374 protein-coding genes and 18 pseudogenes (1 of these 392 cut by a window edge) are annotated in these 423,607 nt (G+C 58.2%); 231 read left to right on the forward strand and 161 right to left on the reverse strand.

The window, feature by feature from the left end; genetic code table 11:
• Positions 1-519, forward strand: the 3' portion of a protein-coding gene (locus tag NBG89_RS31905; protein WP_431324901.1) for an ABC transporter ATP-binding protein. The gene continues 282 nt to the left of window position 1, outside the view; the window shows 519 of its 801 coding nt (coding positions 283-801); the start codon falls outside the window, past its left edge; it ends in the stop codon at positions 517-519.
• A gap of 185 nt (positions 520-704) precedes the next feature.
• On the opposite strand, the gene NBG89_RS31910 is transcribed toward NBG89_RS31905, so the two are convergent.
• Entirely contained in the window at positions 705-1,640 is a 936-nt protein-coding gene (locus tag NBG89_RS31910; protein WP_431324902.1) for a HEPN domain-containing protein, read from the reverse strand.
• A gap of 215 nt (positions 1,641-1,855) precedes the next feature.
• Between NBG89_RS31910 and NBG89_RS31915 the strand changes: the two genes are divergently transcribed.
• Positions 1,856-2,035, forward strand: a complete 180-nt coding sequence (locus tag NBG89_RS31915) for a hypothetical protein (RefSeq protein WP_431324903.1) — start codon at positions 1,856-1,858, stop codon at positions 2,033-2,035.
• 578 nt (positions 2,036-2,613) lie between these two features.
• On the opposite strand, the gene NBG89_RS31920 is transcribed toward NBG89_RS31915, so the two are convergent.
• Positions 2,614-2,841 (reverse strand): hypothetical protein, encoded by a 228-nt coding sequence (locus NBG89_RS31920; RefSeq protein WP_431324904.1) that lies wholly within the window; start codon positions 2,839-2,841, stop codon positions 2,614-2,616.
• A gap of 181 nt (positions 2,842-3,022) precedes the next feature.
• On the opposite strand from NBG89_RS31920, the pseudogene NBG89_RS31925 reads away from it, so the two are divergent.
• A pseudogene (locus tag NBG89_RS31925) lies at positions 3,023-3,280 on the forward strand (hypothetical protein); the annotation flags it as partial.
• Between the two features lie 86 nt (positions 3,281-3,366).
• Here NBG89_RS31925 and NBG89_RS31930 read toward each other — a convergent pair.
• Positions 3,367-3,870, reverse strand: coding sequence for a hypothetical protein (locus tag NBG89_RS31930; protein ID WP_431324905.1), 504 nt, complete (start codon positions 3,868-3,870; stop codon positions 3,367-3,369).
• 607 nt (positions 3,871-4,477) lie between these two features.
• Between NBG89_RS31930 and NBG89_RS31935 the strand changes: the two are divergent.
• Both NBG89_RS31935 and NBG89_RS31940 read left to right on the forward strand, forming a co-directional pair.
• Positions 4,478-4,564 (forward strand): annotated as a pseudogene (locus tag NBG89_RS31935) (hypothetical protein); the annotation flags it as partial.
• A 283-nt stretch (positions 4,565-4,847) separates the two neighbouring features.
• Positions 4,848-5,534 (forward strand): annotated as a pseudogene (locus NBG89_RS31940) (reverse transcriptase domain-containing protein); the annotation flags it as partial.
• Positions 5,535-6,258: 724 nt separating this feature from the next.
• Here the strand turns inward: NBG89_RS31940 and NBG89_RS31945 are convergent.
• Positions 6,259-6,888, reverse strand: coding sequence for a helix-turn-helix domain-containing protein (locus tag NBG89_RS31945; protein WP_431324906.1), 630 nt, complete (start codon positions 6,886-6,888; stop codon positions 6,259-6,261).
• A gap of 620 nt (positions 6,889-7,508) precedes the next feature.
• Here NBG89_RS31945 and NBG89_RS31950 point away from each other — a divergent pair.
• The 7 genes from NBG89_RS31950 to NBG89_RS31980 all read left to right on the forward strand — a co-directional run bounded on the left by NBG89_RS31950 (position 7,509) and on the right by NBG89_RS31980 (position 13,510).
• Complete coding sequence (locus NBG89_RS31950) at positions 7,509-8,345, forward strand: transporter substrate-binding domain-containing protein (RefSeq protein WP_431324907.1); 837 nt, start codon at positions 7,509-7,511, stop codon at positions 8,343-8,345.
• Between the two features lie 7 nt (positions 8,346-8,352).
• The gene (locus NBG89_RS31955; RefSeq protein WP_431324908.1) at positions 8,353-9,072 is read left to right on the forward strand and encodes an ABC transporter permease; all 720 of its coding nucleotides are present in this window, start codon (positions 8,353-8,355) and stop codon (positions 9,070-9,072) included.
• On the forward strand, positions 9,072-9,755 hold the full coding sequence (locus tag NBG89_RS31960; RefSeq protein WP_431324909.1) for an ABC transporter permease: 684 nt from the start codon (positions 9,072-9,074) through the stop codon (positions 9,753-9,755). Before NBG89_RS31955 ends, NBG89_RS31960 begins: the two co-directional genes overlap by 1 nt.
• Positions 9,752-10,537, forward strand: a complete 786-nt coding sequence (locus tag NBG89_RS31965) for an ABC transporter ATP-binding protein (RefSeq protein WP_431324910.1) — start codon at positions 9,752-9,754, stop codon at positions 10,535-10,537. The genes NBG89_RS31960 and NBG89_RS31965 overlap by 4 nt, the downstream gene beginning before the upstream one ends.
• 12 nt (positions 10,538-10,549) lie before the next feature.
• On the forward strand, positions 10,550-10,903 hold the full coding sequence (locus NBG89_RS31970; RefSeq protein WP_431324911.1) for a RidA family protein: 354 nt from the start codon (positions 10,550-10,552) through the stop codon (positions 10,901-10,903).
• Between the two features lie 95 nt (positions 10,904-10,998).
• A complete protein-coding gene (locus NBG89_RS31975) occupies positions 10,999-12,195 on the forward strand; it encodes an alpha-hydroxy acid oxidase (RefSeq protein WP_431324912.1) in 1,197 nt (398 codons plus the stop codon).
• A 109-nt stretch (positions 12,196-12,304) separates the two neighbouring features.
• Entirely contained in the window at positions 12,305-13,510 is a 1,206-nt protein-coding gene (locus tag NBG89_RS31980) for a M20 metallopeptidase family protein (RefSeq protein WP_431324913.1), read from the forward strand.
• Positions 13,511-14,260: 750 nt separating this feature from the next.
• Here the strand turns inward: NBG89_RS31980 and NBG89_RS31985 are convergent.
• Entirely contained in the window at positions 14,261-15,778 is a 1,518-nt protein-coding gene (locus tag NBG89_RS31985; protein WP_431324914.1) for an aldehyde dehydrogenase family protein, read from the reverse strand.
• A 571-nt stretch (positions 15,779-16,349) separates the two neighbouring features.
• On the opposite strand from NBG89_RS31985, the gene NBG89_RS31990 reads away from it, so the two are divergent.
• The 16 genes from NBG89_RS31990 (at position 16,350) to NBG89_RS32065 (ending at position 32,304) form a co-directional block, all read left to right on the forward strand.
• Entirely contained in the window at positions 16,350-17,261 is a 912-nt protein-coding gene (locus NBG89_RS31990) for a dihydrodipicolinate synthase family protein (protein ID WP_431324915.1), read from the forward strand.
• Positions 17,262-17,339: 78 nt separating this feature from the next.
• Positions 17,340-18,218: a substrate-binding periplasmic protein gene (locus tag NBG89_RS31995; RefSeq protein ID WP_431324916.1), complete on the forward strand. Its 879-nt coding sequence runs from the start codon at positions 17,340-17,342 to the stop codon at positions 18,216-18,218.
• Between the two features lie 41 nt (positions 18,219-18,259).
• Positions 18,260-18,787, forward strand: coding sequence for an amino acid ABC transporter permease (locus NBG89_RS32000; RefSeq protein WP_431324917.1), 528 nt, complete (start codon positions 18,260-18,262; stop codon positions 18,785-18,787).
• Entirely contained in the window at positions 18,684-18,995 is a 312-nt protein-coding gene (locus NBG89_RS32005; protein ID WP_431324918.1) for an ABC transporter permease subunit, read from the forward strand. The genes NBG89_RS32000 and NBG89_RS32005 overlap by 104 nt, the downstream gene beginning before the upstream one ends.
• Positions 18,995-19,753 (forward strand): amino acid ABC transporter ATP-binding protein, encoded by a 759-nt coding sequence (locus NBG89_RS32010; protein ID WP_431324919.1) that lies wholly within the window; start codon positions 18,995-18,997, stop codon positions 19,751-19,753. The genes NBG89_RS32005 and NBG89_RS32010 overlap by 1 nt, the downstream gene beginning before the upstream one ends.
• A gap of 85 nt (positions 19,754-19,838) precedes the next feature.
• Positions 19,839-21,209, forward strand: coding sequence for an FAD-binding oxidoreductase (locus tag NBG89_RS32015; protein ID WP_431324920.1), 1,371 nt, complete (start codon positions 19,839-19,841; stop codon positions 21,207-21,209).
• Between the two features lie 97 nt (positions 21,210-21,306).
• Entirely contained in the window at positions 21,307-22,002 is a 696-nt protein-coding gene (locus NBG89_RS32020; RefSeq protein ID WP_431324921.1) for a GntR family transcriptional regulator, read from the forward strand.
• 236 nt (positions 22,003-22,238) lie between these two features.
• Positions 22,239-22,988 (forward strand): electron transfer flavoprotein subunit beta/FixA family protein, encoded by a 750-nt coding sequence (locus NBG89_RS32025; protein ID WP_431324922.1) that lies wholly within the window; start codon positions 22,239-22,241, stop codon positions 22,986-22,988.
• Positions 22,989-23,013: 25 nt separating this feature from the next.
• Entirely contained in the window at positions 23,014-23,946 is a 933-nt protein-coding gene (locus NBG89_RS32030) for an electron transfer flavoprotein subunit alpha/FixB family protein (RefSeq protein WP_431324923.1), read from the forward strand.
• 60 nt (positions 23,947-24,006) lie between these two features.
• On the forward strand, positions 24,007-24,909 hold the full coding sequence (gene purU, locus NBG89_RS32035; protein ID WP_431324924.1) for a formyltetrahydrofolate deformylase: 903 nt from the start codon (positions 24,007-24,009) through the stop codon (positions 24,907-24,909).
• A 2-nt stretch (positions 24,910-24,911) separates the two neighbouring features.
• Positions 24,912-25,823 carry a bifunctional methylenetetrahydrofolate dehydrogenase/methenyltetrahydrofolate cyclohydrolase FolD gene (folD, locus tag NBG89_RS32040; RefSeq protein WP_431324925.1) on the forward strand — a complete coding sequence of 304 codons (912 nt, stop codon included), beginning with the start codon at positions 24,912-24,914 and terminating at the stop codon, positions 25,821-25,823.
• Between the two features lie 16 nt (positions 25,824-25,839).
• On the forward strand, positions 25,840-27,492 hold the full coding sequence (locus tag NBG89_RS32045) for a 4Fe-4S dicluster domain-containing protein (protein WP_431324970.1): 1,653 nt from the start codon (positions 25,840-25,842) through the stop codon (positions 27,490-27,492).
• Between the two features lie 10 nt (positions 27,493-27,502).
• A complete protein-coding gene (locus NBG89_RS32050) occupies positions 27,503-27,709 on the forward strand; it encodes a hypothetical protein (RefSeq protein WP_431324926.1) in 207 nt (68 codons plus the stop codon).
• A 75-nt stretch (positions 27,710-27,784) separates the two neighbouring features.
• Positions 27,785-28,588 carry a MerR family transcriptional regulator gene (locus NBG89_RS32055; RefSeq protein WP_431324927.1) on the forward strand — a complete coding sequence of 268 codons (804 nt, stop codon included), beginning with the start codon at positions 27,785-27,787 and terminating at the stop codon, positions 28,586-28,588.
• A gap of 290 nt (positions 28,589-28,878) precedes the next feature.
• A complete protein-coding gene (locus NBG89_RS32060; protein ID WP_431324928.1) occupies positions 28,879-31,332 on the forward strand; it encodes a GcvT family protein in 2,454 nt (817 codons plus the stop codon).
• Positions 31,333-31,458: 126 nt separating this feature from the next.
• Complete coding sequence (locus NBG89_RS32065; RefSeq protein ID WP_431324929.1) at positions 31,459-32,304, forward strand: NAD(P)H-binding protein; 846 nt, start codon at positions 31,459-31,461, stop codon at positions 32,302-32,304.
• 14 nt (positions 32,305-32,318) lie between these two features.
• On the opposite strand, the gene NBG89_RS32070 is transcribed toward NBG89_RS32065, so the two are convergent.
• The 11 genes from NBG89_RS32070 to NBG89_RS32120 all read right to left on the reverse strand — a co-directional run bounded on the left by NBG89_RS32070 (position 32,319) and on the right by NBG89_RS32120 (position 42,545).
• A complete protein-coding gene (locus NBG89_RS32070; RefSeq protein ID WP_431324930.1) occupies positions 32,319-32,798 on the reverse strand; it encodes a hypothetical protein in 480 nt (159 codons plus the stop codon).
• Positions 32,799-33,008 carry a hypothetical protein gene (locus NBG89_RS32075; protein WP_431324931.1) on the reverse strand — a complete coding sequence of 70 codons (210 nt, stop codon included), beginning with the start codon at positions 33,006-33,008 and terminating at the stop codon, positions 32,799-32,801.
• Between the two features lie 149 nt (positions 33,009-33,157).
• The gene (locus tag NBG89_RS32080) at positions 33,158-33,895 is read right to left on the reverse strand and encodes an SDR family oxidoreductase (protein ID WP_431324932.1); all 738 of its coding nucleotides are present in this window, start codon (positions 33,893-33,895) and stop codon (positions 33,158-33,160) included.
• Entirely contained in the window at positions 33,895-34,338 is a 444-nt protein-coding gene (locus tag NBG89_RS32085; protein ID WP_431324933.1) for a MaoC family dehydratase, read from the reverse strand. The genes NBG89_RS32080 and NBG89_RS32085 overlap by 1 nt, the downstream gene beginning before the upstream one ends.
• Before the next feature lies 1 nt (position 34,339).
• Positions 34,340-34,747 (reverse strand): Zn-ribbon domain-containing OB-fold protein, encoded by a 408-nt coding sequence (locus tag NBG89_RS32090; RefSeq protein ID WP_431324934.1) that lies wholly within the window; start codon positions 34,745-34,747, stop codon positions 34,340-34,342.
• Positions 34,747-35,919: a thiolase C-terminal domain-containing protein gene (locus NBG89_RS32095; RefSeq protein ID WP_431324935.1), complete on the reverse strand. Its 1,173-nt coding sequence runs from the start codon at positions 35,917-35,919 to the stop codon at positions 34,747-34,749. Before NBG89_RS32095 ends, NBG89_RS32090 begins: the two co-directional genes overlap by 1 nt.
• Before the next feature lie 3 nt (positions 35,920-35,922).
• Complete coding sequence (locus NBG89_RS32100) at positions 35,923-37,647, reverse strand: ABC transporter permease (RefSeq protein WP_431324936.1); 1,725 nt, start codon at positions 37,645-37,647, stop codon at positions 35,923-35,925.
• A complete protein-coding gene (locus tag NBG89_RS32105) occupies positions 37,644-39,191 on the reverse strand; it encodes an acyl-CoA carboxylase subunit beta (protein ID WP_431324937.1) in 1,548 nt (515 codons plus the stop codon). Before NBG89_RS32105 ends, NBG89_RS32100 begins: the two co-directional genes overlap by 4 nt.
• Positions 39,192-39,201: 10 nt before the next feature.
• Positions 39,202-40,767, reverse strand: a complete 1,566-nt coding sequence (locus NBG89_RS32110) for a class I adenylate-forming enzyme family protein (RefSeq protein ID WP_431324938.1) — start codon at positions 40,765-40,767, stop codon at positions 39,202-39,204.
• Between the two features lie 31 nt (positions 40,768-40,798).
• Positions 40,799-41,443: a TetR/AcrR family transcriptional regulator gene (locus NBG89_RS32115; protein ID WP_431324939.1), complete on the reverse strand. Its 645-nt coding sequence runs from the start codon at positions 41,441-41,443 to the stop codon at positions 40,799-40,801.
• Between the two features lie 13 nt (positions 41,444-41,456).
• The gene (locus tag NBG89_RS32120) at positions 41,457-42,545 is read right to left on the reverse strand and encodes an extracellular solute-binding protein (protein ID WP_431324940.1); all 1,089 of its coding nucleotides are present in this window, start codon (positions 42,543-42,545) and stop codon (positions 41,457-41,459) included.
• 192 nt (positions 42,546-42,737) lie between these two features.
• On the opposite strand from NBG89_RS32120, the gene NBG89_RS32125 reads away from it, so the two are divergent.
• The 3 genes from NBG89_RS32125 to NBG89_RS32135 are packed head-to-tail and all read left to right on the forward strand — an operon-like array spanning position 42,738 to position 46,105.
• Positions 42,738-43,880, forward strand: a complete 1,143-nt coding sequence (locus NBG89_RS32125) for an ABC transporter ATP-binding protein (protein WP_431324941.1) — start codon at positions 42,738-42,740, stop codon at positions 43,878-43,880.
• 13 nt (positions 43,881-43,893) lie between these two features.
• A complete protein-coding gene (locus NBG89_RS32130; RefSeq protein ID WP_431324942.1) occupies positions 43,894-45,555 on the forward strand; it encodes an acetyl/propionyl/methylcrotonyl-CoA carboxylase subunit alpha in 1,662 nt (553 codons plus the stop codon).
• 1 nt (position 45,556) lies between these two features.
• Complete coding sequence (locus tag NBG89_RS32135; protein WP_431324943.1) at positions 45,557-46,105, forward strand: thioesterase family protein; 549 nt, start codon at positions 45,557-45,559, stop codon at positions 46,103-46,105.
• Between the two features lie 224 nt (positions 46,106-46,329).
• Here the strand turns inward: NBG89_RS32135 and NBG89_RS32140 are convergent.
• The 5 genes and pseudogenes from NBG89_RS32140 to NBG89_RS32160 all read right to left on the reverse strand — a co-directional run.
• A pseudogene (locus NBG89_RS32140) lies at positions 46,330-46,636 on the reverse strand (aldehyde dehydrogenase family protein); the annotation flags it as partial.
• A 66-nt stretch (positions 46,637-46,702) separates the two neighbouring features.
• Positions 46,703-47,364 (reverse strand): annotated as a pseudogene (locus NBG89_RS32145) (hypothetical protein).
• Positions 47,365-47,806: 442 nt separating this feature from the next.
• Positions 47,807-48,130, reverse strand: coding sequence for a helix-turn-helix domain-containing protein (locus tag NBG89_RS32150; RefSeq protein ID WP_431324944.1), 324 nt, complete (start codon positions 48,128-48,130; stop codon positions 47,807-47,809).
• Positions 48,120-48,441, reverse strand: a pseudogene (locus tag NBG89_RS32155) (type II toxin-antitoxin system RelE/ParE family toxin). The gene NBG89_RS32150 and the pseudogene NBG89_RS32155 overlap by 11 nt, the downstream one beginning before the upstream one ends.
• A gap of 112 nt (positions 48,442-48,553) precedes the next feature.
• Positions 48,554-49,489 (reverse strand): HEPN domain-containing protein, encoded by a 936-nt coding sequence (locus NBG89_RS32160; RefSeq protein ID WP_431324945.1) that lies wholly within the window; start codon positions 49,487-49,489, stop codon positions 48,554-48,556.
• Positions 49,490-49,727: 238 nt separating this feature from the next.
• Between NBG89_RS32160 and NBG89_RS32165 the strand changes: the two genes are divergently transcribed.
• Both NBG89_RS32165 and NBG89_RS32170 read left to right on the forward strand, forming a co-directional pair.
• The gene (locus NBG89_RS32165; protein WP_431324946.1) at positions 49,728-50,402 is read left to right on the forward strand and encodes a transcriptional regulator; all 675 of its coding nucleotides are present in this window, start codon (positions 49,728-49,730) and stop codon (positions 50,400-50,402) included.
• 155 nt (positions 50,403-50,557) lie between these two features.
• Complete coding sequence (locus tag NBG89_RS32170; protein WP_431324947.1) at positions 50,558-51,097, forward strand: hypothetical protein; 540 nt, start codon at positions 50,558-50,560, stop codon at positions 51,095-51,097.
• Between the two features lie 106 nt (positions 51,098-51,203).
• On the opposite strand, the gene NBG89_RS32175 is transcribed toward NBG89_RS32170, so the two are convergent.
• Positions 51,204-52,652 (reverse strand): ATP-binding protein, encoded by a 1,449-nt coding sequence (locus NBG89_RS32175; protein ID WP_431324971.1) that lies wholly within the window; start codon positions 52,650-52,652, stop codon positions 51,204-51,206.
• A 451-nt stretch (positions 52,653-53,103) separates the two neighbouring features.
• Here NBG89_RS32175 and NBG89_RS32180 point away from each other — a divergent pair.
• The 5 genes and pseudogenes from NBG89_RS32180 to NBG89_RS32200 form a co-directional block, all read left to right on the forward strand.
• A pseudogene (locus NBG89_RS32180) lies at positions 53,104-53,226 on the forward strand (LysR family transcriptional regulator); the annotation flags it as partial.
• 269 nt (positions 53,227-53,495) lie between these two features.
• Complete coding sequence (locus tag NBG89_RS32185; protein ID WP_431324948.1) at positions 53,496-54,416, forward strand: ArdC family protein; 921 nt, start codon at positions 53,496-53,498, stop codon at positions 54,414-54,416.
• Between the two features lie 203 nt (positions 54,417-54,619).
• Complete coding sequence (locus NBG89_RS32190; RefSeq protein WP_431324949.1) at positions 54,620-54,904, forward strand: DUF1778 domain-containing protein; 285 nt, start codon at positions 54,620-54,622, stop codon at positions 54,902-54,904.
• A gap of 45 nt (positions 54,905-54,949) precedes the next feature.
• Positions 54,950-55,417 (forward strand): GNAT family N-acetyltransferase, encoded by a 468-nt coding sequence (locus tag NBG89_RS32195; RefSeq protein ID WP_431324950.1) that lies wholly within the window; start codon positions 54,950-54,952, stop codon positions 55,415-55,417.
• A 227-nt stretch (positions 55,418-55,644) separates the two neighbouring features.
• The gene (locus NBG89_RS32200) at positions 55,645-55,968 is read left to right on the forward strand and encodes a DUF736 domain-containing protein (protein ID WP_431324951.1); all 324 of its coding nucleotides are present in this window, start codon (positions 55,645-55,647) and stop codon (positions 55,966-55,968) included.
• A gap of 224 nt (positions 55,969-56,192) precedes the next feature.
• Here the strand turns inward: NBG89_RS32200 and NBG89_RS32205 are convergent, their stop codons facing one another.
• The 3 genes from NBG89_RS32205 to NBG89_RS32215 form a co-directional block, all read right to left on the reverse strand.
• Positions 56,193-56,462, reverse strand: a complete 270-nt coding sequence (locus tag NBG89_RS32205) for a WGR domain-containing protein (protein WP_431324952.1) — start codon at positions 56,460-56,462, stop codon at positions 56,193-56,195.
• A gap of 258 nt (positions 56,463-56,720) precedes the next feature.
• Complete coding sequence (locus tag NBG89_RS32210) at positions 56,721-58,385, reverse strand: type IV secretory system conjugative DNA transfer family protein (protein ID WP_431324953.1); 1,665 nt, start codon at positions 58,383-58,385, stop codon at positions 56,721-56,723.
• Complete coding sequence (locus NBG89_RS32215; protein WP_431324954.1) at positions 58,382-58,684, reverse strand: mobilization protein; 303 nt, start codon at positions 58,682-58,684, stop codon at positions 58,382-58,384. Before NBG89_RS32215 ends, NBG89_RS32210 begins: the two co-directional genes overlap by 4 nt.
• Before the next feature lie 293 nt (positions 58,685-58,977).
• Here NBG89_RS32215 and traA (NBG89_RS32220) point away from each other — a divergent pair, with 293 nt between their 5' ends.
• Entirely contained in the window at positions 58,978-62,559 is a 3,582-nt protein-coding gene (traA, locus tag NBG89_RS32220) for a Ti-type conjugative transfer relaxase TraA (protein WP_431324955.1), read from the forward strand.
• Positions 62,560-62,569: 10 nt separating this feature from the next.
• Positions 62,570-63,085, forward strand: a complete 516-nt coding sequence (locus NBG89_RS32225; RefSeq protein ID WP_431324956.1) for a DUF6118 family protein — start codon at positions 62,570-62,572, stop codon at positions 63,083-63,085.
• 184 nt (positions 63,086-63,269) lie between these two features.
• Here the strand turns inward: NBG89_RS32225 and hemB (NBG89_RS32230) are convergent, their stop codons facing one another.
• Complete coding sequence (gene hemB, locus NBG89_RS32230; RefSeq protein WP_431324957.1) at positions 63,270-64,247, reverse strand: porphobilinogen synthase; 978 nt, start codon at positions 64,245-64,247, stop codon at positions 63,270-63,272.
• Positions 64,248-64,559: 312 nt separating this feature from the next.
• Here hemB (NBG89_RS32230) and NBG89_RS32235 point away from each other — a divergent pair, with 312 nt between their 5' ends.
• From NBG89_RS32235 to NBG89_RS32310, 16 genes are all read left to right on the forward strand, one after another.
• Positions 64,560-64,985 carry a nuclear transport factor 2 family protein gene (locus tag NBG89_RS32235; protein ID WP_431324958.1) on the forward strand — a complete coding sequence of 142 codons (426 nt, stop codon included), beginning with the start codon at positions 64,560-64,562 and terminating at the stop codon, positions 64,983-64,985.
• Positions 64,986-65,246: 261 nt separating this feature from the next.
• On the forward strand, positions 65,247-66,410 hold the full coding sequence (locus NBG89_RS32240; protein ID WP_431323304.1) for an IS110 family transposase: 1,164 nt from the start codon (positions 65,247-65,249) through the stop codon (positions 66,408-66,410).
• A gap of 293 nt (positions 66,411-66,703) precedes the next feature.
• Complete coding sequence (locus NBG89_RS32245) at positions 66,704-68,029, forward strand: ISNCY family transposase (RefSeq protein WP_431324517.1); 1,326 nt, start codon at positions 66,704-66,706, stop codon at positions 68,027-68,029.
• Between the two features lie 874 nt (positions 68,030-68,903).
• A complete protein-coding gene (locus NBG89_RS32250) occupies positions 68,904-69,359 on the forward strand; it encodes a flavodoxin domain-containing protein (RefSeq protein ID WP_431324669.1) in 456 nt (151 codons plus the stop codon).
• 127 nt (positions 69,360-69,486) lie between these two features.
• Positions 69,487-70,875, forward strand: coding sequence for a flavin monoamine oxidase family protein (locus tag NBG89_RS32255; protein WP_431324670.1), 1,389 nt, complete (start codon positions 69,487-69,489; stop codon positions 70,873-70,875).
• Positions 70,856-71,263, forward strand: coding sequence for a Rid family hydrolase (locus NBG89_RS32260; RefSeq protein ID WP_431324671.1), 408 nt, complete (start codon positions 70,856-70,858; stop codon positions 71,261-71,263). The genes NBG89_RS32255 and NBG89_RS32260 overlap by 20 nt, the downstream gene beginning before the upstream one ends.
• Positions 71,264-71,325: 62 nt before the next feature.
• Positions 71,326-72,858: an APC family permease gene (locus NBG89_RS32265; protein ID WP_431324672.1), complete on the forward strand. Its 1,533-nt coding sequence runs from the start codon at positions 71,326-71,328 to the stop codon at positions 72,856-72,858.
• Between the two features lie 106 nt (positions 72,859-72,964).
• A complete protein-coding gene (locus NBG89_RS32270) occupies positions 72,965-73,798 on the forward strand; it encodes an alpha/beta fold hydrolase (protein ID WP_431324673.1) in 834 nt (277 codons plus the stop codon).
• 100 nt (positions 73,799-73,898) lie between these two features.
• Positions 73,899-74,285 carry a YybH family protein gene (locus NBG89_RS32275; RefSeq protein ID WP_431324674.1) on the forward strand — a complete coding sequence of 129 codons (387 nt, stop codon included), beginning with the start codon at positions 73,899-73,901 and terminating at the stop codon, positions 74,283-74,285.
• Between the two features lie 48 nt (positions 74,286-74,333).
• Entirely contained in the window at positions 74,334-75,125 is a 792-nt protein-coding gene (locus NBG89_RS32280; protein ID WP_431324675.1) for an MOSC domain-containing protein, read from the forward strand.
• 45 nt (positions 75,126-75,170) lie between these two features.
• Positions 75,171-75,941, forward strand: a complete 771-nt coding sequence (locus NBG89_RS32285; protein WP_431324676.1) for an SDR family NAD(P)-dependent oxidoreductase — start codon at positions 75,171-75,173, stop codon at positions 75,939-75,941.
• Between the two features lie 63 nt (positions 75,942-76,004).
• The gene (locus NBG89_RS32290) at positions 76,005-77,132 is read left to right on the forward strand and encodes an S-(hydroxymethyl)glutathione dehydrogenase/class III alcohol dehydrogenase (RefSeq protein WP_431324677.1); all 1,128 of its coding nucleotides are present in this window, start codon (positions 76,005-76,007) and stop codon (positions 77,130-77,132) included.
• A 2-nt stretch (positions 77,133-77,134) separates the two neighbouring features.
• Complete coding sequence (gene fghA, locus NBG89_RS32295) at positions 77,135-77,971, forward strand: S-formylglutathione hydrolase (protein WP_431324678.1); 837 nt, start codon at positions 77,135-77,137, stop codon at positions 77,969-77,971.
• A gap of 50 nt (positions 77,972-78,021) precedes the next feature.
• On the forward strand, positions 78,022-78,585 hold the full coding sequence (gene gfa, locus NBG89_RS32300; RefSeq protein ID WP_431324679.1) for an S-(hydroxymethyl)glutathione synthase: 564 nt from the start codon (positions 78,022-78,024) through the stop codon (positions 78,583-78,585).
• A 119-nt stretch (positions 78,586-78,704) separates the two neighbouring features.
• Positions 78,705-79,433 (forward strand): SDR family oxidoreductase, encoded by a 729-nt coding sequence (locus NBG89_RS32305; RefSeq protein ID WP_431324680.1) that lies wholly within the window; start codon positions 78,705-78,707, stop codon positions 79,431-79,433.
• Between the two features lie 134 nt (positions 79,434-79,567).
• Positions 79,568-80,764, forward strand: a complete 1,197-nt coding sequence (locus NBG89_RS32310) for a cytochrome P450 (RefSeq protein WP_431324681.1) — start codon at positions 79,568-79,570, stop codon at positions 80,762-80,764.
• A gap of 85 nt (positions 80,765-80,849) precedes the next feature.
• On the opposite strand, the gene NBG89_RS32315 is transcribed toward NBG89_RS32310, so the two are convergent.
• The gene (locus tag NBG89_RS32315; RefSeq protein ID WP_431324682.1) at positions 80,850-81,740 is read right to left on the reverse strand and encodes an alpha/beta hydrolase; all 891 of its coding nucleotides are present in this window, start codon (positions 81,738-81,740) and stop codon (positions 80,850-80,852) included.
• A 1,124-nt stretch (positions 81,741-82,864) separates the two neighbouring features.
• On the opposite strand from NBG89_RS32315, the gene NBG89_RS32320 reads away from it, so the two are divergent.
• The 23 genes from NBG89_RS32320 to NBG89_RS32430 all read left to right on the forward strand — a co-directional run bounded on the left by NBG89_RS32320 (position 82,865) and on the right by NBG89_RS32430 (position 113,849).
• Entirely contained in the window at positions 82,865-83,905 is a 1,041-nt protein-coding gene (locus tag NBG89_RS32320; protein ID WP_431324683.1) for a 3-keto-5-aminohexanoate cleavage protein, read from the forward strand.
• Between the two features lie 175 nt (positions 83,906-84,080).
• Entirely contained in the window at positions 84,081-85,613 is a 1,533-nt protein-coding gene (locus tag NBG89_RS32325; protein WP_431324684.1) for a class I adenylate-forming enzyme family protein, read from the forward strand.
• A gap of 58 nt (positions 85,614-85,671) precedes the next feature.
• Positions 85,672-86,460 (forward strand): SDR family NAD(P)-dependent oxidoreductase, encoded by a 789-nt coding sequence (locus NBG89_RS32330; protein WP_431324685.1) that lies wholly within the window; start codon positions 85,672-85,674, stop codon positions 86,458-86,460.
• 63 nt (positions 86,461-86,523) lie between these two features.
• Complete coding sequence (locus NBG89_RS32335; protein ID WP_431324686.1) at positions 86,524-87,690, forward strand: substrate-binding domain-containing protein; 1,167 nt, start codon at positions 86,524-86,526, stop codon at positions 87,688-87,690.
• An 83-nt stretch (positions 87,691-87,773) separates the two neighbouring features.
• Positions 87,774-90,302, forward strand: a complete 2,529-nt coding sequence (locus NBG89_RS32340; RefSeq protein WP_431324687.1) for an ATP-binding cassette domain-containing protein — start codon at positions 87,774-87,776, stop codon at positions 90,300-90,302.
• Between the two features lie 2 nt (positions 90,303-90,304).
• Entirely contained in the window at positions 90,305-91,339 is a 1,035-nt protein-coding gene (locus NBG89_RS32345) for an ABC transporter permease (protein ID WP_431324688.1), read from the forward strand.
• A gap of 172 nt (positions 91,340-91,511) precedes the next feature.
• Positions 91,512-92,756 carry an FAD-dependent oxidoreductase gene (locus NBG89_RS32350; protein WP_431324689.1) on the forward strand — a complete coding sequence of 415 codons (1,245 nt, stop codon included), beginning with the start codon at positions 91,512-91,514 and terminating at the stop codon, positions 92,754-92,756.
• Positions 92,702-94,021 (forward strand): cytochrome P450, encoded by a 1,320-nt coding sequence (locus NBG89_RS32355; RefSeq protein ID WP_431324690.1) that lies wholly within the window; start codon positions 92,702-92,704, stop codon positions 94,019-94,021. The genes NBG89_RS32350 and NBG89_RS32355 overlap by 55 nt, the downstream gene beginning before the upstream one ends.
• Before the next feature lie 306 nt (positions 94,022-94,327).
• Positions 94,328-95,098 carry an AraC family transcriptional regulator gene (locus tag NBG89_RS32360; RefSeq protein ID WP_431324959.1) on the forward strand — a complete coding sequence of 257 codons (771 nt, stop codon included), beginning with the start codon at positions 94,328-94,330 and terminating at the stop codon, positions 95,096-95,098.
• Entirely contained in the window at positions 95,085-95,861 is a 777-nt protein-coding gene (locus tag NBG89_RS32365; RefSeq protein ID WP_431324691.1) for a TetR/AcrR family transcriptional regulator, read from the forward strand. Before NBG89_RS32360 ends, NBG89_RS32365 begins: the two co-directional genes overlap by 14 nt.
• A gap of 315 nt (positions 95,862-96,176) precedes the next feature.
• A complete protein-coding gene (locus NBG89_RS32370; RefSeq protein ID WP_431324692.1) occupies positions 96,177-97,112 on the forward strand; it encodes an alpha/beta hydrolase in 936 nt (311 codons plus the stop codon).
• A 144-nt stretch (positions 97,113-97,256) separates the two neighbouring features.
• Positions 97,257-97,961, forward strand: a complete 705-nt coding sequence (locus NBG89_RS32375; protein ID WP_431324693.1) for a CoA transferase subunit A — start codon at positions 97,257-97,259, stop codon at positions 97,959-97,961.
• A 1-nt stretch (position 97,962) separates the two neighbouring features.
• On the forward strand, positions 97,963-98,592 hold the full coding sequence (locus tag NBG89_RS32380; protein ID WP_431324694.1) for a 3-oxoacid CoA-transferase subunit B: 630 nt from the start codon (positions 97,963-97,965) through the stop codon (positions 98,590-98,592).
• A 61-nt stretch (positions 98,593-98,653) separates the two neighbouring features.
• The gene (locus NBG89_RS32385) at positions 98,654-100,228 is read left to right on the forward strand and encodes a Re/Si-specific NAD(P)(+) transhydrogenase subunit alpha (protein WP_431324695.1); all 1,575 of its coding nucleotides are present in this window, start codon (positions 98,654-98,656) and stop codon (positions 100,226-100,228) included.
• Between the two features lie 19 nt (positions 100,229-100,247).
• A complete protein-coding gene (locus tag NBG89_RS32390) occupies positions 100,248-101,687 on the forward strand; it encodes an NAD(P)(+) transhydrogenase (Re/Si-specific) subunit beta (RefSeq protein WP_431324696.1) in 1,440 nt (479 codons plus the stop codon).
• 35 nt (positions 101,688-101,722) lie between these two features.
• Positions 101,723-102,901, forward strand: a complete 1,179-nt coding sequence (locus NBG89_RS32395; RefSeq protein ID WP_431324697.1) for an acetyl-CoA C-acetyltransferase — start codon at positions 101,723-101,725, stop codon at positions 102,899-102,901.
• A gap of 523 nt (positions 102,902-103,424) precedes the next feature.
• Positions 103,425-105,656: a methyl-accepting chemotaxis protein gene (locus tag NBG89_RS32400; protein ID WP_431324698.1), complete on the forward strand. Its 2,232-nt coding sequence runs from the start codon at positions 103,425-103,427 to the stop codon at positions 105,654-105,656.
• A 229-nt stretch (positions 105,657-105,885) separates the two neighbouring features.
• Complete coding sequence (locus NBG89_RS32405; RefSeq protein WP_431324699.1) at positions 105,886-107,259, forward strand: aminotransferase; 1,374 nt, start codon at positions 105,886-105,888, stop codon at positions 107,257-107,259.
• Between the two features lie 588 nt (positions 107,260-107,847).
• A complete protein-coding gene (locus tag NBG89_RS32410) occupies positions 107,848-108,867 on the forward strand; it encodes a LacI family DNA-binding transcriptional regulator (RefSeq protein ID WP_431324700.1) in 1,020 nt (339 codons plus the stop codon).
• Positions 108,868-108,976: 109 nt separating this feature from the next.
• Positions 108,977-110,119 carry an ABC transporter substrate-binding protein gene (locus tag NBG89_RS32415; protein ID WP_431324701.1) on the forward strand — a complete coding sequence of 381 codons (1,143 nt, stop codon included), beginning with the start codon at positions 108,977-108,979 and terminating at the stop codon, positions 110,117-110,119.
• A 2-nt stretch (positions 110,120-110,121) separates the two neighbouring features.
• A complete protein-coding gene (locus tag NBG89_RS32420; RefSeq protein WP_431324702.1) occupies positions 110,122-111,897 on the forward strand; it encodes an ABC transporter permease subunit in 1,776 nt (591 codons plus the stop codon).
• Positions 111,898-111,930: 33 nt separating this feature from the next.
• Positions 111,931-113,049 carry an ABC transporter ATP-binding protein gene (locus NBG89_RS32425; RefSeq protein WP_431324703.1) on the forward strand — a complete coding sequence of 373 codons (1,119 nt, stop codon included), beginning with the start codon at positions 111,931-111,933 and terminating at the stop codon, positions 113,047-113,049.
• A gap of 35 nt (positions 113,050-113,084) precedes the next feature.
• Positions 113,085-113,849: an SDR family NAD(P)-dependent oxidoreductase gene (locus NBG89_RS32430; RefSeq protein WP_431324704.1), complete on the forward strand. Its 765-nt coding sequence runs from the start codon at positions 113,085-113,087 to the stop codon at positions 113,847-113,849.
• A 144-nt stretch (positions 113,850-113,993) separates the two neighbouring features.
• Here the strand turns inward: NBG89_RS32430 and NBG89_RS32435 are convergent, their stop codons facing one another.
• Complete coding sequence (locus NBG89_RS32435) at positions 113,994-114,797, reverse strand: hypothetical protein (protein ID WP_431324705.1); 804 nt, start codon at positions 114,795-114,797, stop codon at positions 113,994-113,996.
• Positions 114,798-115,189: 392 nt separating this feature from the next.
• Here NBG89_RS32435 and NBG89_RS32440 point away from each other — a divergent pair, with 392 nt between their 5' ends.
• Positions 115,190-116,143: a winged helix-turn-helix transcriptional regulator gene (locus NBG89_RS32440; RefSeq protein ID WP_431324706.1), complete on the forward strand. Its 954-nt coding sequence runs from the start codon at positions 115,190-115,192 to the stop codon at positions 116,141-116,143.
• A gap of 357 nt (positions 116,144-116,500) precedes the next feature.
• Here the strand turns inward: NBG89_RS32440 and NBG89_RS32445 are convergent.
• Positions 116,501-116,627, reverse strand: a pseudogene (locus NBG89_RS32445) (transposase); the annotation flags it as partial.
• A gap of 272 nt (positions 116,628-116,899) precedes the next feature.
• Entirely contained in the window at positions 116,900-117,697 is a 798-nt protein-coding gene (locus NBG89_RS32450) for an SRPBCC family protein (protein ID WP_431324707.1), read from the reverse strand.
• Between the two features lie 232 nt (positions 117,698-117,929).
• Here NBG89_RS32450 and NBG89_RS32455 point away from each other — a divergent pair, with 232 nt between their 5' ends.
• The 5 genes from NBG89_RS32455 to NBG89_RS32475 all read left to right on the forward strand — a co-directional run bounded on the left by NBG89_RS32455 (position 117,930) and on the right by NBG89_RS32475 (position 122,736).
• Entirely contained in the window at positions 117,930-118,817 is an 888-nt protein-coding gene (locus tag NBG89_RS32455; RefSeq protein ID WP_431324708.1) for an FAD binding domain-containing protein, read from the forward strand.
• The gene (locus NBG89_RS32460) at positions 118,810-119,289 is read left to right on the forward strand and encodes a (2Fe-2S)-binding protein (protein WP_431324709.1); all 480 of its coding nucleotides are present in this window, start codon (positions 118,810-118,812) and stop codon (positions 119,287-119,289) included. The genes NBG89_RS32455 and NBG89_RS32460 overlap by 8 nt, the downstream gene beginning before the upstream one ends.
• Positions 119,286-120,047, forward strand: a complete 762-nt coding sequence (locus NBG89_RS32465; protein ID WP_431324710.1) for an N-acyl homoserine lactonase family protein — start codon at positions 119,286-119,288, stop codon at positions 120,045-120,047. Before NBG89_RS32460 ends, NBG89_RS32465 begins: the two co-directional genes overlap by 4 nt.
• Positions 120,044-122,440 carry a xanthine dehydrogenase family protein molybdopterin-binding subunit gene (locus tag NBG89_RS32470; RefSeq protein ID WP_431324711.1) on the forward strand — a complete coding sequence of 799 codons (2,397 nt, stop codon included), beginning with the start codon at positions 120,044-120,046 and terminating at the stop codon, positions 122,438-122,440. Before NBG89_RS32465 ends, NBG89_RS32470 begins: the two co-directional genes overlap by 4 nt.
• Positions 122,441-122,604: 164 nt before the next feature.
• Positions 122,605-122,736: a hypothetical protein gene (locus tag NBG89_RS32475; RefSeq protein ID WP_431324712.1), complete on the forward strand. Its 132-nt coding sequence runs from the start codon at positions 122,605-122,607 to the stop codon at positions 122,734-122,736.
• A gap of 118 nt (positions 122,737-122,854) precedes the next feature.
• Here NBG89_RS32475 and NBG89_RS32480 read toward each other — a convergent pair whose 3' ends face one another.
• From NBG89_RS32480 to NBG89_RS32495, 4 genes are read right to left on the reverse strand one after another with little or no spacing between them, the layout of a single operon-like run.
• The gene (locus NBG89_RS32480) at positions 122,855-123,826 is read right to left on the reverse strand and encodes a branched-chain amino acid ABC transporter permease (RefSeq protein ID WP_431324713.1); all 972 of its coding nucleotides are present in this window, start codon (positions 123,824-123,826) and stop codon (positions 122,855-122,857) included.
• A gap of 2 nt (positions 123,827-123,828) precedes the next feature.
• Positions 123,829-124,716, reverse strand: a complete 888-nt coding sequence (locus NBG89_RS32485) for a branched-chain amino acid ABC transporter permease (RefSeq protein WP_431324714.1) — start codon at positions 124,714-124,716, stop codon at positions 123,829-123,831.
• 34 nt (positions 124,717-124,750) lie between these two features.
• Positions 124,751-125,458: an ABC transporter ATP-binding protein gene (locus NBG89_RS32490; RefSeq protein ID WP_431324715.1), complete on the reverse strand. Its 708-nt coding sequence runs from the start codon at positions 125,456-125,458 to the stop codon at positions 124,751-124,753.
• Positions 125,451-126,209, reverse strand: a complete 759-nt coding sequence (locus NBG89_RS32495) for an ABC transporter ATP-binding protein (RefSeq protein WP_431324716.1) — start codon at positions 126,207-126,209, stop codon at positions 125,451-125,453. Before NBG89_RS32495 ends, NBG89_RS32490 begins: the two co-directional genes overlap by 8 nt.
• A gap of 271 nt (positions 126,210-126,480) precedes the next feature.
• Here NBG89_RS32495 and NBG89_RS32500 point away from each other — a divergent pair, with 271 nt between their 5' ends.
• From NBG89_RS32500 to NBG89_RS32535, 8 genes are all read left to right on the forward strand, one after another.
• Entirely contained in the window at positions 126,481-127,689 is a 1,209-nt protein-coding gene (locus NBG89_RS32500) for an ABC transporter substrate-binding protein (RefSeq protein ID WP_431324960.1), read from the forward strand.
• A gap of 87 nt (positions 127,690-127,776) precedes the next feature.
• On the forward strand, positions 127,777-128,544 hold the full coding sequence (locus tag NBG89_RS32505) for an enoyl-CoA hydratase-related protein (RefSeq protein WP_431324717.1): 768 nt from the start codon (positions 127,777-127,779) through the stop codon (positions 128,542-128,544).
• A gap of 77 nt (positions 128,545-128,621) precedes the next feature.
• A complete protein-coding gene (locus tag NBG89_RS32510; protein ID WP_431324718.1) occupies positions 128,622-129,377 on the forward strand; it encodes an SDR family NAD(P)-dependent oxidoreductase in 756 nt (251 codons plus the stop codon).
• Between the two features lie 22 nt (positions 129,378-129,399).
• The gene (locus NBG89_RS32515; RefSeq protein WP_431324719.1) at positions 129,400-130,932 is read left to right on the forward strand and encodes a class I adenylate-forming enzyme family protein; all 1,533 of its coding nucleotides are present in this window, start codon (positions 129,400-129,402) and stop codon (positions 130,930-130,932) included.
• A 26-nt stretch (positions 130,933-130,958) separates the two neighbouring features.
• The gene (locus NBG89_RS32520) at positions 130,959-132,119 is read left to right on the forward strand and encodes an iron-containing alcohol dehydrogenase (protein WP_431324720.1); all 1,161 of its coding nucleotides are present in this window, start codon (positions 130,959-130,961) and stop codon (positions 132,117-132,119) included.
• Complete coding sequence (locus NBG89_RS32525) at positions 132,119-132,562, forward strand: acyl-CoA thioesterase (protein WP_431324721.1); 444 nt, start codon at positions 132,119-132,121, stop codon at positions 132,560-132,562. Before NBG89_RS32520 ends, NBG89_RS32525 begins: the two co-directional genes overlap by 1 nt.
• A 25-nt stretch (positions 132,563-132,587) precedes the next feature.
• Positions 132,588-134,045, forward strand: a complete 1,458-nt coding sequence (gabD, locus tag NBG89_RS32530) for an NADP-dependent succinate-semialdehyde dehydrogenase (RefSeq protein WP_431324722.1) — start codon at positions 132,588-132,590, stop codon at positions 134,043-134,045.
• Between the two features lie 254 nt (positions 134,046-134,299).
• On the forward strand, positions 134,300-134,578 hold the full coding sequence (locus NBG89_RS32535; protein WP_431324723.1) for a hypothetical protein: 279 nt from the start codon (positions 134,300-134,302) through the stop codon (positions 134,576-134,578).
• Positions 134,579-134,635: 57 nt separating this feature from the next.
• Here NBG89_RS32535 and NBG89_RS32540 read toward each other — a convergent pair whose 3' ends face one another.
• The 3 genes from NBG89_RS32540 to NBG89_RS32550 all read right to left on the reverse strand — a co-directional run bounded on the left by NBG89_RS32540 (position 134,636) and on the right by NBG89_RS32550 (position 137,143).
• Positions 134,636-135,160: a dimethylsulfonioproprionate lyase family protein gene (locus tag NBG89_RS32540; protein WP_431324724.1), complete on the reverse strand. Its 525-nt coding sequence runs from the start codon at positions 135,158-135,160 to the stop codon at positions 134,636-134,638.
• 266 nt (positions 135,161-135,426) lie between these two features.
• Complete coding sequence (locus NBG89_RS32545; RefSeq protein ID WP_431324725.1) at positions 135,427-136,359, reverse strand: electron transfer flavoprotein subunit alpha/FixB family protein; 933 nt, start codon at positions 136,357-136,359, stop codon at positions 135,427-135,429.
• A 22-nt stretch (positions 136,360-136,381) separates the two neighbouring features.
• The gene (locus NBG89_RS32550) at positions 136,382-137,143 is read right to left on the reverse strand and encodes an electron transfer flavoprotein subunit beta/FixA family protein (protein WP_431324726.1); all 762 of its coding nucleotides are present in this window, start codon (positions 137,141-137,143) and stop codon (positions 136,382-136,384) included.
• A 1,016-nt stretch (positions 137,144-138,159) separates the two neighbouring features.
• Between NBG89_RS32550 and NBG89_RS32555 the strand changes: the two genes are divergently transcribed.
• The 3 genes from NBG89_RS32555 to NBG89_RS32565 all read left to right on the forward strand — a co-directional run bounded on the left by NBG89_RS32555 (position 138,160) and on the right by NBG89_RS32565 (position 141,759).
• Positions 138,160-139,092, forward strand: a complete 933-nt coding sequence (locus NBG89_RS32555; protein ID WP_431324727.1) for a MurR/RpiR family transcriptional regulator — start codon at positions 138,160-138,162, stop codon at positions 139,090-139,092.
• 514 nt (positions 139,093-139,606) lie between these two features.
• Positions 139,607-139,993 carry a hypothetical protein gene (locus tag NBG89_RS32560; RefSeq protein WP_431324728.1) on the forward strand — a complete coding sequence of 129 codons (387 nt, stop codon included), beginning with the start codon at positions 139,607-139,609 and terminating at the stop codon, positions 139,991-139,993.
• A gap of 11 nt (positions 139,994-140,004) precedes the next feature.
• Positions 140,005-141,759, forward strand: coding sequence for a GH116 family glycosyl hydrolase (locus NBG89_RS32565; protein ID WP_431324729.1), 1,755 nt, complete (start codon positions 140,005-140,007; stop codon positions 141,757-141,759).
• Positions 141,760-141,923: 164 nt separating this feature from the next.
• On the opposite strand, the gene NBG89_RS32570 is transcribed toward NBG89_RS32565, so the two are convergent.
• The 8 genes from NBG89_RS32570 to NBG89_RS32605 all read right to left on the reverse strand — a co-directional run bounded on the left by NBG89_RS32570 (position 141,924) and on the right by NBG89_RS32605 (position 153,463).
• The gene (locus NBG89_RS32570; protein ID WP_431324730.1) at positions 141,924-143,588 is read right to left on the reverse strand and encodes an electron transfer flavoprotein-ubiquinone oxidoreductase; all 1,665 of its coding nucleotides are present in this window, start codon (positions 143,586-143,588) and stop codon (positions 141,924-141,926) included.
• 245 nt (positions 143,589-143,833) lie between these two features.
• On the reverse strand, positions 143,834-144,763 hold the full coding sequence (locus NBG89_RS32575) for a MurR/RpiR family transcriptional regulator (RefSeq protein ID WP_431324731.1): 930 nt from the start codon (positions 144,761-144,763) through the stop codon (positions 143,834-143,836).
• A 189-nt stretch (positions 144,764-144,952) separates the two neighbouring features.
• The gene (locus tag NBG89_RS32580; RefSeq protein ID WP_431324732.1) at positions 144,953-145,840 is read right to left on the reverse strand and encodes a fumarylacetoacetate hydrolase family protein; all 888 of its coding nucleotides are present in this window, start codon (positions 145,838-145,840) and stop codon (positions 144,953-144,955) included.
• Between the two features lie 106 nt (positions 145,841-145,946).
• Entirely contained in the window at positions 145,947-147,533 is a 1,587-nt protein-coding gene (locus tag NBG89_RS32585) for a GMC family oxidoreductase (protein WP_431324733.1), read from the reverse strand.
• An 81-nt stretch (positions 147,534-147,614) separates the two neighbouring features.
• Positions 147,615-148,034 carry a nuclear transport factor 2 family protein gene (locus tag NBG89_RS32590; RefSeq protein ID WP_431324734.1) on the reverse strand — a complete coding sequence of 140 codons (420 nt, stop codon included), beginning with the start codon at positions 148,032-148,034 and terminating at the stop codon, positions 147,615-147,617.
• A gap of 58 nt (positions 148,035-148,092) precedes the next feature.
• Positions 148,093-149,832 (reverse strand): hydantoinase B/oxoprolinase family protein, encoded by a 1,740-nt coding sequence (locus NBG89_RS32595; protein ID WP_431324735.1) that lies wholly within the window; start codon positions 149,830-149,832, stop codon positions 148,093-148,095.
• A gap of 112 nt (positions 149,833-149,944) precedes the next feature.
• Positions 149,945-152,020 carry a hydantoinase/oxoprolinase family protein gene (locus tag NBG89_RS32600; RefSeq protein WP_431324736.1) on the reverse strand — a complete coding sequence of 692 codons (2,076 nt, stop codon included), beginning with the start codon at positions 152,018-152,020 and terminating at the stop codon, positions 149,945-149,947.
• A gap of 72 nt (positions 152,021-152,092) precedes the next feature.
• Positions 152,093-153,463: an aspartate aminotransferase family protein gene (locus tag NBG89_RS32605; RefSeq protein ID WP_431324737.1), complete on the reverse strand. Its 1,371-nt coding sequence runs from the start codon at positions 153,461-153,463 to the stop codon at positions 152,093-152,095.
• Positions 153,464-154,273: 810 nt separating this feature from the next.
• Here NBG89_RS32605 and NBG89_RS32610 point away from each other — a divergent pair.
• Together NBG89_RS32610 and NBG89_RS32615 are read left to right on the forward strand one after the other, a co-directional pair.
• On the forward strand, positions 154,274-155,932 hold the full coding sequence (locus tag NBG89_RS32610; protein WP_431324738.1) for a GMC family oxidoreductase: 1,659 nt from the start codon (positions 154,274-154,276) through the stop codon (positions 155,930-155,932).
• A gap of 3 nt (positions 155,933-155,935) precedes the next feature.
• Complete coding sequence (locus NBG89_RS32615; RefSeq protein WP_431324739.1) at positions 155,936-156,370, forward strand: hypothetical protein; 435 nt, start codon at positions 155,936-155,938, stop codon at positions 156,368-156,370.
• A gap of 278 nt (positions 156,371-156,648) precedes the next feature.
• Here the strand turns inward: NBG89_RS32615 and NBG89_RS32620 are convergent, their stop codons facing one another.
• From NBG89_RS32620 to gloA, 3 genes are all read right to left on the reverse strand, one after another.
• The gene (locus tag NBG89_RS32620; RefSeq protein WP_431324740.1) at positions 156,649-158,061 is read right to left on the reverse strand and encodes an FAD-binding oxidoreductase; all 1,413 of its coding nucleotides are present in this window, start codon (positions 158,059-158,061) and stop codon (positions 156,649-156,651) included.
• 180 nt (positions 158,062-158,241) lie between these two features.
• On the reverse strand, positions 158,242-159,195 hold the full coding sequence (locus NBG89_RS32625; RefSeq protein ID WP_431324741.1) for a C-terminal binding protein: 954 nt from the start codon (positions 159,193-159,195) through the stop codon (positions 158,242-158,244).
• Between the two features lie 115 nt (positions 159,196-159,310).
• The gene (gloA, locus tag NBG89_RS32630; protein ID WP_431324742.1) at positions 159,311-159,721 is read right to left on the reverse strand and encodes a lactoylglutathione lyase; all 411 of its coding nucleotides are present in this window, start codon (positions 159,719-159,721) and stop codon (positions 159,311-159,313) included.
• Between the two features lie 772 nt (positions 159,722-160,493).
• Here gloA and NBG89_RS32635 point away from each other — a divergent pair.
• From NBG89_RS32635 to NBG89_RS32650, 4 genes are all read left to right on the forward strand, one after another.
• Positions 160,494-161,717, forward strand: coding sequence for an ABC transporter ATP-binding protein (locus tag NBG89_RS32635; RefSeq protein ID WP_431324743.1), 1,224 nt, complete (start codon positions 160,494-160,496; stop codon positions 161,715-161,717).
• Positions 161,718-161,860: 143 nt separating this feature from the next.
• Positions 161,861-163,246, forward strand: coding sequence for an extracellular solute-binding protein (locus tag NBG89_RS32640; RefSeq protein ID WP_431324744.1), 1,386 nt, complete (start codon positions 161,861-161,863; stop codon positions 163,244-163,246).
• On the forward strand, positions 163,243-164,217 hold the full coding sequence (locus NBG89_RS32645) for a carbohydrate ABC transporter permease (RefSeq protein WP_431324745.1): 975 nt from the start codon (positions 163,243-163,245) through the stop codon (positions 164,215-164,217). Before NBG89_RS32640 ends, NBG89_RS32645 begins: the two co-directional genes overlap by 4 nt.
• A gap of 36 nt (positions 164,218-164,253) precedes the next feature.
• Positions 164,254-165,123: a carbohydrate ABC transporter permease gene (locus tag NBG89_RS32650; protein WP_431324746.1), complete on the forward strand. Its 870-nt coding sequence runs from the start codon at positions 164,254-164,256 to the stop codon at positions 165,121-165,123.
• A 256-nt stretch (positions 165,124-165,379) separates the two neighbouring features.
• On the opposite strand, the gene fba is transcribed toward NBG89_RS32650, so the two are convergent.
• From fba to NBG89_RS32685, 7 genes are all read right to left on the reverse strand, one after another.
• Positions 165,380-166,444 carry a class II fructose-bisphosphate aldolase gene (fba, locus tag NBG89_RS32655; RefSeq protein WP_431324747.1) on the reverse strand — a complete coding sequence of 355 codons (1,065 nt, stop codon included), beginning with the start codon at positions 166,442-166,444 and terminating at the stop codon, positions 165,380-165,382.
• An 80-nt stretch (positions 166,445-166,524) separates the two neighbouring features.
• Positions 166,525-167,964 (reverse strand): dihydrolipoyl dehydrogenase, encoded by a 1,440-nt coding sequence (gene lpdA, locus NBG89_RS32660; protein ID WP_431324748.1) that lies wholly within the window; start codon positions 167,962-167,964, stop codon positions 166,525-166,527.
• 76 nt (positions 167,965-168,040) lie between these two features.
• Positions 168,041-169,327, reverse strand: a complete 1,287-nt coding sequence (locus tag NBG89_RS32665) for a dihydrolipoamide acetyltransferase family protein (protein ID WP_431324749.1) — start codon at positions 169,325-169,327, stop codon at positions 168,041-168,043.
• 1 nt (position 169,328) lies between these two features.
• Positions 169,329-170,327: an alpha-ketoacid dehydrogenase subunit beta gene (locus NBG89_RS32670; RefSeq protein ID WP_431324750.1), complete on the reverse strand. Its 999-nt coding sequence runs from the start codon at positions 170,325-170,327 to the stop codon at positions 169,329-169,331.
• Positions 170,328-171,359 carry a thiamine pyrophosphate-dependent dehydrogenase E1 component subunit alpha gene (locus NBG89_RS32675; protein WP_431324751.1) on the reverse strand — a complete coding sequence of 344 codons (1,032 nt, stop codon included), beginning with the start codon at positions 171,357-171,359 and terminating at the stop codon, positions 170,328-170,330.
• The gene (locus NBG89_RS32680; RefSeq protein ID WP_431324752.1) at positions 171,360-172,685 is read right to left on the reverse strand and encodes an NAD(P)H-dependent oxidoreductase; all 1,326 of its coding nucleotides are present in this window, start codon (positions 172,683-172,685) and stop codon (positions 171,360-171,362) included.
• Positions 172,686-172,967: 282 nt separating this feature from the next.
• Positions 172,968-173,969, reverse strand: coding sequence for a sugar-binding transcriptional regulator (locus NBG89_RS32685; protein ID WP_431324753.1), 1,002 nt, complete (start codon positions 173,967-173,969; stop codon positions 172,968-172,970).
• A gap of 394 nt (positions 173,970-174,363) precedes the next feature.
• On the opposite strand from NBG89_RS32685, the gene NBG89_RS32690 reads away from it, so the two are divergent.
• The 12 genes from NBG89_RS32690 (at position 174,364) to NBG89_RS32745 (ending at position 187,401) form a co-directional block, all read left to right on the forward strand.
• Complete coding sequence (locus NBG89_RS32690; RefSeq protein WP_431324754.1) at positions 174,364-175,920, forward strand: ABC transporter substrate-binding protein; 1,557 nt, start codon at positions 174,364-174,366, stop codon at positions 175,918-175,920.
• A 4-nt stretch (positions 175,921-175,924) separates the two neighbouring features.
• The gene (locus NBG89_RS32695) at positions 175,925-176,872 is read left to right on the forward strand and encodes a carbohydrate ABC transporter permease (protein WP_431324755.1); all 948 of its coding nucleotides are present in this window, start codon (positions 175,925-175,927) and stop codon (positions 176,870-176,872) included.
• 1 nt (position 176,873) lies between these two features.
• Positions 176,874-177,716 carry a carbohydrate ABC transporter permease gene (locus NBG89_RS32700; protein ID WP_431324756.1) on the forward strand — a complete coding sequence of 281 codons (843 nt, stop codon included), beginning with the start codon at positions 176,874-176,876 and terminating at the stop codon, positions 177,714-177,716.
• A gap of 4 nt (positions 177,717-177,720) precedes the next feature.
• A complete protein-coding gene (locus tag NBG89_RS32705; RefSeq protein ID WP_431324757.1) occupies positions 177,721-178,764 on the forward strand; it encodes an ABC transporter ATP-binding protein in 1,044 nt (347 codons plus the stop codon).
• Positions 178,764-179,753, forward strand: coding sequence for a carbohydrate kinase family protein (locus NBG89_RS32710; RefSeq protein WP_431324758.1), 990 nt, complete (start codon positions 178,764-178,766; stop codon positions 179,751-179,753). Before NBG89_RS32705 ends, NBG89_RS32710 begins: the two co-directional genes overlap by 1 nt.
• 19 nt (positions 179,754-179,772) lie before the next feature.
• Positions 179,773-180,465: a hypothetical protein gene (locus NBG89_RS32715; RefSeq protein WP_431324759.1), complete on the forward strand. Its 693-nt coding sequence runs from the start codon at positions 179,773-179,775 to the stop codon at positions 180,463-180,465.
• On the forward strand, positions 180,458-181,081 hold the full coding sequence (locus NBG89_RS32720; RefSeq protein WP_431324760.1) for a hypothetical protein: 624 nt from the start codon (positions 180,458-180,460) through the stop codon (positions 181,079-181,081). Before NBG89_RS32715 ends, NBG89_RS32720 begins: the two co-directional genes overlap by 8 nt.
• A gap of 494 nt (positions 181,082-181,575) precedes the next feature.
• A complete protein-coding gene (tnpA, locus tag NBG89_RS32725) occupies positions 181,576-182,022 on the forward strand; it encodes an IS66-like element accessory protein TnpA (protein ID WP_113133470.1) in 447 nt (148 codons plus the stop codon).
• Positions 182,019-182,372, forward strand: coding sequence for an IS66 family insertion sequence element accessory protein TnpB (gene tnpB / locus NBG89_RS32730; RefSeq protein WP_431324761.1), 354 nt, complete (start codon positions 182,019-182,021; stop codon positions 182,370-182,372). Before tnpA ends, tnpB begins: the two co-directional genes overlap by 4 nt.
• Positions 182,373-182,436: 64 nt before the next feature.
• A complete protein-coding gene (gene tnpC / locus NBG89_RS32735) occupies positions 182,437-184,083 on the forward strand; it encodes an IS66 family transposase (RefSeq protein ID WP_431324762.1) in 1,647 nt (548 codons plus the stop codon).
• A 229-nt stretch (positions 184,084-184,312) separates the two neighbouring features.
• Positions 184,313-185,242, forward strand: coding sequence for a substrate-binding domain-containing protein (locus NBG89_RS32740; RefSeq protein WP_431324763.1), 930 nt, complete (start codon positions 184,313-184,315; stop codon positions 185,240-185,242).
• A gap of 14 nt (positions 185,243-185,256) precedes the next feature.
• Positions 185,257-187,401 carry a methyl-accepting chemotaxis protein gene (locus NBG89_RS32745; protein ID WP_431324764.1) on the forward strand — a complete coding sequence of 715 codons (2,145 nt, stop codon included), beginning with the start codon at positions 185,257-185,259 and terminating at the stop codon, positions 187,399-187,401.
• A gap of 404 nt (positions 187,402-187,805) precedes the next feature.
• Here the strand turns inward: NBG89_RS32745 and NBG89_RS32750 are convergent, their stop codons facing one another.
• The 7 genes from NBG89_RS32750 to bhcA all read right to left on the reverse strand — a co-directional run bounded on the left by NBG89_RS32750 (position 187,806) and on the right by bhcA (position 195,406).
• On the reverse strand, positions 187,806-188,714 hold the full coding sequence (locus NBG89_RS32750) for an AraC family transcriptional regulator (RefSeq protein WP_431324961.1): 909 nt from the start codon (positions 188,712-188,714) through the stop codon (positions 187,806-187,808).
• A 306-nt stretch (positions 188,715-189,020) separates the two neighbouring features.
• The gene (locus NBG89_RS32755) at positions 189,021-190,043 is read right to left on the reverse strand and encodes a phosphate acyltransferase (protein ID WP_431324765.1); all 1,023 of its coding nucleotides are present in this window, start codon (positions 190,041-190,043) and stop codon (positions 189,021-189,023) included.
• 9 nt (positions 190,044-190,052) lie between these two features.
• A complete protein-coding gene (locus NBG89_RS32760) occupies positions 190,053-191,048 on the reverse strand; it encodes a type I glyceraldehyde-3-phosphate dehydrogenase (RefSeq protein ID WP_431324766.1) in 996 nt (331 codons plus the stop codon).
• Positions 191,049-191,061: 13 nt separating this feature from the next.
• On the reverse strand, positions 191,062-192,027 hold the full coding sequence (gene bhcD / locus NBG89_RS32765; RefSeq protein ID WP_431324767.1) for an iminosuccinate reductase BhcD: 966 nt from the start codon (positions 192,025-192,027) through the stop codon (positions 191,062-191,064).
• A gap of 31 nt (positions 192,028-192,058) precedes the next feature.
• Entirely contained in the window at positions 192,059-193,222 is a 1,164-nt protein-coding gene (gene bhcC, locus NBG89_RS32770) for a 3-hydroxy-D-aspartate aldolase BhcC (protein WP_431324768.1), read from the reverse strand.
• 10 nt (positions 193,223-193,232) lie between these two features.
• Positions 193,233-194,180, reverse strand: coding sequence for a beta-hydroxyaspartate dehydratase BhcB (gene bhcB / locus NBG89_RS32775; RefSeq protein ID WP_431324962.1), 948 nt, complete (start codon positions 194,178-194,180; stop codon positions 193,233-193,235).
• A gap of 35 nt (positions 194,181-194,215) precedes the next feature.
• The gene (gene bhcA, locus NBG89_RS32780; protein ID WP_431324769.1) at positions 194,216-195,406 is read right to left on the reverse strand and encodes an L-aspartate--glyoxylate aminotransferase BhcA; all 1,191 of its coding nucleotides are present in this window, start codon (positions 195,404-195,406) and stop codon (positions 194,216-194,218) included.
• A 196-nt stretch (positions 195,407-195,602) separates the two neighbouring features.
• Between bhcA and bhcR the strand changes: the two genes are divergently transcribed.
• Entirely contained in the window at positions 195,603-196,412 is an 810-nt protein-coding gene (gene bhcR / locus NBG89_RS32785; protein WP_431324770.1) for an HTH-type transcriptional regulator BhcR, read from the forward strand.
• A 31-nt stretch (positions 196,413-196,443) separates the two neighbouring features.
• On the opposite strand, the gene glcF is transcribed toward bhcR, so the two are convergent.
• From glcF to NBG89_RS32865, 16 genes are all read right to left on the reverse strand, one after another.
• Positions 196,444-197,745 carry a glycolate oxidase subunit GlcF gene (glcF, locus tag NBG89_RS32790; RefSeq protein ID WP_431324771.1) on the reverse strand — a complete coding sequence of 434 codons (1,302 nt, stop codon included), beginning with the start codon at positions 197,743-197,745 and terminating at the stop codon, positions 196,444-196,446.
• A 2-nt stretch (positions 197,746-197,747) separates the two neighbouring features.
• Positions 197,748-198,899 carry an FAD-binding protein gene (locus NBG89_RS32795; protein ID WP_431324772.1) on the reverse strand — a complete coding sequence of 384 codons (1,152 nt, stop codon included), beginning with the start codon at positions 198,897-198,899 and terminating at the stop codon, positions 197,748-197,750.
• On the reverse strand, positions 198,896-200,350 hold the full coding sequence (locus tag NBG89_RS32800) for an FAD-binding oxidoreductase (protein ID WP_431324773.1): 1,455 nt from the start codon (positions 200,348-200,350) through the stop codon (positions 198,896-198,898). The genes NBG89_RS32795 and NBG89_RS32800 overlap by 4 nt, the downstream gene beginning before the upstream one ends.
• Before the next feature lie 61 nt (positions 200,351-200,411).
• Positions 200,412-201,401 (reverse strand): lipoyl synthase, encoded by a 990-nt coding sequence (gene lipA / locus NBG89_RS32805; RefSeq protein WP_431324774.1) that lies wholly within the window; start codon positions 201,399-201,401, stop codon positions 200,412-200,414.
• A gap of 23 nt (positions 201,402-201,424) precedes the next feature.
• The gene (locus tag NBG89_RS32810; protein WP_431324775.1) at positions 201,425-203,137 is read right to left on the reverse strand and encodes an acetyl/propionyl/methylcrotonyl-CoA carboxylase subunit alpha; all 1,713 of its coding nucleotides are present in this window, start codon (positions 203,135-203,137) and stop codon (positions 201,425-201,427) included.
• Positions 203,134-204,726: a 5-oxoprolinase/urea amidolyase family protein gene (locus NBG89_RS32815; protein WP_431324776.1), complete on the reverse strand. Its 1,593-nt coding sequence runs from the start codon at positions 204,724-204,726 to the stop codon at positions 203,134-203,136. The genes NBG89_RS32810 and NBG89_RS32815 overlap by 4 nt, the downstream gene beginning before the upstream one ends.
• Positions 204,719-205,498, reverse strand: a complete 780-nt coding sequence (locus NBG89_RS32820) for a LamB/YcsF family protein (protein WP_431324777.1) — start codon at positions 205,496-205,498, stop codon at positions 204,719-204,721. Before NBG89_RS32820 ends, NBG89_RS32815 begins: the two co-directional genes overlap by 8 nt.
• A gap of 78 nt (positions 205,499-205,576) precedes the next feature.
• Entirely contained in the window at positions 205,577-206,623 is a 1,047-nt protein-coding gene (locus NBG89_RS32825) for an ABC transporter permease (protein ID WP_431324778.1), read from the reverse strand.
• Entirely contained in the window at positions 206,620-208,164 is a 1,545-nt protein-coding gene (locus tag NBG89_RS32830) for a sugar ABC transporter ATP-binding protein (RefSeq protein WP_431324779.1), read from the reverse strand. Before NBG89_RS32830 ends, NBG89_RS32825 begins: the two co-directional genes overlap by 4 nt.
• Before the next feature lie 77 nt (positions 208,165-208,241).
• Entirely contained in the window at positions 208,242-209,180 is a 939-nt protein-coding gene (locus tag NBG89_RS32835; protein WP_431324780.1) for a substrate-binding domain-containing protein, read from the reverse strand.
• Positions 209,181-209,265: 85 nt separating this feature from the next.
• Positions 209,266-210,252, reverse strand: a complete 987-nt coding sequence (locus NBG89_RS32840) for a LacI family DNA-binding transcriptional regulator (protein WP_431324781.1) — start codon at positions 210,250-210,252, stop codon at positions 209,266-209,268.
• 59 nt (positions 210,253-210,311) lie between these two features.
• Positions 210,312-211,178: a sugar phosphate isomerase/epimerase family protein gene (locus tag NBG89_RS32845; protein WP_431324782.1), complete on the reverse strand. Its 867-nt coding sequence runs from the start codon at positions 211,176-211,178 to the stop codon at positions 210,312-210,314.
• Positions 211,179-211,189: 11 nt separating this feature from the next.
• Positions 211,190-212,353: a Gfo/Idh/MocA family protein gene (locus NBG89_RS32850; protein WP_431324783.1), complete on the reverse strand. Its 1,164-nt coding sequence runs from the start codon at positions 212,351-212,353 to the stop codon at positions 211,190-211,192.
• Between the two features lie 259 nt (positions 212,354-212,612).
• Positions 212,613-213,599, reverse strand: coding sequence for a LacI family DNA-binding transcriptional regulator (locus NBG89_RS32855; protein ID WP_431324784.1), 987 nt, complete (start codon positions 213,597-213,599; stop codon positions 212,613-212,615).
• A gap of 122 nt (positions 213,600-213,721) precedes the next feature.
• Positions 213,722-214,795, reverse strand: coding sequence for a Gfo/Idh/MocA family protein (locus tag NBG89_RS32860; RefSeq protein ID WP_431324785.1), 1,074 nt, complete (start codon positions 214,793-214,795; stop codon positions 213,722-213,724).
• Between the two features lie 41 nt (positions 214,796-214,836).
• Complete coding sequence (locus NBG89_RS32865; protein WP_431324786.1) at positions 214,837-215,817, reverse strand: Gfo/Idh/MocA family oxidoreductase; 981 nt, start codon at positions 215,815-215,817, stop codon at positions 214,837-214,839.
• A 200-nt stretch (positions 215,818-216,017) separates the two neighbouring features.
• On the opposite strand from NBG89_RS32865, the gene NBG89_RS32870 reads away from it, so the two are divergent.
• The 4 genes from NBG89_RS32870 to NBG89_RS32885 are packed head-to-tail and all read left to right on the forward strand — an operon-like array spanning position 216,018 to position 219,582.
• Positions 216,018-216,962 carry a LysR family transcriptional regulator gene (locus NBG89_RS32870; protein WP_431324787.1) on the forward strand — a complete coding sequence of 315 codons (945 nt, stop codon included), beginning with the start codon at positions 216,018-216,020 and terminating at the stop codon, positions 216,960-216,962.
• A gap of 55 nt (positions 216,963-217,017) precedes the next feature.
• Positions 217,018-218,022, forward strand: a complete 1,005-nt coding sequence (locus NBG89_RS32875) for a threonine ammonia-lyase (protein ID WP_431324788.1) — start codon at positions 217,018-217,020, stop codon at positions 218,020-218,022.
• Between the two features lie 13 nt (positions 218,023-218,035).
• Positions 218,036-219,103 carry a DUF4392 domain-containing protein gene (locus tag NBG89_RS32880; RefSeq protein WP_431324789.1) on the forward strand — a complete coding sequence of 356 codons (1,068 nt, stop codon included), beginning with the start codon at positions 218,036-218,038 and terminating at the stop codon, positions 219,101-219,103.
• 11 nt (positions 219,104-219,114) lie between these two features.
• Positions 219,115-219,582 (forward strand): RidA family protein, encoded by a 468-nt coding sequence (locus NBG89_RS32885; RefSeq protein ID WP_431324790.1) that lies wholly within the window; start codon positions 219,115-219,117, stop codon positions 219,580-219,582.
• 30 nt (positions 219,583-219,612) lie between these two features.
• Here NBG89_RS32885 and NBG89_RS32890 read toward each other — a convergent pair whose 3' ends face one another.
• From NBG89_RS32890 to NBG89_RS32930, 9 genes are all read right to left on the reverse strand, one after another.
• Positions 219,613-220,314: a TetR/AcrR family transcriptional regulator gene (locus NBG89_RS32890; RefSeq protein WP_431324791.1), complete on the reverse strand. Its 702-nt coding sequence runs from the start codon at positions 220,312-220,314 to the stop codon at positions 219,613-219,615.
• A 129-nt stretch (positions 220,315-220,443) separates the two neighbouring features.
• Positions 220,444-221,214 (reverse strand): SDR family NAD(P)-dependent oxidoreductase, encoded by a 771-nt coding sequence (locus tag NBG89_RS32895; protein ID WP_431324792.1) that lies wholly within the window; start codon positions 221,212-221,214, stop codon positions 220,444-220,446.
• A gap of 53 nt (positions 221,215-221,267) precedes the next feature.
• Complete coding sequence (locus tag NBG89_RS32900; protein ID WP_431324793.1) at positions 221,268-222,389, reverse strand: acetoin dehydrogenase dihydrolipoyllysine-residue acetyltransferase subunit; 1,122 nt, start codon at positions 222,387-222,389, stop codon at positions 221,268-221,270.
• Positions 222,390-222,394: 5 nt separating this feature from the next.
• The gene (locus NBG89_RS32905; RefSeq protein ID WP_431324794.1) at positions 222,395-223,402 is read right to left on the reverse strand and encodes an alpha-ketoacid dehydrogenase subunit beta; all 1,008 of its coding nucleotides are present in this window, start codon (positions 223,400-223,402) and stop codon (positions 222,395-222,397) included.
• 11 nt (positions 223,403-223,413) lie between these two features.
• Positions 223,414-224,391 carry a thiamine pyrophosphate-dependent dehydrogenase E1 component subunit alpha gene (locus tag NBG89_RS32910; protein WP_431324795.1) on the reverse strand — a complete coding sequence of 326 codons (978 nt, stop codon included), beginning with the start codon at positions 224,389-224,391 and terminating at the stop codon, positions 223,414-223,416.
• 143 nt (positions 224,392-224,534) lie between these two features.
• Entirely contained in the window at positions 224,535-225,422 is an 888-nt protein-coding gene (locus NBG89_RS32915; protein ID WP_431324796.1) for an alpha/beta fold hydrolase, read from the reverse strand.
• 24 nt (positions 225,423-225,446) lie between these two features.
• Positions 225,447-227,174: an ABC transporter permease subunit gene (locus tag NBG89_RS32920; protein ID WP_431324797.1), complete on the reverse strand. Its 1,728-nt coding sequence runs from the start codon at positions 227,172-227,174 to the stop codon at positions 225,447-225,449.
• A complete protein-coding gene (locus tag NBG89_RS32925; RefSeq protein ID WP_431324798.1) occupies positions 227,167-228,246 on the reverse strand; it encodes an ABC transporter ATP-binding protein in 1,080 nt (359 codons plus the stop codon). The genes NBG89_RS32920 and NBG89_RS32925 overlap by 8 nt, the downstream gene beginning before the upstream one ends.
• A 30-nt stretch (positions 228,247-228,276) precedes the next feature.
• Positions 228,277-229,389 (reverse strand): extracellular solute-binding protein, encoded by a 1,113-nt coding sequence (locus NBG89_RS32930; protein ID WP_431324799.1) that lies wholly within the window; start codon positions 229,387-229,389, stop codon positions 228,277-228,279.
• A gap of 529 nt (positions 229,390-229,918) precedes the next feature.
• Between NBG89_RS32930 and NBG89_RS32935 the strand changes: the two genes are divergently transcribed.
• Together NBG89_RS32935 and NBG89_RS32940 are read left to right on the forward strand one after the other, a co-directional pair.
• A complete protein-coding gene (locus NBG89_RS32935; RefSeq protein ID WP_431324800.1) occupies positions 229,919-230,749 on the forward strand; it encodes a putative hydro-lyase in 831 nt (276 codons plus the stop codon).
• Between the two features lie 202 nt (positions 230,750-230,951).
• A complete protein-coding gene (locus NBG89_RS32940) occupies positions 230,952-231,851 on the forward strand; it encodes a LysR family transcriptional regulator (RefSeq protein ID WP_431324801.1) in 900 nt (299 codons plus the stop codon).
• A gap of 85 nt (positions 231,852-231,936) precedes the next feature.
• Here NBG89_RS32940 and NBG89_RS32945 read toward each other — a convergent pair whose 3' ends face one another.
• The 15 genes from NBG89_RS32945 to NBG89_RS33015 all read right to left on the reverse strand — a co-directional run bounded on the left by NBG89_RS32945 (position 231,937) and on the right by NBG89_RS33015 (position 247,349).
• Complete coding sequence (locus tag NBG89_RS32945) at positions 231,937-232,230, reverse strand: putative quinol monooxygenase (protein ID WP_431324802.1); 294 nt, start codon at positions 232,228-232,230, stop codon at positions 231,937-231,939.
• A gap of 21 nt (positions 232,231-232,251) precedes the next feature.
• Complete coding sequence (locus NBG89_RS32950; RefSeq protein WP_431324803.1) at positions 232,252-232,701, reverse strand: OsmC family protein; 450 nt, start codon at positions 232,699-232,701, stop codon at positions 232,252-232,254.
• Positions 232,702-232,795: 94 nt separating this feature from the next.
• Positions 232,796-233,206, reverse strand: coding sequence for a GlcG/HbpS family heme-binding protein (locus tag NBG89_RS32955; RefSeq protein ID WP_431324804.1), 411 nt, complete (start codon positions 233,204-233,206; stop codon positions 232,796-232,798).
• A 16-nt stretch (positions 233,207-233,222) separates the two neighbouring features.
• Entirely contained in the window at positions 233,223-233,978 is a 756-nt protein-coding gene (locus NBG89_RS32960) for an SDR family NAD(P)-dependent oxidoreductase (protein ID WP_431324805.1), read from the reverse strand.
• 61 nt (positions 233,979-234,039) lie between these two features.
• Complete coding sequence (locus tag NBG89_RS32965) at positions 234,040-235,161, reverse strand: acetoin dehydrogenase dihydrolipoyllysine-residue acetyltransferase subunit (RefSeq protein ID WP_431324793.1); 1,122 nt, start codon at positions 235,159-235,161, stop codon at positions 234,040-234,042.
• Positions 235,162-235,166: 5 nt separating this feature from the next.
• Positions 235,167-236,174, reverse strand: coding sequence for an alpha-ketoacid dehydrogenase subunit beta (locus NBG89_RS32970; protein WP_431324794.1), 1,008 nt, complete (start codon positions 236,172-236,174; stop codon positions 235,167-235,169).
• An 11-nt stretch (positions 236,175-236,185) separates the two neighbouring features.
• Positions 236,186-237,163 (reverse strand): thiamine pyrophosphate-dependent dehydrogenase E1 component subunit alpha, encoded by a 978-nt coding sequence (locus tag NBG89_RS32975; protein WP_431324806.1) that lies wholly within the window; start codon positions 237,161-237,163, stop codon positions 236,186-236,188.
• Between the two features lie 51 nt (positions 237,164-237,214).
• Entirely contained in the window at positions 237,215-238,264 is a 1,050-nt protein-coding gene (locus NBG89_RS32980) for an ABC transporter permease (protein WP_431324807.1), read from the reverse strand.
• 120 nt (positions 238,265-238,384) lie between these two features.
• Positions 238,385-239,251, reverse strand: coding sequence for a sugar phosphate isomerase/epimerase family protein (locus NBG89_RS32985; RefSeq protein ID WP_431324782.1), 867 nt, complete (start codon positions 239,249-239,251; stop codon positions 238,385-238,387).
• Positions 239,252-239,262: 11 nt separating this feature from the next.
• Positions 239,263-240,426: a Gfo/Idh/MocA family protein gene (locus NBG89_RS32990; protein ID WP_431324783.1), complete on the reverse strand. Its 1,164-nt coding sequence runs from the start codon at positions 240,424-240,426 to the stop codon at positions 239,263-239,265.
• 698 nt (positions 240,427-241,124) lie between these two features.
• Positions 241,125-242,558 carry an NAD(P)(+) transhydrogenase (Re/Si-specific) subunit beta gene (locus NBG89_RS32995; protein WP_431324808.1) on the reverse strand — a complete coding sequence of 478 codons (1,434 nt, stop codon included), beginning with the start codon at positions 242,556-242,558 and terminating at the stop codon, positions 241,125-241,127.
• 16 nt (positions 242,559-242,574) lie between these two features.
• On the reverse strand, positions 242,575-244,149 hold the full coding sequence (locus tag NBG89_RS33000) for a Re/Si-specific NAD(P)(+) transhydrogenase subunit alpha (RefSeq protein WP_431324809.1): 1,575 nt from the start codon (positions 244,147-244,149) through the stop codon (positions 242,575-242,577).
• An 88-nt stretch (positions 244,150-244,237) separates the two neighbouring features.
• A complete protein-coding gene (locus NBG89_RS33005; RefSeq protein ID WP_431324810.1) occupies positions 244,238-245,200 on the reverse strand; it encodes a Gfo/Idh/MocA family protein in 963 nt (320 codons plus the stop codon).
• Between the two features lie 49 nt (positions 245,201-245,249).
• Complete coding sequence (gene iolG / locus NBG89_RS33010; RefSeq protein ID WP_431324811.1) at positions 245,250-246,242, reverse strand: inositol 2-dehydrogenase; 993 nt, start codon at positions 246,240-246,242, stop codon at positions 245,250-245,252.
• A 168-nt stretch (positions 246,243-246,410) separates the two neighbouring features.
• Entirely contained in the window at positions 246,411-247,349 is a 939-nt protein-coding gene (locus NBG89_RS33015) for a substrate-binding domain-containing protein (protein ID WP_431324812.1), read from the reverse strand.
• Between the two features lie 267 nt (positions 247,350-247,616).
• Here NBG89_RS33015 and NBG89_RS33020 point away from each other — a divergent pair, with 267 nt between their 5' ends.
• The 8 genes from NBG89_RS33020 (at position 247,617) to NBG89_RS33055 (ending at position 254,356) form a co-directional block, all read left to right on the forward strand.
• On the forward strand, positions 247,617-247,838 hold the full coding sequence (locus NBG89_RS33020) for a hypothetical protein (protein WP_431324813.1): 222 nt from the start codon (positions 247,617-247,619) through the stop codon (positions 247,836-247,838).
• 40 nt (positions 247,839-247,878) lie between these two features.
• The gene (locus NBG89_RS33025) at positions 247,879-248,043 is read left to right on the forward strand and encodes a hypothetical protein (RefSeq protein WP_431324814.1); all 165 of its coding nucleotides are present in this window, start codon (positions 247,879-247,881) and stop codon (positions 248,041-248,043) included.
• Between the two features lie 15 nt (positions 248,044-248,058).
• Complete coding sequence (locus NBG89_RS33030) at positions 248,059-249,060, forward strand: glycosyltransferase family 2 protein (protein WP_431324815.1); 1,002 nt, start codon at positions 248,059-248,061, stop codon at positions 249,058-249,060.
• Positions 249,061-249,347: 287 nt separating this feature from the next.
• Positions 249,348-250,328: a biotin synthase BioB gene (bioB, locus tag NBG89_RS33035; RefSeq protein WP_431324816.1), complete on the forward strand. Its 981-nt coding sequence runs from the start codon at positions 249,348-249,350 to the stop codon at positions 250,326-250,328.
• Positions 250,325-251,470: an 8-amino-7-oxononanoate synthase gene (locus tag NBG89_RS33040; protein ID WP_431324817.1), complete on the forward strand. Its 1,146-nt coding sequence runs from the start codon at positions 250,325-250,327 to the stop codon at positions 251,468-251,470. The genes bioB and NBG89_RS33040 overlap by 4 nt, the downstream gene beginning before the upstream one ends.
• A complete protein-coding gene (bioD, locus tag NBG89_RS33045) occupies positions 251,467-252,105 on the forward strand; it encodes a dethiobiotin synthase (protein ID WP_431324818.1) in 639 nt (212 codons plus the stop codon). Before NBG89_RS33040 ends, bioD begins: the two co-directional genes overlap by 4 nt.
• Entirely contained in the window at positions 252,102-253,373 is a 1,272-nt protein-coding gene (locus NBG89_RS33050) for an adenosylmethionine--8-amino-7-oxononanoate transaminase (protein WP_431324819.1), read from the forward strand. The genes bioD and NBG89_RS33050 overlap by 4 nt, the downstream gene beginning before the upstream one ends.
• The gene (locus NBG89_RS33055; protein WP_431324820.1) at positions 253,370-254,356 is read left to right on the forward strand and encodes a beta-ketoacyl-ACP synthase III; all 987 of its coding nucleotides are present in this window, start codon (positions 253,370-253,372) and stop codon (positions 254,354-254,356) included. Before NBG89_RS33050 ends, NBG89_RS33055 begins: the two co-directional genes overlap by 4 nt.
• A gap of 615 nt (positions 254,357-254,971) precedes the next feature.
• Here the strand turns inward: NBG89_RS33055 and NBG89_RS33060 are convergent.
• Positions 254,972-256,807, reverse strand: a complete 1,836-nt coding sequence (locus tag NBG89_RS33060; protein WP_431324821.1) for a HAMP domain-containing methyl-accepting chemotaxis protein — start codon at positions 256,805-256,807, stop codon at positions 254,972-254,974.
• Positions 256,808-257,122: 315 nt separating this feature from the next.
• Here NBG89_RS33060 and NBG89_RS33065 point away from each other — a divergent pair, with 315 nt between their 5' ends.
• Positions 257,123-257,560 (forward strand): hypothetical protein, encoded by a 438-nt coding sequence (locus tag NBG89_RS33065; RefSeq protein WP_431324822.1) that lies wholly within the window; start codon positions 257,123-257,125, stop codon positions 257,558-257,560.
• Here the strand turns inward: NBG89_RS33065 and ligD are convergent, their stop codons facing one another.
• On the reverse strand, positions 257,561-258,601 hold the full coding sequence (gene ligD / locus NBG89_RS33070) for a non-homologous end-joining DNA ligase (RefSeq protein ID WP_431324823.1): 1,041 nt from the start codon (positions 258,599-258,601) through the stop codon (positions 257,561-257,563).
• Between the two features lie 1,006 nt (positions 258,602-259,607).
• Between ligD and repA the strand changes: the two genes are divergently transcribed.
• The 3 genes from repA (at position 259,608) to repC (ending at position 263,257) form a co-directional block, all read left to right on the forward strand.
• Positions 259,608-260,831 carry a plasmid partitioning protein RepA gene (gene repA / locus NBG89_RS33075; protein WP_431324824.1) on the forward strand — a complete coding sequence of 408 codons (1,224 nt, stop codon included), beginning with the start codon at positions 259,608-259,610 and terminating at the stop codon, positions 260,829-260,831.
• Positions 260,828-261,853, forward strand: a complete 1,026-nt coding sequence (gene repB, locus NBG89_RS33080; RefSeq protein ID WP_431324825.1) for a plasmid partitioning protein RepB — start codon at positions 260,828-260,830, stop codon at positions 261,851-261,853. Before repA ends, repB begins: the two co-directional genes overlap by 4 nt.
• Before the next feature lie 189 nt (positions 261,854-262,042).
• Positions 262,043-263,257 carry a plasmid replication protein RepC gene (gene repC, locus NBG89_RS33085; protein WP_431324826.1) on the forward strand — a complete coding sequence of 405 codons (1,215 nt, stop codon included), beginning with the start codon at positions 262,043-262,045 and terminating at the stop codon, positions 263,255-263,257.
• 600 nt (positions 263,258-263,857) lie between these two features.
• On the opposite strand, the gene NBG89_RS33090 is transcribed toward repC, so the two are convergent.
• The 6 genes and pseudogenes from NBG89_RS33090 to NBG89_RS33115 all read right to left on the reverse strand — a co-directional run.
• A complete protein-coding gene (locus tag NBG89_RS33090) occupies positions 263,858-264,337 on the reverse strand; it encodes a ProQ/FINO family protein (protein ID WP_431324827.1) in 480 nt (159 codons plus the stop codon).
• Between the two features lie 91 nt (positions 264,338-264,428).
• Positions 264,429-264,671 carry a hypothetical protein gene (locus NBG89_RS33095; protein ID WP_431324227.1) on the reverse strand — a complete coding sequence of 81 codons (243 nt, stop codon included), beginning with the start codon at positions 264,669-264,671 and terminating at the stop codon, positions 264,429-264,431.
• A 112-nt stretch (positions 264,672-264,783) separates the two neighbouring features.
• Positions 264,784-265,005: a hypothetical protein gene (locus tag NBG89_RS33100; RefSeq protein WP_431324828.1), complete on the reverse strand. Its 222-nt coding sequence runs from the start codon at positions 265,003-265,005 to the stop codon at positions 264,784-264,786.
• A gap of 139 nt (positions 265,006-265,144) precedes the next feature.
• Positions 265,145-265,531: a type II toxin-antitoxin system VapC family toxin gene (locus NBG89_RS33105; protein WP_431324829.1), complete on the reverse strand. Its 387-nt coding sequence runs from the start codon at positions 265,529-265,531 to the stop codon at positions 265,145-265,147.
• Entirely contained in the window at positions 265,531-265,785 is a 255-nt protein-coding gene (locus NBG89_RS33110) for a type II toxin-antitoxin system VapB family antitoxin (RefSeq protein WP_431324830.1), read from the reverse strand. Before NBG89_RS33110 ends, NBG89_RS33105 begins: the two co-directional genes overlap by 1 nt.
• 317 nt (positions 265,786-266,102) lie before the next feature.
• A pseudogene (locus tag NBG89_RS33115) lies at positions 266,103-266,356 on the reverse strand (integrase); the annotation flags it as partial.
• A 348-nt stretch (positions 266,357-266,704) separates the two neighbouring features.
• Between NBG89_RS33115 and NBG89_RS33120 the strand changes: the two are divergent.
• Entirely contained in the window at positions 266,705-267,919 is a 1,215-nt protein-coding gene (locus NBG89_RS33120; protein WP_431324831.1) for an acyltransferase family protein, read from the forward strand.
• Positions 267,920-268,575: 656 nt separating this feature from the next.
• Here NBG89_RS33120 and NBG89_RS33125 read toward each other — a convergent pair.
• Both NBG89_RS33125 and NBG89_RS33130 read right to left on the reverse strand, forming a co-directional pair.
• Positions 268,576-269,493: a recombinase family protein gene (locus NBG89_RS33125; RefSeq protein WP_431324832.1), complete on the reverse strand. Its 918-nt coding sequence runs from the start codon at positions 269,491-269,493 to the stop codon at positions 268,576-268,578.
• Positions 269,494-270,176: 683 nt separating this feature from the next.
• Entirely contained in the window at positions 270,177-271,292 is a 1,116-nt protein-coding gene (locus NBG89_RS33130; RefSeq protein WP_431324833.1) for a tyrosine-type recombinase/integrase, read from the reverse strand.
• A gap of 115 nt (positions 271,293-271,407) precedes the next feature.
• Here NBG89_RS33130 and NBG89_RS33135 point away from each other — a divergent pair, with 115 nt between their 5' ends.
• From NBG89_RS33135 to nhaA, 6 genes are all read left to right on the forward strand, one after another.
• Complete coding sequence (locus NBG89_RS33135; RefSeq protein WP_431324963.1) at positions 271,408-272,370, forward strand: DUF1403 family protein; 963 nt, start codon at positions 271,408-271,410, stop codon at positions 272,368-272,370.
• Positions 272,371-272,380: 10 nt separating this feature from the next.
• On the forward strand, positions 272,381-273,067 hold the full coding sequence (scpB, locus tag NBG89_RS33140) for an SMC-Scp complex subunit ScpB (RefSeq protein WP_431324834.1): 687 nt from the start codon (positions 272,381-272,383) through the stop codon (positions 273,065-273,067).
• Positions 273,068-273,483: 416 nt separating this feature from the next.
• Positions 273,484-274,353 carry a DUF4118 domain-containing protein gene (locus NBG89_RS33145; RefSeq protein ID WP_431324835.1) on the forward strand — a complete coding sequence of 290 codons (870 nt, stop codon included), beginning with the start codon at positions 273,484-273,486 and terminating at the stop codon, positions 274,351-274,353.
• 107 nt (positions 274,354-274,460) lie between these two features.
• Positions 274,461-274,853, forward strand: coding sequence for a hypothetical protein (locus NBG89_RS33150; RefSeq protein ID WP_431324836.1), 393 nt, complete (start codon positions 274,461-274,463; stop codon positions 274,851-274,853).
• Positions 274,854-274,890: 37 nt separating this feature from the next.
• The gene (locus NBG89_RS33155; RefSeq protein WP_431324837.1) at positions 274,891-275,487 is read left to right on the forward strand and encodes a hypothetical protein; all 597 of its coding nucleotides are present in this window, start codon (positions 274,891-274,893) and stop codon (positions 275,485-275,487) included.
• Positions 275,488-276,427: 940 nt separating this feature from the next.
• Positions 276,428-277,630: a Na+/H+ antiporter NhaA gene (nhaA, locus tag NBG89_RS33160; protein ID WP_431324838.1), complete on the forward strand. Its 1,203-nt coding sequence runs from the start codon at positions 276,428-276,430 to the stop codon at positions 277,628-277,630.
• Positions 277,631-277,838: 208 nt separating this feature from the next.
• Here nhaA and NBG89_RS33165 read toward each other — a convergent pair whose 3' ends face one another.
• Complete coding sequence (locus NBG89_RS33165) at positions 277,839-279,359, reverse strand: amino acid permease (protein WP_431324839.1); 1,521 nt, start codon at positions 279,357-279,359, stop codon at positions 277,839-277,841.
• Between the two features lie 432 nt (positions 279,360-279,791).
• On the opposite strand from NBG89_RS33165, the gene NBG89_RS33170 reads away from it, so the two are divergent.
• Together NBG89_RS33170 and NBG89_RS33175 are read left to right on the forward strand one after the other, a co-directional pair.
• A complete protein-coding gene (locus NBG89_RS33170) occupies positions 279,792-280,229 on the forward strand; it encodes a hypothetical protein (protein ID WP_431324840.1) in 438 nt (145 codons plus the stop codon).
• Positions 280,230-281,151: 922 nt separating this feature from the next.
• The gene (locus tag NBG89_RS33175) at positions 281,152-281,643 is read left to right on the forward strand and encodes an invasion associated locus B family protein (RefSeq protein ID WP_431324841.1); all 492 of its coding nucleotides are present in this window, start codon (positions 281,152-281,154) and stop codon (positions 281,641-281,643) included.
• Between the two features lie 100 nt (positions 281,644-281,743).
• On the opposite strand, the gene NBG89_RS33180 is transcribed toward NBG89_RS33175, so the two are convergent.
• Entirely contained in the window at positions 281,744-281,872 is a 129-nt protein-coding gene (locus NBG89_RS33180) for a hypothetical protein (RefSeq protein ID WP_431324842.1), read from the reverse strand.
• Between the two features lie 94 nt (positions 281,873-281,966).
• Between NBG89_RS33180 and NBG89_RS33185 the strand changes: the two genes are divergently transcribed.
• Both NBG89_RS33185 and NBG89_RS33190 read left to right on the forward strand, forming a co-directional pair.
• Entirely contained in the window at positions 281,967-282,368 is a 402-nt protein-coding gene (locus NBG89_RS33185; protein WP_431324843.1) for a response regulator, read from the forward strand.
• A gap of 25 nt (positions 282,369-282,393) precedes the next feature.
• Complete coding sequence (locus tag NBG89_RS33190; RefSeq protein WP_431324844.1) at positions 282,394-282,693, forward strand: hypothetical protein; 300 nt, start codon at positions 282,394-282,396, stop codon at positions 282,691-282,693.
• An 83-nt stretch (positions 282,694-282,776) separates the two neighbouring features.
• Here NBG89_RS33190 and NBG89_RS33195 read toward each other — a convergent pair whose 3' ends face one another.
• Positions 282,777-283,190, reverse strand: a complete 414-nt coding sequence (locus NBG89_RS33195; protein ID WP_431324845.1) for a hypothetical protein — start codon at positions 283,188-283,190, stop codon at positions 282,777-282,779.
• Positions 283,191-283,278: 88 nt separating this feature from the next.
• Entirely contained in the window at positions 283,279-283,719 is a 441-nt protein-coding gene (locus tag NBG89_RS33200; RefSeq protein WP_431324846.1) for a MarR family winged helix-turn-helix transcriptional regulator, read from the reverse strand.
• Between the two features lie 166 nt (positions 283,720-283,885).
• On the opposite strand from NBG89_RS33200, the gene NBG89_RS33205 reads away from it, so the two are divergent.
• Positions 283,886-284,305, forward strand: coding sequence for a hypothetical protein (locus NBG89_RS33205; protein WP_431324847.1), 420 nt, complete (start codon positions 283,886-283,888; stop codon positions 284,303-284,305).
• 451 nt (positions 284,306-284,756) lie between these two features.
• Here NBG89_RS33205 and NBG89_RS33210 read toward each other — a convergent pair whose 3' ends face one another.
• Positions 284,757-285,944, reverse strand: a complete 1,188-nt coding sequence (locus NBG89_RS33210) for an FAD-binding domain (protein WP_431324848.1) — start codon at positions 285,942-285,944, stop codon at positions 284,757-284,759.
• A gap of 410 nt (positions 285,945-286,354) precedes the next feature.
• On the opposite strand from NBG89_RS33210, the gene NBG89_RS33215 reads away from it, so the two are divergent.
• Complete coding sequence (locus NBG89_RS33215) at positions 286,355-286,642, forward strand: hypothetical protein (RefSeq protein ID WP_431324849.1); 288 nt, start codon at positions 286,355-286,357, stop codon at positions 286,640-286,642.
• A 238-nt stretch (positions 286,643-286,880) separates the two neighbouring features.
• On the opposite strand, the gene NBG89_RS33220 is transcribed toward NBG89_RS33215, so the two are convergent.
• Positions 286,881-288,248: a chloride channel protein gene (locus tag NBG89_RS33220; RefSeq protein ID WP_431324850.1), complete on the reverse strand. Its 1,368-nt coding sequence runs from the start codon at positions 288,246-288,248 to the stop codon at positions 286,881-286,883.
• A 1,384-nt stretch (positions 288,249-289,632) separates the two neighbouring features.
• On the opposite strand from NBG89_RS33220, the gene NBG89_RS33225 reads away from it, so the two are divergent.
• From NBG89_RS33225 to NBG89_RS33235, 3 genes are all read left to right on the forward strand, one after another.
• A complete protein-coding gene (locus tag NBG89_RS33225) occupies positions 289,633-290,235 on the forward strand; it encodes a TetR/AcrR family transcriptional regulator (protein ID WP_431324964.1) in 603 nt (200 codons plus the stop codon).
• A 126-nt stretch (positions 290,236-290,361) separates the two neighbouring features.
• Positions 290,362-290,649: a YciI family protein gene (locus NBG89_RS33230; protein ID WP_431324851.1), complete on the forward strand. Its 288-nt coding sequence runs from the start codon at positions 290,362-290,364 to the stop codon at positions 290,647-290,649.
• A 37-nt stretch (positions 290,650-290,686) separates the two neighbouring features.
• On the forward strand, positions 290,687-291,298 hold the full coding sequence (locus NBG89_RS33235) for a DNA-3-methyladenine glycosylase I (protein WP_431324852.1): 612 nt from the start codon (positions 290,687-290,689) through the stop codon (positions 291,296-291,298).
• 80 nt (positions 291,299-291,378) lie between these two features.
• Here the strand turns inward: NBG89_RS33235 and NBG89_RS33240 are convergent, their stop codons facing one another.
• Genes NBG89_RS33240 through NBG89_RS33250 form a run of 3 tightly spaced genes read right to left on the reverse strand, consistent with a single transcriptional unit; the run spans position 291,379 to position 294,880 of the window.
• Entirely contained in the window at positions 291,379-292,416 is a 1,038-nt protein-coding gene (locus NBG89_RS33240; RefSeq protein ID WP_431324853.1) for a TniQ family protein, read from the reverse strand.
• A complete protein-coding gene (locus NBG89_RS33245; RefSeq protein WP_431324854.1) occupies positions 292,413-293,291 on the reverse strand; it encodes a TniB family NTP-binding protein in 879 nt (292 codons plus the stop codon). The genes NBG89_RS33240 and NBG89_RS33245 overlap by 4 nt, the downstream gene beginning before the upstream one ends.
• Positions 293,292-293,293: 2 nt before the next feature.
• A complete protein-coding gene (locus tag NBG89_RS33250; RefSeq protein ID WP_431324855.1) occupies positions 293,294-294,880 on the reverse strand; it encodes a Mu transposase C-terminal domain-containing protein in 1,587 nt (528 codons plus the stop codon).
• A gap of 366 nt (positions 294,881-295,246) precedes the next feature.
• Here NBG89_RS33250 and NBG89_RS33255 point away from each other — a divergent pair, with 366 nt between their 5' ends.
• Complete coding sequence (locus NBG89_RS33255; protein WP_431324856.1) at positions 295,247-296,116, forward strand: DUF4231 domain-containing protein; 870 nt, start codon at positions 295,247-295,249, stop codon at positions 296,114-296,116.
• A 4-nt stretch (positions 296,117-296,120) separates the two neighbouring features.
• Positions 296,121-296,627, forward strand: a complete 507-nt coding sequence (locus NBG89_RS33260) for a TIR domain-containing protein (RefSeq protein ID WP_431324857.1) — start codon at positions 296,121-296,123, stop codon at positions 296,625-296,627.
• A 53-nt stretch (positions 296,628-296,680) separates the two neighbouring features.
• On the opposite strand, the gene NBG89_RS33265 is transcribed toward NBG89_RS33260, so the two are convergent.
• The 4 genes and pseudogenes from NBG89_RS33265 to NBG89_RS33280 form a co-directional block, all read right to left on the reverse strand.
• Positions 296,681-297,838: a hypothetical protein gene (locus tag NBG89_RS33265; protein ID WP_431324858.1), complete on the reverse strand. Its 1,158-nt coding sequence runs from the start codon at positions 297,836-297,838 to the stop codon at positions 296,681-296,683.
• The gene (locus NBG89_RS33270; RefSeq protein ID WP_431324859.1) at positions 297,835-298,278 is read right to left on the reverse strand and encodes a response regulator; all 444 of its coding nucleotides are present in this window, start codon (positions 298,276-298,278) and stop codon (positions 297,835-297,837) included. The genes NBG89_RS33265 and NBG89_RS33270 overlap by 4 nt, the downstream gene beginning before the upstream one ends.
• 4 nt (positions 298,279-298,282) lie before the next feature.
• Entirely contained in the window at positions 298,283-301,051 is a 2,769-nt protein-coding gene (locus tag NBG89_RS33275; RefSeq protein WP_431324860.1) for a hypothetical protein, read from the reverse strand.
• Between the two features lie 514 nt (positions 301,052-301,565).
• Positions 301,566-303,922 (reverse strand): annotated as a pseudogene (locus tag NBG89_RS33280) (hypothetical protein).
• A gap of 248 nt (positions 303,923-304,170) precedes the next feature.
• Between NBG89_RS33280 and NBG89_RS33285 the strand changes: the two are divergent.
• The 11 genes from NBG89_RS33285 (at position 304,171) to NBG89_RS33335 (ending at position 315,244) form a co-directional block, all read left to right on the forward strand.
• Positions 304,171-305,352 (forward strand): Fic family protein, encoded by a 1,182-nt coding sequence (locus NBG89_RS33285; protein ID WP_431324861.1) that lies wholly within the window; start codon positions 304,171-304,173, stop codon positions 305,350-305,352.
• A 375-nt stretch (positions 305,353-305,727) separates the two neighbouring features.
• A complete protein-coding gene (locus NBG89_RS33290) occupies positions 305,728-307,818 on the forward strand; it encodes a PAS domain-containing protein (RefSeq protein WP_431324862.1) in 2,091 nt (696 codons plus the stop codon).
• 10 nt (positions 307,819-307,828) lie between these two features.
• A complete protein-coding gene (locus tag NBG89_RS33295) occupies positions 307,829-308,473 on the forward strand; it encodes a response regulator (RefSeq protein ID WP_431324863.1) in 645 nt (214 codons plus the stop codon).
• Positions 308,474-308,604: 131 nt separating this feature from the next.
• Positions 308,605-308,964: a response regulator gene (locus NBG89_RS33300; protein WP_431324965.1), complete on the forward strand. Its 360-nt coding sequence runs from the start codon at positions 308,605-308,607 to the stop codon at positions 308,962-308,964.
• A 342-nt stretch (positions 308,965-309,306) separates the two neighbouring features.
• Positions 309,307-309,732, forward strand: a complete 426-nt coding sequence (locus NBG89_RS33305; protein ID WP_431324864.1) for a hypothetical protein — start codon at positions 309,307-309,309, stop codon at positions 309,730-309,732.
• 18 nt (positions 309,733-309,750) lie between these two features.
• Positions 309,751-310,320: an OmpA family protein gene (locus NBG89_RS33310; RefSeq protein WP_431324865.1), complete on the forward strand. Its 570-nt coding sequence runs from the start codon at positions 309,751-309,753 to the stop codon at positions 310,318-310,320.
• Between the two features lie 22 nt (positions 310,321-310,342).
• On the forward strand, positions 310,343-311,773 hold the full coding sequence (locus NBG89_RS33315) for a DUF1254 domain-containing protein (RefSeq protein ID WP_431324966.1): 1,431 nt from the start codon (positions 310,343-310,345) through the stop codon (positions 311,771-311,773).
• A 69-nt stretch (positions 311,774-311,842) separates the two neighbouring features.
• Positions 311,843-312,484, forward strand: coding sequence for a hypothetical protein (locus tag NBG89_RS33320; RefSeq protein WP_431324866.1), 642 nt, complete (start codon positions 311,843-311,845; stop codon positions 312,482-312,484).
• Between the two features lie 14 nt (positions 312,485-312,498).
• Positions 312,499-313,287, forward strand: a complete 789-nt coding sequence (locus NBG89_RS33325; protein ID WP_431324867.1) for a hypothetical protein — start codon at positions 312,499-312,501, stop codon at positions 313,285-313,287.
• A 95-nt stretch (positions 313,288-313,382) separates the two neighbouring features.
• The gene (locus NBG89_RS33330) at positions 313,383-314,630 is read left to right on the forward strand and encodes an alpha/beta hydrolase (protein WP_431324967.1); all 1,248 of its coding nucleotides are present in this window, start codon (positions 313,383-313,385) and stop codon (positions 314,628-314,630) included.
• Positions 314,631-314,809: 179 nt separating this feature from the next.
• Positions 314,810-315,244, forward strand: coding sequence for a DUF2721 domain-containing protein (locus NBG89_RS33335; RefSeq protein WP_431324868.1), 435 nt, complete (start codon positions 314,810-314,812; stop codon positions 315,242-315,244).
• Positions 315,245-315,498: 254 nt separating this feature from the next.
• Here the strand turns inward: NBG89_RS33335 and NBG89_RS33340 are convergent, their stop codons facing one another.
• Positions 315,499-316,434 carry a HEPN domain-containing protein gene (locus NBG89_RS33340; RefSeq protein ID WP_431324869.1) on the reverse strand — a complete coding sequence of 312 codons (936 nt, stop codon included), beginning with the start codon at positions 316,432-316,434 and terminating at the stop codon, positions 315,499-315,501.
• Positions 316,435-316,826: 392 nt separating this feature from the next.
• Positions 316,827-317,741 (reverse strand): LysR family transcriptional regulator, encoded by a 915-nt coding sequence (locus tag NBG89_RS33345; protein WP_431324870.1) that lies wholly within the window; start codon positions 317,739-317,741, stop codon positions 316,827-316,829.
• A 221-nt stretch (positions 317,742-317,962) separates the two neighbouring features.
• On the opposite strand from NBG89_RS33345, the gene NBG89_RS33350 reads away from it, so the two are divergent.
• The 7 genes and pseudogenes from NBG89_RS33350 to NBG89_RS33380 all read left to right on the forward strand — a co-directional run bounded on the left by NBG89_RS33350 (position 317,963) and on the right by NBG89_RS33380 (position 324,703).
• Positions 317,963-319,078: an acyl-CoA dehydrogenase gene (locus NBG89_RS33350; protein ID WP_431324968.1), complete on the forward strand. Its 1,116-nt coding sequence runs from the start codon at positions 317,963-317,965 to the stop codon at positions 319,076-319,078.
• Positions 319,078-320,250, forward strand: coding sequence for a CaiB/BaiF CoA transferase family protein (locus NBG89_RS33355; protein ID WP_431324871.1), 1,173 nt, complete (start codon positions 319,078-319,080; stop codon positions 320,248-320,250). Before NBG89_RS33350 ends, NBG89_RS33355 begins: the two co-directional genes overlap by 1 nt.
• A 1-nt stretch (position 320,251) precedes the next feature.
• Entirely contained in the window at positions 320,252-321,127 is an 876-nt protein-coding gene (locus tag NBG89_RS33360; RefSeq protein WP_431324872.1) for a 3-hydroxybutyryl-CoA dehydrogenase, read from the forward strand.
• Positions 321,128-321,158: 31 nt separating this feature from the next.
• Positions 321,159-321,484 (forward strand): annotated as a pseudogene (locus NBG89_RS33365) (ABC transporter ATP-binding protein); the annotation flags it as partial.
• 57 nt (positions 321,485-321,541) lie between these two features.
• Entirely contained in the window at positions 321,542-322,972 is a 1,431-nt protein-coding gene (locus tag NBG89_RS33370) for an aldehyde dehydrogenase family protein (RefSeq protein ID WP_431324873.1), read from the forward strand.
• A 12-nt stretch (positions 322,973-322,984) separates the two neighbouring features.
• On the forward strand, positions 322,985-323,734 hold the full coding sequence (locus tag NBG89_RS33375; protein ID WP_431324874.1) for an electron transfer flavoprotein subunit beta/FixA family protein: 750 nt from the start codon (positions 322,985-322,987) through the stop codon (positions 323,732-323,734).
• 24 nt (positions 323,735-323,758) lie between these two features.
• Positions 323,759-324,703: an electron transfer flavoprotein subunit alpha/FixB family protein gene (locus NBG89_RS33380; protein ID WP_431324875.1), complete on the forward strand. Its 945-nt coding sequence runs from the start codon at positions 323,759-323,761 to the stop codon at positions 324,701-324,703.
• A 133-nt stretch (positions 324,704-324,836) separates the two neighbouring features.
• Here the strand turns inward: NBG89_RS33380 and NBG89_RS33385 are convergent, their stop codons facing one another.
• From NBG89_RS33385 to NBG89_RS33395, 3 genes are read right to left on the reverse strand one after another with little or no spacing between them, the layout of a single operon-like run.
• A complete protein-coding gene (locus tag NBG89_RS33385) occupies positions 324,837-325,985 on the reverse strand; it encodes an NAD(P)/FAD-dependent oxidoreductase (protein ID WP_431324876.1) in 1,149 nt (382 codons plus the stop codon).
• A gap of 3 nt (positions 325,986-325,988) precedes the next feature.
• The gene (locus NBG89_RS33390) at positions 325,989-326,309 is read right to left on the reverse strand and encodes a 2Fe-2S iron-sulfur cluster-binding protein (protein WP_431324877.1); all 321 of its coding nucleotides are present in this window, start codon (positions 326,307-326,309) and stop codon (positions 325,989-325,991) included.
• A 12-nt stretch (positions 326,310-326,321) separates the two neighbouring features.
• Positions 326,322-327,515: a cytochrome P450 gene (locus tag NBG89_RS33395; RefSeq protein ID WP_431324878.1), complete on the reverse strand. Its 1,194-nt coding sequence runs from the start codon at positions 327,513-327,515 to the stop codon at positions 326,322-326,324.
• 125 nt (positions 327,516-327,640) lie between these two features.
• Here NBG89_RS33395 and NBG89_RS33400 point away from each other — a divergent pair, with 125 nt between their 5' ends.
• Positions 327,641-328,609, forward strand: coding sequence for a LysR family transcriptional regulator (locus tag NBG89_RS33400; protein ID WP_431324879.1), 969 nt, complete (start codon positions 327,641-327,643; stop codon positions 328,607-328,609).
• Between the two features lie 91 nt (positions 328,610-328,700).
• Here the strand turns inward: NBG89_RS33400 and NBG89_RS33405 are convergent, their stop codons facing one another.
• Positions 328,701-329,438, reverse strand: a complete 738-nt coding sequence (locus NBG89_RS33405) for an FCD domain-containing protein (protein WP_280951841.1) — start codon at positions 329,436-329,438, stop codon at positions 328,701-328,703.
• Positions 329,439-329,690: 252 nt separating this feature from the next.
• Here NBG89_RS33405 and NBG89_RS33410 point away from each other — a divergent pair, with 252 nt between their 5' ends.
• From NBG89_RS33410 to NBG89_RS33435, 6 genes are all read left to right on the forward strand, one after another.
• Positions 329,691-330,596: a VOC family protein gene (locus NBG89_RS33410; RefSeq protein ID WP_431324880.1), complete on the forward strand. Its 906-nt coding sequence runs from the start codon at positions 329,691-329,693 to the stop codon at positions 330,594-330,596.
• A 21-nt stretch (positions 330,597-330,617) separates the two neighbouring features.
• Positions 330,618-331,505, forward strand: a complete 888-nt coding sequence (locus NBG89_RS33415; protein WP_431324881.1) for an alpha/beta hydrolase — start codon at positions 330,618-330,620, stop codon at positions 331,503-331,505.
• Positions 331,502-332,557, forward strand: coding sequence for an Ldh family oxidoreductase (locus NBG89_RS33420; RefSeq protein ID WP_431324882.1), 1,056 nt, complete (start codon positions 331,502-331,504; stop codon positions 332,555-332,557). Before NBG89_RS33415 ends, NBG89_RS33420 begins: the two co-directional genes overlap by 4 nt.
• Before the next feature lie 300 nt (positions 332,558-332,857).
• Positions 332,858-334,432: a Re/Si-specific NAD(P)(+) transhydrogenase subunit alpha gene (locus tag NBG89_RS33425; RefSeq protein ID WP_431324883.1), complete on the forward strand. Its 1,575-nt coding sequence runs from the start codon at positions 332,858-332,860 to the stop codon at positions 334,430-334,432.
• Between the two features lie 18 nt (positions 334,433-334,450).
• Entirely contained in the window at positions 334,451-335,884 is a 1,434-nt protein-coding gene (locus NBG89_RS33430; protein ID WP_431324884.1) for an NAD(P)(+) transhydrogenase (Re/Si-specific) subunit beta, read from the forward strand.
• Positions 335,885-336,024: 140 nt separating this feature from the next.
• Positions 336,025-338,235, forward strand: coding sequence for a methyl-accepting chemotaxis protein (locus NBG89_RS33435; RefSeq protein WP_431324885.1), 2,211 nt, complete (start codon positions 336,025-336,027; stop codon positions 338,233-338,235).
• 146 nt (positions 338,236-338,381) lie between these two features.
• Here the strand turns inward: NBG89_RS33435 and NBG89_RS33440 are convergent, their stop codons facing one another.
• Entirely contained in the window at positions 338,382-339,227 is an 846-nt protein-coding gene (locus tag NBG89_RS33440) for a fumarylacetoacetate hydrolase family protein (protein ID WP_431324886.1), read from the reverse strand.
• Between the two features lie 351 nt (positions 339,228-339,578).
• On the opposite strand from NBG89_RS33440, the gene NBG89_RS33445 reads away from it, so the two are divergent.
• The 8 genes from NBG89_RS33445 (at position 339,579) to NBG89_RS33480 (ending at position 347,513) form a co-directional block, all read left to right on the forward strand.
• Positions 339,579-340,694 (forward strand): alcohol dehydrogenase catalytic domain-containing protein, encoded by a 1,116-nt coding sequence (locus NBG89_RS33445; RefSeq protein ID WP_431324887.1) that lies wholly within the window; start codon positions 339,579-339,581, stop codon positions 340,692-340,694.
• A 61-nt stretch (positions 340,695-340,755) separates the two neighbouring features.
• On the forward strand, positions 340,756-341,289 hold the full coding sequence (locus NBG89_RS33450; protein WP_431324888.1) for a cupin domain-containing protein: 534 nt from the start codon (positions 340,756-340,758) through the stop codon (positions 341,287-341,289).
• Positions 341,290-341,401: 112 nt separating this feature from the next.
• Positions 341,402-342,613: an amino acid ABC transporter substrate-binding protein gene (locus NBG89_RS33455; RefSeq protein ID WP_431324889.1), complete on the forward strand. Its 1,212-nt coding sequence runs from the start codon at positions 341,402-341,404 to the stop codon at positions 342,611-342,613.
• A gap of 17 nt (positions 342,614-342,630) precedes the next feature.
• The gene (locus NBG89_RS33460; protein ID WP_431324890.1) at positions 342,631-343,488 is read left to right on the forward strand and encodes a branched-chain amino acid ABC transporter permease; all 858 of its coding nucleotides are present in this window, start codon (positions 342,631-342,633) and stop codon (positions 343,486-343,488) included.
• Positions 343,489-343,496: 8 nt separating this feature from the next.
• The gene (locus NBG89_RS33465; RefSeq protein ID WP_431324891.1) at positions 343,497-344,462 is read left to right on the forward strand and encodes a branched-chain amino acid ABC transporter permease; all 966 of its coding nucleotides are present in this window, start codon (positions 343,497-343,499) and stop codon (positions 344,460-344,462) included.
• A complete protein-coding gene (locus tag NBG89_RS33470) occupies positions 344,446-345,177 on the forward strand; it encodes an ABC transporter ATP-binding protein (protein ID WP_431324892.1) in 732 nt (243 codons plus the stop codon). The genes NBG89_RS33465 and NBG89_RS33470 overlap by 17 nt, the downstream gene beginning before the upstream one ends.
• Positions 345,170-345,877, forward strand: coding sequence for an ABC transporter ATP-binding protein (locus NBG89_RS33475; RefSeq protein ID WP_431324893.1), 708 nt, complete (start codon positions 345,170-345,172; stop codon positions 345,875-345,877). Before NBG89_RS33470 ends, NBG89_RS33475 begins: the two co-directional genes overlap by 8 nt.
• Before the next feature lie 61 nt (positions 345,878-345,938).
• Positions 345,939-347,513, forward strand: a complete 1,575-nt coding sequence (locus tag NBG89_RS33480) for a bifunctional 3-(3-hydroxy-phenyl)propionate/3-hydroxycinnamic acid hydroxylase (protein WP_431324894.1) — start codon at positions 345,939-345,941, stop codon at positions 347,511-347,513.
• Positions 347,514-347,813: 300 nt separating this feature from the next.
• Here the strand turns inward: NBG89_RS33480 and NBG89_RS33485 are convergent, their stop codons facing one another.
• The 3 genes from NBG89_RS33485 to NBG89_RS33495 are packed head-to-tail and all read right to left on the reverse strand — an operon-like array spanning position 347,814 to position 350,597.
• Complete coding sequence (locus tag NBG89_RS33485) at positions 347,814-348,953, reverse strand: mandelate racemase/muconate lactonizing enzyme family protein (protein ID WP_431324895.1); 1,140 nt, start codon at positions 348,951-348,953, stop codon at positions 347,814-347,816.
• An 11-nt stretch (positions 348,954-348,964) separates the two neighbouring features.
• Complete coding sequence (locus NBG89_RS33490) at positions 348,965-349,873, reverse strand: dihydrodipicolinate synthase family protein (protein ID WP_431324969.1); 909 nt, start codon at positions 349,871-349,873, stop codon at positions 348,965-348,967.
• A gap of 13 nt (positions 349,874-349,886) precedes the next feature.
• Positions 349,887-350,597 carry a GntR family transcriptional regulator gene (locus tag NBG89_RS33495; RefSeq protein WP_431324896.1) on the reverse strand — a complete coding sequence of 237 codons (711 nt, stop codon included), beginning with the start codon at positions 350,595-350,597 and terminating at the stop codon, positions 349,887-349,889.
• A 129-nt stretch (positions 350,598-350,726) separates the two neighbouring features.
• On the opposite strand from NBG89_RS33495, the gene NBG89_RS33500 reads away from it, so the two are divergent.
• From NBG89_RS33500 to NBG89_RS33520, 5 genes are read left to right on the forward strand one after another with little or no spacing between them, the layout of a single operon-like run.
• The gene (locus NBG89_RS33500; protein ID WP_431324897.1) at positions 350,727-352,322 is read left to right on the forward strand and encodes an ABC transporter substrate-binding protein; all 1,596 of its coding nucleotides are present in this window, start codon (positions 350,727-350,729) and stop codon (positions 352,320-352,322) included.
• A 21-nt stretch (positions 352,323-352,343) separates the two neighbouring features.
• On the forward strand, positions 352,344-353,405 hold the full coding sequence (locus tag NBG89_RS33505; protein WP_431324898.1) for an ABC transporter permease: 1,062 nt from the start codon (positions 352,344-352,346) through the stop codon (positions 353,403-353,405).
• 4 nt (positions 353,406-353,409) lie between these two features.
• Positions 353,410-354,321, forward strand: a complete 912-nt coding sequence (locus tag NBG89_RS33510) for an ABC transporter permease (RefSeq protein ID WP_431324899.1) — start codon at positions 353,410-353,412, stop codon at positions 354,319-354,321.
• Positions 354,314-355,162 (forward strand): ABC transporter ATP-binding protein, encoded by an 849-nt coding sequence (locus NBG89_RS33515; protein WP_431324900.1) that lies wholly within the window; start codon positions 354,314-354,316, stop codon positions 355,160-355,162. The genes NBG89_RS33510 and NBG89_RS33515 overlap by 8 nt, the downstream gene beginning before the upstream one ends.
• 1 nt (position 355,163) lies before the next feature.
• Positions 355,164-355,964 carry an ABC transporter ATP-binding protein gene (locus NBG89_RS33520; protein WP_431324901.1) on the forward strand — a complete coding sequence of 267 codons (801 nt, stop codon included), beginning with the start codon at positions 355,164-355,166 and terminating at the stop codon, positions 355,962-355,964.
• A 185-nt stretch (positions 355,965-356,149) separates the two neighbouring features.
• On the opposite strand, the gene NBG89_RS33525 is transcribed toward NBG89_RS33520, so the two are convergent.
• Positions 356,150-357,085 carry a HEPN domain-containing protein gene (locus NBG89_RS33525; protein WP_431324902.1) on the reverse strand — a complete coding sequence of 312 codons (936 nt, stop codon included), beginning with the start codon at positions 357,083-357,085 and terminating at the stop codon, positions 356,150-356,152.
• Positions 357,086-357,300: 215 nt separating this feature from the next.
• Here NBG89_RS33525 and NBG89_RS33530 point away from each other — a divergent pair, with 215 nt between their 5' ends.
• Complete coding sequence (locus NBG89_RS33530) at positions 357,301-357,480, forward strand: hypothetical protein (RefSeq protein ID WP_431324903.1); 180 nt, start codon at positions 357,301-357,303, stop codon at positions 357,478-357,480.
• Positions 357,481-358,058: 578 nt separating this feature from the next.
• On the opposite strand, the gene NBG89_RS33535 is transcribed toward NBG89_RS33530, so the two are convergent.
• Positions 358,059-358,286, reverse strand: a complete 228-nt coding sequence (locus tag NBG89_RS33535; protein ID WP_431324904.1) for a hypothetical protein — start codon at positions 358,284-358,286, stop codon at positions 358,059-358,061.
• Positions 358,287-358,467: 181 nt separating this feature from the next.
• Here NBG89_RS33535 and NBG89_RS33540 point away from each other — a divergent pair.
• Positions 358,468-358,725: pseudogene (locus tag NBG89_RS33540) on the forward strand (hypothetical protein); the annotation flags it as partial.
• Between the two features lie 86 nt (positions 358,726-358,811).
• Here the strand turns inward: NBG89_RS33540 and NBG89_RS33545 are convergent.
• Positions 358,812-359,315, reverse strand: a complete 504-nt coding sequence (locus tag NBG89_RS33545) for a hypothetical protein (protein WP_431324905.1) — start codon at positions 359,313-359,315, stop codon at positions 358,812-358,814.
• Between the two features lie 607 nt (positions 359,316-359,922).
• On the opposite strand from NBG89_RS33545, the pseudogene NBG89_RS33550 reads away from it, so the two are divergent.
• Positions 359,923-360,009 (forward strand): annotated as a pseudogene (locus tag NBG89_RS33550) (hypothetical protein); the annotation flags it as partial.
• Between the two features lie 283 nt (positions 360,010-360,292).
• Positions 360,293-360,979 (forward strand): annotated as a pseudogene (locus NBG89_RS33555) (reverse transcriptase domain-containing protein); the annotation flags it as partial.
• Between the two features lie 724 nt (positions 360,980-361,703).
• Here the strand turns inward: NBG89_RS33555 and NBG89_RS33560 are convergent.
• Positions 361,704-362,333: a helix-turn-helix domain-containing protein gene (locus tag NBG89_RS33560; protein ID WP_431324906.1), complete on the reverse strand. Its 630-nt coding sequence runs from the start codon at positions 362,331-362,333 to the stop codon at positions 361,704-361,706.
• Between the two features lie 620 nt (positions 362,334-362,953).
• Here NBG89_RS33560 and NBG89_RS33565 point away from each other — a divergent pair.
• The 7 genes from NBG89_RS33565 (at position 362,954) to NBG89_RS33595 (ending at position 368,955) form a co-directional block, all read left to right on the forward strand.
• A complete protein-coding gene (locus NBG89_RS33565; RefSeq protein ID WP_431324907.1) occupies positions 362,954-363,790 on the forward strand; it encodes a transporter substrate-binding domain-containing protein in 837 nt (278 codons plus the stop codon).
• A gap of 7 nt (positions 363,791-363,797) precedes the next feature.
• On the forward strand, positions 363,798-364,517 hold the full coding sequence (locus tag NBG89_RS33570) for an ABC transporter permease (RefSeq protein ID WP_431324908.1): 720 nt from the start codon (positions 363,798-363,800) through the stop codon (positions 364,515-364,517).
• Positions 364,517-365,200: an ABC transporter permease gene (locus NBG89_RS33575; RefSeq protein ID WP_431324909.1), complete on the forward strand. Its 684-nt coding sequence runs from the start codon at positions 364,517-364,519 to the stop codon at positions 365,198-365,200. The genes NBG89_RS33570 and NBG89_RS33575 overlap by 1 nt, the downstream gene beginning before the upstream one ends.
• Positions 365,197-365,982, forward strand: coding sequence for an ABC transporter ATP-binding protein (locus NBG89_RS33580; protein ID WP_431324910.1), 786 nt, complete (start codon positions 365,197-365,199; stop codon positions 365,980-365,982). The genes NBG89_RS33575 and NBG89_RS33580 overlap by 4 nt, the downstream gene beginning before the upstream one ends.
• A gap of 12 nt (positions 365,983-365,994) precedes the next feature.
• Positions 365,995-366,348 carry a RidA family protein gene (locus tag NBG89_RS33585; protein WP_431324911.1) on the forward strand — a complete coding sequence of 118 codons (354 nt, stop codon included), beginning with the start codon at positions 365,995-365,997 and terminating at the stop codon, positions 366,346-366,348.
• A 95-nt stretch (positions 366,349-366,443) separates the two neighbouring features.
• Entirely contained in the window at positions 366,444-367,640 is a 1,197-nt protein-coding gene (locus NBG89_RS33590) for an alpha-hydroxy acid oxidase (protein WP_431324912.1), read from the forward strand.
• A gap of 109 nt (positions 367,641-367,749) precedes the next feature.
• The gene (locus tag NBG89_RS33595; protein WP_431324913.1) at positions 367,750-368,955 is read left to right on the forward strand and encodes a M20 metallopeptidase family protein; all 1,206 of its coding nucleotides are present in this window, start codon (positions 367,750-367,752) and stop codon (positions 368,953-368,955) included.
• 750 nt (positions 368,956-369,705) lie between these two features.
• Here NBG89_RS33595 and NBG89_RS33600 read toward each other — a convergent pair.
• Positions 369,706-371,223 carry an aldehyde dehydrogenase family protein gene (locus NBG89_RS33600; RefSeq protein ID WP_431324914.1) on the reverse strand — a complete coding sequence of 506 codons (1,518 nt, stop codon included), beginning with the start codon at positions 371,221-371,223 and terminating at the stop codon, positions 369,706-369,708.
• Between the two features lie 571 nt (positions 371,224-371,794).
• Between NBG89_RS33600 and NBG89_RS33605 the strand changes: the two genes are divergently transcribed.
• The 16 genes from NBG89_RS33605 (at position 371,795) to NBG89_RS33680 (ending at position 387,749) form a co-directional block, all read left to right on the forward strand.
• The gene (locus NBG89_RS33605; protein WP_431324915.1) at positions 371,795-372,706 is read left to right on the forward strand and encodes a dihydrodipicolinate synthase family protein; all 912 of its coding nucleotides are present in this window, start codon (positions 371,795-371,797) and stop codon (positions 372,704-372,706) included.
• Positions 372,707-372,784: 78 nt separating this feature from the next.
• The gene (locus NBG89_RS33610; protein WP_431324916.1) at positions 372,785-373,663 is read left to right on the forward strand and encodes a substrate-binding periplasmic protein; all 879 of its coding nucleotides are present in this window, start codon (positions 372,785-372,787) and stop codon (positions 373,661-373,663) included.
• A 41-nt stretch (positions 373,664-373,704) separates the two neighbouring features.
• Entirely contained in the window at positions 373,705-374,232 is a 528-nt protein-coding gene (locus tag NBG89_RS33615) for an amino acid ABC transporter permease (protein WP_431324917.1), read from the forward strand.
• The gene (locus tag NBG89_RS33620) at positions 374,129-374,440 is read left to right on the forward strand and encodes an ABC transporter permease subunit (protein WP_431324918.1); all 312 of its coding nucleotides are present in this window, start codon (positions 374,129-374,131) and stop codon (positions 374,438-374,440) included. Before NBG89_RS33615 ends, NBG89_RS33620 begins: the two co-directional genes overlap by 104 nt.
• Positions 374,440-375,198, forward strand: coding sequence for an amino acid ABC transporter ATP-binding protein (locus tag NBG89_RS33625; RefSeq protein WP_431324919.1), 759 nt, complete (start codon positions 374,440-374,442; stop codon positions 375,196-375,198). Before NBG89_RS33620 ends, NBG89_RS33625 begins: the two co-directional genes overlap by 1 nt.
• An 85-nt stretch (positions 375,199-375,283) precedes the next feature.
• On the forward strand, positions 375,284-376,654 hold the full coding sequence (locus tag NBG89_RS33630) for an FAD-binding oxidoreductase (protein WP_431324920.1): 1,371 nt from the start codon (positions 375,284-375,286) through the stop codon (positions 376,652-376,654).
• A gap of 97 nt (positions 376,655-376,751) precedes the next feature.
• Positions 376,752-377,447 carry a GntR family transcriptional regulator gene (locus tag NBG89_RS33635; RefSeq protein ID WP_431324921.1) on the forward strand — a complete coding sequence of 232 codons (696 nt, stop codon included), beginning with the start codon at positions 376,752-376,754 and terminating at the stop codon, positions 377,445-377,447.
• A 236-nt stretch (positions 377,448-377,683) separates the two neighbouring features.
• Positions 377,684-378,433 (forward strand): electron transfer flavoprotein subunit beta/FixA family protein, encoded by a 750-nt coding sequence (locus NBG89_RS33640; protein ID WP_431324922.1) that lies wholly within the window; start codon positions 377,684-377,686, stop codon positions 378,431-378,433.
• A gap of 25 nt (positions 378,434-378,458) precedes the next feature.
• Positions 378,459-379,391, forward strand: coding sequence for an electron transfer flavoprotein subunit alpha/FixB family protein (locus NBG89_RS33645; protein WP_431324923.1), 933 nt, complete (start codon positions 378,459-378,461; stop codon positions 379,389-379,391).
• Positions 379,392-379,451: 60 nt separating this feature from the next.
• Positions 379,452-380,354 carry a formyltetrahydrofolate deformylase gene (gene purU / locus NBG89_RS33650; protein WP_431324924.1) on the forward strand — a complete coding sequence of 301 codons (903 nt, stop codon included), beginning with the start codon at positions 379,452-379,454 and terminating at the stop codon, positions 380,352-380,354.
• A 2-nt stretch (positions 380,355-380,356) separates the two neighbouring features.
• The gene (gene folD / locus NBG89_RS33655; protein WP_431324925.1) at positions 380,357-381,268 is read left to right on the forward strand and encodes a bifunctional methylenetetrahydrofolate dehydrogenase/methenyltetrahydrofolate cyclohydrolase FolD; all 912 of its coding nucleotides are present in this window, start codon (positions 380,357-380,359) and stop codon (positions 381,266-381,268) included.
• Positions 381,269-381,284: 16 nt separating this feature from the next.
• Positions 381,285-382,937, forward strand: a complete 1,653-nt coding sequence (locus NBG89_RS33660) for a 4Fe-4S dicluster domain-containing protein (RefSeq protein ID WP_431324970.1) — start codon at positions 381,285-381,287, stop codon at positions 382,935-382,937.
• 10 nt (positions 382,938-382,947) lie between these two features.
• Positions 382,948-383,154, forward strand: coding sequence for a hypothetical protein (locus tag NBG89_RS33665; RefSeq protein ID WP_431324926.1), 207 nt, complete (start codon positions 382,948-382,950; stop codon positions 383,152-383,154).
• A gap of 75 nt (positions 383,155-383,229) precedes the next feature.
• On the forward strand, positions 383,230-384,033 hold the full coding sequence (locus NBG89_RS33670; protein ID WP_431324927.1) for a MerR family transcriptional regulator: 804 nt from the start codon (positions 383,230-383,232) through the stop codon (positions 384,031-384,033).
• Positions 384,034-384,323: 290 nt separating this feature from the next.
• Entirely contained in the window at positions 384,324-386,777 is a 2,454-nt protein-coding gene (locus NBG89_RS33675; RefSeq protein WP_431324928.1) for a GcvT family protein, read from the forward strand.
• 126 nt (positions 386,778-386,903) lie between these two features.
• Positions 386,904-387,749, forward strand: a complete 846-nt coding sequence (locus NBG89_RS33680) for an NAD(P)H-binding protein (protein ID WP_431324929.1) — start codon at positions 386,904-386,906, stop codon at positions 387,747-387,749.
• 14 nt (positions 387,750-387,763) lie between these two features.
• On the opposite strand, the gene NBG89_RS33685 is transcribed toward NBG89_RS33680, so the two are convergent.
• The 11 genes from NBG89_RS33685 to NBG89_RS33735 all read right to left on the reverse strand — a co-directional run bounded on the left by NBG89_RS33685 (position 387,764) and on the right by NBG89_RS33735 (position 397,990).
• Positions 387,764-388,243, reverse strand: coding sequence for a hypothetical protein (locus NBG89_RS33685; protein ID WP_431324930.1), 480 nt, complete (start codon positions 388,241-388,243; stop codon positions 387,764-387,766).
• Positions 388,244-388,453 (reverse strand): hypothetical protein, encoded by a 210-nt coding sequence (locus NBG89_RS33690; RefSeq protein ID WP_431324931.1) that lies wholly within the window; start codon positions 388,451-388,453, stop codon positions 388,244-388,246.
• Positions 388,454-388,602: 149 nt separating this feature from the next.
• Positions 388,603-389,340: an SDR family oxidoreductase gene (locus NBG89_RS33695; protein ID WP_431324932.1), complete on the reverse strand. Its 738-nt coding sequence runs from the start codon at positions 389,338-389,340 to the stop codon at positions 388,603-388,605.
• Positions 389,340-389,783, reverse strand: coding sequence for a MaoC family dehydratase (locus NBG89_RS33700; RefSeq protein ID WP_431324933.1), 444 nt, complete (start codon positions 389,781-389,783; stop codon positions 389,340-389,342). Before NBG89_RS33700 ends, NBG89_RS33695 begins: the two co-directional genes overlap by 1 nt.
• A gap of 1 nt (position 389,784) precedes the next feature.
• Positions 389,785-390,192, reverse strand: coding sequence for a Zn-ribbon domain-containing OB-fold protein (locus tag NBG89_RS33705; protein ID WP_431324934.1), 408 nt, complete (start codon positions 390,190-390,192; stop codon positions 389,785-389,787).
• Entirely contained in the window at positions 390,192-391,364 is a 1,173-nt protein-coding gene (locus NBG89_RS33710) for a thiolase C-terminal domain-containing protein (protein WP_431324935.1), read from the reverse strand. The genes NBG89_RS33705 and NBG89_RS33710 overlap by 1 nt, the downstream gene beginning before the upstream one ends.
• Positions 391,365-391,367: 3 nt before the next feature.
• Positions 391,368-393,092, reverse strand: coding sequence for an ABC transporter permease (locus tag NBG89_RS33715; RefSeq protein ID WP_431324936.1), 1,725 nt, complete (start codon positions 393,090-393,092; stop codon positions 391,368-391,370).
• A complete protein-coding gene (locus tag NBG89_RS33720; RefSeq protein WP_431324937.1) occupies positions 393,089-394,636 on the reverse strand; it encodes an acyl-CoA carboxylase subunit beta in 1,548 nt (515 codons plus the stop codon). The genes NBG89_RS33715 and NBG89_RS33720 overlap by 4 nt, the downstream gene beginning before the upstream one ends.
• Before the next feature lie 10 nt (positions 394,637-394,646).
• The gene (locus NBG89_RS33725) at positions 394,647-396,212 is read right to left on the reverse strand and encodes a class I adenylate-forming enzyme family protein (RefSeq protein ID WP_431324938.1); all 1,566 of its coding nucleotides are present in this window, start codon (positions 396,210-396,212) and stop codon (positions 394,647-394,649) included.
• A gap of 31 nt (positions 396,213-396,243) precedes the next feature.
• Positions 396,244-396,888 carry a TetR/AcrR family transcriptional regulator gene (locus NBG89_RS33730; protein WP_431324939.1) on the reverse strand — a complete coding sequence of 215 codons (645 nt, stop codon included), beginning with the start codon at positions 396,886-396,888 and terminating at the stop codon, positions 396,244-396,246.
• Between the two features lie 13 nt (positions 396,889-396,901).
• The gene (locus tag NBG89_RS33735; protein WP_431324940.1) at positions 396,902-397,990 is read right to left on the reverse strand and encodes an extracellular solute-binding protein; all 1,089 of its coding nucleotides are present in this window, start codon (positions 397,988-397,990) and stop codon (positions 396,902-396,904) included.
• Between the two features lie 192 nt (positions 397,991-398,182).
• Here NBG89_RS33735 and NBG89_RS33740 point away from each other — a divergent pair, with 192 nt between their 5' ends.
• From NBG89_RS33740 to NBG89_RS33750, 3 genes are read left to right on the forward strand one after another with little or no spacing between them, the layout of a single operon-like run.
• Positions 398,183-399,325, forward strand: a complete 1,143-nt coding sequence (locus NBG89_RS33740; RefSeq protein ID WP_431324941.1) for an ABC transporter ATP-binding protein — start codon at positions 398,183-398,185, stop codon at positions 399,323-399,325.
• Between the two features lie 13 nt (positions 399,326-399,338).
• Positions 399,339-401,000, forward strand: a complete 1,662-nt coding sequence (locus tag NBG89_RS33745) for an acetyl/propionyl/methylcrotonyl-CoA carboxylase subunit alpha (RefSeq protein WP_431324942.1) — start codon at positions 399,339-399,341, stop codon at positions 400,998-401,000.
• Position 401,001: 1 nt separating this feature from the next.
• Positions 401,002-401,550 (forward strand): thioesterase family protein, encoded by a 549-nt coding sequence (locus NBG89_RS33750; protein ID WP_431324943.1) that lies wholly within the window; start codon positions 401,002-401,004, stop codon positions 401,548-401,550.
• Positions 401,551-401,774: 224 nt separating this feature from the next.
• On the opposite strand, the pseudogene NBG89_RS33755 reads toward NBG89_RS33750, so the two are convergent.
• From NBG89_RS33755 to NBG89_RS33775, 5 genes and pseudogenes are all read right to left on the reverse strand, one after another.
• Positions 401,775-402,081, reverse strand: a pseudogene (locus NBG89_RS33755) (aldehyde dehydrogenase family protein); the annotation flags it as partial.
• Between the two features lie 66 nt (positions 402,082-402,147).
• Positions 402,148-402,809, reverse strand: a pseudogene (locus NBG89_RS33760) (hypothetical protein).
• A 442-nt stretch (positions 402,810-403,251) separates the two neighbouring features.
• Positions 403,252-403,575: a helix-turn-helix domain-containing protein gene (locus tag NBG89_RS33765; RefSeq protein ID WP_431324944.1), complete on the reverse strand. Its 324-nt coding sequence runs from the start codon at positions 403,573-403,575 to the stop codon at positions 403,252-403,254.
• Positions 403,565-403,886 (reverse strand): annotated as a pseudogene (locus tag NBG89_RS33770) (type II toxin-antitoxin system RelE/ParE family toxin). The gene NBG89_RS33765 and the pseudogene NBG89_RS33770 overlap by 11 nt, the downstream one beginning before the upstream one ends.
• A gap of 112 nt (positions 403,887-403,998) precedes the next feature.
• Positions 403,999-404,934, reverse strand: a complete 936-nt coding sequence (locus NBG89_RS33775; RefSeq protein WP_431324945.1) for a HEPN domain-containing protein — start codon at positions 404,932-404,934, stop codon at positions 403,999-404,001.
• Between the two features lie 238 nt (positions 404,935-405,172).
• Here NBG89_RS33775 and NBG89_RS33780 point away from each other — a divergent pair, with 238 nt between their 5' ends.
• Together NBG89_RS33780 and NBG89_RS33785 are read left to right on the forward strand one after the other, a co-directional pair.
• Positions 405,173-405,847 (forward strand): transcriptional regulator, encoded by a 675-nt coding sequence (locus NBG89_RS33780; RefSeq protein WP_431324946.1) that lies wholly within the window; start codon positions 405,173-405,175, stop codon positions 405,845-405,847.
• Between the two features lie 155 nt (positions 405,848-406,002).
• On the forward strand, positions 406,003-406,542 hold the full coding sequence (locus NBG89_RS33785; protein ID WP_431324947.1) for a hypothetical protein: 540 nt from the start codon (positions 406,003-406,005) through the stop codon (positions 406,540-406,542).
• 106 nt (positions 406,543-406,648) lie between these two features.
• Here NBG89_RS33785 and NBG89_RS33790 read toward each other — a convergent pair whose 3' ends face one another.
• Positions 406,649-408,097 carry an ATP-binding protein gene (locus tag NBG89_RS33790; RefSeq protein ID WP_431324971.1) on the reverse strand — a complete coding sequence of 483 codons (1,449 nt, stop codon included), beginning with the start codon at positions 408,095-408,097 and terminating at the stop codon, positions 406,649-406,651.
• A 451-nt stretch (positions 408,098-408,548) separates the two neighbouring features.
• On the opposite strand from NBG89_RS33790, the pseudogene NBG89_RS33795 reads away from it, so the two are divergent.
• The 5 genes and pseudogenes from NBG89_RS33795 to NBG89_RS33815 all read left to right on the forward strand — a co-directional run.
• Positions 408,549-408,671 (forward strand): annotated as a pseudogene (locus NBG89_RS33795) (LysR family transcriptional regulator); the annotation flags it as partial.
• 269 nt (positions 408,672-408,940) lie between these two features.
• Positions 408,941-409,861, forward strand: coding sequence for an ArdC family protein (locus NBG89_RS33800; protein ID WP_431324948.1), 921 nt, complete (start codon positions 408,941-408,943; stop codon positions 409,859-409,861).
• A gap of 203 nt (positions 409,862-410,064) precedes the next feature.
• Positions 410,065-410,349, forward strand: coding sequence for a DUF1778 domain-containing protein (locus tag NBG89_RS33805; protein WP_431324949.1), 285 nt, complete (start codon positions 410,065-410,067; stop codon positions 410,347-410,349).
• Positions 410,350-410,394: 45 nt separating this feature from the next.
• Complete coding sequence (locus tag NBG89_RS33810; RefSeq protein WP_431324950.1) at positions 410,395-410,862, forward strand: GNAT family N-acetyltransferase; 468 nt, start codon at positions 410,395-410,397, stop codon at positions 410,860-410,862.
• Between the two features lie 227 nt (positions 410,863-411,089).
• Positions 411,090-411,413, forward strand: coding sequence for a DUF736 domain-containing protein (locus NBG89_RS33815; protein WP_431324951.1), 324 nt, complete (start codon positions 411,090-411,092; stop codon positions 411,411-411,413).
• A gap of 224 nt (positions 411,414-411,637) precedes the next feature.
• On the opposite strand, the gene NBG89_RS33820 is transcribed toward NBG89_RS33815, so the two are convergent.
• The 3 genes from NBG89_RS33820 to NBG89_RS33830 form a co-directional block, all read right to left on the reverse strand.
• Positions 411,638-411,907, reverse strand: a complete 270-nt coding sequence (locus tag NBG89_RS33820) for a WGR domain-containing protein (RefSeq protein WP_431324952.1) — start codon at positions 411,905-411,907, stop codon at positions 411,638-411,640.
• Positions 411,908-412,165: 258 nt separating this feature from the next.
• On the reverse strand, positions 412,166-413,830 hold the full coding sequence (locus NBG89_RS33825) for a type IV secretory system conjugative DNA transfer family protein (protein ID WP_431324953.1): 1,665 nt from the start codon (positions 413,828-413,830) through the stop codon (positions 412,166-412,168).
• A complete protein-coding gene (locus tag NBG89_RS33830; protein ID WP_431324954.1) occupies positions 413,827-414,129 on the reverse strand; it encodes a mobilization protein in 303 nt (100 codons plus the stop codon). The genes NBG89_RS33825 and NBG89_RS33830 overlap by 4 nt, the downstream gene beginning before the upstream one ends.
• A gap of 293 nt (positions 414,130-414,422) precedes the next feature.
• On the opposite strand from NBG89_RS33830, the gene traA (NBG89_RS33835) reads away from it, so the two are divergent.
• Together traA (NBG89_RS33835) and NBG89_RS33840 are read left to right on the forward strand one after the other, a co-directional pair.
• Positions 414,423-418,004, forward strand: a complete 3,582-nt coding sequence (traA, locus tag NBG89_RS33835) for a Ti-type conjugative transfer relaxase TraA (RefSeq protein WP_431324955.1) — start codon at positions 414,423-414,425, stop codon at positions 418,002-418,004.
• A 10-nt stretch (positions 418,005-418,014) separates the two neighbouring features.
• A complete protein-coding gene (locus NBG89_RS33840; protein WP_431324956.1) occupies positions 418,015-418,530 on the forward strand; it encodes a DUF6118 family protein in 516 nt (171 codons plus the stop codon).
• Positions 418,531-418,714: 184 nt separating this feature from the next.
• On the opposite strand, the gene hemB (NBG89_RS33845) is transcribed toward NBG89_RS33840, so the two are convergent.
• On the reverse strand, positions 418,715-419,692 hold the full coding sequence (gene hemB, locus NBG89_RS33845) for a porphobilinogen synthase (protein ID WP_431324957.1): 978 nt from the start codon (positions 419,690-419,692) through the stop codon (positions 418,715-418,717).
• 312 nt (positions 419,693-420,004) lie between these two features.
• On the opposite strand from hemB (NBG89_RS33845), the gene NBG89_RS33850 reads away from it, so the two are divergent.
• From NBG89_RS33850 to NBG89_RS33860, 3 genes are all read left to right on the forward strand, one after another.
• Positions 420,005-420,430, forward strand: coding sequence for a nuclear transport factor 2 family protein (locus NBG89_RS33850; protein ID WP_431324958.1), 426 nt, complete (start codon positions 420,005-420,007; stop codon positions 420,428-420,430).
• A gap of 261 nt (positions 420,431-420,691) precedes the next feature.
• Positions 420,692-421,855 carry an IS110 family transposase gene (locus NBG89_RS33855; protein WP_431323304.1) on the forward strand — a complete coding sequence of 388 codons (1,164 nt, stop codon included), beginning with the start codon at positions 420,692-420,694 and terminating at the stop codon, positions 421,853-421,855.
• A gap of 293 nt (positions 421,856-422,148) precedes the next feature.
• Positions 422,149-423,474, forward strand: a complete 1,326-nt coding sequence (locus NBG89_RS33860; protein WP_431324517.1) for an ISNCY family transposase — start codon at positions 422,149-422,151, stop codon at positions 423,472-423,474.
• The last annotated feature ends 133 nt before the right edge of the window (positions 423,475-423,607 follow it).

Here is a 423,607-nt window from a genome sequence, read left to right on the forward strand (position 1 = left end):
CATCCACGTCATACTATCGGGCGCACGCTGTTGGAGCCTCTTGAAATCCATGGCCTCGATAATCGGCAGGAACGCGTCGAGCAGGTTCTGCGCGATGTCGGTCTGCCGCTCGGGTTCAGGCATCGTTTTCCGCACCAGCTATCCGGGGGACAGCGACAGCGCGTCGCCATTGCGAGAGCACTGATCCTGAAACCGCGCATCTTGCTGCTCGACGAGCCGACCTCGGCGCTCGACGTCTCGATCCAGGCCGAAATCCTGAACCTGCTGAAGGATCTCCGCGAACGTGAGAAGCTCACCTATATCCTCGTCAGCCACGATATGGCAGTCATCGCGCATCTCTGTAATCGCGTCGCCGTGATGAAGGACGGCATTTTCGTGGAGATTACGACGCAGGATCAGCTGCTGTCGAACAACATCCGCCACCCCTATACGCAGATGCTACTCGATGGGAGCCGCGGATATATTGCTCCAATCCGCACACGCGGTGTCGAGCCGCATGTCGCCGCGAGCGGGACCTAGGATCTTCACGTACGTCACCCATGCAGGTTTGAAGCCGAGGTTTCTCTGCGAGCGCGGGCGTCAAGTCGCAGGGTCGGCCGGTAGGCGTTTCTTTCGGTTTTAGTCGGTTTGTGTTTTCATTGCGTTTCGCTCTTCAGTGGATTGACTGCGGGTTCATATCCAAGAGCAGCAAACGGCTGAATCCACTATGAGAAAAGCCGTTCTCTGCAAACTGCCTTTACGAGCTCCTGCAATACCCTCACGCGCTCAACCAGCCAGGCGAGCTCCTCGCTGGTGATTGTGTATTTCGATGAATATCGCGCCTCGACATAGGCCCGCGACAAGAGCTCGAAGCAGCGCCGTGAAAACCGGCTGTCACGCGGCCACGCATCGACCAGCCGATTATCCACCCCTTCGGCCTGGGAGCGCAGGACCTTTATCCGGTGAGATTTGGGGCTGTAGAGGGTCAACGTAAGTAGCACGCAGTGGTAAAGTCGTTCGGTCGCTTGATGAAGGTCGAATGCCGCTTCTAGGTGAAGGTTTCGCTCTAGCGCGGTGTCAGCAATATCGAGTCTGTGGCTTGCAGACGGAAACCAGCGTTCAAAATGCTGCCTCGCTTCCGCACTTGCATCCTCTACCGTTAGTGGCTTCGGCTGTGCCAGCGGATGGCCGGGCTCCTCGTAGAGGGGAATGCCGTCTCTGGCGATGTCGACGAAGAAGGGGCGACCGCGGGAGAGCTGGTCGTTGACATCGGCCAGCGTGTGGACGATCGGCACGACCGGGGTTTCGATGCGATGGGCGATCTGCTCCGTCAACAGCCGCTCCTCGATGTTCTCCCAGAGCTCCTGCTCCTCGGCAAAGGACTTGCTGTTGACGACGATCAACAGATCGTAGTCGGAGCGATAGCCGCTCAGGTGATCCTCGACCCAGTCGCCGCGGCCATACGAACCATACAGAATGACCTTCAGGACCCTGCCGGCATGGCGCTTGGCCGACAGCTTGCTGGCCTGGAAGCCTTCGACCTCGGCAAACAGGATCTGAAGGATGCGCGCCAGTTCGCGCCGCTTCCTGTCCGGCAGATGTTCGATATGGTCGGTCAGGGTCAAAGCCGCGTCAAAGCCTTCGGTCAGAATCGCATCCATCGTAGCGGTTCCATGGTGATTGCACACCAAATCCTTTTACGGGATTTTGTCCGTCCGCACAATTCAAGGATGTGCTCACGGCACGATACCTTCGTATTGCGCCTCTTGGCGGCGTCGCTCTCGACGGATGCAGGTAATGAGGCTATTGGCGAGGACAAAGCCACGACGCGTCTTGCCAGCGTCACCTCACTCGCTAAGCTCAAGGTTCTGACCATATGAAAAAGCCGCAACGAAGCTTCGTTGTCGAATTGAAATCCGGCCGTCGGCGGCAGACGTCGAAACCGGTCTCGATCTGGGGTAGTCTGGATCTCAAGGCCGTTTCGGCTGCGGTCAGCGCTGAGGCAGGCAACGACAAGCGATCGGGGCTTGACGATCTGTCGGCGCTGACTCCCTAGGGAAATTTGTAAAATACGTTACCTTTGATCCAGGCCAATTTGCCGTCATCCGCTGTTTCCCAAGCTATTTTGGCATTCATCGGGTACGGACAACCTTCTTGATGAAACTGAGCTTGACGGACCCTCGGAGCACGCTCACCACAAGGCGAAGAAATCAGGAATCCCTCTGCCAGCAGGTATCGTTCCAATGCCGCCGCGTCACTACCTGGCGGAAACTGCGCTCGCATTCGTCGTGTAAGTTCCGGCGAAACGGCTTCATTTTCGCTCCTATAGTGACGGGAGGAACGGTCATTGGGAGGGGGGCACCCGTTGGTCCACCATAAGCCTTCCGAAGCCGTCAAATCGCGCAGCACCAGAGGCATGGGAGGATAGCACTCCCAGCATCCGGGAAGGAAACCGCAAACGACGACCAGTACTGCCTTACGGAAATGAAAAGTCATCCTGTGCCTACGCCAATTAGTTATCATCGAATGGCACAGCCCAAGAGACCCCTTCGAGCGCGATCCGTAGCTTTGCCGCTGTCACCCGCGAGCGCCTGACGCGTGTCTGGGGTTTCTGTGTGGCATACTGTAACCCGCTCATTGCACAGTCGCGATATTCGGAGCGTCCTGGCCTTCGCCTTGTCCAAGGAACTGGATCAGCGCCGATAACAGCTCTTCGGCGGCGACGCGGTCGAGTTTTAACGCGACTGCTCCGTGTTCCTCGGACCAGAGATCAACAACACCAATCAGCGGGTTTTTCGATATCACCCCGATATCGTCGCTATGGTATTCGGTCTCGATGATGCCTAGTTCGTCGTCGTCCATTTGAGTTCCTGTCACAGGTTCATTGCTGAAACGGCATCACTCAACTTTGAATTACAGTGCCTGGCAAGTGGATCGAGGTTACGCCCTATGGCGGGACTGAAGCGTTTATTTGCGCGTTGCAGTTTGTTGCGTATGACGTTTTATGACAGAGGTTGTCATAACAAAAGTTCAAACAGGGAGGCGAAGACGTTGTCCCCAGGCGAGCAGCAAGAAGATTGTGCGGGCCTCGCTTCTTGCGCTTACAGATCCTCATGTAAAGGATCCGAATATCTTGAACACCATTTACGCGCTCGCGATAAAGCACCGAATGGATGAGGTCGGCGCCGCGTACGATCCCGACGATCAGGAGAACCCTGCCGAGAAAACCCCAGTCCTCCGCAAGCTGAAGAAGAAGGCGGAATCTTCCGCTTTGGCATCCCTCCAGGCGCATCCGACGTGAACGGGAGGGAGGAAATCTGACAACAAAAAAAGACCGGGCAAACCGACCTTCCGTGATCACCCGCGCCGGTGCCAGTACATCCGTGGTCAGGAGCGAGAGGGACCGCCTGAACCCAATATAGGGGCCGACCGTGACCGTGGTAAGTCGGACGTAGCGCCGTCTATCACCTTCCTCACCTTCTGCGCCAACTCTTCCAGCGTCGCCATCACCCGGTTCACCTGCGACAGGGTGGCGGTCATTTCCGGACCGTATCTTGTGACGAGATATTCCCTGTTGGAGGACAGCGTCGCCAGGTGTTCGGCCGTTCGTTTGCGCAAGATCAAGCCGGCACCGGTCGCCCTTTGCGATTTTTTGCCAATGTCGTGTTGAAGGTCGCGAATCTTCTTGGGGTCATGCCCTCCTTTGGCGAGCAGAAACGCATTCAGATAAAGCTCGATCGAGTGGAGAGCCAGAAGCCGGCGCGGGGTATGCGACAGCGGTTTGCCCCGAGGAGAGCATTCCCCAAGCAAAACCGCACCCCTTCGGTAGTGCGACGCCAGGGCCAGAATATCGTGAACGCTTGCTGTATCCCCGGGGTATGCTGCATCCAAGACAAGAACCTCCTCTTGGTTCCAACGTATTGGTGCAGGTTGGCAGGTTGCATTTAGGAGTCAATATCACCCAAAGGTGTTAGGCTGGGCTCTTCCGAAGCCTTACGCCGGCACCGCCATCAACCATCTCGCCGTCCGCTCGGAAAATGACGCCAACAGCTTCCAGCGCCGTCAAGGAAGATTGACCGGGAGCCCGCGCATTAATGACCAAGTGAGCGGCGTGGCCAAAATCGATGCTCCAGCCATACACGAGGTGCCGCTCCACTGGCGCTTCCGCGAAGCCGTCGGCAACATTCTCGCGGCCATGAACCTTTGTTCCTGCGAGGCGGCCAGGTGAGGGCGACCGTGTTCAGCTAATCCCCTGACTGCTCCTCCGCCGGTCTGCCGGTGTTTGGTTGGCCTGTCTGCCGTTGACCATCTCTTTTGCCGCTCGCGCCTCGCGACCTGCCCCGGCTTTTGGTCCTGCCGGGCCCACGCTGCCCCGCAACGGCTTCGCCGTCCTCCACTTTCGTTGTGGCCCTATCGGGTGCGGGCCAGCGCTTAAAGCCCGGCATTCGGACCGCCGTAGCAGGTCGCGATGGTCGCGACCTCAAACGGAGGTTCAAACATGACGAGGCAGCCCACAAAGCAACGATCCGATCTCTACAGCCGCATCACCGACAAGATCGTCGCCGAGCTCGAACAGGGCGTGCGACCCTGGATGCAGCCCTGGAACACGACACAGGCAAGCGACGGCATCACCCGGCCGCTGTCTTCAGCCAGGCGGCCAGCTTGTCTGCAAAAGGATCAAGCTTGGGACATCATTGAGCGACAGAAGGTCGTCCGACTGCTGGTCAAGGAAGTGTTGGTCGACAACGATACCATCACGATCCGGCATTCGATCCCGTCACATCCCAAAATCCCGCCCAGCGGCAGCGCGCCGCACTCAAATGGCACATTCCGGACGGATGACAAAAGTTACCTTTTGCGTTCAGGGAGTGATTTCGCCGCTCCTTGGCAATATCTACCTGCACTACGTTCTCGACCTGTGGGCCAAGCGCTGGCGACAGCGCGAGAACACCGGCGACATGATCATCGTGCGCTATGCGGACGATGTGGTGGTCGGCTTCGAGCGAGAGGAGGACGCCCGTCGTTTCCTCGATGCGATGCGTGCGAGGCTTGAGGAGTTCATGCTGACGCTCCATCCGGTCAAGACCCGCCTGATTGAGTTTGGTCGCTTTGCGGCGGTCAATCGCAAGCGGCGCGGGCTCGGAAAACCGGAGACCTTTACCTTCCTGGGGTTCACACTCATCTGCGGACGATCCCGTCGCGGCCTCTTCCAGCTTCAACGGAAGACCCGCGGGGATCGGATGCGGGCGAAGCTCCAGGAGATCAAGGAGGAGCTACGACGTCGATGGCACCAGTCGATCCCTGAACAAGGGAGATGGCTGAGGCAGGTGGTGACCGGGCATTTTGCCTACTTTGCAGTCCCCACCAACAGTCGCGCAATCTCGGCATTCCACCACCATGTGGTGAACCTCTGGCGGCGGGCGCTCGAGCGCCGCAGCCAGAAAGACCGAACCACATGGACAAGGATCGCTCTGATCTCGGGCGACTGGCTTCCCAAACCGCGTACTCTTCATCCCTGGCCAAGCGTCCGCTTCGCCGTCACTCACCCGAGGTAGGAGCCGAGTGCGGGAATCCAGTTCGACTTACGCAGCCCATTGAATCGAAAGCGCTTCACCGGCAGTTCGATGCTTTGCCTGTCTTCTGAGTTTGTCATTTTCCTATTCCATCCCGGCTGCTTTTGTCGGGTTTGGCACAGGCATGCTAAATGTGAGTAGACTTTGTGAAAACGCTTCGAAAAGGAACCGGGTGGTGCTTGCCGATCGCGCCTCCAGCTACAATAAGCGCCAGCGGTTCGAATCCTATCAAGACCCACATGAATTTGACGGCGCAAAAAAGGATCGTGTCAAACGTATTTCGAGATGCAGGTCGGGGCTCTCCTTGATCTCTATCGCCGCTCACGCGAGCTAGGCCCCACTTGGATCTGCCTCAACACGGTTCAGACACGGCCCCAGTTCGGGCGCTCTTTCCCAGGATAGCCTGACCCTCGCGCTCCAGCAGCCGGGCGATCTCATTTTCCCAGGCTTCGGCGCGACCCTCTTGATTGCTGGCGTTCACTTCTATGATCGCGTTCATGTACCTATCGTTCTATCAAGGCGGGTCGCGACCATCGCACCGGCTGACAAGACCTTGACGTCTGCGCCAAGCTTGTAGCTTGACCGGACCGCTTGTCATCAAATCGAAAGCCGCGCCAATGGTATCATTGGCTCGGCCTTACATAGTTCGCGGCAAGAATGCGGGTTGGCTCCGCATAGCCATGCTGGAAAGATTTTATCTAAAGCCCTAGATCATCGGCGGGGTGACGGCACAAGCGACGACCGCGACGGTCTTGCCGACGTTCTTCAAGCGGTATGGCTGCGGCCCGAAGATCTGAAAGCCTCCGCCGGCTTCAATACGGCTGACGCCTTCTTCCGTCTCCAACTCCACTGTGCCTTCGAGAATACAGGCAGCGGTCTCGCCGTCATGTTTGATCGCGACCTTTCCCGTATCGGTTCCGGGCGAGTAATGCTCGACGAACATCTGGAGCTTCTTGTCGCGGCGCTCTCCGCCAAGCACTCGCATGTCAACCTTGCCCCGTGAAACGACGGCCAGATCCTGCGCCTCGTACACCATCACGTTTTGCTTAGAGGCAGGCAGCGCAAAGAAGTCCGCGATGGAAATCGGGATGGCGTTCAGGATCCGGTGTAGGGAAGCGAGCGAGGGTGCATGCGACTCCGCCTCGATGAGCGAAACCGTTGAGTTCGTCACTCCGGCACGCTTCGCCAACTCTCTTTGTGAGAGCCCGGCCTGCTCGCGGACGACTTTAAGCCTGGCGCCTACCGCGAGATCGGTCGCATCGCTCTTCGCACGCGGTTTTCCGACGATCGTTTCCTCGCCGCCAACCTGCACGTCGTTGTCCTCGTATCCCTTCACGTCTTTCTCCATCTGTCCGAACCCGGCGAATCTATATGTCGAGGGTCTACCGAACAATAGCGATGTGTTTAAAAAAATGAACGGAAGGCATTCTGGAAACAGTGGGACCCCTTACTCGAGAGACTTGACGATATCGGAAGGAGTCGGCCGTTTCCGGCCCCTTCTTGAGCAATCACGCTGATACAACTCCTGCTTGGTAGTGTTTGAAGTGTCGCACGATCAGTCGTCGAGACAGAAAGAAAACATGCTGTAGTGTTTAAAAAAACATATTGCGTGTACCGAAATATTCAACTACGCATTTGGACAACAGAAAACAAAGGGAACATCAGATGAGTGCTTTCAAGTGCAAATCGCGCTGTCGGCGGATCGTCATCCTCGTTCACCGAAACCCGTCCTAATCGACCGATGCCTCAATGAGGCCGACGTGAACGACAGCCCGCTAGAACTACAAGATCTACCCTTCAATGCTCAGACCTACTGACGACAGTTCCGATAGTTCTCAACAAGAAGGACTGGTCGCAGGAGTGCCGTATCCGCCGACCTCTCGACAGGAGGTCACAAACTTCAGTCGAACTTACTGTATTTCAGGAAGGAACGCCTCAATGAGAATGACCCGAAGCATGTTCGTAAAACTTATGACTGCCGCCGCGGTTAGCGTAGCCATACCGAGTGTAGCATTCTCCGAATCCGCCAAGAAATATGTGTTCGTGACGGGCGGCGATTTTGCCCCCTATGACATGACCAACCCAGACGGCACGTTCTACGGCTTTGAGATCGATCTTCTCAAGGAATTGGCGAAGCGCGGCAAGTTCGACTACGAACTGCGGCAGATGGCCTGGGACGGCATGATGCAAAGCCTCATGGACGGTAAGTTCGACGCCATCATCTACAGTGTCACAATCACGGATGAGCGTCTCAAGGTGGTCGACTTCTCGCTTCCCTACACGTCAGAGGCCTCGTCGTTCGCCGTCGAGAAAGACGGAGGGATCTCGATCCCCACCAGCGACGCCAAGATCAATATCGGTGAGGAGGCCGGCAAATCCTTCATCGAAACGAAGGTGGTCCCGGCGCTCAAGGGCAAGACCGTCGGCGCGGAGGCCGGAAGCACCCAGTTGAACTTCGTAAAGCAGTTCCTGGAACAAAATGGCGTGGAAATTCGTCAGTACGTCGGTCTTCCGCAAGCATATCAGGACCTGGCCAGCGGTCGCCTGGATGCCGTGGTGGCTGCGGACACAAGCCTCGCTGACTTCGTCGACAAGAACAAGGACACCGCTGAAGTAACCGGTCCTGGATACGTCGGCGGTACTTTGGGTCTCGGCCCCGGTATCGTCGTTCGAAAAGGAGACACCGCGCTTCTCGGCCCGATCAACGAAGGGCTGAAGCAGATGACCGCAGACGGCAGTCTTTCCGAGCTCACGAAGAAGTGGTTCGGTCGCGATCTGTCCCCCACGCGCTGAGTTCGTCATGATTGAGAAATTGTCCCTTGTGGGCTTTGGAGCTGGAGGATGGGGGTCGCTCCTCCTCCAGGCCGGATTAATGACCCTCGCGGTCTCGACGGTCGCCTTCCTTGTCGGTCTTCTCGTTGGAACCCTTGTTGCTTGGGCAAGGGTTTCTGGTTCGGGGCCTGTGAGAGCACTGGCCTCGGCCTACGTGAGTGTCTTCCGTGGCGTTCCGGACATTCTGGTGATCTACCTTTTCTTTTTCGGCGGACGTCAGTTCCTGACAGCGATTGGAACGGCGGTCGGAATTCCTGGACCGTTCGAAGTGAGCGGGTTCGTAGCAGGCGCGCTAGCTGTCGGTTTGATCTCTTCGGCAAGTCAGTCTGAGGTCCTGCGGGGCGCCTATCAGGCTGTTCCGAAGGGGACAATCGAGGCCGGGTCAGTTGTTGGAATGACACGGTTGACGCTGTTTCGAAGGGTGATCGTGCCCCAGGCTCTCGTCACTGCAATTCCCGGTCTGGGCAACCAATGGCAAGGCGTCGTCAAGGACTCGGCAGTGGTTTCTGTCACGGGTCTAGTCGAAATCATGCGTCAGGTTGCCGTCGCATCCGGCTCCACGCGTGAGTATCTCCTGTTCGCAGGGGCAGGTGCTGCCCTTTATCTTATCATCACGACGCTCTCCGAGCAGATCACGCGTGCAGCCGAGCGGTCGGTTCGACATGGCGAGAAAGGGAAGGCCGCGTAATGAATATCGCCTTCCTATCCGACATCTTCTACAAGCTCCTGTCCGGCGTCCCGCTGACCTTGAACCTCACTATCGTCTCGTTGATCGGCGGTGGGGTTCTAGCGCTTATCCTGAATTCGATGAGGTCGACGCTCGTCGGCAATGCGATCGCTTCGGCCTACGTATTCCTGTTTCGCGGCACACCACTGCTGATTCAGATTTTTGTGATCTACTATGGGCTCAGCGCGATCCCATTTATCCGACACAGCTTTCTTTGGACCTTTCTCCGCGAGCCGTACTGGTGCGGGTTATTGGCGCTGATCCTTAACGATGCGGCGTACACGTCCGAGATTTTGCGCGGAGCGTTTCGAGCAGTTCCTTCTGGATCGTACGAAGCGGCCAAGGTCGTTGGTATGACGCCTTGGGGTACCTTCCGGCGGATCAGCTTTCCGATCGCCTTGAGGCAGGCGATGCCCGCTTATTCGAACGAGGTTGTGGCGATGCTTAAAGGTACGGCCTTGGTCTCCACGATCACGCTGATGGAGGTCACCGGAATTGCAAGCGCCGCTGTTCGAGAGACATGGCGCGCGATCGAGATTTTCGTGTGCGCGGCCCTCATCTATCTTACGCTTTCCCTTCTGGTGACCTGGCTTTTTGCCTACATCGAAGCCCGTCTTTCCCCCTGGCTGTTCCGAGAGGCATGATGAACAATACAAACGCAAAACCTGCGATCGCGATCAAAGCGCTGCGCAAATCATTCGGACCGGTCGAAGTTCTTCGGGGCATCGATCTGACAGCCAGAGACGGTGATGTCATTTCCATGATCGGTTCGAGCGGATCGGGAAAAAGCACGCTTTTGCGTTGCATACCGATGCTGGAGACGCCGAATTCGGGAGAGGTAACGGTTGGAGACGACCACATCCTGCACAATGGTCGCAAGCTGTCCAGATCGGATAATGCCACCGCACGCAGGTTACGTCGTAATCTGGGCTTCGTATTCCAAAGCTTCAATCTTTGGCCACATAGGACGGTGCTTCAAAACGTCATCGAAGCGCCCGTGCACGTTCAGGGCCGGAGCCACCGGGAGGCGACCGAGGAGGCGATCACTCTACTGGAGAAGGTTGGTCTGGCGCATAAGCGCGACGCGTGGCCTACGCACCTCTCCGGCGGTCAGCAACAGCGCGTCGCGATCGCCCGTGCACTTGCGCAGCGCCCGAAGGCCATTCTCTTCGACGAACCGACGTCCGCCTTGGATCCCGAATTGGTCGGCGACGTGCTCAAGGTCATCCGCAGTCTCGCGGAGGAGGGCAGGACGATGATCATCGTCACCCACGAGATGGGATTTGCTCGAGAAGTATCGTCTCGGGTCGTCTTCCTGCATCAGGGGCAGATCGAAGAGGATGGAACTCCGGAGAAGGTCTTTTCAAACCCCGACTCCAGCCGATGCAGAGAGTTCATCGGTAGCCACTTCCAGAGAAACAGGTAGGTTCGGCATAAGATGTCAGCGCTAGAAAACGGTTATCCATATTCGCCGCTCCGACGTGCCGCGGGACTACTGTTCCTATCGGGTGAAGTGGGCGTTGACGATGACGGTAACGCGCCGGAAGGCATCGCGGCTCAGACCCGCCTGACCATGGAGCGTATCGAGCGAACCCTTAAGGCCGAGGGTTCGGATCTTGCTCACATAGTTTCGGCCACAGTGCACCTGACAAACGCTGCGGATTTCGCTGGGTTCAACGAGGAGTACGCGCGCGCGCTGAGGGCGCCGTTTCCTGCTCGTACGACAGTGTGCGCGAGCTTGGTCGACGATGTGTTGGTTGAGATTTCCGTCATCGCCACCGAAAAGCTCTAGGCGTAGAATCTATCCCGCCGGGACAGGGCGTCCGGGCTGCAGTGCCAGAGCTTTTTCGATTGGTCGGATCCTAGGTTGGGACGCCATCATAAGCAATGGCTACATACGAGAATAGGAATTACAGGTTGGGTGACTCACTGGACTTCCAGAACTTTTCAGAGGTTCGCGCAATAGCCAAGCGGCGGCTTCCGAAAGGGATTTTTGAATACATAGACCGGGGGACTGAGGACGAGCGGGCCTTGACCTCGAACCGGGTCGGATTTGATCGTGTAAAGATCAGGCCTTCGGTATTGAAAGGCGACGCAACCCCGCGGTCGACTTCCGTCAATCTCTTTGGCGTCGAATATGTTTCGCCTATCGTCGTTACGCCGACGGCATTCGCCGGCCTAGTGCGCTATCGTGGAGAGATTGAACTCGCCCAAGCCGCTGCCGATTTCGGCATACCGTATTGTGCTGCCACGGAGGCGATTTCTTCGGTCGAAGAAATAGCGGAAGCAAGCTCGGCCCCCGTCTGGTTTCAGCTCTACATCTGGGACAAGGAAGAACTCTCTTACGAATTGATGGATCGTGCGTGGTCGAAGGGCGCGCGCACCCTGGTGCTCACCGCGGACACCGCGGTGATGCCAAAAAGAGAATTCAACCACCGGAACGGCTTCGATATTCCATTCCGTTTTTCGACCAAGAATGTATTCGACGTCGCGAGGCACCCAGGTTGGGCCCTGGGTGTGCTGGGACGTTATTTTGCGACGACGGGACTGCCGAACTTTGCGAATTATCCTCCAGAGTACAGGACGAACCTTTTGAAGCGTGGGGGAGGGCCGTCCCTCAATTTGATGCCGAACCTCAATTGGGGCCATGTGCGTCGTGTCCGCGACCACTGGAAGGGCAATCTGATCGTCAAGGGACTGCTGCGCACCGAAGACGCAATTGCAGCAAGGGATATTGGCGCCGAAGGCATAGTGGTCTCAAACCACGGCGGTCGTATGTTCGATAGCGCGGTTTCGCCGATCGAGGTGCTTCGGGAGATCGCCGAAACCGTCGGCAACGACGTAACCATTCTCGCGGACAGCTCGGTGCAGCGTGGCAGCGATGTCTTCAAGCTCATCGCGTCAGGGGCAAATGCCGTCTTGGTGGGACGCAGCATGCTGTACGGCACCGCGGCCGCCGGTCGGAAGGGTGCAATGCAGATGATGCAAATCCTTACCGACGAAATCGGCCTCACGATGGACCTGAGCGGTTGCCGGTCGGTGGCCGAAATCGAAGAGAAGATGCTCCATCGCGGCACCTACTGACGCTTGTTCACGCCCATGCAGAGCCTGTGACGTGGTGGCGGCGCCTTCTGGACGGCCGTGCATCCATTCGTGCCAAGAATTCGACCAATGAACAAGAGGGAGTGATCTCATGTCCAGTGATCAACCGAACGTCGAACTACTGAACGATATCGGTCCGCGCATCTCGGAACTGGTTTCAGATGTAGAACCTCGGCTAATCGAAATTAGGCGCGATCTGCACGCACATCCTGAACTGGGTTTCGAGACAACGCGAACCGCAAAGATCGTGGCGGATGAGTTGACAGCGTTGGGACTGCCTGTGAAGACGGGCGTCGGGCGCAGCGGAGTGGTCGCAGAAATTGCCGGCCAGCACCCAGGGCCGTGCGTGATAATCAGAGCAGACATGGACGCGCTTCCGATCGAGGAGGCGACCGGCTTGCCATTTGCATCCACGGTGGAAGGAAGCATGCACGCGTGCGGGCATGATCTTCATACGGCCTCTTTGCTTGGCGCCGCAAAAGCTCTTACGGCTCTGAGACCTCGTCTGCGCGGTAATGTGCGTCTTGTTTTCCAACCCGCTGAGGAGATTGCCGACAGTGGCGCTGCTGCAATGATCCAGGACGGCGCCGCGGAAGGTGCTGACTTCGCCATCGGATTTCACAACATGCCCGACCTTCCGGCCGGACGGGTGCAGCTAACGCGGGGGGCCAGTACTGCATCGAGCGATGAGTTCCAGGTCATTGTACGCGGCGTTTCGGGACATGCAGCACGACCGCATCTGGCGGAGGATCCGATCGTAGCCGCCGCTTACATGATCGCGCAGCTTCAGACGGTCATATCTCGCCAGGTCGATCCGTCAAACTCAGCCGTTCTCACTGTTGGGTCAATTCATGGCGGTAGGACACAGAATATCATCCCGGACGCATGCATCTTCGAAGGAACCGTAAGATGCAGAAGCCCCGAGGCAAGAGATATCGTCGAAGGCTCATTCCGAAGGATCTGTAACGGCGCCGCGCAGGCAATGAACGTCGCGGTGGATATCGACTATGTCCGTGGCGTGCCGGGTGTTATGAACGACGAGGGTCTCGTAACGCGCGCGACGGAGGCCTTTACGCACCAGTTCGGCGAGGCGCCGCTCATTGAAGTCGGTCGCGATTTCGGAGGCGAGGACTTCGCCTACTTCTCGGAGCGGATGCCTGCGATCCATATCAACATCGGGTCCAGCCAGCCCGGCCGAGCAGATCGATTGCATAACTCGGACTACCAGCCGGACGAGGCTTGCATCGCAAGGAGCGCAGAGGTCATCACAAGGATGGCCGTGGAGCTGCTTTCCTAGGGAATAAGCTGACGGCTCCACGAGCAGAGCTCGGAAAGTACACGGAATACGAGGCAGTCGTCACCCAATGGGTGAGGGCTGCCTTTCTCCTTCTGAGCTTGTCGTCCTTTCGTGCATGCAGAGACGGAGCTTTAACTGCCGATTGGACGTTGACGAATTGCATATGGAAGGTTTTCGCTACGGGAACACGGCTCGAACTAGTCCGAGCAGATAAGAGCAGCGGATGATGACGGTCGGCAAACGGATAGTCCTGCGCGCTCCGGGAGCTTGAGATGTTCGACAGAGAGCTCCAGCCAGGGTCTGTTCGTTTCTAGGGCGTCACCAAAAGTCACGACGGTGCCACCCCTGATCGAGGAAGGGTTAGACCTTTCGATCGCGAAAGGCGAGTTCCTCACGATGTCGGGCCGTCGGAATCTGGGGACCCGACCCTCGAACCTGAAGAACCTCGAAGTCTCCATTCCACCGAACAGGCAGTTCTGTGTGGAAAACAACGACAGGCTGACCTAACGGCTGCAGACTTGGTCGGCAAACTAGGGTCCAGCCGCGCTGTTGTGGCGTCCTCCCAGGGCCGCCCGGATGCCTCGACGATCGGCGCATCCGGGCGAACGGGGAAATCGAACCGTACCGGACGAAACCTTTGAACAAACTCAACTTCCAAGCAGACGGCAGGGCCACGGCGCAATCAGGGGAGCACGCTGCGGCAGCCGCAAAGTGATCGACCGCAACATGGGCGGACGACATCTGAGCCTTTTATTCTACCTTTGTCTTATCGTAGCTTTCCGCGTTAGGGTACGGGAACCACCAGAAATCCTGCGGCGCGGCGGCCGGATCGATCACCACGTACTTCGAAGACTGAAACTGCGCCAGGCCTTCGGGTCCGAGCTGCCGACCTACGCCCGAGAGCTTTCGCCCGCCGAAGGGCAGGGCGTCGTTGTCGAGGATCGGCGCATTGATCCACAGCATACCGGATTCGACTTCGCTGACCGCGCGCATCATTTCGCCCATGTCACGGGAGTAGAGGTTTGCACCAAGACCGAAATCTGAACGGTTCGCGAGCTCAAGAGCCTCATCGAAGCTCTTGACCCGGCAAATCGGCGCTACCGGACCGAAGGATTCGCCGTTCAAAATCTCCGATTCCGGGGAGACGTTCGTCAGGACCGCAGGTTCGATGAACCAACCATGGTTCAGTCCGTTCGGCCGGCCGCCACCGGTGGCGAATGTCGCGCCTTCCTGTCGAGCACGCGCAAGCAGAGCCTCGAAGCGGTCCCGTTGACGGTGGGTGGCCATTGGCCCGATATCGACGTTCTCCAGACCATTGCCAATGCGCAGCTTCCGGGTTTCCGCAACTAGGCGCTCGACGAATTCGTCGTGAATACTGTCGTGAACGTAAAAGCGTTCCGCAGATGTGCATACCTGACCGCAATTCAGGTAGGCGGCGAAGGCGGCAGCTCGCACAGCGACGTCCATCGGCGCCGAAGGCATGACGATGAATGGGTCGTTGCCTGATGCTTCGATCAGCGCCGGTTTGAAGGTGTCGGCGCATACCTTCATGATCTCCTGTGCGATCGGAACGGAGCCTGTATAGGCAACGCAATGCGTCTTTTTGCTTCGCACGAGATGCTGAGCCACGCGAGGGCCGCCGGTCACGACTTGAACCAGGCCACTCGGAAGGTCGTTGAACACCTCCGCGAACTTCAACGTCGTGATGCTCGTCTGCTCGTGCGGCTTGATGATCACTGAGTTTCCGGCAGCAAGAGCGGCCGCAAGTTCCCAGCACAGCAGGACCAGAGGGAAGTTGAATGGAAGGATGATCACGACTGTGCCAAGCGGTTCCTTGACGGAGAAATGGAACTGGCCTGGAACGGTGGTGCCTGCGATTCTGCCGACGTCGTTCCGTCCGAGCTCGGCATAATAGTCGATTGCGGTAGCACACCACGACGTCTCGTCGACGGACTCCTTGAACGGCTTACCTTCCTCACGGGTCATGAAGTACCCGTAGATCGCCTTGTCACGACGGATCTTTGCAGCCACTTCGTGCAGCATGGTGGAGCGCGTGCGGGGATCGATCGCCAGCCAAGCCTTGCGGGCTGAGTTGGCAATGTCGATGATATTCTCCACCTCTTGTTCCGTGGCGTTTGCGATTTCGCCGATCCGATCTTCGGTCGCCGGATCTATGACTGCAATGCGTTCGGTGGCGCCACTCTTTAGGTAAGCACCGTCCACATATAGCTTGCCGGAAAGGCGATCGAACTCCTGATGAAGGGACATGTTTTCTCCTAGTTGGCTCAAGCATGAAAGCCGGAGCTATGGTTCGAGCCACGAGTTACCCAAGGCTTACTGGTGGCAATTCTTCAAAGGCGGAGCGTCGAACTTCTCCTCGCTCGTTCGACGGCCCTTAGGTTTAGAGTTTTCGCGATGCTGCGCCGCAGGCTTCTTTCGTTCCGTTAGAAACTGAGGTCATCTCTTCAGCCTTGGCTAAGGTGGGCGAGAAGGCACAGCTTCGCCGTCCGACCCGACCGTGAAGGCTTCGGCAAAATTGTCCATGGTGAAAGTCGTGCGACACTCCGCGTCCGATTGAGTTCAACAGCGCGGTCGCCAGCGTCGCAACGCTATGTCAAATATTTTCAACATTCAATACGTTTTTTTTAACGGCGCGAGTTTCAGGTTTTCAGTCGGAAAAACAACGGGCTTCGAAGAATCGTCATACTCTTTACCATAAAGTGCGATCGCAGATCGCTGATCACAGTATTGACAACGTGTTTTGGATAAGCTCTGAAATTCGCCCATGCAGCGTCTAAAGCCACTGTTGGACGCACTCAAATGCGATGGGAGACGAGCCATGACCCTTACGAAAACAACCACCCAAGGCCTTTACACCGCTACGACGACACCGATGCATCCGGATGGGTCGTTGAACCTGTCGCTGATCCGCTCGCAGGTCGAGAGCCAACTTAAGGCAGGCATCTCTGGTCTCGTCGCGGTCGGCGGGACAGGTGAAGCGTCCGCCCTTTCAGCTTCCGAAAGAGTCGAGGTGGTCCGGGCCACGGTCGAGGCTGCCGCGGGCCGGGTTCCGGTTGTCGCCGGCGTCACCACGCCCGGCCTACTGGATACGCTGGCGTTGGGACGCTCCTTCCTCGACGCGGGAGCCGACGGGCTGATGGTCATTACGCCGTACGGCACCGCTCCGAGCCAGGCAGGTATCCGCGATTTCTACAAGGCGGTGGCCGACGGAGTGGGCCAAGCAGTCATGCTATACGACATCCCCTATCTGACTTTGGTGACCACGAGTCCGGATACCGTGCTCGATATCGCGAACGACGGTTCGATCTTCGCGATGAAGGCTTCGAATCCGGACCAGGCGGCGTTCACACGCCTTGTGCAACTCGTAGGAGACAAGATCGCCATCATGTCGGGCGACGAGCATCTCTTCGCGGTGCAGACTTCTCTCGGCGCCGTCGGCGGCGTCCTGGCTTCAACGAACATACTGCCCAGGACCTGGGTGCAGATCATGGAGACGGCACGCGCCGGTGATCTCAAGCTCGCGCAGCGGCACATCGCGCGCATTCACGATTTCCTCGTCAACGTCTACGCGGAGCCAAATCCCGGTCCAATGAAGGCAGCACAGGCTCTCACAGGCCTCGACGTCGGTCCTGTCCGTCTACCGAACAGGGCGCCCGAAGCGGCGCTTGTGGGCAACATGCGACAGCAACTGACCGACCTGCTCGCTTACGAGAACGCGCTCGCCGGCTAGGAGAGCGTGTCTCACTACAAGCAAGTTCAATCCCGTGCGGGAAATGAACGGGGAACATAATCAACTGGAGAAAGAGGAATGTCGCCTAAAGCTAACATTCATTCCATTTGTACTGCAGTCGCGTTCGCCGGAGCCTTTGGCTTCACTGCTCATGCCGCCGAGCCCTATTACGAGCTTCCGGCAGATTATTCTGTATGCTCCGACAACTCCTATCAGCGCGCCGTCGATAATGGTGTGAAACTCGGGGTAGCCGCCGCCATGCCGTGGTCAGGGATTGATCCGGCGACGGGCAAACCTATCGGGATCGACGTCGAAATGCATGCCGAGGTGCTTAAGCACATGGGCATCACGAAGATCACTTACGAAGCCGGTGCCTTCAATTCTCTCATCCCGTCGATGCTTTCTAAGCGCATCGACATGGTCGTTACCGACATCCATGTGACGCCGGAGCGCATGAAGACGATCGCGTTCAGCGGACCGGTATGGTGGTACGGACCGGCAGTGGTGGTGCAAGCCGGTAATCCCAAGGGCGTGAAATCCTTTGCCGATCTGTCAAAGCTGCGCGTCGGCGTGCTTCTCGGCACCGGCACCGACGAGTACCTGAAGAAGGTGGGCGTTGCCGCGACCCGCTACCAGAGCTACGCCGAAGAGTTTGCTGCGATCCAGCAGGACAAGGTGGACGTCGTTCTGGAGTACGATCTTCTAGCAGCGGAATTCAAGAAAGCCAACCCGGACGCAAAGGTCGAAGCTCTCTCAAATTTTGCGATCCCGGACGACCTCCTGAAGAACGGATACGGATACGCGCGCTTCGGCCTTCGTAAGGAAGACTGCAGTTTTCGGGCCGCATTCGACCAATCACTCGCAGAAGTGAGGGCATCGGGCGCGATGTCTGAGATCCTGAATAGGAACGGTCTTTCCGACCGGAACCTCTTCGTCTTCCCCCTGCAAACGAACTAATCCAAGGAGCGACGTCGACATCGGCCGGCGACCTCCGGCCGATGTTCGTCATCGAGACAAAAATGGAACTTTTGAACCTCGATGTAATTCGAACCTACGGGTTCGTGCTTCTGCAAGGACTCGGCAACACCGTATTGCTGACACTCATCGTGATCGTGCTCGCCGGTGTTCTGGCGATTCCATTGGCGCTGATCCGAACATCGCAGCACCTGGCAGTGCGCCTTCCATTTGAGGCGTTCGTCGAGATTATCCGCGGCACGCCGCTAATCCTGCAGTTGTTTTACGTCTATTACGTGCTACCGTCCGCCGGCTTGCAGCTCGACCCGTTCGCCGCGGCAGTGGTAGCGTTAACGATCAACTACACAGCCTTCCTGAGCGAAGTGTACAGGGGCGGCATCAAGTCCGTGCCGGACGGCCAGCGCAACGCCGGCTCTCGGCATGACGCCCAGAAAAGCCTTTATCAGGGTGATCTTGCCGCAGGCTTTCAGGATCGTGACGCCGACGCTTGGAAACTATTTCATTGCGCTCTTCAAAGACACGGCGCTGGCATCCGTGGTTACAGTGAATGAGCTCCTCTACACCGGCAATCTCGTGTCGTCGTCGACATTCCAATACTTCACTGTCTACACCGTGACGGGTATCCTCTATTTCGCTGCTGGTTTCCCGGCCGCACTGCTCGTCCGATATCTCGAGAAGCGGCAGACAAGGGCGCGGAGGCCTCGCGGCCCGGCCCGCCCGTTGAACATCGACGCGATACCAACGGGGGGAGCAGTCTGATGATCAATCTGAAGAACTTGCAGAAATGCTACGGAACGCTGTCCGTGATCAATGGCGTGTCACTGGACATTCGTAAAGGCGAAGTCGTTTGCTTGGTCGGCCCCTCCGGGAGCGGAAAGTCCACCCTGCTGAGGTGTGTCAACAACCTCGAATCCTTGACGGCTGGCGAGATCTACCTCGACGGGGAAAAGGTCTACTATGACGAGACGTCGACGGGCCTCAGGCCGCACAGTCAAGTGCGGATCGCAAAAGTTCGTGCACGCCTCGGGATGGTCTTCCAAGATTTCAACCTGTTCCCACACATGACCGCGCTTCAAAACGTCATGGAAGGTCCGGTGCAGGTCCTAGGCGTCAGCAAGCGCGAAGCCCAGGAAACTGCGCTCGCGCTTCTCAAGCGTGTCGGCCTCGCCGAAAGACATGATCATTACCCCGAAGAACTCTCGGGCGGCCAGAAGCAGCGCGTCGCCATAGCGCGAGCGCTCGCGATGAAGCCGGAGGCTATGCTTTTCGATGAACCTACATCGGCACTGGACCCGGAGCTTGTCCATGAGGTCCTCTCCGTGATGAGGGAACTGCGCAACGATGGCATGACTATGATCATCGCGACACACGAGATGAACTTCGCCCGAGAAGTCGCCGACCGGATCGTTTTTCTCGAGGGCGGAGTGGTCATCGAAGACTCGCCACCGGCAGCCTTCTTCGACGTCACCACCAGTCCTCGCAAGGAAGGCTTCCTCCGCAGCTTGAGCCGCAGGTAGCGAAAGCACTCCTGACGTCCCCATCAGGCATAACGCAGGGAACGCCATTCAGACGTCAATGTGTCCATGATCGAAAGCAAACAGGATGAAAATCGAAGACTCCGTTAAAGCGAAGCTGGTCGACATTTTAGGCGACCGGTTCAGCGTCAACCCGTCGATGATACAGCAACACGCTCGCGGAGAGGGCCATCTGCCAGAGGCCCCGCCGGACGCGGTAGGCTTCCCAATCTCTACTGCAGAAGTCAGCGCGGTGCTGAAGGTGTGCAGTGCCGCCGGAATTCCGGTCATCCCCTGGGGAGCTGGTACCTCGCTTGAGGGCAACGTATCGGCTCTCCATGGCGGGCTCTGCGTAGACCTGAGCAAAATGAATGAGATCCACGCCGTCAATGCAGCGGATCTCGACGCGACAGTCGGCCCAGGCGTCACGCGAAAGCAGCTAAATACCTATCTCCGCGACACGGGGTTGTTCTTTCCGGTCGATCCCGGCGCAGACGCCACGATCGGAGGAATGGCCGCCACACGAGCCTCTGGAACCAATGCCGTCCGCTACGGAAACATGAAGGCGAACGTCCTCGCCCTCGAAGTCGTGCTTCCCAGCGGCGACATCATCAGGACCGGCTCGCGCGCTCGCAAGTCCGCAGCGGGCTATGACCTTACAAGCCTGTTCGTCGGTAGCGAAGGCACCCTTGGCCTGATTACCGAAGTTACGCTTAAACTTTACGGTCTGCCGGAAACGATCGCATCGGGCGTGTCTCATTTCCCTACCGTGGAAGCGGCCGTTTCACTGGTAACGGAAGCCGTACAGCTTGGCATGCCTCTTGCCCGCGTAGAGTTTCTCGACGAGCAGACGATGGTGGCCGTGAATCGCTTCTCGAAGCTCGACCTTCCCGTCGCCCCGACGCTGTTTTTCGAATTTCACGGATCGCCAGTGTCGGTCGCAGACCAGATCGAACAGGTGTCGGGCCTTATTGCATCTCACTCAGGCGCGCCGCTCTTATCGTCGACGGACATCGAGGAGCGCAACAGGCTTTGGCATGCAAGGCACGAAGCGCACTACGCGCTATTGGCAATGCGTCCCAACTCCCGTGTCTACGGGACGGATGCATGCGTGCCAATTTCCAAGCTGGCGGAATGCATAAGGTCGACGAGGGAGGACTTGGAGCGCGTTCCTTTCTTCGTGAGTGTTATAGGTCATGTCGGTGACGGCAACTTCCATCTCGGCATGGTCATCGATCCCGACGACCATGCGGAGTTCGAACTTGCAGAGGAAATCCACGACCGGCTTATCGAGCGAACACTTCGGTTAGGGGGCACCTGCAGCGGCGAGCACGGCATCGGCTATGGTAAGACAAAATACATGCAATGGGAGCATGGCGATGCGCTCGGCACGATGGTCACGCTGAAGCGCGCGTTCGATCCGGGCAACATCATGAACCCAGGCAAGCTCCTGCCGTGACCGCAGCAGGCCTTGCGGTATCGTTTGGCTTGACTGGTCGACCAAAACTCCCTTCTGGTCTTATTACCCCGATTTGGAAGCCTGATTGAGAACACTGATGAAGACAGGACTGCCGCTAGAGCCAATCGACTTCCAGTCGATGCAAGACAAGGTGTACGAACAGCTCCGCTCCGTTCTTATGCGGGGCGGCTTCGAACCCGGCCAGAAGATAAGCGGTCGAATGGTAGGCAAGGCACTAGGTACCAGTGAGATGCCGGCGCGTGCCGCGTTGGGGAGATTACTTGCAGAGCGGGCGCTCGTTCAAAAGGCTAACGGCACATTTGCGGTCCCAGTTGCCACTCGCCAACGATTTCAGGAAGTGATGGAACTCCGAGCGCTACTGGAAGGGCACGCTACGTTCCAGGCCTGCCATCGTATCGACAGGTTGGGTCTGGACGAGCTTCGCCGGGCGTCCGATGGGCTGACAAAGGCATTGAGCGACAACGATCTCGAGGAGTATCTCGATTTCAACCAAAAGCTCAAATTCGGAATCTACCGATATTGCAGTTCCGAGACTTTGCGCAACCATATCGAGTTGCTCTGGCTCCAGTGCGGACCATTCCTACGTCAGTTGACTGTCGATCCGAGCAAAGTTCGAGCAGAATCATACTGCGAGGAGGCGGTCGACGCGCTGGTCGCGCGGGATGCCGACGCCGCGAGTGCCGCAATATCACGTGACATCCGTTCGGGCCTAGAGTTCCTTCTCGTCCATGGCAAGTTCCTCACCGAGGTCGATCCAGACTTGGAAGTCTGAAGCTTAGCAACCCTGTCGATAGTGCGACGCCTATAACCGAATAACCATGTCGGGCAATCAACAGCCGGTTCGGCCTTTCTCGACGCCGACTGGTGTTCGTCGCTTCGTATCGCCGCAAAAACCAGAACTCATTTGAACGTGACATCAACAAAAGGCTTGACTCGGTCAACAACATTGCAGAATTTATGCAAAGTTTGTATCGACCTACGATGCTCAGCTCTGACAAAGGTTAGCTCATGAAAATCCTGGTGCCCGTGAAGCGAGTCATCGACTCAAACGTAAAGGTGCGCGTCCTCGCTGATGGCTCCGGCGTAGACCTCGGCAGTGTGAAGATGTCGATGAACCCCTTCGACGAGATTTCCGTCGAGGAGGCGCTCAGGCTGAAGGAAGCCGGCAAGGCCGAGGAGGTGATCGTCGTGTCGATCGGTCCGGCCAAGGCGGAGGAGACGCTGCGCACCGCGCTCGCCATGGGTGCCGACCGGGCGATCCTGGTGGAGACCGACGACGCCGTCGAGCCGCTCACTGTGGCCAAGATCCTAAAGGTTGTCGCCGACATCGAAAAGCCGGGCTTGATCATCGTCGGCAAGCAGGCGATCGACGACGATAGCAACCAGACTGGCCAGATGCTGGCGGCACTGCTTGGGCTCGCCCAGGCGACCTTCGCCTCGAAGATCGAGATCGGTGACGGCAAGGCTCAGGTGACGCGCGAAGTCGATGGCGGCCTGCAGACGATCGAGATCAAGCTGCCCGCCGTCGTCACCTCGGACCTGCGCCTGAACGAGCCGCGCTATGCCTCGCTGCCGAACATCATGAAGGCGAAGAAGAAGCCGCTCGACAGACAAGCTCCTGCCGATTTTTCCGTCTCCACCGCGCCGCGCCTGAAGGTCTTGAAGACCGAGGAACCATCGGGCCGCAAGGCCGGCGTCAAGGTCAAGTCGGTCGCCGAGCTGGTTGAGAAGCTTAAAGTCGAAGCCGGCGTCCTCTAAGGTTCCGAGAAAGGGAGATATATCCATGGCCATTCTTCTTCTGGCTGACCACGACGGCAGCCACCTTTCCGACCAGACCGCCAAGACGCTGACGGCGGCCGCCAAGATCGGCGGCGATGTCACCATCCTCGTCACCGGCGCCGGTGCCAGGGCTGCGGCCGATCAGGCCGCCAGGCTGTCGGGAGTTTCCAAGGTGCTCCTTGCCGAGGATGCAAGCCTCGCCCACAATCTCGCCGAGCCGCTGGCCGCGCTGATCGTTTCGCTGGCAGGCAGCTACGACACGATCATCGCCGCTGCCACCTCGACCGGCAAGAACGTCATGCCGCGGGTCGCCGCTCTCCTCGACGTCGCCCAGGTCTCGGAAATAACAGAGGTGGTCTCGGCCGACACTTTCAAGCGGCCGATCTATGCCGGCAACGCCATCCAGACGGTGCAGACGACCGACGCCAGACGCGTCATCACCGTGCGCACCGCTTCCTTTCCCCCGGCCTCCCAAGGCCCGTCTGCTGCCGTTGAGGATATCTCAACGGCAGCTCTTTCTTCCGGGCTGTCGCGCTACGTATCCGACGCCCTTTCCACTTCGGACCATCCGGAACTGACCTCGGCGAAGATCATCATCTCCGGCGGCCGCGCACTCGGTTCTGCGGAGAAGTTCAGGGAAGTCATCCTGCCGGTTGCCGACAAGCTCGGGGCCGCCGTCGGCGCAAGCCGCGCCGCAGTCGATGCCGGTTACGCCCCGAACGACTGGCAGGTCGGCCAGACCGGCAAGGTCGTCGCGCCTGAGCTCTACATCGCCTGCGGCATCTCCGGTGCGATCCAGCATCTCGCCGGCATGAAGGACTCGAAGGTCATCGTCGCCATCAACAAGGACGAGGAGGCCCCGATCTTCCAGGTCGCAGACTACGGTCTCGTCGCCGATCTCTTCGATGTCCTGCCGGAGTTGCAGAAGGTGCTCTGACAAATCGCCGTAATTCGCACAGCGGGCGTCGATGGTCGGCCCCGCTCTCGTTTCCGCTCCATGGAGTCGCACGTGACCAACAACAATCTCGTACTAACGGTGTCTTGCAAGTCGGCCAGAGGGATCGTCGCCGCGATCTCCGGATACCTTGCTGAGAGGGGTTGCAACATCGTCGACAGTTCTCAGTTCGACGATCTTGAGACCGGCCGCTTCTTCATGAGGGTTGGCTTCATCTCGGAAGCGGGCGTTGCTGAGGGTGAGATACGCGAGGGTTTCGCTGAAGTGGCCAAGAGCTTCGCGATGGAATACCAGTTTCACAATGGGGAGAAGCGCACCAAGGTCCTGCTGATGGTGTCCCGCTTCGGGCACTGCCTCAACGACCTGCTGTATCGTTGGCGGATCGGTGCTCTTCCGATCGACATCGTTGGTGTGATCTCGAACCACTTCGACTACCAGAAGGTGGTCGTAAACCATGATATCCCGTTTCATCACATCAAGGTCACGAAGGAAAACAAGCCTCAGGCAGAGGCGCGCATGCTCGAGATTGTTGAGCAGACGGGCACGGAGCTTGTCGTCCTCGCTCGCTACATGCAGATCCTTTCCGACCAGCTTTGCGCGAAGATGTCGGGGCGCATCATCAATATCCACCACTCGTTCCTTCCGAGCTTCAAGGGTGCCAATCCCTATAAGCAGGCCTACGAACGTGGGGTGAAGCTGATTGGCGCGACGGCCCATTACGTCACGGCCGATCTCGATGAAGGACCAATCATCGAGCAGGACACGGTGCGCATCACCCACGCTCAGTCCGCGGATGATTACGTATCGCTCGGCCGCGACGTCGAAAGTCAGGTCCTGGCGCGCGCTATTCACGCCCACATCCACCAACGGACGTTCATCAACGGCAACCGAACCGTAGTCTTCCCGGCAAGCCCTGGCAGCTACGCGTCCGAGCGGATGGGCTGAACATGCTGGCGCAGCTCATAAACGGGAAAGCGGCGGCTGCCACCGTCGTGCAGGCGGTGACGCAAGCCACCAAAAAGCTGAAGAAAGAGGGCGGGGTGAAAACCGGTCTCGCCGTCGTCATCGTAGGTGACGACCCAGCCAGTCATACCTATGTCGCGGCCAAGAGCCGCATCGCAAAGGAGTGCGGTTTCTCCTCTGTCCAGCATACCCTGCCGGAAGAAACGTCCCAACAGCAGTTGATGGACCTCGTGTCTGCATTGAATGAAGACGACGAGATCCATGGGATCTTGGTGCAGCTTCCGCTACCAAAGCATCTCGACAGCGATGCGGTGGTTCAGTCTATCCTACCCGAGAAGGACGTAGACGGTCTCAACGTTGTCAACGCAGGCAAGGTGGCGACTGGCGATCTTGAAACCGGCCTCGTTTCGTGTACGCCGGCGGGAGCGATGGTTTTGGTCGGCCGCATTCATGGGAGCGACCTGTCGGGCTTGAAAGCAGTCGTTATCGGAAGGTCTAATCTCTTCGGCAAACCTATGGCGCAATTGCTGCTGCACGCGAACGCCACAGTGACCATCGCCCACAGCCGTACACGTGATCTCGCAAGCGTATGCCGAGGCGCGGACATCCTGGTAGCGGCTGTTGGTCGAGCTGAAATGGTCAAGGTCGACTGGGTGAAGCCGGGTGCGACCGTCATTGATGTCGGAATAAACCGCGTAGCGGCTCCTGAGCGAGGCGAGGGGAAGAGCCGGCTCGTGGGCGACGTGGATTTCGACGCGGTGATAGCTATTGCCGGAGCGATCACCCCTGTTCCAGGGGGCGTCGGTCCGATGACGATTGCAATGCTAATGGCAAACACTGCCAAGGCAGCCTGGCGCGCCGCCGGAAGGCAATCGCCACTTTTCGATAGGGCATGAAACCGGACTGCAGATGATGAGCCTTCCTCAACGCGAAAGCATGGAATTCGACGTTGTAATCGTCGGCGGCGGGCCTGCGGGGCTGTCGGCTGCGATCCGTCTGAAGCAGGTCAATCCGGAGCTGTCGGTCGTCGTGCTGGAGAAGGGTGCCGAAGTCGGCGCGCATATCCTGTCGGGAGCCGTTGTCGATCCGATCGGTATCGATCGCCTACTGCCCGGCTGGCGCGAAGAGGCCGATCATCCGTTCAAGACCGAGGTGACGGACGACCATTTCCTGGTGCTCGGCCCGGCCGGCTCGGTGCGTCTGCCGAACATGCTGATGCCGCCGCTGATGAGCAACCACGGCAACTATATCGTCTCGCTTGGTAACGTCTGTCGCTGGCTCGCCACCAAGGCGGAGGAACTCGGCGTCGAGATCTATCCGGGCTTTGCCGCGACCGAAGTGCTCTACAACGACGAAGGGGCGGTCATTGGTGTCGCCACCGGCGACATGGGCATCGAGAAGAACGGCGAGCCCGGCCCGAACTACACGCGCGGCATGGCGCTAACAGGCAAATATGTGCTGATCGGCGAAGGTGTGCGCGGCTCGCTCGCCAAGCAGCTGATCGCCAAGTTCGATCTGTCCAGGGATCGCGAGCCGCAGAAATTCGGCATCGGCATCAAGGAACTCTGGCAGGTCAAGCCCGAGCATCACCGCCAAGGTCTGGTGCAGCATTCCTTCGGCTGGCCACTCGGCATGAAGACCGGTGGCGGTTCCTTCCTTTACCACCTCGAAGACAATCTCGTTGCCGTCGGCTTCGTCGTCCACCTGAACTACAAGAATCCCTACCTCCATCCCTTCGAGGAATTCCAGCGCTTCAAGACGCATCCTTCGATCCGCGGAACCTTCGAGGGGGCTAAGCGGCTTTCCTATGGCGCACGCGCGATCACCGAGGGCGGCTGGCAGTCGGTGCCGAAGCTCTCCTTCCCGGGCGGCGCGCTGATCGGCTGTTCGGCCGGCTTCGTCAATGTGCCGCGCATCAAGGGCAGCCACAATGCTGTGCTGTCGGGGATGATGGCGGCGAACCGCATCGCCGCTGCGATTGCCGCCGGTCGCGCCAATGACGAGGTGGTTGAGATCGAGACCGACTGGCGTTCAAGCGACATCGGCAAGGACCTGAAGAGGGTGCGCAACGTCAAGCCGTTGTGGTCGAAGTTCGGCACGGCTGTTGGCGTTGCACTCGGCGGTCTCGACATGTGGACGAACCAGCTGTTCGGTCTGTCGATCTTCGGCACGCTGAAGCACGGCAAGACCGATGCCGCCTCGCTGGAACCGGCCGCCAAGCACAAGCCGATTGCCTATCCGAAACCGGACGGCGTCTTGACCTTCGACCGGCTGTCCTCGGTGTTCCTGTCGAACACCAACCATGAGGAAGACCAGCCGGTACATCTCAAGGTCAAGGACATGAGCCTGCAGAAGCGGTCGGAGCACGATATCTATGCCGGTCCGTCGACGCGCTACTGTCCGGCAGGCGTCTATGAATGGGTAGAGAAGGACGGTCAGGAGACCTTCGTCATCAACGCCCAGAACTGCGTCCACTGCAAGACCTGCGATATCAAGGACCCGAACCAGAACATCAACTGGGTGCCGCCACAGGGCGGCGAGGGGCCGGTCTACCCAAATATGTAGGAGGAGCCCGATGAAATTCCTGAAGCAGCTTTATTTGCTCTTGACCGAGGAGATCGAATCCGATCCGCAAGGTATTGGTCAGCAGACTGTCGCCATGGGTGGACATGGGACCGGATTTTGGCCTCACCGTACAGAACGTGAAAGACAGCTGCCGAAAGAGGCGACTAGCGATAGATTGGACGTTCAAATCCACATGCCGAACCAGTTCGCGCTGTGAAACGGATCAGCCATTTGTTGAGACGTTTCAGGATTTTGGCTAGCAATTCGCTTCGAAACGGATCTACATGGCAACATGAGCAAACTGTATAAGGTATCCGAGCTTTCCGTAGCGACCGGAGTGCCCGCGGCAACGCTTCGTCTGTGGGAGCAACACGGTCTGATCGTTCCGACCCGTACCGCCAGCGGATACCGGATGTATAGTGATGAGGATTTCGCTCGGGTCCATCAGATCGTGCGTCTCAGGTCTGTGCAGGGATTGAACCTTGCTGCTATCAAGTCTGCTCTCAATGAACTCGATGTCGGCCCGCCGACTACGGCCACAGAAGAAGCGTCGGTGCCGCGCCTGGGGTTTGAAATAAGAAGACTTAGGAAGCAGAAAAAACTCACAATCGCCGCTCTCGCGGAACTTGTCGACGTGTCCACTTCTACGATCAGCACGCTTGAGCGCACGTCGCGTGGTGCGGGCGTGCCATTGCTGCGAGCGGTAGCTGAGGCGCTCGGCGTCACGGTGACTGAGCTCACGGCGGGTCCGCCCCAAGCAACCAAGTCCGTGGTGAGGACAGGTGAAGGAAGACAACTTCCGACCTTGGGGAAGGGCATCACCATCAGCGAGTTGGCATCTGGACCCCGAATGATGGACTGCCAGGAGTGGACGCTTTCGCCCGGCGCCGGGAGTGAGGGATTTTACAGACACGAGGGCGAAGAGTTCATTCGGGTTCTCGAGGGAAGCTTTGAAGTAGAAGTCGACGGGCTTGGTGTCGCTACGCTCAACGAAGGTGATTCCATTTACTTCGAGAGCAACAGGGCTCACTCATGGCGGGCGGTGGGCTCAACGCCTTGCCGTCTCCTTTGGGTGAACACTCCTCCTACGTTCTAAGACGGCCACGCGTCTGTCCGATGCAGGCGCCGAGGTTCGCAGTCGAGACTTCGCGCGCATCGTTGCTCGTGCGCTTTCCAGAATCAACCTCAGTCATCGTTATTGGAGTCGGCGCCGCCACTTCGCATCGTGACCGCTGCGTCTCTCAGCCGTGGTCTCGCACGCGAAATACTTTGGATAAATCGATTGATTATATAAACCCGGCATAATTTCTGTAGAGTTCTGGCGTCGGTGTGATATTGTGCCTGACAACAAAATGCACAGGTCACTCGAACTCGAAGGAAACTGCAATGGACATGCCCACACAGGCAGAGGTCGTCATCATCGGCGGTGGTATCGCAGGATGCTCGATCGCCTACCACCTGACAAAGCTCGGGATCACTGACGTCGTGCTCTGCGAACGGCAGCAGTTGACCAGTGGTACAACGTGGCACGCGGCCGGTCTGGTGACGCAGTTGCGTGCGACGAGACGTATGACCGAGCTCGCACAATACACCGGGGAGTTATTTGGTCGGCTTGAAGAGGAAACTGGTCAGGCGACTGGATTCAAGCAGAACGGCTCGCTACGCCTTGCAAAGACCCAGGCACGTTATGAGGAGCTTGCACGTGGGGCTTCTATGGGCAGGAACTTTGGTCTTCCTGTCGAGGCGCTGACCGTCGATCAGATCAAAGAACGTTGGTCACCGATCAGCACGGAGGGCCTGGTAGGTGGCTTCTGGTTCCCGAAGGATGGCCAGGTCAACCCAGCCGACGTGACGATGGCCTACGTCAAGGGCGCTCGGATGGGCGGCGCCAAGATCAAAGAAGGCGTGAAGGTAACGCAAATCCTGACCGAGGGCGGCAAGACCGTCGGTGTCATGACCGACAAGGGGCGGATCTCGGCAAAGAAGGTCGTCATCGCCGGTGGCATGTGGTCTCGGGATCTCGCCGCTGACATCGGCGTGACTATCCCCCTGCACGCCGCGGAGCACTTCTACGTCGTGACGGAGGCTATCCCCGGCCTTCCGCGAGACTTGCCCGTCATGTTTACGGCAGACGAATGGAGCTACTACAAGGAAGATGCTGGCAAACTCCTAGTCGGTTTTTTCGAGCCGGGCGCCAAGCCTTGGGGTCAGAAGGGCATTTCTGAAAGCTTCTGCTTTGATACGATCCCCGAGGACCTTGATCACATCAGCCCGTATCTTGAGATGGCTATGGAGCGCGTTCCCGTTCTCCAGGAGACTGGGATCCAGCTCTTCTTCAACGGTCCTGAGAGCTTCACTCCGGACAATCGATACCACCTTGGTGAAACGCCTGAGGTCGACGGGCTATTCGCTGCGACAGGCTTCAACTCCGTCGGTATTCTTTCTTCGGGTGGCGTCGGCAAGGCCATGGCGTCATGGATCGCCGAAGGAAGGCCTCCGGTGGAGCTTCTCGACGTCGACGTACGCCGCACGCAGGCGTTCCAGCGTAACAAGAAGTACCTTGCAGACCGCTCGGTCGAGACGATCGGTTCTCTCTATGACATGCATTGGCCGGGCAAGCAGTTTGAGACTGCTCGCGGCGTCCGTCGTTCGCCGTTCCACGATCGCCTAGTAAAATCCGGCGCATTCATGACGGAGCTTGCAGGCTGGGAGCGCCCTGGCTTTTATGGAACCGCCGCGGAGGTCGAGAATATCGAATACTCCTATTCCAAGCCGAGCTGGTTCGACAACGTTGCGGCAGAATGCGCGAACACCGCCGAGAACGTCTCGCTGTTCGACCATAGCTGCTTCATCAAGTACATGATCGAAGGCCCCGACGCCCTGAAGGCACTAAACTGGATCAGCGCCGCCGAATGCGACGTTGCAGTTGGTAAGGTAGTGTACACTCAATGGCTCAACGACACCGGCGGCATCGAAGCTGACGTCACCATCACCCGCCTTGCTGAGCAGTCCTACTTGGTTGTGACCGTAGCAGTTTCCCAGCGTCGCGATATGGCTTGGTTCAAGCGGCGTGTTCCCAAGGGTTCGAAGGTCTATATAACCGATATTACCTCCGGCCTGGCGATGCTGGCGCTATGGGGGCCGAAGTCTCGCGAACTTCTGTCGCGCGTTTCACCGGACGACTTTTCCAATGGAGGCTTTCCGTTCGGCACCAGCCGCGAAATTGACCTCGGTTATGCGCGCGTCCGAGCAAGCCGCCTCACGTTCGTCGGCGAGCTTGGCTTCGAACTATATATTCCAAGCGAAGTCGCCGCACATGTCTACGATGTTCTGACGGAAGCGGGGCAGGGCCTCGGACTTAAGAACGCTGGGTTCTTCGCCCTGAACTCCATGCGCATGGAGAAGGGATATCGCCACTGGGGTCATGACATCGGCGAAGAAGACACTCCGCTCGAAGGCGGCGTCGGGTTCACCGTCGCGCTCGACAAGTCAGGCGGCTTTATCGGGCGCGACGTGCTAGTAGGCCAGAAGTCTGAGGGGACACTGAAGAGGCGGCTCGTACAGGTCAAGGTAGCCGCAGGCGACGAAGTCCCCCCGATGTTGTTCCACTACGAGCCGCTGCTGCGAGACGACGCCATCGTGGGATCTATCATGTCCGGCGCCTACGGCCACCGTGTAAAAGCATCACTCGGTCTCGGTTATGTGTCGAGCGAGGAGGGCGTCACCAAGGAGTGGCTCGCCGCAGGCAAGTGGGAAGTCGAAGTGGCGATGAAGCGCTACCCCGTCGAGATCCAGCTCGGCGCCTGGTACGATCCGCGCGGTGAGAAGATTAAATCCTGAGCACGCAAAACCGGGAGGCAGCATGTCGCCTCCCGGTCGTTTTCTTAGCGAAGCTATGCTTGTAATCAGCACGCGGCGCCGGCAGGGACCGCATACCCATATTGCAATGATTATAGGGAGGAGAGGATGACCCGAATCCTTGTAATGGGCGCGAACGGTAAAACGGGGCGCTGCGTTGTGGAAGCATTGTCAACGCGGGAGGAGGCCATAGTTCGATGCGCATCGCGGTTTGAGACGTCAGCTTCTCACGCCACGTTCGACTGGGAGTTGCGGCAAACGTGGCGGCCGGCTCTCGAGGGGATTGAGGCACTATACCTGGTGAAGCCAGCCTCGACCGAAACCAACCCTGACGTAAGGGATCAGATGGCGGCGCTGCTCGACTGCGCACCCGAGCTGAGACGCGTTGTTCTCCTCTCTGAGATCGACGCCGGGACTAGGGCAGAAGACCTTGACGAGCGGCGAGTTGAGAGGCTGATCGAAAACAGCTCGCTAGAATGGACGATCCTGCGACCTCATTGGTTCATGCAGAATTTCGCTGACCCCAGCTTCTACCTCTCCCAGCTCAAGACCGAGGGGCGCGTGTCGGTTCCGACCGGTGGGCACGCCACAAGCTTTGTGGACACGCGTGACGTTGGAGACGTGGCCGCGGCGGCTTTGCTCGATCGATCTCATGCTGGAAAGCACTACACGCTAACGGGGCCGGCTTCTCACACTTGGGCAGATGCGATGTCGATGATCTCCTTTGTTTCGGGGCGCCAGTTTTCGTACGAAGATGCTCCGCTGGAGCCTTATCTTGCCGAACGAGCCAGCCCCTATGCCCTGCGGAAGTTCGCGGACCACAACAGGGCGGTCTACGAATTCCTCTGCAGCTCGGCATCCTCCGCGATATCAGAAGACGTTCAACAAGCCCTAGGCAGACCCGCGCGTACCTTTGAGACTTTTGTCAGAGAGACAGGCCCACTCTGGCGGTAGCGCTGATCGACAGGTTACCTCTTGAGCGTTTGGGCACCTCTGTCGAGTAGCCCTAGGAGGTACTGGTAGCGCGGAGCGTTCTCGCGCGCTTCGGCAATGAGTGGTTCAAACTGCACTAGTCTCACGGCCGGGACGACCTCGTCCTGGAGCAGGTTTGTCACGAACGCCTTCGCCATGCCGCTAATGGCTCCATGGTGTAAAGCAGCGGCGTAGACTTCGGCGAAGTTGAGCAACTGCCGGCACAATTGCTCATCGCTTTTGTCCGGCGTGCTGTAGATCTCCTTGATCAGCGCGTTCATCTGGTCCCGCAGGTTCAGTACGGCCTGGAACTCCGCGAGTTTCACGCTGTGTCGGTACTGCGCAAGGCCGTATCTAGCTGCGAGTATGGCAGTTAGGACCATCGCGATGTTTGCCAAAGCCGATGCGTAATCCAACCAGTCTTTGTTCGGCACGGTTATTGCACCGAGGATGGTCGAAAGCAGTTCGCTGGGCATCTATTCCCGCGTTCCTGTGTCTCCAGCCCCACCGGAGCCGTCTTTCTTGTTGCCATTGTCAGACGTTCCCGTGTCACCTGATGCAGGAACCGACTTCCCGCCGAGCGCCTTCTCGAGGCCGTGGTGCATGGTATCGCTCTCTTGCTTCTTCGCTCCGCCTGTCGGCTCATGAGAACTGGCGATTGGGGTGAGATCTTGATCTGCGGTCATATCGTCCTCCCTCTAAGCAACCCCACGATACTCGGGCTTGGCTTTTGTTTCCAGAGGAAGGAATCTGCAGGTGCGGCAAAAACCGGACCGTTGCCGGGCCTAATGAAGCCTTTACGGAACGGCGACTTATGCCGCCGTTCCGCTCGTCACTAGAGGGCCGATCCGCCATTTACGCCTAGCACCTGCCCGGTGACGTAGCTGGCGTCGTCGGACAGGAGGAACGCGATCACAGAAGCGATCTCAGCCGGCGCTGCTTCACGGCGAAGTGGAATGTTGTCGAGCCAGCCCTTTCGAATTTCTTCCGGAACCGCTTCGACCATCGGGGTCGATGTTGTGCCCGGCGCGACGGCGTTCACCCGTATGGCGTTTCTCGCCTGTTCGAACGCGACCGTACGTGTGAGGCCCACCAGTCCCGCTTTGGCTGAAGCATAGTTTGACTGCCCAAAGGCTCCCCACCGGGATTCGGATGAAAGATTGACGATCGCGCCACCGCGTCCGACCATCAACGGAACGATTGCTTGGCAGCCGAGCCACGCTCCCTTCAGGTTCACGTCTAGAACGGTGTCCCAGTCGTCGTCGCCCATCTTCAGAAGAGACTTATCCCGCGTCACGCCGGCATTGTTTACCAGCCCGTCGGCGCCGCCAAAGGCCGCCTTGATCTTTTCCGCGGCGTCGTGCCAGCTCTGGCGGTCGACGACGTCGAGTTCAATTGCAATCGAGCGGCCGGAACCGCCGTTGACTTCATCGGCGGTCGCTTGGGCACCTTGAAGGTTGCGGTCGGCGACGACCACCGTGGCACCTTCTTCGGCAAGGCGCACGACGGTCGCCTTGCCAATGCCCTGGGCTCCGCCGGTGACGACGATGACCTTGCCTTCTATCCCACGCATCACGCATCTCCCCCAATCAGATATTTGTTGTAGCCGTCCTGCACGATCTCGCCCCTCTGGTTGGTAATGATCACTTCCACCTCCACCACACCCCTTGACGGATCCTTCGAACTTGGCCGCTTTGACTTGACGGTGTAGCGCTGGGTGATCCGGTCGCCTGGGAACACCGGAAGGAGCATCTTCCGCTGCGTTTCGAGGAAGCCGAGAATCTTCCACGCAGACAATTCGAGGCAGTTGAGCCCTTCACCGATCGAATGGATCAGCAGACCGTGCGCGATACGCGAAGGAAACTTCGTGTTCTCGCGAACCCATTCCTCGTCCATGTGCAGGGGATTGAAGTCGCCGCTCAGCCCGGCGAAATTGACGATGTCAGCCTCGGTGATCGTTCGACCCGCGGAAACGTAAACCGCACCTTCAGAGATATCATTGAACACAGTTTCCATGTCAGGCCTCGACGAAGCACGGCATTTTCACACCAGGGTGAATTTCGCGGAACACCACTCTCAGCGGCATGTCGCATCGGAGGTTTTCCAAGGGCGCGTCGATCACCCAGCTCGTGATACGGACGCCTTCTTCAAGATCGACCAGCGCGATCACGAACGGCGTCATCGATGCGAACTCCTTGTGAATGGATCGGTTTACGACGGTGAAGGAGTAGAGAGTCCCTCGACCAGATGCCTCGACCCACTCTGGTTCGCGCTCTGGATGACCTACAACGCGAGCGCGGGGGTACATCTGTAGCGTTCCTGTCGCAGGATCCTTCTGGATGAGAAGGGTGTCGCGCTGCGCCGCGTAGAACCATTGCTCGGATAGGGCATTGTGGACGGGATGGACTGGCGTCATGTCGATCATTACTTGCCTCCAAGAATGAGTGTGGCGGTGGCCGAGAGCCATCCCCCGGTACCGTTGACGAGGCACAGTTCGGGCGAGGGGAGTTGCAGGCCAGGGCTTTCGCCCCGGAGCTGGCGAACAGCTTCGATGATCGCGAACATACCTCTGCGGCCGGCATGGTTTGATGAGAGGCCCCCACCGTCAGTATTGATCGGAAGCCGCCCATCAGGCCTGATGCCTCCGCCGGCGATGAATGCGCCAACCTCGCCTCTAGGAACGAAGCCGAGTGCTTCCAGCGAAAGGGCGACTGTGATCGTGAAGGAATCGTAGATCTGGGCCACCTTGATATCCCTTGGTGCCAGACCGGCAGTCTCGAACGCCCTGCGGCCGGAATGTGCAGCAACTGTGGTCGTCAAATCCTTCATCTGGTTCATCTGGCCGTGACTGATAGCCTCGCCGAAGCCGAGAATCGACGGGCCGCCTCGACGGGTGTCGCGCGCTCTCTCCTTGGACGTCACCACGATTGCTCCGCCGGAGTCGCTGACTACGCAGCAATCGAGCTTCCGGAGCGGTGTCGAGATCATAGGAGAGGCCAGAACGTCTTCGACGGTGATCAGCTCGCGATACATGGCGTCTGGATTGAGGTTCGCATAGCGCCGCGCCTGAACGGCGATCTCCGCCAACTCTTCGGGCTTCAGTCCGTACTCGTGCATGTACCGGGTTGCGGCCAATGCGTACGCAGAGATCGTTGAGACGCCGTAGGGAACTTCAAATTCTCCAGGTCCGGTCTGGCCGGTGTTGAAGTCGCTCGCATTCAGCGGCCACGAGCGGCCAGATGACGCGTAGCTGACAACAACTGTGTCGCAGAGGCCTGCCTGAATTGCCGCGACCGCGTTGCCGACGTGACTAAGAGGTGCGGCACCGCCAATATCGGTGCTGCAGACCCACAAGGGGTCAATCCCAACGTACTCCGCGATTTCGACTGCATTCAACTGCCAGCCGGCTTCCGAGGGGAATGAAGCAGCGGTGGCGAAACCGTCCACGTCCGAGAGAGACATTCCGGCGTCGGCGAGGGCTTCCGCGATTACTTCGGCATGGATCTGATAGGGGTGGACGCCAGGCGCCTTTCGGCGAGGTGACTCGTGCGCGCCCACGATACACGCGGAGCCGCTTGGGAAACGTTCGGTTGCCATGGGTTAGCTTCTCGCTTTCGTGACAATTCTGCTGGATGTGAATGATTTGACCGCGATGATGATCGAGCCGATCAGCACAGGCGTGATCACAATGGTGGCCACGGCCGAGACCGCCGGCGTTATCCCGCTCTTCAGGAAAGAGTAGATCGTGACCGGAAGGGTCTTATCGAGACCGGTCTGGAACATGGCCAGCACGGCTTCGTCCCAGGAGGTTACGAAGGAGATTAGGAACGCCCCGACAAGGGCCGGCATGATGATGGGCACGACGACGTTCCAGAAGGCGCGTCCGTTGCTGGCTCCCATCGTCCAGGCAGCCTGTTCGATCGAGACGTCAACGGCGGCGAGGGCGTTCGCAAGGACTAGGAAGACCAAAGGCAGGCACAGCACGGAATGCGCAATGACCAGGCCGATGTCCGAGCCGATGAGGCCCAGTCTTCCCTGGACGTCATAGATACCGATGCCGAGCAGGATGACCGGGACGATCAGCGGCATGATCGCACCAACCTGAATGGCCGACTTCAGCATCAGCGACTTCGACCGGGTGCCGACGCGGGCCAGGGCAAGGCCACACAGCGTCGCGCATATCGCCGTCATCACGCCGACACGGACGCTCTTGATGAAGGCATCGATCCAGATCGAGGACGTAAGCGCTTCCACGAACCACTTCGTGCTGAATCCCACCGGCGGAAACTGGATCTGCGTCGTCTCGGTCACGGACGTTGGGATCACGACGAGCAGCGGAAGGATCAACAGGATCAAGTCGAAGACCAGAAAGGCTACGCATAGAGCAGCGACTGGAGTGGGGCGCAGTGGATCGCGAGCGGCGGCGCCGCGCGAGCCTTGTTGGACCGGCGACAGCATGCCCTTGCCGCCGATTTTCAGAGCCAGCATGTATCCGACCACCGACACGGCAAGCAGCAGAATGCCCATCGCCGCCGCCTTGCCCCACTGATAGTTCTGAACCTGCTGTTGAATGAAGATCGGGATCGTGAGGTTGTGAGCCCCGCCGAGGATCGCGGGGGTCAGGAAGAAGCCCAATCCGAGGACGAACACCAACACGCTGCCGCCCAAGAGCGCGGGTCGGACCTGCGGAAAATAGATATCCAGAAATACCCTTCGTTCCGACGCGCCCATCGTCCGAGCGGCCGTGAGCAGGGAGTTGTCGATTGACATCATTGCCGACACGAGGATCAGGATCAGATAGGGCAGCAGGTAAGCGACCATCCCGACTATGACCGCGAAAGTGTTGTAAAGAAGTGGGAAGGGTCCCGCTCCGAGTTCTCCTGCCAGGGAATTGATGATGCCCTGTTGGCCAAGGATGGTCGTAAAGGCGAACAGGCGAACGATGATCGAAACCCAGAACGGCATCAGGACCAGCACCATCATCAATGAGGACGTTTTCCTGGACAGCCTCGAAATCACATAGGCGGCCGGAAAGGCGAGGATGACGGTTACGATCATCGATACGAACGCCAGCATGACGCTCTGCAGAGCGACCTGGCGAAGCAGATCGTCTTGAATGATCGCGCTGTAGTGCCCGAAGTAGAGCGGGTCGGTGAAATTGGATCGACCTTTCTCGTGCAGGCTACGCATGACGATTGTCACAAGTGGCCATCCGAGCGAGATCACGAGAATGAGCAGAGCTGGGAGTAGTAGGAGAATTCCCGTCGAGAAACGTCCCAACAGTCGCTTTCTTCCTGCAGGCGAGGCGACTGGCACATAGGTCATGACGTCCGCCCTTCCAACGGCATGCGGTAGTAGAGCGCGAGGAGGCGTGCCAGATATTTACGCGTATCGCGTGGATCGATCATCTCCTCAGCGCCGAACTTCTCGACAGCCCGCCAGATCGAAGTCTGCTCCTCGAAGCGCTTCGTCAGCTTTTCCTTAAGTGCTGCGCGCTCGTCGGCCGGGGCCGCGTCGAGTTCTGCACGGAAGGCTGCTTCAACACCGCCCTCGATGGGCATGTCGCCCCAAGCCGCGCTCGGCCAGATCAAGCGTAGGCTGAGCGGGTTACGGCTCCCGGTCGCGACGCCACCGAGCCCGAAGGAGCGTCGGATCTGGACCGTGATCACTGGTACCTTCGCCTGCTGGATTGCACGCAACGCCATTGCGCCGAATGTCAGCACGCCAGCTTCTTCCGCCTTCGGACCGACTAAGAATCCGGGTACGTCGACCAAGTAAGCAATCGGGATGTGGAAACGGTCGCAGAGCTCGACAAACTTGGCTTGCTTCAGCGAGGACTGGACGTCGAGAGAGCCGGCGACGAACCGCGCGTCGGAAGCTAGAATGCCCACCGTGCGGCCCTCGATACGCGCGAGGCCGGTGCGCAAGGATCGGCCGTAGTCTGGGGCTATTTCGAAAAAGCTCTCCTCGTCTACCACGCAACGTATCAGCTTGTGCACGTCATATGCCCGCCGGAGGCTGGGCGAAACGATGGAAAAGAGCTCGTTTTGGTCTCCGGCCGCCCAGTTCTCGACGACCTTCGGTCTGTGTCCAATGTTGTCCGGCAGGAAGTCGAGAACCTGCCGGATTTGAGCAAGAGCTGCGTCTTCGTTTTCGGCGGCATTGTCTATCAGACCGGATGCGCGGGTGTGGATGGCGACGCCGCCGAGCGCGAACTTGTCGATCTCCAGACCGAGAGCCTGTTTGACCACAGGGGGGCCGCCGGCGAAAAGGCAGCCGTTGTCGGAGGTCATCACGGAAAAATGCGAGATGTGCGCGCGAGCCGCGGAGCTACCCGCTGTCGGACCGAGAACTGCGGCGAGCACGGGAACGTGCTGGAGCAGATCGAACATGGGGAAGGTCGGGTTCGCGGACTGGAGCTCTGGGTAGCCGATCGCATCCTGTAGCAGGATCGATCCGCCGACGCCGTTAATCAGCATCACGAGCGGGATCTTGTAGCCCAGAGCAAACTCCTCGATGAAGCCGCCCCATCCGCCCTTGTAGCGCGCCAGATGAACGCCGGTCCCGCCACCCTCGACGCTGTAATCCTCCGCACCGATCGCAACCGGGCGTCCGTCGATTTCGCAAAGGCCGCAAACGAAGGTGGGGGCAAGCGGTGAACCGTCTTCCGTCGGCGTGGTTACGAACGTGCCGATCTCGAGGAAGGTGTCCGGATCTGCAAGCTTTGCAATCCGTTCACGAGCTGTCGAGCGGCCATAACGATGTTCGCGCGCGATACGATCCGGGCCGCTCGATGCGAGTGCGATCTCGCGCCTGCGTTCCAGTTCCTCCAACAAGGCGTGCCATTCGGGGCTAAGATTCTGGGTCATCGGATCCTCCTCAGACTTTCACGAGCTCGGCGCAGATCTTGGCGAGCTCCTTCTTGTCGACCTTGGTTGCGTTTCGGATGGGAAAGCTTTCGACGAACAGGATGTGACGCGGCTTCTTGTACGAAGCCAGCTTCGTCAGAAGGAACGCCATTATCTCGTCCTTCGAGCCGATCGCGTCTTTGCTGCGCGGGACTACGGCAGCGCACACGATCTCGGTGAACTCCGGGTCGGGAAGACCCACGACGGCAACGTCGAGGACCGACGGATGCTGGCGGATGACGTTCTCGATCTCGGCCGGATAGATGTTCTGGCCCTTTGATATGATGATGTCCTTGCTGCGCCCGACAATGGAAATCCATCCGTCCTCGTCGATGGTCGCGAGGTCGCCGATCTTCAGCCAGCCGTCGGCCACGGTCTCGGCGTCGAGTTGAGGAGCGTTCCAGTAATTGCGCATGACCGACGGGCCAGCCGTCCAAACGTCTCCGACGCCCCCGACGGGAACGTCTTTGCCATCGGCGTCGAGAAGCCGGATCGATTGGCCTGGAGAGCAGCGCCCAACGGAGCCGGGATGCCGTTCGATGTCATCGCCTTCGATCAAAGTTGGCAAGCCCGACTCCGTTGAACCGTACGCGATGGCCAGGTCGATGTGCGGCCAGCGACGGCGCACTTCCGCCATGAGGGCCGGCGGGCAGTTTTCGCCTCCAGTGTACCACCACTTCATCGACTGTAACGGCAGCGGATCGCGCTCATCGGCATCGATCATGTTCGGGTACATCGATGGGAAGATTAGGGAGTGCGTGACACTCCATTTCTTGATGAATTGTCCGAGCCGTTCGGCACTCCACCCGCGGCTTGGCATGATGGCGACCGTTCCCCCGACGAGAAACGTCGGTATCGAGCTCTCATTGAGAGCTGCGGTATTGTACATTGGCGCATTCAGCAGCATCACGGTGTTTTGGTCGAGATGACGGAAAAGGCTCACTTGCTGCATCGCGCACCACATCACCGCCAGCGACCGCATGACGACGCCTTTCGGCTTCCCGGTCGTGCCGGACGTGTACATGATCATCTGGATGTCATGCGCTATAGTCGAGGGAAGCGGCGCACACCCTTCAGTCAAAGCTTCATATTCGGGGCCTCCGGAGGTAGCCTGGAGCGTAACGATCCTGGGTGAACCGTCGAGAGAGCCGCTCGCTTCAAATGCAACGGCTGCGGTCTCGGTCTCAACGAAGAAGGCTCTGGCACCGCTGTCTTCGAGGATTGACGCGACTTCGCTCGAGGTCAGGCGGAAACTCACAGGAACGAACACGAGGCCGGCGAATGCGCAGGCGAAGTAAAGTTCAAATATCTCGCCGCGATTGAAGAGCATGGAGGCAACGCGGTCGCCCGTCTGCAGTCCCATTTCCCGAAGCGCGTTCGCGAGTTGCAGCGCCCTGGACCGCAATTCCTTGTAGGTCAGCGAGCCGTGCTCCCAGACCATCGCCGTCTTGTCCGGCTGGTGGAGGACCTGCGGACCTGCATCTCCGAGAATAGAAGATACTGTCCACCCGAGGGTAGATGAATTGACGTGCGACATGTGCGTTCCCAGTTTGGTTTATTATCGTCCGCTATGCGGATGCATATCGGGAGGGCGGCATTGGCTCTCCCTTGTGGTCTGGCGCTTCGCTCGCCAAGCGTCGGATCCAGTACCGAATGGGCGATTGCTCGCGCAATTGCATCATGACCCCAGGATCGAGCAGCGAGTGGATGCTCAACCCGTCGGCCAGACCAACGAGGTCGGCGGCCACGCGCTTAGGGTCGAGATCCGCCGGGAGATCGCCCTGGGCCTGAGCCTGTCGAATTGCCCGTGTCGCTGACTTCCGCCACCCGAGAAGGTAGCTCTCAAGCTCCTGACGGAGATCTTTTTCCGTCATACCTTCAGCATAGAAGAAGAAGAAGATCCGGCAGAGAGCGAGGCGCCGCTTATCGAGTGGAATACTTCCTTCCAGGATTTGCTCGAGGGCAGCGATGCCCTCCAGCGTATTTATTACGCGTGTGTTATGTTCCGCCAGGATTTCCGCGGCTCTTCGAAGGCCTCCGAGCAGCAGATCCTGCCGGTTGGTGAAGTAGTGCCCGATGACGCCGGTGGACCATCCCGAACGATCTGCGACTTCTCGGATGGTTGCCGCGGATATTCCGGCCTCCGAGACGATATCCAGCAAGACATCGCAGATTTGCTTTCGACGTTCGTTATGATCCACCACGCGAGGCATATCGGACTTTCTCTTAGTTGAGGGCGACCCAACGGTTGAAGCGATCGACTACTTCCGTGATGTTCTTCGCGTAGTAGTCGGCATTTTCTTCAATCGCCTGCTTAGCATTATCGCCGGCTACGATCCACGGGGCGAGATCTTTGCCATATGCGGCGCTGTCGAGCCCGACGATGTCGGTCGTGTAGGTAATTCCCTTGACCAAAGCCTTCTGGCCTTCAGTGTCCCCGATGAAGTGGGCGATCATCGCTTGCCCCGCGACCGCGTTCGGCGCACCGTTCGGCACGGCATACACAGCCTGTGAGTAGAGCGAGTTTTCCCAAGTGATTGCCAGCGGCGCCTTGTCGTTGGTCACAGCTCCATAAACGCGGCCGCTCCAAGCGATGCCCATCGAGCACTCACCGCTCGATAGCAGTCGGATGGCGTCGTCGCCGTTAGACCACCACAGAATGTCGGACTTGATGCTATCCAGCTTGGCGAAGGCCTTGTCCAGATCAAGCGGATACAGCTTATCTCGCGCTACGCCGTCTGCAAGCAGCGCCGATTCCAAAACGCCGCCGAACTGCGGATACTTAAAGAGGCAGCGCTTGCCTGGATAGCGCTTGACGTCGAAGATGTCGGCGATGCTCTTGGGCGCTCCGTCTTTGAATTTGTCCTTGTTGTAGGTGAAGACGATGCCGTAACGCAGCACGTCGACACCGTAATCGTCGTGTGCCGTCGGAGCCAGCTTCTTGTAGTCCACGATCGACGGATCAAGCTTCTGCAGATAGCCTGCGTCGCGTGCCTTGATGAAGTCGCCTTTCGTCGGAAATTCGATCATGCTCCACGGAATGGTGGCGCCGCTGTCCATCGCCGCAAAGAATTTCGTCATGTCCGAGTTGAAATCTCCCTTGACTTGGACGCCGGTCTCGGCAGCGTAATCCTTGATTACGGTTGCTTCGCGGGTGCGAGTGGTCGCACCGCCAGATGCGTCGTGCCAGACGAGTTCTCCCGAAACCTTCGCCTTGACGTCTGCTGGCAGAACGTCTGCAGCCATCGCGGCTACCGGAAGCGCTACGAGCGCTCCGAATGCTATTGCGGCAGTTTTGCTGATCCCATTCCCCATTGCACTGTCCTCCTTTTGCCTGGACGTTACATCACAACTGTAACAAAAAGATCGGATGACGCAAGGCTACTCCAGCTTTTTTTATTACAACAGTCTTGATAAAAACGGCGCATCGACCCTAAGATAGCCGCCATGGATGCCGCTCCGGAGCGGTTTAGACGCTCCTTGAAGGCGAAGAAAAAAGGGAACCGCATGATGAAGACACAATGCGTCGTGATGGCGAGTGAGGGCGCTGATGAAAGTCAGGTCGATCGCGCCAACGGGATTGACGTCAGAGGCGTCGAGGTCCGCTTCGCGAACGGCTTCTACGGATTGAAACAGTCCAGCCTCACGATAGAACCCGGCTCCTTCTGTACGCTGCTTGGGCCGTCGGGATCGGGAAAGACGACGCTCCTGCGTACGATCGCTGGGCTGTTGACACCGAGTGCCGGGAAAATCTCCATCGGCTCTAACGAAGTGACGAATCTCCCCGTCCAGGCCCGGAATATCGGCTTCGTGTTCCAGAACTACGCGTTGTTCCCGCACATGACCGTGTTACAGAACATCGAGTATCCCCTGAAGCTCCATAAGTGGCCGCAAGATGACCGGCGCCGGCGTGTCCACGAAATCCTAGACCTGATCGAGCTACCACACGTCGCCGACCGTGCGGTTGGTGACCTCAGCGGCGGACAGCAGCAGCGCGTCGCGATCGGCCGCGCGCTTGTCTATCACCCAGCGCTTCTGCTTCTGGACGAACCGATGGGCGCTCTCGATCGACGACTCCGACAGCAGCTCGGCGCGGACCTGCGCGAAATCCAGCAGCGGACCGGTATTACTACCGTGTACGTGACCCATGATCAGGAAGAAGCATTCATCCTCTCTGACAAGGTCGCGATCATGGATGGTGGCGAGATCCTCCAGTATGACACGCCGGCAGAGCTTTATTTCCGCCCGAATTCCCGGTTCGTCGCCCGTTTCCTTGGGGAGGCAAACATCGTCGAGGTGAAGAAGCTGAGTGCTGCCGCCGATGGAAGGGTAAGTGCGACGACACGGCTGGGCGAAGTGCTACTCAAGTCGGTGATTTCCCACGTTGACGAAGGCGCGTCTCGTTCTATCGTTCTGCGTCCGGAAGATCTTATACTGAAGACCTCGAACCAGGCCGGACCGGAACAGGCGTCGCCCATCCCGGTGAAGATTGTGAAAGAGCTCTTTCTGGGAAGCCGCTGCCTTGTAACCGTGTCGGACCCGGCGGGCGACGCACTTCTTATCGAGTGCACCAGGGCGCAGGTCCCATCGCCCGGCAGCGACGTGTGGCTGACCTGGAATCTGGCATCCGCAGTTCTCATTGATCGCTAGTGGGGAAAAGAAAATGAAGAAGATACTCATCGCGAACCGGGGCGAGATAGCCTTGCGCATAGCCCGCGCCTGCCGCGACGCCGGATATCGTTCGATCGCCATCGCTTCCGAAGCGGACCTGCAATCGATGCACGCTCGCGCTGCGGATGAAGTTCATACGTTGAAGGGCAACTCGCCGCTTGATACCTATCTGAACCAGCAGGCGATCCTTGATATCGCCGCGAAGAGCAACGCTGACGCGGTGCATCCCGGATACGGTCTACTTTCTGAGAACGAGACATTTGCGGCCGCGGTAGAAGCCGCGGGCCTCGTCTGGATCGGTCCTTCCGCCGACGCCATCGCTCAGCTTGGCGACAAGGTGAAGGCTCGCGCGATTGCTCGAAAAGTGGGCGCTCCTGTTCTTCCATCTCTGGACGACGGTGCGTCCTTAGAAAAGGCGACGGAGTTCGCCGAGGCACACGGGTTCCCGGTCATTATCAAAGCTCAAAATGGCGGTGGTGGTCGCGGGATGCGTATCGTCAGGGAGATGAGCGAGCTGGAGCCGATGATGGCTGCTGCGGAGCGTGAGGCAGGCCTCGCGTTCGGTCGTCCCGAATGCTTCGTCGAGGTCTATGCAGAAAACGCGAGGCACGTCGAGACGCAATGCCTCGCCGATCGGCACGGAAACGTAGTCGTCCTGTCCACCAGAGACTGCACCCTGCAGCGCCGCCAGCAAAAGCTCGTAGAGGAAGCGCCCGCGCCGTTCCTAAATGAGACCCAGCTTGACAAGCTCAAAGAGGCCTCCGTCGGGATCCTGAAAGAGGTGAGCTACTGCGGGGCGGCAACTTGTGAATTCCTAGTGACCGAAAAGGGCGTCTATTTCCTCGAAGTGAACACCCGCGTTCAGGTCGAGCATCCTGTCACAGAAGAGGTCACCGGCGTCGACATTATCCGCGAGATGTTCGACATCGCTGAAGGGAAGCCGCTGGCTCTCGGGAGTACAGTGATCCGCGGCCATTCGATCGAGTTCCGCATCAATGCCGAGGACCCATGGGCGGACTTTCGTCCGGTGCCGGGCAAGATTCGGCGAATGCAGCTACCTGGCGGCCCCGGTGTCCGACTGGATTTTGGCTACAGCGAAGGCGACACCATACCGCCTTACTATGATTCCCTCGTCGGCAAGCTGATCGTGACGGGTAGGGACCGAAAGCAAGCGATCGAACGCGCGACAAGAGCGCTGGACGAACTGACGCTTGATGTGAAGACGGTGGTGCCGCTGCATCGCGCGATCATAAAGCGGTCGGAATTCGCGGCTGACAGCGTTGACGAATTCCGCATCTACACCCGCTGGATTGATGTCGAAATGCCAAGACTTTCGGAGGAGGCGGCTGCACTGCAGGAAACTCCCACTTCCGCATCTGACGTCATTGAGGACCCCTCGGTTTCGTCGCCGGTGGAGGAAGTCGACGAGGCTCTGACCTATCGTGCTGGCATCAAGGCGCCGCTCTCGGGCGTGGTCATGGAGCTATGCGTCAAGGTAGGCGACAAGATCTCGCGAGGCGATGTCGTGGCGATCATGGAATCCATGAAAATGGAGCAATCGGTTCTCGCGGAGGAGGACGGCGTCGTGAGCAAGATCAACGTCGTTCCAAGCGGATTCATCGAAATGGGCGATGACCTGATGGGGATCGATTGAAATGACGGGCCTGACCTTCAACGAGACTGCGGCTGACGAGCGTCCCCAGGAAAACGCTCTGCTGACCCTCGAAACGACCGTGGATGAAGGGTGGATCGACTACAATGGCCACATGACCGAGTGGCAGTATTACAAATTGCTTGCCGATTCAGGGGAGAACTTTCTGCGCGCGATGGGGTTTAGCGAGGAGTACCGCCTGAAAGGCTTCAGTTTCTTTTCCGTGGAGGGCCATCTGAGAAATCTCAGGGAGTGCCGGCTTGGAACGCCCATCAGAATCTATACGGAAACGATCGGCGTCGACGATCTTCGCCTTCATATCTATCAGTATGTCATTGACGTCACCCGCGATCTCGTTCTTGCCACCGGCGAACATATGATGATCCATGTGGATACGGACAGACGCCGCGCTATTCGGGTCGACCACTACATGAAGGGATGTCTGCAAACTGCCTTGCAAAAATGGCGGCCGCTGAAGATGCCGAAGGGGCTGCACGCCTCCATCACCGCTGCCAAATCAGCAACGGATTCGCTCGTGGGTGCTCACTCATGAGTTCCGTGGGCGGCCCACACGAGCCGCCTACCTCTTTAAGAAAGCGGAGTGCAGCAATTCCTCCTCGCGCTTGGAAAGATTGAGTGGATTACTACGCGGCAGTCGTCTCACCTGCAGATAGCCCATGAATGAAAGCACAGCCAACCTTGATCGCAAGCTGCCGCCTTTTTACCTGGTCCCGCCTTCGAGCAGCGGGGCCAGAGTCGGCAGCTCAATTGCGAGCTGAGCTCCAGGCTCACCTTCTTGATCTGGTCGGAGCACTGGCGCATCAGGATGCGGCCGACTTCGGTCGAGCCGGTGAAGCTGATCTTGCGCACCTTGTCGTTGCCGCAAAGCTCCTTGCCGATCGCAGACGTCTTCGCCGACGATGACGTTGAAGACACCGGCGGGAACGCCGGCCTTTTCAGCGAGAACGGCAAGCGCGATGGCCGAAAGCGGCGTCTGCTCGGCCGGCTTGGAAACGACGGTGCAGCCGACGGCGAGCGCCGGAGCGATCTTGCGGTTGATCATCGCCGCAGGGAAATTCCAGGGGTGATCGAGATGCGTCCGCCACCGGCGACGGTGAGTTCACCAGGATGACGTGCGTCAAAGACCCCCTCAATCTGCCTGCATGTAATCCGCCACACTGTAGCAATGGCTCGCCTGATAGGCGTTCCGCCCGCGGTTCATGTGCGTCAGGTTGAACGTGCGGATGGCGCGCACCACGCGGCGGCCCCCGAGGAATTTGCGGATCGAGACAGAGCCGCGCACATTGATGCCGAAAATGTCCGCACCACGCGGGAAGAAATAACTGACGTCCTCTGGCATCGCGACGCTTTGCTCGAGAAAGGGTTCGTCCACCCGGCTCGGCGTTGCTGAACGATCTGTAGTGAAATCCGAAAGATGCACGATGAATCTGGCGCGGATATCGTCGCCTTGAGCATAGAGCGTGAAAAGCTCCATCCAGCTCGCATTGACGCGTACGAGCGGCTTGTCCGAGGTCGATGGCAGACAGGAAACCGACCAGTAGTAGCGCTCGGTCTTGCACAGCAAAGGAATGCAGTTTGGACCGTATAGCCCGAGAATCTCCAGCACTTTTCCCGCTTGCGCGCGACTAAGTAGCTTCTCAAATCGAGCGACATATTTGAAGCGCTGTTCCAGGGACTCTGAGCGGTCGCCCGCGTCCGGCAAGTCGATCTGCCCGCTATCCAATCTCGCTGCTGCTCAAGATCAAGGAATTGCCGCACACCGGTGGTTCTGGGGCGAGAAGTCGTGCCCATGTCAGGCACTCTGCGAAATTCGTGTGCTCGTCATCGGCCGGCTCCTGTGTTGTCGCCTGGGCGGTTGCGATTCTAAGCATCGCGCCCAATGCGCCTCCGAATGATACGTCGCGGACGGAGAATTTGGAACGGCTGCGCGACCACGAGGAGAAAGTCGCCTCACCGTTCGCCGCCTTCGCAACGGCTTGACTTCAAGGCTGATATTGCCGGCTCTGCAAAGCGGCGGCTTCTGGGATCAGAGTTCGATCTACACGATGGCCGCAATGAGCGCACAATGCTGCCGTTCACAGACTTAGGCGTGGACGTCGACTCAGGGCGGACAAAATCGCGCACCCATGACCCTATGCACGGCTTGTTGCAAGGATATACCCACGTTCTGGAGAAGATCGCATAATGTATCGAGCGGGACCTCGCGCGCTGATCCTTCCGCGGCAGTATCCTCCTAAGACAGCATCTCGAGACCGTGTTTCCGGACGATCGAAAGCAGCTTCAATGCGGGGCCGCTGGGTCGCTTCGCGCCAGTTTCCCACTTTTGCACGGTGGACTCGCTGGTGTTGAGGTAGCGCGCGAAAACTGGCTGGCTGACATGATTGTTCTCGCGCAGCGCCTTGATCTCGCCCGGCGTCAGATCTTGCGGGATGGACAGGCAAGTCTGATCGAAGGTCTTCATGGTTTCCTTGTCGATGGTGCCCGCCGCGTACATATCTTCGACAGCGCTGTGGATCGCCTCAAAGGCATCGCTTTTGAATTTGCGCTTAGTCGCCATTGGAAGTCTCCAATAGGGCGCCGGTCCCGATTTCGGCATCAAGCTCGGCCTGGGTCTTGCGCCGATAGAGTTCGGCGAGCTTCCGGAAAGCAAGGAGTTCGTCGTCATCGATGTTTGCGCGGTCCTTTTTCGCAAACAGGTAGGCGAACACCCAGTACTCACCGGCTTTCGCCAGAACGATCGACCGATGCATGTTGTCGTTGAGCCACACGTGCGACTTGCTCAATCGCTTTGCAAAGGGCCTTGTCGGAGATCCGCGCTTTCTTCGCTGCCTTGGAAAACCACGCCGTTTTGAAAGTCCGTTCTGACATCGCTTCATATAGCACTAGGTGCTACAACTATCAAGTTGTCGGGAAAATTGCGCAGACTACGCTGCTTCGCATGCCTGATGGATGTGGGTGGCAGCAAGGCACCCATTCGCGGCTAGACTGAAATACGCTCCATACAAACTGCCTTTACGACCTTCTGCAATATCCTCACGCGTTCGACCAGCCAGACGAGTTCCTCGTTGCTGATTGTGTATTTCGACGAATATCGCGCTTCGACATAGGCTCGCGACAGCAACTCAAAGCAGCGCCGTGAAAACCGGCTGTCACGCGGCCATGCTTCCACCAGCCGATTATCCATCCCCTCGGCCTGGGAGCGCAGCACCTTTATCCGATGAGACTTGGGGCTGTAGAGCGTCAGGACCAGCAGCGCGCAGTGATAGGCCTTTTCAGTTGCTTGATGGAGATTGAAGGCAGCGTGACGCGGTACACCGTCGGCTATACTCGTTTCAGCGAGCTTGACCGAGTGAACGGCTAACTCAAACCAGGCATCGAAATATTTGCTTGCTTCGGCGCGCCTCTCCTCAGCCGTCAGCGGCTTCGGCTGCGCCAGCGGATGGCCGGGCTCCTCGTAGAGGGGAATGCCGTCTCTGGCGATGTCGACGAAGAAGGGGCGACCGCGGGAGAGCTGGTCGTTGACATCGGCCAGCGTGTGGACGATCGGCACGACCGGGGTTTCGATGCGATGCGCGATCTGCTCCGTCAACAGCCGCTCCTCGATGTTCTCCCAGAGCTCCTGCTCCTCGGCAAAGGACTTGCTGTTGACGACGATCAACAGATCGTAGTCGGAGCGATAGCCGCTCAGGTGATCCTCGACCCAGTCGCCGCGGCCATAAGAACCATACAGAATGACCTTCAGGACCCTGCCGGCATGGCGCTTGGCCGACAGCTTGCTGGCCTGGAAGCCTTCGACCTCGGCAAACAGGATCTGAAGGATGCGCGCCAGTTCGCGCCGCTTCCTGTCCGGCAGATGTTCGATATGGTCGGTCAGGGTCAAAGCCGCGTCAAAGCCTTCGGTCAGAATCGCATCCATCGTAGCGGTTCCATGGTGATTGCACACCAAATCCTTTTACGGGATTTCTTTCATGAGAACAATTCAAGGGTGTGCTCATCGCACGATACATCCGTGTTTGCGCGCCTGTCCGTATTCAAAGCGTCATCTTGGCGGCGTCGCTCTCGACGGATCCAGGTAATGAGGCTATGGCGAGGACAAAGCCACGACGCGGCTTGCCCGCATCACCTCACTCGCTAGAGCTCAAGGTTCTGACAATATGAAAAAGCCGCAACGAAGGTTCGTTGTCGAATTGAAATCCGGCCGCCGGCGGCAGACATCGAAACCGGTCTCGATCTGGGGTAATCTGGATCTCAAGGCTGTGTCGGCTGCGGTCGACGCTGAGATTTCCGGCCACGCCGGTCATCAGATCGCAGACAGCGCAATGTCTTCGACGCGCGTGTCTCCCGCAGGAACGCCCGTATTGACAACACCACTGGAGCAGCCAAGAACGGTGTCGGCACCACAGGAGGGATTAATGGCCAACGAAACCAACACGACTGTCAATAGCGAGCCCGTGACCAGCGATGCGGCCATAGTGGCGGAGCCAAAGAACCAGCGTGCGCCGCGCGCCAAGAAGGTGGCGCCCGAGACGGCAAGTGCCGATGTCAAGGTCGAGACCAAGGCACCCGCTGCACCGGCAAAGCGGGGCAGACCGGCACGGGCTGGCAAAACCACGCCGATGGCCGCAGATGTTGCAGGCAAGGCGAAGCGGGTTGGCAAGACACGCGCTGCAAAGCCCAGCCCCGCCGCGATGCCTGCGCCGATCTCGGCTGCTGACGACATGGCAGAGTTGCTGCGGCTGGAGGAGGAAAACCAGATGCTGCGCAAGTCGCTTGCAGAAAAGCTGCGTCAGGAAAACGCCGATCTGCGCAAGCGCCTCGGTCTTGCCTGACAGTCTTGGCTGATTGGCTGTCTGAAACGTGTCGGCGACGGCCGAGCGCATTTAGTCCTGCTCCCCCTTGGCCATGAACATCGGCGACGGTCGATCCGCGGCCGATGCCGTTCAAGGGCTGCTCGGCTGCAGGAAACAAGCGGAGATTGGGGAAGATGGTGGCGTCGCCTTGGAAATTTCTCGTTGGGCTGACGAGACGACATGGCAAGGACAATGAGCGCACGTCCGTTAAGGACCGATCAGAGACACCGGTCGCCAATCAGACGCAGGAGCCGTCTCAGCTCCAGCCACCAGCATCGGTGCCACCCACCGATGCTGCACAGGACACCGCCAATCCGGTCGATGTACATTCGACCGACTCTGACGATATTCCCAATATTGAGAAGGTCGTTGAACCGACTGGTCCGGACAAATCAGCCTTGTGTGAGGTCACCGATCTCGCTTCGACGACGCGCTTCGGTTTGCAAACCGATTTTGTCGAGCTGTCGGCGGCAGCGAAGCCTCGCAAGGCGCGGGCGGTTCGAAAGAAAAACGCGTCTGCCGAGATCCAGTCGGCACCATCAACGACCGTTGCTGCTTCAAACGAACTCCAGGACCTCGATGACGAGATCCGACAGCTGCGCCGACAGTTGGCGAAGAAGCTTCAACGTCAAAACGCCCAGCTGAGAACGATGCTGGAGCGATTTGACCGATAGATAACGAGCATGTCTCTCGAACTGCTCGCCAATGCACTGATTTGGATTGAGACGATCTGAGGAAACCACTCTCAATTCGAATCCCTTCATGGCGAGCACCCCTGGCTCACACGGCCCAGTAGGGAACGTACCTTGCGTTTCTCCTGCCCTGATCCGGGTCCGCAGGTGCGATACGGCCGAGCTTGATCGATTCCGCGATAATTGCGGATACTGCCTGATACTCTTCCGCCGGAAGCGAGAACCGTTCTCTTAGGGTTGCATTACTCATGTAGTCATGGGTTAGCCAGCGCAGAACGCAGTGGAAGAAGCACGCTCTCATCTTCTCTGCCTTCGACATCTGGCTGAAGCTTTTGGGCGCGAACAGTACGACACGCATTGAGTTCTCTGACGAGATGAAATCCGGGGCGGGGAGATGCTCCGCTTCAATCTCGATCAGCGTCTTGTCGAGCCCGCCACCGCGTTCCTCGCAAAGGCCGAATGAACGCATCGTGGCTGCCAGCTTTTCGTTTCGGGAGCGGCGTTCATCGAGTATCCGGTCGGTATTGATCAGAGAGTTGCCCGGGTTGCTGACCTCAATCCGGTTATCATAAATCTCGACCACGGGGCCGACACCGGTCGCCATGAAATCCTGGTGGATGAGTGCGTTGGCAATCACTTCCCGGATGGCTGTTTCCGGGAAGTGCGGAACCATGCGTCGTACTCCCTCGATGTAGCGTTCGTCTTTGGGCAGGCGTTCCATCAGGAATTTCATCATACCGGTGAAGCCGACCGCGTAGCCCTTTTTACCTTCCTGTTCGAAGTCGGACCGAGATTTGTCACGGCCGACATATTTGACGATGCGAACGGCTTTCCCGGCGATGGACGGAAAGGCCGTGACATCGCGGGCCAGCATAATCGCGCCGAGGTTGGTAATGTCGAACCGGCCTTCAAGATTATCCAGTACAAACCCTCGATCCGCCATTTTGCGGATCACCTCTTCTTGGCTCTTCGGCCTTGGCTCGCCGGTCAAATCGAACATAGGATCTGGATCGAGCAGGGCGAAGACGTCTTCCGTGCTCGCGTTGGATGTAGCAACAGCTGTTTCGAAGCGGCGTCTTCCGGTCGCTATCCAGAGCGCCCGCTCGTGCTCGGGAAATTCGGCGAGCTTTTTCTTGTTTTCGCCGATCCGGACGAATTCCGTACCGCTGAACTTTACCGGCCGTTCATAGGACGGTTCGATGGCAATCACGGAATATGCAAGACCGTCGCACGAGAAATCCAGAACCTCGATGAGGACACGCGGCTCGATCATCCGGCTCAGCCAATTGGTGAAATCCTCGTTCCCTTGTTTTAGCTGTTGCAAGCGGAGTTCGGTCCCCACGCGTTTTTTCGTGTGGTCCTCCACTCCGAAGACAAGGAAAGCACGATCCCTGCCAGCCAGCATGGCTGAATTCGCGAGGGCTGAAACATACTCACCAATCTCGCGCGGATCCTTGTTGTTGACCTTGAATTCCAGCCAGGCACTTTCGTTCGGCTCTTGAAGTAACCGGTTGAGCAATGCGCATGGATCATGGATTGGCATTTCGCGTCCTCATTTTATCCCCCTTATATCAGATTCGACCCTGTCGTAACGGTCCATCGAGGAAATCCGCAAGAATTTTTCCAGCAAAAACAATGCGATGGTAATAAGATTCGGGCGAAAGTTTTTATCCTCGTTTTGAACCAGTGAGGGAGGAGCAGGGCAACTGATGACCCAGGCGCGTTTTATCCCCCTTTAGTCGGGATCGCTATTGCTTAAGCATCAAGTGTCGAAACAAATCAAACAAAAACAATATGATGCAGACTGCCATTGGGTTTGAACAATATCGCCGTTATGTCGGAAACGCGGTGATGATGACGCGATGAGCGCCGCCATGTGCCCGATTGTGACCGAGAGACGCCGGAAGCGTGATGGCATCACAACTCGACATGTTTGCACCGTCGCCGGCGGAGCACGAGGTGACTGTTGTAAGACTACGGTCGGAGACGAAGCGGCGCGGGGGATCGACTATCGGATCGGGCTCGGGGTTGCCTGGAACAAAGAGGACCCAACCGCCTCGCGCGACGATATCGTCGATTTCGCCCGGTCGCTGGCGCGGGCAGGGCGGTGAGCGCGACCGCGTTCAGCTAATCCCCTGACTGCTCCTCCGCCGGTCTGCCGTGTTTGGTTGGCCTGCCTGCCGTTGACCATCTCTTTTGCCGCTCGCGCCTCGCGTCCTGCCCCGGCTTTTGGTCCTGCCGGGCCCACGCTGCCCCGCAACGGCTTCGCCGTCCTCCACTTTCGTTGTGGCCCTATCGGGTGCGGGCCAGCGCTTAAAGCCCGGCATTCGGACCGCCGTAGCAGGTCGCGATGGTCGCGACCTCAAACGGAGGTTCAAACATGACGAGGCAGCCCACAAAGCAACGATCCGATCTCTACAGCCGCATCACCGACAAGATCGTCGCCGAGCTCGAACAGGGCGTGCGACCCTGGATGCAGCCCTGGAACACGACACAGGCAAGCGACCAGATCACTCGACCGCTGCGCCACAATGGCCAACCCTATTCCGGCATCAACGTCCTCATCCTCTGGTCCGAAGCCATCGCACGCGGTTTCTCCTCGGCCACCTGGATGACCTTTCGTCAGGCCCTCGAATTCGGGGCCGCGGTGCGCAAAGGCGAGACCGGCACGACGGTCGTCTTTGCCAGCTCGTTCCTCCGGACCGAAACCAGTGAGACTGGCGAGGCGGTCGAACACGACCTCCCGTTTCTGAAAGCCTACACGGTCTTCAACGCCGACCAGATCGACGGACTGGGCGCGCGCTTTCGGCAAGTCGCACCGGTTCCAGATCCGATTGCCCGCATCGGATATGCCGACCGCTTCTTTGCCAACACCGGTGCCCTGATCCGGCATGGCGGATCGTCGGCCTACTACGCACCGGCCCGCGATTACATCCAGATGCCAGCCTTCGAAGCCTTCCGGGATGCGCGGTCCTATGTCGCCGTCTTGAGTCATGAGCTGACACACTGGACGGCAGCCCCGCATCGTCTCGATCGTGACCTCAGCCGTTACGGCAAGGACAACAGCGAACGCGCCCGCGAGGAACTGATCGCCGAACTCGGCAGTTGCTTCCTCTGCGCCGATCTCGGCATTGTTCCAGAACTCGAACCACGGCCTGACCATGCGAGCTATCTCGCCTCCTGGCTCAAGCTTCTCTCAGGCGACAAGCGGGCGATCTTTACCGCCGCCAGCCACGCGCAACGCGCGGTCAGCTACCTGCACCATCTGCAGCCCGAGCATGAGGAAGGGGAGGCGGCGTGAGCCGCTTCTTCCTTCACTGGAATAGCGCGCAAAGGGCTGGCTCTCGGAAAGGACATCACTCGCAACCTGGCAGACAGAGCGCGCCATGTCGGCATGCCGGTATGGCAAGCTTCCCGGAGCGGCGGCGCCGTTTCCCCAACGCTGAAGATTGTTGTGTAATGCGCTCTGCATCACATTCTGTTCCACATCGAAAGGAAACGCACATGGCCGCCATTAATGCCCGAAAGGAAACGCCCGTTTCCATGCGCTTCCGCGATGACGATCTCGCGATCATTGATCGTGGCGCGGCCCTGACCGGGCTCTCGCGGACCGAGTTCATGCGCCGGGCCGCGGTGCAGGAAGCGCAGGCTGCTATTCTCAACGCGAGTGTCATTCGTGTTTCCCCCGATGCCTCCGAAGCCTTTATCGCTGCCATCGAAGCGCCGCCGGTTGCAGCACCCGCCAAGGTGGCCGAGCGCTTGCAGCGTCAAGCGCCCTGGGAATATTGACGCCTTGGGTTGTCGAAGATCGAGCCGCTTGAGGAGCGCCATCGTTTGGGATCGTTCAGCTGTGGCAAGCCTGCCCTCGATATCTGGCTTGCCACCTTTGCCCGATCGAACCGCCAGCACGGTTTCACAAGAGTGTTTGTCATCCATGACGACGACGTGGTCGTCGGTTATTATGGACTTGCTCCGACCGTTGTTGCGCCGAATATCGTCGCCCGCAAAATCCGAACCGGCCAGCCACCGGACCCGATCCCCTGCCTGCTGATCGGTCAGCTTGCAGTCGACCACCGCCATATCGGTCGCGGTATCGGTACGGCGCTTGTCCGGGACGCGTTTCGCCGCTGCATAGCCGGCGCGGATCTCGTCGGTGGGCGGGCGATCGTCGTTCGCGCCATCGATGAACAAGCGGAGCGTTTCTGGCAGAGCTGGGGCTTTATTTCGTCACTCGACAACCAATCCATTCTCGTGCGCTCGATGACCGACATCAGAGCGTGGCTGGCGTCCTCCTGGATGTAGCCAGCCCCTGCGGCTCATTTTCCGGGCTTCTCGAGGCCACGACGCTCTTACCCGCCGGCCGCTCAAAACCATTCCCGTTCTTTATGTCGCCTTTCTAAGGGACCGACCGCGATCAGCGTCAACCCGCAAGGGGTTTCCCTGCGCTTTCGCTCCGGTGACGCCTGCGGCTCGCCCCCTTCTTCGGGCGCCATCGGGAATGGTCCCGAGCAACCGAAGGAGTAACTGACATGGCCACCACAATCGCAACCCTGACGCAGAAGACCGACGGCAGCTTCGAAGGCGTCTTCGCCACCATCCGGGTCAATGCGCCGATCGCCATTGTCCCGAATGCCAACAAGGCAAGCGAGGAAGCCCCCGACTACCGCATCATCCATCGCAAGACCGGCTTCGAGATTGGTGCGGCCTGGAATCGTATCTCTCGCCAGACCGGCGAGGAATACCTCTCCGTCAAGCTCGAGGCGCCCGAGATCGGCGTCATCTTCGGCAACCTTGCAGCGGCCCCCGGCGGCGATCCGAACCGCAAGGTCATCCTCTGGAACAACCCGGCCTGAGCCGGACGCCGGCCCCGCGGGGCCGGCACAACCATCCGAGCCGAAGAACTGCGATGATGATCACCAAAGATTGGATCCACGTCGCCCTTGATAGACAGCGGTTCCGTCCACGCTATTCCGGCCGTTTCGTGCCGACGAAAGATCGACCGACGGGTCAGGCTCAAAACTTTCCTTCGCCCATCATCAAAAGTCGTAGCAGTTCCTCAGTGAAGACCTGTCGCCGATTATGCGACTGATCTCCTGTCGGGGATAGGTTTCGGCATATATCCGCGCGAACGCTTCTTTCTCAGGAGTTCGAGGAAAAGCCTGACCGCCTCTTCCTCCCGCGCAAAGTGATGCACCAGCCTCTGACCGCCGGCGCCGATGCGCCCCCACCGACGGATGAGGCACGCTTCGCCGAACAGCGTCGGCTCGATCGACATGGCATAATAGCGGGCCATGTTTTTGGTGGCGTCCGTGCGTTCAATGTAAAGCTGGTAGGGCTGCGCGATCATGGCGGCCAAGATTGCTGAGAGCCGACTCCCCGTCCAACGAGAGATTTGAATCGATCAACCTCGATCGATTCATGACCGTGATGAGTTGGTCGACACGCGGCACGCTTCGGGCGAGCCGGTTGTGGCAGGCGGTACTACTCGCTGGCGCTCACGGAGCCCGCACGTTGTCTCCGTCCATGGGTCACATCCCGTGTCGCCGCTGCGCCTGCGCCCCTCTTCGTCTCATGGCCGCTGACAGAGCTTTCATTGCATCCGATGTCAGGCTGCATCATAGGAATTTGCGAACTCGCGGTCGGCATAATAGCGCAACTTTCTGCCGATGATGGGTCGCCGACCTGCTAGAAACAAAAGCTCCGCTTCAGCGGGCAGGTTGCGCACTTCGTCGGGTGTCAGAAGAGCGCGTCCGGTGCGCTGTTCGGTGTAGGAAATTCCGGATTTCTCGGCGTCCAATGCGAGTGCCATCGTTCGAAAGGCAATTGTCTCCTGTCCCAACAGGTCGGATACCAAGCGGGCGCTCTCATGATCGTTTATGCCGAACACCTGGAGCACGCCGGCATTCGACAGGAAGGTGCCGGCCCGTCGCCCATAGGTAGCACGCAGTTGATGGATATCCTGGAGTATTGGCCACAGTTGCACGCCATAACCGGCCATCAAACCCATCGCTCGCTCGACCGGCGCGAGGTAGCCCAAGGCAGCAAACTCGTCGAGTAAATAGAGAACCGGGGCAGGTGGGCGACCTGGTGTCCGCGCAAGATCCGACAGGCTTTGCGTCACCAGCAGACGCAGCCATCTTGCATAGGGTCCGAGCCTATCCGGCGGCAGAACGAGGAACACGGTCATCGTGCGTGACTTCAGTTGCGAAAATCGAAACGCGGAGCGGGCAAGGACAGCAGTGATCCGCGGGCTGTCGAGGAAGTGCGTGTGACGTTGGGCGGCCGACAGCACGCCCGCCGCCTCCCGATCGGACTTGGCGAGATGTCGATTGGCGGCGCGGGCAACAAGGCCGTTCGCCACCGGGCTTTCCTGCATCGTTTTCAACAGAGCGCTAAAGTCGTCGGCCGCGAGCGTCAGATGATGGCGGAGCATCGAAAGATTGCAGGTGCTGCGTGGCTCGGTGCTGACGATATGCAGGATCAATCCGCCGATCAGCGCCTTTGCCTCTTCGTTCCAATGGGCTTCACCGGTTAGTCCTGGCTCGTCGAATACCAGTGCGTCGGAAAGATTGCTCGCATCATCGATGAGATCGACGCCTTGCGGGTCGAATGCATCGAGCGGGTTGAAACTGCTGTTTTGATGCTGCGTGATATCAAATGGGTCGAGGACATGCACAGGTCCGAAGCGCTCTCGCGCCCGAAACGCAATCCGGGCATTCTCACCCTTGGGATCGATGCAGATGATTGAACGATCGACATCGAGCAGATTGGGCAAAATGGTGCCGACGCCCTTGCCTGATCGGGTCGGTGCCATGGTCAGCAGATGCGCGGGTCCGTCATAACGGATAAATTTGCCAGTCTTCGCGTCACGGCCGAGAAGAAGTCCGTCGCGGGAGCGCGTCAGCAACGCCGTTTCCTTGTCGCTGCCAAATCGCGCCGAGCCGTGCGTATCGTCCGACGTTTCGCCAAAGCGAGCAACCATCGGAGCAGTCACAAGACGGAACAGCACGACGAGCCAAAAGACAGTGAAGACAGAGTCGCCGACAACCCAGAGCGCATCGCCTTTGCGGATGCCGAGCGATTGCATCAGGGCCTGCAGCCCGAAGGAAATGACTAAAAATACGAGGATGTAGAAACCCCCGAAGGCAATCAGATGATGCACTACACGGTACGGTGCGGCAATGATCGCCAGCAGCGCCCAGATTGGATCACGTGCGGCAACCATCATCATTGCCTTGAATGCGCGCCAGGTCGCCGATCTCCGTATCATGGAAGCCGCGTCTCCTGGCTTTCTACCGAAGACCGGGTCCCGGCAGGATCGAGGACCGCCGTGAACAGCTTGCGGTCGCTGTCGCGGTTGAGAAATTCGGGCAGGACGCGACGCAAAAAGCCGCGCAAGCTCTTTGCGAATTCGTCTTCGCCACGATCAAGATGCTCCATGATCAGTGTGCCAAGAAGGATCTTTCGGCGGGTGTCTTCCGTACGTTCCTGTTTGTCCAGTCTTGCCTGCAGGCTTTTCTTTTGCGCTTCAAGCTGGGCAAGCCGCTCTTCTATCGATTTCCGCACCATGTCTCTTCTCTCCTGTCGTCGCGGCGATGCGAGGCGAGGCGGCTTTTGTGGACCAATATAGTTCATAACCTTGGCGCCCCGTTCACATCGCGTCGCGTTCAGCGAAAGGGTCGTAATCCTTGCATTGTAAGCATGGAGCGAATAAATATGCAACCTATAAGGAATTTAATGAGACGAATAAACCGCTCGTCGCATTACGCAATTGAACTGATTTGGTTTGCCTAAGGGCGCACTTACGGGTTGCTGCGCAACCCAGTGCTCGGCAAGCCTGGGCCCGGCTAAGGATCGGATCGATGGCTATCTACCATCTGAGCGTAAAGCCGATAACGCGTGCCAGTGGCCGCAGTGCCGTGGCTGCTGCGGCGTATCGGTCCGGCACGAAGCTTGAAAATCAAAGCGATGGGTTGGTGCATGATTTTAGCCGCAGGGCAGGGATTGTCCATGCCGAGATCGTTCTGCCGGCGGGCGTGTCGGCAGACTGGGCAAGCGACAGGTCGGCACTGTGGAATGCGGCGGAAGCGGTCGAGAGTCGCAGGGACGCCCGCGTTGCGCGGGAGTTCGAAATTGCCTTGCCGCACGAATTGTCCGCGGAGCAACGGTTGGTGCTGACACGTGCGTTTGCGCAAGCTCTGGCTGATCGCTATCAGACCGCCGTCGACTTTGCGATCCACGAGCCGCATCAGGCGAGCGACATCCGCAATCATCATGCACACGTGATGATGACGACGCGCAAGGTGGGACCCGGTGGGCTTGGTGCCAAGACGGAGATCGAGCGTGCCAACAAGGAACTCTCCGCAGCAGGCCTTCCGACATCAACGATGCAATTGCGTGAGATCCGGCGGTCGTTCGAGCAGATGATGAACATGCATCTGGCCCGTGCCGGGTTTGACATAAGGGTGGATCATCGCTCGCACCAGGAGCGCGGCCTGGAGATCGAGCCGACCCAACATGTGGGCGTGCACGCAACTCAGATCGGTCGTGAAGGCGGCGACGTATCGCGATCGCGCATGGATGAGGCGGCAGCGCGTCGAAACGCCGCGACAATCCGCAATAGACCGGAGCAGGTTCTGGAACTGATCACCCAGGAAAAAAGCGTCTTCGATCGCCGCGACATCGCACGCACATTGCATCGCTACATCAATGACGACGCGCAGACGTTCCAGAATGCCTTCGCCAGGATCATGGCGTCTCCAGCCCTGGTGACATTGCAGCCGGAGAGGATGAGCGGATCGGATGGGCCGGAATATGCGCGCTATTCGACAAGGGAGATGATTGGCCTCGAAGCGTCAATGGCAGGCCATGCGCAAACGATGTCAAAACGTCTGCGTTACGGCGTCGATCGGCGACATGTCGAGCGGGCGATTAATGACCAGGATCGGGCGCTTCGCGCCGCCGCGGGATCGCGTTCGGGCAGCGATGAAAGGGCGGGCGAGGCGGGAACGTCATCGCAGCGTGCCGCGCGCCTGTCGGATGAGCAGCGTGCCGCGATCCATCACATCACCGGTCCGGAGCAGATTGCAGCGGTCGTGGGCTTCGCGGGTGCCGGCAAAAGCACGATGTTGGCCGCAGCCCGCCAAGCCTGGGAAGGACAAGGGTACACCGTCCACGGCGCCGCCCTGTCGGGGAAGGCGGCGGAAGGATTGGAGGAATCATCGGGTATACGAAGTCGCACACTCGCGTCCTGGGAATTCGGCTGGAAGAACGATAACGGCAGGCTCGGCCGAAGGGACGTCCTCGTCATCGATGAGGCGGGTATGGTGGGCAGCCGGCAGCTTGCCCGTTTCGTCGAGGAAGCAGAACGATCCGGCGCGAAATTCGTGCTCCTCGGTGACCACGAGCAGTTACAGGCGATAGGTGCTGGTGCGCCGTTTCGGGCGATTGCAGAGCGGATCGGCTTTGCCGGATTGTCCGATATTCGCCGCCAGCGGGAGCCATGGCAGCGCGCGGCGTCGGTTGACTTTGCCACGCACAAGACAATCGACGGACTTGATGCTTATGCAAGCCATGGCGCCATCAAGTTTGCTGACAGTCGCGAGGCGACACGTCGCATGCTCGTCGAAGATTATTTTGCTGACAGGGTTGAGCGCCCGGGTGGCACGCGCATCGTCATTGCGCACCGCCGCGCCGACGTCCGCGCCTTGAATGCCGATATCCGCTCCAGACTTCAGGAGCTTGGCGCGCTTGCCAAGGGCGGGGAGGGTGAGAGCAGGACAGGTGGAGAGGTCTTGTTCGAAACCAGGGACGGCCCACGAACCTTTGTTCCAGGGGATCGCGTGCTGTTCCTGCAGAATGACCGGGAACTTGGCGTCAAGAACGGTATGCTTGGCACCGTCCTGGCGGCGGAAAACAATTGGCTGCAGGTCAAGCTCGATGGTCGGGCGAAGGGACGTGACGGCAAGGGTCGTGTCGAGTTCTGGACGCCGCGGTACAACGCGATCGATCATGGCTACGCAACAACGATCCACAAGACGCAAGGAGCAACCGTCGACCGAACCTTCGTCCTTGCTTCGCCGACCATGGATCGCCACCTGACCTACGTCGCCATGACCCGCCACCGTGAGGGTGCCGCACTCTATGCAAGCCATGAGGAGTTCGGTGACCGGCAAGCCGGGCGATTGGTCGCGCATGGCAGGGCCCCCTATGAACATGATCCCACAAAACGCGGTAGCTATTACGTGACGTTGGAGTCACGAACGGGGCAGCGATATACCGTCTGGGGCGTCGATCTCGAACGAGCGATCGAAAGCGCTGCGCCATCGATCGGGACGAAGATCCAACTGGAGTTTCGGGGCAGTGAAACCGTCCGTCTACCCGATGGCCGGGAAGCGCGACGCAACAGTTGGGCGGTCAAGTCCGGCGACGCTGCGGCCTACGCGCAATTGCAAGCCAGGCTCAGTCGCTCGGGGGTGAAGGAGACGACGCTCGACTATATCAGGGACTTCGGTGGGCGTCGGGGAATCGGCGAACAGTTGGCCGTCGGGAGTGAAATCGAAATTGGACATAGCCTTGCTTCGGCAACTGTAGAAAAGCCTCTTGAGTGGCGCGCGACCTCCCGCGACTTCTCGAGCGCCTGGATCAAAAGCGAGGCGTCGACGGAACAGGGATCCGTTGTTAATGCCAACCGCTCCAGCACAGATCAAATCGCCTCCGCTGAAATCCGACGAGAACGAAACGGCGATGGCGACATCCGACCTGAAGGTGAGCGGGTCAACGACGGCCGCCGGCGCGGAACGTTCTCGGGCCTCAGATTGAGCAGCGCCAGCCAGCCCACGCACGCACGCGCCGCGCAACCGACGCCTGGGTGCGAAGCGTTGGCGGCGTTGTCACCCTTTGAGCAGGCTGTCGATCGATACGCTCGGGCCCTCATGTCGGCGATGAGATCGCAGGATCGGGAATTGCCGATCTTGCCGAGCCAGAAGGCAGAGCTACAGGCTGCCGGTGCACACCTCGAAAAGACGCAGCCTGGGTCGGTGGCACTGATGATATCTGCTGTTCAGCACGACGGGGGCGCTCAACATGCGATGATCGAGCGATCTGGGCGAGAGCGTGTCGTCGAAGTCATCGCGGGCATGGCGCGGGAGCAGGCAATGCAAGCAGATCCACAAGCCCGGGCGGATCGATTGATGAATAGCTGGCGATTGCTACAGGCACAGCGTCAGGAACTTGCCGCTGAACGCGGCGATGCTGCACGGGAAAAGATTGAACAGGAGATGCGCCTTTTGAGGCGCGAGATCAATCGTGATCCCGCAGTTGCATCCATCATCCGCGATCGCGCCAACAACGTCGGGCTCGAGCACCACCACGACCATCGGAGCACTGCCGGTGACACGGAGCAGAAGCGCGAGCGCGAGCGAGGCAGTGAATTCGAGCGCTAGGGGGAGATTGATGACCGACAATGAGCGGCAAGGGGTCATAACCGAACGCGACGAGGATGTCGATGAGGCGGTTGCGGCATTCCATGATTTGCGTCAGACCGTTGAACGTTTCGGTGCGCACATCTCTGCGGAAATGACAATTGTTCGCAAAGGCGTCGAGCTTGCATTCGAGCAGTTCGAGAAATCGCAGGAAACAGCGGGTGACCGCGAAGATCTTTTCCGCATCGCGCAGTTTCTGGTTGGCATGAACCAACGCATCGACCTCATTGGCAAATCGCCACTTCTCAAGAATGGGCCTGAGTATTTCGTACGGGCCTTCGAACGAGGAGGCGAAGGCATGATGGCGACGGCCGTTCAACAATTGGAACTGGATAACCGGGAACTTCGAAGACACTTGCTTGAATTGCGCCATCTGACGCAGGGTGCGCGTGACCGGCGGCTGCAGAATATCTATTTGTGGTTCGCTAGTGCGATCGGTCTCATTGTCGGAATAGTCGCGACGCTTATTGCCGCGCCTTCACTATGATCTCTGGCCCAAGAATGCCTGACGCTGAAAAATTCGCACTAGCGACATTTTGTGAGGTGGATGGTGGGGACGCGCTATCGCAACAAGGAGACCGTTTGACCTTGCCGGGAAACCAGGCGACCGGCGTCACCCAGGCGCCGAGCGTGCCGCGATCGATGACGACGTCGCAGGAGGCTATCTGCGCCTAGAACCCTTCTCTGGCAATGTCTCTCGCGAAGTACGTGAGGATAAGATCGGCTCCGGCTCGTTTAAACGCTCCTAGCGTTTCTCGCACAACAGCTTTCTCGTCGATAGCGCCAGCCTGGCTTGCAAATTTGATCATGGAATATTCGCCGCTCACCTGATACCCCACGAGGGGAAGGAGTGTATTCTCCCTCAATCGGGCGAGAACATCGAGATACGGCAGTCCAGGCTTCACCATGAGCATGTCGGCGCCCTCCGCTTCATCGATCAGAGATTCCCTTAGAGCCTCCCGCCCATTGAGGTAGTTCATTTGGTAGGATTTTCTGTCACCGATTAGCTCTGAACCAGCGGCTTCTCTAAAAGGACCATAGAACCCTGAAGCAAACTTTGAGGAATAGGCCATAATTGGTATGTCGATAAAGCCTGCTTCATCGAGAGCCTTGCGAATTGCCCCGACCTGTCCGTCCATCATCGCCGACGGCGCAACAATGTCCGCTCCTGCCTCGACAGCGGTAACTGCTTGCTTGCCCAAGTTCTGAATTGTCTGGTCATTGTCGACTTGTCCATTTGCGATGATGCCGCAGTGGCTATCAAGCGTGTATTCACAAAAGCAGTTGTCGGAGATAACGATCAGCTTGGGAGCTACTTCCTTGGCCGTTCGAATCATCCTAGCGAGCAAACCTTCTTTGGCCCACGAGTCGCAGCCGTCCGCTGATTTTTGATGCGAGACTCCAAACATCATCACGGCCTTGATACCATCCTGATATATGGCCGCTATTTCGTCGCGGAGTTCCATCTCAGGGATACGATAGACGCCCGGCATCGACTGAATTTCTACCCGTCGAGTTATGCCCTCTTCAACAAAGATCGGATAAATCAGGTCATTCAATGTGACATGATTCTCGGCGACTAAGTCGCGCAGAAACACTGTCTTTCGAAGACGTCTGTTTCTCGCGACAGGATAGGAGGCCAACTGCATTGCCGAAATCACTCCGTGACATTTTTTGCTACTGCGAACAAGCGTTCGTTTGTGGTGGTGTAAGGTGGGGCTTTTACATGCAGGGTGTACGGCCTGCCTCGAATCCAGCAAGCCCAACCCGCCGAGTTGCAGCAATTATGGCCAATTTCGCGTAGAATTTGGCACTCCACTAACAGCAGGTCGAGCTAGGAACCACTAGCCTTGGTTCAGCAACTCCGGGTGATCGCCTTTTCAAGTCGGCTGACTTTTCCAGCCAACCTGAGGCGGCTTGATCGACCTCGGGTCGCGTGTATCCAATGGTTGGAGGAAAAAATGTCAGTGAATGCAGCAGACCGTCATCTCATCATCGAAGCGATCACTAAATACGCTTGGGGCTTCGATGAGAACGATTTCTCTCTCGTCGCGAGCGCCTTTTCGAAAAATGCCGTGAGCGGCGGAAAGGTTGCGGGTACTGAAATTGCCTGGGGACCAATGCGTGGCCGAGAAGAGATCGTCAACGCCCTTCAAGGCATGCGGAATAGCCAGACGGATCGTCGACGCCACTGCCTGAGCAATTTTCACTTTACAAGTCAGACCGAAGATTCCGCCACAGTCCGGTGCTACATGACTTTGTTGTCTGCCGGTGACGGCAAGGTGAGCCTAGTGACAGTGGGAATCTTCGATGCGGATTTAGCAAGGCTCGACAGAAACGATTGGCTGCTGACGCGACTGGATATCACTCTCGACGCGCCATTTTGAGCCTATTTAGTGCCCGTCCATAAACGGTAAGCTACTGAAAATATTGGATGAATCGCTATATTTCTGCGAGCAAAGCCCGGCGGTTTCAGGTACACTTTAGATCAAGCGACTGATTCTAAAGGGAAACCCGTAACCGCCGGAGCCGACAATGCGCCAAGAACGCACCGTCCAGGCCAGATCCTATGAGGAGGGTGGATAGCGACCTACGCTGTGGCAAAGTGCGGTTGCTTGGACACAAACACCCTACCCTTGGAGGCAAGCATGCTCGTTGCAGCTCACCGATCCGAAGCGCCGACCGCCATCCGCACCGATCTTTGCGCAATTTTCGTCTCATTGGAATTGAGTCGCTCGAAATGGCTGATCACCTCGCTGTCGCCGGGTGGCGGCGAGAAGATGTCGAAACATATGGTGGCGGCCAGCGACGTCGCCGGCATGCTGGCGCGCTTTGCCGAACTCAAGAGGAAGGCGCGGGCGCGAACCGGACGGTGCTTTCCGATCATTGTCATCCAGGAAGCTGGGCTCGACGGCTTCTGGATCCATCGGGTGTTGGAGGCCGAGGGGATCGAAAGCTACGTCGTCGATCCGGCATCGATTGCAACCTCGCGCCGGCGGCGGCGGGCCAAGACCGATAGGATCGACGGCGAAGCGCTGGTTCGGGCATTGCTCGCCTATCAGCGGGGCGAGCCGCGGGTATGCGCCATGCTCCACGTTCCGACGCCCGAGGAAGAGGACCAGCGCCGCCTCTCGCGTGAGCGCGAGGCCTTGACGAACGAGCGCATACGACACGTTAACCGCATCAAGGGCCTACTGTTCAGCCAGGGCGTATCCGACTACGAGCCGCTGCGCCGCGATCGACGCAAGCGACTGGAGGAGTGCAAGACCGGCGACGGCCGTCCGCTGCCGGGACATTTGAAGGCGCAGATCGGCCGCGAACTCGATCGGCTGGAACTGTTGCTCGAGCAGATCAAGACTATTGAGGCCGGCCGCGACGCCATGCTCGCTGCCACGCAGGTCGTCTCGCCAGCACCGACGATGCTGCTCACCTTGAAAGGCATCGGGCCGGAGTTTGCCGCCGTGCTGTGGTCGGAAGGGCTGTCGCGTCACTTCGACAACCGACGACAGGTTGCCGCCTATGCCGGCCTTGCGCCGACACCCTGGCAGAGTGGCTCGGTCGATCACGACCAGGGGGTCTCAAAATCCGGCAATCCAAGGCTGCGAACGACGCTGATCCAGATGGCCTGGCTGTGGCTGCGTCATCAACCGCACGCGGCGCTGACCGTGTGGTTCAAGGATCGGGTCAAGCAGAACGGCGGCCGTCTCAAGAAGACGACGATTGTCGCGCTAGCCCGCAAGCTGCTCGTTGCGCTGTGGAAATATGTCAATGCCGGCGTCGTTATCGAGGGCGCGGTCTTAAAGACCGTCTGATCGGTTACCCGAACTGAATTCTGCAATCTTCCAGGACCCGATCAGTCCTGGCGGATCCAGGTGGGACGAACCGAGAATATGCATGGCCCTGAAACGGCCGTAGGCTAGAATGGTCTCGTCCTCCTGAGCCCTTGTCCGCCGCAAGCGGGATGTTGGTGCCGCTGTTTCGAACAGCGACCGTATATAAGTTGGATCTGGCTTGGCAACGAGCCGCGTCTTGCAATCGGGCTCAGACCGTGGACGCCGTAACAACCGACGGAGTGCAAGAAATGTCACCCTGACGACAGTTCCACATTGACGCTCCTCATATAAGCATATTCGATCTTTTCGCCGAACACGAGATTGGCCGTGAACTGAAAGCGATGTCGCAGTGGCTGGACGAGCATCCCGAGCTGCTGAGCCAGGTGACGCAGGATCTGCGCCGACACGGCATCAGGGAAACCGGCCGCGAGGGCCTGCCGACGGAGGCGGTGCTGCGCTGCGCGCTACTCAAGCAATATCACCAGTTGAGCTATCAGGAGCTGGCGTTCCATCTGGAAGACTCCGCCTCGTTCCGGGCTTTTGCCCGGCTGCCGAGGGGGTGGAGCCCGAAGAAGTCGGTCTTGCACAAGACGATCAGCGCGATCCGGGCGCAAACCTTTGAAGAGATCAACCGGGTGCTGCTGGCGAGCGCCCGACAGGAGAAGCTGGAAAGTGGCAAGGTCGTGCGTGTGGACAGCACCGTCACCGCCGCACTGATCCATGAGCCGAGCGATAGCAGCCTGTTGTGGGACGCCGTGCGGGTGATGGTGCGGCTGTTGCAGCGGGCCGATGCACTGGGTAGCGCCATCCCATGGCACGACCACCGCCGCGCGGCAAAGAAATGGGCTCGGGCGATCAAATATACCCGTGGCCGCCCCAAACGGATCAAGCACTACCGCGCACTGCTCAAGATCACGCGCACGACCGTGAGTTATCTGCAGCAGGCGAGTGAACAGTTGCCCCTGGCGGCGGGCCCGGGCGGCGAACTGTGGCAGGCCCAGCTCCGCCACTACCGGCCGCTGATCGCACGGATCATCGCCCAGACCGAGCGGCGGGTCCTGGCCGGGGAGCCGGTGCCGGCCGATGAGAAGCTGGTGAGCTTGTTCGAGCCGCATGCCGACATCATCGTCAAGGGTAGCCGCGACGTCGACTACGGCCACAAACTCAATCTGACCACCGGCAGAAGTGGACTGATCCTCGACCTCGTCGTCGAAGCCGGCAACCCGGCCGACAGCGAGCGATTCTTGCCGATGCTGGAACGCCACATCGCCTTCTATGGCCAGCCGCCGCGTCAGGCGGCGGCCGACGGCGGCTATGCCAGCCGCGCCAATCTGAGTGGAGCCAAAGCCTGCGGCGTCCGTGACATGGCGTTCCACAAGAAGTGCGGCCTCAGCATCGAAGACATGGTCACAAGCCGCTGGGTCTATCGCAAGCTGCGCAACTTCCGCGCCGGCATCGAGGCTGGCATTTCTTGCCTGAAACGCACTTATGGCTTGGGGCGCTGCACCTGGCGCGGGCTCGACCACTTCAGGGCTTATGTCTGGTCCTCGGTCGTCGCATACAATCTCGCCCTCTTCGCCCGCCTCAGGCCGAGCTGACGCCCGTCATCCGGCAGCGTTCAGAGCACGCCCGGCGAGCGTCGGGATACCCCATGACCCCATTGCCGCCAGATCGCTCTTCGGGCCACAACCCGCATGGCCTTGTGCCATCTCGCGTCCAAAAAACACCCTTCAGTGGACAAGCAACCTTGAAAACCACAGAAAAACAGCCGTTTATGGACGGGCACTATTTAGGCAGGCGGCGTCGCATCGACGGCGCCGAACTGCTTTGCGCGGCGCGGTGTCCGGGTGATTTTCCATGGACAAGCCGGTCATGGCGGGTGCCAGCAACTTCTTGCTCCCCCATTTTTCGAAGAGCGGATTTATGATCCGGCGCAGCTTTCTAAGGAATGGCTTATTTGACGTACTACTTGGCCATTTTAATCGCGCGACGTTCCGGCTTTTGTCATATAAAGGCTCACTTACATTCTAGGAAAAATGTCTGCTTTGGAGGGCAGGCGCCCACGAATGTGATTTAAAGCGTACGGAGGAGCGAACGCTTATGAGGAGTCCGATAGATTACTTCGCTTGTGCAGCACGGACGTGGTACCGCGCTTGTCAGGCGCATGCGGGCGGCTGGGGTGATAGAGCCCGCGCCAGACACAAAGCAAACAATCAGGATGCCTCTTTCATTGATTAGAAATTGTGCAATTGGACTAGCCCCGCACAAAATGCTGGCACAAAGTCGTCGTCAGAATAGCCCGCGAAGCCCAAACGGCAAGGAAAAGGAAGTGGCATGAAGTTTGCCTCACCAATTTAGCTAACTTACGTTAGTTTACTTTGCATGGCGCCTGAATGAGCATAACGCTGGCGCCGGAAAATATCTCGCGCGCCTTATGGATCGAGCAACAGAAGAAGAGCAGGGAACCTAGAAATGATAACAGTCCTTTTCGGTACAGAGAGCGGCAATTCTGAGATGGCGGCCGACGACATCGCAGAGTTCATTCGTGAAAACGGCGAAGAAGCCCAAGTCATTCCCATGGAGGACTGTGACGTCTCTCGGTTGCAGGATGCAGGCTTGGTGATCGTGATCACATCGACTTATGGCGAGGGCGAGCTTCCCGAAACTACGCAGCCATTCTACGATGCTCTCCGGGCCTCAAGGCCGGACCTTGGCGCACTCAAGTTTGGCGCTTTTGGCTTGGGTGACAGCACCTATGAAACCTACGGGAATGGGATTGACGTAGTTTCGACCCTGTTGAACGAGCTGGGGGCTCACCAGGTCGGTGAGACTGGCCGGCATGATGCGGCAAAAGGTGTGCCGTTGTCTCAAGCGGCACTCGACTGGGTTGACAGACTTCTTCCATCGTTAAGCCGGCGAGCTGCATGAGGTCCTGAAAAAAAACACCTCGCGGTCAAGAAATGGGCTGAGCTTCCTGCCACCGGATGGTGGAGGAGGAGGCGCAGCTAGGGCATCATGCTTGGCCAACTTAACCTAACAAATGTGAGTTAGTTAAATGAGCAATAACAAAGATATCGACGCCGATGTCATTATTGTAGGAGCGGGTCTCTCCGGTATGACTGCGGCCAAAGAGTTGCAGGAGAGCGGCTTGAGCGTCCTTCTCTTCGACGGAAAGGATCGTGTTGGCGGACGCACGTGGTCGGACAGCCAGTTCACAAATGGCGCACTCGACTTTGGCGGGATGTTTATCGGCACCACGCATGACCGCTCACAGCGACTTGGCAAAGAAATGGGCCTCGAAATGGTGAAGGCCCGACCCGCTGGCAAAATGGTTTGGGATCTCGGAACGGAAATCTTGATTGCCGAGGACGGAAGTTATCCAGAGAAACTCGTTGGCGATGGCAGCAGCTTGCAGCAGCAGCTTGCCAAGGCATTTGCCGCGATCGACGAACTTGCGAGAAGAGTCGGCAAGGAAAACCCATGGGATGCTCCGGGGGCCGCTGAACTCGATTCTAAGACAATGGCTACTTGGCTCGAGGAAAATGTTTCGGACGCACTTGTCAAAAAAATTGTCGGCAGCGACGTCACAATCATAACCGGCGTTGATCCGTCAGAGATCTCGCTGCTTTTCTTCGCGTTTTATGTCGCACAGTGTGAAGATATGTATGCGCTACAGGTCACATCAAATGTGATGCTGTGGGTCGGAGGAGCGCAGCAAATCTCTCAACGTATTGCTGAGCGGCTACCGGCTGACAGCGTTCACTTGAAAGAGGAAGTGATCGCGGTCACTCACGGCGAGAAGCACGTTGACGTTCTGACTCACAAAGGAACCTATCGTTCCAAGCGCATCATTATGGCGCTGCCGCCCGCTGCTGCGGCGCAGATAGCGTTCCACCCGGAACTTCCATCGGCTCGGCGTCAGATCAATCGGCGTACCAATTTCGGTCGCTACATGAAGCTCCAACTCCGATACGAAAAGCAGTTTTGGCTCGACCGAGGACTATCTGGCGAGATTTTCTCGCTTTCGCCTGGCTTCTTTGCCTTGGACGTGACGCGCCCCGGCGACACCTTCGCTACTCTGGTCATATTCATAGGCGGCTCGAACTACGACAAGTGGTTTGGCCTGGGTGTAGAGGGACGGCGCACCGAAATGCTCCATGCTGTGGGCCGCTGCCTCGGAGAAGAGGCGTTACGGCCGCAAGCTTACCTCGAGACCAACTGGAACGATGTCGAATTCACGATGGGCGGGCCAGTCTGCCATATGCCGCCCGGGTTGATGAGCACGTGCGGATCGTCACTGCGCGCGCCGATAGGCCGCATTCACTTTGCGGGAACGGAAGCCGCTCCCGCATGGACTGGTTACATGGAAGGCGCTGTGCAGTCGGGTGAAGCCGCTGCCGCGCAAATTAAGGGAGAATTGCTCAATGACCGCGAAGCAGCTTAAGGCCGTCGTTCCTTCAGGTATGGAAAGTACTGGCCCAACTTACGGTTTTGCACCTGGGCGTGTTGCCAATGGATTGCTCTTCGTCGCCGGCCAAATTGGCGTCGACAAAAGCGGGCAACTTGGAAAATCGGTTCAGGAACAGGCGTCGCTCGCTTTGGAGAACCTTGGACGTGTGCTTACAGAAGCGGGTTGCGGCTTTGCCGACGTAATCGCGATGAATACCTACCACGTAGGCGACTGCACATTGGTCAACGAATGGTTCTTGCCGCTCAAGAAGGACATCTTCCCAGCGCCCTATCCCGCATGGACGTCGATGGGTATCACCAGCTTGGCTATTCCAGGCGCTCTGATCGAAATCTCGGCGGTCGCCGAGCTCCCAAACAACTGAGGCACTAAAAATAACTAAAAACACGGCGTGTCGGTTCAAAACTCCAAAGGGGAACTACGAAAATGACTGATACTACGCAGACAGATGGTGTGAGAGCAATTTCAAGCAGTTTCGGTGCAGCTGCCGCGCCGAACACTGGAGAGAAGCCAAGACTGGTCGGCCGTATGGGCCCGGGCGCGCTTATGCTTACCGTGCTCGCATTCTCGGCACCGATCGCAGTTGTCGAAGGGTTCATTCCCTTCACCATCCTTTTTGACGGGCCCGGAGCGACCTTCGGGTTCCTTTTGACAACGATCGTTCTCATCCTCTTCTCCATCGGCTATGTGACGATGGCGAAGCACGTACCGAAGCCAGGAGACTTTTACGCGTTCATCAGTTCGGGCCTCGGGAAGGTGACGGGTCTCGGTGCCGCCTTCTTGGCCGTAATCGCATACCTGGCTCTTTTGGGCGGCACATACATATTCCTTGGAGTTAGTACGAACTCGCTAATCACGAGCGTCGGTGGATCGCAGACACCGTGGTGGATATGGACCATCATAGGCTGGATAGGGGTTAGCACTCTCGGATACTTCCACATCGAACTCTCCGCGAAAATTCTCTCGATCGCAATGCTGGTTGAAATCGCGATTGTCATGATCTTCAACGTCGCCGTTCTGTTTTCCGGTGGCGCGGAGGGATTGTCCGCTCAGCCATTTACTCCTTCGGCTTTCGCATCCGGTGATATGGCCGTTACGATGGTTTATGCCATCCTGGTGTTTCTGGGCTTTGAAGCGACTGCTCTCTTTCGCGACGAAGTCCGCGATCCCAACCGCACCATCCCACGCGCGACCTATGGTGCCGTACTCATCGTCGGAGTGCTCTACACATTGTCCTGCTATGCGCTTGTGTCCGCTTTTGGATCCCAAGCGTGGGACGTGGCAAAGAACAATCCGACCTCGATGTTTGCGGTGGCAATCGGCAAATTCGTGGCACCCGTATTTGAGCAAATCACCTACTGCTCGGTCATTTTGTCGATAACTGCCGCTTTGATTTCCATCCATAACGTCCTTTCGAGATACGTTCTTAATCTCGCGGTCGACAAAGCACTGCCCGCATACCTATCCAAGGTGCATGAGCGCCACAGTTCGCCGCACACAGCGTCAACTGCCGTTGCGATCATAGCCGCTCTCTTTGTCGGGCCGTTTATCATCATGAATGCCGACGGATCGATTTTGTACGGCATTGCAACCGGCATCGGTGGGGTAGGCGTTATCATCCTGATGGCGATGGTCAGCTTTGCAGTTATTGCCTGGTTCGCTCGCAGCGGCATACCCGCGGGTGAAAACGCATTCAAAGTGTTTGTCGCGCCGGGAATTGCTGCGATCGTGATGACAGTTTCGGTCGTCTTTGCCGTCGCCCATCTTGAGCTGATCGTCGGGGGCGAACCAGGCCAGAATCTCTGGGTGGTGTACTTCCTGATCGGGTCGTTTGTCGTTGGGAGCCTACTTGCGCTCTATTTCCGCTCGGCAAAACCCGAAGTTTACAACAGCCTTGGTCGCGCAGACCGGGTGTTTGAGTTCCTCGCCCACAAGCGGGAACGAGAGCACCAGCACTAAGGTCGGGAGAAGCCCGTCCTCGTTTCCCATCTCCAAGGGCGGGCCAACGTGATGGGGCCCTAGTAAAGGGCACCATCACAACAAATGCGAAATCAGGAGAGCTGGCATGACAATTGAAATCCTTCCGCCAAACCAGGATGAATGGGCCGGAGCCAAGAGGAAAATAAGAACAAGAAGCGGCATTGAGCTCGCGTACGTAGAGTGGGGTGATGTAGCTGCCCCTGCCGTCATTCTTATCCATGGATATACAGATAATTCTCGCGCCTATTCGCTTGTTGCGCCTTTTCTCAAGGGACGGCGCTTTGTCGCGATCGAACTGCGCGGGCACGGCGATAGCCAGAAGGTTACAAGGGACATAAACTTACTGAGCTTTGCGGCGGATGTCAGCGAGCTTATGGACGAACTTGGCATTGAAAAGGCTGACATTGTCGGCCATTCGATGGGATCCATGACCGCAGCCGTGCTCGCTGCCTTCTATGGTCACAAGGTCAACAAGGTTGTCTTGATCGCTACCGCGATGCAGCTCAGTAAGGCAACGGCGGACTGGCTTCAGACTACCGTTGAAAGTCAGACTTTCCCGCTTGATGTGAACGGTGCGTTTCTCAATGAGTGGACGTGGAATCCTCATCCAATCGACCAGAATTTCATGAAATACCTCAAGCAGGAAGCCACGGTGGTGCCCCACGAGACATGGAAGGGCTGCCTTGTCGCCTTAGAAGTTACAAACTGGTCACTAGCAGCGACGCGCATCAAGGCTCCCGTTTTTGTGATGTGGGGCGATCAGGACCAGTTCTTTAACGCAGAGGATCAGGAGGCAGTGAAAAGCGCATTGCCCGACGCGAAGTATAAGACCTATCGCAACTATGGCCACTCTGTGACGTGGGAGATACCACAAGTCGCAGCCAATGACATCATGGAATTCCTCAACGACCCTGCCTGAGGCTTTTTTCTATGATCGGGTTCGTCACCGTGATAGCGGCGGACCGCAAACACACTCAGATTGTCAATCGAAACTTCGCACAAACGGAGATGGATCACCTATGTCAAAACTTCCGGATGACGTCCGCGCCGCAATCGCCGCCCAGCACGATTTGATGAAACAGGCGTTTGCCTCTGGTGATGCCGACCCGATTGTGGACAAATATTACACCGAAGACGCCTGGGTATTTGGTGACGGGGACCAGACATGGAAAGGCTCCCAAGCGATCCATGAGCTCTATGCGGGGATTGTCGGCAAATACACCTGGACCACCAAGACCGAGCAAATCATCCCGTTGGGAGACGGTGCCCTCGAGTTCCTGATCGGCACCATTCATCCAGTCGATGGGAGCGAACCGACAGTATACAAGATTCTTTTTGGCTGGGTGAAGGCGGGCGAAAGCTGGCGTTGCAGTACCCAGATGTTTGCCTTCGGTGACCACTTTTGAGAATCGTACCCTGCAATGGCCAAAGCGGCGTGATCGATGGTTAGGTAGATGTTCGTCAAACATATCGGAATGGCACATGTAAAGACGACAAGGTTGCTAGACCTCGATCGGGCGCAAATTACCGCGCGCGGCATTGCTGGTGACCGCGACTTTATCTTGCTGAATGAAGCTGGACAACCGCTCGGAGCAGGCCATCATCGCCATTTCTTGCCGTTGATATTTCATTATGACGGAATACGGCGTCGCTTGCGCATGACCTATCCGAACGGCCGCGTGGTTGAAGACGACTGTTTCGCGAGCAGGCTACCATTCGCTCTGAGCTATATGGATATGCGACGTATTCTGGTCTCGGACGTAGTCGGTGAGTGGAATAGACGCCTTTGCGATTTTTCGGGCGAGAAGGTCCGGATGGTCAGGGTGATGAAAAGCGGAGACGGTGTTGACGTCCTGCCAATTACGCTTCTGACGACTGGATCCATTCGTGATTTGGGCCTGCGCATGGGTTCCGCAATCGACTACCGGCGATTTCGGGCAAATCTCGTTATCGAATGCGACGAGCCCTATGCCGAAGATCGATGGGAGGGAAAAACCATCCGGATCGGCGCAGCCGTTTTGAGAGTTCGAAGTTCGGTCCCGCGTTGTGTTGTCACTCAGCTCGATCCTGAGACCGGGAAGAACAACGCAAGGACCGTCGCTGCGCTGTTGGAATATCGGCAAAAGGTTCATCTGCCTGATGGACTTATGCCTGCCTACGCCACACCGGGCTTCGCATCATATGCCGAGGTGGCTCTGCCTGGCGAGGTGCTTGTCGGCGATTCCGTCGTCGTTGAGCAACAATGAGCGTTTTCAACGCAGTCAGGCCCAAATACCAGGGAGGTCGAGACAATGGAATACAATGATAAGGTTGTGGTCATCACCGGCGCCGGCTCCGGGATGGGCCGTTCAATGGTCTCCGAGTTTGCCAGGCGCGGTGCGCGGGTGGCAGCAGTCGGACGCACCTTGGAGAAAGTGGAAGAAAGCATTCGTCTTGCCGGCAACACCGAGCGAGCACTAGCACTCCGCGCGGATGTCTCGGTTGAGGCGGATGTCGTAGGTGTGATCGACGCTGTCGTCGCGCACTGGGGGCGAATTGATGTGCTGATAAACAACGCCGGTGTTCTCGACACCTATGAACCGGCCCATACGGTGAGCCTCCAATCATGGCAGGAGGTGATCGCGATCAACCTGACCGGTCCTTTCCTGATGTCGAAGTATGCAATTCCGCACATGCTCAAGAAGGGCAAGGGCTCGATCGTCAACATCGCGTCGCTGTCATCATTTAGCGCAGCCGGAGGTGGTTCGGCTTACACCGCTTCGAAGCATGGAGTTCTTGGTCTCACCCGTCAGCTCTGTTTTGAATATGGCGCGAAGGGTATCCGCGTAAACGCAATTTGCCCCGGCGCGACCGCAACTCCCATGGCACTCCACGGCGGCACGAGTGAAGCGCTCCCTGACATGGATGCCGGCGTGATGAAGACACCTGCCCAGCGGTGGTGCAAGCCCGAGGAGGTCGCGCGGCTTGCAGCCTTCCTCGCAGGCGATGACGCAGACTTCGTGCACGGCAGCGCGTACGTCATTGATGGCGGCTGGCTGACCGCAGCGCGCGAGGCGTTTTAGCAAACTTACGTGCGCCCGCGACAGTCGGGTGTGCGGCCCTTAGAAGACACACACGAGGAACCAATGGACGTTCGCGCAGCTGTTGCCGTACAGGCAGGAAAACCACTCGAAATCATGACCGTTCAGCTCGACGGCCCGAAGGCTGGCGAGGTGCTGATCGAGGTCAAGGCGACGGGTATCTGCCACACCGACGATTTCACGCTTTCGGGTGCCGACCCGGAAGGCCTGTTCCCGGCGATTCTCGGCCATGAGGGTGCCGGCGTGGTCGTCGACGTCGGCCCAGGCGTCACCTCCTTGAGGAAGGGCGATCATGTCATTCCGCTCTACACCCCGGAGTGCCGCGAATGCTACTCCTGCACTTCGCGCAAGACCAATCTCTGCACCTCGATTCGCGCTACTCAGGGGCAAGGCCTGATGCCCGACGGCACGAGCCGCTTCTCCATCGGCAAGGACAAGATCCACCACTACATGGGTTGCTCGACCTTCGCGAACTTCACCGTTCTGCCGGAGATCGCTCTCGCCAAGATAAATCCCGACGCCCCCTTCGACAAGGTCTGCTACATCGGCTGCGGCGTGACGACGGGCATCGGCGCTGTGATCAACACCGCCAAGGTCGAGATCGGATCGACGGCGATCGTCTTCGGTCTTGGCGGCATCGGTCTCAACGTACTGCAGGGTCTACGCCTTGCCGGCGCCGACATGATCATCGGTGTCGACATCAACCCGGACCGCAAGGCCTGGGGCGAGAAGTTCGGCATGACGCACTTCGTCAATCCCAAGGAAGTGGGCGACGACATCGTTCCCTATCTGGTTAACATGACGAAGCGTAATGGCGACCTGATCGGCGGCGCCGACTATACCTTTGACTGCACCGGCAACACCAAGGTGATGCGTCAGGCACTCGAAGCCAGCCATCGCGGCTGGGGCAAGTCCGTGATCATCGGCGTCGCCGGCGCCGGTCAGGAAATCTCGACGCGTCCGTTCCAGCTTGTAACTGGCCGCAACTGGATGGGCACCGCCTTCGGTGGCGCGCGTGGCCGCACCGACGTGCCGAAGATCGTCGACTGGTACATGGAAGGCAAGATCCAGATCGATCCGATGATCACCCACACCATGCCACTGGACGACATCAACAAAGGTTTTGAGCTGATGCATAAGGGCGAGTCGATCCGTGGCGTGGTGGTCTACTGACAATGAAGACGATATCGACCGCGAAGTCCTTCGGGGGCATTCAGGGCGTTTACTCCCACGAATCCGCCGAGTGCGCCTGCGAGATGACGTTCGCCGTGTTCGTACCACCACAAGCGGCAGAAAGGCAGTGCCCGCTCATCTGGTACCTGTCGGGGCTGACCTGCACCTACGCCAACGTCATGGAGAAGGGCGAGTACCGGCGGCTGGCAGCCGAACTGGGACTGATCGTGGTGTGCCCGGACACGAGCCCGCGTGGGGACAACGTTCCTGACGAAGGCGACAACTGGCAGTTCGGGCAGGGGGCTGGCTTCTACCTCGATGCGACGGAGGCACCTTACGCCCGGAACTATCGTATGTATTCCTATATCACTCGCGAGCTCCCATCGCTTCTGTCCAGAGAATTCCCGGTCGACATGGACCGTCAGGGCATATTTGGCCATTCGATGGGTGGGCATGGTGCAGTCACGATCGCACTGCGAAATCCCGAGAGGTTTCGCAGTTGTTCCGCGTTCGCCCCGATCAGCAGACCCACGCTTTCGGGATGGTCGGATCCAGCATTCCGCAAGTATCTCGGCTCCGACGAAGAAAACTGGCGGTCTTATGACGCCTGTCTCTTGATTGAAGACGGTCACAGGTTCCCGGAGTTTCTGGTTGACCAGGGAACGATTGACGATTTCCTTGAGGAAGGCTTGCGCCCCGGCGAGCTTCAGAAGGCCTGTGAACAAGCGGGCATTCCGCTCACGCTCCGCATGCAGGAGGACTATGGGCACTCATATTTCTTCATTTCGACATTCATGAATGATCATCTCCGCTGGCATGCGGAGCGGCTGAACAGGTGATCGCAGACGGCCGGCCATCTTTTGCCGGCCAAAAAAGGAAGGAGAGCAGCATGACACTACACCCATCGATCGATTCCGGGTTCAGGGCGACGGACGCTTTGTTCTCGGGCGGCACGCTCGTATGCAACTGCGCAAGTAATCCGGTGAAGGTGCGGATTAAGGGCGATATCGCGCATAACCATGCCTGCGGCTGCACCAAGTGCTGGAAGCCGGAGGGCGCTGCGTTTTCGATCGTAGCAGTAGCGCCGACGGATAACGTTGAAGTCCTCGAAAACGGCGAAAAGCTTGTCGTCGTCGATCCTGCAGCTCTTATTCAGCGTCATGCTTGTAAGCAGTGCGGCGTCCATATGTACGGCCCAGTAGAGCGTGAGCATCCTTTCCAGGGTTTGTCCTTCATTCACCCGGAGCGGTTCGAAGAAAAGGGATGGGCCAAGCCTGGCTTTGCCGCCTTCGTTTCTTCGATCATCGAAAGCGGGTTCGACCCGTCGAAAATGGATCAAGTCCGCGCCAGGTTGAAGTCTGTAGATCTTGAGCCTTTCGACTGTCTGTCGCCAGGCCTGATGGACTACATCGCGACTTGGACTGCCAAGAAAAACGGCGTCCTTCCGGGTTAACTCGATGGTCGCCTGATCTCGCTGCCGGTCAGCATCAAGTTAGCCCATGTGGACCGGTTATAACAGCATTGTCACGTTTATCCGAGGCAGTACAGCCCGCAGAAACACGAGGAACAAGCATGTCAGGAAGGGTAGCAGGGAAGAATATTGTTGTGATCGGTGGCACGAGCGGCATGGGGCTTGCCCAAGTCCGGCGTTTTGTTGCTGAAGGCGCGAAAGTCGTTATCGCCAATCGAAATGCAACGCAGGGCGCTGCCGTTATTGAGGAGGTCGGGCAGGCCGCGAAATTCGTTCAGCTTGACGTCCGCAGCGAGGAAGATTGGGCGAAGCTTGTAATCCGCGCGGAGGATTTCTTCAATGGGCCCATTCACGCGCTGGTCAATAACGCTGGAATTCTGGTCGAGGAAGGTATCGAGCAGACTAGTCTCGAAACTTACCGCCACTTGGTAGACGTGATGCAGGTAGGTCCCTTCCTCGGTATGAAAGCGGTTATACCCTCTATGCGGCGCGCTGGAGGCGGATCAATCGTTACCGTCTCATCGACCGCAGGGATTGTGGGGTACCAGGGTTTCTTCGCCTACACTGCGACGAAGTGGGCTGTCAGGGGCATGACCAAAGCCGCCGCTCTCGACCTCGCTTCCTCCAACATTCGTGTCAACAGCGTCCATCCCGGTGATACGGAGACGCCTATGATCGAAGGCCGTGGTTACAATGCAGACTTCGTGCCTCTCAAGCGATTCGCCCGCCCTGAGGAGATAGCGTCGCTCGTATTGTTCCTGGCGTCCGATGAAGCGGCCTATATTACCGGGGCAGAGCATGTCATCGACGGAGGCTATACCGCGCAGTGACAGCTGCGGCAAAGCGCTGGCAGTTAGGCTGAACGTGTAAAGCTCAGAGACGATCGCCGCGCACAGCCCAGAACAATCGTTTGTTCGCAGGGGCTTGCTTGAAGTCTTGTACTACTAAAAAAGGGGAATAACTCATGAATGCGCACGTTCAACATGACAGTCTCTTGCCGTGGGCCGACACCGCCTTCCGCGAAAATCCGTATCCGTGGTATGACGTCCTCCGTCGTGAGGCCCCGGTTTATCGCGATCCTATTGCAGAAAATACGTATATCGTCTCGCGTTACGATGATGTCGTAAAGTTCGGCAAACATCCTTCGTTGTCCATGATCGCTCCTAGCTGGGTCCCTAAGGGTCCTTGGAGTCTCTTCAAGGACAGCATGATCGTTTCAGATCCCCCCGACCACACCGCGCACCGCCGTCGCTCGAATAAGTGGTTTACTCCAAAACTCGCCAATCAATGGGCGCAAGCGACGGCAAAAGCAGTTAACGAGGCGATCGATGATCTTGGTCCCGGCGGCATGATCGAGGCGTTTCGCAATCTCGCGCTCATTCCCGCCCATCACGCAATGTGCGCAGCTCTTGGGCTACCAAACGATGGCTACGATACCGGTTCCGCTTGGATGCATGATGCGATGACCGCTCTCGGCTCCGCCGTTACCGAAGAGGAGGAGCAGCGTTGCCAAGCTGCATTCGACTACCTGTCAGACAGGGTACGGCATTATCTGCAAATGCGCCGTGCAAACCCGCAGCCAGGCGTTGTTTCCTCCTGGATCGAGGACGTCGCCAATGGCGAGATGAACGAGCAGCAGCTGTTCGAGGGGTTGCTTCTCTTCTGGGCAACGGGAACGCCCAATGCGGCGTATCTGATAACTGGTGGCCTGGAGATTTTCGCACGGCGGCCGGATGTGTTCGAACTTTGGAAATCCGATCCTGGCAAACATCAAGCGATCTTCAGCGAAATCGCGCGTCTGCATACGCCGGAAATTTCATTCACGCGGTTCACCACCGAAGAACTCGAGATCCGGGGTGTCAAGATACCCGTAGGCATGATGGTTCGCTTTATGATTGCGTCTGCGAATCGTGATCCCGAAGTCTTCACGAATCCGCATGAAGTGGATGTCACGCGTTCGACGGAAATGAATCAGCACATATCGTTTGGTGTCGGTGCGCATTCGTGCCCAGGCATGATCATCTCGACAGCCGAAGCGAACGCCGTGTTCAATACGGTTGCGCAACGCGTTAAGCGTGTCGAACTGGCTGGACGGCCAGTTTACAATCACAACGATAGGTCAGCCGCGTACTCACGTCTTCCCCTGCGTCTTGTCATCTAGCTTCTGCGAAATGACGAGCAGGCAGAAGGGGCGCTCTTGAAGCGCCCCTTCTGCATCACCACAATATTTTTTCGACGATTAACTGTTAGAGATGTTTTACAAACCAGCCGACAGCAGCGCTACTCGATTGCTCAAAGAGCGTCGTGTAAGGTTCGAAGTGGCCGCCAGGAAGCACCTCGAGTGCCTTAGGCTCGCCGGCGCGGTCGAACGCGTCCAATGCAAGGTCGGTCGGCGTCAGATGGTCCTCTTCGGCAACAAGCATCAGCAATGGGGTCGGGCTGATCAGCCGGACGTATGCACCCGGCTCGTTCGCTCGCGCCAGTTCCAAACTTCTGACCGTCACCTTCGGGTTCCAATTCGTTGCAAACTCGGATGACTTTGTAAAATACTCGAAACTATCGGCGCCTGGCAGCGCGCATGGCACTTCCGGATCCGAGGCAACCACATTTACGTAGCCTCTTCCCTTGCCGAGCACCCTGACGGCCCGGTCGCTCGCCAACTGCTCCCTGAGATAAGCTGCTTGGGGTGTTTTTGACCGACGAACAGCGACCTTTGACCCGCTTATCGTTGGAACCTGCGAGACAACGGCCCTTACACGCCTGTCCTCGGCGGCAACTGCAAGAACATGGCCGCCGCTGTAGCTTGTGCCCCAAATGCCGATGCGTTCCGGATTGGGGCCGTCCATTGTCTGAATAAAGGAGATTGCGTCTTTGTATCCGCGTCTCTGTCGTTCGGGATCGACCTCGAAACGAGGTTCCCCGCCGCTTTCTCCAAAGCAGCCGTGATCAAAAACCAGCACACCAAACCCGTGATCTGCAAACTTCTGCGCATATTGGTCCAGATACTGCTCCTTCACAGCGGAGAAGCCGTGTGCCATGACAATCGCAGGATATAATCCAACTGCTGCCCGAGGCTTGTAAAACCAACCGCGCAATTGATCGCCTTCGGACCAAAACGTGACGTTTGTTCGTGACATAAATTCTCCTATTGAATGTCTGACGCTCAGACATTCACCGATCGTGGACGTCGCTTTGCCGCGGAGATTTGGGATCGCAACTAAGGGTGAGGTAACTCGCCAAATGGAACTTGAGCGCGTTCGACCGCGTATTGGGTCCCAGCGCAAGGACGCCGGTCGTGAACGGCTGCCTCAACGAGAGCGATCGCTCTTTTCATCTCGGTGGGAATGCTCTGAATACGTGCAGTAAGCTGAACCGATCTCAGCCAGCCAATTTCGCAGGATTTCCCACCAACCCCATCGCTGCATATTCATACGCACCCATCCCTTGCGTTTGGAGCCCATGAACAAACTCGCCACAGCTGGGCAACGAACAGCTCTCCAGTAAAGGAAATGTAACTCGACCAGTCAGCCATGGAAGGGCGAAGATGGACATTAACTACGCGTAATCTGCCAATTACGCCGTTAGGGCCTGTAACAGTATGTGTAGAGGCTCGTTTGCGGTGACGTATTGGTCAAGGAATGCTTCTAACTCATCGGCTTCTCCTAGCACATCGAATGTTCACGTCCTTCCATTGCGACCCAGCTTGCCTTCAGGCAGGGCAGCGCGAAACGCTTTCTGATAATCCTCACGCATCGTCTCGCCCAAATCTCCACCGAGCGTTAAAACGGGTGCGGTGATACGCTTGGATTCCATACCCTTGACCAACCGATCTATGCCTGTCGTGAAACGGCAGCCTCTGCGTATTGTGGATGGCACAGCAGATCCTCGGGAACATAGCGACCATGCTTATATGACTGCGCCGTTAGGATCGAGTGGAAACGACGTCGCGGTGACATGGCGAGAGAACCACGAACGAACGTGGCTTTCGAAGCTCCATGTTCAAGCAGAAGGGACGCGTTTTAACATTCAAGGCCGAGCGGTCTCCTGACTGCCCTCCAAGGGGCAACGTCAGTTGATGGCCCAAATGCAAGCGTCTGAAGTGAAATTGGCAGTTTCGGCGTAGCACTTGTCAGCTCAAGGCGACGCCGGCCTCATCGCGAGCAGCTATGTTGATCTCAATTCGCGGTACCAACGAAAGGTGCCAAACGTCAGGAGCGTTCGGATCGCGGCGTTGGGTGAAGCAATCATCGGAGGATCAATAGTGAGCAAAAACACCATTAACTGGGATCGCGTAAAGCACCGGGTCAGCAAGGAAAATGTCCGGACGTATTGGCGCCCGTATGCCGCACCGACAATAATGTCGGCGGGAGACAGCCTGATCTCCGGCGCGCCTCAGATGCCCCGCTGGGACCCCCTACCGAAAGCTGCAGTTTCAGTCGCGATCAACGGCGCGTTCTTCACGAAGGCCGAAAATCCGAACCAGGCTCAGACCCCCGACGAGATCATCCGCTCTGCAAAGGAGTGCATCGCTGAAGGTGCTCAGATCATCCACATTCACGTTCGTGACGAGGGTGGTCACAATGTGCTTGACGTCGACAGGTTCAGCGAAGTCCTTGGCCGGCTGAAAGCCGACCATCCCGAAATCGCGCTCGATGCCTGCCTTGTCGCTGTCAATGACGAAGAAAGCAAGGCCATGCAGGAAGTCATCGATCGAAGGCTGGTCAGTGCGGTTCCGGTAAACACGACGGCACTGATCTTGGGCGACAACCTGTTTGTTAAGCCGCCGCACGCCATCATAGAGAAGACACGCATGGTCATGGACGCGGGACTTGTGCCGCAGCTTGCGGTTTATACTGACGGTGATGTCGACAACGCCCGGCGCCTTCTGATTGACAGTGGCTTGGTAAAGGGCCCGTTGACTTGGCTTCTCCTGGCTGGCCTCCCGGGATGCTCGCCCATGTACTCGCCCCAAAGCATGATCGACGGGCTTGTCCGTCAAGTTGGCCTCATCCGCCAGGTTGACCCGGGCGCAAATATCATCGTCTGCGCAGGTGGGCGCGCCAGCCTTCATTTGGCAAACCTCGCGCTTTTGATGGGTCTGCACATTCGTGTGGGCATGGAAGACACGGTGTGGAAATGGCCGCACCGCGATGATCTCATCCAGCGAAATGTCGATGCGTTCTGTATCGCGAGGACCATGGTGGACGCTGTCGGTCGCGAGCTCATGTCGGCCGAGGAATTCCGACAGATGTGCGGAATTTCCTCTGGTATTTCCCGCGGTAATGCAGCCGCTGCCGAGTGAGGTGCTTGCTATGAGGGAGGAGAACAGCAAACATAACGGTGTCCCCACATTGGGGACATTCGATCCAACCGCCAATCGGGACCGCTGGAACATCCCTCTCGGCGCCTTTGAGGAGGGGCGCTGGAAGGTTGACCAAACTATCAATGAGACCAAACAAGAACCGGGGAGGCTGCACGTGCGCTACTCCGCACGGCCAGCCACCTATGACGCATTGTTCCGAGCGAGCGTGGAGCGTTTTCCAGAGCGGGAGGCCGTCATCTGCGGTGAACGACGTGTCAGCTATCGGCAACTTGACACTCTTGTGGAAAATGCCGCTTGCGGCCTCCTTCACGCGGGCCTGTGTAAAGGCGATCGTGTCGCGATCATGCTGGACAATCGCCTCGAGTATTTCGTGGCGATCTTGGCGGTTGTCCGGGCGGGCGGTATAGCTATCCCACTGGGTACCCGTCTCGGACCCGCCGACGTTGAGTACATCGTCTGTGATGCCACACCGGTGTTTGCGATAACGGGTCAACAGTGGCTCGACAAGTTTCCGACTGAGGGAGGACCAAGCCGGATCTTTGTTGTTGACGCGGACGCGGCCTCGGACGACCACTTCGATAGGCTCACCAAGTCGTCGCCTAAAGCTCTACCGGCTTTGGAGAGCGAGGCGCTGATGATGATCATCTTTACGTCAGGGACCACAGGCAAGCCGAAGGGTGCATGCCTGACACACACGAATTTTGTCCATACCTGCCTGCATTATCTGTATGCGCTTGCTATCGACAGACCGCAGAAGAGCCTTCTGGCGGTTCCCGCCACTCACATCGCAGGTTTCGGCCCGCTGGCTTCTGTCACGTTGGCATCAGGCGGCACGCTCGTCATGGCACGTGAATTCAAGGTGGCGCCCATCCTTGAGCTCATGGTGCGAGAGCAAATTACCTATGCGGTCCTCGTCCCGGCGATGTACCAACTGCTTGCAATGGCACCGAACGTTCAAGACTACGACCTGTCAGCTTGGAAATACGGGGTCTATGGTGGGGCCATCATGCCGCCGGCCGTCATCAACCGGTTTCGTCAGATTGTGCCCGGCCTCCGAATGATCAATGCATATGGGGCGACCGAGACATGCGCGGTTTGCACCATAATGCCTCCGGAGCTGACGTCGTCTGCGCCCGCGAGCGTGGGATTGCCGCTTGAGTGCGACGAAATTCTTATCGTCGACTCAGACGGCAAGCCGGTTGCAGACGGCGAGTCGGGCGAACTCTGGATACGTGGGCCGAACGTGAGTCCAGGTTACTGGAATAACGAAAAGGCAACCCTGCTGTCTTTCGAGAATGGCTTTTGGAAGAGCGGCGATATTGGCAAGAGAGACACCTGCGGCCTGATTTATGTCCATGACCGCCTCAAGGACATGATTAACCGGGGCGGCTTCAAGGTTTTCAGTGCTGAAGTTGAAAACTCGTTAATGGAGCATCCTGAAGTCGACGATTGCGCAGTCGTCGGCGTGCCGGACCCTGTCCTTGGTGAAAAGACGTTTGCGTTTGTAAAGCGCCGATCGGACGCTGTCACCGACAGTACGCTACGCGCCTACCTTCTGCAAAAGATCGCTGACTACAAGGTGCCCGATTTTTGGCTGGTCGGCGACGATGCGGTTCCGAGAAATCAGAATGGGAAAGTCCAGAAGGCTGAAGTGAGGGAGCTCGCTAGGAGCCTCCACGCATCATAGGAATTTCGCGTCATCTGGCGCGATTAAGGTGAGATCCATAGCAAACGGAGGAGACACAATGTCTGGATCAGTAAAGGACAAAATCATCATCGTAACTGGCGCTGGTCGGGGTCTTGGCGCCGGCATCGCCGGTGATCTTGCTCGCAATGGTGCGAAGGTAGCGGTTGCCGATTTGAATGCGGACAACGCCGCTTCAGTCGCCGAGCAGATCAAGCAGGCTGGCGGTGACGCGATGTCTGTCGCGGCTGACGTTTCCGACCGTCAGCAAGTCAAGGCAATGCTCGCGAAGGTCGTGGAGAAGTTTGGCCGTCTCGACGTCCTGTTCAATAATGCCGGCATCAGCCAAACTTGCCCCTTCATGGAAGTCACGGAAGATGACTTCAACCGCATCATGAGGATTAACGGCCTTGGCGTCCTAATCGGCACCCAAGAGGCTGCCCGGCAGATGATCAAGCAGGGCCATGGTGGCAAGATCATCAACACGGCATCGATTGCAGGAAAACAGGGTTGGCCGGACTATGCCCACTACTGCGCATCAAAGTTTGCAGTGGTGTCGCTCACGCAATCGGCTGCCCGTTCCTTTGCCAAGCACGGAATCACCGTCAATTGCTTCAGCCCGGGCGTCGTCGCAACTGAACTCTGGAAGCAACTCGATGACGACGCTTTGCAGCACGGGATCACTTCCAAGCCGGAGCAGCTGATCACCGAGTTTTCTGCGAACATTCTACTGGGCCGGGTGTCGGTCCCGAAGGATGTCGTCGGGACAACGACGTTTCTGGCCTCCGATGCTTCCGACTACATCACCGGCCAGACCATCATGGTCGATGGCGGCATGGTTCTGATTTAGACGATTTTTCAACCGCTTGGCTTTCCTGGGGAGGGAGAGCCAAGTAACCGGGAGGAGTGAAGTATGACCATCCGTTCAATGTTCGCAGCGTTTTTGGCGACCAGCTTCTTGTTTGGTGCCGGCCAGAGCCTCGCCGAAACTGGCGAGGATCTTATGAAAAGCCGATTGGGTACAACGGAGGTTGATCCGGCCATCGCCAAATCGCTCGAAATTGCTGCAAAGCCCTTGACGCCTGAACTGCAGGCAAAGGCTTTGGAGTGCTGGAAGAGCGATACTTGCGACACCGGCAGTGGCGGGAAACTCAAGATCGCCTATGCCGACGGCTTCGGTGAAAACGTTTGGCGACGCGTAACCAAAATGGAGTTCATCCAGCAAGCGCTTGCCTACCCAGAAATTGGAAAGATCCAATATTCATCGGCGCGCGGTGATGTCTCGAAAGCCATTGCAGATATGAACGCTTTCATCGCCCAAGGCGTCGACATCATCGTTCTTTACGCTGACGCTGGGCCGGCACTTCTGCCGGTGGTGCGTGAAGCCAAGGAAGCGGGCATAACTGTCGTCTTGAATAACGGCCAGGAAGTCGGCACTGCAGGCGAAGACTACGCGAGCACCGTTCACGAAGACCTTTGCGAGCTTGGCCATCAAATGGTGAAGGCGGTTGTCGCCGACAAGGCGGGAGCTAAATCTATCGTCGCCCTCGGCGGCACGCCGGGCAACACGCTGAGTTCGACATGGCAAGGCTGTGCCCAGGAAGAGGCAGACTCTTCTTCCATCAAAATCCTAGCGAAGATGGACACGAATTGGACGCAGGAAGGCACTTTCCAAGCGGTATCCGCTGCGCTCGCCCAGTATGGCGACTTTGACGGCTGGGCTTACGAATATGCCGATGGTTTCCGAGCTGCGATGCGCGCTTACCAAGCCGCCAACAAACCTGTCGATACAGTCGTATCGCTCCGAACGGATGAACAAGGCCTGTTCTGCGATTGGGAAGCCGCCAAGAACCCCAGGTTCCGGATCTATTATTCGGCTTCCGGCTCTACGATTACCGCCCGCTTCGCCGTTACCGCTGCAATGATGGCAAAGACGGGCGAGACCGTCTCCACCTGGGTTAAGGTCCCCTTCTCAATGAAGGCGGTCAAGGACGGCCTCTGCGACAAAAACCTCCCAATGGAAACGCCTGTTTCGACCATCGTGAACGCGGATACGCTCAAGGCAATGTTCCCGAACTGAGATACCTCCCAAGCGGGTCGGCGCGTTGAGTGTCGGCCCGTTTTTGTTTGGTTCCATAATTTGAATTTGCGTAGGAGGCCGCAATGACCACGCCCGTTCTGAAGCTGCAGGGAGTGTCGAAAACATATCCCGGCGTACGCGCACTGGACCAAGTGAACCTGGAATGCTTGCCGGGTGAGGTTCATGCGATTCTCGGCGGGAACGGCTCTGGAAAGAGCACGTTAATGAAGATCGCCAGCGGCGTGGTCAAGCCGGATGGGGGGACTGTCGAAATCGCCGGCAATAGGCTTCTTAGAGCAGACCCGCGGGCTGCATCTGATTTCGGCCTTGCGACGGTTTACCAGGACGATTCGCTTGTTTTGGAAATGACTGTAGCCCAAAATCTTTTCATGGCAGCGAAAGCGGGCTCGGTTGCCTTCGCTGAAATGAATAGTTGGGCTTCCAAAAGGCTTGCAGCCCACGGGCTTAAGATCGACCCGCAGGCCGTCGTCGCAGAACTATCTCCAGCACAACGTCAATTTATTGAAATCATCAAGGCGCTGCAGTCTGAACCCAAAGTGCTGCTGCTTGACGAACCGACGTCCACGCTAGACGCTGACGGTGTACGAAAATTGGCTGCCATCATTGCTGATCTGAGGGCACGGGGAACGTGCATCATTTATGTGAGCCACCGACTTCCAGAAATTTTGGAGCTCGCCAGCCGTATTACTGTCCTGCGCGACGGTGTTCATCGCGGTACGTTTGATGTGACCAGCGACCTCTCAGAGCATGACCTTATAACCTTCATGGTCGGCCGCGAAATCGATGTGGAATATGGCGTCAAATGTACGAACACATCGAATCAGCCGGTGTTGGTTGTCGATCGTCTGTCTGGTGATGCGTTTCAGGACATTTCCTTCTCTTCACAGGTGGGTGAGATCATCGGCTTTGCCGGCGCGGAGGGCAACGGACAGAGGGAGGCGATGCGCGCCCTGGTCGGCTTGGAGGAAGCAGAGGGCCAAGTGTTTTGTGCTGGCCGACAAGTGTCTCGGGTATCGCCAGGCGCTGCATTGGACAGCGGTGTTCTCTTTCTCAGCTCGGATCGCAAGGGGGAGGCAATTTTCCCCGAGCTTGGGGTCGGCAGGAACATGGTGCTGCCCCTTCTCGGGGCATTCACTTGGTTTGGCATGCTGTCGCGCAGACGCGAGACAGAACAAGCACGTACGATGAAAAGGGATTTTGGCGTCGTGGCAGCCGATCTTGAGATGCCGGTTATCGGTCTTTCCGGCGGTAACCAGCAAAAGGCCGTTCTCGCAAGAAGCTTCAGGTCCGGCGCCAAAGTCTTTCTCATCGACGAGCCAACTCAAGGCGTAGACGCAGGAGCCCGCTTCGAAATTTACAAGGCAATCCGGGAGAATATCAGTGAGGGAGGGACGTGCGTGGTCAATTCCTCCGATGCCCAAGAATTGGCTGGGATCTGTGATCGCGTTTTCGTTTTTTCCCGCGGTCGGATTGTCAAGGAATTGAGCGGAGAGTCCGTTACAGAAGAGACAATTGTCTCGAGCTTTCTCACTGCAAGGAATGCCCGGGACAACAAACGTGGCCAGCCGCCGCAAGAAGTACTCGGTACACTTCAGCGGATCGTTTCCGGGAGCTCGCCCTGGTGGATTCCGATCCTATTCTTGATCGGGCTTATCGTGCTGGTCTGCGCTTACGCAGCAACGCACAGTGATGTGTTCCTAAAGCCGATTAATTTTCGCCACCTTCTTCTCGCACTGACCCCGGTTGGTTTTGTTGCCATGGCCCAGCTTCAGGCGCTTGTCGTGCGAGGCATCGATGTGTCGGTTGGATCTCTAATGAGTTTGATTGTTGTTACGATGTCCTTCATGATTGGCGCAGGGATCAGTCCTTCCGCAATGGCGGTCGGCGTGATCGGCTGCCTTTGTGTTGGAGCAATCGCGGGTTTCGCAAACGGAAGCTTGGTACGCTTCGGGCGGATAAACCCGGTCATCGCGACGATCGCGACCCTGAGCATCATGCAGGGATTGGCTCTTGTTGGTCGACCGACACCAGGCGGTGTCCTCAATGGTCAGTTCACATCATTTTTGCGAACCTGCATCGGCTTTGTGCCCGTATCGACCGGTATCCTCGTCGTCGCGGCGATCGTAGGCGATTTCTGGCTGCATCGCACCAAATCCGGCTTATTCGCGAAGGCTGTGGGTTTCCGTGAGGAATCAGCACGACGAAACGGCGCACCAACGACCTGGATCCATCTTCGGGCATATGCGCTCACTGCACTGACCGCTGCTGTCGCGGGTCTTTTCCTTGGTGCCGAGGTCGCTGTCGGCCATCCAACCGTGGGGCAAAACTACGCGCTCTTGAGCATAGCTGCAGCTGTTCTCGGCGGAGCGGCGCTTAGCGGAGGGAGAGGCTCTTTCTCTGGCGCACTGCTTGGGGCTTTTTTCTTCACCCTTATGACGAACGTGATCTCGGTGCTTGGGTTGAACTCCGCATTCGGCGTAATCGCATCCGGCGCGATGACGCTGATCGCGATCTTTCTTTATACCGGAGCTTCAGGGTTCGATCGACTGCTTAAAGGTCTTTCAAAGCAAAAGCGGGCGGTGGAGGTTTGACCATGCCCTCTGAGCAACTTGACAACCTTGCCTCTGGTGTCGGCGCCGCTGCTTCCAGTAAATCCGCCGCGAATCAAAGACCGCGACGCTCCGCCCTCGCGAGACTGGAGGGGCGATTCCTCACCATCTGGATCGCTCTTGGTATTTTGTTGGTGGCCGATGCAATCTTCCTGCCGAAAAGCCTCGATGGCACGACCCTCCTGGCTGTGTCTCCTTTCTCGGCTTTCCTTGCAATAGCGGCAATCGGACAAGCCACGGTAATCATGGCTCGTGGCATCGACCTGTCGGCGCCCGCCATCATTACGCTGTCGAGCTCGATACTGATTGGCGTTTCGGGAGGGAGCGATGAGCGACTGTGGATCGCCGTAGTCGCAGCATTGCTAGGGGCGGTATTCGTCGGCACCATTAACGGCTTGTCGATCGTCTTCTTGAAGTTGAATGCTCTAATAGTCACTTTGGCTGTTGGCGCCATCGTGACAGGATTGACGATATGGTATCGTCAAAGCTTCGGGGCCGAGTCCCCTGTGCCCCCAAGCCTGGCCGAGTTCGGGAACGGACGCATATTCGGTGTTCCGACGGCGGTGGCAATCGCTTCAGTCATAACATTGATCGCGGTTTTACTTTTGACCAAAACCGTATGGGGCCGGAAGTTCGAGGCATCAGGCTGCAATCCGGACGCTGCGTTTATCATTGGGATCAATGTAAAGCTCTATCAAGCCGGGGCTTATGCTATTGCCGGGCTAATATACGGAATAGCTGCGGTTTTGCTTGCTGGGTTCATCGGAAATCCGACGCTCGATGCAGGAAACCCGTACTTCATGGCGCCTATTGCCGCAGCGGTTCTCGGAGGCGTTGCGATGACTGGCGGCATTGGCAACATGCTCTCTGTTTCTATAGCCGCTATTTTTCTCATACAGCTAGACCAGTCTCTCAAGATGCTCGGTCTTCCCACATCGTGGCAGTTGGTTATTCAGGGCGTGGCAATTGGCGCCGGCATGTGGCTATCTGAGATAACATCAACGACCCGACGTGGCTGAAGAGTGACTGCGAGAAGCTGTAATGCTACGCCGGTGCTTCATCCAAAGGCTGCATGCAGCGGCCTTTGGATTGTGAAAGAATGATGAAAGTCACCTTGACAAAAAGCTAACGAACGTTAGTATGTATCCCGCAAATATTACTTCGTAGAAAAACCAAAGGGGAACGCGAAGTATGGACGCTAAGAGCCCAAGCATTGCTGTCGTCGGCAGTGGACCGTCTGGTTGCTACGCCGCTCAGTTTCTTAGAAAGAAATGGCCGGATTCGGAGGTTGTTGTCTTCGAAGCCTTGCCCGTTCCGTACGGACTGATTCGATACGGGGTTGCTCCCGATCATCAGGGCAACAAATCGGTCACCCAACAATTCGACCGACTTTTCGAACGTGACGGAATTCAGTTTGTCGGCAACATCACCGTCGGCAGGGACGTTCCCTTTGAGGAACTGCGCAGCAGTTTTGACGTCGTAATCCTCGCCACCGGCTTGGAGAGTGACCGGCGCCTGCAGATGGGTGGCGATGGGCGGCACGGTCCTACTATCGGCGCAGGCTCTCTGCTCAAAGCGCTCAACGGTCATCCGGTCTTTGATGGGCCGAAACATTCGAACGGCTTGCCCCGGCATCTCGGGAGCAAGGTTGCGGTCGTCGGCAATGGCAACGTTGCAATGGATGTCATCCGCCTTCTAGCGAAGCGCAATGAGCATCTTGTCGGCTCGGATGTAGCCGACAGCAGACTTAAGTTTCTTCGCACGGAAGGCATCGAGCGCATCGATGTCATCGGTCGCTCGCCCGCGTCGCTGGCCAAGTTTGACCTGTCGATGCTGAAAGAAATAGTATCCCTTTCCCACGTCAAAGTGGTTGCGACTGGCCTTGACCATGTAGCGGATGATCCGGTCAGCGCGCTTCTTTTGCGAACTATGGCAGATCATTCCATACGATTGAATTCAAGCGCAATCACGGTTTGTTTTCATTTCAATGCCCGCCCTTCGGCCGTGCGAACCATGGGCGAGACGGACCTGCTTACAGTCGAGCAAGGAGAACTTCCCACCCACCTTGAGCTTGAAGTGGACTGCATTGTCACCGCAATCGGATTCGAGAGAGCCGGCTCGAATCAAGATGAATGGAGCGGCATAAACGTCTTCAAGGTTGGCTGGCTAAACAGCGGCGGAAAAGGCGCCATCGCCGCGAATAGGCGGGATGCAAAGGATGTTGTCGACACGATCATCCACGCGTTTGACTCCGGAGAGCTTCGGGTCGGCGATGGCGAAGGCATTTCAAGCCTAGCAGACTTTATTGGCGACAAAGCCGTTTCGTTCAGCGGTTGGCGGAAGATCGATGACTGGGAACGCGCAAATGCGCTGGAGGGGCGTTGCCGACAGAAAATCTTGAACGTTGCGGAGATGATCGACGTCGCCACGTCGTAGCAACTCTTAAAGCTTCGCGGTGTCGGCAAGGACGGTCACATCGGGGCATGGGATCAATGCGTAAGGATAGGCAAATGGAAGCGGTAGCTCAAATCCAAGATGAATACTTGCCATGGGCAGACGAGAATTACAGGCAAAACCCTTATCCGTGGTACGAGCGAGTTCGTCAAGAACGGCCCGTGTACAAGATGGCTGACGGAACGTATGTCGTTTCCAGATATGACGACATCACGAAATACGGCAAACTCCCGATCATGACTATTGTCGATCCGGAATGGGTGCCCAAAGGACCTTGGGCGGCGCTCTCCAAAACAGTGCTCGGAGTCGACCCCCCCGTTCATACAACTCTTCGTCGACGTACCAACAAATGGTTTACGCCGAAGCTCGTCCAGACTTGGGTCGAAGCGGCGGAGAAGGCTGCGAACGATGCCTTAGATCGGATGTCACCTGGAGAAACTATCGAGGCTAACCTCGATCTAGGGGTATTTCCAACGCATGCAGCCATGTGTCGTGCTCTTCAGCTACCCACCGATGACGTGGCGCCTGTCCACGATTCAATGTTGAAGGCTATGGCTGCGCTAAGCTCTGTCGCCTCGAAGGAAGACGACGATCGGGCTGCCGTTGCCTTCGCTTACCTGCGAGGGCGCTCTATCGCGTTGGTCGCCTACAAGCGCGCCAATCCCGGAGATGGCCTCGCCGATGCTTTGATCGAGGCGGAAAAGGCCGGGGAGATGACAGAAGACGAGGTCATCCAGACGATTTCGCTATTCTGGGGGTCTGGAGGCCACAATCCGTCATTTTTCGTCAGTGCTGGAATTGAGTATTTCGCACGAAATCCCGAAATCTATCGCCTGTACCGGGAGCGTCCTGATCTGCGTGTTGGAATTCAGAATGAATTCCTGCGGTTGAATCCTCCTGAACTTTCCTTTGTTCGCTACCCAACCGAAGACGTGGAAATTCGCGGGGTCCAGATCAAGGCAGGTGAGCGAGTCCGCTTCCTTCTTGACGCCGCTAATCGAGATCCTGAAGTTTTCCCGGATCCCGACAAGCTAGACCCGCACAGACCCCTCGATGCCGCGCAGAACCTGAGCTTTGGCATTGGTCCACATGCGTGCGCGGGTCAGGTTATCAGTCGCGCGGAAGCTGATACGATCTTCAGGGTCATTGCCGATCGGATCGAGCGTATCGAAATGGCCGGAACTGCGGAGTATGACATTACCGACCGATCCCGCGCTTACGTCAAGCTACCGGTCCGGCTCTTCTAGTCATCAGAAGGCTTTTCGCCTGCCATTTATTCAAGCACCTTTTGATGCTGGTGGCAGGCGATAGCAGGAGCGTTTTGGGCAATAGTTCTAAGCACAAGAACCCGGCAGTCTTCGCCTCAATCTGTAGGCAATAAGACGATAGAGCCGGTTTGAAAGTTGTCCGTCGGCACTGACAAATCACCGGCGGGGGCCAGGAGGGGCCTGATATTATTCGCCGGTGTCTGGCGAGCAGGATTCGTTCGGCAACAGGGAGGAACTGTGATGCTGCATACAAGGGATACAGTTAAATACATCGCTGTGCGCGAAATGAACTACCACAATGGACAGTTTGTCGAACCGCATTCCCATCGGCGTGGCCAACTCATCTACGCGATCGCAGGTGTGATGGAGGTGGTCGTCGGAAACAAGCTTTGGCTTGTTCCACCGCAACGGGCGGTGTGGATGCCTCCCTCAATTGTACATCAAATGCGCGCCAGGGGCGCCGTGGAGCTAAGGACTGTCTACTTCTCGCCGGACGTTATCCCCCATACGTTCTCGGCGCAGCCTATGCTTGTATCTGTCAGCGCTTTGCTGCGTGAGCTTGTCTTGCGGAGTTTGGATTCACCGACAAATCATGACTCCTATGACCTGAAAAATCGCATACTAGCGCTCATACTTGATGAACTTGGCGTGCTCCTTCGCGAAGCAGAACACGCACTCCCGTTGGAGCTACAGCTTCCCCAATGTCAGGATCGGCGTCTTGGAAAGGTGTGCTCTGCCATACTTGAGGATCCCGGATGTCCACGGGGTCTAGACGAATGGGCTCAGTTGGTCGGAGCGTCAAAGAGGACCCTTGCTCGAAGATTCCAGTCCGAATTTGGAATGTCGTTTCTTGCGTGGCGTCAGCAGGTGAGAGTGGCGGCAGCTTCCTCTAGATTGGACCAAGGTGAGCCGGTGACGCTCGTTGCCGGAGATCTAGGGTACGAAACGCCGGCAGCCTTTTCAGCGATGTTCAGGCGCGTGACTGGTGTGACACCAAGTGGATACATCGCTCATTCACCGGCTCACAAGGTCGAGGAAATGTATGCATCTGCCTGAAACCAAAGTAAAACAGAGGTTGTCCCCGCCGCTGGCAGAGTGTAATCGTTCGTCCTTATGGAAAGGACGAACCGTGGCGTTATCGGAAAAAATCACGACAATTCTCGACGAACTACGCATCAGCATGGCGGCTTTCGATTTCTCGGATGTCGGCAGTAAGAGGCTGGCAATTCTAAATGTGTTCATGAGGTTGGCTGCTGCAAGGGGTTATGCGGCGATTACGATGCGCTCTATTGGGGCGGAACTTCGTATCAAGGCGCCCAGCATCTACTCGCACTTTCCGGGCGGCCGTGAGGAGATCACAGAATATTGCCTTCGTTGGCAATCGCGCGATTATGGCGAGTCCCTGCTAAAAGCTATCGAAAATGTTCGTAGCCATGACGAAATGTGGGACGCATTGGTTCGCAATCACTGCCGGCAGCAGCTCGATAACCCGAATAATCGTTTGTGGGACATGATCTTCGCATCCGACAAGGTCGGCCGCTTCCTGCCAGCAAATCTCCGCGCCGACATGGATGAGCGCGTGGACCTTTTTATCCGACTCTATGCGGCCGTTGGCGAGGCCTTAGGGTATGAAAACACGCGCGAAAAAGCGCGTGCAGTCATGAGTCTGATCGACTGCGCCGAGATCTGGTGTGACTGGACATCTGATATCGAGCTTCAGGACGCCGTGCTCGATAAAGCGGTCGCTTTTTCCCGGGGCATCCTGTCGTCAGACCTAGATACCCGTCGAATTTCGCGCATCGAAAAAGTTAGCGCCTAACTGTCTCCACCAGAGTATTCCAAATCACTTCGAAGTCGTCGCGCCCTTGATGCCGAGGGGGTACACGTCTCAACATCAATTCTTCACTTTGAACAATTTTCGAGGTGGCGTTCATTGCCGCGCTTTACAGCTCGAATGCATTGAAAGACCAACGTTCTTTCCATGTTTCTCCATCTATCTCTTACTCGAAGAAAACGGCCCAAGATGACTTTTGCGGCGTAGTGTTTGGCCGACTGGAATGCGCAATCGAGCGGGTCATCGTTTACGGTACCTTCCATCGTAGGCCACCTAGAGAAGCTTAGGCTGCCTGCAACTATGACCAATGGAGGATTTAGCGTGGAACAGAAGGTAGAATTTAAAAGCTGTGGCTACACCCTGAAGGGCGTGCTTACTCGCCCCGAAGGGAAGACTAATGTCCCTCTCGTGGTGATGGCTGGAGGATGGTGCTATACCAAGGAAATCGTTCTCCCAAACTACGCGAAGAAGTTTCACGACATCGGCTGCGCCACGCTGGCCTTTGACTATAGAAACTTCGGTGAAAGCGAAGGCGATGTCCGGCAGGATCTCAACCCCTGGGAGCAGATCGAGGACATCCGAAACGCGGTGTCGTATGCTGAAACGCTCGAAGGTATCGATCACAAGCGAATTGGCCTGATGGGCATCTCTTACGCTGGTGGACACGCAATCATCACCGGTGCCATCGAGCCTCGGCTTGCTTTTGTCATTTCAGCAGTTCCCGTTATTGACGGCTATTTGACCCTCCGTCGTTGCCACGGCGAAATGCGTTTCGAAGAACTTTTGCACCTGGTCGCCGCTGATCGGAAGAACCGTTACGAGGGCAAGCCTAGCGGCATCATTGCACAGTCGCCAAAGGAAGATCCGAGCAAGGAACTTACGGCGTGGCCGTTCCCGCATATTTATTCGGGCTTCATGGGCATTAAAGAAAAGTCGGCGCCTCTTCACGAGCACTGGACCACGATCGAATCCGTTGAATGGCTCCTGCGTTATCAGGTGAAGCCCTATGCCGAGCGTATCTACGAAACCCCGGTTCTTGTTGCGATCGCAAAGGGTGACAATATCACTTCGGCCGATCTGGAAATCGAGATGTTCAACGCCATCCCCAATCCGAACAAGTCGTTTGTCTCGGTTGGTGGCGTCGATCACATGAGCCTTTACACAAAGGCCGATCACCTGGAGAAAATTGGCCAGGCGTCTGCCGATTGGCTCAAGGAAACGCTCAAGAAGCTCTGACCTGGGATCCGTGAGAACTTTGAACATTGTCGCTCGGTCGGACTGCCCGACCGAGCCATCTCCTTGCGGAGGGGCGGTGAGAGCATTCGGTTTGCGACACCGAGTACGACGTGCGTGTGTTTCGATCAATTTGCGGGTTTCAACATGAGCAAAATATATTCTAGCGCGGCGCAGGCGTTGGAGGGACTGCTCTTCGATGGCATGAGGATAGCCGCAGGGGGGTTTGGTCTGTGCGGCATTCCTGAGCTGCTGATTGACGCAATTCTGGAGAGCGGAGCCAAGGACCTCTTGGTTGCCTCCAACAATGCCGGTGTCGACGGCTTCGGCTTGGGCAAGCTCCTGGAGACCAGGCAGATCAGGAAAATGATCTCTTCCTATGTCGGAGAGAACGCCGAATTCATGCGCCAATATCTGGCTGGCGAACTTGAGCTGGAATTCAATCCGCAGGGCACCTTGGCCGAACGAATGCGGGCGGGCGGCTCCGGGATCCCCGGTTTCTACACGAAAACCGGCGTCGGCACGTTGGTCGCCGAAGGCAAGGACCACAAGGAGTTCGACGGAGAAATCTATATTCTCGAACGCGGGATCATCGCCGACCTGGCGATCGTCAAGGCGTGGAAGGCCGATCCCACAGGTAATCTGGTCTTCAGAAAGACCGCTCGGAACTTCAATGTGCCGGCCGCCATGTGCGGGAAGGTTTGTGTCGCCGAGGTCGAGGAAATCGTGCCTGTAGGCTTTCTTGATCCGGACCACATCCATCTGCCCGGCATCTATGTGCACCGTCTCATCGAGGGGCCGCACGAGAAGCGCATCGAGAAAGTGACCACCCGCAAGCGTGAGGAGGCCTGAGATGGCTTGGGATCGTGATAAAATGGCGGCCCGTGCCGCCCAAGAACTGCAGGACGGCACCTATGTCAATCTCGGCATTGGCATCCCCACCCTGGTTCCGAACTTCATTCCATCAGGTGTCAATGTAATCCTGCAGTCGGAGAACGGTATGCTGGGCATGGGCCCGTTCCCTTTCGAGGGTGACGAGGATCCGGATCTGATCAATGCGGGAAAGCAGACCATCACCGAGCTGCCGGAGACGGCCTATTTCGACAGCGCGACGAGCTTCGGGATGATCCGCGGCGGCAAGATCGCGATGGCGATCCTGGGCGCCATGGAAGTGAGCGAAAAAGGTGACCTTGCTAACTGGATGATACCGGGAAAGCTGGTCAAGGGCATGGGCGGGGCCATGGACCTAGTTGCGGGAGTGCGCCGGGTTGTCGTAGTCATGGATCACACAAACAAGGCCGGCGAATCCAAGGTCTTGAAGGAGTGTACGCTCCCACTGACCGGCAAGGCCGTCGTCAACCGCATCATCTCCAATCTCGCAGTGCTCGACGTCGTGGATGGTGGCCTGCGAATCGTCGAGCTCGCCGACGGTGTTTCCGAACAGGACGTTCGCGATGCTACCGAAGCAAACATAACGGTCTGATTTAACTCCAACAATCTGCTGACCTCACGGCGGTCGGCTCATAAGCAGGGGACCTAGCAAGATGAGAATTGGCGTGCCGCGCGAGATCGTCGCCGCAGAGGCTCGGGTCGCATTGACTCCCGATAGCGCACTGCAACTACAAAAGATTGGATACCAGTGCCTGGTCGAGACAGGTGCCGGCAACGCTGCCGGATTTTCTGACGAAGCCTATGTTGCTGCCGGCGTCGAGATTATTCACTCGGCCGATGCGCTATGGTCCTCGTCGGATGTGATTGCAAAAGTTCGTCCGCCGGAAGCGGATGAGGTCGCGAAGCTGTCTTCTGGCAAGACACTGATCTCTTTCTTTTATCCGGCGCAGAACAAAGACCTGCTGGAGCAGGCACAGTTGACCGAAGCCAATGTCATTGCCATGGACATGGTGCCCCGCATCAGCCGCGCCCAGAAAATGGACGCGCTGTCATCGATGGCGAATATCGCCGGCTACCGAGCTGTGATTGAGGCTGGCAGCAATTTCGGCCGCTTTTTCACCGGCCAGGTGACGGCTGCGGGCAAGGTGCCGCCCGCCAAGGTTCTGGTCATCGGTGCTGGGGTTGCGGGGCTTGCCGCGATCGGCGCGGCGACCTCGCTCGGCGCTATCACCTATGCCTTTGACGTTCGCCCGGAAGTGGCCGAGCAGATCGAATCGATGGGGGCCGAGTTCGTCTATCTCGACTTCGAAGAACAACAGCAGGATGGTGCCGTGACCGGCGGTTATGCCGCGCCCTCGTCGCCTGAGTTTCGCGAGAAGCAACTCGCCAAGTTTCGCGAACTGGCTCCTGAGATAGACATCGTCATCACCACGGCGCTGATACCGGGACGTGATGCACCGAAGCTCTGGCTTGCCGACATGGTGGCCGCGATGAAGCCCGGTTCGGTCGTCGTCGACCTTGCCGCCGAGCGTGGCGGCAATTGCGACCTCACCGTAGCCGACCAGAAGATTGTGTCCGAGAATGGGGTAACCATTGTTGGCTATACGGACTTCCCGAGCCGGATGGCCGCCCAAGCCTCGATGCTCTATGCGACCAATATCCGCCACATGATGACCGACCTGACGCCGAACAAGGACGGCGCGGTGGTCCACAACATGGAAGACGACGTCATTCGGGGCGCGACGGTTGCGTTCCAGGGCGAGATCACCTTCCCGCCGCCGCCGCCCAAGGTACAGGCGATCGCGGCGGCCAAGCCGAAGGAAACGGTGAAGGAGCCAACACCTGAGGAAAAGCGGGCCAAGGAAGCCGCGGCCTTCAAGGCGCAGACGCGCAACCAGGCCGGGCTGCTGGTGATCGCGATCCTGCTCCTGCTCGTGGTCGGCGCCTATGCGCCGGAAAGCTTGATGAACCATTTCATCGTTTTCGTGCTCGCCTGCTTCATCGGCTTCTCGGTCATCTGGAATGTCAGCCATTCGTTGCATACGCCGCTGATGGCGGTGACAAACGCCATCAGCGGCATCGTCATCCTTGGCGCGCTGTTACAGGTCGGTTCTGGCAGTTGGCTCGTAGTGGTCTTGGCAGCCCTGTCGGTGCTGATCGCGACGATCAACATCGTCGGTGGCTTCCTTGTGACACGGCGCATGCTTGCCATGTTCCAGAAGTCTTAAGCGGGAAGGGGAAAAGATTATGACTATCGGTATCGTTTCTGCGGCCTATATCGCCGCTGCAGTTCTGTTTATCCTCTCGCTCGGGGGCCTGTCCGGCCAGGAGAGTGCCAAGCGTGCCGTCTGGTACGGCATCGTCGGCATGGCGCTTGCCGTCGTGGCCACGGTCTACGGTCCCGGCGTCGGCAACTGGCTCATCATCCTGATAATGATCGCCGCCGGCTCGGTCATGGGATATTATGTCGCCGCCCGCGTGCAGATGACGGAAATGCCGCAGTTGGTTGCGGCGCTGCATTCCTTCGTCGGCTTGGCCGCCGTGTTCATCGGCTTCAATGCCGAACTGGAACTCGGGACGGTTCTGGCGCTGAAGGCGTCCGGCGGCGATCTTTCGACACTGGCCGGGTTTGCCGCCAAGCTCGCGCACAAGGATGCGGTGGAGATCGTCATCCTGAAGGTTGAGGTTTTCCTCGGCGTGTTTATCGGCGCCGTCACCTTCACCGGCTCGGTCATCGCTTTCGGCAAGCTTGCTGGCAAGGTCGACGGCAAGGCGAAGAAACTGCCGGGTGGCCACTTCCTCAATGCGAGCGCTGCGATCGTCTCAGTCCTCCTGCTATTTATGTTCTTTAACGGCGCCGGCATTTGGACGCTGTTTCTGATGACATTGCTCGCCTTCTTTATCGGCTATCACCTTATTATGGGGATTGGCGGCGCCGACATGCCGGTGGTCGTTTCAATGCTCAACAGCTATTCCGGTTGGGCGGCTGCGGCGATTGGCTTCACGCTCGGCAACGATCTCCTCATCGTCACCGGTGCGCTGGTCGGCTCCTCGGGAGCGATTCTGTCGTATATCATGTGCAAGGCTATGAACCGCTCCTTTGTTTCTGTCATTCTCGGCGGTTTCGGTAGCGCGACCGGTCCCACGATGGAAATCGAAGGCGAGCAGATCGCCATCGATGCGGAAGGCGTTGCTAGTGCGCTAAACGATGCCGATAGCGTCATTATCGTACCGGGCTACGGTATGGCGGTCGCCCAGGCGCAACAGGCTGTCTCCGAGCTGACCCGCAAGTTGAGGGCGGCTGGCAAGAACGTGCGCTTCGCTATCCATCCGGTGGCCGGCCGCCTTCCAGGTCACATGAACGTGCTCCTCGCCGAAGCTAAGGTACCCTACGACATCGTGCTGGAAATGGATGAGATCAATGACGACTTCCATGAAACGGATGTTGTTATCGTCATCGGTTCCAACGACATCGTCAATCCGGCGGCCCAAGAAGACCCGAATTCGCCGATTGCAGGCATGCCCGTGCTCGAAGTGTGGAAAGCCAAGCAGGTTTTTGTCTCAAAGCGCGGCCAGGGAACCGGCTATTCAGGCATCGAAAATCCACTGTTCTATAAGGAAAACACGCGAATGTTCTACGGCGACGCTAGGAGTTCGGTCTCCTCGTTATTGCCGATCCTCGCGTGAGGAAACAAGCAGCTTTAACGTAGAGGAGTGAAGCTATGCATGGATCTATCGTCATAGCGAGCGCGGCCCGCACAGCCGTTGGCACCTTCAACGGTTCCTTCGGCGACACTCCGGCCCATGAACTCGGCGCTGCCGTCATTAAGGGTGTGCTGGAGCGTGCAGGTGTCGAGGCCGCCGAAGTGGATGAAGTGATCCTCGGCCAGGTTCTCGCCGCCGGTGAAGGCCAGAACCCTGCCCGCCAGGCAGCAATGAAGGCTGGAGTTCCGCAAGAAAAAACAGCCTGGGGCGTGAACCAACTCTGTGGCTCGGGCCTGCGTGCGGTCGCGCTCGGCATGCAGCAGATTGCGACGGGCGACGCCCGTATCATCGTTGCAGGTGGTCAGGAATCCATGTCCATGGCACCCCACTGCGCGCACCTGCGGGCCGGCGTGAAGATGGGCGATTTCAAGATGATCGACACGATGATCAAGGATGGTCTAACGGACGCCTTCAACGGCTATCACATGGGCATCACTGCCGAAAACATTGCGCGCCGGTGGCAGCTCTCCCGCGAAGAGCAGGACCAGTTCGCGCTCGCCTCGCAAAACAGGGCCGAGGCTGCCCAAAAAGCTGGCCGCTTTGTCGACGAGATCGTTCCCTTCGTCATTTCCACCCGCAAGGGCGATGTGACGGTCGATCAGGACGAATATATCCGCCACGGCGTGACGCTCGAATCCGTGGCGAAGCTACGTCCGGCCTTCGACAGGGACGGCACGGTTACCGCCGCCAACGCCTCCGGCCTCAACGACGGCGCCGCCGCCGCCCTGCTGATGACCGAAGAGGAAGCCTCCCGCCGCGGCATTTCACCGCTCGCCCGCATCGTCTCCTGGGCAACCGCCGGCGTCGATCCGCAGATCATGGGTACCGGGCCGATCCCCGCCTCGCGCAAAGCGCTTGAAAGGGCCGGCTGGTCGGTTGCCGATGTCGAGCTTGTCGAAGCCAACGAAGCCTTTGCCGCCCAGGCCTGCGCCGTCAACAAAGACCTCGGCTGGAATCCGGCGATCGTCAACGTCAACGGAGGCGCGATCGCCATCGGCCATCCGATCGGCGCATCCGGCGCGCGCGTGCTCAACACGCTGCTGTTCGAAATGAAGCGTCGCGGCGTGTCCAAGGGCCTGACGACGCTGTGCATCGGCGGCGGCATGGGCGTCGCTATGTGCGTCGAGCGTCTGTAGCCGTTGATCGGCTCGGCGAAAAACTAGGGCGCATATTGGATCCATGGGCGAAGGTGGATAGCGCCTTTTTCGAGCGGCTATCGTCGCGTTTCAAAAGCAGGGGAGCGCATCTGAGGCGATGAGTGCAGCTTCCGCCAAACGCATCCGCGACGATCTGATGTCGCCCGACGAGCTCGGCTTCGTGTCCGTCAAGGCCTCAGAGCTACGGGACGCGAAATTGCCGCCGAATTGACGGTCCTTTGACACTGGGGAATCGGGATTTATCCAATGTCCCGCCCTTGGAATTGAAGCGTGCTGCAGCGGATGACTTTTGTGCTGCTCGTTTGCCAACGACCCATTCATGAAACCCCGTTGTTTGGCGCATGCCGCATCAATACTCTCGACCACCCGAACGTGTTTAGGGGTCTATTCACCAACAATGCGCTATAGCTAACGAACGTTCGTATTGCGCGATATGGATTCTTTGGGCCCGCGAGTTGCTCCTCATTGGCCAGTGTGAAAATGAGATAGAAGGAGGGGATCTATGTATCAGCTACTAAATAAGTCTCTGGCGTTGAAAATTATTGTTTCGGCCGGTGTCGCCTTCTTCCTGGTTTTGCTGGGAGCAAACTATCTCGTGATTGAGAAGTCTGCGGCACGCACTCAGCGTCTCGTGGAAAAGCAAGGAGAAGTCGAGGCAAGATCCATTGCGAACGACATTGCCGGTTCGATCGGCGAATACGCGGGTGCCGTCCGCACTATGGCTGACGTTATCAGTCTTGGCCGAGACAACGGGGGAATGACCCGTTCCCTGCTCCGAGATATCCTTAAGTACGCAACTCTGCACTCCAATGTTTTGTATGCCACATGGTTTGGCGAAGAGACTGACGTTTTCGACGGGAAATCTGCGGCCTTGAAAGGGGACGTGGGCTCTGGAACGAACGCTTCCGGGAGACTGGCGATGACGTGGGTGATGCATCCCACCGGGGCATCGTTCGAAACGTTCGACGGCGTCAACTACTCGGAGGAGTGGTTTGCCCTTTCGAAAAAAAGTAGGAAGGGTGCCCTGACTGAACCCTTTACCTACGTCGACCCGAGCACAAAGAACCCAGTGACGCTGACCTCAGTCACTTATCCGGTCATATCGAAAGGAGAGTTCATCGGTGTAACTGGTGTAGACATATCCCTATCTTCGCTTGGCAGCCAGTTGCGCGCGATGCGCCCGTTTGAGACAGGAAGGGTGTTCTTGCTGTCGCAGTCCGGAAATTGGATCGTCGGGCCGACCACAGAGGTCACGTCGAAGGAGTATGCCGATCCAGGCGTGGATTCCGTCAAGCAAGCGCTAAAGTCCAACGCGCTCCAGACAATTAGCGGTATCGAGGACGAAAAGGGTGGGATTTTCGATCGTGTCATCTATCCTTTTGAGCTGCCAGATGTTGGGACGAAATGGCTCGTCGTCGTCGATGTGCCGCGGGCAATAGTCGAGGCACCGGTTGCCGATCAGACGAGTCTTCTGATTATTGCAGGTCTCGTGACTTTCCTTTCTGTGACTGCGGCACTGTTTGTTGTCGTAGACAAAGCTGTTCGAAAGCCGCTCGCAAAGCTCGTTCGCGACGTCGATGCTCTGCGATCTGGGAGATACGATGTCGAAGTCAGTAGCCAGGATCGCGCAGATGAAGTTGGTGCCGTAGCGCAAGCCCTTGAAAATTTCCGGTTCCAGTTGGCCGACACGGAGCGACTGCAAACCGAAGCAGCCTCTCAGCAGCAAGCAGCCGAAACGGAGCAAGCCCGTTTTGACGCGGACAGGGCTGAGGCAGTATCCACCCAGCGCCGAATTGTGTCTACCCTCGCCGAGAATCTGTCTCAGCTATCGCAAGGCAATTTATGCACCCGTATTAGTTCGCATTTTCCTGGTGAGTACGCACAACTCAAAGACGACTTCAATATCGCCGTCTCAAAGCTCGAGAGCACTATGACCGAGATCAGCAGTATTGTCGCAAACATCAGCTCGAACAGCGCAGAAATTGGCAGTAGTGCCTCTGATCTCGCGTCCCGTACCGAGAGGCAAGCCGCTAACCTTGAAGAGACAGCCGCGGCTCTTTCTGAACTCAGCGAGCAGGTCAGTTCAAGTGCGGCAGTGGCAGAAACCGCGACATCCGATGTCGAGCGTGCGCGGCGTGACGCAGAAAAATCTGGGGACGTCGTGCTTGCTGCGATCAGTTCAATGCACGCAATTAAGCAGTCGTCTGTTGAGGTGTCGCGAATTATTGGCGTTATCGATGAGATTGCATTCCAAACCAACCTTTTGGCGTTGAATGCAGGCGTAGAGGCTGCGCGTGCTGGAGACGCTGGCAAAGGTTTCGCAGTAGTCGCTCAGGAGGTGCGCGAACTCGCTCAACGCTCTGCAAGCGCTGCGCGTGAAATCAAGGCGCTCATCAATGCCTCGGCCGCGCAGGTGAAGGAGGGGACGGAACTCGTTGGGAATGCCGGATCGACTTTAGATCTGATGTCCGAGCAGGTGATGAAAATCAGTAGTGCAATTCACGGCATTGCGAGGTCATCCATCGAACAGGCGGAAGCTGTACGTGATATTAATCGTGCCATGAACGAAATGGATGAGGTGACCCAGCGAAATGCCGCGATGGTCGAGGAGACGACTGCTGCAAGCTTATCCCTTAGCGAAGAAATACTGGCACTGAAAAACTTGATCCAAATCTTTAAGCTTGGTGACGACGTGGAAGCGCTGCCGGCGGTTCGTTTGGTTGCGGCAAGCTGAAGTTTAATCGTCAAGCAGTGTGGTGGCGGCGCGAATTTTCCGACGTACGCGCAACCTCGAGGCGACCAATCTAACGCCGCCGCGTCAAGTTAGCCGTGAGCTGGCGGAGCATTCGTGTTCCTTGCGGCCGCTAATCTACTGAGAGACAATCCGGCTTTTCAAAGTGAAATAACTAACGTACGTTAGCCATTCGACAATGGCGACCAGCAGTCTGAAAGTGGAGATGAACTTGGACGGAAATATCCTAACCAACTCGATGGAAGCCCGAGATATCAAGTATATGCTCCATCCCCACACCAATCACATCAAGCATCGAGAGGTCGGTCCGATTATCATTGAGAGGGGCGAGGGGGTTTTCGTCTACGACAATGCAGGAAAGCGATATCTCGAGGGGATGTCGGGCATGTGGTCTGCTGGTCTCGGGTTTAGCGAAAAACGTCTCGGTGAAGCGGCAAAACGGCAATATGACCGATTACCATTCTATCATATTTTTGTTCACCGCTCGACGCCGCCAGTTATCGATCTGGCGCAAAAGCTTGTCGAAATGTCGCCAGTTCCGATGAGCAAGGCTTTTTTCAATGCATCCGGCTCAGAGGCCATCGATACGGTCATAAAACTCCTGTGGCAGCGATCGAATGCAATGGGACAGCCAAAACGCAAAAAGATTATTGCCCGCAAGCGCGCGTATCACGGTGCAACGATTGCCACCAACAACCTGACTGGTCTTGACGCCAACCACTGGGGGCATGATCTGATTATGCCCGTTGTTCGATTGACTTGCCCGCATTTCTATCGAGAAGGCGTTCCAGGTGAGACCGAGGAAGAGTTCGCAACGCGTCTGGCCAAGGAGCTGGAAGACGCAATTCTCGCCGAAGGCCCGGAGACGATCTGCTGCTTCATCGCGGAGCCCGTTATGGGAGGAGGAGGCGTCATCGTACCACCGGTGACGTACTGGGAAAAGGTGCAGGCCATCTTGAAGAAATACGACGTATTGTTCGTAGCTGACGAGGTGATATGCGGGTTTGGCCGCACCGGAAAAATGTTCGGTTCGGAAACTTACAATCTTGAACCTGATGTCATGGTCTATTCTAAACAGTTGACGTCATCCTACATTCCCTTTGCCGCCTTTGTAATGAATGAAAAAGCATTGGAGCCGATCTATGATGCCAGCGTTAAATATGGTGGGATGTGGCATGGCTTCACTACATGTGGCCATCCCGTTGCAGCTGCCGTTGCGCTGGAGACGATCCGCATTATTGAGGACGAGAGGCTTCCCGAACATGCCGCAATGATGGGTAACCGACTCAGGGAGGGGTTCCGCAAGCTTCTTGGTCATCCGCTCGTGGGCGAAGTTCGCGGGATCGGGCTTCTCGCGGGCGTTGAGCTTGTCATCGACAAGGACAACAAAACGGCGCTTGGGACAGTCGGACAACTCGGCTCCATGGTCGCGGAGCGCATGCAGGCGAATGGCGTGATCACGCGTCCGACAGACGATGCTGTGCTGTTTTCACCACCAATGATCACCAAGCCCGAAGAAATCGACATGATCGTCAAAGCCTTGGATAGGTCGCTCGACGAAGCCGCGGCACAGCTGGGAATGTAGGTGACGTCGGCTCATCGACCCGAGGGAGGCGCGCTAGGATCATGCATCCTAATCGAGCTGGCAGTTGCCCGGTGCAAACGCGCTCCCGCTTTATGCGCTTTCCTCGCTGCGGCTGGTCCAGTTTCCGTCCGTAATGTGCTGCAGAAAGCAGAAGGAGGTTCGATGGTGAACTGACGAAATACTGAGAAGCTGCGTGTGAGGGTAGGCTCCTCGGGATCGACTTTCAGGAGTGGGTCTCAAACCAGCCCAAGCTGCTGTGGTAGAAGAGACTTGGTGGTTAGCGTTGGGACAAAAGCCGCGGACATGATCCGGGGCAGGTAGGCATCCGGAAGATGAGCGCAAGCAAACCCTTCGATGACGCGTCGTTAGCACTCTTTGATACCAATAATACCGAGGGCCTATGGATCTCTTCGGGACAAATCCGTCGGGATATACGGATATGCTGGCCCTGCATGGAAGCTTATTGTTTCGAGCATTTCGGGGCGCTCAGACGATTAGTCGAACGCGATGGACGAAAGCTACGCAATTGACTAACTACCTGTACAACGCTGCGCAGCTAACCACTGCAACCCGAGGGCACAGGACGAAATGCGAAGATCGCCAACAATAATTGACGTAGCCTCGCACGCTGGGGTGTCAAAGTCGACGGTGTCCAATGTCTTGCAGGGAAAGTCCAATGTCGACGCTACGATTCGCGAAAGGGTCTTACAAGCAATTTCCGATTTGGGCTATCAAGCGAACGCGGGCGCGCGTTCCATGCGACAACGTCCTAAAGTACTTGGGATAGTCGTGGGTGATCTTACCAATCCCTACCACGCTGAGCTAGCAGCGCACATTGAACGGTATGCTGCAAAGCGGATGCATAGCATTCTGCTGGTTTCCACAGGCGGCCTTCCCGACGCTGAAAGCAAACGCGTGCGCACCTTGATAGAGCACCGGGTGGCTGCGGTGCTCTTTCTGTCTTCGCCGGAGAGCGAGACCTTGCGCATGATCGGTGCGGACTTGCCGAAAGTTTTCGTTGGCCTGACGATGCCGGGTCAGAATTCAGTATCTGTGAACGATTATCTCGGTGCACAGCTCGCAGTCAGACACTTGACAGCGCTCGGCCACAGAGAGATCGGCTTCGTGAGTGCGATGCTCGCTGACGAGCCAAGGATCGAGGAGGTACGTTTCCAGGGTTTCAGCTCCGGCATGGCTGAGGCGGGACTTCGACTGTGCGAGACCCACTTATTGCGGGAAAAGGGGCGCGCTCTTGGAGATGGCGACTATCAAGATCTGATCATGAGACTCCTGGCACGCGAGGGCCGGCCAACGGCCATCGTGGCTGCTCTCGACAGGATCGCCCTTGAGGTAATCTCGGCCGCGGATAGGCTGGGAATTCAAATCCCAAACGAGCTGTCTCTCATTGGCTTCGATGATATTGCGATCTCCGGCCACAGCAGAATTGCGCTGACCACAATTGCGCAGCCCATGGAAGAATTAGCGAGACTCGCTGTCGACATGGCGGTCGACGGCATTTCGATCGATGGGAACGGAATGCGACTGGCCGAGGTAATGCTTCCGCCGCGTCTCATCGAGAGGCACACCACTGGCCGTTGCAAAGACTGATCTTTGCCCCGCTTGGAATCCTGACTGCGTAAGCGCCGAAATTAACGCTTGACAGGCGCATAGAGTTGGTGGAACGTTCCATCGACTTGACACGGGAGGGAACTAAGTCATGACAAACGGTCTCGGCAATGCGCCGGCGCGAACCATTGCAAACGTAGATAGACGTACATTTTTGCGGAGCTCGGCGGCTGTTCTGGCGACAAGTGCCGTCGGTGGACTATCCGCATGCTCGCGCGCCGACGACGAAGTCGTCGTGCTCGGATGGTCGAGCTATGTCGCGCCGGAAATTGCCAGTCTCATGAAAAAAGCTGGACTGAGCATGCGCGGCATTCCTGCCGAAACAGACCAGGATATGTTTACGAAGTTGAAGGCAGGCGGGGCAGGTTCATATGATATCGTCTTTGCCAATTGCGGCTGGTCGCCGACCTACTTTAAAGCCGGCCTGATCGAAGCCTTTGACATTAGAGAAGTTAACGGTTGGGAAGACATCTGGCCGATTTTTCGTGAGGACACAACGTTTCCTTACGTCATCGAACCGAACAAGGTCACCCTCTTCCCAAACATGTGGGACTCGCTCGGCCTCATCTGGAATGTCGACCAGTTATCGCTGTCTGAACCCTATTCCTGGAATGCACTTTGGGACGAACGGGTTCCAAAAGGGAAGGTCATCACAAAAGGGGGACCTGAAGATTTTCTTGCAATCTCCGGGCTGAGCATTGGTATTCCGCGTGAGCGGATTTACGCCATGAACGGTGCGGAACTGCAAGCCGCTGCTGAGCGACTGGCGCGGTTGAAGCCATTCCAGATCGGCGCGAGCGACTCATCCTTCGAGGACGCCATCAGAACGGGCAAGGCATGGGTTGGACAATCCTCCAATCTTGCAGCGTCTGCCAGGATCAACCGTGTGGCCCAAAAGCAGGTGTCGAAATGTGTGGTACCGAAAGAGGGCAGCCTCGGTTGGGTCGATGGGCCGCAGCTTGTGCGCGGCGCAAAGAATAGAAAGAACGCTCTGAAATTCATCGAGGTCTGGAACAGCGAAGCCGTTCAATCCTACTTGTACGACACCTATTCATTTCCTCAATGCAACAAGGCGGCGACAGAAAGAACGTTAGTAAAAGGCGGCGATGGCGCCACAAATCTGCTTGATCGGGGTGCCGACGATCCGAGCACCGCCAAGCATCTCCTCTTTCAAGGGCCGCCCGACGATCCCGCTGCCTGGACAAGAGCTTACGATCAGGTGGTCGGGAGCTAGAGATGCAGATCGCAAATAACAAGAATTCTGCAGCTGGCGCGGTCGACGCGATGCGCGCCGAAGTTGGCAGTTCCGTCAAGCGCGGTCAATCGCTCGCCGTGAGCTTGGAAAGTCCGATCCTGAGCATGCCAGCTGTAGCGATCATCGTCATCGGGGTGTTCTTGCCGCTTGGGGTACTGACGGTCTATTCGCTTTGGCCTACGGTTGACCAGGTTATCGTTCAAGAATGGACGCTGGAGAACTATCGGCGTTTTTTTGCGACGGGTACCTATTGGTATACGCTTTTGCGCAGCCTGTTCTTCGCATGCTTCGCTTCGGTAATAACGGTGGTGCTTACATTGCCCTTTGCCTATTTCGTTGCGACAAAGATCGCGCCGGAGCGACGATTGGTTTGGGTCCTCCTCGCAGTCCTACCATTTTTCACCAGCTATCTCATTCGCGTCTTTGTGTGGATGAATCTGCTTGGGGATACCGGTTTGATCAACGGCTTCCTTCTTCAGGCGGGCGTTGTTCGAGAGCCTCTCTGGGTCTTTGGTCTCAACACGTCAGGAATTGTTGTCACCTTTATTTATCTCCTCTTTCCCCTTGCATTCCTGACGGAGTTCATCGCTCTCGAGCGAGCCAATCCGGCCGTCCTTGAGGCCGCAGGCGACCTCGGGGCCAAGCCGTGGCAGGCTTTCCTATTCGTGACTTTGCCGATGGCACGCACCGGCATCCTTGGCGGGTTCGTTTTTAGCGCCATCACGATTTTAGGCGACTATGTCACCCCGCAGCTCATCGGGGGGACCGATGGCTATCTATATTCGAATCTGATTCAGCGTCAGTTCGGGTCGTCGGTTCAATGGGGGTTTGGATCTGCGCTCGCACTGATCTTGCTCGCGATCGTGTTTGCCCTTCTTCTTCTCTTGCGAAAAGCCACTGGCGGCGCGGCTGAGGTCGGCACGTTTTCACGTCAGTTCAATCCAACCCGCGCGCCGCTCTTAAAAATATATGCATGCTTTTTTATCGCGTTTCTCTACATGCCCGTGATGTTGCTGATCATACTTGCCTTCAACGATAGCCCGACGATCGGGTTTCCGTTCCGTGGTTTTACGTTCCATTGGTTTGCTGATGTGTTCGCCGATCCCCTTCTGATCGACAGCTTGGTCAATAGCCTGGTCGTTGCCACCGCTGCAATTGCGATAAGCATCCTGGTTGGTACAGTGGCAGCTGTTCAGCTCGCACGCAGCAGCGGCCGGTGGCGTCAGGCCAGCCTCGCCATCGTGTCCGTCCCGCTATTTCTGCCACCGATGTTGCTTGGCTTGGCTATAATCATTGGTTTGAATGCTCTTGGCATCGAAAGAGGGCTTTGGACGATCGTTGCCGGTCATACGGTTCTGACCCTGCCGGTGGTCGTGCTGTTGGTCTTGATCCGGCTGGAAGGCCTTGATCCCAATCTCGAGCTTGCCGCTATGGATCTTGGGGCAAAGCCGCTGGTTGCGCTTCTTCAGGTCTCGGTCCCGCAAGCCCTGCCGGGAATCGTGGCGGCGGCAATCATCTCGTTTGCGCTGTCGATGGATGAGTTTATCCTGACTGCGCTGGTCACCGGGTCGGACAGCACCTTGCCGCTCTACATCTTTGGGCAGCTGCGTTTTAGCGTGACGCCGGCAATCGTTGCAGTCTCGATAATGCTCCTGGCTGCGTCGTTTGTCTTGCTGATCATCGGATCGCTTCTTGCCACCATCGGCCAGCGCACATCCGCGCGATACACGCCCGTCGCGGTCGCCTTCCAAGCCTAAGCCTAGCACCCTATCAAAGAGAGGATGGTTTCGATGCCAATGGCATTGCAATGCTCAAATATCGCCAAGCGTTATGCTGGACAACGAGGATCTGGACTCGGTGAAACAGGTTCAGGAATATCGTTCGAGGTCGACACGGGTGAGCTTTTCGCCCTCCTGGGCCCAAGCGGCTGCGGCAAGACCACAACCCTTCGCATCATCGGCGGATTTGTCGAGCCAGACAAAGGCACCATCCGTATTGGCGGTAGGGATGTGACGGCAATGCCGCCCTACATGCGACCAACGAATACGGTGTTCCAAAGCTATGCCCTGTTCCCCCACATGCGACTTGGTGCGAACGTCGCATTTGGCCTGAAGATGACTGGAATGGCCCAGGAAGAGCGCCTAAGGCATGCCGCCGAAGCACTAAGGCTCGTTGGCCTGGAAGGATTGGACGCACGCAAGGTCGCCGAATTGTCCGGTGGTCAACAACAGCGAGCAGCATTGGCACGTGCGCTTGCCAATAAGCCCGCCGTGCTGCTCCTCGATGAGCCCCTCGGCGCTCTCGACCTGAAGCTGCGTCGGCAGATGCAAGACGAGTTGGTCGCCCTTAAGCAACGAACCGGGACGACCTTCATCCACGTCACCCATGATCAGGAAGAGGCTTGTGCGATCGCTGATCGTATCGCGATCATGCACCAAGGTCGCATAGCGCAGATCGATACGCCACGCGAACTGTACCGCACTCCTCGCACGACGCATGTTGCCCGATTTATAAATCTGGGAACTATTGTCAAAGGAAGGGCAGAGCGCAATGGGAGCGCGTTACGGATTGCTGGCCCGGGTTTGCTCATCGAAGGCACCCGTCCGGCATGGCTGGCGCCATCTGCAGAAATCGCCGCCGTTTTGCCGCGGAACCGCATTTCGGTCGCCACGCGGTCTCTAGCCGCAGCCGCAGCCAATCAAATGGAGGGGACTGTTGAGCGGTCTTTCTTCACGGGGATCGGTTACGACTTGCTGGTGCGAAGCCCAGATGGGCTGGTCATCCATGTCAGCGCAACGATTGACGCCTTCGAAGGCGCCGAGCCTGGCCAACCGGTAGTTTTAAGCTGGCGCCCGGAAGACGTGCTTTTTGTCGAGGACGACGACGATCGGCCGAGCGCTGTCCAATGAGTTTCACGTTCCCATACATATCGAAAGGAAAGCCAATGGGAGTCCTCCAGGACAAGGTAGCAATCGTTACCGGAGCAGGTAACGGTATAGGCAAAGCGACTGTCGAACGGTTTTTGCATGAGGGCGCAAAGGTCATCGCCTTCGATCGGTCCATTGATCAGGCTCTCCGTCATGACAATCTGATCTGGGTAGAGGGCGACGTGACCCGCGCCGAAGATATTGAAGAGGCTATGAGCCGCGCAAAGGCGTTTGGCCGACTTGATGTCTGCGTCGCGAATGCAGGAGTTGGAAAAATCGAGGAGTTTGTGAACGGGAGCCGTGAATCCTGGATGCAGGTGATCGATGTCAACCTCATAGGCGTGATGATGACACTGCAGGCTGCTGCAAGATTGATGATACAGGGGGGCCGGGGAGGGCGCCTCCTGGCAACGGCGTCAATTGCCGGATTGCGGGGAGAGGCCCACGCGCCTTCAACCGCTTATGCGACAAGCAAAGCGGCAGTCATGGCACTTATGAGAGCGCTCGCCATGGAGCTTGCCGAACACAAGATCACCGCGAATGCTGTGGCGCCTGGCCAGATCGACACCATACTGAATTTTGCCGATCTTGAGGTGATGAGCGCACGGTTCGGCCGAGACGCCAATGAGTTCCGCTCGGAGTTTCTGAAAACGTCGGTTCCACTGGGACGGATGGGAGCGCCGTCGGAGGTTGCCGGACTTTACACGTACCTCGCTTCTGATGAAGCGTCCTTCGTGACCGGTTCAACGTTCCGCATCGATGGCGGAGAGCTCGCCATCTAAATTGAGGACACGTACCCATGGAAGCCCGGGCTTCCATGGGTACGTGTCAATGCGTCTCAGAAAGCTGCATCCAGCCCACATCATTCCCTGCACGCACCTGCCAGAAAAGCGGCGCCCCAGATAGTCAAACCGGTGTCTGCCGCCTTACCGGTCCGTTTCGTCGGGCATTCTTCGCTCGAGTGCATCGAACACAAGGCCAAAAAGGAGGTCCAGGCGGTTTGTAACGCCCAACGCATATGGCGGCGTCCCTGCTGATCGCGGATATTTCGCCGAATAGAATATCGCCGGTGGCATGTCGCTGCCGTATTTATCATGCATTTCCTTCACCATCACGCATCCAACTCCGGCCGGTTGCGGCGCCGAAAAGCAGGGAGTGTTGTCGATGTCTCCCTCGGACGGTCTGGAAACATCGGAAATAACGGCGTCGTAGCGGAATTGGTCCATCATTTTGAAGGCCTTGTCCGTCGCAGACGCCAGATCAAAGCGAATTCCGAAGCTCTCCAAGGCGTGGCGCGCCAGTATATTTTGCGAGTATCCGCCATCGTCGACCCATAAAACGTATGCTCCGCGCAACTTGTCCTGAATCGCGCCTGCACGATCGGGGATCGGTTTGAACTCTCTATATGTTCTCGGGATGCCGGCTATGTTCGGGTCCTTGATACGCGCGACCGTTTCCTGTGCGATGTCGATCTCGAAAATGCCAACGCCAAGCTTCGATATCCTTCCTTCTTCAAGAAGCCGAACAGCGGGTTTTGAAAGCAGGAGTAATGCCAACAACGCGAGAAGGACCCAACACAGCTGCGGAACCAGACCAAGTAAATCGGCCAGTCTGAGCGGTCCCTCGACCCGCCAAAGCTTTGATGTGACCGGGCGGTGCGGGTTTGCGTCCACGCTTGTGATTGCGCTATCGCCTGGCTGTACGTTTCTGCCTTGTCCATGCCGTTCCATCTGGTCCTCGCCTTTGCGTCCAAGGTCAGCGGATTAGAAATCGCCATAGCAGCAGGAAGCTCGCCAGGGCGGGCTTCCTCAAAAGTTGCAGGAGAAACTAACCGCATCTCGGTCAAGCCGATAGAACCACAGCCAACGATTGTTCGCACGTCCGCCACTGGTGGCAATCGACTACTTCTCGGTGAGTGGCCGTCGAGGAATCGACGAATGAGATCGCCTTTCCCGTAATACGCAACGCGGTCTCCTTCCATGGGAAAGTCCCCCGCAAAAAAAGCGATCAATCAACTTTCAATATTAGACTTATCCGCATATATTTGTGCGTCCACAAAGGGTTCGTTTGTTAAACATCCATCATCGCTTTGAACAAGATAACCAACATAACGCCACAATCGATGTCGCCTCAAGATGCCGAACGTCCGCTGCTCATGCAAAGACAGTCGTCCGTCCGGCGCACTATCGAAATTGTCCTCGATACGTGGAACTTTCTTATCTTGCGTGAGGCCTATTTCGGGGTCCGTCGGTTTGACAAGTTCCAGCAACGGCTAGGAATCCCAAGACAGACATTGTCCTCTCGATTGTCAGCCTTGGTGGCGAACGAGATCCTTAGCCTAGGAAAGCGGCCGAACGAGCCCGGGCAACAGTATTTTCTGACCACACGTGGGAAAGATCTGTTTCCCACGATGTTGTCGCTCATGGAGTTCGGCGACAAGTGGCTGACGGGCGGCAATGAGCCGCCCCTGCAGATGATACACAAGGTCTGCGGCTGCGAATGCCATCCCGTTACTGTATGCTCCGAATGTCTGCAGCCTTTCACCGCGCGGGAAGTTTCTCCGCGCGATGGACCCGGGGCCGGATACGCGCCCGTCGAAAATCGCCCGACGTCTCGACGCAGTTCCGATGCGACCTTGCTTGAAAGAGTGAGGCCTTGCTCTGTCGCCCGTACCCTGGGAATCATTGGTGATCGGTGGAGCTTCCTAATACTTCGCGAGGGTTGGTACGGGGTTCGCCGTTTCGAGGAAATGCGGGAAAATCTTGGGATCGCCACCAATATCTTGGCAGACCGTCTAGCGCGACTTGTCCAGGCTGAGGTGTTTCGCAAGGTTCCCTACAATTCGGGAGACCGCTTCGAGTACCGCTTCACGGAGATGGGCCTGGATCTATATAAGCCGATGCTGGTCATGATGGCCTGGGGCGATCGCTGGCTTGCCGACGGCAAACCGCCGATGCGACTGCGTCACAAGGTATGCGGTCAAGACTTCGCGGCGATTGTGATTTGCTCTGAGTGCAGGAAGCCGATCGTGGCAAAAGATACGGATTATGTTCTCAGGTATCCGTTCGATCTGTAAAGCAAAGCCGTTTCCAGCTTGGCGGGACGAGGTTCGTCTGTATCCTGGCTATTGGAAGGGTCGCGGCATTACCATGGGTATGACATTGCCCCCAATCTTGATCCCGCTTGGTAGAAGGCGCATCGCGGCCACGGATCAATGGCTTTGGCGGGAGGTCATTGCCAGAGAAGCGTCCGGTGTCACCGCCTCTGGCGGCACGATATCTTCTTCGAACTTTTCCTGGCGCAGCGGCGTGCCCCAGAGCACCAGCGGTTTTGACTATGAGGTAATCTGCAGCAATTGGCGCACTCGTCTTGCTTGTGGTGACAAGGTATCCGAGATGGCGCCATGTGTCTTTGGCGGTTCTCTTCTGGGCCTGGCGCATCCAATGTTTGATCTTGGCGAAGACTTGCTCAATAGGATTGAGGTCGGGCGAGTATTTCGGCAGAAACCATAGCCTTGCGCCGGGCCGCTTTGATGGCGTCACGATGGCCTTGGATTTGTGGAGCTGCCGAGATTCTGGATCGATAGTGGATAGCGGAGAGAAAGCGCCTCGAGCGAGGCGAGGTAATTCCGGGAAGGCTGTCAGTGGTTCGGTCAGAAAAAAATCGTCGAAAGTGGATATCTACTGCGCCATTCGGACACATGAGCTTTTGGCGATGGAGAGGAGACTCCATTGCACCGGCTAAGTTGGACGCTGATGCAGAGAAAAAGTCTCCTTATGCAAGTTATTTTGAGAATCCGGAGTTTCGTTCAACTCCGGCGTTCTCGCCTCAGTCAGCGTGTCCCGGCCCGCGCTCCGAACAAGTAACCAATAGCGGCGGCCATAATCAATTGCACGATGCTCGCCAGATCCGGTGAGATATGCGCCCGGGCGTCAGCCATGGGGGCGAGGCTCGGCAGAAGGCCACCGTATACTAGCCAAATTGCCACAAGCACCGCGGCAAACACGATTGCTGCAAGAACGGGCAGGCTTACGGAGGCCGACGAAACAGACGCATTCTGCATCTGACGCACGGAACGAGGTGGTGTTGCTGCGCCTGTACCGTGGGAAGAGGATGCACGTCGGGCGCTCGGTTGCGGCAATGCCGCATCGGGGGATGCCGGTTCTCCGGGGGATGCAGGTTGACCCTGGCGGACTTGGATTTCCTCGGCGAAGCGCTTGAAGAACTGGCCAGACATCTGCTTGGCAGTCACATCGATGAGGCGCGCGCCAAGCTGGGAAAGCTTGCCACCGATCTGGGCGCCGACTTCGTAGTGCAGGATCGTTCCCCCCTCGACCTCTTCGAGCCGGACGGTCGCGATGCCCTTTGCAAAGCCGGCAACGCCACCTTGCCCTTCACCGGTAATCTTGTAGCCATTCGGTGGATCAAGGTCGGAAAGCGTAACGGCCCCCTGAAACCTGGCCTTGATCGGCCCGACCTTGATGACCGCAACCGCCGACATTTCTGTGTCGGATGACTTGGTGAGTTCCTGGCATCCGGGGATACAGGCCTTAAGCACGTCAGGATCATTGAGAGCGCTCCACACCTCCTCCTTCGTTGCCGGAATATGCTGTTGGTCCGTCATGTCCATGATGGATTCCTCCTCTTGCCCGATTGACGCCGGCCCGGAAAATTGCGCCAGCATGATTGCTTGACATTCTTATCTTAAGTCTAATAATGCAAGTTAAAATTAAGAATTGAAGCCTCGCAGGAGGACATTGGAGGAGACGGGATGAGGAACACGACAGAAGTGGGCTCAATTGACGCGCCTGAACCAATCATGCGCTGTCGGCGATGGCGCCGTTCCGTGTCATGGTGACGGCATGAAGCCTTCACCATTCGATTACTTTGCCGCCCATACGGTTGCGGAAGCCGCCGAGGCGCTTGCCGCGGCGAACGGAGACGGCAAGATCATCGCCGGCGGCCAAAGTCTCATGCCCATGATCAACTTCCGTCTGGTCAAGCCGACGATCCTGATCGACATCAACCGGATAGCCGGGCTCGACCGTATCGAGCTGAACGGAAGCCGGCTGAAGATCGGCGCGACTGTACGGCACTACATGACCGCTACGAATAGTCTCATCGAAAGGCATGTCCCAATCCTCCACGACGTCATGCACCATGTCGCGCACATGACCGTTCGCAATCGAGGCACGTTTTGTGGAAGTGTGTGCCATGCCGATCCTGCGGCCGAGATGCCGATGATGACGCTTCTCCTCGATGGCACAATCATCGCTATGTCTGTTCGCGGCGAACGGCAGATACCCACCTCCGAATTTTTTACCGGCTCGCTGATGAATGCGCTGGAACCCGACGAACTCGTCACCGCCGTCGAGATCGACACGCTTTCGCCCGACACCGGCTGGGGCTTTGAGGAGTTTTCCAAACGTCACGGGGACTTTGCACTCGCATGCGTTGCAACGACGATGCGTATCGTTGGCGGCGTAGCGAGCGAGGTACGCTTCGGCATGATGGGTGTCGGCGAGACACCCCTACGCCTGGTCGAGATTCAGGAACTTGTCGAAGGCAATGCGCTCTCCGATGCGGTTCTGGACCGGGTTGCAGAGACCCTGAGCACGATTCTGACCCCCAACACGGATATACATGCATCAGCCGATTACCGCCGGCATCTGGCCGGCGCACTTGCGAGACGCGCATTGCGGGATGCCTGGAAGCGCGCGGAACTCTGCGGAGGACGAGTTCATGGATAGGAAAACGATCACCCTCGAAGTTAACGGGCTAAGTTACACGCGGTCGATCGAACCGCGCATGTTGCTCAGCGACTTCCTGCGTCAGGAACTGGCCCTGACCGGAACGCATGTCGGTTGTGAGCACGGCGTCTGCGGCGCCTGCACGATCATTCTTGATGGCAGGAGTGCGAGGTCATGCCTGGCGCTCGCGGTTCAAGCCGACGGCATGCAGATCGAGACCGTCGAGGGGCAGGGCAGTATCAACAATCTCGGTCGCGTGCAGGAAGCATTCCGGCAGCACCACGGCCTGCAATGCGGCTTCTGCACGCCCGGCTTTATCATGGCGATCACCGACCTATTGCGCCACCACCCGCTCGAAACGGACGACCAGATCCGCGAGGCGCTCTCCGGAAATATCTGTCGCTGCACAGGATACGAGCACATTGTCAATGCCGTTCGGGAACTGGCTAAGGAAAGGGGACCCCTGAAATGAGGATGCATTTTCTCGATGGTGGTCGCCTGCGCATGCGCCGCTCCATTTTCGTCTCAGGAGCGCCTAAGGAAGAGACGATCGAACTACCCGTTCACGCGACGCTTATAAAGCATCCCTCGGGGAACGTTCTTTTCGACAGTGGCTGTAATCCCGAAGCCGCGACCGATCCTCAGGGGCGCTGGGGTGGCCTGAGCAAGGTGATGACCCCGATTTTCACCGCCGAGCAAACGGTCGTCACGCAGCTCAAGCGTCTTCAACTGGCAGCCGATGATATCGACCTCGTTGTCTGCTCGCACCTGCATCCCGATCACTGCGGCTGCAATTCCTATTTCCACCGGGCGACGATCCTCTGCCATGAAGCGGAGGTCGCGGCGGCGCGCGCCGACGGCGCCGAAAACCAGGGTTATCTGTCGAAGGAATGGGACCAGCCCCAGGGGTTTCAGACGTTCAATGCCGAGCACGATGTGTATGGTGACGGGCGGATCGTTCTTCTTCCCATGCCCGGACATACGCCTGGAATGAGTGTCGCCCGCCTATCTCTGCGGAAGGATGGCGCTTTCGTTCTGGCCTCCGATGCCGCTCCCCTGCAAATGAATATCGAACAGGGTGTGGCTCCCAAAAACACCTGGAACATGGATCTCGCTGCCAAGGCGCTCGCGGAACTGAAGGCGCTCCGGGATAAAGGTGACACCATTGTATCCGGGCACGACGACATGCAATGGCAGGCATTGCGCAAGGGCGCGGAGTACTATGAATGAGCAAGGGCGATCATTCCGTTGAACTTCGTCCTAAGCTAGTTGGCAAGCGGGTCAAGCGCACCGAGGATCCCCGGCTACTTACTGGCATCGGGCAATATGTGGATGACATGGCGCCGGCTGGAATGCTGCATGTCGCGTTGCGGCGCTCGGATCAGCCTCACGCTCGCATTCTAAGCATCGATGTCGGTGATGCCTTCTCGGTTCCCGGTGTTGTTGCAATCTATGACGCGACCGATCTCGAAGGCGAGATCAATCCGGCGATCCCGACTTCGCGCATGCCCGGATATTACGCAACACCGATCTGGCCGCTGGCCCGCGGGAAGGTACGGTATGTCGGCGAACCGGTGGTCGCGGTCGTTGCTGAAAACCGCTATGCAGCGGAGGACGCGCTCGAACACATCAGCATCGAGTACGAATCTCTGCCCTTTGCGATAAGGCAGGTGGACGCGGTCAAGGACGATGCACCGCTTCTTCACGAGGAGGCCGGGACGAACACGATCATTCGACGCGAGTTCAAGCGAGGTGACGTCGATGCGGCCTTTGAAGGAGCGGCCGTCACCGTCAAGGGCCGTTTCCGGATGACCCGTAAAACAGCGGTCGCGATGGAGAACAGGTCCTATCTTGCCGAGTGGGACAGCCGAAAGCAGTCGCTCACCCTCTACACGTCGTCCAACATTCCCGGTGTCATACGCGACGTTCTGTCCGGCTGTCTCAGCCTGACAGGCACCCGGTTGCGCGTCGTTGCTCCGGATGTCGGCGGAAGTTTCGGGGGCAAGGGATCGCTTTATGGCGAGGAAATGCTCGTGTGCGCCCTTTCTCGTAAGCTGAAACGCCCGATCAAATTCATCAGCGACCGTCTTGAAGATCTTTCCACAACGAGCCAGGCATTCGACGAACTGATCGAAGCCGAGTTGGCGGTTACGAAGGAGGGAACGCTGATCGGGCTGCGTGCGGACGTCATCGGCGATGTCGGTGCCTATTCGATCTACCCGTGGACCGCGGCGCTGGAAACCGTGCAGGTGGTCAGCTTCCTGCCCGGGCCTTACAGAATGGAGCATTACCGAGGGCGCATCAGAGGCGTGCTGACGCCGAAACCGCCCACAGGACCTTATCGGGGAGTTGGACGGCCATCCTCGACGTTTGCGATGGAACGCCTGATAGAGATGGCCGCACAAAAACTAGGCATGGATCCGGTCGAGTTTCGCAGAAGAAACCTCCTCCGGGCCGAGGAGTTTCCCTACAGAACCGCTTCTGGCATCATCTGGGACAAATCAGCCTTTCAGGAATGCTTAGAAGGTGCCTGCGCTCACGTCGACTATCCCAATCTCGTCCGCGAACGGGACGAGGCGAGGATGCAAGGTCGGTGGGTCGGGATAGGGCTCGCGAGCTACGCCGAGTTAACGGGCATCGGCTCGCGCATATCCGTCGCCCCTGGCATGCCAATCAATACCGGCACGGAGACCTCGAAGATTGAGATCGACGCTACCGGCGCCATCACGGCAGCCTTCGGCATTTCCTCCCATGGGCAAGGGCTAGAAACTACGCTCGCGCAGGTGATCGTCGACGAGCTTGGCTGCAAGCTCGAGGACATTGAGGTCAAGCACGGCGACAGTTCCCTGGTCCCGATGTCGAGCGGCACCTACGCCAGCCGATCGGCGGTGCTCGGGGGAGGCGCGGCAATCCTTGCGGCCCGAGTCGTTAAGGACAAGGTCTTGCGTGCCGCAGCCTACCTGATGGAGCAGAGCGTCGAAGACCTCGACATCCACGACGGGATCGTCTCCAGCCGCAATTCGAATATCACGATGACGCTGAAGGAGGTCGCGTCCGCCGTCTACACCCAGATGGGCCGCATCCCGCGCGAGCGCCGCGAGGACCTGACTGCGTCGGAAACCTACGATCCTTATCTGGGCACCGCCTGTTCCTCGACGCATCTTGCCATGGTCGAGGTCGACCCGGAAACCTATGGCGTGAAAATCCTGCGATACGTCGTCGCCGAAGATTGCGGCAAGACCATCAATCCGATGATCGTCGATGGACAAGTGCATGGTGCGGTTGCTCAGGGGATAGGCGCAGCACTTCTGGAGGAAATCATCCACGACGACCAGGGGCAGACAGTTGCCGCAAGCCTTGCCGATTACCTCGTCCCCGTTGCCAGCAATGTTCCTAACATCGGTATCGTGCATATCGAAGCGGAGCTGCCCAACAATGTCGGTGGTTTTCGAGGCATGGGCGAAGGGGGGACGATCGGAGCGCCCGCCACCATCGCCAATGCGGTATCCGATGCACTGTCTCATCTGGGTGTTTCCGTGGACACGTTGCCCGTGACACCCGAACGCATCTTCCAGATGCTGCGCAAGCAAAAGGAGAAGAGCCCTGAAGGCAATGCTGCCTGAGGTTTGACGGGTATCGACCGGTACGAGCCAATGGTAGGCCGCCGTCGGGGTTGGGATCGACGGCAATCCGCTGGATCGCAAGAGCCAGCGATGAGGAGCCGACATTACGGCCGCAAGACTGGCGAAGGTCTTCGAGCTTGGATGCGCGCGAGGCATCCGTTGTCGTGATGATTGACGATCGTAAGGCCGTGATGCTCGACGAAATGGTCGAGCGTCTGTTCGTTGAGTGGCAGGTGGGCATCAACCGGAGGGCGCTCGCCAAATACTTCAGAGCCGCAGGATATGATCCGGATTAAGCAGGATCTGCTCTAGCAGTGTCGGTTTAGGCGGGCCGTACCTCCTGCTTCTCTTTCGCTTAGTTTTGTTTAGGCGCGTCCGTGGGTTTGTTTTGCCTGCATAATGATACCTGCCATTTCACCCTTGGCGGCGTTCCCAAAGCGCCTTTAGTTCGCCGAACACCCCCCGCCTGAATGTCATGACGCAAACCACAAAGAACAGCCCGATTATGAAGGTGATGGGCAGGCCGCTGGTTGATAGAAAATGCTCCAATCCGACGACGATGGATGCGCCGACGATCGGACCGATGAGCGTGCCCATGCCGCCCAGCAATGTCATGAGGATGACTTCGCCCGACATATGCCACGTCACGTCAACGAGGGAGGCAAGCTGAAATGCAATAGCCTTAAGTGCACCTGCGAAACCCGAGAGTGCTGCCGACAGCGTGAAGGCAATCAGTTTGTAGCGGTCCGGCTTGAGGCCAAGGGACGTGACGCGGGTTTCGTTTTCGCGAATTGCCGAAAGGATATGGCCGAACGGCGAGTTTACGGCGCGCCAGATGATGAGGAGACCGATCACCGTTCCGCCAAGAACGGTGTAGTACATGGCGGTAGTATTCCGGAGGTCGATGAGACCGAGAAGGTAGCCTCGTGGCACGGCCTGGATGCCGTCCTCACCGCCCGTGAAAGGCATCTGAACGGCCAGGAAATAGATCATCTGCGCAAGGGCCAGTGTGATCATCGCGAAGTATATGCCGTGACGACGAATGGCAAGTGCACCAAAGACGAGGCCGATTGCGGCCGCGAATATCGTCCCGGCAAGCACCGCGAGCTCAAACGGAAGGTGCCAGACCTTCGCAGCCTGAGCCGCGATATAGGCGCCGCCTCCGAAAAAGGCGGCGTGCCCGAACGACAGCAAGCCGGCATATCCGAGCACAAGATTGAACGCCGCCGCAAACAGCACGAAGCACAGGATCTTGATCAGGAAGAGAGGATAAACCACCAGCGGCGCACACAGCATCAGAACGGCGACTATCAGCATTAAGGTATTGCTTCCCGTGCGAAGGAAACTCGTGAGCGGCGTGGAAGTGGAGAGGGGGGCGCTGACCATGATCATGCCTCGCGGTTGAAGAGGCCTGACGGCCGGATAAGGATGACGAGCACCATGATCACGAACACCGCGATCGAAGAGGCCGCGGGATAGAAAGTCTTGGTCAGGCCTTCGGTGATGCCGAGGCCGAGTGCGGTAACGATCGCACCTCCGATCGACCCCATACCGCCGATCACCACGACTGCAAACACGACAATGATGATGCTGGAGCCCATGCCCGGACTCACCTGATAAAGCGGCGCGGCAAGCGCTCCGGCAAAACCGGCCAGCCCCACGCAGGAAGCGTAGGTTAACGTGAGCATCAGCGGTACGTTGATGCCGAAAGCCTGTACCAGGGCAGGGTTCTCAGTGGCCGCTCGCAGATAAGCGCCAAGCTTGGTGCGCTCGATTGCAAACCAGGTCAGAATACAGACCACCAGCGAGACAACGATCACCCAGCCGCGGTACATCGGCAGGAACATGAAGCCGAGATTGATGCCTCCGGTCAGTGACGGGGGCACTGGGTACGGCTTGCCGGCGGAACCGAATAGGTGGCGGAACAAACCCTCCACCATCATGGCAATGCCGAATGTCAGAAGCAGGCTATAAAGGTGGTCCATCCGGTACAGCCGCTTGAGGAGCAGCCGCTCTACGAGCACGCCGAGAGCGCCCACCATGATCGGCGCCACGATGAGAGTGGTCCAGTAGTCCAGCCCCAACTGAGAAAGAAGGAACCACGCAGCAAAACCCCCGAGCATGTAGAAGGCGCCGTGCGCAAAGTTGATTACGTTCAACATACCGAAGATGATCGCCAGACCAAGGCTCAGAAGTGCATAGAATGAACCGTTGATCAGGCCAAGCAGTAGTTGGCCGAGAAGGACGGAAGCCGGAACGCCGAAAATTTCAGTCATCGGTTTCTACCTGTTTGAAAAGATGTGCCATGGCTTACACTCCGAGATAGCGGTTCAGCCGTTCCATGTTGGCATCGAGGACGTTGTTGGAAATTTCATCGACCACCTTGCCTTGATCGAGGACGAAGTGACGATCGGCGACAGAGGCCGCAAAACGCAGATTCTGCTCGACCAGAATGATTGTCATTCCGCGCTCCTTGAGGATGCGCAGGGCCGCGCCGATCTCCTCGATGATCACGGGCGCGATCCCTTCCGTCGGTTCGTCGAGTAAAATGAAGTCGGCGCCGGTTCGCAGAATTCGACCGATCGCCAACATCTGTTGTTCGCCACCGGACAGGCGCGTGCCGGGAGTATGGTCGCGTCCCTTCAGATTGGGGAACAGGTTATAGATCTCGTCGATCTCCATGCCGCCGCTTTGCCAGGCGGGCGGGAACATCAGGTTCTCGATAACGCTCAGTGTCGAAAAGATCCCTCGCTCTTCCGGGACATAGCCGATCCCGAGACGCGCGACCTTATGGGGCGCGACGTTCAAAAGATCCACACCCTTGTAAACGCTCGTACCGCGCCGCTTGCCGACCACTCCGATCAGACTGCGCAGCGTCGTCGTTTTGCCGGCGCCATTGCGGCCGATCAATGTGACGACTTCGCCTTTGCGGACGTCGAAGGTGACGCCATGCAGGACATGACTCTCGCCATACCAGGCTTCAAGATTATTCACACTGAGGAGCCGGGCTTCAGCCATGTGCCCCTCCTAGATACGCTTTCTGGACTTCGCTGTCTGATGACACGTCGGAATAGCTGCCCTCGGCAATGACCTCGCCGCGCCGCAATACGGTAATCGTGTCGGAAAGATCCGCGACGACACCGAGATTGTGCTCCACCATCAGAACGGTTCGGCCTATTCCGACTGACCGGATCAGGCTCGCGGTCCGCCCGATATCTTCAGTTCCCATGCCCGCCATCGGTTCGTCCAGAAGCAGAACTTCCGGATCGAGTGCCAGCGTCGTCGCCAGTTCCAACGCCCGTTTCCGGCCGTAGGATAGTTCGCTCGCCTTTGCTCGGGCACGGTCCGCCAAACCAACACTCTCCAGCAGGTTCATTGCTTCGTCGTTGAAGCGCTGAAGGTTCTTGTTTGACCTCCAGAAGGCGAAGGTCTCACGTTCGCGCGCCTGCAGGGCGACGCGAACATTCTCGTACGCGCTGAGATGCGGGAACACGGACGAAATCTGGAATGATCGGACGAGACCAAGCCGGGCGATGTCTGCGGGCGCCATCTGCGTTACGTCGCGATCCTTGAAGATGATGCTTCCGCCGCTCGGGGTCAGAAACTTGGTCAAGAGATTGAACAGCGTGCTTTTGCCTGCCCCGTTGGGGCCGATCAACGCATGAATGGTCCCGGAACGAACCTTAAGGTTGACGTTCTTGACAGCGACAAAGCCGCCGAACACGCGCGTCAATTCGCGCGCCTCGATGATGGGTGCGGTGTCCGGCACGAGTCCTCCCTACCGGCTTAATTTTGTTCCTCCCACGGACGCCCAAGAGGCGAGCCGCGTCCTTCGTCTCTTTCGCGAAGGTAAAATCATAAAAACACACTAAGTCTAATAATGCAAGCTTGCATATCGGTAAAGTTTCTGCTTACGATAAACACCCTACGCTGATGCAGCGCATATCATAGCAGTGATGCACTGCATCTAGGTATGATAACGCAAGTGAAAGTATGGCGCCCGGGAGGAGCCTGGGCGCCGGCAATCGGGAGGATTGATGATGAAATCGATAAGGATGTTACTGTCTTGCGTTGCCGCGTTCGCCGCTGTCGCGGCATCAGCTGCAGCCGAGGATGCTGGGCCTGTTCGAGTAGGGGTGCTCACGGACATCAGCGGCCAGTTCTCACATGAGGCGGGAGAGGGGGCGATCGCGGCCGTGAAGATGGCTGTCGAGGACTTCGGCGGCAAGGTTCTTGACCGCCCGGTCGAAGTCATTGTTGCGGATCACCAGAACAAGCCGGAAGTTGCCGTTTCGACAGCCCGAGAATGGTATGAATCGCAGGGCGTCACGATGATCAACAACCTGATCAATTCCGGCATCGCACTCGCTGTAACGCAGGTCGCAAAAGACGAGAACAAGATTGCGATTGTCAACGGCTCGGGAACGTCGCGCCTCACGAACGATAGTTGCACACCGAACAGCATTCATTACGCGTACGACACCTATGCGCTGGCAAACGGCACTGCCAACGAACTGATACGGCAAGGGTTGAAGAACTGGTTCTTCCTGACGGCGGACTATGCCTTCGGTCACGCACTGGAGGCCGACGCGACGCAGATCGTCAAGGCCAATGGGGGAGAGGTTTCCGGCGCCGTGCGCTATCCCATCGAAACCTCTGACCACAGTGCTTTCATGCTTCAGGCGCAAGCGTCGCCGGCACAAGTAGTGGCGATGGCGGGATCGGGTACAACTTTCATCAACGCGGTCAAGTCAGCTGCGGAATTCGGTCTCACTTCGTCTGGCAAGACGGTTGCCGGCCTTTTGGTCTGGGACACCGATGTGCACTCGCTCGGTCTTGAAACCGCACAGGGCATGATCCTCACCAACGCCTTCTATTGGGATCGTGACGATGAGACGCGAGCATTTGCAAAGAGGTTCGAGGCACGCGTCGGCCGTCCGCCGCATATGGGCGACGCCGGCGATTATTCCTCCACCATGCACTATCTGAAGGCCGTCCAGGCGGCAGGAACGACGGACACCACACAGGTCATGGCGAAGATGAGGGAAACGCCGATCAACGACTTCTTCGCCAAGAACGGCAAGATCCGCGAAGACGGCCGCATGGTCCACGACATGTACGTCTATCAGGTCAAGGCACCGGGCGAATCCAAGGGTGAATGGGACCTGTTGAAGCTGGTCACCACCATCCCCGGCGACAAGGCTTTCCGGCCGTTGTCCGAAAGCAAGTGCCCGCTCGTCAAGAACTAAGACCTCGGGGCGCCCGCCGGGCGCCCATCCGCGAAAGACCGGAAAGCTCGCAACCGCAGGTTTTTGGAGCGCAAGTGTGAGTAGGCCATGAGTGAAATTCTCGTTCAGAACGTCGATGGCGTCGCGACCGTTACGTTGAACCGCCCACAGCAACGCAATGCCGTCACCTATGACATGTGGCGGCGATTGGCGGACATCTTCACGGAGTTTGATCGCGATCCCCAGGTCCGTTCCATCATCCTGACAGGGGCGGGCGACGATTTCTCCGCCGGTGCGGATATCAGTGAATTCGACAAGGTCCGCGAAGGGGCAGGTGAGAGCAAACGATACGAAGTTGCAGTCGATGGGGCAGGCGACGCGATCTATGCAGTCTCCAAGCCAACGATTGCCGCCTTGCAGGGCTACTGCCTCGGAGGCGCGGCGCATCTTGCCATGTCCTGTGATTTCCGGATCGCCGCGCGCAGCGCTGTATTCGGCATTCCCGCGGCGCGCCTTTCGATCGTTTACGGAGTCTCCGCGACACGCAAACTCTTTTCGCTGGTCGGCGTGACCGCTGCCAAGCGGATCCTCTACACCGGCAGGCGTTTCAAAGCCGACGAAGCAATTGATATCGGCTTCATAGATGGCGTTGCGGATGAATCCTTGGCCGCCGCTTACGATCTTGCGGCCGAGATGGCGGAAAACGCGCCGCTCACGATCAAGGGGGCAAAGTTTATCTTGAACGGATGCGCTCGCGGCCAGCTCGACCCGGAGGCTGCCGAGCAGCTGATCGATGAGGCCAGCGCGAGCCTCGACTACATCGAGGGCCGGAAAGCTTTCAAGGAGAAGCGCCCGCCACGTTTCCTCGGAAAATAACGATGGCGATCTGGCGTGCCGGAACGCGTCCAAATTCGCTGCCACGGCAGCCTGTCAATATATCAAGGAGAATTGCAATGAAGACTAATTTGAACGGAAAGATCGCGCTGGTGACCGGCGGTGGCCGCGATGTGGGCGGTGACATCGCTCGCACTCTTGCAGCCGAGGGCGCCATTGTTGCGGTCAACTATAGCCGTTCGGAGGGCGAGGCCGAAGCCGTCGTCGCGTCGATCAAGGCCGCTGGCGGAAAGGCGAAGGCTTATCAGGCCGATATCAGCGACAATGGCCAGGTGAAGGCGATGGTCGCGGCCGTCAAGAGCGATTTCGGGACGATCGACATTCTCGTGAACAATGCCGGCTACGTCAAATATCAGCGGTTTATTGAATCGACTCCTGAGGACTGGAAAAAGCAGATTGACGTTTGCCTCTACGGGGCGATCAATTGCTGCCATGCAGTGGCGCCATTGATGATCGGGCAAAACGCGGGTCGCATCATCAACCTCGTCGGCGACAGCTCTCGCATCGGCGAAGCCAACCTCGCCCTCGCAGCGGCTGCGCGCGGTGGTACGATCGCGCTCGGCAAATCGCTTGCTCGCGAGTTCGGCCGTAACAACATTACGGTCAATACGGTTTCGCTCGGTCTGATCGAGACGTCCCATTCGGATCCCGTGTTTCTCGAGAAGAACCGCGAGAAGATCGTAAAGGCATATCCGTTGCGTCGCATCGGCAAGCCGGATGACGTCGCACCCATGGTGACTTTCCTCGCCTCGGACGCTTCTTCGTGGGTTACCGGCCAAGTGATCAGCGTCAACGGCGGCTTCTGCATGGTCTAACGGAAAGGCGGGAGGACAAGTCATGATACGTTTCGAGCTTATTGCACCCGTCGGAGAGATTCTCCGACGGAACGCTCGCCTGCACCCGGACAAACTGGCGTTCGAGGACAAAAGGCGTGCAGTTTCTTATCGGGATCTCGATGTTGAGACGCAGGGCCTGGCAACTAGACTCGCCACGTTGGGCCTCAAGACGGGGCAGGCGGTGGTGATCTTCCTGCCCAATTCGGTCAACTGGGTCGTAGCCTGCCTCGCGGTCGTAAGGGCGGGAGGCATCGCTGTCGCGGTCAGCATCGAGTCGACCGAGGCCGAACTCAGCTACCGTCTCACCGACGCGGAATGCGCGGTGCTGATAACGACGCCGGAAAAACGGCCGATGGCGGAAGCTTTGCTGCAGCGCCTCGAACAACCGACCGTACTGATCACCACCGATGACGAGACTGGTCTCGGGCGCCCGCAACAGACAGCGGGATTCACATTCGAGGACGACCAGGACATCGATCGGCCAGCATACATCGTCTACACCTCAGGAACCACAGGCCAGCCAAAGGGCGTACTCCTCTCGACGCGCTCCATGCTGTGGGTCACGGCCGCATGCTGGGCGCCGATCGCCGGACTGAACGAAGATGACGTCGTTCTCAACACCCTGCCTCTTTATCATTCCTACGCCCTGAACATCGCGGTTCTTTCCATCATCGCCACCGGCGCCAGCGAATATATCATGGAGAAGTTTTCGACTTCCCAGGCGACTGAACTGCTTCGGACCAAGCGCTTCACGTTCATGCCGGGGGTGCCTACCGTCTTTCACTATTTCCTGTCGGCCTGCCAGACGAGCGGCGAGAAGCTGCTTTCATCGGTTCGGCTCTGCGTCTCCGCCGGGGCCATTATGCCCGGTACGCTGAACAGCGACTTCGAAGCATTCTTCGCCGTTCCCTTGCTGGATGGTTACGGGATCACCGAAACATCGACGATGGTCACCATGAACTGGCCCGGCAAGTGGCGCGTTCCTGGCTCATGCGGATTACCGGTTCCCGGTTTGACCGTCCGGCTGGTCGATCCGAAAACCGGGCTGGATGTACCGATGGGTATCGAGGGAGAATTGATTTGCAGGGGGCCGAACCTGATGCAGGGCTATCACAACAAACCTCACGAGACCCAAAAAGCCATCGTTGACGGATGGTATCACACCGGAGATCTCGCAAGATCCGACCAGAACGGGTTCCTCACCATCACAGGTCGCCTCAAGGAGTTGATCATCCGTGGCGGGCAGAACATCGCACCGGCGGAAGTGGAAGAAACGATCCTATTGCTCCATGAAACGGTCATGGATTGTGCAGTGATCGGCATGCCGCACACCATGCTGGGGGAAGTCCCTGTTGCTTGCGTCGTGCTCAGGGACGCTCAGGGCTTTGATGAGGAGGTTTTGATCGGTCACTGCCGGGATCGCCTGTCTGCCTACAAGGTCCCGGACCGTGTCTATGTCGTAGAGGAAATCCCACGCACCGGATCCGGGAAAATCCTCCGTGTCAAACTTCGCGAGAGCCTTCCCGCCGCCTGACGCAGAAATATTCATTGGAGACCTTCATGTATCCTTTTGTCTTTAGCACGACCAGCCAGATCGTTTTCAGACCAGGCGCTTCTGCGGAGATTGGCGGCCTCGTAAAAAGGACGCTTGGAGACCGCGTTCTTTTTGTCAGCGATCCCGGTTTGCGTAAGCTCGGCCTTTGCGGGCCCGCTCTGAAGTCCCTGGCGGACGCGGGAATTCGCACCACCATCTTTGACGGAGTCGAGGCCGACCCGTCGCTGGCGACTGTCCTGGCAGCAACCGAGGCGGCAAAGGCCGACGGCGTGACCGGAGTAGTCGGATTTGGTGGCGGATCCTCGCTGGACGTCGCGAAAGTGGTGGCGCTCTTGTGTGGTTCCGGTGAGGACATCGACGGGGCATGGGGCGTCGGGAATGCAAAAGGACCGCGTCTCCCGTTAGTTCTTGTGCCGACGACGGCTGGAACCGGCTCCGAAGTGACGCCCGTGTCCATCATCACGGTCGGCGGAGATGAAAAACGGGGGGTTTCGTCGCCAATCATCCTGCCCGACATCGCCATCCTCGATGCGGATCTGACACTCGGCCTGCCCGCGGCGATCACGGCTGCCACCGGCGTCGATGCGATGGTCCATGCCATCGAGGCCTATGCATCCAGGAACGCCAACAACAATCCCCTGTCCAAAATGCTTGCGCGGCAGGCGCTTCAGCTATTGGGGGCAAATATCGAAAAGGCGGTCTTCGACGGAAAGGATCGTGCTGCACGCGGCGCGATGCTTCTCGGTTCGATGCTGGCCGGGCAGGCCTTCGCCAATTCACCGGTCGCAGCCGTGCATGCACTCGCCTATCCGATCGGGGGCACGTTTCATGTCCCCCATGGGCTTTCGAACGCCCTCGTACTGCCGCACGTCTTGCGCTTCAACGCGCCAGACGCGGCCTCCATCTATGCTGAAATCGCCGCCGATGCCTTCCCGGATCTGTCCTCCGAACAGGGGGATCACGGGCGTTGTGCCGCCTTCATCGAGCGACTTGCCAAACTTTCGGCGAAGCTTGGACTGCAGCCCCGGCTGCGGGATGTCGGGATCGGTGAGGAATACCTGGCCGACATGGCGCGCGACGCCATGAAGCAGACCAGGCTGCTCGTGAACAATCCGCGCAACGTGAGCGAGGCGGATGCGCTCGCGATCTACAAGGCGGCCTGGTGATGATAGAGCGCACAGGGCCGGGCACGAGATCCGATTATAGGGTGTTCCGGACTGTTGGAACACGTTGGTCGGACAACGATATTTACGGACATATGAACAACGTCGTCCACTACAGCCTGTTCGATACGGCGGTAAACGGCTTCCTGATCGAAAACGCCGTGCTGGACATGAAGGGCGGAGCAGAGATCTTCGTCGTCGTGGAGACGGGTTGCCGTTACCACGCGGAGATGGCCTTTCCCGACGTCGTGACCGCCGGGATCCGTGTCGCGAAACTCGGCAATTCATCCGTTCGCTACGAAATCGGGCTCTTTCGCAATGGGGAGGAGACCGCATCGGCGGAAGGCTTTTTCGTGCATGTGAATGTCGACCGACTGGCCCGGCGTCCCGTTCCCTTTGGCAATTCTGCGAGACGCGTGCTTGAGCCGCTGCTCGCTCTGGCATGATTTTTTTCGATTGAAGGATATCTCAATGGCAGCTCTCAAACTCAACGATCCATTGCTCTTGCGCACGCAATGCTTCATTGGCGGCGAATGGGATGACGCGGAAAGCGGCAATCAGATCGCTGTGACCAATCCGGCTGATGGCTCCGTTGTTGCTTCGGTGCCGAAGATGGGCCGGACTGAGACAAAGCGCGCCATCGAGGCAGCTGAATTCGCACTCGCAGGCTGGAGAGCTCTTTCCAGCAAGCAGCGCGCTGCGATCTTGCGGAAATGGTTTGAGTTGCTGATGCAGAACCAGGATGACCTCGCCGCGATCATGACGGCCGAACAAGGCAAGCCCCTGGCAGAGGCGAAGGGGGAAATTGCCTACGCCGCATCCTACATCGAATGGTTCGGAGAAGAGGCGAAGCGGGTTTATGGCGACACCATCCCCGCCCCGACGGCAGATAAGCGCATCGTCGTCATAAAACAACCGATCGGCGTTTGTGCCGCGATCACTCCATGGAACTTTCCCGCCGCCATGATTACCAGAAAGGCAGGGCCGGCACTTGCGGCAGGCTGCACGATGGTGATCAAACCGGCCAGTCAGACGCCGCTTTCAGCACTGGCGTTGTGCGTTCTGGCCGAGCGCGCCGGCATGCCGAAAGGCGTCCTCTCGTGCGTCACCGGGTCGGCTAGCGAAATCGGCGAGGAACTGACCTCAAATCCGATCGTGCGCAAATTGAGCTTCACCGGTTCGACCGAAATCGGCAAGGTCCTGATGGCGCAGTGTGCCCGCACGGTAAAGCGGACTTCGATGGAGCTTGGCGGCAATGCGCCGTTCATCGTGTTCGACGATGCCGACGTCGAAGCTGCGGTCAAGGGTGCAATCGCATCCAAATATCGCAATGCAGGCCAGACCTGTGTCTGTGCCAATCGCTTCCTTGTCCAGTCCGGCATTCATGACGCGTTTGTGAAACGGTTGTCCGAGGTCGTATCGGAATTGAGCGTGGGCAACGGCTTCGGCGACGGTGTCCAGATCGGGCCGCTGATCGATGACAAGGCCGTCATAAAGGTGGAGGAACTCGTTTCCGACGCGGTCAATCGGGGTGGGCGCGTTGTGACCGGCGGAGCCCGGCATCCGCTTGGATACAGTTTTTATCAACCAACGGTTATCGCCGATGCATCACCGAAGTCGCAGATCTTCACCGAGGAGATTTTCGGACCTGTCGCACCGGTCTTCCGCTTTACGACGGAGGAAGACGCCATCCGCCTAGCAAACGACACCCAGTTTGGTCTCGCGGCCTACTTCTATGGGCGCGATATCTCACGAGTTTGGCGTGTCGCCGAGGCTCTGGACTATGGGATTGTCGGGATCAATGAAGGTCTCATCTCAACCGAAGTCGCGCCCTTCGGCGGCATGAAGGAGAGTGGCAACGGCCGTGAGGGTTCCAAGTACGGCATGGATGACTATCTCGAGATCAAATACATGTGCATGGGGATCTGATCATGGTGAACCTCGTTCTGTTTGGGGCCTCCAGGCGCGGGGAAGGGAGCCCAGGCTGATCTCACGTACCCACAACAATACGGCGGAGCGCGCCATCCCAAATGGTCCTGCGTTCTACTCTGCACATCTCTGGATTTTCGGGGTCTACGAGAACGCCAATTTCGTTCCCGCTGCGAAAGGCCCCTTGTGAACAACTATAGGTATTCACATTCGACCTTTTCCATTTTCTCCCACGCACCTCGTAAACAACGTCGATGAATACGACGCAGATATCGCAGATCATAGTCGACCTTGCGGCGACAATGGTCGCAGAGATTGCCGTCCATCCGGCCAATTTTCTCAGTTCGAGAGCTCTCGAAAGGATTGAAATTGCAACAAGAAGCAAGGCAATGGTAAAGGCCATCATTAGGTATGACATGCATGCATTCTCCTGCTTCGATAGCGATTATCCCAATGGTGGCGCTGGTGGTGATGCGCTACCTATAGTTGCATGTGAGATAATCTATATTATGGAACTGATGAGCCTGTCCTGACTCCCGGTCCGTCTCGAGCACCACTGATCCGTTTTGTTTTCCATCTGGGCGAACACTTTAGAGCCTGGCGTCTTCTACATGGCACCAGATGGCTAGCAGTGGTTCGGACGTGCATCGCATCGCGAACTGCCGTCCCGCCTCGTTGAAAAAGATGGTTCCGGCGTTGGCCCGGAACCAATTACTGAGATCGAAGCAGATCTCGCCGTCGGAGAGCAACAGAAAGACCCGCGAGTGAAACTGAACATGGTCAGGAAAGCGGCTGTATGGGGCCATTAACGTGACACCGACACGCACATCGCTTCGCTCCTCTAGACCTCCCGGTCCAGCCAGAATTGCATGCGCATGCGACTGCTCGAATTTCAGACTGGCGAATGGACCGCTTCGGCTCGAGCGCCAGAGCAGAGTTTCCTTTAGCTCGGCTAGGCTTTCTGCGGCATCGGAGAGATGCGGTAAGGAGGTGCGGATGTTATCTATTGCGCGGGTGAAGTGATCACCCACGTCGAAGCCAGCTTGAAACCCGTCGTTTATTGGTCCGGGCTGCTGGAGCCGCTGGTAGACCTTGCCAGCAACAAAGCTCGCCATGACCGGCGCGTGGGCTGACAGGAGCATGTCGCCAACTGCGTTTAGAACGATCTCCAACGGGCGGGGGCGCGCGCTTCGGTTAAGAGCGGATACCCGCCGTTTTGCAGGTTCGCTTTCGTCATTGAGAAGGAGGTCTTCATATCGTTGGACGGTTGTCGGCACCCGTGGCATAGCTGGCCTTCCTGATTTGTTCATTAGGTGGCGCAGACATGCCCGCGGCCATCCTGCGCAATTGGAGTACGCAACGACACAAGATCTCTTGGCTGCTAGAGCACCTTCTGCAATTCCGGCAGGACGTCGAAGAGATCGGCGACGAGACCGTAGTCGGCGACCTGGAAGATCGGCGCCTCCTCGTCCTTGTTGATGGCGACGATGACCTTCGAGTCCTTCATGCCGGCGAGATGCTGGATCGCACCGGAGATGCCGCAGGCGATGTAGAGCTCAGGCGCGACGACCTTGCCGGTCTGGCCGACCTGCCAGTCGTTCGGGGCGTAACCGGCATCGACGGCGGCGCGGCTTGCGCCGACGGCGGCCCCGAGCTTGTCGGCCACCGGCAGGATGACTTGCCTGAACTTCTCCGCCGAACCAAGCGCGCGGCCGCCGGAGATGATGATCTTCGCCGAGGTCAGTTCCGGACGGTCCGAAGTGGAAAGGGCGTCGGATACGTAGCGCGACAGCCCGGAAGAAAGAGCTGCCGTTGAGATCTCCTCAACGGCAGCAGACGGGCCTTGGGAGGCCGGGGGAAAGGAAGCGGTGCGCACGGTGATGACGCGTCTGGCGTCGGTCGTCTGCACCGTCTGGATGGCGTTGCCGGCATAGATCGGCCGCTTGAAAGTGTCGGCCGAGACCACCTCTGTTATTTCCGAGACCTGGGCAACGTCGAGGAGGGCAGCGACGCGCGGCATGACGTTCTTGCCGGTCGAGGTGGCGGCGGCGATGATCGTGTCGTAGCTGCCTGCCAGCGAAACGATCAGCGCGGCCAGCGGCTCGGCGAGATTGTGGGCGAGGCTTGCATCCTCGGCAAGGAGCACCCTGGACACGCCCGACAGCCTGGCGGCCTGATCGGCCGCAGCCCTGGCACCGGCGCCGGTGACGAGGATGGTGACGTCGCCGCCGATCTTGGCGGCCGCCGTCAGCGTCTTGGCGGTCTGGTCGGAAAGGTGGCTGCCGTCGTGGTCAGCCAGAAGAAGAATGGCCATGGATATATCTCCCTGTCTCGCCTTAGAGGACGCCGGCTTCGACTTTAAGCTTCTCAACCAGCTCGGCGACCGACTTGACCTTGACGCCGGCCTTGCGGCCCGATGGTTCCTCGGTCTTCAAGACCTTCAGGCGCGGCGCGGTGGAGACGGAAAAATCGGCAGGAGCTTGTCTGTCGAGCGGCTTCTTCTTCGCCTTCATGATGTTCGGCAGCGAGGCATAGCGCGGCTCGTTCAGGCGCAGGTCCGAGGTGACGACGGCGGGCAGCTTGATCTCGATCGTCTGCAGGCCGCCATCGACTTCGCGCGTCACCTGCGCCTTGCCCCCAGGACCAGGGACTTCGATCTCGATCTTCGAGGCGAAGGTCGCCTGGGCGTAACCCAAGAGGGCGGCCAGCATCTGGCCGGTCTGGTTCGAGTCGTCGTCGATCGCCTGCTTGCCGACGATGATCAAGCCCGGCTGTTCGGCGTCGACGACGCCCTTCAGGATCTTGGCCACAGTGAGCGGCTCGACTTGATCGTCGGTCTCCACCAGGATCGCCCGGTCGGCGCCCATGGCGAGCGCGGTGCGCAGCGTCTCCTCGGCCTTGGCCGGACCGATCGACACGACGATCACCTCCTCGGCCTTGCCGGCTTCCTTCAGCCTGAGCGCCTCCTCGACGGAAATCTCGTCGAACGGGTTCATCGACATCTTCACATTCGCAAGCTCGACGCCCGTGCCATCCGGCTTCACCCGGATCTTCACGTTGTAGTCAACCACCCGCTTCACGGGGACGAGAATTTTCATGGGTGCTTTCCTGCTTATCGTGTCGGAATTGGCGTCCCGCATCGACAGTCATTCGGGTTTTCGTTTAGCGGGTGAGCCCGCTGATCGATCATTGGGATCAGAACGCGGTTCACGTTTAGGGCCGGAACTCTCCAGCCATTGTTCCCATATTCAAAAGCGGCGTCCATTTTGTTGGCGGGCTCGACGCTGGAGCACTTCTGATCGCACTGGCGAAGGCCGGCGGCCCAGCCCAGCGCAAACACGTAACGGTGCCGATTCCGCTCTTGCGCATCCCGAAGATGCATGTGGCCATCGACAGCGCGTGAACTACGCCGGGTTTCATTGTGCTCTCCATCCGCTCCCAAGTGACTTCATTCAACACATGATCCAATATAATGTCAATTGGATCATGTGATCCAAGTTATGGTTTTGTTTGTTTCGCCTGCCCCAGGCGCACTGCCTGATATCGCAATGTCCGAGCTCTATTCCACCTCGTTGAGAGTGACAGCGCGCGCGTCTCGGGGGTGACACTGACCCAGCCAACTATCGCGTCCTATTGAGAGTTTTGCTGGAAATCCTGACCTGATGCTGGCTGCCATTGTGGCAGGTCGCGACGGTCCAGGCGTAGTTGGCAGCTTTACATCTCACCCGACAACTAACCTTTCGGGGCGAGGCTGGTTCGAACGACGTGCAAAGCAATATCTTGCAATGCGTCGAGTTAGGCTGCGGATGTTCGCAATGATGATACAGGCTTCTGGGGAGGCGATCGCTTCTCGCACTCCCTGGCTAATCTTCGACACCTGCCAAGCCAATGTGAAGGCACATTCACTACCTGGCGAATCAGTACCGTGTGGCCTGCCCAACGTCTTGGCCCACGCAAGCAAGGCGAGATCAAAGCCCCACGCGGTCGCGCAGTCATCCCTTAGGTTGCAAACAATCCCCGAAATATGGCAATCAATCATTGCTTCGCCCGGACATTTGCCGGAAAGTGATCCGCCTTGAAAACGCGACCGCCGGTCGATGTTCCAGAGAGACCCATGACCGAACCAGATGTGATCGAGCGAGTTAAAAAGATCTGCGTTGAGCTTTCCGGACAGACGGTGGATGCGGCTCATTACCTCATCAACAATCCGGACGAAATTCCGTTCTATACGATGCGCGAAGTTGCGAGACGCGCCAACATCCAGCCCGTCAGTCTTGTCAGGCTGGCACAAAAGTTGGGACATGCCGGTTATGGTGAGCTGCGTCAGCAGTTCATCGATATGGCTCAGGAGCGCCAGCAAAGAGATCGACAATCCCTAAATCGCAATGAGCTGAGCGCTGGAAGACTGATCGCCGAACTGAGCAAAAATTCCGGGCTACAGCCTTTCATCGATTCGTTCTTCTCGACAGAGCTAGCCGTCGTTGAGCAGGCAAAGGCGCATCTGTCGGAAGACAAACTCGATAGGGCTGTGCAACTGCTGGTCCAGGCGCCAAAAATCTACGTCATAGGTCGGCGAACGGCATTCACGCCTGCTTTCACCCTCGCCTATACACTGCGGAAAGCTCGGCCAAACATAATTCTGCTGGATAATCCCGGAGGCGCACCGGAAGGAGCGCTGGACGATATCCAGCCGGGTGACGTTTTCGTTGCGGTGACCTTTGCGCCGTTCAACCGACTGGTTCAGACGTTGACCGAGAAGGCATCGCTTTCGGGGGCGCACGTCATCGCGATTACTGACAGCTTTGCCGCGCCCATCAGCAAGTTTGCGGGACCATTGCATTTCGTGGCGCAGTCGTCTGGCCGGGCATTCCCCGAATCCGCGCTGGGAGCAATAACGATTGCGAACCTGCTTGCGGCCTTGACTATCAGCAGGCTCGGCGAGGTGGCACAGCGTCGAATTCGCGAGAATGAGCGCTTTCTCGTGAACTCTGGCGAGTATCTCCTGTCCGGCGCTCCCAAGAAACGTCGACGCCCCTCAAAAAAATAGTTGAACACTGTCGCGAGAAGCAAAAGCAAGGCAAAGTTCGCTCGCCACTACCGACGGCCGAAGTCGCGCACACGCTAGTCCATGATCGAGATGGCAACGCGCTATCACGTGCTCACACTGATCCCAGCCTCATGGATCAATAAGAGTCGAATGCTGACTTGCCGAATTTACCCGCAAGCAACTACGGCCTGGCGTGCATAGTTCGACCCGACACCAGAAGCGAAGCGAGTTCGTCTTTAGTCAAACCCCCGCCAGCCTTCCGCAGCCAGCGCGCGAGGTGCCGATGCTGACCAGGCAATGTTTCCAACCTCATAATGTCGGCTTTCCGCGCATCGCTGCGTTGGGAGGCGTCCATCGACTCGCATCCATTCCCTATTCTGTTCTGTAGTTGACAGTCAGTTCCCTCGATTCTAATAATTCGTCAACCTACCGAACAATTGGTGCCGCGGGCGACGAATTGTCAACTTCCCAACCCTTTCTGCATGGAGCGCCTTACCGCGCGACGAGCCAGCCCGTGATTAGCGTTGACCCGGGCAGAACAAAGATTCTTGCCGATACCGCAAACGTCGAAGGCCGGGCGGCACCGCCAGTCGACATTCTCGCACAGCGGATTCCCTGCCCTGTTGCGGTGAAAACTGACGGCATCGCGCTGCTGAACAACGTCGAAATTCCAAACCGGCGCCACACCGTGTTCGGAGCCAGCTTAAGCCAGGGCCATGTTTTCACCAGCAGCGTGTTTACCGGCCAATCAGTCACTCCCGGTATTGCGGTCGGCGAGCTACCTTTCGCTGCTTGGGACCGAAGAAGACGCATCAGGCCGCAGGCACTTGTCCTCTGTGCCGTCGCGCTCGCGTTTACGACCTTGCCTCTCGAAAAATCGAATCATGAGACAGTCCAATGAAAGAACGATCCATGGCATCCCCCATCCTTGTACCTCTGGCAGACGGTCAGGTATCCTCGCAAACGCCAGTTTATTTGCCGTTCATGGCGCCACGGCTCCAGGGTGATCTTTTTCCCGATGGAAAGCTGGAGCTCTCACTCTGGGGCGCCGGAAAGCTGGCGAACTTGTTCTTCACCGGCTGGTCTGGGCCATTCACCTACGCGCCAAATCGTCTGTTGGTGCCCGGCGGTGGGCTCTTTGTTGCGCAATCTGCTCCTGTGCTTTTCCTCCAGGGAGCCAAGCTTCGGTCGCTTGTAGCGTCCAGGCGTTGTGCATGGTGGGGGGCGCTCAGCGAACGAACTCCGATCGAAAGGCAGAAGGACCGCCGGATCGCTCGCACTGGCTGGGGTGTTGCCATCGCGGAAGCAAGGCCAGATGGGATTCTCGTCTCCGTCGGCGCTACGCTAGATGAGGCAAATGAAGGGCTTAAGCTCGGCAAAGAGATGATTATCTCAGAGGCCAATGCCTACGTCCGGAAGTGTGATGCAATGCAAGATGCACCACCGCTTCTACGCACCATGGTCTCACAGGGGCTGCATGCGGCGCTTTCGAGCATTCGCAAGGATCAGCATGGCGCTTTTGCGGGTTTGGCTGCCGGACAGGGCTACAGTGCTCCAGCGCGCACCTACTACCGTGACGGCTACTGGACACAGCAGGCACTGCTTCATCGAGAACCCGGCGCAGTGCGAGCGCAAATCGAGCTTCTTGCGCGAGGCGTGCAGCCGAATGGGGAAGCACCAAGCGGGGTCATCCTGACAGGCCCGGGCCAGGCTGAAGAGTGGGAGCGGGCGCGTCAGTCCCATCCTCGTATCAAGATAGAACATCTGCGGCCCGGCGATTGGTGGAGCGACCACTTTGATAGTCCACTGTTCTTTGTTCTGACGATTGGCGATTATATCCGGGTCACTGGCGACACGTCGCCCCTTGTTGATCACTGGGGCAAGATCGTCGCGATTTTCAATCGCTATCGCCAATTCGACAAATATGGAAATGGCCTGCCCGTCAAACCCAGGCATGACCGTGATTGGGCCGACAACGTCTACCGTTACGGCTATGTGGCCTACGATCTCGGACTGTGGATTGGAGCACTTGACGTCCTCGCCCAATATGGCGGCATTGCCAACAGGGAAATCGCCACTGAGGCAACGGCGCTTGCTGCCAAGGCACGCGCATCGCTCGATGGGGTCCTGCTGCAATCGAGCGGGGCCTACGCTGACTACGGGATCAAGGGAGAATTCGTCGAGGATCACCTCACCCTCGACAGTTTGACCCTGCTCAGGTTCAAAGCGGTAAGCCCCGAAAGGGCACGGCACGTGCTTGAGCAGGTTCAAAAGTCGCTGGAGAGCCGAAACAATAGGGAACAGCCCTATGGTGATTGGGGCGTCATGTGTGCGTTTCCGCGATTCAAGCGGCCAAAAGATACGCGCGAAAAGTCCGCCTTTGCCTATCGCTATCATAACGGATCCGACTGGCCCTATCTCACTGGACTCTATGCTGAACAGCGTCTGGCCTACGGGCTCGATGATGCCGAATACCCCTTGCTGCGTTGGTGGCAAACGTGCCTGGAAAATGGGTGGATGGGACCCGTCGAGTATTTTTCGCCACCGTGGGGGCGTGGATCGCCGCTTCAGGGCTGGAGCAGTATGCCGGCCGCGGCAGCGCTTGCCCATCGCGAAAAGCTCCAAGGGAGCCCTGCTAACGATAGCAGTACGTGCTGGCGTAAGTAAGCTCCCGCCAGCACGGTCCCGCCTCGTCAGATCAACCTTCGCCAGCTAATCGTCCAAGGCCCGTCTATTCATCCGCGCCAAAACTCGGTGAAGAAACGAACTCTTGTCGCGGACGTCCGAAGACACTTTAACGCAGATCCAGTGATGCAGATCGTGGTTTTTTGTTACATGTTCGGATAGACCGGCCCCTCGCCGCCCTGCGGGGGGACCCAGTTGATGTTCTGGTTCGGGTCCTTGATATCGCAGGTCTTGCAGTGGACGCAGTTCTGGGCGTTGATGACGAAGGTCTCCTGACCGTCCTTCTCTACCCATTCATAGACGCCTGCCGGACAGTAGCGCGTCGACGGACCGGCATAGATATCGTGCTCCGACCGCTTCTGCAGGCCCATGTCCTTGACCTTGAGATGTACCGGCTGGTCTTCCTCATGGTTGGTGTTCGACAGGAACACCGAGGACAGCCGGTCGAAGGTCAAGACGCCGTCCGGTTTCGGATAGGCAATCGGCTTGTGCTTGGCGGCCGGTTCCAGCGAGGCGGCATCGGTCTTGCCGTGCTTCAGCGTGCCGAAGATCGACAGACCGAACAGCTGGTTCGTCCACATGTCGAGACCGCCGAGTGCAACGCCAACAGCCGTGCCGAACTTCGACCACAACGGCTTGACGTTGCGCACCCTCTTCAGGTCCTTGCCGATGTCGCTTGAACGCCAGTCGGTCTCGATCTCAACCACCTCGTCATTGGCGCGACCGGCGGCAATCGCAGCGGCGATGCGGTTCGCCGCCATCATCCCCGACAGCACAGCATTGTGGCTGCCCTTGATGCGCGGCACATTGACGAAGCCGGCCGAACAGCCGATCAGCGCGCCGCCCGGGAAGGAGAGCTTCGGCACCGACTGCCAGCCGCCCTCGGTGATCGCGCGTGCGCCATAGGAAAGCCGCTTAGCCCCCTCGAAGGTTCCGCGGATCGAAGGATGCGTCTTGAAGCGCTGGAATTCCTCGAAGGGATGGAGGTAGGGATTCTTGTAGTTCAGGTGGACGACGAAGCCGACGGCAACGAGATTGTCTTCGAGGTGGTAAAGGAAGGAACCGCCACCGGTCTTCATGCCGAGTGGCCAGCCGAAGGAATGCTGCACCAGACCTTGGCGGTGATGCTCGGGCTTGACCTGCCAGAGTTCCTTGATGCCGATGCCGAATTTCTGCGGCTCGCGATCCCTGGACAGATCGAACTTGGCGATCAGCTGCTTGGCGAGCGAGCCGCGCACACCTTCGCCGATCAGCACATATTTGCCTGTTAGCGCCATGCCGCGCGTGTAGTTCGGGCCGGGCTCGCCGTTCTTCTCGATGCCCATGTCGCCGGTGGCGACACCAATGACCGCCCCTTCGTCGTTGTAGAGCACTTCGGTCGCGGCAAAGCCCGGATAGATCTCGACGCCGAGTTCCTCCGCCTTGGTGGCGAGCCAGCGACAGACGTTACCAAGCGAGACGATATAGTTGCCGTGGTTGCTCATCAGCGGCGGCATCAGCATGTTCGGCAGACGCACCGAGCCGGCCGGGCCGAGCACCAGGAAATGGTCGTCGGTCACCTCGGTCTTGAACGGATGATCGGCCTCTTCGCGCCAGCCGGGCAGTAGGCGATCGATACCGATCGGATCGACAACGGCTCCCGACAGGATATGCGCGCCGACTTCGGCACCCTTCTCCAGCACGACGACCGACAGCTCCGGATTGACCTGCTTCAGACGGATCGCAGCCGACAGCCCCGCAGGCCCGCCGCCGACGATTACAACGTCGAATTCCATGCTTTCGCGTTCGGGCAGTTCAGTCGTATCGGTCATGCATCCATCTCCGCTCGGCCGACATTGCGGCCATATTCCCCGTGATCGGGTTATCTCTTGTCAAAACAGAGGGCTATTGGATCATATGCTCCAACAGCAAGTTTGCGATTTTTATCAAGCCTCTTTCGAAGGTGGTGGCCTTAGCAGTTGTCATGCGCGCGAACGTGCATCCCATAAATCCAGGTCCGACCGGCGCCTCATTGCCTGGTCCACGCGTGAGCCGCGATCCACTGCCAGAAGCTCAGCTACCCTTTACGCGGCGGAGATTTCTTCGTGCTACCCGAGAGGAGATATTCGCCGGAATTCACCAGGAAGTGCTCATTGTCACGAATTCTGCGTTGTGCTGCCTCGCCAAGCCTGCTGATGGTCAAGGCCGCGAGTATGTTGGCGATCGCTATTGCCCCGAGAGTGGATTCGGGGAATGCCCTTCCTGACGATTGCGCCACGAAATGCAGCGGTCCCGCAAACTTGCTGATCGGCGCGGCGAAGCTGTCTGTAATCGCGATGATGTTCGCCCCCGACTGGGACGCTTTTTCGGTCAATCGATGCACCAGGCGGTTGAACGGCGCGAAGGTGACCGCGACGAAGGCATCGCCTGGCCGGATATCATCCAGAGCGCCTTCAGGGGCTCCGCCAGGCGTATCCAGCAGGACTATGTTCGGACGCGCCTTCTGCAGGGTATAGCCGAGGGTATAGGCCGGTGTGAACGCCGTTCGCCGACCGATGACATAGACTTTCGCGGCGCGGGTCAGCAGTTCCACAGCGCTTTCAAGTCTTTCCTCCGACAAATGCGCTCTTGCCTGCGCGACGACTGCCTGCTCTGTCGCAAAGAAGGAATCGACGAAAGCCTTTAATCCCGAGCTTTTGCCCATTTCGGCAATGAGCGTGCGCGCGCTCGACTCATTGCGGTGTAGGGACTGGCGATCCCGTTGATGACGTTCCGGAGTTGTATCGATGAAATGCTGCCGCAGATCGCCATACCCGGTCAGCCCCAACTTTTGAGCCAGCCTGACAAGGCTTACGGGCTGAACGTTCGCGCGCCGCGCGATCTCCCGCATCGAGTAAAATGGAACCTCGTCCGCATTGTTGATGATATAGTGCGCCGCATCCACCGTCTGTCCCGACAGCTCGACGCATATCACCTTAATTTGCTCGATCAGATCTAGCTTGTTCATTGCTGTCTTTGGAACGTCGACGTCTGGTTGCGGACTTGAGTGCTGTCAAGCCGCCGGGAATAGCCCGGCGACCTGGCGAACGATTGCCGTATTTCGCGCGAAATCGCGAGAAAGGCCTGACCAGGCTGTATCCTATGACCGCGACGGTTTGAGATGGTTTGGCGCCATGGAGCCACAGGCAAATGTTCGTCATCGAACGACGTTGCGCAGGATGCCCACATTCTCCAGCTCCACCTCTACGATATCACCCGGCTTCAACCATATCGGCGGCTGCCGCTTGGCACCAATGCCCTGGGGAGTTCCTGTTGTAATGATGTCGCCCGGTGAAAGAGCCAGGAAAGAGGAAATATAGCTTACCAAATGGCGAACCGGGAAAATCATGAGATGCGTATTGGATGATTGGACCTGGGTGCCGTTGATACGCGTCTGGATATCGAGGTCCTGAATGTCCCCGACTTCGTCCAGCGTAACAAGGGTCGGACCAACTGGCGTCGAACCATCGACAGCCTTGCCTGCCAGCCACTGCGTTCCGCGATACTGAAGATCACGCGCCGTGATGTCGTTCAAAACGGTGACGCCAGCCACGAAATTAAGCGCGTCGTCAGCAGAGACGGAGCGGCATTCCTTGCCGATGACGATTGCGAGTTCGCCTTCGAAATCCAGGTTTGGCGTAATGTTGGAGCAGCATATCTCATCGAAAGGACCGATGAGCGTGCTTGCGAATTTCGCGAAAATGTCGGGATGTGTCGGGAGCGCGCGCCCGGTCTCGGCAACATGGTCGTTGTAGTTGAGACCGATGCAGAGGATTTTCGAAGGATCAGTAACCGGCGGACCAAGGCGAACCTTGCCAAACGGCCCTACCTCGGCTTTCGGGTTCTTCCGGGCTGCAGCAGTGAGCCGCCCTGAGAGCTCTGACAGTGCTCCTCCGTGCTCCCGTAGCAATTCACGTACCGACGAGACAGATTTCGCGTTCTCGCCGCCTTCGCTTTTGAGCAGCGTATCCACGTCGAAAATCGAGGAATCCACCACCACACCTGCTCGCCAAGAGCCAGCCGAGTCATACGTCACCAGTTTCATAGGTCCTCCCGCACCATCCAGGTGCTTTCGCAAGAGTGAGAAAAAAACAGTCAACCATCGGACCGCAGACAGGAGCCTCTCCGTTCGCGCCTGAAAACCGTCGTCGTTAGAATCGATTGCCTTTCATAAAGTCGGCAGCGCGTTCACCGATCATGATCGCCGGAGCATTCAGGTTGCTCGACGACACGAACGGCATGACGGAGGTATCGGCCACCCGAAGCCCGTCGATGCCATGCACTCGCAACTGCGGATCGACCACGGCCATCTCGTCCGTTCCGATTTTGCAGGCACCGCTCAGATGATATGCTCCTTGCGTATATTTCCTGACGAAGGCCTCGAACTCTGCGCGGGTTTTCAACGGCTTGGCGGGCAAATGCGATTCGCTGACGAACTTCTTCATCGATGGCTGTTCCATGATCTCCTGTCCAAGCCGGATTCCATCGACAAGCCGATCAACGTCATACTGATGACTGAGATAGTTAGGGTCCACTATTGGCGGAACACGCGGGTCCGCTGAGCGAAGAGCAATTCGGCCGCGCGATTTTGGCCGGCAGGCATACACGTTCAAAGTGCATCCATTGCCACTCGCCGTCGTTTCCACACCCTCCTCGATACCGGCGCCGGCCAGGAAGTGATATTGGAGATCCGGGGTAGGATCCGATTTATCGCCCCACCAGAAAGCTCCACCCTCGCAGATATTCGATGTAATCGGCCCTGAACCGAAAAGCGCGTATTGAGCCGCCGCGGCTAGCTGCCACCGCAGCTTCTTGTATTTGTCGTAGCTCGTGTTCGACTTCAGGTTATAGATCAGGAAGCAATCGGTATGGTCCTGCAGGTTTTGCCCGACGCCTGGCAGGTCATGAACCACCTGAACGCCTGAGCGCTGAAGCTCGGCGGCGGGCCCGATGCCTGAAAGCAAGAGAAGACGAGGAGACCCAACCGCTCCCGAGGATATGACAACTTCGCGTTCCGCCCGCATCGTTTCAACGCGGCCATTCTCGACGTACTGGACGCCAACGGCCCGGCCACCTTCAACCAGGATCTTCGTGACCTGCTTGTCGGTGACTATGCTGAGATTCCGGCGCTTTCGGGCCGGACGAAGATAAGCGTCGGCCGAACTGCAACGACGGCCATTCTTCGTAGTCAGCTGGTAGAGCCCTGCTCCCTGCAACTCGCCGGAATTGAAGTCCGGATTATAAGGTATTCCGGCCTCCTGGCAGGCCTTTACCCAGGCTTTGGTCAGCGGCAAGGTATACTGCTGGTTCGAAACGCTCAATGGTCCGTCCTGACCATGGACGTCGTTCGAATAGACCTCGTTGTTTTCTGCCTTGCGGAAGTACGGGAGCACATCCTTGTAGCCCCACCCTTCTGCTCCATGCTCGACCCAACGCTCGTAATCCGATGGCGCACCCCGCATATAAACCATGGCGTTCAGCGAACTGCCACCGCCCAAAACGCGCGCTTGTCCGACTTGTGGCTCGGTATCATTTTGATGCTTGAGCTTCTCGACCTTATACCAGTGAAGCAAAGAGCTTTTGAACGATTTGTAAAAAGTTACTGGAAAGCGGATCCAGAGATTGCTGTCCCTAGGGCCGGCCTCGAACAGCGTCACCGATACATCCGGATCCTCGCTCAGCCGACCCGCAATAGCGCATCCTGCAGATCCTCCACCTACCACGATAAAATCGGGCATCACACAATCCTAATCTAAGTAAAGTATCGCAAACGGCCCGCGCACGAATGCGCGCAGGCGCTGTTTCAGCGTTTTCGGCGGCTATCGGATATCCGAGAAGAAGGCATCAACTTCCGCCTGGCGCATGTCGCAGAACCAGCATTCCACGATCTCCTCGTTTTCGAAACGATATGCTGCGAGGCGATCGGTCCGGACCTGCTTGTCGCCACGAGTCCAGATCTCATGAACCATGATCAGAATCGCGTCATCCGATTCAGCGATAAGCTCATCATGCCCGGCCTCGCCGCCGACGATCCACTTGTCGGTATAGGCAGCGACCTTGTTCACCCAGCCCTCGAGGAAGCCTTTGGACCCGTGGAAATCGCCAGAAAGAACGGGATGCGAGCCCCCCATATGCACGACAAGATTGTCTGCATAGTAGCTGCACCCCTTTTCAACGTCGCCGCTCGACCATGCTTCGTGGTATTCACGAAGAATATCCTTCGCGCGTTTCTTACTCATGTTGACTCCCCTTGATCGTTATGTGGGCGTTTCATCGTATTGAACCGATAGAGAGAAACTACGCGGTCTTTCGCCTTGCCTCGGTCGACAGAATGGACTTTCCATCGGCTGAGATCGCGACACCATAGGTATCGAGTGCTGCCTGTCGGGACACGACGCCGTCGCGGACATCGCGCAGGACGGAGGCGGGGTCGCGCTGATGTGGATGTCCCCAGCCGCCGCCAGCCGTAGCCTCGATCACCAGATGGAACGGCTTGACCTCTTCAACGCCATAGGGCGGGCAGTATAGTTCTTCACCTGTCGCCAGATCGAAAGCCCTGATCGATCCCTTCTCGCCCCAGTGCCCGCCGTTGACGCCGGCGGCTGTCTTCTTGCGCGCGCCTTCGCCTCGGAGCAGATGTTCCCCACCCGCCAGGACATCAACCACGTAGTCGACGCCGGTTCCACCGCGATATTGGCCTGCGCCGCCCGTGTCGCAACGCATCTCGTAGCGATGCACGCGGATCGGATAAGACTGCTCATAGGTTTCGACATTTGGGATGAACATCCCGCCGAGCGTCATCTGATGGCTGGAGGTTGGAAAACCGTCCCGCCCCTTGACCGCACCGCCACCGGAACTGCCGTGCCAGTGGTAGAGAACAAAGACGTTTCCGTCAGGCTTGGTGCCCGACGAGATGCCGAACACCGATTTACCCCATCCCGCGCAGGCGCGCTCGGGATCGGCCTGTGCCAATGCTCCCCAGCACGCGTTCATGATGTCGATCGCCGGGAATACCGTGTTCATGGTCATTGGCGCCGGCGGCAGGGCGTTCACCACGCTTCCTTCGGGCGCGATGATCTTGACGCATCGGTAGGTACCCTCGTTGTGTGGAATTGCGGGGTCCAGAAAGGCGGAAAGTGCGCAATAGACGGCCGAATGCGTGTTGGCGATCCCGCTATTCTTGAAACCCTTGATTTGCGGCGACGTGCCCGTGAAATCAAAGGTGATCGTGTCCTCTTCGATGGTCATCTTGATACGCGTTTCGATATCGACAAGCTCGAAGCAGTCGGTATCGCTGAAGTCCGATGCATGCCATACGCCATTCGGAAGCTCGGAGATGGCCTGGCGCATCCGTCGTTCGCCATAGTCAAGAAGAGCATCGAGATAGGCGCGGCCCTTTTTGACACCAAGTTGGGAGATGACGTCAGCCAGCCGCTGTCCGCCAATCCGTGTCGAGCCAATCATCGCGCCAAGATCGCCTTCCAGCAGGTCCGGGCAGCGCGAGTTCAGAAGCAGCATGCGCCACAGGTCGTCGCGCAACTGGCCCTTTTCGATCAACTTGAGGACGGGCAGGCGAATTCCTTCGTGGAAAATCTCTGTCGCCTTGGCATTGTAGGTACCGGCCGCGCCGCCGCCAATATCGGACTGGTGGGCACGATTGCTGCAGAAGCCGACCAGTTCGCCTTCCACGAAAACAGGGCGAATAAGGGTCCAGTCTGGCAGGTGATTGCCGCCAGCCGCATAGGGATCGCTGAGAATAAAGACGTCTTCCGGCTCGATACGCCCGGAAAAATCCCGCAGAACCGCGCGCACGGCAAATCCACCACTGCCGGAATGGATCGGCAAACCATCGGCTTGCGCGATCGTCTCGCCATCCGCATTGCTCAGGAAGCACGAAAAGTCATGGCTTTGGCTGAAGATCGGACTGCGCGCGGTCCGAGTCATGATGGTGCCCATTTGCAGGCTGATATGGTCCAGCTGTCGCTGCAGAATTGCAATGAGAACCGGATCGTATTCTGGAGACAAAACAGTACTCATAATTTGACCTCATCAATTCTTGCAATAAGCCATCCGCGTTGCTGGGCATTTGACTGCAGTCGCACCAGAGAGGCGGCAGTTTTCAAAAAACGCCCGAGAATGCTTCGCTTGTTCATGCTGCCTCGCTCTGCAGAATGTCGACGTGATAGTTGCCTGCCTCGGTCATCGTCAGCTTGTCGCCGGCCCCGAGAATGAGCGTGGTCGTTGCTTCTTCGATAATGGCAGGTCCAGTCAGTTGCTGGCGCGGGGTCAGAGCAGTACCATCGTAAACAGGTGTTTCAACGAAGCCCAACTCCTTGTTGACCCATACCGGGCGGCGCGAAATGGCCACCGGATCGGATACCGCGGCGGGAGCAGAAGCAACTTCCAACGCATCAAGCCTGCCGATCGCTGCCAATCGCAGATTGACGATCTCAATTGCGCCTGCAGGCTGCACATAACCGAAAAGTCGCTGATAAACCTGCTCAAACGCTGCCCGTATAGTCCCCGCATCCGTCGAGGCGCATTCGACGGGTATAGTCCACTGCTGGCCAAAATAACGAAGGTCGTAGGCACGCTTCAGAAGCGCCTTGTCTCCTGTGAAGCCTTCGCGCGCAAGAACATCACTCGCTTCCGCTTGCATGTCGACAAAAGCAGCTTCCAGCAGATCCGAGCCTGAACTTTCCCGATTGTCCAGCTCCTTGAGCCAGCTTCGCACGTAGTCATGGCGAAGGTCGGAATTACACATCCCAAATGCGCAAAACACACCAGCAAGGCGCGGGATATAAAGACTTGAGCATCCGAGCAGCCTTGCAGTCGATGGACCGTGAAGGGGACCTGCTCCACCGCAGGCCACGAGCGTAAATGCCCGTGGATTGTAACCCTTTTCGAGCGAGGCCTGCTCCACCGCGTGGAGGATATTTTGCTCGACGAGCTGTATGATACCGGCCGCCGCGTCGTTGACGCTGAGGCCAAGAGGCTTTGCGACATGCGTCTCGATCGCCTCGATCGCCTTTTCGAGGTTCAAGGTGATCACTCCGCCAGCATATGGACCCGGCTTCAGTCGGCCGAGCACCAACTGCGCATCGGTCACGGTCGGCCGTGTGCCGCCGCGACCATAGCATGCCGGTCCGGGGGTGGAGCCCGCGCCTTCCGGTCCGGCCTTCAGGAGGCCGGCGCCATCCACGGACGCAATCGTACCCCCGCCTGCGCCCACCGTGTGGATATCGACGGACGGAATGTTCAAATGGTAACCGTCGACCACGATCTGGTCGGTCATTGAGACCATACCGTGTTCCATCAGCGTAACGTCGCAACTCGTTCCACCGATCTCGATCGACATCAAGTGCTCGGACCCGGTGTCCTGACCGAAAAACTTCAACGACCCGACACCGGCGGCGGGGCCCGACAGAACCAGACTGGCAGGCGCCTGACCGATCTCATCGATGGAAATCGCTCCGCCGTTCGACTGGATCATCAACAGCTTGCGCTTCAGCCCAAGCGATGAGAGCCGCTGCGAAAGGCTTTCAAGATAAGGAACAACACGGCGCGCAACATAAGCGTTGACGACGGTCGTCGACGTGCGTTCATACTCGCCGATCGTCGGAGCGATTTCGGACGAAGCGGTGACCCAGACGTTAGGAAGAAGCTTCTTCAGCTCTGCCTTGGCGGCTCTTTCGTGGACCGGATTTGCGTAGGAATGCAGGAAGCAGATGGCAACAGTTTCGACACCCTCCTCCTCGAAGACGCGCGCAGCGGCCGCAACGGAATCCGGATCGAACGGTATCCTGACCGTACCATCCTGCTCTAGTCGTTCGACGACCGGGAGGCGCAGATAGCGGGGAACCAGTACTTCCGGGAACGGCTTCCGATGGTCCCAAACATACTCACGCATGGATCTTCGGATCTCCAGTGAGTCGCGGAAGCCGTCCGTGACCAGAAGCCCGACCTTCGCGCCCTTCTTTTCAAGCAGCGTGTTCGTCGCAATGGTCGAGCCATGAACAAACAATTCAGTGTTGGAAAGGAAGGTTTCGACGTCGATTGCCAAGGCGCTGGCCGCCAGTCGAATCGCCGACAGTACGCCTTCCGTCGGGTCGGATGGAACCGATGGAGCCTTGAATGCACGCACGGCTCCTCTGGAGTCGACCATGACAAGGTCGGTAAAGGTGCCGCCGATATCTACTCCGACGCGGTAGGGTGCAATTAACATCGGCTGTCCACTCATCGTTGCTTCACCATATCTTTCCATGTTGTGTCAGAGACTCGACTGAACGCTCTGGCCTCAAACTGCCGAGCCCTGATGGGCGCCAAGCTCCCTTTCGACCACGCGCACCAGTTTGTCGGCCATCGAAAAAACCTCGACCTCCGTCATTGGGCTGGAAAGCGAGCCGGAGCAGTTGGGCGTGAGTAGGACGTTTTCGTCCACCATGGCCAATTGAATCCGACGGATGAGTTTCGCGGCCTCGGCGTTCGGAAATGCACTCCGATAGCCGGTGACCCTGCCAGATCCAATGTGGAGCCGAAACAGCGATCCCATCCCGGTGACCGTTGCGGCCACACCAGCCTCGGCAAGCCCCTTGCTGATTTTCTCGCGCAGGACGTCGCCCAGTTTGTTCAGTCGCTCCACCACCGGCCGCGAATAGTGCTCCAGAGAAGCCAGGCCCGCGGCCATGCTGAGGGGGTTGGCACTGAATGTGCCCCCCATCGACACTTTCGGCTTGCCGGCAGAATGATCGAAGACCGACATGCAATCAGCCCTTCCCGATACGGCACCGATCGGCAAACCCCCGCCAATGATCTTGGCCGTCGTGATCAGATCCGGCTCGAGACCGAAAAGAGGGGAAGCCCCTTCATAGGACAGACGGAAGCTGATCACTTCGTCGGCAATCAGAATGATACCATCGCGACGGCAAGCCTCTTGTATGACAGCAGCCGTTTCCTTGGACATCGGCACGGTGCCAGCCCGCGAGGCATGCGGATCAACGATGACTGCCGCAAGTGTAGCCCCTTCACGGCGAAGGATGTCGGCGCACCGCTGGGGATCGTCGTAAGGGAGCACCACCACCTCTTGCAAAACCGAGTCCGGCGTGCCCGCATTGCAACGGACAGATGCGGGGTTGCCGTTCTCGTCGTCCCAATTGGAAGGCGAGGGATCAAGGCTCACCTCCACCCAATCGTACGCTCCGTGATAGCAGCCTTCGAACTTGGCAATCCTGTGCCGGCCGGTCAGGCCCCGCGCGCCCTTGATTGCCGCGAGCACCGCCTCGGTTCCCGAGTTGCAAAAACGGGTCTGCTCCATCCGCGGGTTTCTGGCAGCCAGCGCCTCAGCCAGAAGGATTTCGCTCTCGGTCGGCATTCCGAACGCTGTCCCCCTGGTCATCGCGTCGCGCACGGCGTCCAGAACCGGGCCAAATGCATGGCCATGAATAAGAGAGAAGAAATTGTTCGCGCAATCAAGAAGCCGCCGCTCATCGATGTCGATCACCCAGCAACCTTCGCCACGTGCTGCATAGGGCGGATGCGGCTGGAACCACGATGCAGCGCGCATCGAGCCTCCCGGAACCACTTTCCGCTCTCGCAGGAATGCGGCTTCGGAGCGCTTACCGATGGCGGAGGCTGCTTCTCCGCTGTTATGTCCTAAGCTGAGTTTCATTTTGTGCTCCATCCACTCTTGAGTGAGCGCAATAAACACCATGATCCAACAACGTGTCAACAGGATCATGTGATCCAAACCTATTGCCATGCTTAGCGCGAGAGCTATTCATCCCAGTTGCTGGAATGACCGAAGCGGTGCAGGCCTCCCGCGCATCCGGTTGCGCATATCCGAGGCGAATTATGCAAGAGGACGCAAAGCCACCCTCGATCGACTAGACTTGGCGCGATTGACGCTTGGCGCGTTGCTCTTACGCCCCCTGCCCGATCTGACGTTAGGCTGCTTATCCGCCGCTGCCTGCGGCGGCTCCCCGTGAACCAATCACGCTCTAAGGTCTGTCGCGGAAAGATGGGAAATTTCAAATTGGATCACTTGATCCGCTTGACATCAATCTGGATCATGATGTTGACTGCGACTGACCAAGTTCGAACAGTGGATATGATGCGGGCAACTTACAGTCCACCGCAAAACAATTGCCCATTGAGTGCGCAAGAGGAGGACCGACTATGAGACTGCGATACAAGGAGGCTTCTTCGCTGCCGACGGGCAATACCGCTCCGAGGTACGAGGAGGCGGAAAAGTTGCCGTGATCGTGGGTTTCAGTTCTCCGCTAAACAACAGGATTTGCAGCGCATCTGCTGCCAGGGCGTAAAAAGGTCGCGAAAGGCAATTCCGTCGACTTGTTGACGCCGCCGCGCTGCGACCTGCCGATTTGCATCACGTTCAAATCGGCGTCTCGACGGCAAGTGCGAAGAGATGACACGCGGCGCCGCCCCAGAGACATTGCGTGAAATTTGAGGAGCGAGTTAGATGACCAATGAAAGCCGAACAACTGTTTATGACGTTGTGATTGTCGGCGCGGGACCGTCCGGGGCGGTGGCCGCAAAACGCCTGGCAGAGGAAGGAATGTCCGTCATCTGTCTTGAGCAAGGCGGGTACCCTGACTACACGAAGCTTCGACACTCCGGCCTCGAGTTCGAACTGACGAAGCAACAGCATTTTGCTACGAACCCAAACCGTCGCAAGGCGCCAGCAGACTATCCGATTGATGTCAGTGATACGGATATCGAGCCATTGATGTGGAACGGCGTCGGTGGGAGTTCGGTGCTGTATGCGGCTGCCTGGCATCGGCTCAAGCCAAGCGATTTCCGCGTGCGGACGGTTGACGGGATCGCCGACGACTGGCCTCTTAGCTACGCGGAACTCGAACCCTTCTATGCCCGGGTCGAGAATGATTTCGCGGTTTCCGGTGTCGGCGGAGATCCAGCCTATCCGCCAGGCTTCGACATCCCGCTGCCACCGTTTCCCATGGGCGCGATGGAACGGAAATTCTCCGCGGCACATGATCGTCTCGGTTGGCACTGGTGGCCAGGCAGTAATTCGATTGCGACCGTAAAGCACAACGGGTTGCTGCCTTGCGTGCGGCGTGGTGCATGTACGTGGGGTTGCTTCGATGGCGCCAAGGCCTCCGTCGACCGCACCCATTGGCCAACCTGCATCAAGCTTGGTGTAAAACTTGTCCAGAACGCCCGCGTATTGCGCGTGGAAACCGGGTCCGACGGTCTCGCCACCGGCGTTACCTATGTGAATCGGGAAACCGGGACCACGCATTTTCAGCCGGGTCGCACGGTCATCGTTTCGGCCAACGGCATAGGCACGCCCAGGCTACTCCTGAATTCCGCTTCAAACGACCATCCGAACGGATTGGCAAATTCCTCTGGCCTTGTGGGCAAGCGCTTGATGATGCACCCCTATGGGACCGTAAGCGGCCTGTTCGACGATTTCTTCGAAAATTGGCAAGGACCCTATGGCCAGCGCGCCTATTCTCTGGAATTCGCGGAGACTCGCAAGGATACGAATTTCTATCGAGGAGCAAAATGGCAACTCATGGGAATGGGTGGCCCGCTTGCATCGGTGGGCACCTGGCCGTGGGGCAGCAACGGTGACGTCTGGGGCGAAAACTTCCACGCAACAGTGCAAAAGCGATTTGGCCGTTCAGCCTATTGGGGGATAATGGCCGAGGATCTGCCGAGTGAGGAGAACATGGTTGCCCTCGACCCTGATGCGACCGATGCCCAGGGTATGCCCGCTGTGAAGGTGACATACAAGGCATCACAAAACACCATGGATCTCTTGGAATTCAATCTGTCGCGCGCTGCAGAGTCCATGAAGGAAGCAGGCGCATATGAAATCTCGGGTACGCCGCTGATGCGTGAAACCGGTTGGCACATACTTGGAACAGTCCGTATGGGCAATGACCCCCGCACTTCGGTTGTCGACTCTTATGGCAGATCGCACGACGTGCCCAACCTCTTCGTCATGGACGGAAGCGTCATGCCGACTTCGGGTGCGGTCAATCCTACTGGCACCGTCACCGCGCTGGCGCTGCGAAATTCCGAATCCATCATTGAAAACAGGCGCTCTCAGCCAGTCAGCCGATCTGCTGAAGCGCGAAAGGCTGGACTCTAAGTCATGACCCACACCATCGATGACTTTCAAACCAGGATCGCATGGGTCGCCGATGCCCTGATCCCGTCAGACGCAAGATTTGAGATGCCCTCTGCCATGGACGCCGGCATGCTGGAACGTCTGTTGCCCCGTGCATTGAAGGAACGCGACGATATGGCGCCGTCGTTCTTCAAGGCGTTGTCCCGGCTCCCTGAGGCCCGTCCAGATGATCCTTTGGACGCAATCCGTGCTCTTGGTGCCGACGACTTCTATGTAATTTCCTTCCTGATAGCCGGCGCCTATTTTCTGGACGAGGCGGTCACCAAAAGATTGCGCTATCCGGGGCAGGAAGCTCTCTACGAGACACCGGATTATGATGAGATCATGGAGGCAATCGAGCGGGTGCAGTCGAGAGGACAGGTCTACCTGGACGTTCCAGATGGGTTGGAGTCGCTCTAGGTTTAGGCGACAGAAAACGTGAGCCCCCGCTAGCCACGGCGGGGCAAACCTTCTGAAATACGTCTGCGCGCTTTCAGTGTTTGTCATTTCAGGGAGCTTCGCGTTTACGAGGAAGCGACACCCTGAGGGGCAAGCTCGGTCGCGGATCGCAGCTCGTCGGCTAAGACGTTCGACAAACCCTGCGCCAGTGATATCGCTACCGTTCTTTTAGGGGCGAATGGAGACAATGGGAGTCAATCGCTCATGTCGCGCGTCAAGTTCCTCCCCGCTCATGACTTTTAGCAAGGAATTACCTTGCCGGGGTTGAGCAATCCTTCCGGGTCAATTGCTGCCTTTATCCGGTTCATTAGGTCGACTTTCCCTTCGGCGCCATAGCGACGAAGCAAGTCAAGCTTGACGCGCCCTATCCCATATTCAGCGCTGAACGTCCCTCCCATTTCGAAGGCCAGCTGGTAGATTTCGGGAGAAATGTCCTTTTCCACACGACGTTTGAAAGTTGCCGTGTCGGTCCCGTCAGGGGCGACAATGTTGAAGTGGACGTTGCCATCGCCGACATGACCGTAGACCGAAAGAATGGCATCACTCCGATGCCTACGAACAAGCTGGCACGCCGCTGCGATAAAGCTGGAAAGGCGGGAAGTTCGCACCGCAACATCATGCTTGATCGATCCGCCATGGTGCACCTCGGCCTCCGGAATGCTTTCGCGCAAATGCCACAGGTCCGCCCGTTGCTGCTCGCTTGCGGCTATTGTGCCATCGCTGATCAATTCGGACTCGTAGAGTTCGGCAAGAAGCGCGCTCATACATTCCTGGAGGTTCAAAACCGGAGAGGCAGTTGCGGCCTCCATAATAACATAGTGTTCGCTTTCCTGCTCCAGCGGATGCCGAAGGTGGCCCTTTGCACTGAGGAGCAGATCCAAGGACGCGCGCGAAATATATTCGAATGATGTAATCGCCTCGCCACTTTGTATCTGGGCGACATCCAGGATCGTGGCAAGCGAAATTATGTCGCGTACGGCTAGAAAGGCTGTAATCGTCTGGCGCGGTTGTCTTGCCAACTTGAGGGATACTCCGGTGATAACCCCCAGTGTTCCTTCCGCCCCAATGAAAAGCTGTTTCACGTCATAGCCGGAATTGTTTTTCCGCAGCGGGTTCAATTCGCTAAATAGCGAGCCATCCGGCAATACGGCTTCAAGCCCCAGCACCAAATCGCGCGTCATGCCGTAGCGGACGACATTGATGCCGCCGGCATTGGTCGAGAGGTTTCCGCCAATGCGACAGGAATGTTGTGAGCCGAGAGCAAGCGGCAACATCAGACCCGCATCGGCGGCAACCGTTTGCAAATCGCTGAGTATCATGCCCGCGTCTGCGGTGAGGGAGAGATTTTCAGCGTCAAGGTCGCGGAGCCTGTTCATTCTCTCCAGGCTGATGAGCAATTCCTGCCCGTCGGCGCTTGGCGTGGCCGCCGCGCAATAACTCGTATTGCCGCCCTGGGGAACGAGACCAACATTGTATTTTGCGCACGCACGGACAATCGTCTGAACTTCAGCCGTATTGCGTGGACGCAACAGGGCGGTCGTCGCTCCGACGTACTGACGACGAAAATCTGTGACGTAGGAAGATATGATATCCTGATCTCTCGTCACCACCTCCGCCGGCAGATCCAAAAGCACGCTGTCGATCGATTGCATCGCCCAATGTTCCGTATGTCGAAGGCAGGCCTTTCGCCTTGTTTACCAGCCGCATGCCTGAGAAGAGCGAAAGCCGTGACATGCGCAATATGGCCGCCACCTGTGGCGGCCGTAGCTTTTGTCTACTGCCCCGATCCTTGGCGCTTGATCCAAGATCCCTTCTCAGGATTGGCGAGCACTTTACCGGGTCACGAGATCCGGAAGGGGTTCTCCCTGCAGCGCGCGCCGCGCCCTTTCGACGGCTTGTTCCTGCAATGCATCCAATGAAGTGTTGGAGCGCCAGGCAACGTGAGGCGTGAACACCGTATTTGGCGCGTCGCGCAGGGGGTGCCCAGCGGGCAACGGCTCCTGGGCAAACGTGTCGAGCCCTGCCCCTGCAATGCTTCCCGCGCGAAGGGCAGCAGCGAGCGCTTCCTCATCGATCAGCCCACCACGCGAGACGTTAATGATCACCGCGTTGCGGCGCATTCGCTCCAGTACCTCTGCCGAAATGAGGTGACGGGTTTCCTCAGTGAGAGGCAAGTGAAGAGAGACGACATCCGACGTCTCCAACACCTGCTTCAGGGTTGCTGCGGGGACCTCTGAAAAAGTTGACATCGGGTCAAAGGCATGGACTCTCGCGCCGATAGCGGCCCACCATTTCGCGACCAGCCGTCCGATGCGGCCCATTCCGACCACGCCCACCTGCAGGTTGGACAGTTTAGGCGTATCGAGACCAACCACGCCCGCCCACTCGCCCGCGCGGATGGCTGCCTGCCCCTGGGGAATGCGCCGTGCCAGATTCAACCCCATCGCCAAGGCATGCGAGGCCACTTCTTCGGATGCCGTATCGGGAACAATGGTCACCGGTACGCCCACTTCGTTGGCAGCCGCGACATCAATGTTGTCGTAACCGACGCCATAGCGCACGACCGCCTTGCAGCGGCGCAACATCCCAAATTCTTCCGCCGTCATCTTGGCGTAGGGCGTCACCATCACGACCTCCGCTTCAGCCATGCGGCTGCGGAATGACGCCTGATCTTCGGCCACCACGATCTCTCTGCCGAAGCGTTCGGCCAACGCACGTTCCCTGTTCACGTTCGGGAAGCGGTGGGGAGCGACCAGGATAATCCCCGTCTCGGTTGCCATAGTCATCTTTTCGGTTCTCCGCATTTGACATAAATTCGATGGCTGCGATCGGCTACGTTTCGCGATCGATGTCGGGCGCTCGCATCACGATCGCCGGGAACTCGCAGTTCTTGCACGAACCTCAGCTCATTGTGTCGAAGTCAATCAGTTCGATCTTGTAGCCGTCGGGATCCTCGACAAAGGCAATCACGGTCGTACCGTGCTTCATCGGCCCTGCGGGTCGTGGAATCCGAGCTCCGTTCGCCGCCAGCTCATCGCAGATGTCGTAGATATTCCTGACGCCGAGTGCGATGTGTCCATAGCCGGTGCCAAGATCATAGGCGGCTTCTTGATCCCAGTTGTGGGTCAGCTCGATGACAGCGTGGGATTCTTCCGGACCATAGCCCACGAAAGCGAGCGTGAACTTGCCTTCGGGGTAGTCCAACTTGCGCAGCAAATTCATTCCGAGGAGACGCGTATAAAAATCGATCGACCTGTCGAGGTCCTTCACGCGCACCATTGTGTGCATTACCCGAAACTTGGGCTCACTCATCCGTCTTTCCCTCTCGATTGTCTGTCTCGTAGCCGAGCGCCGGATGGGCTACTTCGGCTTGCCGGCAAAAAGGCCCGCGTCCAACGCCCGCCTGGGTGGCACGTTGCACCGCAGCGTGGGCGCGCTGGTCGTTTCTATCTAAATGGCACCTGGCCCGATGACATCAGTGATCCACCATTCTTCGCATGTGGCAGGTCTGCCCGGAACAAGGTGGCCGAGCATCGAGCGAGTTGCCTAGCGCCTTCGACACTGCACCTGCTCCGAAACCCAACTTCCGTGCATGCAAACCAATCCTTGGTCTCAATGAACACTATGATCCAAATGCATGTCAATAGGATCATGTGATCCAGATTCGTTTTTCTTTCGTTGCCCACTCGATGCACGTGGAATGAGGCGCGCCTCGTTGCAAAGTCCCGCGCCTTGTAGGGCAGCGTCATGAAAGGCGAAACATCCGGACATTATTGCCGTCGGAAATGGTGATGGGCATCCGATTCTTTGGCGGCTTGCTCCTAATGGCGTCCACGTAACGCATGATGGGGGTACACCCAGAGGAGCCATTCCACAGGGCGATCAACGCGCATAGCAGCAGCGGGAACGTAGGCGCTTTTCTCCCAGCTGTGGAACGGCTTCGTCGCCCCGAGGAGGCGGCCACACGCACATGGATACAAAAAAATAAGCAAATTGGATCACATGATCCACTTGACATAAATCTGGATCATAGTGTTCACTACCCTCAATAATAAAGGGGATCGAGGGCGAGAGCAGCTGGGTCTTGCGCCTTGAAGCGATTTTGCTGGGTCCATATCCGCAAGCGCTCTGGAGGCAAATTTGCCTGTTGGCTCAATCGGTTTCATCAGCAAGACGACCCTCTGAAGGAGAGCTTATGACTTCCGTCACTTTCGCAAATGTCTGGAAGCAATTTGGTACCCACACGGCTATCGAAGACCTCAATCTTGAAATCAAAGATGGTGAGTTCATGGTGTTCGTCGGCCCTTCCGGATGCGGGAAGACGACCACTCTTCGGATGCTTGCGGGCCTGGAAACCCCGACATATGGAAAAATTCTGCTTGGGGACGAAGATGTCACGCTGACGCAGCCGGGGCGCCGGAACATCTCGATGGTTTTCCAAAGCTATGCGCTCTACCCGCACATGACGGTCCGTCAGAATCTGGCATTTGGGCCGGAAATCCGACACGAAGATAAATCCGACATTGCCGCCGGTATCAACCGGGTCGCCAACCTTGTAGGGCTTCAGGAGCTGTTGAACCGCTTTCCAAGCGAGCTTTCGGGTGGGCAGCGCCAGCGAGTGGCTCTCGCGCGTTCGATGATCCGTCGCCCGCGCATTTTCCTTCTCGATGAGCCTTTATCTAACCTGGACGCGAGCCTGCGAACCCATATGCGCACCGAGATCGCCGAATTGCAGCGCCAACTGGGTGTCACCGCCGTCTACGTCACACATGACCAAGTCGAAGCAATGACGATGGGGCACAGGATTGCGGTGTTTGATCACGGCCGCATTCTGCAGGTTGCAACGCCTGCGGAACTTTATCGAGCGCCGGCCAACAAGACTGTCGGCATGTTCATCGGCTCCCCCCGAATGAATATCCTACCTGCGAAGGTCAGCCTTGACGCCGATGCAGTGACAGTTCGCTGCTTTGGCACGACCTTCTCTGTGGAGGGACGTCACTTCGCCAGAGATCGTCTTTCGGACAAGATCGAACTGGGCATCAGGCCAGATGAGATTCAATGGGTGAAGGATGCTCCTTCAAGATGCACCGAAAAAATCACGGGCACGGTGACGTCACTTGAGACGACGGGATCTGACACCTTCGTCTTGGTTGATGTCGAGGGAACGGACGTGAATTGCAAATTTCCGAGCTTTGCTCCTGTGAAGCGCGGAGACACGGTCGATTTGGTCTTTGATCCTGCAGATCTGCATTTCTTTGATGCAGAGACTGGAGCGAGCCTGAAGGCCACGTTGGCTAACTATAACTGACTGGAACGCATGCAAAACTGGGAGAAAAGCCAATGTCGACATATGGAATGGGATACGCATACTCTAAGAAGCAGGATCGAGAATTTGATGTCCGTCTGACGGGAAATAGCGACCGCAGTTCACCACGAGTGCGTCAGGATGACGTGACACTCGTTAGAACCGCTAATCGGGCTTTCCGCAATTATGCCTTGGCAGGATTGCTGGCAGCAACCGCTCTTTCAATCGCATCTGTGAACTCCGCCCAAGCCGCAAATGTGAAGGTTGCCTTCAGTCTCAACTGGACGTTTGCCGATCCCAAACTTGCGCAAAAATGGTTCGCCGGCGTCAAAACTCAGTTCGAGGCCAAGCATCCTGGGGATACTATGGAATTGATACCGATCCCCGGTACGTATGATGACTTCATCACCAAACTCAGCCTCCTTTACAATTCGCCCGATACCAAGCCGGATATCGTCCAGTATTTCGACATCAACGTCGGTCAATTTGCAGGCAGCGATCACCTCGCGCCGCTCGACGAGAAGGTCGCCGACGCATCATGGTGGAAGGATACTCCGGATGCTGTGAAGGACTCGGGAAAATACGAGGGCCAAGTTTACTCGGTTGCGCAGGGGATCAATACCTACGGTATTCTTTTTGACCGTACCCTTACCGAAAAGGCTGGACTGCCGAAGGATTGGAACCCGAAAAACTGGAACGAAATTCTCGACGCGGCGCGGGCGATCAAGAAAACCTCACCCGATGCTTCGCCGCTTTATGTCATAACAGGCACGGCGCAAGGCACCTTCGGCGTGGTGGCAGGGCCTGGCCTCTTGCTGTCTGCATCCAGCACGCCGACCATTTATGACACAGCAACGAAGAAATGGGTGGTCGATAGCAAGGGTATCAGGGAGGTTCTCAACTTCTACAAGACCGCAGCGGCCGAAGATCTCCTCGCGCCCACTTCGCAGATCATGGACCCCAACGGCGCGACCCATCCTGCCGAGGCTCTGCATAGTCATAAATTCGGCATCACGTTCACGGGAAATTGGATCCCGGTCTTCTGGGGCAAGGACATCTGCGCTCCCTGTTGGGATGATAAGGAGGAAACGATCGGCTTTGCGCAAGTGCCGACTTCTCAAGGCCAGGCTCCCGGAACGGGGGCGAGCTTTAACGGGGTTGTGCTATCGATGTCGAAGGACCCGTCCAATGCCGATCTGGCTTGGTCGGCAATTGATATCATGCAGGGACGGCAAAATCTGCTGGACATTGCTGCGTGGGTAGCGGTCGCCCCGCCCACTGCTTCATTGAAGACAGACCCAAGCTATATTTCTCTTAGCCGAGCGCCTTTCCAAGAGGTCTTCGCCAACCTGGGGGCAACGTCGAGAAGCATGCCGTCACAGGCCGAGTTTCCGATCTGGGGCAACGCATTCCAGCAAGCTACTCAAGCCATGGTGCTGAAGCCCGACACGACGATCGATGATGGTGTCAAGATTCTGCAATCCTACATGGCGACGCAGGTCGGCGAAGAGAATCTGGAGACCTTGCCGTGAATTCCAAGCGCTTGATGATGGCCACCCAGGGGGCGGTTGCTACCGCCCCCCAGGACCGAGGCGATCGGAGCGTCCAGGCGCACACACGTGTGCGCCTGGACCGGCCTCGCGTGCACCCGATCAGCTTTGTTTTGCTCGCGCCCGCTGCGCTACTGCTTTGTACTCTTTTCTTGGGGCCGGTGGTGTACGCAATCTACCTTGGGTTCACCAACCTGCAACTCATAGGCATCCACGCAGTCAACTACCGTTTTACCGGGCTTAGCAATGTCGCGTTTCTTCTGAGCGATGCGGTCTTTTATAGATCTCTGTGGCTCACGGTCATCTTCGTTGTCGGCTCCGGCGCAATCGCAACGACCTTACTTGGGCTTATCTTGGCTCTGGCGCTGCAGAACTGCATGGCACCGATCAGATGGATCACGAGCGCCGCGGCCATCCTCGCCTGGACGCTGCCTCCGACAACAATTGCCTTTCTCTGGATGGCGACCAGCACGCAGTCGGGCCTCATTGCGATGCTGGCCGGCAATATGCGCCTGGACCTGCTATACAAGTACTCGATGTTGGTGGTTTCCACTGCCAACGCCTGGTCATTGGCCGGCCTCGCGATGACCATGTTTTCTGCTGCACTTCGCAACATACCCGGCGACCTGATGGAAGCCGCCCAACTGGAGGGTGCCTCGCCAGTCCAGTCTTTGATGCGGATAACTTTGCCGATGCTGAAGCCGACCATCGTTACCTGTGCTCTGCTGATGATGTTGATGACGTTTGGCAATTTCACCTTGATATATCTGATGACAGGCGGAGGACCGGGCAACGACACCAACATACTACCCGTGTATACCTACCTGCAGGGTTTCAAATTCCACAATCTCGGCTACGCCGCTCTCCTGGGCAATGTCATGGTACTCCTGTCGGCGTTCCTCGGCGGTCTGTTCGTTTGGGCAACCAAGACTCGTCGCCAGGTACTCCAATAAATGCCTGTCGATTCTCCAGGGAAAAAGGGAACTGTAATGCAGACAACCTTAGTCGAGCGCACTTCAAACCCACCACCAGGGCAGAAGGCTAACAGACCGAACAAGATTACGGCAGATCGCGTTGTCAGCAATTCCACCGCACTGGTGCTGGCGGTGTTCTTCGTGTTGCCCATGCTGTGGATGGTGCTCGCTTCAGTCGATCATGGTGCGACGAACCAGCTAAGGGCCCCGGACTTGACGGCGGAGCACTACTGGGTTGCTATCCAAGCCGACAATCTTGCTGCGCTCGGAAATAGCCTACTCATATCGACAGTCGCCACCGTGGTTGGTACGGCAGCCGCGTTCATCGCCGCTTATGTATTTTCGAAGCACACCATTCCGTTCAAAAATCCACTCCTGCTGACCGTACTGTTCCTCTCCGGCGTACCGATCTCGATTTTGATCGTGCCCGTCTACAAAATGTTCTCAACGTTAGGATGGCTGTCCATTATCCCAACGGGGATCTTGCTCGGAGTAACCGCTATTCCGTTCCAAATTTACCAGTTGAAGAACTTTGTGGACGCGGTGCCGCCAGAGCTTGAGGAGGCAGCCGCGCTTGAGCAAGCCAGCACACTTCAGATACTGTTTCGTGTAATACTGCCCCTGACCAAACCAGGTCTCGCTTCTTCTGCGATTTTCGGTTTCGTTAACGCATGGGGAAACTTTCTGATGCCAGTGGTTCTCATCAACAAACTGGCTGATCAACCAGCACCAGTGCACCTCTTCGGATTCATGGGCTCAAACTCGATCGACTATGGTGCCATAGCCGCCTATTCCATTGTCTACTCTTTCCCGATCATCATCCTGTTTCTGGCAATGTCTCGCCAATTCAAAGCAGGCTTCTCTCTAGGAGGCGCAGTAAAATAGCCGCGCTTCACGACTCTCAACTCACGAGACAGAAATTGCCCGAGCCTATGTCGTTGCGGCTGGAGTCCACAGGACCCCGGCGGGCCAAGTTCAGCACGAACGAATTCCGTGCAGATCAGGGCTGATCTTGATGAAACTCGGCATTTACCTGCACGGCGATTTCGCGGGCGAAATCCGCATGGTTGCTTGCCACACAGCTGTGCCAGTCCGCTTCCCGACGGATGAGAGTTGACGACAGAGCTGCGCGCACTGAGTTTCAGGAGAAAACTGGATCGAGCGCACCGGACGCATAGCGCTTTGCCATCTCCGAAACAGGAAGGGGCGTAATGCGCTCAGCCATGCCGGCGGTGCCGAACTGCTCGAACCGCTCCCTGCAAAGCTTGGTGAGCGCCGCCATTGCCGGCTTCAGATATTTACGCGGATCAAATTCGCTCGGATCTTCCTGCAAGATCCGGCGAATTTGCCCCGTCATCGCCATCCGGCCATCAGTGTCGATGTTGACCTTGCGCACGCCATTCTTGATGCCGCGCTGGATCTCTTCGACCGGCACACCCCAGGTGGGCTTCATCCGGCCGCCATATTTATTGATGATCTCCTGCAGTTCGAACGGAACCGACGACGACCCGTGCATCACGAGATGCGTATTCGGCAGCTTGCTGTGAATCTCCTCGATCACGTTCATCGCCAGCACCGAACCATCGGGCTTGCGCGTGAACTTATAGGCGCCGTGCGAAGTTCCCATGGCAATCGCCAGTGCATCGACGCGTGTTTCGCGCACGAATTTCACAGCCTCGTCCGGATTGGTCAACAACTGGTCGTGCGACAGCTTGCCTTGCGCGCCATGTCCGTCCTCAGCCTCTCCCATGCCAGTCTCGAGAGAACCAAGTACACCAAGTTCGCCTTCGACGGAAATGCCGCCGAGATGCGCCATCTCAGTCACTCTCCGGGTCACGCCGACATTGTAGTCCCAATCGGCCGGTGTCTTCGCATCCGCTTTGAGCGAGCCGTCCATCATGACCGAAGTGAAGCCCGCCTGGATCGCCGTCATGCAGCTCGCCGGGTCGTTGCCGTGGTCGAGATGCACGCAAACCGGGATGTGAGGATAGATTTCGACGACCGCATCCATCATGTGCTTGAGCATGATGTCATTGGCATAAGCACGCGCGCCGCGTGATGCCTGGATGATGACAGGAGCATCAGCCGCATCCGCGGCCTCCATGATGGCCAGTGCCTGCTCCATGTTGTTGATGTTGAAGGCGGGGACGCCGTAACCTTGCTCCGCAGCATGGTCGAGCAACTGCCTCAGCGTGATGCGTGCCATCCGAAACTCCGTTTTGTTTGTTGTCAAAATAACGCACCAAGACCGTCGAACGCGTCGCAAAGCTCACTTTTGCCGGTGAATTAAGCGTTCAGCACCCGACCGTAGGCATCGAGCACGGCTTCCTTCATGGTTTCGGAAACGGTCGGATGCGGGAAGATGGTGTGCATCAGCTCCTCTTCCGTGGTCTCGAGGTTCATGGCGACGACGAAGCCCTGGATGAGTTCGGTGACTTCGGCACCGACCATGTGGGCGCCGAGCAATTCGCCGGTCTTCTTGTCGAAGATCACCTTGCAGAGACCCTGATCTTCGCCGAGCGCGATCGCCTTACCGTTGGCGGCAAAGGAGAAGCGGCCGACGCGGACGTCGCGGCCGGCTTCTTTGGCCTTGGCTTCCGTCAGACCGACGGAGGCGACCTGCGGGTTGCAGTAGGTGCAGCCCGGGACCTTGCCCTTGTCGGTCGGATGGACGTTCGGCAGGCCGGCGATCTTCTCGACGCAGACGACGCCCTCGTGCTCGGCCTTGTGAGCGAGCATCGGCGGGCCGGCGACGTCGCCAATGGCATAGATGCCAGCGACATTGGTCTTGCCGTAGCCGTCGATGACGACACAGCCGCGATCCGTCTTGACGCCGACAGCCTCGAGGCCGAGGTTTTCGATGTTGCCCTGGACGCCTACAGCCGAGATCATCCGGTCGGCCGTGATCTGCTGGACCTTTCCATCAGACGTCTCGACATGCGCGGTGATGCTGTTGGCAGATTTCTCGACCTTGGCAACCTTAGCGCTCGTGAAGATCTTCAAGCCACGCTTTTCCAACTGCTTGCGAGCGATCGCGGTGACTTCGGCATCCTCGACTGGCATGATAGTGGGCATGACTTCGACGACGGTGACGTCGACGCCCATGGAGCGGTAGAAGCTTGCGAACTCGATGCCAATCGCGCCCGAGCCCATGACGATCAGGGACTTCGGCAGCACATCGGGCTTCAGGGCCTCGAAATAGGTCCAGATCAGCTTACCATCCGGCTCGATGCCCGGCAGGGCGCGGGGACGCGCACCTGTGGCAACAATGATATGCTTGGCGGTGTAGGTGCCCTCGCCTTTGACGCCCTTCGGCACAGGATGCTGCGGCTCGACCACCGGCTTTGACGACTTGCCGACGACGATTTCGCCCGGCTTGGTAATCTTGGCTTCACCCCAGATCACGTCGACCTTGTTCTTCTTCATCAGAAAGCCAACACCGCCGTTGAGGCGTGCCGACACACCGCGCGAGCGGGCAACCACGGCCTTCACGTCGGCGCTCATCTTGCCCTCGAGCACGAGGCCGTAGTCCTTGGCGTGATTGGCGTGGTCGAGAATTTCGGCCGAGCGAAGCAGAGCCTTGGTGGGGATGCAGCCCCAGTTCAGGCAGATGCCACCCAGATGCTCGCGTTCCACAATCGCGGTCTTGAGGCCCAGCTGGCTGGCACGCACGGCGGCGACATAGCCTCCGGGGCCGGAGCCAATGATGATGACGTCGTAGGACATCTGCTTTCCTTGAAAAATTTGGGGGATCCGGCATGACACCCGTCATGACCGAGACCCCCCGAGGCCTGGGAGGAAACTAGATCAGCATGCTCATCGGGTTTTCGATGAGCGCTCGAAACTTTCCAAGGAGCTCTGCGCCAAGCGCACCATCTACCGCACGATGGTCGGTTGACATCGTAACGGTCATCACTGTTGCAGTCGACAAGTCGCCCTGTGCGTTGACGACTGGCCTTTTCTCCCCGGAGCCGACGGCCAGGATGGTTGAATGAGGAGGATTGATGATTGCTGCGAATTCCTTCACTCCGAACATGCCGAGGTTGGATATCGCACCGGTACCGCCCTGATATTCGCCAGGTCTCAATTTGCCTGACTTTGCGCGCGCAGCAAGATCCTTCATCTCGTTGGAGATGATCGAAAGCGTTTTAGATTCCGCATGTCGAATGATCGGTGTAACTAGACCGCCAGGCACGGATACGGCAACGCCCACGTCCACAGAACGATGCCGTACCAGATTTTCTTCCGTCCACGAAACATTCGCGTCGGGCGTTGATCCAAGCGCCAGTGCGTAAGCCTTGATGACCATGTCATTGACCGACAGCTTGTAGCGAGGCGTGCCGTCCGCCACTGGTGCAGACGCGTTCAGCTCAGTTCGCAGCTTGAGTAGAGCATCGATATGGCAATCAACCGAAAGGTAGAAATGCGGGATCGTTGTCTTTGCTTCAAGCAGTCGTCGTGCGATCGTTCTCCTCATTGGACTATGAGGTTGCAGGTCGAACGTGCCCTCGGTGAACTGCTTCAGAGCACTGGCTGACGAAGGTTCCAAACCAGGAGTTTCGGTTGTCGTGGGCGCTGCCGGCGCTGCAGGGAGCTCTGCAACACGAGTCTTTGAAACATCGGCACTGACGATCCTACCGTGCGGGCCGCTTCCGGTAAGTGATGAAAGATCGACGCCGCATTCTCGGGCAAGACGCCTTGCTAACGGGGTCGCGCGAATTGCGCTGCAGTGATCCACCGACGCCTCATGGCTTCTCGCCTCGACCAGATCGACGATAAAGGCCGCCGAAGGTGCGGCCTTTCCGGTCGTGGGCGGAGTAGATGGCTCAGGCGCGGCAAGATATTCCTCGCCGTCCTCGTAAACCCAAGCCACTGCCGATCCTACTGCGATATCCACGCCTTCTTCGCCTGTGACATTTCGAAGGATGCCTGCAGCAGGAGAATCTATTTCCATTGCCGCCTTGTCTGTTTCGATCTCAAAAAGGACGGCGCCCTTCGCAACCTGATCGCCTTCCTTGAAGAACCACTTCGAAATCTTGCCGGTCGCCATATCCATGTCGACCTTGGGGAGAATGATTTCTGTTGCCATTCTATCTCGCCCCCCTCACAAGATCCCGCGCTGCATTCAAAATGTCTGGGATTTGTGGAACGGCAGCCTTCTCAAGCTCCGGGTTGTACGGAATAGGCGTTTCGGACCCGCCGAGGCGGACGATCGGTGCATCCAGGTAATCGAAGGCGTCGCTTTCGGCGATCATTGCACTTATTTCCGCGCCGACGCCGAGCGTTTTGACGCCCTCATAGACACAAAGAAGCCTGGTCGTCTTCTTGACGCTTGCAATCACTGTTTCCCTGTCGATCGGCCGCACCGAACGAAGGTCGATTACTTCGATGTCGATGTCTTCCGCAGCCAGCTGTTCGGCGGCGTCGAGCGCCTTATGGACCATGATCGACGTCGCGACGATCGTGAGATCTTTACCCTGTCGACGGATCTCTGCCTTATCGAGAGGAACCGTGTAGTGACCTTCCGGAACCGGTCCCTTCATTTTGTAGAGAAGCTTGTGCTCGAAGATCATGACCGGATCGGGATCGGCGACAGCAGCAAGCAGCATCCCTTTGACATCGTGTGGCGTCGCGGGCTGGATGACCTTCAAGCCCGGCACATGTCCCAACCAGGCTTCGAGGCTCTGGCTATGCTGAGCAGCCGCTCCGGTCCCCGAACCGGCCGGAAACCGCATAACAACCGGCACCGACACTTCGCCGCCGAGCATATAGCGCATCTTGGCAGCCTGATTGACGATTTGCTCCATCGCGAGTGCTGCGAAATCAGAGAATTGAAACTCGAAAATTGGTCTCAATCCTGTCATCGCGGCACCAACGGCGACGCCGGCACCACCAAGCTCAGAGATCGGAGTGTCCATCACGCGGTCCGGGCCGAATCTATCCACAAGATCGCCTGTCACCTGAAAAGCGCCACCGTAAACGCCGATGTCTTCGCCCATCAGAATGACGCGCTCATCCGCTTCCATCGCGATCGCCATGGCTTCCTGGATAGCCTGGGAGTAGCTGAGTTCTCGAACACCGGTGTCCATTTATGCGTGCTCCGTATAAACATTCTCAGCCAAGTCTGCGACGCCAGGCGCCGGACTTGTCTTGGCGAATTCGATGCCTGCCGCGATCTCATCGCGAACCGACTGCCGGATTGCCTCGAGCTCTGCGTTATTTGCGAAACCGAATTCCTGGAGTTGCGCTTCGAACCGGACGATAGGATCTCGGTTGCTCATCCAGTCGTCGATTTCGTCTTTCGTGCGATAGCGGTTTCGGTCGCTTTTGGAGTGGCCGCGATAACGATAGGTCTTGCACTCGATGAGCGATGGCCCCTCGCCGCGCTTCGCACGTTCGACGGCATTGTGAGTGGCTTCGGCCACGTCGGAGAGCACATTGCCGTCGACGATTACGCCCGGCATGCTGTAGGCACTGGCGCGGTCGGCGATATTGGCAACCGCTGTCGAGCGCGCGGTCGAGGTCGACATGCCGTAGCCGTTATTTTCACAGACGAAGATGACGGGAAGCTTCCAGACGGCAGCCATGTTCAATGCTTCATGGAATGCGCCTTCGTTGTTTGCGCCGTCACCGAAGAAGCAGACGACAACCTTTCCGGTGTTTAGGCGCTTGGACGTGAGGGCCGCACCGACGGCAATGGGTAATCCGCCCCCGACGATTCCGTTTGCGCCGAGGTTGCCCGTCGTTACGTCAGCAATGTGCATCGAGCCGCCGCGGCCAGCGCAGTAGCCAGTCGTCTTGCCGAAGAACTCCGCGAACATGCGTTTGACATCCGCGCCCTTGGCGATGCAGTGCCCGTGGCCTCGATGGGTCGAGGTGATCTGATCCTGTTGCGTCAGCGGGAGACAAACACCCATGGCGCTTGCTTCCTGCCCAATCGACAGATGCATCGTCCCATGGATGAGACCACGCGTGTAGCTTTCCTCAGCGCCTTCTTCGAACTGACGGATGAGGTGCATCTTCCGAAGAGCGTCCAGCAACTGCTCGCGGGTATATTGTCTATAGATGAAGGGCAAATTGCTGGTCTCGGCACTCTTTACTGCTCTTGCTGAGTTCGCCATTTAAGCCTCCCTGCCGTAAACAAGGGCGTCTTGCCGGGCGCGCAAAGCGGCAAGGCGAGAGCCTTCTGCGACCGATGCGTTGTTGTAGGTAATCAACTCGCCCTTCTTGATAGGCGCGGTGACCTTGCCGCCCTGCAGCATGCCGCAGGGAATTGCGGAGGCGCTTCGAGCTTCAGGAGCGGTCATGATCCACGCGCGGTAGCAGTACTCGCCAATTGCATCGAGCTTATCGCCGGGCTGAAGATCTTTCTTGGCCACCGCACATACCTCTGCCACGGGGGTGGAAAGAGGAACCATGTCTGGTTTTCCATAGAGGACGACGCGGGCGCACGTGAGGGGGACCTCCAGCGAGGTCAGATGGTATGGCCGGTGGAAGGTGAAATACGGCCCCTTCCCCATCTTCAGATCTTCCATCCGCTCCGAGATCCGGGGATGGGACATGTCAGCAACAACGAAGACGCCAGGGGCCACACCCTTGCCGATGGAATAATCGACAACACCAACTTTCGTGAGGACGCCGCCATCCTTTTCAGGCACCAGCACCGACGATAGCTGGTCAAGCGTGGCCGCCGGCCCGTGCATGCCAGGTTTATCCGGTACAAGACCCGTTGCATTTGCAATCGCGGCCATTTCCACCATCGTCTTTGAGCCGTCCACGAATTCGACAAGCATGCGAACGTTCATGTTTCGGCGCGCCGCTTCTTCGGCGTATTGATGCGGGACCGCGTCAATGTTCAGAGGGTTGTTTTTGCCTTTGCCTGCCGCGACGATCGGATGGCCCATCGCTGAAACAAACTCGATCAATTCAATGCAGGACGATGGTTCGTCTCCAGCGCCGAGGGAGTAGGTCACTCCGAGCCGCTCGGCCTCGCTTTTAAGATAGGCGCCAATCGTAACGTCCGCTTCGACATTCATCATCACGAGGTGTTTGCCATGCTCCATGGCCGCCAGGCCGATTTCGGCGCCAACTGCCGGGACGCCGGTGGCATCGATAACGACATCGATCAGTCCGCTGTTCAGGATATTGGCGGAATCGGCCGTGATGGCGATCTTCCCAGCTTCAATCACGGAATTGAGTTGGTCAGCGCTCGCGGCATCGCGATGATGGCCATCGGCCCGGTAAGCGATATCAACGGCTTCGCGAGCACGGGCAACGTTGAGATCGCAGATCGCTCCGATCTCGATCCCGGGCATGTGAGCGACGCGGGTCACGATGTCGGTGCCCATCTCCCCACTGCCGATTAGGCCGATACGAATAGGCCTTCCCTCGGTTTCCCGACGCACGAGATCGCGTGCGAGCCCGGTTGGCGCAACATTAATGGGCATTCCATTCCTCCCAAATTCATTCGGGATGATTGGTAATGTACATTTGTTATTTCGTCAACACGTCTGTTCTTGTTTGATATCGAGCGAGGCTGAAAACAGCCGATTTTCATGGATGCAAAGAACTTTTATCTCAAAAACGAACATAATTTTGTGCTGGAGTGGGCGCGCGGACACGAGCCGGCACCAACGAGCTTGGCGCAGCCCCACGCAATTTTGCGCAGCTCTATTTCGACCAGGACAGAGCTGCCGAGGAACCTTTAAGGAGACGAAAAAATGTGGGGTCTAGCTAAGCTTGGCGTGCCCGCGCTCGGCGCCTGGTGCCATCAGGCTCAGCAGCGCACCGGCAGTCTGTTCGTCGGTCACAAAAATAGTCGGCCTGATTGTAACAAGCGAGGCACGAAGGGCCTCCAGTTTTTCTGGGCCTCCGGAAATCAGGATACGCTCGGGTGTGCGCCGCAGACGATCGAGGTTCACCGATATAACCCGAGAGTTGACTTCATGGTCGATGACGTTCCCATCCTTATCGATGAAGTTATAAAGAACGTCTCCAACAGCGCCAGCATCTATCAAGGAGCGGCGGTCTGCCTCGCTGAGATACCCGGTTCGATAGCTCGTCGTCAGCGCGGAGATGCCCCCGACCGACAGAAGTGCGACGTCCAGCTTATCGGCCATCTCAAAGACAGCGGCAAGACCGCATCTTTCCAGCAAAGCATGCTTCGTCTCCGGACTGTCGACGACTGCCGGTGCAGTTACCAGGAACCCTTCACCCTTGAAAAGCTCTGCGAACTGCCAGGCAAACTCTGCGGGATTAAAACGGCGGGCAGCAGAAATACCGCCGAGCAACGAGACGACGCGGAAGTCGTCGAGAGCGGTCCCAGCAATGAATGGCAACGTGTTGTAAAGGGTGCGCCCCCAACCTACGCCGACGATCATGCCCGAACGCATTAATCCTGTTATCAGCGTTCCCGCTGCCGCCGCGATTACCTTTGTCGGGTCACCGTCAGGATCAGCGAAGGGCGCAACGATTACTTGCTTTACCCCAAACGTCGTCTCCAGCTCCCTTTCCAGGGCGATCATATCGGAAAGCGGCGAGGATATTGTAACACGCACTTCGTTGCGGCGACGGGCTTCCGCAAGAAGTCGAACGACCATTACGCGATTGATGCCTAATTGAGCCGCAATGTCGTTCTGAGTGTAATTTTCTATATGGTAGAGCCACGCCACTCGCGCCCGCAGCCTTTCAGACTCGGTCTGAATCATGACGACTGGAGGCGTGGTCTGCATCTTTGCTTCCCTTCTAGCTGGCGCCAATAACAAACCGGGTTCAATCCCCGCGCAGTTACACTGGCGCCGTGTTCGTAATTTCGTGTCGTGTACAAGATTTATTGCTCAGTGGATAGATCGCGGTTGGTTACGAAGTGCCGGGATTGCAAACCGTTACAGCGCTGATGCCGTGCACAAATATTTGTCGTCTATGCTCGATGTTCGATCATTCGCCCAGAAAGCAGCACAAAAATCAGTTGACAGCCAAAGGATATGAACACATTGTAGTTTGCAATAGCAATTGTTCATTCCAACTGAGCGCTTGCTAGGATCGGGGCGGAGTGGAGGCCGCACCAAAACAGTCTTGCCTCCATTGGCATTCAACTGATTTATTCGGATTGGGAGGACTAACAACATGACGATCTTAAGTTCGGGCGTATCCCGCCGCGGATTCCTGAGGCATACCGCAGCTTTCGGGCTGGCAGCAGGCGCAGCCTCGGCCCTGAAGCTGCCCGCGTTTGCGCAATCGGGTCTGCCAGATGTCCAATCCGTTTTGGACAAGATTTCCGTAAAGGACTACGTCCGCGAGGACTACCGAAAGCTCTACAAAATGTCGGATGATCCACTGTGGGATCCGGCAAAGGACTGGATCCGTACGGTAGATTGGGAAAAGGTTCGCTCGGAGCAGAGCGGAAAAACCGTCAGATTTGCCGTAGGCGCCGCTGACCAGGAGTCTGCAGCCGAGGGGCTCAAGCCCTTTGAACAGTTGTCAGGCATCAAGGTAGAACTTGTTCCGATCCCCGACGACAGCTTCTACGACAAGGCGATTTCAGAATTCATTTCCGGGAACGCGTCCTTCGATGCTTTGCAGTTCTTCTCGCCTTGGCTTGGAGACTTTGCAGGTCCAGGCTTCCTCGCCGATCTCAGTGAGTATGCAGACAAATGGAAGCTGCCGTTAGATGACTTCTATGACACCTATCGTCTGAACTACGGCTACGTCGGCGGCAAGCTCGTCGGTATCCCGTTCGACTGCGACGTCCAGATGGTGCACCTGCGCAAATCGATCATGGAGAAAATTCTCGGCGGACCCATCGATCGTGCTCAATCTGTGCCGACCTACGACGAACTCATTCGCATTACTGCTGAAGCAAACAAGCTCGGGGGTGGCGTAGCCGGCGTGGGCCTGATGGCGGCACGCGGTTTCTGGGCAACTTACACCTGGGAGCATATCGCGGCACAAGCAGGTCTTTCGCTGTTTGACAATCAGTGGAACCCGCAGCTCACCAGTGATGCCGGTATGAAGGCTATGGACATCATCATGGCTCTTCAGAAAAACGCCATCGAAGGTGTTTCCGGTGCCGGCTGGGGTGAAAACCGTGCAGCCTGGCTTGGTGGCCAGGTCGCGGCAAACATAAGCTGGCAGGATAGCGGCACACAGGCCATGCGGCCGGATCAGTCGAAGATTGTCGATGATTTCGTTACGATCTACGAGCCCCGGATTTCAGGAGGCGTTTTCGCTCCACCGAATATTGCTGGGTCGACCTCTTGCGTTGCAGCCACGTCAAAGAACCCCGAGGGCGCGTTCCTAATGCTCGCGTTTCTCACGACTTCGTCGATCATGGCGATGAACGAAGCGAACGCGAATGGCGTTGCTCCGGGGTACCGATCTGTTCTCGCAAACGAGCGTCTTCGGGCGGTTAGCCAGCCCATGAAGGTCTGGGCGGACAGTCTGGAGCATGCATGGTGCGCTCCTCGCATTCCTGGGATGTTCGAAATGGAGCAGGCGCTCGGGAATGAAATCAACCGAGCGGTTACCGGTCAGATTTCAGCCAAGGAAGCCCTCGAGAACGGGCAAAAAGCTTGGAAGAGTATCCTGGAGAAGAACGGCTTCTCAAGTGGAAGCGCTCCGATCGCTTACTCGGACGTGGAGCCAGGCCTCTACGTGGGCAAGGGCAAGGCACTGCCTTTCTAAGATCATGACACATTCGGCTCAAAGACTTGAAACGGGGGCGGCGTTTGCCGCCTCCACCGCAAAGGTACCTGCTAGACCTCGGCCCCGTTCGGCTACGGCAAGGAAGGTCTTCCCGTATCTATTGGTTGGACCTGCCGTGGCCTACTTACTCGCGATTACCCTATATCCGGGTCTATTTGCGATGTACCAAAGCCTGTTCCTCGTCAAGTTCGTCAACTGGTCCTGGATCGGGCTCGGCAACTACACGCGGATCATCCAGGATCGCGAATTCTGGGCCGCTCTGGGAAACACCGCTATTATTGGCGGCATCTCCCTGGCCCTCCAATCCGTGATCGCGATGGCTGTGGCCTTTTTCTGTTACCGTGACCCTTTTGTGCGCGGCTGGCGCATCATTTTCCTGATGCCGATGTTGTTCATGCCCTCAGCGGTGGCATTCATCTGGAAGCTCGCATTCAATGATGGCCGGGTAATCTCCGATATCCTCATGTCGATTGGAGTGGTCTCCAACAATGTCGACTGGCTTTCATCGGTTTGGCTGGCCAGACTTACACTGATCGTAGCGGACGTGTGGCAGTGGACGCCCTTTCTTTTCATCATCTTCGTTGGCGCACTTCAGGGTCAGGACGAGGAAATCGAGGAAGCGGCCCGATTGGACGGGGCAAGCTGGAGCAGCATTTTCTGGAACATTTCACTGCCGATGATGAGGCCTATCATCGTGGTGGCCGTAACGCTGCGCGGCATCGACATCACAACAATGTTCACAAACGTCTACATCATGACCCAAGGCACACCAGGCGGTGCGACGGAGACGATGAGCTACTTCATCTATCGCCAAGGCTTCAGGATGTTCAATTTCGGATACGCGTCCGCGGCATCTGTGCTGATGCTGATCTTCACGATCGTAATCGCTCAAACTGTCGTTAAGCGCGCATTCAAATCTGGGAAATCATGAGATGGCTAGCATTCGAAAAAGCGGCGGTGAAAGCCTCCTTCTTCGCTACATCATACTTGTCGCATGGGCGCTCTTTTGTCTTGTTCCGATCCTGTGGTTCCTGACAATCGGCTTCAGACCAAGAACGGAAATCATCGTCCCAAGGCCGATCTACTGGCCGACGTGGAGCTTGGACGCCTGGCGCCTGCTCGTCAGCGACTGGCCAATCGCTTCCTATCTGCGAAACTCGCTCGTTGCGGTCGCGGGCTCTGTCGTCATCGATCTGCTGTTGGCTATTCCCGCAGCCTTCGCGCTGGCTCGATATGAGTTCCGCGGCAGAGAGGACATCGGTTTTTATATCCTGTCGACGCGTATGATGGCGCCTGCCATTGTTGCAGTGCCGATCTTCTTCCTGTTCAAGAACATGGGTTTGTTGGATTCCGTCTGGGCACTGATGCTCATTTACGCGGCTATCAACCTCAGCCTCGTCACCTGGATCATCCGAAGCTACATGCTTGATATTCCAAAGGAACTGGAAGACGCTGCCCGTACTGACGGCGCGGGAGACTTGACCATTCTTTGGGAAATAATGATCCCAGCGTGTCTGCCCGGCATCATAACGGCTGCTGTAATCGCCGCCATCTTCGCAATCAACGAATTTCTCTTCACCCTCCTCATCGCATCAACCTCGAAGGCTTACACGATGTCTGTTGCGCTCGCCAACTTCACCGGCGGCTCCGACGGGGTGATCTACAACGCAATCGCACTCGTCTCGTTCCTCGCATTCGCTCCGATCCTGATCCTCGTTGTCCTGATCCAGAAGCATCTCTCGCGTGGCCTGACGATGGGCGCTGTGAAAGGATAATTCCATGGCATCTATTGAACTAAAGAGCATCGTGAAGAGCTTCGGCTCATTCTTTGGCGTTCAGGACGTAACTCTCGATATCGCTGACGAGGAATTTCTGGTCCTTTTAGGCCCCTCGGGGTGCGGCAAGACCACGACGATGCGCATGATTGCTGGTCTGGAGCATCCAACGGGGGGCGAGATCCGCATCGGCGGCAACCTCATGAACGAAGTCGATGCCCGCGATCGGGACGTTGCCATGGTCTTCCAGGGCTATGCCCTCTACCCGAACATGTCGATCTACGAGAACATTCGGTTTCCTCTTAGAATGAGGCGCGTTCCAAAGGACAAGCATGATAGCCTCGTTCGTCGAGCCGCGGATATGGTTGAGCTTGGGCCGTTCCTCGAACGCAAACCTGGCGCGCTTTCAGGAGGCCAGAGGCAGCGTGCTGCGCTCGCACGTGCCATTGTTCGCCAGCCGCAAGTCTTCCTCATGGACGAGCCGCTTTCAAACCTCGATGCAAAGCTGCGTGCGAGCATGCGGGTCCAGATCAAACACATGCAGCGCGACCTGAAGGTGACTACAGTTTACGTGACGCACGACCAGATCGAGGCAATGACGCTTGCCGACCGAATCGTTATCATGAATAAAGGCATAATCCAGCAGATCGGGACCCCCGATGAGATCTATTCGAATCCCGCGAATACCTTTGTGGCGGGGTTCATCGGATCGCCGCCGATGAATTTGGTGTCGGGCCATGCACAAGATGGAACTTTCTCGGCCCCTGGCGTTAAAGTCGCCTGCCCTGCCAAGCTCTCCGGTCAGGTTACCCTCGGCTTTCGGCCGGAGGATTGCCGGATTGGTGGCGAGAATCTCCAAGGCACTGTCTACGGCGTCGAGCCCACCGGCGACATCACCTATCTGTCTGTCCGCTCTCCAGAAAAGACCTTTGAAATCAAAGCTGGCCGGGACTTCCGTGCAAAAATTGATTCAGCTGTGACGATCGGGTTTGATCCCAACCGGCTCTACTACTTCGACAGTGACGGCAACAGGGTCGGAGTTCAGTGATGGCGGCGACCTTTGATTTCAGCTCCGTCGGCTTTTACACCTTCGATGCTCTTTGCCGACCGGTCACGGAGATCCCGCGAGGGGGGCAAACCCTTTTCGTGGAAGACTTCACGCTGGCCGTATCCGGCGCGGCAGGTTCGGCTGCCATCGTGGCAGCCAAGTACGGCCTCCGGGTTCAAGCCGTCGGCGGAGTGGGCTATGATGACATGGGCGACTGGGTCCGCATGAAGCTCCAGTCTTTCGATGTAGATACTACAATGATGCGCCGCTACGAGGGTTACACAACATCCTCCTCGATCGTGACGACGCGGCCGAACGGTCAGCGACCAGCACTCCATAAGCGCGGCGCGACCGATGCTTTCTTCGTATCAGACTCGGAAATGGATCGAGTTCTTGACACAAAAATCCTGCATGTCGGTGGGGTCGGTCTGATGAATCGGATGGACGACTGTGGTCGTACCGCGGAAATCATGGCAGAAGCGCGCCGCCGCGGTGTGGTAACGACGCTTGACGTCTTCGCGTCAACGTCCGACGATCTCCCGAAGGTCGAAGCTCTCTTGCCTTACACCGACTATTTTCTTCCCTCTGAAGAGGAAGCGCAGGCGCTATCTGGATTAACCCACAACAAGGATCTGGCGGATTTCCTTCTCAGCAGAGGGGCGAAGTGCGTCATTCTGACTTTGGGAGCAGAGGGTGCGTACTACCATGACCAATCCGGCTTGGAGTTCCACTCTCCGGCATTCAAGGTCGACGTGAAGTGCACTTGCGGGTGCGGCGATTGCTTCAATGGCGGTTTCGCCAGCGGTTTGGTAAAAGGACTGTCTGCTCGGGATGCGGTCGAGCTCGGCCAAGCGTCTTCCGCGTTAAACGCCACCGGCCTTGGAAGTCAGGCGGGAGTGGTCGATTATGATGCGACTCGCGCATTTATTGAGAGGACACCTAGGCGCGGATTGGGCTATGATATTGCTGCTCTGACAGGGGTGCAATGAGGCAAGAGGGTAGGTCGGGATGTCGCCAGAATTTGCTCCACAGACGACGCAGCTCAAAGACGCGTTGAGGGTGTTGCGCTATACCCTGCGAAAAGGTCGCGATACGGTAAAGGAGACTGCGCCGCGTCGACTCCCGGCGCCCGCATCGGGCATAGCCCTTTCCGCTCTTAACGAGATTGAGATCCTGGCTCGCAACGTTGATCATTTTGTCTGCAATGTTGCTCACTCCGTCCTCGGCGACTCGACCACGAATTTGGCAAGTCTACGCGAAATCAGTGTTTCTTCGCGGCCGGAACACGAGTTTTCGGTCGCTTATTACGAAACGATGAAACTCGTATTGAGCCATATTGGCGCAAGAAGAGCGCTCGTCAATCAAAGTGCCGGCCGACGAGCCTTCGCGCGCCTTGCGGGCTCTCAGGACGTTTTCGAGCTGGCGGCTCAGCTGACACTGGAGCTTGCCGATGACGGATCGATAGCAATAGATAAGTTGGACGAACGTTCGGCAGTCACGCGTACCGGAACGAACGTGGTTGCCGTTTTTGCAGGGCTGCTCTCAATGCTGGCGCAATCAGAGGATGTCAGCAGAGAGGCGATGATTTCTGCCGCAACCGAGCTTGCTATCGCTCTTCAAGAAAAGGTCTTGGATCTATATCATAAGAGAGATATTTCGGCTCTGGCCTCGCTTTTTGAACGGAGCGCGATCCATGTTTGATCTATCGCGATCAATCGATAATCTTCCTCGAACCAACAAGCCGCTCAGAGTTTCGGTCAGGCAGCTTCATTGGTTCAAGGCTGCGTTTCACTCACACGCCACGTTTTGTGGCGAGGCGATGGGTTGCGAATTTGTCGTTGACGACATCAAGCTCGCTGGAGCATTTGTTCGCTGGCTGGAAAGCATTGATCGTCAGAAACCAAAGGAGAAGGAACAGCGACGCGACTTTTTTCAGTTTGCTCCGTCTCTTGTATTGCGCGAACTCGTCGGAGACCTGCCGATCAAGGCCACATGTCCTCCCGCAAGCGTTGATCCCAAATCGGCAGCGGCGTTTTGGCCGGAAGGATATGTGGCTGCGACATTTTGCTTGACGGTTTATGCTGCGACGATGGATCAGGAATTTCATCTAGACGTCCATGTGAGCCAGATGGTTGATGATCTTCGAAGCTGGTGGTCCTTTCGGGAGAATGCCAACGAGGACTCGAACTATGCAGCAGGCTTTTTCCAGTTGTTGCTGGGCAACGAACCCAATTGGTGGATGCCAAGCAATTTCAGCGCTCGCACCCGCTCCGCTGGCGACGAAGATAGCGCTGCGGTTCTCTCGCCCGAGGTGTGATGACAGCTGGTGAGTTGTGCCATGGACCTTTTTTGTCAGCTGAATCTGTTGGCGATAATTGGTTCGAGCGTTCGCCTGACACGGTTCTGAACCCGCACCCCCGCCGCGTTGCAAACGCCATTTAAGTCCTTCGAGCTCTGCGAGTCTTCAACTTGAAGGCAAGACCAATCAGCTCGTCGGGTTTTGCGACGCGGCATGTTGCGCAGGACCAATCGAGGTCAGTCGCGCAATTGCTGGCTCAATCGGAAAACGTCGGCCACTTCCCCAATGCTCAACAAACTTGCCGTCACGAAACTTTATGAGTGCGTGGAATTAGAGGTGATGTGTTTCCCGGTGGGCGCAATTCCGAGATATTCTCCTCAATGGGTTCCGGTGTAGATGAGACACCAGCTTGGCGCGGTGTCCGTATGCGCCGCCTACATCCCATTGATTCCGTGTGTTTCTGAGCATTGAGGTTTCTGCCACAAGGTTTTCGGCAAGGCTGGAGATTTGGCATGGCGGATGGTGAAGGATTTGTCGGGCGATGCGAAGTTGTGGAGCCTCGTCGTGGAAACCGACGATGGCCCGATGCTGTGAAGGCGCGGATTGTTGCGGAGAGCCTTCAGCCTGGAGTTAGGGTCGCTGACGTTGCGCGTCGTCATGATCTCGTTGCGCATCAACTTTCTTGCTGGCGACGACAAGCACGTCAGGGTCTTCTGGCGCTGCCTGCCGAACTGATGCCAGCCATTGAGGACGGGCCTATCGAACCCGCCTTTGTGCCACTTGCGATTACGACGGAGCCGAAGACGGCTACCGATGCTTTGCCGATCCCGGATCCGGTCGCGGCCGCTTCGCAGATCGTGACAGTAGAAATAGGCGCAGACCTCGTGGTGAGGGTTCCCGGCGATGTGCCGGTTGATCGGGTTGCAGCCTTGGTGCGTGCGATGCGAGGGACGGCGTGATCGTCGCGGGCCAACGATTACCGATCCTGATCGCGACGCGGCCGGTGGACTTCCGCTGTGGCCATCAGGCGCTGGCATTGATGGTTGAGACCGAATTGAAGCTTGATCCGCATTCCGGGGTGACGGTGATCTTCCGGTCGAAGCGCGGGGATCGCCTAAAAATCCTGGTATGGGATGGCACCGGAATGGTGCTGATCTACAAGGTTTTGGAGCAAGGAAACTTTGCTTGGCCCAAGGTGCAGGATGGAACGATGCGTCTTTCTCGGGCTCAATACGAAGCCTTGTTCGAAGGGCTTGATTGGCGACGGGTTATGGCGCAACGGGTAACAGCGCCGACTGCGGCAGGATGACTCAGCCACCCTATTTTGGCATTGTTTTATTGGGTTTTTCTGCTTCGATTTGCTATGAAGACGCATGTCTTCGGCCATTGATCTCAGCCAGTTCCCGGACCTTCCTCCCGAGGTATTGAAAGCCTTTGCGGCGGTGCAGTTCGAGCTGTCGGTCGAGCGTGCGGCACGTCAGCATGAGCAGGCGGTGGTGGCCGAGAAGGACGCCTTCATCACCGAGCTGAAGCAGCTGATCGAGAAGCTTGAGGGCCAGGTTCAGGACTATCGGCGTACGAAGTTCGGACCGAAATCGGAAAAACTCGATCCGACGCAGATGGAACTGGCGCTGGAAGATCTTGAGACGGCAATTGCCGAAACACAGGCCCAGATCGCCTTCGTCGAGGAAAAGATCGCGGCCAGCGCAGTTGATCCCGCAAAGGCTGTTCCTCGCAAGGAGCGCAAAACACGCGCGCTGCCGCAGGGCCTGCCGCGGGTCGAGCGGGTGATCGAGCCCGACAGCATTGCTTGCCCCTGTGGTTGCGGCAACATGGTTCGGATCGGCGAAGATCGGACGGAACGGCTCGATCAAATTCCGGCGTGCTACCAGGTGATCGTCACGATCCGCCCGAAATACGCCTGCCCCAAGGGTCGCACGGGCGTGGTTCAGGCCAGGGCGCCGGCACATCTGCTGGAAGGCAGCTGGCCGACGGAAGCCCTGTTGGCGCAGATTGCCGTGTCGAAGCATTCCGAACACATGCCGCTGAACCGTCAGGCGGCAGTCATGGCCCGACACGGAGTGCCGATCGACCGCACGGTCCTGGCAGATTGGATGGGTCGGACGGGTGCTGCGGTCGCGCCGGTGGTAGACCACATGGCCAAACGGCTGATGTCGGAAAGCGCGCGGCTCTATGTCGACGAGACCACGGCCCCGGTGTTGGATCCGGGACGCGGCAAGACGAAAACCGGTTATCTCTGGGCTATTCTGCGCGACGACCGCGGTTGGAACGGATCTGCGCCGCCGGGCGTAGTGTTCCATTATCGGCCTGGGCGCAAAGGCGAATATGCCGCAGAAATCCTCGATGGCTTCAACGGCACGATCCAGGTCGATGCCTACGGTGGCTATTCGCACCTTGCTACGCCAGACCGCACGGGCGGCGATCCGTTGAAGCTGGCCTTCTGCTGGGCGCATGGCCGCAGAAAACTGATCAAGGCCAAGCCCAAGAAGGGGTCGCCCATCGTCGACGAGGCGCTGTTGCGCATCGCCGCCCTCTACAAGATCGAGGACAGCATCCGCGGTTGTGATCCCGATCATCGCCGGGCTGTCCGCCAGAACCTGTCCCGCCCACTGGTGGACGAGTTCTTCACCTGGTTGGCTCAGGCCGCGCGCGTCTCACGCAAGTCCGACGTCGGCGAAGCCATGGCTTACATGCTCAAACGTCAGGATGGCTTCCGGCTGTTCCTGGACGACGGCCGCGTCGACATTGACTCCAACCTGGTCGAAAACGCGATCAGAAGCCCGGCCATGAACCGCCGCAATGCGCTCTTTGCCGGTCATGATGAGGGCGGCCGCAATTGGGCCCGGTTTGCCAGTCTGATCGGCACATGCAAGATGAATGGCGTTGAACCATACGCCTACCTGCGCGATCTCTTCATCAGCCTCGCCAATGGCCACCTCGCCAAAGACATCGACGCCCTCATGCCATGGGCCTATGCGCAACCGACCAGCGCCTCATAGTGAGCTCGTCAGGGACTCTTCGATGAGCTCACGGGACATCCGCAAGCGATAGACCTGACCGTTGCAACCGCAAAATCAATGGGGTGGAGACGCCGCATACCGGTGTCCGGATGGTCGTCCGGCCCCATTGCTCTTTAAAGAGCAACTGCGAAGGTCACAGCATTTTTAAAGCTATTTTTACTAAATTTGCAGATGATCAAAACGTTCGGCAAACAATTTTGGAGGAAAAATGCGACACGCTATATTTTCCGCATTGCTTATGTTAACGTTTACATCAAGTGCATCCGCTGAGACACTTGGCGTTTCAGTAGCTGATCTCGACGAATTCAACACGACGCTTTTGAATGGGTTGCTGTCTCACGCGAAGGACAGTGCCGGACTGAAGGTCGTCACAAAGAACGCCAAAGGCGACAATGAGCTACAAAGGAAGCAGATTGAAGAACTCGCAGCCGACAAGGTCGATGCCCTTATCGTCCTCCTCTCCGATGGAGATCTAGGTGCACAACTAACTCCGGTGGCAGCAGCAGCCGGCATTCCGCTTGTCTACGTTAACAACGTGCCCGCAAATGTCGCGGATCTGCCGGACAATCAAACAGTCGTCGCCTCGGACGAAAAAGAATCAGGCTCGTTGCAAACGAAGGAAGTCTGCAAACTCCTCAACGGCAAGGGGCGGCTCGCCGTTCTGATGGGGGAGCCCTTTCATGCAGCTGCTCGTGCTCGCACGAAAGACATCGACGAGGTTATCGCTAGTCCGGAATGCGAAGGCCTGAAGGTGGTCGAACGTCAGGCGGCCTATTGGTCACCAGACTTCGCCGACGCCCAGGTGCAGGAGTGGATATCTGCAGGAGTCAAGTTCGATGCCGTCATCGCAAACAATGACGATATGGCGCTCGGAGCGATCCGTGCCCTGAAGCGTAACAACGTCGCGATGAAGGACGTGGTGGTGGCCGGTGTCGACGCGATCCAGCCCGCTCTGGCAGCAATGACTGAAGGCGACCTCGCAGTCACGGTTTTTCAAAATGCCGCCGGCCAGGGAGCCGGCGCTGTCGATGCTGCCGTCAAACTCATGAAGGGTGAAAAGATCCCGCGCGAAAACTACATTCCGTTCGAGCTCGTCACCCCACAAAATGTTGCCAACTACCTGCCAAGAAGCCAGTGATTTTGCGAGGATCTATGATGCATCTCTGGAACAAGCTCAGCATCCGTGCACAAATTACCGCCGGCTTCCTGCCCCTTATCCTTTTCATGAGTTTGCTATCCGCCAACGTAATGTCCGGCATGAGCGACCTCACTGCAATTTTCTCATCTTATCGGCAGACGGTCGGCGAAAGTCTGGGCATTTCCGATTACAGTGATCAGTTGCACGACATTCAAATGTCGGTCGAAGCCTTCCGCTCCAATCCCAATCAAGCCGCGATCGACCGTTTCAAGGCTGGCGTCCGCGCCTTTGAGGCAAACGATCCCCGTTTTGCCGACAATCAGGATCTGCAAGCCGCCCTGGTGCCAATTCGCCAGGAGATCGGAGCTTACAGCAATGCCTTCGACAAGATCGTCTCGCTTCAAGCTCGGCGTGATCTGTTGATATCAAAAGTGACGGAGTTCGGCCCCTGGACAAGCATTGCCCTGAACGACGTCATACGCAGCGCATGGCGTCAAAATGACCTGCAGCTGATGCATGCGACAGCCGCTACGCTCGAGGCGCTGAACCGCAGTCTCTATGCGTCGGAGCGGTTCGTACACGCCGATGACCTCGCTGCGTATGATATTGCTCAGGCCGCACTTAACGAGGCGGTGGCGCGAAACGACAGTGCCCTCAAGTTGGCAAAGAACGCCTTGCAGCAGAAAAGACTGCAAGGTGCAGGGCAGCTTATGCAGAACTACACCTCGCGTCTTGGTGAAATGCGGGATGTTTTGCAGGAAGCAAAGCGCGTGCGCGAGACAGAGCTCAATGAACTGGCACCTAAGATCTCGACGGGCTTCAAGTCCTTGCAGGCCTCCGTGGCCGCTACGCAGGCAAGCTTGGACGCGTCGGTTGGGAAAACGGTTTCAGCAGCATCAAGGGTAACACTCCTTGTCAGCGGCGCTCTGGTTGTCATCGGCCTGGTGCTTTCCTATTTCCTCGGCCGCTTGATTTCCATCGCCGTTCGAAAGATGGCAAAGTCGATGGAGCGTCTCGCGCACGGCGAGGAATTGACTGAATTCGAAGCAACCACGAACCAGCACGAACTTGGCGCGATGGCCCGGTCGTTGATGGTGTTTCAAGAAACGAAACGCGCAAAGACGGTCGCTGAACTCAACGCCGAGAATGCCCGTGCTGTGTCTGAAGAACAGCGTCTGCGTCAGGAAGCTGAACGTTCGGCCGATGCTGAAGCCATGGAGCAGGCCTTCAACGAAATCTCCAAGGGATTGGACGCACTTTCATCGGGTGATCTGACCGCGAGAGTTGGACAAGTCGACGCACGCTACCTTGCAATTCGCGATCGTTTCAACCACTCGATCGCAGCCCTCGAAAACGCTTTTGGTGCCGTTGTTCAATCCGTTGGCACGATACGGTCCGGCCTTGGCGAAATTTCCACGGCAACAAATGATCTCGCGCGGCGCACCGAACAGCAGGCAGCCTCTCTGGAGGAAACAGTCGCAGCGCTCGGCGAGGTCACTAGGGGCGTCAATGGCATGGCTGAAGGAGCGGGACGTGCGAACGATGCGGTTACCACCGCACGCACCAACGCCGAGACCGGCGGCGAGATCGTCAACCGGGCTATCGCTGCCATGACCGAAATCCAAAATTCGTCCTCGCGAATTGGCAATATTATCGGAGTTATTGACGAAATCGCATTCCAGACCAATCTCCTTGCCCTCAATGCCGGTGTCGAGGCGGCAAGGGCAGGAGAAGCCGGGAAGGGCTTTGCAGTCGTTGCCCAGGAAGTGCGAGAACTGGCACAGCGTTCCGCAAACGCCGCCAAGGAGATCAAGCAGTTGATCTCGACATCCACGGCGCAGGTCGACACGGGAGTAAAACTCGTCGGCGAATCTGGCGCATCCCTGGAGCAGATCGTCAAACAGGTGGGAGCGATGAGCGCGACGGTTACCGACATCGCCGTTTCCGCTCGCGAACAGGCGTTAAGCTTGCGGGAGGTGTCCGCCGCCGGCGATCAAATGGACAAGGTTACCCAACAGAACGCTGCCATGGTGGAGCAAACGACCGCGGCGGCAGAAAGCCTAACGCAGGAAACCGAGCGGCTCGCCACCCTGGTTCAGCAATTCAAGACGCGCAGTGTCGCCAAGACAACCACTCAAAGGTACGCACTGGCGTCATAGTCGCCAAGGACGGCTCGGCAGGCTATCGTCTGCCGAGCTGGCTCCCGCCCTTCCTGGAAAACCGCCCAAGCTGCCAACGCTTGCCGGCTTTCGTCCTCACAGTTGGAACGGATGCACCAACCTTCAGCACGACCGAGGGGTAGTTCCGGCACTCAGCCCGTGATCGCTGATGGAGATGATGGCCTTTTCGATGTCCTTGCCAACAGACCGCTTGTCGTTGAGGTGGCATAGGCGTGACAGCAGACAGCTAAGTGCTGGGTCAAATCGGACGACATTCACGCGGGTCAAGCGGTTCCACGCGAGGCCATGCCCGTGGCAACGATTTCGGGACAAGCAACTTTTCCCGAGAACGATCATGTCAGCAATGTTCTAAATTTCTGACGTTGCTCGTGCCCTCGACCTCCCTACCCGAGAACGATGTCACCTGAAGAGTTCTGAATAAGCTTAGACTCTCTCAGCGCTGTTCGCCCGAAATAGCGTCGAAACTCACGACTAAATTGCCAAGGACCGCTGTAGCCGACAACGGCGCTTATTTCTCCAATGCTTAGTTTCGCCGATCGTAACATGTCATGTGCGGCATGGAGGCGAGCAGCCTTAAGGTATTGGAGCGGGCTACACCCGAAAAGCGCATGGAAGTGACTGTGGTACGAAGAAAGGCTCAGCTGGGCCGACGCAGCAAGGGTAGAAACAGATATGCTTGCGCTGGCATTTTGCAAAATGGATTGTGCGGTCTTCAACACCTTGCCGCGTGTACCTTGGCAACGCAATCCGGCAACGATCGCGTCCCCGTCCTCTCGCTCTAGTATTCTCAGGTGAAGTTCCCGCATCAACAGGGGAATTAAAATCGCAGAATCGAGCGGGCTGTGAAGGGCCTGCAAAATCCGGTGAAGTAGCTCGCGGAGTGTTTCATCCACTTGTCCCATGGCATGGCAACTTGCCTGCCTTCGGGGAGCGCCTGGGCCGCGGAAATTGTCTATTTCTTCCGCGATCTCGATTGCCATCGGCTGCTCAAGTGTCACGTGCATTGCAAGGAGTGGCCTTGCCGCGCTCGCTTCGGCATCGATGCGAAATGCCATGGGTGCAGATGTCACCAAGTATCGGCTTCTATGGACGATGTAAACGTTAACATCCCATGTGAGGTGTTCCGCTCCCTGCAATAGAAAGAGGATGCCCGCGGGCTGAAGCCTTGGCAGATTCGAGATACTCGCATCGGCGCGAAATAATGAAATGCCAGGTGCTCGTGTCGAATTATATCCTCGCGCGGGCGCAAGCGCGGCGGCCAAGTCGGTTATGCGTTGAGGAACATCGATCATCGGACAACAGGTTAGCTTTTTCGCAGCGAGGTTCAACTCCCCAACCCCGCAAAATCGAGCGGTAGGTCTCAGCTATCCTCTTCCGTGCAGCCATGAAAATCCGGATGCCACGGATAGATTTCCGGTTGGCGGGGCGATTGTGACGGTTTGCTGGCAGGAATGCAAAAAGCGGCGGCTACCGCCTTGAGAGCAATCGGCCGATAGTGGTTCACCAAATCATGGCGATGCGTGTCCTTTGGCTCTTGCTTGGTACTCATTGAAGATCCGTCCAACTTGTTCCCCCTGTTTCTTCACAGACCGGCCGTGCTACCGGCGACAGAAAGCTTCCTCACCAGGAATGTTCATTCCGGCGACCGCTGCGATGTTCACCAGCCCCTGCCAGGTCACTGCTGGGCTGACGATATGAGCTCGATTGGCAGTTCCGAGAAGCAATGGGCCCAGCTCGGGTGCCGACAGGGCACAATGCAGGACGTCGCGGGCCGTCGTTGCTGCCTCTGCCGCGGAAAAAAGCAATATGTTTGGCGCACGGCCACCGCGTTTGCGTCCCAAAGCTTGCTCACCGAGCGCTGCCGTCAAAGCCTCCGCGACCGTGCTCGGACCGCGCACTTCCAATTGCGGCGCGTCGGAAAAGATCAAATGCCGTGCCGTCGCCATGATGGCCCTGTCCGGAGCCGCGTTCTCAAGGCTCTCGGGACCGTGGCACAGCGTGATCTTCGGCTCGAGCCCAAATGCGCAAACGTGACCTGCGGCAGCCACCGCGATCTCAGCAATCTGCTTGGACGAGGGTCGGCTATCGACAAAGAGATACGCGAGAAAGAGCGGTCGGTCGTCGACGACCAGAAGCGATAGAGCCGCAGCTGAGCGAACCCGCAATGTTGCGAGAATGGAGCTCAATTGGGCAAAGTGCCATTGAAATTGCCCGGATGTTCCGCAAACCATGCTGTCAGCCTTGCCGGATTCCACAAGACGGGCAGCAATTGCAGTATTGCGACAATCCCTGATGAAACCAGGGAGGTTCTTGATCTTCCAGCCAGATTCTATCGCTGCTTTGCGAGCGCACCATTGGTCCAGAAACTCGTGGTCGTTTTGCGCTTCGACCACCGCAAAATCGTCACCCACCCGAAGATCGATACCAGCGGCAACAAGCTTCCTTGCAATCTCGACCGTGGAACCAACTACCATCGGTACTGCGCACTTCGCCTCAAGCATAGCCTGAACGGCGCGCAAAACCCTCTCGTCGTGGCCCTCTGCAAAAATAACACGGCGCGTTGATCCGCGGGCCCTGTCGAACACCGCGGTCAAAAGCTTGCTTTGCGCAGGCAACGACATGCTATCCCCTTAGCCGGCGCGTCTGGATATATAGCGAGCCATATCCAGCATCCGCGCGGCAAATGCCCATTCGTTGTCATACCAGCCAAAGATCCTAAGAAGCCCGTTGGCCGACAGGGAGATTTCTGCCTCGCTGATGACCAGCGATTCAGGACGCCCGCGCATGTCGACGGAGACAAGTGGCTGATCGATCCAACCAAGAACAGGCGACGATGCCGCCGCGGCGCGTATGTCCTCAACCATGTCTTTCAGGCTTTTGCCATGACGCACGCCCACTGTCAGATCGATCGCCGACACGCTTGCTGTCGGAACCCGGATCGCTCGGGCTTCAATCAATCCGGCCAGATGCGGTAACACTTCGCTGAGCAGGCGATGGGCGCTCGTGGTAGTTGGCACCATGGAAAGGGCCGCCGCCCGGCTGCGGGCAAAATCGGCCCTTGGCTGATCGATCGTCGGCTGACTGCCGGTATAGCAATGGACCGTCGTCATCTGACCGCCCGTCACTCCGAAGAGCTCGTCCAATATCCGCAAGAGGGGGGCTAGCGCATTGGTCGTGCAGGATCCATTCGAGACGATCCGCTCGCCGTTGAAGCGCTCCTCGTTGGCGCCAAGAATCAGCGTGGCTTCTGCCTTGGACGCGGGTCCGGATATCAGGACTTGAGACGCTCCTGCTTCCAGGCAGCGGGCGGCGCGAAGGTCTGCGTCGACTGCTCCCGTGCAATCCAGGACAACATCGACACCATCGAGGTCGAATTCCTCGATATTTCGGCTATTCACATATCGGATCGAACGACCGCTAAGGCGAATCGCATCCTGGTCAACGATGACAGACCCGTTCCAGGGACCAAAGATACTGTCGTATTGAAACAGGTAGCCGCTGAGCTCAATTGCCGCTAGGTCGTTTATCAGGACGACCTCGATGCCCGATGCATCCAGAGCCTGGCGCAAAATCGTCCGGCCAATTCGACCAAAACCATTAATCGCAATGCGGGTTACGCGAGCCATCGCCCTGCCGTTCCTAGACGTCGACGTTAATTGCTACGCCTTTCGAAAGCGCCAGATCGACCGCGGCAGAGGCAACCGCCAGATCTTGAAGCCCAACGCCGGTGCCGTCGAAGAGCGTAATCTCGTCGGGCGACGAACGCCCAATTGCGGTGCCCGATATAACCGAGCCAATCTCGATAATATCGTCTTCGGCGATCAGCCCCTTCGCGATCGCGTGCTGGCACTCTCCGATTGAGACCGCTTGCGCGACCTCATCGGTGAAGAGCGTCGCTGCCGCCACCAGTTTTTCGTCAACCTCCTGCTTTCCTCTGGTATCGGTACCCATGCAGGCAAGATGAGTTCCTGGACGAATTTCGGATGCCTGGATGATCGGATTGAATGAAGAGGTAATGGTGATGATGACGTCGGCCTCGGAGGTCAGTCGATCGAGTTCCACTGCTTCAAACGGAATCCCGATTTCAGCGGCGACGGCTGCAAGCCGCGGCAGCATCTCAGGATGGAAGTTCCAGGCCACTATTCGCTCAAATTGCCGTTGACTGACGGCAGCCCGAAGCTGGAATGCAGCCTGATGACCAGCCCCGACCATCCCCAATACCTTGGCGTCGGCGCGGGCGAGGTGTTTGATCGAAATCGCGGACGCTGCTGCCGTACGAAACGCAGTCAGCAGGTTCGCGCCGACCACTGCACGGCATTTGCCGGTATCGGCATCGAAAAGGAACACGATCGACTGATGGTTGGTCAGGCCCCGCTCAACATTGTGGGGCCAGAAACCGCCAGCTTTCAGACCGAGAGCAAGTGTCTCCCGGTCGAACCCCGATTTGAAGCCGTAGAGTGCATCCTGGTGACCGATCGCCTCACGGATGACTGGAAAGTTGTATGCCGATTTCTTCGCCATCGAAGCAAAGACCTTCTCGACGGCATCAAAGCAGTCTGAGAGCGAGACCAGCTCGGATATCGCGTTCTCTGGAACAATTATCATCGCATCAACTTTCCGATTGTCAGTCCGTCCGTCAGTAGGCCTTGCCTCTCGCCGACACCGGCCAGAGGGTTTCGACCTTGCCGTTGCGTACCCCCACATACCAGTCGTGGATATTGCAGGTCGGGTCGCAGTGACCGGGAACGAGGCGAAGTTTCTCGTTGATCTTCAAGACGCCGTTTAGGTCTTCGATGACGCCGTGCTCATCCGTCGCCTTGACGTATTTGACGTCATCTCGGCCATAGACGAAAGGAAGACCGGAATCGACGGATTGAACCTTCAGGCCCGCGTCGCAAATGGCTTTGTCGGCTTTTGCGTGGCTCATCACGCTTGTAAGGATAAAAAGGGAATTTTCCCACTCGCCCTTGTCGATGCGTTTGCCATCCTTGTCGAGAATGCGACCGTAGTCGGCGTCCATGAAGGCGTAGCTTCCGCATTGCAGCTCATTGTAGACCCCGGAATTGCTTTCGAAGTAATAGCTGCCGGTGCCACCGCCGCTAACCAGCTCCGGTTTCAGGCCTGCAACGACCAAAGCGTCGACCGCGTCCTTGACCTGGGCAATGGCAGCATCGAGCTTTGCCTTGCGATCCTCATATTTGTCGATGTGTTGCATCGCGCCTTGGTAGGCCTGAATTCCCGCAAACCGAAGGCCGTTTGCTGCATCGATCGATCTTGCGAGCTCGACCACGGCTGCACTTGTCGAAACACCGCACCGTCCTGCACCAACATCGATCTCGACGAAGCAGTCGATGACGGTCGCGTGCTTCTCGGCGGCCTTGGACAGTTCCGTCACGTTGCCCAGATCGTCAACACAGACGATAATTCTCGACCCGTACTTCGGCAGACGTGCAAGACGGTCGATCTTGCCGGGATCCCGGACCTGATTGGACACCAGCACGTCTTTGATGCCACCACGAACAAATACTTCAGCCTCGGACACCTTCTGGCAGCAGACGCCGATAGCGCCGCCCAATTCTTCCTGAAGTCGCATGACGTCGACCGACTTGTGCATCTTGCCATGGGCGCGATGACGCATGTTGTGCGCCTTGGCGTAATCGCCCATCTTTCGGATGTTGCGTTCGAGAGCGTCCAGATCCAGGATCAGGCAGGGCGTCTGGATCTCATCGACGGACATGCCGGGCAGCGCGGGCACGTCATATCCAACTTCCAATTCGCTGATTTTCGTTTCCATGTTCATGCCAGTCCCCTTATTGCCATGGCAGCTTGTCGAGATCGACGTTGCCGCCGGTGATGACGACGCCGATGCGTTGACCGGCGAACAAGTCCCTGTTTTTCAAGATCGTTGCCAAGGGAACCGCGCTGGACGGTTCCATGACGATTTTCATGCGTTTCCAGATCAACTTCATGGCATCGACGATCTCGACTTCCGAGGCCGTCAAGATGTCGGCGACGTTGCTTTTCACAAAGTGCCATGTGAGATCCTTGAGAGGCACCTTAAGCCCGTCTGCCACGGTGTCGGGCGCATCATCGGCAATGATATGACCAGCCTTCAGGCTTCGATATGCGTCATCGGCCTGCTCCGGCTCGGCGGCATAGACCTTGACCCGCGGCGCAAGATTGGACACCGTCAGACAGGTGCCCGATACCATCCCGCCTCCGCCGATGGGCGCAATGATCGCGTCGAGATCATCGACCTGCTCTAGGAGCTCACGCGAGCATGTCGCCTGACCGGCGATCACCCGGGCATCGTTGTAGGGGTGCACGAATTCGGCGCCTGATTGAGCTACAACCTCGGCAAAAACGGCCTCTCTCGAGGTCGTCGAAGGCTCGCATTCCACGACGGTCCCGCCGTAGCCGCGCACTGCATCCTTCTTTGCCTGTGGCGCTGTCCGCGGCATGACGACCGTGCATGGGATTCCTCGCCGTCCCGCCGCGTAGGACAGACACGTTCCATGATTGCCCGAAGAGTGGGTTGCCACGCCCTTTCTGGCCTGTTCGTCACTCAATCCGAAGACAGCGTTTGACGCTCCGCGGGCCTTGAAGGCGCCGGCCTTTTGGAAGTTCTCGCATTTGAAATACAGCTGCGCGCCCACCAAGGAGTTGATGTATGCAGAAGTCAGCACTGGTGTCCGATGAATATGCGGCTCGATGCGCTGATGAGCCTCGAACATGTCGGAGATGGTGGGAATAAACATGTCGGAGATGGTAGGAATGTTCATCGGTGATACTCTCAGGCTGCAGTTCGAGTGGACGAGACGTCGCCGAGACGGAATACCTCTTGAGCGGCAGCGACACCGCAGCCCAAGCGGATTTTCAATCCAAGATCGGCCATGACCATCTCTGCTGTCGCTATGCCGGCAAGTGCCATCACGTCGGTCATGCTACCGAGGTGGCCGATACGGAAAACACGTCCCGCCACGTCTCCCAACCCGGCGCCGAATGCCACCTGATATTTCTGTGCGGCGTGAGTAACGATCGAGGCGGCGTCAAATCCGTCCGGCGTTTGCACCGCCGTGACGGTGTCGGAGTAGAGTTCCTCATTTTGCGCGCAAAGCTTGAGCCCCCAGGCTGCCACGGCAGCGCGGACACCCGAGGCGATACGCCGGTGGCGCTCAAAGACGTTGTCCAGCCCTTCCCCGAGGAGCATCTCCGTCGAGAGCTTGAGGCCATTGAGGAGGCCAACCGGAGGCGTGTAGGGGTAGCCGCTGGTTGGATAGCTCTTTGCCATGTCGCGGATATCGAAGAAGGTTCTCGGCAGGGTGGCTGTTTCGGCCGCCTTCATTGCTTTTGGTGAAAAAGCCAGAATCGCCAGGCCCGGCGGCAGCATGAAGCCCTTCTGAGAGCCGGTAACCGCAACGTCGACTTTCCATTCGTCCATGCGGAAATCCATCGAGGCAATGGAACTCACTCCATCGACGAGGAGAAGAGCCGGATGTTTTGCGGCGTCAAGGATGCGACGAACCGCGCTTACGTCAGACCTAACGCCCGTCGCGGTTTCGTTATGGGTGACGAGAACCGCTTTGATATCATGAGCTGTGTCAGCTCTTAATTTCTCTTCGTACTCGCCAAGTGGCACGCCACCATGCCAGGACGAGCGGATCGCATCGACACTCAGTCCGTGCCGCTGACACATGTCGATCCAACGGTGGCTGAACATCCCATAGCGGCCGGCGAGCACCCTGTCGCCAGGGTTGAGCAGGTTCGCGATCGCGGTTTCCCATCCGCCGGTGCCAGTGGATGGAAAAATGAAGATTTCAGCGCTTTTGGACTTCAGCACCTTTTTCACACCGGCCAATGCCGGCTGAAGAATCTCGCCGAACAGCGCTGAGCGGTGATCGATTGTCGGGATGTCACAGGCCCGGCGCAGCACTTCCGGCATATTGGTCGGGCCGGGAATAAACACTGGATTTGGCGTGTACATTTGGACCTCCTCAATGTGATTTCGTCTTTACTACCATGATGCTTTCATCCCGTATATTTTTTTGAAACCGTTTTTCAAAATGAATATGAAATGAAAATAAGCCTTTATATTCATAATGATATATTTTTTCATTGTGCAGAATTATTTTTCATTGCACTTTCTCAGAAAGGGTTTTTTGATTTGGCGGAGGTCAAACATGAAGGTTGCTGTGCGTCGACGGGGCCGCCCGAAGGGATTTAACGAGCCGCAGTCGCAGACCGTCATTCAGTCTTTGGATCGAGCGTTCGACGTCTTGGAGGCGCTTGCTTCGCCCGAAGGGCTGACGCTGTCAGAATTGGCTACCCACTTAAGCCAGTCGACAGCCACGATGCATCGTGTCCTTACGACGCTGGAGCGCCGCGACTATGTCGAGATAAGCCCGGATGGCCAAATCTGGCATATCGGACCGCAGGCCTACCGCCTCGGTGCGGCCTTCCTTCGGCGTACCAATGTGGTCGAACGGAGCCGGCCAGTCATGCGTGAATTGATGCTGGAGACTGGCGAGACCTCAAACCTCGGGATCGAGAAGAATGGAAACGTCCTCTTTGTCAGCCAGGTCGAAACACACGAGTCCATTCGTGCCTTTTTCCCGCCCGGCACGCTTTCGCCCTTGCATGCCTCTGGCATTGGCAAGGCTTTGCTTTCCTCCTACGACGAAGATCGGCTCACCGCCACCTTGAAAGGCCCAAGCCTCGAGCGCTTCACGGCCAACACCATACGGACGATCGGGCAACTGAAGGAGGAGTTGATCCTGACGCGAGAACGTGGCTATGCGTTGGATGACGAGGAACGTACAACCGGCATGCGTTGCGTCGCCGCGCCGGTGCTCAACGTGCATGGCGAAGCAGTTGCCGGTATTTCAGTGTCCGGTCCGACCCATCGGATGCCGGACAGAAAAATCGATTGGATCGGTCGGAGAGTTGCTGAAGCGGCCGACACGGTGTCAAAAAGGTTGGGCGCTTCGTAAATCGCCTAATGGCGATGAAAGTGTCGTGCCCCTATCCCCGCGCCCTGTCAAGCGCCCGAGGCTTTGGCCCGCCGGTTGCCCAATCGAGTAACTCGGCGGTATGAACAACTGGCAGGTTCGTTCCGGACCCAATCTGCATCATGCAGCCGATATTGCCGGCGCTGATGACGTCAGGGCGCACGACCTCGATCGAGGTTACCTTTTTAGATTTCAGTTGCTTCGATATTTCCGGCTGCATCAAATTATAGGTGCCGGCCGAGCCGCAGCAGATGTGCGCGTCTTTAGGCTCAAGCACCTCAAAGCCCGCACTTTTGAGCAGTTCTTTCGGCTGCGAGCGTATCTGCTGACCATGCTGCAGCGAGCACGCGGCATGGTAGGCAACGCGCAAGGGCTCTGCAAAGACGGCCTCTTGCAACCCACCAATCTCTGTCATGACTTCGGTGATGTCCTTGGCAAGGGCGGCAACGCGCGCGGCATCATCCGCCATCGGCGTGTTCAAAAACATGTGACCGTAGTCTTTCACGGTGGTGCCGCATCCGGAGGTATTGATGACGACGGCATCAATTCCAGCACCTTCGATCTCTCGAGTCAAAGCGACGATATTGGCGGCCGCCATCGCGTGGCTGTCATCGGTTCTGCCCATATGGTGAGTAAGCGCCCCACAGCAGCCGACGCCCTTTGGGATGACCACGTCACAGCCGTGGCGTGACAAAAGCCTGATGGTTGCATCATTTATATCGGTGTTGAGCGCGCGTTGGGCGCACCCGGCAAGCAGCGCGACCCTTTTGCGGCGCGGGCCCATGGCTGGAATGGTCTGGGGCCTGTCATTGGGGCTTGGTCGCGGAATGAAATCCGGCGCCATCTCCAACATGGCGCCAAGGCGGATATCCGGAACCATGCGGCGGAATGGACGCAAGAGCTTGGCACCGCGCAAGGCCCAACGAAACCGTGACGGATATGGAAGGAGTTGGGCCAGCAGCCAGCGCAACACCCGTTCATCCCACGGCCGTCGGTAATTCTCTTCGACATAGGCACGGGCGTGATCAATCAGATGCATATAATGTACGCCAGATGGGCAGGTCGTCATGCAGCTCAGACAACTCAGGCAGCGATCGATATGCTTTACCGTCTTTTCATCGGGCGTCTTGTTGTTCTCCAGCATATCCTTGATGAGATAAATTCTCCCGCGAGGGCTGTCCAGTTCGTCGCCCAGGACCTTATAGGTCGGGCACGTTGCCGTGCAAAAGCCACAATGGACGCAGGAACGGAGAATGTCGTTAGACCGGCGCATCGAAGGGTCGGCGAGTTGCGTGTCTGAGAAGTTCGTCTGCATTGCTAACTATCCATCAGCCCGGGATTGAGGATACCTGCCGGATCAAAGGTCTTGCGCAACGCGCAAGAGAGGCGGGAAACCGATTCAGATTCTCTCGGGAAAACCTTGATGCCCGATGCAGCACCTTTTCGTACCAGCCAGGCTTGTCCAGGGTGGGACACTCGTCGGATATCCTCAGACGATGCCTCGCCAGCATACCAGATCAGCCCCCCTCCCCAATCGAGCGATGCCGAACCGCCAAGCGCCTCCAAAGCAGAGGCAACCGTCGGTGCGTCCGTCGGCTTTACCAGGATGCGCCACACAGGAAGATCAGAATGAGCAAAGTGGCGAAGATCGCGCAGGTCGCGCCACAGACGCCTGCTTGCGGTCACGTCTTCGACATCGATTTCACTCTGGCGAAAAACACTCAACAAACGCTCGCGTCTATAGGCAACCTGTCGCGAAAAACCTTCGATCCGCAACCAGGCGGTACCTGATACGAAGGCCGCGCCTGACACCTCGAAAGGCGTCGAAAGAGCCGTAGCGAAGATACGACTTGCTTCGTCCAAGGAGACGTTCTTGAAGGCCAGGGTTTCCTCAGTCTCGGCAACCGGCAGAGTTTTCAGAGCGACCTCGGTCAGAACGCCGAGCGTTCCGTATGATCCGCAAAGAAGCTTGCTGACGTCCAGACCGGTCACGTTCTTCATGACCCTTCCACCATTCTTAACGATGCGGCCGCGCCCGTCGACAAAACGGACGCCCAGGAGGTGGTCGCGGCAGGCGCCGACCAAGGTTCGCCGCGGCCCCGAGATATTGCAGGCAACGACACCGCCAATCGTCGGTGAGCCAGAGGTCCCCATAAGCGTCCGATGATCCATCGGCTCGAACGCCAGCGCCTGCCCCTCGGTAGCAAGCAGCTTTTCGATTTCTTCGATTGCGGTTCCGGTGCGAACGACTAAGGTCAATGCGCCAGGCTCGTATGTGACGACGCCATTCAGGCCCCGGGTCGAGAGCCTTTGGGCGCCGCTTCCAGAATACGACGTCATCAGACGGGTGCCGCCCCCTATCACTTGCAGTGGAGTCGATGCTTCGTGACGGTCGGCGATATATTCCGCCATTTCGGTCTCACTTGACGGTGAGGCAACATCTGGCGTGAGATCAGCGGCATTGCTCATCGCTTCTTTGCCTTTTCGCGGTGGGGCTGACTTGTCTCCAGTGGGAATACCTTTGCAGGATTGAGCAACCAGGCGGGATCAAAGACGTCTTTAATCTCCATCTGAATGGCCATATCGGTCGGCGAATACTGCTTCGTCATCAGGTCGCGCTTCTCGATGCCGACGCCGTGCTCGCCGCTCAGGCAACCGCCCACGTCGACACAAAGGCGAAGGATATCGGCGCCAAATTGCTCCGCTCGCTCCAGGTCGCCGGGGGCATTCGCATTAAACAAGATCAGCGGATGCATATTGCCATCCCCGGCGTGGAAGACATTGGCAACTTCCAGGCCATACTCTTTGGAAAGTTCACCGATACGCTTAAGAGTGTAGGGAAGCTGAGACACCGGAACGGTCCCGTCCAGGCAAAGGTAGTCGCCAAGTCGGCCCATTGCGCCAAATGCGGCCTTTCGACCCTTCCATATCGCCAATGCTTCATCGGCGTTTCGACTGCTACGAAACTCAACCGGATCCAGCTCGACAGCGATCGATCGGATCGCTTCAATCTGGCTCGAGATTTCGTCTTCCGAACCCTCCACCTCGACGATCAGAAGAGCTGCGCACTGGGGGTAACCGGCCTTGGCAAACGCCTCGACCGCTCGCAGGCACACATCATCCATATACTCGATCGCGACAGGTAGCAGGCCAGAGCGAATGATGCGTGCCACGCATTCACCGGCTACTTCCGCGCTGTCGAATCCGATCAACATCGGCCGTGCGCCTTCGGGCCTGGGAACGATCTTGAGCGTCGCCTCTGTGACGATGGCAAGCTGGCCTTCCGAGCCGCACAGGAGACCAAGGAGATCGAGGCCCGACGCACCAAGCAAAGGGCCGCCGACGTCCACGATCTCGCCGCTCGTCAGGACCATTCGCAAGCCCATGAGATTGTTGGTGGTGACGCCATACTTGAGGCAATGAGCGCCGCCCGAGTTCATCGCGATGTTGCCCGCAATGGTACAGGCGAGTTGAGACGACGGGTCGGGGGCGTAAAAGAATCCGTCAGCCTCCAGTTCAGCACTCACGGCTAGGTTGGTAACGCCGGTTTGGACCCGGATGAAGCGATTTGTCGTGTCCACTTCAAGCACCTCACGCAACCGGATCGTGCTGATCACGATACAGTCGGCGGTCGGTAGAGCTCCACCTGCGAGCGAGGTCCCTGCTCCACGAGGCACGACGGGAACACGCTCGTGATGACAGATGCGCATCGCCGTGGCGACCTCTTCGGTGGTTCTTGGCAGCACAACTGCAAGCGGAGGACAGCTATAGGCCGTCAGTGCGTCGCATTCGTATGCTCGGGTTTCTTCCGGATCCCAAATTACAGTGCCCTGCGGAAGAGCCGTCTCCAGACTGGCAATGATCTGAGACGAGCGGGCCAATATCCGAGCATCGGGAATGGGCATTGTAATCGTTGACATCTGGTTTGCTTCTCCGGTCCTTGCCGGACCTCGTTGCATGGCTCGATCGGTGGCTCGCGTGTCAGCGGTCTTTTGCAAGACCTTCGGATCGCTGAAGCAGGTTTCTTGAACGCGCCAGTTTCAGCTTGGCGAAGTCGTCGCCGGCATGGTGCGACGAACGGGTCAGCGGGCTCGAAGCCACCATCAGGAAGCCTTTGGTGTAGGCTACCGTTTCGTAGGACTTGAACTCGTCCGGGGTGACGAAGCTCATCACCGCGTGGTGCTTGCGGGTCGGCTGCAGGTACTGGCCGATCGTCAGGAAGTCGACGTCGGCGGTTCGCAGGTCGTCCATCAGCTGCAACACTTCGTTTCGTTCTTCGCCGAGGCCGACCATGATGCCCGATTTGGTGAACATGGTAGGGTCCATTTCCTTCACCCGCTGCAGCAGGCGGATGGAGTGGAAATAGCGAGCGCCGGGGCGAACCGTCAGGTAGTTGCCTGCGACTGTCTCCATATTGTGATTGAAGACGTCGGGCTTGGCGGCAACGACGCGCTCCAGGGCACCCGGCTTCTTTAGGAAGTCAGGCGTCAGGATCTCGATGGTGGTCGTCGGCGATGCTGCGCGGATCGCCCAGATCACCTTCTCGAAATGTTCGGCACCACCGTCTTCCAGATCGTCACGGTCGACTGATGTAATGACTACGTGGCTGAGGCCCATCTGCTTGACGGCCTTGGCGACGTTCTCGGGCTCCGCCATATCGAGCGCGTTCGGCTTGCCGGTCGCAACATTGCAGAAGGCGCAGGCGCGGGTACAGATCTCGCCCATGATCATGAAGGTCGCGTGCTTCTTGTCCCAGCACTCGCCGATGTTGGGGCAGCCCGCTTCCTCGCAGACGGTGACGAGCTTGTGCTCCTTCACGATCGAGCGCGTCTCCGCGTATCCCTTGGAGGTCGGCGCCTTGACGCGGATCCAATCCGGCTTGCGCATGACTTCCGTGTCCGGGCGATGCGCCTTTTCCGGATGCCGCACACGCTTGGCGTCAGAGCCGGCAATGTCGAAAACAGTAACCATTGAGACCCGCTTTCCCGGCAAGGCTAGTCGATTGAGGCAAGCTCGGCCCCGAGGCCAACAACTGTCCCCTTGGAAGCCTTGATGCTAATGCGGCCCGCCTTCGGGGCAGCAATGCGCGTTTCCATTTTCATTGCTTCGATGATTGCGACAGCATCACCCTCGCCCACTTGCGCGCCATCATCGACCAGCCACTTCTGAAGGGTTCCGGGCACCGGCGCGACGATTGCCCCCTCTCCTGCCGCCGACATCGGAGCCGTCGGCGTCTCGGGTGAGATCGCGAGGCCGGAAAACAGCGCAGCCGGTATTACCAGGGAGTGTCGCTTCCCGTCGATCTCGACGAAGCTGCGAATGACACCCGTTTCGACAAAGTCGACGCGCTGAGAAGGCTCAATCCCACGGAACTGTGTCTCGATCCAATTGGTGAAGACCTTGAATCCGTCCTCGGCGGTAAAGTCGCGTTCTTCCAGGACCGCGCGATGAAAGGGCAGAACTGAGGCGACGCCCTCGATGCGAAACTCCAAAAGCGCACGCCTGGCGCGCCTTAGCGCCTCTTCCCGGCTGTTGCCGGTGACGATTAGTTTTGCCATCATCGAGTCGTAGAGACCTGGGATTTCCGAGCCCGTTTCGACGCCAGTATCGAGGCGAATGCCAGGACCAGTAGGTGCCCTGAAACGTGTAATCAGCCCGGGTGTCGGCAGAAAGCCGCGGCCAGGATCCTCGGCATTGATGCGGAATTCGAATGCGTGGCCACGTGGCTCCGGCGTGTCCCTGATCGACAGTGGCAGGCCATCGGCGATGCGAAGTTGTTCAACAACAATGTCGACACCAGTCGTTTCTTCCGTGACTGGGTGCTCGACCTGCAGCCGGGTATTGACCTCAAGGAACGAGATGACACCGTCCTGGGACAACAGGAACTCGACGGTCCCCGCGCCAGTATAGCCGGCTTCAACGCATATTGCGCGGGCGGCGTCGTGTATTCGCCTTCGTTGGTCATCGGTGATGAACGGTGCCGGCGCCTCCTCGACAAGCTTTTGATTGCGTCGTTGCAAGGAGCAGTCACGTGTGCCCAGCACCACGGTGTTGCCATGGGCATCGGCGATGATCTGCGCCTCGATATGACGCGGCTTGTCCAGAAACTGTTCTGCATAGCACTCGCCTCGTCCGAATGCTTCCGTTGCCTCGCGAACAGCCGAATCGAAGAATTCGCCGACCTCTTCTAAGTGCCTCGCGACCTTCATGCCGCGCCCGCCCCCGCCAAATGCGGCCTTGATGGCGATTGGCATTCCGACCTGCTTTGCGAATGCTACAGCATCCGCGGCCGATGCCAGCGGGCCGTCTGACCCCCTGACAAGAGGCGCGCCAACTTTCGCTGCGATGCGGCGCGCCTCAACCTTGTCTCCAAGGGCCGTGATGACGTCGGGCTTCGGCCCAATCCAGATAAGACCGGCATCGATAACAGCTTGAGCGAACTCCGCGCGCTCGGACAAAAAGCCGTATCCGGGATGAATGGCATCTGCCTTGGCTCTCAAGGCGATGTCCAGGATCTTCTGGATATTGAGATAGGTTTCGCCTGGTCGACCCGCGCCGAGCCCGAAGGCTTCATCGGCGGCCTCGACATGAAGTGAATTGGCGTCGGCATCGGAATAGATTGCCACCGACTTGACGCCATAGTCGCGCGCTGCTCGAGCAACACGGATGGCAATCTCGCCGCGATTTGCGATAAGAATCTTTTTCATTGGTCGATGTTCCTGACAACCGGATCGAATAGCTTGAATCTGATGCGCGCGCCGATCGGAACTTGGCCAGCAAGATCGAGATGATGGCGAGCAACCACTGCGATAACCGGGTAGCCTCCAGTCAGCGGATGGTCGGCTAGGAAGAGGACGGGCTGGCCGCTATGCGGCACCTGGATTGCGCCGAGCGATGTACCCTCCGACTGTAGTTCGGCCCCGTCCCGCCTCTCGATCGCGTCCGGCCCGGAAAGACGAACGCCGACGCGGCTGGATTCTGGCGTTACCAGCCACTCTTGCGACAGCAGCGTGTCGAGACCTTGGCGCGTGAACCAATCGGTACGTGGGCCGAGCACCACATCGAGGGTCACGACATCCGCACCAGCCGGCAGACGCCCCGCTGCGGCCCCCGTGGCCGGGACAGCCGCTGCTTGCCGGTTGGCCGAAACGAGTATGTCCCCCTCAACGATTGGAGGAGGACCGACCTTGGCAAGCGTGTCGGTGGACACGGAGCCAAGCACCGGTTCGACCGCAAACCCGCCACGGATCGCCAAATAGCTGCGCGTTCCTTCTTTTGGAAAACCGAGTTCCAGTTCGTCGCCTTCATCGAGGGCGAAAGCCGTGCCGAATGGCGCCTGTATTTGCTTTCCGTTGGGCGACCGGATCGTAAGCGGGCAGGTTGCGCCGGTAACGGCGACGGTTACACGATGATCGGTCCTAAGAGTGAAACACCCGAATGCGACTTCTATCGCTCCTTCGTTCCAAGCATTTCCAACTGCAAGATTGGCATCCTGCAAGCTCCTGCGATCCATGGCTCCAGACGCTGAGACGCCCTGGTCCGCAGCGCCGCCTCTACCGAGGTCCTGAAAAAGGGCCGGACGATCGGTTCGCACGACTTGGAGACCGTGTGCTGCTGCCCGTTTCGAAGATTTCGCCGCTGGTGGCCTTCCGCTCGCGATCGCCACCGGCGACTTTGCCATGTCGACGAAGCGCACCCGGTCACCTGGCGCCAGCAGAGCCGCGCGGGGACGCGTCGTGTCCCAGACTGCCAAAGGCGTGCGACCCAATAGTTGCCACCCGCCTGGGCTATCTGAAGGGTAGATGCCGCCGAACTTGCCTGCGAGGGCAACGGAACCCGCTGGGATCCTCACTCTCGGTGTCGTGCGGCGAGGGACGTCAAAGCCGACATCGTCGCATGTCATATAGGCAAAGCCCGGCGCAAACCCGGTGAAGGCGACGGTGAAGGTTGCTTGCGAATGTCGCCTGATCACCTCGTCGATGGTCCATCCGAGTATTTCGGCGACATCTTTCAGATCCTCGCCGTCGTAGGTCATCGGGATATCGAAGGTTTGGCCCTTGCGCACCGTGTCGGTAGACAGATCAATACGCGCAATCGCCGCCGCCAAACGCTGAGGGTTCGTCGTCAGCGGATCGAACTGGACCATCAACGTGCGGGCAGCCGGTATGAGTTCTCGAACCCCGTCCGGCCGATCGGCCAAAAGCGCGTCAAGCAAGGTCAGCGTCTTTTCGAGGCTCTCCAGCTCAACGAGAAAGGCGTCGTCGCCCGACGGCAGAAAGCGCAAGGTCTCACTCATCTCGGCTTATCCCATGGGTGAAGGACCGCAGCTCAACGTGGCTTGCAGACAGTGCGGCCCGGACCGAGCGCGCCAGCGCGACGGCATCCGGGCTGTCTCCATGTATGCAGATCGACTGTGCCTCGATAGCGATGTCGGTTCCATCGACGGCGGTAATGCGTCCCTCGTGAACCAAACGCAGCATGCGCTCGCACACCGCATCGCTGTCGTGAATGACTGCACCGGGCAGCCTGCGGCTGACGAGACTTCCGTCTCGATTGTAGGCGCGATCGGCAAATGCCTCGCAAACCACAGTCAGTCCGGCCGCGCGGGCCTGCTCGACCAGCGGCGTGCCCGCAAGCGCCACCAGGATCAGTGAAGGATCGATCGCAAGTATCGCCGAAATGACATCGGATGCCTGGCGGCTGTCATGGGCGATCGTATTGTACAAGGCGCCATGCGGCTTGACATGGCGAACCGCAGTACCAGCGGCCTTCGCGAGACCCTGCAAGGCGCCAATCTGGTAGATCGTATCGCCAATGAGCTCGGCGCTTGAAGGGTCCATGTTGCGGCGGCCGAACCCGACGAGGTCTCTGTATCCGACGTGTGCCCCAACCGCGACGTTGCGCTCGGCTGCCTTGCGCAAGACACTGAGGATACCAGCCGGATCACCCGCATGAAAGCCGCAGGCGATATTGGCGCTGGTGACGATCTCTAAAATCGAGGCGTCGTCGCCCATGGCCCAAGGGCCAAAGCTTTCTCCGAGATCACTGTTGAGGTCGATGCTTGCCATTCTGTCGCCTGCCAGTTCACGTTCATGGGACGGACTGCTGAGTGTAATTCATCCCTCAGCATTCTTGCTTGGAAAATCTCAACCCCGCGCCTGTCTTGATCGTCTGTATTGATCGATGACGACGGCGAGGACGATGATGGCTCCCTTTATGATCTCCTGGTAATAGGAGCCGATCTTCAGGAAGGTGAATCCGGATGTGATGACGCCGAGGATGATGGTGCCGATCAGGGTGCCGGTTATGCGGCCGGAGCCGCCGGCCAGGGAGGTTCCACCGATGACCGCGGCGGCGATGGCGTCGAGCTCATAGGCGGTGCCCATGGTGGGCTGCGCGGAGGCGGCGCGTGCTGCGGTGACGACACCGGCGAGGCCGGAAAGGACACCTGCGACGACATAGACCTTGATGAGATGCGAGCCGATGTCGATGCCGGAGACGCGGGCGGCCTGGGGGTTTGATCCGATCGCATAGGTATACTTGCCATAACGGGTGTAGCCCAAGGCGATATGGGACAGGATCGCGACGGCAAGAAAGATCAGCACCGGCAAGGGCACCGGAAAGCCAAGGATGAGGTAGCTCTTGCCAAGCCAGGTGAATTGCGGCGTCAGCAGCCCGATCGGCTGGCCAAGCGTATACCACTTGGCAGCACCTCGGGCACAGACCATCATGCCGAGCGTTGCGATGAACGGCGGAATGCCGGTCTTGGCAATCAAGACACCGCTGATCCAGCCGGTGACCAGGCCGACGAGAAGCCCTGCCATGATCGGCCAGAGCGGGAAAAGGTCGGTCAGCGCCGGATAGAGCGCCCGCACATCCGTCGAACTTTGAGCCAGGGAGGCGGCGACCATCGCCGACAGGCCGACCACCGAGCCGGATGCCAGATCGATACCGCCGGTGATGATGACATGCGTCACACCGACGGCCAGGATGCCCGTCACCGACACCTGAAGGATGATGATCGACAGGCGCTGCTCGTTGCCGAGGAACGACGTGCCAACAAAAACCCATCCAAGGACTTCGAAGATCAGAGCGATGCCGACAAGCACAACGGCCATCGACATCTCGCTCTTGAACCTGCGCTTCAAAACTCGCTTTTCCGCCACAACCGCGGCTCCAGAGGACGACGTCATTGTGCCGCGAGCTCCATGATCTTGACCTGATCGGCCTCCGCCCGGTCGAGGATACCGGCCAGTCGCCCCTGGCGCACCGTTACGATCCGATCGCTCATTCCGAGGATCTCGGGAAGCTCGGAAGAGATCATGATGACGGCAACACCTTCGGCCGCAAGCGTGGAAATCATGCGATGGATTTCCGCCTTGGCGCCGACGTCAATTCCGCGCGTCGGCTCATCGAGAATGAGCACGCGCGGTTTCGTCAGCAGCCAACGCCCGATCAGCACCTTCTGCTGGTTGCCGCCAGAAAGATTGAGGATCTTTTCGTTCATACTGGGGGTCTTGACGCGCAAGGACTTTGTCATCTCCTCGCATTCTTCGGAAAGGCGCTTCTGCTGCACGAAGCCGTTCTTCACGTAACCGCCGTGAAGGGCTGCCAACTGCATGTTTTGCTGGATGTCGAGGAGCAGGAAACAGCCTGACTCCTTACGGTCCTCCGTCAGGAACGCCATTCCGTTTTCCATGGCGATACTTGGCGAACTGACCTTGATCTCCTTTCCGTCGATCGCAATCGTTCCCGAGGTGGCCGGGGTGACGCCGAAGATCGTCTCGGCAATGTTGGAACGACCCGCCCCTACGAGGCCCGCGATCCCCAATATTTCCCCGGAACGCAGATCAAACGAGACGTCTTCAAACACACCCTTCAAGCCGAGATTCCGGACGCTGAGCACGACGTCGCCAATCTTTGACTCGACCTTCGGAAACATCTGGGAGATTTCTCGCCCAACCATCATTCGGATAACCTCATCACGGGTCAGTTCCTTCGACGGTTTGGTAGCGATGTGCTTGCCATCGCGGAAAATGGACACTTCGTCCGCGATTTCAAAGAGCTCGTTCATTTTGTGCGTGATGTAGATGATCCCTTTCCCTTGCTCTCTCAGCGTCCTGATGATCCGGAAAAGGTGTTCGACCTCACGTTCGGTCAGAGCGGACGTCGGTTCGTCCATGATGAGCACGTCCGACTGGTATGAGACAGCCTTCGCAATCTCGACCATCTGGCGGCTGGCGACAGTAAGCTGCCCGACCATCTCGTCGGGATCGAGATCGATACCGAGTTCCTTGAAGAGCTTATAGGTCCGGGTGCGCAGTTCCTGGTGGTCGACCAGGCCGAGCCGGTTCTTCGGCTCGCGACGAATCCAGATATTTTCCGCGATCGTCATGTGATTCATCAAGTTGAGTTCCTGATGGATCATTGCAATGCCATTGTCGAGCGCATCCAGAGGGCTGCGAAGTTTGATCGGAAGCGTGTTTAGATAAAATTCGCCCCCGTCGGGTGTGTAGATCCCCGCGATGATTTTCATCAGTGTGGACTTGCCGGCGCCATTTTCGCCCATCAAGGCGTGTACGGTCCCGCGCCGCAATCGAAACGACACGTTGTCGAGCGCTACGTTCCCGGCGAACTCCTTACGGACATTTTCCACCTCCAGGAGGTATTCGACTTTCGGAATTGCCCCACTCTCTCGTACGGCCTTGATAGTTGAGGGAGAGATTGTTTCCATTTGGCAAGCCTTTCCATGACCGATCTTCTACGCCCGACAGGGGAGCACTTGCGGCGCCCCTGTCGGTTGGTCTGCGACTAGTTCTTCGCGAGGTACTTTTCGACGTTGGCCGGGTTGACCAGTTCGTAGGGGATCCACAGCGGCGACTCGACCTTCTCGCCCTTGGCAAGCTTCATGGCGACCGTGACGGAGCCGGCTCCCTGGCCGATGGCATCCTGGAAGACAGTGACCTGGAGGTCGCCATTTTGCATGTAGTGCATGGCTTCCTTGGTCGCATCGACGCCGGCGATGACGACATCCTTGGCATCAATGCCTGCTGCCTTCACGGAGTTGATCGCGCCAATCGCCATCTCGTCGTTGTTGGAGATGATCGCAGCGGGCTTGTAACCAGCTGTAATCCAGTTCGTTACCAGATCCTGAGCCTTGACCGGATCCCAGTTTGCGGATTGTTCGTCGATGATTTTCATGAAATTGCACTCGGACGTCGCGGCCACCTCGTGGACCGCCTGGCTGCGCAAGACCGCCGTTTCATTCGCCAGAACGCCCTGGATGATCAAGATCCCGGCATCATCGGTCTTTCCGCGTTCCTTGAGGACACGGCAGACCTCCTGCGCCTCCAGCGTGCCCGCCACCTTTTCGTCCGAACCGACAAATGCTGCCTTGGGACCGAGTTCGTGCACATCGCTCGGCGTGTTGTTGACGTATACCAGCGGAATGCCTGCGTCCGCGGCCATCTTCGTCATCGTCGGCGTCGCCGACGTTTCCACCGTGTTGACGATGATTGCGTCAACCTTTGCGGCGATGAAATTCTGGACCTGGGACAGTTGCTTGTTGACGTCGCCCTCAGCGAATTCGATCTGGAGTGGCTGTTTCACCTTGGCAGCTTCGTCCTTCATACCTTGAACAAGTACCGCGAGGTTGGAGTCGCTATGCGAGATGGATACACCGATGTCGCCGGCAAAGGCGGTGGAAGCCAGAAGTGTGATTGCCGCAGTCCAAACAGTCATTCGCTTCATTTTCATTCCCCTTGCTTTAGTCGGGTGTCCGGTAGCACCCACCAATGATCCGGAACGTCCTCGTCCGCTTGAGGACGCCTCTGGTTCAAGCCGATTGCCGAACCTTGAGCTCAAATGGCAAAATGATGCTGCGATCGTGCTGTTGGTCCGCCCTTGGGGTTTCGAGCAATTCGGCGATCGCGGGTCCAAAGTCGAGTGCTGGAACCTTCACCGTTGTCAGCCACGGCGCCAGCCATTCATTGAGGCGGTTGTCATCAAAACCGAAAATGACCAGATCATCGGGGACGCGAAGGTTACGCTCGATGGCTGCACGGTAAAAACCGTATGCGATCATGTCGTTGGCGCAGAACACGCTATACTTTTGTCGCGCACCGTCGAGTAAACGACAGGCGTGCTCGTATCCCGCCTGCATCGTGTAAGCGCTTTCGAATTGCATGACGGATGTCGTGTCGCCGATTCCGGAAAGAAATCCATCCAGTCTCGCGGTGCTCCCGGAGTAGTGGCGTGGTCCGTGGATGGCGACGCAATTCCTGTACCCGCGCTCGACGAAATAGCGCCCGACCGCCAGCCCTGCCTGAAAGTTGTCGATCCCGACATAGGGTGCATTCATCCCCTTGGCCGGACGTCGATTGACAAAGATCAAGTTGCCCTGCTGGGCGACCAATTCCCTCAGTTTCGGCGTGTCGATTGCACCTTGGAGGACAATCGCCCTTGCACGAAGGCCTTGCGCATCAGCCAGCAGTCGGTCTTGTTGGGCCGCGTTTTCACCTGTGTTGGCAAGCACCATGGAAAGGCCGACCCCTTTGAGGGCGCTCTCCACAGACACCGCAATGTCAGCCGTAAAATGGTTTGTCGCATCGGGTACCAGCATGACGACAACACGGCTTTGGGCCAGCCGAAGCGATCGGCCGATCTCGGATGGTGTGTAGCCGAGCACCTTGGCGGCATGACGCACGCTTTCCAGCGTACGAGGCGAAATGGCGTCGGCCTTCCCGGAAAAATAACGTGATACGGTCGCTGTCGAGACACCCGACAGTCTTGCCACGTCACGGATCGTAGGAGGTTTGGTCATTTCGCCTCATTCTTGAAAATGCGTGCGGTGTTAACGATTACATAGCGTTGTTTGTGTCGCTATAGTTTAGCGGCGTTGGCCTTTGCATTGGCTGCATCGACGAGCGGCTTGAGGTATTCCAGGGAGACGCGGGCGACCCAGTCGGGCTCGATGCCACGCTTGTGGAAGCCGCATTCCATCGACAGGTAGCCATCGAAGCCGGTCTGCGCCAGCGCCTCGATGAGCGCCGGGAAGTCACCCCTGCCCATGCCGGGTGGCAAGCGATCATTGTCGGAGGCATGGATATGGACGAGGTCCTTGCCCATGGCATAGACGTAGTCGCTCATCACCTCTTTTTCGGTGATGACGTGATGGCTGTCGAACATCAGCCGAACGTTGGGCTCGCCGACGTCCTTCATCATGTCGATGGTGTTGTCGCAGGTATTGACGATATTGCTGTCTTCCGGGGTCGGCTCGATCACGATCTCGACGCCGAAGTCCTGAGCAAAGCGCGCAATCTCGCCGATGGCCTGCTTGGCCCAATCCCATGCCTGGCGGTAGGTTGTGCCGAAGATATACCAGCCAGGCAGGCAGATCAGCCGCTTGCCGCCCCAGTCGGCGGTCAGCTTCACCATGTCCTTGTAGTGGTCGATCGCCCAGCGACGCTCTTCCGGGATCGGCGAGGCAACGTTGTTGCCAGGCCCGCCGCCGTGGGCTGGCAGCATTGCCGCCAGCTCCAGGCCATAATCCTTGAGCATCTTGCCGATGTCCTGGCGGCGCTGCGCACTCAGCGTCGGCGGGAAGACATGCGGACTGGCCGCACCGATCTCGATCGCGTCATAACCGATCTTCTTGACGCGCTTGATGGTTTCTTCGAGCGTGTAGGCCGGCAACCACGTCGGGTTGCTTGCATACGGCCAGGTGTGCATTGCAAGCTTGATTGTCATCGAACGTCTCCTCAGCCAGCCGTCTGCTTGATGGTTTCCCAGGCACCGGTCTCACCCGAGACGAGAATGGCTTCGGCAATGCGTTCGATCTGCACCCCGTCCTTGAAGTCCGGCGAAGCCGGCTTGTTTTCGGCAATGGCCTTGAGGAAGTTGTACCATTCGATCGACTTGATATCGATGTAGCCCTGCCCCATGCCGGCCACTGGCCACAGCTTGTCGCCAAAGGGCTGGTTCGGCCCGGAATAGATCGTACGGAAGCCGAACGCGTCGGCCGGATCGTTGGCAAACGCGACGCGCAGCTCGTTGAGACGCTGGTAGTCGAAAGCGATGGAGCCGCGGGTGCCGTGGATCTCAAAGCCCAGCTGATTGTGATGGCCCCAGGAGTTGCGGGTCACCTCGATGGTGCCGTGAGCGCCGTTCGAGAACTTGATCATCGTCAGCGCGGTATCGTCGACGTCGACCTTGCCCTTCTCCGTGGACGCAGCCCCGCTCGGACCAAAGAAGCGGCCCGCCGGCAGCGGCCGCTCCGGGATGAAGGTCTTGACGATTGCGTTGACCTGCTCGAACTCACCGACCAGAAGGCGCGCGGCATCGATCACGTGCGTTCCGATATCACCAAGCGTACCCGAACCCGCCAGAGCCTTGTTGAAGCGCCAGGAGAGCGGCTTTTCCGGGTCAGCGCCCCAATCCTGCAGATAGTAGCCACGGAACGTCAGGATGTCGCCAATGCGTCCCTCTTCGATCAGCTTCTTGGCCATCTGCAGGGCCGGCGTATGGCGGTAGTTGTACGATACCATCGTCACCACGCCGGTTTCGTTGGCCGCCGCCAGCATTTCTTCAGCCTCGGCAACCGTCATCGACATCGGCTTTTCACACATGATGTGCTTGCCGGCCTTGGCCGCCGCGATGGCGATCTGCGCATGCGTGCTGTTGGGCGTGCAGATGTCGACGATGTCGATGTCGGGACGCGAAACGACCTCGCGCCAGTCGGTTGCGTATTCCGTAAATCCATACTGTTTGGCAGCGTTCTGTGCCAACTCCTCGTCGATATCGACGACCACCTTGCGTTCAATCTCGACGGGCGAGCCGAACAGGATCGGCACAACCGCCGTCGCGATCGAATGGGCCTTGCCCATAAAGCCTGTTCCAATCAGCGCAACGTTCAACTTCTTCACCGCAAAAGCCTCCATTTGGCCGGAAATCCAATCCCGCACCTGCTACACCGGACCAAACCTGCGCATGGCCCGTCAAAAAACTGTAATGTTAACGTATACAACACGAGGATTTTCCCAATGTCAACGATTACATTGGAATTGTGCACCGGCTAGTGGCTGTGTCGCCGAAACGGTTTGCATCATAGCGAAAGTCGGCGCCAGCGCCGCCAGTCCCGGCACTCATGCCAAGGACAAAAACCCTGCTCTAAGGCCGCAGGTCCTAGGCAGACTGACGCAGCTTCAGCTGAAAGGGCAAGATGATGTCCGTGCGTTGATCCGGCGCCTTTGGCGGCTCGCAAATCAATTTCGCGATGGCGGGCCCAAAGTCGAATGCCGGCACCTTCACGGTCGACAGCCAGGGAGCAAGCCATTCATTCAGGCGGTTGTCATCGAAGCCGAAGAGTAGGACGTCGTCGGGTAGCCGCATCCCGGTCTCGACAGCGGCGCGATGAACGCCGTAGGCGATCATGTCGTTGCCGCAGAAAATCGCAAACCGGCGACTGCGGTCGACAAGTAGAGCCCGACCGACCTCGTAGCCTCCCTCCATTGTAAAGGGACTTTCGAAATGGAGCACCGGCGTCTCTCGACCCAGGCCGTCAAGAAAACCTTCGGTGCGCTCGCTGCTGCCAGAATATTGACGCGGACCGGAGATAACGACGCAATTGTCGTAACGTCGATCGGCGAAGTAGCGACCGACGGCCAAACCGGCCGCATAATTGTCAATTCCGACATAGGGTGCGTCAACCCCATCGGCCGGCCGGCGGTTTACGAAGATAAGATTATGTTGCCGTGCCACCATCTCGCGAATCTGAGGTGTGTCTATCGCACCTTGAACGACAATAGCTCTCGCCCGAAGACCTTGTGCATCGGTCAACAGGCGGTCCTGCTGTGCAGCGTCTTCCGAAGCGTTCGCCAGGACCATCGAAAGACCTTGATCCTTGAGGGCCATCTCAACGGATGCAGCGACATCGGCGGTAAAGTGGTTGGTCGCATCTGGTACCAGCATGACCACGACGCGGCTTCGAGCGAGACGAAGTGACCGGCCAATTTCGGAGGGCGTATAGCCCAGAGCCTCGGCGGCATTTCGCACGCTCTCCAGGGTGTCGGGCGCGATCGCGTCAGCCTTGCCGCCAAAATAACGCGAGACGGTCGCCGTGGATACGCCCGAAAGGCGAGCGACGTCGCGTACAGTGGGGGGCTTGGTCATGTCACAGTGCTCTTTAAAAATGTCAGACGCTGTTCAGTTCGTCCATTGCGTGTTGTCCAACATTTGATCAGGCGAAGGGCAGATCGTCAACGACCCCTCTTGAGACAGCCCATATAATCCACTTACGAGAGCAGAAGCCTCTTATTGGTGGTCGGGATCTTTCGTATCATCTCGCTCACCGGATGGCGCTTGCGCGGCGAGGAGCGAACTTTCTGCGGCCTTCCAGTTTGAAGCGAGCGTTCGATGGCCAGTAGCACGGTTAGGTCTGCCAAGCCTTCCTCGCCATCGGGTTCGGGACGCGTCCCGTTGATGATGCAGTCGGAAAAATAATGGATCTGCCCTGCGAACTGATCATACCTTTCAAACGAGACGTGCTCGACGTTGGATCTCGTATCAAGAACAACCCGTGTCCCGGATTCAAATCGGAAGCCATTTTCCACCCTCAGTTCACCGTGGGTCCCCACGATCCGGTAGGCATCGACGTCGTAGGCGCCAAAGCTGCAAAAGAACTCAGCCAGCCTTCCCTCCGGAAACCTCATGGTGACCGCTACGCTCGCATCGACCTCTTCAAACCGTGGATCGTCGGTCGGTCGGGCGGACATGGCGAAAACCTCGACTGGCTCCGCCTCAAAAACATGTCGCGCCGCGTTGATGCAGTAAATCCCGATGTCCTGCAACGGCCCTCCCCAATGCTCGCCCTTTAAACGGTGATTTCCGATCTGCGATTGAAACCCGAACAAGGCTGAGAAAAAGAGCGGCGTCCCGATTTTCCCAGACCGAAGACTTGTCAACGCATTCACGGTCGCAGCATCATTGTGAAGCCGGTAGCTCGTCATCAGCATTACGCCGTGACCGCGGGCCGCTTTTATCATCGTCCTTGCTTGCTCGATGGAGGTTGCAATCGGCTTTTCAACCATCACATGTTTTCCTGCCCGAGCGGCGCGAACCGCAAAGTCGGCATGCATCGGGTTTGGAACCGCTATATAGACGGCGTCGACACTATCGCTCCTCAACAGATCATCGAAGCCCCGGTAGTCGATCACCTGTTCGATCTGATGGAATTCCGCTAGCCGACGCGCGCCCTTTAAGTTACCGGAAACAATTGCGGTCACGCGTGAGTTCCCAGTCTGCGGCACTGCTGGCAAGAACGCTTCTTGAGTAATCCAGCCGGCACCAACGACAGCGTATCTGATCATGCAAGGGCCTCGATATTCCAGTTCGGATGATTGCCCGCCGACTACCGGTCATAAAAGGATGGACGCTTTTCGGAGGTGAAGCGGGCGTAACCGTCATCTTCCAGGGCAGCAACGATCTGTTCTGCAATCAAGGTCGTGACATACCCATCCCATGCGCTCGCTCCCTGGCATGGTGCCCCGTCGCGAACGGCTTTGACCCACTGGTTCAGTTGGATCGTGTAAGCGTTTCGAAAGCGCGGGATCCAGTTATTCGGGTAGCCCCTTCGATTGGATCCCGACAGGTTTTGGGCCGTTGTCTCAGGGGTGATCGTTTCTATCGTACCCTGGCGACCAACGAGCTGAGCGTGAACATGGTATCCGTACTGGCAGTTCATGAATACCTCGGTCGAAATAATCTCATTTCGATCTGTTTCCATCGTGATGAGGAGCGGGTCTCCTCCTGGCATCGAATGTACACGCGCAGATACAAGTTCCGAACCGAGGAGCCAGCGGCTGACATCAATTTCATGGACGAACGCGTTCGTCACTGACATCGGGCCGTTGAACCACTCCGGCACGACGGGGTTACGGTGAACGTTGTGCAGGATGGTGGTTGCTCCAATCGTGCCCGTTTCCTTCAGGCGCTTGAGCTCCATATAGGCCGGGTCGAAGCGGCGCATGTAGCCGACCTGTACAAGACGTTTGCCGTTGGCGATTTCAGCTTCGACGACCCCGCGTGCCTCTGCTGCGGTCATCGCGAGGGGCTTTTCGCAAAGCACATGTTTTCCCGCTTCGATGCAGGCAAGAACAAGGCCTGCATGGGTCGCGTCCGGCGACGCCACGAGTACGGCGTCGATGCGATCGGATCTGATCATTTCCAAAGGGTCGGTTGCGACCCAATTTCCGCGCGCGGCCGCAAGCGCCCTTGTTTGGTCTGCGTCACACACGGCTGCGAGATGAGCCCCGACCGTGTCCTCCGCCAGAATGCGGGCGTGTTCCGACCCCATTACTCCAGCGCCAATGACTCCGACTGCAAGGCTCATTTCGCATTCCTCTCGGTTGACGTTTCTGCGTCCGGCGCTGTCTGCGGCCCTCTTCGGACACAATACCTTTGACGCCCAGGATGTTAACGTTTACATTACTGTATGCCCGACCACGAGGTGATCTTCCTTTAGCGATTAAGAAGCGTAATCCGGGCGAATGTCAACGATAACATCGTAGACAAGCACAATGGGAACGATCGATGTTTAGTCTGCGAAGCTTGGAAGTCTTTTACTGGGTGGGACACCTGCATAGCTTTTCTCGTGCCGCTGAAAAGCTGAATACGACGCAGCCCGGTATCTCGCAGCGCATTGGCGCGATGGAGGAGTTGATCGGCGAACCCCTCATCAACAGAACGACCAAGCCGATAACGTTGACGGCAGTTGGACGAGCTGTCTTTGGTCACGCGGAACTCATTTTGCGGCAAATTTCCGCCATGCAGGCCGATCTTCAACTCAATAGAAAAACGCAGCGAAGAGTGCGCCTTGGCGTGTCGGAGACCATCGTTCAAACCTGGCTTTCGCGCTTTCTAGAGCAATCCTCCCGCCAATTTCCGAGCATCGATTTCGATATCACCGTCGATGTTACGCCGTCGATGCTAAGGAGCTTGCAGGAAGGCGAAATCGACATGGCGCTAGCACTTGGACCATCCGTTGTAGAAGGTTTCACGTATCTGAAATTGAACGATTTTCCTCTCCACTTCCATGCAATGCCTGGCCTCGTCGCCGGACGGCATCTGACCTATAGCAATGCGGCCACCTTTCCTATCCTGACCTATCCCCGTAACACGTATCCCTACGAGCATTTGCGTGATTTGCTGTTGCGCAATACCGATCGTCCGCCGCGGATATTTACCAATTCATCGATTTCGACGATCGAGAAAATGGCGTTAGACGGGATCGGGATCGCCCTGGTCGCCGAGGGGTCGTTGCGATCAGCGGCACATGACGGCCAATTGCAGGTCCTGTCGACGGATATCGCTCTTCCGCCCTTGAGCTTCTACGCTTTCTATCCCCGCGGAGTGGGCGGCGAAATCCTCGGCGATCTCGCAAGGATCGCGCAGCGGACGTCGGCGACCCATGCCGGCGGCGCCACCCTCAAAAACGAAGTATTCGATTTCGTTATGCCAAATGATGCAATAATATAATTTCACATATCGCATCAGGCGAGCTTCAATCTTGCAAATGAAGCAGGAGCTTGATGTGACCATCCGCGCGGCCGTAACCCATTTCGAACCGACTGAAGCACAAATTGATGCGGCTCAAAGACGGATCGCACCATACGCGATCCGCACGCCAATTCTCACCAGCGAGACGCTGGATCGCATGGTCAAAGGGCGTGTTTTTCTCAAGCCCGAAAACTTGCAGCGGTCTGGTTCCTTCAAGCTTCGCGGCGCATTGAATCGAGCGCTTCAGCTTAATGAAGAGCAGCGCGAGGGCGGCATTGTTGCGTGGTCGTCGGGCAATCATGGTCTGGCAATATCCTACGTCGCGCGAAAGCTCGGTATCAAAGCAACAGTTCTGATGCCGCAGGAGGCGCCAAAAACGAAGATCGACGGCGTCAGAAAGAATGGCGCTGCGGTTCGTCTTTATGACAAGACGAAGGAAGTGAGAGAGGAGATCGGCGCACAGATTGCGGCCGCGACCGGCGCCACTATCGTTCCTCCCTACGATGATCCGTTTGTCATCACCGGGCAGGCAACGCTCGGTGCCGAAATGGCCGAGCAGGTCCGGGACATGGGCCAAGTTCTTGATGCGGCGTTGTTTCCCTGCTCGGGAGGCGGATTGGTGTCGGGCGCCGCATGCGGCTTGCATACCCTGATGCCTCAAGCGTCAGTTTATAGCGTCGAGCCGCTGAACTTCGACGGGATGGCGATTTCGCTTGCCGCCGGCCAAGCGATGAAGGCCTCCGCGCAAGGCACTTCGATCTGCGATGCCCTTCTCGTCCCCGCTCCCGGGCAACTGACGCTGCCAATCTGCCGCGCCCATCTGAAAGAGGGCCTGTCCGTGACCGACGAGGAAGTCAAAGAGGCTATTCGCTTCGCATTCCAGGAACTGAAGCTCGTGGTGGAGCCTGGCGGCGCCACGGCTCTCGCCGCCGTTCTCGCAGGTAAAGTTGACGCGGCAGGCAAGTGCCTGGGCGTCTTGATCAGCGGCGGCAATGTCGACCCCGACAAATTTGCCGCCTTCGTCAATGAACAAGGTTGAATAAGGATACAAAATGCTCGATTTGCAAAGCGCAAAGGGTAAGAATATCGCTCAAACGATCGAGCAATTCATGACACTCGATCTCACCGGCGTCGGTCTCATTGCAAGGATCTACCAGGCACTCCAAAGCCGTCAGCCTGGCCCTGCCTGCATGCGGGGAGCAGAAATCATTTGTGAGCGCGTACGCAGTCACCGTGGCCCGATCGTCATTGCGACTGGCTTCCCGGAGGGAGCTGGAGTGCCCGAAACGGACGGCCCGGTCGGGGCCGCTCTGCTCGCGCGCGCCTTCTTCCTGGGGCTTGGCGTCGAGACCATCATCCTGACCGACAACGATTGGCTGGAAATGACCGTCGGAACATGCCGGGGGGCGGGACTTGCGCCACTTGCTTTCCCGCATGATGGTATCATCAAGCCGATAGACTTCGTTCGACCCGTCTATATCCGCGGTGTTCCAAAGGACGAAACTGGCTGCCGAGCGATTACTGACGAATTGCTCGACATTACCAAACCGTCCTTGGTCATAGCCATTGAGCGCCCGGGAAGAAACGATCGTGGACTGTACCACGGTCTTGGTGGTCGGCCACTCGATGGCATGGTTGCGGATCTTGACCAGTTCTTCCTGCGCGCCAAGGCGCAAAACATTCCCTTCCTGGCCATAGGTGACGGAGGCAATGAACTCGGAATGGGCGTTATCGCCGAAGAGCTGAAGACCTTCTCGCCGAAAGCCAAGGATAGCGGCCATCCTGGGCGCGGAGGCGTTGCGGCATCCACGGCGGCCGACCATTTGATCGTCTCGAACGTGTCGAACTGGGGCGCGACGGGCTTGATTGCAGCACTTTCGGCGCTGCTCGAAAAGCCGTCGATCTTTCACGACGGCGAGCTGGAGCGCAGATGCATTGAACAATGCGTGGCGTTCGGCGGCGTGGATGGCATGTTCATGGGACCCGAGCCGGCGGTGGACGGTATTGCGGCTGCGGAATGGGCCGGCCTTGTCACCACCTTGCACAATACGCTTGATCGACTGGCCGGTCGTGTAACCGGTTGGAAAGGTGACAGCGGCGACTGGCGACAGCTGAAATAGGGGCGCATTAGATGAACTCTGTTGATCGCCGGCTCCTCGAACTCGGCCTGGAGCTTCCAATGGTCAATCCGGCTCAGGGAAATTATCTGCCCTACGTAAAGGCGGGCTCGCTGGTATTTGTTGCCGGCCAGGGCCCGCGATTGGCCGGACGGTTGACGTGCAGGGGCGTGGTTGGACGCGATGTCACCGTAAAACAGGCTGAAGACGCAGCTCGCCTCTGTGCACTCAACATTGTCGGCCATGTTCGAAACGCCTGTGACGGTGATTTCGACCTCGTCAAGCGTTTCGTCAGGATTGCCGGTCTTGTGCGGTGCACTGAGGATTTCGAGGATCAAGCCAAGGTTTTGAATGCCGCTTCTGATTTGCTTTGCGATGTCTTCGCTTCAAGAGGCAGCCATGCGCGCATGGCATCAGGCACACACGCACTTCCCTCCGGTATGGCCGTGGAAATCGAGGCGGTTGTAGAACTTTCAAATTGAGCGGTCGTGCGCAGCGCCTGCGCCCCATCATTATCTGTTGGTGGCGTTTCGCCTTGGCGAGGCGCCAGCGACGCTGTCCCCGACCGGCAGAGCCGACAGGATCGCGCGCGACAAACCGATAGCCTCGCTGCAGACGGCGTCCAGGCTCGCGGGATCGCCCGACCAATTGCTCCATGTTGTTGATGCATCGAGCATGGACATGACAGCGCGAATTTTTCGGCGGCTCACCTCAAATCCCAACGCCTCGGCACCCGCCTGAAAGAGATCGCAGCAAAGGTCGAGCCAGTGATCGATCTCGTGGCGAAATTCCGGTTCCAGGAACCCACCCGCTCGATCCATTCTGACGAGAAGATCCCACAAGTCGCTTGCAGGGATCGAAACCTGCTGCTTTGCTACTGATCCAACCAACGCGTCCCAGAATTCTTCGGCACTCGTGGATCGATCGATCGCTTCCAGTATCGCATAACCCCAACTGGTGTAATGCCACCGCAGCGATTGTGCGACGATCTCGCTTCGCCCACCCGGGAAATGGAAATAGATTGTCGCTGCCTTGACGTTTGCCTGCTTTGCAAGGGCTCTCATTGTGACGGCCGAGTACCCCTCGATGGTCGCCAATCTCAGAAAGACGTCAAGGATCCGGCTGCGCCCGGGGGTCAGTGCAGACCAATCACACAGATCGAGGTGTTGCTTGAACAAAGCACGGGCAGCAACCACTCGAGGCGAAAGCGTCATCGTCATTCCTTTGTTTTATGCGCTAATGGCTATCAAACAATCTTGTCAACGCGAAGTGGTGCGCCGCGCGACGGCCAATACAAACCAGAGGTCTACGGCCACCCGTCGCGCGCTTGGGCTCGATCTGACTCAGAAGGGATCTCTGGCAGCAGTCAGCCACCCACCATCCATCACGTAGGCGCTGCCATGCACATAGTCCGCGTCGTCGCTGCCGAGGAAGGAAGCGAGCTTGGCGATTTCTTCCGGTTGGCACCAGCGCCGCGCAGGGACCTTGCTGATGGCGAGATCCATATCCGGCGAAGCCGAATTATGTTCCGGCAACGCCAGCGGGGTCGCTGTCGCTCCCGGACAGATTGCGTTGACGCGTATACCCCGGGCCCCATATTCAAAGGTCAGCTGGCGCGTCAGGCCAATCACCCCGTGTTTTGACGCCGTATAGGCCGAGCCACCACCAGCGGCACTAAAGCCCGATGTCGACGAGGTGTTGATGATTGCGCCTTTTCCTTGGGAAAGCATCTGTGGGATGACGGCGCGCGCCATCAAGAACGGCCCTGTAAGGTTCACGGCCAGGACCTTGTTCCACTCTTCCAGGCTGACCTCATGTGCACAGGCGTGACCATCGAGTATGCCTGCATTGTTGCAAAGCAGATCGACGCGTCCCCATCGTTCGATGACCGCGTCGACGCCGGCCTTGACACTGTTTTGGTCGCTGACATCCACTTGAAGCGGGTGAGCCATGGAGGGCTCGGCTATATTCGCAACCGTCTGGACAGCGCGCTCCTTGTTGATATCCATGGCCGCGACAAATGCACCGCGGGAGACGAACTCTGCGACCATCGCCCTGCCCATTCCCGATCCAGCGCCGGTGACGATCACGACTTTTCCAGCATAATTCTTCATGACATTCCTCATCGACATTGCATTTTGACCTGCCGGCGAAACCTTCGACCGGCTCAGTGCCTTTGGTTGATATTGCTGTTGATTGCGTCATTGACGGCGGCTGCTGCCTCCATCTGCGGCATGTGGCCGACGCCCTGGATCTTGCGGATTTCGACGTTGGCGGGGATTTCATTGTCTTGCGGCACGGGGACGATCTGGTCCTGCTCGCCCCAGATGAGGGTGATCGGGCAGGAGAGTTCGGCCAGGGTTTTGCCGATCGACTGCAGTTGACCGTTTTCGTCGGCGATCGTCTCTGCGATGGCGCCAAGTGCTTCGGGGACGCCTTCGAGGCGTTTGAAGCGCAGTGTTCCTTCGACCATGTCGTTGGTGATCTTCGATGGATCGGCAAACAGCCGTTCCAGGACGCCAAGAAGCGGGCGTCGGCGCTCGGCGGCAACGAAGTCGACCAGGAAGTCGCGGTTCATCTGCTTGCTGAGGCCGATAGGGGCAATCAGCGTCAGCGATCCGACGCGCGATGGCTGACGGGCCGCCATGGCCGCGGCCACAGCTCCGCCGAAGGAATGTGCCACGAGATGGATCTTGCCGGGAGCAAGGGGGCCGATCGCCTCCTCGACGGACGAAACGATCTTCGCCAGGATGTCGCCGCCTGCAACGGGAGAGGACGCGCCGTGCCCCGGCAGGTCCACCGCGATGGTGCGCATCTTTTCTGCAAGCGCCGGCTGATTGAACAGCCAGGTCGTCAGATCGCCACCAAACCCGTGGAGGAACAGCACAACATCCTCGCCCGCCTCCCCGGCTTCGAGCAGATTGACCGAACCGCCTTCCACGGCAACGCTGCGCGCGGCGGGCGAGCCTGCCTCGCCGTCCTCACCTGAACCCAGACGATCGGCGTAACTCTGGATGAAGGCGTCGATTTCCTCCTGCGTGGCGCTCTCGTCGGCAATCACCCCGGCCAGGGCCCCGACCGGCGCGGTCGTCCCTTCATTCAGAACGATGCGGCGAAGGGTACCGCTGGAGGCTGCCTCCAGAACATTGGTAACCTTCGTCGTTTCGATCTCGAGGATTTCCTGGCCGCGAGCGACCGCACCTCCTTCGCCGATCATCCATTGGGTGATCTTGCCCTCGGTCATCGTCATTCCCCACTTGGGGATCGTGACTGCTTCGATAAGCGACATGGGTTTTACCTCTTTACGATTGATTTGACCGCCTTCATCACCGCCGCGGGGGTCGGAATGTAGGCATCTTCAAGATTGGGCGCGTAGGGAACCGGCGTATGCGGCGCCGTCACCAGCTTGATCGGCGCCTTCAGCGCGTCAAAGCATTGATCGGCAAGCAGCGCGGAGATATCGGTTGCGACACTGCAGCGCGGATTGGCCTCGTCGACGATGACGACACGCCCGATCTTTTCGGTCACTTCAAGCAGCGTGTCCTCGTCGAGCGGCGAGGTGGTGCGTGGGTCAACGACACAGGCGGAGATCCCCTCCGAGGCGAGGCTGCGGGCAGCCTCCTCGGCGACACCGACCATCCGGCCGATCGCGATGATGGCGACATCCTTGCCGTCGCGCACGACACGGGCTTCACCGAAGGGAATGGTATAGGAAGCGTCCGGTACCTCGCCTACGGTATCGTAGAGCATCTTGTGTTCAAGGAAGATCACCGGATCGTCGTCACGGATAGCCTGCAACAACAAGCCCTTGGCGTCGTAGGGATTGGACGGAATAACCACCTTCAGCCCCGGGATATGGGTGAAGATCGAGTGCAGCGCCTGGGTATGCTGTGATCCGGAACGGCTGCCTGCGCCATAGGTGGCGCGAATGACCAGCGGCGTCTTGGCACGTCCCCCGAACATATAGCGGAACTTGGCTGCCTGGTTCATGATCTGATCGAGGCAGACACCGGCGAAGTCGACGAACATGATCTCGGCGATCGGGCGCAGGCCGGTCAACGCCGCCCCGGCCGCCGCGCCGATGAAGGCCGCTTCGCTGATTGGCGTATCGCGCACCCGCTCGGGACCAAAAGCGCCAAGCAGGCCGCGGGTGACGCCAAACGGCCCGCCCCAGGCATCTTTCACGCCGTTCGCCCCAGCGCCACCCGTCAGATCCTCACCCATCATGATCACCCGCGGATCCCGGGCCATTTCGGCGTGAAGCGCGTCGTTGAGTGCTTGGCGGAAGGATTTTTTTGCCATGTCAGTCGTCCTTACAGATATTTGACGTAAACGTCGGTGGTCAGGGCCGACAACGGCGGGAATGGAGCGGCGCGCGCTGCGGCCACGGCACGATTGATCTCGGCCTCGACGGCCTCATCGACCGCATCGAGCTCGGCTGTGTCCAACAGCGAGACTTCCTTGACGTGCTTGCGGAAGATACTGAGGCAGTCACGATCCTGACGCATCGCCGCCTTCTCTTCCGGTGTGCGGTAATTATCAGGGTCGCCGCTGTAGTGTCCGTAGTAGCGTGGCACATGAACGTGCAGCATCGTCGGACCGCCGCCGTTTCTGGCGCGCTCGACAGCCTCGCCCGTGGCGGAATAGACCTGGAAGACATCCGTGCCGTCCACCTCGATGGACGGAATGTCATAGCTTTCAGCCCGGCGGGTGAAGCTGCCGGCCGACACATGTTCGTTTGCCGTGGCCTCGCCGAAGCCGTTGTCTTCGATCACGAAGACGATCGGCAGCATCCAGATCTTGCCAAGGTTGAAGCTCTCGGACATGACGCCCTCGTTCATCGCACCATCACCGGCAAACGCGATCGCAACCTGGCCGGTGCCGAGCAGCTTGGCGCTCAGCGCCGCCCCGCAGGTGATCGGAGCACCGGCCGCAACGATGCCGTTTGCCCCCAGCATGCCCTTGCGAAGATCCGCAATATGCATCGATCCGCCCTTGCCGCCGCAGGTACCCGTGGCCCGTCCGAAGAGCTCGGCCATCATGCTGTCGATATCGACACCCTTGGCGATCGAATGGCCATGGCCGCGATGCGTCGAGGAGATGTAATCGTCCGCCCTCAGATGCAGACAAACACCGACCGCGCTGGCCTCCTGGCCGGCATAGAGATGGGTGTTGCCGGGAATGTCTCCCGACGCCATCTCGTCCATCACCCGTTCTTCGAAACGGCGGATCATCCGCATGCTTCGATAGACCTCGATGAGCTTGTCATGTGACAGTTGTAAGCCCGACATCCTTCTGTCCTTCCCCTTCACCCTCGTTGAATTCTTTCAATTCGCTCCCTTGCGCCTGACTGCGGTTGACTGCTCCAAAACCAACCGCAGCCAGACGCTTATCCACCCGTCTTGGGAAGGTGGACGTGGCGCGCATTCAGACGCTAGCCAAAGAAGCGCATCAATTCGCTGGCAAGCGCTTGGGGTTGCTCCTCCGCCAGATAGTGACCACACTGTTCGATGGCTGTACCCTTTACATTGGTTGCGATCCGCTGAAGCTCTGCGACCAGGTCAGGCATAGAACCCTGATCAGCACGGACTGCCAACACAGGCATCTCCAGCTTTCCTCGGCTGCTAAGCTCTCTATTCTGGCTCGCCGACTGGGACACGGCACGATAATAGGCCAAACCGCCTTTAAGCCCGTTGCTTCGAAATGCGCGCAAGTACTCGGCGAAGTCCGCGTCGGAGAAGATCTGCGGGTTGGCGGCCTTTCGTTGAAGGAACCACCGAAGGTAGACGTCCTCGCGACCGTCGATAAGAGCTTCCGGTAAGTCAGGAACGTTATGGAAAGCAACGTGCCAGGTGCGCCACGCGACATTCGACGACCAGGGAAGTGAATCGGGCAAGCTAATGCCTGGGATCCCCGTATCAAGGATCGCAAGCCCCATGACGCTGTTCCCGTACGAGGCAGCGTAAGGATATGCGACCCAGGCGCCGACGTCGTGTGCGGCAAGGAAGTGCCGCTCAATGCCGATCCTGTCGAGGAGGCCGCGCACCAGCGTCGCAATCGTCAGAGTGTCACAACCCTGCAATGGCCGGTCAGAGTCTCCTTGCCCCGGGAGGTCGAGCGCAATCAGTCGATAACGTTCCCCAAGGCTCGGCAGGACCTTGCGCCATGCATACCAGCTCTGCGGAAAACCTGCGAACAGGACGAGGACGTCACCGTCTGGGCGCCCGCCGCTGACGTAGTGCATGCGCACGCCGTCGATTGTCGCATAGTTACGGCTGAACCCTTCGATGCCGCATGATGGCCAATCTTGCTGCTGTATCATATTTGTCTCCAGTTCGGTATCGTCTCAGGTGAGGGCCTTCGCCGGCTTGACGGCATTTCTCCAGGCGGCCAGACCCACGACAAGCAAGCACGTAAACAGAAGCAACGAGAAGATCGCGTTGACTGACGGTGTGAAGCCAAAGCGCATCTGGTTGAACACCCAGATCGGCAGCGTTGGTGCACCTCCCGAAAGAAACAGCGTCACCATCACGTCGTCTGCCGAAAGCGTAAGCCCCAAAAACGCGCCGGCAACGATCGTTCCCCTGATCATCGGGAAAAGGACGTGGACGAAACTTTGCCACCGGTTGGCACCGAGATCCAACGAGGCTTCCATAAGGCTTGGATCGAGGCGCCGAAGGCGAACGAGCAGCAAGAGCAACGTTACCGGCATGACGAAACTCATCTGACCGATGACGATGCGCATGACACCGGAGGGAATGCCGAAAATCTCCGTTCCAAGGACCATCTCGATGCCGAGGACAACGCCTGGCGTGGCGATTGGCAATGCAAACGCCATCTCATAGAAACGAGAACCCTTGAGTTTGGAATAATAGACGATCAGCGCAAAGACCGTGCCGAGCGTGACGGACAATGTCACCACGCACGCAGCGACCACAACCGACCGCTGAGCAGCTTCGAGAAGCGATTGATCCTTCAGCAGCTCCTGGTACCAGTGCAATGTCAGCCCCTGCAGCGGAAAGATCTGCAGGTTCGCGGAATTGAACGAGAAGAGGACGATGATCGCCAGCGGTGCATAGAGGTAGAGGATCGCTGCAAGGACACCCGCCGAACCGAACCGCTGTCCGACGTGCTGCTTATCGGCGGAGGGAGGTGGACTATCCTCGGCCTCCTCCCCAAGCATCACACCTTTGGCTGGCGTCAGCGCAATGATCGTGCCGAGAAGAATCCCGACGCTCAACATCAGGGCGACCGCAACCGCAGCACCATAGGGCCAGTTGTTGGCAAACCCGAACTGGGTCGAGACCACGACTCCGAGGGTGGTGCCGTCGATGCCGCCAATCATCGCCGGCGTCACGAAGTCACCCACTGTCACGAGAAAGGCAAGCGAGAAGCCGATGGCGAGATTCCGCCGCGTCAGCGGCCAGATAAGATGCATGAATGTCTGGCGCGCACTCGCACCGGAATCTTGTGAGGCTTCGACAAGATCGCGAGGAATCTTTTCGAAAGCTCCCATCGTCGAGATGAAAATGAAGGGCACTGAGATATAGGCAAACACGATCACGACCGCAGTCGGACTGTACAGGAAGGCTCCAGAGGGCGCATCCAGGATGCCGGTCGACACCAGTGCGGCGTTCAATACACCGGACTGCCCCAGAATGATGCGCCAAGCAAAAATGCGCATCAAGAGGCTGATCCACAGCGGCAATACGACAAGGACGGTGAGCAGCGTCTTGTGCCGTCGTGCGACCCTGCCGACATAGAACGCCAGCGGATAGGCAATGCAAGTCGCCAGCAGACAGCCAAGAAAGCTGAATGAAAGAGTGCGCCAAAGCAACACCCAAAAGCCCATCGACTTCCAGATGCGCGCATAGTTGGTAAGCGAAGGTTCCAGGAGGATTACGCCATTCGACGTCTTCAGAAAACTGGTGGCGACAAGCAGCAGGTTTGGCAAAAGCACGATAAGCAAAAGCCAGACGACGACTGGTACGCCCGCGAGATTGATCCTCGCCGAAAGATGTTGCAGCGAGATCGTTCGTGGCTGGATGACCCCAGAAGCAAGGTTGTCAGTCATAAAACACCTGTGTGTTTTGAACGTCGAAGCTGACCTGAACGGGTTGTCCGACGAGAAATGTGGATTCGCGCACGGCGGGTACCGTGCCAATCAGGTTCAAGGCGCCGCATCGAACGTTCACCTCGCAGTTGGTACCCATGAACAACACGTCTTCGACAACTCCTCGAAGCGTTCCTGGATGCTGTGACCCATCGAGCGTGCTGATCTGGACGGCTTCATACCTGATCGCCATGCGTGCTGGCCCGGCGCGCGGAGCCAAAAGACCGGGAACACCAGTTCCTTCAATTTTCCCGATGGCGCCGCCTTCAGCGGTTTCAAACTTGACCGGAACGAGATTGGATCGTCCCACAAAGCGGGAAACAAACTCGTTGCTGGGCGCAAAGTAGATCTCGCGTGGGGTCGACAGTTGGGCGATTTTCCCTTCATCGAGAACGACGACGCGGTCCGACATCGACAGTGCCTCGCCCTGGTCATGCGTCACATACATGAAAGCGATTCCGAGCTCCCTTTGCAGAGCAACGAGCGTGTGCTGCATCTGCTGGCGCAAACGAAGATCGAGGGCCGCCAGTGGCTCGTCGAGAAGAAGAAGTGTCGGCCTTGAGACGATCGAGCGCGCAAGCGCTGCGCGCTGGCGCTGTCCGCCGGAAAGCTGATGAGGCAGTCGCTCACAGAATGTCGACATTTCGACCAGCTCAAGTGCTTCCAATGCCTTGCCGCTGCGGATCGCTTTTGCTTCTCCGCGCATTCTCAGCGGATATTCGACATTTTCCCGCACCGTCAGGTGCGGGAAAAGCGCGTAGCTCTGGAAGACGGTGCGAACGTCCCTTTTGAAGGGGGGAACCCCGTTCACGGTCTTGCCGCCCATCACGATCTTGCCTTCGTCAGGGTGTTCAAAGCCCGCGACGGTTCGCAAAATGGTTGTCTTGCCGGAACCGCTCGGGCCAAGGATCGAAAAGAATTCACCTGCTCTGACGGCAAAGGAAACATTGTCGAGCGCGGGTTTTTGAGCGCCGTCATATGTCTTTGAGACGCCTTCGAGCGAGAGCACGTGACTGGTTTGAGGGGTTCCCATATCTCTTCTCCTAGCTGGCCTGCGGCCGTATCAAAGCGTGCCGGCCAAAAAGTCGTTCCAGATCTGGATGCGCCGCTCCACGTCTTCCGGCTCTCGGAAGAACACCAGGTTGCTCTTGAAGGCGGGATCTTCGGAATCGAGGATGTTGGTGGTTTTCAATTCCGCTTCCGTGAAACCAGCCTTGCGGGCAGCCTCCGGGGTGAGAACACCGTTGCTGCCCGAGAACTTCATGAAGCGCGTCTGCCAGTCGACTGACATCGTGTCGTTGAGGAACTTATAGACAATGTCGCGCTGTCCCTTGGGGGTGACATATGTGCCCTCAATCCAAGACGGAGTGCCTTCCTTGGGGAGCGTATATTTGAAATTCAGGCCCTTTTTCTTCAGTGTATTCACAACAGTGACGTTGTGGCAGTAACCGAGCAGCGCTTCGCCGGAAGCATAGACGTTTGCCGCATCGTCGAAACCGCGCGTGACGACCCGCACCTGACGGCGCAGTTCCCGCAGCGCGTTCGTGACCGAGGTAAATTCCTCTTCCGTCAGCTTGAACGGATCCTTTGCGCCGACATAAAGCGCGATCATCGGGATCGTCACGGTGGCGTCATCGAATATGGTGACCTTGCCTTCGTAAGTTTTGTCCCAAAGGGCCGCCCAGCTCATCGGCGGCTCCTTGATCACGTCGGCGTTATACTGAAGCGGCTGTGTGCCCCAGTGAAGCGGAATGCCCATCAGCTCACCGTCGACGGTCAGAGGATCCTTCCAGTTCAATCCGGGCAGAATGTTTGCGACGTTCGGAACCTTCGAAACATCGAATGGGGTAATCTGCCCCGCCTTCTTTAGTCGACCCGCGGTCGACGCCTCGGAATAGACGACGTCCGGCTTGACGGCGCCAGACTGGAGCTGCGCAAAAACCTCGTCGAGCGAGGAGATGATCACGGGCTTGATCTTTGCCCCGTTTGCCTTCTCCCATTCTGCGATCCAGTCCGGCTCATCATAGCTTTCCCACGTCAGGAGAGTAATCGGCTCTTCCTCGGCCCAGGCGCTGCGCAGAAGTGAAGGCGCAAAGAGCGCTGTTGCTGCGATGGCGCCTCCAGCTTTGAGTGCTTTGCGACGGCTGGGTGACTGCAATTGATCATGTCCGGTCATTTTACGAGTTCCCTTGTTCTGATTGGCAGGCTCTGGTTATCAGGGTGCGGCTGGAAGCCGCCGCGCCAATCTAACGAACGACAGTTCGGTTCGATTGGCGGCATGTATTGCTCGCCGTATTCGGCAAGCGACATTGTAAACGTGCAAGCGGATTGAAAATGCCTCGAGCCGATCGACTTGATGGAAGATCCATCTCAGCCAGACTTTTGGACGGCTAGGCTCGGGCTATAACACGGGACCTCCCACGCACCGTGCATGGCGATCATAGTCACGCCGCGCCCTATGAGGGTCAAATCGTCATTCTCGATGGTAGCTGATAGATGCGGATTATCAGGCGCTCCATCCTTCCGGAGATGAACGCACTGGTACAGCGTGATCTGGACGAGCAGGCCGTAAACAGTCCACTCGGCCGGTTAAGCCAGGTGATCAGCGCCATTTATCTCTACTTATACGATATCGCAATTTGACGACTGCGCCGGATGGCGCAACTGTCCGAAGCTACTCTGTAGAAAATTGAAAGGCATAGCGAATGGCAGACCATGCGACACAGGTCGCTGAACGCGGCCCCATGCATGTGCGGGCCGATGCAAGAGCGAAGATTATCACGGGCCAGACGTCTGGGATGGCAGGCGGCTTTGCTCAAGGGAACCTCGTCATCCTGCCGAGCGATTGGGCTTCGGATTTCTTGCGCTTTTGTCTTGCCAACCCGAAGCCATGCCCGTTGCTTGCCGTCGGCAATCCTGGTGATCCGTCCCTGGCGGGCGCAGGCACCGGTATCGACATTCGCAGTGATCTGCCCAGCTATCGTGTATTTGAGAATGGCGAGCTGGTTGACGAGATTGAGGACATTTCACACATCTGGCGCGATGATTTCGTCACCTTCCTGATTGGCTGCTCGTTTTCCTTCGAATGGGCTTTATTGAACGCTGGTCTCGGTGTGCGCCACATCGAGCTTGGCACGAATGTGCCAATGTTCAAGACGAACATCGAATGTGTGCCCGCCGGTCGGTTCTCAGGGCAATTCGTCGTCTCGATGCGACCGATGAAGCCACGTGACGCTATCCGAGCAATCGAGATTACCGGCCGGATGCCGCAGGTTCATGGCGCGCCGGTCCATTTTGGTGACCCGTCCGCCATTGGTATCTCCGACGTGATGCGCCCGGACTACGGCGATGCCGTGCCGATCAGGGAGGGAGAGGTCCCGGTCTTCTGGGCGTGCGGCGTGACACCTCAGGTCGCGCTGGCGAAGGCAAAGCCACCGATCGCGATTACGCATAGTCCCGGATGCATGCTGATCACCGACATTGCGGATGAAGATCTGCTGAACGGCAAATTCCACTTTCATCCACCGGAACTTTAAGGGCGAAAGCTTGATCACGCGCTGACAAATTGTTCAACTTGCGCGCCGATGCGCGCCGTCGATGCGCAAGACCATCTGGCGGCGTTGCGCGGTTTGTCGTCATGTCATCGCGCGCTGTGTCCGACCTCCTTGACGCAAAAGGATGATCAATCCTAACTGGGAGCGTGAGTTTGCTCGCCCGACCAGCGTAGAAAGGTGCGGAATGGTTGATCTGCGAACCTTGGAGACCTTTTATCTCGTCGCCCAAACTGGTGGCTTCCATCGAGCCGCCGAAAAGCTCCATACGACGCAGCCCGCGGTATCGGCACGTATTGCGCAGCTTGAACAGGAACTCAGAGTACGCCTGTTCGAGCGCGACAAGCGGGGAAGTCATCTGACAAGCAAAGGACGAGAGCTACTTCGCTATGTCGAACGAATGATTGCCCTAAGAACAGAGTTGGTGCTGGCCGTGGCCGGGCAACCCAGTCTCAGCGGTACGGTGCACCTCGGGGTGTCGGACACCATCGTGCATACTTGGCTGCCAGCCCTGCTTAAACGCATCAGTCAGGAATATCCGGCAATTACTCTGGAGATTGACGTCGACGCGTCCTCTCATCTTACCGTTGCCCTGCTTGACAACACCATAGATGTCGCCTTGCTGATGGGGCCGGTCAACGCCGGCAACGTCATCAATAGTCCTTTGTGCAGCTATCCGATCGACTGGATCGTGCCTTCGAATTTTCAGGCGGGACACGAGCCGATTGCTCTGGCAGATCTGGCAAGGTTCCCGATCATAACCTTCGCGCGGCAGACCCGTCCCTATTTTGAACTGAAGGAGCTTTTTCACGCCGGCGGCTTTGACGAAGTGCGGTTATTCGCCAATTCCTCCCTGTCATCGATTGTACGAATGACGCTCGATGGTCTGGGGGTCGCGGCAATTCCGAAGGAGGTTGTCGCCGAGCACCTGGCGAAGGGGGAATTACGGGTGCTGAGGAGCGAGGAACCGATGCCGGTCATGTCCTTCACCGCGAGCTACATTCAGCGCCCCGACATGCCGCTAAATGCGGTGGTGGCAGATCTGGCGCAGGAGGTGGCAGCTGACTACCAGAGGCAGGGGACCTAATCGTATCCGCCCACTCGCAGCCTCGCGTGCGGGGCGTCACAGCGGGCGAACGCGCCCGCTGTGACTGGGCGAGCCTCGGAGGAGATCAAGAGACTCGCCGATATTTTTCGAGCTTCACCGACTTGAAGAACTGGCCGTACTTCTCGCCAAACGCTTTCATGGATGGGGTGTTGTTATGCACGTCCAGGGATCTTTCATCATCCCAGATCTCGTAGAACAGGAACTCGCCCGGTCGTTCGTTTGACTGGTGCAAGTCATACTGCACGAAACCCGGTTCGCCTTGCGCGATTGGCACGAGCGTAAGCAGCGCGTCGCGAACCTGGTCTTCCTTCCCCTCATGCGCAACTATGGTTGCAACAACAACAAGCTTGTCCTTCATCTTTTCCTCCTTCGACTTCGTTTAATCTAACTCGATTGCGACGTGGCACTTGATGGAATTCGCAATAAAGCACCCCTTGTGAGCGCGATGGTGCAGGCGATTCAGTGCCTCCCGATCAGGCTGCTTCTCTCCGCTGAAGACTGCCTTTGGATGAAGGATGATATCGGAAACCCACATTGCACCCTCGGGGCTTTTGGATACTTTTCCGATGGCCTTGTCCTCATATGCGCTGACCGCGTAGCCACTGCCCTCGCAAATGGCGAGGAAATAAAGCATATGGCAACTGGCAAGTGCATTGACGAGCAACTGCTCGGGATCGGCAAAATTTGGATTGCCGAGGTATTCGGGTGCCGCCGAGACCGGTATCGTGACCTCGGAACTGATGATCCCTTTATGATCGCGACTATAGGTGCCGGGCTGCTTGGGATGGTCCTTGGCCTTCCATTCCAGGCGGACGATATGTTCTGACATGGCTGCGGTTCCTGAAGTTTGTTGTCTTTGGCGTGGCGGGCGCTGCAAGGCTCGGCGATGTCTCCGATCATGCAGCGGCGCCGAGGCCTCAAGACTATCGGTTGAGAACGTCTGCAATTGCATGCGCTATCGCCTCGTCGGCCTCGATTGGACCGCCCGACACGCCAACGCCGCCAATGACCACGTCGCCATCATATACCGGCAGCCCTCCGCCAAAGACGACAAGGGGGCGACTGGCGGCACGCTCCATGCCAAATAGCGAAGCGCCGGGTTGGACAGTTTCCATCCAGTGTCCTGACGGCGCGCGAAGTGCAGCGGCGGTGAAGGCCTTGTTGTGGGCGATTTCGATCGTTCCGAACGCGGCATCGTCGACGCGAACAAAAGCGACCAGGTGTCCGCCACCATCGACAATCGACAAAGACGAGCGTTGCTTGAGTTCTTTGGCCTTGGCAACACCGGCGTTGATTGCCTCAAGGGCTAGGTCATGAGGGATGTGCTTCGTCATTTTCGAAAATTCCTCCCTAGTTATAGATGCCGCCGTCGACGGTGATCGCCTGGGCAGTAACGTACGAAGATTCGTCTGATGCGAGGTAGACGAACAGCGGGGCCACCTCTTGCGGCGTGCCTTGACGACCAAGCGGAATAACCGTCGGTACCAAGGATTCCTGCTTCTCTTTGCCGCCGATGAAATCGATGACCGGCTGATTGAATGGGGTATCGATCCAGCCGGGGCAGACAGCGTTGACGCGCACGCCGTCGCGCGCCAGTTCCAGGGCGACCGATGTCGTAAAGCCGATGACTGCGGCCTTCGACGCCGAGTAGCACGTCAGTCCTGCTCCTCCTCGCTTGCCGGCGAGTGAAGACATCATGACGATCGATGCGTTGCCGGTCTCGCGAAGATACTTCAACGCTTCGCGCACGAAGATGAAGTTGCTCCTCACGTTGATCGAAAATACCTTGTCCCAATTGCTGGTGCTGAAGTCGTCGACCTTGCCGGACAATTGCACGCCTGCATTCAGGCAAAGCGTGCTGATGCCTTTCATCCAGGCCGCCGCCTCGCCAATCGCGGCCTTGATGTCTTCTTCCCGCGAAATATCGGCTTTGATGAACTTCACCCTTCCGCCGAAACGCTTCTCGACGTCGGCGCCCTTTGCAGCATCGATGTCGACGACGGATACGACCGCGCCTTCAGCTACAAACGCTTCCAATATTGCAAGGCCGATGTTGGCTACGCCACCTGTCAAAAGAACGCGTTTTCCTGACAAACGTCCAGACATGGTTTCAACTCCCAGAGTTAGGTTATGCCGGCATGCTCACGCAAACCGGCGCTGCGGCACATCAGTGCCTTTGGTTGATATTGCTGTTGATTGCGTCATTGACGGCGGCTGCTGCCTCCATCTGCGGCATGTGGCCGACGCCCTGGATCTTGCGGATTTCGACGTTGGCGGGGATTTCATTGTCTTGCGGCACGGGGACGATCTGGTCCTGCTCGCCCCAGATGAGGGTGATCGGGCAGGAGAGTTCGGCCAGGGTTTTGCCGATCGACTGCAGTTGACCGTTTTCGTCGGCGATCGTCTCTGCGATGGCGCCAAGTGCTTCGGGGACGCCTTCGAGGCGTTTGAAGCGCAGTGTTCCTTCGACCATGTCGTTGGTGATCTTCGATGGATCGGCAAACAGCCGTTCCAGGACGCCAAGAAGCGGGCGTCGGCGCTCGGCGGCAACGAAGTCGACCAGGAAGTCGCGGTTCATCTGCTTGCTGAGGCCGATAGGGGCAATCAGCGTCAGCGATCCGACGCGCGATGGCTGACGGGCCGCCATGGCCGCGGCCACAGCTCCGCCGAAGGAATGTGCCACGAGATGGATCTTGCCGGGAGCAAGGGGGCCGATCGCCTCCTCGACGGACGAAACGATCTTCGCCAGGATGTCGCCGCCTGCAACGGGAGAGGACGCGCCGTGCCCCGGCAGGTCCACCGCGATGGTGCGCATCTTTTCTGCAAGCGCCGGCTGATTGAACAGCCAGGTCGTCAGATCGCCACCAAACCCGTGGAGGAACAGCACAACATCCTCGCCCGCCTCCCCGGCTTCGAGCAGATTGACCGAACCGCCTTCCACGGCAACGCTGCGCGCGGCGGGCGAGCCTGCCTCGCCGTCCTCACCTGAACCCAGACGATCGGCGTAACTCTGGATGAAGGCGTCGATTTCCTCCTGCGTGGCGCTCTCGTCGGCAATCACCCCGGCCAGGGCCCCGACCGGCGCGGTCGTCCCTTCATTCAGAACGATGCGGCGAAGGGTACCGCTGGAGGCTGCCTCCAGAACATTGGTAACCTTCGTCGTTTCGATCTCGAGGATTTCCTGGCCGCGAGCGACCGCACCTCCTTCGCCGATCATCCATTGGGTGATCTTGCCCTCGGTCATCGTCATTCCCCACTTGGGGATCGTGACTGCTTCGATAAGCGACATGGGTTTTACCTCTTTACGATTGATTTGACCGCCTTCATCACCGCCGCGGGGGTCGGAATGTAGGCATCTTCAAGATTGGGCGCGTAGGGAACCGGCGTATGCGGCGCCGTCACCAGCTTGATCGGCGCCTTCAGCGCGTCAAAGCATTGATCGGCAAGCAGCGCGGAGATATCGGTTGCGACACTGCAGCGCGGATTGGCCTCGTCGACGATGACGACACGCCCGATCTTTTCGGTCACTTCAAGCAGCGTGTCCTCGTCGAGCGGCGAGGTGGTGCGTGGGTCAACGACACAGGCGGAGATCCCCTCCGAGGCGAGGCTGCGGGCAGCCTCCTCGGCGACACCGACCATCCGGCCGATCGCGATGATGGCGACATCCTTGCCGTCGCGCACGACACGGGCTTCACCGAAGGGAATGGTATAGGAAGCGTCCGGTACCTCGCCTACGGTATCGTAGAGCATCTTGTGTTCAAGGAAGATCACCGGATCGTCGTCACGGATAGCCTGCAACAACAAGCCCTTGGCGTCGTAGGGATTGGACGGAATAACCACCTTCAGCCCCGGGATATGGGTGAAGATCGAGTGCAGCGCCTGGGTATGCTGTGATCCGGAACGGCTGCCTGCGCCATAGGTGGCGCGAATGACCAGCGGCGTCTTGGCACGTCCCCCGAACATATAGCGGAACTTGGCTGCCTGGTTCATGATCTGATCGAGGCAGACACCGGCGAAGTCGACGAACATGATCTCGGCGATCGGGCGCAGGCCGGTCAACGCCGCCCCGGCCGCCGCGCCGATGAAGGCCGCTTCGCTGATTGGCGTATCGCGCACCCGCTCGGGACCAAAAGCGCCAAGCAGGCCGCGGGTGACGCCAAACGGCCCGCCCCAGGCATCTTTCACGCCGTTCGCCCCAGCGCCACCCGTCAGATCCTCACCCATCATGATCACCCGCGGATCCCGGGCCATTTCGGCGTGAAGCGCGTCGTTGAGTGCTTGGCGGAAGGATTTTTTTGCCATGTCAGTCGTCCTTACAGATATTTGACGTAAACGTCGGTGGTCAGGGCCGACAACGGCGGGAATGGAGCGGCGCGCGCTGCGGCCACGGCACGATTGATCTCGGCCTCGACGGCCTCATCGACCGCATCGAGCTCGGCTGTGTCCAACAGCGAGACTTCCTTGACGTGCTTGCGGAAGATACTGAGGCAGTCACGATCCTGACGCATCGCCGCCTTCTCTTCCGGTGTGCGGTAATTATCAGGGTCGCCGCTGTAGTGTCCGTAGTAGCGTGGCACATGAACGTGCAGCATCGTCGGACCGCCGCCGTTTCTGGCGCGCTCGACAGCCTCGCCCGTGGCGGAATAGACCTGGAAGACATCCGTGCCGTCCACCTCGATGGACGGAATGTCATAGCTTTCAGCCCGGCGGGTGAAGCTGCCGGCCGACACATGTTCGTTTGCCGTGGCCTCGCCGAAGCCGTTGTCTTCGATCACGAAGACGATCGGCAGCATCCAGATCTTGGCAAGGTTGAAGCTCTCGGACATGACGCCCTCGTTCATCGCACCATCACCGGCAAACGCGATCGCAACCTGGCCGGTGCCGAGCAGCTTGGCGCTCAGCGCCGCCCCGCAGGTGATCGGAGCACCGGCCGCAACGATGCCGTTTGCCCCCAGCATGCCCTTGCGAAGATCCGCAATATGCTGCGATCCACCCTTGCCGCCGCAGGTACCCGTGGCCCGTCCGAAGAGCTCGGCCATCATGCTGTCGATATCGACACCCTTGGCGATCGAATGGCCATGGCCGCGATGCGTTGAGGAGATGTAATCGTCCGCCCTCAGATGCAGACAAACACCGACCGCGCTGGCCTCCTGGCCGGCATAGAGATGGGTGTTGCCGGGAATGTCTCCCGTTGCCATCTCGTCCATCACCCGTTCTTCGAAACGGCGGATCATCCGCATGCTTCGATAGACCTCGATGAGCTTGTCATGTGACAGTTGTAAGCCCGACATTGCAGTCCTCTTGAAGTTTTCGCTGCAGACCCGCCAGGTCGCAGTCAATTGTTACGAACCCCGCGCCTGTCTTGATCGTCTGTATTGATCGATGACGACGGCGAGGACGATGATGGCTCCCTTTATGATCTCCTGGTAATAGGAGCCGATCTTCAGGAAGGTGAATCCGGATGTGATGACGCCGAGGATGATGGTGCCGATCAGGGTGCCGGTTATGCGGCCGGAGCCGCCGGCCAGGGAGGTTCCACCGATGACCGCGGCGGCGATGGCGTCGAGCTCATAGGCGGTGCCCATGGTGGGCTGCGCGGAGGCGGCGCGTGCTGCGGTGACGACACCGGCGAGGCCGGAAAGGACACCTGCGACGACATAGACCTTGATGAGATGCGAGCCGATGTCGATGCCGGAGACGCGGGCGGCCTGGGGGTTTGATCCGATCGCATAGGTATACTTGCCATAACGGGTGTAGCCCAAGGCGATATGGGACAGGATCGCGACGGCAAGAAAGATCAGCACCGGCAAGGGCACCGGAAAGCCAAGGATGAGGTAGCTCTTGCCAAGCCAGGTGAATTGCGGCGTCAGCAGCCCGATCGGCTGGCCAAGCGTATACCACTTGGCAGCACCTCGGGCACAGACCATCATGCCGAGCGTTGCGATGAACGGCGGAATGCCGGTCTTGGCAATCAAGACACCGCTGATCCAGCCGGTGACCAGGCCGACGAGAAGCCCTGCCATGATCGGCCAGAGCGGGAAAAGGTCGGTCAGCGCCGGATAGAGCGCCCGCACATCCGTCGAACTTTGAGCCAGGGAGGCGGCGACCATCGCCGACAGGCCGACCACCGAGCCGGATGCCAGATCGATACCGCCGGTGATGATGACATGCGTCACACCGACGGCCAGGATGCCCGTCACCGACACCTGAAGGATGATGATCGACAGGCGCTGCTCGTTGCCGAGGAACGACGTGCCAACAAAAACCCATCCAAGGACTTCGAAGATCAGAGCGATGCCGACAAGCACAACGGCCATCGACATCTCGCTCTTGAACCTGCGCTTCAAAACTCGCTTTTCCGCCACAACCGCGGCTCCAGAGGACGTCGTCATTGTGTCCTCCCAAACATCAGATCAGTCATTTTTCTTCCCCTTTTTTCGGGTATCGACGGCAGCCGCCGGGATGCCATCGAGATTGTCCATGTTAACGATTACATAGCGTTGTTTGTGTCGCTATAGTTTAGCGGCGTTGGCCTTTGCATTGGCTGCATCGACGAGCGGCTTGAGGTATTCCAGGGAGACGCGGGCGACCCAGTCGGGCTCGATGCCACGCTTGTGGAAGCCGCATTCCATCGACAGGTAGCCATCGAAGCCGGTCTGCGCCAGCGCCTCGATGAGCGCCGGGAAGTCACCCCTGCCCATGCCGGGTGGCAAGCGATCATTGTCGGAGGCATGGATATGGACGAGGTCCTTGCCCATGGCATAGACGTAGTCGCTCATCACCTCTTTTTCGGTGATGACGTGATGGCTGTCGAACATCAGCCGAACGTTGGGCTCGCCGACGTCCTTCATCATGTCGATGGTGTTGTCGCAGGTATTGACGATATTGCTGTCTTCCGGGGTCGGCTCGATCACGATCTCGACGCCGAAGTCCTGAGCAAAGCGCGCAATCTCGCCGATGGCCTGCTTGGCCCAATCCCATGCCTGGCGGTAGGTTGTGCCGAAGATATACCAGCCAGGCAGGCAGATCAGCCGCTTGCCGCCCCAGTCGGCGGTCAGCTTCACCATGTCCTTGTAGTGGTCGATCGCCCAGCGACGCTCTTCCGGGATCGGCGAGGCAACGTTGTTGCCAGGCCCGCCGCCGTGGGCTGGCAGCATTGCCGCCAGCTCCAGGCCATAATCCTTGAGCATCTTGCCGATGTCCTGGCGGCGCTGCGCACTCAGCGTCGGCGGGAAGACATGCGGACTGGCCGCACCGATCTCGATCGCGTCATAACCGATCTTCTTGACGCGCTTGATGGTTTCTTCGAGCGTGTAGGCCGGCAACCACGTCGGGTTGCTTGCATACGGCCAGGTGTGCATTGCAAGCTTGATTGTCATCGAACGTCTCCTCAGCCAGCCGTCTGCTTGATGGTTTCCCAGGCACCGGTCTCACCCGAGACGAGAATGGCTTCGGCAATGCGTTCGATCTGCACCCCGTCCTTGAAGTCCGGCGAAGCCGGCTTGTTTTCGGCAATGGCCTTGAGGAAGTTGTACCATTCGATCGACTTGATATCGATGTAGCCCTGCCCCATGCCGGCCACTGGCCACAGCTTGTCGCCAAAGGGCTGGTTCGGCCCGGAATAGATCGTACGGAAGCCGAACGCGTCGGCCGGATCGTTGGCAAACGCGACGCGCAGCTCGTTGAGACGCTGGTAGTCGAAAGCGATGGAGCCGCGGGTGCCGTGGATCTCAAAGCCCAGCTGATTGTGATGGCCCCAGGAGTTGCGGGTCACCTCGATGGTGCCGTGAGCGCCGTTCGAGAACTTGATCATCGTCAGCGCGGTATCGTCGACGTCGACCTTGCCCTTCTCCGTGGACGCAGCCCCGCTCGGACCAAAGAAGCGGCCCGCCGGCAGCGGCCGCTCCGGGATGAAGGTCTTGACGATTGCGTTGACCTGCTCGAACTCACCGACCAGAAGGCGCGCGGCATCGATCACGTGCGTTCCGATATCACCAAGCGTACCCGAACCCGCCAGAGCCTTGTTGAAGCGCCAGGAGAGCGGCTTTTCCGGGTCAGCGCCCCAATCCTGCAGATAGTAGCCACGGAACGTCAGGATGTCGCCAATGCGTCCCTCTTCGATCAGCTTCTTGGCCATCTGCAGGGCCGGCGTATGGCGGTAGTTGTACGATACCATCGTCACCACGCCGGTTTCGTTGGCCGCCGCCAGCATTTCTTCAGCCTCGGCAACCGTCATCGACATCGGCTTTTCACACATGATGTGCTTGCCGGCCTTGGCCGCCGCGATGGCGATCTGCGCATGCGTGCTGTTGGGCGTGCAGATGTCGACGATGTCGATGTCGGGACGCGAAACGACCTCGCGCCAGTCGGTTGCGTATTCCGTAAATCCATACTGTTTGGCAGCGTTCTGTGCCAACTCCTCGTCGATATCGACGACCACCTTGCGTTCAATCTCGACGGGCGAGCCGAACAGGATCGGCACAACCGCCGTCGCGATCGAATGGGCCTTGCCCATAAAGCCTGTTCCAATCAGCGCAACGTTCAACTTCTTCACCGCAAAAGCCTCCATTTGGCCGGAAATCCAATCCCGCACCTGCTACACCGGACCAAACCTGCGCATGGCCCGTCAAAAAACTGTAATGTTAACGTATACAACACGAGGATTTTCCCAATGTCAACGATTACATTGGAATTGTGCAGTCGTTTTGACTACCACAGTTGGGCTCCCCAGATTCCAGCTGAAACGAGTGAAAATGACCGTCCGAACCCCGCCACCAGAAAAACCCTGAAAGCAAGTTCGAACCCTATCCCCACCAGGAAATCCGCCTGCCCGTCCAGCTCCTGCCATAGCCGAGGCGTTTGCCTCGCTGCCAGGGACAGCGTTCAGGAGATCGCCATTCGGTTTTGCCGCAGCGTGAAGGTTGGCGTTATTGGAGAACATAGCGCGGCGATCGCCAAGATGACGTTGTGACGATCTCGTGTTCCGCCATCCAACGCGGAATGTTCGTCCAAGGCGCGATCTGCATCGCGCGGTGGATCCAAACCAGGAGCCAGGCGATATGTTTGGGTTGAAGGGAAAGATTGCGGCTGTCGTCGCTCGGGGAAGCCGACTTTCGTATGTCTTTCGGTCCAATTCGGTAAGGGATAACGCCGTCGGTACCTTACCGCAGGTGATTGCTACTTGCCATTGGCGAGGCCGCCACCGGGGGCAGGAGAAATCCGAGGAACCGGCTCCGCCCGCCCCCGTTACGATCAACCGAGCTGAGGCAAGAGCTGGTCGATACTCTTTTTCGCATCCCCATAGAACATTCTGGTATTTTCCTTATAGAAGAGCGGGTTCTCGATGCCCGAATAGCCGGTTCCCTGACCGCGTTTCGACACGAAGACCTGTTTGGCTTTCCAGACTTCCAGAACGGGCATGCCGGCGATCGGCGAGCTCGGGTCTTCCTGCGCTGCCGGATTGACGATGTCGTTCGAGCCAATGACAATGACGACATCGGTGCTGGCGAAATCCTCGTTGATCTCGTCCATTTCGAGAACGATGTCGTAGGGAACCTTTGCCTCGGCCAGGAGCACGTTCATATGCCCCGGCAGTCGCCCGGCAACAGGATGGATTGCGAAACGTACGCTCTTGCCGGCGGCCCGGAGTTTGCGGGTCAGCTCGGAGACCGTCTGTTGCGCCTGCGCCACCGCCATGCCGTAGCCCGGCACGATGATCACGCTTTCTGCGTCGTTGAGGGCGGCGGCAACACCTTCGGCATCGATGGCGATCTGCTCGCCGGAGATCTCGAGCGTCGGTCCAGTTGTCGTGCCGAACCCCCCGAGAATGACCGAAACGAAGGAGCGGTTCATCGCATTGCACATGATGTAGGACAGGATCGCCCCTGAGGAGCCGACGAGGGCGCCAGTGACAATCAGCAGGTCATTGCCGAGCGTGAAGCCGATAGCTGCCGCAGCCCAGCCGGAATAGGAATTCAGCATCGACACGACCACCGGCATGTCGGCTCCACCAATGCCCATGATCAGGTGATAGCCGATGAAGAAAGCGGCGAGCGTCATCAGAACGAGCGTCCAGGCGCCGGCACCGTTTACGTACATGAACAACAGGATCAGCGACAGGATGGCGGCACAAGCATTGAGATAGTGCCCGCCCGGCAGTTGCCTGGCCTTGCCGTCCACTTTCCCGGCCAGCTTGCCAAAAGCGACGACGGATCCCGTGAAAGTCACCGCACCGATGAATACGCCCAAGAAGACCTCCGCCTTCATGATCGTAAGCTCGACCGGGACCTTATGAGCGAGGATGCCTGCAAATCCGTCGAGAGTCGCGCGTGCCGCATCATCCATGCCGGCAACACGCGAAGCTTCGATGTGGGCGTTAAAACCGATGAAGACGGCAGCTAGGCCGACGAAGGAATGCAGCGCGGCGACAAGCTGCGGCATTTCCGTCATCTGCACGCGACTTGCCAGGGAGTGACCGAAGATTGTGCCGCCGAGGATCATCAATACGATGACCACCCAGTTGCCGACACCCGGTCCGACGATTGCCGCGATGACTGCAAGCGCCATGCCGACGATGCCGTACCAGACAGCGCGTTTGGCACTTTCCTGTCCGGAAAGCCCCCCGAGCGAAAGAATGAAGAGAACGGCAGCTGCGATGTAAGCGGCCGAAACGATACCGATCGTCATGATAAATCTACCCCGGTCACGACTTCTGGAACATGGCAAGCATGCGACGGGTAACGAGAAACCCGCCGACGATATTGATGGTGGCGATCAGAACCGAGAGGGCGGCGAGCGTTACCACCAGCCAGTCGCCCGAGCCAGTCTGCAAGAGGGCTCCGAGGATGACGATACCCGACACGGCGTTGGTGACGGCCATCAGTGGCGTGTGCAGCGAATGGGAGACATTCCAGATTACCTGAAAGCCGACGAAACAGGCCAGCATGAACACAATAAAGTGGCCCATGAAGGCGGCCGGCGCATATGCGCCAACCAATAAAAGCAGCGCGGTGCCCAACAGCAGGAGCACTCCTTGTGCCCTTGTCTGCGCCTTGAAAGAGGCGACTTCGCTTGCGCGCTTCTCCTCCGGCGTTGGCTCCTTGGGCCTTTCGCGCTGCTTCTGGGCGGCGATGGCCTGAACCTTTGGCGGCGGAGGCGGATAGGCGATTTCCCCTTGATAGACGACCGTTGCGCCGCGGATGACATCGTCGTCCATGTTATGGAGGATCCTGCCGTCCTTGGCCGGCGTGAGGTCCGCGAGCATATGGCGGATATTGGTCGCATAAAGCGTTGAGGCCTGCGTAGCCATTCGGCTTGGAAAATCCGTAAAGCCGACGACGATGACGCCGTTGCTGGAGACGACGCGCTGATCGGCAATCGTCAGCTCGCAGTTCCCGCCTCGCTCGGCCGCGAGATCGATGACGACAGAGCCGGGCTTCATCATCGCCACCATATCGGCGAGCCAGAGCTTGGGCGCATCGCGACCCGGGATCAGAGCGGTAGCAATGACAATATCGATCTTTGGTGCCAGTTCGCGAAACTTCGCGAGCTGCTTTTCGCGGAACTCCGGTGAGGAAGGCGCAGCATAGCCGCCGGTTGTCGCTCCATCCTGCTGGTCGCCGTCGAAATCGAGATAAACGAACTCTGCCCCCATGCTTTCGATCTGCTCGGCCACTTCCGGCCGCACGTCGAAAGCGTAAGTGATAGCGCCCAGCGACGTCGCCGCCCCGATTGCGGCAAGACCTGCGACACCTGCGCCAATGATCAGTACCGTGGCCGGTGGTACCTTTCCGGCTGCCGTTACCTGACCGGTGAAGAACCGCCCAAAGTTACTGGCCGCCTCGACCACCGCGCGATAGCCAGCCACATTCGCCATCGAAGACAGCGCATCCATCTTCTGGGCCCGCGAGATGCGAGGAACCATGTCCATCGCTATCACATTGGCACCGGTCGCTTTCGCGTCGTCCAGGAGCACCGTGTTTTGCCCGGGATAAACGAAGGAAATGAGTGTTTTGCCTGCGGAAAGCCGTTTGACCTCTTCGTCAACCGGCGGACGAACCTTGATAAGGATGTCCGCGTCCGCGTAGAGCGCCTCTGCACTGTTGACGACAACCACACCCGCTCCCTGGAAATCGGCATCGGTGATCCCTGCGTCGAGGCCTGCGCCGCTCTCCACCAAGCATTCATATCCAAGCTTCTGCAATTGCCTGGCGGACTCGGGCGTCATGGCGACGCGCTTTTCACCAGCAAGCACCTCTTTTGGTGCACCGACTTTCATCCCAATTCTCTCCACTTTGCAGGTCACGATTGCCGAATTAGGCCTACTCGGCCCGGCCGGTCACAAGATCGCGCAGCGGCAAGCTGCGCTAGGTGTAGTCGACCTCGATTCGACGCTTCTCGATCAGAGACCTCCGCGCCGCGTCGAGAATGACAGCCGCGTCAAAAGCATCATCAAGGCTCGACAACGGTGGCTGCGACTGCGCGAGACAATTGTTGATGAAGTAGCTCTGGACCTGCAAGAAGCTGTCCCAATAAGTCGCGTCATCCCAGAATGGAATCGTGGCCTCACCAAACTTCGTCACGTCCCACGCGACCACGCCGCTCCCCTCCATTCCGAGGATCTTGAAATAGCATGACCATGGCTCGCGGCTGCGATCGTCCGCAGAAAAGCTACCCCAGAGGTGCGCGATTTTCCCGTCGGCATATTCCGCAGTGATCATCAACTGGTCATGCGCCTGTTTGTTGTCAAAGTGTACATTTGTCCCGGTCGCATACACGTAGGCAGGACGCCCCAGGAAGAAAAGCAGACAATAGGCGTGGTGGATCATCAATTCCCGCATCGTAAGATCCGGCTCGCCGATCGAAGCATCGTGGCGCTTGTTGTAGATCGCCCAGAAGCTCACGATATCGCCAAGCCTGCCATCCTTGATATGGGCCTTCAATCGCCGCATGTTCTCCGCATAGATGTAGTTGTGCGAGGGCATGCAGGTTCGATTGGCGGTTTTGGCGATCTCGGCAAGTTCGCGGATCTGCCTCGCCTGCTCACAAAGCGGCTTTTCCAAAAGAACGTGCTTGCCCGCGGTCAAGCAACGCTTGGCGATCTCAAAGTGCGACGCGGTGCTCGTCGCAACCAAAACGGCGTCGATCTGATCGTCGGAAAGAAGATCATCCAGCGTTGGGAATGCCTTGCCGCCTAGCCGGTCACAGAATTCTTCAGCCTTGCTCTGCGAGCGACTCCAGCCACCAGCAAAAACGTCGGAGCCAATTTGACGCAGCGCATGAACGTGCAGTTCAGCGACGCGACCAAGCCCAATGACTGCGACCTTCATAAGATCAATCCTTGTTTCAAGTATCATCCACGAGCGGCCAGCGGACCCGCTAGGCGTTGATTTGGATCGGACGGCTCTCCTGCCACGACCTGGTCGCGGCATCGGCAATCAGCTGGGCCCGAAGCCCGTCTTGCGCATCCGGCTTTGGTTTCTTGCCGCTCGAGATCGCGTCGACGAAGTGTTTCATCTCGGCGAGATAGGCGGCGCCAAAACGCTCGAGAAAAAAAGGCTGCGCACGCGGTGTCTTAAAGCCGGTGCTGCTTGCACTCTCGACGAGGTTTTCAAGAACATTCGACACGCGCAGCATGCCCTTTGAGCCGTGCACTTCGAGACGCTTGTCGTATCCGTAGGTCGTCCTTCGGGAATTTGTAATTTGGCAAATACGTCCGGACCCGGTGGTCAGGATGACGGCAGCGGTGTCAACGTCGCCGGCTTCGCGAATTGCCGGGTCGATCAAATTTGATCCAGCCGCATAGACTGTCGTCGGCTCTTCCCCAAGGATGAAGCGTGCCATATCCAGATCATGTATCATCATGTCGCGAAAGAGGCCGCCCGAACCTTTCACATATGAAAGCGGAGGTGGTGCCGGATCCCGGGACGTGATCGAGATGGTCTCCACATCGCCAATCTCGCCATCGACAACCCCCTGACGAAGCGCCCCAAAGTGCGGATCGAAGCGCTGATTGAAAGCGGTCATGAATGGAACGCCCGCTTCCTCTATGGCCTTGATGCAAAGCCGAACCCGATCGGACGACAGATCGATTGGCTTCTCGCAAAATATCGCCTTCCTTGCGCTTGCGGCACCATGGATCATATCGAAATGGGTCGCTGTGGACGTAGCGATGACAACCGCATCAATGTCCTTCGCGCTCAGAACGTCGGAAACATCCCTGACCGTGACACCAAATCTTCGCGCGCAGGCGTGAGCCGCCTCGCTTGACGCATCCGCCACAGCGACAAGGCTGGCGTTCTCGATGCCCTGGAGCGAATTGGCGTGGACTTGCCCAATTCGTCCACATCCGATTATTCCAATTCTGATCATTGTTGTCCCCACGAGGAATTAAAGGCGCTCGCTTGGCGGATTGATGCTTTCTGCAAAAAGATGTGCCGGACGGCACCACACCACCATGCATTATCCAGAATACGCTCCGGGACACCTGCCCCGGAGCGGCTCTCTTCTCGCAGCCGTGCGCGCCCTTCGTTTGGAGGGTCAGTTCTTGCTGGCGTACTTGTCTACGTTGCCTGGGTTCACCAGCTCAAAAGGAATCCAGATCGGGGATTCGACCTTTTCGTCCTTGGCGAGCTTGATCGCCGCTTCAACTGATCCGGCGCCTTGTCCAATAGCGTCTTGGAATACGCTGACATCGAGATCACCGCTTTGCATGTAGTGCATCGCATCCTTGGTCGCGTCGATCCCGGCGACCACGATGTCCTTCATGTCCCAACCAGCCGCTTTCATCGAATTGATAGCGCCGAGAGCCATTTCGTCGTTGTTGGCGACAACTGCAAGCGGCTTATAGCCGGCCGTAATCCAATTGGTCATCAGGTCCTGCGCCTTGACCGGATCCCAGTTGGCTGACTGTTCGTCAATAATCTTGATGAAATTGCACTCGGGCGTCGCGATGACGTCATGCACTGCTTTGCTCCGCAGTTCGGCGCTGTGCTGGGCGAGAATTCCCTGGATGACGAGGATTCCTGCGTCCTTGTCTTTGCCTTGCTCCTTCAAGACGCGGCAAACTTCCTTCGTCTCGATCGTGCCGGCTTCTGCCTCGTTCGAGCCGATGAAAGCCGCCTTTGGGCCAAGCTTGTCGAGGTCGCTGGGTGTGTTGTTGACGTAGACCAGCGGAATTCCCGCGTCCGCCGCCATCTTTGTAATGGTTGGGGAAGCCGAGCTTTCGACGACGTTGACGATAATTGCGTCGACCTTGGCGGCGATGAAATTTTGAACCTGCGAAAGCTGCTTGTTAATGTCGGCCTCGGCGAACTCGATCTGAAGCGGCTGCTTCGTCTTCGCCGCCTCGTCTTTCATTCCCTGAACCATAACGGCCAGAAACGAGTCACTGTGGGAAATCGCCACTCCGATATCGCCTGCATAGGCAGTTGATGTCGCAAAGACTAATCCTAGAGCACCAATAATTGAACGCTTCATCTCGCATTTCCCTCCTTCGCCGGGCGTCCGGCAGCACCCTGGATTGCCCGGACCATCCCCCTCCTCGAGGATGGCTTATGTTATCGATTACATCGCGAATATGCGAACGATTGCGTGCCGGCCTCCGGGCAGGCGAAAACCCGCGTCAGAAGCGTGCAGCTTTTCTAATGTTAACGTATACAACATGGAAATTTCTCGATGTCAACGATTACATTTTTGTTGACGTCTTGAACGATCGGCCTAGGATAGTGGCAGGAGGAAAGGACAATGGACAGCAGTGATCACAAGTTCAGGTACCGCATCGTTGTGCCGCTTTGTGGGGCGTTGCTTGTCGTACTCGGCTTTCTCTTCGGTAACTCGATCGTCGCCTTCGTCGCTGATGAAGGGACCATCTTGGGAGAGCTTCGCCTGATGCGCGCGCAAGCCTCCGTCGCGGTCTGGGATCACTACGTCGACGAACGCGCCGGCAGTGAGGCCGACCGCCATTAGAGAAATGCGTCGGACGCAAAAATCCGAGAAGGAGGAAATCATGAGCCCGGCAGACTTCACGACCGCCATCGTTACCGCACGCGCACTCGATCACGATTCGTCCTGCGGCGATCCGGCCTTCTGCATCCTGATGAAGACGGAGTTCACTCTGATGGTTATGCTCACGATGGTTCTTTGTGTCTTGTGTTCGCCCCCATTGATATGATTGGCGGAAATCGAGATGAGCCATAGTGCATCCGCTGACGTTTGTATCGTGATCGCCGCCAAAGACGCCGAGGCTACTATCGCACGGGCGGTTATGTCGGCACTCGCGCAAACCGAAGCAAGAGAGGTGGTCGTTGTTGATGACGCCTCGAATGACCAGACTGAAAAAGCCGCCCGCCAATGCGACGATGGATCAAATCGCCTCAAGGTGGTGCGCTTCAATGAGAACCGGGGACCGTCTGCGGCCCGCAACCACGCCATATCGATCAGCCGCGCCGACGTCATCGCCGTGCTTGACGCTGATGATTTCTTCCTGCCTGGTCGGCTTGAGCGATTGCTGCAACAGGAAGACTGGGACCTGGTGGCGGACAACATAGCGTTTATTGCCGATAGGGCGGTCGCCTCCGGTATCGAGGAGCGCATCCAAGAATTCCCAACCGAGTCCTACATCATCGACTTCGTCGGGTTCGTTGAAGGGAATATCTCAAGGCGCGCCGCTCAACGAGGGGAGATTGGCTTTCTCAAGCCGCTCATGCGTCGCAGCTTCCTCGAAAGACATCGTATTCGCTATAACGAAGTGCTTCGCCTCGGCGAAGATTACGATCTCTATGCGCGGGCGCTCGCATGTGGCGCCCGCTACAAGGTCACTCGCAGTTGCGGCTACGCGGCCGTCGTTCGTGACAATTCGCTTAGTGGCAGGCATCGAACTTACGACTTGGAGCGCCTTTACGAGGCAGACTGCGCCATAATGGCAAACAATGCAGATCTCGACCGAGCAGCCATGAGCGCTCTGAAACGTCATGCCCGGCATGTCCGAGATCGCTACGAACTCCGACGCTTCCTCGATGTCAAGAACCACGAAGGAGGCATGCGGGCGGTTGTGCAGCTTTTGGGTCGGCCTTCCACTATCAGGCCCGTTGCCGCTGGCATACTGGGTGACAAAGTCGAGCGGTTCTTCAGGCGTGGACGTCCGCGTTTGAGAGACAATGAGATGCAGGAGATCCGTTACCTGCTGTAGCCAGAGAACCTGCGCGGCTAAGATGAGGGTATGGAACACTTAAGCCCGAGCTTGGGGATATATGCTGATCTCGCTTCCCATCGTCATCTCTTCCGTGAGCGTGGCGATGCTTCGCGTGAGACACGCGCTTGGCGCGGACGCATAGTGATGAAAGGAACGCGTCTCGGATCGAAAGGCTGCGTTCAAAAGCGCCGCGCCGGCAGCGGCAACACAGCAAGGGATAGGGAATGCTTGTTGCACGTTATCGGTAGAAATTATCGATAATCTTTCTCGAAGGATCTGGTGCCATGGAAGAAATAGCCTCCGGCTGGACAACTCCAGTCTCTGCTGCACTGCAGGAAGCGTTGCGTGTCTATAATCTGCCGTTCAACGATCTGCTTTTTCATGCGCAGAGCGTCCATCGCATGAACTTCGATCCGAACGCGGTACAGATGAGTCGACTTCTGTCGATAAAGACCGGCGGATGCGCCGAAGATTGCGGCTATTGCAGTCAATCCGCCCACTATCCGACCGGCCTGAAAGCCTCCAGGCTGATGGAGGTGGAGAAGGTTCTCACCGAGGCGCGACAGGCCAAGGATGCGGGGGCCACGAGATACTGCATGGGTGCTGCCTGGCGCAGTCCGAAGGACCGCGACATGGATGCACTGGTCGCAATGGTCGAGGGCGTGAAGGCACTCGGCATGGAAACCTGCATGACGCTCGGCATGCTGACGGAGCCACAGGCAGGAAAGCTCGCGCGAGCGGGTCTGGATTACTACAACCACAACATCGACACGTCAGAGCGTTTCTATCCAGAAATAATTACCACCCGAATTTTCGAGGATCGGCTCGATACGCTGGAGACGGTGCGCGCAGCGGGAATCAAGGTCTGCGCTGGCGGCATCCTTGGAATGGGCGAAACAGTCGAGGACCGTATTTCGATGCTGCTGACATTGGCGAACCTGCCAGTGCCGCCGGAGAGCGTGCCGATCAACCAGCTCATCCCCATTCCCGGTTCCAAATTGGCCCATGCAACTCGCGTCGATCCGATCGATTTCGTGCGCACGATCGCGCTGGCGCGGATCCTGATGCCGACGTCGCATCTGCGCCTGTCGGCAGGACGGACCGAGATGAGCGACGAGATGCAGGCGCTCTGTTTCTTCGCCGGTGCCAACTCTATCTTCGTCGGGGACACGCTCCTGACGGCTGACAATCCGGGCGAGGACCACGACACGGCACTGTTCCGCCGTCTCGGGCTTGCGCCGATGCAGCTGGAGCCAGCCAGGTGACGGCGCCCATGCTCACGTCTTACGAGGCCACACTTTGTGGCTTGCAGCGCAAGGCGAGACTGCGCAGGCTTTCGCCGCAGCAAGGCGTGGACTTTACTTCCAACGATTTTCTTGCGCTTGCAAGCGCACCGCGCATGAAGCAGGCGATTACGGCCGCAATTCAAAGAGGTGTTCCCCTGGGGGCCGGCGGTTCCCGTCTGCTGCGGGGTAATCACCCGGAACACGAAGCTCTGGAGGCGGAAGCTGCCACATTCTTCGGCGTTGACCGCGTACTCTATTTCGGTAGCGGCTATGCGGCAAATTCTGCGTTGTTTTCCACCTTGCCACAGCGCGACGATCTGATTGTCTACGACGCACTGATCCATGCCAGCGCCCACGAGGGCATCGCAGCCAGCAAGGCGGCAGGCGTCAGCGTTGAGCACAATAACGCGAACGCATTCGATGACGCGATCCGCCACTGGCGCAAGAACGGCGGGAAAGGCCGTCCCTGGATTGCCGTCGAAAGCCTTTACTCCATGGATGGAGACAAGAGCCCGCTTGGCGAACTCGTCACCATTGCCGACCGTCACGAAGGGTTCCTGGTAATCGACGAAGCCCATGCGACAGGCATATACGGCGCGCACGGCAGAGGCCTTGCATCGGAGTTGGAGGGCCGGGAAAACCTGGTCACACTGCACACCTGCGGCAAAGCGCTGGGTGTCTCCGGCGCGCTGCTTGCGGTGCCAGCTTTGCTTGGTGACTATCTCGTCAACCGTGCCCGGGCGTTCATTTACTCAACCGCCCCCTCGCCTCTCATCGCCGCGGGCGTGCGCGAGGCCCTGCGCGTGGTCGATGAAGAACCTTTTCGTCGCGAAGCTCTTGGGCAACTTGTCGCGGTTGCCGGAGGGCAGCTTGAGGCACGGTTCGGCATCAAACCGAACGGGTCGCAAATCCAGCCAATCCTGATTGGCGACAACGCGCGAGCCGTTGGAATTGCAAAAATCCTTCAGGACGAGGGGTTCGATATCCGGGCGATAAGACCACCGACAGTGCCCGAAGGTACTGCGCGTCTGCGGCTATCGATAACGCTGAACGTCGACCAACTGCAGATAGGACGCATGCTGGATTGCCTCGCCGCCACTCTGGAGGAATTCAGGAGATGAGCCCCTGTTTCGTCATATGCGGCACGGATACCGGCGTCGGCAAGACCGTCTTTGCAGCAGCGCTCGCAGACGCGCTTGACGCGCGATACTGGAAACCCGTGCAATCCGGCCTGGATGAGGAAACCGATAGCGAAGTGGTCACCAGACTCGGGAGCGTGCCTGCTGAACGGATCTTATCCGAAGCCTATCGCCTGGCCACCCCGGCGTCCCCTCATCTGGCGGCACGTCTAGACGGTGTCGAGATAGATCTGTTTCGGCTGTCGCCGCCAGAAGTCCCCGGTGCGCTTATCATCGAGGGGGCCGGCGGCCTGCTCGTCCCACTTACCGAGAAGATGGTCTTTGCCGATGTGTTTGCGTGGTGGAATATTCCAGTCATTCTCTGTGCTCGAACATCACTGGGCACGATCAACCACACGCTCCTGTCGATCGAGGCGCTGCGCAGGCGCAACATCCCGCTTTGCGGCGTGGCATTCATTGGGGCGGAAAATCCCGACACCCAGGCGACCATCGCCGCAATGGGCCAAGTCACGATCCTTGGACGCCTACCTTTCCTTGCAAGCCTGACGCACGAAAATCTTCGTCGCGCCTTCAGCGAGGCCTTCGACATTGGATCGCTAACGGAGGTTCGCGCATGACGCCTTCGCCCGTCTGGCACCCGTTTACACAACATCGCCTCGAGGCGCCCATGAAGCGTATCGTGGCGACAGAAGGTGCATATTTGTTCGACGAGGACGGCAACCGGTTCTTCGATGCAATTTCCTCATGGTGGGTGATCACACACGGCCACCGCCATCCCCATATCATGGCGGCAATTCGCGAAGCGACCGGGGCTTACGACCAGATCATCTTCGCGGAGTTCACCCACGAACCCGCTGAGACCCTTGCTGGAGATCTGCTCGAGTTCACCCCGACGGGGCTACAGCACGTCTTCTACTCCGACAGCGGATCGACCGCGGTCGAGGTGGCGATCAAGATGGCGCTCGGCACGTTTTACAATCGCTCCGTCGCACGTGATCGTATCGTTGTCATGCAACATGGCTATCACGGAGACACGATCGGCACCATGTCTGCGGGTGAACGCGGCGTGTTCAACACACCCTTCGAGCCACTGCTCTTTGGCGTCGACCGACTTCCCTTCCCCGCACCAGGTCACGAACAGGAAACCCTCGACGCATTCGAAGCCATCTGCCGCGCAGGACGGGCCGCCGCAATTCTCATCGAACCGTTGGCACTCGGTGCTGGCGGCATGAAATTCTATGGCCGCGCCGTCCTTTGTGCTTTGAAGGAGATCGCCAGCCACCATGGTTGCCTGTTCATTGCAGACGAGGTGATGACCGGGTGGGGGCGCACTGGAAGTTGCTTTGCCTGCGAGCAGGCGGGGGTGACGCCAGATATACTTTGTACCTCAAAAGGCCTGACGGGTGGCGCCTTGCCGCTCGCGGCAACTCTTTGCACCGCAGAGATATTCGAAGCTCATTTGTCTTGCGATCGGCGCAAGACCTTCTTTCATTCAAGCTCTTTTACGGCCAATGCGATTGCCTGTTCTGCCGCTGTCGCCAATCTGCAGATCTGGCGCGACGAGCCCGTAAAAAAGCGGCTTGGCGAGCTCGCGTCGCTACATGCCAAACATTTGCGACAGTTCGAAAACGATGAGAGATTTGCAAACGTCAGGCAATGTGGAACGATCGCGGCACTCGATCTGGCGGTCCCCTCCGGCGGTTACCTTGCCGAGGTGGGACCTCGATTGCGCCGGCTATTTCGCGAGCGCGGCCTGCTTCTGCGCCCGCTTGGAAACGTCATCTACCTTATGCCGCCTTATTGTGCGAGCCCCTTCGACATTGCGACAGCATACGGCGCAATCGACGAGGTTGCCTCAATCGTCTTGAAGGAAACTGCATCGTGACACCGCTTTCATCCCGGTTGGCCGGTTTCGGTCATGCCGTTCCATCCCGTGTCGTAAAAAACGATGAGATCGAAAACCGCCTTGGGCTGGAGGACGGTTGGATCGAAAGACGCACGGGCATCCGATCGCGTTATTGGGCACGAGAGGGCGACACATTGAGCGGTCTTGCGGCCGAAGCCGGGAAAATGGCTCTGGAGGATGCATGCGTGGCGCCGGGCGACATTGGGATGCTTCTGCTTGCGACCTCGACACCGGATCATCTTCTGCCACCGTCCGCCCCGCTGCTTGCCTACAAGCTCGGACTTTTAAATTCCGGAGCCATCGATCTCGCTGGAGCTTGCTCGGGTTTCCTTTATGCTCTGACGCTGGCGGACGGATTCGTGCGCGCACACGGCAAGGCCGTGCTCGTCGTAGCAGCCAATATCCTAAGCCGCCGCATTAACCCAGCAGAGCGCGCCAGCGCCGTTCTGTTTGCCGACGGTGCTGGCGCGGTCGTACTAGCCCCTTGCCGCGACGGACGAAGCGGCCTTAGAGCCGCTGTTCTGGCTGCGGATGGGAGCGGCTACGATCTGATCGCAATCCCCTCGGGTGGCAGCAACAAGCCGTTCACTCCGGCAACCCCACCCGATCAGGTCCTGATGTCGATGCGCGATGGACGCGAGGTATTTTCGCGAGCCGTGGATCTCATGACGCAGACGTCGCGACAAGCGTTGCGCGAGGCATCTGTAGCAGTCTCAGCCGTTGACCGCTTCATTCCGCACCAAGCCAATCAGCGCCTTTGTGATGCGATTGGCCATAATCTGGGCGTGGTGGAAACCAAGATCATCAGCACAATCGCCGAATTTGGCAACTCTTCGGCTGCGACCATTCCTCTGTCTTTATCCGTACAGCATCGGAAAGAGCGCTTCGTGTCTGAAGAGCTCCTCCTGATGACAGCCGCCGGGGCAGGTCTGAGTGGCGGAGCCGCTCTGTTTGCAGTGTAGGCTACCGGCGCGAAGCTAGTCCATCATTGCCTGCGCATTTGGCAGGATGCGCGGTGGAAGTGACATAGCACCTTCCAGCGACATTCGAATGTCTGCAATGGATCGGCTCCTCTGCCTTCTATCAAGGGACATCATACTCGACGTCCTCGGAAGGGCGGCCATCCCATAATCAACAGGGCTGGTCTGTTGCGAATCCTGGTGGCCGCGATATTCGCCAACACGATCCACTCAGCTGAACAGATATAAATACGCAGTTGAGACTGTAGTGCGCTGAGTTGTCTTCCTTTCCCGTGTCGAAACAGTCCGTCTTCTAGTGCGAAGCATCGCTTCTCGTCTGTGCGTAGATAATGGACGTGTGCTGCTAGTGGTTTAGGTCGCTTGGGGGAGTGCGGCACATCATGCACCGTCATCGCGCCGGCTCAAGTGACGTCCAAGAATCTCAAGGGCTGCCGCCGTGAGACCGGTTTGATTGGAGTCCTCGATGAGGTTGTACGTCAGTCATCTGCCGCAGCTCGATGTTTGTACCGCTACGCGGTAAATGCCCGTACGTCAGGACCTGCTCGTAGTAGCCTCCTGCCTGCTGATGCACCAGGATGCGGCCACCCAGATCGCCGACTATGCAGCCATGGTCCTGACGGTACGTGTCAGCTCATTCATCTGAGCGGCTTCGCGGTCGAGGCGAAACTGGTTGACGAGATCACGCAGCCTGCTCGCCTCAGCAGACAAAGACGCAGCCGCTGCGGTGGATTGCTCGACCATAGCCGCGTTCTGCTGAGTGGATTGGTCCATGTGATTGACGGCTGTATTGATTTCGCCAAGTCCGGTTGATTGCTCGCGCGCAGACGTCGCAATCGCCTCCATCAACTGATTGATCTGAGAGACATGGTCGCCGATCGATTTCAGCGAGTGACCTGTCTCAAGGACCAGTCTGACGCCGGTGCCGACTTCGGCAGAGGATTTTACAATGAGGCCCTTGATCTCCTTGGCCGCTGTCGCTGCGCGCTGCGCAAGCTCGCGAACCTCCTGAGCGACAACCGCAAAACCTTTGCCGGCTTCTCCGGCTCGAGCCGCCTCGACGCCCGCGTTCAGCGCCAACAGGTTTGTCTGGAACGCGATTTCGTCGATGACACCAATAATATTGGAGATCTGCTCCGAGCTTTCCTCGATGCGTCTCATCGCTTGTTCGGCTTCAGACACGACCGAAGCGGAACGTTCTGCACTGACATTGGCCTCCCTTGCGACATTACGAGCCTCCTGTGTCCGCTTGGAGGCTGCCGCCACATTGGCGGTAATCTCATCGAGAGCTGCCGCCGTCTCCTCCAGAGAGGCGGCCTGCTGCTCGGTACGCTTGGACAGGTCGTGCGCACCAGAAGCGATCTCGCGCGTTCCATTGTCGATGCTGTGCACCGTCTGCAGCACAGCGCCGATCGTTGTACCGAGCTGTTGGAGCGAAGCATTGAAATCCTGGCGCAACTGCTCGTATTCCACGGCAAACGGCTCCGCTAGCCGGAAAGAGACGTCACCGCCAGCAAGGCGTCTCAATCCATCACCCAGCGACGTTGTCGCAAACCGCAATTGTTGCGATTCCCGCTCGGCACGCTCCTGTGCTGCGGCGCGTGTCGCCTCGGACTGGCTCCTCGATATTGATGCCTCCTGCTCTAAGCGAAGAACATTTATGGCGTTTTGCCGGAACACTTCCACCGCTTCGGCCATCGCGCCGATCTCGTCGGCGCGGCCGGCATAAGGGATCTCGCTTTGCAGATCGCCGTCGGACAAGATCTTCATGGCAGCGGCAATCCGGCGGATCGGACTGGCGATACCGAACACTGCAAACATTGTTCCTGCGAAGGCGACCAGAATTGCGAGAGTGGCAATCACCGCCGTGATCGTGAACGCATAGCCAGCCGTAGCGCCACTTGTGGTGACATATGTTTCAGTCTGCCCAAGAATGAAGGCCACGAGGTCTGCAATGTCCTGGCTCACGAGATCAGATTGTGGCTCCATGTACTGTCGAAAGAGACTGGCCGCCTCGGCGCCCTTCCCGTCGTCCTGCAGCCGGATCATTTGCACGGCGACCTCGCCATATTTTTTGAGTTCCGACTTGACCTGATTGATCAGCTCGCGGCCTTTCTCGGTGCGGACGCCTTTCACATATTCGTCGATCGATTGTTCGATCGCAGAGTTCGTTTCGTCGACCAGTTTCGCTGCCGCGGCTCGCTTTTCTGGTGCCGTATCCAACAGGTAACGCGCGTAAGCCAGTTTCAGATCCGAGAAGTTTTCCTTGATATCTCCGGCAACGACCAGGCGCTTTATCCAAAAGCCACCAATCTGCTGAGTATTGCCGTTCAGCGTCGAAATCGTACTGAGTGAATTGTACGACAAGACAACGAGAAAGGCACAGATAACAGACAAAACGGCAATGAGGGTCTGCTTAACTGTCAGACGTTTCATGCAATGCTCCAGTTCGTTTGGGGGCGCCTGTGTGGCTCGGATAACGGCAAGAATTCGCGTCATGTGCTAATTTAGATTTAACTCTAACTGCTCGGGCCGTCGCTAATTGGATTATTTATGTCGCTTACAAACCATACATAGCAAAAGCTCCATCTTTTGCCATCAAGGGTTTGTATGCCGGGATTTAGATGTAGTCGGTAAGCTTGACGAGGCCCGCGACTAGAGGCATTTGTCACTGAGCTCGGGCGGGAGCCAAAACCAATCCTCGACATCATGCGGCTGTCGTCAACCTCTTCAAGGAGAGGCGCTATGCGCATGACCCCCAAACAATCCATCAAACACATGACCGCAGTTTCGCTCGCCTGCGAGCGCCGCGGTGTGATGCGTGACTATGCCGGCTGGTCTATCGGAAAGCGGCGTAATCTTCGCGTCTGCCGCTTGATAGCGGAGCGGATAGCGCCTCAGTATATGTTCCCGCTGTTGTTCAAAGACGGCGATCGGGACGTTACCGCTGTGGAGCTGATTGACGAACTTGAGCACGTCCTATTGGGCATCTCGCCGGCGCGGGCATATCTGATGGCCAGCAAGATCTGTGAGGAACGCGAGAGCGTGCGCCACGAAATCGCGGGCAAGATTGCCTACATCCTCACCAGGAAGTTTACCGTTTCGCGCGTGGACAGATCAACCCAGATGACCAGACGGTCGTCTGGCGGCTCGGGCAAATGGTGGGAAACTGGACAGATGGCGCCGTGATTACGGCATCTCGTAAACGGCAGCGTTGTCTTGCACCTCGCGCATGCCCTTGTAGGAGGATTGCCGAAGCTTGCCGTCATGCGTCCAGGCGCGATACTCGATCTCGGCAATTAGCGTCGGCTGCACCCACACCAGGTTCTTGCGCCGGCCGTCGTAATTGACGGGCGGCGTCTTGCGCTTCAGACGATCGAGCGTCGTCCGGAGGTACTCGGCGCTACGCTCGTTGAATCCCGTCCCGACCGAGCCGACATAGACCCAATCATTTCCCTTTCTCGCTGCCAGCAGAAGGCTGCCGATGCCCGATCGGGCGACCATGGAATGCTCGTATCCGACAATCATGAAGCTGTCTGACTGAACGCACTTCACCTTTACCCACTCGCCAAGCCTGCCGGATCGATAAGGGCTGTCTTTGTATTTGGCGATGATGCCTTCAAGGCCATGCTCGCAGGCTGCCGCGTAGATCTCCCGGCCGTCGCCCTCGATCTCTTCGGAAAGGCGGATGGAGCCCTGCTCGTTCTTCAGAAGTGATTGGAGGAAGTACCGGCGGGCCGTGAGCTCCAGGCCGCGGATATCGTGTCCGTCGAAATACAGAAGATCGAAGGCGAACATGATGGATGCGCCGGAGTTGAGTTTCCCACCCCTCCCTCCGAGCGATTGCTGAAGCTGGCCGAAATTCGGACGGCCTTGCTCGTCGAGCACGACGGCCTCGCCATCAAGGATGGCTGAACCCACTCCGAGGCGTTTAGCGCCCGCCTCGATCGCAGGGAAACGATGCGTCCAATCATGGCCACCGCGCGTGAGAATGCGGACATTGCCGTTGTTGAGATGCACTGCGATCCGATACCCATCCCATTTGATCTCGTACGTCCAATCAGGACCAATCGGCGGCCGCGGCTTTAGAAGCGCCAGGCAAGGCTCGATGCGAGCGGGCATGGGATCCAGCGGCAGTCGCGGTTGCGACGGATCACGCGGCTTTCGCGGTCGACTGCGAAGCGGCTTCTCATTTGTAGCCAAGGGCGCGGAGCGCGGAGACTTTGCCATCGGATAATTACAGCAGGCAATGCCCGAAATGACAATAAGTCGTGGTGAGCGCGCCAATTGACTGCCGCAAGTACATCAGGAATACCTCTTGAAAGTCGAGGGACACGCATAATGCGACTGCGGTCGATTGCCATCCAGTTCATCCGCACATGCTGCGCTTGCCGTCACCATCAATGGCCAGGTGGACAATGATCAGAAGATCGAGAACCCAAACGAGCCGGAGCAGTTTATATCACGTACTTCGCCCGAAACATCTCGGGAGAAGGGTTTTAGCGGGGATGCTCTGTCGATACCCCACAAATGACTAAAGGCGCGGTCGGTGAAGACCGCGCCCAGCCATTCAGTTTAGAATATCCAAGTGCCATGGTAAGGCCATGGGCTCGCAGCACCATCGTGCCACCACTCAGCGAGTGGCTATTTTTTATGGTGACGTGACGCGCATGGCAAGGGGGACCGGATGTCCAGCATCACCAAGCGGCATGTACCGACATCACAGCTCCTGGGTGAATACTTGACCTTCGTCCCCCCAAGGTGGATCATTTCAAGGCGGATATGCGCACCCTCGCGACAGCATCCCGCTTGAGGGACAACGGTGCTGTGAATTCGGAAAATAGCGGCAGGCCTTGCCAGCGCCACTGTGGGCGCCTGCAGGACGAACTAGTCCAGGCAGTCCCGGGGTGACAAGGCGCTGCTGGTTCCGGCATGGGCGGTGATCGGTTTGTTCTCATGGTTTGCGATTTCCCCCACCTCTCGTTCCGACATTGGCCTCCGCCCAGCTGCAGCCAGGAGCTTGCTCTCAAATGTGTGAGTAACCTGGCTGGAGTGGTAATATCGCGCGGTTCAAAAAGTGTGCGGTTATCGCGTGTTAGCTGGATTGCGTTCTCATTTTTGCGAATGCGGTTAAGCTTTTGTTAACTCTATTCTTCTGGACCGACTCAGAGAATCGTGTTCTAGCTCTTGGCGGGCAAAGGCCGGAAAACCGGTCCGGAACCGCCAAGAGGGAAAGATGGCGATAGCGCAACGGATAGAATCGGTAGTTGCTTCGAAAGAAGATGCAGGCGGCAAGATCACTCGGCATGCTAATCTTCTATCTGGTCAATTGCAGCAGCTTCGTACGCGCATGTATCCGCCGAAGTCGGAAAAAGTGCTACGTCAGTTTCTGACTAACGAGGTCTCGAAGTTGACCTCGATCCCGGATTCGACGTTGAAGCTGATGTCCAGCGAAGGCCGAGGTCCGAGCCCGAGCAGGCTCGAAAACAATCATCGCGTCTATACGCTCGCGCAGATCAACGAACTTCGCGAGCTCTTCGCCAAACAAAAGCCTGCTGACGCGCTCCGCTTTCTCCCTCGCCGCCGCGAAGGCGAGCATTTGCAGGTTCTGGCCATTGCAAACTTCAAGGGCGGCAGCGCGAAGACAACGACCTGCGTGCACCTGGCACACTATCTTGCTCTTCAAGGCTACCGCGTCCTTGCCCTTGACCTCGACCCGCAAGCGTCGCTTTCAGCGCTTTTCGGAGCCCAGCCGGAAGTTGATGTTGGGGCGAACGAAACGATCTATGCAGCCTTGCGGTATGACGAAAACGAGCGGCGGCCGATCCGTGACATCATCCGCAAAACCTATTTCGACGGTGTTGATCTTATTCCGGGCAACCTCGAAGTCATGGAGTATGAGCACGAAACGCCGCGGGTCCTGGCGAATAAATCGGCGTCCGGAGCGATCTTCTTCGAGCGGCTGAAGCTCGCACTTTCCGAGGTCGAAGCGGATTACGACGTCGTCATTCTCGACACGCCTCCATCGCTCGGCTTTCTGACCCTGAGTGCGATTTACGCTGCAACGAGCATGATCATTACAGTTCACCCTGCAATGCTCGATGTCGCGTCGATGAGCCAGTTTCTATTGATGATGGGCGACTTGATCAGCGTCCTCAACGAAAGCGGCGCTCAGCTCGATCAGGATTTTATCCGCTACCTGGTAACCAGGCACAATCCAAATGACGCCCCCCAGTCTCAAGTCGTCGCAATGATGCGGCACCTTTTCGGCACCGACGTTTTGCTGCCGACGGCGATCGAGAGCACTGCGGTCGAAGCAGCGGGACTGGCCAAGCGCTCCATCTACGAGCTTGAGATGGGGCAGCTCGGCCGCGATACTCACAAGCGTGCTCGTGAGGCAGTTGACGCTGTCAACGAGGCTATTGTTCGCCTCATCAACACCAGCTGGGGGCGTGAATGAATAAATCACCCCGCAAGTCCATTGTCGCAAGCTTTGGTTTGCTGTCTGCAGAGCTCGAGAACGATCAGGTTACTGTTCAACAACCCTCCCCTCCCCCGCCGGCCGTTAATCGCGTCGGCGCCGGAGTGATTGGCGCAGCCCACCGAGCAATCGATGATATCAGGACTGAACGAGACCGGCTGAAGGCCCTGGTTGAGTCGGGTGGCGGTGCGATCCGGGAGATAGATCCATCGCTGATCGACCCCTCCCCCTACCCTGACCGACTTCCAGACGACGGCACCGAAAGTTTTGAGGCGTTCAAACGCTCGATTGAAACGGATGGACAAAAGGTCCCGATCCAGATTCGAAAGCATCCGTCATCGACCGAACGTTATCAGATCGTTTATGGGCATCGGCGCTGGCTTGCCGCCAAGCAGCTCGGCAAGCCGGTAAAGGCGATCGAAGTCGAGATTTCCGATCTTGATCTCGTCGTCGCGCAAGGTATCGAAAATGCAAGCCGGCAAGATCTGACTTGGATTGAACGAGCTCTATTTGCTTCGCGCATGGATGACGCCGGCATCAAACCGCGAGACATCTACGCTGCGCTTTCGATCGAGGATGCCGAACTAGCGAGGATGCGAAGCGTCTATCGCGCCGTTCCCTCGGATGTAATCGAGGCAATCGGGCGAGCGCCTAAGATCGGGCGACCAAGGTGGCTTGAACTTGCCAAGGCCATTTCGCAACAATCCGCTGCCTTGGATGCGATCAGGGCAGTCCTTGTCGTGAAAGCCGATCCTGCGGAAATTTCGGATCAGCGGTTCCAGCGGGCATTGAATGCTATCAAGCCTGGCGGGGATCGTCGTCGCGAGCCCACGCCGATCCTGGATGGCAGCGGCAGGAAGTTCGGGGACTGCGTGAGTACGCAGAAAGACGTCCGGATTTCGGCTGAAGGCTCGCTCGGAAGGGATTTCATCAAATTCGTTGAAGGTGAGCTGCCGGCTCTTGCCGATCGCTTTGCCCAACTGCGCGCGAACAAACCCTGACAGCTGTCAGGGTTCAGGTTTTAAGAAAGGAACACAGCAAAAGAAAAAGGCCCCCAAACGTTGCCGTCGTGGAAGCCTCTCTCAATGTGTGACAACTAGAGAATCGCATTTCCCCGAATCCCAGTCAAGAGTCTTGGCACCGTATTTTTGGTGAGCGGATTTCTTTTGCCTTTTGAAGGGTGAAAGAAAATGCAGACAGGCACAGTGACGACGCCCTTTGGGCGGCGGCCGATGACGCTTGCCTTGTTAAAGAGGCAGGCTCTTACGGCAGAGATGAAAGAAGGCAAGTCGGCCGACAAATGGGCGGTGTTCAGGGACGCCTGCGAGGCAAGGACTTTGCTTGGGGTTCAAGACCGTGCCTTGGCGGTTCTTGATGCGCTGCTCAGCTTCTACCCGGACAATACGTTGTCGCAGGAACGGACAATGATCGTGTTTCCTTCGAACGCGCAGCTGTCGGTTCGAGCGCACGGCATAACGGGTACGACGCTGCGTCGGCATCTTGCGGCGCTGGTCGAGGCAGGATTGATCAATCGCAAGGACAGCGCCAACGGGAAGCGCTATGCTCGTAAGGATGGCACTGGCGGGATCGAAGATGCCTATGGCTTCGATCTGTCGCCGTTGCTTGCTCGCGCCGAGGAGCTCGCTCTGATGGCTCAGCAAGTGACTGCAGACCGAGCGAGGTTCCGCCGTCTGAAGGAAACGCTGTCCGTCTGCCGCCGGGATGTGCGCAAGCTCATATCCGCGGCCATGGAAGAGGGTGCTCCGGGAGACTGGGGAGTCATTGAAGCGATGTATCTCGAGCTTGTCGGACGCATGCCGCGCACTCCGACGATCGGAGATCTGCAAGACCTCAGCGAGGAAATGGAGATGCTGCGCGCCGAGATCCTCAACAGGCTGGAACTGCAGATGAATTCTGAAAAAATGGACGGCAATGATATCCGAATTGAACGCCACATACAGAATTCAAATACCGAATCCAGCAATGAACTTGAACCTTGCTCTAGAAACGAGCCGGGGGCGAGGCCTGAGGCAAAACAGCGACCTACCATGGAGGCGATAAAGGCGTTTCCGTTGGGTATGGTGCTTCGGGCATGCCCAGAGGTCAGCGCTTACGGGCCGGACGGAGTAGTTTCGAGCTGGCGTGAACTTATGTCAGCCTCGGTGGTCGTTCGATCGATGTTGGGCATAAGCCCCAGTGCGTATCAGGATGCTTGCGATTCAATGGGTCCGGAGAATGCGGCAGCTACGGTGGCCTGCATTCTGGAGAGGGGCGGGCACATTAACTCGCCTGGCGGATATCTCCGGGATTTGACTGCACGAGCGCGACGAGGGGAGTTTTCGCTCGGGCCGATGCTCATGGCCCTGCTGAGGGCAAATGGGGAAAATATCCGTGTAGCCGTATGAGCTGGTCACGGCAGGAAAACCCTGACAGCTGTCAGGGTTTTGTAGGCACGAGACTCTCAAGTTCATTCGAAGGCTTAACGGACAAGTTAGACTAAGCCGGTGTGGAAAAAAGATTGTTCGGTTAAACGTTTGGATAGTTCGACCCGTGATGGTGTTCCCAACCTTTGGTCTGCTCCTGAATTGACCAATCTCCATCTGAGCGTTGTGAGCGAGGTGGCGGGTATGTCAGGCAGCGTAGACTCAACAGATTGATGTCCAGGAGTGCTTGTCCTTCCAATAGACGCGCGAAATTTGACGATTACAGAAATGCCATCTCGAAAGCGGGGCGAGACGCCCGGGCTCCGTCGGGTTACGCTGGCTCGACGTGATCTGCACAGTCTGAGACCGAGATGGTTCTATCGCCCCCGGAAAGAGGGGAGCGGCCGCCGTCCGATTTGGGCGTTTGTTGCCAGGCGCAGGGAACTATCGGCAGTAATCCGGACAGGGCTGCCATCTACTCCGCCGGCGAATGAGTTCTCGCTCGACCCTAAGCCGATGGCGCTGCTGCACGCCCACGGCGCGATAGACCAGCGGACCGGATTGTCCGACAGGATTGTCAGATTATCGCTCAGTGAGCGCAGTTTTCTCGTTGAGACGCGTGAGCAAAGCCGCTCGAATCTGCTCGCTCTTGGTGAGAGGAGGGGGAGACACCGCGGCATTCTGTGCCGTCGCGGCGCTGCCACCCGTGAGGCTCTGAAAGCGCTCCTGCGCAGCAATCCGGTCGACGTCCGACACGGGTTCGGCAGGATCGCCTTGCAGGTTGAAGCGCATCGAGTCGGGTTGGGCTGTTGCGAAGAAATACCGCTTGGAATGCAGATAAGCTCCCGTTGCGCGGCGCAGCTTCGTGACGCCGACCTCAGGCTTGAGGAGAGGGCGGATGTCGTTCCAGAGACCGAGTGCGAAAGGCCGGATCGGGTCGCCGATTTTGGCCGGCAGAATCTCGATGGGGCGCAGGAGGAGGGCATTGATGGCGCGCGCCTTGGCAAGATCTGCCTCGTTTGCCGTAATCGGGCCGCGGCTTGTTGTCCAGGGTTTCGTCATTGAGCACTCCACTTCAAAGCCCGACGTAGATGGGGATCGTGAAGGGAGTTTGACAGTGCGGTGCGAGCGTATCGACCGGCTGTGCAGATTTTCAGGAGGGCGTAAGGTCCTGAAGGATGGAGAAACTGGCGCAGCTTGCATCGATATTACCGATGCGAATGGTATGTTCTGAGCGGGCGGTCAAAAGTGACAGGCGCACATTCCTGGCGTTCTTCGCGCGCACGAGAAACTCCTGGCGGGCGAAGATCAGCCCAGATCTGTTTGTCAGCTCAAAGGCGACATGTTCGCTGTAGCCGTCATCCGCGATAATGACGGTCGCCAAGCCAGACTGCATTCGTGAAACTCCTTGGTTTGCGGAGAATTTGCTTGAGATAGGGCTGAGCTTCAATCGGACCGAGGTTTTTTCCCATGATCTCTTCGCTAGGTAGTCGCATGGAGCACTGAGCTTAATCGTCGCCTTCTGGCATAAGAGCGTCGAATATTTCCAGGAGAGCCTCGGTTATGGCGCTTCCGAGTGCGTTTCCGCTCGCCGCGATTGCCTGCTCGTCCATATCGCGCGCCGCAATCGCCAGGTTCCCGCCTTGCTCGGCGACGATCGCGCGCGCCCGCTCGATTGCCCATTGCGCGAAATCATTCCGGGTTTCGATCGCGACCGTTTCGATTTCCATCAGGTGCCTTTCAGAATTTCTTCAGGGGTGTCGGGCAAAGTTGCCCGGCGCGTTGAGTTGTGCGTACGCGCTGTTGTGGTCCAACTTTGATCTGATTGGTAGGCCCTCAAAGCCCTCGCGGGCTTGTCACCGAACCACTTCACACTGTTTCGATGTCTGTTCGCGAGAAATCATCGCCCTTGAAAAGGAGCGGCTCGCCACGGGTCTTTGCCAGCGCATACGAGAAGCAGTCGCCATAGTTCAAACCTGCCGGATGACGTCCTTTACCAAAGGCACGCCAAGCTCGTCGCGCGATCGCGATCTGGTCGGTGTCGACCGAGACGATTTCGACGCCGGCTTTGTGAAGCCACAAATCCAGTTCCGCAGCGCCTGCCTCACCCATGCGCGCTTCTATCACGATTGCCAACTCAAGGACGGAGGCCGCTGTCATGAAGCGCCGTGGAGCATCAACAATCTTTGCCTCGAATGCTTCAGCTTCCGGTTCGCCAAAGGCAATCGCCACGACCGCGGATGTGTCGATCACCATCAGCCGGGAAGTCCGTTTTCGTCATAGCCCAGAATCTCGTCGACAGTACGGTTATCGAGAACCGTCAGCTTACCCCAGCGTCTGCGGCTGGCGGCGAGCTCCTCCAATAGAACGGTGCGATTTCCTGCATTGGCGAGACGCCGCAGCCGCTCTTCCAAGGCGCGGCGCGTGGCCATGGTAATCGTCTCTCCGGTTTTCTCGGCGAGCGCCTTAGCGAGGCGTTCCGTCTCGGCGTCTTTGATGCTCAGCGCCATGCTTGGTTCCTTGGTTCCTATTATTCGGTATTCTACCTAAGCCAACTGCTATCGCAAGTGCGTTCCGCTGCGATTGGACCGGGCGGTATCACTCGCAAACCGTAGGGAAAGTAAGTCATAGATGGGAAATCCATAACGCGTGGAATGGAAATTGGACACAGCAAGACAGCGCTCCGTAGCCACTAGTGACGAGGAGCGCACGTTCGCGGGGTTACGTTGGACTCGCGGGGCTGCGCTTGGCTTGGCGGATTGCCGACAAAGCCCTGCACAGCGAGGGCTTTATCGCTCACTACGGTCACATCCAGGGGATAACGACTAGGTGACCAGTCGCGCTGCGCTGTTATTAGTAGCGCGGATTTCAGGGAGGGAGCGGAGAAAGATCCTGTCAGGCCGCGCCAGCGTGTCAGAATCGACAACGAGGTCAGCCGACGCACCGTGTCGGGCGCGTGCGGACCGTCGGCCCGCAACAGCCTTGAATGCGTAGCCCAGCCTCGACCCCAGCCGGCATGCCGTGGTCGGGATCTTCGGTCCGTCCGACCGGATTCCAAAGATGATGGGCGACGAATTTCAGCCTTTGGCTTCGGCATGAGATGGCTCTCGCGCTGTGATTTGCTCCGACTTTATCGGTGTCGATTAGCGTGATTGAGCGGAACTCATTTCATTCTATCGATAGACTTTTTGGTCCTCTAGGTTCACCGGAATCTTCCTGGTCGACAGGAATGCGGCAGTACCCAATCATCGCAACTTTTCGGTCTACGACAGCGCAGAAAAGGACAGCACAGAAAAGAAATGGTTCGCTATAATTTTACGAAAAATTTAGGTTAATTAGCGGTTTCAATTACACCCCATTCCATCGCAACCATTGATCGGTAAGCTAACCGGCATCAGCCTTTGCCATGAAACTGCCGGAGAGTTGCGCATGACCATGCTCGCCACCACGAACAATTCGCATGCAGCCAATGTTCCGTTGCTCTCGCATACGGGAGTCGTGACAACGGGCACGCGGATGGTTGGGCCCGATATCCTGCGCTCCCTGGCGATCTTGCTGGTGATGCTTGTCCACCTTCCGTTGAACGCCACGCCCGGCACATTGGTAACCGTCCGCGAATATGGCTGGCTCGGCGTTGATATCTTCTTTGTGCTCAGCGGCTACCTGATCGGCACGCAACTGTTCAAGGAAGTGACGCGCACGGGGGCAGTCGATTTCAAATCGTTTTACCTCCGGCGAGCGTTCCGCATCTTTCCGGCCTTCTTCGTGGTCCTTGGCCTTTACGCGTTAGTTCCAGTCCTTCGCGACAATTCAGCGATGCAGCCTCTCTGGAAATTCGCGACCTTCACGGTCAATCTCGGGTTCGACCCGAGGGAGGGCAACGCTTTTTCTCAGGCATGGACGCTTGCCGTCGAAGAGCAGTTCTATCTCGTCCTGCCCTTGCTGGTTCTTCTCCTGTATAAGCGCGTTGGCACGGGATGGGTGCTTGCGCTCGCAGGACTGTTGACACTCGCCGGGATCGGACTGCGTTACGTGATCTGGGATATGCAGGTTGGCACCCTCGTCACAGAGGGCCAGTTGCGCCCGGCCTTTGCGACATACCTCCGCGATATCTACTATCCAACTTACACACGCTTGGATGGGTTGCTGTTCGGCGTCTTGCTTGCAGCCGCCCGCTTCTTCAAGCCGGAGCTCTGCAGGCAATATCTGCCGCCAAAGCTCACGATACCTTCAGGTCTGATCTTTGTGATCACAGCGCTCATCTGCTTTGTCGATCGAGGTCCCCTGGCAGGACAAGGCATCTTTCCGGTGTTTCAGGCGCAACTCGGCGCGGTTGCGGGCTTCCCGCTGATCTCGATCGGCATCGCACTGCTGTTCTGCGCCATGCTCGATCTTGAGCACGTTCTCAGCCGCTGGCCCGTGCCGGGTGCAGCTCTTGTAGCAACGCTGTCCTACAGCCTTTATCTCACGCACAAGTCCGTCTTTCACGTCACGCGCCTCGTTGTCGGAGAGGAGAATCTGCAAGGCACCTTCGGTTTTTTCGCCTATCTGATCGCAAGCTTTGTCGTCGCGGCCGTTCTCTGGCTTTTTGTGGAGCGAACGTTCCTGCATCTTCGGGACAAAATGCAGTCGTCTTTGAACTAATCGTCGTGCTCTCTTATCGCCAAACCTGAACGTCGCGAGGACAATGATCCGCAAATGGCCGACAGCAGTCTCTGGAGCGGAGAAATATGCCAACGTCTTCCAGCTGTCATGGTCGGCGAGCAGTATGAGGTCAGCAGCGATTGATGATGGCCAAGCCGGCCTTCCGGCTGGGAGGCTCAATGGCGCAGGCACCCGATAGAATGGTCAGCGGCGAGATGGCCTGGCAAAAGGCCGTTGCCCGCGACGCGGTCATTCGTCCGGAAGGAACGCCATACATCGTCTCGCTGGGTTTACCGCTGCCCCATGGTCAACGGCCGCCAGTCACTGCAGGCACGGCGCCGCTGACCAGCCTTCCACGGGCATGGCGAGCCGTGACCATTACGGCCATCGCAGACCTCCTCTCTGAGGACGCTTCCAAGACGGCTCGACACTCTCCCTCTGTTCGCGAGGCCTTTCGGCAATTCGAGCGTGGGCCGGCCCCAGAGTATCATAGGGTCTTTTTACCAACGCGGGCAGCGTCAGCCATAAAACTCCGGACGGAAACCGAATACCGTCAGCGCGCCTGCGGCATCGTTGAGAGCCAAGACTGGCATCTTTGCCGTCAAAAACAGGGCGCGCAAGAAACCGGGCAATCGGCAAGTTGATGCTCCGCGCCCTCAATGACGGATGAGGCCAAACCGATGTGCCTCATCCAGCAGGTGACGAACAGAAGAAGGCTGCCATTTGCGCCCACCGCGCGCTGGCCGCTCGCCCATCTGATCCAGTTGCGCGGCAATGTCGCGTAGCGACAGGCCGGGATCGGCAATGGTAATCGCCGCAACGAGCTTCATCAGATAATCTTCTGGAGCGCGGCGGGGCGAGCGTGCCAGGAGCTCGGGGTCGGCAAGCTTCTCGCGGACCATCCGATGCACCGCGCGGCGCAGTCGTTCCACCGTCCAGTCATGGCCGCGGCGATTGAGGACCCGAACGACACTGTCCCAGCTATGCTGGGGACGAAGCTGCCGGACCATTGGTAGCCAGGTTTGGGCGGACGAAATCAGCTCGTCGAGATAAAGTTTTTCTCGCGCCTTCGAGACTGCCTTGATCGCCTCCGGGCGCCGCTCGCGAAGTCCTGGGTTGCCCGGCAACTTGCCACGCGCTTTTGCCGCTTTGATACCGGCTTTGGTTCGTTCGGCGATCAGAGCCCGTTCGAGCTGTGCGACGGCCCCGAGAACCTGAAGAGAAAACATGCCCTGTGGCGTGGACGTGTCGATCGGATCGCGGATCGATCGGAAATGAACGCCGCGCTCTTCAAGGTCCTCGATCACCTGCAACAGATGGCTGACTGAACGGGCGAGGCGATCCAGCCGGACAACAACAAGTACGTCGCCGGCAGCGAGCTCGCCGAGCAGTCTCGTCAGAACCGGTCGGGCCCGTGAAGCGCCAGATCCGTGCTCCTGAAAAATCCGCTCACAGCCGGCGGCGCGCAACTCGTCCATCTGCGCGTCATGGACCTGATCGTCGGTCGAGACGCGTGCATAGCCGATAAGACGTTTGGGGGCCGGCGATGGATTGGTGGCTAGCCGTTTTGCCATAATTTTCTCGCGCGACTTTTTGGTGCTTTGTACAGACAAGGAATGCGTGAGAAAAGGATCGGTTGCAAGCGTGTTTTATCTACCGAATAGAGACCCGCCAGAGTCGAAACGCCATCATGGACGAGCAACGGAGCGTCCACATAGGCAAACGCCCGCCAGCGGGCTCCGGTGGCGGAAATGCCGGAAAACCAGCGGTTTCGGAGTGCCCTCTCGGACCGAGAGCCAGGTGGACGGTGCGGAAACTCAATTCAGGAACTACGATTGGCCGTTTGCGCGGAAGGCGGCCGTCGAATTCTGCTTGCCGAATTCCGGTCAACCCGGCCGAAATCGGCTGGAAAGCCCGGAAAACCAGGCGTTTCCGCCCATCCTGGGCGACCGACAAACCTTCTCTGCGAGTCAGAATCCATCACTATCGATACCTGATACTTATCGATGGTTAGAAGCATAACTCAGAATGGTCAAAAGTAGCAGAAGTAAGTATGGATATAGCTTCTCGTTAATGATGTATTTACCATGAATTCAACAGGTTAATATCACGCCAATCCGCCATCCAGACCTTGCCGCATTTCGATGTCACCCCCGCTGTGGCTTTTACTTCCCGATTTCAATTGAAGCGCTAAGCTAAAAACCCAGCCCGCATTTTTGAGCTAACGATTTCATGCTGGCGGCGGGGGAGGGGCCTCTTAAAGCCCTGACGCCTTGGTGAGATTGGTGCGGAAGCGGTCGCGTCGGCGCTGATATTTGCGAGTCATTTCGGCTGAGGCGTGCCCCAACTGCTTCTGCACGTAGCGCTCCTCGATCTCGGCGGAGGAGGCAAGCCCGGCGCGCAGCGAGTGGCCGGCGAACAGCCCGGCCCGTTCCTCTTCCGGCAGATCGGAACGGACGCCGGCGGCAAGCGCGGTCTGCTTGACCAGCCGGGCGACATGTTTGTCGGAGAGCCGCTCGACGTCGATCGTCTTGTTGTCCTTGAAGATGCGGCGGAAGAGGGGACCTCTGGCGATCCGGCCAAAGCGGATCCAGCGCTCGACGGCAGCAAGGGGACATGTCTGGTCGGAGGCGCCGCGGCCGACCTCGACCTGGCGCCAGCCGGTTTTGCCGCGCAACGTCAGCAGCACGCCTTGTCCGGGAAAAATCTCGATCCAGCCACGGCCGTCGCTGTGGTTCCCATCCAGATGGTCGTCGCGGGCGACGTCGAGACCGACGATCTCAGATCGCCGCAGGCCACCGGCGAAGCCCAGGAGCAGAATGGCCCGGTCGCGCAGGCCGCGCAGATCATGACCGAGCGTGTCGACCATCGCCTTGATGTCTTCGCCGAGCACCGCCTCCTTTTGCCGCGGCGGCTTGGCGTGCTTGCGGCGGATGCCGGCGAGGACCGTGGCAATATGCCGGTCGGAGCGATCCATCGGCGTGCCGCGCTGGGTAAAGTTCCAGGCCAGCCCGGACAGGCGCCGCTCGATCGTCGCCACCGACAGGGCAGGGGTATTGCGTTTCTGATCACCGGCGGCACAGGCACCGATATAGAGGCCGATCACCTGGCTCGACGGCGGCATCGGCTCGAAACCTTCGCGGCGGCACCAGGCGGTGAAATGCCGCCAGTCCTTGGCGTAGGCATCGCGGGTGTTTTCGGAACTGGCGGCGTTGGCGTAGGCCGTTGCGGTCGCGACCAGGGCTTCGACACGAGGTGTAGGCCGCGGGGCGGAGGGCGAGGCGCCGGTTTCGATGACGAGATCGCCGCCAGCGGGAAGGTCGCCGTCATCAATATTGTCGATTTTGGGCGTGTTGGCCGGGGGATTTTGCATGGTTCAAGAGCCTACCATCATATGTCCGATAATGGAAGGTTATTGGACATAGTTTGTTTCAGACAGGCGGTGCGGTTTTATGGTAGGTATCTGGTGTAAACCGCACGTATGTTCTATGTTCTGCCGCATGGATTCGTTTGTGCCCACCCTTTCGACGCCGCCGGCCTGGCCAGCCAAGCTGCCCGGCTGGACATTGGCGCGCGGGCGCGAACCGAGCGATGCCGACGCCGCCTTCGCCGCCGGCATCGCCTTGAAATCCTTGGATGATCTCGTCCGCACCGCGCCTGTGTGGATGGGCTGCTGGCGATCCCGCCAGGCGCTCGCCTGCGGTGCGTCCGCGGTTCGGTTGATCGGCCGTAACGAGGAACAATCGGCGCTGCGCGACGCCATTCTGCGGACCGCTCCCGGCGACGATCCGGGACCGGCCGGACGCCTGGCTTTGGCTTTCCAAACGCTGGCGGACCGGAAACGGACGATCGGCAGCAAAATCCTCGAGGACCTGACCGATCTGATGGGGTTGCGTCGGGAGGGAGTGAGCGACATCGCCGACCGGTTCGACGATGCCCTGCAGTCGCCGAGCGCCGCGCCGTTTGCTGCCGCCACATTGGTGGCAAACATCTGCGCGCTCCGCCCCGACGCCGAAATCCTCGCCTGGTGGCTAGCCGACCGGCTTTTGGCCGAAAAGCTCGGCTGGGATTTTTGTGTGCCGCTGTTGATGGCGGAGCGTTTTGGCGCCGCTTTCCGCACCCCCGGAGGTCGCGGGCGGTTGCGGCCCGGCGACGACGGCTTTGAGCGGGCGGTGTGCCTGGCGCTGGTCTCGGGCGCCGGCGCGGCGCTGCGGTCGGCCGGCGACATTGCCCGCCGTGCCGAGCAGCTGGTCGCGGCGGCGCCAAAGGTTCGGACGAAGGGAGCGGCATCGGTGATCCGCAAACTGCTCGACGAGGACGCCGTGCCCGCCTCCGCGCCGGGCGCCAACCTGTCCCGCTGGGCCGCCACGCGGCTGTTCGAACGGCTGGAGGGCTTTGGCGCCGTGCGCGAACTCTCCGGCCGCTCCTCCTTCCGGATTTTTGGATTGTGAGGTGGCCGCTATGAGCGCGACACCGCAGCCGAAGCGCCACGCCAAAAAGAATCCCCAGGACGATGTCCTATACGATCGCGAGCTGGAGGATTTGCCTGCGGAGCTGCGCTGGCGGGAATGGATGCTGCGGGTCGAGGCGGTGATCTTTGCCTCGGCCGAGCCGGTCAGCCGAGAAACGCTGGCACGCGTCGTCGGCAAAGACTGCAGCATCGATCTCATCATCGACGATCTTGTCGAGGAACTGCGAGACCGACCCTACGAACTGGTGTCGGTCGCCGGCGGCTGGCAGCACCGCACCCGGATTCGCTTCGCGGAGACGATCCGGGCTTCGGCGGCGCCGACGCGGGGAGGGGCGGCGACGCTTTCGGAGTTCGAGGCGATGGTGCTGATGGCTGTGGGATATTTCCAACCGGTGACACGGAGCGATCTCTCGAAGATCTTCGGCAAGGAAGTATCCCGTGATACGATCGGTGCATTGCGCGGCGCTGGTTTCATATCGTCAGGGCCGCGCAGCCCGACGCCAGGTGCACCCTACGCCTATGTGACAACAAAACATTTCCTCTCCGTCTTTGGTCTCGAGACGCTGCGCGATCTTCCTGACATCGAAGGATTGGAGGATGTCGGGCTGCTCGGCCGCCATGCGCTCGTCGGGGAGGCGTTCGCGGAGCAGCAGGATGAAGCGCTGATGGACGACTAAGACGTCCGCGGGGTTCACGCCTTGGCCTGGTGCGGCCGCCCTTCAGGAGCGGCCCCGGTCTTTGTTGCGACAATGAGGATCGCGGCGGTCTTCTATGCTATCGTCGCCTCCGCGGGTAGCGCGATGGGAAAGCCCGCGGCTGCGAGTGCCGCGCACATCTCGTCCAACGCTGGGAATCGGTAGACGTCGTCCGTGGCAAGCTGATGGAAGAGGGAAGAGGCCGCCTATTTTGATTTCGTCATCGAAGTCATTTCCCGGAATCTTGCCGACGTAACGACTTTTTTCGATCTCGTCCCCAGACACATGGAATATTTATACGGTCGAGACTAACTCCCCTAACAACATGCAACTTCGCGTGCCGCGACCGGTTCCATGGTTGCGGCGCCGCGACCGTATACTGGGCAGGAGGTGATGCAATGGCCGATGTTGAATCGAAGCTGGAACCAGAAGTTACAACGATGCCGGTTACCGATCCACTCCCGGACTCGCGACCATGGGAGGCCTCGGCGCTGGTGGGGTATCTTGCTTCGTTCACAATGACCGCCATCGCGGCGGTCGTGGCGGTCGGCATCGATAGAGGTTTGACGATACCGAACGTCTCACTCGTATTTGTGGTGCCGGTGATCGTCGCGGGCGTTTCCTTCGGCTTTGGGCCGTCGCTCTGCTCGGCCGTACTCGGTGCTCTCGCCTATAACTTCTTTCTGACCGAGCCACGCTATACACTGGTCGTCGACGACCCGGCAAATATCTGGGCCATTTGCCTGCTGTTTCTCGTCGGACTGATTGTGAGTGGCATTGCGTTCACCTCTAGGCGCAGAGCGGCGGATGCGGCCCTTCTCAGAAGGCAGGCGACTGTGTTGCAAGCCTACAGTCGCGACGTCGTGGCGGCGGACAGCACGAATACGCTTATCTCGGTCACGTCTCAAACTCTCGCTGCGCTGTTCCAGGTTCCCGCCACTGTGATGCTCGTTGCGGAGGGTAAGGTGATTTCCGTCAAAAGCGTCGGCGGCCTGCAGCCAGAGGAGGCAGACTTCGAGGCGGCGCGATTGTCGTTGGAGGTGGGCACTGTCGCGCGCGCTGGCGTCTATCCCGCCTTGGGCTCGCGCTTTGACTTTTGGCCCGTCGCAACGGGGGAGGGCTGGGGTGCCGTCATTGGGCTCGCATTCGATCCCAGTAATCGCCCCTCGGCGCCAGAGACGTCGATCGACATCGTTGGAAGTGTTTTGGCGCTGGCGCTTTCGCGTCTGCGTTCCCCGGTTGGCCGCGACGCTCGATCCAAACCTTAAGTCCGAGGAAACGATGCACGGCAAAAAATAACCCGCTAGTTGGTGGGGTTTGCGGCCTTTAGCGTCAAGCGAAGCTGGAGTGCCGCCAGCGGATATGGAGGTGCCTCTTGGATCGATCGTTATTTCTTGCCAGGCTCCTTGGGCCGACATTTGTGGCGGTCTGGCTGGGGATGCTGATCAATCTTGGCATGTATGAGACCATGATCGCGGAGGCGCTGCATTTTGGCATCCTGTTCTATCTGTCCGGGGTATTGTCCCTGCTCGCTGGCCTCACGATCGTCAACCTGCACAATAGATGGCAGGTGGACTGGCGAGTGATCATTACGCTGCTCGGCTGGCTGATGACAATCGGGGGCATCCTCCGCATTGCCGTGCCGCAGGTGGCAATTGCCGCGGGTTCGACCATCTATAGCGGCCGTGCCGCCACTATGTTGGTGGCGCTGTTCATCGGTACGCTGGGCGCTTTCCTGAGCTTCAAGGGCTACGTGCGGCGCCTTTGAGGCTCGGAATTGCGATGATGGGAGCACGGCCAGAGCAATGAACCTTGTCTTCGCCGTTCTTGTACGCATCTTCGGCGCCGCGGCGTCTCCGATGAACTGGAATTGTTCCTTGGGTCAGCCTGGCCGAAGACGGAAACCCACAAATCGCAGAGAAGCGGACCTGGAAGCAACAGCACTCCGATTTGCTAAGGCTACGACGGATCCTGTTGCCGTTTCGCTGCCTTTGCTCGGGAATGGAAGCAGACGACAGCGAGAGCTCCAGACGACGGGACGCGGGACATTCGGACCCGGTGAAGCCTTCCAGTTTGATTGGTCGGAAGACTGGGCGATCATCGGCAATGAGTGCACCAAACTGCAGGTGGCGCATACAAAGCGTAGCTACAGCAGCGCCTTCATCGTCCGGGCCTACTTTGCTACCGACGCACGAGATGCTGTTTTGATGCCAACAAAACAAGCGTTGCGCGTCTTCGTCGTCGGCGGCCGCATCTACGACAATATGTGCACGGCGATTGATGAAGTCGGGCGTGGCATGGAGCGTGACGTCAACGTCTGCTTCCGGCCATGCCCAGCCACTACCATTTTAACAGCAATGCTCTGCTCGGATGGCGGAGGCAGGGGTCCCAGCCGAAAGTAGCCCAAACGCGGAAATGGCGATCAAGTGCCCCGTCACCGAGATTGCAGCGCTGCGCCATATCGCATTGGGCGACTTGGCTGCTTCCCTCCGGTATTAGCAAGACAGTCGTTCTGGTGGTCTGCCGATTCGATCTTCCGCTGACCCAAAACACAGCTGCGAGCCGGATCTGGGGGACAATAAGCAAAAAAACAAAACTGGTCGGAAGTTCGCATCACGATAATCCTTGGCCGGGCGACGACCGCTAAGGATGCCATCCGAAATAGACAGCGACCGACAGCCCAAGCTGGGCGACGGCCAAGACCAAACATACAGCAAAGCCGATGATGATGGCCCAGGAGCGTTTTTTCTGTCTATTCATCTGACCTCAAAGTGCTCATCGAGGACAGGTTTGTCGCGGGCGGTGCAACTGGCTCGACTAAATGCTCTGGTTTCGCCATGTCGTCGTCTCGACGTAATCGTCCGCGATGACGACTTCGTTGCCGAGAATTTTATGGTCATGCCGTGAATGCCATCAAGACTATGTCCGTTGTGCGGGTCGGAGGCGCCAGACGCTGGGAGAGAAGCGCGTGCCCGAGGTCTTTGAGCTGGTCTTAAGGGCGTATTCGTAGAACTTTCTGTCGGCAAGGCCGTCGTTTGCACCCTCAACGAGGTTGCGGTAGGCGCATTCGCGTTTCTCACCGTGCCACACTCCTTTCGTTTTGATCGGGCGACCTTCCTAAATCAAATTGTCACAATCAACCGCAGCTTGCAGAAATCACCGCTCCCGCAATAGGAGCAACCCCATTGCGTAATCGGCTGCAACTCGGGCTGATCACGTCGATTTCAATGGCACGCTTGCGGTCGATGAACTACCCTGCGCGGGATGGCGTGTGCTGCGTGCGCCACGGGATTCCCGAAATTGACGGAGACTTCGATCAACTCTCACAAGGAGCGTGACCCTATGTCTTTGTCGCACCGCCCGATCGGCCAGGGCCTCATTCATTCCACCTTCCGACGGTTTCTCGACAGCGAGACGTCTGCAGGCATGCTGCTCATGATCGTCGCTTTGCTGGCCATCGTGACCGCCAATTCGCCGCTGGCATCCGTATATTTCGCGACGCTGCACCTTTCCATTGGACCAATGAGCCTGCAGCACTGGATCAACGATGCGCTAATGGCGCTTTTCTTCCTGCTCGTTGGTCTGGAAATCAAGCGTGAGGTGTTGGATGGCCAGCTTTCAAGCTGGTCGCGCCGCATCCTGCCGGGTGCCGCGGCCGTCGGCGGCATGGTCGTTCCCGCCTTGATCTACGGCGCTTTCAATCAGGGCGATTTCACCGCAGCCCATGGTTGGGCGATCCCGACAGCGACCGACATCGCCTTTGCGCTTGGCGTCCTTTCTTTGGCTGGACCGCGTGTTCCGGTGACCCTCAAGGTTTTTCTCGCAGCCCTTGCCATCATCGACGACCTCGGGGCGGTCGTGATCATTGCGCTGTTTTACGCAAGTGACATGAACTACTGGGCCCTTGGTGGTGCGGCCGTCGCATTCTTTACCTTGATTGCGATGAATCGAGCCGGGGTCAGTCGCCTCGCTCCCTATCTGGTCCTGGGCGCCGCCCTTTGGGGCCTGGTTTTCCTGTCGGGCATCCATGCGACGATCGCAGGCGTTCTTCTGGCTCTGACCATCCCCCTGAAACTGACGCGAGGAACACCCGGGGCGCCACACGCAGTGTCACCTCTGCATCGGCTGGAACATAGCCTTCAGGTTCCGGTTGCCTTCCTGATCGTGCCTCTGTTTGGCTTTGCCAACGCCGGGGTTTCCTTGGTCGACGTCACGCTCGACTCGCTGTCAGAGCCCGTCACGCTTGGTGTCGGATTGGGATTGGCAGCTGGCAAGCTTATCGGTGTCCTTGGCGCTGTCGTGTTGACGGTACGCGCCGGGTTCGCGAAGTTGCCCGGCGCCGCGAGCGGGCCGCAGATGCTGGGCATCGCACTTCTGTGTGGCATTGGTTTCACCATGAGTCTCTTCGTCGGGCAACTCGCCTTCGAAGACCCGGCGATACAGGATCGGGCTAAGCTGGGAATCCTGATCGGTTCGTCCGTTTCCGGCGTTGCAGGTTATCTCGTGCTTCGGTTCTCGTCGCGCCGAACAGGAATACCCATATGAGATAGACGAATTCGAACTTGGAGTCTCGACGGCATGAACCGGTATCTCCCAACTGTTCTCGCGCTCTGCGCGATCGCCGCCATATGCCTGATGTTGGCAGGCATTGTCGTGATTGGGCATACTGTGGTGCACCCGCCGGTTTGACCGGGAAGTCGCAGCGCTTCACCCCCGCCGCGATGCTCCTGGAGTGCTGGTCGCGGCCCCAGGGTTAGCGGTCGCGATCCATCGACGCCGCACCTTCACGCTGCTTGACTGCAAACTCCTCCTCCGGCGAATAGACGAGCGTTTTGCGACCATGGGCGGCGAAATAGATGATTGCGAGCGCATACCAGATCGCTACGCCGATGATGCCCTTCTGATAGAGCGGATCGGTGAGCTGGAAGAAGATCGTGACCAAAGCAATTACCACGGTGAGGACCGCACCTGGCACGCCGAACGGGCTGCGGTAGGGCCGCTCAATGTTTGGAAAGCCGCGTCGGAGCTGGATGAACGTCAGCCCTTGTAACAGATAGGAGAACATGGCGCCGAACACGGCCATGTTCAGAAGCACGCCGCCGATGAAGGAGCCCGCCTGTTCGCCGCCCTGGGTGAACCAGACCGCCAGCATCACGAGGAAGCCGACGAGTGAACCGGCGATCAACGCCGTGTTCGGTGTCTTGTGCTCGCCGTGGGTCACTGAGAGAAAATGCGGGAAGTAGCCGGCCCGCGACAGTGAATAGATCTGCCGTCCGAAGGCGAAGATGATGGCGTGGAAGCTGGCGATCAGCCCGGCGACGGCAAACAATGCGAGAATTTTTGCCCAACCCGTTCCATAGATGGCACGGAAGCCGTCGAGGATCGGCTCGCCCGAAGAACCGAGCTTGAACGCCCCACTCGGAATGGCTGGATTGATGATCAGCACCAGGAAGCCTGTCGCAATCAGCGTGAACATGCCGAGCATGATGCCTCGAGGCATGTCGCGCCTCGGGTCGACCGACTCCTCGGCCGCGAGCGGCAGTTGCTCGATGGCCAGGAACAGCCAGACCGCGAAGGGCATCGAGGCCAGAACACCATAGACGCCGAATGGCAGGAACGGCCCGCCGCCGTCCGGAAGCTCGACGGCTGCACCCGTCGCCGGATCGACGCCGATGTTCATTGCATACTTGCCGAAGTCGATGAACGGAATGGCGCTCACGAAGAAGAAGACGAGGATGGCAAGGGCGATCAGCGTGACGATGACCGTTACGATGAAGGAGAGTTCCACCCCGCGGACATTGAGGCCCAGGAAGACAATGTAGCCGGCGAGCCACCAGATTGGCTGGAAGCTCTCAGGCGTGCCAAAAATGCCGGTCAAATAAGAACCGATGAAGAACACCACGACGGCGGGCGTCAGCACGTATTCGATGTTTTCCGCAACGCCGGTGATAAACCCGCCCCACGGCCCGAAGGCCGTCCGCGCGAAGGAGTAGGCGCCGCCGGTGTGCGGTAGAGCCGGGCTCATCTCGGCGATGGAGTAGGTGAGGCCGAGATACATGATGGTGATCAGAACCGTGCCGATGAACATGCCGCCCCAACCGCCGACGGCAAAGCCCAGGTTCCAGCCGGAAAAGTCACCGGAGATCACGGCGCCGACGCCCAGAGCCCAGAGCGAGAAGACGCCAGCGTGGCGCCTTAGTTCGCGGATGTCGAAATATTCCTGGCCGGGCAGATGGTAGATCACTCCGCCTTCGTGCTTGCTATCGTTGGCCATCGCAGTTGCCTCCCGACAGATTCTACTGCGGCATTCTGTTTGCCGCGCAGGTAAGACCCTCATGAATACGCCGTGTGCACCTCGGTTCGCGGCCGGTGGCCGAAGCCAAGTATGCCGGCACGCAAGGGGCTTGGTGTAGTTGCAGGCCTGAAGCGAAATGGCGGCGGGTGGACCCCACTCCGTCGCCCTTCGATTTCCCGGTGGAACCGAACAGGCGTTGGACAGTGTCCGTCTTCTGCCACCCGGCAAGGGGGCGCCGGCAAACCTCCGTATTTTCATGCATATTAGCAGTTATTCCATGCTCAATCACAAACTTTGTCAAATATGAACTCATCCCTCCTTTCGCTTCTGGGGGATTTCGTATGGCTAGACTTGCCGGCGCTCAGAATCGCGATATTTCTCACCTATGGCGTGGAATTAGAGGAGGCGACGATGAAGCACCACACGCTTGACGCGTTGCGGAGCACTGCCGGGGTTCATGCAAAGTTTCAAGACTTCACGACTACGCGCGAAACACGGCTCCTGCGATGGGCGGAGCTTTTGGAGAAAGAGCCCGATCGACGCCTGCGAACACTTCCCGAGACAGAGTATCAGCCGACATCCGTGCGCGATCGGATGCGATGCGTGGATTCGCCGATGGCTTTGGCATTCGAGGATGCCGTCTTTCGTGCCGAAGGACTGAAGGACGACACTTACGGCGAGGCAAAGCGGTTTTTTGAGCTGACCGATTGGCAATTGCATGGGTTTGTCTGCAGTTGCCATTCCGGTGCGACCGTGCGCTCCGGTAGCGCTGCTAAAAGTCTTCGGCGCGCCGCAAGGCCGAGCCCCGGTCTTTTGGCCATGCTTTGGGATGCGCTCCTGCTCCGGTAGTCAACTTCGTTGACAATGGCGCTGATCCACGCATCGGGCTTCGACCATATCGGCTCCTTATTGGGAATTGGAAGGTTTTCACATAGGCCATGCCCACGGCCCGATAGCCTTCCGAACCGATGTCCGAATAACTGCTGCGGCCGTCATCAAAAGAAGTGCCAGAGTCACCGCAGTCAGGCCTCAGCAGTCGGCGCCGCCGCCTGGAGATCATCAAACGCGGCACCGCCAGTGAGATCGAAGGCGATCGACCCCGCGAGAATGCCTATCTTCACTTGGTCCTGAGTTGCGACGTCCGGGTCGTGAAGCCAGATCCCAAACGGGAGACGATGTCCGCGCCGGAAGATGAGGAAATCCGACTCAACCAGGATCGCAAGTCCAAAAAACAAACCGCTGATGACGCCTAACGTCAGGGGCTCCAGCGGATTTCCCCTCGATCAAACGGGGAGCGCCGGGTGACAATTTCGGTGTTCTAGGCCGGCACACGGGGCCGTTTCCTTATGTTGCTTAGTACAATTGCTGATCCGGAAGGGGTTGAACGGGGGCGCGTAACATTTTATATCATATGATGATATTGTTGTTGGCCTGAAACCTGATTCGTCACCATGACCAACCGTCCACAGCTAGCGTGCCCTCTTGCAGACGATGTACTGGCCGACCGCCTCGCTCTCACCACACGAGAATTTCAGCGTTACCGGAGCCAGCGACTCTTAATGGTCGCGGTGAGCGAAGCGGGTGACACGCAGGCGGTCACAGTCACATGCCAGATCGGAAACCGAATTTGGGAAGGCCTCGTAGAGGATGGCCGGATCGTTTTTGAAGAGGTCAGATTTTTGCGTGGAATCCGATCACGAAAGCCTGCTGGCTGAGACTTCGCCTCGAAGCTCGGGTGCCACCGCTCAATGCTTACATAAAAAGGATATCGATGAAGAGACTTGCGGTTTTGATTGTTGCAACGCTGGAACAGGTGGGCGCCGTCATGGCGGCGCCGAAAATGGTCCAGCAGACAGGGGACTGGGGTGTCTATTCCTATGACAGAAACGGCCGCACGACCTGCTACGCGCTTTCTATTCCGAAGGACGTGAAGCCGGCAGATGTGGATCACGGGCAAAACTATTTTCTGATCGCGCCTGCCGAAAAAGATGGCCGCGACGAGCCGGAAGCAATCATGGGATACGATCTGAAGGCAGGATCGATGGTTCAGGTTTCGGTCGGCGACCAAACGTTCCGAATGTTTACGAAGGAGAATACAGCCTGGGTGGACGATACGGCACGCGAACCGGAATTGATTAAGGCTTTCCGTGCAGGTAGTCGAATGACATTGGAAGCGATGTCTGCGCGGGGCACGCACACAACCTATGTCTATTCCCTGGACGGCGTGACCGCTGCGTTAGACCGCGTTGCGCGATGCAAGTGAAACAGGCGGTTACCAAACTTTCTTTTTCGGCCGAACCAAATTCGGTTTTACGCTCTGTACGGCGAGGCTCCCTAGGGAAAAGGATGTGGCCGGCAGTAGGTCAGTTCACTGCTTGTGCGGCCCGGGCTTGCGATACCTCGGAATCCATTTCACCCGGAATGGCTGCCAAGCTTAACATGACGGCGACGTAGCCTGCAAAGACAGCGCAAATGAAGGCGGTCTTAGTCATTTTTACATCCTTTTTATATCACGTGGTGACATTCTTTGGTGGTTCCGCCATATTGTCAATCCTGAATGCAGGATGAACAAATGAGGGGGGCTTGGTGGCTGAGGAAAAAATTATGATCGTGGAGGACGACGCGCTGATCGCGACGGACCTTCGGGAGATCGTGTCCAATCTCGGTTACGAGGTCTCGGGTATAGCCGACAGCTTCGTGACCGCACGGCTTCTTGCTCCCGTCAGCACGATTGCATTGGTTGACCTCAATCTTAAAGATGGGGCGACTGGATTGCGCGTAGGGCAGTATCTGGCCAGCAATTTCGGAATTGAGGTGGTTATGGTGACGGCGAGCTCCGAGGCCATTCAGGACGATCTTCCGAAAGTCATAGGGCTGATATCGAAGCCAGTTCATCCGACATTGATCAAGAACGTCCTCGATTATCTGCGACGCATTCGGGAGGGAGGACGCGGCGTGCCGCCAGCAGGGATGCGGCTCTTCGTTTGAGCGCTACGCAGAGGCGGGGAGAACCATGACCGATAGACGTGCCGAGCTGATCCTGTGGGTCGGGCGGCTGGAGACCATACTTGTCAACCTCGGCATGCTGGATGAAAGTGGACAGCTTGCGACCGACGTTGGATCAACCTTTCCGAAGGAGGTCGCCGATGCGCTCGACGGATTTATCGAAAATCCCGTTGAACTGGCCGGTCTCCTGAAGATCTGCCGGGCTGCGCGCGACGGCCGTCCCTTGTCGCCTGCGGTCCTCAACGCCGCGTATCTCATGGCGCGCGAAGTCTTGCACGCGTTACAGGAAAACCTTCCAGAACCCTAGATCAAATGACAAAAAAGACCCGTCCGAAATCATTTCGGACGGGTCTCATGCTGACCGGGCAACTCACTACGTCCGGTCAAAAGCTAGCTGTCGGTGACTGCGGGGTCAGCTGACTTGGGCAATTCCTTCAACTTCATCAGCTGATCGGCACAGGTGTCGGCGGCATTTGTAACGCTATCGTTGATGCCTGCAATCTTCGTCCAGCCTCCGTCCCTGATGAAGTTTTCGCGCTCCCACGAGGACTTCGCTTGTAAAGCCCGCAGGTTCTCTTCAGCGCCCCGCGCTGTAACGAAGTTGTGGACGCAGATGCCTGCCACGAGCTCGGCCTTGGCGTCTCTGACCGCGATGTCTCGCATGACGTCCGCTCGTCCAGACGTCATCCATCCGCCCCAGGTGAAACCGGCGACCATCGTCAGGGCGCATGTGCCGATTATCGACCAAGCCCAGAGTGTCTTTGAAGGGCGGTACTCCGACCAGGCGCTGTCGCCATTCAGCATAGCTGCTCTCCTCTTTTTATATCATGACATGATACAAAGATCGCACAAGGAGATCAATCAGGAGGTGATAAAAAAACAGTGACCGTCGTCACGCCAGTTCGGTCACCTGACGAAGACGCGATAACGATTCCGCCAGCAGCGGCTCGTTCACGAGCATGCCTTTCACGTGAACCTTTGCGAGGGATTCGAGAACGTCATTGCCTTTCGATGTCAAACCGATCAGGACACTTCGCTTGTCGTCCTCCGCGGGTATCCGCATGGCCAGTTCTCCCGCGCACATCCGGTCTATAAGCTGGACGGCTCCGTTGTGGGGCATGAGCATCTGGTCGGCGAGATCTCGGATCCTGACCTGCCTGCCCGGCATGGTCCGGACGACAAGCATGGCCTGATACTGTTGCGAGGTCACGCCTGCCTCGGCAAGTGCCGCTTCGCTGAAAGCCAGGAAGCGTCGCATCGCCAGTCGGAAGCCCGCCAGCCCATCATAGACTTGGTCATTCAGTGCGGCAGAGCCGCGTACTGATCGAGGCATTCAGGTAATCCCTTTCATGTGTCACGAGATGATGTAATCTTGCCAAGCCACGCCCAGGAGGACGGTCGCGAGACGCTGCATCCATAGTGGCACCGAGTTGTCAGAATGACTGTGCCTATTTCGTGGCTTTCAGGAATAATTCGAATGGGCAAGACTGCGGCAGCCCTTGCCAATTCTCATTGAATCGATCGACCAACGTATCCCCAATACAACCACAAGTTTTTCAGAGATTTTGCTTTTCTCCATTCGGCATCAAAGTAGAGACAGCGAACGGAATGGTTCCGTGACGGCAATTGTGGTTGAAATGTGGCGGTTTCTCTGCCATCCTGCGCCGATGGTGGATATTCGATCGCCAATATATGATGTCGACGATAGCAGGCGGGCTTTGCAGTGTACGTCGGTATTCAATGACGCGTTGAGTCTTTTGATTCGCAAAGCCGTGCTTGCTGGCTGGAGAGAAGAAGAAGCTGCGCTTCAAATCGCGGACTTGGCGGATGACTACATTTTGTACCTGACGTCAAAGCCATCTCGCGAACGGCGGGCCGCCAATACCAACTGTTGCGGCGCGAGGTCTGGAAAGCTGTAAGCGTCGGAGGAGGCAATGATTTGTGGGATTTGGCACTCAACGCTTTTAAGCATCGGGATGTTAGTGATCGTTATAGTCGTTGCGCTGGTCACCCTACTGATGCTCCTGAAAAGCTTTGGTCCAGTCGGACTTGCAACTGCAACATATCCGGAGACTTCGCTCGTTCAAGCGGTGACCGAAACTAGCGAATAGTCCTAAACGATTTGACAGTCACATGATCGGATTCGAAATCTCACATTTCGCAAGCCCGTGATTGCCATTGCTGCGGAGAGCCGAATGGCAATACCCGGCGCTATCGCGGACCCGTTGTCACTTGTGCCCGATCCTTCAGTGCCATCGCGCTCTGATATACAATGCGACCCATGAAATACTCGAAAGAGACCTGGCACAGGTCGTCGTCATCGATCGATTCTCATGCGCCCGCGTGCCGGCTCTCTATCGCAGCACACGCTCAGCGGACGGCATAGGCCGGAAGACTGAAATCATCCTGCAATTGGCGCCCGAGCAGCAGGTCAGCCACGGGCGGCAGAACCATGAGGGAACTCAAGCAATTGCGCAGCGCAATGCCAAATCCGGTTTTCGGAACGAACGACGATGCAAAGCGGCTGGCCGCCTTCTGCTTGTCCTGCAAGAGTGGCATCAGTCGCATTTGATAATGTTCCAGACCGGCCAGGGCGTTATCTCTTGCACATGCGAACTCGCCGGCAAGCACATAGGCTTCGGTCATCGCCAAACCCGACCCTTCGCCGGCCAGCAGCGAGACGCAGGCTGCAGCGTCGCCGATGAGGACCGTGCGGCCCTTTGTCCAATTGTTCATTCGGATCTGGCTGACGCGATCGAAATAGATTTCTCCCGCTCCTTCCATGGCCTTCAATATTCGCGGACATTCCCACCCAACGTTGCCGAACGCATCTCGTAAAGCCGCTTTGCGCCCAGCATTGGTTGCGGGTATTCCATGGCCAGGATTGGGGTCGCGGTACACGAACAGAAAGAGCGTCCTGTCATCTCGCATGGAAAATCGGGAGATTTGTCTGCCCGGTTCTGCATAGCTGACATAGGTCAACTCGTCGCGGCGCCGATATCCCAAGAGCTCGAATGCGGCCACCTTGTACCCAAGATAGAACTCGAATTGTTCCTCCCGCCCAAAGCGAAGTTCACGGACGCGCGAATGCAGCCCGTCAGCCCCAACCACGAGGTCGAACCTTCGGCTGGCGTGATGGCCAAAGCCGATATGCAGACCGTGGGCATCGTCATCGATCGTGGTGATGCTATCTCCGAATATCGTTTCGACCTTGCCATCGATCGTTGCGTATATGGCGGACGCAAGGTCGCTTCTCCTCAAGCTGACGAAACCGCTATTTAACGTGCGCGTAATCACATCCGTAGAGAAGCCACCTCGCCGCCGGCCGTCGCTGCCGACGAAGCGTACTTCCTTTACGCGATATCCGCTTTCCCGAAGACGGGGAACGATCCCCATCATTGTTGCCACGTCGTATCCATGGCCCCAGAAGTCAACGATATACCCGCCGGATCGCGGTCCTGCGGCTTGCTCGATCAGCACCGGCTCATGGCCGTAACGATAGAGCCAGTAGGCTAGTGTTGATCCAGCGATGCCCGTGCCGTTGATCGCAACTTTCATGGTCTTGTCCTTCTCGTCAAGCAAAGCGGCAAGCTGCTCTTCAGCATCTTGTCTTGCCCAAGTTGTCGGCCTCCAGGTCGATCGTGATCGCACTCAGCCATGCTTTGCGACTGTTCCGATAAGAAATGCGAGCGCCTTTAAATTCTCTTTTATATCATGTCAGGATATATTTTCGGAAAAATAGTGTGAACCTGAACCTGGATGCAGGCGCATGAAAGTTCCGCTTTACCCGCAACGGATGAGCCGCTTTCCAGTGGCCAGGTGCAATGTATCTTTATTTATATCATGCTGTGATATATGCTGGTTGCGCCGGCAATAGGAGGAGGTTTGGCTCCGCCAGCGCGCCAGGAGCACCACTCGCCGCGCTCGCGGACCGGACTCCAGACCTTCCTGGCGGAAAGGACGATCAATTGGACGATCTCAATGTCAAAATCGATGGATCCATCGTGTTGGATCGCGACGTTCGCTTCTTCGGATCGATCGCAGGGACGTTGACGGTGCCGACCGGCCGGACGTTCGAACTCCACGGAAGCATAGGACGCGATCTCGTTGTCGAAAAAGGTGCGAAGGCAATCGTTAGCGGGTCGGTTCAGGGGACTTTGATCAACAAGGGCGGTGACGTCTTGTTGAGTGGCAGTGTGGGGCGTATCGAGGACTACGATTCCGCCAAGCCAACCCGTCGGAGCATCCATTCCTGAGTGCTGTTGATTATTTTAGATTTGACTGAGGACACTTTCCACAAAGAAGAGTCTCCTTGGTCTTGTTCAAACGTTTACCGTTGCAGCGACGCTGAAATCAGAGACGGGTCAAAGTGACCATCTGTCGGTGGGCGCTTATCAGCGAATAGTGGAGCCTGCGAGGCCTTTTTGACAATCCAGATTATCTAATGGCTAGGTGAACAGAAGCTCCCGGACGATGACGCAGTTACCTTCTGCATCATCGCGATCGTGCGTTCACATCTGCGCCCATTGCTTTCTCGGCGGTGCGTCGTGCTCTGACTGTAGCCGCAATAAAGACCCTGGAAAGACCATGATAGAGCGGCTCACGCGATAGTAAGCGGGAAGTCACATAACCGATCATTGCGACGGCCATAATCGGCACAACGGCTTGGTGATCGCCGGTCATTTCGAGAATGATGACGAAGGCAGTCATCGGGGCCTGGACGACGCCGGCAAAATACCCTGCCATTCCGAGAATGGCGGCAAGGGCAACGCTGGTCCCGAGGAGGACGCCAACAGTGCTGCCAAAGCCTGCACCCACAGCAAGCGACGGTGCGAAAATGCCCCCTGGTATGCCCGAGATCATGGAAAGAAAGCTGACGACGATTTTCTCAACAAAAAAGAGCAGAGGCGGGGCATTTCCTTCAACGGCTCCCCTTGCCTGATCGTAGCCGGTACCAAATGTCATACCACCGGATGCGATCCCAATCAGCGAAATAACAAGGCCGCAAACAGCAGCGAGCACAATCGCTCGTCTCAGGGGCTGCGGCTGCGCCCACCGGCGAATGCGTTGACCGAAATGCAAGGCAAAGCCACTGAAGGCAGCGCCCAAGATGCCGCCTCCGATGCCGCAAACGAGAACGAGAGCCCAGTCCCGAAGCTCACTCGGTGCAGCAGACGATATGCCGAAATAATTGTAGCTGCCAGACAGCCCCAGCGCCGCAAGGCCCGAGAGGATGACAGCGGTTAGAACCAGACCATTGGCGCGCGATTCATAGGTGCGGCTCATCTCCTCGATGGCAAAGACAATGCCGGCGAGCGGGGTATTGAAGGCGGCTGCGATTCCTGCCGCCGAACCGGCAAGAATCAAACCGCGCGCTTGTGGCGTGCCACCGAAGCGGGCAACAGCAAGCATGATCGACGCACCGACCTGGACCGTGGGACCTTCGCGGCCAATCGAGGCGCCGCAGAATAGACCGAGGACGGTCAAAATGACTTTGCCAAACGCAATCTTCAGCGACAGCAATCGCGTTCGGTCATCATCGTGTCGCAGATGTCGCGCTGCAATCGCCTGGGGAATGCCACTCCCCTGAGAGTTCGGAAATAACGTCGCAGCCAGGTAAGCCGAAAGCATGAAGCCAAGTGGGGTCAGCACTAACGGCAGAAAGTATGCCCATCCACCGGTGGAAGTGAGGCCAGCAAACGTTCTTTGGGCGACGTCCGCTAGCTTGGCAAAACCGACGCTGATCACGCCGATCGCCAAGGCGCCGCACCAGAAGACGATCCTCGGCCGCCAAAGATGCGAAGCACCCCAGAAGACGCGCGAGCGACGCATGAATTTGGATTTGCGATGAAAAGCAGGCATGGATGGGACCATTGGCTATTGGGATGAACGCCGAGCGCGAAAATTCATCATGACAGCTGCTAATGGCGGATCGGCGATCCTGAGGCAATAGTCCTCGATTGAATTGCCGGCCGTGCAGAGCATCAGAACATCGATTTTGCGATTGTTATCATCCGCTCTGCCGTCGGCCCGATGGATTTTCGCCCCGGCTTGCTGGACGACCTTGCGTGACCCACCGCAACGGTGTTCGCAAGCAGCCGATCAAAGAGCTGTGACGATTCGTTAGGGGACAGAGCTCTCCAACATGCAGTTGTTCGTTGTTGATGGTCAGCTGATCAGTCGGATGTAGCGCCAACCATTCAAAGCAATGGGGGTTGCGGCCGACGTGGGCAAGCCTGTACGGGACGGCGGTGCATGTTCGGCGATATCGGCACGCCCAGCAGCCATCGAAAGAATATTCCGACGCGCCGCATCGCACAACCGGCCCAGAAAGGCTCGGCCACTTCGACGGGGGTTGCGAACTCGCCGCCAAACCGAGCCGTTGGTCTTGCCTGGAAATATGTCGGCGTTGCGCCTGCTGTTGGCCTGTACCGCGAAAGTGATGGCGAACGTTTGCGCTGACAAGCCGTCTTCGACTGTGCAGCTCCATTTGAGAGCATATATATCATTATATGATGTGTTTCTAACGGTGCGTTTAGTGCTAGCATCTGTCCGTTCTGCGCAATGTGACAGCTACGAGATGCGTCGCTGATCTCGGGGCTGCGCATGCCAATCGAGACCGAACCTTGTGGAGTGATGGTTCACTTACGTCGTTGAAGGGAGATCGGAATGTTTCCTGTAGCGGTTGATAAAGGGATGGAGAAGCGAATGGAGCCCTCACGGGCTCAAGAACCTCACAGTCCGCGTCAGCTTCCATCCCTGAGCGATGAGCAACGACAACTTCTAAACGAGTATCGCTGTGGCCACGTGGCCGAGGAGACCTTTCAGGATCGACTTGCCGCTGATCCCGTCCTTACCGAGTACGTTCGCAAAGTGTGTCGTGCCTGACGGCCCGGAATCTTCTGATAGAATACTGACCGCAACGCTGGCGGTCCGGCAGAGGCTCGCGGTCGACGATCGGCACAACTGATGGCGGCGCCACACTTTGACTACATCTGCTCGAGCGGCGGTTGGGCGATCGCGTGCTGTTCAACACCATATGGGGCATGCCCACCACACAACGACACCGGGTTTGATCTGACGGTTGACAATCTAGGACGGTCGCCCTAAAAAGTGAATAGGACAAGCGTCCCAGTTGTCGCATGTGGCTCGGGGTGGAGACTATGCCTGTCGATTTGTTCGAGCCGTTTCCGTTGGGCCACTTGGTCCTCGCCAATCGAATTGTCGCTGCGCGGGGGATGGAATGATGAGCAACAAAACAACCCGTGACGAGATCATCGAGGCCGCCGATGATCTGTTCTACCAGCAAGGCTACGAGCACACGTCATTTGCCGACATTGCCGATGTCGTGAAGATCTCGCGCGGCAATTTCTATCATCACTTCAAATCCAAGGACGAAATCCTGGATGCGGTGATCGACAAGCGTCTGGCGGACCGACAGGCGATGCTGCAGCGATGGGAGATTGAGGGGAAAACCGCGGAGGATCGCATCCGCAGCTTCATCGATATCCTGATCGTCAACGGAGACAAGATCAAGCGTTACGGCTGTCCGATCGGCACGCTGACGAGTGAGCTTGCGAAGCTGAACCACACAGCACAGGCCGACGCCAACCGGCTATTCGCGTTGTTCAGGACGTGGCTTCGCAGGCAGTTCGTCGCGCTCGGCCGTCAGGCCGATGCCGATATGCTTGCAATGCACCTTCTTGCCCGCAGTCAGGGGATCGCGACGCTGTCGAATGCCTTTCAGGACGAGGAGTTTGTAAGGCAGGAGGTCGAGCAGATGTACGGCTGGCTGAGATCGTGTGCAGCGGGCACTACGCCTGATGAATCGAAACGGGCTGATACGTAAGGCGCCAACCAAGAAAACTCAACGCAATCGGATCGGCGCCCAGCCGGCATCCGGAAAAGAAACAAGCGACCCGGCAAGCGCGGGGTTGGCGCATGCATCCACGAGAAATTACGGAAGGAACAATATATGTTTGTCGTGCTGCTCAAATTTTCCGACAACAAGGCCCGGGCCGGCCAGCTCATGGGCGGCCACACGGCCTGGATCCAACGCGGCTTGGAAGAGGGCATCTTTTTGCTGATTGGCAGTCTTCAGCCAAACCAGGGCGGCGCAATCCTGGCGCACAATACGACGCGGTCGGACCTGGAGAGCCGGCTGAAGGACGACCCCTTCGTAGCGGAACAGGTCGTCACGGCGGAAATTCTCGAGATCACACCGGCGAAGGCCGACGCGCGGCTGGAATTTCTGCTCGGCTGAATGCCGGCCCCCCACTTCACAACCCGACGGCAGACATATGAGTGCAACGATATTGGGTCCGGATGGCAAATCGCGTTGCCGGTGGTGCGGCGGCGCACCGGAGTTTCTCGTCTATCATGATACCGAATGGGGCTTTCCGGTCAGCGATGACCATCGCCTGTTCGAGAAGCTGAGCCTAGAGGGTTTTCAGTCCGGACTGAGCTGGCGCACCATTCTCGCCAAGCGCCAGAACTTCCGCGCAGCCTTTCACGGTTTCGACTTCGACAGGATAGCGCGCTTCACCGAGAGCGACCTCGATCGTCTGCTCAAGGACGAGGGCATCGTCCGCCATCGCGGCAAGATCGAGGCCGTTATCAACAATGCGCGGCGGGCGCAGGAACTCGTCAGCCGGGAAGGCTCGCTGGCGGCTTTCATCTGGAGCTACGAACCGGAGACGAAGCAACTTAAGGAACCGCAGACTGTCTCGACCTCGGCGGCTTCGGTCGCCCTGTCGAAGGATCTCAAAGGGCAAGGCTGGAAATTCGTTGGGCCGACCACCGTCTACGCCTTCATGCAAGCGATCGGGCTGATCAACGACCATGTCGAGGACTGCGTGATCCGGGCTGGGGTCGAGCGAGTGCGTCAAGAGTTCAGGCGCCCGGGCGGCTGACGGGGAAGCCCATTACTGCAATCTTCGGTCAGGTCGGTCGGCGGGATGTCCGCTTTGGTCCTGCAACCCTCGTCAGCTTTTCAGCCGCTGGTCCAATCGCGGTTTCGAAATGGCCGATGACGGGGACCTTCCATCATCCGTACGTAGGTTCCCAACAAGGCTGAGAGCGCCACAGTCGGTGTGCGATGTTTTATCGGGACCTTCCGTTGTCTCTTTAGCTCAAGGGCATCCGCACGCTGTGAGATCAAGGGGCCGTAGCCACCCGCATCGAGGACGGAACGTCGCCAATGGGCGGCCACCGCATCATCGTCGGCCGTCAGCCAATCAGTTGGTCGGTCTGCGAGCCGTTCGACACATCGAATGCGCATTGATGTGGATAGGCTGCTCAGGGACGCCGTCGGAAAGCTGTCGGTAATGCTGGGCATGCGCAGCAGACACTGGACGAGCATGCCGCTGCGCAGCGACCCGGTCATCGTCTCAAGCCGGCAGATATCGTTGATGCACCGGTCCAGCTGCATTGCTGGCGGGCTCATCGGGACTTTCGATGCGCGGCGCAGATCAAAGCCGCAGTGAACGCAATAGTGCTGCGGAACGAGTTCGGTCTGATCGAAGGCCGCAATGCGGCTGTGGCAGGATGGGCATCGGTCGCGCAGTCCGCAACGATGCGTCACGCATGAAACCTGGGTCGCCAACCGCCATCGCCGCCGAAAATACGGCTGTGCGTCCTCTGCCAGACACCGGGAGCAGAACTGCAGCCATGTTGAGCCGTCGCGACGTCCGCTGCTCCGGAGCGGTAACAGGAGCGGTTTCAAGGATGAGCGCGTCAGCATCATCGCCGAGAGCCAGTGCGGTGAGATACCGGTATATGCGCGAAGCAGGTTCTCGATATCGACCGGAAGCTTGAGGTCCAGGGAGGCCGACCACATCCCGGCATGAAGCCCGAGCACGCGGGCGAACGGCCGAGGCGCAATACCATTGGCATAGGCAAGCCGGTGCAGCCAGCTCGACAGCAACTCGTCGAGCTGCGGCGTGACGATGACGGGCCATTTTTCTGAAACCACGTCACGATAGCGTTCACGGATGCTGATGACTGGCGTGTGCGCGTCAGCCGTCGTCATAGAAGGCTCTCGCGCAAGGCCGAATTGCGCCGCTGCGAAATCGGCACGTGACGCAGCTCGTCGATGCTGGCCTTGCTGATGCGTTCGGTCCCGGATCTGATCGCGGCGATGGCAGCCCTGGTGACGACGGTGACGATCTCGCCGATCAAGCCTTCAGACAGATCGAATATCCGCCGGGCCAATGCTTCGTTCGACAAATCCGAACTTTTTGCGAGCGGCAAAGCGGCTTCGAGGCTGTCGAGCAGCATGAGATAGGTCTCGCGATATTGCCACCGAGGGACCGCCACTAAGTCGAAGCGGCTTGCCATCTCGCTGGTGGCGTTGACGAAATCGCAGACAGCCACCTCGCCGATCAGCACCGGCGAGATGTCGTACTGGCGGCCGATGCGCCGCAGGAAAGCGAAGACGGCTTCGATGTCACGTGCCCGGCCCCGCAATGCATTGTGAAACTCGTCGAAGATCAACACCCTCGGCTTGAGGCTGAACAGCAAGTGGTCGAGTTGCTCCGCCTTGCGGCGAAGGTCCCATATGTCGCCGCCAGGAGCGCGCAACGCCTGCAGAATGCTGGCATAGAAATGGCCGAGGCCGGCGCCTTCGCGTGTCTGGACCATCCATACTCTTTGCTCGGGTGCGTTTCGCAGGTGCTCGACGGCAAACCGCTCGGCGATCATTGTCTTGCCGTTTGCGTAGGGCCCGACCAACATCAGCCCCTGGGTTCGCAATGACGGAGGCCGTTCCAAGAGCTCGGTCAGTCGCTGATGGCTGGCCTGGGCGACATGATGCCCGATCCAACGGGGTGCGCGGATATAGGCGATCCTTTCCTGCTGATCACGGTCAAGATATGGTCGGACATGCTCGAGCAAATGATCCGCCATGGCTACCAATCCTCCACCGGCAGCCGGCTCTTCTGGCGCGGGGGATGCTCTGCGGGAGGAGGCGCCGGCGGCTGCATGACCGCATAAGGCTTTTCCGCCGCAGCGGCATGGGCATTGCGCACGCTGTCGCGCAGCCGGCGCTTGGAGGGTTTTGCGGTCTCCACGATGGCTGCGATCTCGCGGCGGAACGCCACCTTCTCGACGTTTGAGCGTTGATTATTTGTACGGCGACGGGCGCGCTCTGCCTCGTGTTCCCACAGCGTCAAGGGCATCAGCTGGCCGTCGCGTCGCTCGACCGGCCGAAACTGACGAGTTTCCGGGTCGCGGACGTAGACATGACTGATGTCGCGGGGATCGTATCGCACCTCGAGCTTTTCGAGCCGGTCGCGCTCGGGAACGAGGATGCCCAGCCACGGCGAATAATAGTGCAAGGCGAACATGCTGATCCCTTGCGGTGAAAGTTGTCTTTCCGTCCCCGGCAGAAACGACAGCAAGACGCGCTGCGGATCGTCGCCAAAGTTCGGCAGTTCCGCACTGTTGCGTTGCCATTCGGTCAGCGGCACCTTCAGTGTCTTGGAATTTTCCTGCAGATTGTGATCGATGACCGCGAGCGCGATGCAGCGCTCCAGATCGGCAAAGCTCAGGCAGGCGCGCCGCTCCGACGGATATTCGTCGCGGTGGGCGATCGAACGCCCCGACGAACCGGGATAGGCGGCGAGTACCGCATTGAGCTTTCCCAGCAACCGTTCAACCACGCCGCCTTGATGGACGCGGCCGCGATCGCGATAGCGGATCCGGATCCCGTAATCGTCACATCCGCGCTGGAAGGCGTGTCCCTTGAACTCCTTCGCCGAGTCCGTGACGAGCAGCCGCGGCCGACCGAACATCGGCCAGGCGTGATTGAGCTCGCGGGCGGCAAGCCAGTCATCTTTCGGGCAAATGGCGTGGGCGAGACCAAGCGCGACGGACAGAACCGACGGCTTTTCCAGGGTAAGGCAGAAGCCAAGAATGGATCGTGTCGCCACGTCGGTGATGACCGTCAAATACGGACGGCCGACGAATACACCGGCGCCATCGACCACCTCTACGAAATTGACATCGGTCGGCGTATGGTCGATTTGGCAGACGGCGAGCGGATGCGGCGCGTGGATATAGCCGGGCCGCGGCTTCAGCCGCAGCAAGTGCTTTGGATTGGCCGATCGCTTCTTCGCGATCTCTTCAGGCGAAAACAGCGCCGGGATGCGCCGGGCGACCGTCACGTAAGACGGCACGACAAGACCTGCTTCCTCGCACCGCGCGCGGATCTCGTCGACCACGGGAGCAAGTGCGGTCGGCTCGAGCGTCAGCCACTTCTCGCGAAGTGTGGCCGCGATGATCTCCTCCACCTGTTCCGGCAGCCGCTTGCGCCGACTGATCGCGGTGCGAGGAAGCAAGGCGGTCACCGTGCGATCGGCGCGATAACGCGCAAGGAGATTGTAGATTTGCCGCGTGGTCAGCCGCAGTTCAGCCGCCGCGCGCGTGATGGCAGCTTGTATCGGATCGCCGCCGTCGAGGATCTTGTCCAATTCGCGGGCGACACGACGCGCCATCGACCACTGCTCGTCTGAGATTGGGCGCGCCGTGGGCAAGGTTTGGTCGTGCAATCGCTTTGGCAAGGGCGCTTCATTGAAATCGTTAGCGAAAAATCGACATCGATTTAACGCCTAAACCTAACGCCTGTATGACAATTTTCGATTTGAAATGCGAAAGTAAAAGCCACAGCCTGCGCCTCGCTGTGGCTCGCGGCAAACTCGTGCACCTTGAGGACCTCGTCGTCCAGCCTGATCGGTGGTGTGCTCTTCTTGTCGGCGATCAAGCCCCAGACGACGATGTTGGTAAAAAAGCCTGTGAGCAACTAAGTCAGTGAATAACTGAACTGAATTTTCCGGATACAATCAACCACAACGTGAAGGTTGATGATGAAGTATCCGGCGCTTTTCAAGATCGCAGACAACGCATCCAACAACAGTCAGAGACGCTTCCTGCGTCTGATACGATTTGAATATCTACTGTTGTTGGTCGCATCCATCCTCTCTCTCGGCCTTTTGGAAACGAGATGGTATTACGTCGCCTATGCGGTTGTCTTTGGCGCTTCGATGTCAGTGATGTCATTCCGGTCGATGAAGAAGCCGGAAAAGACATGGTATCAGGCAAGAGCGCTGGCAGAATCGGTCAAGACACTTACATGGCGGTTCGCTATGAGAGCCGAGCCGTTTGATGATGACCGCGGCGTCGATGCCCGTAGAGATTTCCGCAACTTGTTGAATGAGGTTCTGAAATCCAACGAGGTGTTGAGTGAGGCGTTCAGTGATGAAGATCCAGCCGATGAACAGCTGCCGGGTGAGGTGCAGACCATCCGTGAGTTCAGTCTGGACCAGCGCCGAGATTACTACCTCAAGAACAGAATTGCTGACCAACGTGCCTGGTACGTTTTGAAAGCCAAGGCTAACAAGCGTTCGGCATCGATTTGGTTCTGGATCTCCTTCGCAGCTTACGCGGCGGGCTTTGCTTTCATTGTTACTCGTATCGTTGATCCCGTGGCCGTCGGATGGCCGACCGAGCCATTAATCGTTTTTGCATCTGCGGTGATTGGGTGGACCCAGATCAAGAAATTCAACGAACTTGCCGCGGCCTACAGCTTGACTGCTCAGGAGATCGGACTCACGGAAATCCTGATAACGGATGCGAAGACGAACAAGTCTTTCTCGAGCGCTGTCAATGAGGCTGAATTGGCATTTTCCCGTGAACATACGCAATGGGCCGCGAGGCAGCACCAAGGAGGTTGAACAGTTGTCTTACAAAGATCCTTCATACATCATCTTCGATGGGGACGAAGACAAATGGGCATACGCTTTCATGAAAGGGTGGAACGCCAACGAGCGTGTCGACTTCAATTTCAACAATGCTCACGACTTGGACAGCATGACGAGCCGTGCGCAGGGCGAGGATTACGTCAAAAAAAACCTCAAGGCACGGATGCAAAAATCCACTGCTGCGATTGTACTTATCGGCGAGAAAACGAAAAACCTCTATCGCTTTGTCAGGTGGGAACTGGAACTCGCCCTCTCATTAGATCTTCCGATTATCGCCGCCAATCTTAACAATAGCAAATCCCAGGATGACCGATGCCCGCCGATCATCAGAGATCGTTGCGTGGTGCACGTGCCGTTCAAAATGAAGCCAATCATGCACGCATTGGACGGTTGGCCGGCGGAATATCGGAATATGTCAACTTTGGAACGAGCGAAGGGATGGCGACAATACTCTGCCGAAACCTATCGAGGAATGGGGCTTTAGCATATGACTGACAAGAAGCCGCCACATAAACCTCCCGCACCGAGCGTGGTCGCTCACAGCCTCCTAAGAAGTTCCGCCATTAGCGACACGGTGAACCGAGCCGATACGATAGATCCGTTGACGTGATGCTGGTCGCCCTTGTGCTGGTCGGCCATATCCACCACCGTCTTAGCGCCGAAAAAGCGCGGTCGCTCCGGCGCGAGATCGCAGGCGCGATATATCGCGTGCATCTCCATGTCGATTGCTGCCATCTTTCGATGCTGCTTGGATATCGTATTGATCTTGGCGGGGTCAGCGATCACGGCAGAACCTGAGGCTACGGGACCGAGAACGAGGGGTTGATAAAGGATGGACTGGTCGGAGAACGTGTTGTCCTTGTAACTCAGACCGACCTTGTCTTTCTGGATGAAGTTTTCGAGTTCCTGTAGTTCGGTCGGATTGATGTGGACCTGATACGGCTCGATCTTGAACTCGTCGCTGTGAAACTTGCCCACTTGATACTCCCAAGTGAACGACGCTACGATCAAGCTACCGATCGACGACTCGCCGTTGACGCCTGCGCAAATTCCGGACATCGCTACGATTTTTGGGGAGTAAAGCTCGATCGCCTTTGCTGCAGTAATCGCCGCGTCGACCAAACCGGCGCGGGGCATTTTAATGCAAAGGCCTCGGCGATCGCCAATTGTCAGTGGGACACAGTTAAGGCCCCGGGCGATGAAAGTCTCCCCGAACGAACAGCCAGCAGCTGCTTTGAATGCGTTTCTCTCCTTCTCCAGGGCGCAGAATATTATGAAGTCATATCTAAACTTCACAGCTACTCTCTGGAGGCACATTTCGAGGGCCTGCACCCACTTGCCGTCAGCGCCATACTCAACCAGGAAAATACCGGCATCGGAAAAGTATCGCCGCCGCTCACCAACGATTTCGGAAAAACCGGACAAGGCGATCACCGAAGTTCCCTTATTATGGCTGCTGTCGTGTATCGTAGCAGCCAGTTCATCAGAGAGGTCGACGCCGGGTTCCGGATGGCGCGGAGGAAGTGAAAGATCCGTGATGATGAGGTCGAATTTTTGCTCGTAGATCTGTTTGGTCGCGCTCGACAGATCGATCGATCGTACCAATGTCTCGATCGACCCCTTGAAGTAGTTCGAGACGACCTCGGAAACCGCCCCAAACTTTTTGTCGTCATCTTCGATGATCAGAATCTTCATGGAATTTCCTTCATTGCGTCTGCTAATCCCTGTTCCCAAGTGTTGTCATTTTGCTTGAACTGGATCACGCGCATCACAGGCGTCCGATATAGTTCTTGCAGCCTTTTGGGTGCGTCAGTGAGTTTAACGTATGAACCCTCGATTTCGATTTCGGGGTACTGTGTGATAATCAGGAGTCGGACGGCTTTTTGCGCGTAGGACAGCTCATAGATGAGTTCTAGCCCGCCGGACGGTAGCGAAGTCGGAGAACCGCCTCGTGCGGCAAGATCATGGCTCGGAAGCGCCATGTCCAGAATGATAAGCTCAAATTCATCGCCTGAGAGCGCTTGAACGCCCGAATGGACGGATTGGCACCATTTGACATCCGTGTAGCCCACGGACTCCAGTAGAACCTTAATCCGGTCGTATTTAAAGCTATCGTCTTCGACAACCAGTATCATCTAGTTAGCCAATCGCAGTGGTGAAGGTTGCCCTGAAGGTAACCCGGTCGTCATGGTGGACTAACGCCTCAATATTAGTGATCTCGTCGACCTCCTGAGCGAGCTTCCGGACCTTCCTAATGCCGCTAAACCCTTCTTCGACCATCGCATTGTCGATGTCCGCTTCCATTGCATGTTGTAGCTGAGCGCGGACAAATTCGATCTCTCCCGGCTTGATCAGAGAGGTCAACGTCAGGACGATTTTTCTTTCGCGTTTGATGTCTGCGGTCACGATATCGAAAATTAAATCTCCGTCGGCAACACCGTGTTCGGCTACGTTGGCCACCAGAACCTCAAGGACGTCATAGACGTAGTGGTAACGGCTACCCATAAAAATAACGGTCGTGTCGCCCGATCTCACGATCTTGGGCTTAAATTTCGGCTCTTGTTCCATGATCTCACGCACCACCGCATCAAATAAAAGCGAGATTGGAGCGGAGGGAATGGCGTTCGATGGCTTCGAAAACCAACGAGTGGCGTCTTTGAATTTCTGTAGAGTGATGGCGTTGAGCCTGTGACAAAAGTCTCTGGCCAAAGGGTGTTTTGATGTATCAAGGAGGGGCGTGAGATCGCTAGGGTTTATAACTCCCACGTCGGCTCGCATACGATCGACGTAAGCTCGCAAGTTCTCGAGATCTTTCTCGACCAGAAGCCAAGAGTAGTCGATCAGCACTTTGGCGATAGACGATATGCTGGCGTCGGCGCGATACTTTTCGGTCAGGTCAGTGAGGGCCGCCTGTGTTGTATTGCGTTTATCAATCGACGCAATCTCTGCCATGATCGCCCCGCTGGGCTTTGATCTCGATTTAACGTGCAAGCGCTCAAGACCAAAGTGGTCGATAGCGTTCGCATATCGCTCGAGCCACTGATCAGTAGCATCCCGGAAAGCTACGACAGATCGAAGGTCTTTAAACTCCGGACCATCGATAAACGCGCTTACCTCGCTCACCATGTAGCCGCGCAATGTCCCGTGGCGAATGCGCCTGCCGATATAGGAGTCTATCCCATAGAACTTATTGGTACAGAACTCCGTGAAAGCACGCAGGATGACTGATGCGAGGCGTAAGCTCACGTCCTGTCTCACCTTGAGGGGATCCGCGATCTCTTCATTGGTCGTAATGACCTGTGGAACGACCAACGCGATACGGCATGCCTCTCTCAGGTCATCGATCAGCTTGTCCTCGACCCACTGCCCAAACCTGACAGGATCTACGTAGATGCGGTTCTCATTGAAGTCGCCGCGAATATCCTGAAGTTTAAGGTCTAGACGCAATGAATGCGCCCGTTCCGTCGTAACGCGATCGTCGAACTTTTTCCCGTACCACTCAAGGAGGGAGGCTTTGGCTTCAACGACGTCTTTAGCCTGGTGGTACAGCTGATAAAGTTGCACAAGAAAGTTTTCGGTGCAGGTGCTTAGGAAATGTTCAGCAAGGTGCCGCCCTTGATCGTTGAACGAATCCGCAAGTTTAACGATGTCGGAGTCGTAGTTCTCGATAATCAGGTCCTGTACAACTCTGCGGACGGCGTGCTCGCCGATATTGGATGGTTGCGAGTCGTGTTTGAGAATTAGCTCGAGGTATTTGCTCATTCGGTCATGCGGATACTCATAAAAAAGGGCTGAAATGGCGTCAGGATCAAGGAACATCGCGATATCCCTTGTCTGATTGAGGAGCTTAAGCAGCTGATGCGAACGTAGATCCGCGAATGTGTTTCCCAAACGCGCAAGATGCAACAGTGCAATGGACCGGGCAAACATGCCGGCGGATGCGTGATGGAAAGTGGTCTGTTCGACTGAAGTGCTGCTGTACGAGCTGGCAAGCAGTTTCATATCGAACGGTTCGGCGAAGAACTCGTTCAGCCGCTCGGTCGCGTGAAGGGAGGTGCGGAACAGCTCCTGCGACCTCATCGAAGAGTAGTAATCAAAGACAAAACGCTTAGAAGCGATGTTGCCATATTCCAGCCAGGCACATGAGCGGCGGTAGAATCTGAAATCGTCGTGTTCAGGCTCGTCCCTCGACACCTCGATTAGATTGAGCGTGTTAATTTTTCCAAAGGTGTCCGACCAGAACTTGATGATTTCGGGGTCCAGATACTGCTCAACGATCTCAGTGATGCCGAACTCGGTGCCGACGGGAGAGTTGAATGCGTAAAAACACACGATAAAGAGCGTGTCAGCGAGCGAGAGGAGACTGAACGACTGGATCGTGGATGAAAGCACCCCTGCTTGCGCATTGTGGGGGTAGAAGAAAAACTTCACGATGTCTTCGGACGTCTGGCTTATCTTCTGTTGTCCGAATACGGCGCTGAAGGACCGCCGCATTCCCCAATATGACACGGTATCGTCCATCATATCGTAGAGCGCCATCGTTATCGGATTCATACGTTTCCCGCTGTGAGCGGAAAAGTAGGTTTCGATGGTGGACGCTATGCTTCCGCCATCCCGGGTCCGATTGTTAAGGAAGACGAACTTCCGCAACAGCCAGTTACTATATCCGAACTCTGCGATGATCTGAATGTAGGCGCCTAGGGCTTCGTTCGACCGACCAGTCTCTGCCAACCGATTGGCGTTGCCAAACTTCTGAATAAAATCGCAGAGCTTGCTCTTCTCGCTATTAAGTCGAGCGATTTGTGCTGAGAGTTCATGGCTCAAGCTAACGTCAGCGAGGCGAACAACCCCTGCAGACGTAACTGGCTGCTTGGGGAATTTGTCGGTGTGCGGACGCTTACTGAACAAGGGATGTGTTTCCAGGATAGTATAAACTATCCGTGCCTCCGTTGGAGACATGGATTTCCGAAGATTATTGATGGTTTCCCGGAATGCTGATTCCTTCGTATTGGCTACGAGGCCACGCAATCTGTTAGCAGTGTCTTTCCTAAGTCTGTTGTGCATAGTGATTCTCCCGTATGCAATCTACGGAAGCAATGGCTGGGAAAACAACCAAATTCAGCAGTATTGAGGAGTTGATCCCGGAATAACTGGAAGATAATCCGGCGCATGTCGGTTGAGTTGGTACTCACGCGGAGTGACGCGCGCGCGCATCGGGGCTGCCCGAATTCGCGACTCTGTAGCTGCTTGCTCTGTATATCCGTCGTCTTCACATCGATACGCTGAAGGCGAGGGCCGAGAATTTTCAATAATTTATAGCTTGAGACGTAAGGTACCGTAGTTCACATCCTTTCACGGCGGAAACGACGAGTCCCGGCTCGGGCGTAGGCAATAAACATCCGAGCCGAGCACTCATTCAATTTTAGGCAGCTTCCCAGACCTGATTGAGAATCTTGGCGGTCAGTGCCGCCTTGTCTTGAGGCAGGAAGCGACCGTAATGCTGTTGCACGACATCGGGCGTGTCCTGAATGGCGTAGCTCGCCTGCTCGTAGGATCCGGTCTGTTTAAGGATATGCGTCGCGAGAATGTCCCGCAGGTTATGCGGACCATGCGGCAGCAAGCCCTTAATCGCGCCTCGCCCGGTGTAGGGGTTATAAATTCCATAGCGTTGGATGACGGTCCGCCAAGCCTCGTAGAATGTGGTGGAGTTGTAGGCGGCATCAATGCTGGTCGTCTTTACCGTCTTGACGAACAGGGTCCCCGGATCTTTGGCTCCGCCGAGCAGAACTCCACGGTGTTTGTCGATATACGCGTCGAGGTATTTGTAGAGATCGAGCAAATTGGGCAGGATCAGCCGGAAGGGCTTCTGTCCGAAGAAGGAGGAGCCGGAGTTTTTGAATGCGACCGATGGGATGAGGACCTCCCACCCATGATCGCGATCGCTCCAGCGCAATTCGCCGCATTTCAAGTCCTCAAGCCGGCGTTCGGATGTTGGATAATGGCCGCGCGGACAGACACGCAGTTGGCGAAGGTTCTTTTGCCGCAGCCCGAGGTGCAGGCCAAGCCGAAGCAGTAGGAATGATCTGACGGCTTCGGCCGCCGGTCGTGGATATCTGTTCTCGTCCGGCATGCGTTCAAGGATCTCTTCCGTGATCTTGCGATACTCGGCCAATGGACTCTCGGCCTCGAGAACGCACATGATAGGCTCGAACGGGTCGCGATGGACGCGCATGACGCGTTGGATTTCCTTCGAGCGGTTGCGGCATGCCGATGAAGAGCGTCGCAGGCACCGTCCCAATCACGGGCCGCGAATTCGATTTCGTCCAGCTCAACCAAACCTGAGATCGGCCTCACGTTGTTAAGCAATTCCGGGTGCTGTCGTATCCAGCCGACACCCGCGCGAGAAAGGGCTTGGGCGACCATCAGCATGTCTTCTTCCCATTTGGTATAGAAGCTGCGGCGCTGTTCTCGCCACTGCAGATACCAGTCCCAAACACCGGGGAAGATGAGGAGGCCAAAGCTCAGTTGGCTGAGTGGTACGCCATAGCCCTTTACTGCCCCGTTTGGTGAAGCGGCCAGCGCGCCAAACATCAGGCCGAGGTGTTCGATCTTCTGAGAGGCCGTTTCCTCACCCCAGACGCCGTTTCGCTGGAAACCAATCGCGGTCAGTGTCGAGGTTTTGAGACGGATAAGGTCAGCCATCTCCATGGCAAGTCTCGGTGGCGCGTCGACAACGCCGGAAAGCAAATCAGGATCGTCGAAATCTGCCGCGACGTCCTGATTGGCGCCAGCAGCGGAGGCCAACGATCGAGAGGCAAGAGCACTGCCGCCATCGGTGACACCGGGAAAGCGGATGGCATAACGTTGCCTGCTGGCCGCCGCCTGGTATCGACGATACTCCGTGGATCCGGAGATAATTACCCGGCGCACCCAATCAAGGATCTCTTCACGTTTGGTGAAGGGCAAACTGCTGAAATCATCCGGTAGGTGAAATGAAATTCTACGCCGCTCCGCCGGGCTGATGTCACCCAGATCATGGCCGTACAGTGAACGTGCCTGATGCGGCAGCTTCTCTTTTAAATACCCCTGTCGCAACCTGTAGCGCCGCTCGATGCGGCCAAGGATCGTGAAACTAGCAATAGATCGCGGCACGCGCTCGCCTTGGATCCAGGATAGCAGCGTCTTGTTGTCGAAGGTCTCATTCAGATGAATAACAGAGCGGTAGAGCTGCCAGTATGTGTCGCCAAACCGCCGCATGTGATAGACTAATGCGTCCTGAAAGCTTGCCGGATCTTCTGTCGCTTCGAATAGCGGTTCTGGAAAAGGACTGATCGGCTTCGGTGCAGGTCCACGCGGTGCGAAAGCTGAGTGAGCAGCATTGTCGCCTTCGCCGACGCGATGCGGCTTTCTGGTTGAGGAGGCGGTGGTTGTCTTTTTGTCTTGATCTGATTTCTTAGAGCGAAGGATCCGCTTCCGAGTTTTTAGGTCTTCGACAGCCGGCGGTGCGCCTAGCCATCGGATGATAGCATCCAAGCCTGGCCCCATCTGCTTTTTCAGTTCTGTCGTCAGCTCGGCTTCGATCCCACACGCCTGACCGATCGTCGTCCAGTCGATATGGCCATTCAGGAGCGGGGGCGATTTTCGATAGATGATGAAACTGACTAGGTAGGGCCGAATATTCTCCAGTACCCTTTTGGACGCAATCGGCGCGATACGCAGCTCGCAGAATTCTAATATCTTTCGCTGAAAATGATGTGATGAAAGGTCGTTTTTGGTCATGCTCTTTCCGTTTCTCTCGGCGTTAATCCCGAGGGCGAGCGGGAATATGAGGTGAGTTTTAAGAAAGGATGTATCGGGTCTGACACTGTGAATGTTGCCTCATCAGCATTATCCCTTTACTCAGATCACTCTGGATCAGCGCTCTGGACTTCGTGTCTCCGCGTTAATTAAGCGCGCTTATCTAAGTCTGTGGCTTAATTAAATGAAAAGCGTCTTGCTTAAATAACGAGCGAGCCCGATAGTGGGTTATGTCAGATTCCCAATCCAAAAATCGCTTAGGTCGCTTCGTCGAGACGACCGCTGCCAGTGAAACAGTACGGGCGTTCGTACCCCCACCTTTGCCGCCCGAACCGGCGATCGATGTGCTTTCATTGCTGGAGCGTCTCAGCTTGGCTGAGCGCGCACTAGGCCGCTTGGACGGTATCACAATGTTGCTGCCGCGGCAGGAGCTGTTTCTTTATATGTATGTGAGAAAGGAAGCTGTTCTTTCCTCGCAGATCGAAGGAACGCAGTCGACGCTTTCCGATCTCTTGCGGTTTGAGACGGAAGCGCAGGCGGGGCAGCCGGTCGATGATATTCGTGAAGTCTCCAACTATGTTGATGCCATGATGTATGGTTTGGAGCGGCTGGAAACGCTGCCCATGTCATTGCGTCTGATCCGCGAAATGCACGCCAGGCTCCTACAAAGTGGGCGAGGCGGCTCCAAGGATCCAGGAGAGTTCCGCCGCTCGCAAAATTGGATTGGCGGCACGCGCCCCGGTAACGCACTCTTTGTGCCGCCACCCCTCACTGAAATGGCCGGTTGCCTGGATGCTTTCGAGCACTTCATCCATGACGACCGATCGCGGCTACCAGCACTCATCAAAGCCGGCCTGCTGCATGTGCAGTTTGAAACGATCCATCCATTTCTCGATGGCAATGGTCGTATCGGCCGGCTGATCGTAACCCTATATCTCTGCATGAACGGCGTTCTGAGAAAGCCGCTGCTATACCTCAGCCTTTACCTGAAGTCCCATCGGCGAGAATACTATCGGCTACTGCAAGAGGTTCGCGAACAGGGAAACTGGGAAGCCTGGCTAGACTTTTTCCTGGCCGGCGTGGCCGATACAGCCAATCAGGCTTTTGAGGCTGCGACTCAGATCGTCGCTCTTTTCAAGGAAGATCGGGAGCGGATCACTATGGAGAGTGATAGAGCAGGGTCGGCGCTGCGCATTCACGAGCTTTTCCAGCAGAATCCTTTTCACACGGCGAACCAGATTGTCCAGATTACAGGCTTGTCTGCGCCAACGGTCAACGCAGCGCTCGCCGATCTGGAGCGCTTAGGCATCGTTGATGAAGTAACCGGCCGCAAGCGAGGTCGCGTGTTCAGCTATCGAAGATATCTTGCAATTCTAAGCGAAGGCACCGATCCTCTACCGCTCAGTTCATGACAAATTGATGGATCGATGGTTCTATTTGCATCACGGCGGCGCCATCGCGAGCAGACCGGCAACGAGCAAATCTGGGGATAGATACTTTCGCTTCTCACTCGGCCTTACGCCGGCCGAGAGGACCGCTCGAGGTAAATCAGCGTAGGTTGGGGTGACAGAACGCCATGCAATTTCGTGCCGCCATTTTGACGTGCATTTAGCCGGTTGCGCTCGCACGCGCTGATGTTAGTTTATAAGGGAGTGCCGATGGACTGGCGATCTGTCGGAGGCCTTTTTCGCCGTGAGGGGGGCACATATCGTGTCGGCGCAAGGATCATAATAGATACAGGGAAGATCTGGGGGACGTCTCGCCGCCTTTTCTGGTTGGTGCTGCTGTTGTGCCTTACCAAAGGTGTTGGGGGAGCTGAAGAGCCGCAACGGGTGCTGTTGTTGCATTCGTTTGGTGCGCGGTTTTCCCCGTTCAACGCCTTCTCGAGCGCCTTTCGCGTTGATCTCATAAGTCGTTCGCTAAGGCCGATCGACATCTACGAGGCATCGCTTGAAACCGCGCGCTTTTCTGCTGACCAGCAGAACGACCCGTTCGTGGACTACATCACCGCTCTGGTAAGGGCGCGGGCGCCGAAGCTTGTTGTCGCTATCGGGGGTGCTGCCACGCGATTTGCCCAGGCTCATCGCAGCGAATTATTTCCCTCGACACCTATGCTTTTCACGGCTCTGGACGAGCGCGTGTTGAAGGCCGACTCTCTGACAGCCAATGACGCTGCGGTCACCGTCAGTCTCGACCTGCCGGCAATGGTCGAAAACATACTGCAGGTGCGGCCCGAGACGAAAAAAGTCTTTGTCGTGATCGGCAGCTCTCCGCTCGAACGGTTCTGGGCGCAGGAAGCCGAGGCGGCTTTCAAGCCCTTTCAGGATCGGGTTGCCTTCGAGTTTTCCAGCTCAATGTCGTTCGACCAGATCGTTTCCCGGGTTGCGGCGTTGCCGCCCAGCACAGCGATCCTGTCAGGCCTGATGGTCGTCGATGCGGCAGGGGTGCCTTACGAAGAGGATCGGGTAATCGCCAGACTGCATGAGGCCGCCAGCGCTCCGTTGTTCGGCCTGTTTGACAGTCAACTCGGCAAGGGCATTGTTGGTGGACCTCTGTTGGCAATTGACGATCTCGCCAGCGACGCCGCCGATGCCTCGTTGCGAATGCTCGCCGGCGATGCGCCAGCCGATATCCACATACCTCCTCGCCGCCCCAGCGCGCCGACCTTCGATGATCGGGAGCTCGCCCAGTGGGGAATACCCGAAAGTCGCTTGCCAGCAGACAGCGTCGTGCTGTTCAGGGAGCCGACTTTCTACGAAACCTATCGATGGCAAATCCTCGGTGTTTTGGCTCTTCTGCTGATCGAAACGATCTTTGTCGTTGCGCTGCTTGAACACCGCAGGCGGTTGAGACGAACCAAGCAAGAGTTGAGTGTCAGCGAGGAGCGTCTGAGCACGGCTGCGATTGCCGCCGACGTTGGCCTATGGGTATGGGACATACAGAAGAACGACATCTGGGTGTCGGAGAGTGGGCGACAACTGTTCGGCCTCGGCGTCGAGGGGACGACGTTCGAGCACTTGGTCAAAGTGGTCCATCCCGATGATCGCAGGCCGTTCTGGCGCGCCGTTGGCGAGGCGCTTACCCAGAGAGGGGAGTTCGAGCCGCGGTTTCGCCTCACTGTGCCGGGCCGCGGCCTTCGTTGGGTCTCCTCACGCGGACGAGTGGAATTCGATTCCGCGGGCAAACCCAGCCGCATGCGCGGCGTAGCTGTCGACATCACCGGCCGGCAGGCAGCGGAGGAGGAGGCAAGGGAGCTGAGCGGCCGGCTCATTCATGCTCACGAAGACGAGCGGGCGCGGCTTGCGCGTGAGTTGCACGACGATGTCACGCAGAGGCTGGCAGTCCTCGCCATCAATGCGGGCCGCGCTGAGCGAAGCGCGGACAGCCCCGCCGACAGTGCCGCGATGTACGAGATGCGCGAGGAGCTGGTTCGGCTGAGCGAGGATGTGCATTCGCTGTCTTATCGACTTCATCCATCGATCCTCGAAGATCTTGGACTTGAGGAAGCGTTACGGGCCGAGTGTGATCGTTTTGCCGCCTTGGAACGGACGATCATCAATCTGGATACCGAGAACTCCACCACGAACATATCGCCGGATATCGCCTTGTGCCTGTTCCGTATCGCCCAGGAGGCGCTCCGCAACGTCGGCCGTCATGCAGGCGCCAGCCGAGTGCGGGTATCTCTGGTCCAGAGGGGTGACAAGTTGAACCTGACTATCAAGGACAATGGCAAAGGCTACAATCCGCTGGCCGTAACGGGGAAGGCGAGCCTCGGTCTTGCCAGCATGCGGCAACGCGCCAGATTGGTCGGCGGAACAATCGAGATCGAAAGCGCCACGGGAACCGGGACCACCGTGTTCGCGTCGGTTCCACTGTAGGAGAAGGCCGATGGAACGGCTACGGTTGCTGCTGGCAGATGACCACGTAATGATCGCGGAAGGCCTGAAGCGTATTCTTGCCGACGATTTTGAGCTGATCGGTGTGGTGGAAGACGGCCGAGCGCTCGTCGACACCGCAAGGAGGCTCAAACCCGACGTCGTGGTCACCGACATTTCAATGCCCAACCTCAACGGCATCGAGGCTATCTACCACCTGAAGCGCGACAACCCGGCCATCAAGATCGTTATCCTGACGATGCACCAGACGGCGGCGTACGCGCGTCGCGCGATCGAAGCCGGCGCCTCCGCCTTTGTGGTGAAGCACGCGGCACCGGCCGAGCTGGTGATGGCCATCCACGCCGCATCCAAGGGGAAGACCTTCATCGCTCCTTCAATGACCGCGGAAGTGCTGACGGATATCGAGCGCGGCCCCAAGCACGATGCCGAGCCCGGCCATGCGGTTCTCACCCAGCGCCAGCGCGAAATACTGCAATTGCTGACCGAGGGACGCTCCGCCAAGGAGATTGCGGCGGCGCTCTCGATATCACCGAGGACCGTGGAATTCCATAAATATCAGATGATGGACACACACCGTCTGCGCAACAGCGCCGAGCTCCTCCACTTCGCGATCAAGAACGGCATCGTCACAGTCTGAACGCTTGAGGCCCCGTAAATTTTCGGGCTGAGAACCCGTATTTTTGCGAGGTGACATTTCAGTTCCCTCGACCGACTTTTTAGGCTGTCCGCCTAAGGGAGGGTACGATTAGCCAGTCACCTCGCTGCGCTCTGCTAGCCGACCGCCACCTGGCCTTGAGCGACGGCATTCGCGGTCTATTGGAGACGACGTTTGCCGTTGTCGTGATGGTCGCGGACGAACCGTCGTTGTTTACGACCATCGACCGTATGCGCGTGGAGCTTGCCGTTGTGGACATATCGATTTCGCATGGCAACGGCTCGAATATCATCAGCCGGCTACGCGAACAGTTTTGCGACCTCAAGCTGATCGCTATCAGCGTTCACGACGAGCCGAGTGTCCGCCGCGCAGTCTTGCGGGCGGGAGCGGATGCGTTCGTGCTCAAGCGAGCGATTGCAACAGACCTCATCCCCGCGCTGGATGCGGCGCTCATAGGCAGTGCTGAGCGGTGACGGGCACTTGAACAGTGAGTTCCGCCGCAGCAACACGAGTGTTGAGACAAGAATTATCAATAGAAATCGTGAGGTTATGGACGGCTCAACCTCCGAGGGCGGGCCTTCGAGAAGGCTTTGACCGATGAGGCGAGCGCTCACCTCGTAAATTTTCCACCCGGGAACTCGTAATATTACGAGGTGATTTTGGGCCTCGTTTTAAGCAACCTAGCGTTGGGGTCAGCGCCAAGCGGGCGTCTGGCTAGCATCTATGTCGATCCTGCGGCGCCTACCCGTACTCGCCTTCTCATTGAGGCAACTGAGCAAGTCGCAGAATACCGTGAAATTGTTGAGGGGAAGCGCATGCAGAAACGATCTCGCATTTTCAGTTGCGCGCTTTTGACGACGTTGGTTGCCGCCAGCGTCGTCCGCGCGGAGACGATCAGCTTTGCAGATGCCGTGTCGACGCTCGCTCAGGCCTGTAGCACCGACATCAAGAAGCACTGCAAGGGCGTGAACCTCGCCAACAACAGCATTCAACAATGCCTGCAGCAGCATCAGGCCGAGGTCTCCCCGACCTGCACCACGACGCTCGGTGAGGTGACGAATTCGATCCAGCAGCGTCTGGAGGCACAGGCCAGCGTTACCAAGATTTGCCGCGAGGATGCCGCGCGGGTCTGCCACGACGTGGCACTCGGCGAGGCGAACCTTGTCAATTGTCTGGCCAGGGCGACAGAGGTCGTCGGCAAGAAGTGTAGTCAAGTCATAACTGATGCCGGTTGGCGATAACCTTGCTGGGAGGGGCAAATGCGGATTTCAGAATTTCGGTTCACGCTCACATTGGTTGGTTTGGTCGCAGCGGGTGCTGCGAGCGCAGAAACGTTCACGAACCAGCAGCTGATCGCGACCCTTGGCCAAGTGTCCGAGGGAGCGCCATCGATCGACGCGGCGCTCCTCGTCGAGGAGGTCGCTGCAAATGTCGGCAAGGGAAGCGATGCGCTGCCGACGTGGTCCCGGCTCGCGGCGATGCCGCAGATCAACGTCGATATCGAGTTTGAACTCAACTCGGTGGCGATCGCACCGGAGTCGTATCGAAATGTCGGCGTGATCGCTGATGCGCTGCATGATCCGAGACTGCTCGGCCACAAGATCTTGATCGTCGGTCACACCGATTCGACCGGCGATGCGAAAGACAATCTCAAACTCAGCGCGGCCCGCGCCGATGCGATCCGGGACGCTTTGAGTACGACATTCGCCGTCGCACCCGACCGGCTGTTCGCGGTTGGGGTCGGTGAGGAAATGCCATTGAACGTCGCCGATCCGAAGGCCGCCGCAAATCGGCGGGTCCAGCTAATCAACGTCGGATTGCTCAAGTAGCGCTGTCTGGAAGGAGCCCATGATGAATATCACCCGTCGAACCCTGACTTTCGCTGGCCTCAGCCTCCTCGCTGGAACCGCAATCTCTCCTGCGTATGCCGAGTTCGGCGAAGGAGGATTGCAGCTCGGTGCGGACCTTGAGGATTTCTGGATCGCCACCGATGCATACATCTACGGCTACCCGTTGGTGACCATGGAGATGACGCGCCGCGTAATGACCAACGTTGCCGAGCTCAAGGGCACGCGCGGCCCAATGGGGCATATCATCAAGCTACGGCAGTATCCGGACTCGTCCTTCAAAGATGTCACCGCACCGAACGCTGATACACTTTACACGACCTCCTGGCTTGATGTCGGCAAGGAGCCCTACGTGCTCAGCGTGCCTGATATGAACGGCCGGTACTTCCTGCTGCCGATGCTCGATGGCTGGACAAACGTCTTTCAGGTGCCGGGCAAGCGGACGACGGGCACGGGGCCGCAGACATATGCGATCACGGCCCCCGGCTGGAGTGGCAAGCTTCCCGACGGCGTCACGAAATACGAGTCCCCGACCAACATCGTCTGGCTGCTCGGCCGAATTTACTGCACGGGAACCCCCGAGGACTACGCCGAGGTCCACAAGCTGCAGGACGAGTTCAAGCTGGTCCCGCTCAGCGCCTATGGCAAGGACTACACGCCGCCTGCCGGCAAGGTCGATCCGTCAATCGACATGAAAACGGCCGTGCGCGACCAGGTGAACCGTCTGACTGCCGTCGAGTATTTCACGCTGCTTGCGGAGCTCATGAAAACCAACCCGCCATCAGACGCAGATGCGCCAGCACTGGAACGGTTTGAGGGCATAGGATTGGTCGCGGGCAAAGATTTTGACGCCAGCAAGCTGAAGGCTGACTTCCAGAAGCGGATCCCGACGGTCGGGTTCGATCGGATCATGTTGCAGTTCAAGATCAACAGCCAGGTCAAGAATATGAATGGCTGGGCATTTACGACCAAGACCGGGCTTTACGGCACCGACTATCTCATGCGGGCTCTTGTCACGGCGATTGGTCTCGGTGCCAATCGCCCGCAGGACGCGGTCTATCCGACGTCCCAAAAGGATGCCCACGAGCGGGCCTATGATGGCCGGAAGAATTACGTCATCCACTTCGACAAGGGCAAGGCGCCACCGGTCTCCGGCTTTTGGTCGATCACCATGTATGACGAGAGCTACTTCTTCGTCGCAAACCCCATCAATCGCTACTCCATCAGCCCCCGACAGGATCTGAAGTACAACGCCGATGGGTCGTTGGACCTTTTCCTGCAGCACGAGTCTCCGGGTGCAGGCAAGGAGTCGAACTGGCTGCCTGCACCGGCCGGCAAGTTCCTCCTGATGCTCAGAATGTATTGGCCGAACGAGAACGCCCCTTCGATCATCGATGCGACCTGGACGATCCCGCCCGTTGAGGTGCGCAGCTAGTGCGTCCGGCCCGTCGTCCAACCGGGACGACGGGCCGGATCGTTCTCACCATTCGAAGGAGAAATACCCATGACCTTCAAAAGAACTGCATTCACCATTGCAGCCTTGGCGGGCTTTGCCCTATCCGCCGGCACCGCGCTGGCACAGGACGCGATTTCGGCTCCCGCCGCGAAGTCCATCGGCGCGCCGAGCAATCAGAAGACCGAGCTGGTTCCCTCGCTGATCGTGATGAATTCCGGCGGTGCGACATTGAAGGGCGATACTCTCACCCTGACGAGCATTTCCGGCAACTCGATCCTGTTCGCCGATCGGCCGGTTCGCTCCGCCGGCCATGCCTTGACCAAGCACTTGCTGGAAGAATGGGCACAGGGCGGCAGCTTTGAAAAGGATCCGCCGAACGCTACCATCTCGGTGCTGAACAAGGACGCGTCAGGTGTCGAAGACGCTGTCGTCGTCCTGAAGGAACCGAAGCTCGAAGGCGCGAACCTGTCGTTCAAGGTGGATGTGCTCGAGGGCGGTCTTTCCAAGGCCGATGGCCCTGCATCGATCTTTATCGACATCATTGGCATGCCGAGAACACCGATGTCCTTTGCAGGCGTGGCACGCCGCACTGCATTTCGGGGAGCATGGTATGCCGGAGCCGCAGCGGGAGCAGCGGCTGCCTACGGCCGGCCCGCTTGTGGCTTCTATCCATATCCTCCCTGCTACTAGGACCCGAGACTTCAATGCGGTTGAAATTCTGGACGATGTCATTAAGTGCGGCGCTGTTGCTCAACAGCGCCGCACTTGCCGCCGATATGGCGCGCACGGTCACTCCTGACGCCAAGGAGATCGAAACGGAGAGTGGCTGGACCTTTGTCTTTGCACCCTATTTCTGGGGCGCGGGGCTATCCGGTGACGTTGCCCAGTTCGGCCTGCCGGCGGTTCATGTGGATACGTCATTCAGTGAAATCTGGGACCATCTCGACTTTGGCGCCATGGCCATAGGAGAAGCTCGCTACGACCGATACTCCGTTTTCGGCGACGTTCTCTACACAAAGATATCCGGCAGCAAAGCGACACCCTTTGGGGTTCTAGCCGATGAAGGGAAGCTCGAAACTGAAGTTTTCAGCGGACTCATTGGCGGTGGATATTCGGTGTTGGAAGATGCGACCGGCCAGCTTGACGTTGTCGGCGGCGCGCGGATTTGGTCGGTCGACACGACGATTTCGTTGCAGGGTGGCTTTCTCGACGGCAGATCGAGGAGCGATGGCGACACCTGGGTCGATGCCGTCGGCGGCCTCAAGGGAAGCTATTCGCTGACCCCGGATGTCTACCTCAGTGGATGGGGTCTTGTTGGGGGTGGTGGCGCAAACCTCGACTGGGACGTTGCTGCAACCGTCGGCTACAAATTCAACGAGACTTTTTCAGCTCTGGTCGGATATCGTGCCATCGGCGTCGATTTCGAGAACGACGGCTTCGAGTTCGACGTCGTCCAACAAGGGCCCATCTTCGGCTTGGTCGTTCATTTCTAGTTCGATGCCACAGACGCGGAGGGATTGGATTGGTCAATTTTTTCCAGAGTTCCGGCAGCGTCGTTCGATGCTCGCTCGGCTCTCTTAGCGCAGCGATGATCCTGACCTTGCTCTGTGCCTGTGCGGGCCGCCCCACGGGCGTGCTCGAACCGGTAACAGCCAATGCCTCAGCAAGTCAGGTCGAGATGCTCGTTGCCACGACCCGTGCGAAAGCAAATAACCCGGGCGAGATGTTCAGCGGCGAGCGCGCTCGCGCGCCGAACTATGCTGACATAACTGTATCCATTCCGCCGGCCAAGGCCCGAAAAGTGGGGGACGTCGCCTGGCCGCGGCGGCTGCCGCCAAATCCTGCGACGGATTTTGCGACGCTGAAGGCCGAGGAAATCGACCGCCGTACGGCAGAACAATGGCTGAGCAACCATGTGCGCAAGACCTCGGACGGCAGCGTTCTGGTCTTCATACACGGGTTCAACAACCAGTTTGACGACGCGGTCTTTCGTTTCGCGCAATTCGTGCATGATTCAGGCGCTCACAGCGTGCCGGTGCTCGCGACATGGCCATCACGCGGCAAACTGCTGGACTACGGCTATGACCGCGAAAGCACCAATTTCACGAGAAACGCTGTCGAAAATTTGTTTCAATATCTGGCGCGTGATCCGCAGGTGAAGGAAGTGTCGATCCTGGCCCACTCGATGGGCAATTGGCTGGCGTTGGAATCCTTACGCCAAATGGCCATTCGCAACGGAGGCCTTCCAGCCAAGTTCAGGAACGTCATGTTGGCGGCGCCGGACGTCGATGTCGACGTTTTCGGCTCGCAGATCGTTGACATGGGCAAGCAACGGCCGCGCTTCACGCTCTTCGTTTCTCGCGACGACCGCGCGCTTGCTGTCTCCCGCCGCCTCTGGGGCAACGTCCCCCGATTGGGAGCAATCAATCCTGACCAGTCACCCTATCGGGAGGAATTGGAAGCGAACAAGATCACCGTTATCGATCTGACGAAGCTTAAGGAGGGGGATAGCCTTCACCACACGAAGTTCGCCGAGTCGCCCGAGATCGTCCAACTGATCGGCAAGCGCCTGTCCGACGGACAAACCTTGACCGACAGCAGGCTGGGGCTTGGCGACGGTATCGTCTTGGCGACGACCGGCGCTGCGCAAACAGTCGGGACGGCCGCCGGCTTGGTCATTTCTGCTCCGGTCGCCATCGTCGATCAAAACACGCTGCAGAACTACGGCCACTATGCCGAGACGCTTGTCGCGTCTGGCAGTGAATCGGAGCCGCATATAGCCAAAAGCAGGTGTAACCCCACCAGCCAGACAGAAGCCAAAAACTGCGATCGTTAGGCTGCTGCAACAATGGCTTGCGCTTGGATGAAAACTCGTCCCCACTGTCCTTGGTAAGCTGCTTGGCGATAGTCCGCCACGTCACCATTGGTTCAACAGGCCAGAAAAACAAAAACTGCTGAGCCACGCGGCCACCCTCGTGATCAACCTCCCAAGGTGAGCTCAAGATAGGAGATGTTATGCTGAACGAAATTACAGCTGCTGAACAGATCTCTCGCGTGATTTCGCAGGCGACTGCCCCGGCCTTTCTATTGGGTGCGGTCGCAGCATTCATCTCGGTTCTGATCACGCGCATGAACCGCATCGCGGATCGCAGCAATGTCTTGAGCGCCTTTCCCGAGGGGGACAACAGCCGCAGCCACCTTCAGGTCGTTCTACCGCGGTTGAAACGGCGTGCGAGGTTGCTCAACAAGGCGATTGAATTTGCCGTGATGAGCGGGATATGCACGACAGTGCTTGTCATATTGGCTTTTGCCAGCTCTCTTCTCAACCTCAAGCACGAATATGGTGCGGCGGTCATGTTCTCGATAGCGCTTCTATTCTTCGCCGCCTCCCTGGTTACATTGCTGTTGGAAGTGCGCGCCGCGCTCCACGACCTCGATTTCTATGTGTAGGTGACGTCGAACATCAGGATAGGAGCACCTATCTGAAAGCGCATATCGTTCTCGTCTTTCAGGGCATAGAGGGGAAGCACTATCCGGTCTTCGCTGAATCCCCTTTCCGCCATCGACGGCCCGATAAGGCCATATCTGGCGGTAAATTTTCAGCTAAACGGGCCGCTCACAAGAAGTTCATGGAATCGATGCAACGCGGGTCGACGGTTCTGATCCTATCAAGAGCAAGTTGCCCGGTATCGGCCCATTCGCGGCTAACCTGAAATCCGCTCCATGCAAACTGCCTTTACGAGCTCCTGCAATACCCTCACGCGCTCGACCAGCCAGGCGAGTTCCTCGCTGGTGATGGTGTATTTCGACGAATACCGCGCCTCGACGTAGGCCCGCGACAAGAGCTCGAAGCAGCGCCGTGAAAACCTGTTGTCACGCGGCCATGCCTCGACCAGCCGATTATCCACCCCCTCGGCCTGGGAGCGCAGCACCTTTATCCGATGAGACTTGGGGCTGTAGAGCGTGAGTGTTAACAGGGCACAATGATAGGCACTCTCGGTTGCTTGGTGAAGCATGAAAACGCCGTGACGCCAAATGCCATTCGACAGACCGTATTCAGCAAGTCTCAACGCTTCTTCAGACAACCTATGCCATTGTTCAAAGAAGCTCTTTGCTTCGACATCGGCATCCACCGCCATCAGCGGCTTCGGTTGCGCCAGCGGATGGCCGGGCTCCTCGTAGAGGGGAATGCCGTCTCTGGCGATGTCGACGAAGAAGGGGCGACCGCGGGAAAGCTGGTCGTTGACATCGGCCAGCGTGTGGACGATCGGCACGACCGGGGTTTCGATGCGATGGGCGATCTGCTCCGTCAATAGCCGCTCCTCGATGTTCTCCCAGAGCTCGTGCTCCTCGGCAAAGGCCTTGCTGTTGACGACGATCAGGAGATCGTAGTCGGAGCGATAGCCGCTCAGGTGATCCTCGACCCAGTCGCCGCGGCCATAAGAACCATAGAGAATGACCTTCAGGATCCTGCCGAAATTGCGCTTGGCCGACAGCTTGCCGGCCTGGAAGCGTTCGACCTCGGCAAACAGGATCTCGAGAATCCGCGCCAGTTCGCGCCGCTTCCTGTCCGGCAGGTGTTCGATATGGTCGGTCAGGGTCAAAGCCGCGTCAAAGCCTTCGGTCAGAATCGCATCCATCGTAGCGGTTCCGTCATGATTGCACACCAAATCCTTTTACGGGATTTCTTTCATGGGAACAATCCAAGGATGTGGTCATTGCGCGATACATCTGTACTTAGATGGAATGCTGCGGGCAGCCAGTCCCGCCCGGCCACCGACGGCAGACTTCGAAACCAATCTCGATCTTGGATAAATCAAAGACTGCGGTAAGCGCTGAAGTTTCCGGTGACGCGGCTATCACAGCTAAAAACCCAATGGCTCTGGCGGCGATCCAGGTCGGGATCCGGCCGCCATCAAACGAGATTAATGCGGCGATCATCGCCGCAAAAACTCATCTTTATAAACCGAAGCTCCCGCTCGTTTTCGCTCAACGAGGGGATCCAGCCTTCCATCGTCGAGGAAATCGAGGCTTATTTCGCCAAGATGGAAGAGGGCCGCATTCCCACCAACAGGCGTTCGAGCCACTCCCTGAAGGCATTTAGCGGCGGGTAAGTCGCACGCGACCGTGGCCAAACGAGCCAGTATGCGCCCGAACCCGCTACTGACCTTTTCAAGATGGGAACGAGACGGCCCTCTTTTATCTCTACGTCAGCGAGATAGTCCGGAAGCAACGCAACTCCCAAACCTGAAATCGCCGCCTGGGTCATGGTGCCAAACTGGTCGAACAGCATTCCTGTCAACTGCGGAACGTCAGCCTCCTGAGCCCCGAACCACGTCTTCCAAGCGTTCGGACGGGTCTCCAACTGAAGGAGGTGATAACCAGCGACATCCTTGACGCTCTCGATCGGACGCTTTGCCGCTAGGGCCGGCGAAATGCAGGCAGTCAGTCTTTCATCAAAAAGCTTCAGGTGATCGGCATCGCGCCAGTCGTTGGTACCAAAATGGATCGCGGCATCGAAGCTCTCGGAATCGAAATTGAATCTCCTAAGACGGGTCGCAAGATTGACCGTGATTCCGGGATGATCCGTCAGAAATTCCCCGAGCCGAGGCGCAAGCCAGCGAGTTCCAAACGCTGGCAGTATCGCGAGAGAAAGGGTGCCTCCGCCTGGATTGGTGGTGAACTCCATGCTGGCCCGTTGGATCAAGTCCAGTGCCCGGGTGATATCCTTGCCATAGGCAATTGCTGCTTCGGTCGGAATAAGCTTTTGCCGGTAGCGCTCGAACAACGATCGTCCCAGTTGCAGTTCCAGATTTTGAAGCAGCCGGCTCACTGTACTTTGGGTAAGGTCCAGATCTCGGGCTGCGGCCGACGTCGAACCGGTTCGCAGCACTGCCTCGAAGGCGGAAAGCAAGCTGACGGACGGAACGAAACGTCGTGACCGCATGGGATCCTATGCCTTTTATACATCGTCGTAGAGAGAAATGCCGTTATTCAGCGGACGAGGCAAGCATTATCTGAATAGGTATTGCTACGTGCGTTCCGCACTTGATGGAGATCTCCTTGACCAACGCTCATCCCTCCAATCAATCTCATACCCAGAAAGCTGATCCCTTTGTTTGGAACGACCCCTTCCTGCTGGACGATCAACTTTCCGGGGAGGAGCGGATGATCCGCGACTCGGCCGCCGCCTTTGCCGAAAGCGAGCTTCTGCCGCGCGTGCAGGATGCTTATCTTGAAGAGAAGACCGATCCAGAACTCTTTCGCCTCATGGGCAGGGCCGGCCTGCTCGGTGTGACGCTGCCGGAGAAATACGGTGCAGCGGATGCCAACTACATCGCCTATGGCCTAGTCGCACGCGAGGTTGAGCGCATCGATTCCGGCTATCGGTCGATGATGAGTGTGCAGTCCTCGCTCGTCATGTACCCGATCTTCGCCTACGGCTCGCAAGAGCAGAAGGACAGGTATCTGCCGGGCCTCGTCGCGGGCGAACTGATCGGCTGCTTCGGCCTGACCGAGCCGGATGCTGGCTCCGACCCCGGTGGCATGAAGACCCGCGCCGAGAAGATCGAAGGTGGCTACCGCCTGCGCGGGTCCAAGATGTGGATCTCCAACGCGCCGATTGCCGACGTCTTCATCGTCTGGGCGAAGTCGGAAGCGCATGACGGCAAAATCCGCGGCTTCATCCTCGAGAAGGGTATGAAGGGCCTGTCGGCGCCAAAGATAGGCGGCAAGCTGTCGCTACGCGCCTCCATCACTGGCGAGATCGTGCTCGACGGTGTCGAAGTCGGCGAAGAGGCATTGCTGCCTGGTGTCTCCGGCCTCGCCGGCCCCTTCGGTTGCCTCAACCGCGCCCGCTACGGTATTTCCTGGGGTGTGCTGGGCGCGGCCGAAGACTGCTGGCTCCGCTCCCGCCAATATGGCCTTGATCGCGTCCAGTTCGGAAGGCCGCTCGCAGCTACCCAGCTTTTCCAGAAGAAGCTCGCCGACATGCAGACCGAGATCGTGCTCGGACTTCAAGGTTCGCTTCGCGTGGGCCGCCTCCTGGACGAACACAAGTTCGCCCCGGAAATGATTTCGATCGTCAAGCGCAACAACTGCGGCAAGGCGCTTGATATCGCTCGTCAGGCCCGTGACATGCATGGCGGCAACGGCATTCAGATCGAATACCATGTCATGCGGCACGCGCAGAACCTGGAAACGGTCAATACTTATGAGGGAACGCACGATGTCCATGCCTTGATCCTCGGGCGGGCGCAGACCGGGTTGCAGGCATTTTTCTGATGGCCGACCGCAAAACCACCGCGCTTGCCGGACTGAAGGTAGTAGAACTGGCCCGCATCCTTGCGGGACCATGGATCGGCCAGACGCTGGCCGATCTTGGCGCGGACGTGATCAAGGTGGAAAGCCCACAGGGCGATGATACCCGTTCCTGGGGACCACCTTTCATCAAGAGGCCGGACGGCAAGGGTGGCACGGAGAAAGTGGCCGCATACTTCCATGCCGCCAATCGTGGCAAACGCTCGATCGTTTGCGATTTTGCCGTCGCCGCCGATCTGGAAAAGCTCAAGGACCTTATCGCCGAGGCCGATGTCCTGGTCGAAAACTTCAAGGTTGGAGGTCTGAAGAAGTTTGGTCTCGACTATGAGAGTGTGGCAAAGCTCAATCCGCGTATTGTCTATGCGTCCGTAACGGGCTTCGGTCAGACCGGACCACGGGCAAGCCATCCCGGCTACGACTTCCTCATCCAGGGGATGTGCGGCATTATGGACCTTACCGGCGAGCCGGAGAGGGAGCCCCAGAAGGTCGGTGTCGCCTGGATCGACATCTTCACCGGTCTCTATGGCGTCATTGGAATCCAGGCAGCGCTCGTTGAACGTGAGCGCTCCGGCAGAGGGCAGCAGATCGACCTGTCGCTGATGGATACGGGCGTTGCCGTGCTCGCCAATCAGGCCATGAACTATCTCGCCGGCAATAATCTGCCACGCAGATTGGGAAACGCGCATCCGAACATCGTGCCTTACCAGGTCTTCCCGGCCGCCGATGGCCATATCATCATAGCCTGCGGCAACGACCGGCAGTTTACCGCGCTTTGCGATGTGCTGGGACTGGGCGGCTATTCAAGCGACCCCGCCTATGGGTCCAATGCAGCCCGCGTCACGAACCGGATCGCGCTCTGTGAGGCCATTGCCGAAGCCACAAAGTCGCGGGCGAAAGCAGAGCTCATTGCGGCTCTCGAGAATGCCGGCGTTCCGGGAGGACCGATCAACACGGTCGGCGAAGCGTTGAACGATCCTCAAGTCCAGGCGCGCGGCTTGCGGATCGAGCCGGAGGGCCTCCCCGGTCTTCGGACTCCCATCCGTTTTTCACGGAGCTCGCTCTCACTCGAACGAGCGGCGCCGATCCTTGGCGACACGGCGTGGCATTTTTCTCGATCAGATGCAGAAGAGGGATGACATGACCGTACACACAGTGGGCATCATCGGGGCCGGGCAGATGGGCTCCGGCATCGCTCAGGTTTTCGCTGTCACGGGCTTCGACGTTGTCCTTATGGACCAGCACGCCCAAAAGCTAACCGAAGCACTCGCCTACATCGAGACTAATGTCGATAGACAGGTGGCTCGCGGCAAGATCACGTCGGACGCGAAGACGGCGGCACTGTCGCGCATTCGAACGACGCAGAAAATCGAGGAATTCGGATCGAGCGATCTTGTGATCGAGGCCGCAACCGAACAGGAAGCTCTAAAACTGACGATTTTCGAATCGCTGAAGCCGCATGTAAGGCGGGATGCGATTTTGACCTCGAACACATCGTCGATCTCCATTACCAGGCTTGCCGGGAGGACGGCTCATCCCGAACGCTTCATGGGATTGCATTTCATGAATCCGGTTCCGGTGATGCAGTTGGTGGAGCTGATCCGCGGCATCGCCACCAGCGACGACACGTTTCACACGGTGCTTTCGGTTGTAGAGCGGCTCGGCAAGACACCGGTGAGCGCGGCGGACTTTCCGGCATTCATCGTGAACCGCGTGCTCATTCCAATGATCAACGAGGCTGTCTACGTGCTCTACGAAGGTGTGGGATCTGTCCGCGACATCGACTTAAGCATGAAACTCGGCGCCAACCATCCGATGGGGCCGCTCGAACTCGCGGACTTCATCGGGCTGGACACCTGCCTTTCGATCATGGGTGTCCTGAACGATGGATTTGCCGATCCGAAATACCGGCCGTGCCCGCTCCTCATCAAATATGTCGAGGCAGGTTGGCTGGGGCGCAAAACTGGTCGCGGTTTCTATGACTATGGAGCTGGCGAACCAATCCCGACACGATGAGCTGGGCTTCTTAAAGTACGTGTTCAATCGACCAGGAATGAGCTTTGAGGAGAACCTGACGATGGTGACGACACCGATCGGCGTGTCCAGTTTCGAGGAGGATCGGACACCGATGCACGATCTGTTCCCGCGCCTCAAGAAACAGCAAAACCAGGCCGCCGGCACTATGTCGGGCGGTGAGCAGCAGATACTCGCGATCGCACGCGCCATGACCGTCCGCCCGGAATTGATCCATTGGACGACCCTCGCCCGGTCTGGCGCCACTCGCAGTCAAACCCCTCTTCGAACTTCTCTGCGTGAATAGCGGCCATGGGCAAAACCATCTTCCTTGTCGAGCAGAACGCCAACCATGCGCTCTAGACAAAGCCGAGGGCCGCAAAGCCTACCTCGGTCTTCACTGAACGGACACTCGATATGCTCCACAGAAATCTGATCGGCGGCGAATGGGTCGCGGGCGAAGCCTCGCCGAACATCAACCCGGCCAACACGAACGAAACCATTGGCGAGTATGCCCGTGCCAGCGTCAAGGATGCCCAAGCGGCAATCGCTGCCGCAAAGGCTGCCCTCCCGTCCTGGTCGCGCGTGCCAATTCTCCAACGGCAATCCGTTCTGCGAAAAACCAGTGACGAGATCCTGGCGCGTAAAGACGAGCTTGGCCGGCTGCTTGCGCGGGAAGAAGGTAAGACATTGCCGGAAGCAATCGGCGAAGTCCTGAGGGCGGCACAAATCTTCGATTTCTTCGCGGGAGAGGTCTTGCGCCTTGCCGGCGAAACCCTGCCGTCGGTCCGTCCGGATATCGGCGTCGAAATCACCCGTGAACCAGTTGGCGTTGTCGGCATCATCACGCCCTGGAACTTTCCGATCGCCATTCCCGCCTGGAAGATCGCCCCGGCACTTGCCCACGGCAATACCGTGGTATTGAAACCGGCCGACCTGGTGCCGGGTTCGGCCTGGGCCCTCGTCGATATCCTCCATCGCGCCGGTGCGCCGGCCGGCGTCATCAACCTTGTCATGGGACGCGGTAGTGTGGTGGGCCAGACCCTGCTCGACAGCCCCGACGTCAATGCACTGACCTTCACCGGCTCGACCGGAACCGGCAAGCGCGTGGCGCTCGCCTCGATCGAGCACAACCGCAAATTCCAGCTAGAAATGGGTGGCAAGAATCCCTTTGTAGTTCTCGACGACGCCGATCTCGACGTCGCAGTCGAGGCCGCCGCCAACTCGTCGTTTTTCTCCACAGGCCAGCGCTGCACCGCCTCTTCGCGCCTGATCGTCACAGAAGGCATTCACGACCGGTTCGTGGCAGCCCTCACAAGCAAGCTTCAGTCGTTGGTCATCGACGATCCGCTGAAGGCTGGCACGCATATCGGGCCGGTGGTGGACGAAAGCCAACTTTGCCAGGACGTCGACTACATCGCGATCGGCAAGGCCGAATGCGCTAGGCTCGCTTTCGGCGGAGAACGGCTCGAGCGCGAGAACCCAGGCTTCTATCTGCAACCAGCACTCTTTACCGAGGCGACAAACGCCATGCGTATCGCGCGCGAGGAGATCTTCGGCCCAGTCGCTACGGTCATCCGCGTTAGGAACTATGAGGAAGCGCTGGCCACCGCCAATGACACCAACTTCGGACTGTCTTCCGGCATTGCCACGACGAGCCTCAAGCACGCCACGCATTTCAAGCGCAATTCCGAAGCGGGGATGGTGATGGTCAACTTGCCGACAGCCGGTGTCGATTTCCATGTGCCCTTCGGCGGTCGCAAGGGCTCTTCTTGCGGTCCGCGTGAACAGGGCCGCTATGCCGCCGAGTTCTACACCACGATTAAGACCGCCTATACTTTTGCCTGAGGAGATCCCGTCATGAAGATTCTCGTCCCCGTGAAGCGGGTGGTTGACTACAACGTGAAGATCCGGGTGAAGCCGGATGGCACGGGCGTCGAGCTTGCGAATGTGAAGATGTCGATGAACCCGTTCGACGAGATTTCCGTCGAGGAGGCGCTCAGGCTGAAGGAAGCCGGCAAGGCCGAGGAGGTGATCGTCGTGTCGATCGGTCCGGCCAAGGCGGAAGAGACGCTGCGCACCGCGCTCGCCATGGGTGCCGACCGGGCGATCCTGGTGGAGACCGACGATCAAGTCGAGCCGCTCACTGTGGCCAAGATCCTGAAGGGCGTCGTCGACGCCGAACAGCCGGGCTTGATCATCGTCGGCAAGCAGGCGATCGACGACGACTCGAACCAGACCGGCCAGATGCTGGCGGCCCTGCTTGGGCTCGCCCAGGCGACCTTCGCCTCGAAGATCGAGATCGGTGACGGCAAGGCTCAGGTGACGCGCGAAGTCGATGGCGGCCTGCAGACGATCGAGATCAAGCTGCCCGCCGTCGTCACCTCGGACCTGCGCCTGAACGAGCCGCGCTATGCCTCGCTGCCGAACATCATGAAGGCGAAGAAGAAGCCGCTCGACAAGAAGGCTCCTGCCGATTTTTCCGTCTCCACCGCGCCGCGCCTGAAGGTCTTGAAGACCGAGGAACCATCGGGCCGCAAGGCCGGCGTCAAGGTCAAGTCGGTCGCCGAGCTGGTTGAGAAGCTTAAAGTCGAAGCCGGCGTCCTCTAAGGTTCGAGACAGGGAGATATATCCATGGCCATTCTTCTTCTGGCTGACCACGACGGCAGCCACCTTTCCGACCAGACCGCCAAGACGTTGACGGCGGCCGCCAAGATCGGCGGCGACGTCACCATCCTCGTCACCGGCGCCGGTGCCAGGGCTGCGGCCGATCAGGCCGCCAGGCTGTCGGGCGTGTCCAGGGTGCTCCTTGCCGAGGATGCAAGCCTCGCCAACGATCTCGCCGAGCCGCTGGCCGCGCTGATCGTTTCGCTGGCAGGCAGCTACGACACGATCATCGCCGCTGCCACCTCGACCGGCAAGAACGTCATGCCGCGCGTCGCCGCTCTCCTCGACGTCGCTCAGGTTTCGGAAATAACAGAAGTTGTTTCTTCCGACACCTTCAAGCGGCCGATCTATGCCGGCAACGCCATCCAGACGGTGCAGACGACCGACGCCAAGAAGGTCATTACGGTTCGTACAGCTTCCTTCGCACCTGCCGGAGGAAGCGGATCGGTCGCCGCCGTAGAAAGCGTCGCGGTGGCGGCCGATCAAACCCTCTCAACCTTCGTCAGTCAGGCGATCGCCGCCTCCGACCGTCCGGAACTGACCTCGGCGAAGATCATTATCTCCGGTGGCCGCGCGCTTGGTTCGGCGGAGAAGTTCAGGCAAGTCATCCTGCCGGTGGCCGACAAGCTCGGGGCCGCCGTCGGCGCAAGCCGCGCCGCCGTCGATGCCGGCTACGCCCCGAACGACTGGCAGGTCGGCCAGACCGGCAAGGTCGTCGCGCCTGAGCTCTACATCGCCTGCGGCATCTCCGGTGCGATCCAGCATCTTGCCGGCATGAAGGACTCGAAGGTCATCGTCGCCATCAACAAGGACGAGGAGGCCCCGATCTTCCAGGTCGCAGACTACGGTCTCGTCGCCGATCTCTTCGATGTCCTGCCGGAATTGCAGAAGGTGCTACAAACCAGGCCATGACCTCCTCGGACATCAAACGAACCATAATTGACGGTGCTGCCGTCGAAACGTTCAGCTTGACCATGTTCGACTTTGCCGGCAAGGCCGTGTCTTCGTTGGAAGATGTATTTGGAGCGAGTCCTGTTTTTGACCGTCAGAGACCAAGATTGCGCTTGGCTTGCATGAAGCTGCGAGGATCGTTCAGGCAATCGACAGCGAGAAGACGATCGCCACTCAGATAGGACACAGTCAAACTGCCCTCCGTCGCACCTGCCGCGGCGGTGGCTCGGTCATAACCCCGGTTCAGGCCGGCGATCTGCAGTTTCGTCTGATATTGATCGGACCAAAACCACGGACGCGGGCAATAAGGAACTTCCGCTCCGAGGATATTGCGCGCGACATGTTCCGCCTGGTCGATTGCGTGCGGAACCGACTCGATACGGATCAGCTCTCCTTTATGGAAGAATGTGGCGCAGTCGCCTGCAGCCCAGACGGTGGGATCGGATGTCCGGCCGAACCGGTCGACGAGAATGCCGTTATCCGTATCGATGCCGGCGAACGTTGCGAGAGTGGTTTCCGGTTGGACTCCGATCCCGACCACGACCGCGTCACAGGACAGAGACGATCCGTCCCCCAACGCGGCCGCGACCGCCGCACCCTCCGTTTTGAGCCCGATGAGCCCGGTGCCCTCGCGGATGTCGACGCCTTGGGAGCGGTGCAATTCCCGAAAGAAGGTCGCTGTCGGTTCAGCGGCGACGCGGTTCAAGATGCGTGGTGCCGCTTCCACCAGTGTCACCGCTGCGCCGACTTGGCGCGCAGCCGCCGCCACCTCGAGCCCAACATACCCTCCGCCGACGACAAGAAGCCGGGCTCCGGGAACAAACAGCGGCTGCAATCTATCCGCATCGGCCTTGCTCCTCAGGTAGAAGATTCCATCGACACCTTCCGTCATGCGTGCCGGCAGTCGCACCGGATTGGACCCGGTGGCAAGAACGAGATGATCGTAGGATAGTTGCGAACGTGATGTTTCGACGGTCCTGCGGGCGCGATCGATCGAGACTGCGGGTTCGTCGGGCCGTATATCGATCCCCTGCTGCTGGTAGAACGCCTCGTTACGAAGGGACAGGCGCTCGGCCGAAAGTTTGCCCAACAGATAGGCCTTGCTGAGCGGTGGGCGCTGATAGGGCATGACCTTCTCAGCGCCGAGCAGTGTTATCGCACCTTCGAACTTCTCCTGCCTCAGTTTCGCAGCAGCGGCGAAGCCTGCTTGTCCGGCGCCGACGATGACGATACGCGTGGTCATGGTTCACAGTTCTGTCGGGATTCGGATCAATGCGCCATTGAGGCGTGCATCCACCTTGATCTGGCAGCTGAGGCGGCTACCGGGTTCGCGTGCCGCGGCCGTAAAGTCGAGCATGTCGTTTTCGTGCTCGCCGACAGGACCAAGCTCGCTCGAGAGCTTTTCATCGATGATCACATGACAGGTCGCACAGGCGGCCGCGCCATTGCACTCGGCGATGATGCCCGTGACCGAGTTCTGCAGGGCTACTTCCATCAGGCTGAGGCCTTCGGATGCATTGCAGGCAAGCTTGCTTCCGTCCGGAAGGATGAAAGTGATGTTGGTCATTTTGTCTTCCTCTCAACGGTTCCAGGTGACCGGAAGGGTGGTCGGGCCGCGGAAGACCCACCCCTGGATGCGGACCGCGCCAGGATCAGTCAGGCGCAGATTGCGAAGGCGCGCGAACAATCTCGGCACGACGAGGCGTCCGACCATATGGCGCGCGAGCCAAGTGCCGGCGCAGAAATGAGGTCCGGCGCCGAAAGCGAGATGCGATTTCTTTTCCCGGAAGACGTCGAAGCGATCCGGTTCGGCGAACCGGCCAGCATCGCGGTTGGCGGCGCCGACACAAAGACCGATCTGGTCTCCCTCACGCAACCGAACGCCGGAAAAGACGATGTCACGGGTAACGCGCCGCGGATACAGGCCGATCGGTGAGATCCAGCGGATCGATTCCTCAAAAGCCATGGGCCACAGGTCCGGGTCAGCTTTGATCCGCTCGAGCTGATCGGGGTTCTCCAGAAGCCCCAGCACCAGCGTCAGGATCGAGTCGCGCGGTTCGTTCAGGCCGCCGCCGACCGCGACTTTGATATTGGCGTAGATCTGCTCGAGCGTATGTGGATCTTCGGCATGGATCATCGAGGACAGAACGGAGCTGTTCGGATTGTCGCGATGATGGGGCAGGGCGCGGTCGATTGCCTCTTCTACCCCTCGTGCGGCTTCTTCCGCCTTGCGGGAAATCTCCGGATCGGCGGAGTAGTTGCCGGCGCCGTCGATCAATGATTGCGACCACAGCGCCATCGTCGGCCAGTCGACATCGATGAAACCAAGCACCTCCGCCAGCGCCCGACCGGCCATGGGCGCTGCCAGCGCGTGGAACAGATCGGCCGCACCATCCTTCTCAAACGCGGCCATAACCTCGTCGAAAATGACCTCTAGCCGCGGCGCCCAGCAGGATTTGACGGCGCCTGGACGCAATGCCGGCTCGATGGCTTTGCGCTCCCGCGCGTGAGCCTCCCCGTCCTTGCGCATCATGGTGCGGCCCATCACCTTATTGACAAGGGATTGCGGGTTGACCGAGGAGAAGGTCTCCAGGTCTCGCTCCATGGCCATGATGTCGTCGTAGCGGGTCGCGACCATGATATTGGCCGCTTCGATCCTGACGATGGCAGCCATCTCGCGCGCGCGTTTGTAAGTCGGGTAAGGGTCCGTCAGAAGTTCCGCAAATGAGACGTCCGAAATAACGGGCACAGATGTTTGATTGCTTGCGAGCATGTTATCTCCTCCAAACTCGCCCTCCAGCGACTTGCTCGTCCTTGACGTTATAGAGGGACTTTTCTTGCGGCAATTGGATGGATACGATGGAGGCCATCGGATTCTTCGATGACATAGGAGGAGCGATGATTCCGGACGATTTGGCCCAGATCGATCTCAGATCGATGCAGGTGCTTGTGACGGTCCATGACGCTGGGTCGTTTTCAGCCGCGGCCGCGCAGCTGGATGTCAGCCAATCGACGGTGAGCTATGCGATCGATCGCCTTCGCCGCGCCTTCGGTGACCCCCTCTTTGTGCGCCAGGGCAATGGTATTGCCCAGACAGACAAGTGCGGCGACCTGGTATCTCAGGCGCGTGAAATGGTGAACCGCATGCTGGCGATTGCGGTGCCGCAGGAATTCGACCCGGTGACGGCGGAAGGCGCGGTGACACTTTCATGCAATCACCATGAACGTTTCCTGCTATTGCCCGCATTGATCGCGGCCCTACGCGCTGCGGCGCCCAAGGTCGTCCTGAATGTCTTGGAATCGGCGGTCAATGGAAAGCAGCAGTTGAGGGAAAACAGTGCCGATATCGTGCTTGGGCCGGTTCGCATCCTCGGGGAAGGCTATTTCCGCAGGAGACTATTCAGTGACCACTATTCGTGTGTCATGGATGCGGACAACCCGCTGGCCACAGGTGAGTTGACGCTCGATCGCTTTCGGGAAGCGGCTCACGTCGCCGTCACGCATAACGGCCAATGGCAGGCGCTTTACTTCGCTGCGCTGCGCGAACGCGATATCTTTTTGACGCCACAGCTCACCCTTCCGAGCCATGACAGCATCGAACTGATGATCGCCGGCACGGATCTTGTCGCGACCATTCCCAACAGACTGGCGCGTACTTATGGCGGGCGGCTTTGCGTGCGACGCTTTCCGGTCCATATTCCAATCGAAATCGACATGTATTGGACGGAGCGAACTCATAAATCAGGCTTGCATCGCTGGGTGCGGCAGCTTCTGGCTGACGTCACCGCTTCGCGTCTTAATCGGTCCCCGGACGGATGCGATGATGAACAGGAGTTTGAGACACCAATCCGGAGCGACAGCTCATAGACGGAACTCGGATTGGTGCTTTTTTTGACCTCGGAACGACGAGTTGCCGCCATCCTTTCGCCAGACAGGTAAAGAACTCGCCCGACAGTCGTTACTCGGCGGCTACGGTCGCCGGCTTCTTGGTGGGGCGCCGGGTTTCTGTCGTCAATTCTGGAAACAGATGACCTGCATGCTCGATGACGTTCTCGCTTGTTTCGCGGATGTGGCGTTCGATCAAGCTAAGAGCCGTCTCGATATTCCGATCCATGACCGCGTCGACGATCATCTTGTGTTCAACGTCCTTTTCCCGCCATTTCGTACGAAACTGTGACGACATGCGGCGGTAGCGATGCGCACGTTCGAACAATTTCGCTCTCATCTCAAGCAGCACTGGCGAGCCGCAGGCTGCAACAAGCGAATAATGGAATTCACCGTGCACCACGCTCCATTCATCGGAAAGATAATATTCCCGGCCGATGCGTTGCTGGAGCCTCTCCATTCGATGAAATGCGGAGAGAATATTACCTTCCCAAAGGTCATCGCCTTTGCGTATCGCTTTGGCAAGCGCTTCGCGTTCAACGAGCACACGCACGTCCGTGAGATCGTTGAGATCGGCAATCGACACGGGGGCGACGACAAAACCGCGCTGCCCCTCCGCTACCACAAGGTTCTCGGCGGCGAGGCGTGAGAGAGCTTCTCTCAATGTCGAGAAACTAACTTCGTAGCGTTCGCGCAGGCTTTCGAAGCGCAATTTCTCGCCGGGTTTGAGAACGCAATTCACGATATCCTGCCGCATGCGCTGCAGCACGTCGCCGGCTCTCGTCTCACCGCCTGCATTCTGTTGTTCCAAGACTTGCCTCCCGGCACCTCATCGGCTGAGCCGCCATGCGTTTAACACGGAGTGGAGTCTAGAGAAAATTTCGAAAAAATCAATCTTGGCGAAATTTCGCCGTCCTCGCCGAGCTGAGAATTTCCCAAAACCCGTCGGTTCCAAGATTTTCGTAAAACGCTATAATTTCGAAAATATGTTGCACCGATGACATAACTAGGGTATCAGGATCGGCAACGGGCCTAAGGCATCGTGATTTCAAGGGAGGAAAATATGACGCACCTCGTGCACGCCGTCGGGCACATGAAGGTCAACGTGATGGATCCGGATGCGGTCATTCGGGATTCGACCGAAATTCTGGGCCTAAGGGTCTCCCATCAGGACAAGAGTGAGACCTGGCTGAGTTCGAATGGTCGCGCAGCCGAACTGGTGCTGGTCCATAGCGATGAGAATTCCGCCCACACGATCGGCCTTGAGACCCTGACCAGCACCGATGTGGAGGCTGCGGCGTCGCGTGTAGAGGCTGCCGGTTGTCGTCTTCTGTCTCGGGAGCCGAGCCTGTCCTGCATGGACGCCGGCTTTACCTTCGCGACACCGGAGGGCCTGCGTTTTGAAGTCCATACGCCGATCCGCAATGACATTCGGGGCCAGCGCTTTCCGACGAACGGGATCATGCCGCGCCGGATCGATCACATCAATCTGATCTCGCCGGATCCTGTTGCCACGAGGGCGCAGCTTGAGGCCATTGGCGGCATGAAGCTCTCGGAGCGCATGGTCAATGATGCCCTTAGCTGGATGCATGGCGGCAACCGCCAGCACCATATCCTTGGCCTGGTCAAGGGGACCGCGGCCGGGTTGCACCATGTCTCGTTCGAGTTCCCGGAGTTCAACATGTACTGCCGGCTCGGCGATATTCTCGATCGCTTTGACCGGCAGCTCCTTTGGGGGCCTGGACGACATCGTCCTGGAGACAACACTTACGCCTATTACACCGATGCCAGCGGCATGATGATCGAATGCTCGGGCCCAATGTCGCATATCGCTGACGATGCCCATTTCGAGCCCAACGTCATCACGAATCTGGAGCGGCCCGGCAACGTGCGCGACATGAACGTCTGGGGCACGCCGGCGCCTCTGGAGTGGCGGGAATACTTCCACCCTTTCACCAAGATCGCCTGAACAAATTCGAGGTAAGAGACAATGCAAGAGAAACTCACGTTCATGTCGGATGGACTGAAGCTATCGGCCGTTCTCCATGTTCCGGATGGTCGCAAGGCCGGGCAAAAGCTTCCCGCGTTCATCGTCTGCCATGGCTTTGTCGGCTCGAAGGATGAGAGCCATGCCCAGATCCAGGCGGAAATGATGGAAACATTCGGCTATGTGGCGCTGCGTTTCGACTTCCGAAGCTGCGGAGAAAGCGAGGGCGAGCGTGCGCAGGTACGTTGCTTCGACCAGGTCGCGGATGCCAAGAACGCCCTGACTTTCCTCGCGGGCCGCGAGGAGGTGGATCCGGCGCGCATCGGCATCACCGGTCATAGTTTTGGCGCAGCTGTCTCCGTCTATACGGCGGGTGTGGACGATCGCGTCGCATGCTGCCTTTCCTCCTGTGGCTGGGGTGACGGCGAACGCAAATTCCGCGGCCAGCACCCGACGACGGAGTCGTGGGACAAGTTCATCGGCATCCTCGAAAAGGGTCGCAAGCATAAGCAGGAGACCGGCGAAAGCCTCTGGATGTCTCGCTTCGATGCCGTGCCGATCCCGGAACATCTGCGCAAGAACCTCTCTCCGAAGGCGATCATGGAGATCCCGGTCGAAACCGCATGGTCCATGTACAATTTCCGGGCTGACGACGTCGTCGGGAACATCGCGCCGCGGCCGCTGCTTCTGTTCCATACCGCCAACGACATCATCACGCCAACCAGCGAATCCATCCGCATGTTCGAGAAGGCCGGTCACCCGACCGAGCTCATGCTGATCGATACGACGGCGCATTTTCCGCTCGCGCCAGGTGATGCGCCGCGCACGAAGGCGATGATGAAGGGCTGGCTCGACAAGTTTTTCCCGTCTCCGTTGAGTAGTGCGTCATGAATGGTGCTTCTGAGAAAAAGCTGATCGGCAGCAGCGCATTGGCCGATTTCGCCGCGGCACTGTTGAAGTCCGGCGGTTTCGGCAAGGAATATGCAACACAATCCGCTGAACTTCTGGTCTGGGCCAATCTTCGCGGTGCCGATTCCCACGGTGTTTTGCGCATTCCCCGCTATATCGAGATGGTCGAGCTCGGCATCGTGAAGGGTAACGCCGAGCCTAAAGTGAAGCACGAGTTCGGCGCTATCTGCCGTCTCGACGGCGATCTTGTTCCCGGTGCGGCCGGTATGTCCATCGCCACGAAGAAGGCAGTGGATCTGGCGGTAAAGTTCGGCATCGGTCTTTGTGAAATCTCCCGCACCAGCCATTCTGGCGCTATTGGTTACTTTGCCGAAAAAATCGCCCAGGCAGGTATGATTGGTATCGTCATGTCGGCCTCGAAGCCCTTGATGGTCTATCATGGAGCACGCGGCGAGGGGGTTTCGACAAATCCGGTGGCGATCAGTGCTCCGACAGGGGATGGGCGAAATCCGTTGATTTTCGACATGTCGACGGCCGCCGTCGCGCTCGGGAAAGTCATGGCCGCGAAGGACGCCGGCCACCCGATTCCTCCGGACTGGGGCGTGGACGCCGAAGGGGTCCCGACGACCGATCCTGCCAAGGTCAAGGCCTTGCTGCCAATGGCGGGGCCCAAGGGTTCCGGCCTTTCGCTGATGATTGAGGTCCTCGTGAGCCTACTTGGCGGCAATCCGCTGATATCCGCAGCCCTGTCGGACAAGAAGGACAACGGGTTCAACGGCCTGGCGATTGCTGTCAATCCGCTCGCCTTCGGTCTTTCGCATCCGGTTGCCCAAGACGTTGCCAACTTGGCGCAAGCTATCAAGGCCTTACCCCCCGCTGCCGGCGTCGAGGAGGTATTCCTGCCTGGAGAACGCGGATATCTGATGGCCGAAAAACGAAGCGCCGCAGGCATCCCGATTGCTGTGGGCACCGCCCGGCGTCTCTGTGAGGAGAGTATCAAACGCGGCGTTCCTGTGCCGTCCGAACTGACCTGACGGGCTGGTGTATCGCGCTGTCGCCGACAGTCCACCGGCGCGGACCAGGAAATCCCCACCCGCCTTCCAACCCGGTCACACCTGAACGGGCAGTACCTTCGCGGCGTGCGGCAGCACGGGATGTTCTGATATCGTCAACTGATGGGGCTATGTCCATCGACCCCATGATCACCCACACCATGCTGCTAAAGGGCACCGACACGTGTCTCGAGCTGATGCATGGTCCCGCCAAAGCATCGCAGCATCGTCGTTTATCGATGCGATACAACGTGTTGAAACGGAAAAACGCAGGAGACAGGTTTGCTGATCGGTACCCCAAAAGAGACGCGTGAGGGAGAAGCACGCGTTGGCATGACACCCGATGCTGCGCAAGCACTGCAGAAGCTCGGCTATGACTGTGCCATAGAAACCGGCGCCGGCAAGGGCGCTGGAATATCCGATGATGCTTATCGCGCCGCAGGTGTGGCGATTGTACCCGACGCGGCCACGCTTTATGCGGTCGCCGATGTTATCGCAAAGGTGCGCCCGCCGGAGCGCGCGGAGGTCGAGCGCCTGCGAGCCGGCCAGACGCTGATCTCGTTCTTTTATCCCGGCCAGAACGGTGAGCTGCTGGAGCTTGCGCGGTCGAAAGGCGCCAACCTCATCGCCATGGACATGGTGCCGCGCATCTCGCGTGCGCAGAAGATGGATGCGCTGTCGTCGATGGCCAATATCGCCGGCTACCGGGCGGTGATCGAGGCGGGCAACAATTTCGGCCGCTTCTTCACCGGCCAGGTAACGGCGGCCGGCAAGGTGGCGCCGGCAAAGGTGCTGGTGATCGGCGCGGGGGTTGCCGGTCTTGCGGCAATCGGTGTTGCCACCTCGCTCGGCGCCCAGACCTATGCCTTTGACGTGCGCCCTGAGGTCGCCGAACAGATCGAGAGCATGTGCGCGGAGTTCGTCTATCTCGACTTCGACGGCGCTCAGCAGGACGGCGCGGCAACCGGCGGCTATGCTGCCCCGTCCTCTCCGGAATTCCGCGAGAAGCAATTGGCCAGGTTTCGCGAGCTTGCGCCTCAGATCGACATCGTCATCACCACGGCGCTGATCCCCGGCCGGGACGCGCCGAAGCTCTGGCTTGCCGATATGGTGGCGGCGATGAAGCCGGGATCGGTGGTGGTCGACCTTGCCGCCGAACGCGGCGGCAACTGCGATCTGACCGTCGCCGATCAGCGCGTCGTCTCCGACAACGGCGTGATCATCATCGGCTACACCGATTTCCCGAGCCGCATGGCCGCGCAATCCTCGGCGCTCTATGCCACCAACATCCGTCATATGATCGGCGATCTGACGCCGGGAAAGGATGGCAAGATCGTCCACAACATGGAGGACGACGTCATCCGTGGTGCGACCGTCACCTTCGACGGCGCGATCACCTATCCCCCGCCGCCGCCGAAGATCGCCGCGATCGCCGCGCAGAAGCCAAAGGAAAAGGTGAAGGAGCCGACGCCGGAGGAAAAGCGTGCCGCCGAGGCTGCCACCTTCAAGGCACAAACCAGAAGCCAGTTCGCGCTTCTCGCCATCGGCACGGCTCTGCTGCTCTTCGTCGGCGCATTTGCGCCGCCAGCCTTCATGAGCCATTTCGTCGTCTTCGTGCTGGCTTGCTTCGTCGGCTTCCAGGTCATCTGGAACGTCTCCCATTCGCTGCACACGCCGCTGATGGCCGTCACCAATGCCGTTTCCGGCATCGTCATTCTCGGGGCACTGTTGCAGATCGGCTCGGGCAACTGGCTGGTGATGGTGCTTGCGGCGCTTTCGGTGCTGATCGCCACGATCAACATCGTCGGCGGCTTCCTCGTCACCCGGCGCATGCTCGCCATGTTCCAGAAGTCCTGATCGGGCAGGGGTATCACTATGATGATCGGTATCGTTTCGGCCGCCTACATCGCGGCAGCCATTCTCTTCATCCTCTCGCTTGGCGGGCTTTCCGGCCAGGAAAGCGCCAAGCGCGCGGTCTGGTACGGCATGACAGGTATGGGCCTTGCCATCATCGCCACGGTCTTCGGACCTGATGTCGGCAACTGGCTGGTGGTCGTGCCGATGATCGCCGGTGGCTCGGTGCTCGGCTATTACGTCGCAAGCCGCGTCCAGATGACCGAGATGCCGCAGCTTGTCGCGGCGCTGCACTCCTTTGTCGGCCTAGCTGCCGTCTTCATTGGATTCAATGCCCATATTGAAGCAGCCCATGTCGCGGTCCTCAATGACGCTTCGCGGGCGGCGCTCACCGGCTTTGCCGCAATCCTCGCCCACAAGGAACCTGTGGAACTGTCGATCATGAAGGTCGAGGTCTTCCTCGGCGTCTTCATCGGCGCGGTCACCTTCACCGGTTCCGTCGTCGCCTTCGGCAAGCTCTCCGGCAAGGTGGACGGCAAGGCGAAGAAGCTGCCGGGCGGGCATCTTCTCAACGCCGGTGCATTGGGGCTTTCGTTGGCCCTGCTCGCCCTTTACTTCAACGGCGCCGGCACCTGGACGCTCGTCCTCATGGCGCTCGCCGCCTTCTTCATCGGCTATCACCTGATCATGGGCATTGGTGGCGCCGACATGCCGGTGGTCGTGTCGATGCTGAATTCCTATTCCGGCTGGGCGGCAGCGGCCATCGGCTTTACGCTCGGCAACGACCTGTTGATCGTCACCGGCGCGCTCGTCGGCTCGTCGGGCGCGATCCTGTCCTACATCATGTGCAAGGCGATGAACCGCTCGTTCATCTCGGTCATTCTCGGGGGCTTCGGCACGACGAGCGGGCCACAGATTGAGATATCAGGCGAGCAGATCGCGATCGATGCCGAAGGCGTGGCCGCAGCCCTCAACGATGCCGACAGCGTCATCATCGTGCCGGGCTACGGCATGGCCGTGGCTCAGGCTCAACAGTCCGTCTCCGAACTCACCCGCAAGCTGCGCGCCGCAGGCAAGAACGTCCGCTTCGCTATCCATCCTGTTGCCGGCCGTCTGCCGGGGCACATGAACGTGCTGCTGGCTGAAGCCAAGGTTCCCTACGACATCGTGCTCGAGATGGACGAAATCAACGACGACTTCCATGAGACCGACGTCGTCATCGTCATTGGTTCCAATGACATCGTCAATCCGGCCGCCCAGGAAGACCCGAATTCGCCGATATCAGGCATGCCTGTTCTCGAAGTCTGGAAGGCCAAGCAGGTCTTCGTGTCCAAGCGTGGCCAGGGGACCGGCTACTCCGGCATCGAGAACCCGCTCTTCTACAAGGAAAACACACGTATGTTCTATGGCGATGCGAAGAAGAGTATCGACCAGTTGCTGCCGGCATTCAGGTGAATCTTGCGAGCTGACGCGGGCACACCTTCACTATCGAGTGCTTCCGAAAATTATGCAATATTTCGAAAATATTTTTAATATTAACCATTGTATATTTATTTCGAAATATAACTTGGTCTCAATCCACCGAGGGCGGGCGCATGTTTTCACTGACCAGGAAGCTTTCACTGAAGGCACTTCTCTACAGCTCGATCTATCTTCCTTTGGCGGCCATGACAGGCGTCACCGGCTACGAAATCTGGCGAGGGTACGAAAACTATCAAAGCTTCAAGAGACAAGTTTTCCTGCAGCAATTGGCAAATGCCGGCGGCGAACTGGCTCAAGCCCTCCCTCATGAGATTTTTTCATCGCCGCAACAGCTGAACGAAGCCCGCGACAGAAGCGATCGGGCGTTTCAGGCGCTTGACGTAGCCTACTCCGCCTATGTGAAAAGCGGCCAGTCGGATGCGGTGGTGGATAAGAAGGTCCAATTCGTCCACTCGAAGATGGCGGCGTGGGCAGGATTCCGGGATGCCGTTACCAAAAACAACGGCGCGCTGACCCCTGAACTGCTTGACATGTCGATCGCTTTTCAACCGGTCGCCGCCGCCGGGATCGAGATCACGAGACGGACCGCGGCCGTCGCTCAGGATCCCGAAATGGCTCGACAGATACAGGGCTATTTCGCGCTGATGGCTCTCAGTGACAGCGGCGTAATGGAGATGTTCAACGGCCAGGCATTCTTGTCCGGAGCGGACCTTTCAAGCCTGCAGAAGACGCTGATAATCACGTCTAAAGTCTATCGCGAGACCTACCAGGCAGTTGCATTCGAACAATTGCCAGCCGAACTCGTACAGCCCTTAAGCGAATTCATAGTGTCCGGGGACAACGAATTCATCGAGGCGAAGCGTTCAGAGATCTTTTCCTTGAAGAAGCTCGCCCCCGCCGTCGACGAAGCCGTCGTCAAGCATTGGATGAGCGCCACCCAACGTCGCCAGGCAATCCTCTTCGCCTCGATCGACAAGACGCGCCTCCATCTTGATGAATTGTCCTTGGACAACCTCTCGGCGGCTCGCAAATATCTGATCATTCTTGCGATCGCCGCGGCAGCAACCGCCATGGCGATCATCGCGGCCGCATCGATGTTCGCTCAGGGCATAACGCGTTATCTCCAATGCCTCACCGACAGAATGGAGGCGCTGGCGAACGGCGATGCCGCAACCAAGGTGCCGCTGATGGCGCGCGACGACGAGATTGGGCAAATTGCAAAAGCGCTCGAGCACTTTCGGGTCGCGGAGATCGAGAAGCGCGAGCTGCAACAGCAGTCGGCGGCTATGCGAGAGACCGCCGAGCGAACACGGTTGGACGATCAAAAGCGCGTCGAAGAGGAGGCCGAGCGTCGACTGAGCGAGACGACATCAGCACTGGCTTCAAGCCTTCGCAAACTCGCCGACGGTAACCTGAATTGCGAGATTGATGAAGCGTTCGCGCCGCGGTTCGAGGAACTGCGCAGAGATTTCAATTTGTCGATCCGGCAGCTTCGCAACGCCCTTCTTTCCGTTGAGCGTTTGGCCTCCGAGGTCGACAATGGGTCACGGGAAATCTCACACGCCTCAGGCGACTTGGCAAAGCGTACCGAGAACCAGGCTGCATCGTTGGAAGAAACCGCAGCCGCTCTTGAAGAGATCACGTCGAATGTCGTTGCTACAACAAAGCGGACTGGACAAGCCCGACAAGTGGCACAAACAGCGTGTGATCGCGCCGACACGTCAGGCGAAATTGTCACCAGCGCGGTCAGCGCGATGCAACGGATCGAACACTCTTCCCGGCAGATTACGCAGATCATTGGCGTAATCGATGAAATCGCCTTCCAGACCAATTTACTGGCTTTGAACGCGGGTGTGGAAGCGGCGCGAGCCGGTGATGCGGGGAAGGGGTTTGCGGTCGTCGCGCAGGAAGTGAGAGAACTCGCGCAGCGTTCGGCAAATGCGGCCAAGGAGATCAAGGGGCTGATTGCAAACTCGGCGGCTGCCGTTGACGAAGGTGTAAAGCTCGTAGGCCAAACCGGCCAAGGGCTGGCCGAAATCGAAAGCCTTGTCCGCGACATTAACGAGCATATGGATGCAATTTCGGTGGCCGCGCAGGAGCAGTCGACCGGGCTTTCCGAGGTCAATATGGCCGTCAACCATATGGATCAATCCACCCAACAGAATGCGGCAATGGTCGAGCAGATGAATGCCGCAGGGGTCGGTCTGGCCACTCAAAGTGCCGAGCTTCAAAAGCTTTTCGCGCAGTTTCAGCTCGGTCAGGGAAAAACGGTATTTTCAATGCCGGAAGAACACTGGTCTTCCAGCAGACGCTTGGCGTCCTAACCCGACACCCTCCGCCGGTTTCTCGGTCATTGAAAACGGCTGTCCAGGTTTCCCGTCGGCCCGATCCACACGGGCTCCGGCCGACGAGGATCGGGTTCCATTCAGAATTCTTGACCGAATTTCTCGCGCGCGCTGTTTTTCAGTTCTCAGATGCGCACTTCAGCGGCAACCGTGTTGCGCAAGACACCGATGCCTGTGATTTCCACTTCCACAACGTCGCCCACCTGCAGAAATCTTGGCGGCTGAAGGCTTGAACCGAACCCTTTTGGTGTTCCGGTTACGATGACGTCGCCCGGTTCCAGTTTGGTGAACTGGCTGAGATAGGAGATCAGCCACGGTATCGAGAATATCATGCGCCTGGTGTTGGTCGACTGGCGCAGCTCTCCGTTCACCCTGGTCGACAGATCCAGTCCCGAGGGGTCCGGAATCTCGTCCGCTGACACCATCCAAGGTCCGAAGCCGGCGGTTTGCAGGAAGTTCTTGCCGGGCGTGAACTGGGAGGAGTGCTTTTGCCAATCACGGACGCTGCCATCATTGAAACAGGTGTAGCCCGCGATATGGCTAAGGGCGTCGGTCTCGGCGATCTTATGGCCCGACCGACCGATTATTACGGCCAGTTCGCCTTCGTAATCGAACTTGTCAGAGACGTCGGGCTTGATGAGCGGTACTTCGTGACCCGCCTGGGCATTGGCGAACCTGGTAAAAAGAACGGGATATTCTGGTTCGTCTGGAGAGGGATGGTCGCTTTCGCGATAGTTGACCGCCACGCAGATAACCTTCTCCGGATTAGGAATGACAGGCTGAAGCAAGACTTCAGCCAGATCGAAATCTGCTTCGAGGTCCGCTTCCCTGCCGAGGCTGTCGAAATACGTCCCTATATGGCCTTTCAGGTCCGGCAGGCCCGTACGCCGCCCGAGATCGCAAAGATATTCACCTCCGACAACACAGCCATATCGCGAGACGCCATTGTGAACGAAACTCAAATACCGCATTCGAAATGCCCTCTAATTTCGAAAATCTCTATAATATCGTAAATTCAGGCGCGCGGTTTGACAAGTGTGTTGTTTATTCTCTCCACGCATTGGCTCGACAGGCGCTGCCCTAGCCGTAGGCGTAAGGACAGACAGCGACATTGCCGCGGCCCTCACGGTGCCGCCGCCACACGGATGCAAGGAAATGTCGTTCATCTACGAGCTCGCCGGAGGCCCGGCGATGACTAAAGATTCTCGGATGAATGATGATTTTTACGAAAAGACTTGAAATTTCGAAAATATGGGAGTAGCTCTTGCGATATGGAGGGGCCGGCTGGAGGAAGTCGGCAAATTTCAGCATCGGAGGAATACATGAATATCCCGACAACGATGACGGCTGCGCGCATGCATGCCGTCGGCAGCGCGATGAAGATCGAAACGCTGGAGATGCCGAAACCTGGCGACATGGACGTACTTGTCCGCGTGAGAGCTTGCGGCATCGTGCCCAATCTTCACAATATTCTCGCCAACTGGCCGACCTGGTTTCCGCATATGCCACAGCCGCCGCTGCCGGCGGTATTCGGTCTCGATCCCGCCGGCGAGATCGCGGCCGTTGGCAAAGGCGTGCGTGGCCTGAAGTCGGGGGACCGCGTTTACGTCAACCCTGGCCGCAGCTGCGGAACGTGCCGCCACTGCCGTCACGGCGATCACATTTCCTGCCGCCACTACGCCTTCCAGGGTTATTTCGGTTTCAGCACAGAGGCGCTGCAGACTTTTGACGATTATCCGATCGGTGGCCTGAGTGAATACATGGTTGCACCCGCGTCCGCGATCGTGACCATCCCCGACAACATGACCTTCGACCAGGCGGCGCGTCTCGGCTACATGGGGACGGCATATTCTGCTCTCAAGAAAGTAAAGGCGGGCCCCGGCGACACCATCCTCGTGAACGGTGTCAGCGGAACGCTCGGTATTGGGGGCGTGGTGTTCGGACTGGCTCTCGGGGTCAACAAAATTCTTGGTACCGGCCGTGACAGGAAGCTCCTTGAGGAAATCAAGGCGCTTGCGCCGAACCGCATCGAGGTGTTTTCCATCGACGACGGCAGCGTAACCGACTTTGCGCACGCGCACACCGACGGGGAGGGGGTGGACGCCTTTATCGACTGCCTTGGTCCCGGTGCCAAGCAGGAGACCTTCCTGCAGGGTCTTCGCGGTCTGCGCCGCGGCGGTATCGCTGTGGACATCGGCGCCGTCGCCGGGGACGTTCCGATCGATATCCACTGGCTGATGGACCACAATCAAAGGCTCTACGGCTCGGCATGGTTCACCGCGCAGGAAGGGCAGGAGATGGCCGACATGGTCGCCTCCGGCGTAGCCGATTTTTCGATCCTTGAGACGCAGAGCTTCCCGCTGGCCGACGTGAACACGGCGATTTCGGGCATCGCGCAACGTCACGGTGGCTTCTCGAACTATGTGATCCATCCCTGAAGAATGTGGCCTGCCGGGATGCCGGCGAGCCTTTTGTCTTAGTGTCACACGGGAGGTTTTCATGACAATCAGACGAGTCGTTCTCGGGCAGAATTCTGCAGGTAAAGCCGTGGTCATCAGCGACGGACCGTCGCCGAGGGAAATGACGCTTCAACATACTCCGGGCTTTGTCTCGGCGCCCATCTGGACGACCTCAGAGGTGCCCTCGGTACCGTATAACGGAACCGATCCGATGGCCTCGAGCGGGACCTTGCTCCAGCCGCCCGGCGGATCGACCTTCATGCTGATCACCTTTCCTCCCGACGCGGTATTCATGTCCCCGGACTTCAGGCCGGAGCTTGCCGGACCCGAACATGCCAAAGCAGCGCCGGGCATCGCTGAGACGTTTGAACTGGAAAACCCCGGCATGCACAAAACGCCTACGCTCGACTACGGCGTCGTGCTTGATGGGCGGATCACTCTGGAACTCGATGATGGCGCAACCGTCGATCTGAAGCCTGGAGACACCTTCGTGCAGCACGGCGCGCGTCACGCCTGGCGAAATCCGAACGACAAGCCGGCCACCATCGCGGTCGTCCTGCTGGGCGCTCGTTAAGGCTAGAAGCCGAAAAATCACAGGGCATGAGAGCACCGTCCGCCGGATGTAGGCGAACGGTGAACGGGAAAGGCATGTCCGCATCAAGGCATTGATCCGTGGGAGGAAAACCATGATGAAGTTTACAAGACGCAGCGTAATTGCGGGAGCGGGGTCGGCCGCGGTGCTTGCGGCGGGGTTTCCCTTGCGAGCGGCCGACGACCGCAAGTCGGTCAAGATCGGCTACATCGTTTCCAAGACGGGCGTGAACGCGCCGGGTGCCGGATCCACCACGATCCCGAACTATGAACTTTGGGCGGCCGACGTCAAAGCGGCGGGCGGGCTGAAGCTCCCCGACGGGAGCCGCCTTCCGATCGAGGTGGTGGCTTATGACGACCGTTCGACGACGGAAGAGGTCGTCCGCGGCATTGAACGCCTGGCACGCCAGGACAAGGTCGACTTCATTCTCCCTCCGTGGGGAACGGCCTTCAACCTCGCGGTGGCACCGCTGATGGATCGCTTCGGCTATCCGCAGCTGATCGGCACCTCGCTGATCCCGGACGAAATCGACGTCCATTCGAAATGGAAGCGAAGCTTCTGGTTCCTGGGGGCCGCCGGCGACTATGCGGCCGCCTTGGCCACGGTCGTCACAACTGCCGGCGACGCCACCAACAAGAAGGTCGCAATTGTTTCCGTCGCGGACGGATTCGGTATCGAACTTGTCAAGGAAGCGCGGATCAAGCTGCCGGAGGCCGGCCTCGAAATCGTGATGGACAAGTCCTACCCGATCGGAACCCAGGATTTTGCCGGCCTGTTGAACGAGGTCGCGGCCTCGGGCGCCGATGTGTTCATGGCGCTGTCCTATCCGCCGGACAGCTTCGCCATCGCCAAACAGGCGCGTCTCAACGCGTTCAATCCGAAGGTGTTCTACACAGGGGTGGGCACAAGCTTCCCGATCTATGCCGATATTAATGAGGGCAAAGTCGAGGGCGTTATGAGCCTTGGCGGCATCGATAATTCCCGGCCGGAAATGCAGGCTTACGTCGAACGCCACAAGGCGCTTCTCGGAACGCCTCCTGATTACTGGGCAAGCTCGGTTATCTATACCAGTCTCCAGATACTCCAGCAGGCCATCGAACGGCGCGGTCTCGACCGCGAGGCCGTCACCGACGAAATCGCCTCAGGCAGCTTCGAGACCATCATTGGCAGCGTGAAGCTCAACGAGAACAGGATGTCCGATCTGTGGCTGCTTGGTCAGTGGCAGGGCGGAAAATTCGTCGGCGTTGGCCCTGCGGATCGCGCAGGCGCCGTCAAGCCGGTCATCCCCAAGCCGGCCTGGGCCTAGCTGCAAAGGAGACTTCGATGGTCACGACCCTCGTCGTTGGACTGGTGCTTGGTGGCAGCTTCGCGCTGATGGCGCTGGGCCTGACCATACAATACGGCGTAGCGCGGATCATGAACCTTGCCTACGGCGAATTCGTGATCGGCGGATCGTTCCTGACATACCTGGCGGTCTCCGCCGCCGGGTTCAATCCATTCGTGGCGTTGCTCCTGGTCGTGCCGTCGGGCTATTTCGCTTCCTATCTCTGTTATGCGCTGATCATGCGTCCGCTGGAGAGACGGTCTCGCGGTACCGGAAGGCTCGAAGTGGATTCGATCCTCGTCACTTTCGGGCTGATGTTCCTGCTGCAGGGCATCTATCTGTCTTTGTTCGGCAGCGGCTTCACGGGCTATAACTGGCTGGAGGCACCCGTCGACATCCTCGGGACCAAAATATCCACCGGTCGCCTGGTCGGAGCGCTTCTGGCGGTGGCGGTCGGTGCCAGCCTTTACTGGGCGATCCAGAAGACCCGCTGGGGGATGGCCATGCGGGCGGTGGCGACGAGGCCGGGCTTCGCGCCGCTTGTCGGGATCGACAACGAACGCCAGGCGCGTTCCGCCTTTGCTGTCGGAGGCGCATTGGCTGCGGCAGGAGGCGTCGTGCTTTCCATGTACCAGCCGTTCACGCCGACCGACGGGGTATTCCTCACCATGAAAGCGCTCGTCGTCGTCATCATGGGCGGCGTGGGCAACTTGGCTGGTGCTATGGCGGCGGGTCTGATCCTCGGCTTAGTCGAAGCGGGAGTATCGGCGACTGTCGATCCCGGCCTGACGCTTGCGGCCACATACGCGATTTTCCTGGTCGTACTGCTGTGGCGACCGAACGGCTTGTTCAGTTGAGGCCCGCCATGAAGAACCTGACCTTTCCAATCGCCCTTGCAGTGCTTCTGGCGTTGCTCGCCCTCGTTCCCGTCTTCATCGATGAATATGGTCTGGGGCTTGCCATTGGCGCGATGAGCTACGTCGCCCTCTGCTCGAGCTGGGCGTTGTTTTCGGGTCCGACGCGATATGTTTCGCTCGCCACGGTCGCCTTCTTCGGTACAGGCGCATACACGGTCGCGGTCCTTGCTGACTACCTGCCATTTTTTGCGATCCTCGTGATAGCCGCACTGGTCGGGCTGATAACGTCTCTCGTGGTCGGCCTGGCGACGTTGAGGCTGGCTGGGATCTATTTCGTCATCTTCACTTTCGGGTTGGCGGAGATGGTGAGGCAACTGCTCACCTGGTACGAGGTGAACGTCACCGGCACGCTCGGGCGCTATATCTTCGTGGAGATCAAGGCCTACCAAATCTTCTATATGCTTCTTGTGGTCGCCGCCGTGGCACTCGGCTTGCGCTGGTGGATGGACCGGGGTCGACTGGGATTGGCGGTGCGGGCAATCGGCGACGACGAGATGGTCGCCCGGCACGCAGGCGTCGACGTCACGAGGGTCAAGCTGATCCTGTTCTCCGTAAGCTCGATGCTCATTACACTCGTCGGTGCAATCCAAGCGCCGCGCTGGACTTATGTCGAGCCGAGTATCGTCTTCAACCCGACGATCTCCTTCCTCACCCTGATCATGGCGCTGCTTGGAGGCGCGTCCCGCATTTGGGGTCCGGCTTGCGGTGCCGTCCCTTTGTTCTTCCTGTTCGAATGGCTGTCGGGCCGGTTCCCGGACCATTATTCCATCATTCTCGGTCTCTTGTTTATCGGGATTGTCTTCCTGTTTCCCGAAGGCCTGCTCGCCCGGGTCGAGCGGTTATGGAAGCGCCTCGTACGCCGAGAGGAGTGCGAGAACTCGACCAAGGAGGTGTCCAATGAGCGTCTCGCTTGAATTGAGAGGTCTGCGCAAGGAATTCGGAGGTCTTGTCGCCGTCAATGACATCGACCTTGCAATCCCAAGGGGTGCGGTCGTGGGGCTCCTCGGTCCAAATGGTTCTGGAAAGACGACCGTCTTGAATCTGATCTCGGGCGCGCTGCCCCTGACGTCGGGAGAAGTGCTCCTCAACGGCCGGCCTGTGCAGCATCTTGCCGCCCACCATCGGGCGCGGCTCGGCATCGCGCGCACCTTTCAGCTTGTGCGCCTATCGCGATCATTGAACGCGAGAGACAACGTTCTGCTGTCGCTGGCTTTCGGTCGCGATGCGCTTTGGGGAGCCACCGCGCGCGAACGCGCGGACGCTGCCCTCGCCACCGTCGGATTGCCTGGAAGGGGTAACGTGGATGTGGGCAGTCTCAACTATATCGACCAGAAGAGGCTGGAACTCGCGCGTGCCATAGCGGCAAAGCCCGATATCCTGCTTCTTGATGAATGGCTCGCCGGACTGAATCCAACCGAGCTTCGCACAGGAATCGACCTGATCTGCGCGCTGAAGGAACAGGGCATGACGATCATCCTCGTCGAACATATCATGGAAGCGATCCGCGAAATCTGCCCCCGCTGCGTGGTGATGAGTGCCGGGATGAAGATCGCGGACGGTCCAACCCCGGACGTGTTGACCGACCCGCAGGTGGTCGCGGCGTATCTGGGAGATTTCGAATATGCTTGAGGCGAGAAACCTGTCGGTCCGTTACGGCAAGCACCTCGCGTTGAACGAGGTCTCCATCAAGGTGGAACCAGGCGAATGCGTGGTTATCCTCGGCGCGAACGGAGCCGGGAAGAGCACGCTCCTGCGGGGGCTCACCTCGATGGTGCCGCTTGCGGGAAATGGCGACGTAATGTTCCGCGAAAAGCCGATTGCAAGGATCGCTCCACAGAAGATCGTCGAGCTTGGTATCGCCCACGTACCGGAGGGGCGCGGCGTGTTCACGGAAATGACTGTCGATGAAAACCTTCGGCTCGGCGCGAATCCAAAACGTGCACGCGCAGGAGCCGATAGCCGGCGCGAAGAGGTGCTGAAGCTTTTTCCGCGTCTTGCCGAACGCAGCCGCCAGCGCGTCGGCACGATGTCCGGCGGAGAGCAGCAGATGGTAGCCGTCGCGCGCGCCCTGATGTCCAAGCCGGACCTTCTATTGCTCGACGAGCCGAGCCTGGGGCTCGCTCCGATCGTCGTCGGCGAACTTTTTCAGGCGTTGAAGCGTGTCCGGGACACCGGCATGTCGATGCTCGTCGTCGAGCAGAATGTCCGCGCCAGCCTCGCGATCGCGAACCGCGGCTATCTTCTTGAGGCGGGGCGCATCGTCGGGCAGGGGGCGGCCGAGGCGCTGATGGACGATCCGGGTGTCAGAAAGGCCTTCCTGGGTCACTGAAATAGGGCGTCCCGATACCAATCGGGACGCCGGTTGGGCGGACGGATGATGGAACGAGTAGATGGAAAAGATCGAATTCAAGCGGCTTGCCGCGGCTGATTTCCAAGTGGTTGTCGTCGGGCTTGGCCCGGTCGGCATTACTATTTGCAACCTGCTCGGAAATCTGGGCGTCTCTGTGTTGGGAATTGACGCCCGCGATGACGTGTTTGCCCTGCCGCGCGCGGTCGGTATGGACCACGAGGTTATGCGTGTATTCCAGGGAGTCGGGATAGCGGACGATCTTGCCTCTGTGGTGGGGGAGTACAAGGACTCGGAATACCGCGCGGCCGACGGCTCGCTGCTGCGCAGGTTCGTCTCGCCGGCGCGTCCGTACCAACTCGGATGGCCTGCTTATCTGACTTTCGTGCAGCCGCCGCTGGAGCGCATTCTGCGGGACAAGGCCAGTAACGCGCCGACGGTCACGATATTGACCGGCGTGGAGGTGACCGCGCTCGACGACCCTTCCAAGCCCCGCTTGATGCTTCGGGAAATGAGCACCGGAGACACTACGGCGGTCAACGCGACATATGTCGTTGGATGCGATGGCGGCAACAGTTTCGTCAGGCGCACCCTCGAAATAGGTTTCGAAGACCTTCTCTTCGACCAGCCATGGCTCGTCATTGATGTCGTTCTGGGGGAAGAAAGCGTGGATCTTCCCCAAACGAATGTCCAGTTCTGCAATCCGGCCAGACCTCACACCTTCGTGGTTTTACCGGGGAATTTGCGTCGTTGGGAATTCATGATGCTACCCGGGGAGACCGCTGAGGAGATCAACCAACCGGAGCGTATCTGGGAGTTGCTTTCCCCCTGGATAAAGCCCGGTCAGGCCGAAATCTGGCGCTCGGCGACATACCGGTTCCACGCCCTGGTGGCGGAATCCTGGCGCAAGGGCAACGTGTTCCTCGCGGGCGACGCCTGCCACATGACGCCGCCCTTTCTCGCGCAGGGAATGGTCCAGGGCATCAAGGACACGTCGAACCTCGCCTGGAAGATCGCGCGCGTGCTCCAGGGCGGTCCCGCAACATTGCTCGATACATATGAGCAGGAGCGCAGGCCGCTGGTCCGCAAGGTCATTTCGATCACGAAAAACCTGGGCGAAGTCATATGCGAAATCGACGAAGAACGGGCGGAGGCAAGAAACGTCGCAATGAAAGCCTTGGTGGCCGAAGGGAAGGGCACCGTTGTGAGGCAAAGCCTCTTTCCCCCGATAACGGATGGCATCATCGGCTTCCAAGGTGATGGTCAGCCCGCACGTGGCGCCGGTGAAGCATGCCCGCAACCGCGCGTAATGGCGGACGGCAAGTCTTTTCTGCTTGACGATCTTCTCGGGCGCGACTTTGCGATCCTTGCACTTGGAATGAATTTCGGTGACACGGTTCGCAACCGAGCGCGCCGGCTCGGCACACGGCTCTTCGAGTTCGGCGGTGAGCACGGATTGCGGGAAGAGAATCATGTCTTTGAAGATTGGCTCTCGAAATGGGCTTGCAGGGCGGTGATTGTTCGCCCCGATCGTGTGGTATTTGGATGTGCCGTCGACGAGAGCGAATTGGCTGAGTTGCTTGACCAACTTGCTCGGTGGATTGAACTCCAATCATGAAGCGCTGCGCACCCACCAGGAACTTGGGCTTTAAGTAAAATCCGGCAAAGTCGCGGTCTGAAACGTGCGAACCCGCTTCGATGCTGGTTCGTCGAAGGCATTATCGATCTTCCGGGATCGTTGTCAGCGACAGAGGAGGGAATTGCAATCGGCTGGGGCCAAACAGGCACATCGATGGACACGTTGAAGCACCCGGCCGAACAACATCATGAGGCGATGACCCCGGCAAGGATGTTGCAGGCGCTTGACAAATATCCGCAATTAAAGGACCGAGTGACGCCCAGTCAGAAGCGAAGCCAATCAAGGATAGGCCGTTGCGCCATCAGGTTTGCGAGTGATCTTTCGCTCCCAGTGAATATAGTCTTCGGCCTGAAGCGCTTTCTCGTCAATTTCCAGACCCCAGCCGGGCCGCTCAGGGCGCAGCTCCATATGGCCATCGACAGGCATGTAGGGATCGGCCGCCCAAGGCGCGTGAACGTGCGGCTTGAATTCCAGCACCTTGAAATTCGGTTGCGCTGCACAGAAGTGGATGTTGACCGCGGTTGCGAGCGGCCCCATCGGATTGTGCGGCGCGACCGTCACATAGTGTGCCTCGGCGATGGCAGCGATGCGTCGCATTTCGCTGATGCCACCGACCACGCAGATATCCGGCTGGATGATATCGGCACCGCGCGCAGACAGCAGCGACAGGAATTCGAAGCGCGAATAGAGCGATTCACCGGTCGCCAGCGGAACGGTTACCTTCGACTTCAACTCCGCCCAGGCCGGGATGTGTTCCGGCCGGATCGGCTCCTCGTAGAACAACGGATCGTTCGGCGCGATGGCGGCGGCGAGCTGGACGGCTTGGTAAGGTTCGAAGATCTTCGCATGTGCGTCGAAGGCATAGTCGAAATGCGATGGCGTGATCTCGCGGATCTTGCCGAACCAGTTGCCAGTCTCCTTGACAAGTTCGCCCCAGCGGCCGGTATGAAGATCTCGCCGATAAGGGCTGAGCTTGAAGGCGGTGTAGCCGTATTTCTCGTTCAGTTCGAGCGATTGGTCGCGCGCGGCTTCCGGATCCGGTGCGGTATAGACGCCGCAATAGACCTTGACCCGATCACGCACATTGCCGCCGAGCAGCATATAGACGGGCAGACCGGCAGCTTTGCCGGCGATGTCCCAGAGCGCGTGATCGATCGCCGAGATTGCCGCAAGGCCGAGCGCGCCCGGCGGAAAGCGGCATTGCTGGTTGAGCTTGAGTACGAGGAATTCGACACGGCGCGGGTCCTCGCCCTCGATCTGATGAAAGAGGTAGTCGAAGAGTGGCGGCAGCGCCCAGTCGGGGCCGTGATTGTAGCATTCACCCCAACCGCAAATGCCTTCGCTGGTTTCGATTTTCAGAAGCAGGCGCGGCCGGTCGTCGACGCGCTGCATGTAGGTCTTGAAGCCTGTGATATGCATGGGATTCTTCCTTAAGCCGCGCGGCTCTTTTCGGCGACATTGTCGACAATCGCACGCAGATCGGCGCGTTCGGCGTCGGTCAGGCTTTCAACGCCGGGCACGCGCACGGGGCCGACATCGGTTCCAAGCATGCCGAGCGCTTCCTTGACGACAGTGACATTGGCGCCATTCAGGTATTTGGTGCGCAGTGCCTCGAAGCCCGCGATGTCATCGATAAGCGCGCGGGCCGCAGCGTAATCACCCTTTTCCAGAGCCTGATGGATGGCGTGAGAGCGTTCCGGGAAAACATTGACGAGACCGGAAGTGAAGCCGCGAGCGCCCATGGCATAGAAGGCCGGCGCCCAGCCCTCGGCAAGACCACACACCCAGATCGCTGGCGCATCCCTGGTTGCGCGGATCACCTCTCCGAGCAGCATCAGGTTGCCGGAGGCAAACTTGATGCCGGCGATATTGGGATGCAGCGCAAGCTTGCGGAAGTCGGCCACCGAGAAGGTGTCGCTGCGTACATAGGCGATCACAGGAACGGTGCTGGCTTCCGCGAGCTCCAGGAAATACCTTGCCTGGAAGCTGGGGCCGGCAAACGGATCCATCGGGTGATGCCCCATGATCGCATCGGCGCCTTCGGCTATGGCATCACGGGCGAGCGCCTTGGCTTCCGTCAGCGAGCGGCCGACGGCTGCGCTGACCAGCGCCTTGCCGGCGGCGGCCTTGATCGTCGCGGCATGGACGGCGCGCACTTCGTCCATGGTCAAGGTAAAGAACTCGCCGGTATTGCCGGCAGCCATCAGATTGTGAACCCGCGCATTGGCGAGGCGGGTGATCAGAGCCGAGAGCTTTGCGGTATCGACGCTGCCATCCGCTCTGTAAGGGGTCACAGGCACGCCCGATATGCCCGTCAGGGCCTTGCGGATCTTTTCCATTGCCTCGGTCACGTCAGACATCCTCTTTCTTCTTGAACACGATGTTGAGGTAAGTTTCGCCGGAACGGACGACGTGGTCGCGCATCACGCGTTCGGCCTTGTCGCTGTCGTTGGATATGATGGCGGCGGCGATCGCGGAATGCTCGGCCAGCGCCTTGCCGCGTTCGAGTGGATCGGAATGGATGACGCGGCGGATGCTGCCGTCGTAAAACTGCTGCCGCTCAATCATCCGCGAGAGATATTGGCACCGCGAAGCGATGTGAATCTGCTCGTGGAATGTCTCGTTCAGCGAAATCAGATCGTCGGCCACGCCGTCTTCCGTCGCCTTGCGCATCAGAGCGACGATGTCTTCCAGCTTGCCGGCCTCGGCCTTTTCGATGCGCTTGGCGGCCAGGTGCGCGATCATCGATTCCAATGCGGCGCGCGCCAAAATCATCTCCTCGGCCCAGCCCGCATTGAAACGGATAAGCACGCCGCGGCGTGGCAAGGTCTCCACCAGCCCCTCCGTTTCGAGCTGGCGCAAGGCTTCCTTGATTGGCGTGGTGCTGACGCCAAGCTGCTCGGCAAGCTGACGTTCGTTAACGCGCTCGTCCGGCGCAAAGCGACCGGAAAGGATCGCCGTTCGCAGCGCCTTGTGCACATGGTCGCGCAGGGTCGTCAAAAACCGCGGGTCAATCTTGTCGATGCGGTCTGCGCTAGGCTCTGTCGATGCCTCTTTTTGCATGTCCCGAAAATTCCCCCGTTGACGGCAAAATCGTTTTGTGAGATCTGATATACCAGATTTCAGATTAATGTCGACATGAAAATTGGCGCTAGGGGCGAGGTCCGGCGCACCAGGGAGGAGAAAACAACTATGAAAAGACGCAGTTTTCTGATGGCGTCGGCAATGGTGGCATCGATGCTTGCCCTGCCGATCGCTGCGCCGGCGGCAACGCCCAGGGACCAGCTGGTGATTGCCATCAACATGTCTTCGATGCGCGGCCTGGATCCCAATGAGCTGAACCAGTTGGAATCGGCCGAAATCGTCGCCAACCTCTATGAGAGGCTGATCGTCCTTTCCGCCGAGGACATCACCAAGCCACTGCCGGGCATCGCCGAAAGCTGGGCGGTGTCGGATGACGGCAAGACCTTCACGTTCAAGATCCGTTCGGGCGTCACATTCCATTCCGGCAACAAGCTGACAGCGAAGGATGTCGAGTGGTCGCTGCGCCGTCTGGTGAAGCTCGGCCTCGCGCCGTCTGTCGACCTTCGCCAGTGGGGCATCACCGCCAAGAATGCAGATGATCTGATCAAGGCGACGGACGATGTGACCGTCGTGCTGCAGACGCCCGAGGTCTGGAATCCGAACCTGATTCTCTTCTCGCTTGCGAGCTTCTCGACCTCGATCCTCGACAGCAAGCTTCTCGCCGAAAATGAAAAGAGCGGGGATATGGGCCGCGAATACCTGCAGACCAATGATGCCGGATCCGGCCCCTATTCGCTCAGGACCTGGCGCGTCAACGACCTGCTGATTGCGGACGCCTTCAAGGATTACTGGCAGGGCGCGCCAAAGATGCGCCGCGTCATCCTTCGCCATATGCCCGAGTCTTCCAGCCAGCGTCTTCAGCTGGAGGCTGGCGACGTCGACGTCGCGACGCGTCTTTCCTCCACCGACCTTACGGCAGTCGAAGCGGGCGGCAAGGCCGATATCCAGAAGACGCCGGGCTTCGGCTTCTACTATCTGGCGCTCAACCAGAAGGACGAGATCCTCTCCAATCCCAAGGTTCGCGAGGCCTTCCGCTATCTCATCGACTATGACGGTCTCGCCAATACCGTCATGAAATATTACGGCATCAAGCAGCAGACGATCATTCCAGCCGGCCTGCCGGGCGCAAACGACGTCACCCCTTACAGGCTCGACATTGATAAGGCCAAGCAGCTTTTGGCCGAGGCGGGCTATCCCGACGGTTTTTCGAAAGTCTACTTCTGTCAACCAGGAACGCCGGAGTCGGAGGTCGCCACCTCACTGCAGGCGAACGCAGCAAGGGCCGGCGTGAAACTGGATCTGCAAGTCGGTGATCACATTGGAAAATTCCGCGTTCGGGAATTCACAATCTTCTCCTCGCGCACCGGCGAGCGTCTTCCCGATCCGCACGCAGTGCTGCACTCCTACGCGACCAACGCCAACAACGCCGATGATGCGAACCTGACCGGTCTGATGGCATGGCGTGCCGCCTGGGAAGCTCCAAAAGACATTCAGGACATGGTCACCGCGGCCGCACACGAGACCGACCAGCAGAAGCGGGTCGACCTCTATGCGAAGATCAACAAGGCCTATCTGGAGTCGTCCCCGCCGCTCATCACGTCGTTTCTGCGCACCGACCCGAAGGCGGTTCGTAAGGAAGTCAAAGGCTATCTCGGCCACTCAACATGGCTCACGCGCTGGGACACTGTTTCCAAGGGCGAGTGACCTCCTCCAAGGGAGAATGACGTGAGCATCTCACAAACATCCGGGGCCGCATCAAGCGGCGCAGCAGCTGCGCTCGACGCGGTGAAGAAGGTGGCGACGTCCTTCAGCGTCATCCTGACGACGCTTCTCGGCCTGCTGATCATCACCTTCGTCGTCGGCCGCATGGTGCCGGCGGATCCTGTAATCGCCGTCATCGGCGATCAGGCCGATCACGAGACCTATGAGCGCGTCTACAAGGAGATGGGGCTCGATCAGCCGCTTTATGTGCAGTTCGCCACCTATCTCGGCAATGTTGCGCATTTGGATTTCGGGCAGTCGCATGTGACGAAGAACCCCGTCGCCAGCGATCTCGCCCGCGTCTTTCCGGCGACGCTGGAGCTCGCCACGCTGGCGACGATCATTGGCGCCGGCCTCGGTATTCCTCTCGGCGTCATATCCGCAGTTCGAAAGGGCACATGGGTCGATCATCTCGCCCGCATCGTTGGCCTTCTCGGCCATTCGACGCCGATCTTCTGGCTGGGCACGATCGTCATTCTCGTCTTCTACGCCAAGTTTGGCCTCATTCCCGGCAGCGGTCGTCTCGATGTCTATAACGAAGGATTGGTCGAAGGACCGACGAACTCCATCCTCGTCGACGCGGTCCTTGCCGGCGAGTGGGAGGTCTTCTGGGACGCGCTGCTGCATGTCGCAGCTCCCGCACTGATCCTCGGCTATGCCGCCATGGCCTATCTCAGCCGCATGAGCCGCAGCTTCATGCTCGAGCAGCTACGCCAGGAATATGTACTGACCGCCAAGGCCAAGGGCCTCGGGCAGCGGGCGATCGTCTGGCGCCACGCCTTTCGCAACATCCGGGTGCAGCTCCTGACGATCGTGGCGCTGGCCTACTGCGGCCTCCTCGACGGCACGGTGTTGATCGAGACGGTTTTCGCATGGCCGGGTCTTGGCCAATACCTCACCTCGGCGCTGTTCTTCGCCGATATGAACGCGGTGCTCGGCAGCGTGCTCCTCATCGGCATCATCTCGATTGCCATCAACCTTCTGTCGGACCTGACATATCGGTTCCTCGATCCGCGTACCCGGTGACAAGATGGCGACACGTTATTTCAACGATCTGCACAATTGGCTGATCAGCGAGGAGTTTTCCTCGACGCATCAGGCGCGTCTCCACAAGGCCTATGTCCTGTGGCTGAACCTGATCGCCAATCCATTGGCCTTCGCAGGCTTCCTCGTCGTGCTGGCGCTGGTCCTGATTGCGATCTTCGCACCGTTGCTCGCCAACCACGATCCGATCCTGCAGGATCTCACCATGGCGCTGAAGTCGCCGTCGTTGGTGAATTGGTTCGGCACCGACGAATTCGGCCGAGACGTCTATTCACGCCTCATCTACGGCGCCCGCACGACGCTCTACATCAGCATCCTGGTCACGATCATCGTTGCGCCGATCGGCTTTGCCATCGGTGCGACCGCTGGCTATCTCGGTGGCTGGGTTGATGTCGTGCTGATGCGCATTACCGATATTTTCCTGTCGTTCCCGAGTCTGGTACTGGCGCTCGCTTTTTCCGCCGCCCTCGGTCCGGGCATCGAGAATGCGGTCATCGCCATTGCGCTTACCGTCTGGCCGCCGATCGCGCGGCTGGCCCGCGCCGAAACGCTGACTTTCCGCGCTGCCGATTTTGTCGTCGCCGCCGAGTTGCAGGGGGCGGGAATGGGACGAATTCTGTTTCGCCATATCGTGCCGCTTTGCGCGCCGTCAATCATCATTCGCCTGACGCTCAACATGTCGAGCGTCATCCTGACGGCGGCCGGCCTCGGCTTCCTCGGGCTCGGCGCGCAGCCACCGATGCCCGAATGGGGTGCCATGGCTGCCTCCGGCCGGCAATATCTCCTCGATGCGTGGTGGCTGACGACGGTTCCCGGCATCGCCATTCTTCTGGTCAGTCTCGCCTTCAACCTGCTCGGCGACGGACTGCGCGACATCATGGATCCCCGCAATGCCTGAACAGTCAAAACCGATCCTTTCGGTCAAGAACATGTCGGTGCAGTTTCCGACGCTGTCCGGCGTGGTCAACGCCGTCAAGAATGTCAGCTTCGATGTCGGCCGCGAAAAAGTGGGCATCATCGGTGAATCGGGCTCAGGCAAAAGCACGACGGGACGCGCGATCATGCGGCTGCAGCCGGACACCGCCAGCGTCGTTGCCGATGAGATGCGCTTCGAAGATGTCGATCTCCTGGCTGCCAGCGAGGCCGATATGCGCGCGATCCGTGGCAGCCGGATTGCGATGATCCTGCAGGATCCGAAGTATTCGCTGAACCCGGTGATGACCGTTGGCGAGCAGATCGCCGAGACCGTCATCCTGCATGAGCGGCTTGGAAAGAAGGCGGCGCGAGAGCGCACGCTCGCTATGCTGGAGAGAGTGAATATTCGTGATCCGCAGCGCGTCTTCAATCTGTACCCGCACGAAGTTTCCGGCGGCATGGGCCAGCGCATCATGATCTCCATGATGCTGATTTCTTCACCGTCGCTGATCATCGCGGACGAGCCGACTTCGGCACTCGATGTGACTGTTCGCCAACAGGTACTGTCAATCCTTGATGACTTGATCACCGAGCGCAACATCGGCTTGATCTTCATCTCCCACGATCTCAACCTCGTGAAGAGCTTCTGCGACCGTGTCATCATCATGTATGCGGGCCGGATCGTGGAGACGCTCGAAGCCGCGAAGCTTGATGAGGCCACGCATCCCTATACCCGTGGCCTTCTGGAGGCGTTGCCGAGCCTTGATCAACCGCGAGATCGTCTGGAAGTATTGAAACGTCAGGCAAGCTGGGCGGAGGCGTGACATGTCCATCATATCGGTAAACGACCTCGCCGTTTCCTTTGGCAGCGGCAATGCCTTCAAGCAGGTCGTCAAGAACGTCTCCTTCGAGGTCGCATTTGGCGAGACGTTCGGCCTGGTTGGCGAAAGCGGCTGTGGCAAGTCGACGGTGCTCGGCGCGCTTGCCGGCCGCATCAAGGGTTGGAGCGGCTCTGTTTCGATCGACGGCGAGGTGGTTGGCGCGAAGCGGTCCCGTGCGCAGCTCGCCAAGCAGCAGATGGTATTTCAGGACCCTTTCGGCTCCCTGCATCCACGTCATACTATCGGGCGCACGCTGTTGGAGCCTCTTGAAATCCATGGCCTCGATAATCGGCAGGAACGCGTCGAGCAGGTTCTGCGCGATGTCGGTCTGCCGCTCGGGTTCAGGCATCGTTTTCCGCACCAGCTATCCGGGGGACAGCGACAGCGCGTCGCCATTGCGAGAGCACTGATCCTGAAACCGCGCATCTTGCTGCTCGACGAGCCGACCTCGGCGCTCGACGTCTCGATCCAGGCCGAAATCCTGAACCTGCTGAAGGATCTCCGCGAACGTGAGAAGCTCACCTATATCCTCGTCAGCCACGATATGGCAGTCATCGCGCATCTCTGTAATCGCGTCGCCGTGATGAAGGACGGCATTTTCGTGGAGATTACGACGCAGGATCAGCTGCTGTCGAACAACATCCGCCACCCCTATACGCAGATGCTACTCGATGGGAGCCGCGGATATATTGCTCCAATCCGCACACGCGGTGTCGAGCCGCATGTCGCCGCGAGCGGGACCTAGGATCTTCACGTACGTCACCCATGCAGGTTTGAAGCCGAGGTTTCTCTGCGAGCGCGGGCGTCAAGTCGCAGGGTCGGCCGGTAGGCGTTTCTTTCGGTTTTAGTCGGTTTGTGTTTTCATTGCGTTTCGCTCTTCAGTGGATTGACTGCGGGTTCATATCCAAGAGCAGCAAACGGCTGAATCCACTATGAGAAAAGCCGTTCTCTGCAAACTGCCTTTACGAGCTCCTGCAATACCCTCACGCGCTCAACCAGCCAGGCGAGCTCCTCGCTGGTGATTGTGTATTTCGATGAATATCGCGCCTCGACATAGGCCCGCGACAAGAGCTCGAAGCAGCGCCGTGAAAACCGGCTGTCACGCGGCCACGCATCGACCAGCCGATTATCCACCCCTTCGGCCTGGGAGCGCAGGACCTTTATCCGGTGAGATTTGGGGCTGTAGAGGGTCAACGTAAGTAGCACGCAGTGGTAAAGTCGTTCGGTCGCTTGATGAAGGTCGAATGCCGCTTCTAGGTGAAGGTTTCGCTCTAGCGCGGTGTCAGCAATATCGAGTCTGTGGCTTGCAGACGGAAACCAGCGTTCAAAATGCTGCCTCGCTTCCGCACTTGCATCCTCTACCGTTAGTGGCTTCGGCTGTGCCAGCGGATGGCCGGGCTCCTCGTAGAGGGGAATGCCGTCTCTGGCGATGTCGACGAAGAAGGGGCGACCGCGGGAGAGCTGGTCGTTGACATCGGCCAGCGTGTGGACGATCGGCACGACCGGGGTTTCGATGCGATGGGCGATCTGCTCCGTCAACAGCCGCTCCTCGATGTTCTCCCAGAGCTCCTGCTCCTCGGCAAAGGACTTGCTGTTGACGACGATCAACAGATCGTAGTCGGAGCGATAGCCGCTCAGGTGATCCTCGACCCAGTCGCCGCGGCCATACGAACCATACAGAATGACCTTCAGGACCCTGCCGGCATGGCGCTTGGCCGACAGCTTGCTGGCCTGGAAGCCTTCGACCTCGGCAAACAGGATCTGAAGGATGCGCGCCAGTTCGCGCCGCTTCCTGTCCGGCAGATGTTCGATATGGTCGGTCAGGGTCAAAGCCGCGTCAAAGCCTTCGGTCAGAATCGCATCCATCGTAGCGGTTCCATGGTGATTGCACACCAAATCCTTTTACGGGATTTTGTCCGTCCGCACAATTCAAGGATGTGCTCACGGCACGATACCTTCGTATTGCGCCTCTTGGCGGCGTCGCTCTCGACGGATGCAGGTAATGAGGCTATTGGCGAGGACAAAGCCACGACGCGTCTTGCCAGCGTCACCTCACTCGCTAAGCTCAAGGTTCTGACCATATGAAAAAGCCGCAACGAAGCTTCGTTGTCGAATTGAAATCCGGCCGTCGGCGGCAGACGTCGAAACCGGTCTCGATCTGGGGTAGTCTGGATCTCAAGGCCGTTTCGGCTGCGGTCAGCGCTGAGGCAGGCAACGACAAGCGATCGGGGCTTGACGATCTGTCGGCGCTGACTCCCTAGGGAAATTTGTAAAATACGTTACCTTTGATCCAGGCCAATTTGCCGTCATCCGCTGTTTCCCAAGCTATTTTGGCATTCATCGGGTACGGACAACCTTCTTGATGAAACTGAGCTTGACGGACCCTCGGAGCACGCTCACCACAAGGCGAAGAAATCAGGAATCCCTCTGCCAGCAGGTATCGTTCCAATGCCGCCGCGTCACTACCTGGCGGAAACTGCGCTCGCATTCGTCGTGTAAGTTCCGGCGAAACGGCTTCATTTTCGCTCCTATAGTGACGGGAGGAACGGTCATTGGGAGGGGGGCACCCGTTGGTCCACCATAAGCCTTCCGAAGCCGTCAAATCGCGCAGCACCAGAGGCATGGGAGGATAGCACTCCCAGCATCCGGGAAGGAAACCGCAAACGACGACCAGTACTGCCTTACGGAAATGAAAAGTCATCCTGTGCCTACGCCAATTAGTTATCATCGAATGGCACAGCCCAAGAGACCCCTTCGAGCGCGATCCGTAGCTTTGCCGCTGTCACCCGCGAGCGCCTGACGCGTGTCTGGGGTTTCTGTGTGGCATACTGTAACCCGCTCATTGCACAGTCGCGATATTCGGAGCGTCCTGGCCTTCGCCTTGTCCAAGGAACTGGATCAGCGCCGATAACAGCTCTTCGGCGGCGACGCGGTCGAGTTTTAACGCGACTGCTCCGTGTTCCTCGGACCAGAGATCAACAACACCAATCAGCGGGTTTTTCGATATCACCCCGATATCGTCGCTATGGTATTCGGTCTCGATGATGCCTAGTTCGTCGTCGTCCATTTGAGTTCCTGTCACAGGTTCATTGCTGAAACGGCATCACTCAACTTTGAATTACAGTGCCTGGCAAGTGGATCGAGGTTACGCCCTATGGCGGGACTGAAGCGTTTATTTGCGCGTTGCAGTTTGTTGCGTATGACGTTTTATGACAGAGGTTGTCATAACAAAAGTTCAAACAGGGAGGCGAAGACGTTGTCCCCAGGCGAGCAGCAAGAAGATTGTGCGGGCCTCGCTTCTTGCGCTTACAGATCCTCATGTAAAGGATCCGAATATCTTGAACACCATTTACGCGCTCGCGATAAAGCACCGAATGGATGAGGTCGGCGCCGCGTACGATCCCGACGATCAGGAGAACCCTGCCGAGAAAACCCCAGTCCTCCGCAAGCTGAAGAAGAAGGCGGAATCTTCCGCTTTGGCATCCCTCCAGGCGCATCCGACGTGAACGGGAGGGAGGAAATCTGACAACAAAAAAAGACCGGGCAAACCGACCTTCCGTGATCACCCGCGCCGGTGCCAGTACATCCGTGGTCAGGAGCGAGAGGGACCGCCTGAACCCAATATAGGGGCCGACCGTGACCGTGGTAAGTCGGACGTAGCGCCGTCTATCACCTTCCTCACCTTCTGCGCCAACTCTTCCAGCGTCGCCATCACCCGGTTCACCTGCGACAGGGTGGCGGTCATTTCCGGACCGTATCTTGTGACGAGATATTCCCTGTTGGAGGACAGCGTCGCCAGGTGTTCGGCCGTTCGTTTGCGCAAGATCAAGCCGGCACCGGTCGCCCTTTGCGATTTTTTGCCAATGTCGTGTTGAAGGTCGCGAATCTTCTTGGGGTCATGCCCTCCTTTGGCGAGCAGAAACGCATTCAGATAAAGCTCGATCGAGTGGAGAGCCAGAAGCCGGCGCGGGGTATGCGACAGCGGTTTGCCCCGAGGAGAGCATTCCCCAAGCAAAACCGCACCCCTTCGGTAGTGCGACGCCAGGGCCAGAATATCGTGAACGCTTGCTGTATCCCCGGGGTATGCTGCATCCAAGACAAGAACCTCCTCTTGGTTCCAACGTATTGGTGCAGGTTGGCAGGTTGCATTTAGGAGTCAATATCACCCAAAGGTGTTAGGCTGGGCTCTTCCGAAGCCTTACGCCGGCACCGCCATCAACCATCTCGCCGTCCGCTCGGAAAATGACGCCAACAGCTTCCAGCGCCGTCAAGGAAGATTGACCGGGAGCCCGCGCATTAATGACCAAGTGAGCGGCGTGGCCAAAATCGATGCTCCAGCCATACACGAGGTGCCGCTCCACTGGCGCTTCCGCGAAGCCGTCGGCAACATTCTCGCGGCCATGAACCTTTGTTCCTGCGAGGCGGCCAGGTGAGGGCGACCGTGTTCAGCTAATCCCCTGACTGCTCCTCCGCCGGTCTGCCGGTGTTTGGTTGGCCTGTCTGCCGTTGACCATCTCTTTTGCCGCTCGCGCCTCGCGACCTGCCCCGGCTTTTGGTCCTGCCGGGCCCACGCTGCCCCGCAACGGCTTCGCCGTCCTCCACTTTCGTTGTGGCCCTATCGGGTGCGGGCCAGCGCTTAAAGCCCGGCATTCGGACCGCCGTAGCAGGTCGCGATGGTCGCGACCTCAAACGGAGGTTCAAACATGACGAGGCAGCCCACAAAGCAACGATCCGATCTCTACAGCCGCATCACCGACAAGATCGTCGCCGAGCTCGAACAGGGCGTGCGACCCTGGATGCAGCCCTGGAACACGACACAGGCAAGCGACGGCATCACCCGGCCGCTGTCTTCAGCCAGGCGGCCAGCTTGTCTGCAAAAGGATCAAGCTTGGGACATCATTGAGCGACAGAAGGTCGTCCGACTGCTGGTCAAGGAAGTGTTGGTCGACAACGATACCATCACGATCCGGCATTCGATCCCGTCACATCCCAAAATCCCGCCCAGCGGCAGCGCGCCGCACTCAAATGGCACATTCCGGACGGATGACAAAAGTTACCTTTTGCGTTCAGGGAGTGATTTCGCCGCTCCTTGGCAATATCTACCTGCACTACGTTCTCGACCTGTGGGCCAAGCGCTGGCGACAGCGCGAGAACACCGGCGACATGATCATCGTGCGCTATGCGGACGATGTGGTGGTCGGCTTCGAGCGAGAGGAGGACGCCCGTCGTTTCCTCGATGCGATGCGTGCGAGGCTTGAGGAGTTCATGCTGACGCTCCATCCGGTCAAGACCCGCCTGATTGAGTTTGGTCGCTTTGCGGCGGTCAATCGCAAGCGGCGCGGGCTCGGAAAACCGGAGACCTTTACCTTCCTGGGGTTCACACTCATCTGCGGACGATCCCGTCGCGGCCTCTTCCAGCTTCAACGGAAGACCCGCGGGGATCGGATGCGGGCGAAGCTCCAGGAGATCAAGGAGGAGCTACGACGTCGATGGCACCAGTCGATCCCTGAACAAGGGAGATGGCTGAGGCAGGTGGTGACCGGGCATTTTGCCTACTTTGCAGTCCCCACCAACAGTCGCGCAATCTCGGCATTCCACCACCATGTGGTGAACCTCTGGCGGCGGGCGCTCGAGCGCCGCAGCCAGAAAGACCGAACCACATGGACAAGGATCGCTCTGATCTCGGGCGACTGGCTTCCCAAACCGCGTACTCTTCATCCCTGGCCAAGCGTCCGCTTCGCCGTCACTCACCCGAGGTAGGAGCCGAGTGCGGGAATCCAGTTCGACTTACGCAGCCCATTGAATCGAAAGCGCTTCACCGGCAGTTCGATGCTTTGCCTGTCTTCTGAGTTTGTCATTTTCCTATTCCATCCCGGCTGCTTTTGTCGGGTTTGGCACAGGCATGCTAAATGTGAGTAGACTTTGTGAAAACGCTTCGAAAAGGAACCGGGTGGTGCTTGCCGATCGCGCCTCCAGCTACAATAAGCGCCAGCGGTTCGAATCCTATCAAGACCCACATGAATTTGACGGCGCAAAAAAGGATCGTGTCAAACGTATTTCGAGATGCAGGTCGGGGCTCTCCTTGATCTCTATCGCCGCTCACGCGAGCTAGGCCCCACTTGGATCTGCCTCAACACGGTTCAGACACGGCCCCAGTTCGGGCGCTCTTTCCCAGGATAGCCTGACCCTCGCGCTCCAGCAGCCGGGCGATCTCATTTTCCCAGGCTTCGGCGCGACCCTCTTGATTGCTGGCGTTCACTTCTATGATCGCGTTCATGTACCTATCGTTCTATCAAGGCGGGTCGCGACCATCGCACCGGCTGACAAGACCTTGACGTCTGCGCCAAGCTTGTAGCTTGACCGGACCGCTTGTCATCAAATCGAAAGCCGCGCCAATGGTATCATTGGCTCGGCCTTACATAGTTCGCGGCAAGAATGCGGGTTGGCTCCGCATAGCCATGCTGGAAAGATTTTATCTAAAGCCCTAGATCATCGGCGGGGTGACGGCACAAGCGACGACCGCGACGGTCTTGCCGACGTTCTTCAAGCGGTATGGCTGCGGCCCGAAGATCTGAAAGCCTCCGCCGGCTTCAATACGGCTGACGCCTTCTTCCGTCTCCAACTCCACTGTGCCTTCGAGAATACAGGCAGCGGTCTCGCCGTCATGTTTGATCGCGACCTTTCCCGTATCGGTTCCGGGCGAGTAATGCTCGACGAACATCTGGAGCTTCTTGTCGCGGCGCTCTCCGCCAAGCACTCGCATGTCAACCTTGCCCCGTGAAACGACGGCCAGATCCTGCGCCTCGTACACCATCACGTTTTGCTTAGAGGCAGGCAGCGCAAAGAAGTCCGCGATGGAAATCGGGATGGCGTTCAGGATCCGGTGTAGGGAAGCGAGCGAGGGTGCATGCGACTCCGCCTCGATGAGCGAAACCGTTGAGTTCGTCACTCCGGCACGCTTCGCCAACTCTCTTTGTGAGAGCCCGGCCTGCTCGCGGACGACTTTAAGCCTGGCGCCTACCGCGAGATCGGTCGCATCGCTCTTCGCACGCGGTTTTCCGACGATCGTTTCCTCGCCGCCAACCTGCACGTCGTTGTCCTCGTATCCCTTCACGTCTTTCTCCATCTGTCCGAACCCGGCGAATCTATATGTCGAGGGTCTACCGAACAATAGCGATGTGTTTAAAAAAATGAACGGAAGGCATTCTGGAAACAGTGGGACCCCTTACTCGAGAGACTTGACGATATCGGAAGGAGTCGGCCGTTTCCGGCCCCTTCTTGAGCAATCACGCTGATACAACTCCTGCTTGGTAGTGTTTGAAGTGTCGCACGATCAGTCGTCGAGACAGAAAGAAAACATGCTGTAGTGTTTAAAAAAACATATTGCGTGTACCGAAATATTCAACTACGCATTTGGACAACAGAAAACAAAGGGAACATCAGATGAGTGCTTTCAAGTGCAAATCGCGCTGTCGGCGGATCGTCATCCTCGTTCACCGAAACCCGTCCTAATCGACCGATGCCTCAATGAGGCCGACGTGAACGACAGCCCGCTAGAACTACAAGATCTACCCTTCAATGCTCAGACCTACTGACGACAGTTCCGATAGTTCTCAACAAGAAGGACTGGTCGCAGGAGTGCCGTATCCGCCGACCTCTCGACAGGAGGTCACAAACTTCAGTCGAACTTACTGTATTTCAGGAAGGAACGCCTCAATGAGAATGACCCGAAGCATGTTCGTAAAACTTATGACTGCCGCCGCGGTTAGCGTAGCCATACCGAGTGTAGCATTCTCCGAATCCGCCAAGAAATATGTGTTCGTGACGGGCGGCGATTTTGCCCCCTATGACATGACCAACCCAGACGGCACGTTCTACGGCTTTGAGATCGATCTTCTCAAGGAATTGGCGAAGCGCGGCAAGTTCGACTACGAACTGCGGCAGATGGCCTGGGACGGCATGATGCAAAGCCTCATGGACGGTAAGTTCGACGCCATCATCTACAGTGTCACAATCACGGATGAGCGTCTCAAGGTGGTCGACTTCTCGCTTCCCTACACGTCAGAGGCCTCGTCGTTCGCCGTCGAGAAAGACGGAGGGATCTCGATCCCCACCAGCGACGCCAAGATCAATATCGGTGAGGAGGCCGGCAAATCCTTCATCGAAACGAAGGTGGTCCCGGCGCTCAAGGGCAAGACCGTCGGCGCGGAGGCCGGAAGCACCCAGTTGAACTTCGTAAAGCAGTTCCTGGAACAAAATGGCGTGGAAATTCGTCAGTACGTCGGTCTTCCGCAAGCATATCAGGACCTGGCCAGCGGTCGCCTGGATGCCGTGGTGGCTGCGGACACAAGCCTCGCTGACTTCGTCGACAAGAACAAGGACACCGCTGAAGTAACCGGTCCTGGATACGTCGGCGGTACTTTGGGTCTCGGCCCCGGTATCGTCGTTCGAAAAGGAGACACCGCGCTTCTCGGCCCGATCAACGAAGGGCTGAAGCAGATGACCGCAGACGGCAGTCTTTCCGAGCTCACGAAGAAGTGGTTCGGTCGCGATCTGTCCCCCACGCGCTGAGTTCGTCATGATTGAGAAATTGTCCCTTGTGGGCTTTGGAGCTGGAGGATGGGGGTCGCTCCTCCTCCAGGCCGGATTAATGACCCTCGCGGTCTCGACGGTCGCCTTCCTTGTCGGTCTTCTCGTTGGAACCCTTGTTGCTTGGGCAAGGGTTTCTGGTTCGGGGCCTGTGAGAGCACTGGCCTCGGCCTACGTGAGTGTCTTCCGTGGCGTTCCGGACATTCTGGTGATCTACCTTTTCTTTTTCGGCGGACGTCAGTTCCTGACAGCGATTGGAACGGCGGTCGGAATTCCTGGACCGTTCGAAGTGAGCGGGTTCGTAGCAGGCGCGCTAGCTGTCGGTTTGATCTCTTCGGCAAGTCAGTCTGAGGTCCTGCGGGGCGCCTATCAGGCTGTTCCGAAGGGGACAATCGAGGCCGGGTCAGTTGTTGGAATGACACGGTTGACGCTGTTTCGAAGGGTGATCGTGCCCCAGGCTCTCGTCACTGCAATTCCCGGTCTGGGCAACCAATGGCAAGGCGTCGTCAAGGACTCGGCAGTGGTTTCTGTCACGGGTCTAGTCGAAATCATGCGTCAGGTTGCCGTCGCATCCGGCTCCACGCGTGAGTATCTCCTGTTCGCAGGGGCAGGTGCTGCCCTTTATCTTATCATCACGACGCTCTCCGAGCAGATCACGCGTGCAGCCGAGCGGTCGGTTCGACATGGCGAGAAAGGGAAGGCCGCGTAATGAATATCGCCTTCCTATCCGACATCTTCTACAAGCTCCTGTCCGGCGTCCCGCTGACCTTGAACCTCACTATCGTCTCGTTGATCGGCGGTGGGGTTCTAGCGCTTATCCTGAATTCGATGAGGTCGACGCTCGTCGGCAATGCGATCGCTTCGGCCTACGTATTCCTGTTTCGCGGCACACCACTGCTGATTCAGATTTTTGTGATCTACTATGGGCTCAGCGCGATCCCATTTATCCGACACAGCTTTCTTTGGACCTTTCTCCGCGAGCCGTACTGGTGCGGGTTATTGGCGCTGATCCTTAACGATGCGGCGTACACGTCCGAGATTTTGCGCGGAGCGTTTCGAGCAGTTCCTTCTGGATCGTACGAAGCGGCCAAGGTCGTTGGTATGACGCCTTGGGGTACCTTCCGGCGGATCAGCTTTCCGATCGCCTTGAGGCAGGCGATGCCCGCTTATTCGAACGAGGTTGTGGCGATGCTTAAAGGTACGGCCTTGGTCTCCACGATCACGCTGATGGAGGTCACCGGAATTGCAAGCGCCGCTGTTCGAGAGACATGGCGCGCGATCGAGATTTTCGTGTGCGCGGCCCTCATCTATCTTACGCTTTCCCTTCTGGTGACCTGGCTTTTTGCCTACATCGAAGCCCGTCTTTCCCCCTGGCTGTTCCGAGAGGCATGATGAACAATACAAACGCAAAACCTGCGATCGCGATCAAAGCGCTGCGCAAATCATTCGGACCGGTCGAAGTTCTTCGGGGCATCGATCTGACAGCCAGAGACGGTGATGTCATTTCCATGATCGGTTCGAGCGGATCGGGAAAAAGCACGCTTTTGCGTTGCATACCGATGCTGGAGACGCCGAATTCGGGAGAGGTAACGGTTGGAGACGACCACATCCTGCACAATGGTCGCAAGCTGTCCAGATCGGATAATGCCACCGCACGCAGGTTACGTCGTAATCTGGGCTTCGTATTCCAAAGCTTCAATCTTTGGCCACATAGGACGGTGCTTCAAAACGTCATCGAAGCGCCCGTGCACGTTCAGGGCCGGAGCCACCGGGAGGCGACCGAGGAGGCGATCACTCTACTGGAGAAGGTTGGTCTGGCGCATAAGCGCGACGCGTGGCCTACGCACCTCTCCGGCGGTCAGCAACAGCGCGTCGCGATCGCCCGTGCACTTGCGCAGCGCCCGAAGGCCATTCTCTTCGACGAACCGACGTCCGCCTTGGATCCCGAATTGGTCGGCGACGTGCTCAAGGTCATCCGCAGTCTCGCGGAGGAGGGCAGGACGATGATCATCGTCACCCACGAGATGGGATTTGCTCGAGAAGTATCGTCTCGGGTCGTCTTCCTGCATCAGGGGCAGATCGAAGAGGATGGAACTCCGGAGAAGGTCTTTTCAAACCCCGACTCCAGCCGATGCAGAGAGTTCATCGGTAGCCACTTCCAGAGAAACAGGTAGGTTCGGCATAAGATGTCAGCGCTAGAAAACGGTTATCCATATTCGCCGCTCCGACGTGCCGCGGGACTACTGTTCCTATCGGGTGAAGTGGGCGTTGACGATGACGGTAACGCGCCGGAAGGCATCGCGGCTCAGACCCGCCTGACCATGGAGCGTATCGAGCGAACCCTTAAGGCCGAGGGTTCGGATCTTGCTCACATAGTTTCGGCCACAGTGCACCTGACAAACGCTGCGGATTTCGCTGGGTTCAACGAGGAGTACGCGCGCGCGCTGAGGGCGCCGTTTCCTGCTCGTACGACAGTGTGCGCGAGCTTGGTCGACGATGTGTTGGTTGAGATTTCCGTCATCGCCACCGAAAAGCTCTAGGCGTAGAATCTATCCCGCCGGGACAGGGCGTCCGGGCTGCAGTGCCAGAGCTTTTTCGATTGGTCGGATCCTAGGTTGGGACGCCATCATAAGCAATGGCTACATACGAGAATAGGAATTACAGGTTGGGTGACTCACTGGACTTCCAGAACTTTTCAGAGGTTCGCGCAATAGCCAAGCGGCGGCTTCCGAAAGGGATTTTTGAATACATAGACCGGGGGACTGAGGACGAGCGGGCCTTGACCTCGAACCGGGTCGGATTTGATCGTGTAAAGATCAGGCCTTCGGTATTGAAAGGCGACGCAACCCCGCGGTCGACTTCCGTCAATCTCTTTGGCGTCGAATATGTTTCGCCTATCGTCGTTACGCCGACGGCATTCGCCGGCCTAGTGCGCTATCGTGGAGAGATTGAACTCGCCCAAGCCGCTGCCGATTTCGGCATACCGTATTGTGCTGCCACGGAGGCGATTTCTTCGGTCGAAGAAATAGCGGAAGCAAGCTCGGCCCCCGTCTGGTTTCAGCTCTACATCTGGGACAAGGAAGAACTCTCTTACGAATTGATGGATCGTGCGTGGTCGAAGGGCGCGCGCACCCTGGTGCTCACCGCGGACACCGCGGTGATGCCAAAAAGAGAATTCAACCACCGGAACGGCTTCGATATTCCATTCCGTTTTTCGACCAAGAATGTATTCGACGTCGCGAGGCACCCAGGTTGGGCCCTGGGTGTGCTGGGACGTTATTTTGCGACGACGGGACTGCCGAACTTTGCGAATTATCCTCCAGAGTACAGGACGAACCTTTTGAAGCGTGGGGGAGGGCCGTCCCTCAATTTGATGCCGAACCTCAATTGGGGCCATGTGCGTCGTGTCCGCGACCACTGGAAGGGCAATCTGATCGTCAAGGGACTGCTGCGCACCGAAGACGCAATTGCAGCAAGGGATATTGGCGCCGAAGGCATAGTGGTCTCAAACCACGGCGGTCGTATGTTCGATAGCGCGGTTTCGCCGATCGAGGTGCTTCGGGAGATCGCCGAAACCGTCGGCAACGACGTAACCATTCTCGCGGACAGCTCGGTGCAGCGTGGCAGCGATGTCTTCAAGCTCATCGCGTCAGGGGCAAATGCCGTCTTGGTGGGACGCAGCATGCTGTACGGCACCGCGGCCGCCGGTCGGAAGGGTGCAATGCAGATGATGCAAATCCTTACCGACGAAATCGGCCTCACGATGGACCTGAGCGGTTGCCGGTCGGTGGCCGAAATCGAAGAGAAGATGCTCCATCGCGGCACCTACTGACGCTTGTTCACGCCCATGCAGAGCCTGTGACGTGGTGGCGGCGCCTTCTGGACGGCCGTGCATCCATTCGTGCCAAGAATTCGACCAATGAACAAGAGGGAGTGATCTCATGTCCAGTGATCAACCGAACGTCGAACTACTGAACGATATCGGTCCGCGCATCTCGGAACTGGTTTCAGATGTAGAACCTCGGCTAATCGAAATTAGGCGCGATCTGCACGCACATCCTGAACTGGGTTTCGAGACAACGCGAACCGCAAAGATCGTGGCGGATGAGTTGACAGCGTTGGGACTGCCTGTGAAGACGGGCGTCGGGCGCAGCGGAGTGGTCGCAGAAATTGCCGGCCAGCACCCAGGGCCGTGCGTGATAATCAGAGCAGACATGGACGCGCTTCCGATCGAGGAGGCGACCGGCTTGCCATTTGCATCCACGGTGGAAGGAAGCATGCACGCGTGCGGGCATGATCTTCATACGGCCTCTTTGCTTGGCGCCGCAAAAGCTCTTACGGCTCTGAGACCTCGTCTGCGCGGTAATGTGCGTCTTGTTTTCCAACCCGCTGAGGAGATTGCCGACAGTGGCGCTGCTGCAATGATCCAGGACGGCGCCGCGGAAGGTGCTGACTTCGCCATCGGATTTCACAACATGCCCGACCTTCCGGCCGGACGGGTGCAGCTAACGCGGGGGGCCAGTACTGCATCGAGCGATGAGTTCCAGGTCATTGTACGCGGCGTTTCGGGACATGCAGCACGACCGCATCTGGCGGAGGATCCGATCGTAGCCGCCGCTTACATGATCGCGCAGCTTCAGACGGTCATATCTCGCCAGGTCGATCCGTCAAACTCAGCCGTTCTCACTGTTGGGTCAATTCATGGCGGTAGGACACAGAATATCATCCCGGACGCATGCATCTTCGAAGGAACCGTAAGATGCAGAAGCCCCGAGGCAAGAGATATCGTCGAAGGCTCATTCCGAAGGATCTGTAACGGCGCCGCGCAGGCAATGAACGTCGCGGTGGATATCGACTATGTCCGTGGCGTGCCGGGTGTTATGAACGACGAGGGTCTCGTAACGCGCGCGACGGAGGCCTTTACGCACCAGTTCGGCGAGGCGCCGCTCATTGAAGTCGGTCGCGATTTCGGAGGCGAGGACTTCGCCTACTTCTCGGAGCGGATGCCTGCGATCCATATCAACATCGGGTCCAGCCAGCCCGGCCGAGCAGATCGATTGCATAACTCGGACTACCAGCCGGACGAGGCTTGCATCGCAAGGAGCGCAGAGGTCATCACAAGGATGGCCGTGGAGCTGCTTTCCTAGGGAATAAGCTGACGGCTCCACGAGCAGAGCTCGGAAAGTACACGGAATACGAGGCAGTCGTCACCCAATGGGTGAGGGCTGCCTTTCTCCTTCTGAGCTTGTCGTCCTTTCGTGCATGCAGAGACGGAGCTTTAACTGCCGATTGGACGTTGACGAATTGCATATGGAAGGTTTTCGCTACGGGAACACGGCTCGAACTAGTCCGAGCAGATAAGAGCAGCGGATGATGACGGTCGGCAAACGGATAGTCCTGCGCGCTCCGGGAGCTTGAGATGTTCGACAGAGAGCTCCAGCCAGGGTCTGTTCGTTTCTAGGGCGTCACCAAAAGTCACGACGGTGCCACCCCTGATCGAGGAAGGGTTAGACCTTTCGATCGCGAAAGGCGAGTTCCTCACGATGTCGGGCCGTCGGAATCTGGGGACCCGACCCTCGAACCTGAAGAACCTCGAAGTCTCCATTCCACCGAACAGGCAGTTCTGTGTGGAAAACAACGACAGGCTGACCTAACGGCTGCAGACTTGGTCGGCAAACTAGGGTCCAGCCGCGCTGTTGTGGCGTCCTCCCAGGGCCGCCCGGATGCCTCGACGATCGGCGCATCCGGGCGAACGGGGAAATCGAACCGTACCGGACGAAACCTTTGAACAAACTCAACTTCCAAGCAGACGGCAGGGCCACGGCGCAATCAGGGGAGCACGCTGCGGCAGCCGCAAAGTGATCGACCGCAACATGGGCGGACGACATCTGAGCCTTTTATTCTACCTTTGTCTTATCGTAGCTTTCCGCGTTAGGGTACGGGAACCACCAGAAATCCTGCGGCGCGGCGGCCGGATCGATCACCACGTACTTCGAAGACTGAAACTGCGCCAGGCCTTCGGGTCCGAGCTGCCGACCTACGCCCGAGAGCTTTCGCCCGCCGAAGGGCAGGGCGTCGTTGTCGAGGATCGGCGCATTGATCCACAGCATACCGGATTCGACTTCGCTGACCGCGCGCATCATTTCGCCCATGTCACGGGAGTAGAGGTTTGCACCAAGACCGAAATCTGAACGGTTCGCGAGCTCAAGAGCCTCATCGAAGCTCTTGACCCGGCAAATCGGCGCTACCGGACCGAAGGATTCGCCGTTCAAAATCTCCGATTCCGGGGAGACGTTCGTCAGGACCGCAGGTTCGATGAACCAACCATGGTTCAGTCCGTTCGGCCGGCCGCCACCGGTGGCGAATGTCGCGCCTTCCTGTCGAGCACGCGCAAGCAGAGCCTCGAAGCGGTCCCGTTGACGGTGGGTGGCCATTGGCCCGATATCGACGTTCTCCAGACCATTGCCAATGCGCAGCTTCCGGGTTTCCGCAACTAGGCGCTCGACGAATTCGTCGTGAATACTGTCGTGAACGTAAAAGCGTTCCGCAGATGTGCATACCTGACCGCAATTCAGGTAGGCGGCGAAGGCGGCAGCTCGCACAGCGACGTCCATCGGCGCCGAAGGCATGACGATGAATGGGTCGTTGCCTGATGCTTCGATCAGCGCCGGTTTGAAGGTGTCGGCGCATACCTTCATGATCTCCTGTGCGATCGGAACGGAGCCTGTATAGGCAACGCAATGCGTCTTTTTGCTTCGCACGAGATGCTGAGCCACGCGAGGGCCGCCGGTCACGACTTGAACCAGGCCACTCGGAAGGTCGTTGAACACCTCCGCGAACTTCAACGTCGTGATGCTCGTCTGCTCGTGCGGCTTGATGATCACTGAGTTTCCGGCAGCAAGAGCGGCCGCAAGTTCCCAGCACAGCAGGACCAGAGGGAAGTTGAATGGAAGGATGATCACGACTGTGCCAAGCGGTTCCTTGACGGAGAAATGGAACTGGCCTGGAACGGTGGTGCCTGCGATTCTGCCGACGTCGTTCCGTCCGAGCTCGGCATAATAGTCGATTGCGGTAGCACACCACGACGTCTCGTCGACGGACTCCTTGAACGGCTTACCTTCCTCACGGGTCATGAAGTACCCGTAGATCGCCTTGTCACGACGGATCTTTGCAGCCACTTCGTGCAGCATGGTGGAGCGCGTGCGGGGATCGATCGCCAGCCAAGCCTTGCGGGCTGAGTTGGCAATGTCGATGATATTCTCCACCTCTTGTTCCGTGGCGTTTGCGATTTCGCCGATCCGATCTTCGGTCGCCGGATCTATGACTGCAATGCGTTCGGTGGCGCCACTCTTTAGGTAAGCACCGTCCACATATAGCTTGCCGGAAAGGCGATCGAACTCCTGATGAAGGGACATGTTTTCTCCTAGTTGGCTCAAGCATGAAAGCCGGAGCTATGGTTCGAGCCACGAGTTACCCAAGGCTTACTGGTGGCAATTCTTCAAAGGCGGAGCGTCGAACTTCTCCTCGCTCGTTCGACGGCCCTTAGGTTTAGAGTTTTCGCGATGCTGCGCCGCAGGCTTCTTTCGTTCCGTTAGAAACTGAGGTCATCTCTTCAGCCTTGGCTAAGGTGGGCGAGAAGGCACAGCTTCGCCGTCCGACCCGACCGTGAAGGCTTCGGCAAAATTGTCCATGGTGAAAGTCGTGCGACACTCCGCGTCCGATTGAGTTCAACAGCGCGGTCGCCAGCGTCGCAACGCTATGTCAAATATTTTCAACATTCAATACGTTTTTTTTAACGGCGCGAGTTTCAGGTTTTCAGTCGGAAAAACAACGGGCTTCGAAGAATCGTCATACTCTTTACCATAAAGTGCGATCGCAGATCGCTGATCACAGTATTGACAACGTGTTTTGGATAAGCTCTGAAATTCGCCCATGCAGCGTCTAAAGCCACTGTTGGACGCACTCAAATGCGATGGGAGACGAGCCATGACCCTTACGAAAACAACCACCCAAGGCCTTTACACCGCTACGACGACACCGATGCATCCGGATGGGTCGTTGAACCTGTCGCTGATCCGCTCGCAGGTCGAGAGCCAACTTAAGGCAGGCATCTCTGGTCTCGTCGCGGTCGGCGGGACAGGTGAAGCGTCCGCCCTTTCAGCTTCCGAAAGAGTCGAGGTGGTCCGGGCCACGGTCGAGGCTGCCGCGGGCCGGGTTCCGGTTGTCGCCGGCGTCACCACGCCCGGCCTACTGGATACGCTGGCGTTGGGACGCTCCTTCCTCGACGCGGGAGCCGACGGGCTGATGGTCATTACGCCGTACGGCACCGCTCCGAGCCAGGCAGGTATCCGCGATTTCTACAAGGCGGTGGCCGACGGAGTGGGCCAAGCAGTCATGCTATACGACATCCCCTATCTGACTTTGGTGACCACGAGTCCGGATACCGTGCTCGATATCGCGAACGACGGTTCGATCTTCGCGATGAAGGCTTCGAATCCGGACCAGGCGGCGTTCACACGCCTTGTGCAACTCGTAGGAGACAAGATCGCCATCATGTCGGGCGACGAGCATCTCTTCGCGGTGCAGACTTCTCTCGGCGCCGTCGGCGGCGTCCTGGCTTCAACGAACATACTGCCCAGGACCTGGGTGCAGATCATGGAGACGGCACGCGCCGGTGATCTCAAGCTCGCGCAGCGGCACATCGCGCGCATTCACGATTTCCTCGTCAACGTCTACGCGGAGCCAAATCCCGGTCCAATGAAGGCAGCACAGGCTCTCACAGGCCTCGACGTCGGTCCTGTCCGTCTACCGAACAGGGCGCCCGAAGCGGCGCTTGTGGGCAACATGCGACAGCAACTGACCGACCTGCTCGCTTACGAGAACGCGCTCGCCGGCTAGGAGAGCGTGTCTCACTACAAGCAAGTTCAATCCCGTGCGGGAAATGAACGGGGAACATAATCAACTGGAGAAAGAGGAATGTCGCCTAAAGCTAACATTCATTCCATTTGTACTGCAGTCGCGTTCGCCGGAGCCTTTGGCTTCACTGCTCATGCCGCCGAGCCCTATTACGAGCTTCCGGCAGATTATTCTGTATGCTCCGACAACTCCTATCAGCGCGCCGTCGATAATGGTGTGAAACTCGGGGTAGCCGCCGCCATGCCGTGGTCAGGGATTGATCCGGCGACGGGCAAACCTATCGGGATCGACGTCGAAATGCATGCCGAGGTGCTTAAGCACATGGGCATCACGAAGATCACTTACGAAGCCGGTGCCTTCAATTCTCTCATCCCGTCGATGCTTTCTAAGCGCATCGACATGGTCGTTACCGACATCCATGTGACGCCGGAGCGCATGAAGACGATCGCGTTCAGCGGACCGGTATGGTGGTACGGACCGGCAGTGGTGGTGCAAGCCGGTAATCCCAAGGGCGTGAAATCCTTTGCCGATCTGTCAAAGCTGCGCGTCGGCGTGCTTCTCGGCACCGGCACCGACGAGTACCTGAAGAAGGTGGGCGTTGCCGCGACCCGCTACCAGAGCTACGCCGAAGAGTTTGCTGCGATCCAGCAGGACAAGGTGGACGTCGTTCTGGAGTACGATCTTCTAGCAGCGGAATTCAAGAAAGCCAACCCGGACGCAAAGGTCGAAGCTCTCTCAAATTTTGCGATCCCGGACGACCTCCTGAAGAACGGATACGGATACGCGCGCTTCGGCCTTCGTAAGGAAGACTGCAGTTTTCGGGCCGCATTCGACCAATCACTCGCAGAAGTGAGGGCATCGGGCGCGATGTCTGAGATCCTGAATAGGAACGGTCTTTCCGACCGGAACCTCTTCGTCTTCCCCCTGCAAACGAACTAATCCAAGGAGCGACGTCGACATCGGCCGGCGACCTCCGGCCGATGTTCGTCATCGAGACAAAAATGGAACTTTTGAACCTCGATGTAATTCGAACCTACGGGTTCGTGCTTCTGCAAGGACTCGGCAACACCGTATTGCTGACACTCATCGTGATCGTGCTCGCCGGTGTTCTGGCGATTCCATTGGCGCTGATCCGAACATCGCAGCACCTGGCAGTGCGCCTTCCATTTGAGGCGTTCGTCGAGATTATCCGCGGCACGCCGCTAATCCTGCAGTTGTTTTACGTCTATTACGTGCTACCGTCCGCCGGCTTGCAGCTCGACCCGTTCGCCGCGGCAGTGGTAGCGTTAACGATCAACTACACAGCCTTCCTGAGCGAAGTGTACAGGGGCGGCATCAAGTCCGTGCCGGACGGCCAGCGCAACGCCGGCTCTCGGCATGACGCCCAGAAAAGCCTTTATCAGGGTGATCTTGCCGCAGGCTTTCAGGATCGTGACGCCGACGCTTGGAAACTATTTCATTGCGCTCTTCAAAGACACGGCGCTGGCATCCGTGGTTACAGTGAATGAGCTCCTCTACACCGGCAATCTCGTGTCGTCGTCGACATTCCAATACTTCACTGTCTACACCGTGACGGGTATCCTCTATTTCGCTGCTGGTTTCCCGGCCGCACTGCTCGTCCGATATCTCGAGAAGCGGCAGACAAGGGCGCGGAGGCCTCGCGGCCCGGCCCGCCCGTTGAACATCGACGCGATACCAACGGGGGGAGCAGTCTGATGATCAATCTGAAGAACTTGCAGAAATGCTACGGAACGCTGTCCGTGATCAATGGCGTGTCACTGGACATTCGTAAAGGCGAAGTCGTTTGCTTGGTCGGCCCCTCCGGGAGCGGAAAGTCCACCCTGCTGAGGTGTGTCAACAACCTCGAATCCTTGACGGCTGGCGAGATCTACCTCGACGGGGAAAAGGTCTACTATGACGAGACGTCGACGGGCCTCAGGCCGCACAGTCAAGTGCGGATCGCAAAAGTTCGTGCACGCCTCGGGATGGTCTTCCAAGATTTCAACCTGTTCCCACACATGACCGCGCTTCAAAACGTCATGGAAGGTCCGGTGCAGGTCCTAGGCGTCAGCAAGCGCGAAGCCCAGGAAACTGCGCTCGCGCTTCTCAAGCGTGTCGGCCTCGCCGAAAGACATGATCATTACCCCGAAGAACTCTCGGGCGGCCAGAAGCAGCGCGTCGCCATAGCGCGAGCGCTCGCGATGAAGCCGGAGGCTATGCTTTTCGATGAACCTACATCGGCACTGGACCCGGAGCTTGTCCATGAGGTCCTCTCCGTGATGAGGGAACTGCGCAACGATGGCATGACTATGATCATCGCGACACACGAGATGAACTTCGCCCGAGAAGTCGCCGACCGGATCGTTTTTCTCGAGGGCGGAGTGGTCATCGAAGACTCGCCACCGGCAGCCTTCTTCGACGTCACCACCAGTCCTCGCAAGGAAGGCTTCCTCCGCAGCTTGAGCCGCAGGTAGCGAAAGCACTCCTGACGTCCCCATCAGGCATAACGCAGGGAACGCCATTCAGACGTCAATGTGTCCATGATCGAAAGCAAACAGGATGAAAATCGAAGACTCCGTTAAAGCGAAGCTGGTCGACATTTTAGGCGACCGGTTCAGCGTCAACCCGTCGATGATACAGCAACACGCTCGCGGAGAGGGCCATCTGCCAGAGGCCCCGCCGGACGCGGTAGGCTTCCCAATCTCTACTGCAGAAGTCAGCGCGGTGCTGAAGGTGTGCAGTGCCGCCGGAATTCCGGTCATCCCCTGGGGAGCTGGTACCTCGCTTGAGGGCAACGTATCGGCTCTCCATGGCGGGCTCTGCGTAGACCTGAGCAAAATGAATGAGATCCACGCCGTCAATGCAGCGGATCTCGACGCGACAGTCGGCCCAGGCGTCACGCGAAAGCAGCTAAATACCTATCTCCGCGACACGGGGTTGTTCTTTCCGGTCGATCCCGGCGCAGACGCCACGATCGGAGGAATGGCCGCCACACGAGCCTCTGGAACCAATGCCGTCCGCTACGGAAACATGAAGGCGAACGTCCTCGCCCTCGAAGTCGTGCTTCCCAGCGGCGACATCATCAGGACCGGCTCGCGCGCTCGCAAGTCCGCAGCGGGCTATGACCTTACAAGCCTGTTCGTCGGTAGCGAAGGCACCCTTGGCCTGATTACCGAAGTTACGCTTAAACTTTACGGTCTGCCGGAAACGATCGCATCGGGCGTGTCTCATTTCCCTACCGTGGAAGCGGCCGTTTCACTGGTAACGGAAGCCGTACAGCTTGGCATGCCTCTTGCCCGCGTAGAGTTTCTCGACGAGCAGACGATGGTGGCCGTGAATCGCTTCTCGAAGCTCGACCTTCCCGTCGCCCCGACGCTGTTTTTCGAATTTCACGGATCGCCAGTGTCGGTCGCAGACCAGATCGAACAGGTGTCGGGCCTTATTGCATCTCACTCAGGCGCGCCGCTCTTATCGTCGACGGACATCGAGGAGCGCAACAGGCTTTGGCATGCAAGGCACGAAGCGCACTACGCGCTATTGGCAATGCGTCCCAACTCCCGTGTCTACGGGACGGATGCATGCGTGCCAATTTCCAAGCTGGCGGAATGCATAAGGTCGACGAGGGAGGACTTGGAGCGCGTTCCTTTCTTCGTGAGTGTTATAGGTCATGTCGGTGACGGCAACTTCCATCTCGGCATGGTCATCGATCCCGACGACCATGCGGAGTTCGAACTTGCAGAGGAAATCCACGACCGGCTTATCGAGCGAACACTTCGGTTAGGGGGCACCTGCAGCGGCGAGCACGGCATCGGCTATGGTAAGACAAAATACATGCAATGGGAGCATGGCGATGCGCTCGGCACGATGGTCACGCTGAAGCGCGCGTTCGATCCGGGCAACATCATGAACCCAGGCAAGCTCCTGCCGTGACCGCAGCAGGCCTTGCGGTATCGTTTGGCTTGACTGGTCGACCAAAACTCCCTTCTGGTCTTATTACCCCGATTTGGAAGCCTGATTGAGAACACTGATGAAGACAGGACTGCCGCTAGAGCCAATCGACTTCCAGTCGATGCAAGACAAGGTGTACGAACAGCTCCGCTCCGTTCTTATGCGGGGCGGCTTCGAACCCGGCCAGAAGATAAGCGGTCGAATGGTAGGCAAGGCACTAGGTACCAGTGAGATGCCGGCGCGTGCCGCGTTGGGGAGATTACTTGCAGAGCGGGCGCTCGTTCAAAAGGCTAACGGCACATTTGCGGTCCCAGTTGCCACTCGCCAACGATTTCAGGAAGTGATGGAACTCCGAGCGCTACTGGAAGGGCACGCTACGTTCCAGGCCTGCCATCGTATCGACAGGTTGGGTCTGGACGAGCTTCGCCGGGCGTCCGATGGGCTGACAAAGGCATTGAGCGACAACGATCTCGAGGAGTATCTCGATTTCAACCAAAAGCTCAAATTCGGAATCTACCGATATTGCAGTTCCGAGACTTTGCGCAACCATATCGAGTTGCTCTGGCTCCAGTGCGGACCATTCCTACGTCAGTTGACTGTCGATCCGAGCAAAGTTCGAGCAGAATCATACTGCGAGGAGGCGGTCGACGCGCTGGTCGCGCGGGATGCCGACGCCGCGAGTGCCGCAATATCACGTGACATCCGTTCGGGCCTAGAGTTCCTTCTCGTCCATGGCAAGTTCCTCACCGAGGTCGATCCAGACTTGGAAGTCTGAAGCTTAGCAACCCTGTCGATAGTGCGACGCCTATAACCGAATAACCATGTCGGGCAATCAACAGCCGGTTCGGCCTTTCTCGACGCCGACTGGTGTTCGTCGCTTCGTATCGCCGCAAAAACCAGAACTCATTTGAACGTGACATCAACAAAAGGCTTGACTCGGTCAACAACATTGCAGAATTTATGCAAAGTTTGTATCGACCTACGATGCTCAGCTCTGACAAAGGTTAGCTCATGAAAATCCTGGTGCCCGTGAAGCGAGTCATCGACTCAAACGTAAAGGTGCGCGTCCTCGCTGATGGCTCCGGCGTAGACCTCGGCAGTGTGAAGATGTCGATGAACCCCTTCGACGAGATTTCCGTCGAGGAGGCGCTCAGGCTGAAGGAAGCCGGCAAGGCCGAGGAGGTGATCGTCGTGTCGATCGGTCCGGCCAAGGCGGAGGAGACGCTGCGCACCGCGCTCGCCATGGGTGCCGACCGGGCGATCCTGGTGGAGACCGACGACGCCGTCGAGCCGCTCACTGTGGCCAAGATCCTAAAGGTTGTCGCCGACATCGAAAAGCCGGGCTTGATCATCGTCGGCAAGCAGGCGATCGACGACGATAGCAACCAGACTGGCCAGATGCTGGCGGCACTGCTTGGGCTCGCCCAGGCGACCTTCGCCTCGAAGATCGAGATCGGTGACGGCAAGGCTCAGGTGACGCGCGAAGTCGATGGCGGCCTGCAGACGATCGAGATCAAGCTGCCCGCCGTCGTCACCTCGGACCTGCGCCTGAACGAGCCGCGCTATGCCTCGCTGCCGAACATCATGAAGGCGAAGAAGAAGCCGCTCGACAGACAAGCTCCTGCCGATTTTTCCGTCTCCACCGCGCCGCGCCTGAAGGTCTTGAAGACCGAGGAACCATCGGGCCGCAAGGCCGGCGTCAAGGTCAAGTCGGTCGCCGAGCTGGTTGAGAAGCTTAAAGTCGAAGCCGGCGTCCTCTAAGGTTCCGAGAAAGGGAGATATATCCATGGCCATTCTTCTTCTGGCTGACCACGACGGCAGCCACCTTTCCGACCAGACCGCCAAGACGCTGACGGCGGCCGCCAAGATCGGCGGCGATGTCACCATCCTCGTCACCGGCGCCGGTGCCAGGGCTGCGGCCGATCAGGCCGCCAGGCTGTCGGGAGTTTCCAAGGTGCTCCTTGCCGAGGATGCAAGCCTCGCCCACAATCTCGCCGAGCCGCTGGCCGCGCTGATCGTTTCGCTGGCAGGCAGCTACGACACGATCATCGCCGCTGCCACCTCGACCGGCAAGAACGTCATGCCGCGGGTCGCCGCTCTCCTCGACGTCGCCCAGGTCTCGGAAATAACAGAGGTGGTCTCGGCCGACACTTTCAAGCGGCCGATCTATGCCGGCAACGCCATCCAGACGGTGCAGACGACCGACGCCAGACGCGTCATCACCGTGCGCACCGCTTCCTTTCCCCCGGCCTCCCAAGGCCCGTCTGCTGCCGTTGAGGATATCTCAACGGCAGCTCTTTCTTCCGGGCTGTCGCGCTACGTATCCGACGCCCTTTCCACTTCGGACCATCCGGAACTGACCTCGGCGAAGATCATCATCTCCGGCGGCCGCGCACTCGGTTCTGCGGAGAAGTTCAGGGAAGTCATCCTGCCGGTTGCCGACAAGCTCGGGGCCGCCGTCGGCGCAAGCCGCGCCGCAGTCGATGCCGGTTACGCCCCGAACGACTGGCAGGTCGGCCAGACCGGCAAGGTCGTCGCGCCTGAGCTCTACATCGCCTGCGGCATCTCCGGTGCGATCCAGCATCTCGCCGGCATGAAGGACTCGAAGGTCATCGTCGCCATCAACAAGGACGAGGAGGCCCCGATCTTCCAGGTCGCAGACTACGGTCTCGTCGCCGATCTCTTCGATGTCCTGCCGGAGTTGCAGAAGGTGCTCTGACAAATCGCCGTAATTCGCACAGCGGGCGTCGATGGTCGGCCCCGCTCTCGTTTCCGCTCCATGGAGTCGCACGTGACCAACAACAATCTCGTACTAACGGTGTCTTGCAAGTCGGCCAGAGGGATCGTCGCCGCGATCTCCGGATACCTTGCTGAGAGGGGTTGCAACATCGTCGACAGTTCTCAGTTCGACGATCTTGAGACCGGCCGCTTCTTCATGAGGGTTGGCTTCATCTCGGAAGCGGGCGTTGCTGAGGGTGAGATACGCGAGGGTTTCGCTGAAGTGGCCAAGAGCTTCGCGATGGAATACCAGTTTCACAATGGGGAGAAGCGCACCAAGGTCCTGCTGATGGTGTCCCGCTTCGGGCACTGCCTCAACGACCTGCTGTATCGTTGGCGGATCGGTGCTCTTCCGATCGACATCGTTGGTGTGATCTCGAACCACTTCGACTACCAGAAGGTGGTCGTAAACCATGATATCCCGTTTCATCACATCAAGGTCACGAAGGAAAACAAGCCTCAGGCAGAGGCGCGCATGCTCGAGATTGTTGAGCAGACGGGCACGGAGCTTGTCGTCCTCGCTCGCTACATGCAGATCCTTTCCGACCAGCTTTGCGCGAAGATGTCGGGGCGCATCATCAATATCCACCACTCGTTCCTTCCGAGCTTCAAGGGTGCCAATCCCTATAAGCAGGCCTACGAACGTGGGGTGAAGCTGATTGGCGCGACGGCCCATTACGTCACGGCCGATCTCGATGAAGGACCAATCATCGAGCAGGACACGGTGCGCATCACCCACGCTCAGTCCGCGGATGATTACGTATCGCTCGGCCGCGACGTCGAAAGTCAGGTCCTGGCGCGCGCTATTCACGCCCACATCCACCAACGGACGTTCATCAACGGCAACCGAACCGTAGTCTTCCCGGCAAGCCCTGGCAGCTACGCGTCCGAGCGGATGGGCTGAACATGCTGGCGCAGCTCATAAACGGGAAAGCGGCGGCTGCCACCGTCGTGCAGGCGGTGACGCAAGCCACCAAAAAGCTGAAGAAAGAGGGCGGGGTGAAAACCGGTCTCGCCGTCGTCATCGTAGGTGACGACCCAGCCAGTCATACCTATGTCGCGGCCAAGAGCCGCATCGCAAAGGAGTGCGGTTTCTCCTCTGTCCAGCATACCCTGCCGGAAGAAACGTCCCAACAGCAGTTGATGGACCTCGTGTCTGCATTGAATGAAGACGACGAGATCCATGGGATCTTGGTGCAGCTTCCGCTACCAAAGCATCTCGACAGCGATGCGGTGGTTCAGTCTATCCTACCCGAGAAGGACGTAGACGGTCTCAACGTTGTCAACGCAGGCAAGGTGGCGACTGGCGATCTTGAAACCGGCCTCGTTTCGTGTACGCCGGCGGGAGCGATGGTTTTGGTCGGCCGCATTCATGGGAGCGACCTGTCGGGCTTGAAAGCAGTCGTTATCGGAAGGTCTAATCTCTTCGGCAAACCTATGGCGCAATTGCTGCTGCACGCGAACGCCACAGTGACCATCGCCCACAGCCGTACACGTGATCTCGCAAGCGTATGCCGAGGCGCGGACATCCTGGTAGCGGCTGTTGGTCGAGCTGAAATGGTCAAGGTCGACTGGGTGAAGCCGGGTGCGACCGTCATTGATGTCGGAATAAACCGCGTAGCGGCTCCTGAGCGAGGCGAGGGGAAGAGCCGGCTCGTGGGCGACGTGGATTTCGACGCGGTGATAGCTATTGCCGGAGCGATCACCCCTGTTCCAGGGGGCGTCGGTCCGATGACGATTGCAATGCTAATGGCAAACACTGCCAAGGCAGCCTGGCGCGCCGCCGGAAGGCAATCGCCACTTTTCGATAGGGCATGAAACCGGACTGCAGATGATGAGCCTTCCTCAACGCGAAAGCATGGAATTCGACGTTGTAATCGTCGGCGGCGGGCCTGCGGGGCTGTCGGCTGCGATCCGTCTGAAGCAGGTCAATCCGGAGCTGTCGGTCGTCGTGCTGGAGAAGGGTGCCGAAGTCGGCGCGCATATCCTGTCGGGAGCCGTTGTCGATCCGATCGGTATCGATCGCCTACTGCCCGGCTGGCGCGAAGAGGCCGATCATCCGTTCAAGACCGAGGTGACGGACGACCATTTCCTGGTGCTCGGCCCGGCCGGCTCGGTGCGTCTGCCGAACATGCTGATGCCGCCGCTGATGAGCAACCACGGCAACTATATCGTCTCGCTTGGTAACGTCTGTCGCTGGCTCGCCACCAAGGCGGAGGAACTCGGCGTCGAGATCTATCCGGGCTTTGCCGCGACCGAAGTGCTCTACAACGACGAAGGGGCGGTCATTGGTGTCGCCACCGGCGACATGGGCATCGAGAAGAACGGCGAGCCCGGCCCGAACTACACGCGCGGCATGGCGCTAACAGGCAAATATGTGCTGATCGGCGAAGGTGTGCGCGGCTCGCTCGCCAAGCAGCTGATCGCCAAGTTCGATCTGTCCAGGGATCGCGAGCCGCAGAAATTCGGCATCGGCATCAAGGAACTCTGGCAGGTCAAGCCCGAGCATCACCGCCAAGGTCTGGTGCAGCATTCCTTCGGCTGGCCACTCGGCATGAAGACCGGTGGCGGTTCCTTCCTTTACCACCTCGAAGACAATCTCGTTGCCGTCGGCTTCGTCGTCCACCTGAACTACAAGAATCCCTACCTCCATCCCTTCGAGGAATTCCAGCGCTTCAAGACGCATCCTTCGATCCGCGGAACCTTCGAGGGGGCTAAGCGGCTTTCCTATGGCGCACGCGCGATCACCGAGGGCGGCTGGCAGTCGGTGCCGAAGCTCTCCTTCCCGGGCGGCGCGCTGATCGGCTGTTCGGCCGGCTTCGTCAATGTGCCGCGCATCAAGGGCAGCCACAATGCTGTGCTGTCGGGGATGATGGCGGCGAACCGCATCGCCGCTGCGATTGCCGCCGGTCGCGCCAATGACGAGGTGGTTGAGATCGAGACCGACTGGCGTTCAAGCGACATCGGCAAGGACCTGAAGAGGGTGCGCAACGTCAAGCCGTTGTGGTCGAAGTTCGGCACGGCTGTTGGCGTTGCACTCGGCGGTCTCGACATGTGGACGAACCAGCTGTTCGGTCTGTCGATCTTCGGCACGCTGAAGCACGGCAAGACCGATGCCGCCTCGCTGGAACCGGCCGCCAAGCACAAGCCGATTGCCTATCCGAAACCGGACGGCGTCTTGACCTTCGACCGGCTGTCCTCGGTGTTCCTGTCGAACACCAACCATGAGGAAGACCAGCCGGTACATCTCAAGGTCAAGGACATGAGCCTGCAGAAGCGGTCGGAGCACGATATCTATGCCGGTCCGTCGACGCGCTACTGTCCGGCAGGCGTCTATGAATGGGTAGAGAAGGACGGTCAGGAGACCTTCGTCATCAACGCCCAGAACTGCGTCCACTGCAAGACCTGCGATATCAAGGACCCGAACCAGAACATCAACTGGGTGCCGCCACAGGGCGGCGAGGGGCCGGTCTACCCAAATATGTAGGAGGAGCCCGATGAAATTCCTGAAGCAGCTTTATTTGCTCTTGACCGAGGAGATCGAATCCGATCCGCAAGGTATTGGTCAGCAGACTGTCGCCATGGGTGGACATGGGACCGGATTTTGGCCTCACCGTACAGAACGTGAAAGACAGCTGCCGAAAGAGGCGACTAGCGATAGATTGGACGTTCAAATCCACATGCCGAACCAGTTCGCGCTGTGAAACGGATCAGCCATTTGTTGAGACGTTTCAGGATTTTGGCTAGCAATTCGCTTCGAAACGGATCTACATGGCAACATGAGCAAACTGTATAAGGTATCCGAGCTTTCCGTAGCGACCGGAGTGCCCGCGGCAACGCTTCGTCTGTGGGAGCAACACGGTCTGATCGTTCCGACCCGTACCGCCAGCGGATACCGGATGTATAGTGATGAGGATTTCGCTCGGGTCCATCAGATCGTGCGTCTCAGGTCTGTGCAGGGATTGAACCTTGCTGCTATCAAGTCTGCTCTCAATGAACTCGATGTCGGCCCGCCGACTACGGCCACAGAAGAAGCGTCGGTGCCGCGCCTGGGGTTTGAAATAAGAAGACTTAGGAAGCAGAAAAAACTCACAATCGCCGCTCTCGCGGAACTTGTCGACGTGTCCACTTCTACGATCAGCACGCTTGAGCGCACGTCGCGTGGTGCGGGCGTGCCATTGCTGCGAGCGGTAGCTGAGGCGCTCGGCGTCACGGTGACTGAGCTCACGGCGGGTCCGCCCCAAGCAACCAAGTCCGTGGTGAGGACAGGTGAAGGAAGACAACTTCCGACCTTGGGGAAGGGCATCACCATCAGCGAGTTGGCATCTGGACCCCGAATGATGGACTGCCAGGAGTGGACGCTTTCGCCCGGCGCCGGGAGTGAGGGATTTTACAGACACGAGGGCGAAGAGTTCATTCGGGTTCTCGAGGGAAGCTTTGAAGTAGAAGTCGACGGGCTTGGTGTCGCTACGCTCAACGAAGGTGATTCCATTTACTTCGAGAGCAACAGGGCTCACTCATGGCGGGCGGTGGGCTCAACGCCTTGCCGTCTCCTTTGGGTGAACACTCCTCCTACGTTCTAAGACGGCCACGCGTCTGTCCGATGCAGGCGCCGAGGTTCGCAGTCGAGACTTCGCGCGCATCGTTGCTCGTGCGCTTTCCAGAATCAACCTCAGTCATCGTTATTGGAGTCGGCGCCGCCACTTCGCATCGTGACCGCTGCGTCTCTCAGCCGTGGTCTCGCACGCGAAATACTTTGGATAAATCGATTGATTATATAAACCCGGCATAATTTCTGTAGAGTTCTGGCGTCGGTGTGATATTGTGCCTGACAACAAAATGCACAGGTCACTCGAACTCGAAGGAAACTGCAATGGACATGCCCACACAGGCAGAGGTCGTCATCATCGGCGGTGGTATCGCAGGATGCTCGATCGCCTACCACCTGACAAAGCTCGGGATCACTGACGTCGTGCTCTGCGAACGGCAGCAGTTGACCAGTGGTACAACGTGGCACGCGGCCGGTCTGGTGACGCAGTTGCGTGCGACGAGACGTATGACCGAGCTCGCACAATACACCGGGGAGTTATTTGGTCGGCTTGAAGAGGAAACTGGTCAGGCGACTGGATTCAAGCAGAACGGCTCGCTACGCCTTGCAAAGACCCAGGCACGTTATGAGGAGCTTGCACGTGGGGCTTCTATGGGCAGGAACTTTGGTCTTCCTGTCGAGGCGCTGACCGTCGATCAGATCAAAGAACGTTGGTCACCGATCAGCACGGAGGGCCTGGTAGGTGGCTTCTGGTTCCCGAAGGATGGCCAGGTCAACCCAGCCGACGTGACGATGGCCTACGTCAAGGGCGCTCGGATGGGCGGCGCCAAGATCAAAGAAGGCGTGAAGGTAACGCAAATCCTGACCGAGGGCGGCAAGACCGTCGGTGTCATGACCGACAAGGGGCGGATCTCGGCAAAGAAGGTCGTCATCGCCGGTGGCATGTGGTCTCGGGATCTCGCCGCTGACATCGGCGTGACTATCCCCCTGCACGCCGCGGAGCACTTCTACGTCGTGACGGAGGCTATCCCCGGCCTTCCGCGAGACTTGCCCGTCATGTTTACGGCAGACGAATGGAGCTACTACAAGGAAGATGCTGGCAAACTCCTAGTCGGTTTTTTCGAGCCGGGCGCCAAGCCTTGGGGTCAGAAGGGCATTTCTGAAAGCTTCTGCTTTGATACGATCCCCGAGGACCTTGATCACATCAGCCCGTATCTTGAGATGGCTATGGAGCGCGTTCCCGTTCTCCAGGAGACTGGGATCCAGCTCTTCTTCAACGGTCCTGAGAGCTTCACTCCGGACAATCGATACCACCTTGGTGAAACGCCTGAGGTCGACGGGCTATTCGCTGCGACAGGCTTCAACTCCGTCGGTATTCTTTCTTCGGGTGGCGTCGGCAAGGCCATGGCGTCATGGATCGCCGAAGGAAGGCCTCCGGTGGAGCTTCTCGACGTCGACGTACGCCGCACGCAGGCGTTCCAGCGTAACAAGAAGTACCTTGCAGACCGCTCGGTCGAGACGATCGGTTCTCTCTATGACATGCATTGGCCGGGCAAGCAGTTTGAGACTGCTCGCGGCGTCCGTCGTTCGCCGTTCCACGATCGCCTAGTAAAATCCGGCGCATTCATGACGGAGCTTGCAGGCTGGGAGCGCCCTGGCTTTTATGGAACCGCCGCGGAGGTCGAGAATATCGAATACTCCTATTCCAAGCCGAGCTGGTTCGACAACGTTGCGGCAGAATGCGCGAACACCGCCGAGAACGTCTCGCTGTTCGACCATAGCTGCTTCATCAAGTACATGATCGAAGGCCCCGACGCCCTGAAGGCACTAAACTGGATCAGCGCCGCCGAATGCGACGTTGCAGTTGGTAAGGTAGTGTACACTCAATGGCTCAACGACACCGGCGGCATCGAAGCTGACGTCACCATCACCCGCCTTGCTGAGCAGTCCTACTTGGTTGTGACCGTAGCAGTTTCCCAGCGTCGCGATATGGCTTGGTTCAAGCGGCGTGTTCCCAAGGGTTCGAAGGTCTATATAACCGATATTACCTCCGGCCTGGCGATGCTGGCGCTATGGGGGCCGAAGTCTCGCGAACTTCTGTCGCGCGTTTCACCGGACGACTTTTCCAATGGAGGCTTTCCGTTCGGCACCAGCCGCGAAATTGACCTCGGTTATGCGCGCGTCCGAGCAAGCCGCCTCACGTTCGTCGGCGAGCTTGGCTTCGAACTATATATTCCAAGCGAAGTCGCCGCACATGTCTACGATGTTCTGACGGAAGCGGGGCAGGGCCTCGGACTTAAGAACGCTGGGTTCTTCGCCCTGAACTCCATGCGCATGGAGAAGGGATATCGCCACTGGGGTCATGACATCGGCGAAGAAGACACTCCGCTCGAAGGCGGCGTCGGGTTCACCGTCGCGCTCGACAAGTCAGGCGGCTTTATCGGGCGCGACGTGCTAGTAGGCCAGAAGTCTGAGGGGACACTGAAGAGGCGGCTCGTACAGGTCAAGGTAGCCGCAGGCGACGAAGTCCCCCCGATGTTGTTCCACTACGAGCCGCTGCTGCGAGACGACGCCATCGTGGGATCTATCATGTCCGGCGCCTACGGCCACCGTGTAAAAGCATCACTCGGTCTCGGTTATGTGTCGAGCGAGGAGGGCGTCACCAAGGAGTGGCTCGCCGCAGGCAAGTGGGAAGTCGAAGTGGCGATGAAGCGCTACCCCGTCGAGATCCAGCTCGGCGCCTGGTACGATCCGCGCGGTGAGAAGATTAAATCCTGAGCACGCAAAACCGGGAGGCAGCATGTCGCCTCCCGGTCGTTTTCTTAGCGAAGCTATGCTTGTAATCAGCACGCGGCGCCGGCAGGGACCGCATACCCATATTGCAATGATTATAGGGAGGAGAGGATGACCCGAATCCTTGTAATGGGCGCGAACGGTAAAACGGGGCGCTGCGTTGTGGAAGCATTGTCAACGCGGGAGGAGGCCATAGTTCGATGCGCATCGCGGTTTGAGACGTCAGCTTCTCACGCCACGTTCGACTGGGAGTTGCGGCAAACGTGGCGGCCGGCTCTCGAGGGGATTGAGGCACTATACCTGGTGAAGCCAGCCTCGACCGAAACCAACCCTGACGTAAGGGATCAGATGGCGGCGCTGCTCGACTGCGCACCCGAGCTGAGACGCGTTGTTCTCCTCTCTGAGATCGACGCCGGGACTAGGGCAGAAGACCTTGACGAGCGGCGAGTTGAGAGGCTGATCGAAAACAGCTCGCTAGAATGGACGATCCTGCGACCTCATTGGTTCATGCAGAATTTCGCTGACCCCAGCTTCTACCTCTCCCAGCTCAAGACCGAGGGGCGCGTGTCGGTTCCGACCGGTGGGCACGCCACAAGCTTTGTGGACACGCGTGACGTTGGAGACGTGGCCGCGGCGGCTTTGCTCGATCGATCTCATGCTGGAAAGCACTACACGCTAACGGGGCCGGCTTCTCACACTTGGGCAGATGCGATGTCGATGATCTCCTTTGTTTCGGGGCGCCAGTTTTCGTACGAAGATGCTCCGCTGGAGCCTTATCTTGCCGAACGAGCCAGCCCCTATGCCCTGCGGAAGTTCGCGGACCACAACAGGGCGGTCTACGAATTCCTCTGCAGCTCGGCATCCTCCGCGATATCAGAAGACGTTCAACAAGCCCTAGGCAGACCCGCGCGTACCTTTGAGACTTTTGTCAGAGAGACAGGCCCACTCTGGCGGTAGCGCTGATCGACAGGTTACCTCTTGAGCGTTTGGGCACCTCTGTCGAGTAGCCCTAGGAGGTACTGGTAGCGCGGAGCGTTCTCGCGCGCTTCGGCAATGAGTGGTTCAAACTGCACTAGTCTCACGGCCGGGACGACCTCGTCCTGGAGCAGGTTTGTCACGAACGCCTTCGCCATGCCGCTAATGGCTCCATGGTGTAAAGCAGCGGCGTAGACTTCGGCGAAGTTGAGCAACTGCCGGCACAATTGCTCATCGCTTTTGTCCGGCGTGCTGTAGATCTCCTTGATCAGCGCGTTCATCTGGTCCCGCAGGTTCAGTACGGCCTGGAACTCCGCGAGTTTCACGCTGTGTCGGTACTGCGCAAGGCCGTATCTAGCTGCGAGTATGGCAGTTAGGACCATCGCGATGTTTGCCAAAGCCGATGCGTAATCCAACCAGTCTTTGTTCGGCACGGTTATTGCACCGAGGATGGTCGAAAGCAGTTCGCTGGGCATCTATTCCCGCGTTCCTGTGTCTCCAGCCCCACCGGAGCCGTCTTTCTTGTTGCCATTGTCAGACGTTCCCGTGTCACCTGATGCAGGAACCGACTTCCCGCCGAGCGCCTTCTCGAGGCCGTGGTGCATGGTATCGCTCTCTTGCTTCTTCGCTCCGCCTGTCGGCTCATGAGAACTGGCGATTGGGGTGAGATCTTGATCTGCGGTCATATCGTCCTCCCTCTAAGCAACCCCACGATACTCGGGCTTGGCTTTTGTTTCCAGAGGAAGGAATCTGCAGGTGCGGCAAAAACCGGACCGTTGCCGGGCCTAATGAAGCCTTTACGGAACGGCGACTTATGCCGCCGTTCCGCTCGTCACTAGAGGGCCGATCCGCCATTTACGCCTAGCACCTGCCCGGTGACGTAGCTGGCGTCGTCGGACAGGAGGAACGCGATCACAGAAGCGATCTCAGCCGGCGCTGCTTCACGGCGAAGTGGAATGTTGTCGAGCCAGCCCTTTCGAATTTCTTCCGGAACCGCTTCGACCATCGGGGTCGATGTTGTGCCCGGCGCGACGGCGTTCACCCGTATGGCGTTTCTCGCCTGTTCGAACGCGACCGTACGTGTGAGGCCCACCAGTCCCGCTTTGGCTGAAGCATAGTTTGACTGCCCAAAGGCTCCCCACCGGGATTCGGATGAAAGATTGACGATCGCGCCACCGCGTCCGACCATCAACGGAACGATTGCTTGGCAGCCGAGCCACGCTCCCTTCAGGTTCACGTCTAGAACGGTGTCCCAGTCGTCGTCGCCCATCTTCAGAAGAGACTTATCCCGCGTCACGCCGGCATTGTTTACCAGCCCGTCGGCGCCGCCAAAGGCCGCCTTGATCTTTTCCGCGGCGTCGTGCCAGCTCTGGCGGTCGACGACGTCGAGTTCAATTGCAATCGAGCGGCCGGAACCGCCGTTGACTTCATCGGCGGTCGCTTGGGCACCTTGAAGGTTGCGGTCGGCGACGACCACCGTGGCACCTTCTTCGGCAAGGCGCACGACGGTCGCCTTGCCAATGCCCTGGGCTCCGCCGGTGACGACGATGACCTTGCCTTCTATCCCACGCATCACGCATCTCCCCCAATCAGATATTTGTTGTAGCCGTCCTGCACGATCTCGCCCCTCTGGTTGGTAATGATCACTTCCACCTCCACCACACCCCTTGACGGATCCTTCGAACTTGGCCGCTTTGACTTGACGGTGTAGCGCTGGGTGATCCGGTCGCCTGGGAACACCGGAAGGAGCATCTTCCGCTGCGTTTCGAGGAAGCCGAGAATCTTCCACGCAGACAATTCGAGGCAGTTGAGCCCTTCACCGATCGAATGGATCAGCAGACCGTGCGCGATACGCGAAGGAAACTTCGTGTTCTCGCGAACCCATTCCTCGTCCATGTGCAGGGGATTGAAGTCGCCGCTCAGCCCGGCGAAATTGACGATGTCAGCCTCGGTGATCGTTCGACCCGCGGAAACGTAAACCGCACCTTCAGAGATATCATTGAACACAGTTTCCATGTCAGGCCTCGACGAAGCACGGCATTTTCACACCAGGGTGAATTTCGCGGAACACCACTCTCAGCGGCATGTCGCATCGGAGGTTTTCCAAGGGCGCGTCGATCACCCAGCTCGTGATACGGACGCCTTCTTCAAGATCGACCAGCGCGATCACGAACGGCGTCATCGATGCGAACTCCTTGTGAATGGATCGGTTTACGACGGTGAAGGAGTAGAGAGTCCCTCGACCAGATGCCTCGACCCACTCTGGTTCGCGCTCTGGATGACCTACAACGCGAGCGCGGGGGTACATCTGTAGCGTTCCTGTCGCAGGATCCTTCTGGATGAGAAGGGTGTCGCGCTGCGCCGCGTAGAACCATTGCTCGGATAGGGCATTGTGGACGGGATGGACTGGCGTCATGTCGATCATTACTTGCCTCCAAGAATGAGTGTGGCGGTGGCCGAGAGCCATCCCCCGGTACCGTTGACGAGGCACAGTTCGGGCGAGGGGAGTTGCAGGCCAGGGCTTTCGCCCCGGAGCTGGCGAACAGCTTCGATGATCGCGAACATACCTCTGCGGCCGGCATGGTTTGATGAGAGGCCCCCACCGTCAGTATTGATCGGAAGCCGCCCATCAGGCCTGATGCCTCCGCCGGCGATGAATGCGCCAACCTCGCCTCTAGGAACGAAGCCGAGTGCTTCCAGCGAAAGGGCGACTGTGATCGTGAAGGAATCGTAGATCTGGGCCACCTTGATATCCCTTGGTGCCAGACCGGCAGTCTCGAACGCCCTGCGGCCGGAATGTGCAGCAACTGTGGTCGTCAAATCCTTCATCTGGTTCATCTGGCCGTGACTGATAGCCTCGCCGAAGCCGAGAATCGACGGGCCGCCTCGACGGGTGTCGCGCGCTCTCTCCTTGGACGTCACCACGATTGCTCCGCCGGAGTCGCTGACTACGCAGCAATCGAGCTTCCGGAGCGGTGTCGAGATCATAGGAGAGGCCAGAACGTCTTCGACGGTGATCAGCTCGCGATACATGGCGTCTGGATTGAGGTTCGCATAGCGCCGCGCCTGAACGGCGATCTCCGCCAACTCTTCGGGCTTCAGTCCGTACTCGTGCATGTACCGGGTTGCGGCCAATGCGTACGCAGAGATCGTTGAGACGCCGTAGGGAACTTCAAATTCTCCAGGTCCGGTCTGGCCGGTGTTGAAGTCGCTCGCATTCAGCGGCCACGAGCGGCCAGATGACGCGTAGCTGACAACAACTGTGTCGCAGAGGCCTGCCTGAATTGCCGCGACCGCGTTGCCGACGTGACTAAGAGGTGCGGCACCGCCAATATCGGTGCTGCAGACCCACAAGGGGTCAATCCCAACGTACTCCGCGATTTCGACTGCATTCAACTGCCAGCCGGCTTCCGAGGGGAATGAAGCAGCGGTGGCGAAACCGTCCACGTCCGAGAGAGACATTCCGGCGTCGGCGAGGGCTTCCGCGATTACTTCGGCATGGATCTGATAGGGGTGGACGCCAGGCGCCTTTCGGCGAGGTGACTCGTGCGCGCCCACGATACACGCGGAGCCGCTTGGGAAACGTTCGGTTGCCATGGGTTAGCTTCTCGCTTTCGTGACAATTCTGCTGGATGTGAATGATTTGACCGCGATGATGATCGAGCCGATCAGCACAGGCGTGATCACAATGGTGGCCACGGCCGAGACCGCCGGCGTTATCCCGCTCTTCAGGAAAGAGTAGATCGTGACCGGAAGGGTCTTATCGAGACCGGTCTGGAACATGGCCAGCACGGCTTCGTCCCAGGAGGTTACGAAGGAGATTAGGAACGCCCCGACAAGGGCCGGCATGATGATGGGCACGACGACGTTCCAGAAGGCGCGTCCGTTGCTGGCTCCCATCGTCCAGGCAGCCTGTTCGATCGAGACGTCAACGGCGGCGAGGGCGTTCGCAAGGACTAGGAAGACCAAAGGCAGGCACAGCACGGAATGCGCAATGACCAGGCCGATGTCCGAGCCGATGAGGCCCAGTCTTCCCTGGACGTCATAGATACCGATGCCGAGCAGGATGACCGGGACGATCAGCGGCATGATCGCACCAACCTGAATGGCCGACTTCAGCATCAGCGACTTCGACCGGGTGCCGACGCGGGCCAGGGCAAGGCCACACAGCGTCGCGCATATCGCCGTCATCACGCCGACACGGACGCTCTTGATGAAGGCATCGATCCAGATCGAGGACGTAAGCGCTTCCACGAACCACTTCGTGCTGAATCCCACCGGCGGAAACTGGATCTGCGTCGTCTCGGTCACGGACGTTGGGATCACGACGAGCAGCGGAAGGATCAACAGGATCAAGTCGAAGACCAGAAAGGCTACGCATAGAGCAGCGACTGGAGTGGGGCGCAGTGGATCGCGAGCGGCGGCGCCGCGCGAGCCTTGTTGGACCGGCGACAGCATGCCCTTGCCGCCGATTTTCAGAGCCAGCATGTATCCGACCACCGACACGGCAAGCAGCAGAATGCCCATCGCCGCCGCCTTGCCCCACTGATAGTTCTGAACCTGCTGTTGAATGAAGATCGGGATCGTGAGGTTGTGAGCCCCGCCGAGGATCGCGGGGGTCAGGAAGAAGCCCAATCCGAGGACGAACACCAACACGCTGCCGCCCAAGAGCGCGGGTCGGACCTGCGGAAAATAGATATCCAGAAATACCCTTCGTTCCGACGCGCCCATCGTCCGAGCGGCCGTGAGCAGGGAGTTGTCGATTGACATCATTGCCGACACGAGGATCAGGATCAGATAGGGCAGCAGGTAAGCGACCATCCCGACTATGACCGCGAAAGTGTTGTAAAGAAGTGGGAAGGGTCCCGCTCCGAGTTCTCCTGCCAGGGAATTGATGATGCCCTGTTGGCCAAGGATGGTCGTAAAGGCGAACAGGCGAACGATGATCGAAACCCAGAACGGCATCAGGACCAGCACCATCATCAATGAGGACGTTTTCCTGGACAGCCTCGAAATCACATAGGCGGCCGGAAAGGCGAGGATGACGGTTACGATCATCGATACGAACGCCAGCATGACGCTCTGCAGAGCGACCTGGCGAAGCAGATCGTCTTGAATGATCGCGCTGTAGTGCCCGAAGTAGAGCGGGTCGGTGAAATTGGATCGACCTTTCTCGTGCAGGCTACGCATGACGATTGTCACAAGTGGCCATCCGAGCGAGATCACGAGAATGAGCAGAGCTGGGAGTAGTAGGAGAATTCCCGTCGAGAAACGTCCCAACAGTCGCTTTCTTCCTGCAGGCGAGGCGACTGGCACATAGGTCATGACGTCCGCCCTTCCAACGGCATGCGGTAGTAGAGCGCGAGGAGGCGTGCCAGATATTTACGCGTATCGCGTGGATCGATCATCTCCTCAGCGCCGAACTTCTCGACAGCCCGCCAGATCGAAGTCTGCTCCTCGAAGCGCTTCGTCAGCTTTTCCTTAAGTGCTGCGCGCTCGTCGGCCGGGGCCGCGTCGAGTTCTGCACGGAAGGCTGCTTCAACACCGCCCTCGATGGGCATGTCGCCCCAAGCCGCGCTCGGCCAGATCAAGCGTAGGCTGAGCGGGTTACGGCTCCCGGTCGCGACGCCACCGAGCCCGAAGGAGCGTCGGATCTGGACCGTGATCACTGGTACCTTCGCCTGCTGGATTGCACGCAACGCCATTGCGCCGAATGTCAGCACGCCAGCTTCTTCCGCCTTCGGACCGACTAAGAATCCGGGTACGTCGACCAAGTAAGCAATCGGGATGTGGAAACGGTCGCAGAGCTCGACAAACTTGGCTTGCTTCAGCGAGGACTGGACGTCGAGAGAGCCGGCGACGAACCGCGCGTCGGAAGCTAGAATGCCCACCGTGCGGCCCTCGATACGCGCGAGGCCGGTGCGCAAGGATCGGCCGTAGTCTGGGGCTATTTCGAAAAAGCTCTCCTCGTCTACCACGCAACGTATCAGCTTGTGCACGTCATATGCCCGCCGGAGGCTGGGCGAAACGATGGAAAAGAGCTCGTTTTGGTCTCCGGCCGCCCAGTTCTCGACGACCTTCGGTCTGTGTCCAATGTTGTCCGGCAGGAAGTCGAGAACCTGCCGGATTTGAGCAAGAGCTGCGTCTTCGTTTTCGGCGGCATTGTCTATCAGACCGGATGCGCGGGTGTGGATGGCGACGCCGCCGAGCGCGAACTTGTCGATCTCCAGACCGAGAGCCTGTTTGACCACAGGGGGGCCGCCGGCGAAAAGGCAGCCGTTGTCGGAGGTCATCACGGAAAAATGCGAGATGTGCGCGCGAGCCGCGGAGCTACCCGCTGTCGGACCGAGAACTGCGGCGAGCACGGGAACGTGCTGGAGCAGATCGAACATGGGGAAGGTCGGGTTCGCGGACTGGAGCTCTGGGTAGCCGATCGCATCCTGTAGCAGGATCGATCCGCCGACGCCGTTAATCAGCATCACGAGCGGGATCTTGTAGCCCAGAGCAAACTCCTCGATGAAGCCGCCCCATCCGCCCTTGTAGCGCGCCAGATGAACGCCGGTCCCGCCACCCTCGACGCTGTAATCCTCCGCACCGATCGCAACCGGGCGTCCGTCGATTTCGCAAAGGCCGCAAACGAAGGTGGGGGCAAGCGGTGAACCGTCTTCCGTCGGCGTGGTTACGAACGTGCCGATCTCGAGGAAGGTGTCCGGATCTGCAAGCTTTGCAATCCGTTCACGAGCTGTCGAGCGGCCATAACGATGTTCGCGCGCGATACGATCCGGGCCGCTCGATGCGAGTGCGATCTCGCGCCTGCGTTCCAGTTCCTCCAACAAGGCGTGCCATTCGGGGCTAAGATTCTGGGTCATCGGATCCTCCTCAGACTTTCACGAGCTCGGCGCAGATCTTGGCGAGCTCCTTCTTGTCGACCTTGGTTGCGTTTCGGATGGGAAAGCTTTCGACGAACAGGATGTGACGCGGCTTCTTGTACGAAGCCAGCTTCGTCAGAAGGAACGCCATTATCTCGTCCTTCGAGCCGATCGCGTCTTTGCTGCGCGGGACTACGGCAGCGCACACGATCTCGGTGAACTCCGGGTCGGGAAGACCCACGACGGCAACGTCGAGGACCGACGGATGCTGGCGGATGACGTTCTCGATCTCGGCCGGATAGATGTTCTGGCCCTTTGATATGATGATGTCCTTGCTGCGCCCGACAATGGAAATCCATCCGTCCTCGTCGATGGTCGCGAGGTCGCCGATCTTCAGCCAGCCGTCGGCCACGGTCTCGGCGTCGAGTTGAGGAGCGTTCCAGTAATTGCGCATGACCGACGGGCCAGCCGTCCAAACGTCTCCGACGCCCCCGACGGGAACGTCTTTGCCATCGGCGTCGAGAAGCCGGATCGATTGGCCTGGAGAGCAGCGCCCAACGGAGCCGGGATGCCGTTCGATGTCATCGCCTTCGATCAAAGTTGGCAAGCCCGACTCCGTTGAACCGTACGCGATGGCCAGGTCGATGTGCGGCCAGCGACGGCGCACTTCCGCCATGAGGGCCGGCGGGCAGTTTTCGCCTCCAGTGTACCACCACTTCATCGACTGTAACGGCAGCGGATCGCGCTCATCGGCATCGATCATGTTCGGGTACATCGATGGGAAGATTAGGGAGTGCGTGACACTCCATTTCTTGATGAATTGTCCGAGCCGTTCGGCACTCCACCCGCGGCTTGGCATGATGGCGACCGTTCCCCCGACGAGAAACGTCGGTATCGAGCTCTCATTGAGAGCTGCGGTATTGTACATTGGCGCATTCAGCAGCATCACGGTGTTTTGGTCGAGATGACGGAAAAGGCTCACTTGCTGCATCGCGCACCACATCACCGCCAGCGACCGCATGACGACGCCTTTCGGCTTCCCGGTCGTGCCGGACGTGTACATGATCATCTGGATGTCATGCGCTATAGTCGAGGGAAGCGGCGCACACCCTTCAGTCAAAGCTTCATATTCGGGGCCTCCGGAGGTAGCCTGGAGCGTAACGATCCTGGGTGAACCGTCGAGAGAGCCGCTCGCTTCAAATGCAACGGCTGCGGTCTCGGTCTCAACGAAGAAGGCTCTGGCACCGCTGTCTTCGAGGATTGACGCGACTTCGCTCGAGGTCAGGCGGAAACTCACAGGAACGAACACGAGGCCGGCGAATGCGCAGGCGAAGTAAAGTTCAAATATCTCGCCGCGATTGAAGAGCATGGAGGCAACGCGGTCGCCCGTCTGCAGTCCCATTTCCCGAAGCGCGTTCGCGAGTTGCAGCGCCCTGGACCGCAATTCCTTGTAGGTCAGCGAGCCGTGCTCCCAGACCATCGCCGTCTTGTCCGGCTGGTGGAGGACCTGCGGACCTGCATCTCCGAGAATAGAAGATACTGTCCACCCGAGGGTAGATGAATTGACGTGCGACATGTGCGTTCCCAGTTTGGTTTATTATCGTCCGCTATGCGGATGCATATCGGGAGGGCGGCATTGGCTCTCCCTTGTGGTCTGGCGCTTCGCTCGCCAAGCGTCGGATCCAGTACCGAATGGGCGATTGCTCGCGCAATTGCATCATGACCCCAGGATCGAGCAGCGAGTGGATGCTCAACCCGTCGGCCAGACCAACGAGGTCGGCGGCCACGCGCTTAGGGTCGAGATCCGCCGGGAGATCGCCCTGGGCCTGAGCCTGTCGAATTGCCCGTGTCGCTGACTTCCGCCACCCGAGAAGGTAGCTCTCAAGCTCCTGACGGAGATCTTTTTCCGTCATACCTTCAGCATAGAAGAAGAAGAAGATCCGGCAGAGAGCGAGGCGCCGCTTATCGAGTGGAATACTTCCTTCCAGGATTTGCTCGAGGGCAGCGATGCCCTCCAGCGTATTTATTACGCGTGTGTTATGTTCCGCCAGGATTTCCGCGGCTCTTCGAAGGCCTCCGAGCAGCAGATCCTGCCGGTTGGTGAAGTAGTGCCCGATGACGCCGGTGGACCATCCCGAACGATCTGCGACTTCTCGGATGGTTGCCGCGGATATTCCGGCCTCCGAGACGATATCCAGCAAGACATCGCAGATTTGCTTTCGACGTTCGTTATGATCCACCACGCGAGGCATATCGGACTTTCTCTTAGTTGAGGGCGACCCAACGGTTGAAGCGATCGACTACTTCCGTGATGTTCTTCGCGTAGTAGTCGGCATTTTCTTCAATCGCCTGCTTAGCATTATCGCCGGCTACGATCCACGGGGCGAGATCTTTGCCATATGCGGCGCTGTCGAGCCCGACGATGTCGGTCGTGTAGGTAATTCCCTTGACCAAAGCCTTCTGGCCTTCAGTGTCCCCGATGAAGTGGGCGATCATCGCTTGCCCCGCGACCGCGTTCGGCGCACCGTTCGGCACGGCATACACAGCCTGTGAGTAGAGCGAGTTTTCCCAAGTGATTGCCAGCGGCGCCTTGTCGTTGGTCACAGCTCCATAAACGCGGCCGCTCCAAGCGATGCCCATCGAGCACTCACCGCTCGATAGCAGTCGGATGGCGTCGTCGCCGTTAGACCACCACAGAATGTCGGACTTGATGCTATCCAGCTTGGCGAAGGCCTTGTCCAGATCAAGCGGATACAGCTTATCTCGCGCTACGCCGTCTGCAAGCAGCGCCGATTCCAAAACGCCGCCGAACTGCGGATACTTAAAGAGGCAGCGCTTGCCTGGATAGCGCTTGACGTCGAAGATGTCGGCGATGCTCTTGGGCGCTCCGTCTTTGAATTTGTCCTTGTTGTAGGTGAAGACGATGCCGTAACGCAGCACGTCGACACCGTAATCGTCGTGTGCCGTCGGAGCCAGCTTCTTGTAGTCCACGATCGACGGATCAAGCTTCTGCAGATAGCCTGCGTCGCGTGCCTTGATGAAGTCGCCTTTCGTCGGAAATTCGATCATGCTCCACGGAATGGTGGCGCCGCTGTCCATCGCCGCAAAGAATTTCGTCATGTCCGAGTTGAAATCTCCCTTGACTTGGACGCCGGTCTCGGCAGCGTAATCCTTGATTACGGTTGCTTCGCGGGTGCGAGTGGTCGCACCGCCAGATGCGTCGTGCCAGACGAGTTCTCCCGAAACCTTCGCCTTGACGTCTGCTGGCAGAACGTCTGCAGCCATCGCGGCTACCGGAAGCGCTACGAGCGCTCCGAATGCTATTGCGGCAGTTTTGCTGATCCCATTCCCCATTGCACTGTCCTCCTTTTGCCTGGACGTTACATCACAACTGTAACAAAAAGATCGGATGACGCAAGGCTACTCCAGCTTTTTTTATTACAACAGTCTTGATAAAAACGGCGCATCGACCCTAAGATAGCCGCCATGGATGCCGCTCCGGAGCGGTTTAGACGCTCCTTGAAGGCGAAGAAAAAAGGGAACCGCATGATGAAGACACAATGCGTCGTGATGGCGAGTGAGGGCGCTGATGAAAGTCAGGTCGATCGCGCCAACGGGATTGACGTCAGAGGCGTCGAGGTCCGCTTCGCGAACGGCTTCTACGGATTGAAACAGTCCAGCCTCACGATAGAACCCGGCTCCTTCTGTACGCTGCTTGGGCCGTCGGGATCGGGAAAGACGACGCTCCTGCGTACGATCGCTGGGCTGTTGACACCGAGTGCCGGGAAAATCTCCATCGGCTCTAACGAAGTGACGAATCTCCCCGTCCAGGCCCGGAATATCGGCTTCGTGTTCCAGAACTACGCGTTGTTCCCGCACATGACCGTGTTACAGAACATCGAGTATCCCCTGAAGCTCCATAAGTGGCCGCAAGATGACCGGCGCCGGCGTGTCCACGAAATCCTAGACCTGATCGAGCTACCACACGTCGCCGACCGTGCGGTTGGTGACCTCAGCGGCGGACAGCAGCAGCGCGTCGCGATCGGCCGCGCGCTTGTCTATCACCCAGCGCTTCTGCTTCTGGACGAACCGATGGGCGCTCTCGATCGACGACTCCGACAGCAGCTCGGCGCGGACCTGCGCGAAATCCAGCAGCGGACCGGTATTACTACCGTGTACGTGACCCATGATCAGGAAGAAGCATTCATCCTCTCTGACAAGGTCGCGATCATGGATGGTGGCGAGATCCTCCAGTATGACACGCCGGCAGAGCTTTATTTCCGCCCGAATTCCCGGTTCGTCGCCCGTTTCCTTGGGGAGGCAAACATCGTCGAGGTGAAGAAGCTGAGTGCTGCCGCCGATGGAAGGGTAAGTGCGACGACACGGCTGGGCGAAGTGCTACTCAAGTCGGTGATTTCCCACGTTGACGAAGGCGCGTCTCGTTCTATCGTTCTGCGTCCGGAAGATCTTATACTGAAGACCTCGAACCAGGCCGGACCGGAACAGGCGTCGCCCATCCCGGTGAAGATTGTGAAAGAGCTCTTTCTGGGAAGCCGCTGCCTTGTAACCGTGTCGGACCCGGCGGGCGACGCACTTCTTATCGAGTGCACCAGGGCGCAGGTCCCATCGCCCGGCAGCGACGTGTGGCTGACCTGGAATCTGGCATCCGCAGTTCTCATTGATCGCTAGTGGGGAAAAGAAAATGAAGAAGATACTCATCGCGAACCGGGGCGAGATAGCCTTGCGCATAGCCCGCGCCTGCCGCGACGCCGGATATCGTTCGATCGCCATCGCTTCCGAAGCGGACCTGCAATCGATGCACGCTCGCGCTGCGGATGAAGTTCATACGTTGAAGGGCAACTCGCCGCTTGATACCTATCTGAACCAGCAGGCGATCCTTGATATCGCCGCGAAGAGCAACGCTGACGCGGTGCATCCCGGATACGGTCTACTTTCTGAGAACGAGACATTTGCGGCCGCGGTAGAAGCCGCGGGCCTCGTCTGGATCGGTCCTTCCGCCGACGCCATCGCTCAGCTTGGCGACAAGGTGAAGGCTCGCGCGATTGCTCGAAAAGTGGGCGCTCCTGTTCTTCCATCTCTGGACGACGGTGCGTCCTTAGAAAAGGCGACGGAGTTCGCCGAGGCACACGGGTTCCCGGTCATTATCAAAGCTCAAAATGGCGGTGGTGGTCGCGGGATGCGTATCGTCAGGGAGATGAGCGAGCTGGAGCCGATGATGGCTGCTGCGGAGCGTGAGGCAGGCCTCGCGTTCGGTCGTCCCGAATGCTTCGTCGAGGTCTATGCAGAAAACGCGAGGCACGTCGAGACGCAATGCCTCGCCGATCGGCACGGAAACGTAGTCGTCCTGTCCACCAGAGACTGCACCCTGCAGCGCCGCCAGCAAAAGCTCGTAGAGGAAGCGCCCGCGCCGTTCCTAAATGAGACCCAGCTTGACAAGCTCAAAGAGGCCTCCGTCGGGATCCTGAAAGAGGTGAGCTACTGCGGGGCGGCAACTTGTGAATTCCTAGTGACCGAAAAGGGCGTCTATTTCCTCGAAGTGAACACCCGCGTTCAGGTCGAGCATCCTGTCACAGAAGAGGTCACCGGCGTCGACATTATCCGCGAGATGTTCGACATCGCTGAAGGGAAGCCGCTGGCTCTCGGGAGTACAGTGATCCGCGGCCATTCGATCGAGTTCCGCATCAATGCCGAGGACCCATGGGCGGACTTTCGTCCGGTGCCGGGCAAGATTCGGCGAATGCAGCTACCTGGCGGCCCCGGTGTCCGACTGGATTTTGGCTACAGCGAAGGCGACACCATACCGCCTTACTATGATTCCCTCGTCGGCAAGCTGATCGTGACGGGTAGGGACCGAAAGCAAGCGATCGAACGCGCGACAAGAGCGCTGGACGAACTGACGCTTGATGTGAAGACGGTGGTGCCGCTGCATCGCGCGATCATAAAGCGGTCGGAATTCGCGGCTGACAGCGTTGACGAATTCCGCATCTACACCCGCTGGATTGATGTCGAAATGCCAAGACTTTCGGAGGAGGCGGCTGCACTGCAGGAAACTCCCACTTCCGCATCTGACGTCATTGAGGACCCCTCGGTTTCGTCGCCGGTGGAGGAAGTCGACGAGGCTCTGACCTATCGTGCTGGCATCAAGGCGCCGCTCTCGGGCGTGGTCATGGAGCTATGCGTCAAGGTAGGCGACAAGATCTCGCGAGGCGATGTCGTGGCGATCATGGAATCCATGAAAATGGAGCAATCGGTTCTCGCGGAGGAGGACGGCGTCGTGAGCAAGATCAACGTCGTTCCAAGCGGATTCATCGAAATGGGCGATGACCTGATGGGGATCGATTGAAATGACGGGCCTGACCTTCAACGAGACTGCGGCTGACGAGCGTCCCCAGGAAAACGCTCTGCTGACCCTCGAAACGACCGTGGATGAAGGGTGGATCGACTACAATGGCCACATGACCGAGTGGCAGTATTACAAATTGCTTGCCGATTCAGGGGAGAACTTTCTGCGCGCGATGGGGTTTAGCGAGGAGTACCGCCTGAAAGGCTTCAGTTTCTTTTCCGTGGAGGGCCATCTGAGAAATCTCAGGGAGTGCCGGCTTGGAACGCCCATCAGAATCTATACGGAAACGATCGGCGTCGACGATCTTCGCCTTCATATCTATCAGTATGTCATTGACGTCACCCGCGATCTCGTTCTTGCCACCGGCGAACATATGATGATCCATGTGGATACGGACAGACGCCGCGCTATTCGGGTCGACCACTACATGAAGGGATGTCTGCAAACTGCCTTGCAAAAATGGCGGCCGCTGAAGATGCCGAAGGGGCTGCACGCCTCCATCACCGCTGCCAAATCAGCAACGGATTCGCTCGTGGGTGCTCACTCATGAGTTCCGTGGGCGGCCCACACGAGCCGCCTACCTCTTTAAGAAAGCGGAGTGCAGCAATTCCTCCTCGCGCTTGGAAAGATTGAGTGGATTACTACGCGGCAGTCGTCTCACCTGCAGATAGCCCATGAATGAAAGCACAGCCAACCTTGATCGCAAGCTGCCGCCTTTTTACCTGGTCCCGCCTTCGAGCAGCGGGGCCAGAGTCGGCAGCTCAATTGCGAGCTGAGCTCCAGGCTCACCTTCTTGATCTGGTCGGAGCACTGGCGCATCAGGATGCGGCCGACTTCGGTCGAGCCGGTGAAGCTGATCTTGCGCACCTTGTCGTTGCCGCAAAGCTCCTTGCCGATCGCAGACGTCTTCGCCGACGATGACGTTGAAGACACCGGCGGGAACGCCGGCCTTTTCAGCGAGAACGGCAAGCGCGATGGCCGAAAGCGGCGTCTGCTCGGCCGGCTTGGAAACGACGGTGCAGCCGACGGCGAGCGCCGGAGCGATCTTGCGGTTGATCATCGCCGCAGGGAAATTCCAGGGGTGATCGAGATGCGTCCGCCACCGGCGACGGTGAGTTCACCAGGATGACGTGCGTCAAAGACCCCCTCAATCTGCCTGCATGTAATCCGCCACACTGTAGCAATGGCTCGCCTGATAGGCGTTCCGCCCGCGGTTCATGTGCGTCAGGTTGAACGTGCGGATGGCGCGCACCACGCGGCGGCCCCCGAGGAATTTGCGGATCGAGACAGAGCCGCGCACATTGATGCCGAAAATGTCCGCACCACGCGGGAAGAAATAACTGACGTCCTCTGGCATCGCGACGCTTTGCTCGAGAAAGGGTTCGTCCACCCGGCTCGGCGTTGCTGAACGATCTGTAGTGAAATCCGAAAGATGCACGATGAATCTGGCGCGGATATCGTCGCCTTGAGCATAGAGCGTGAAAAGCTCCATCCAGCTCGCATTGACGCGTACGAGCGGCTTGTCCGAGGTCGATGGCAGACAGGAAACCGACCAGTAGTAGCGCTCGGTCTTGCACAGCAAAGGAATGCAGTTTGGACCGTATAGCCCGAGAATCTCCAGCACTTTTCCCGCTTGCGCGCGACTAAGTAGCTTCTCAAATCGAGCGACATATTTGAAGCGCTGTTCCAGGGACTCTGAGCGGTCGCCCGCGTCCGGCAAGTCGATCTGCCCGCTATCCAATCTCGCTGCTGCTCAAGATCAAGGAATTGCCGCACACCGGTGGTTCTGGGGCGAGAAGTCGTGCCCATGTCAGGCACTCTGCGAAATTCGTGTGCTCGTCATCGGCCGGCTCCTGTGTTGTCGCCTGGGCGGTTGCGATTCTAAGCATCGCGCCCAATGCGCCTCCGAATGATACGTCGCGGACGGAGAATTTGGAACGGCTGCGCGACCACGAGGAGAAAGTCGCCTCACCGTTCGCCGCCTTCGCAACGGCTTGACTTCAAGGCTGATATTGCCGGCTCTGCAAAGCGGCGGCTTCTGGGATCAGAGTTCGATCTACACGATGGCCGCAATGAGCGCACAATGCTGCCGTTCACAGACTTAGGCGTGGACGTCGACTCAGGGCGGACAAAATCGCGCACCCATGACCCTATGCACGGCTTGTTGCAAGGATATACCCACGTTCTGGAGAAGATCGCATAATGTATCGAGCGGGACCTCGCGCGCTGATCCTTCCGCGGCAGTATCCTCCTAAGACAGCATCTCGAGACCGTGTTTCCGGACGATCGAAAGCAGCTTCAATGCGGGGCCGCTGGGTCGCTTCGCGCCAGTTTCCCACTTTTGCACGGTGGACTCGCTGGTGTTGAGGTAGCGCGCGAAAACTGGCTGGCTGACATGATTGTTCTCGCGCAGCGCCTTGATCTCGCCCGGCGTCAGATCTTGCGGGATGGACAGGCAAGTCTGATCGAAGGTCTTCATGGTTTCCTTGTCGATGGTGCCCGCCGCGTACATATCTTCGACAGCGCTGTGGATCGCCTCAAAGGCATCGCTTTTGAATTTGCGCTTAGTCGCCATTGGAAGTCTCCAATAGGGCGCCGGTCCCGATTTCGGCATCAAGCTCGGCCTGGGTCTTGCGCCGATAGAGTTCGGCGAGCTTCCGGAAAGCAAGGAGTTCGTCGTCATCGATGTTTGCGCGGTCCTTTTTCGCAAACAGGTAGGCGAACACCCAGTACTCACCGGCTTTCGCCAGAACGATCGACCGATGCATGTTGTCGTTGAGCCACACGTGCGACTTGCTCAATCGCTTTGCAAAGGGCCTTGTCGGAGATCCGCGCTTTCTTCGCTGCCTTGGAAAACCACGCCGTTTTGAAAGTCCGTTCTGACATCGCTTCATATAGCACTAGGTGCTACAACTATCAAGTTGTCGGGAAAATTGCGCAGACTACGCTGCTTCGCATGCCTGATGGATGTGGGTGGCAGCAAGGCACCCATTCGCGGCTAGACTGAAATACGCTCCATACAAACTGCCTTTACGACCTTCTGCAATATCCTCACGCGTTCGACCAGCCAGACGAGTTCCTCGTTGCTGATTGTGTATTTCGACGAATATCGCGCTTCGACATAGGCTCGCGACAGCAACTCAAAGCAGCGCCGTGAAAACCGGCTGTCACGCGGCCATGCTTCCACCAGCCGATTATCCATCCCCTCGGCCTGGGAGCGCAGCACCTTTATCCGATGAGACTTGGGGCTGTAGAGCGTCAGGACCAGCAGCGCGCAGTGATAGGCCTTTTCAGTTGCTTGATGGAGATTGAAGGCAGCGTGACGCGGTACACCGTCGGCTATACTCGTTTCAGCGAGCTTGACCGAGTGAACGGCTAACTCAAACCAGGCATCGAAATATTTGCTTGCTTCGGCGCGCCTCTCCTCAGCCGTCAGCGGCTTCGGCTGCGCCAGCGGATGGCCGGGCTCCTCGTAGAGGGGAATGCCGTCTCTGGCGATGTCGACGAAGAAGGGGCGACCGCGGGAGAGCTGGTCGTTGACATCGGCCAGCGTGTGGACGATCGGCACGACCGGGGTTTCGATGCGATGCGCGATCTGCTCCGTCAACAGCCGCTCCTCGATGTTCTCCCAGAGCTCCTGCTCCTCGGCAAAGGACTTGCTGTTGACGACGATCAACAGATCGTAGTCGGAGCGATAGCCGCTCAGGTGATCCTCGACCCAGTCGCCGCGGCCATAAGAACCATACAGAATGACCTTCAGGACCCTGCCGGCATGGCGCTTGGCCGACAGCTTGCTGGCCTGGAAGCCTTCGACCTCGGCAAACAGGATCTGAAGGATGCGCGCCAGTTCGCGCCGCTTCCTGTCCGGCAGATGTTCGATATGGTCGGTCAGGGTCAAAGCCGCGTCAAAGCCTTCGGTCAGAATCGCATCCATCGTAGCGGTTCCATGGTGATTGCACACCAAATCCTTTTACGGGATTTCTTTCATGAGAACAATTCAAGGGTGTGCTCATCGCACGATACATCCGTGTTTGCGCGCCTGTCCGTATTCAAAGCGTCATCTTGGCGGCGTCGCTCTCGACGGATCCAGGTAATGAGGCTATGGCGAGGACAAAGCCACGACGCGGCTTGCCCGCATCACCTCACTCGCTAGAGCTCAAGGTTCTGACAATATGAAAAAGCCGCAACGAAGGTTCGTTGTCGAATTGAAATCCGGCCGCCGGCGGCAGACATCGAAACCGGTCTCGATCTGGGGTAATCTGGATCTCAAGGCTGTGTCGGCTGCGGTCGACGCTGAGATTTCCGGCCACGCCGGTCATCAGATCGCAGACAGCGCAATGTCTTCGACGCGCGTGTCTCCCGCAGGAACGCCCGTATTGACAACACCACTGGAGCAGCCAAGAACGGTGTCGGCACCACAGGAGGGATTAATGGCCAACGAAACCAACACGACTGTCAATAGCGAGCCCGTGACCAGCGATGCGGCCATAGTGGCGGAGCCAAAGAACCAGCGTGCGCCGCGCGCCAAGAAGGTGGCGCCCGAGACGGCAAGTGCCGATGTCAAGGTCGAGACCAAGGCACCCGCTGCACCGGCAAAGCGGGGCAGACCGGCACGGGCTGGCAAAACCACGCCGATGGCCGCAGATGTTGCAGGCAAGGCGAAGCGGGTTGGCAAGACACGCGCTGCAAAGCCCAGCCCCGCCGCGATGCCTGCGCCGATCTCGGCTGCTGACGACATGGCAGAGTTGCTGCGGCTGGAGGAGGAAAACCAGATGCTGCGCAAGTCGCTTGCAGAAAAGCTGCGTCAGGAAAACGCCGATCTGCGCAAGCGCCTCGGTCTTGCCTGACAGTCTTGGCTGATTGGCTGTCTGAAACGTGTCGGCGACGGCCGAGCGCATTTAGTCCTGCTCCCCCTTGGCCATGAACATCGGCGACGGTCGATCCGCGGCCGATGCCGTTCAAGGGCTGCTCGGCTGCAGGAAACAAGCGGAGATTGGGGAAGATGGTGGCGTCGCCTTGGAAATTTCTCGTTGGGCTGACGAGACGACATGGCAAGGACAATGAGCGCACGTCCGTTAAGGACCGATCAGAGACACCGGTCGCCAATCAGACGCAGGAGCCGTCTCAGCTCCAGCCACCAGCATCGGTGCCACCCACCGATGCTGCACAGGACACCGCCAATCCGGTCGATGTACATTCGACCGACTCTGACGATATTCCCAATATTGAGAAGGTCGTTGAACCGACTGGTCCGGACAAATCAGCCTTGTGTGAGGTCACCGATCTCGCTTCGACGACGCGCTTCGGTTTGCAAACCGATTTTGTCGAGCTGTCGGCGGCAGCGAAGCCTCGCAAGGCGCGGGCGGTTCGAAAGAAAAACGCGTCTGCCGAGATCCAGTCGGCACCATCAACGACCGTTGCTGCTTCAAACGAACTCCAGGACCTCGATGACGAGATCCGACAGCTGCGCCGACAGTTGGCGAAGAAGCTTCAACGTCAAAACGCCCAGCTGAGAACGATGCTGGAGCGATTTGACCGATAGATAACGAGCATGTCTCTCGAACTGCTCGCCAATGCACTGATTTGGATTGAGACGATCTGAGGAAACCACTCTCAATTCGAATCCCTTCATGGCGAGCACCCCTGGCTCACACGGCCCAGTAGGGAACGTACCTTGCGTTTCTCCTGCCCTGATCCGGGTCCGCAGGTGCGATACGGCCGAGCTTGATCGATTCCGCGATAATTGCGGATACTGCCTGATACTCTTCCGCCGGAAGCGAGAACCGTTCTCTTAGGGTTGCATTACTCATGTAGTCATGGGTTAGCCAGCGCAGAACGCAGTGGAAGAAGCACGCTCTCATCTTCTCTGCCTTCGACATCTGGCTGAAGCTTTTGGGCGCGAACAGTACGACACGCATTGAGTTCTCTGACGAGATGAAATCCGGGGCGGGGAGATGCTCCGCTTCAATCTCGATCAGCGTCTTGTCGAGCCCGCCACCGCGTTCCTCGCAAAGGCCGAATGAACGCATCGTGGCTGCCAGCTTTTCGTTTCGGGAGCGGCGTTCATCGAGTATCCGGTCGGTATTGATCAGAGAGTTGCCCGGGTTGCTGACCTCAATCCGGTTATCATAAATCTCGACCACGGGGCCGACACCGGTCGCCATGAAATCCTGGTGGATGAGTGCGTTGGCAATCACTTCCCGGATGGCTGTTTCCGGGAAGTGCGGAACCATGCGTCGTACTCCCTCGATGTAGCGTTCGTCTTTGGGCAGGCGTTCCATCAGGAATTTCATCATACCGGTGAAGCCGACCGCGTAGCCCTTTTTACCTTCCTGTTCGAAGTCGGACCGAGATTTGTCACGGCCGACATATTTGACGATGCGAACGGCTTTCCCGGCGATGGACGGAAAGGCCGTGACATCGCGGGCCAGCATAATCGCGCCGAGGTTGGTAATGTCGAACCGGCCTTCAAGATTATCCAGTACAAACCCTCGATCCGCCATTTTGCGGATCACCTCTTCTTGGCTCTTCGGCCTTGGCTCGCCGGTCAAATCGAACATAGGATCTGGATCGAGCAGGGCGAAGACGTCTTCCGTGCTCGCGTTGGATGTAGCAACAGCTGTTTCGAAGCGGCGTCTTCCGGTCGCTATCCAGAGCGCCCGCTCGTGCTCGGGAAATTCGGCGAGCTTTTTCTTGTTTTCGCCGATCCGGACGAATTCCGTACCGCTGAACTTTACCGGCCGTTCATAGGACGGTTCGATGGCAATCACGGAATATGCAAGACCGTCGCACGAGAAATCCAGAACCTCGATGAGGACACGCGGCTCGATCATCCGGCTCAGCCAATTGGTGAAATCCTCGTTCCCTTGTTTTAGCTGTTGCAAGCGGAGTTCGGTCCCCACGCGTTTTTTCGTGTGGTCCTCCACTCCGAAGACAAGGAAAGCACGATCCCTGCCAGCCAGCATGGCTGAATTCGCGAGGGCTGAAACATACTCACCAATCTCGCGCGGATCCTTGTTGTTGACCTTGAATTCCAGCCAGGCACTTTCGTTCGGCTCTTGAAGTAACCGGTTGAGCAATGCGCATGGATCATGGATTGGCATTTCGCGTCCTCATTTTATCCCCCTTATATCAGATTCGACCCTGTCGTAACGGTCCATCGAGGAAATCCGCAAGAATTTTTCCAGCAAAAACAATGCGATGGTAATAAGATTCGGGCGAAAGTTTTTATCCTCGTTTTGAACCAGTGAGGGAGGAGCAGGGCAACTGATGACCCAGGCGCGTTTTATCCCCCTTTAGTCGGGATCGCTATTGCTTAAGCATCAAGTGTCGAAACAAATCAAACAAAAACAATATGATGCAGACTGCCATTGGGTTTGAACAATATCGCCGTTATGTCGGAAACGCGGTGATGATGACGCGATGAGCGCCGCCATGTGCCCGATTGTGACCGAGAGACGCCGGAAGCGTGATGGCATCACAACTCGACATGTTTGCACCGTCGCCGGCGGAGCACGAGGTGACTGTTGTAAGACTACGGTCGGAGACGAAGCGGCGCGGGGGATCGACTATCGGATCGGGCTCGGGGTTGCCTGGAACAAAGAGGACCCAACCGCCTCGCGCGACGATATCGTCGATTTCGCCCGGTCGCTGGCGCGGGCAGGGCGGTGAGCGCGACCGCGTTCAGCTAATCCCCTGACTGCTCCTCCGCCGGTCTGCCGTGTTTGGTTGGCCTGCCTGCCGTTGACCATCTCTTTTGCCGCTCGCGCCTCGCGTCCTGCCCCGGCTTTTGGTCCTGCCGGGCCCACGCTGCCCCGCAACGGCTTCGCCGTCCTCCACTTTCGTTGTGGCCCTATCGGGTGCGGGCCAGCGCTTAAAGCCCGGCATTCGGACCGCCGTAGCAGGTCGCGATGGTCGCGACCTCAAACGGAGGTTCAAACATGACGAGGCAGCCCACAAAGCAACGATCCGATCTCTACAGCCGCATCACCGACAAGATCGTCGCCGAGCTCGAACAGGGCGTGCGACCCTGGATGCAGCCCTGGAACACGACACAGGCAAGCGACCAGATCACTCGACCGCTGCGCCACAATGGCCAACCCTATTCCGGCATCAACGTCCTCATCCTCTGGTCCGAAGCCATCGCACGCGGTTTCTCCTCGGCCACCTGGATGACCTTTCGTCAGGCCCTCGAATTCGGGGCCGCGGTGCGCAAAGGCGAGACCGGCACGACGGTCGTCTTTGCCAGCTCGTTCCTCCGGACCGAAACCAGTGAGACTGGCGAGGCGGTCGAACACGACCTCCCGTTTCTGAAAGCCTACACGGTCTTCAACGCCGACCAGATCGACGGACTGGGCGCGCGCTTTCGGCAAGTCGCACCGGTTCCAGATCCGATTGCCCGCATCGGATATGCCGACCGCTTCTTTGCCAACACCGGTGCCCTGATCCGGCATGGCGGATCGTCGGCCTACTACGCACCGGCCCGCGATTACATCCAGATGCCAGCCTTCGAAGCCTTCCGGGATGCGCGGTCCTATGTCGCCGTCTTGAGTCATGAGCTGACACACTGGACGGCAGCCCCGCATCGTCTCGATCGTGACCTCAGCCGTTACGGCAAGGACAACAGCGAACGCGCCCGCGAGGAACTGATCGCCGAACTCGGCAGTTGCTTCCTCTGCGCCGATCTCGGCATTGTTCCAGAACTCGAACCACGGCCTGACCATGCGAGCTATCTCGCCTCCTGGCTCAAGCTTCTCTCAGGCGACAAGCGGGCGATCTTTACCGCCGCCAGCCACGCGCAACGCGCGGTCAGCTACCTGCACCATCTGCAGCCCGAGCATGAGGAAGGGGAGGCGGCGTGAGCCGCTTCTTCCTTCACTGGAATAGCGCGCAAAGGGCTGGCTCTCGGAAAGGACATCACTCGCAACCTGGCAGACAGAGCGCGCCATGTCGGCATGCCGGTATGGCAAGCTTCCCGGAGCGGCGGCGCCGTTTCCCCAACGCTGAAGATTGTTGTGTAATGCGCTCTGCATCACATTCTGTTCCACATCGAAAGGAAACGCACATGGCCGCCATTAATGCCCGAAAGGAAACGCCCGTTTCCATGCGCTTCCGCGATGACGATCTCGCGATCATTGATCGTGGCGCGGCCCTGACCGGGCTCTCGCGGACCGAGTTCATGCGCCGGGCCGCGGTGCAGGAAGCGCAGGCTGCTATTCTCAACGCGAGTGTCATTCGTGTTTCCCCCGATGCCTCCGAAGCCTTTATCGCTGCCATCGAAGCGCCGCCGGTTGCAGCACCCGCCAAGGTGGCCGAGCGCTTGCAGCGTCAAGCGCCCTGGGAATATTGACGCCTTGGGTTGTCGAAGATCGAGCCGCTTGAGGAGCGCCATCGTTTGGGATCGTTCAGCTGTGGCAAGCCTGCCCTCGATATCTGGCTTGCCACCTTTGCCCGATCGAACCGCCAGCACGGTTTCACAAGAGTGTTTGTCATCCATGACGACGACGTGGTCGTCGGTTATTATGGACTTGCTCCGACCGTTGTTGCGCCGAATATCGTCGCCCGCAAAATCCGAACCGGCCAGCCACCGGACCCGATCCCCTGCCTGCTGATCGGTCAGCTTGCAGTCGACCACCGCCATATCGGTCGCGGTATCGGTACGGCGCTTGTCCGGGACGCGTTTCGCCGCTGCATAGCCGGCGCGGATCTCGTCGGTGGGCGGGCGATCGTCGTTCGCGCCATCGATGAACAAGCGGAGCGTTTCTGGCAGAGCTGGGGCTTTATTTCGTCACTCGACAACCAATCCATTCTCGTGCGCTCGATGACCGACATCAGAGCGTGGCTGGCGTCCTCCTGGATGTAGCCAGCCCCTGCGGCTCATTTTCCGGGCTTCTCGAGGCCACGACGCTCTTACCCGCCGGCCGCTCAAAACCATTCCCGTTCTTTATGTCGCCTTTCTAAGGGACCGACCGCGATCAGCGTCAACCCGCAAGGGGTTTCCCTGCGCTTTCGCTCCGGTGACGCCTGCGGCTCGCCCCCTTCTTCGGGCGCCATCGGGAATGGTCCCGAGCAACCGAAGGAGTAACTGACATGGCCACCACAATCGCAACCCTGACGCAGAAGACCGACGGCAGCTTCGAAGGCGTCTTCGCCACCATCCGGGTCAATGCGCCGATCGCCATTGTCCCGAATGCCAACAAGGCAAGCGAGGAAGCCCCCGACTACCGCATCATCCATCGCAAGACCGGCTTCGAGATTGGTGCGGCCTGGAATCGTATCTCTCGCCAGACCGGCGAGGAATACCTCTCCGTCAAGCTCGAGGCGCCCGAGATCGGCGTCATCTTCGGCAACCTTGCAGCGGCCCCCGGCGGCGATCCGAACCGCAAGGTCATCCTCTGGAACAACCCGGCCTGAGCCGGACGCCGGCCCCGCGGGGCCGGCACAACCATCCGAGCCGAAGAACTGCGATGATGATCACCAAAGATTGGATCCACGTCGCCCTTGATAGACAGCGGTTCCGTCCACGCTATTCCGGCCGTTTCGTGCCGACGAAAGATCGACCGACGGGTCAGGCTCAAAACTTTCCTTCGCCCATCATCAAAAGTCGTAGCAGTTCCTCAGTGAAGACCTGTCGCCGATTATGCGACTGATCTCCTGTCGGGGATAGGTTTCGGCATATATCCGCGCGAACGCTTCTTTCTCAGGAGTTCGAGGAAAAGCCTGACCGCCTCTTCCTCCCGCGCAAAGTGATGCACCAGCCTCTGACCGCCGGCGCCGATGCGCCCCCACCGACGGATGAGGCACGCTTCGCCGAACAGCGTCGGCTCGATCGACATGGCATAATAGCGGGCCATGTTTTTGGTGGCGTCCGTGCGTTCAATGTAAAGCTGGTAGGGCTGCGCGATCATGGCGGCCAAGATTGCTGAGAGCCGACTCCCCGTCCAACGAGAGATTTGAATCGATCAACCTCGATCGATTCATGACCGTGATGAGTTGGTCGACACGCGGCACGCTTCGGGCGAGCCGGTTGTGGCAGGCGGTACTACTCGCTGGCGCTCACGGAGCCCGCACGTTGTCTCCGTCCATGGGTCACATCCCGTGTCGCCGCTGCGCCTGCGCCCCTCTTCGTCTCATGGCCGCTGACAGAGCTTTCATTGCATCCGATGTCAGGCTGCATCATAGGAATTTGCGAACTCGCGGTCGGCATAATAGCGCAACTTTCTGCCGATGATGGGTCGCCGACCTGCTAGAAACAAAAGCTCCGCTTCAGCGGGCAGGTTGCGCACTTCGTCGGGTGTCAGAAGAGCGCGTCCGGTGCGCTGTTCGGTGTAGGAAATTCCGGATTTCTCGGCGTCCAATGCGAGTGCCATCGTTCGAAAGGCAATTGTCTCCTGTCCCAACAGGTCGGATACCAAGCGGGCGCTCTCATGATCGTTTATGCCGAACACCTGGAGCACGCCGGCATTCGACAGGAAGGTGCCGGCCCGTCGCCCATAGGTAGCACGCAGTTGATGGATATCCTGGAGTATTGGCCACAGTTGCACGCCATAACCGGCCATCAAACCCATCGCTCGCTCGACCGGCGCGAGGTAGCCCAAGGCAGCAAACTCGTCGAGTAAATAGAGAACCGGGGCAGGTGGGCGACCTGGTGTCCGCGCAAGATCCGACAGGCTTTGCGTCACCAGCAGACGCAGCCATCTTGCATAGGGTCCGAGCCTATCCGGCGGCAGAACGAGGAACACGGTCATCGTGCGTGACTTCAGTTGCGAAAATCGAAACGCGGAGCGGGCAAGGACAGCAGTGATCCGCGGGCTGTCGAGGAAGTGCGTGTGACGTTGGGCGGCCGACAGCACGCCCGCCGCCTCCCGATCGGACTTGGCGAGATGTCGATTGGCGGCGCGGGCAACAAGGCCGTTCGCCACCGGGCTTTCCTGCATCGTTTTCAACAGAGCGCTAAAGTCGTCGGCCGCGAGCGTCAGATGATGGCGGAGCATCGAAAGATTGCAGGTGCTGCGTGGCTCGGTGCTGACGATATGCAGGATCAATCCGCCGATCAGCGCCTTTGCCTCTTCGTTCCAATGGGCTTCACCGGTTAGTCCTGGCTCGTCGAATACCAGTGCGTCGGAAAGATTGCTCGCATCATCGATGAGATCGACGCCTTGCGGGTCGAATGCATCGAGCGGGTTGAAACTGCTGTTTTGATGCTGCGTGATATCAAATGGGTCGAGGACATGCACAGGTCCGAAGCGCTCTCGCGCCCGAAACGCAATCCGGGCATTCTCACCCTTGGGATCGATGCAGATGATTGAACGATCGACATCGAGCAGATTGGGCAAAATGGTGCCGACGCCCTTGCCTGATCGGGTCGGTGCCATGGTCAGCAGATGCGCGGGTCCGTCATAACGGATAAATTTGCCAGTCTTCGCGTCACGGCCGAGAAGAAGTCCGTCGCGGGAGCGCGTCAGCAACGCCGTTTCCTTGTCGCTGCCAAATCGCGCCGAGCCGTGCGTATCGTCCGACGTTTCGCCAAAGCGAGCAACCATCGGAGCAGTCACAAGACGGAACAGCACGACGAGCCAAAAGACAGTGAAGACAGAGTCGCCGACAACCCAGAGCGCATCGCCTTTGCGGATGCCGAGCGATTGCATCAGGGCCTGCAGCCCGAAGGAAATGACTAAAAATACGAGGATGTAGAAACCCCCGAAGGCAATCAGATGATGCACTACACGGTACGGTGCGGCAATGATCGCCAGCAGCGCCCAGATTGGATCACGTGCGGCAACCATCATCATTGCCTTGAATGCGCGCCAGGTCGCCGATCTCCGTATCATGGAAGCCGCGTCTCCTGGCTTTCTACCGAAGACCGGGTCCCGGCAGGATCGAGGACCGCCGTGAACAGCTTGCGGTCGCTGTCGCGGTTGAGAAATTCGGGCAGGACGCGACGCAAAAAGCCGCGCAAGCTCTTTGCGAATTCGTCTTCGCCACGATCAAGATGCTCCATGATCAGTGTGCCAAGAAGGATCTTTCGGCGGGTGTCTTCCGTACGTTCCTGTTTGTCCAGTCTTGCCTGCAGGCTTTTCTTTTGCGCTTCAAGCTGGGCAAGCCGCTCTTCTATCGATTTCCGCACCATGTCTCTTCTCTCCTGTCGTCGCGGCGATGCGAGGCGAGGCGGCTTTTGTGGACCAATATAGTTCATAACCTTGGCGCCCCGTTCACATCGCGTCGCGTTCAGCGAAAGGGTCGTAATCCTTGCATTGTAAGCATGGAGCGAATAAATATGCAACCTATAAGGAATTTAATGAGACGAATAAACCGCTCGTCGCATTACGCAATTGAACTGATTTGGTTTGCCTAAGGGCGCACTTACGGGTTGCTGCGCAACCCAGTGCTCGGCAAGCCTGGGCCCGGCTAAGGATCGGATCGATGGCTATCTACCATCTGAGCGTAAAGCCGATAACGCGTGCCAGTGGCCGCAGTGCCGTGGCTGCTGCGGCGTATCGGTCCGGCACGAAGCTTGAAAATCAAAGCGATGGGTTGGTGCATGATTTTAGCCGCAGGGCAGGGATTGTCCATGCCGAGATCGTTCTGCCGGCGGGCGTGTCGGCAGACTGGGCAAGCGACAGGTCGGCACTGTGGAATGCGGCGGAAGCGGTCGAGAGTCGCAGGGACGCCCGCGTTGCGCGGGAGTTCGAAATTGCCTTGCCGCACGAATTGTCCGCGGAGCAACGGTTGGTGCTGACACGTGCGTTTGCGCAAGCTCTGGCTGATCGCTATCAGACCGCCGTCGACTTTGCGATCCACGAGCCGCATCAGGCGAGCGACATCCGCAATCATCATGCACACGTGATGATGACGACGCGCAAGGTGGGACCCGGTGGGCTTGGTGCCAAGACGGAGATCGAGCGTGCCAACAAGGAACTCTCCGCAGCAGGCCTTCCGACATCAACGATGCAATTGCGTGAGATCCGGCGGTCGTTCGAGCAGATGATGAACATGCATCTGGCCCGTGCCGGGTTTGACATAAGGGTGGATCATCGCTCGCACCAGGAGCGCGGCCTGGAGATCGAGCCGACCCAACATGTGGGCGTGCACGCAACTCAGATCGGTCGTGAAGGCGGCGACGTATCGCGATCGCGCATGGATGAGGCGGCAGCGCGTCGAAACGCCGCGACAATCCGCAATAGACCGGAGCAGGTTCTGGAACTGATCACCCAGGAAAAAAGCGTCTTCGATCGCCGCGACATCGCACGCACATTGCATCGCTACATCAATGACGACGCGCAGACGTTCCAGAATGCCTTCGCCAGGATCATGGCGTCTCCAGCCCTGGTGACATTGCAGCCGGAGAGGATGAGCGGATCGGATGGGCCGGAATATGCGCGCTATTCGACAAGGGAGATGATTGGCCTCGAAGCGTCAATGGCAGGCCATGCGCAAACGATGTCAAAACGTCTGCGTTACGGCGTCGATCGGCGACATGTCGAGCGGGCGATTAATGACCAGGATCGGGCGCTTCGCGCCGCCGCGGGATCGCGTTCGGGCAGCGATGAAAGGGCGGGCGAGGCGGGAACGTCATCGCAGCGTGCCGCGCGCCTGTCGGATGAGCAGCGTGCCGCGATCCATCACATCACCGGTCCGGAGCAGATTGCAGCGGTCGTGGGCTTCGCGGGTGCCGGCAAAAGCACGATGTTGGCCGCAGCCCGCCAAGCCTGGGAAGGACAAGGGTACACCGTCCACGGCGCCGCCCTGTCGGGGAAGGCGGCGGAAGGATTGGAGGAATCATCGGGTATACGAAGTCGCACACTCGCGTCCTGGGAATTCGGCTGGAAGAACGATAACGGCAGGCTCGGCCGAAGGGACGTCCTCGTCATCGATGAGGCGGGTATGGTGGGCAGCCGGCAGCTTGCCCGTTTCGTCGAGGAAGCAGAACGATCCGGCGCGAAATTCGTGCTCCTCGGTGACCACGAGCAGTTACAGGCGATAGGTGCTGGTGCGCCGTTTCGGGCGATTGCAGAGCGGATCGGCTTTGCCGGATTGTCCGATATTCGCCGCCAGCGGGAGCCATGGCAGCGCGCGGCGTCGGTTGACTTTGCCACGCACAAGACAATCGACGGACTTGATGCTTATGCAAGCCATGGCGCCATCAAGTTTGCTGACAGTCGCGAGGCGACACGTCGCATGCTCGTCGAAGATTATTTTGCTGACAGGGTTGAGCGCCCGGGTGGCACGCGCATCGTCATTGCGCACCGCCGCGCCGACGTCCGCGCCTTGAATGCCGATATCCGCTCCAGACTTCAGGAGCTTGGCGCGCTTGCCAAGGGCGGGGAGGGTGAGAGCAGGACAGGTGGAGAGGTCTTGTTCGAAACCAGGGACGGCCCACGAACCTTTGTTCCAGGGGATCGCGTGCTGTTCCTGCAGAATGACCGGGAACTTGGCGTCAAGAACGGTATGCTTGGCACCGTCCTGGCGGCGGAAAACAATTGGCTGCAGGTCAAGCTCGATGGTCGGGCGAAGGGACGTGACGGCAAGGGTCGTGTCGAGTTCTGGACGCCGCGGTACAACGCGATCGATCATGGCTACGCAACAACGATCCACAAGACGCAAGGAGCAACCGTCGACCGAACCTTCGTCCTTGCTTCGCCGACCATGGATCGCCACCTGACCTACGTCGCCATGACCCGCCACCGTGAGGGTGCCGCACTCTATGCAAGCCATGAGGAGTTCGGTGACCGGCAAGCCGGGCGATTGGTCGCGCATGGCAGGGCCCCCTATGAACATGATCCCACAAAACGCGGTAGCTATTACGTGACGTTGGAGTCACGAACGGGGCAGCGATATACCGTCTGGGGCGTCGATCTCGAACGAGCGATCGAAAGCGCTGCGCCATCGATCGGGACGAAGATCCAACTGGAGTTTCGGGGCAGTGAAACCGTCCGTCTACCCGATGGCCGGGAAGCGCGACGCAACAGTTGGGCGGTCAAGTCCGGCGACGCTGCGGCCTACGCGCAATTGCAAGCCAGGCTCAGTCGCTCGGGGGTGAAGGAGACGACGCTCGACTATATCAGGGACTTCGGTGGGCGTCGGGGAATCGGCGAACAGTTGGCCGTCGGGAGTGAAATCGAAATTGGACATAGCCTTGCTTCGGCAACTGTAGAAAAGCCTCTTGAGTGGCGCGCGACCTCCCGCGACTTCTCGAGCGCCTGGATCAAAAGCGAGGCGTCGACGGAACAGGGATCCGTTGTTAATGCCAACCGCTCCAGCACAGATCAAATCGCCTCCGCTGAAATCCGACGAGAACGAAACGGCGATGGCGACATCCGACCTGAAGGTGAGCGGGTCAACGACGGCCGCCGGCGCGGAACGTTCTCGGGCCTCAGATTGAGCAGCGCCAGCCAGCCCACGCACGCACGCGCCGCGCAACCGACGCCTGGGTGCGAAGCGTTGGCGGCGTTGTCACCCTTTGAGCAGGCTGTCGATCGATACGCTCGGGCCCTCATGTCGGCGATGAGATCGCAGGATCGGGAATTGCCGATCTTGCCGAGCCAGAAGGCAGAGCTACAGGCTGCCGGTGCACACCTCGAAAAGACGCAGCCTGGGTCGGTGGCACTGATGATATCTGCTGTTCAGCACGACGGGGGCGCTCAACATGCGATGATCGAGCGATCTGGGCGAGAGCGTGTCGTCGAAGTCATCGCGGGCATGGCGCGGGAGCAGGCAATGCAAGCAGATCCACAAGCCCGGGCGGATCGATTGATGAATAGCTGGCGATTGCTACAGGCACAGCGTCAGGAACTTGCCGCTGAACGCGGCGATGCTGCACGGGAAAAGATTGAACAGGAGATGCGCCTTTTGAGGCGCGAGATCAATCGTGATCCCGCAGTTGCATCCATCATCCGCGATCGCGCCAACAACGTCGGGCTCGAGCACCACCACGACCATCGGAGCACTGCCGGTGACACGGAGCAGAAGCGCGAGCGCGAGCGAGGCAGTGAATTCGAGCGCTAGGGGGAGATTGATGACCGACAATGAGCGGCAAGGGGTCATAACCGAACGCGACGAGGATGTCGATGAGGCGGTTGCGGCATTCCATGATTTGCGTCAGACCGTTGAACGTTTCGGTGCGCACATCTCTGCGGAAATGACAATTGTTCGCAAAGGCGTCGAGCTTGCATTCGAGCAGTTCGAGAAATCGCAGGAAACAGCGGGTGACCGCGAAGATCTTTTCCGCATCGCGCAGTTTCTGGTTGGCATGAACCAACGCATCGACCTCATTGGCAAATCGCCACTTCTCAAGAATGGGCCTGAGTATTTCGTACGGGCCTTCGAACGAGGAGGCGAAGGCATGATGGCGACGGCCGTTCAACAATTGGAACTGGATAACCGGGAACTTCGAAGACACTTGCTTGAATTGCGCCATCTGACGCAGGGTGCGCGTGACCGGCGGCTGCAGAATATCTATTTGTGGTTCGCTAGTGCGATCGGTCTCATTGTCGGAATAGTCGCGACGCTTATTGCCGCGCCTTCACTATGATCTCTGGCCCAAGAATGCCTGACGCTGAAAAATTCGCACTAGCGACATTTTGTGAGGTGGATGGTGGGGACGCGCTATCGCAACAAGGAGACCGTTTGACCTTGCCGGGAAACCAGGCGACCGGCGTCACCCAGGCGCCGAGCGTGCCGCGATCGATGACGACGTCGCAGGAGGCTATCTGCGCCTAGAACCCTTCTCTGGCAATGTCTCTCGCGAAGTACGTGAGGATAAGATCGGCTCCGGCTCGTTTAAACGCTCCTAGCGTTTCTCGCACAACAGCTTTCTCGTCGATAGCGCCAGCCTGGCTTGCAAATTTGATCATGGAATATTCGCCGCTCACCTGATACCCCACGAGGGGAAGGAGTGTATTCTCCCTCAATCGGGCGAGAACATCGAGATACGGCAGTCCAGGCTTCACCATGAGCATGTCGGCGCCCTCCGCTTCATCGATCAGAGATTCCCTTAGAGCCTCCCGCCCATTGAGGTAGTTCATTTGGTAGGATTTTCTGTCACCGATTAGCTCTGAACCAGCGGCTTCTCTAAAAGGACCATAGAACCCTGAAGCAAACTTTGAGGAATAGGCCATAATTGGTATGTCGATAAAGCCTGCTTCATCGAGAGCCTTGCGAATTGCCCCGACCTGTCCGTCCATCATCGCCGACGGCGCAACAATGTCCGCTCCTGCCTCGACAGCGGTAACTGCTTGCTTGCCCAAGTTCTGAATTGTCTGGTCATTGTCGACTTGTCCATTTGCGATGATGCCGCAGTGGCTATCAAGCGTGTATTCACAAAAGCAGTTGTCGGAGATAACGATCAGCTTGGGAGCTACTTCCTTGGCCGTTCGAATCATCCTAGCGAGCAAACCTTCTTTGGCCCACGAGTCGCAGCCGTCCGCTGATTTTTGATGCGAGACTCCAAACATCATCACGGCCTTGATACCATCCTGATATATGGCCGCTATTTCGTCGCGGAGTTCCATCTCAGGGATACGATAGACGCCCGGCATCGACTGAATTTCTACCCGTCGAGTTATGCCCTCTTCAACAAAGATCGGATAAATCAGGTCATTCAATGTGACATGATTCTCGGCGACTAAGTCGCGCAGAAACACTGTCTTTCGAAGACGTCTGTTTCTCGCGACAGGATAGGAGGCCAACTGCATTGCCGAAATCACTCCGTGACATTTTTTGCTACTGCGAACAAGCGTTCGTTTGTGGTGGTGTAAGGTGGGGCTTTTACATGCAGGGTGTACGGCCTGCCTCGAATCCAGCAAGCCCAACCCGCCGAGTTGCAGCAATTATGGCCAATTTCGCGTAGAATTTGGCACTCCACTAACAGCAGGTCGAGCTAGGAACCACTAGCCTTGGTTCAGCAACTCCGGGTGATCGCCTTTTCAAGTCGGCTGACTTTTCCAGCCAACCTGAGGCGGCTTGATCGACCTCGGGTCGCGTGTATCCAATGGTTGGAGGAAAAAATGTCAGTGAATGCAGCAGACCGTCATCTCATCATCGAAGCGATCACTAAATACGCTTGGGGCTTCGATGAGAACGATTTCTCTCTCGTCGCGAGCGCCTTTTCGAAAAATGCCGTGAGCGGCGGAAAGGTTGCGGGTACTGAAATTGCCTGGGGACCAATGCGTGGCCGAGAAGAGATCGTCAACGCCCTTCAAGGCATGCGGAATAGCCAGACGGATCGTCGACGCCACTGCCTGAGCAATTTTCACTTTACAAGTCAGACCGAAGATTCCGCCACAGTCCGGTGCTACATGACTTTGTTGTCTGCCGGTGACGGCAAGGTGAGCCTAGTGACAGTGGGAATCTTCGATGCGGATTTAGCAAGGCTCGACAGAAACGATTGGCTGCTGACGCGACTGGATATCACTCTCGACGCGCCATTTTGAGCCTATTTAGTGCCCGTCCATAAACGGTAAGCTACTGAAAATATTGGATGAATCGCTATATTTCTGCGAGCAAAGCCCGGCGGTTTCAGGTACACTTTAGATCAAGCGACTGATTCTAAAGGGAAACCCGTAACCGCCGGAGCCGACAATGCGCCAAGAACGCACCGTCCAGGCCAGATCCTATGAGGAGGGTGGATAGCGACCTACGCTGTGGCAAAGTGCGGTTGCTTGGACACAAACACCCTACCCTTGGAGGCAAGCATGCTCGTTGCAGCTCACCGATCCGAAGCGCCGACCGCCATCCGCACCGATCTTTGCGCAATTTTCGTCTCATTGGAATTGAGTCGCTCGAAATGGCTGATCACCTCGCTGTCGCCGGGTGGCGGCGAGAAGATGTCGAAACATATGGTGGCGGCCAGCGACGTCGCCGGCATGCTGGCGCGCTTTGCCGAACTCAAGAGGAAGGCGCGGGCGCGAACCGGACGGTGCTTTCCGATCATTGTCATCCAGGAAGCTGGGCTCGACGGCTTCTGGATCCATCGGGTGTTGGAGGCCGAGGGGATCGAAAGCTACGTCGTCGATCCGGCATCGATTGCAACCTCGCGCCGGCGGCGGCGGGCCAAGACCGATAGGATCGACGGCGAAGCGCTGGTTCGGGCATTGCTCGCCTATCAGCGGGGCGAGCCGCGGGTATGCGCCATGCTCCACGTTCCGACGCCCGAGGAAGAGGACCAGCGCCGCCTCTCGCGTGAGCGCGAGGCCTTGACGAACGAGCGCATACGACACGTTAACCGCATCAAGGGCCTACTGTTCAGCCAGGGCGTATCCGACTACGAGCCGCTGCGCCGCGATCGACGCAAGCGACTGGAGGAGTGCAAGACCGGCGACGGCCGTCCGCTGCCGGGACATTTGAAGGCGCAGATCGGCCGCGAACTCGATCGGCTGGAACTGTTGCTCGAGCAGATCAAGACTATTGAGGCCGGCCGCGACGCCATGCTCGCTGCCACGCAGGTCGTCTCGCCAGCACCGACGATGCTGCTCACCTTGAAAGGCATCGGGCCGGAGTTTGCCGCCGTGCTGTGGTCGGAAGGGCTGTCGCGTCACTTCGACAACCGACGACAGGTTGCCGCCTATGCCGGCCTTGCGCCGACACCCTGGCAGAGTGGCTCGGTCGATCACGACCAGGGGGTCTCAAAATCCGGCAATCCAAGGCTGCGAACGACGCTGATCCAGATGGCCTGGCTGTGGCTGCGTCATCAACCGCACGCGGCGCTGACCGTGTGGTTCAAGGATCGGGTCAAGCAGAACGGCGGCCGTCTCAAGAAGACGACGATTGTCGCGCTAGCCCGCAAGCTGCTCGTTGCGCTGTGGAAATATGTCAATGCCGGCGTCGTTATCGAGGGCGCGGTCTTAAAGACCGTCTGATCGGTTACCCGAACTGAATTCTGCAATCTTCCAGGACCCGATCAGTCCTGGCGGATCCAGGTGGGACGAACCGAGAATATGCATGGCCCTGAAACGGCCGTAGGCTAGAATGGTCTCGTCCTCCTGAGCCCTTGTCCGCCGCAAGCGGGATGTTGGTGCCGCTGTTTCGAACAGCGACCGTATATAAGTTGGATCTGGCTTGGCAACGAGCCGCGTCTTGCAATCGGGCTCAGACCGTGGACGCCGTAACAACCGACGGAGTGCAAGAAATGTCACCCTGACGACAGTTCCACATTGACGCTCCTCATATAAGCATATTCGATCTTTTCGCCGAACACGAGATTGGCCGTGAACTGAAAGCGATGTCGCAGTGGCTGGACGAGCATCCCGAGCTGCTGAGCCAGGTGACGCAGGATCTGCGCCGACACGGCATCAGGGAAACCGGCCGCGAGGGCCTGCCGACGGAGGCGGTGCTGCGCTGCGCGCTACTCAAGCAATATCACCAGTTGAGCTATCAGGAGCTGGCGTTCCATCTGGAAGACTCCGCCTCGTTCCGGGCTTTTGCCCGGCTGCCGAGGGGGTGGAGCCCGAAGAAGTCGGTCTTGCACAAGACGATCAGCGCGATCCGGGCGCAAACCTTTGAAGAGATCAACCGGGTGCTGCTGGCGAGCGCCCGACAGGAGAAGCTGGAAAGTGGCAAGGTCGTGCGTGTGGACAGCACCGTCACCGCCGCACTGATCCATGAGCCGAGCGATAGCAGCCTGTTGTGGGACGCCGTGCGGGTGATGGTGCGGCTGTTGCAGCGGGCCGATGCACTGGGTAGCGCCATCCCATGGCACGACCACCGCCGCGCGGCAAAGAAATGGGCTCGGGCGATCAAATATACCCGTGGCCGCCCCAAACGGATCAAGCACTACCGCGCACTGCTCAAGATCACGCGCACGACCGTGAGTTATCTGCAGCAGGCGAGTGAACAGTTGCCCCTGGCGGCGGGCCCGGGCGGCGAACTGTGGCAGGCCCAGCTCCGCCACTACCGGCCGCTGATCGCACGGATCATCGCCCAGACCGAGCGGCGGGTCCTGGCCGGGGAGCCGGTGCCGGCCGATGAGAAGCTGGTGAGCTTGTTCGAGCCGCATGCCGACATCATCGTCAAGGGTAGCCGCGACGTCGACTACGGCCACAAACTCAATCTGACCACCGGCAGAAGTGGACTGATCCTCGACCTCGTCGTCGAAGCCGGCAACCCGGCCGACAGCGAGCGATTCTTGCCGATGCTGGAACGCCACATCGCCTTCTATGGCCAGCCGCCGCGTCAGGCGGCGGCCGACGGCGGCTATGCCAGCCGCGCCAATCTGAGTGGAGCCAAAGCCTGCGGCGTCCGTGACATGGCGTTCCACAAGAAGTGCGGCCTCAGCATCGAAGACATGGTCACAAGCCGCTGGGTCTATCGCAAGCTGCGCAACTTCCGCGCCGGCATCGAGGCTGGCATTTCTTGCCTGAAACGCACTTATGGCTTGGGGCGCTGCACCTGGCGCGGGCTCGACCACTTCAGGGCTTATGTCTGGTCCTCGGTCGTCGCATACAATCTCGCCCTCTTCGCCCGCCTCAGGCCGAGCTGACGCCCGTCATCCGGCAGCGTTCAGAGCACGCCCGGCGAGCGTCGGGATACCCCATGACCCCATTGCCGCCAGATCGCTCTTCGGGCCACAACCCGCATGGCCTTGTGCCATCTCGCGTCCAAAAAACACCCTT

It is taken from the genome of Rhizobium sp. YTU87027 (assembly GCF_050644135.1).
GTDB lineage: Bacteria > Pseudomonadota > Alphaproteobacteria > Rhizobiales > Rhizobiaceae > Rhizobium.

Excerpts from the sequence above, each read along its gene's own strand:
- NBG89_RS31910 (WP_431324902.1), bottom strand. The coding sequence starts at position 1,640 with ATGGATGCGATTCTGACCGAAGGCTTTGACGCGGCTTTGACCCTGACC.
- NBG89_RS31915 (WP_431324903.1), top strand. The coding sequence starts at position 1,856 with ATGAAAAAGCCGCAACGAAGCTTCGTTGTCGAATTGAAATCCGGCCGT.
- NBG89_RS31920 (WP_431324904.1), bottom strand. The coding sequence starts at position 2,841 with ATGGACGACGACGAACTAGGCATCATCGAGACCGAATACCATAGCGAC.
- NBG89_RS31950 (WP_431324907.1), top strand. The coding sequence starts at position 7,509 with ATGTTCGTAAAACTTATGACTGCCGCCGCGGTTAGCGTAGCCATACCG.
- NBG89_RS31955 (WP_431324908.1), top strand. The coding sequence starts at position 8,353 with ATGATTGAGAAATTGTCCCTTGTGGGCTTTGGAGCTGGAGGATGGGGG.
- NBG89_RS31960 (WP_431324909.1), top strand. The coding sequence starts at position 9,072 with ATGAATATCGCCTTCCTATCCGACATCTTCTACAAGCTCCTGTCCGGC.
- NBG89_RS31965 (WP_431324910.1), top strand. The coding sequence starts at position 9,752 with ATGATGAACAATACAAACGCAAAACCTGCGATCGCGATCAAAGCGCTG.
- NBG89_RS31970 (WP_431324911.1), top strand. The coding sequence starts at position 10,550 with ATGTCAGCGCTAGAAAACGGTTATCCATATTCGCCGCTCCGACGTGCC.
- NBG89_RS31975 (WP_431324912.1), top strand. The coding sequence starts at position 10,999 with ATGGCTACATACGAGAATAGGAATTACAGGTTGGGTGACTCACTGGAC.
- NBG89_RS31980 (WP_431324913.1), top strand. The coding sequence starts at position 12,305 with ATGTCCAGTGATCAACCGAACGTCGAACTACTGAACGATATCGGTCCG.
- NBG89_RS31985 (WP_431324914.1), bottom strand. The coding sequence starts at position 15,778 with ATGTCCCTTCATCAGGAGTTCGATCGCCTTTCCGGCAAGCTATATGTG.
- NBG89_RS31990 (WP_431324915.1), top strand. The coding sequence starts at position 16,350 with ATGACCCTTACGAAAACAACCACCCAAGGCCTTTACACCGCTACGACG.
- NBG89_RS31995 (WP_431324916.1), top strand. The coding sequence starts at position 17,340 with ATGTCGCCTAAAGCTAACATTCATTCCATTTGTACTGCAGTCGCGTTC.
- NBG89_RS32000 (WP_431324917.1), top strand. The coding sequence starts at position 18,260 with ATGTTCGTCATCGAGACAAAAATGGAACTTTTGAACCTCGATGTAATT.
- NBG89_RS32010 (WP_431324919.1), top strand. The coding sequence starts at position 18,995 with ATGATCAATCTGAAGAACTTGCAGAAATGCTACGGAACGCTGTCCGTG.
- NBG89_RS32015 (WP_431324920.1), top strand. The coding sequence starts at position 19,839 with ATGAAAATCGAAGACTCCGTTAAAGCGAAGCTGGTCGACATTTTAGGC.
- NBG89_RS32020 (WP_431324921.1), top strand. The coding sequence starts at position 21,307 with ATGAAGACAGGACTGCCGCTAGAGCCAATCGACTTCCAGTCGATGCAA.
- NBG89_RS32025 (WP_431324922.1), top strand. The coding sequence starts at position 22,239 with ATGAAAATCCTGGTGCCCGTGAAGCGAGTCATCGACTCAAACGTAAAG.
- NBG89_RS32030 (WP_431324923.1), top strand. The coding sequence starts at position 23,014 with ATGGCCATTCTTCTTCTGGCTGACCACGACGGCAGCCACCTTTCCGAC.
- purU (WP_431324924.1), top strand. The coding sequence starts at position 24,007 with ATGGAGTCGCACGTGACCAACAACAATCTCGTACTAACGGTGTCTTGC.
- folD (WP_431324925.1), top strand. The coding sequence starts at position 24,912 with ATGCTGGCGCAGCTCATAAACGGGAAAGCGGCGGCTGCCACCGTCGTG.
- NBG89_RS32045 (WP_431324970.1), top strand. The coding sequence starts at position 25,840 with ATGAGCCTTCCTCAACGCGAAAGCATGGAATTCGACGTTGTAATCGTC.
- NBG89_RS32050 (WP_431324926.1), top strand. The coding sequence starts at position 27,503 with ATGAAATTCCTGAAGCAGCTTTATTTGCTCTTGACCGAGGAGATCGAA.
- NBG89_RS32055 (WP_431324927.1), top strand. The coding sequence starts at position 27,785 with ATGAGCAAACTGTATAAGGTATCCGAGCTTTCCGTAGCGACCGGAGTG.
- NBG89_RS32060 (WP_431324928.1), top strand. The coding sequence starts at position 28,879 with ATGGACATGCCCACACAGGCAGAGGTCGTCATCATCGGCGGTGGTATC.
- NBG89_RS32065 (WP_431324929.1), top strand. The coding sequence starts at position 31,459 with ATGACCCGAATCCTTGTAATGGGCGCGAACGGTAAAACGGGGCGCTGC.
- NBG89_RS32070 (WP_431324930.1), bottom strand. The coding sequence starts at position 32,798 with ATGCCCAGCGAACTGCTTTCGACCATCCTCGGTGCAATAACCGTGCCG.
- NBG89_RS32075 (WP_431324931.1), bottom strand. The coding sequence starts at position 33,008 with ATGACCGCAGATCAAGATCTCACCCCAATCGCCAGTTCTCATGAGCCG.
- NBG89_RS32080 (WP_431324932.1), bottom strand. The coding sequence starts at position 33,895 with ATGCGTGGGATAGAAGGCAAGGTCATCGTCGTCACCGGCGGAGCCCAG.
- NBG89_RS32085 (WP_431324933.1), bottom strand. The coding sequence starts at position 34,338 with ATGGAAACTGTGTTCAATGATATCTCTGAAGGTGCGGTTTACGTTTCC.
- NBG89_RS32090 (WP_431324934.1), bottom strand. The coding sequence starts at position 34,747 with ATGATCGACATGACGCCAGTCCATCCCGTCCACAATGCCCTATCCGAG.
- NBG89_RS32095 (WP_431324935.1), bottom strand. The coding sequence starts at position 35,919 with ATGGCAACCGAACGTTTCCCAAGCGGCTCCGCGTGTATCGTGGGCGCG.
- NBG89_RS32100 (WP_431324936.1), bottom strand. The coding sequence starts at position 37,647 with ATGACCTATGTGCCAGTCGCCTCGCCTGCAGGAAGAAAGCGACTGTTG.
- NBG89_RS32105 (WP_431324937.1), bottom strand. The coding sequence starts at position 39,191 with ATGACCCAGAATCTTAGCCCCGAATGGCACGCCTTGTTGGAGGAACTG.
- NBG89_RS32110 (WP_431324938.1), bottom strand. The coding sequence starts at position 40,767 with ATGTCGCACGTCAATTCATCTACCCTCGGGTGGACAGTATCTTCTATT.
- NBG89_RS32115 (WP_431324939.1), bottom strand. The coding sequence starts at position 41,443 with ATGCCTCGCGTGGTGGATCATAACGAACGTCGAAAGCAAATCTGCGAT.
- NBG89_RS32120 (WP_431324940.1), bottom strand. The coding sequence starts at position 42,545 with ATGGGGAATGGGATCAGCAAAACTGCCGCAATAGCATTCGGAGCGCTC.
- NBG89_RS32125 (WP_431324941.1), top strand. The coding sequence starts at position 42,738 with ATGATGAAGACACAATGCGTCGTGATGGCGAGTGAGGGCGCTGATGAA.
- NBG89_RS32130 (WP_431324942.1), top strand. The coding sequence starts at position 43,894 with ATGAAGAAGATACTCATCGCGAACCGGGGCGAGATAGCCTTGCGCATA.
- NBG89_RS32135 (WP_431324943.1), top strand. The coding sequence starts at position 45,557 with ATGACGGGCCTGACCTTCAACGAGACTGCGGCTGACGAGCGTCCCCAG.
- NBG89_RS32150 (WP_431324944.1), bottom strand. The coding sequence starts at position 48,130 with ATGGCGACTAAGCGCAAATTCAAAAGCGATGCCTTTGAGGCGATCCAC.
- NBG89_RS32160 (WP_431324945.1), bottom strand. The coding sequence starts at position 49,489 with ATGGATGCGATTCTGACCGAAGGCTTTGACGCGGCTTTGACCCTGACC.
- NBG89_RS32165 (WP_431324946.1), top strand. The coding sequence starts at position 49,728 with ATGAAAAAGCCGCAACGAAGGTTCGTTGTCGAATTGAAATCCGGCCGC.
- NBG89_RS32170 (WP_431324947.1), top strand. The coding sequence starts at position 50,558 with ATGGTGGCGTCGCCTTGGAAATTTCTCGTTGGGCTGACGAGACGACAT.
- NBG89_RS32185 (WP_431324948.1), top strand. The coding sequence starts at position 53,496 with ATGACGAGGCAGCCCACAAAGCAACGATCCGATCTCTACAGCCGCATC.
- NBG89_RS32190 (WP_431324949.1), top strand. The coding sequence starts at position 54,620 with ATGGCCGCCATTAATGCCCGAAAGGAAACGCCCGTTTCCATGCGCTTC.
- NBG89_RS32200 (WP_431324951.1), top strand. The coding sequence starts at position 55,645 with ATGGCCACCACAATCGCAACCCTGACGCAGAAGACCGACGGCAGCTTC.
- NBG89_RS32205 (WP_431324952.1), bottom strand. The coding sequence starts at position 56,462 with ATGATCGCGCAGCCCTACCAGCTTTACATTGAACGCACGGACGCCACC.
- NBG89_RS32210 (WP_431324953.1), bottom strand. The coding sequence starts at position 58,385 with ATGATACGGAGATCGGCGACCTGGCGCGCATTCAAGGCAATGATGATG.
- NBG89_RS32215 (WP_431324954.1), bottom strand. The coding sequence starts at position 58,684 with ATGGTGCGGAAATCGATAGAAGAGCGGCTTGCCCAGCTTGAAGCGCAA.
- traA (WP_431324955.1), top strand. The coding sequence starts at position 58,978 with ATGGCTATCTACCATCTGAGCGTAAAGCCGATAACGCGTGCCAGTGGC.
- NBG89_RS32225 (WP_431324956.1), top strand. The coding sequence starts at position 62,570 with ATGACCGACAATGAGCGGCAAGGGGTCATAACCGAACGCGACGAGGAT.
- hemB (WP_431324957.1), bottom strand. The coding sequence starts at position 64,247 with ATGCAGTTGGCCTCCTATCCTGTCGCGAGAAACAGACGTCTTCGAAAG.
- NBG89_RS32235 (WP_431324958.1), top strand. The coding sequence starts at position 64,560 with ATGTCAGTGAATGCAGCAGACCGTCATCTCATCATCGAAGCGATCACT.
- NBG89_RS32240 (WP_431323304.1), top strand. The coding sequence starts at position 65,247 with ATGCTCGTTGCAGCTCACCGATCCGAAGCGCCGACCGCCATCCGCACC.
- NBG89_RS32250 (WP_431324669.1), top strand. The coding sequence starts at position 68,904 with ATGATAACAGTCCTTTTCGGTACAGAGAGCGGCAATTCTGAGATGGCG.
- NBG89_RS32255 (WP_431324670.1), top strand. The coding sequence starts at position 69,487 with ATGAGCAATAACAAAGATATCGACGCCGATGTCATTATTGTAGGAGCG.
- NBG89_RS32260 (WP_431324671.1), top strand. The coding sequence starts at position 70,856 with ATGACCGCGAAGCAGCTTAAGGCCGTCGTTCCTTCAGGTATGGAAAGT.
- NBG89_RS32265 (WP_431324672.1), top strand. The coding sequence starts at position 71,326 with ATGACTGATACTACGCAGACAGATGGTGTGAGAGCAATTTCAAGCAGT.
- NBG89_RS32270 (WP_431324673.1), top strand. The coding sequence starts at position 72,965 with ATGACAATTGAAATCCTTCCGCCAAACCAGGATGAATGGGCCGGAGCC.
- NBG89_RS32275 (WP_431324674.1), top strand. The coding sequence starts at position 73,899 with ATGTCAAAACTTCCGGATGACGTCCGCGCCGCAATCGCCGCCCAGCAC.
- NBG89_RS32280 (WP_431324675.1), top strand. The coding sequence starts at position 74,334 with ATGTTCGTCAAACATATCGGAATGGCACATGTAAAGACGACAAGGTTG.
- NBG89_RS32285 (WP_431324676.1), top strand. The coding sequence starts at position 75,171 with ATGGAATACAATGATAAGGTTGTGGTCATCACCGGCGCCGGCTCCGGG.
- NBG89_RS32290 (WP_431324677.1), top strand. The coding sequence starts at position 76,005 with ATGGACGTTCGCGCAGCTGTTGCCGTACAGGCAGGAAAACCACTCGAA.
- fghA (WP_431324678.1), top strand. The coding sequence starts at position 77,135 with ATGAAGACGATATCGACCGCGAAGTCCTTCGGGGGCATTCAGGGCGTT.
- gfa (WP_431324679.1), top strand. The coding sequence starts at position 78,022 with ATGACACTACACCCATCGATCGATTCCGGGTTCAGGGCGACGGACGCT.
- NBG89_RS32305 (WP_431324680.1), top strand. The coding sequence starts at position 78,705 with ATGTCAGGAAGGGTAGCAGGGAAGAATATTGTTGTGATCGGTGGCACG.
- NBG89_RS32310 (WP_431324681.1), top strand. The coding sequence starts at position 79,568 with ATGAATGCGCACGTTCAACATGACAGTCTCTTGCCGTGGGCCGACACC.
- NBG89_RS32315 (WP_431324682.1), bottom strand. The coding sequence starts at position 81,740 with ATGTCACGAACAAACGTCACGTTTTGGTCCGAAGGCGATCAATTGCGC.
- NBG89_RS32330 (WP_431324685.1), top strand. The coding sequence starts at position 85,672 with ATGTCTGGATCAGTAAAGGACAAAATCATCATCGTAACTGGCGCTGGT.
- NBG89_RS32335 (WP_431324686.1), top strand. The coding sequence starts at position 86,524 with ATGACCATCCGTTCAATGTTCGCAGCGTTTTTGGCGACCAGCTTCTTG.
- NBG89_RS32340 (WP_431324687.1), top strand. The coding sequence starts at position 87,774 with ATGACCACGCCCGTTCTGAAGCTGCAGGGAGTGTCGAAAACATATCCC.
- NBG89_RS32345 (WP_431324688.1), top strand. The coding sequence starts at position 90,305 with ATGCCCTCTGAGCAACTTGACAACCTTGCCTCTGGTGTCGGCGCCGCT.
- NBG89_RS32350 (WP_431324689.1), top strand. The coding sequence starts at position 91,512 with ATGGACGCTAAGAGCCCAAGCATTGCTGTCGTCGGCAGTGGACCGTCT.
- NBG89_RS32360 (WP_431324959.1), top strand. The coding sequence starts at position 94,328 with ATGAACTACCACAATGGACAGTTTGTCGAACCGCATTCCCATCGGCGT.
- NBG89_RS32365 (WP_431324691.1), top strand. The coding sequence starts at position 95,085 with ATGCATCTGCCTGAAACCAAAGTAAAACAGAGGTTGTCCCCGCCGCTG.
- NBG89_RS32370 (WP_431324692.1), top strand. The coding sequence starts at position 96,177 with ATGACCAATGGAGGATTTAGCGTGGAACAGAAGGTAGAATTTAAAAGC.
- NBG89_RS32375 (WP_431324693.1), top strand. The coding sequence starts at position 97,257 with ATGAGCAAAATATATTCTAGCGCGGCGCAGGCGTTGGAGGGACTGCTC.
- NBG89_RS32380 (WP_431324694.1), top strand. The coding sequence starts at position 97,963 with ATGGCTTGGGATCGTGATAAAATGGCGGCCCGTGCCGCCCAAGAACTG.
- NBG89_RS32385 (WP_431324695.1), top strand. The coding sequence starts at position 98,654 with ATGAGAATTGGCGTGCCGCGCGAGATCGTCGCCGCAGAGGCTCGGGTC.
- NBG89_RS32390 (WP_431324696.1), top strand. The coding sequence starts at position 100,248 with ATGACTATCGGTATCGTTTCTGCGGCCTATATCGCCGCTGCAGTTCTG.
- NBG89_RS32395 (WP_431324697.1), top strand. The coding sequence starts at position 101,723 with ATGCATGGATCTATCGTCATAGCGAGCGCGGCCCGCACAGCCGTTGGC.
- NBG89_RS32400 (WP_431324698.1), top strand. The coding sequence starts at position 103,425 with ATGTATCAGCTACTAAATAAGTCTCTGGCGTTGAAAATTATTGTTTCG.
- NBG89_RS32410 (WP_431324700.1), top strand. The coding sequence starts at position 107,848 with ATGCGAAGATCGCCAACAATAATTGACGTAGCCTCGCACGCTGGGGTG.
- NBG89_RS32415 (WP_431324701.1), top strand. The coding sequence starts at position 108,977 with ATGACAAACGGTCTCGGCAATGCGCCGGCGCGAACCATTGCAAACGTA.
- NBG89_RS32420 (WP_431324702.1), top strand. The coding sequence starts at position 110,122 with ATGCAGATCGCAAATAACAAGAATTCTGCAGCTGGCGCGGTCGACGCG.
- NBG89_RS32425 (WP_431324703.1), top strand. The coding sequence starts at position 111,931 with ATGCCAATGGCATTGCAATGCTCAAATATCGCCAAGCGTTATGCTGGA.
- NBG89_RS32430 (WP_431324704.1), top strand. The coding sequence starts at position 113,085 with ATGGGAGTCCTCCAGGACAAGGTAGCAATCGTTACCGGAGCAGGTAAC.
- NBG89_RS32435 (WP_431324705.1), bottom strand. The coding sequence starts at position 114,797 with ATGGAACGGCATGGACAAGGCAGAAACGTACAGCCAGGCGATAGCGCA.
- NBG89_RS32440 (WP_431324706.1), top strand. The coding sequence starts at position 115,190 with ATGTCGCCTCAAGATGCCGAACGTCCGCTGCTCATGCAAAGACAGTCG.
- NBG89_RS32450 (WP_431324707.1), bottom strand. The coding sequence starts at position 117,697 with ATGGACATGACGGACCAACAGCATATTCCGGCAACGAAGGAGGAGGTG.
- NBG89_RS32455 (WP_431324708.1), top strand. The coding sequence starts at position 117,930 with ATGAAGCCTTCACCATTCGATTACTTTGCCGCCCATACGGTTGCGGAA.
- NBG89_RS32460 (WP_431324709.1), top strand. The coding sequence starts at position 118,810 with ATGGATAGGAAAACGATCACCCTCGAAGTTAACGGGCTAAGTTACACG.
- NBG89_RS32465 (WP_431324710.1), top strand. The coding sequence starts at position 119,286 with ATGAGGATGCATTTTCTCGATGGTGGTCGCCTGCGCATGCGCCGCTCC.
- NBG89_RS32470 (WP_431324711.1), top strand. The coding sequence starts at position 120,044 with ATGAGCAAGGGCGATCATTCCGTTGAACTTCGTCCTAAGCTAGTTGGC.
- NBG89_RS32480 (WP_431324713.1), bottom strand. The coding sequence starts at position 123,826 with ATGGTCAGCGCCCCCCTCTCCACTTCCACGCCGCTCACGAGTTTCCTT.
- NBG89_RS32485 (WP_431324714.1), bottom strand. The coding sequence starts at position 124,716 with ATGACTGAAATTTTCGGCGTTCCGGCTTCCGTCCTTCTCGGCCAACTA.
- NBG89_RS32490 (WP_431324715.1), bottom strand. The coding sequence starts at position 125,458 with ATGGCTGAAGCCCGGCTCCTCAGTGTGAATAATCTTGAAGCCTGGTAT.
- NBG89_RS32500 (WP_431324960.1), top strand. The coding sequence starts at position 126,481 with ATGAAATCGATAAGGATGTTACTGTCTTGCGTTGCCGCGTTCGCCGCT.
- NBG89_RS32505 (WP_431324717.1), top strand. The coding sequence starts at position 127,777 with ATGAGTGAAATTCTCGTTCAGAACGTCGATGGCGTCGCGACCGTTACG.
- NBG89_RS32510 (WP_431324718.1), top strand. The coding sequence starts at position 128,622 with ATGAAGACTAATTTGAACGGAAAGATCGCGCTGGTGACCGGCGGTGGC.
- NBG89_RS32515 (WP_431324719.1), top strand. The coding sequence starts at position 129,400 with ATGATACGTTTCGAGCTTATTGCACCCGTCGGAGAGATTCTCCGACGG.
- NBG89_RS32520 (WP_431324720.1), top strand. The coding sequence starts at position 130,959 with ATGTATCCTTTTGTCTTTAGCACGACCAGCCAGATCGTTTTCAGACCA.
- NBG89_RS32525 (WP_431324721.1), top strand. The coding sequence starts at position 132,119 with ATGATAGAGCGCACAGGGCCGGGCACGAGATCCGATTATAGGGTGTTC.
- gabD (WP_431324722.1), top strand. The coding sequence starts at position 132,588 with ATGGCAGCTCTCAAACTCAACGATCCATTGCTCTTGCGCACGCAATGC.
- NBG89_RS32535 (WP_431324723.1), top strand. The coding sequence starts at position 134,300 with ATGAATACGACGCAGATATCGCAGATCATAGTCGACCTTGCGGCGACA.
- NBG89_RS32540 (WP_431324724.1), bottom strand. The coding sequence starts at position 135,160 with ATGGCGAGCTTTGTTGCTGGCAAGGTCTACCAGCGGCTCCAGCAGCCC.
- NBG89_RS32545 (WP_431324725.1), bottom strand. The coding sequence starts at position 136,359 with ATGGCCATTCTTCTTCTGGCTGACCACGACGGCAGCCACCTTTCCGAC.
- NBG89_RS32550 (WP_431324726.1), bottom strand. The coding sequence starts at position 137,143 with ATGAAAATTCTCGTCCCCGTGAAGCGGGTGGTTGACTACAACGTGAAG.
- NBG89_RS32555 (WP_431324727.1), top strand. The coding sequence starts at position 138,160 with ATGACCGAACCAGATGTGATCGAGCGAGTTAAAAAGATCTGCGTTGAG.
- NBG89_RS32565 (WP_431324729.1), top strand. The coding sequence starts at position 140,005 with ATGGCATCCCCCATCCTTGTACCTCTGGCAGACGGTCAGGTATCCTCG.
- NBG89_RS32570 (WP_431324730.1), bottom strand. The coding sequence starts at position 143,588 with ATGACCGATACGACTGAACTGCCCGAACGCGAAAGCATGGAATTCGAC.
- NBG89_RS32575 (WP_431324731.1), bottom strand. The coding sequence starts at position 144,763 with ATGAACAAGCTAGATCTGATCGAGCAAATTAAGGTGATATGCGTCGAG.
- NBG89_RS32580 (WP_431324732.1), bottom strand. The coding sequence starts at position 145,840 with ATGAAACTGGTGACGTATGACTCGGCTGGCTCTTGGCGAGCAGGTGTG.
- NBG89_RS32585 (WP_431324733.1), bottom strand. The coding sequence starts at position 147,533 with ATGCCCGATTTTATCGTGGTAGGTGGAGGATCTGCAGGATGCGCTATT.
- NBG89_RS32590 (WP_431324734.1), bottom strand. The coding sequence starts at position 148,034 with ATGAGTAAGAAACGCGCGAAGGATATTCTTCGTGAATACCACGAAGCA.
- NBG89_RS32595 (WP_431324735.1), bottom strand. The coding sequence starts at position 149,832 with ATGAGTACTGTTTTGTCTCCAGAATACGATCCGGTTCTCATTGCAATT.
- NBG89_RS32600 (WP_431324736.1), bottom strand. The coding sequence starts at position 152,020 with ATGTTAATTGCACCCTACCGCGTCGGAGTAGATATCGGCGGCACCTTT.
- NBG89_RS32605 (WP_431324737.1), bottom strand. The coding sequence starts at position 153,463 with ATGAAACTCAGCTTAGGACATAACAGCGGAGAAGCAGCCTCCGCCATC.
- NBG89_RS32610 (WP_431324738.1), top strand. The coding sequence starts at position 154,274 with ATGACCAATGAAAGCCGAACAACTGTTTATGACGTTGTGATTGTCGGC.
- NBG89_RS32615 (WP_431324739.1), top strand. The coding sequence starts at position 155,936 with ATGACCCACACCATCGATGACTTTCAAACCAGGATCGCATGGGTCGCC.
- NBG89_RS32620 (WP_431324740.1), bottom strand. The coding sequence starts at position 158,061 with ATGCAATCGATCGACAGCGTGCTTTTGGATCTGCCGGCGGAGGTGGTG.
- NBG89_RS32625 (WP_431324741.1), bottom strand. The coding sequence starts at position 159,195 with ATGACTATGGCAACCGAGACGGGGATTATCCTGGTCGCTCCCCACCGC.
- gloA (WP_431324742.1), bottom strand. The coding sequence starts at position 159,721 with ATGAGTGAGCCCAAGTTTCGGGTAATGCACACAATGGTGCGCGTGAAG.
- NBG89_RS32650 (WP_431324746.1), top strand. The coding sequence starts at position 164,254 with ATGCAGACAACCTTAGTCGAGCGCACTTCAAACCCACCACCAGGGCAG.
- fba (WP_431324747.1), bottom strand. The coding sequence starts at position 166,444 with ATGGCACGCATCACGCTGAGGCAGTTGCTCGACCATGCTGCGGAGCAA.
- lpdA (WP_431324748.1), bottom strand. The coding sequence starts at position 167,964 with ATGTCCTACGACGTCATCATCATTGGCTCCGGCCCCGGAGGCTATGTC.
- NBG89_RS32665 (WP_431324749.1), bottom strand. The coding sequence starts at position 169,327 with ATGGCAACAGAAATCATTCTCCCCAAGGTCGACATGGATATGGCGACC.
- NBG89_RS32670 (WP_431324750.1), bottom strand. The coding sequence starts at position 170,327 with ATGGACACCGGTGTTCGAGAACTCAGCTACTCCCAGGCTATCCAGGAA.
- NBG89_RS32675 (WP_431324751.1), bottom strand. The coding sequence starts at position 171,359 with ATGGCGAACTCAGCAAGAGCAGTAAAGAGTGCCGAGACCAGCAATTTG.
- NBG89_RS32680 (WP_431324752.1), bottom strand. The coding sequence starts at position 172,685 with ATGCCCATTAATGTTGCGCCAACCGGGCTCGCACGCGATCTCGTGCGT.
- NBG89_RS32685 (WP_431324753.1), bottom strand. The coding sequence starts at position 173,969 with ATGCAGACCACGCCTCCAGTCGTCATGATTCAGACCGAGTCTGAAAGG.
- NBG89_RS32690 (WP_431324754.1), top strand. The coding sequence starts at position 174,364 with ATGACGATCTTAAGTTCGGGCGTATCCCGCCGCGGATTCCTGAGGCAT.
- NBG89_RS32695 (WP_431324755.1), top strand. The coding sequence starts at position 175,925 with ATGACACATTCGGCTCAAAGACTTGAAACGGGGGCGGCGTTTGCCGCC.
- NBG89_RS32700 (WP_431324756.1), top strand. The coding sequence starts at position 176,874 with ATGGCTAGCATTCGAAAAAGCGGCGGTGAAAGCCTCCTTCTTCGCTAC.
- NBG89_RS32705 (WP_431324757.1), top strand. The coding sequence starts at position 177,721 with ATGGCATCTATTGAACTAAAGAGCATCGTGAAGAGCTTCGGCTCATTC.
- NBG89_RS32710 (WP_431324758.1), top strand. The coding sequence starts at position 178,764 with ATGGCGGCGACCTTTGATTTCAGCTCCGTCGGCTTTTACACCTTCGAT.
- NBG89_RS32715 (WP_431324759.1), top strand. The coding sequence starts at position 179,773 with ATGTCGCCAGAATTTGCTCCACAGACGACGCAGCTCAAAGACGCGTTG.
- NBG89_RS32720 (WP_431324760.1), top strand. The coding sequence starts at position 180,458 with ATGTTTGATCTATCGCGATCAATCGATAATCTTCCTCGAACCAACAAG.
- tnpA (WP_113133470.1), top strand. The coding sequence starts at position 181,576 with ATGGCGGATGGTGAAGGATTTGTCGGGCGATGCGAAGTTGTGGAGCCT.
- tnpC (WP_431324762.1), top strand. The coding sequence starts at position 182,437 with ATGTCTTCGGCCATTGATCTCAGCCAGTTCCCGGACCTTCCTCCCGAG.
- NBG89_RS32740 (WP_431324763.1), top strand. The coding sequence starts at position 184,313 with ATGCGACACGCTATATTTTCCGCATTGCTTATGTTAACGTTTACATCA.
- NBG89_RS32745 (WP_431324764.1), top strand. The coding sequence starts at position 185,257 with ATGATGCATCTCTGGAACAAGCTCAGCATCCGTGCACAAATTACCGCC.
- NBG89_RS32750 (WP_431324961.1), bottom strand. The coding sequence starts at position 188,714 with ATGATCGATGTTCCTCAACGCATAACCGACTTGGCCGCCGCGCTTGCG.
- NBG89_RS32755 (WP_431324765.1), bottom strand. The coding sequence starts at position 190,043 with ATGTCGTTGCCTGCGCAAAGCAAGCTTTTGACCGCGGTGTTCGACAGG.
- NBG89_RS32760 (WP_431324766.1), bottom strand. The coding sequence starts at position 191,048 with ATGGCTCGCGTAACCCGCATTGCGATTAATGGTTTTGGTCGAATTGGC.
- bhcD (WP_431324767.1), bottom strand. The coding sequence starts at position 192,027 with ATGATAATTGTTCCAGAGAACGCGATATCCGAGCTGGTCTCGCTCTCA.
- bhcC (WP_431324768.1), bottom strand. The coding sequence starts at position 193,222 with ATGAACATGGAAACGAAAATCAGCGAATTGGAAGTTGGATATGACGTG.
- bhcB (WP_431324962.1), bottom strand. The coding sequence starts at position 194,180 with ATGTTTATTCCCACCATCTCCGACATGTTCGAGGCTCATCAGCGCATC.
- bhcA (WP_431324769.1), bottom strand. The coding sequence starts at position 195,406 with ATGTACACGCCAAATCCAGTGTTTATTCCCGGCCCGACCAATATGCCG.
- bhcR (WP_431324770.1), top strand. The coding sequence starts at position 195,603 with ATGAAGGTTGCTGTGCGTCGACGGGGCCGCCCGAAGGGATTTAACGAG.
- glcF (WP_431324771.1), bottom strand. The coding sequence starts at position 197,745 with ATGCAGACGAACTTCTCAGACACGCAACTCGCCGACCCTTCGATGCGC.
- NBG89_RS32795 (WP_431324772.1), bottom strand. The coding sequence starts at position 198,899 with ATGAGCAATGCCGCTGATCTCACGCCAGATGTTGCCTCACCGTCAAGT.
- NBG89_RS32800 (WP_431324773.1), bottom strand. The coding sequence starts at position 200,350 with ATGTCAACGATTACAATGCCCATTCCCGATGCTCGGATATTGGCCCGC.
- lipA (WP_431324774.1), bottom strand. The coding sequence starts at position 201,401 with ATGGTTACTGTTTTCGACATTGCCGGCTCTGACGCCAAGCGTGTGCGG.
- NBG89_RS32810 (WP_431324775.1), bottom strand. The coding sequence starts at position 203,137 with ATGAAAAAGATTCTTATCGCAAATCGCGGCGAGATTGCCATCCGTGTT.
- NBG89_RS32815 (WP_431324776.1), bottom strand. The coding sequence starts at position 204,726 with ATGAGTGAGACCTTGCGCTTTCTGCCGTCGGGCGACGACGCCTTTCTC.
- NBG89_RS32820 (WP_431324777.1), bottom strand. The coding sequence starts at position 205,498 with ATGGCAAGCATCGACCTCAACAGTGATCTCGGAGAAAGCTTTGGCCCT.
- NBG89_RS32825 (WP_431324778.1), bottom strand. The coding sequence starts at position 206,623 with ATGACGTCGTCCTCTGGAGCCGCGGTTGTGGCGGAAAAGCGAGTTTTG.
- NBG89_RS32830 (WP_431324779.1), bottom strand. The coding sequence starts at position 208,164 with ATGGAAACAATCTCTCCCTCAACTATCAAGGCCGTACGAGAGAGTGGG.
- NBG89_RS32835 (WP_431324780.1), bottom strand. The coding sequence starts at position 209,180 with ATGAAGCGAATGACTGTTTGGACTGCGGCAATCACACTTCTGGCTTCC.
- NBG89_RS32840 (WP_431324781.1), bottom strand. The coding sequence starts at position 210,252 with ATGACCAAACCTCCTACGATCCGTGACGTGGCAAGACTGTCGGGTGTC.
- NBG89_RS32845 (WP_431324782.1), bottom strand. The coding sequence starts at position 211,178 with ATGACAATCAAGCTTGCAATGCACACCTGGCCGTATGCAAGCAACCCG.
- NBG89_RS32855 (WP_431324784.1), bottom strand. The coding sequence starts at position 213,599 with ATGACCAAGCCCCCCACTGTACGCGACGTCGCTCGCCTTTCGGGCGTA.
- NBG89_RS32860 (WP_431324785.1), bottom strand. The coding sequence starts at position 214,795 with ATGATCAGATACGCTGTCGTTGGTGCCGGCTGGATTACTCAAGAAGCG.
- NBG89_RS32865 (WP_431324786.1), bottom strand. The coding sequence starts at position 215,817 with ATGAGCCTTGCAGTCGGAGTCATTGGCGCTGGAGTAATGGGGTCGGAA.
- NBG89_RS32870 (WP_431324787.1), top strand. The coding sequence starts at position 216,018 with ATGTTTAGTCTGCGAAGCTTGGAAGTCTTTTACTGGGTGGGACACCTG.
- NBG89_RS32880 (WP_431324789.1), top strand. The coding sequence starts at position 218,036 with ATGCTCGATTTGCAAAGCGCAAAGGGTAAGAATATCGCTCAAACGATC.
- NBG89_RS32885 (WP_431324790.1), top strand. The coding sequence starts at position 219,115 with ATGAACTCTGTTGATCGCCGGCTCCTCGAACTCGGCCTGGAGCTTCCA.
- NBG89_RS32890 (WP_431324791.1), bottom strand. The coding sequence starts at position 220,314 with ATGACGCTTTCGCCTCGAGTGGTTGCTGCCCGTGCTTTGTTCAAGCAA.
- NBG89_RS32895 (WP_431324792.1), bottom strand. The coding sequence starts at position 221,214 with ATGAAGAATTATGCTGGAAAAGTCGTGATCGTCACCGGCGCTGGATCG.
- NBG89_RS32900 (WP_431324793.1), bottom strand. The coding sequence starts at position 222,389 with ATGTCGCTTATCGAAGCAGTCACGATCCCCAAGTGGGGAATGACGATG.
- NBG89_RS32905 (WP_431324794.1), bottom strand. The coding sequence starts at position 223,402 with ATGGCAAAAAAATCCTTCCGCCAAGCACTCAACGACGCGCTTCACGCC.
- NBG89_RS32910 (WP_431324795.1), bottom strand. The coding sequence starts at position 224,391 with ATGTCGGGCTTACAACTGTCACATGACAAGCTCATCGAGGTCTATCGA.
- NBG89_RS32915 (WP_431324796.1), bottom strand. The coding sequence starts at position 225,422 with ATGATACAGCAGCAAGATTGGCCATCATGCGGCATCGAAGGGTTCAGC.
- NBG89_RS32920 (WP_431324797.1), bottom strand. The coding sequence starts at position 227,174 with ATGACTGACAACCTTGCTTCTGGGGTCATCCAGCCACGAACGATCTCG.
- NBG89_RS32925 (WP_431324798.1), bottom strand. The coding sequence starts at position 228,246 with ATGGGAACCCCTCAAACCAGTCACGTGCTCTCGCTCGAAGGCGTCTCA.
- NBG89_RS32930 (WP_431324799.1), bottom strand. The coding sequence starts at position 229,389 with ATGACCGGACATGATCAATTGCAGTCACCCAGCCGTCGCAAAGCACTC.
- NBG89_RS32935 (WP_431324800.1), top strand. The coding sequence starts at position 229,919 with ATGGCAGACCATGCGACACAGGTCGCTGAACGCGGCCCCATGCATGTG.
- NBG89_RS32940 (WP_431324801.1), top strand. The coding sequence starts at position 230,952 with ATGGTTGATCTGCGAACCTTGGAGACCTTTTATCTCGTCGCCCAAACT.
- NBG89_RS32945 (WP_431324802.1), bottom strand. The coding sequence starts at position 232,230 with ATGAAGGACAAGCTTGTTGTTGTTGCAACCATAGTTGCGCATGAGGGG.
- NBG89_RS32950 (WP_431324803.1), bottom strand. The coding sequence starts at position 232,701 with ATGTCAGAACATATCGTCCGCCTGGAATGGAAGGCCAAGGACCATCCC.
- NBG89_RS32955 (WP_431324804.1), bottom strand. The coding sequence starts at position 233,206 with ATGACGAAGCACATCCCTCATGACCTAGCCCTTGAGGCAATCAACGCC.
- NBG89_RS32960 (WP_431324805.1), bottom strand. The coding sequence starts at position 233,978 with ATGTCTGGACGTTTGTCAGGAAAACGCGTTCTTTTGACAGGTGGCGTA.
- NBG89_RS32965 (WP_431324793.1), bottom strand. The coding sequence starts at position 235,161 with ATGTCGCTTATCGAAGCAGTCACGATCCCCAAGTGGGGAATGACGATG.
- NBG89_RS32970 (WP_431324794.1), bottom strand. The coding sequence starts at position 236,174 with ATGGCAAAAAAATCCTTCCGCCAAGCACTCAACGACGCGCTTCACGCC.
- NBG89_RS32975 (WP_431324806.1), bottom strand. The coding sequence starts at position 237,163 with ATGTCGGGCTTACAACTGTCACATGACAAGCTCATCGAGGTCTATCGA.
- NBG89_RS32980 (WP_431324807.1), bottom strand. The coding sequence starts at position 238,264 with ATGACGACGTCCTCTGGAGCCGCGGTTGTGGCGGAAAAGCGAGTTTTG.
- NBG89_RS32985 (WP_431324782.1), bottom strand. The coding sequence starts at position 239,251 with ATGACAATCAAGCTTGCAATGCACACCTGGCCGTATGCAAGCAACCCG.
- NBG89_RS32995 (WP_431324808.1), bottom strand. The coding sequence starts at position 242,558 with ATGACGATCGGTATCGTTTCGGCCGCTTACATCGCAGCTGCCGTTCTC.
- NBG89_RS33000 (WP_431324809.1), bottom strand. The coding sequence starts at position 244,149 with ATGAAAGTCGGTGCACCAAAAGAGGTGCTTGCTGGTGAAAAGCGCGTC.
- NBG89_RS33005 (WP_431324810.1), bottom strand. The coding sequence starts at position 245,200 with ATGAAGGTCGCAGTCATTGGGCTTGGTCGCGTCGCTGAACTGCACGTT.
- iolG (WP_431324811.1), bottom strand. The coding sequence starts at position 246,242 with ATGATCAGAATTGGAATAATCGGATGTGGACGAATTGGGCAAGTCCAC.
- NBG89_RS33015 (WP_431324812.1), bottom strand. The coding sequence starts at position 247,349 with ATGAAGCGTTCAATTATTGGTGCTCTAGGATTAGTCTTTGCGACATCA.
- NBG89_RS33020 (WP_431324813.1), top strand. The coding sequence starts at position 247,617 with ATGGACAGCAGTGATCACAAGTTCAGGTACCGCATCGTTGTGCCGCTT.
- NBG89_RS33025 (WP_431324814.1), top strand. The coding sequence starts at position 247,879 with ATGAGCCCGGCAGACTTCACGACCGCCATCGTTACCGCACGCGCACTC.
- NBG89_RS33030 (WP_431324815.1), top strand. The coding sequence starts at position 248,059 with ATGAGCCATAGTGCATCCGCTGACGTTTGTATCGTGATCGCCGCCAAA.
- bioB (WP_431324816.1), top strand. The coding sequence starts at position 249,348 with ATGGAAGAAATAGCCTCCGGCTGGACAACTCCAGTCTCTGCTGCACTG.
- bioD (WP_431324818.1), top strand. The coding sequence starts at position 251,467 with ATGAGCCCCTGTTTCGTCATATGCGGCACGGATACCGGCGTCGGCAAG.
- NBG89_RS33050 (WP_431324819.1), top strand. The coding sequence starts at position 252,102 with ATGACGCCTTCGCCCGTCTGGCACCCGTTTACACAACATCGCCTCGAG.
- NBG89_RS33060 (WP_431324821.1), bottom strand. The coding sequence starts at position 256,807 with ATGAAACGTCTGACAGTTAAGCAGACCCTCATTGCCGTTTTGTCTGTT.
- NBG89_RS33065 (WP_431324822.1), top strand. The coding sequence starts at position 257,123 with ATGACCCCCAAACAATCCATCAAACACATGACCGCAGTTTCGCTCGCC.
- ligD (WP_431324823.1), bottom strand. The coding sequence starts at position 258,601 with ATGGCAAAGTCTCCGCGCTCCGCGCCCTTGGCTACAAATGAGAAGCCG.
- repA (WP_431324824.1), top strand. The coding sequence starts at position 259,608 with ATGGCGATAGCGCAACGGATAGAATCGGTAGTTGCTTCGAAAGAAGAT.
- repB (WP_431324825.1), top strand. The coding sequence starts at position 260,828 with ATGAATAAATCACCCCGCAAGTCCATTGTCGCAAGCTTTGGTTTGCTG.
- repC (WP_431324826.1), top strand. The coding sequence starts at position 262,043 with ATGCAGACAGGCACAGTGACGACGCCCTTTGGGCGGCGGCCGATGACG.
- NBG89_RS33090 (WP_431324827.1), bottom strand. The coding sequence starts at position 264,337 with ATGACGAAACCCTGGACAACAAGCCGCGGCCCGATTACGGCAAACGAG.
- NBG89_RS33095 (WP_431324227.1), bottom strand. The coding sequence starts at position 264,671 with ATGCAGTCTGGCTTGGCGACCGTCATTATCGCGGATGACGGCTACAGC.
- NBG89_RS33100 (WP_431324828.1), bottom strand. The coding sequence starts at position 265,005 with ATGGAAATCGAAACGGTCGCGATCGAAACCCGGAATGATTTCGCGCAA.
- NBG89_RS33105 (WP_431324829.1), bottom strand. The coding sequence starts at position 265,531 with ATGGTGATCGACACATCCGCGGTCGTGGCGATTGCCTTTGGCGAACCG.
- NBG89_RS33110 (WP_431324830.1), bottom strand. The coding sequence starts at position 265,785 with ATGGCGCTGAGCATCAAAGACGCCGAGACGGAACGCCTCGCTAAGGCG.
- NBG89_RS33120 (WP_431324831.1), top strand. The coding sequence starts at position 266,705 with ATGACCATGCTCGCCACCACGAACAATTCGCATGCAGCCAATGTTCCG.
- NBG89_RS33125 (WP_431324832.1), bottom strand. The coding sequence starts at position 269,493 with ATGGCAAAACGGCTAGCCACCAATCCATCGCCGGCCCCCAAACGTCTT.
- NBG89_RS33130 (WP_431324833.1), bottom strand. The coding sequence starts at position 271,292 with ATGCAAAATCCCCCGGCCAACACGCCCAAAATCGACAATATTGATGAC.
- NBG89_RS33135 (WP_431324963.1), top strand. The coding sequence starts at position 271,408 with ATGTTCTGCCGCATGGATTCGTTTGTGCCCACCCTTTCGACGCCGCCG.
- scpB (WP_431324834.1), top strand. The coding sequence starts at position 272,381 with ATGAGCGCGACACCGCAGCCGAAGCGCCACGCCAAAAAGAATCCCCAG.
- NBG89_RS33145 (WP_431324835.1), top strand. The coding sequence starts at position 273,484 with ATGGCCGATGTTGAATCGAAGCTGGAACCAGAAGTTACAACGATGCCG.
- NBG89_RS33155 (WP_431324837.1), top strand. The coding sequence starts at position 274,891 with ATGAACCTTGTCTTCGCCGTTCTTGTACGCATCTTCGGCGCCGCGGCG.
- nhaA (WP_431324838.1), top strand. The coding sequence starts at position 276,428 with ATGTCTTTGTCGCACCGCCCGATCGGCCAGGGCCTCATTCATTCCACC.
- NBG89_RS33165 (WP_431324839.1), bottom strand. The coding sequence starts at position 279,359 with ATGGCCAACGATAGCAAGCACGAAGGCGGAGTGATCTACCATCTGCCC.
- NBG89_RS33170 (WP_431324840.1), top strand. The coding sequence starts at position 279,792 with ATGAAGCACCACACGCTTGACGCGTTGCGGAGCACTGCCGGGGTTCAT.
- NBG89_RS33175 (WP_431324841.1), top strand. The coding sequence starts at position 281,152 with ATGAAGAGACTTGCGGTTTTGATTGTTGCAACGCTGGAACAGGTGGGC.
- NBG89_RS33180 (WP_431324842.1), bottom strand. The coding sequence starts at position 281,872 with ATGACTAAGACCGCCTTCATTTGCGCTGTCTTTGCAGGCTACGTCGCC.
- NBG89_RS33190 (WP_431324844.1), top strand. The coding sequence starts at position 282,394 with ATGACCGATAGACGTGCCGAGCTGATCCTGTGGGTCGGGCGGCTGGAG.
- NBG89_RS33195 (WP_431324845.1), bottom strand. The coding sequence starts at position 283,190 with ATGCTGAATGGCGACAGCGCCTGGTCGGAGTACCGCCCTTCAAAGACA.
- NBG89_RS33200 (WP_431324846.1), bottom strand. The coding sequence starts at position 283,719 with ATGCCTCGATCAGTACGCGGCTCTGCCGCACTGAATGACCAAGTCTAT.
- NBG89_RS33210 (WP_431324848.1), bottom strand. The coding sequence starts at position 285,944 with ATGAAAGTTGCGATCAACGGCACGGGCATCGCTGGATCAACACTAGCC.
- NBG89_RS33220 (WP_431324850.1), bottom strand. The coding sequence starts at position 288,248 with ATGCCTGCTTTTCATCGCAAATCCAAATTCATGCGTCGCTCGCGCGTC.
- NBG89_RS33225 (WP_431324964.1), top strand. The coding sequence starts at position 289,633 with ATGAGCAACAAAACAACCCGTGACGAGATCATCGAGGCCGCCGATGAT.
- NBG89_RS33230 (WP_431324851.1), top strand. The coding sequence starts at position 290,362 with ATGTTTGTCGTGCTGCTCAAATTTTCCGACAACAAGGCCCGGGCCGGC.
- NBG89_RS33235 (WP_431324852.1), top strand. The coding sequence starts at position 290,687 with ATGAGTGCAACGATATTGGGTCCGGATGGCAAATCGCGTTGCCGGTGG.
- NBG89_RS33240 (WP_431324853.1), bottom strand. The coding sequence starts at position 292,416 with ATGACGACGGCTGACGCGCACACGCCAGTCATCAGCATCCGTGAACGC.
- NBG89_RS33245 (WP_431324854.1), bottom strand. The coding sequence starts at position 293,291 with ATGGCGGATCATTTGCTCGAGCATGTCCGACCATATCTTGACCGTGAT.
- NBG89_RS33250 (WP_431324855.1), bottom strand. The coding sequence starts at position 294,880 with ATGGCGCGTCGTGTCGCCCGCGAATTGGACAAGATCCTCGACGGCGGC.
- NBG89_RS33255 (WP_431324856.1), top strand. The coding sequence starts at position 295,247 with ATGATGAAGTATCCGGCGCTTTTCAAGATCGCAGACAACGCATCCAAC.
- NBG89_RS33265 (WP_431324858.1), bottom strand. The coding sequence starts at position 297,838 with ATGAAGATTCTGATCATCGAAGATGACGACAAAAAGTTTGGGGCGGTT.
- NBG89_RS33270 (WP_431324859.1), bottom strand. The coding sequence starts at position 298,278 with ATGATACTGGTTGTCGAAGACGATAGCTTTAAATACGACCGGATTAAG.
- NBG89_RS33285 (WP_431324861.1), top strand. The coding sequence starts at position 304,171 with ATGTCAGATTCCCAATCCAAAAATCGCTTAGGTCGCTTCGTCGAGACG.
- NBG89_RS33295 (WP_431324863.1), top strand. The coding sequence starts at position 307,829 with ATGGAACGGCTACGGTTGCTGCTGGCAGATGACCACGTAATGATCGCG.
- NBG89_RS33305 (WP_431324864.1), top strand. The coding sequence starts at position 309,307 with ATGCAGAAACGATCTCGCATTTTCAGTTGCGCGCTTTTGACGACGTTG.
- NBG89_RS33310 (WP_431324865.1), top strand. The coding sequence starts at position 309,751 with ATGCGGATTTCAGAATTTCGGTTCACGCTCACATTGGTTGGTTTGGTC.
- NBG89_RS33315 (WP_431324966.1), top strand. The coding sequence starts at position 310,343 with ATGAATATCACCCGTCGAACCCTGACTTTCGCTGGCCTCAGCCTCCTC.
- NBG89_RS33320 (WP_431324866.1), top strand. The coding sequence starts at position 311,843 with ATGACCTTCAAAAGAACTGCATTCACCATTGCAGCCTTGGCGGGCTTT.
- NBG89_RS33325 (WP_431324867.1), top strand. The coding sequence starts at position 312,499 with ATGCGGTTGAAATTCTGGACGATGTCATTAAGTGCGGCGCTGTTGCTC.
- NBG89_RS33330 (WP_431324967.1), top strand. The coding sequence starts at position 313,383 with ATGATCCTGACCTTGCTCTGTGCCTGTGCGGGCCGCCCCACGGGCGTG.
- NBG89_RS33335 (WP_431324868.1), top strand. The coding sequence starts at position 314,810 with ATGCTGAACGAAATTACAGCTGCTGAACAGATCTCTCGCGTGATTTCG.
- NBG89_RS33340 (WP_431324869.1), bottom strand. The coding sequence starts at position 316,434 with ATGGATGCGATTCTGACCGAAGGCTTTGACGCGGCTTTGACCCTGACC.
- NBG89_RS33345 (WP_431324870.1), bottom strand. The coding sequence starts at position 317,741 with ATGCGGTCACGACGTTTCGTTCCGTCCGTCAGCTTGCTTTCCGCCTTC.
- NBG89_RS33350 (WP_431324968.1), top strand. The coding sequence starts at position 317,963 with ATGATCCGCGACTCGGCCGCCGCCTTTGCCGAAAGCGAGCTTCTGCCG.
- NBG89_RS33355 (WP_431324871.1), top strand. The coding sequence starts at position 319,078 with ATGGCCGACCGCAAAACCACCGCGCTTGCCGGACTGAAGGTAGTAGAA.
- NBG89_RS33360 (WP_431324872.1), top strand. The coding sequence starts at position 320,252 with ATGACCGTACACACAGTGGGCATCATCGGGGCCGGGCAGATGGGCTCC.
- NBG89_RS33370 (WP_431324873.1), top strand. The coding sequence starts at position 321,542 with ATGCTCCACAGAAATCTGATCGGCGGCGAATGGGTCGCGGGCGAAGCC.
- NBG89_RS33375 (WP_431324874.1), top strand. The coding sequence starts at position 322,985 with ATGAAGATTCTCGTCCCCGTGAAGCGGGTGGTTGACTACAACGTGAAG.
- NBG89_RS33380 (WP_431324875.1), top strand. The coding sequence starts at position 323,759 with ATGGCCATTCTTCTTCTGGCTGACCACGACGGCAGCCACCTTTCCGAC.
- NBG89_RS33385 (WP_431324876.1), bottom strand. The coding sequence starts at position 325,985 with ATGACCACGCGTATCGTCATCGTCGGCGCCGGACAAGCAGGCTTCGCC.
- NBG89_RS33390 (WP_431324877.1), bottom strand. The coding sequence starts at position 326,309 with ATGACCAACATCACTTTCATCCTTCCGGACGGAAGCAAGCTTGCCTGC.
- NBG89_RS33395 (WP_431324878.1), bottom strand. The coding sequence starts at position 327,515 with ATGCTCGCAAGCAATCAAACATCTGTGCCCGTTATTTCGGACGTCTCA.
- NBG89_RS33400 (WP_431324879.1), top strand. The coding sequence starts at position 327,641 with ATGATTCCGGACGATTTGGCCCAGATCGATCTCAGATCGATGCAGGTG.
- NBG89_RS33410 (WP_431324880.1), top strand. The coding sequence starts at position 329,691 with ATGACGCACCTCGTGCACGCCGTCGGGCACATGAAGGTCAACGTGATG.
- NBG89_RS33415 (WP_431324881.1), top strand. The coding sequence starts at position 330,618 with ATGCAAGAGAAACTCACGTTCATGTCGGATGGACTGAAGCTATCGGCC.
- NBG89_RS33420 (WP_431324882.1), top strand. The coding sequence starts at position 331,502 with ATGAATGGTGCTTCTGAGAAAAAGCTGATCGGCAGCAGCGCATTGGCC.
- NBG89_RS33430 (WP_431324884.1), top strand. The coding sequence starts at position 334,451 with ATGATGATCGGTATCGTTTCGGCCGCCTACATCGCGGCAGCCATTCTC.
- NBG89_RS33435 (WP_431324885.1), top strand. The coding sequence starts at position 336,025 with ATGTTTTCACTGACCAGGAAGCTTTCACTGAAGGCACTTCTCTACAGC.
- NBG89_RS33440 (WP_431324886.1), bottom strand. The coding sequence starts at position 339,227 with ATGCGGTATTTGAGTTTCGTTCACAATGGCGTCTCGCGATATGGCTGT.
- NBG89_RS33445 (WP_431324887.1), top strand. The coding sequence starts at position 339,579 with ATGAATATCCCGACAACGATGACGGCTGCGCGCATGCATGCCGTCGGC.
- NBG89_RS33450 (WP_431324888.1), top strand. The coding sequence starts at position 340,756 with ATGACAATCAGACGAGTCGTTCTCGGGCAGAATTCTGCAGGTAAAGCC.
- NBG89_RS33455 (WP_431324889.1), top strand. The coding sequence starts at position 341,402 with ATGATGAAGTTTACAAGACGCAGCGTAATTGCGGGAGCGGGGTCGGCC.
- NBG89_RS33460 (WP_431324890.1), top strand. The coding sequence starts at position 342,631 with ATGGTCACGACCCTCGTCGTTGGACTGGTGCTTGGTGGCAGCTTCGCG.
- NBG89_RS33465 (WP_431324891.1), top strand. The coding sequence starts at position 343,497 with ATGAAGAACCTGACCTTTCCAATCGCCCTTGCAGTGCTTCTGGCGTTG.
- NBG89_RS33470 (WP_431324892.1), top strand. The coding sequence starts at position 344,446 with ATGAGCGTCTCGCTTGAATTGAGAGGTCTGCGCAAGGAATTCGGAGGT.
- NBG89_RS33475 (WP_431324893.1), top strand. The coding sequence starts at position 345,170 with ATGCTTGAGGCGAGAAACCTGTCGGTCCGTTACGGCAAGCACCTCGCG.
- NBG89_RS33480 (WP_431324894.1), top strand. The coding sequence starts at position 345,939 with ATGGAAAAGATCGAATTCAAGCGGCTTGCCGCGGCTGATTTCCAAGTG.
- NBG89_RS33485 (WP_431324895.1), bottom strand. The coding sequence starts at position 348,953 with ATGCATATCACAGGCTTCAAGACCTACATGCAGCGCGTCGACGACCGG.
- NBG89_RS33490 (WP_431324969.1), bottom strand. The coding sequence starts at position 349,873 with ATGGAAAAGATCCGCAAGGCCCTGACGGGCATATCGGGCGTGCCTGTG.
- NBG89_RS33495 (WP_431324896.1), bottom strand. The coding sequence starts at position 350,597 with ATGCAAAAAGAGGCATCGACAGAGCCTAGCGCAGACCGCATCGACAAG.
- NBG89_RS33500 (WP_431324897.1), top strand. The coding sequence starts at position 350,727 with ATGAAAAGACGCAGTTTTCTGATGGCGTCGGCAATGGTGGCATCGATG.
- NBG89_RS33510 (WP_431324899.1), top strand. The coding sequence starts at position 353,410 with ATGGCGACACGTTATTTCAACGATCTGCACAATTGGCTGATCAGCGAG.
- NBG89_RS33515 (WP_431324900.1), top strand. The coding sequence starts at position 354,314 with ATGCCTGAACAGTCAAAACCGATCCTTTCGGTCAAGAACATGTCGGTG.
- NBG89_RS33520 (WP_431324901.1), top strand. The coding sequence starts at position 355,164 with ATGTCCATCATATCGGTAAACGACCTCGCCGTTTCCTTTGGCAGCGGC.
- NBG89_RS33525 (WP_431324902.1), bottom strand. The coding sequence starts at position 357,085 with ATGGATGCGATTCTGACCGAAGGCTTTGACGCGGCTTTGACCCTGACC.
- NBG89_RS33530 (WP_431324903.1), top strand. The coding sequence starts at position 357,301 with ATGAAAAAGCCGCAACGAAGCTTCGTTGTCGAATTGAAATCCGGCCGT.
- NBG89_RS33535 (WP_431324904.1), bottom strand. The coding sequence starts at position 358,286 with ATGGACGACGACGAACTAGGCATCATCGAGACCGAATACCATAGCGAC.
- NBG89_RS33565 (WP_431324907.1), top strand. The coding sequence starts at position 362,954 with ATGTTCGTAAAACTTATGACTGCCGCCGCGGTTAGCGTAGCCATACCG.
- NBG89_RS33570 (WP_431324908.1), top strand. The coding sequence starts at position 363,798 with ATGATTGAGAAATTGTCCCTTGTGGGCTTTGGAGCTGGAGGATGGGGG.
- NBG89_RS33575 (WP_431324909.1), top strand. The coding sequence starts at position 364,517 with ATGAATATCGCCTTCCTATCCGACATCTTCTACAAGCTCCTGTCCGGC.
- NBG89_RS33580 (WP_431324910.1), top strand. The coding sequence starts at position 365,197 with ATGATGAACAATACAAACGCAAAACCTGCGATCGCGATCAAAGCGCTG.
- NBG89_RS33585 (WP_431324911.1), top strand. The coding sequence starts at position 365,995 with ATGTCAGCGCTAGAAAACGGTTATCCATATTCGCCGCTCCGACGTGCC.
- NBG89_RS33590 (WP_431324912.1), top strand. The coding sequence starts at position 366,444 with ATGGCTACATACGAGAATAGGAATTACAGGTTGGGTGACTCACTGGAC.
- NBG89_RS33595 (WP_431324913.1), top strand. The coding sequence starts at position 367,750 with ATGTCCAGTGATCAACCGAACGTCGAACTACTGAACGATATCGGTCCG.
- NBG89_RS33600 (WP_431324914.1), bottom strand. The coding sequence starts at position 371,223 with ATGTCCCTTCATCAGGAGTTCGATCGCCTTTCCGGCAAGCTATATGTG.
- NBG89_RS33605 (WP_431324915.1), top strand. The coding sequence starts at position 371,795 with ATGACCCTTACGAAAACAACCACCCAAGGCCTTTACACCGCTACGACG.
- NBG89_RS33610 (WP_431324916.1), top strand. The coding sequence starts at position 372,785 with ATGTCGCCTAAAGCTAACATTCATTCCATTTGTACTGCAGTCGCGTTC.
- NBG89_RS33615 (WP_431324917.1), top strand. The coding sequence starts at position 373,705 with ATGTTCGTCATCGAGACAAAAATGGAACTTTTGAACCTCGATGTAATT.
- NBG89_RS33625 (WP_431324919.1), top strand. The coding sequence starts at position 374,440 with ATGATCAATCTGAAGAACTTGCAGAAATGCTACGGAACGCTGTCCGTG.
- NBG89_RS33630 (WP_431324920.1), top strand. The coding sequence starts at position 375,284 with ATGAAAATCGAAGACTCCGTTAAAGCGAAGCTGGTCGACATTTTAGGC.
- NBG89_RS33635 (WP_431324921.1), top strand. The coding sequence starts at position 376,752 with ATGAAGACAGGACTGCCGCTAGAGCCAATCGACTTCCAGTCGATGCAA.
- NBG89_RS33640 (WP_431324922.1), top strand. The coding sequence starts at position 377,684 with ATGAAAATCCTGGTGCCCGTGAAGCGAGTCATCGACTCAAACGTAAAG.
- NBG89_RS33645 (WP_431324923.1), top strand. The coding sequence starts at position 378,459 with ATGGCCATTCTTCTTCTGGCTGACCACGACGGCAGCCACCTTTCCGAC.
- purU (WP_431324924.1), top strand. The coding sequence starts at position 379,452 with ATGGAGTCGCACGTGACCAACAACAATCTCGTACTAACGGTGTCTTGC.
- folD (WP_431324925.1), top strand. The coding sequence starts at position 380,357 with ATGCTGGCGCAGCTCATAAACGGGAAAGCGGCGGCTGCCACCGTCGTG.
- NBG89_RS33660 (WP_431324970.1), top strand. The coding sequence starts at position 381,285 with ATGAGCCTTCCTCAACGCGAAAGCATGGAATTCGACGTTGTAATCGTC.
- NBG89_RS33665 (WP_431324926.1), top strand. The coding sequence starts at position 382,948 with ATGAAATTCCTGAAGCAGCTTTATTTGCTCTTGACCGAGGAGATCGAA.
- NBG89_RS33670 (WP_431324927.1), top strand. The coding sequence starts at position 383,230 with ATGAGCAAACTGTATAAGGTATCCGAGCTTTCCGTAGCGACCGGAGTG.
- NBG89_RS33675 (WP_431324928.1), top strand. The coding sequence starts at position 384,324 with ATGGACATGCCCACACAGGCAGAGGTCGTCATCATCGGCGGTGGTATC.
- NBG89_RS33680 (WP_431324929.1), top strand. The coding sequence starts at position 386,904 with ATGACCCGAATCCTTGTAATGGGCGCGAACGGTAAAACGGGGCGCTGC.
- NBG89_RS33685 (WP_431324930.1), bottom strand. The coding sequence starts at position 388,243 with ATGCCCAGCGAACTGCTTTCGACCATCCTCGGTGCAATAACCGTGCCG.
- NBG89_RS33690 (WP_431324931.1), bottom strand. The coding sequence starts at position 388,453 with ATGACCGCAGATCAAGATCTCACCCCAATCGCCAGTTCTCATGAGCCG.
- NBG89_RS33695 (WP_431324932.1), bottom strand. The coding sequence starts at position 389,340 with ATGCGTGGGATAGAAGGCAAGGTCATCGTCGTCACCGGCGGAGCCCAG.
- NBG89_RS33700 (WP_431324933.1), bottom strand. The coding sequence starts at position 389,783 with ATGGAAACTGTGTTCAATGATATCTCTGAAGGTGCGGTTTACGTTTCC.
- NBG89_RS33705 (WP_431324934.1), bottom strand. The coding sequence starts at position 390,192 with ATGATCGACATGACGCCAGTCCATCCCGTCCACAATGCCCTATCCGAG.
- NBG89_RS33710 (WP_431324935.1), bottom strand. The coding sequence starts at position 391,364 with ATGGCAACCGAACGTTTCCCAAGCGGCTCCGCGTGTATCGTGGGCGCG.
- NBG89_RS33715 (WP_431324936.1), bottom strand. The coding sequence starts at position 393,092 with ATGACCTATGTGCCAGTCGCCTCGCCTGCAGGAAGAAAGCGACTGTTG.
- NBG89_RS33720 (WP_431324937.1), bottom strand. The coding sequence starts at position 394,636 with ATGACCCAGAATCTTAGCCCCGAATGGCACGCCTTGTTGGAGGAACTG.
- NBG89_RS33725 (WP_431324938.1), bottom strand. The coding sequence starts at position 396,212 with ATGTCGCACGTCAATTCATCTACCCTCGGGTGGACAGTATCTTCTATT.
- NBG89_RS33730 (WP_431324939.1), bottom strand. The coding sequence starts at position 396,888 with ATGCCTCGCGTGGTGGATCATAACGAACGTCGAAAGCAAATCTGCGAT.
- NBG89_RS33735 (WP_431324940.1), bottom strand. The coding sequence starts at position 397,990 with ATGGGGAATGGGATCAGCAAAACTGCCGCAATAGCATTCGGAGCGCTC.
- NBG89_RS33740 (WP_431324941.1), top strand. The coding sequence starts at position 398,183 with ATGATGAAGACACAATGCGTCGTGATGGCGAGTGAGGGCGCTGATGAA.
- NBG89_RS33745 (WP_431324942.1), top strand. The coding sequence starts at position 399,339 with ATGAAGAAGATACTCATCGCGAACCGGGGCGAGATAGCCTTGCGCATA.
- NBG89_RS33750 (WP_431324943.1), top strand. The coding sequence starts at position 401,002 with ATGACGGGCCTGACCTTCAACGAGACTGCGGCTGACGAGCGTCCCCAG.
- NBG89_RS33765 (WP_431324944.1), bottom strand. The coding sequence starts at position 403,575 with ATGGCGACTAAGCGCAAATTCAAAAGCGATGCCTTTGAGGCGATCCAC.
- NBG89_RS33775 (WP_431324945.1), bottom strand. The coding sequence starts at position 404,934 with ATGGATGCGATTCTGACCGAAGGCTTTGACGCGGCTTTGACCCTGACC.
- NBG89_RS33780 (WP_431324946.1), top strand. The coding sequence starts at position 405,173 with ATGAAAAAGCCGCAACGAAGGTTCGTTGTCGAATTGAAATCCGGCCGC.
- NBG89_RS33785 (WP_431324947.1), top strand. The coding sequence starts at position 406,003 with ATGGTGGCGTCGCCTTGGAAATTTCTCGTTGGGCTGACGAGACGACAT.
- NBG89_RS33800 (WP_431324948.1), top strand. The coding sequence starts at position 408,941 with ATGACGAGGCAGCCCACAAAGCAACGATCCGATCTCTACAGCCGCATC.
- NBG89_RS33805 (WP_431324949.1), top strand. The coding sequence starts at position 410,065 with ATGGCCGCCATTAATGCCCGAAAGGAAACGCCCGTTTCCATGCGCTTC.
- NBG89_RS33815 (WP_431324951.1), top strand. The coding sequence starts at position 411,090 with ATGGCCACCACAATCGCAACCCTGACGCAGAAGACCGACGGCAGCTTC.
- NBG89_RS33820 (WP_431324952.1), bottom strand. The coding sequence starts at position 411,907 with ATGATCGCGCAGCCCTACCAGCTTTACATTGAACGCACGGACGCCACC.
- NBG89_RS33825 (WP_431324953.1), bottom strand. The coding sequence starts at position 413,830 with ATGATACGGAGATCGGCGACCTGGCGCGCATTCAAGGCAATGATGATG.
- NBG89_RS33830 (WP_431324954.1), bottom strand. The coding sequence starts at position 414,129 with ATGGTGCGGAAATCGATAGAAGAGCGGCTTGCCCAGCTTGAAGCGCAA.
- traA (WP_431324955.1), top strand. The coding sequence starts at position 414,423 with ATGGCTATCTACCATCTGAGCGTAAAGCCGATAACGCGTGCCAGTGGC.
- NBG89_RS33840 (WP_431324956.1), top strand. The coding sequence starts at position 418,015 with ATGACCGACAATGAGCGGCAAGGGGTCATAACCGAACGCGACGAGGAT.
- hemB (WP_431324957.1), bottom strand. The coding sequence starts at position 419,692 with ATGCAGTTGGCCTCCTATCCTGTCGCGAGAAACAGACGTCTTCGAAAG.
- NBG89_RS33850 (WP_431324958.1), top strand. The coding sequence starts at position 420,005 with ATGTCAGTGAATGCAGCAGACCGTCATCTCATCATCGAAGCGATCACT.
- NBG89_RS33855 (WP_431323304.1), top strand. The coding sequence starts at position 420,692 with ATGCTCGTTGCAGCTCACCGATCCGAAGCGCCGACCGCCATCCGCACC.